At 67.8% G+C, this 461,373-nt stretch carries 398 protein-coding genes, 7 pseudogenes and 1 riboswitch (2 of these 406 only partly in view); of the genes and pseudogenes, 181 read left to right on the top strand and 224 right to left on the bottom strand.

Annotated features, from left to right (window positions below; all coding sequences use genetic code 11):
- The 4 genes from WT97_RS10240 to WT97_RS10225 all read left to right on the top strand — a co-directional run.
- Positions 1-718, top strand: the 3' portion of a protein-coding gene (locus WT97_RS10240; RefSeq protein ID WP_060353360.1) for a LysR family transcriptional regulator. It extends 197 nt beyond the left edge of the window; only the last 718 of its 915 coding nucleotides appear in the window; the start codon falls outside the window, past its left edge; its stop codon occupies positions 716-718.
- A gap of 79 nt (positions 719-797) precedes the next feature.
- Positions 798-1,232, top strand: coding sequence for a hypothetical protein (locus WT97_RS10235; RefSeq protein WP_059505521.1), 435 nt, complete (start codon positions 798-800; stop codon positions 1,230-1,232).
- A 438-nt stretch (positions 1,233-1,670) separates the two neighbouring features.
- Positions 1,671-4,265 carry a bifunctional lysylphosphatidylglycerol flippase/synthetase MprF gene (gene mprF / locus WT97_RS10230; protein WP_059505414.1) on the top strand — a complete coding sequence of 865 codons (2,595 nt, stop codon included), beginning with the start codon at positions 1,671-1,673 and terminating at the stop codon, positions 4,263-4,265.
- Positions 4,262-5,542, top strand: a complete 1,281-nt coding sequence (locus tag WT97_RS10225) for a virulence factor family protein (protein WP_060353359.1) — start codon at positions 4,262-4,264, stop codon at positions 5,540-5,542. Before mprF ends, WT97_RS10225 begins: the two co-directional genes overlap by 4 nt.
- A gap of 243 nt (positions 5,543-5,785) precedes the next feature.
- Here the strand turns inward: WT97_RS10225 and WT97_RS10220 are convergent, their stop codons facing one another.
- The 3 genes from WT97_RS10220 to uxuA all read right to left on the bottom strand — a co-directional run bounded on the left by WT97_RS10220 (position 5,786) and on the right by uxuA (position 8,927).
- Positions 5,786-6,175: a hypothetical protein gene (locus tag WT97_RS10220; RefSeq protein ID WP_034204738.1), complete on the bottom strand. Its 390-nt coding sequence runs from the start codon at positions 6,173-6,175 to the stop codon at positions 5,786-5,788.
- 307 nt (positions 6,176-6,482) lie between these two features.
- Complete coding sequence (locus tag WT97_RS10215) at positions 6,483-7,793, bottom strand: MFS transporter (RefSeq protein WP_060353358.1); 1,311 nt, start codon at positions 7,791-7,793, stop codon at positions 6,483-6,485.
- 72 nt (positions 7,794-7,865) lie between these two features.
- Positions 7,866-8,927 (bottom strand): mannonate dehydratase, encoded by a 1,062-nt coding sequence (uxuA, locus tag WT97_RS10210; RefSeq protein WP_179949717.1) that lies wholly within the window; start codon positions 8,925-8,927, stop codon positions 7,866-7,868.
- A gap of 267 nt (positions 8,928-9,194) precedes the next feature.
- Between uxuA and WT97_RS10205 the strand changes: the two genes are divergently transcribed.
- The 3 genes from WT97_RS10205 to WT97_RS10195 all read left to right on the top strand — a co-directional run bounded on the left by WT97_RS10205 (position 9,195) and on the right by WT97_RS10195 (position 12,992).
- A complete protein-coding gene (locus tag WT97_RS10205) occupies positions 9,195-9,917 on the top strand; it encodes a FadR/GntR family transcriptional regulator (RefSeq protein WP_060353463.1) in 723 nt (240 codons plus the stop codon).
- Positions 9,918-10,092: 175 nt separating this feature from the next.
- Complete coding sequence (locus tag WT97_RS10200) at positions 10,093-11,223, top strand: extracellular solute-binding protein (RefSeq protein ID WP_059789547.1); 1,131 nt, start codon at positions 10,093-10,095, stop codon at positions 11,221-11,223.
- Positions 11,220-12,992 (top strand): diguanylate cyclase domain-containing protein, encoded by a 1,773-nt coding sequence (locus tag WT97_RS10195; RefSeq protein WP_059789546.1) that lies wholly within the window; start codon positions 11,220-11,222, stop codon positions 12,990-12,992. Before WT97_RS10200 ends, WT97_RS10195 begins: the two co-directional genes overlap by 4 nt.
- 84 nt (positions 12,993-13,076) lie before the next feature.
- On the opposite strand, the gene WT97_RS10190 is transcribed toward WT97_RS10195, so the two are convergent.
- Both WT97_RS10190 and WT97_RS10185 read right to left on the bottom strand, forming a co-directional pair.
- Positions 13,077-13,376 carry a DUF4148 domain-containing protein gene (locus tag WT97_RS10190; RefSeq protein ID WP_059505405.1) on the bottom strand — a complete coding sequence of 100 codons (300 nt, stop codon included), beginning with the start codon at positions 13,374-13,376 and terminating at the stop codon, positions 13,077-13,079.
- A gap of 286 nt (positions 13,377-13,662) precedes the next feature.
- On the bottom strand, positions 13,663-13,920 hold the full coding sequence (locus tag WT97_RS10185; RefSeq protein ID WP_006478949.1) for a hypothetical protein: 258 nt from the start codon (positions 13,918-13,920) through the stop codon (positions 13,663-13,665).
- A gap of 616 nt (positions 13,921-14,536) precedes the next feature.
- On the opposite strand from WT97_RS10185, the gene WT97_RS10180 reads away from it, so the two are divergent.
- The gene (locus WT97_RS10180; protein WP_059789545.1) at positions 14,537-15,433 is read left to right on the top strand and encodes a LysR family transcriptional regulator; all 897 of its coding nucleotides are present in this window, start codon (positions 14,537-14,539) and stop codon (positions 15,431-15,433) included.
- 118 nt (positions 15,434-15,551) lie between these two features.
- On the top strand, positions 15,552-16,184 hold the full coding sequence (locus tag WT97_RS10175) for a LysE family translocator (RefSeq protein WP_179949766.1): 633 nt from the start codon (positions 15,552-15,554) through the stop codon (positions 16,182-16,184).
- Between the two features lie 70 nt (positions 16,185-16,254).
- Here WT97_RS10175 and yddG read toward each other — a convergent pair whose 3' ends face one another.
- Positions 16,255-17,196, bottom strand: a complete 942-nt coding sequence (gene yddG / locus WT97_RS10170) for an aromatic amino acid DMT transporter YddG (RefSeq protein ID WP_060353356.1) — start codon at positions 17,194-17,196, stop codon at positions 16,255-16,257.
- A 590-nt stretch (positions 17,197-17,786) separates the two neighbouring features.
- Entirely contained in the window at positions 17,787-19,472 is a 1,686-nt protein-coding gene (locus WT97_RS10165; RefSeq protein WP_059505401.1) for a metallophosphoesterase family protein, read from the bottom strand.
- Positions 19,473-19,793: 321 nt separating this feature from the next.
- On the opposite strand from WT97_RS10165, the gene WT97_RS10160 reads away from it, so the two are divergent.
- The 7 genes from WT97_RS10160 (at position 19,794) to WT97_RS10130 (ending at position 25,082) form a co-directional block, all read left to right on the top strand.
- Complete coding sequence (locus tag WT97_RS10160) at positions 19,794-20,093, top strand: YXWGXW repeat-containing protein (RefSeq protein ID WP_059505398.1); 300 nt, start codon at positions 19,794-19,796, stop codon at positions 20,091-20,093.
- 226 nt (positions 20,094-20,319) lie between these two features.
- Positions 20,320-21,105 (top strand): RNA polymerase sigma factor, encoded by a 786-nt coding sequence (locus tag WT97_RS10155; protein ID WP_082751371.1) that lies wholly within the window; start codon positions 20,320-20,322, stop codon positions 21,103-21,105.
- Entirely contained in the window at positions 21,102-21,521 is a 420-nt protein-coding gene (locus tag WT97_RS10150) for a hypothetical protein (protein WP_059789542.1), read from the top strand. The genes WT97_RS10155 and WT97_RS10150 overlap by 4 nt, the downstream gene beginning before the upstream one ends.
- The gene (locus tag WT97_RS10145; RefSeq protein ID WP_059505394.1) at positions 21,518-22,021 is read left to right on the top strand and encodes a periplasmic heavy metal sensor; all 504 of its coding nucleotides are present in this window, start codon (positions 21,518-21,520) and stop codon (positions 22,019-22,021) included. The genes WT97_RS10150 and WT97_RS10145 overlap by 4 nt, the downstream gene beginning before the upstream one ends.
- Before the next feature lie 229 nt (positions 22,022-22,250).
- Positions 22,251-23,645, top strand: a complete 1,395-nt coding sequence (locus WT97_RS10140) for a DUF1800 family protein (protein WP_060353355.1) — start codon at positions 22,251-22,253, stop codon at positions 23,643-23,645.
- A 2-nt stretch (positions 23,646-23,647) separates the two neighbouring features.
- The gene (locus tag WT97_RS10135) at positions 23,648-24,805 is read left to right on the top strand and encodes a DUF1501 domain-containing protein (RefSeq protein ID WP_060353354.1); all 1,158 of its coding nucleotides are present in this window, start codon (positions 23,648-23,650) and stop codon (positions 24,803-24,805) included.
- A 58-nt stretch (positions 24,806-24,863) separates the two neighbouring features.
- The gene (locus tag WT97_RS10130; protein ID WP_059505388.1) at positions 24,864-25,082 is read left to right on the top strand and encodes a YXWGXW repeat-containing protein; all 219 of its coding nucleotides are present in this window, start codon (positions 24,864-24,866) and stop codon (positions 25,080-25,082) included.
- A gap of 126 nt (positions 25,083-25,208) precedes the next feature.
- On the opposite strand, the gene WT97_RS10125 is transcribed toward WT97_RS10130, so the two are convergent.
- Positions 25,209-26,405 (bottom strand): tyrosine-type recombinase/integrase, encoded by a 1,197-nt coding sequence (locus WT97_RS10125; RefSeq protein WP_060353353.1) that lies wholly within the window; start codon positions 26,403-26,405, stop codon positions 25,209-25,211.
- A gap of 296 nt (positions 26,406-26,701) precedes the next feature.
- Here WT97_RS10125 and WT97_RS10120 point away from each other — a divergent pair, with 296 nt between their 5' ends.
- Complete coding sequence (locus WT97_RS10120; RefSeq protein WP_059505384.1) at positions 26,702-27,082, top strand: DUF4377 domain-containing protein; 381 nt, start codon at positions 26,702-26,704, stop codon at positions 27,080-27,082.
- Positions 27,083-27,091: 9 nt separating this feature from the next.
- Here the strand turns inward: WT97_RS10120 and WT97_RS10115 are convergent, their stop codons facing one another.
- Positions 27,092-28,477 carry a DHA2 family efflux MFS transporter permease subunit gene (locus WT97_RS10115; protein WP_060353352.1) on the bottom strand — a complete coding sequence of 462 codons (1,386 nt, stop codon included), beginning with the start codon at positions 28,475-28,477 and terminating at the stop codon, positions 27,092-27,094.
- Positions 28,478-29,307: 830 nt separating this feature from the next.
- Between WT97_RS10115 and WT97_RS10110 the strand changes: the two genes are divergently transcribed.
- Positions 29,308-29,985 (top strand): hypothetical protein, encoded by a 678-nt coding sequence (locus WT97_RS10110; protein WP_082751370.1) that lies wholly within the window; start codon positions 29,308-29,310, stop codon positions 29,983-29,985.
- Positions 29,986-29,996: 11 nt separating this feature from the next.
- Here WT97_RS10110 and WT97_RS10105 read toward each other — a convergent pair whose 3' ends face one another.
- A complete protein-coding gene (locus WT97_RS10105) occupies positions 29,997-31,223 on the bottom strand; it encodes an acyltransferase (RefSeq protein WP_060353351.1) in 1,227 nt (408 codons plus the stop codon).
- Positions 31,224-31,715: 492 nt separating this feature from the next.
- On the opposite strand from WT97_RS10105, the gene WT97_RS10100 reads away from it, so the two are divergent.
- The 4 genes from WT97_RS10100 to infA all read left to right on the top strand — a co-directional run bounded on the left by WT97_RS10100 (position 31,716) and on the right by infA (position 33,712).
- On the top strand, positions 31,716-31,952 hold the full coding sequence (locus tag WT97_RS10100) for a hypothetical protein (protein ID WP_059789726.1): 237 nt from the start codon (positions 31,716-31,718) through the stop codon (positions 31,950-31,952).
- The gene (locus tag WT97_RS10095) at positions 31,939-32,355 is read left to right on the top strand and encodes a type II toxin-antitoxin system VapC family toxin (protein WP_179949714.1); all 417 of its coding nucleotides are present in this window, start codon (positions 31,939-31,941) and stop codon (positions 32,353-32,355) included. Before WT97_RS10100 ends, WT97_RS10095 begins: the two co-directional genes overlap by 14 nt.
- 421 nt (positions 32,356-32,776) lie before the next feature.
- Positions 32,777-32,980 carry a cold-shock protein gene (locus tag WT97_RS10090; RefSeq protein WP_006483056.1) on the top strand — a complete coding sequence of 68 codons (204 nt, stop codon included), beginning with the start codon at positions 32,777-32,779 and terminating at the stop codon, positions 32,978-32,980.
- Between the two features lie 468 nt (positions 32,981-33,448).
- Entirely contained in the window at positions 33,449-33,712 is a 264-nt protein-coding gene (gene infA, locus WT97_RS10085; RefSeq protein ID WP_027780754.1) for a translation initiation factor IF-1, read from the top strand.
- A 505-nt stretch (positions 33,713-34,217) separates the two neighbouring features.
- Here the strand turns inward: infA and WT97_RS10075 are convergent.
- Complete coding sequence (locus WT97_RS10075) at positions 34,218-35,606, bottom strand: MFS transporter (RefSeq protein WP_060353350.1); 1,389 nt, start codon at positions 35,604-35,606, stop codon at positions 34,218-34,220.
- 40 nt (positions 35,607-35,646) lie between these two features.
- Here WT97_RS10075 and WT97_RS10070 point away from each other — a divergent pair, with 40 nt between their 5' ends.
- Positions 35,647-35,976 carry a hypothetical protein gene (locus WT97_RS10070; RefSeq protein ID WP_257128111.1) on the top strand — a complete coding sequence of 110 codons (330 nt, stop codon included), beginning with the start codon at positions 35,647-35,649 and terminating at the stop codon, positions 35,974-35,976.
- Between the two features lie 12 nt (positions 35,977-35,988).
- Here WT97_RS10070 and WT97_RS10065 read toward each other — a convergent pair whose 3' ends face one another.
- Complete coding sequence (locus WT97_RS10065; protein WP_156440243.1) at positions 35,989-36,396, bottom strand: hypothetical protein; 408 nt, start codon at positions 36,394-36,396, stop codon at positions 35,989-35,991.
- 136 nt (positions 36,397-36,532) lie between these two features.
- Here WT97_RS10065 and WT97_RS34885 point away from each other — a divergent pair, with 136 nt between their 5' ends.
- The 6 genes from WT97_RS34885 (at position 36,533) to WT97_RS34535 (ending at position 40,859) form a co-directional block, all read left to right on the top strand.
- On the top strand, positions 36,533-36,781 hold the full coding sequence (locus tag WT97_RS34885) for a hypothetical protein (protein WP_034204763.1): 249 nt from the start codon (positions 36,533-36,535) through the stop codon (positions 36,779-36,781).
- A gap of 219 nt (positions 36,782-37,000) precedes the next feature.
- Positions 37,001-37,300: a hypothetical protein gene (locus WT97_RS10055; RefSeq protein ID WP_060353348.1), complete on the top strand. Its 300-nt coding sequence runs from the start codon at positions 37,001-37,003 to the stop codon at positions 37,298-37,300.
- Positions 37,301-37,466: 166 nt separating this feature from the next.
- Complete coding sequence (locus WT97_RS10050; protein WP_060353347.1) at positions 37,467-38,111, top strand: DUF1326 domain-containing protein; 645 nt, start codon at positions 37,467-37,469, stop codon at positions 38,109-38,111.
- Positions 38,108-38,899 (top strand): DUF2182 domain-containing protein, encoded by a 792-nt coding sequence (locus WT97_RS10045; RefSeq protein WP_059789531.1) that lies wholly within the window; start codon positions 38,108-38,110, stop codon positions 38,897-38,899. Before WT97_RS10050 ends, WT97_RS10045 begins: the two co-directional genes overlap by 4 nt.
- A gap of 53 nt (positions 38,900-38,952) precedes the next feature.
- Positions 38,953-39,300: a copper-binding protein gene (locus WT97_RS10040; protein ID WP_060353346.1), complete on the top strand. Its 348-nt coding sequence runs from the start codon at positions 38,953-38,955 to the stop codon at positions 39,298-39,300.
- A 260-nt stretch (positions 39,301-39,560) separates the two neighbouring features.
- Positions 39,561-40,859 (top strand): collagen-like triple helix repeat-containing protein, encoded by a 1,299-nt coding sequence (locus tag WT97_RS34535; protein WP_179949763.1) that lies wholly within the window; start codon positions 39,561-39,563, stop codon positions 40,857-40,859.
- 112 nt (positions 40,860-40,971) lie between these two features.
- On the opposite strand, the gene WT97_RS10025 is transcribed toward WT97_RS34535, so the two are convergent.
- Positions 40,972-41,433, bottom strand: coding sequence for an Lrp/AsnC family transcriptional regulator (locus WT97_RS10025; RefSeq protein ID WP_059505357.1), 462 nt, complete (start codon positions 41,431-41,433; stop codon positions 40,972-40,974).
- A gap of 116 nt (positions 41,434-41,549) precedes the next feature.
- Between WT97_RS10025 and WT97_RS10020 the strand changes: the two genes are divergently transcribed.
- Complete coding sequence (locus WT97_RS10020) at positions 41,550-42,182, top strand: LysE family translocator (RefSeq protein WP_060353344.1); 633 nt, start codon at positions 41,550-41,552, stop codon at positions 42,180-42,182.
- On the opposite strand, the gene WT97_RS34880 is transcribed toward WT97_RS10020, so the two are convergent.
- The 8 genes from WT97_RS34880 to WT97_RS09985 all read right to left on the bottom strand — a co-directional run bounded on the left by WT97_RS34880 (position 42,179) and on the right by WT97_RS09985 (position 49,126).
- Complete coding sequence (locus WT97_RS34880) at positions 42,179-42,310, bottom strand: hypothetical protein (protein WP_257127374.1); 132 nt, start codon at positions 42,308-42,310, stop codon at positions 42,179-42,181. The two genes, WT97_RS10020 and WT97_RS34880, sit on opposite strands and share 4 nt — an antisense overlap.
- Before the next feature lie 7 nt (positions 42,311-42,317).
- Positions 42,318-43,319 carry an alpha/beta hydrolase gene (locus tag WT97_RS10015; RefSeq protein ID WP_060353343.1) on the bottom strand — a complete coding sequence of 334 codons (1,002 nt, stop codon included), beginning with the start codon at positions 43,317-43,319 and terminating at the stop codon, positions 42,318-42,320.
- A gap of 22 nt (positions 43,320-43,341) precedes the next feature.
- Complete coding sequence (locus WT97_RS10010; protein WP_257128474.1) at positions 43,342-43,926, bottom strand: TetR/AcrR family transcriptional regulator; 585 nt, start codon at positions 43,924-43,926, stop codon at positions 43,342-43,344.
- A 95-nt stretch (positions 43,927-44,021) separates the two neighbouring features.
- On the bottom strand, positions 44,022-45,950 hold the full coding sequence (locus WT97_RS10005; RefSeq protein ID WP_060353342.1) for a TonB-dependent receptor domain-containing protein: 1,929 nt from the start codon (positions 45,948-45,950) through the stop codon (positions 44,022-44,024).
- A 214-nt stretch (positions 45,951-46,164) separates the two neighbouring features.
- Positions 46,165-46,358: riboswitch (cobalamin riboswitch) on the bottom strand.
- 201 nt (positions 46,359-46,559) lie between these two features.
- Positions 46,560-46,808 carry a hypothetical protein gene (locus WT97_RS10000; protein WP_060353460.1) on the bottom strand — a complete coding sequence of 83 codons (249 nt, stop codon included), beginning with the start codon at positions 46,806-46,808 and terminating at the stop codon, positions 46,560-46,562.
- Positions 46,809-46,925: 117 nt separating this feature from the next.
- Positions 46,926-47,900, bottom strand: coding sequence for a threo-3-hydroxy-L-aspartate ammonia-lyase (locus tag WT97_RS09995; RefSeq protein WP_060353341.1), 975 nt, complete (start codon positions 47,898-47,900; stop codon positions 46,926-46,928).
- A gap of 69 nt (positions 47,901-47,969) precedes the next feature.
- Complete coding sequence (locus WT97_RS09990; protein ID WP_060353340.1) at positions 47,970-48,608, bottom strand: transcriptional regulator; 639 nt, start codon at positions 48,606-48,608, stop codon at positions 47,970-47,972.
- On the bottom strand, positions 48,605-49,126 hold the full coding sequence (locus WT97_RS09985) for a YbaK/prolyl-tRNA synthetase associated domain-containing protein (RefSeq protein ID WP_059789522.1): 522 nt from the start codon (positions 49,124-49,126) through the stop codon (positions 48,605-48,607). Before WT97_RS09985 ends, WT97_RS09990 begins: the two co-directional genes overlap by 4 nt.
- A 404-nt stretch (positions 49,127-49,530) precedes the next feature.
- On the opposite strand from WT97_RS09985, the gene WT97_RS09980 reads away from it, so the two are divergent.
- Together WT97_RS09980 and WT97_RS09975 are read left to right on the top strand one after the other, a co-directional pair.
- Positions 49,531-51,114: an isocitrate lyase gene (locus tag WT97_RS09980; RefSeq protein WP_059505343.1), complete on the top strand. Its 1,584-nt coding sequence runs from the start codon at positions 49,531-49,533 to the stop codon at positions 51,112-51,114.
- Positions 51,115-51,914: 800 nt separating this feature from the next.
- Positions 51,915-53,780 carry a phosphoenolpyruvate carboxykinase (GTP) gene (locus WT97_RS09975; protein WP_060353339.1) on the top strand — a complete coding sequence of 622 codons (1,866 nt, stop codon included), beginning with the start codon at positions 51,915-51,917 and terminating at the stop codon, positions 53,778-53,780.
- Positions 53,781-53,920: 140 nt separating this feature from the next.
- On the opposite strand, the gene WT97_RS09970 is transcribed toward WT97_RS09975, so the two are convergent.
- A complete protein-coding gene (locus tag WT97_RS09970; RefSeq protein WP_059505336.1) occupies positions 53,921-55,585 on the bottom strand; it encodes an acid phosphatase in 1,665 nt (554 codons plus the stop codon).
- Positions 55,586-56,045: 460 nt separating this feature from the next.
- On the opposite strand from WT97_RS09970, the gene ftsH reads away from it, so the two are divergent.
- Positions 56,046-58,022 (top strand): ATP-dependent zinc metalloprotease FtsH, encoded by a 1,977-nt coding sequence (ftsH, locus tag WT97_RS09965; RefSeq protein WP_060353338.1) that lies wholly within the window; start codon positions 56,046-56,048, stop codon positions 58,020-58,022.
- Positions 58,023-58,162: 140 nt separating this feature from the next.
- On the opposite strand, the gene otsA is transcribed toward ftsH, so the two are convergent.
- The 3 genes from otsA to WT97_RS09950 form a co-directional block, all read right to left on the bottom strand.
- The gene (gene otsA / locus WT97_RS09960) at positions 58,163-59,569 is read right to left on the bottom strand and encodes an alpha,alpha-trehalose-phosphate synthase (UDP-forming) (protein WP_060353337.1); all 1,407 of its coding nucleotides are present in this window, start codon (positions 59,567-59,569) and stop codon (positions 58,163-58,165) included.
- A 352-nt stretch (positions 59,570-59,921) separates the two neighbouring features.
- Positions 59,922-61,556: a methyl-accepting chemotaxis protein gene (locus WT97_RS09955; protein ID WP_060353336.1), complete on the bottom strand. Its 1,635-nt coding sequence runs from the start codon at positions 61,554-61,556 to the stop codon at positions 59,922-59,924.
- A gap of 447 nt (positions 61,557-62,003) precedes the next feature.
- The gene (locus WT97_RS09950; RefSeq protein WP_082751362.1) at positions 62,004-64,088 is read right to left on the bottom strand and encodes a TonB-dependent receptor; all 2,085 of its coding nucleotides are present in this window, start codon (positions 64,086-64,088) and stop codon (positions 62,004-62,006) included.
- A 309-nt stretch (positions 64,089-64,397) separates the two neighbouring features.
- On the opposite strand from WT97_RS09950, the pseudogene WT97_RS34875 reads away from it, so the two are divergent.
- Positions 64,398-64,637 (top strand): annotated as a pseudogene (locus WT97_RS34875) (zinc-dependent alcohol dehydrogenase); the annotation flags it as partial.
- A gap of 90 nt (positions 64,638-64,727) precedes the next feature.
- On the opposite strand, the gene WT97_RS09940 reads toward WT97_RS34875, so the two are convergent.
- The 3 genes from WT97_RS09940 to WT97_RS09930 form a co-directional block, all read right to left on the bottom strand.
- Positions 64,728-66,173 carry a sialidase family protein gene (locus WT97_RS09940; protein WP_059505330.1) on the bottom strand — a complete coding sequence of 482 codons (1,446 nt, stop codon included), beginning with the start codon at positions 66,171-66,173 and terminating at the stop codon, positions 64,728-64,730.
- A gap of 454 nt (positions 66,174-66,627) precedes the next feature.
- Positions 66,628-67,059: a MarR family winged helix-turn-helix transcriptional regulator gene (locus WT97_RS09935; protein WP_060353334.1), complete on the bottom strand. Its 432-nt coding sequence runs from the start codon at positions 67,057-67,059 to the stop codon at positions 66,628-66,630.
- Entirely contained in the window at positions 67,056-67,973 is a 918-nt protein-coding gene (locus tag WT97_RS09930; protein ID WP_059789514.1) for a serine aminopeptidase domain-containing protein, read from the bottom strand. The genes WT97_RS09935 and WT97_RS09930 overlap by 4 nt, the downstream gene beginning before the upstream one ends.
- 294 nt (positions 67,974-68,267) lie before the next feature.
- Between WT97_RS09930 and WT97_RS09925 the strand changes: the two genes are divergently transcribed.
- Positions 68,268-69,236: an ABC transporter substrate-binding protein gene (locus WT97_RS09925; protein WP_059505324.1), complete on the top strand. Its 969-nt coding sequence runs from the start codon at positions 68,268-68,270 to the stop codon at positions 69,234-69,236.
- Positions 69,237-69,288: 52 nt separating this feature from the next.
- Complete coding sequence (locus WT97_RS09920) at positions 69,289-70,383, top strand: LLM class flavin-dependent oxidoreductase (RefSeq protein WP_059789513.1); 1,095 nt, start codon at positions 69,289-69,291, stop codon at positions 70,381-70,383.
- A 71-nt stretch (positions 70,384-70,454) separates the two neighbouring features.
- On the opposite strand, the gene WT97_RS09915 is transcribed toward WT97_RS09920, so the two are convergent.
- From WT97_RS09915 to WT97_RS09865, 10 genes are all read right to left on the bottom strand, one after another.
- Positions 70,455-71,387, bottom strand: coding sequence for an ABC transporter substrate-binding protein (locus WT97_RS09915; RefSeq protein ID WP_060353333.1), 933 nt, complete (start codon positions 71,385-71,387; stop codon positions 70,455-70,457).
- Positions 71,388-71,421: 34 nt separating this feature from the next.
- Complete coding sequence (locus tag WT97_RS32515; RefSeq protein WP_082751361.1) at positions 71,422-73,221, bottom strand: amino acid ABC transporter permease/ATP-binding protein; 1,800 nt, start codon at positions 73,219-73,221, stop codon at positions 71,422-71,424.
- A gap of 60 nt (positions 73,222-73,281) precedes the next feature.
- Complete coding sequence (locus tag WT97_RS09900; RefSeq protein ID WP_060353332.1) at positions 73,282-74,634, bottom strand: LLM class flavin-dependent oxidoreductase; 1,353 nt, start codon at positions 74,632-74,634, stop codon at positions 73,282-73,284.
- Between the two features lie 10 nt (positions 74,635-74,644).
- Positions 74,645-75,694 (bottom strand): LLM class flavin-dependent oxidoreductase, encoded by a 1,050-nt coding sequence (locus tag WT97_RS09895; protein ID WP_060353331.1) that lies wholly within the window; start codon positions 75,692-75,694, stop codon positions 74,645-74,647.
- A gap of 53 nt (positions 75,695-75,747) precedes the next feature.
- Entirely contained in the window at positions 75,748-76,701 is a 954-nt protein-coding gene (locus tag WT97_RS09890; RefSeq protein WP_060353330.1) for an ABC transporter substrate-binding protein, read from the bottom strand.
- A gap of 66 nt (positions 76,702-76,767) precedes the next feature.
- The gene (locus tag WT97_RS09885; RefSeq protein WP_059505503.1) at positions 76,768-77,328 is read right to left on the bottom strand and encodes a GNAT family N-acetyltransferase; all 561 of its coding nucleotides are present in this window, start codon (positions 77,326-77,328) and stop codon (positions 76,768-76,770) included.
- A 491-nt stretch (positions 77,329-77,819) separates the two neighbouring features.
- The gene (locus tag WT97_RS09880; RefSeq protein WP_060353329.1) at positions 77,820-78,740 is read right to left on the bottom strand and encodes a recombination-associated protein RdgC; all 921 of its coding nucleotides are present in this window, start codon (positions 78,738-78,740) and stop codon (positions 77,820-77,822) included.
- Positions 78,741-78,797: 57 nt separating this feature from the next.
- Positions 78,798-79,832, bottom strand: coding sequence for a succinylglutamate desuccinylase/aspartoacylase family protein (locus tag WT97_RS09875; RefSeq protein WP_059505310.1), 1,035 nt, complete (start codon positions 79,830-79,832; stop codon positions 78,798-78,800).
- 253 nt (positions 79,833-80,085) lie between these two features.
- The gene (locus tag WT97_RS09870) at positions 80,086-80,361 is read right to left on the bottom strand and encodes a hypothetical protein (RefSeq protein WP_059505308.1); all 276 of its coding nucleotides are present in this window, start codon (positions 80,359-80,361) and stop codon (positions 80,086-80,088) included.
- Between the two features lie 249 nt (positions 80,362-80,610).
- The gene (locus WT97_RS09865; protein ID WP_059505306.1) at positions 80,611-82,161 is read right to left on the bottom strand and encodes a sensor domain-containing diguanylate cyclase; all 1,551 of its coding nucleotides are present in this window, start codon (positions 82,159-82,161) and stop codon (positions 80,611-80,613) included.
- A 453-nt stretch (positions 82,162-82,614) separates the two neighbouring features.
- Between WT97_RS09865 and WT97_RS09860 the strand changes: the two genes are divergently transcribed.
- The 3 genes from WT97_RS09860 to WT97_RS09850 are packed head-to-tail and all read left to right on the top strand — an operon-like array spanning position 82,615 to position 87,442.
- Positions 82,615-85,494, top strand: coding sequence for a xanthine dehydrogenase family protein molybdopterin-binding subunit (locus tag WT97_RS09860; protein ID WP_060353328.1), 2,880 nt, complete (start codon positions 82,615-82,617; stop codon positions 85,492-85,494).
- The gene (locus WT97_RS09855; RefSeq protein WP_060353327.1) at positions 85,491-86,186 is read left to right on the top strand and encodes a (2Fe-2S)-binding protein; all 696 of its coding nucleotides are present in this window, start codon (positions 85,491-85,493) and stop codon (positions 86,184-86,186) included. The genes WT97_RS09860 and WT97_RS09855 overlap by 4 nt, the downstream gene beginning before the upstream one ends.
- On the top strand, positions 86,183-87,442 hold the full coding sequence (locus WT97_RS09850; protein WP_059789504.1) for a cytochrome c: 1,260 nt from the start codon (positions 86,183-86,185) through the stop codon (positions 87,440-87,442). The genes WT97_RS09855 and WT97_RS09850 overlap by 4 nt, the downstream gene beginning before the upstream one ends.
- 91 nt (positions 87,443-87,533) lie before the next feature.
- On the opposite strand, the gene WT97_RS34530 is transcribed toward WT97_RS09850, so the two are convergent.
- From WT97_RS34530 to WT97_RS09830, 5 genes are all read right to left on the bottom strand, one after another.
- Positions 87,534-87,683 carry a hypothetical protein gene (locus WT97_RS34530; protein ID WP_179949762.1) on the bottom strand — a complete coding sequence of 50 codons (150 nt, stop codon included), beginning with the start codon at positions 87,681-87,683 and terminating at the stop codon, positions 87,534-87,536.
- Positions 87,684-87,816: 133 nt separating this feature from the next.
- Positions 87,817-88,308, bottom strand: a complete 492-nt coding sequence (gene pal, locus WT97_RS09845) for a peptidoglycan-associated lipoprotein Pal (protein ID WP_034206187.1) — start codon at positions 88,306-88,308, stop codon at positions 87,817-87,819.
- A 420-nt stretch (positions 88,309-88,728) separates the two neighbouring features.
- Complete coding sequence (locus WT97_RS09840) at positions 88,729-89,940, bottom strand: porin (protein WP_060353326.1); 1,212 nt, start codon at positions 89,938-89,940, stop codon at positions 88,729-88,731.
- Positions 89,941-90,266: 326 nt separating this feature from the next.
- Positions 90,267-90,713: a VOC family protein gene (locus WT97_RS09835; RefSeq protein WP_059789502.1), complete on the bottom strand. Its 447-nt coding sequence runs from the start codon at positions 90,711-90,713 to the stop codon at positions 90,267-90,269.
- A gap of 287 nt (positions 90,714-91,000) precedes the next feature.
- Entirely contained in the window at positions 91,001-91,960 is a 960-nt protein-coding gene (locus WT97_RS09830) for a LysR substrate-binding domain-containing protein (RefSeq protein ID WP_060353325.1), read from the bottom strand.
- A gap of 110 nt (positions 91,961-92,070) precedes the next feature.
- Here WT97_RS09830 and WT97_RS09825 point away from each other — a divergent pair, with 110 nt between their 5' ends.
- Positions 92,071-92,469 carry a RidA family protein gene (locus tag WT97_RS09825; RefSeq protein ID WP_060353324.1) on the top strand — a complete coding sequence of 133 codons (399 nt, stop codon included), beginning with the start codon at positions 92,071-92,073 and terminating at the stop codon, positions 92,467-92,469.
- Between the two features lie 227 nt (positions 92,470-92,696).
- Here the strand turns inward: WT97_RS09825 and WT97_RS09820 are convergent, their stop codons facing one another.
- A complete protein-coding gene (locus tag WT97_RS09820; RefSeq protein WP_156440242.1) occupies positions 92,697-94,097 on the bottom strand; it encodes an ISNCY family transposase in 1,401 nt (466 codons plus the stop codon).
- 434 nt (positions 94,098-94,531) lie between these two features.
- Between WT97_RS09820 and WT97_RS09815 the strand changes: the two genes are divergently transcribed.
- Positions 94,532-95,584 (top strand): hypothetical protein, encoded by a 1,053-nt coding sequence (locus WT97_RS09815; RefSeq protein WP_156440241.1) that lies wholly within the window; start codon positions 94,532-94,534, stop codon positions 95,582-95,584.
- A gap of 82 nt (positions 95,585-95,666) precedes the next feature.
- On the opposite strand, the gene WT97_RS09810 is transcribed toward WT97_RS09815, so the two are convergent.
- The 10 genes from WT97_RS09810 to WT97_RS09765 form a co-directional block, all read right to left on the bottom strand.
- Positions 95,667-97,112 (bottom strand): NAD-dependent succinate-semialdehyde dehydrogenase, encoded by a 1,446-nt coding sequence (locus tag WT97_RS09810; RefSeq protein WP_060353321.1) that lies wholly within the window; start codon positions 97,110-97,112, stop codon positions 95,667-95,669.
- Positions 97,113-97,265: 153 nt separating this feature from the next.
- Positions 97,266-98,576 carry a cytochrome c gene (locus WT97_RS09805; protein ID WP_060036104.1) on the bottom strand — a complete coding sequence of 437 codons (1,311 nt, stop codon included), beginning with the start codon at positions 98,574-98,576 and terminating at the stop codon, positions 97,266-97,268.
- A 15-nt stretch (positions 98,577-98,591) separates the two neighbouring features.
- The gene (locus WT97_RS09800; RefSeq protein WP_060353320.1) at positions 98,592-100,811 is read right to left on the bottom strand and encodes a xanthine dehydrogenase family protein molybdopterin-binding subunit; all 2,220 of its coding nucleotides are present in this window, start codon (positions 100,809-100,811) and stop codon (positions 98,592-98,594) included.
- Between the two features lies 1 nt (position 100,812).
- Positions 100,813-101,268: a (2Fe-2S)-binding protein gene (locus tag WT97_RS09795; protein WP_059505285.1), complete on the bottom strand. Its 456-nt coding sequence runs from the start codon at positions 101,266-101,268 to the stop codon at positions 100,813-100,815.
- Positions 101,269-101,416: 148 nt separating this feature from the next.
- Entirely contained in the window at positions 101,417-101,716 is a 300-nt protein-coding gene (locus WT97_RS09790; RefSeq protein ID WP_006482784.1) for a putative quinol monooxygenase, read from the bottom strand.
- 93 nt (positions 101,717-101,809) lie between these two features.
- The gene (locus tag WT97_RS09785) at positions 101,810-102,868 is read right to left on the bottom strand and encodes an NADP-dependent oxidoreductase (RefSeq protein WP_060353319.1); all 1,059 of its coding nucleotides are present in this window, start codon (positions 102,866-102,868) and stop codon (positions 101,810-101,812) included.
- Between the two features lie 234 nt (positions 102,869-103,102).
- Positions 103,103-103,726 carry a TetR/AcrR family transcriptional regulator gene (locus WT97_RS09780; RefSeq protein WP_060353318.1) on the bottom strand — a complete coding sequence of 208 codons (624 nt, stop codon included), beginning with the start codon at positions 103,724-103,726 and terminating at the stop codon, positions 103,103-103,105.
- Between the two features lie 169 nt (positions 103,727-103,895).
- Complete coding sequence (locus WT97_RS09775; protein WP_060353317.1) at positions 103,896-104,915, bottom strand: DNA-binding protein; 1,020 nt, start codon at positions 104,913-104,915, stop codon at positions 103,896-103,898.
- 338 nt (positions 104,916-105,253) lie between these two features.
- Positions 105,254-106,174: an alpha/beta fold hydrolase gene (locus WT97_RS09770; protein ID WP_060353316.1), complete on the bottom strand. Its 921-nt coding sequence runs from the start codon at positions 106,172-106,174 to the stop codon at positions 105,254-105,256.
- Between the two features lie 6 nt (positions 106,175-106,180).
- Positions 106,181-107,002 carry a hypothetical protein gene (locus WT97_RS09765; protein ID WP_257128472.1) on the bottom strand — a complete coding sequence of 274 codons (822 nt, stop codon included), beginning with the start codon at positions 107,000-107,002 and terminating at the stop codon, positions 106,181-106,183.
- Between the two features lie 177 nt (positions 107,003-107,179).
- Between WT97_RS09765 and WT97_RS09760 the strand changes: the two genes are divergently transcribed.
- The 3 genes from WT97_RS09760 to WT97_RS09750 all read left to right on the top strand — a co-directional run bounded on the left by WT97_RS09760 (position 107,180) and on the right by WT97_RS09750 (position 110,064).
- Positions 107,180-107,845 carry a cation diffusion facilitator family transporter gene (locus WT97_RS09760; RefSeq protein WP_060353315.1) on the top strand — a complete coding sequence of 222 codons (666 nt, stop codon included), beginning with the start codon at positions 107,180-107,182 and terminating at the stop codon, positions 107,843-107,845.
- A gap of 468 nt (positions 107,846-108,313) precedes the next feature.
- The gene (locus WT97_RS09755; protein WP_060353314.1) at positions 108,314-108,721 is read left to right on the top strand and encodes a helix-turn-helix domain-containing protein; all 408 of its coding nucleotides are present in this window, start codon (positions 108,314-108,316) and stop codon (positions 108,719-108,721) included.
- Between the two features lie 2 nt (positions 108,722-108,723).
- Positions 108,724-110,064, top strand: a complete 1,341-nt coding sequence (locus WT97_RS09750) for a type II toxin-antitoxin system HipA family toxin (protein WP_060353313.1) — start codon at positions 108,724-108,726, stop codon at positions 110,062-110,064.
- A 158-nt stretch (positions 110,065-110,222) separates the two neighbouring features.
- Here WT97_RS09750 and WT97_RS09745 read toward each other — a convergent pair whose 3' ends face one another.
- Positions 110,223-111,350, bottom strand: a complete 1,128-nt coding sequence (locus tag WT97_RS09745; RefSeq protein ID WP_060353312.1) for a 4-hydroxyphenylpyruvate dioxygenase family protein — start codon at positions 111,348-111,350, stop codon at positions 110,223-110,225.
- A 358-nt stretch (positions 111,351-111,708) separates the two neighbouring features.
- Here WT97_RS09745 and shiA point away from each other — a divergent pair, with 358 nt between their 5' ends.
- Both shiA and WT97_RS09735 read left to right on the top strand, forming a co-directional pair.
- Positions 111,709-113,013, top strand: coding sequence for a shikimate transporter (shiA, locus tag WT97_RS09740; protein WP_059505267.1), 1,305 nt, complete (start codon positions 111,709-111,711; stop codon positions 113,011-113,013).
- Between the two features lie 213 nt (positions 113,014-113,226).
- The gene (locus WT97_RS09735) at positions 113,227-114,528 is read left to right on the top strand and encodes a UDP-N-acetylglucosamine 1-carboxyvinyltransferase (RefSeq protein ID WP_059505265.1); all 1,302 of its coding nucleotides are present in this window, start codon (positions 113,227-113,229) and stop codon (positions 114,526-114,528) included.
- Between the two features lie 72 nt (positions 114,529-114,600).
- Here WT97_RS09735 and WT97_RS09730 read toward each other — a convergent pair whose 3' ends face one another.
- Complete coding sequence (locus WT97_RS09730) at positions 114,601-115,014, bottom strand: PIN domain-containing protein (protein WP_060353311.1); 414 nt, start codon at positions 115,012-115,014, stop codon at positions 114,601-114,603.
- Positions 115,001-115,241: pseudogene (locus WT97_RS32500) on the bottom strand (AbrB/MazE/SpoVT family DNA-binding domain-containing protein). The gene WT97_RS09730 and the pseudogene WT97_RS32500 overlap by 14 nt, the downstream one beginning before the upstream one ends.
- 164 nt (positions 115,242-115,405) lie before the next feature.
- Between WT97_RS32500 and WT97_RS09725 the strand changes: the two are divergent.
- Positions 115,406-116,176, top strand: a complete 771-nt coding sequence (locus tag WT97_RS09725) for an IclR family transcriptional regulator C-terminal domain-containing protein (RefSeq protein WP_060353310.1) — start codon at positions 115,406-115,408, stop codon at positions 116,174-116,176.
- Positions 116,177-116,283: 107 nt separating this feature from the next.
- On the opposite strand, the gene WT97_RS09720 is transcribed toward WT97_RS09725, so the two are convergent.
- The 5 genes from WT97_RS09720 to WT97_RS09700 form a co-directional block, all read right to left on the bottom strand.
- Positions 116,284-118,584: an ATP-dependent DNA helicase gene (locus WT97_RS09720; RefSeq protein WP_060353309.1), complete on the bottom strand. Its 2,301-nt coding sequence runs from the start codon at positions 118,582-118,584 to the stop codon at positions 116,284-116,286.
- Positions 118,581-120,275 (bottom strand): VRR-NUC domain-containing protein, encoded by a 1,695-nt coding sequence (locus WT97_RS09715; protein ID WP_060036112.1) that lies wholly within the window; start codon positions 120,273-120,275, stop codon positions 118,581-118,583. The genes WT97_RS09720 and WT97_RS09715 overlap by 4 nt, the downstream gene beginning before the upstream one ends.
- Before the next feature lie 107 nt (positions 120,276-120,382).
- Positions 120,383-121,261, bottom strand: coding sequence for a MipA/OmpV family protein (locus WT97_RS09710; RefSeq protein ID WP_059505257.1), 879 nt, complete (start codon positions 121,259-121,261; stop codon positions 120,383-120,385).
- Positions 121,262-121,464: 203 nt separating this feature from the next.
- Positions 121,465-121,776 carry a hypothetical protein gene (locus WT97_RS09705; protein WP_059505255.1) on the bottom strand — a complete coding sequence of 104 codons (312 nt, stop codon included), beginning with the start codon at positions 121,774-121,776 and terminating at the stop codon, positions 121,465-121,467.
- A 311-nt stretch (positions 121,777-122,087) separates the two neighbouring features.
- Complete coding sequence (locus tag WT97_RS09700; protein ID WP_060036113.1) at positions 122,088-122,387, bottom strand: hypothetical protein; 300 nt, start codon at positions 122,385-122,387, stop codon at positions 122,088-122,090.
- 138 nt (positions 122,388-122,525) lie between these two features.
- Here WT97_RS09700 and WT97_RS09695 point away from each other — a divergent pair, with 138 nt between their 5' ends.
- From WT97_RS09695 to WT97_RS09685, 3 genes are all read left to right on the top strand, one after another.
- A complete protein-coding gene (locus WT97_RS09695; RefSeq protein ID WP_059505253.1) occupies positions 122,526-122,774 on the top strand; it encodes a hypothetical protein in 249 nt (82 codons plus the stop codon).
- Between the two features lie 367 nt (positions 122,775-123,141).
- Entirely contained in the window at positions 123,142-123,573 is a 432-nt protein-coding gene (locus tag WT97_RS09690; protein WP_059505251.1) for a CBS domain-containing protein, read from the top strand.
- A 105-nt stretch (positions 123,574-123,678) separates the two neighbouring features.
- A complete protein-coding gene (locus WT97_RS09685) occupies positions 123,679-124,182 on the top strand; it encodes a PRC-barrel domain-containing protein (protein ID WP_060036114.1) in 504 nt (167 codons plus the stop codon).
- A gap of 22 nt (positions 124,183-124,204) precedes the next feature.
- Here WT97_RS09685 and WT97_RS09680 read toward each other — a convergent pair whose 3' ends face one another.
- The 4 genes from WT97_RS09680 to WT97_RS09665 all read right to left on the bottom strand — a co-directional run bounded on the left by WT97_RS09680 (position 124,205) and on the right by WT97_RS09665 (position 127,966).
- A complete protein-coding gene (locus tag WT97_RS09680; RefSeq protein WP_060036216.1) occupies positions 124,205-124,831 on the bottom strand; it encodes a DUF4142 domain-containing protein in 627 nt (208 codons plus the stop codon).
- 28 nt (positions 124,832-124,859) lie between these two features.
- Complete coding sequence (locus tag WT97_RS09675) at positions 124,860-125,405, bottom strand: hypothetical protein (protein ID WP_034204843.1); 546 nt, start codon at positions 125,403-125,405, stop codon at positions 124,860-124,862.
- A 79-nt stretch (positions 125,406-125,484) separates the two neighbouring features.
- Positions 125,485-125,895: a BON domain-containing protein gene (locus WT97_RS09670; RefSeq protein WP_060036115.1), complete on the bottom strand. Its 411-nt coding sequence runs from the start codon at positions 125,893-125,895 to the stop codon at positions 125,485-125,487.
- Between the two features lie 88 nt (positions 125,896-125,983).
- Positions 125,984-127,966 carry an ATP-binding protein gene (locus WT97_RS09665; protein WP_060036116.1) on the bottom strand — a complete coding sequence of 661 codons (1,983 nt, stop codon included), beginning with the start codon at positions 127,964-127,966 and terminating at the stop codon, positions 125,984-125,986.
- A 395-nt stretch (positions 127,967-128,361) separates the two neighbouring features.
- Between WT97_RS09665 and WT97_RS09660 the strand changes: the two genes are divergently transcribed.
- On the top strand, positions 128,362-129,402 hold the full coding sequence (locus WT97_RS09660; protein WP_059789479.1) for a sigma-54-dependent Fis family transcriptional regulator: 1,041 nt from the start codon (positions 128,362-128,364) through the stop codon (positions 129,400-129,402).
- Positions 129,403-129,438: 36 nt separating this feature from the next.
- On the opposite strand, the gene WT97_RS09655 is transcribed toward WT97_RS09660, so the two are convergent.
- Both WT97_RS09655 and WT97_RS09650 read right to left on the bottom strand, forming a co-directional pair.
- Positions 129,439-131,238 carry a methyl-accepting chemotaxis protein gene (locus WT97_RS09655; RefSeq protein ID WP_059505240.1) on the bottom strand — a complete coding sequence of 600 codons (1,800 nt, stop codon included), beginning with the start codon at positions 131,236-131,238 and terminating at the stop codon, positions 129,439-129,441.
- 200 nt (positions 131,239-131,438) lie between these two features.
- Entirely contained in the window at positions 131,439-131,693 is a 255-nt protein-coding gene (locus WT97_RS09650; protein WP_059505238.1) for a DUF3562 domain-containing protein, read from the bottom strand.
- A 533-nt stretch (positions 131,694-132,226) separates the two neighbouring features.
- On the opposite strand from WT97_RS09650, the gene WT97_RS09645 reads away from it, so the two are divergent.
- Positions 132,227-132,658: a hypothetical protein gene (locus tag WT97_RS09645; protein WP_059505236.1), complete on the top strand. Its 432-nt coding sequence runs from the start codon at positions 132,227-132,229 to the stop codon at positions 132,656-132,658.
- 426 nt (positions 132,659-133,084) lie between these two features.
- Here the strand turns inward: WT97_RS09645 and WT97_RS09640 are convergent, their stop codons facing one another.
- From WT97_RS09640 to WT97_RS34055, 6 genes are all read right to left on the bottom strand, one after another.
- Positions 133,085-134,020, bottom strand: coding sequence for a universal stress protein (locus WT97_RS09640; RefSeq protein WP_060353308.1), 936 nt, complete (start codon positions 134,018-134,020; stop codon positions 133,085-133,087).
- Between the two features lie 212 nt (positions 134,021-134,232).
- Positions 134,233-135,615, bottom strand: a complete 1,383-nt coding sequence (locus tag WT97_RS09635; protein ID WP_059505232.1) for an amino acid permease — start codon at positions 135,613-135,615, stop codon at positions 134,233-134,235.
- A 699-nt stretch (positions 135,616-136,314) separates the two neighbouring features.
- A complete protein-coding gene (locus WT97_RS09630; RefSeq protein WP_050011042.1) occupies positions 136,315-137,340 on the bottom strand; it encodes a DedA family protein/thiosulfate sulfurtransferase GlpE in 1,026 nt (341 codons plus the stop codon).
- 185 nt (positions 137,341-137,525) lie between these two features.
- Positions 137,526-138,032, bottom strand: coding sequence for a cupin domain-containing protein (locus WT97_RS09625; RefSeq protein WP_060353307.1), 507 nt, complete (start codon positions 138,030-138,032; stop codon positions 137,526-137,528).
- A 335-nt stretch (positions 138,033-138,367) separates the two neighbouring features.
- Positions 138,368-138,838 carry a universal stress protein gene (locus tag WT97_RS09620; protein ID WP_059505227.1) on the bottom strand — a complete coding sequence of 157 codons (471 nt, stop codon included), beginning with the start codon at positions 138,836-138,838 and terminating at the stop codon, positions 138,368-138,370.
- A gap of 152 nt (positions 138,839-138,990) precedes the next feature.
- On the bottom strand, positions 138,991-139,152 hold the full coding sequence (locus WT97_RS34055; protein ID WP_156440240.1) for a hypothetical protein: 162 nt from the start codon (positions 139,150-139,152) through the stop codon (positions 138,991-138,993).
- Between the two features lie 3 nt (positions 139,153-139,155).
- Here WT97_RS34055 and WT97_RS09615 point away from each other — a divergent pair, with 3 nt between their 5' ends.
- Both WT97_RS09615 and WT97_RS09610 read left to right on the top strand, forming a co-directional pair.
- On the top strand, positions 139,156-141,258 hold the full coding sequence (locus WT97_RS09615) for a PAS domain-containing sensor histidine kinase (protein WP_060353306.1): 2,103 nt from the start codon (positions 139,156-139,158) through the stop codon (positions 141,256-141,258).
- Complete coding sequence (locus WT97_RS09610) at positions 141,255-141,902, top strand: response regulator transcription factor (RefSeq protein WP_034204855.1); 648 nt, start codon at positions 141,255-141,257, stop codon at positions 141,900-141,902. Before WT97_RS09615 ends, WT97_RS09610 begins: the two co-directional genes overlap by 4 nt.
- Positions 141,903-141,969: 67 nt before the next feature.
- Here the strand turns inward: WT97_RS09610 and WT97_RS09605 are convergent, their stop codons facing one another.
- Complete coding sequence (locus WT97_RS09605; RefSeq protein ID WP_059505223.1) at positions 141,970-142,374, bottom strand: lysozyme inhibitor LprI family protein; 405 nt, start codon at positions 142,372-142,374, stop codon at positions 141,970-141,972.
- A 284-nt stretch (positions 142,375-142,658) separates the two neighbouring features.
- Between WT97_RS09605 and WT97_RS34050 the strand changes: the two genes are divergently transcribed.
- Positions 142,659-142,847 (top strand): hypothetical protein, encoded by a 189-nt coding sequence (locus tag WT97_RS34050; RefSeq protein WP_156440239.1) that lies wholly within the window; start codon positions 142,659-142,661, stop codon positions 142,845-142,847.
- Here WT97_RS34050 and WT97_RS09600 read toward each other — a convergent pair.
- From WT97_RS09600 to WT97_RS09580, 5 genes are all read right to left on the bottom strand, one after another.
- A complete protein-coding gene (locus WT97_RS09600) occupies positions 142,844-143,170 on the bottom strand; it encodes a DUF4148 domain-containing protein (RefSeq protein ID WP_060036121.1) in 327 nt (108 codons plus the stop codon). The two genes, WT97_RS34050 and WT97_RS09600, sit on opposite strands and share 4 nt — an antisense overlap.
- Positions 143,171-143,375: 205 nt before the next feature.
- On the bottom strand, positions 143,376-145,967 hold the full coding sequence (locus WT97_RS09595) for a penicillin-binding protein 1A (RefSeq protein WP_060353305.1): 2,592 nt from the start codon (positions 145,965-145,967) through the stop codon (positions 143,376-143,378).
- Between the two features lie 196 nt (positions 145,968-146,163).
- A complete protein-coding gene (lhpH, locus tag WT97_RS09590) occupies positions 146,164-147,171 on the bottom strand; it encodes a trans-3-hydroxy-L-proline dehydratase (RefSeq protein ID WP_060353304.1) in 1,008 nt (335 codons plus the stop codon).
- Between the two features lie 68 nt (positions 147,172-147,239).
- A complete protein-coding gene (locus tag WT97_RS09585) occupies positions 147,240-148,361 on the bottom strand; it encodes a branched-chain amino acid ABC transporter substrate-binding protein (RefSeq protein WP_059505216.1) in 1,122 nt (373 codons plus the stop codon).
- A 125-nt stretch (positions 148,362-148,486) separates the two neighbouring features.
- Entirely contained in the window at positions 148,487-149,224 is a 738-nt protein-coding gene (locus WT97_RS09580; protein ID WP_059505215.1) for a FadR/GntR family transcriptional regulator, read from the bottom strand.
- Between the two features lie 262 nt (positions 149,225-149,486).
- Here WT97_RS09580 and lhpI point away from each other — a divergent pair, with 262 nt between their 5' ends.
- From lhpI to WT97_RS09565, 3 genes are all read left to right on the top strand, one after another.
- Entirely contained in the window at positions 149,487-150,422 is a 936-nt protein-coding gene (gene lhpI, locus WT97_RS09575; RefSeq protein ID WP_059505213.1) for a bifunctional Delta(1)-pyrroline-2-carboxylate/Delta(1)-piperideine-2-carboxylate reductase, read from the top strand.
- Positions 150,423-150,591: 169 nt separating this feature from the next.
- A complete protein-coding gene (locus WT97_RS09570; protein WP_059505211.1) occupies positions 150,592-150,996 on the top strand; it encodes a response regulator transcription factor in 405 nt (134 codons plus the stop codon).
- 16 nt (positions 150,997-151,012) lie between these two features.
- Complete coding sequence (locus WT97_RS09565; protein WP_059505209.1) at positions 151,013-151,792, top strand: helix-turn-helix domain-containing protein; 780 nt, start codon at positions 151,013-151,015, stop codon at positions 151,790-151,792.
- 28 nt (positions 151,793-151,820) lie between these two features.
- On the opposite strand, the gene WT97_RS09560 is transcribed toward WT97_RS09565, so the two are convergent.
- The 6 genes from WT97_RS09560 to WT97_RS09535 all read right to left on the bottom strand — a co-directional run bounded on the left by WT97_RS09560 (position 151,821) and on the right by WT97_RS09535 (position 156,184).
- Positions 151,821-152,171 (bottom strand): hypothetical protein, encoded by a 351-nt coding sequence (locus WT97_RS09560; protein ID WP_059789466.1) that lies wholly within the window; start codon positions 152,169-152,171, stop codon positions 151,821-151,823.
- A gap of 152 nt (positions 152,172-152,323) precedes the next feature.
- Complete coding sequence (locus tag WT97_RS09555) at positions 152,324-152,563, bottom strand: hypothetical protein (protein WP_006479066.1); 240 nt, start codon at positions 152,561-152,563, stop codon at positions 152,324-152,326.
- A gap of 16 nt (positions 152,564-152,579) precedes the next feature.
- Positions 152,580-152,870 (bottom strand): DUF1488 domain-containing protein, encoded by a 291-nt coding sequence (locus WT97_RS09550; protein ID WP_034204866.1) that lies wholly within the window; start codon positions 152,868-152,870, stop codon positions 152,580-152,582.
- Between the two features lie 111 nt (positions 152,871-152,981).
- A complete protein-coding gene (locus WT97_RS09545; protein ID WP_059505205.1) occupies positions 152,982-153,380 on the bottom strand; it encodes a DUF488 domain-containing protein in 399 nt (132 codons plus the stop codon).
- 169 nt (positions 153,381-153,549) lie between these two features.
- Entirely contained in the window at positions 153,550-154,752 is a 1,203-nt protein-coding gene (locus tag WT97_RS09540) for an amino acid aminotransferase (protein WP_059505203.1), read from the bottom strand.
- A 46-nt stretch (positions 154,753-154,798) separates the two neighbouring features.
- On the bottom strand, positions 154,799-156,184 hold the full coding sequence (locus WT97_RS09535) for an amino acid permease (RefSeq protein WP_060036125.1): 1,386 nt from the start codon (positions 156,182-156,184) through the stop codon (positions 154,799-154,801).
- Positions 156,185-156,502: 318 nt separating this feature from the next.
- Between WT97_RS09535 and WT97_RS09530 the strand changes: the two genes are divergently transcribed.
- Positions 156,503-156,976 carry an Lrp/AsnC family transcriptional regulator gene (locus WT97_RS09530; RefSeq protein WP_060353303.1) on the top strand — a complete coding sequence of 158 codons (474 nt, stop codon included), beginning with the start codon at positions 156,503-156,505 and terminating at the stop codon, positions 156,974-156,976.
- 27 nt (positions 156,977-157,003) lie between these two features.
- Here the strand turns inward: WT97_RS09530 and WT97_RS09525 are convergent, their stop codons facing one another.
- The gene (locus WT97_RS09525) at positions 157,004-157,912 is read right to left on the bottom strand and encodes an EamA family transporter (RefSeq protein ID WP_060353302.1); all 909 of its coding nucleotides are present in this window, start codon (positions 157,910-157,912) and stop codon (positions 157,004-157,006) included.
- Positions 157,913-158,260: 348 nt separating this feature from the next.
- Here WT97_RS09525 and WT97_RS09520 point away from each other — a divergent pair, with 348 nt between their 5' ends.
- Together WT97_RS09520 and WT97_RS09515 are read left to right on the top strand one after the other, a co-directional pair.
- Positions 158,261-159,934 carry a phospholipase C gene (locus tag WT97_RS09520; protein WP_059505195.1) on the top strand — a complete coding sequence of 558 codons (1,674 nt, stop codon included), beginning with the start codon at positions 158,261-158,263 and terminating at the stop codon, positions 159,932-159,934.
- A gap of 98 nt (positions 159,935-160,032) precedes the next feature.
- Positions 160,033-161,454: a cytochrome-c peroxidase gene (locus WT97_RS09515; protein WP_060353457.1), complete on the top strand. Its 1,422-nt coding sequence runs from the start codon at positions 160,033-160,035 to the stop codon at positions 161,452-161,454.
- A 124-nt stretch (positions 161,455-161,578) separates the two neighbouring features.
- Here WT97_RS09515 and WT97_RS09510 read toward each other — a convergent pair whose 3' ends face one another.
- Together WT97_RS09510 and WT97_RS34870 are read right to left on the bottom strand one after the other, a co-directional pair.
- Positions 161,579-162,031, bottom strand: coding sequence for a type VI secretion system amidase immunity protein Tai4 (locus WT97_RS09510; protein WP_059789463.1), 453 nt, complete (start codon positions 162,029-162,031; stop codon positions 161,579-161,581).
- A complete protein-coding gene (locus WT97_RS34870; protein ID WP_257128470.1) occupies positions 162,028-162,264 on the bottom strand; it encodes a type VI secretion system amidase effector protein Tae4 in 237 nt (78 codons plus the stop codon). Before WT97_RS34870 ends, WT97_RS09510 begins: the two co-directional genes overlap by 4 nt.
- Positions 162,265-162,811: 547 nt before the next feature.
- On the opposite strand from WT97_RS34870, the gene WT97_RS09505 reads away from it, so the two are divergent.
- The 4 genes from WT97_RS09505 (at position 162,812) to WT97_RS09490 (ending at position 166,932) form a co-directional block, all read left to right on the top strand.
- Positions 162,812-163,522 carry a GntR family transcriptional regulator gene (locus WT97_RS09505; protein WP_060353301.1) on the top strand — a complete coding sequence of 237 codons (711 nt, stop codon included), beginning with the start codon at positions 162,812-162,814 and terminating at the stop codon, positions 163,520-163,522.
- Between the two features lie 75 nt (positions 163,523-163,597).
- Positions 163,598-164,404 (top strand): SDR family oxidoreductase, encoded by an 807-nt coding sequence (locus WT97_RS09500; protein ID WP_060353300.1) that lies wholly within the window; start codon positions 163,598-163,600, stop codon positions 164,402-164,404.
- A gap of 35 nt (positions 164,405-164,439) precedes the next feature.
- The gene (locus WT97_RS09495; protein WP_006482842.1) at positions 164,440-165,372 is read left to right on the top strand and encodes a 3-keto-5-aminohexanoate cleavage protein; all 933 of its coding nucleotides are present in this window, start codon (positions 164,440-164,442) and stop codon (positions 165,370-165,372) included.
- Between the two features lie 231 nt (positions 165,373-165,603).
- A complete protein-coding gene (locus WT97_RS09490) occupies positions 165,604-166,932 on the top strand; it encodes an MFS transporter (RefSeq protein ID WP_059789460.1) in 1,329 nt (442 codons plus the stop codon).
- Positions 166,933-166,997: 65 nt separating this feature from the next.
- On the opposite strand, the gene WT97_RS09485 is transcribed toward WT97_RS09490, so the two are convergent.
- The 5 genes and pseudogenes from WT97_RS09485 to codA all read right to left on the bottom strand — a co-directional run bounded on the left by WT97_RS09485 (position 166,998) and on the right by codA (position 172,456).
- Complete coding sequence (locus WT97_RS09485) at positions 166,998-168,320, bottom strand: TIGR00366 family protein (protein WP_059789459.1); 1,323 nt, start codon at positions 168,318-168,320, stop codon at positions 166,998-167,000.
- A gap of 344 nt (positions 168,321-168,664) precedes the next feature.
- The gene (locus tag WT97_RS09480; RefSeq protein WP_060353299.1) at positions 168,665-169,012 is read right to left on the bottom strand and encodes a DUF1493 family protein; all 348 of its coding nucleotides are present in this window, start codon (positions 169,010-169,012) and stop codon (positions 168,665-168,667) included.
- Positions 169,005-169,442 (bottom strand): annotated as a pseudogene (locus WT97_RS09475) (STM2901 family protein). Before WT97_RS09475 ends, WT97_RS09480 begins: the two are co-directional and overlap by 8 nt.
- A gap of 276 nt (positions 169,443-169,718) precedes the next feature.
- A complete protein-coding gene (locus WT97_RS09470) occupies positions 169,719-171,053 on the bottom strand; it encodes a chloride channel protein (RefSeq protein WP_060353298.1) in 1,335 nt (444 codons plus the stop codon).
- Positions 171,054-171,214: 161 nt separating this feature from the next.
- Positions 171,215-172,456: a cytosine deaminase gene (gene codA / locus WT97_RS09465; protein ID WP_060353297.1), complete on the bottom strand. Its 1,242-nt coding sequence runs from the start codon at positions 172,454-172,456 to the stop codon at positions 171,215-171,217.
- Between the two features lie 336 nt (positions 172,457-172,792).
- Between codA and WT97_RS09455 the strand changes: the two genes are divergently transcribed.
- Together WT97_RS09455 and WT97_RS09450 are read left to right on the top strand one after the other, a co-directional pair.
- Positions 172,793-173,935, top strand: a complete 1,143-nt coding sequence (locus WT97_RS09455; RefSeq protein ID WP_059789454.1) for a porin — start codon at positions 172,793-172,795, stop codon at positions 173,933-173,935.
- 259 nt (positions 173,936-174,194) lie between these two features.
- Complete coding sequence (locus WT97_RS09450) at positions 174,195-174,497, top strand: DUF4148 domain-containing protein (RefSeq protein WP_060036218.1); 303 nt, start codon at positions 174,195-174,197, stop codon at positions 174,495-174,497.
- A gap of 111 nt (positions 174,498-174,608) precedes the next feature.
- Here WT97_RS09450 and WT97_RS09445 read toward each other — a convergent pair whose 3' ends face one another.
- A complete protein-coding gene (locus WT97_RS09445; protein ID WP_059789453.1) occupies positions 174,609-175,556 on the bottom strand; it encodes a LysR family transcriptional regulator in 948 nt (315 codons plus the stop codon).
- Positions 175,557-175,744: 188 nt separating this feature from the next.
- On the opposite strand from WT97_RS09445, the gene WT97_RS09440 reads away from it, so the two are divergent.
- Together WT97_RS09440 and WT97_RS09435 are read left to right on the top strand one after the other, a co-directional pair.
- A complete protein-coding gene (locus tag WT97_RS09440) occupies positions 175,745-177,928 on the top strand; it encodes an FUSC family protein (RefSeq protein ID WP_060353296.1) in 2,184 nt (727 codons plus the stop codon).
- Between the two features lie 136 nt (positions 177,929-178,064).
- Positions 178,065-178,277, top strand: coding sequence for a hypothetical protein (locus WT97_RS09435; RefSeq protein WP_034204888.1), 213 nt, complete (start codon positions 178,065-178,067; stop codon positions 178,275-178,277).
- 138 nt (positions 178,278-178,415) lie between these two features.
- On the opposite strand, the gene WT97_RS09430 is transcribed toward WT97_RS09435, so the two are convergent.
- A complete protein-coding gene (locus tag WT97_RS09430) occupies positions 178,416-179,525 on the bottom strand; it encodes a P1 family peptidase (RefSeq protein WP_060353295.1) in 1,110 nt (369 codons plus the stop codon).
- A 64-nt stretch (positions 179,526-179,589) separates the two neighbouring features.
- Positions 179,590-180,996, bottom strand: a complete 1,407-nt coding sequence (locus WT97_RS09425; protein ID WP_060036140.1) for an APC family permease — start codon at positions 180,994-180,996, stop codon at positions 179,590-179,592.
- Between the two features lie 133 nt (positions 180,997-181,129).
- Here WT97_RS09425 and WT97_RS09420 point away from each other — a divergent pair, with 133 nt between their 5' ends.
- On the top strand, positions 181,130-181,933 hold the full coding sequence (locus WT97_RS09420) for a helix-turn-helix transcriptional regulator (RefSeq protein ID WP_059505165.1): 804 nt from the start codon (positions 181,130-181,132) through the stop codon (positions 181,931-181,933).
- A gap of 43 nt (positions 181,934-181,976) precedes the next feature.
- Here WT97_RS09420 and WT97_RS09415 read toward each other — a convergent pair whose 3' ends face one another.
- Positions 181,977-182,825 (bottom strand): dienelactone hydrolase family protein, encoded by an 849-nt coding sequence (locus WT97_RS09415; RefSeq protein ID WP_060353294.1) that lies wholly within the window; start codon positions 182,823-182,825, stop codon positions 181,977-181,979.
- Between the two features lie 128 nt (positions 182,826-182,953).
- A complete protein-coding gene (locus WT97_RS09410; RefSeq protein ID WP_059505161.1) occupies positions 182,954-183,331 on the bottom strand; it encodes a nuclear transport factor 2 family protein in 378 nt (125 codons plus the stop codon).
- A 409-nt stretch (positions 183,332-183,740) separates the two neighbouring features.
- Here WT97_RS09410 and WT97_RS09405 point away from each other — a divergent pair, with 409 nt between their 5' ends.
- Positions 183,741-184,115, top strand: coding sequence for a hypothetical protein (locus tag WT97_RS09405; RefSeq protein ID WP_027782957.1), 375 nt, complete (start codon positions 183,741-183,743; stop codon positions 184,113-184,115).
- Positions 184,116-184,242: 127 nt separating this feature from the next.
- Here WT97_RS09405 and WT97_RS09400 read toward each other — a convergent pair whose 3' ends face one another.
- Positions 184,243-185,760 carry a CoA-acylating methylmalonate-semialdehyde dehydrogenase gene (locus tag WT97_RS09400; protein WP_060036143.1) on the bottom strand — a complete coding sequence of 506 codons (1,518 nt, stop codon included), beginning with the start codon at positions 185,758-185,760 and terminating at the stop codon, positions 184,243-184,245.
- Between the two features lie 49 nt (positions 185,761-185,809).
- Positions 185,810-187,165 (bottom strand): aspartate aminotransferase family protein, encoded by a 1,356-nt coding sequence (locus tag WT97_RS09395; protein ID WP_060036219.1) that lies wholly within the window; start codon positions 187,163-187,165, stop codon positions 185,810-185,812.
- Between the two features lie 105 nt (positions 187,166-187,270).
- Between WT97_RS09395 and WT97_RS09390 the strand changes: the two genes are divergently transcribed.
- Positions 187,271-188,221: a LysR family transcriptional regulator gene (locus WT97_RS09390; protein WP_059505491.1), complete on the top strand. Its 951-nt coding sequence runs from the start codon at positions 187,271-187,273 to the stop codon at positions 188,219-188,221.
- A gap of 18 nt (positions 188,222-188,239) precedes the next feature.
- Here the strand turns inward: WT97_RS09390 and WT97_RS09385 are convergent, their stop codons facing one another.
- Genes WT97_RS09385 through WT97_RS09375 form a run of 3 tightly spaced genes read right to left on the bottom strand, consistent with a single transcriptional unit; the run spans position 188,240 to position 190,321 of the window.
- On the bottom strand, positions 188,240-189,481 hold the full coding sequence (locus tag WT97_RS09385; protein WP_059505157.1) for an MFS transporter: 1,242 nt from the start codon (positions 189,479-189,481) through the stop codon (positions 188,240-188,242).
- Positions 189,478-189,813, bottom strand: coding sequence for a hypothetical protein (locus WT97_RS09380; protein WP_059789447.1), 336 nt, complete (start codon positions 189,811-189,813; stop codon positions 189,478-189,480). Before WT97_RS09380 ends, WT97_RS09385 begins: the two co-directional genes overlap by 4 nt.
- Positions 189,814-189,850: 37 nt before the next feature.
- Positions 189,851-190,321, bottom strand: a complete 471-nt coding sequence (locus tag WT97_RS09375; protein WP_060353293.1) for a MarR family winged helix-turn-helix transcriptional regulator — start codon at positions 190,319-190,321, stop codon at positions 189,851-189,853.
- Positions 190,322-190,488: 167 nt separating this feature from the next.
- Between WT97_RS09375 and WT97_RS09370 the strand changes: the two genes are divergently transcribed.
- Positions 190,489-190,980 (top strand): 2,4'-dihydroxyacetophenone dioxygenase family protein, encoded by a 492-nt coding sequence (locus WT97_RS09370; protein ID WP_060353292.1) that lies wholly within the window; start codon positions 190,489-190,491, stop codon positions 190,978-190,980.
- Positions 190,981-191,065: 85 nt separating this feature from the next.
- Here the strand turns inward: WT97_RS09370 and WT97_RS09365 are convergent, their stop codons facing one another.
- Both WT97_RS09365 and WT97_RS09360 read right to left on the bottom strand, forming a co-directional pair.
- Positions 191,066-192,214, bottom strand: a complete 1,149-nt coding sequence (locus WT97_RS09365) for an epoxide hydrolase family protein (protein ID WP_060353291.1) — start codon at positions 192,212-192,214, stop codon at positions 191,066-191,068.
- Between the two features lie 86 nt (positions 192,215-192,300).
- A complete protein-coding gene (locus WT97_RS09360) occupies positions 192,301-193,260 on the bottom strand; it encodes a GlxA family transcriptional regulator (protein ID WP_060353290.1) in 960 nt (319 codons plus the stop codon).
- Between the two features lie 132 nt (positions 193,261-193,392).
- On the opposite strand from WT97_RS09360, the gene WT97_RS09355 reads away from it, so the two are divergent.
- Positions 193,393-194,193, top strand: a complete 801-nt coding sequence (locus tag WT97_RS09355; protein ID WP_060353456.1) for an SDR family oxidoreductase — start codon at positions 193,393-193,395, stop codon at positions 194,191-194,193.
- 48 nt (positions 194,194-194,241) lie between these two features.
- Here the strand turns inward: WT97_RS09355 and WT97_RS09350 are convergent, their stop codons facing one another.
- The 3 genes from WT97_RS09350 to WT97_RS09340 form a co-directional block, all read right to left on the bottom strand.
- Positions 194,242-195,600 carry an MFS transporter gene (locus WT97_RS09350; RefSeq protein WP_060353289.1) on the bottom strand — a complete coding sequence of 453 codons (1,359 nt, stop codon included), beginning with the start codon at positions 195,598-195,600 and terminating at the stop codon, positions 194,242-194,244.
- A gap of 85 nt (positions 195,601-195,685) precedes the next feature.
- Complete coding sequence (locus WT97_RS09345; RefSeq protein ID WP_060353288.1) at positions 195,686-197,038, bottom strand: MFS transporter; 1,353 nt, start codon at positions 197,036-197,038, stop codon at positions 195,686-195,688.
- Between the two features lie 186 nt (positions 197,039-197,224).
- On the bottom strand, positions 197,225-198,184 hold the full coding sequence (locus WT97_RS09340) for an MBL fold metallo-hydrolase (RefSeq protein ID WP_059505143.1): 960 nt from the start codon (positions 198,182-198,184) through the stop codon (positions 197,225-197,227).
- A 177-nt stretch (positions 198,185-198,361) separates the two neighbouring features.
- Here WT97_RS09340 and WT97_RS09335 point away from each other — a divergent pair, with 177 nt between their 5' ends.
- Together WT97_RS09335 and WT97_RS09330 are read left to right on the top strand one after the other, a co-directional pair.
- Positions 198,362-200,011: an IclR family transcriptional regulator gene (locus tag WT97_RS09335; protein ID WP_060353287.1), complete on the top strand. Its 1,650-nt coding sequence runs from the start codon at positions 198,362-198,364 to the stop codon at positions 200,009-200,011.
- A gap of 225 nt (positions 200,012-200,236) precedes the next feature.
- A complete protein-coding gene (locus tag WT97_RS09330) occupies positions 200,237-200,380 on the top strand; it encodes a hypothetical protein (RefSeq protein WP_257127371.1) in 144 nt (47 codons plus the stop codon).
- Positions 200,381-200,805: 425 nt separating this feature from the next.
- Here WT97_RS09330 and WT97_RS09325 read toward each other — a convergent pair whose 3' ends face one another.
- Positions 200,806-201,288: an Lrp/AsnC family transcriptional regulator gene (locus WT97_RS09325; RefSeq protein WP_059505137.1), complete on the bottom strand. Its 483-nt coding sequence runs from the start codon at positions 201,286-201,288 to the stop codon at positions 200,806-200,808.
- 283 nt (positions 201,289-201,571) lie between these two features.
- On the opposite strand from WT97_RS09325, the gene WT97_RS09320 reads away from it, so the two are divergent.
- The 3 genes from WT97_RS09320 to WT97_RS09310 all read left to right on the top strand — a co-directional run bounded on the left by WT97_RS09320 (position 201,572) and on the right by WT97_RS09310 (position 205,030).
- Positions 201,572-202,228, top strand: a complete 657-nt coding sequence (locus tag WT97_RS09320; RefSeq protein WP_060353286.1) for a LysE family translocator — start codon at positions 201,572-201,574, stop codon at positions 202,226-202,228.
- Between the two features lie 240 nt (positions 202,229-202,468).
- Positions 202,469-202,900 (top strand): YqaA family protein, encoded by a 432-nt coding sequence (locus WT97_RS09315; RefSeq protein WP_059505133.1) that lies wholly within the window; start codon positions 202,469-202,471, stop codon positions 202,898-202,900.
- A gap of 147 nt (positions 202,901-203,047) precedes the next feature.
- On the top strand, positions 203,048-205,030 hold the full coding sequence (locus WT97_RS09310; RefSeq protein ID WP_060353285.1) for a methyl-accepting chemotaxis protein: 1,983 nt from the start codon (positions 203,048-203,050) through the stop codon (positions 205,028-205,030).
- A gap of 46 nt (positions 205,031-205,076) precedes the next feature.
- Here the strand turns inward: WT97_RS09310 and WT97_RS09305 are convergent, their stop codons facing one another.
- Positions 205,077-206,723: an acyl-CoA synthetase gene (locus WT97_RS09305; RefSeq protein ID WP_060353284.1), complete on the bottom strand. Its 1,647-nt coding sequence runs from the start codon at positions 206,721-206,723 to the stop codon at positions 205,077-205,079.
- 168 nt (positions 206,724-206,891) lie between these two features.
- On the opposite strand from WT97_RS09305, the gene WT97_RS09300 reads away from it, so the two are divergent.
- The 7 genes from WT97_RS09300 (at position 206,892) to WT97_RS09270 (ending at position 216,770) form a co-directional block, all read left to right on the top strand.
- The gene (locus WT97_RS09300) at positions 206,892-207,635 is read left to right on the top strand and encodes a Crp/Fnr family transcriptional regulator (RefSeq protein WP_059505127.1); all 744 of its coding nucleotides are present in this window, start codon (positions 206,892-206,894) and stop codon (positions 207,633-207,635) included.
- Between the two features lie 185 nt (positions 207,636-207,820).
- Positions 207,821-211,069 carry an efflux RND transporter permease subunit gene (locus WT97_RS09295; protein WP_059505125.1) on the top strand — a complete coding sequence of 1,083 codons (3,249 nt, stop codon included), beginning with the start codon at positions 207,821-207,823 and terminating at the stop codon, positions 211,067-211,069.
- Positions 211,070-211,105: 36 nt separating this feature from the next.
- On the top strand, positions 211,106-212,338 hold the full coding sequence (locus WT97_RS09290; RefSeq protein WP_060353283.1) for an efflux RND transporter periplasmic adaptor subunit: 1,233 nt from the start codon (positions 211,106-211,108) through the stop codon (positions 212,336-212,338).
- A 5-nt stretch (positions 212,339-212,343) separates the two neighbouring features.
- Positions 212,344-213,855, top strand: coding sequence for an efflux transporter outer membrane subunit (locus WT97_RS09285; protein WP_060353455.1), 1,512 nt, complete (start codon positions 212,344-212,346; stop codon positions 213,853-213,855).
- Positions 213,856-213,888: 33 nt separating this feature from the next.
- A complete protein-coding gene (locus tag WT97_RS09280; RefSeq protein WP_034204912.1) occupies positions 213,889-214,584 on the top strand; it encodes a heavy metal response regulator transcription factor in 696 nt (231 codons plus the stop codon).
- Complete coding sequence (locus WT97_RS09275; protein WP_060036156.1) at positions 214,581-216,083, top strand: heavy metal sensor histidine kinase; 1,503 nt, start codon at positions 214,581-214,583, stop codon at positions 216,081-216,083. The genes WT97_RS09280 and WT97_RS09275 overlap by 4 nt, the downstream gene beginning before the upstream one ends.
- A gap of 99 nt (positions 216,084-216,182) precedes the next feature.
- Positions 216,183-216,770, top strand: a complete 588-nt coding sequence (locus WT97_RS09270; RefSeq protein ID WP_059789433.1) for a LysE family translocator — start codon at positions 216,183-216,185, stop codon at positions 216,768-216,770.
- 16 nt (positions 216,771-216,786) lie between these two features.
- Here the strand turns inward: WT97_RS09270 and WT97_RS09265 are convergent, their stop codons facing one another.
- Entirely contained in the window at positions 216,787-217,632 is an 846-nt protein-coding gene (locus WT97_RS09265) for an AraC family transcriptional regulator (protein ID WP_060353454.1), read from the bottom strand.
- Positions 217,633-217,994: 362 nt separating this feature from the next.
- On the opposite strand from WT97_RS09265, the gene WT97_RS09260 reads away from it, so the two are divergent.
- Positions 217,995-218,789, top strand: coding sequence for an SDR family NAD(P)-dependent oxidoreductase (locus tag WT97_RS09260; RefSeq protein ID WP_060036157.1), 795 nt, complete (start codon positions 217,995-217,997; stop codon positions 218,787-218,789).
- Positions 218,790-218,834: 45 nt separating this feature from the next.
- Here WT97_RS09260 and WT97_RS09255 read toward each other — a convergent pair whose 3' ends face one another.
- From WT97_RS09255 to WT97_RS09235, 5 genes are all read right to left on the bottom strand, one after another.
- Entirely contained in the window at positions 218,835-219,209 is a 375-nt protein-coding gene (locus WT97_RS09255; protein WP_060036158.1) for a hypothetical protein, read from the bottom strand.
- Between the two features lie 220 nt (positions 219,210-219,429).
- A complete protein-coding gene (locus WT97_RS09250; protein ID WP_060353282.1) occupies positions 219,430-220,500 on the bottom strand; it encodes an AI-2E family transporter in 1,071 nt (356 codons plus the stop codon).
- Between the two features lie 136 nt (positions 220,501-220,636).
- On the bottom strand, positions 220,637-221,746 hold the full coding sequence (locus WT97_RS09245) for an NADH:flavin oxidoreductase/NADH oxidase (protein ID WP_060353281.1): 1,110 nt from the start codon (positions 221,744-221,746) through the stop codon (positions 220,637-220,639).
- A gap of 142 nt (positions 221,747-221,888) precedes the next feature.
- Complete coding sequence (locus WT97_RS09240; RefSeq protein ID WP_059505107.1) at positions 221,889-222,575, bottom strand: type 1 glutamine amidotransferase domain-containing protein; 687 nt, start codon at positions 222,573-222,575, stop codon at positions 221,889-221,891.
- 351 nt (positions 222,576-222,926) lie between these two features.
- Complete coding sequence (locus WT97_RS09235) at positions 222,927-223,946, bottom strand: substrate-binding domain-containing protein (protein ID WP_060353280.1); 1,020 nt, start codon at positions 223,944-223,946, stop codon at positions 222,927-222,929.
- A gap of 196 nt (positions 223,947-224,142) precedes the next feature.
- Between WT97_RS09235 and WT97_RS09230 the strand changes: the two genes are divergently transcribed.
- Together WT97_RS09230 and WT97_RS09225 are read left to right on the top strand one after the other, a co-directional pair.
- The gene (locus WT97_RS09230; RefSeq protein WP_060036160.1) at positions 224,143-225,726 is read left to right on the top strand and encodes a glycoside hydrolase family 68 protein; all 1,584 of its coding nucleotides are present in this window, start codon (positions 224,143-224,145) and stop codon (positions 225,724-225,726) included.
- Between the two features lie 192 nt (positions 225,727-225,918).
- Complete coding sequence (locus tag WT97_RS09225) at positions 225,919-227,556, top strand: glycoside hydrolase family 32 protein (protein WP_060036161.1); 1,638 nt, start codon at positions 225,919-225,921, stop codon at positions 227,554-227,556.
- Positions 227,557-227,622: 66 nt separating this feature from the next.
- Here WT97_RS09225 and WT97_RS09220 read toward each other — a convergent pair.
- Positions 227,623-227,874 (bottom strand): annotated as a pseudogene (locus WT97_RS09220) (SDR family oxidoreductase); the annotation flags it as partial.
- Between the two features lie 129 nt (positions 227,875-228,003).
- Here WT97_RS09220 and WT97_RS09215 point away from each other — a divergent pair.
- The 3 genes from WT97_RS09215 (at position 228,004) to WT97_RS09205 (ending at position 230,452) form a co-directional block, all read left to right on the top strand.
- Complete coding sequence (locus WT97_RS09215) at positions 228,004-229,488, top strand: PLP-dependent aminotransferase family protein (protein WP_060036162.1); 1,485 nt, start codon at positions 228,004-228,006, stop codon at positions 229,486-229,488.
- A 96-nt stretch (positions 229,489-229,584) separates the two neighbouring features.
- Complete coding sequence (locus tag WT97_RS09210; protein ID WP_006479143.1) at positions 229,585-230,022, top strand: carboxymuconolactone decarboxylase family protein; 438 nt, start codon at positions 229,585-229,587, stop codon at positions 230,020-230,022.
- Between the two features lie 10 nt (positions 230,023-230,032).
- Positions 230,033-230,452: a cupin domain-containing protein gene (locus WT97_RS09205; protein ID WP_060036163.1), complete on the top strand. Its 420-nt coding sequence runs from the start codon at positions 230,033-230,035 to the stop codon at positions 230,450-230,452.
- Between the two features lie 103 nt (positions 230,453-230,555).
- Here the strand turns inward: WT97_RS09205 and WT97_RS09200 are convergent, their stop codons facing one another.
- On the bottom strand, positions 230,556-231,776 hold the full coding sequence (locus tag WT97_RS09200; protein ID WP_059505096.1) for a porin: 1,221 nt from the start codon (positions 231,774-231,776) through the stop codon (positions 230,556-230,558).
- A gap of 480 nt (positions 231,777-232,256) precedes the next feature.
- Entirely contained in the window at positions 232,257-233,324 is a 1,068-nt protein-coding gene (locus tag WT97_RS09195; protein WP_060036164.1) for a phytoene/squalene synthase family protein, read from the bottom strand.
- A 349-nt stretch (positions 233,325-233,673) separates the two neighbouring features.
- On the opposite strand from WT97_RS09195, the gene WT97_RS09190 reads away from it, so the two are divergent.
- The gene (locus WT97_RS09190) at positions 233,674-234,819 is read left to right on the top strand and encodes a glycerophosphodiester phosphodiesterase (RefSeq protein WP_060353279.1); all 1,146 of its coding nucleotides are present in this window, start codon (positions 233,674-233,676) and stop codon (positions 234,817-234,819) included.
- Between the two features lie 70 nt (positions 234,820-234,889).
- Here the strand turns inward: WT97_RS09190 and WT97_RS09185 are convergent, their stop codons facing one another.
- Both WT97_RS09185 and WT97_RS09180 read right to left on the bottom strand, forming a co-directional pair.
- Entirely contained in the window at positions 234,890-236,515 is a 1,626-nt protein-coding gene (locus tag WT97_RS09185) for a rhodanese-related sulfurtransferase (protein WP_060353278.1), read from the bottom strand.
- A gap of 105 nt (positions 236,516-236,620) precedes the next feature.
- Entirely contained in the window at positions 236,621-237,187 is a 567-nt protein-coding gene (locus WT97_RS09180) for a cysteine dioxygenase (protein ID WP_059789422.1), read from the bottom strand.
- A gap of 17 nt (positions 237,188-237,204) precedes the next feature.
- On the opposite strand from WT97_RS09180, the gene WT97_RS09175 reads away from it, so the two are divergent.
- Positions 237,205-238,179, top strand: a complete 975-nt coding sequence (locus WT97_RS09175; RefSeq protein ID WP_179949761.1) for a LysR family transcriptional regulator — start codon at positions 237,205-237,207, stop codon at positions 238,177-238,179.
- Positions 238,180-238,240: 61 nt separating this feature from the next.
- On the opposite strand, the gene WT97_RS09170 is transcribed toward WT97_RS09175, so the two are convergent.
- Complete coding sequence (locus WT97_RS09170) at positions 238,241-239,581, bottom strand: acyl-CoA dehydrogenase family protein (RefSeq protein WP_060036168.1); 1,341 nt, start codon at positions 239,579-239,581, stop codon at positions 238,241-238,243.
- Between the two features lie 246 nt (positions 239,582-239,827).
- Here WT97_RS09170 and WT97_RS09165 point away from each other — a divergent pair, with 246 nt between their 5' ends.
- From WT97_RS09165 to WT97_RS09130, 8 genes are all read left to right on the top strand, one after another.
- On the top strand, positions 239,828-240,913 hold the full coding sequence (locus WT97_RS09165) for an LLM class flavin-dependent oxidoreductase (protein WP_060036169.1): 1,086 nt from the start codon (positions 239,828-239,830) through the stop codon (positions 240,911-240,913).
- A gap of 19 nt (positions 240,914-240,932) precedes the next feature.
- Entirely contained in the window at positions 240,933-241,772 is an 840-nt protein-coding gene (locus WT97_RS09160) for a class II aldolase/adducin family protein (RefSeq protein ID WP_060036170.1), read from the top strand.
- Between the two features lie 31 nt (positions 241,773-241,803).
- Entirely contained in the window at positions 241,804-242,838 is a 1,035-nt protein-coding gene (locus WT97_RS09155; RefSeq protein WP_060036171.1) for an ABC transporter substrate-binding protein, read from the top strand.
- A gap of 4 nt (positions 242,839-242,842) precedes the next feature.
- Positions 242,843-243,940, top strand: a complete 1,098-nt coding sequence (locus WT97_RS09150; protein WP_060353276.1) for an ABC transporter permease — start codon at positions 242,843-242,845, stop codon at positions 243,938-243,940.
- Positions 243,934-244,749, top strand: coding sequence for an ABC transporter ATP-binding protein (locus tag WT97_RS09145; RefSeq protein WP_060036173.1), 816 nt, complete (start codon positions 243,934-243,936; stop codon positions 244,747-244,749). The genes WT97_RS09150 and WT97_RS09145 overlap by 7 nt, the downstream gene beginning before the upstream one ends.
- A gap of 50 nt (positions 244,750-244,799) precedes the next feature.
- Complete coding sequence (locus tag WT97_RS09140) at positions 244,800-245,981, top strand: cytochrome c (RefSeq protein ID WP_060353275.1); 1,182 nt, start codon at positions 244,800-244,802, stop codon at positions 245,979-245,981.
- Positions 245,982-246,014: 33 nt separating this feature from the next.
- Entirely contained in the window at positions 246,015-246,968 is a 954-nt protein-coding gene (locus tag WT97_RS09135) for an ABC transporter substrate-binding protein (RefSeq protein ID WP_060036175.1), read from the top strand.
- A gap of 87 nt (positions 246,969-247,055) precedes the next feature.
- Positions 247,056-247,922, top strand: a complete 867-nt coding sequence (locus WT97_RS09130) for an MOSC domain-containing protein (protein WP_060036176.1) — start codon at positions 247,056-247,058, stop codon at positions 247,920-247,922.
- Between the two features lie 81 nt (positions 247,923-248,003).
- Here WT97_RS09130 and WT97_RS09125 read toward each other — a convergent pair whose 3' ends face one another.
- From WT97_RS09125 to WT97_RS09115, 3 genes are all read right to left on the bottom strand, one after another.
- Positions 248,004-249,425, bottom strand: coding sequence for a sensor histidine kinase (locus WT97_RS09125; RefSeq protein WP_059505479.1), 1,422 nt, complete (start codon positions 249,423-249,425; stop codon positions 248,004-248,006).
- Positions 249,426-249,612: 187 nt separating this feature from the next.
- Positions 249,613-250,293 (bottom strand): response regulator, encoded by a 681-nt coding sequence (locus WT97_RS09120; protein ID WP_059505068.1) that lies wholly within the window; start codon positions 250,291-250,293, stop codon positions 249,613-249,615.
- 35 nt (positions 250,294-250,328) lie between these two features.
- The gene (locus WT97_RS09115) at positions 250,329-251,633 is read right to left on the bottom strand and encodes a multidrug effflux MFS transporter (RefSeq protein ID WP_257128468.1); all 1,305 of its coding nucleotides are present in this window, start codon (positions 251,631-251,633) and stop codon (positions 250,329-250,331) included.
- Positions 251,634-251,733: 100 nt separating this feature from the next.
- On the opposite strand from WT97_RS09115, the gene WT97_RS09110 reads away from it, so the two are divergent.
- From WT97_RS09110 to WT97_RS09095, 4 genes are all read left to right on the top strand, one after another.
- A complete protein-coding gene (locus WT97_RS09110) occupies positions 251,734-253,209 on the top strand; it encodes a PLP-dependent aminotransferase family protein (protein WP_060353274.1) in 1,476 nt (491 codons plus the stop codon).
- A gap of 184 nt (positions 253,210-253,393) precedes the next feature.
- Entirely contained in the window at positions 253,394-254,494 is a 1,101-nt protein-coding gene (locus tag WT97_RS09105) for an ABC transporter substrate-binding protein (protein ID WP_059505062.1), read from the top strand.
- Positions 254,495-254,594: 100 nt separating this feature from the next.
- A complete protein-coding gene (locus tag WT97_RS09100) occupies positions 254,595-256,367 on the top strand; it encodes an iron ABC transporter permease (RefSeq protein WP_059789412.1) in 1,773 nt (590 codons plus the stop codon).
- Positions 256,360-257,427: an ABC transporter ATP-binding protein gene (locus tag WT97_RS09095; protein WP_059505058.1), complete on the top strand. Its 1,068-nt coding sequence runs from the start codon at positions 256,360-256,362 to the stop codon at positions 257,425-257,427. Before WT97_RS09100 ends, WT97_RS09095 begins: the two co-directional genes overlap by 8 nt.
- Before the next feature lie 37 nt (positions 257,428-257,464).
- Here WT97_RS09095 and WT97_RS34525 read toward each other — a convergent pair whose 3' ends face one another.
- Positions 257,465-257,704, bottom strand: coding sequence for a hypothetical protein (locus WT97_RS34525; RefSeq protein ID WP_179949390.1), 240 nt, complete (start codon positions 257,702-257,704; stop codon positions 257,465-257,467).
- Here WT97_RS34525 and WT97_RS09090 point away from each other — a divergent pair.
- Entirely contained in the window at positions 257,586-258,677 is a 1,092-nt protein-coding gene (locus WT97_RS09090; protein ID WP_059505056.1) for a porin, read from the top strand. The genes WT97_RS34525 and WT97_RS09090 overlap by 119 nt on opposite strands.
- Before the next feature lie 136 nt (positions 258,678-258,813).
- Here WT97_RS09090 and WT97_RS09085 read toward each other — a convergent pair whose 3' ends face one another.
- Both WT97_RS09085 and WT97_RS09080 read right to left on the bottom strand, forming a co-directional pair.
- On the bottom strand, positions 258,814-259,776 hold the full coding sequence (locus WT97_RS09085; RefSeq protein ID WP_060353273.1) for a zinc-binding alcohol dehydrogenase family protein: 963 nt from the start codon (positions 259,774-259,776) through the stop codon (positions 258,814-258,816).
- Between the two features lie 31 nt (positions 259,777-259,807).
- Complete coding sequence (locus tag WT97_RS09080; RefSeq protein ID WP_034204951.1) at positions 259,808-260,059, bottom strand: hypothetical protein; 252 nt, start codon at positions 260,057-260,059, stop codon at positions 259,808-259,810.
- A 95-nt stretch (positions 260,060-260,154) separates the two neighbouring features.
- Here WT97_RS09080 and WT97_RS09075 point away from each other — a divergent pair, with 95 nt between their 5' ends.
- Positions 260,155-260,946 (top strand): helix-turn-helix domain-containing protein, encoded by a 792-nt coding sequence (locus WT97_RS09075; RefSeq protein WP_059789410.1) that lies wholly within the window; start codon positions 260,155-260,157, stop codon positions 260,944-260,946.
- A 74-nt stretch (positions 260,947-261,020) separates the two neighbouring features.
- On the opposite strand, the gene hpaI is transcribed toward WT97_RS09075, so the two are convergent.
- The 7 genes from hpaI to WT97_RS09040 all read right to left on the bottom strand — a co-directional run bounded on the left by hpaI (position 261,021) and on the right by WT97_RS09040 (position 267,051).
- Positions 261,021-261,827 (bottom strand): 4-hydroxy-2-oxoheptanedioate aldolase, encoded by an 807-nt coding sequence (gene hpaI / locus WT97_RS09070; RefSeq protein ID WP_060036181.1) that lies wholly within the window; start codon positions 261,825-261,827, stop codon positions 261,021-261,023.
- 12 nt (positions 261,828-261,839) lie between these two features.
- On the bottom strand, positions 261,840-262,643 hold the full coding sequence (gene hpaH / locus WT97_RS09065; protein WP_059500669.1) for a 2-oxo-hept-4-ene-1,7-dioate hydratase: 804 nt from the start codon (positions 262,641-262,643) through the stop codon (positions 261,840-261,842).
- Positions 262,644-262,663: 20 nt separating this feature from the next.
- Entirely contained in the window at positions 262,664-263,056 is a 393-nt protein-coding gene (locus WT97_RS09060; protein ID WP_059500670.1) for a 5-carboxymethyl-2-hydroxymuconate Delta-isomerase, read from the bottom strand.
- A gap of 44 nt (positions 263,057-263,100) precedes the next feature.
- A complete protein-coding gene (gene hpaD / locus WT97_RS09055) occupies positions 263,101-263,949 on the bottom strand; it encodes a 3,4-dihydroxyphenylacetate 2,3-dioxygenase (protein ID WP_060353272.1) in 849 nt (282 codons plus the stop codon).
- Positions 263,950-264,114: 165 nt separating this feature from the next.
- The gene (hpaE, locus tag WT97_RS09050) at positions 264,115-265,578 is read right to left on the bottom strand and encodes a 5-carboxymethyl-2-hydroxymuconate semialdehyde dehydrogenase (RefSeq protein ID WP_060036182.1); all 1,464 of its coding nucleotides are present in this window, start codon (positions 265,576-265,578) and stop codon (positions 264,115-264,117) included.
- 22 nt (positions 265,579-265,600) lie between these two features.
- A complete protein-coding gene (locus tag WT97_RS09045; protein WP_059500673.1) occupies positions 265,601-266,365 on the bottom strand; it encodes a fumarylacetoacetate hydrolase family protein in 765 nt (254 codons plus the stop codon).
- Positions 266,362-267,051, bottom strand: a complete 690-nt coding sequence (locus WT97_RS09040; RefSeq protein ID WP_059500674.1) for a fumarylacetoacetate hydrolase family protein — start codon at positions 267,049-267,051, stop codon at positions 266,362-266,364. Before WT97_RS09040 ends, WT97_RS09045 begins: the two co-directional genes overlap by 4 nt.
- A gap of 152 nt (positions 267,052-267,203) precedes the next feature.
- Here WT97_RS09040 and hpaR point away from each other — a divergent pair, with 152 nt between their 5' ends.
- Positions 267,204-267,644 carry a homoprotocatechuate degradation operon regulator HpaR gene (hpaR, locus tag WT97_RS09035; protein WP_027782888.1) on the top strand — a complete coding sequence of 147 codons (441 nt, stop codon included), beginning with the start codon at positions 267,204-267,206 and terminating at the stop codon, positions 267,642-267,644.
- Positions 267,645-267,699: 55 nt separating this feature from the next.
- On the opposite strand, the gene WT97_RS09030 is transcribed toward hpaR, so the two are convergent.
- Positions 267,700-268,911, bottom strand: a complete 1,212-nt coding sequence (locus WT97_RS09030; RefSeq protein WP_059500675.1) for an SDR family oxidoreductase — start codon at positions 268,909-268,911, stop codon at positions 267,700-267,702.
- Positions 268,912-269,560: 649 nt separating this feature from the next.
- On the opposite strand from WT97_RS09030, the gene WT97_RS09025 reads away from it, so the two are divergent.
- Together WT97_RS09025 and WT97_RS09020 are read left to right on the top strand one after the other, a co-directional pair.
- Complete coding sequence (locus WT97_RS09025; RefSeq protein WP_059500676.1) at positions 269,561-269,908, top strand: DUF3564 family protein; 348 nt, start codon at positions 269,561-269,563, stop codon at positions 269,906-269,908.
- 423 nt (positions 269,909-270,331) lie between these two features.
- Positions 270,332-272,221, top strand: coding sequence for a penicillin-binding protein 2 (locus tag WT97_RS09020; RefSeq protein ID WP_060036183.1), 1,890 nt, complete (start codon positions 270,332-270,334; stop codon positions 272,219-272,221).
- A 105-nt stretch (positions 272,222-272,326) separates the two neighbouring features.
- Here the strand turns inward: WT97_RS09020 and WT97_RS09015 are convergent, their stop codons facing one another.
- The 5 genes from WT97_RS09015 to WT97_RS08995 all read right to left on the bottom strand — a co-directional run bounded on the left by WT97_RS09015 (position 272,327) and on the right by WT97_RS08995 (position 279,327).
- Positions 272,327-274,042: a cation:proton antiporter gene (locus tag WT97_RS09015; RefSeq protein ID WP_060036184.1), complete on the bottom strand. Its 1,716-nt coding sequence runs from the start codon at positions 274,040-274,042 to the stop codon at positions 272,327-272,329.
- Between the two features lie 199 nt (positions 274,043-274,241).
- Complete coding sequence (locus WT97_RS09010; protein WP_059500679.1) at positions 274,242-275,669, bottom strand: cytochrome c; 1,428 nt, start codon at positions 275,667-275,669, stop codon at positions 274,242-274,244.
- A complete protein-coding gene (locus WT97_RS09005; protein ID WP_059500680.1) occupies positions 275,666-277,444 on the bottom strand; it encodes a GMC family oxidoreductase in 1,779 nt (592 codons plus the stop codon). The genes WT97_RS09010 and WT97_RS09005 overlap by 4 nt, the downstream gene beginning before the upstream one ends.
- The gene (locus WT97_RS09000) at positions 277,444-278,184 is read right to left on the bottom strand and encodes a gluconate 2-dehydrogenase subunit 3 family protein (protein ID WP_059500866.1); all 741 of its coding nucleotides are present in this window, start codon (positions 278,182-278,184) and stop codon (positions 277,444-277,446) included. Before WT97_RS09000 ends, WT97_RS09005 begins: the two co-directional genes overlap by 1 nt.
- 726 nt (positions 278,185-278,910) lie before the next feature.
- On the bottom strand, positions 278,911-279,327 hold the full coding sequence (locus tag WT97_RS08995; protein ID WP_059500867.1) for a DUF3995 domain-containing protein: 417 nt from the start codon (positions 279,325-279,327) through the stop codon (positions 278,911-278,913).
- A gap of 297 nt (positions 279,328-279,624) precedes the next feature.
- Here WT97_RS08995 and ald point away from each other — a divergent pair, with 297 nt between their 5' ends.
- Positions 279,625-280,740 (top strand): alanine dehydrogenase, encoded by a 1,116-nt coding sequence (ald, locus tag WT97_RS08990; protein ID WP_060036185.1) that lies wholly within the window; start codon positions 279,625-279,627, stop codon positions 280,738-280,740.
- Between the two features lie 45 nt (positions 280,741-280,785).
- Here the strand turns inward: ald and polX are convergent, their stop codons facing one another.
- The 4 genes from polX to WT97_RS08970 all read right to left on the bottom strand — a co-directional run bounded on the left by polX (position 280,786) and on the right by WT97_RS08970 (position 285,688).
- Positions 280,786-282,561 (bottom strand): DNA polymerase/3'-5' exonuclease PolX, encoded by a 1,776-nt coding sequence (polX, locus tag WT97_RS08985; RefSeq protein WP_060036186.1) that lies wholly within the window; start codon positions 282,559-282,561, stop codon positions 280,786-280,788.
- 150 nt (positions 282,562-282,711) lie between these two features.
- Positions 282,712-283,104, bottom strand: coding sequence for a TraR/DksA family transcriptional regulator (locus WT97_RS08980; RefSeq protein WP_059500683.1), 393 nt, complete (start codon positions 283,102-283,104; stop codon positions 282,712-282,714).
- Positions 283,105-283,487: 383 nt separating this feature from the next.
- Complete coding sequence (locus WT97_RS08975) at positions 283,488-284,894, bottom strand: undecaprenyl-phosphate glucose phosphotransferase (RefSeq protein ID WP_059500868.1); 1,407 nt, start codon at positions 284,892-284,894, stop codon at positions 283,488-283,490.
- 11 nt (positions 284,895-284,905) lie between these two features.
- The gene (locus tag WT97_RS08970; protein WP_059500684.1) at positions 284,906-285,688 is read right to left on the bottom strand and encodes a Crp/Fnr family transcriptional regulator; all 783 of its coding nucleotides are present in this window, start codon (positions 285,686-285,688) and stop codon (positions 284,906-284,908) included.
- A 920-nt stretch (positions 285,689-286,608) separates the two neighbouring features.
- Between WT97_RS08970 and WT97_RS08965 the strand changes: the two genes are divergently transcribed.
- The 6 genes from WT97_RS08965 to WT97_RS08940 all read left to right on the top strand — a co-directional run bounded on the left by WT97_RS08965 (position 286,609) and on the right by WT97_RS08940 (position 293,522).
- On the top strand, positions 286,609-287,391 hold the full coding sequence (locus WT97_RS08965; RefSeq protein ID WP_059500685.1) for a Crp/Fnr family transcriptional regulator: 783 nt from the start codon (positions 286,609-286,611) through the stop codon (positions 287,389-287,391).
- Positions 287,392-287,571: 180 nt separating this feature from the next.
- Positions 287,572-287,823 (top strand): acyl carrier protein, encoded by a 252-nt coding sequence (locus tag WT97_RS08960; protein ID WP_006490451.1) that lies wholly within the window; start codon positions 287,572-287,574, stop codon positions 287,821-287,823.
- Complete coding sequence (locus WT97_RS08955; RefSeq protein ID WP_059500686.1) at positions 287,820-289,016, top strand: acyl-CoA dehydrogenase family protein; 1,197 nt, start codon at positions 287,820-287,822, stop codon at positions 289,014-289,016. Before WT97_RS08960 ends, WT97_RS08955 begins: the two co-directional genes overlap by 4 nt.
- Positions 289,013-289,987: an amino acid--[acyl-carrier-protein] ligase gene (locus WT97_RS08950; protein ID WP_059500687.1), complete on the top strand. Its 975-nt coding sequence runs from the start codon at positions 289,013-289,015 to the stop codon at positions 289,985-289,987. The genes WT97_RS08955 and WT97_RS08950 overlap by 4 nt, the downstream gene beginning before the upstream one ends.
- Positions 289,984-291,039: a DUF1839 family protein gene (locus WT97_RS08945; RefSeq protein WP_059789711.1), complete on the top strand. Its 1,056-nt coding sequence runs from the start codon at positions 289,984-289,986 to the stop codon at positions 291,037-291,039. The genes WT97_RS08950 and WT97_RS08945 overlap by 4 nt, the downstream gene beginning before the upstream one ends.
- A 29-nt stretch (positions 291,040-291,068) precedes the next feature.
- Complete coding sequence (locus WT97_RS08940; RefSeq protein ID WP_257127559.1) at positions 291,069-293,522, top strand: glycoside hydrolase family 2 protein; 2,454 nt, start codon at positions 291,069-291,071, stop codon at positions 293,520-293,522.
- A 39-nt stretch (positions 293,523-293,561) separates the two neighbouring features.
- On the opposite strand, the gene WT97_RS08935 is transcribed toward WT97_RS08940, so the two are convergent.
- The gene (locus WT97_RS08935; RefSeq protein WP_034204976.1) at positions 293,562-294,953 is read right to left on the bottom strand and encodes a sigma-54 dependent transcriptional regulator; all 1,392 of its coding nucleotides are present in this window, start codon (positions 294,951-294,953) and stop codon (positions 293,562-293,564) included.
- A gap of 1,296 nt (positions 294,954-296,249) precedes the next feature.
- Here WT97_RS08935 and WT97_RS08930 point away from each other — a divergent pair.
- Positions 296,250-296,828: a hypothetical protein gene (locus tag WT97_RS08930; RefSeq protein ID WP_059789400.1), complete on the top strand. Its 579-nt coding sequence runs from the start codon at positions 296,250-296,252 to the stop codon at positions 296,826-296,828.
- Positions 296,825-298,390, top strand: a complete 1,566-nt coding sequence (locus WT97_RS08925; protein WP_060036188.1) for a mannose-1-phosphate guanylyltransferase/mannose-6-phosphate isomerase — start codon at positions 296,825-296,827, stop codon at positions 298,388-298,390. The genes WT97_RS08930 and WT97_RS08925 overlap by 4 nt, the downstream gene beginning before the upstream one ends.
- Positions 298,391-298,414: 24 nt before the next feature.
- On the opposite strand, the gene WT97_RS08920 is transcribed toward WT97_RS08925, so the two are convergent.
- The 13 genes from WT97_RS08920 to WT97_RS08865 form a co-directional block, all read right to left on the bottom strand.
- Positions 298,415-299,704 (bottom strand): hypothetical protein, encoded by a 1,290-nt coding sequence (locus WT97_RS08920; protein ID WP_060036189.1) that lies wholly within the window; start codon positions 299,702-299,704, stop codon positions 298,415-298,417.
- A gap of 100 nt (positions 299,705-299,804) precedes the next feature.
- On the bottom strand, positions 299,805-301,019 hold the full coding sequence (locus WT97_RS08915; protein WP_082742287.1) for a glycosyltransferase family 4 protein: 1,215 nt from the start codon (positions 301,017-301,019) through the stop codon (positions 299,805-299,807).
- 158 nt (positions 301,020-301,177) lie between these two features.
- On the bottom strand, positions 301,178-302,371 hold the full coding sequence (locus WT97_RS08910; protein WP_060036190.1) for an acyltransferase: 1,194 nt from the start codon (positions 302,369-302,371) through the stop codon (positions 301,178-301,180).
- 105 nt (positions 302,372-302,476) lie between these two features.
- Positions 302,477-304,285: an alpha/beta fold hydrolase gene (locus tag WT97_RS08905; RefSeq protein WP_059789397.1), complete on the bottom strand. Its 1,809-nt coding sequence runs from the start codon at positions 304,283-304,285 to the stop codon at positions 302,477-302,479.
- A gap of 199 nt (positions 304,286-304,484) precedes the next feature.
- Entirely contained in the window at positions 304,485-305,693 is a 1,209-nt protein-coding gene (locus WT97_RS08900; protein WP_059789396.1) for a glycosyltransferase, read from the bottom strand.
- An 88-nt stretch (positions 305,694-305,781) separates the two neighbouring features.
- Entirely contained in the window at positions 305,782-307,020 is a 1,239-nt protein-coding gene (locus WT97_RS08895) for a hypothetical protein (RefSeq protein ID WP_082742288.1), read from the bottom strand.
- Entirely contained in the window at positions 307,017-308,450 is a 1,434-nt protein-coding gene (locus WT97_RS08890; protein ID WP_060036221.1) for a DUF6418 domain-containing protein, read from the bottom strand. The genes WT97_RS08895 and WT97_RS08890 overlap by 4 nt, the downstream gene beginning before the upstream one ends.
- Before the next feature lie 11 nt (positions 308,451-308,461).
- Entirely contained in the window at positions 308,462-309,643 is a 1,182-nt protein-coding gene (locus WT97_RS32460) for a glycosyltransferase (protein WP_179949392.1), read from the bottom strand.
- 44 nt (positions 309,644-309,687) lie between these two features.
- Positions 309,688-311,910, bottom strand: coding sequence for a GNVR domain-containing protein (locus WT97_RS08885; RefSeq protein WP_082742290.1), 2,223 nt, complete (start codon positions 311,908-311,910; stop codon positions 309,688-309,690).
- 227 nt (positions 311,911-312,137) lie between these two features.
- Entirely contained in the window at positions 312,138-312,710 is a 573-nt protein-coding gene (gene gmhB, locus WT97_RS08880; protein ID WP_060036193.1) for a D-glycero-beta-D-manno-heptose 1,7-bisphosphate 7-phosphatase, read from the bottom strand.
- Positions 312,700-313,431: a nucleotidyltransferase family protein gene (locus tag WT97_RS08875; protein WP_257127560.1), complete on the bottom strand. Its 732-nt coding sequence runs from the start codon at positions 313,429-313,431 to the stop codon at positions 312,700-312,702. The genes gmhB and WT97_RS08875 overlap by 11 nt, the downstream gene beginning before the upstream one ends.
- A complete protein-coding gene (locus WT97_RS08870) occupies positions 313,428-314,009 on the bottom strand; it encodes a D-sedoheptulose 7-phosphate isomerase (protein WP_059500698.1) in 582 nt (193 codons plus the stop codon). The genes WT97_RS08875 and WT97_RS08870 overlap by 4 nt, the downstream gene beginning before the upstream one ends.
- Complete coding sequence (locus WT97_RS08865; protein WP_034206207.1) at positions 314,006-315,052, bottom strand: dehydrogenase; 1,047 nt, start codon at positions 315,050-315,052, stop codon at positions 314,006-314,008. The genes WT97_RS08870 and WT97_RS08865 overlap by 4 nt, the downstream gene beginning before the upstream one ends.
- Positions 315,053-315,502: 450 nt before the next feature.
- On the opposite strand from WT97_RS08865, the gene WT97_RS08860 reads away from it, so the two are divergent.
- Together WT97_RS08860 and WT97_RS08855 are read left to right on the top strand one after the other, a co-directional pair.
- A complete protein-coding gene (locus WT97_RS08860) occupies positions 315,503-316,678 on the top strand; it encodes a polysaccharide biosynthesis/export family protein (RefSeq protein WP_060036195.1) in 1,176 nt (391 codons plus the stop codon).
- Positions 316,679-317,159: 481 nt separating this feature from the next.
- Positions 317,160-319,361 (top strand): glycoside hydrolase family 3 C-terminal domain-containing protein, encoded by a 2,202-nt coding sequence (locus tag WT97_RS08855; protein ID WP_059500872.1) that lies wholly within the window; start codon positions 317,160-317,162, stop codon positions 319,359-319,361.
- Positions 319,362-319,443: 82 nt separating this feature from the next.
- Here WT97_RS08855 and WT97_RS34865 read toward each other — a convergent pair whose 3' ends face one another.
- Positions 319,444-319,569 (bottom strand): hypothetical protein, encoded by a 126-nt coding sequence (locus WT97_RS34865; RefSeq protein WP_257127250.1) that lies wholly within the window; start codon positions 319,567-319,569, stop codon positions 319,444-319,446.
- Positions 319,566-320,144, bottom strand: a complete 579-nt coding sequence (locus WT97_RS08850) for a DUF4865 family protein (protein WP_179949394.1) — start codon at positions 320,142-320,144, stop codon at positions 319,566-319,568. The genes WT97_RS34865 and WT97_RS08850 overlap by 4 nt, the downstream gene beginning before the upstream one ends.
- Positions 320,145-320,274: 130 nt before the next feature.
- Between WT97_RS08850 and WT97_RS08845 the strand changes: the two genes are divergently transcribed.
- Positions 320,275-321,132, top strand: coding sequence for a LysR family transcriptional regulator (locus tag WT97_RS08845; RefSeq protein WP_059500701.1), 858 nt, complete (start codon positions 320,275-320,277; stop codon positions 321,130-321,132).
- Between the two features lie 544 nt (positions 321,133-321,676).
- Positions 321,677-322,264: a YigZ family protein gene (locus tag WT97_RS08840; RefSeq protein ID WP_060036197.1), complete on the top strand. Its 588-nt coding sequence runs from the start codon at positions 321,677-321,679 to the stop codon at positions 322,262-322,264.
- 270 nt (positions 322,265-322,534) lie between these two features.
- On the opposite strand, the gene ppk2 is transcribed toward WT97_RS08840, so the two are convergent.
- Positions 322,535-323,485 carry a polyphosphate kinase 2 gene (gene ppk2 / locus WT97_RS08835; RefSeq protein ID WP_059789391.1) on the bottom strand — a complete coding sequence of 317 codons (951 nt, stop codon included), beginning with the start codon at positions 323,483-323,485 and terminating at the stop codon, positions 322,535-322,537.
- A 322-nt stretch (positions 323,486-323,807) separates the two neighbouring features.
- Between ppk2 and WT97_RS32455 the strand changes: the two are divergent.
- Positions 323,808-324,000: pseudogene (locus WT97_RS32455) on the top strand (alpha/beta hydrolase); the annotation flags it as partial.
- 88 nt (positions 324,001-324,088) lie between these two features.
- On the opposite strand, the gene ggt reads toward WT97_RS32455, so the two are convergent.
- A complete protein-coding gene (gene ggt, locus WT97_RS08830) occupies positions 324,089-325,810 on the bottom strand; it encodes a gamma-glutamyltransferase (protein ID WP_011547886.1) in 1,722 nt (573 codons plus the stop codon).
- 398 nt (positions 325,811-326,208) lie between these two features.
- Between ggt and WT97_RS08825 the strand changes: the two genes are divergently transcribed.
- From WT97_RS08825 to WT97_RS08815, 3 genes are all read left to right on the top strand, one after another.
- A complete protein-coding gene (locus WT97_RS08825; RefSeq protein ID WP_059789390.1) occupies positions 326,209-326,733 on the top strand; it encodes a metal-dependent hydrolase in 525 nt (174 codons plus the stop codon).
- Positions 326,734-326,934: 201 nt separating this feature from the next.
- Complete coding sequence (locus WT97_RS08820) at positions 326,935-331,437, top strand: DEAD/DEAH box helicase (RefSeq protein WP_060036198.1); 4,503 nt, start codon at positions 326,935-326,937, stop codon at positions 331,435-331,437.
- Between the two features lie 138 nt (positions 331,438-331,575).
- The gene (locus WT97_RS08815; protein WP_059500706.1) at positions 331,576-332,850 is read left to right on the top strand and encodes an APC family permease; all 1,275 of its coding nucleotides are present in this window, start codon (positions 331,576-331,578) and stop codon (positions 332,848-332,850) included.
- Between the two features lie 95 nt (positions 332,851-332,945).
- Here the strand turns inward: WT97_RS08815 and WT97_RS08810 are convergent, their stop codons facing one another.
- The 4 genes from WT97_RS08810 to WT97_RS08795 form a co-directional block, all read right to left on the bottom strand.
- Positions 332,946-333,242, bottom strand: coding sequence for an XRE family transcriptional regulator (locus WT97_RS08810; RefSeq protein ID WP_060036222.1), 297 nt, complete (start codon positions 333,240-333,242; stop codon positions 332,946-332,948).
- A gap of 74 nt (positions 333,243-333,316) precedes the next feature.
- Positions 333,317-333,676, bottom strand: a complete 360-nt coding sequence (locus WT97_RS08805; RefSeq protein ID WP_060036223.1) for a type II toxin-antitoxin system RelE/ParE family toxin — start codon at positions 333,674-333,676, stop codon at positions 333,317-333,319.
- Positions 333,677-333,807: 131 nt separating this feature from the next.
- Positions 333,808-334,794 (bottom strand): pca operon transcription factor PcaQ, encoded by a 987-nt coding sequence (pcaQ, locus tag WT97_RS08800; RefSeq protein ID WP_059500707.1) that lies wholly within the window; start codon positions 334,792-334,794, stop codon positions 333,808-333,810.
- Between the two features lie 77 nt (positions 334,795-334,871).
- Entirely contained in the window at positions 334,872-335,609 is a 738-nt protein-coding gene (locus tag WT97_RS08795) for a helix-turn-helix domain-containing protein (RefSeq protein WP_059500708.1), read from the bottom strand.
- A gap of 120 nt (positions 335,610-335,729) precedes the next feature.
- On the opposite strand from WT97_RS08795, the gene WT97_RS08790 reads away from it, so the two are divergent.
- The 3 genes from WT97_RS08790 (at position 335,730) to pcaG (ending at position 337,878) form a co-directional block, all read left to right on the top strand.
- Entirely contained in the window at positions 335,730-336,296 is a 567-nt protein-coding gene (locus WT97_RS08790; protein WP_060036199.1) for a YiiX/YebB-like N1pC/P60 family cysteine hydrolase, read from the top strand.
- A 277-nt stretch (positions 336,297-336,573) separates the two neighbouring features.
- Positions 336,574-337,281, top strand: coding sequence for a protocatechuate 3,4-dioxygenase subunit beta (gene pcaH / locus WT97_RS08785; protein WP_059500710.1), 708 nt, complete (start codon positions 336,574-336,576; stop codon positions 337,279-337,281).
- A 3-nt stretch (positions 337,282-337,284) separates the two neighbouring features.
- Positions 337,285-337,878, top strand: coding sequence for a protocatechuate 3,4-dioxygenase subunit alpha (gene pcaG, locus WT97_RS08780; RefSeq protein WP_059500711.1), 594 nt, complete (start codon positions 337,285-337,287; stop codon positions 337,876-337,878).
- Positions 337,879-338,339: 461 nt separating this feature from the next.
- Here pcaG and WT97_RS08775 read toward each other — a convergent pair whose 3' ends face one another.
- From WT97_RS08775 to WT97_RS08735, 9 genes are all read right to left on the bottom strand, one after another.
- The gene (locus WT97_RS08775; protein ID WP_059500712.1) at positions 338,340-339,119 is read right to left on the bottom strand and encodes a helix-turn-helix domain-containing protein; all 780 of its coding nucleotides are present in this window, start codon (positions 339,117-339,119) and stop codon (positions 338,340-338,342) included.
- Between the two features lie 97 nt (positions 339,120-339,216).
- Positions 339,217-340,044: a M55 family metallopeptidase gene (locus tag WT97_RS08770; RefSeq protein ID WP_060036200.1), complete on the bottom strand. Its 828-nt coding sequence runs from the start codon at positions 340,042-340,044 to the stop codon at positions 339,217-339,219.
- Positions 340,041-341,123: a P1 family peptidase gene (locus tag WT97_RS08765; RefSeq protein WP_060036201.1), complete on the bottom strand. Its 1,083-nt coding sequence runs from the start codon at positions 341,121-341,123 to the stop codon at positions 340,041-340,043. The genes WT97_RS08770 and WT97_RS08765 overlap by 4 nt, the downstream gene beginning before the upstream one ends.
- Positions 341,123-342,016 (bottom strand): glutathione ABC transporter permease GsiD, encoded by an 894-nt coding sequence (gene gsiD / locus WT97_RS08760; RefSeq protein WP_059783765.1) that lies wholly within the window; start codon positions 342,014-342,016, stop codon positions 341,123-341,125. Before gsiD ends, WT97_RS08765 begins: the two co-directional genes overlap by 1 nt.
- A gap of 7 nt (positions 342,017-342,023) precedes the next feature.
- Complete coding sequence (gsiC, locus tag WT97_RS08755; protein ID WP_060036202.1) at positions 342,024-342,944, bottom strand: glutathione ABC transporter permease GsiC; 921 nt, start codon at positions 342,942-342,944, stop codon at positions 342,024-342,026.
- Positions 342,945-343,011: 67 nt separating this feature from the next.
- Positions 343,012-344,574, bottom strand: coding sequence for a glutathione ABC transporter substrate-binding protein GsiB (gene gsiB / locus WT97_RS08750; protein WP_060036203.1), 1,563 nt, complete (start codon positions 344,572-344,574; stop codon positions 343,012-343,014).
- A 102-nt stretch (positions 344,575-344,676) separates the two neighbouring features.
- Positions 344,677-346,575 (bottom strand): dipeptide ABC transporter ATP-binding protein, encoded by a 1,899-nt coding sequence (locus WT97_RS08745; protein ID WP_060036204.1) that lies wholly within the window; start codon positions 346,573-346,575, stop codon positions 344,677-344,679.
- Positions 346,576-346,600: 25 nt separating this feature from the next.
- On the bottom strand, positions 346,601-347,599 hold the full coding sequence (locus WT97_RS08740; RefSeq protein ID WP_060353271.1) for an isoaspartyl peptidase/L-asparaginase family protein: 999 nt from the start codon (positions 347,597-347,599) through the stop codon (positions 346,601-346,603).
- Entirely contained in the window at positions 347,596-348,540 is a 945-nt protein-coding gene (locus WT97_RS08735) for a MurR/RpiR family transcriptional regulator (protein WP_059500720.1), read from the bottom strand. Before WT97_RS08735 ends, WT97_RS08740 begins: the two co-directional genes overlap by 4 nt.
- A 469-nt stretch (positions 348,541-349,009) precedes the next feature.
- Here WT97_RS08735 and WT97_RS08730 point away from each other — a divergent pair, with 469 nt between their 5' ends.
- The 5 genes from WT97_RS08730 (at position 349,010) to WT97_RS08710 (ending at position 356,681) form a co-directional block, all read left to right on the top strand.
- On the top strand, positions 349,010-350,281 hold the full coding sequence (locus tag WT97_RS08730) for an MFS transporter (RefSeq protein WP_059500721.1): 1,272 nt from the start codon (positions 349,010-349,012) through the stop codon (positions 350,279-350,281).
- A gap of 27 nt (positions 350,282-350,308) precedes the next feature.
- On the top strand, positions 350,309-352,729 hold the full coding sequence (locus WT97_RS08725; protein ID WP_060036206.1) for a glycoside hydrolase family 31 protein: 2,421 nt from the start codon (positions 350,309-350,311) through the stop codon (positions 352,727-352,729).
- A 126-nt stretch (positions 352,730-352,855) separates the two neighbouring features.
- Complete coding sequence (locus WT97_RS08720) at positions 352,856-354,043, top strand: porin (protein ID WP_060036207.1); 1,188 nt, start codon at positions 352,856-352,858, stop codon at positions 354,041-354,043.
- 308 nt (positions 354,044-354,351) lie between these two features.
- Positions 354,352-356,373, top strand: coding sequence for a BCCT family transporter (locus tag WT97_RS08715; RefSeq protein ID WP_059500724.1), 2,022 nt, complete (start codon positions 354,352-354,354; stop codon positions 356,371-356,373).
- On the top strand, positions 356,370-356,681 hold the full coding sequence (locus WT97_RS08710) for a hypothetical protein (RefSeq protein ID WP_059500725.1): 312 nt from the start codon (positions 356,370-356,372) through the stop codon (positions 356,679-356,681). The genes WT97_RS08715 and WT97_RS08710 overlap by 4 nt, the downstream gene beginning before the upstream one ends.
- 101 nt (positions 356,682-356,782) lie before the next feature.
- Here WT97_RS08710 and WT97_RS08705 read toward each other — a convergent pair whose 3' ends face one another.
- Entirely contained in the window at positions 356,783-357,631 is an 849-nt protein-coding gene (locus WT97_RS08705) for a class I SAM-dependent methyltransferase (protein ID WP_060036208.1), read from the bottom strand.
- Positions 357,632-357,794: 163 nt separating this feature from the next.
- Between WT97_RS08705 and WT97_RS08700 the strand changes: the two genes are divergently transcribed.
- The 3 genes from WT97_RS08700 to WT97_RS08690 all read left to right on the top strand — a co-directional run bounded on the left by WT97_RS08700 (position 357,795) and on the right by WT97_RS08690 (position 361,015).
- Entirely contained in the window at positions 357,795-359,258 is a 1,464-nt protein-coding gene (locus tag WT97_RS08700) for a metallophosphoesterase (protein ID WP_059500727.1), read from the top strand.
- Between the two features lie 53 nt (positions 359,259-359,311).
- On the top strand, positions 359,312-360,640 hold the full coding sequence (locus WT97_RS08695) for a cytochrome-c peroxidase (RefSeq protein ID WP_060036224.1): 1,329 nt from the start codon (positions 359,312-359,314) through the stop codon (positions 360,638-360,640).
- Between the two features lie 96 nt (positions 360,641-360,736).
- Positions 360,737-361,015, top strand: coding sequence for a hypothetical protein (locus WT97_RS08690; protein WP_060036209.1), 279 nt, complete (start codon positions 360,737-360,739; stop codon positions 361,013-361,015).
- Between the two features lie 70 nt (positions 361,016-361,085).
- Here WT97_RS08690 and WT97_RS08685 read toward each other — a convergent pair whose 3' ends face one another.
- The 4 genes from WT97_RS08685 to WT97_RS08670 form a co-directional block, all read right to left on the bottom strand.
- The gene (locus tag WT97_RS08685; RefSeq protein WP_060036210.1) at positions 361,086-362,354 is read right to left on the bottom strand and encodes an FAD/NAD(P)-binding oxidoreductase; all 1,269 of its coding nucleotides are present in this window, start codon (positions 362,352-362,354) and stop codon (positions 361,086-361,088) included.
- A complete protein-coding gene (locus tag WT97_RS08680; RefSeq protein ID WP_060353453.1) occupies positions 362,351-362,584 on the bottom strand; it encodes a 2Fe-2S iron-sulfur cluster-binding protein in 234 nt (77 codons plus the stop codon). The genes WT97_RS08685 and WT97_RS08680 overlap by 4 nt, the downstream gene beginning before the upstream one ends.
- A 205-nt stretch (positions 362,585-362,789) precedes the next feature.
- A complete protein-coding gene (locus tag WT97_RS08675) occupies positions 362,790-363,917 on the bottom strand; it encodes an FAD-binding oxidoreductase (protein ID WP_060036211.1) in 1,128 nt (375 codons plus the stop codon).
- Positions 363,914-364,846 (bottom strand): 4-hydroxyproline epimerase, encoded by a 933-nt coding sequence (locus WT97_RS08670; RefSeq protein ID WP_059500731.1) that lies wholly within the window; start codon positions 364,844-364,846, stop codon positions 363,914-363,916. Before WT97_RS08670 ends, WT97_RS08675 begins: the two co-directional genes overlap by 4 nt.
- A gap of 1 nt (position 364,847) precedes the next feature.
- Here WT97_RS08670 and WT97_RS08665 point away from each other — a divergent pair, with 1 nt between their 5' ends.
- The 6 genes from WT97_RS08665 to ilvD all read left to right on the top strand — a co-directional run bounded on the left by WT97_RS08665 (position 364,848) and on the right by ilvD (position 372,739).
- A complete protein-coding gene (locus tag WT97_RS08665) occupies positions 364,848-365,021 on the top strand; it encodes a hypothetical protein (RefSeq protein ID WP_156440235.1) in 174 nt (57 codons plus the stop codon).
- A gap of 76 nt (positions 365,022-365,097) precedes the next feature.
- Positions 365,098-366,018 carry a dihydrodipicolinate synthase family protein gene (locus WT97_RS08660; RefSeq protein ID WP_059591384.1) on the top strand — a complete coding sequence of 307 codons (921 nt, stop codon included), beginning with the start codon at positions 365,098-365,100 and terminating at the stop codon, positions 366,016-366,018.
- A 226-nt stretch (positions 366,019-366,244) separates the two neighbouring features.
- Positions 366,245-367,870 (top strand): APC family permease, encoded by a 1,626-nt coding sequence (locus WT97_RS08655; RefSeq protein ID WP_060036212.1) that lies wholly within the window; start codon positions 366,245-366,247, stop codon positions 367,868-367,870.
- A gap of 71 nt (positions 367,871-367,941) precedes the next feature.
- The gene (locus tag WT97_RS08650; protein ID WP_060036213.1) at positions 367,942-369,534 is read left to right on the top strand and encodes an aldehyde dehydrogenase (NADP(+)); all 1,593 of its coding nucleotides are present in this window, start codon (positions 367,942-367,944) and stop codon (positions 369,532-369,534) included.
- Complete coding sequence (locus tag WT97_RS08645; protein WP_060036214.1) at positions 369,527-370,561, top strand: Ldh family oxidoreductase; 1,035 nt, start codon at positions 369,527-369,529, stop codon at positions 370,559-370,561. The genes WT97_RS08650 and WT97_RS08645 overlap by 8 nt, the downstream gene beginning before the upstream one ends.
- Positions 370,562-370,879: 318 nt before the next feature.
- Complete coding sequence (gene ilvD / locus WT97_RS08640; protein WP_059500736.1) at positions 370,880-372,739, top strand: dihydroxy-acid dehydratase; 1,860 nt, start codon at positions 370,880-370,882, stop codon at positions 372,737-372,739.
- 120 nt (positions 372,740-372,859) lie between these two features.
- Here ilvD and WT97_RS08635 read toward each other — a convergent pair whose 3' ends face one another.
- On the bottom strand, positions 372,860-373,825 hold the full coding sequence (locus WT97_RS08635) for an SH3 domain-containing protein (RefSeq protein WP_060035969.1): 966 nt from the start codon (positions 373,823-373,825) through the stop codon (positions 372,860-372,862).
- Positions 373,826-373,858: 33 nt separating this feature from the next.
- Positions 373,859-374,287, bottom strand: a pseudogene (locus WT97_RS08630) (hypothetical protein).
- Positions 374,288-374,584: 297 nt separating this feature from the next.
- Between WT97_RS08630 and WT97_RS08625 the strand changes: the two are divergent.
- Both WT97_RS08625 and WT97_RS08620 read left to right on the top strand, forming a co-directional pair.
- A complete protein-coding gene (locus WT97_RS08625; RefSeq protein WP_060035970.1) occupies positions 374,585-376,120 on the top strand; it encodes a sigma-70 family RNA polymerase sigma factor in 1,536 nt (511 codons plus the stop codon).
- Between the two features lie 182 nt (positions 376,121-376,302).
- Positions 376,303-377,184 carry a helix-hairpin-helix domain-containing protein gene (locus WT97_RS08620; RefSeq protein WP_059500740.1) on the top strand — a complete coding sequence of 294 codons (882 nt, stop codon included), beginning with the start codon at positions 376,303-376,305 and terminating at the stop codon, positions 377,182-377,184.
- Between the two features lie 139 nt (positions 377,185-377,323).
- On the opposite strand, the gene WT97_RS08615 is transcribed toward WT97_RS08620, so the two are convergent.
- The 3 genes from WT97_RS08615 to WT97_RS08605 form a co-directional block, all read right to left on the bottom strand.
- Positions 377,324-377,749 carry a helix-turn-helix domain-containing protein gene (locus WT97_RS08615; protein WP_059789367.1) on the bottom strand — a complete coding sequence of 142 codons (426 nt, stop codon included), beginning with the start codon at positions 377,747-377,749 and terminating at the stop codon, positions 377,324-377,326.
- Between the two features lie 68 nt (positions 377,750-377,817).
- Complete coding sequence (locus WT97_RS35100; RefSeq protein WP_306453360.1) at positions 377,818-378,870, bottom strand: tetratricopeptide repeat protein; 1,053 nt, start codon at positions 378,868-378,870, stop codon at positions 377,818-377,820.
- A gap of 71 nt (positions 378,871-378,941) precedes the next feature.
- Positions 378,942-379,382 (bottom strand): MarR family winged helix-turn-helix transcriptional regulator, encoded by a 441-nt coding sequence (locus tag WT97_RS08605; RefSeq protein ID WP_027782799.1) that lies wholly within the window; start codon positions 379,380-379,382, stop codon positions 378,942-378,944.
- Between the two features lie 135 nt (positions 379,383-379,517).
- On the opposite strand from WT97_RS08605, the gene WT97_RS08600 reads away from it, so the two are divergent.
- Complete coding sequence (locus tag WT97_RS08600; protein WP_059789365.1) at positions 379,518-381,047, top strand: DHA2 family efflux MFS transporter permease subunit; 1,530 nt, start codon at positions 379,518-379,520, stop codon at positions 381,045-381,047.
- Between the two features lie 30 nt (positions 381,048-381,077).
- On the opposite strand, the gene WT97_RS08595 is transcribed toward WT97_RS08600, so the two are convergent.
- Entirely contained in the window at positions 381,078-382,592 is a 1,515-nt protein-coding gene (locus WT97_RS08595) for an acetyl-CoA hydrolase/transferase family protein (protein WP_060035972.1), read from the bottom strand.
- 654 nt (positions 382,593-383,246) lie between these two features.
- Between WT97_RS08595 and WT97_RS08590 the strand changes: the two genes are divergently transcribed.
- The 11 genes from WT97_RS08590 to WT97_RS08540 all read left to right on the top strand — a co-directional run bounded on the left by WT97_RS08590 (position 383,247) and on the right by WT97_RS08540 (position 395,188).
- Positions 383,247-383,942, top strand: coding sequence for a CDP-alcohol phosphatidyltransferase family protein (locus tag WT97_RS08590; RefSeq protein WP_060035973.1), 696 nt, complete (start codon positions 383,247-383,249; stop codon positions 383,940-383,942).
- Positions 383,939-384,748, top strand: coding sequence for a 2OG-Fe(II) oxygenase (locus WT97_RS08585; RefSeq protein ID WP_059500745.1), 810 nt, complete (start codon positions 383,939-383,941; stop codon positions 384,746-384,748). The genes WT97_RS08590 and WT97_RS08585 overlap by 4 nt, the downstream gene beginning before the upstream one ends.
- On the top strand, positions 384,745-385,746 hold the full coding sequence (locus tag WT97_RS08580; protein WP_060035974.1) for a TIGR00374 family protein: 1,002 nt from the start codon (positions 384,745-384,747) through the stop codon (positions 385,744-385,746). The genes WT97_RS08585 and WT97_RS08580 overlap by 4 nt, the downstream gene beginning before the upstream one ends.
- A 35-nt stretch (positions 385,747-385,781) precedes the next feature.
- Positions 385,782-386,549 (top strand): NTP transferase domain-containing protein, encoded by a 768-nt coding sequence (locus WT97_RS08575; RefSeq protein WP_034205043.1) that lies wholly within the window; start codon positions 385,782-385,784, stop codon positions 386,547-386,549.
- Positions 386,546-388,234 (top strand): phosphoenolpyruvate mutase, encoded by a 1,689-nt coding sequence (aepX, locus tag WT97_RS08570; RefSeq protein ID WP_060035975.1) that lies wholly within the window; start codon positions 386,546-386,548, stop codon positions 388,232-388,234. Before WT97_RS08575 ends, aepX begins: the two co-directional genes overlap by 4 nt.
- A complete protein-coding gene (gene aepY, locus WT97_RS08565; RefSeq protein WP_059831361.1) occupies positions 388,231-389,412 on the top strand; it encodes a phosphonopyruvate decarboxylase in 1,182 nt (393 codons plus the stop codon). Before aepX ends, aepY begins: the two co-directional genes overlap by 4 nt.
- Positions 389,412-390,476 (top strand): 2-aminoethylphosphonate aminotransferase, encoded by a 1,065-nt coding sequence (locus WT97_RS08560; RefSeq protein ID WP_060035976.1) that lies wholly within the window; start codon positions 389,412-389,414, stop codon positions 390,474-390,476. Before aepY ends, WT97_RS08560 begins: the two co-directional genes overlap by 1 nt.
- A gap of 430 nt (positions 390,477-390,906) precedes the next feature.
- On the top strand, positions 390,907-391,932 hold the full coding sequence (locus WT97_RS32445) for an HNH endonuclease (RefSeq protein ID WP_179949760.1): 1,026 nt from the start codon (positions 390,907-390,909) through the stop codon (positions 391,930-391,932).
- Between the two features lie 84 nt (positions 391,933-392,016).
- Positions 392,017-393,105: a hypothetical protein gene (locus tag WT97_RS34040; protein ID WP_156440234.1), complete on the top strand. Its 1,089-nt coding sequence runs from the start codon at positions 392,017-392,019 to the stop codon at positions 393,103-393,105.
- A 356-nt stretch (positions 393,106-393,461) separates the two neighbouring features.
- Positions 393,462-394,199 carry a DUF5677 domain-containing protein gene (locus WT97_RS08545; RefSeq protein ID WP_156440233.1) on the top strand — a complete coding sequence of 246 codons (738 nt, stop codon included), beginning with the start codon at positions 393,462-393,464 and terminating at the stop codon, positions 394,197-394,199.
- A 170-nt stretch (positions 394,200-394,369) separates the two neighbouring features.
- Positions 394,370-395,188 (top strand): hypothetical protein, encoded by an 819-nt coding sequence (locus WT97_RS08540; RefSeq protein WP_060035980.1) that lies wholly within the window; start codon positions 394,370-394,372, stop codon positions 395,186-395,188.
- 29 nt (positions 395,189-395,217) lie between these two features.
- On the opposite strand, the gene WT97_RS08535 is transcribed toward WT97_RS08540, so the two are convergent.
- Complete coding sequence (locus tag WT97_RS08535) at positions 395,218-396,369, bottom strand: acyltransferase (RefSeq protein ID WP_060035981.1); 1,152 nt, start codon at positions 396,367-396,369, stop codon at positions 395,218-395,220.
- A 332-nt stretch (positions 396,370-396,701) separates the two neighbouring features.
- Between WT97_RS08535 and pip the strand changes: the two genes are divergently transcribed.
- Entirely contained in the window at positions 396,702-397,634 is a 933-nt protein-coding gene (gene pip / locus WT97_RS08530; protein ID WP_060035982.1) for a prolyl aminopeptidase, read from the top strand.
- A 10-nt stretch (positions 397,635-397,644) separates the two neighbouring features.
- Here pip and WT97_RS08525 read toward each other — a convergent pair whose 3' ends face one another.
- From WT97_RS08525 to WT97_RS08490, 8 genes are all read right to left on the bottom strand, one after another.
- Positions 397,645-398,541 (bottom strand): hypothetical protein, encoded by an 897-nt coding sequence (locus WT97_RS08525; RefSeq protein WP_257127544.1) that lies wholly within the window; start codon positions 398,539-398,541, stop codon positions 397,645-397,647.
- Positions 398,542-398,617: 76 nt separating this feature from the next.
- Entirely contained in the window at positions 398,618-398,890 is a 273-nt protein-coding gene (locus WT97_RS08520; RefSeq protein WP_059500877.1) for a hypothetical protein, read from the bottom strand.
- Between the two features lie 177 nt (positions 398,891-399,067).
- The gene (locus WT97_RS08515) at positions 399,068-400,156 is read right to left on the bottom strand and encodes a transglutaminase family protein (protein ID WP_060035983.1); all 1,089 of its coding nucleotides are present in this window, start codon (positions 400,154-400,156) and stop codon (positions 399,068-399,070) included.
- Positions 400,150-402,756 carry a circularly permuted type 2 ATP-grasp protein gene (locus WT97_RS08510; protein WP_060353268.1) on the bottom strand — a complete coding sequence of 869 codons (2,607 nt, stop codon included), beginning with the start codon at positions 402,754-402,756 and terminating at the stop codon, positions 400,150-400,152. Before WT97_RS08510 ends, WT97_RS08515 begins: the two co-directional genes overlap by 7 nt.
- 202 nt (positions 402,757-402,958) lie before the next feature.
- On the bottom strand, positions 402,959-406,402 hold the full coding sequence (locus tag WT97_RS08505; RefSeq protein ID WP_060035985.1) for a DUF2126 domain-containing protein: 3,444 nt from the start codon (positions 406,400-406,402) through the stop codon (positions 402,959-402,961).
- A gap of 94 nt (positions 406,403-406,496) precedes the next feature.
- The gene (locus WT97_RS08500; protein ID WP_060353267.1) at positions 406,497-407,492 is read right to left on the bottom strand and encodes a transglutaminase family protein; all 996 of its coding nucleotides are present in this window, start codon (positions 407,490-407,492) and stop codon (positions 406,497-406,499) included.
- An 8-nt stretch (positions 407,493-407,500) separates the two neighbouring features.
- Positions 407,501-408,442, bottom strand: a complete 942-nt coding sequence (locus tag WT97_RS08495) for an alpha-E domain-containing protein (RefSeq protein WP_059500757.1) — start codon at positions 408,440-408,442, stop codon at positions 407,501-407,503.
- Between the two features lie 64 nt (positions 408,443-408,506).
- Positions 408,507-409,922, bottom strand: a complete 1,416-nt coding sequence (locus tag WT97_RS08490; RefSeq protein ID WP_060035987.1) for a circularly permuted type 2 ATP-grasp protein — start codon at positions 409,920-409,922, stop codon at positions 408,507-408,509.
- A 580-nt stretch (positions 409,923-410,502) separates the two neighbouring features.
- On the opposite strand from WT97_RS08490, the gene WT97_RS08485 reads away from it, so the two are divergent.
- From WT97_RS08485 to WT97_RS08440, 10 genes are all read left to right on the top strand, one after another.
- Positions 410,503-411,498, top strand: a complete 996-nt coding sequence (locus WT97_RS08485) for a LysR substrate-binding domain-containing protein (protein WP_059795682.1) — start codon at positions 410,503-410,505, stop codon at positions 411,496-411,498.
- A 633-nt stretch (positions 411,499-412,131) separates the two neighbouring features.
- Positions 412,132-412,560 (top strand): hypothetical protein, encoded by a 429-nt coding sequence (locus WT97_RS08480; protein ID WP_060035989.1) that lies wholly within the window; start codon positions 412,132-412,134, stop codon positions 412,558-412,560.
- A gap of 62 nt (positions 412,561-412,622) precedes the next feature.
- On the top strand, positions 412,623-413,381 hold the full coding sequence (locus WT97_RS08475) for a hypothetical protein (RefSeq protein WP_060035990.1): 759 nt from the start codon (positions 412,623-412,625) through the stop codon (positions 413,379-413,381).
- A 104-nt stretch (positions 413,382-413,485) separates the two neighbouring features.
- On the top strand, positions 413,486-416,128 hold the full coding sequence (pgaA, locus tag WT97_RS08470; RefSeq protein WP_060035991.1) for a poly-beta-1,6 N-acetyl-D-glucosamine export porin PgaA: 2,643 nt from the start codon (positions 413,486-413,488) through the stop codon (positions 416,126-416,128).
- Positions 416,129-416,143: 15 nt separating this feature from the next.
- Positions 416,144-418,240, top strand: a complete 2,097-nt coding sequence (gene pgaB / locus WT97_RS08465; RefSeq protein ID WP_059795676.1) for a poly-beta-1,6-N-acetyl-D-glucosamine N-deacetylase PgaB — start codon at positions 416,144-416,146, stop codon at positions 418,238-418,240.
- Positions 418,237-419,508, top strand: a complete 1,272-nt coding sequence (pgaC, locus tag WT97_RS08460; RefSeq protein WP_059500764.1) for a poly-beta-1,6-N-acetyl-D-glucosamine synthase — start codon at positions 418,237-418,239, stop codon at positions 419,506-419,508. Before pgaB ends, pgaC begins: the two co-directional genes overlap by 4 nt.
- Positions 419,486-419,974, top strand: coding sequence for a hypothetical protein (locus tag WT97_RS08455; RefSeq protein WP_059500765.1), 489 nt, complete (start codon positions 419,486-419,488; stop codon positions 419,972-419,974). The genes pgaC and WT97_RS08455 overlap by 23 nt, the downstream gene beginning before the upstream one ends.
- Positions 419,975-420,093: 119 nt before the next feature.
- Positions 420,094-421,917, top strand: coding sequence for a glutamine--fructose-6-phosphate transaminase (isomerizing) (glmS, locus tag WT97_RS08450; RefSeq protein WP_060035992.1), 1,824 nt, complete (start codon positions 420,094-420,096; stop codon positions 421,915-421,917).
- Positions 421,914-423,179 carry a hypothetical protein gene (locus WT97_RS08445; RefSeq protein ID WP_060035993.1) on the top strand — a complete coding sequence of 422 codons (1,266 nt, stop codon included), beginning with the start codon at positions 421,914-421,916 and terminating at the stop codon, positions 423,177-423,179. The genes glmS and WT97_RS08445 overlap by 4 nt, the downstream gene beginning before the upstream one ends.
- Positions 423,180-423,459: 280 nt before the next feature.
- Positions 423,460-424,296: a cytochrome c gene (locus WT97_RS08440; protein WP_059500768.1), complete on the top strand. Its 837-nt coding sequence runs from the start codon at positions 423,460-423,462 to the stop codon at positions 424,294-424,296.
- Between the two features lie 29 nt (positions 424,297-424,325).
- Here WT97_RS08440 and WT97_RS08435 read toward each other — a convergent pair whose 3' ends face one another.
- From WT97_RS08435 to WT97_RS08425, 3 genes are read right to left on the bottom strand one after another with little or no spacing between them, the layout of a single operon-like run.
- Positions 424,326-425,576, bottom strand: a complete 1,251-nt coding sequence (locus WT97_RS08435; RefSeq protein ID WP_059500769.1) for a Zn-dependent hydrolase — start codon at positions 425,574-425,576, stop codon at positions 424,326-424,328.
- Positions 425,569-426,093: an L-2-amino-thiazoline-4-carboxylic acid hydrolase gene (locus tag WT97_RS08430; RefSeq protein ID WP_060035994.1), complete on the bottom strand. Its 525-nt coding sequence runs from the start codon at positions 426,091-426,093 to the stop codon at positions 425,569-425,571. The genes WT97_RS08435 and WT97_RS08430 overlap by 8 nt, the downstream gene beginning before the upstream one ends.
- 25 nt (positions 426,094-426,118) lie before the next feature.
- Complete coding sequence (locus WT97_RS08425) at positions 426,119-427,285, bottom strand: branched-chain amino acid ABC transporter substrate-binding protein (protein WP_060035995.1); 1,167 nt, start codon at positions 427,283-427,285, stop codon at positions 426,119-426,121.
- Between the two features lie 179 nt (positions 427,286-427,464).
- Here WT97_RS08425 and WT97_RS08420 point away from each other — a divergent pair, with 179 nt between their 5' ends.
- The 5 genes from WT97_RS08420 to ahpF all read left to right on the top strand — a co-directional run bounded on the left by WT97_RS08420 (position 427,465) and on the right by ahpF (position 431,542).
- Positions 427,465-428,361: a LysR substrate-binding domain-containing protein gene (locus tag WT97_RS08420; protein ID WP_059500772.1), complete on the top strand. Its 897-nt coding sequence runs from the start codon at positions 427,465-427,467 to the stop codon at positions 428,359-428,361.
- 85 nt (positions 428,362-428,446) lie between these two features.
- Positions 428,447-428,665, top strand: a complete 219-nt coding sequence (locus WT97_RS08415) for a ribbon-helix-helix protein, CopG family (RefSeq protein WP_059500878.1) — start codon at positions 428,447-428,449, stop codon at positions 428,663-428,665.
- Positions 428,659-429,024, top strand: coding sequence for a type II toxin-antitoxin system VapC family toxin (locus tag WT97_RS08410; RefSeq protein ID WP_059500773.1), 366 nt, complete (start codon positions 428,659-428,661; stop codon positions 429,022-429,024). The genes WT97_RS08415 and WT97_RS08410 overlap by 7 nt, the downstream gene beginning before the upstream one ends.
- A gap of 233 nt (positions 429,025-429,257) precedes the next feature.
- A complete protein-coding gene (ahpC, locus tag WT97_RS08405; RefSeq protein ID WP_034179823.1) occupies positions 429,258-429,821 on the top strand; it encodes an alkyl hydroperoxide reductase subunit C in 564 nt (187 codons plus the stop codon).
- Between the two features lie 119 nt (positions 429,822-429,940).
- On the top strand, positions 429,941-431,542 hold the full coding sequence (gene ahpF, locus WT97_RS08400; protein ID WP_060035996.1) for an alkyl hydroperoxide reductase subunit F: 1,602 nt from the start codon (positions 429,941-429,943) through the stop codon (positions 431,540-431,542).
- Between the two features lie 94 nt (positions 431,543-431,636).
- On the opposite strand, the gene WT97_RS08395 is transcribed toward ahpF, so the two are convergent.
- The 9 genes from WT97_RS08395 to WT97_RS08355 form a co-directional block, all read right to left on the bottom strand.
- Complete coding sequence (locus tag WT97_RS08395) at positions 431,637-432,434, bottom strand: hypothetical protein (RefSeq protein ID WP_060035997.1); 798 nt, start codon at positions 432,432-432,434, stop codon at positions 431,637-431,639.
- Between the two features lie 167 nt (positions 432,435-432,601).
- Complete coding sequence (lpxO, locus tag WT97_RS08390) at positions 432,602-433,501, bottom strand: lipid A hydroxylase LpxO (protein WP_059500776.1); 900 nt, start codon at positions 433,499-433,501, stop codon at positions 432,602-432,604.
- Between the two features lie 207 nt (positions 433,502-433,708).
- Positions 433,709-434,263 carry a carboxymuconolactone decarboxylase family protein gene (locus WT97_RS08385; protein ID WP_059795664.1) on the bottom strand — a complete coding sequence of 185 codons (555 nt, stop codon included), beginning with the start codon at positions 434,261-434,263 and terminating at the stop codon, positions 433,709-433,711.
- Between the two features lie 25 nt (positions 434,264-434,288).
- The gene (locus tag WT97_RS08380) at positions 434,289-435,623 is read right to left on the bottom strand and encodes an aspartate aminotransferase family protein (protein WP_060035998.1); all 1,335 of its coding nucleotides are present in this window, start codon (positions 435,621-435,623) and stop codon (positions 434,289-434,291) included.
- Positions 435,624-435,638: 15 nt separating this feature from the next.
- Positions 435,639-436,688 carry a C45 family peptidase gene (locus tag WT97_RS08375; protein WP_060035999.1) on the bottom strand — a complete coding sequence of 350 codons (1,050 nt, stop codon included), beginning with the start codon at positions 436,686-436,688 and terminating at the stop codon, positions 435,639-435,641.
- Positions 436,689-436,708: 20 nt separating this feature from the next.
- Positions 436,709-437,437, bottom strand: a complete 729-nt coding sequence (gene glnQ, locus WT97_RS08370) for a glutamine ABC transporter ATP-binding protein GlnQ (protein ID WP_034205076.1) — start codon at positions 437,435-437,437, stop codon at positions 436,709-436,711.
- Positions 437,434-438,090, bottom strand: coding sequence for a glutamine ABC transporter permease GlnP (glnP, locus tag WT97_RS08365; RefSeq protein WP_059500780.1), 657 nt, complete (start codon positions 438,088-438,090; stop codon positions 437,434-437,436). Before glnP ends, glnQ begins: the two co-directional genes overlap by 4 nt.
- 66 nt (positions 438,091-438,156) lie before the next feature.
- A complete protein-coding gene (glnH, locus tag WT97_RS08360) occupies positions 438,157-438,909 on the bottom strand; it encodes a glutamine ABC transporter substrate-binding protein GlnH (protein WP_034205078.1) in 753 nt (250 codons plus the stop codon).
- Between the two features lie 395 nt (positions 438,910-439,304).
- Positions 439,305-442,844, bottom strand: a complete 3,540-nt coding sequence (locus WT97_RS08355) for an ABC transporter ATP-binding protein (protein WP_060036067.1) — start codon at positions 442,842-442,844, stop codon at positions 439,305-439,307.
- A 119-nt stretch (positions 442,845-442,963) separates the two neighbouring features.
- On the opposite strand from WT97_RS08355, the gene WT97_RS08350 reads away from it, so the two are divergent.
- Positions 442,964-443,911: a LysR family transcriptional regulator gene (locus tag WT97_RS08350; RefSeq protein WP_060036000.1), complete on the top strand. Its 948-nt coding sequence runs from the start codon at positions 442,964-442,966 to the stop codon at positions 443,909-443,911.
- A 43-nt stretch (positions 443,912-443,954) separates the two neighbouring features.
- On the opposite strand, the gene WT97_RS08345 is transcribed toward WT97_RS08350, so the two are convergent.
- Positions 443,955-444,326, bottom strand: a complete 372-nt coding sequence (locus tag WT97_RS08345) for an MAPEG family protein (RefSeq protein ID WP_059500880.1) — start codon at positions 444,324-444,326, stop codon at positions 443,955-443,957.
- Between the two features lie 302 nt (positions 444,327-444,628).
- Between WT97_RS08345 and alr the strand changes: the two genes are divergently transcribed.
- Positions 444,629-445,750 carry an alanine racemase gene (gene alr / locus WT97_RS08340; RefSeq protein ID WP_060036001.1) on the top strand — a complete coding sequence of 374 codons (1,122 nt, stop codon included), beginning with the start codon at positions 444,629-444,631 and terminating at the stop codon, positions 445,748-445,750.
- A 161-nt stretch (positions 445,751-445,911) separates the two neighbouring features.
- Here alr and WT97_RS08335 read toward each other — a convergent pair whose 3' ends face one another.
- Positions 445,912-446,706, bottom strand: coding sequence for an enoyl-CoA hydratase (locus tag WT97_RS08335; protein ID WP_059500881.1), 795 nt, complete (start codon positions 446,704-446,706; stop codon positions 445,912-445,914).
- Between the two features lie 184 nt (positions 446,707-446,890).
- Positions 446,891-448,318 (bottom strand): MFS transporter, encoded by a 1,428-nt coding sequence (locus WT97_RS08330; RefSeq protein ID WP_060036002.1) that lies wholly within the window; start codon positions 448,316-448,318, stop codon positions 446,891-446,893.
- A gap of 256 nt (positions 448,319-448,574) precedes the next feature.
- Here WT97_RS08330 and WT97_RS08325 point away from each other — a divergent pair, with 256 nt between their 5' ends.
- Positions 448,575-449,456 (top strand): LysR family transcriptional regulator, encoded by an 882-nt coding sequence (locus tag WT97_RS08325; protein ID WP_059500882.1) that lies wholly within the window; start codon positions 448,575-448,577, stop codon positions 449,454-449,456.
- A 12-nt stretch (positions 449,457-449,468) separates the two neighbouring features.
- Here the strand turns inward: WT97_RS08325 and WT97_RS08320 are convergent, their stop codons facing one another.
- From WT97_RS08320 to WT97_RS08285, 8 genes are all read right to left on the bottom strand, one after another.
- The gene (locus tag WT97_RS08320; protein WP_257128467.1) at positions 449,469-449,669 is read right to left on the bottom strand and encodes a hypothetical protein; all 201 of its coding nucleotides are present in this window, start codon (positions 449,667-449,669) and stop codon (positions 449,469-449,471) included.
- Between the two features lie 11 nt (positions 449,670-449,680).
- The gene (locus WT97_RS08315; RefSeq protein ID WP_060036004.1) at positions 449,681-450,133 is read right to left on the bottom strand and encodes a DUF3592 domain-containing protein; all 453 of its coding nucleotides are present in this window, start codon (positions 450,131-450,133) and stop codon (positions 449,681-449,683) included.
- 10 nt (positions 450,134-450,143) lie between these two features.
- Positions 450,144-450,728, bottom strand: a complete 585-nt coding sequence (locus WT97_RS08310) for a hypothetical protein (protein WP_060036005.1) — start codon at positions 450,726-450,728, stop codon at positions 450,144-450,146.
- 190 nt (positions 450,729-450,918) lie between these two features.
- A complete protein-coding gene (locus tag WT97_RS08305) occupies positions 450,919-451,284 on the bottom strand; it encodes a response regulator (RefSeq protein ID WP_006486240.1) in 366 nt (121 codons plus the stop codon).
- Between the two features lie 36 nt (positions 451,285-451,320).
- Entirely contained in the window at positions 451,321-452,280 is a 960-nt protein-coding gene (locus WT97_RS08300; RefSeq protein WP_059795650.1) for a chemotaxis protein CheX, read from the bottom strand.
- A 22-nt stretch (positions 452,281-452,302) separates the two neighbouring features.
- On the bottom strand, positions 452,303-452,881 hold the full coding sequence (locus WT97_RS08295; RefSeq protein ID WP_060036006.1) for a hypothetical protein: 579 nt from the start codon (positions 452,879-452,881) through the stop codon (positions 452,303-452,305).
- Entirely contained in the window at positions 452,878-453,606 is a 729-nt protein-coding gene (locus tag WT97_RS08290) for a methyl-accepting chemotaxis protein (RefSeq protein WP_059795686.1), read from the bottom strand. Before WT97_RS08290 ends, WT97_RS08295 begins: the two co-directional genes overlap by 4 nt.
- Positions 453,607-453,628: 22 nt before the next feature.
- Complete coding sequence (locus tag WT97_RS08285) at positions 453,629-456,016, bottom strand: MCP four helix bundle domain-containing protein (protein WP_060036007.1); 2,388 nt, start codon at positions 456,014-456,016, stop codon at positions 453,629-453,631.
- Positions 456,017-456,112: 96 nt separating this feature from the next.
- On the opposite strand from WT97_RS08285, the gene WT97_RS32430 reads away from it, so the two are divergent.
- Positions 456,113-456,361, top strand: coding sequence for a hypothetical protein (locus tag WT97_RS32430; RefSeq protein WP_179949388.1), 249 nt, complete (start codon positions 456,113-456,115; stop codon positions 456,359-456,361).
- Positions 456,362-456,426: 65 nt separating this feature from the next.
- Here WT97_RS32430 and WT97_RS08280 read toward each other — a convergent pair.
- Together WT97_RS08280 and WT97_RS08275 are read right to left on the bottom strand one after the other, a co-directional pair.
- A pseudogene (locus tag WT97_RS08280) lies at positions 456,427-456,825 on the bottom strand (type II toxin-antitoxin system VapC family toxin); the annotation flags it as partial.
- Positions 456,822-457,064 (bottom strand): antitoxin, encoded by a 243-nt coding sequence (locus WT97_RS08275; protein ID WP_059795644.1) that lies wholly within the window; start codon positions 457,062-457,064, stop codon positions 456,822-456,824. The gene WT97_RS08275 and the pseudogene WT97_RS08280, both read right to left, overlap by 4 nt.
- Positions 457,065-457,320: 256 nt before the next feature.
- Here WT97_RS08275 and WT97_RS08270 point away from each other — a divergent pair, with 256 nt between their 5' ends.
- The gene (locus tag WT97_RS08270; RefSeq protein ID WP_060036008.1) at positions 457,321-458,010 is read left to right on the top strand and encodes an alpha/beta hydrolase; all 690 of its coding nucleotides are present in this window, start codon (positions 457,321-457,323) and stop codon (positions 458,008-458,010) included.
- Between the two features lie 57 nt (positions 458,011-458,067).
- Here WT97_RS08270 and WT97_RS08265 read toward each other — a convergent pair whose 3' ends face one another.
- Together WT97_RS08265 and aspA are read right to left on the bottom strand one after the other, a co-directional pair.
- The gene (locus WT97_RS08265; RefSeq protein WP_059795640.1) at positions 458,068-459,570 is read right to left on the bottom strand and encodes an amino acid permease; all 1,503 of its coding nucleotides are present in this window, start codon (positions 459,568-459,570) and stop codon (positions 458,068-458,070) included.
- A gap of 103 nt (positions 459,571-459,673) precedes the next feature.
- Positions 459,674-461,080, bottom strand: a complete 1,407-nt coding sequence (gene aspA / locus WT97_RS08260; protein ID WP_059500795.1) for an aspartate ammonia-lyase — start codon at positions 461,078-461,080, stop codon at positions 459,674-459,676.
- A gap of 141 nt (positions 461,081-461,221) precedes the next feature.
- Here aspA and WT97_RS08255 point away from each other — a divergent pair, with 141 nt between their 5' ends.
- Positions 461,222-461,373, top strand: the beginning of a protein-coding gene (locus WT97_RS08255; protein WP_060036009.1) for a LysR family transcriptional regulator. The gene runs 823 nt beyond the window's last position; the window shows 152 of its 975 coding nt (coding positions 1-152); it begins with the start codon at positions 461,222-461,224; its stop codon lies off the right edge, out of view.

The following is a 461,373-nucleotide window of genomic DNA, read 5'->3' as shown; positions in this document are numbered from 1 at the left end:
GTGCTATCTGCGGCAGACCGAGCCTGCGTACCGTCAGGTCGTGCAGGCACGCGACGAACTGAAGGATGCGCGCAGCGAGCCGAACGGGCTGTTGCGCGTGACCGCGCTGCCGCTCGCGCGCTTGCTCGTGATCGCGCCCGTGCTCGCCACGTTCCGCGAGCGCTACCCGAAAGTCCGGCTCGAAATTCGCTACGAGAACGAACTCGTCGACATCGCGAAGGACGGCTTCGATGCGGGGATTCGCCTCGCCGACCGGCTGCAGCCGGGCATGATCGGCGTGCGGATTGCGCCTGCGTTGACGTGTGCGCTGGTCGCGTCGCCCGCTTATCTGGCGCGGTACGGTGCGCCTGCATCGATTGCGCAGCTCGAGCGTCATGCGTGCGTTCGTTTCCGTTTCTCGGAAAGCGGCCGTTTGCATAAATGGCTGCTGCGCGACGGGCAACGCGACGTCGATCTCGATCCGGACGGCGTGTTCGTGACGAACGACGACGATGCGGTGATCGACGCGGCGCGCGCCGGTGTCGGCATTGCGTTCGCGTTCGTGCGCGAGCGGATCGAACAGGACCTGCGCGACGGGTCGCTCGTCGAGGTGCTGCCGGGCGCGTGCCGCACGCTGCCGCCGATGTGGCTGTATTACGTGAATCGCAAGCACGTGCCGGCCAAGCTGCGCGCGTTCATCGACGTGCTCCGCGAGCGCGAAGGGGCGGGCGCGGCGTAATCGCCTCGGCCGCTCGCTGCAGCAATGGATCCGGCGGCGCATGATGGCGGCTCCTCCCACGAAGCCATGGAGTCGCGTGATGACCGTCTTCCCGCATTTTCCGATTCGAACGTTCGTGATTGCCGCCGCGTTGGCGGCCGCCGCGGTTTCCAGCGCACCGGCCATCGGCCAGACGTCGACGGTGCCGGCAGGTTCGGCCGCCGCGACGCCCGACAACGCGGTGCTGCTGACCGTGTTCCTGAAGCACGACCAGTCGCGCCCGCTCGCCGAACTGAATGCGCAACTCGCGAAGCAGGGGTTCTACAAGGCATTTCCGCCGCCGGGCGTCGAGGTGGTGAGCTGGACGGTGACGATGGGGATCGGGCAGATCGTCGTGCTGCGGCTGCCGGCGTCGCGGCTGCGCGAGGTCAATCGTGTACTCGAGGATACGGCCTGGGGCGCGTACCGCACGGAGTTCTACCCGACATACGACTACAAGGCGATCGGGCTCGGGGAGCATGAGCGGGCGAAATGACGCGCGGCGGTATGTTTCCGCGCCGGGGGTGCGCCGGACGGGCGCACCGAATCCACCCGTTCCCATCCCGAAACGCGCCGTGCCGTCGCGTTTTCATCCTCATCCGCCGGGCTCGGCGCGGCAGATTCCTCCCAAATGCATCGCAAGTCATTCATCCGATGAAAAAATCGCCCCGGTTCCCGGTATGATGCGCACCTTGCGTTCGCAGGACGCCCTGTTTCCCGGTGCGTCTCGATGTGCGAGAAACGATGTGCGAGAAACCACAAATCCGCACAAAGTCGACGTGAAAGATTCTGTAATATTAATTCCGTATACTCGTAAGTTCTGATCCAGGCGCCACGAGGCCGTATTCGGCCGGCCGCCCACGCAGAACAACAGATACGTCGCCGCCCGGCCAACCCGCGCCGCGACACGCTATGCACCACCACTGAACACGTTATGTCTTCCCGCCACTCTGGTTCGCCCGGTCGCGCCGCGGCGGTGATCGCCCGTGCCCGGGCGCTGATCCGCAACGAGCGCGTGCTGTCGCCGCTGCTCGCGCTCGGCATCGGCCTGCTGCTGATCGTGGTTTTCCAGCATCTGTCGGAATCCGTCGACTACCGGTCGGTGATCCGCCAGTTGCGTCACATGTCCGTCCGCGAGTGGGGCGCGTCGCTGGCCGCGACGGCCCTCAGCTATCTCGCGCTCGTCGCCCGCGACGCGGTCGGTTTGCGCTATGTCGCGGCCAGGGTGCCGCGCGTCGCGCTGTGGATCGGCGCGATTGCCGGTTCCGCGCTCGGCAACGCGACCGGCTTCGGTGCGCTGACGGGCGGCGCGGTGCGCGCGCGCGTGTACGGCGTGTCGGGCGTCACGCCTGCCCAGATCGGCCGGATGACGGTATTCACGAGCGGCACGCTGGCGCTCGCGATGGTGCTGATGACGGCGGTCGGCATGGTCTGCGTGCCGGAGGCGCTCGCCGCGATGCTGCACGTCGCGCCCGGCGTGCTCACGTGGACGGGTGTTGCACTGCTCGTCGTGCTCGCCGCGCTGGTCGTGCTGTGCGGCAACACCGCGCGCCCGGTCGTCACGCGCTTCAAATGGCTGTCGTTCGACGTGCCGGCGCGACGCGATCTCGTCGCGCAGGTCGTCTATGCGGTGCTCGACGTCGTTGCCGCGGGCCTGACGCTGTGGGTGTTGCTGCCGGCTGCACCAGTCGGCTTCCCGACCTTCATCACCGTTTACGCGGCCGCGTTGCTGCTCGGGATGATCGGCCATACGCCGGGCGGGATCGGCGTGTTCGAAGCGGCGATGGTCTTCACGCTCGGTCGCGAAGTGCCCGCGCACGCGATGGTCGCCGCGCTGATCGCGTATCGCGCGATCTATTTCGGCGTGCCGCTCGTGCTGTCGGCCGGCCTGCTCGCCGGTTTCGAGGGCCGCGCGCTGCGGCGCCGGCTCGTGACGCGGCAGGCCGTGCGCGTGTCGCAACTGGCGCCGGTGTTCCTGAGCCTCGTGACGTTCGCGGTCGGCGGAATGCTGGTGATCTCGAGCGCGACGCCCGCGTTCTGGCATCGGATCGCGATCCTGCGCCACATCGTGCCGCTGTGGGTGCTCGAAGGCTCGCAGGTAATCTGCAGCGTGCTCGGCGTCGCGCTGCTGTTCGTCGCGCGCGGGCTGCTGCGCCGGCTCGACGGCGCCTGGTGGATGACCTTCGCATTGACGCTCGCGAGCCTCGCGCTGTCGCTGGCCAAGGGCCTCGCGTTCGTCGAGGCCGGCGTGCTCGGCACGCTGCTCGTGCTGCTGCTCGTCAGCCGTCGCCGCTTCAACCGTCATTCTTCGCTGCTCGCCGAGCGCTTCACCGTCAGCTGGTTCGTGTCGGTGGCGATGGTGCTGATGCTGGCCGTGTGGGTGCTGTTCTTCGCGTTCCGCGACGTGCCTTACACGCGCGAGTTGTGGTCGCATTTCTCGTTCGATGCGCGCGCGCCGCGGGCGCTGCGCGCGACGCTCGCGTCCGGCGTGTTCGTCGCGCTGTTCGCGCTGTGGCAATTGCTGCGCCCGGCGCCCGGACGTTTCGTGAAGCCCGCGGAGCAGGACCTGGTCGACGCGGAGCAGATCATCCGCGCGCAGGAATGCAGCGATGCGGGCCTCGCGCTGATGGGCGACAAGTCGTTCCTGTTCTCTGAGTCGCGCCGCGCGTTCCTGATGTACGCGAAGAACGGCCGCACGTGGGCCGCGCTGCACGACCCGGTCGGGCCGCGTGAAGAATGGCCGGCGCTGATCAGCAAGTTCATCGCGCTCGCGCACGCGCACAGCGGCCGCGCGGCGTTCTACCAGGTGCGCGCCAACGCGTTGCCGCTGTATCTCGACGCGGGGCTCACGCTGATGAAGCTGGGCGAGGAAGCGCACATCGCGCTCGATCGGTTCGATCTGAAAGGATCGAACCGATCGCACCTGCGCTACGCGCTGCGCCGTGGCGACAAGGATGCGCTGACGGTCGAGGTGATCGCGCCGGGCGACGTGCCGGCCGCGCTGCCGGCGCTGCGCGACATCTCCGACGGCTGGCTCGACAGTCGCGATGCGCGCGAGAAGAGTTTCTCGGTGGCGGCGTTCCACGACGGCTATCTCGCGACGCAGTCGGTGATGCTGGTGCGGCAGGCCGACAAGCCGATCGCGTTCGTCACGTTCATGACGACCGATCTCCACACCGAGGCGACGGTCGGCGTGATGCGCCATCTGCCGGACGCGTCGCCGTACGCGATGGAGTATCTGTTTACGCAGCTCGCGCTGCATCTGAAGGAAGCGGGGTTCCGCAAGCTGAGCCTGGGCATCGCGCCGTTCTCGGGGATGGGGGCGGCGAAGATGCCGTCGCCGTTCCACCGGCTCGGCCTGATGGTCTGGCGCTTCGGCGGCCGCTTCTACAACTTCCGCGGCTTGCGCGCTTTCAAGAGCAAGTTCGAACCGCACTGGGAGCCGCGTTATCTCGCGGCCTCGGGCTCGGTCGGCGTGTTCGTCACGCTTGCGGATCTGTCATTGCTGGCTGGAGGTCGGCGTTCATGATGTTGAAGAAGGTAATCGCGCGGGCGGCAGCCGCCTGCGCGGGAATGATGCTGGCCGGCGCCGCGTGCGCCGCGCAGCCGGCCGCCGCGAAAGCCGAGACCGTGTCCGGCGGCCGCTACGGGCCCGTGACCGTGACCAGGCCGAGCGGGCCGCTGCGCGGGTTCGTCGTGCTGTTCTCGCGTGGGGCAGGCTGGCAGGCCGCCGATCAGCAGGCGGCCGACGCGCTCGCGCAAGCCGGTGCGATGACGGTCGGCGTCGATTCGGGGCGCTACGCGGCGAATCTCGCCGCGAAGCAGGAGGCCTGCCATCACCTCGACGGCGACGCCGAGGCGGTCAGCCATCAGCTCGAACGTCTCGCGCAATCGTCGCGCTATTTCACGCCGATCGTCGCGGGCGTGGGCCAGGGCGGCGCGATCGCCAAGCAGATTCTGTCGATGGCGCCGGAGAATACGATCGCCGGCGTCGTCGCGGTCGGGCCGGCCGCGAAGCTCGATCCGCGCTTCAAGCCGTGTCCGCCCGATCCGACGATCGTGCGCCGCGCGATGCCGGGTTTCGTCGAAACGGCTGCCGCGGGGGACTCGGCCAAGCTCGTGTCGCTCGTCACGTCGCACTTGCGCGACACCAGCAGCAGCGACGAGCTCGACGTGTCGGATCTGCCGCTCGTCGAACTGCCGGCCAAGGGCGGCAGCGACCGGCTCGCGATCGTGATCTCGGGCGACGGCGGCTGGCGCGATCTCGACAAGACGATCGCCGAGGCGCTGCAGCGCGACGGCGTGTCGGTGGTCGGCATCGACAGCCTGCGTTATTTCTGGAGCGAGAAGCCGCCCGCACAGGTGAGTCGCGATCTTGCCCGCGTGATGCGCACCTACATGGCGCGCTGGCATGCGAGCCGCGTGGCGCTGGTCGGCTACTCGTTCGGCGCCGACGTGATGCCGTTCGCGTACAACCGGCTGCCGGCGGACCTGCGCGACAAGGTCGCGGTGATGTCGCTGCTCGGCTTCGCGCCGTCGGCCGATTTCCAGATCCGAGTGACGGGCTGGCTCGGCATGCCCGCGAGCGACAAGGCGCTGAAGGTCGCGCCGGAAATCGCGAAGGTGCCGCCGCAACTCGTGCAGTGCTTCTATGGTGCGGAAGAGACGGATACGATGTGTCCGGCGCTCGCGAACACGGGCGCCGACGTGATCAAGACGCAGGGCGATCACCACTTCGGCCGCGATTACATCGCGCTCGAGAAGAAGATCCTCGGCGCGTTCGGCAAGCCGGCAGCGGCGCACTGAACGCCGGCGGCGCTGGCGTGACGGCGGGCGTCGGCCGGTTTGCTTCCGGTTCATCGTACGGGCGGCCAGCGAGCCGCCCGTTTCATTTTCCGGCCTACGCTGCCGCGTCCTGAGGCGGCATGAGCGTTCTCGCATCGTGCTGCAGGAAGCCCGGAAAGCGGTCGAGCAGCCGCCGTGCGGCCGCGAGGTCGGTGTCGTCGCCGAGCATGGGCACCGAGCCCGAAAACCCCGTACGTTACGCGGTCATGCGTCGACGACGAGCGCCGGATCGAGCGCGCGGATGCGCTGGTCGACGAAGTAGCCGCCGCCTTCCTGGTAACGCAGGAACAGGCGGCCGCACGCGCGGCAGCGGCTGACAGTGCAGCGGTTGTACGGGAAATGGCGCGGCGCGATCGGCGCGTCGTCCGACGCATAGCGCGTGCCGGCCGGATGATGTTCCGCGTAGGTCGGCTCCGCGTCGTCCGGCGGCGCGAGCGTGGCCACTTCGATCAATTGCGTGTCCGGCAGCGACAGCGGCAGGGTCGTCCAGCCGGCGAGCGAGGTTTTCGTGCACGTGCACGGCTGCGTGACGTGCGCGGCCTCGGCCGCCAGTGTCAGCAGCGCGTCGTGATCGAGGTAAGGCAGTGGGCTCATGGGCAATCGGGAAAAGGGCGGCGGGAGTTGCAATGTAACCCGCGCGCCGATCGGCTGCATGGCCGTGATGCAGCCAGCGCAGCATACTCGTCGCGCGATTCGGCCGGCCTTGCGGACCGACGGCTGCACGACCGGTTCGTCGAGCACGCGGATCGCACGTTCGATGTCGCGGCTCCACGGATGGCCGAGGTTCACGCGCACGCAGCGTTCGAGGCCGAGCGCGCCCGAAACGGCGGGCGCGGCCCATCGTCCGATGCGCGGCCCGAAAGGGAAAGCGCGGGTGTGTCGGCCGCGCCGTCCCGCTGGGTCAGGCCGCGTTCGGCTCGACATTCCTCTCGCTGCCGCCGCGTCGCAGCGGCGGCAACGGCTCGACCTTGCCGACGACGAACAGGTACGACAGCGCGCCGACCACGCACAGCGCACCGGCCACTGCGAGCGGCACGACGAACGAGCCTTTCGTGATCGACAGCATCACGCCGGTGAAGGTCGTGATGAAGATCCCCGCGAGATTGCCCGCGAAGTTCTGGATGCCGCCTAGCGATGCGACGTGCGCCGGCGTCGGCGCGACTTCGCCGACGAGCGTCCACACGTTGGCGCCGGCGAACGACAGGCTGGCATACGCGAGCGCGAACAGGCCGAGGCAGGCCCAGACGTTTTCGACGAACGCGGACAGCGCGATCGACGACGACAGCAGCATGCCGAGCACGAGGCAGGTCTTGCGCGCGGCGGTGGCGCTCCAGCCGCGGCGGAACAGGCTGTCCGACACGTAGCCGCCGAGCCAGCCGCCGGGAATCGCGAGCAGCGCGGGCAGCATGCCCCACGTGCCGAGCGATGCGAGCGAGAAGCCGCGTGACTGCAACAGGTAGCTCGGGAACCACGTGATGAAGAAGTAGATCGCGAAGTTCAGGCAGAACAGGCCGATCATCATGCCCCACACGGTGCGGTAGCGGAACAGGTCGAGCCACGACACCTTCGGGCCGTCGGTTGCGGCCGCAACCGACGGTGCGCCGCGTTGCGCGAGCAGCGCATCGACGGCGTCCGGCGCGATCGCGCGATAGCGTTCCGGGTCGCGATAGACGAACCACCATGCCAGCGCCCACACGATGCCGATGCCGCCCGTGATCACGAACGACCCGCGCCAGCCGACGATCGAGATCAGCCACGCGACGAGCGGCAGCGACAGCGCGGAGCCGACGCGCGAGCCGCTGTCGAAGATGCTGCTGGCCAGGCCGCGCTCGCTGCGCGGAAACCAGTTGAACGCGACCTTCGCGAACGAAGGGATCGCGGCCGCTTCGCCGACGCCGAGCATCAACCGCACGCCGACGAGTTGCGCGAGGCCGCGCGCGGCGCCCGTCGCGACGGTGAACACCGACCACCAGCCGACGGCCAGCGCGAGGCTCACGCGCACGCCGACTTTGTCGATGAACCAGCCGGCCGGCAATTGCAGGAACGCATAGGTCCAGAAGAACGCGCTCAGCACGAGCCCCATGCCGACCGCGTCGAGGCCGAGGTCGGCACGGATGCTGGGCGCCGCGATCGCGAGGTTCGCGCGGTCGATGAAGTTGATGACGTTGGCCAGAAAGCACATCAGGATCATGGCCCATCGGATGCGTGGCATGCAGGTGTCTCCGCGCGGAATATCGTGGCGGGCGACCGGCGATCCGCTGCGCCGGCCGCCTCGAAGGGCGAATTACCGCGACGCTTGCGGCGCGCGGTCGAACTTCGCCAGCGCTTCCCACAGGCCGTTCAGGTAGACCGCGCCGAGCGCGCGATCGTAGAGGCCATAGCCGGGCTTGCCCGTCTCGCCCCAGATCATGCGGCCGTGGTCGGGGCGCACGTAGCCGGTGAAGCCGGTATCGTGATACGCCTTCACGATCGCGGCGATGTCGAGCGAGCCGCAGCTCGACAGGTGCGCGGTTTCCTCGAAATCGCCGTTCGCGTCGACCTTCACGTTGCGGATGTGCGCGAAATGGATCCGGCCCATCGCGCCGAATTCGCGCACGAGCGCTTCGACATCGTTCTCGGGGCCCGCGCCGAGCGAGCCCGAGCACAGCGTCAGCCCGTTCGCGGGCGAGTCGACGATGCGCACGATCCGCGCGAGATCGTCGCGGTTCTTCACGATGCGCGGCAGCCCGAAGATCGGGCGCGGCGGATCGTCGGGATGGATCGCCATCTTCACGCCGGCTTCCTCGGCCACCGGGATGATTGCCTTCAGGAAGTATTCGAGGTTGGCCCACAGCGCGTTCTCGTCGACGTCGCGGTAGTCGGCGAGCAGCGCCTGCAACTGTTCGGGCCGGTAGCTCGAATCCCAGCCGGGCAGCGCGATGCCGTCGTTCGGATCGATCCGGTCGACCGCGTCGGTGCTGAACGCAAGGCAGGTCGATCCGTCGTCGAGCGTCTTCGACAGCTCGGTGCGCGTCCAGTCGAACACGGGCATGAAGTTGTAGCAGACGACGCGGATGCCGGCCGCGCCGAGATGGCGAATGGTCTGCCGGTAGTGGTCGATCAGGCGGTCGCGGGTCGGCTTGCCGAGCTTGATGTCCTCGTGCACGGGCACCGATTCGACGACGTCGAATTGCAGGCCCGCGCGTTCGATCGTCGCCTTCAGCGCATCGATCTTGTGCACGGGCCAGACCTCGCCCACCGGTTCGTCGTAGATCGCGGACACGATATGCGTGACGCCGGGGATCTGGCGGATGTATTGCAGCGAGACCGGATCGGACTCGCCGTACCAACGGAAAGACATCTTCACTGGAGCGGCTCCTGGCTGGCGGTTCATGCGGCGGACGACCGGGCGGCAGTGTGCCGGCCCGGCGTCGGTGTGCGAATTATGATTGGTATGCCAGTTGTGCGGGATAGTGGTTTACCAGTTGTCCGCGTGGGCGACGGTCGGCATGACAGTCCGGGAAACGGCTGGCAGGGCCAGCCGGCAGGGCGAACCGGCTTCGAACCAAATTGGTGTACCATTTTGGCGATCCGGTGCCGCAGCGGTGCCGGCCAGCCCGTTGCGAGCCTTTCGATGACCGATCTTTCCACCCTGTCCGTCAGCCGCGACACCGATGCCGCGGACCGCTCCTATATCGGCCTTGCGCGACAGATTCACGCGATGGTGGCCGCCGGCGCGTTCGAGGCCGGCGCACGGCTGCCGTCGGAGCGCAGCCTGGCCGACCAGTTCGGCGTGAGCCGCACGCAGGTGCGCGAGGCGATCATCGCGCTCGAGGTGCAGGGGATCGTCGAGGTGCGGATCGGCTCGGGCATCTACGTGTCGGCGGCCGATGCCGCGCGGCCGGTGACGTTCGACGTGCCGCGCGGGCCGGGGCCGATCGAGACGCTGCGCGCGCGCGGGCTGATCGAGGCGGAAGTCGCGGCGCTCGCGGCGACCGAACGCAAGGATGCCGATCTCGATCGCCTGTTTTTCTCGCTGACGACGATGCGCGAGCAGATGAGCGACAAGGCCGCCTACGACGCGGCCGATCGCCAGTTTCACCTGCGAATCGCGGAATCCACCGGCAATACGGTGCTGCTGCACATGGTCACGGCGATGTGGGACTGCGCGCGCAGCGATCCGCTGTGGGACAAGATCGAGGAGCACTTTCACTCGACCGCATTGCGCGAGGCGTCGCAGGAGGATCACCAGCGAATCTTCGCGGCGATCATGGCGCGCAATGCGGACGGAGCGCGCGACGCGATGCGCGCCCACCTGTCGCGCGTGATCGCCGAATTCACGCAGGCCTGGCGCTGACGGTCGTATTCGCGTATTCGTGTAATCGCGGCCCGACGCGGGCCGAGGTAATTGGGTCGCATTCCACCGTGAGGCCCGATGAAAATGCGCGATGTGCGGCTTGTTCCGATTGCGTGACCCTGCGTTTTATGGTCTCGTTGCGGGATATCGCATCGACTCGAAAAAGGACAGTCGAATGCAGCCGGGCGATTCACGCGGGGTGCGATTGATCAGGGGAATCGGCGTACGCACACGCGCCCGCGGCGCCGTGCGCACGCTGCGCATCGTATCGACGCTGGGCTTACTTGCGCTCGCTCTGCCAGCCTTCGCCGTCTCTCCCGAAACCGTCAACGACAACGTGCTGCGCGTGCTGGCCTGGCCCGGTTACGCGGACAGCGATATCGTCAGCGCATTCGAGGCGCAGTTTCACGTGCGCGTCGAGGTGACGCTGGTCGATTCCGACGAAGCGCTGTGGACGCGGATGCACGGCGCTTCGCCGCCGCCTTACGACGTGCTCGCCGCGAACACGGCAGAGATCCAGCGCTATGCGCGCGAACACCTGCTCGCGCCGATCGACCTGTCGCGCATCCCGAACCGGCGGCGGCAATTACCGAATTTCCAGCAGCTCGCGACGATTGGCGGGCTCGTGCAGGACGGCGCATCGTACGCGATCCCGTTCACGTATTCGTCGATGGGGCTGATCTACGACCGCAAGCAGGTGCCGGCCGCGCCGCACTCGATGCGCGAGCTGTGGAATCCGCGCTATCGCGGCAAGGTGCTCGACTTCAACAGTGCGCAGCACAATTTTTCGTTCACGGCGCTGGCGCTCGGCTATCCCGATCCGTTCCGCCTGTCGCCCGCCCAGACGCTCGTCGTGGCCCGCAAGCTGATCGACCTGCGCCGCAACCTGCTGACGTATTACACGCTTCCTGAAGAAGCGACCGCGCTGTTCGTCCAGCATCGCGCGGCGCTGATGTTCGGCAACTACGGCACGCAGCAGGTCGAGCAGTTGCGTCGCGCCGGCGCGGACGTCGGCTACGTGATCCCGGACGAAGGCGCGCTCGCGTGGCTCGATTGCTGGGCCGTCACGCGCGGCGCGCTTCGTCCCGAGCTTGCATTCGCATGGATCAACTACATGCTCGAACCGGCGATCGGCGCGCTGCTGACCGAGCGTCAGGGGCTCGCAAACACGCTCGAGCCGCCGCGCGGCCTGGATACCGGGCATCAGCATCTCGTGTGGCTTCAGCCCGTGGAGGACATCGCGCGCCGCGAGTCGCTGTGGAGCCGCATCGTGTCGGGCGATCGGCCGGAGCGGTTCGGAAAATGATTCGGCTCGGGCTCACGTCGAAGCTGTCGGTGCTGTTCGCGTGCATCGGCGTGATCGCGTCCGGCACGACCGGCTACTACGCGTATCGCGCCAACCGCGCGATGCTCGTGCAGGAGGCGCAGCACAGTCTGCTGATGTCGACGCAACTGCTCGGGCAGCGCTTCACGACCGCGCTCGCCGACGTTGCCGACGATGCGCTCGTGCTCGCGCAGTTGCCGTCTTCCGCGTTCGTCGCGGGCGGCGACCATCCGGACGCCGCGCGACGCATGCGGCTCGAGCAGGTGTATTACAGCTTCATGAGCAATCACGCGGAATACCTGCAGATCCGCCTGATCGCGAGCGGGCATTTCGGGATCGAACGCATTCGGCTCGATCGCGATGCGCACGGCATCGTCGTGCTGCCAGAAAGCGTGTTTCAGGAGAAAGGGCAGTTCTCCTACGTATTCGATACGCTCGCGACGGCGCCCGGCCATATCTACCTGTCGCCGATCGCGATCAATCACGAGACGGGATCGCATGCGGCCGAAGGCCTGCCGATCCTGCGCGTGGGGACGCCGGTGACCGACGCATCGGGCCGGACGGTCGGGGCACTCGTCGTCGATGTTGAACTCTCTCGGGTGTTCGCCCGGCTCGAACGCGATCTGCCGGATGACTATGGGATCTATCTCGCGAACGAGTGGGGCGATTTTCTCGTGCATCCCGATCCGCAGCAGACGTTCGGCTTCGATCGCGGCCGGCGCGTGCTGATGCAGGACCGCTTCGCCGGTACGCGCGCACTGTTCGACGGCGAGCGCACGAACGTGACGCTCAATGGGCTTGCCCAGCCCGACGAGGCGCCGGGACAGATGTTCGCGTTCGTGCGCACGCCGTTCGGGCACGACGAGCGCAACCGCTTCGTCGTGCTCGGGATGGCCCGCCCGCTCGCGGACGTGCTCGCGCCGGCCGGCATGCTGGGCGAACGGATCGTCAGGATGGTGCTCGTATCGAGCGTGCTGGCGGTGATTCTCGCGATCCTGTTCGCGCGGGCGATCACGCGGCCGCTGCAGACGCTCGCGCGTGCCGCGACGCACGTGTTCGACGATCCGGCAGCCGAACGGCTGCCCGTTGCGCGGGCCGACGAGATCGGCGTGCTCGCGCGCTGTTTCGACAGCATGCGCGTCGAGATTCGCACGCAGATGGCGATGTTGCGCGCAAAGCAACTGGAACTGACGCACCTCGCCGGTCACGACCCGCTGACCGGCCTGCCGAATCGCCTGCTGTTCATGGAGCATCTCGATGCCGCGATCCGGCATGCGGCCGCGGTGGGCGAGGGGCTGGCGGTGATGTTCGTCGATCTCGACCGCTTCAAGCAGATCAACGACCAGCACGGGCACTCGGCCGGCGACCGCACGCTCGTCACCGTCGCCAAGCGGTTGAGCCAGGTGCTGCGCAGCGGCGACATGGTGGCGCGGCTCGGTGGCGACGAATTCATCGTGCTGATTTCGGACGTGCGTTCGCCGGCGGTGATCGGCGATGTCGCGACGCGCATCCAGATCGTGATGGCCGAGGAACTGGAGTTCGACGAAGGACGCATGGCCGTCGGCGCGAGCATCGGCGTCAGCGAGTTTCCGGCGGATGGCGCGTCGGCCGAGGAGTTGCTCGTCAAGGCCGACGCGGCGATGTACGCGGCGAAGGCGTCCGCGCAGTGCGTGTGCGTGCGCTATCAGGATTTGATGCGTGGCGGCGTGCCTGACGAGACTGGCCGCGTTGCGTCGGGCGGCAACCGCTGACGGCGCGCCGGAACGCAACGAGCCCGTCGCTGGACGGGCTCGTCTCCGGTGCGGGCCGCACGCGCGTGGCGCGCAGCGGCACGCTTAGTGGCCGAAGTAGACCGAGTCGCGCGGGTTCCGTGCGCGGCCGGCCGGTGCGCCACTCTCGACGGCTGCGGCCGGTTGCGAACCGAAGCCGCTGTTGTCGATGCCATGCACGCGGGCTTGCGCGGCCTGGATGTCGGCCGGGTAGTACGGGCTCGACTGGCTGGGCTTGTAGCCGGCGTTCTCGAGCTGGACCAGTTCGTTGCGCACCTGGGCGCGGGTCACGGTGCTTTGTGCGAATGCGCCGAACGAGGCGGACAGCGCGACGGCGGCGGCGACTGCGGAAACGAGCGATTTCATGATGACCTCCGATGTTTATTGGCTTTCCGCGTTCGACACCATGTCGTCAGCGGTTGATTACATCGTAGGCGCCGGCTTACCTAGGGTAAACGTGAGTTTGAGTGAAAGATCGTTGCGCTCGGAGTAATAATTTCGAGGCAGACATGTACTGTCCCCATGCTGTATTGCGGGGATTGCAGGCAATACTGGGAAAGTGAAGGGCGGGATGTCGTGCACGGGTGCACAGGCGCGCACCCGGCTGCGCAGGACCGGCGAATGTCTCGCGGCGGGATCGCGTCAGGGCTGCTCAGACCCCGTCGTCGTCGATTTCCTTGCGCTCGCGGCGTTCCTCGTTGCCGCGGCGCGCGCGCAGGCGCTGGCGCGACAGGACGGCGATCACCTGCTGGGTCGGCGCGCCGGAGGGCAGCTCGTTGCGGATGCGATCGGGGACCATCGGCAGACCCGCGCGCTGCCGGCGCAGCGCCTTGGCGATCGCGCGGCGGCATTCGTCGCCATGGCAATCCCATTCATCGCGGATTCTCTGACAATAACGGCATTGTTCCATCCGTCTAGTCTAACGCGTCTTCGGAATTGAAGCAGGGCTTGGCGCCGGACGTACCATGCGTCAGGCGGCAGAGGCGCCGGCGGCTCCGAATGCAGGCGATGGGCAGACTGAACCGGACTACGAATCAAGTGAGCCGGAACGGTTCGCCTACAACTTCGGTTTTCCATCCTTTTCCATACGGAATCCTTGCGCGCGGACGGGGCCGGCGCACGTCATCGGAGCGACCAGATACCCCAGATCGCGATCAGCAGGCCAAGGCCCAGTCCGCAGCCCAGCAACACATAGGTTTCCATTTCGTGCCTTTGAAAACATGGCAACGCCGACGTCGACATCGGCATACGTGCAGCAAAACCGGTCCCGTATCGGGCCGTCCGTGGCGGCGATACGCCCGGTCTGCGAATACTGCGCGTTGCAGCTTTCAGAACGCATGTGCGATCGGTTGCATGCAGCGTGCCGGCGGTTCGATCGTGCGCCGTACCCGAGCGTCGCGCGAGGCATTCGGCGCGCGCGTGGCGAGGTGCGCCTGTCGGCTGCGTGACCGTCGCATCGGTTCAATATAATTCAAGTCGATCGGTCGCTTCATGTACGACATACAACCCCCGAACAAGGAAACCCGATGACGCTCGCCCAGTTGCAGGCACTGGCCGCCGTGGTCGAACTCGGCTCGCTGACGGCCGCGGCAGACCGGCTCAGCCGCAGTCAATCCGCGATCAGCCACGCGCTGACGGAGCTGGAGGACATCACGCAGGTCAAGCTGCTCTGGCGCGACCGGCAGCCGGTCGTCCTGACGGCGGCCGGCGAACGCCTGTGGCCGTATGTGCAGAGCGTGGTGCGGGAAGCACAGATGCTGCGCCAGCAGTTCAGCCTGTCGCGCGGCAAACTCGAAGGGAAGCTGGTGGTCGCGTCGCTGCCGAGCGTGTCGCTGGCGTTCGTCGTTCCCGCGCTCGAGGCGTTGAAGGAGATGCACCCCGGCGTATCGGCGGTGCTGCTCGAAGGGACGGACAGCGAAGTCGAAGGGTGGATCGACGACGGGACGGCCGACGTCGGCGTGGTCGCCGGCGCGAAGACGTTCGCGCACAACCTGCCGTTGCTCGACGAGGATTTCGTCGCGGTGGCGGCCGACGACAGGTTCGTTGGCCGCAAGAGCGTGTCAGCCAGACAGTTGGCCGGGGCGCCGTTCATTTTCTCGAAGGCGGGATGCGGGCCGGTGATCGCGGATTACTTCGCGCGCGGCGGCGTACCGCTTCGGGCCGCGTTCAACGTGGTCGAGATGCGCACGATCCTGTCGATGGCGGAGGCCGGCATGGGCGTATCGATCGTGCCGCGCATCACGCTCACGTACACGCCGTTCGGCGGCCGCGTGCTGGCACTGTCTCCGCGGCTGCATCGCTCCGTGCGATTGGCGTGGAATACCGCCGGCAACGCGGTTACCGACGCGTTCGTGCGGCTCGTCGACGCGCAACGTGCGAAGGCGGAAAAGGCGATTCGGACGCGCGCGAAAAAGGGCCGATAGCGACTGGCGCGCACGATGAACGGCGCTCATGAGGGGCTTGCAGTTTATTCATGCCACCGATGGCCGAGATGCAATATATTGTTCGAACCTCGTTGTCGTTGCCATGAAGGAGCGTGCCGTGCCGGCCTTGCACACCCTCGTTGCGTTCGGACTCGTGTCGCTCGGTATGGTGCTGACGCCGGGACCGAACATGATCTATCTGGTGTCGCGCTCGATCTGCCAGGGCCGCCGCGCCGGGCTGGTGTCGCTCGGCGGCGTCGCGCTGGGATTCGTGTTCTACATGGTGTGCGCGGCAGTGGGCATCACCGCGCTGGTGATGACCGTGCCGTATGCGTACGATGCGCTGCGCGTGGCCGGCGCGCTGTATCTGGCGTACCTGGCGTGGCAGGCGCTGAAACCGGGTGGGCGCTCCGCATTCCAGGTCCGGCAGTTGCCGCACGACAGCCGCGTCAGGCTGTTCGCGATGGGCTTCGTCACGAATCTCGCGAACCCGAAGATTGCGGTGATGTATCTGTCTTTGCTGCCGCAATTCGTCGTGCCGGGGCACGGCAGCGTGCTCGCGCAATCGCTGGCGCTCGGCTGCGTGCAGATCGCGGTGAGCGTCAGCGTCAATGCGCTGATTGCCTGCGCGGCCGGGTCGATCGCGGGTTTTCTTGCAGGGCGGCCGCTCTGGGCCGCGGTTCAGCGCTGGTTGATGGGGACGGTGCTGGCGGGGCTGGCCGTGCGGATTGCGCTGGAATCGCAGCGTTAGGGCGCGGCGGTCGACGCGTCGGCGCATGGCCGGCCGCGATCCGGCCTTCCGTTGAAGGTACCGGCCATCGTCACCCGTGGCAATTGCCTTCGGCCTCCTTGGCGATCCGCACGGGCTCGGCCTCGTCGCGCCGCCTGCGCGTCGCGAGCCAGCACAGGATCGAGCCGCCGCACACCATCGCCGCGCCTTGCCAGAATTCGGCCGACAGCGGCGCATCCAGCAGCGCGGCGGCGAAGGCGGCGGCGAGCACCGGCGTGAAGTACGATGCGCCGACGATGATCGTCACGTTGCCGTGCATGATGCCCGTGTTCCAGGCCGCATAGCCGAACCCGAGCGCCGACGCCGCGAGCACGACGTACACGATCGCATGAAAACTGAACGTCATGTCGCCGCCGCCTTCGATCGCGAACTTGATCCAGAGCACCGTGGCGACCAGCATGAAGAACGGCGTGACGCCGTTCTTGCCGTCGGCGATGCGCGCGGTCACCGTGCAATAGCCGGCCCAGATCAGCGCGCCGAAGAACGCCAGGCCGTAGCTGAGCGGATTGTCCGCGACGTTGCGCAGCATGCCGGCCGGATCGAGCCCCTGGTCGCCGCCGAGCACCCGGCAGATGCCGAGCATCGACAGCAGGACGCCGGGCACGACCAGCAGGTTCGCGCGCTGCTTGTTGAACACGATGGCGGCGACGAGCGTGAGGCTCGGCCACAGATAGTTGACCATCGCGACTTCGATCGCTTGCCGACCGTTGCTCGCGTAGCCGATCGACAACGCCAGGCACAGCTCGTACGACACGAACAGCAGCCCGCCCCACAGCAGATAGTTTTTCGGAAATCGGCTCAGGTCGGGGAAGCCGATCGAGAACACCAGAAGCACGGATGCCACCGTATAGATCGTCGCCGCGCCGCCGGTTGCGCCGAGGCTTTCGCTGACCCCGCGAACGAGCGCGACCACCGAGGCCCATAACAGCACCGCGCCGAGCCCGATGAGCGTTGCCTTGTTCTTGCGTTTCATGCGTGCTGCCTGTTTCAACATGCCAATTCGATTTCGGATGATGTGAGTCCGCCTGCGCGTGCCGCCATCACGAACGGCGAGACAACGGCGAGACAACGGGAAGATTTCGCGGGAAACGCGCATTTTACGGTGGGGCGGCGGTTGCAGCGACGCAGGTGGATCGGCGCGTACGATCGATTGGCTCGCGCGAGCCGATCGCACGTAGTCGATACGCCACGCGGCGCCGATTCCCGATCGCGCGGGTCCGATCGCGTCGAGCATCGCATTCCCGTCGGACCGAGCGTGGTGACAAGGAGGAAGCCGGGTTCCTCGGTCGACAGATCGATCGGCGGTCGGCCGCCGGTCGCATCGCGAATTTCGAGCCGTCGTTCGCATGGACCGACGCCGATGTCGCGATGTGCTTGCCGCAGCATCGTTGCGATGGCATGGAATACGCCGGCCGAAGGAGGAGGCGGACGCGTGTGAATGCGGTATTCGAAACGCATCCGCATGGACCGGTGTGCGCGGCGGCAGTGCAACTTGCGCCGCACCTGCCGTCCGCCGACGGTAACGCATCGGGCGCCCGCCGCGGCGAGCACCCGATGCGTCGATCACCGCTCGCGCCGCTTCTTGCTCAGCTCGATCGTCTCGAACAGTTCGTACTGCGCGGTCGGGCGCTGATCGGCGCCCGGCGCATGGTAGTAGCGCATCGTGATCGTCGTGTGGCCGCCCGGTTTGCCCGGATCGTGGTCGAACACCGCGATTCCGTAGCCGGTGCCCGTATCGCGGCGCGCGGACCAGATCGCGTCCTCGAGCGCATCGGCCGGCTGGCGCACGAACGTGTTCGGCGCGGTGCCCGGCACCGGCCGGTTCGGCTTCGTGAACACCTTCGCCTGCGCGAAGCCGGTCGACGGGTTTTCGCCGTACACGTCGAGCGGCGCGCTGGTGCCGCCGCCGCCGAGGATCAGGTGGATCGTGCCGTGGCTCGTGTCGAACGTCGTACGGTTCGGATCGTTCGAGCCGACCGGTCGCGGCTGCAGCGTCTCGACCACTTCGCCGGTTTTCGCATCGACGCCCGCGCGGTGATTGCAGCCGCGCACCGGGTAGCTGCGCTCGTAGTCGTGATCGTGGCCGCACAGCACGAGATCGACGCCGTAACGGTCGAACAGCGGCAACCATGCTTCGCGAATGCCCTTGTCGGACCCGTTGCCCGTCTTCGACGAACTGAGCGCGTCCTGATGCATCTGCACGACGATCCAGTCGATGTCGTCGTCATGCGCGGCATGACGCAGCGTGCGCTCGAGCCAGCGCGTCTGCTCGCCGTTGCTGTAGCCGCGCACGTAGAACGACGTGCCGGGCTCGATCGGCGGGCGGCCGGTGCTCGCGGCCGGCACGAGCGGCGCAGGGCCGCCGACGAACGCGGCGGCATCCTGGTACACGACGTCGTCGGCGTCGAGCGACACGAACAGCACGGAGCTCACGCGGAAGCTGTACCAGCGGCCCGGAAAATGCGTGCCGTTCTCCGGCAGCGTATAGCGTGCAAGGTACGAGTCGAGCCCCTGCGGACCGTTGTTGAATTCGATCTCGTGATTGCCGGGGCATGGCATCCACGGACGATTCGCGGCCGACGTCTGGTTGTTGTTGCCGAAATCGCGCCACACGTCCGGCTGGTGCGCCGGGTTCAGGTTCGCGTAGCAGAGGTCGCCGTTCAGCAGGTGGAACAGCGGCTGGAACTGCTCGACGGCCTGCACCGCGAAGCGGCTCTGCGGCGACGACAGCACCCATGCGCCGTTCGGCGTCGCGAGATCGCCGTAGCTCGTGAAACGAAACGGCGCCCGGCCGCGCGGCGCGGTCGAGAAATTCGCGGAAAACGGCTGCGCGGCATTGCTGTCGTTGTCGGCGGTGATCTCGTAGCGGTAGCGCGTATCCGGCTTCAGCCCGTGCACGCGCGCGTGGTACGCGAACACGGTCTCGCCGTTCAGGCCGTCGGTGTACAGGCGCTGGACGCCGTGCACGGTGCGCGCCGGCTCGCCGTCGGCGACGATGCGCGCGCGCGGATTGACGGCCGCGGCGAGCGACGCCCACGAGATCACGACTTCGGACGTCGGGTCGTTGCCCCACGTCAGGTGAACCTGCTCGGGCGTGCCGTCCGGATTCGACGCGGCGGCACGGGCTGCCGCGAGCCCGCCGGCGGCGGTGGCGAGGCCGGAGACGCCGGCAAGTTTCAGGAAGCCGCGACGCGACACGGAGGCGGCCGGCTCGTTCGGCTGGTCAGGGAGAGTGTCCTGGTTCGACATGGTCGGTGTTTTCGTTGAAGGGACGCGAGACGTGGAACCGCGCGGCCATGCGCGAACACGGCCGGGGCGTGGGCCGGAAACGAGCGGGATCCCGGTCGCATGCATTGTCGAAGGGCAGTTTTGCCGCGTTGTGACAGTGCCGCAACCCTGCGCCTGCGGCGGCCGATGTGCAGGGGCGCGCGTCGCGGCCTGCGATCCGCTTCCGCGCACGTTCGATTCCCCGAAATTAATTTGCCGATACCGCGACGGATTTCTCCCGCTTGCTCCGTTTAACGCATGAACGACCGCTTCCGGTCGATGCCCGTTATTTCGGAGTCTTTCATGAAACTTTCTGTTCCATTGCGATTGGCCGCCGGTTGCCTGGCTGCGCTCGCGACGTCGGCAGCATTCGCGCAGGCCGTCATCGTCGCGCCTTACGCGCCGCCGCCGCCGCGCGTCGAAGTGATGCCGGCCCCCCGTGCGGGTTACGTCTGGGATCAGGGGCACTGGCATTGGCGGCAGGGCCGCTACGTATGGATTCCGGGCCACTGGCAGGTCGTGCGCGTCGGTTACCGCTGGGTGCCCGGACACTGGGCCGCGCGCGGCCCGGCCTGGCGCTGGGTGCCGGGCCACTGGGCCTGACGTGCACGCCGGCGCGCGGCACGCGGTGCCGGCGCAGCGGATTTTTCACGCAACATCATGAGTCGTGGCGATGCCTTTTCGAACCATCGTGATACTGGCGGTCGCAGCCATCGTGCTGGCCGGCTGCGTCGTGGTGCCGGCCCGTCCGGTGTATTACCGGCCCGCGCCGGTCGTCGTATATTGAGCGCGCCGGCCGGTGGTCGCGGGGCCGACCGACAGGATCGACATGCGGCGCGAACCGGATGTCGATGAAACCGGCACGGCCGACGCCGTGTGCGATGCCGGGCGCGATGCGCGCGGCGTCGACGAAGGGGCGGCATGGCGCCGTCCGGCGATGGCCCGACGCATGCAAGGAGAGCACGACGATGAGCTTCAGCCGGGCGGCGGGGATCCCTGCCGTGACAGTGCGGCGCCAGCGCGCCGCGCGACGAAGCAGGCGACGTTGAACGATCGCGGCGACCGCGATCCGGACGCGGAACTCGTCGCGCGCGTCGGTGCGCGCGATGCGTCGGCGGTACGCGTGCTCGTCGCGCGCAAGCTGCCGCGGCTGCTCGCCCTGGCGACGCGCATGCTTGGCGACCGGAACGAAGCCGAGGATGTCGCGCAGGAGACGTTCCTGCGAATCTGGAAGCAGGCGCCGCGCTGGCGGGAAGGCGAAGCCCGCTTCGACACGTGGCTGCATCGCGTCGTGCTGAACCTGTGCTACGACCGGTTGCGAGGCCGCCGCGAGGAGCCCGTCGACACGCTGCCCGACGTGCCCGACACGCAACCGGAGCCGGCCGCGCATGCGGAGCTGCGTTCGCGCGACGCGCGCGTGCGGCGGGCGCTGGCCGCGTTGCCGCCGAGGCAGCGGGAAGCGCTGGTGCTCCAGTACTATCAGGAAATGTCGAATGTGGAAGCGGCCAACCTGATGGGCATCACCGTCGATGCGCTGGAAAGCCTGCTTGCCCGTGCGCGGCGCAACCTGCGCGCGCAACTGGCCGGCGACCCACCTAGCGAGGACAAGCGATGACACCCGAACGATTTCGTACCATCGTCGCCGCGTACGGCTCGGACGCGCGGCGCTGGCCGGCCGGCGAGCGCGCTGCCGCCGAGGCATGGGCGCATGCGAACCCGCGCGAAGCGCTGCTGGCGCTCGACGAGGCGGCCGACCTCGACGCATGGCTCGCATGCGACACGGTCGCGCCGCCCGCGCCGGCGCTCGTCGAGCGCATCGTCGCAACGGCGCCCGCGCCGCAGCGCGCACGCCGGCGCGGCGCCGTATGGTGGTCGGGCGCGGCGTTCGCCGGCGTCGGCCTGGCCGGCGCGCTCGCGGGGGCGGTGGCCGTGTCGATGCTGATGCTCGGCAGCGCGCCGTCGGTACAGCACGAGCCGGGCTATCTGACGACGACGTTCGGCGGTCCGAGCGTGGACGGAGGCGACGAATGACCGAGCGCGGCTGGAAATTCACCCTCGTCGGCTCGGTCGTGCTGAACGTGTTCATGCTCGGCGCGATCGGCGGCGGCGCATATCAATGGTTCTCGACCTACCGCGACCAGCATGTGCCCGGCACGCCCGCATCACGTACCGCGTTGCGTTTCGCGGCGGATGAATTGCCCGATGCGCGCCAGCGCGAGTTCGCCGCCGTGCTGAAGGCGGCGCGCAAGAGCGGCCGCGATTTCGCGCGGGAAGGGCGCGACGGCCGGATCACCGTGCTGGACCTGCTTGCCGCGCCGCAACTCGATCGCGCGGCGATCGACGCCGCGCTCGACCGTACGCGCGCGGCCGACACCGCGCTGCGGGCGCAGGTCGAGCGCAGCGTCGTCGATTTCGCGGCGACGCTGACGCCCGACGAGCGCGCGAAGTTCGTCGACGGGTTGCAGCGCAGCGGCAACTGGCGTTTGCCGCCGAAGCTGCAGAAGAAGCCCGACGCATCGGCGAGCGAGTAAAAGGAAACCGTGCGCGGGCGGCCCGCGATTCGATCTGCATGTTGCTCGCGCGTCATGCGTATGCCGGTTCCGGCGAGTCGCGCGGTCGTCGTCCGTTGACGATGCATGCCGCCGTGCTGCGAAACTTCCGCCTGCCGTTTCCCCGATCGCAAAAAATATTTCCCCTCCCGCGACGGATTTCCCGGTGCCCTTACGTTGAACGTGAGTACGCACCGCAAGAGAGCCCGTCATGGACCACCCGAACGACTCCACGCCGGCCGCGATCGCGCTGAACCGTTTCGGCCTCGGCGCGCGAGCCGACGAAGCACCGCCCACCGACCCGAAGGCCGCCTTGCTTGCCCAGTTCGACCGATACGACGCACGGCCGGCCGCATGGGCCGGCGAGCCGGACGCGGTCACGCTCGCGACGCGCTTCGCGAACACCCGCAACGCGATGACGAGCGACGACGCGGCCGCCAAGCGCGCAACCGCGCAGTCGATCCGCCGCGACGGCTACGACGCGTATCGCAGCGCAGTCGCCGCGCGCATGAACAGCGCGCTGAGCACGCCCGCGCCGTTCGTCGAGCGTCTCGTGCATTTCTGGGCGAACCATTTCGCGGTATCGATCGACAAGGGGCAGGTGGCCGCATACGCGGGGGCATTCGAACGCGACGCGATCCGCCCGCACGTGCTCGGCCGTTTCGAGGACATGCTCGTCGCCGTCGAGCAGCATCCGGCGATGCAGACGTTCCTCGATCAGGCGCGCTCGGTCGGTCCCGACAGCCCGGCCGCGCTGCGTGCGCAAGCACGCAATCCTTCCGCGAAGCGAGGGCTCAACGAGAACCTCGCACGCGAAATCATGGAGCTGCATACGCTCGGCGTGCGCACCGGTTACACGCAGGCCGACGTGACGGAATTCGCCCGCGCGTTGACCGGCTGGAGCATCGCCGGCGGCCGCGGGCCGCAACCGGGCGATGCGGCGCCCGGCGCATTCGTGTTCCGCCCGAATCTGCACGAACCGGGCACGCGCACGGTGATGGGCCGCACCTACGATCAGCCGGGCGAAGCGCAGGCGCGCGCGATCCTGCACGATCTCGCGCGATCGGAGGCGACCGGCCGGCACATCGCATTCAAGCTCGCCCGTCATTTCGTCGCCGATACGCCGCCGCCCGCGCTGACCGAACGGCTCGCGCGTGCGTTCGATGCGAGCGGTGGCGACCTGCCGGCCGTCTATCGCGCGCTCGTCGACGCGCCCGACGCGTGGTCGCCGGTCGACCGCAAGTTCAAGACGCCGTGGGAGTGGGCCGTATCGTCGCTGCGCGGGCTCGGCTGGCGCGACACCGGCGATCTGAAGGCCGCGCCGCTGCTGGCTCAACTCGGCCAGCCGGTGTGGCGGCCGGGCTCGCCGGCCGGCTACGACGACGTCGCCGCGAGCTGGGCCGCGCCCGACGCGCTCGTGCGCCGCGTCGAGATCGCGCAGCGCCTGGCCGCGCGCACGGGCGACCGGCTCGACCCGCGCACGCTCGGCAACACGCTGCTCGCCGGTTCGATGAGCGCGCCGACCGCGACCGCGCTCGCGCGCGCCGAAAGCGCGACGACGTCGCTTGCGCTGCTGCTCGTGTCGCCCGATTTCCAACGGAGATGACCATGGCACTGTCCCGCCGACAATTTCTCAGCGTTGCCGCCGCCGGCACGGGCGCGATCCTCGTTGCGCCGCGGATCGTGTTCGCGAATGTCGACACCGACCGGCGCTTCGTGTTCGTGATCCAGCGCGGCGCGGCCGACGGCCTGAACATCGTCGTCCCGTACGCGGAGCCCGCGTATGCGTCGCTGCGCGGCCCGCTCGCGATCGACACGGCGGCCGCGACGAAGCTCGACGGTACGTTCGCGCTGCATCCGTCGCTCGCGCAGACCGCGCAGTTGTATCGTGACGGCCAGGCGCTGTTCGTCCATGCGATTGCATCGCCGTATCGCGACCGCTCGCATTTCGACGGCCAGAACGTGCTCGAAACGGGCGGCCGTGCGCCGTACCAGGTGAAGGACGGCTGGCTGAACCGGCTCGCCGCGCTGCTGCCGGCGACGCGCGACAGCGCGATCGCATTCGCGCCGACCGTGCCGCTCGCGCTGCGCGGCACGGTGCAGGCCGCGTCGTATGCGCCGTCCGGCTTACCGGCCGCGCCGGACGATCTGCTCACGCGCGTGTCGGCGCTCTACGAAGCCGACGCGCAGCTCGGCCCGTTGTGGCAAGCGGCGATGGAGGCGCGCGGTCTCGCCGGCGATGCGCATGCACGGCAGGACCCGGCCGGCGTCGGCAAGCTCGCCGCGACGTTTCTCGCGCGCGACGACGGCCCGCGGATCGCGATGATCGAGACGGGCGGCTGGGATACGCACAGCGCGCAGAACGCGCGGCTCGCGAATCAGTTGAAGGCGCTCGACACGATGCTCGCCGCGTTGCGCGACGGCCTCGGCCCTGCGTGGCGGCAGACCACGGTGCTGGTCGCGACCGAGTTCGGCCGGACGGCCGCCGCGAACGGCACGGGCGGCACCGATCACGGGCAGGCGTCGGTCGCGATGCTTGCGGGCGGCGCGGTGGCAGGCGGCCGTGTGATCGCCGACTGGCCGGGGCTGCGGCCCGGCGATCTGTACGAGGGGCGCGACCTGAAGCCGACTGCGTCGCTCGACGCGCTGATCGCGGGCGCGGCTGCCGAAAGCCTGCGGCTCGATCCCCGCCGCACCGCGGCAGCGCTGTTCGCGGAAAGCGGCGCGACGCGGCCGATGAGCGGCCTGATTCGCGGGGCCGCGTGACGCGGCACGTATCGGCGATTGGCCCCGCCGATCGATTACACAACAGGGAGCATCGACAATGAAGATCCGATCCGTTTCGCTCGCCGTGCTGGCGAGCGCGAGTGCCGTGCTGATGTCCGCGTGCGTGGTCGAACCCGTGCGGCCGCCGCAGCCGGCGCCCGTCGTCGAGGTGGCGCCGCCGCCGCCCGCGCCCGGCTATCGCTGGGCCAAGGGGCATTACCGGTGGGCCGGCAATCACTGGGCGTGGGTGCCCGGGCACTGGGTGGCGGTGTACTGACACGGCAAGCGTGTCGACGTGTCGTGCGGCGAGATCAACGTGCCGGAGACGCGCGACCGTGCGAAGTGCCGCAGCAACGGTGGATCCGGCGGGATCGACCTCGTCCGTCGAGCGGCGGAACGCAGTCTAGTCCCACCCGATCCGGTGCTTCTCTTCCGTCTCGCGATGGCGCCAGTCGTCGTCCGCGTGAAGATACTGGCTCGTCGTCGTGAGCGACACATGGCCGAGGTTGTCGCGCACGAGCCGCAGGTCGACGCGGCCGTCGGCCATGTGCGAGCCCGCGCTGTGACGCAGCCAGTGCGCGGACGCCTGTTCCAGCACGCGCGCCGGCTGTTCGCCGGCATCCCCTCGAGCACGCAGCCGGTCGGCCGCGAGCCGGAACACCTGCTTCACGATCCGGTGCAGCGCCGCGCGCGTGAGCGGCTTGCGCGTCTGGCCGAGCGGCAGCACGAGCGGCGTCGATTCGTCGTCGAGCGGCAGCGCGGGCATGCCGTGCGCGCGCCGGTAGCGCGCCAGCTCGGCCATCATCTCGTCGGTGGCCGGCACGAGCCGCTGCCGGCCGCCTTTGCCCGTCACGTCGAGCCACCAGCGCTCGTGCCCGTTCGCATCGCGCCGGCAGAAGAATTGCCCCATCGTCGTATCGGCCGCTTCGGTGATGCGCAGCCCGCCGAGATACAGCAGCGTGAACAGCCAGCGTGCGCGATCCGCATGGAAGCATGCGCGGGCATCGTCGCGCGGCATCGCGGCGATCGCGTCCTTCACCGATTGCCACAGCGGCTGCCCGAGATGGCGCGTGACGCGCGGCGAGGGCCGGCGCTGCCGCTGTCGCGACAACGCGAGCGGATTGCCGGCCAGATAGCCGGCCTGCACGAGCCACGAGAACATCACGTTCAGGATCACCAGCGCCTGCCGCTGGCTGGCTGCCGACAGCGGCCCGTAAAACGGCCGCCAGCGCGGATCGTCGCGCGGATGCTTGCGGCCGCCGTTCGCGCACCACAGATCGGCCGGCGCGGGCGCGAGCAGGAACTGCCGGTAGACCGCGAGATCCTCGTGCGTGAGCGACGACAGCGGCTTGCCGCACGCGATCACGGCCCACAGCAGCAGGCGTTCGGCTTCCTTGCGGTAGTTCTGGAACGTGGTCGGCGTATCGACGAAGCGGGCGAGCCACGCGCGCACGGCGTCGAGGTCGTTGGTCGCGGCGATCTGCGGATGCGCGCTGCCCGAGCGGTTGGTGCCCGTGCGTCCGTCGAGCGCGGCCGGCACGGCCAGCGTATCGATCGGCAGCGGGCGCAGCGCGGTGTCGGACGGAACGGATGAGGTCATGCGAAGGGAACGCGCCGTGCGAACCGCGCGGGCTTGGCCTGGTGGGCGAACGCGGCGCGCCAAGGCGTATCGGAAAGCGTCGATGGTACACGATCGCCGCACGGTGAAGCCGCCGTCGACGGCGATCGCGTAGCCGGCGATGATGCGCGCGGCGGCGCCGGAACAGCGTAACGTATCGGCTCGCGCGCGACATCCGATGAATGAGCGTGCTCGAACGCGCTCCGTAAGGTGTTCGTGAACCTTCTCGCCGGGCGGCTCGTCTAATTGGCCCTTCAACGCTCCCGGAGGCATATCAGATGATTCGCAAGATCCGAACGCTGCTTGGCGCGGCCATCCTGGCCGGCAGCACGCTCCTCGCCGGATGCCAGACCGATGCGGCGGCCACCGCGTCGAACGCCGCCCGCCCGGCCGACGGCGAGCCCGTGGCCAAGACCGTCTACGTCGCGCCGCAGTCCGCGCGTTGCACGGGCGTCGCGCCGATGGAGTGCCTGCAGGTGCGTAGCAGCCCGAGCGAGCCGTGGAGCCTGTGGTACGCGGGGATCGAAGGGTTTGCGTACCAGCCCGGCTACCTGTACACGCTCGAAGTCGACGAATACCGCGTCGCGCGGCCGCCGGCCGACGGCTCGTCGATCCGCTGGGTGCTCAAGCGCGTCGTCGAGCGCCGCCAGGTGAACTGACGGCCGCGATCACGCGGAAGGGCGCGCCGCCGCACCGGCCGGCGCGGCCGTATCGATCCGCCGGAACACGACGGACGACAGCAGGGTCACCGCGCCCATGCACGCGAACGACAGCATGAACCCGTGCGCCGTCGAGCCCCGATAGGCGGCGAACAGATTGACGAGCCCGCCGCCGATCGACACGCCGAGCCCCATCGCGAGCATTTGCATCATCGTGAACAGACTGTTGCCGCTGCCCGCGTCGGCGTGCGACAGCCCCTTGAGCGTCACGCCGTTCATCGCCGCGAACTGCATCGAATTCGCCGCGCCGAACACGATCAGCAGCACGCCTTCCAGCACCGGCGCGGGCCGCGCCGACACCAGCGCGAACCCCGCGATCGCGCAGCCGACGATCCCCGTATTCACGACCAGAAACGCCGCATAGCCGAAGCGCTTCACGAGCGGCGCGATCCACCGCTTCGCGATGACGCCCGCGATTGCGGCCGGCAGCATCATCAGCCCCGATCGCAGCGGCGTATAGCCGAGCTGCACCTGCATCAGCAGCGGCAGCATGAACGGTACCGAACTCGTGCCGATCCGGCACAGCAGGTTGCCGAGCAGCCCCGACCCGAAGTTCGGCTCGCGGAACAACCCGAGCCGGAACAGCGGCTGCGTGCGTCGCCGCGCGTGGGGCAGGTACGCCAGCGCGCTCGCCAGGCCGAGCCCGGCGAGCGCGGCAGACCACGCGGCGCGGTGCGTGGGCATCGGCGGGTCGATCGCGAGCGACAGCGCGATCATCGCGGCCGACAGCAGCGCACAGCCGACGAAGTCGAACGGCGGCGGCTGCGTCGCCTGGTCGTGCGGCAGATAGCGCTGAACCGCGATGAAGCCGATCACGCCGACCGGCACGTTGACGATGAACACCCAGTGCCACGAAATCGCCTGCGTGAGCCAGCCGCCGAGCGTCGGCCCGACGATCGGGCCGAGCTGGCCGGCGATCGACACGAACGCGATCGCCGCGACGTACTGTTCGCCCGGCACGCGGCGCAGTACGGCGAGCCGCCCGATCGGCAGCAGCATCGAGCCGCCGATGCCCTGCACGGCGCGCGCGACGACGAGCTGGCCGAGCGTGTGCGATGCCGCGCAGGCGATCGACGCGAGCACGAACACGAGGATCGCGACCGAGAACACGCGGCGCGTGCCGAACCGGTCGGCGAGCCAGCCGGAGGCCGGCGTGAGCATCGCCATCGTGAGCGTGTAGACGACCACGACGGGCTGCATCGCGAGTGGCGACGCATGCAGGCTTTGTGCGATCGAGGGCAACGCGGTGTTGACGATCGTCGTATCGAGCGACTGCATGAAGAAGGCAGCGGCGACGATCCAGAGCAACGCGGAATGTGTGGGTTCCCGGGACATGGCGAAATCGGTGGTACGAAGGTCCGGCGCCGGTGCAGGGTCGTGCGGCGCCCGCTCGATGGTACCGATTCCGCCGGTCGTCGGGAAGCGGTCTTGCCAACCGCATCGAGACATGATCCGGCTTTCCGCTTCTGCATCCGTTCGACGACGTCGCACGACCTGAGCCGACCGGGCTCGCGCAGCATGTCGCGCGTGGCCGGACAAAATGCATGCGCATGCATCGGTATTCATCCTGCTTCGTCGCGCCGGATCGTGCATCGGCGACGCCCGGGCCCGGCACGAAGCTGCATTTTTGCAACGCATTTTCAATGCGCCGCTCCGTATGCGACCGATCGCAACGGCAACGCGCGTGCGCTGACGGCCGTCCGGCTTCGCTCCGCGGGCATTGCGCCATCAATGCGCGGTCGACACGCAACACGGTACATCGCGTGTTTGGGTGTCGCTCGCCGAATACGGATACGTTCATGAAACATTTCCGCTCGATTGCGACTCGCGCCACCGCCTGTGCCGACTGATGGCGCTTTTTCCGCTTCGGTCAGCGCCGCATGGCACGCCCTTTGCGGTTCACCCGATGCCGCCCGCGCCGACGAATTTCGCCAGAACGATCCGCGCATCGGCGGCATGTAACGACATCGAAACAAACGGGGAACCGGATCGGGTCGCGCGCGCCGTGTGCCACGGCGCATGCGCAGCGCGTGTCGTATCGGCCACGCGCACCGCGCACCGCGCTCCGATCCGTCGAACAGCAAGCGTGCTTGCAAGGTGTCGTGCCGGGGTTCGTATCGCGCATCGCGACGAAGGCCGCGTGTGCGTCGCGTCGCGCCCGGCACATGTCGGGGGAGGCGCCCGTGAAAACGACGGTGAATCAATGGGCAGCGGTCGCGGCGATGTTCGTCGCGAGCGCGCATGCGCAGGAAATCTACCTGCAGGGCGGCACGCAGGGCGTCGGCATCGGGGCGGCCGTGAGCTTCAATTCGATGCTGGGCGCGCACGCGGATTTCAACGCGATCGATCTGACACATGACTTCACGGTGGCCGGCAATCGCTATCAGGACGACCTGAAGCTGCGCCAGGGCGGCCTGTATGCCGATGTCTTTCCGTGGCGAGGCAGCGGCTTTCGCGCGACGCTCGGGTTGCGCTTCAACGACGACGAGCTTCACGGCGTGTCCGTACCGACCAACGGAACCTACGTATTCGGCGGCAAGCGTTATCCGGCGCTTCCGGGCATGTATGCGGTCGCGCAAGCGCGTTATCCGACCGTGATGCCGTATGTCGGAATCGGCTACGGGCATCGGCCGGCGTCGAAAGGGCTCGGGTTCGTTGCCGATATCGGCGTCGCGTACGGGATACCGAAATGTTCGTACACGCTGTCGCCGGCACTGGCCGCGGCGGCCGGATCGGCGAAGAGCCAGGTGCTGATCGCGAGCGGGCTCGACTCGCTGCGGCAGACGATGTCGCGCTATCGGTGGTATCCGGTCCTGCAGATCGGCATCTCGTACCGTTTCTGAGCGCGCACGGGTCACGGTGTGACCGTTTGACGCTCGCGAGCGGGCTCCGCCGCGCGGCGTGCCGGGCGGGCGTCGTGGCGCTTGGCGATGAACGGATGCTCGACGTAGCGGTAAGTCAGCAGCGCACAGAAGACGGCAACCAGCGCGCACGCCAGCGCGAGCGCCCAGATGCCCGAATCGTCGACCGAATTGATCGGGAAGACGAAATTGTTGAACGCGTGAACGATCATGTACACGATCACCATGTGGATCATGTAGATGCTGAAACTGGCGGTGCCGAGCAGCGCGAGCGGCCGGGTCTTGAGCACGCCGTAGAACGTGTTCCCGCTGGCGATGCAGAGAAACGCCGGTAGCAGCGGCAGTGCGCCCGCGATCGAATACCGTTCGGCGGGAGACGGAGACATCGCGAGAATCAGCAGCGCGACCGTCGCCGCCGGTTTCGTGGCGAGCCGCGCACGGACCGCGGGGTGCCGCGACACCTCGTAGGCCACCGCGCCGAACGCGAACAGCAGCGCCATGCCACCGGGCGGCCCGAACAGCGCCGCGCAGGCCGTGACGATCGCGAGCGCAAGCAGCTTGCGCCACGCACGCGTGGCGACGAACCACGCGAGAAACGGAACGGCGACGTAGAACCGCCATTCGTAGGCGAGGGTCCACCAGACGCCGCTCAGATACGGGGTGCGCTGCGCCCCGTTGATCGGGAACGCGCCGAACCAGCCGAGCGAAACGGTCTTGAGCAGGTCGGCCAGCAACTGCGTCGGTGCGTCGACGGCATGGCGGGGAAACCAGTAAAGCGTGCAGACGACGATGACGGCCGCGTAAAACAGATAGAGCGGCGCGAGGCGTCGTACGCGTCCGACGAAAAATGTCCGCACGTCGAACGTGCCTCTGCATGCGCGTTCCCAGAACAGCAGGCCGGTGACCATGAAGAACATCGCGACGGGAATCGTCCCGAGATTGCGCAGGAAGTCGGTGCCGGCGCCCCAGACGCCGGTCGACAGCAACGCCTGGTTGCACGCGAAATGATGGAAGACCACGGAGGTGGCCAGGAGGCCGCGGAACCCGTCGAGATTGCGATAGCGCATCGACAGCGACTTGTCGACGGCCGCTCGGTAGAACGGCACGTGCCGGGCAACCAGCCACGCGATGATCGCCACGGCCGCAACGCATGCCGGGAAGTAGAGTTTGTCGGGTGTCGGGGAGAACAGGGTTTCCAGAGAGGGCGTAACGAAGTCCACTGAAAAGCGTCTCGTGTCTTGGATCGGGATTTCAGGCACGGAGGGTCCGCGTCGATGCAAGGTCTTCTGCGCGCTTCGCACGGCGTTCGATCGCCGGTCTTGTGATTCGATGGTATCAAACGATGGCGCCGGTCGCGGCCGGTTGTGCAACACGATGTTTCAGCGCGAATCGAGGCGACGGCCGGATTCGTGACGCTTGCCGCCGACGGTGCTCGCGGCGCAAATCCCGTTCCTCGCCGGCCGGGCATGCGTCGTGATCGACGGCGCTCGACTGGCCATCCGGCCGGCTTCCACGCCGTCCCGCTCCGGCTTACCTTGAGCGACAGCAGTTCGATGCGTCGGACCGGTGGCGGAAGATGGACGAAATTCTTGTCGTCGATTGCCGCAGGTCCGAGCCGACTCAGTGGTCCGTCCGGCCATGAGGGTGATAACAATGCTTGCAATTTACCTTCATGGCGCTATCATTGATAGCAAATCTGGATGGAGGTACTCATGGCAAATCTTCTGGTGCGTAACGTGGATGACACTATCGTTCAAAGCCTGCGCGAGCAGGCGGCGGCCAATGGCAGGAGCGCCGAGGCCGAACACCGGGCCATTCTGGCCGACGCGCTCGGCCGGCCGAAGCGGCGGACTTTCGCGCAAGTGCTGATGAGCATGCCGGAGGTTGGCGAAGACGCGGATTTCCAACGTATTCAGGATTCAGGCGAGGTCCGGCGTGTTTTTGATTGATACGAACGTCATCAGCGAAATCAGGAAGGGCAAGCGAACCAACCGCGGCGTGCGGGCGTTCTTCAGGCAGGCCGAAGCGGACGCGAGCCCGCTTTACCTGTCGGTCGTGACGGTGGCCGAGTTGCGGCGCGGTGTCGATCTGATCCGTCATCGCGGCGATCACAGCCAGGCGTCGGCGCTCGAGGCCTGGATGACGATGATCCTGTCCGGCTATGCGCCGAACATCCTGCCGGTCGATATCGAGATCAGCCAGATGTGGGGGCATTTGCGTGTGCCCGATCCGACGCACGAACTCGACAAGCTGATCGCAGCCACCGCGCTGATCAACGATCTGACGGTCGTCACGCGCAACGTCGACGATTTCGCCCGCACCGGCGTCCGGTTGCTGAATCCGTTCGACTAGTCGCGGCGGCCGCCCGACGTCGTGTGAAGTCGGGCGGCCAGGCTAGCGCACGACGTCTGGCTCCCGTGGCCGGCTCGACACGGCCGCCACATTTCGCGCCCCGGGCACCGAATCGTCTGCCGGCGCGCTTTCGCGGCGCAACTCCGCCTTTTACCGTCCATGCTCCCGTCCCGACAGACGATGTAACGCGCTCGACCGATCGGCCTCCTTGACGGCGCCTGAAGGTCCGCGCTTGTGCGCTGCATCAAAATAACTTGACGAGGCGGTCGTTACCGCGTAGTGTCCGAGACCGAAGTCGTCAAGAAGTCCGATTGCTCATCATTGGCCGCACACCGTGCGGCAGTCGTTGGTCTCTCCCTCTTTGATTCTTTCTGTGCCCGTCGCGGGCGCATGTTCAATTATTTGTATTAAGGAAGTATTTGTGGATACCGGTACCGTCAAGTGGTTCAACGAAACCAAGGGCTTTGGTTTCATTTCCCCGGACAACGGCGGCGACGATCTGTTCGCCCATTTCTCGGAAATTCGCGGCACGGGCTTCAAGACCCTGGCCGAAGGCCAGAAGGTCAGCTTCGAAGTGAAGCGCGGCCCGAAGGGTCTGCAAGCGTCGAACATCACGCCGCAGTAAGCCGCATCGGCAGCGGTCGCCGAGCGGCGGCCGCTGCCGGATGGAGTATCGCGCGGGGCGCCGCATGACGGCGGCCTGTGCGTTCCGATGCGCACGACCGATGCATCGCGACATTCACGATGCATCGGTCGTGACGCCTCCCTCATCGCATGCGTGACCCGCGTGCGACGCAACGCCCTCGCGAAGCGCCTGGCGCTTCGCCTGCGCATCACCGCTTCAACGCATCAACCCGAGCAGGCCGCCGCCATGCCCCGTAGCCGGCGCGGTCCCGACTTGCGCGGCGCTCATTGCGCCGCCGCCACCGACCGCCCGAACGCCGCAACGCGCCGGGCTCCGATCGCAAGACAGGCCAGTGGCCCGTCTGAACGAACCGATCCCGGCCGCCTGCCGGCCGCCGTCCCGTTTGGGGGAGCCGGCGCCGGGCAGTCGCCGCGGCCGCGGTCAATCACCTTGTCTGGAGGAATTGGTTTGGCAAAAGAAGAACTGCTGGAACTGGACGGAATCGTCGACGAAGTGCTGCCGGACAGCAAATACCGTGTCACGCTGGAAAATGGCGTCGTGGTTGGCGCGTACGCGTCGGGCCGCATGCGCAAGAACCACATCCGCATTCTCGCGGGCGATCGCGTGACGCTGGAACTGTCGATGTACGACCTCACCAAGGGCCGCATCAACTTCCGGCACAAGGACGCGAACTCGCCGCGTCCGCCGCGAAGCGGTCAGCCGCGCCGCTGAGCGGCCACGACCGGTGCGCATCAGCGCGCACCGGCCGACACCTGTTCGGCCGCATGGCCGGATGAACCGGATGAACGGCGCACGGTGCGCCGTTCATCGATCGCCGGCGACGCCGTCGCGCCGCGACGGCTTTTTCCGCCTCTCCCGCCTCTCCCGCCTCTCCCGCCTTTACCGGCGCCGCGCGTGTTCCACGCTCAGGCGGCCGCGTCCCGCAGGAAACTCCATCATCACGATCCGCACGCGTCGGCGAAACGCATCGTCGTTCGCACCGGCCGACGACTGAACGAACGCGTTGCGACGACGTTCGCCTGCGGCTTTACGCACGGGCAGGTGCGGCAATACATCGAGGAACTGATGCCGCGCTGTTGCAGAAGCGCGCCGAACAACGGGCGCGCAAGCATGGCCGGGAGCATCGTTGATTCGGGCGGCGGGTATAGGCTATGGCCGTCATTTGCGACGGTCGCATGCGATGCGCGCGGGCCTTCGTGCGGCCGGCCGCGCAGCGTCACGCTGATTGCCGCGCGCGTCGCACACTGACCGCCGATCCGGCAGCGCCCGCCAACTGCACCGCGGCACCGGCGAACATCGCCGCGCGCAACCCCGCGGTGCCGCCATGCGCGACTGCGAACAGCGTGCCGAGCACCGCGATCCCGAGCGTCGCGCCGGTCATCCGCGCGACGTTGACGAGCGCGCTCGCGGTGCCCGAGCGCGCGGCATCGACGGCGCCGACCGCGACGGTCATCAGCGGGCCAGTCGCGATCCCCATTCCGAGCCCCGTCATGGCGAGCCCGATCTCGGCACCGAGCAGGCTCGACGAACCGGCCGATGCACCGATCGCGGCGAGGCCGCTCGCGATCACCGCGACCCCACCGGCCGTCGTCACCCGCGTGCCGATGTGCTCCGACAACCGCCCCGAGCACGGCGATACGGCGACGAACACGAGCGCCATCGGCAGCAATGCGAGGCCGGCGCCGGTCGAATCGAGGCGGCCGGTGCTCTGCCACGTCAGCGGCAGCAGGAACAGCACGCCGTACATCCCGAACGTCATGCCGGTGGTCGCGGCGATCGCGCCGCGAAACGCGCCGATCCGGAAAATGTCGAGCGGCACCAGCGCGGATTCGCCGTGGCGGCGCTCGATCGCCACGAACGCGACGAACGACGCGACCGCGATGCAGCCGGCGATCGCGCATGCGACCGGCGTCTCGCGGAACACGATCGCCGCATACGCGAGCGCGCCGAGTGCGAGTGCGCCCATGACTTGCGCCGCGCCGTCGAAATGCCGGCCGTGCGGATCGGACGACTCGGGCACGGCCGGGATCGCGAGCAGCATCGCGGCGATGCTCAGCGGCACGACGACGAAAAAGATGCTGCGCCAGCCGAAGTGCCGGATCAGTACGCCGCCGAGCGTCGGCCCGATCGCCATCGCCACGCCGTTGCACGCGGCCCAGATGCCGAGCGCGCGGCCGCGTTCGACCGGGTCGCGCCACACGACCCGCACGATCGCCAGCGACGCCGGCAGCAACAACGCCGCGCCGACGCCGGCCAGCGCGCGGGCGGCGATCAGCACCGACACCGACGGCGCAAGCGCGCACAGCAGCGACGCGATGGTGAAGACGGCCGCGCCGGTCACGAAGACGCGACGGCGGCCGTACAGGTCGGCGAGCAGCCCACCGGTCAGCAGCAGCACAGCGTACGTGAGGTTGTAGCTGTCGACGACCCATTGCAATGCGCCGACACCGGCATGGAAATAGGCGCCGATCGCGCGCGTGGCGAGATTGACGACGGCCGTGTCGACCTGGGCCACGAGTACGGCGACGCACAGCGTGAACAGGGTCACGCCGCGGCGTTTGACGGTGCGTTCGGCCAGTGCGGCCAGTCCTTCGGTATGGGCCAAGGGCGGTGCTCCTCGGGTGTCGGTCGATCGAGTCTGGACGTTGCCTGCTGACAGCGTGGTGTCAGCAGCCGAGAAACATCCGGCGTGCAAGCGGCATGCCCGCGCGTCACATGACGACGTGGTTTGCGCCCCGGTTTCCGTCGGCGTCAGTAGGGTCGTGATGGACGGCGCAACGATCGGCGCAACGACGATCGTCGCGACCCGGGGCATTCGTGAGGCCGGCTACGACGTGCCGCTTGCGAGCATGCCCGCACGTGTCGTGCGGCAACAGAGCGACGCGAAGGCGAACGGCACGCGGATTCATTGGCAACCGGCGGCGGACTACCTGAAGACCATCAGGTCGATCGCCGGTTGGGCGGGGGCGCTTTGAGCCGCCCGCGATTCATGCGGCGCCGCGCTTGATCGCTCGAAATCCTTCCATCGTCGACACGAAGCCAGAAAATCCGAACGCGGACAACGCGTGTCGCAGGCGCGCGGAAAGCGGCGTGCCGTAAACCGCCAGAATCGCGTGGCCGTCGAGATGCATCGCGTCGCCGTGATGGTCGTCCACCGCATCCAGTATTCCGGCGCACCAGCTTTCGCGGCCGTCGCCATGACGCAGGAACAGGGTCACGCCGCCTTCGGCGGCTCGGTCCGACTCCGCCCGGCGCGTATTCCAGATCTGCCTGATCACGGGATCGTTCGTGTCGCTCGTCACGACCCACGTATGCCGCGCGTGCGCGGCGATGTCGTGAATTCGCTCGCCGCTGTCGGGATCGACGATCAGTGCAATCGTGTTCCGTGTCGTCATGGTGGTCCGCATTGCCGGCGCGAGTTCGATGGGCATTTCTGCATGCCGGTCAATCGGGTCGATACCGGGTCGATTGCGTCGCGCATCGCCATTGACTTAAGATCGATCGGGAGATCATCCCAAGCCTTCAGCGCCAATGAAAAAGAGCATACGCCTGCGGGTCGCCGTCATCGCGTCGGCGGTTGCCGTGTACAGCATCTACATGCATATCCAGCAGTTGATCAGCGGTTGCATGTGGGTCAGGGGCCATCAGCGCTGCAGTTTCGAAAACAGTACGAATTTCCAGGGCCTGATGGATCTGGACCTGATGATCACCTGTTGCTGGGTCGCCGCGGCGGTAGTCGGGTGGATTTCCGTTGCGCAGGGCACGAAGAAACCGGGCTAGCAACGTCATGGTCGTGCTGCCCGATTGAACGGGCACGAAATACCGCTCGTCCGGACCTAACCCGTCAATCCGTGACAACGCGCATTCGCCGAAGAGTGGAGACGGTGTGCTCATGCATGCGAGTCCGAAACGAACGCCTGATTCCGCTGCCGGCGGACAAGATTATGCCGATCTCCGGAGACAGGCGTTGCATCGCGCGCTGCGCGAGGGGAGGTTCCCGTGCAATTTCCAACAGGATCGGTGGTCGCGCTCAGCTCGGCCGCGGCGACGATGTTCTCGATCGGCATGCTGTTTCTCGGCTACTGGGGATTGCACGAAGCATCGCCCTGGCGGTTCGGCGACTACGTCGTGATCGTGCTCGCGCTAGCCGGTTTCGCATGCCTCGCCTGCGTGCCGTTTCTCGCGACGTCGCCGATGAAAACACCGGACGACGAATCGCGAATGTTCGTCGCGCGGCGCGTGTTTCTGTGCGGCGCGGGCGCGGTGTGGTGGGCGATCGTCGCGTCGTTATTCGTGTGAGAACGGATGACGAGACGGTTTCCGGAGCCGCGCGGCGAACGCATTCGGAAATGTCTTACGTGAGGCCGGCACCCACGTTTTTCACGCTGCCATTACCGCTTTGCTTTCCCCGATGGCGTGCACTAGATTCGAAGCGTTCGTCCGTTTCAGAGCGCGAGGTGGAGCCATGACGCCGTGGGAGATTCAGGGCACCGAAATGATCAGTTGCAATTGCTCATACGGTTGCCCTTGCCAGTTCAATGCGCTGCCGACCAACGGCAACTGCGAAGCGATGGGGGCGATTTCGATCGACAGCGGCCACTACGGCGACGTGGTGCTCGACGGCGTCAGGATCGCGGTGGTGTTCCAGTGGCCGGGCGCCGTTCACGAAGGCAAGGGCAAGTGCCAGCCGATCGTCGACGAGCGCGCGAGTCCGGCGCAACGCGATGCCGTGCTGAAGATCATGACCGGTCAGGATACCGATCCATTCGAGACGATGTTCTCGGTGTATGCGTCGACGCTCGAGCACGCGTTCGATCCGATCTTCACGAAGATCGATTTCGACGTCGATGTCGATGCACGGCGCGGCCGGATTCACGTGGACGGCGTGTTCGACGTCGCCGGCGAACCCATCCACAATCCGGTGACGGGTGCCGAGCATCGCGTGCGGATCGACCTGCCGAACGGTTTCGAATACGAGCTTGCCGAGGTCGGTTCGGGCACGGGGCGCTCGCAGGGCAACATCGCGCTGAATCTCGACGGAACGTATGCGCAATTCGCGCGACTGCATCTGAACAACCACGGGCTGATCCGGCATCGCGCCGCGGCATGACGCCGTTCGACACCTGGCTCGCGCGCGAGCGCGCCGTCATGCTGATCGGCATGGCCGCGCTCGTCGGCCTGTGCTGGTTCTACCTGTGGACGGGCGCGGGAACCGGCATGTCGGCGCGGGAGATGACGGCCGTCGCGCTGTTTCCGCATCGGCTGGCGGACGGCATGGGCAGCATGGATCCGTCTCTGCCGATCGTGATCGCGATGTGGTGGGTGATGATGATCGCGATGATGACACCCGGCGCGGCGCCGGTCGTGATGCTGTACCGGCGCGTGCTGCTGCAGCACGGCAACGGGGCGGCGGGATCGGCGTTCACGTCGGTGGCGCTGCTGGCCGGCTATCTGACGACATGGCTCGCGTTCTCGATCGGTGCGGCGTTGCTTCAGGCGCTGCTGCAGCCGGCCGGGCTGATCTCGGCGATGATGTTGTGGTCGAAGAGCGCGCGCCTTTCCGCCATCGTGCTGGCGCTGGCTGGACTCTATCAATTCTCGCCGCTGAAACGCGCGTGTCTGCGGCAATGCCGCGCGCCGGCGGCGTTCCTGATCGCGCACTGGCGTCCCGGCGTCGCAGGCAGCTTTCTGCTGGGCGCGCGGCACGGCATGGTTTGCGTGGGCTGCTGCTGGTTGTTGATGGCGCTGCTGTTCGTCGGCGGCGTGATGAATGTCGTGTGGATCGTCGCGTTGTCGCTGTTCGTGTTCGTGGAAAAGGTCCTGCCCGGCGGCGATCGTATCGGCCGGGTGCTGGGCGTCGTGCTGATTGCCTGGGCCGGCGTGACGTTGATCGTGTAAGGCGCGGCACCGGCTGGCAGCAGAAACACGCCGGACGCGAAGGGAGGCGCTCGATGAAGATCCGCTTTCACGCTGTCGCGATGTCGTGTGCGATGGCGGTCGTTGCAATGCCGGCACTCGCAGGCGGCGACATGTCGGGCATGAATTCAGGCGACGCGAGCATGTCGACGCAGGATGCGAAGCTGACCGATGCCGAAGTCAGGGAAATCGATGCCGGGCGCAGACTCGTGACGCTGAAGCACGGCGCACTCGACAACATCGGGATGCCGCCGATGACGATGGCATTCAAGGCCGGCGACGCGGCGATGATCCCGTCGCTGCATGTGGGCGACAAGGTCCGGGTTCGGGTGGAAAACGTCAACGGCACACTGACGATCGTGAAGCTGGTGAAGCGGCCGTGACGACGATGCGGCGCGTGTACGGTGCGCCGTCGATTTTCTCTTCTCGTGCTACGTAACGCAGGGGCGGTGTTACGTCAGCGTTATCGGACGGCCTGCACGGGCCGAGCCGGGCGGCACGATCCGGATCCGATGCGCGCTGCCCCGCAGCGCGGCCCGGACGGCCAGTGCAAGGCAATTGTGAAACTGTGAAGGAGGCCGATGGAAATGGCACGGTAGATGCTTGATGAAATGCTTGCGCTGAATAATGGACGGGGGCTTCCATGCGAAATCATTTCATCACGGCGAACGTTGCGCTCGCCGCTATGGCCGCGGCGTGTACGCTCGCGGCGTGCGGCGGAAGTGACATTACGGCGCCGACGCTTGCTGGTAACAACATTGGGACGAGCACGAGCGGGACGAGCGGTAGTAGTGGCTCAAGCGGCAGTAGTGGCACCAGCAGTAGTGGCACAAGCAGTAGTGGCACAAGCAGTAGTGGCACAAGCAGTAGTGGCACAAGCAGCAGTGGCACGAGCAGCAGTGGCACAAGCAGCAGTGGCACGAGCAGCAGTGGCACGAGCAGCAGTGGCACGAGCAGCAGTGGCACAAGCAGCAGTGGCACGAGCAGCAGTGGCACGAGCAGCAGCGGCACGAGCAGCAGTGGCACGAGCAGCAGTGGCACGAGCAGCGGCAACACCAGCGGCTGGGGCACGAGCGGCGCGCCGGGTACGAACGGTATCGTCAGTTCCATCGGCGGAATCGTGATGGACGCGGGCGCCACGCTCGGCAGCGTGAGCGTGCCCGGCGTCAGCAAGGGCGTCACCGTCGGGCCGGCCGATACGGTAACCGGCGTCGGCACGATCATCCGCGATACGTCGAACGCCGTGAGCGGCGGTCTCGGCCAGATCGGCATCGTACCGAACCCGGTCGGCACGACGGTCGGCAGCCTCGGCACGGTCGTTGCCGCGACCGGCAATCCGGTCAGCGGCATCAGCGAAACCGTCAAGGCGCTCGGCTCCGGCCCGCTGTCGCCGCTGGCGCCGATCACGACGCCGGTCAGCGGGCTGCTCGACACGGTGGCGAGCGGTTTGCGCACGGGCGGCGCGACGCTCGGCGCGTCGCTGTCGTCGGCCCCGGTCCAGCAGGCGACGCAGGCGGTCAGCACCGCGATCACGCCGCTCGTGACGACGGCGGGCCACCTCACGCAGCAGGTCGGCACCGCAACCGGCCTCGGGCAGCCGGTCGCTGGCCTGCTCGGACAAGTCGGCGGGGCGATCACGTCGGCCGGATGGAAAGTGACCGCCGCGTCGCCGCAGCCGATCGTCGGTGGCGTCGGCGACCTCGTCCGTGCGGTCGGCAACACGGTAACCAATGTGGGCGGCCTCGTGAACCCGGCCGGTGCGAACGGCGCGGTGCCGATCTCCGGGCTGGTGACGAGCGTGGTCGGCGGCATCCCGGCCACCGTGCACGACGGCGCCGCGACCGGTACGGGGGGCAGCTCGCCGCTGGGCGGCCTCGCCAATCCGCTCGCGCCGGTGACGTCGCTGGTGGGCGGCCTGCTCGGCGGCGCGGTCGGCAAATAGCCGGCGCGTACCGATCGTCATGCAGGAACCGGTCGCATGAGTGCGGACGGCCGCCGTCGATCGTCGCCGGTCCCCGCACGGAACCGGCCGACGATCGCGAAACCGCGACTCGCTACCTGCGGCCGTCGCCGGGCTTCGCAGCCGGGCGCGCCATCCCGCGCGCCGGCAGCGGCGTCGACATCACGATCGACGTGCGCGTTTCGCCGTACAGGTTGATGCGTTCGATCAGTCGTTCGAGATGGGCCATGCTGACGGCGACGAACCGCATCACATACGAATCCGCGCCTGTCACGTGATGGCATTCGACGACTTCGGGAATCGTCTCCAACAGCTTGAGGAACTTCGCTTTCGCCGGTTGCGGCACCGTGATGCCGATCAGCGCGCTCACCGGATAGCCGGCCGCGGACGGATTGACCCGCGCGGTGTAGCCTTCGACCACACCGGCTGCTTCAAGACGCTTCACGCGTTCCGTCACCGCCGGCACCGACAGGTGAACCTGGCGCGCGAGCTCCGTATAGCTGATGCGTCCGTTGTCCTGCAACAGCGCCAGTATCTTCCAGTCCAGATCGTCCATCGCAGCGGGAATTTTTAAGGTGGAGCCGCCATTTTTCCTTAAAAACGGCATTCAACGGGGAGCGGACTTTCCCTACGATGCCTGTTCGATCCACGGGATGTTGGAAGGGGCAGGCGATGCTGTTCGTCAAATCCGTCGTGATGGGGTTGTCGATCGCGGTGCCGGTCGGCCCGATCGGCATGCTGTGCATTCAGCGCAGCCTGAGCCGTGGCTTCCGGGCGGGATTCGCGACGGGCATCGGCGCCGCATGCGCCGATACGATTTACGGCCTGCTCGGCGCGCTGGGCGTCGCGGGCATCGTCACTGCGTTCCCGATGCTGACCGTCGGCCTGAAAATCGGCGGCGGCGCGTTTCTCGTGTGGCTCGCGTGGACCATCGCGCGCCAGGCGCCGGCCGCACCGGCGGGGCAACGCGAGCTGCCGCGTACGACCGTCCTGCGCGATTTCCTGACGACGTTCGGTCTCACGCTGTCGAACCCGATGACGATCGTGTCGTTCGTCGGGATCTTCGCGGCGCTTGGCCCGCTGCCGGGTGCGCGGGAAGGCGCGATGTGGGCGACCGTCGCGCGGATGGTCGCCGGCGTGTTCGTCGGCTCGGCCACGTGGTGGCTGTGCCTGAGCAGCGCGACCGCCGCGCTGCGCGCGAAGCTGTCGGTCGCGTTCATGCACGGGTTGTCGCGCGCGTCGGCGGCCGTCGTCGCGATATTCGGCGCGATCCAGGTGGTCGCCGGCGTGCGCGGGCTGATCTAGTCGTGCGGGGCTGCGCGGGCCGACCGGATCGCGTCGACCGCATGCCCGTGGCCGCCCGCGAGACCGCCGCATTCGATCCAGCGATCCGGGCCGATGCCGATGTCGTCCTCGTGTGCTTTTCCGTTCATCGCCGGCTCAATTCGATGCGTGCAAATGCAAGTGCGCATGCACGAAGCGTGCGATTTCCCGGCTCAGCTCGATATCCTCCGGCGCGCCCATGAACCCGCCATGCGGCATCGCCTCGAACACGTGCAATTCGGTCGGCACCTGCGCGCGCCGCAGTGCGCGATGCAGGCGAACGGCGTTCGACAGAAACAGGTCGCGTGTGCCGCTCTGGATGAAGGTCGGCGGGAAGCCGGCGGCGAAATCGCCGAACAGCGGCGACAGGTACGGATGCGCGAGATCGGCGCCGTTCGCGTAGAGCAGGTTGTTCGCCATCAGTGGCCCCGGCAACACGACGTCGACGAGCCGGTTGGTCTCGAAACTGTCGCCGGATTCGGTCAGGTCGGCTTCCGGCGACAGCAGCACGAGCGCGGCCGGCAGCGGCAGGCCCTCGTCGCGGGCGCGCAGCACCATCGCGGCAGCGAGATTGCCGCCGGCCGACCGGCCGCCGATGATGACGTTTTCCGGGGCGTAACGCTCCAGCACGTAGGCATAGGCCGCGATGCAGTCGTCGAGCGCGGCCGGATACGGGTGTTCCGGCGGCATCCGGTAGTCGACGCCGTAGCAGCGAATGCCGAGCCGATCGGCCTGCATCTGCGCGCCGGCGCGGCACGCGGCGCCGCCGCCGACGACCAGCGCGCCGCCATGCAGATCGATGATCGCGCAGGCGTCGGAAGCCGCCGCTTCGGGGGTCGCGACATGCACGTCCGCATCGCCGACGCGGACCGTTTCGACGTGCGAACGCAAATAGCCGGCGAGCTGCTCGACCGCGGCCGCGTAATGCGCGTCGGCGCTGGCCTTCACGCGCATCCACGCGTCGATGTCGTCCGGGGCCGGCATTACGTGCGCTGCGTTCAGCGGCACGCCGTCGTCGCCGGTCAGGCGTTGCAGCGCCGCGCGCGCTTCGTCGCTGATCGAGGTCGGGAAGGGGACGACTCGGCTCGGCAGCACGACGCCGTCTGGTTTGTCTTTCATCGCCTGGGTTTCGTTCAGGGCGTCATGCGGCCGAAGGCCAGTGGCGCAACATCACGTCGAGCGCATCGAGGCAGCGCGACCACGACGCGTCGGCATCCGGCGCGCTGTGCGAGAAGCCGCCGGCGTTTTCGAGCGTCACGTAGCCCATGAAGAAGCCGCCAAGCAGGCGGATCGCATGCGCGTGTTCGGTGTCGGGCAGGCCGTAGCCGCGCAGCACCGCCGACGTCATCCTGACGAGCTGCCCGCCCGCGCTCGCGGCGGCGCGCTCGGCGCTCACCGGATGGCGAGCGGCCGCGAAGCGGCCCGGATGCGCACGCGCGTAGTCGCGATAGACGTTCGCGAGCGCGGCCAGCGCGCCCTTGCCGGTGCGGCCGGCCAGCGCGTCGGTGGCGCGATCGGCCAGCTCCTGCAGCGCGAACAGCGCGATGCGGCTCTTGAGATCGTCGAAGCTCGGGATATGGGAATACAGGCTCGCGAGCTTGACGTCGAAATGCCGCGCGAGCGCCGCGCCGGTCAGTTGCTCGAAGCCGGTTTCATCGGCCAGCTGCGCGCCGGCTTCGACGAGCTTGTCCACGGTGATACCGGCACGCGCCATGACGAATACCATGCGGGTGAGTCAAAAAACTAATTCTATTAGCTTTTGCCGCGATGTCAATTTTCCGCGCGTACCGGTGTGGCGCGTTGCGTCGATGCGCCGGGCCGTCAGAACGTGTAGCTGACCTTGCCGAACGCGGTGCGCCCGAGCGTGTTGTAGCCGTACGCGGTCATGTACTGCCGGTCGAACAGGTTCGACAGCGACGCCGACACCGTCAGGTGCGAATTGATCCTGTACGACGCGCGCAGGCTCACCGTCAGGTACGACGCCAGATACTGCCGGTTGGCCGGATCGTCGAACGTCGAGCCGCCGTACAGCAGCGACGCACCCGTGCTCAACGCGTGCAGCTTCAGTTCGTCCCACGTGTGGTCGACGTTTACGCTGACCGTCTGGCGCGGCCGGCGGCTGAGCCAGGTCTGGTTGGTCTCGTCCTGCGGATTCAGGATGCCGACGGCAACGCTCACCGGCGTCGAGCGGCCGATCGTCCCCTTGTACGACAGGTCGATGCCGCGAATGTGCGAACGGCCGATGTTCATCGGCGAGAACGTCGCCGGGTTGTACGCGATCAGGTTGTTGACGCGCGTGTCGTAGATCGCTGCGGTGAACGTGCCGTATGCCGTGTTCGCGTCGAGCGCGGCCTCGACCGATGTGCTGCGCTCCGGGCTGAGGTTCGGATTGCCGTAGCCGGGGTAGTACAGGTCGTTGAACGTCGGCAGGTGGAACGCATTGCCGTACGACACGCGCGCCGCGTAGACCGGCGTGATCGCCCACGACAGCGCGGCGTTGCCGGTGTTCACGGCTTGCCCGGCGATGATCTCGTGACGGCCGGCGACGAACATCGTCACGCTGCCGAGCGTCGCCGACTGGTGCAGCGAGAACGCGGAGTCGTTGCGTGTCGGCACGCCGCCGGGAATGTCGACCGGCAGGAACGCCTGTTCGCGCGTGAAGTCGTAGGCGAGCTTGGATTCGCCCGACAGCGGCAGGCCGAACAGGTGAAACCCGCGCTCCTGATGGGTCAGCGACGTCGACGTGCTGATCCGCTGCGAGTCGATCTGGTCCGTCGCGAGGGCCGGGTTGTCCGCATGGATGAACTGGCGATCGTTCGCATAACCGAACGACTGGTCGAACTGCGTATCGGGCGTGATGTCGAGATGGAACGCAACGCCGGTCGTCAGTTGGTGATCCAGCTCGCGATTGGCGTAGCCGCTGTTGTCGTAGGACAGATCGGAGCGGTGATACAGCGCGAACGTCGAGATCGACCAGTTGTCGCGCGCATAGCCGAGCCGCGCATCGAGATCCTGCGCGTGATACGGATTGCGGCCGTCTTCGTGGCCGTAGAAGAACGGCCGCGTCGCATCGATGCCGGCCGTGTTGTAGTCGTGCAGCCCGAGCGAATAGGTGAGCCCGCCGAGTGCGGCGAGGGGCCCCGTCGACGGCACCGTGCCCGACGTGCGGAACTGCGTGTCGAACGTCTTGTTCGAGCCGCCGCCGAACGACACGGTGGTCCGGTTCGGCTGGTTGGCGGCGCGGCGCGTGAACAACTGCACGACGCCACCCATCGCGTTGTTGCCGAACGATGCGGCGGCCGGGCCGGAGATCACTTCGACGCGCTCGAACGCTTCGGTCGGCAGGTTGGCCCACGGCGCGATGCCGGTGGTCGGCGAGCCGATCCGGATGCCGTCGATGAATACGGCGACCTGGCTCGCCGACGCGCCGCGAATGCTGACCGTCGCGGACGAGCCGGGCCCGCCGTTCTGCACGACGGTCACGCCCGGCAGCGTCGCGAGCGCCTGCGTGATGCTCGGGTCGGTCGGCGACAACCGGTCGAGATCCTCGCGCGTGAGCACCTGCGTCGACGCATAGCGCCGGTCGAACGATTCGGGCAGGTGCCGCGTGTCGGTCACGCTGATCGTCGGCAGGTCCGTGCCGTCGGCGGGCGCGGCGGGCCGTGCAGGCGCAGTGTCGCCGGCCGCATGGGCGAGCGGGGAAAACAGCGCGGTGGCGACGGACGTGGCGAGCAGGTGACGAATGTTCATGAGGCGGCGGGACAAAGCGTAGGGCGGGTACGGCGATCGTGAGCGCAAGGCGGACAGGGGGCGCATGCCGACGGCGTGTCGGTGCGACGCTTCCGGCCGGGAAGCGGATTCGGGAACGATGGACATCTGGCGGATCCTGAGGTCGGGTCGTCCATGCAACGGGCGGCCGCCAACGGCGGTGCTTGCACATCGGGACACCCCGCCCGGTGCGGCTGCTGGACCTCGGGTCGATGGCAGGTCTCCTGGCTCGCGGGTCGCCATCCGTGCAGGCCTTCCCGGTTTCCCAGTGGCACGCGGTGGCACGGATTCGCCGCTCACAGTTGCGGGGGCAGCCGCAGATTCGAGGCGTTGCCTCGCCTGCGTTCCCTTTTGATCCCATCCCTGGGAACCATCAGCGCGCAAGGGTAATGGCGTGCGCTCGGGCACGTCAATCGTTCGTCTGCGCGCGGATGCGAAAAAACGTCATCGATCGGCGCCGGCTTTCCAGATCCTTTCGTTCGATGTGCGCGGACGGCGTTTCAGGTCTGAAGAAACGGCCGGGTTCGACCGCATGCCGCCGTGCCGGAACCGGATGCCGTCATTCCGAATCCCGACGGCCGGCGCGTGTCGTTACATATGTGTGCCGGCGTGCGTGCGGCCGCCCGGTTCGCCGCCGCGATCGGGCGGCGTATTGTTCTGATCGATCTTCGCGAGCACGAAGCCGGCGGGCGGCCACGCGGCGGGCGAACGGTGCATCGCGTGCCCGACTGCGGGGTGAGGCGAGGCGGCGGAAACACCGGATGACGTCACGCCCGGTTGAGCGAACGCCGACAGGGAAGCGGCCGCCAGGGCGGCGGCGGCGATCGCGTGCGTATTCATGAACACTCCTGCATGACCGATTTCGGGGCGACGTAATCAGTCTAGGGAGCGAAACTTAACGCGGCGTGAAGGCCGGGCGGCGCGCGCATGACAGGATCTTCATGCGCGCGCAGACGGTCAGGCCGGCGCCGACACCAGCGCGCAGAAGTTCTCGAGATCGACGTTGCCGCCGCTGATCACCACGCCGACGCGCTTGCCCTGCAGCGCATCCTTCATCCGCCGCACGGCGGCGAACGACAGGCAGCCGGTCGGCTCGACGACGATCTTCATCCGCGTGGCGAAGAAGCGCATGCAGTCGACGAGTTCCGCGTCCGTCGCGGTCAGGATGTCGTCGACGTCGCGGCGCAGGATCGGGAACGTCAGGTTGCCGAGATGCTGCGTCTGCGCGCCGTCGGCGATCGTACGCGGCGTGTCGATGTGTACGATCGTGCCGGACCGGAACGATTGCTGGGCGTCGTTGCCGGCTTCGGGCTCGACGCCGTACAGCTTCGCATGCGGCGACAGCGTACGCGTGGCGAGCGCGGTGCCCGACAGCAGCCCGCCGCCGCCGAGCGGCGTGAACACCGCGTCGAGCGGGCCGACTTCGTCGAACAGTTCCTTGGCCGCGGTGCCCTGGCCGGCGATCACGTCCGGGTGATCGTAGGGCGGAACCAGCGTGAGCCCGTGCTTCTCCGCGAGCGCGCGCCCGATCTGCTCGCGATCCTCGGTGTAGCGGTCGTAGGTCACGACATTGCCGCCGTAGCCGCGCGTCGCGGCCATTTTCGCGGCCGGCGCGTCCTGCGGCATCACGATCGTCGCGGGAATGCCGAGGATGCGTGCCGACAGCGCGATCGCCTGCGCATGGTTGCCCGACGAGAACGCGACGACGCCGTGGCGCCGCTGTTCCGCGTTGAAGCGCGACAGCGCGTTGAATGCGCCGCGGAACTTGAAGGCGCCCATGCGCTGCAGGTTTTCGCACTTGAAGAACACCTGCGCGCCGAGTGCGTCGTCGACCGTGCGCGACGTCATGACCGGCGTGCGGTGTGCGTGGCCTTCGAGCCGGGCCGCGGCGGCGGCGACGTCGTCGTACGTGGGAAGCATCGGAGAGTTCATGGTCGCTCGAGAGTCGAAAAGATCAGTCAACGGGAAAACTCGAAATGGGGAAGCCGGACGCGCGGCGCGTCACTTCGCGTCGTTGTAGACGGTGGCGCGCGAGACGCCGAGATGCTGCGACACGATCTCCATCGCGCGGCGCACCTCGAGGAAGCCGTCGGCCTTCAGCGTCTGCATCAGCTCGCGGCGCTGGTCGGTCTTCAGCTCGCGCGGCGTCGTCGCGAGGCGCGTCGCGAATGCGTCGATGCGCTGCCGGATCGCGTCGGCACCGGCCGGGTCGAGCGTTTCGACGACGGCTTCGCCGTCCGTGCGGCAGAACTGGTTGAGCATGCCCTGGAAGCCGCGGAACAGCGTGACGTCGGCATTCAGGCACAGCGCGGCCACGTAGCGCCCGGTCGAATCCTTGATGCCGATCGACGTGCTTTTCGCGGTGCGGCCGTCGGCGAAGCGGTTCGGGTAATTCGCGAGCACCTGCGGGAAATCGTCGTCGGCGATGCGGGCGAGGCCGAGTTCGGTCGCGGGATCGCCAACCGCGCGTCCGGACAGGTTGTTGTGGATCGCGAGGATCGCATGCTCGGGCGTGCGCAGGTCGTGCACGACGACCTCGGTGAACGGCGCGAACATCTCGCCGAGCCCTTCGGCGATGCGCTGCACCTGCTCGATCAGCGATGCCTGCTCCGACGACGGCGGTTTGCGGTTCGTGCTCATGCGTGGTCCTGGGAGGCGGGCGTGTCCGTCGTTTCCGGCCGCGTGATGTCGGCCAGCAGCGGGCGCGCGATCCGGACATAGTCGGCCGCGTCGAGCACGACCGAGCGGTCGAGGCGGCCCGCGTTGAACGCGATCTCGGCGTTGCGCTCGACCAGCGCCGGATCGACGACGAGCGTCACGTTCGGATCGAATACGAATGGCGGCACGGCGCCCATCACGCAGCGCGTGACGGCGGCCGCGACGTCGGGCGACGCGAGCGTCGCCTTGCGCCGGCCCACCGCATCGGCGACCTTGCGGAAGTCGATCTTCAGGTGGCCGGGAATCACCGCGAGCGCGGCGGTGTCGCCGCCATCCTTGAACGTGCAGAGCATCGCCTTCGCGCCCTGTTCGGGGCGTGTGCCGCGCAGCGCGGCGATCGCGTCGGATTTGCCTTCCGCCGGATGCTCGAGCACGCGGAAACGCGCGCCGGACGTATTCAGCAGTTCGCAAAGGGTGTCGAAAACGGGAGAGTCGTTCATGTCGATCCGGGACGCAGGCCGATGCGCTGACGCGCGCGTATCAAATAATCGTCCAAGTATAGACGTTTTGTCATGGTGATGACAAAGCCTGACGGTCGTCGTTGCTCCCGGCCTGATCGAAGCGTGCCCGTCCTTCAGCAGCCGAAAGGGCATTTCATATCGCGAGATGCTGGCCGGATTCCTGCCGCCGCGTTTTACCGCCGCTTGAAACCGTGTTTTGCATCGCAAAAACGCTTGGCTATCTCATTGAAAAACAATAGAAATTTATATCTTATGTCTTATATAAGACTTGACCGAAATCGCGCCGGGCGGGATTACTATTGAGTCCATGCAGTTCGCTTCGTCACACGCGGCGGGCACGCTGAACCCTTTACTCAAATGCGCTTCGTTCCCAGGAGATAGACATGTCCCAATATCAAGACGACATCAAGGCAGTGGCAGGTTTGAAGGAAAACCACGGCAGCGCGTGGAATGCCATCAACCCGGAATACGCCGCCCGCATGCGTGCCCAGAACAAGTTCAAGACCGGCCTGGACATCGCGAAGTACACCGCGAAGATCATGCGCGCCGACATGGCCGCGTACGATGCCGATCCGTCCAAGTACACGCAGTCGCTGGGCTGCTGGCACGGCTTCATCGGCCAGCAGAAGATGATCTCCATCAAGAAGCACTTCAACAGCACCGAACGCCGCTACCTGTACCTGTCGGGCTGGATGGTCGCCGCGCTGCGCTCGGAGTTCGGCCCGCTGCCGGACCAGTCGATGCACGAAAAGACCTCGGTCAGCGCGCTGATCCGCGAGCTGTACACGTTCCTGCGCCAGGCCGACGCCCGCGAGCTGGGCGGCCTGTTCCGCGAGCTGGATGCCGCGAAGGACGCGGCCGCCAAGGCCGCGATCCAGCAAAAGATCGACAACCACGTCACGCACGTCGTGCCGATCATCGCCGACATCGACGCCGGTTTCGGCAATGCGGAAGCGACCTACCTGCTGGCCAAGCAGTTCATCGAAGCGGGCGCATGCTGCATCCAGATCGAAAACCAGGTGTCGGACGAGAAGCAGTGCGGCCACCAGGACGGCAAGGTCACGGTGCCGCACGAGGACTTCCTCGCGAAGATCCGCGCGATCCGCTATGCGTTCCTGGAGTTGGGCGTGGACGATGGCATCATCGTCGCGCGTACCGATTCGCTGGGCGCCGGCCTGACCAAGCAGATCGCAGTGACCAACGCGCCGGGCGACCTGGGCGACCAGTACAACTCGTTCCTCGATTGCGAAGAGCTGTCGGCCGACCAACTGGGCAACGGTGACGTCGTCATCAAGCGCGACGGCAAGCTGCTGCGTCCGAAGCGCCTGCCGAGCAACCTGTTCCAGTTCCGCGCCGGCACGGGCGAAGCGCGTTGCGTGCTCGACTGCATCACGTCGCTGCAGAACGGCGCCGACCTGCTGTGGATCGAAACCGAAAAGCCGCACATCGCGCAGATCGGCGGCATGGTCCGCGAGATCCGCAAGGTGATCCCGAACGCGAAGCTGGTGTACAACAACAGCCCGTCGTTCAACTGGACGCTGAATTTCCGCCAGCAGGCCTACGACGCGATGAAGGCCGAAGGCAAGGACGTGTCGGCTTACGACCGTGCGCAGCTGATGAGCGTCGAATACGACGAATCCGAACTGGCCAAGCTGGCCGACGAGAAGATCCGTACGTTCCAGGCCGATGCATCGCGTGAAGCAGGCATCTTCCACCACCTGATCACGCTGCCGACGTACCACACGGCCGCGCTGTCGACCGACAATCTGGCCAAGGAATACTTCGGCGACCAGGGCATGCTCGGCTACGTGGCGGGCGTGCAGCGCAAGGAAATCCGTCAGGGCATCGCCTGCGTGAAGCACCAGAACATGTCCGGTTCGGACATCGGTGACGATCACAAGGAATACTTCAGCGGCGAAGCGGCGCTGAAGGCAGCAGGCAAGGACAACACGATGAACCAGTTCTGATCGTCGTCCGACCCGAAGCACGACGCCAGCCCCTTGGGGCTGGCGTTTTTTTTGCCTGCCCGAGCAGGTGCTTACCCGCGCACGCCCTTCGCGACGTGCCGGTTCGTCGGCACGCCGTCGATCTCGTCGAGATCGACGAAGCATCCGCGACTGTCGATCATCTCGCCCACGTCGTGCCGGAATCTTGCGTCATCGCGGCGACCGGCAGTACTCCTCGACGATTCGCGTCGTAGCCGGGCGCGTATTACCCCGGATTGCCACGCGTACCGTCATGAGCGGTGGCTGCATCGGGGCATTCGATCAGGATGTTTGTGTGCGCAACCTAATTCAGGGTTTGCCTGAGTAGCGAAAACGCGAATGGGCGCTGTGCGTGTTCGCATTGCCGGCATGGACGATACGCAGGTTGAAATTACCGCTCGCGCGAAACCCTTGCCGGGCGGCTGTCGCGGCCGTTTTGTCCCCCAGTCGCCTGCGATGACACCGTAAAAAAGCACCTGTCTGCAACGCGCGTGCCGGTGCGCCGTCACAGTTGTTTCTTGTTGCAACGCAACGCCCGCCCAATAACGGCGATGGTATGCTGGCCGGCATGGAGTTGTATGGCAGGTTGCTTGCATGGCGAAACTCGCGTTCGCACCCTCTAACGAGACTTCACCTTCTCTCGCACGCATCGCGGCATCGACGCGCGCTCCGCTCGCGCGTCCCGTTCCACGTGCCGCATCTTCCTGCGCTCCGCACGCATTCCCCATCTCGCGGGCTCGCCCGCATCCCCCATCCCCGCCCAATAATCTGGAGACATCCCCATGTCGCAAAACACTTTGGCCGAAGTGACGCACGGCCCGCTGATCGCTCCGCCGGCTTTCGTCAAACATCGCAAGCTGATCGACTGGGTAGCGCGCATTGCGGCGCTCACGGAGCCCGAGCGCATCGTATGGTGTGACGGTTCGCAGGAAGAATACGACGCGCTGTGCCAGGCGATGGTCGACCAGGGCACGCTCACACGCCTGAATCCGGCGAAGCGCCCGAACTCGTATCTCGCGCAATCCGATCCGTCGGACGTCGCGCGCGTCGAGGATCGCACGTTCATCTGCGCGGCGTCGCGCGACGACGTCGGCCCGACCAACAACTGGATCGATCCGGCCGAAATGCGCGAGACGCTCAACGGGCTGTTCCGCGGTTCGATGCGCGGTCGCACGTTGTACGTCGTGCCGTTCTCGATGGGGCCGCTCGGCTCGCCGATCGCGCACGTCGGCGTCGAGCTGTCCGACAGCCCGTACGTCGCGGTGAACATGCGGATCATGACGCGCATGGGGCGCGACGTGTACGACGTGCTCGGCGAGGACGGCGATTTCGTGCCGTGCGTGCACAGCGTCGGCCATCCGCTCGAGGCCGGCCAGCAGGACGTGCCGTGGCCGTGCAATCCGGTCAAGTACATCGTGCACTTCCCGGAAACGCGCGAGATCTGGAGCTTCGGCTCGGGCTACGGCGGCAACGCGCTGCTCGGCAAGAAGTGCTTCGCACTGCGCATCGCGTCGACGATGGGCCGCGATCAGGGCTGGCTCGCCGAACACATGCTGATCCTCGGCGTGACGTCGCCGGCCGGCAAGAAGTATCACGTCGCGGCCGCGTTTCCGTCCGCGTGCGGCAAGACCAACTTCGCGATGCTGATCCCGCCGCAGGGCTTCGACGGCTGGAAGGTCACGACGATCGGCGACGACATCGCGTGGTTGAAGCCCGGCCGCGACGGCCGCCTGTATGCGATCAATCCTGAAGCCGGCTTCTTCGGCGTGGCGCCGGGCACGGGCGTGAAGACCAATCCGAACGCGATCGCCACGCTGAAGGAAAACGTGATCTTCACGAACGTCGCGCTGACGGAAGACGGCGACGTGTGGTGGGAAGGGCTGACCGACACGCCGCCCGCGAAGCTGACCGACTGGCAGGGCAATCCGTGGACGCCCGAAACGGCCAAGGAAACCGGGCGCAAGGCCGCGCATCCGAACTCGCGCTTCACCGCGCCGGCTGCGCAGTGCCCGTCGATCGACGACGACTGGGAAAACCCGGCCGGCGTGCCGATCGACGCGTTCATCTTCGGTGGCCGTCGCTCGACGACGGTGCCGCTCGTGACCGAGGCGCGCGACTGGGTGGAAGGCGTGTACATGGCCGCGACGATGGGTTCCGAGACGACCGCGGCAGCCGTCGGCAAGCAGGGCATCGTGCGCCGCGATCCGTTCGCGATGCTGCCGTTCTGCGGTTACAACGTCAGCGATTATTTCGCGCACTGGCTCGAACTCGGCAAGCAGCTCGAAGCCGCCGGTGCGAAGCCGCCGAAGATCTATTGCGTGAACTGGTTCCGCAAGGATGCGAACGGCAAGTTCGTGTGGCCCGGCTTCGGCGAGAACATGCGCGTGCTGAAGTGGATGCTCGATCGTCTGGAAGGCACCGGCGGTGGCGGCGAGCATGCGTTCGGCGTGTCGCCTTCGTATGAAGACCTGCACTGGGACGGCCTCGATTTCACGCGCGATCAGTTCGATGCGGTGACGTCGATGAACGCGGACGAATGGCGTGAGGAGCTGAAGCTGCATGCGGCGCTGTTCGAGACGTTGAAGCTGCGCTTGCCGGCTGAAATGACCGACACGATGAAGAAGATCGAGCAGCGTATCGGCGGCTGACGCGCGGAATCGGCGTCGCGCACGTTGCGCGCGGCGCATGGCCCGGCGCCGCATGGCATCGCCGGGCCGGAAACGAACGACGCCCCGGGCCATCCATCGCGTGGCCCGGGGCGTCGTTGTTTCCGGTGATCGACGGGCGATCAGCCGAGATCGAGCGCGTTCGTCAAATCGCCCGGCGGCGTCGCGCCGCGTGCGGCGAACGCGTTGTTGCGCAGGACCACGCCGTCGAGCGGCGCGAGGCCGTGCACGCGGCTGATGAAGCGCAGGATCGAGTTCGTGTCGTACAGCGTGTGATCGACGAAGCCCTTTTTCGCGAACGGCGAGATCACGAGCGCCGGGATCCGCGAGCCGGGGCCCCAGCGATCGCCGACCGGCGGCGCGACGTGATCCCACCAGCCGCCGTTCTCGTCGTGCGTCATCACGATCACGGTGTTTTCCCATTGCGGCCCGCGCCGGATATGGTCGATCACGGTTGCGATGTGACGGTCGCCCGATTCGATGTCCGCATAGCCCGCATGCATGTTCAGGTTGCCCTGCGGCTTGTAGAACGTGACGGCCGGCAGGCGGCCCGCGTCGATGTCGGCGATGAAGCGGTTGGTCGACGGCGCGTCGCCGAGCCCTGCATCGCGCAGGTGCTTGCGGCGGGCTTCGGTGCCGGGCGCGTAGTTCGCGAAGTAGTTGAATGGCTGGTGGTGGTACTGAAAGTCGGGCACGGCGCCGGTGTCGCGATGCTCGAGCGCGTACTGCCACGCGCCGCTGTACCACGCCCAGTCGATGTTCTTTTCCGACAGGCGGTCGCCGATCGTCGCGTAGCCCTGCGGCGGCATCACGCGATGGTCGGCCGGATCCGCATACGCAGCGTTGCCCGGATCGGGCGGCGGCACGTAGCTCGGCTGGTACGGCGGCGCCATCGTGTTCACGCCGTAGCCGTCCGGCGTCAGCGGGCCGTCGGCCGCGAACTTCGGCGGGCCGTCGAGCGCGGACGCGGGCGAATCGTCGGCGAGCTTCAGGCGCGTGCCGGCCGGGTCGTCGCCTTCGACCTGCGACAGCAGTTTCGCCGCATGCGGATGCTTGTGCGCGTCCGGATACCGCGGCGGCTGCGCGGAGATCAGGAACATGTGGTTCAGCCACGAACCGCCGAAGGCCGCCATGAAGAAGTTGTCGCACAGCGTGTATTGCCGGGCGAGATTCCACAGGCGCAGCGTGTCGGCCGAATTGCGGTAGTGGCCCATCACGAGGCCGCCCGAATCGGCCCATGCGGCGAACTGGTCGTTGCGGCCGCCCGCGATCTGCATCTGGTTCTGGTAGAAGCGATGCCATAGATCGCGCGTGATCACACCGTTCGGCAGCGGCTTGCCCTGCGCGTCGGTAATCGGGAACGGCGCGTTCGGCAGCTTGTCGATGTCGCGCTCGGCGATCGCGTAGCGCTTGCCGTCCACTTCCTGCGCCTGTGGCACGAGCCCGCCCCAGATCTTCGGCAGCACCGGCAGTGGCGTCTTGCCGTCGCGATCGAGCTGTCGTGCCTGTTCGGGCCGCACTTCGCCGAGCGGATAGCGCACGCCCGGGAAATCGCCGTACAGGTTCGCGAAGCTGCGATTTTCCGCATAGATCACGACGATGTGGCGCACGCGCTGGCGCAACGCTTCGTCGATGCGCAGGTCGGCGGCCGAACGCGGCGCGTTGCCCGCGGTGGTTTCGCAACCGGCGAGCGCGACGCCGGCACCGAACGCGGCGAGGCCGCCGAGCACACGGCGGCGGTCGGGATCGGCGGGCAGGTCGTCGGGGCGATCGGGGGTGTCGTTCACGTCGTGGGCTCCTCGGATGGGCGGTGGGCGTTGTCGTTCGATGCGCGCCAGCGTCGCGCGGGTTGCCGCGACACAGGACGGAATGCAACGGCTGGCATCGCGCGGTGGCGCGACGCGGCTGTCACATAAATGTCATGAACGCGACTATAGCGCGCCAAGGGGGCAGATGAAAGCCGTTCGTCGGACGATTCGACGCTCGCGCGGCGAGCGGTGCGCGACGCCCGCGCGCGAACTAGACTGGAATCAGGGGCGGCGCGCGCGGCGTGCCGCCCGGGCGAGGATCGCCCCGCGACGCCGGCCGACGGTGTTGCCGAGGCGGCATCGATGCAGCGAACGATGCGAGACAGCGAGGCGACGATGGCGTGGATGCTTGCCGTTTTCGCATGGCGGCCAAGTACCGGTTCCGCGCGCGTGCCGGCGTGAGCGCACGCCGCGCAGCAGAGACGGCCGGCCCGATGCCATGGACAAGAAATTCGACTATCCGGGATTGCTGATCGCGGCGGGCTTCTTCGTGCTGTTCGCCGCGCAGTTGCTGATGCTGCACCCGACGTCGACGCCGATCGCGTACAGCGATTTTCACCGGCTCGTCGCTGCGCGGCTCGTCGACGATCTCGAGGTCGGCCCCGCGTCGATCTCGGGCGCGCTGAAGATGCCGCAGGCCGGCACGATGCTGCCGGCGTCCGACGCGGCGGTCGTGCGGCAGGCCGGCGCGCCGTGGCGCTTCACGACGAGCCGCGTGACCGACGAACACCTGATCGACACGCTGACCGCCGCCGGCATCCGCTATCACGGCACGCCCGATACCGGCTGGATCGCGTCGCTCGCGTCGTGGCTGCTGCCGCTCATGCTGTTCGTGTTCGTGTGGAACATGATGCTGCGCAAGCGCGGCGGGCTGCAGGACTTTACCGGGATGGGCAAGAGCCGTGCGCGCGTGTACGTGCAGCAGGAAACCGGCATCACGTTCGACGACATCGCGGGCATCGACGAAGCGAAGGCCGAATTGCAGCAGCTCGTCGCGTTTCTGCGCAATCCCGATCGCTACCAGCGGCTCGGCGGCAAGATTCCGAAAGGCGTGCTCGTCGTCGGCGCGCCGGGCACGGGCAAGACGCTGCTCGCACGCGCGGTGGCCGGCGAGGCGGCCGTGCCGTTCTTCTCGATCAGCGGCTCGGCGTTCGTCGAGATGTTCGTCGGCGTGGGCGCCGCGCGCGTGCGCGACCTGTTCGAGCAGGCGCAGCAGAAGGCGCCGTGCATCGTGTTCGTCGACGAGCTCGATGCACTCGGCAAGGTGCGCGGCGTCGGCCCGATGTCGGGCAACGACGAGCGCGAACAGACGCTCAACCAGTTGCTGGTCGAGATGGACGGCTTCCAGGCCGGCTCCGGCGTGATCATCATGGCCGCGACGAACCGGCCCGAGATCCTCGATCCCGCGCTGCTGCGGCCGGGCCGTTTCGACCGGCACATCGCGATCGACCGGCCCGACGTGAACGGCCGCCGCCAGATTCTCGGCGTGCACGTGAAGCACGTGAAGCTTGCGGCCGACGTCGATCTCGGCGAGCTTGCGTCGCGCACGCCGGGCTTCGTCGGCGCCGATCTCGCGAACGTCGTCAACGAGGCCGCGCTGCATGCGGCCGAACTCGGCAAGCCGGCGATCGGCATGGCCGACTTCGACGAGGCGATCGACCGCGCGCTGACAGGCCTCGAGCGCAAGAGCCGCGTGATGAACGAGCAGGAGAAGCTGACGATCGCGTATCACGAAGCCGGCCATGCGCTCGTCGCGGAAAGCCGCGCGCATTGCGACCCGGTGAAGAAGGTGTCGATCATTCCGCGCGGCGTTGCCGCACTCGGCTACACGCAGCAGGTGCCGACCGAGGATCGCTACGTCCTGCGCCGCAGCGAGTTGCTCGACCGGATCGATGCGCTGCTCGGCGGGCGCGTGGCGGAAGAGCTCGTGTTCGGCGATGTCTCGACCGGTGCGCAGAACGACCTCGAACGCGCGACCGCGATGGCGCGCCACATGGTCATGCAGTACGGGATGAGCGAGAAGATCGGGCTCGCGACGTTCGACGACGGCGACGCGCGCACGGGCACGCCCGGCACGTGGCATGCGGACGGCGGCCGCTGCAGCGAGCACACCGCGCGCATGATCGACGAAGAAGTGCGCACGCTGCTGACCGATGCGCATGCGCGCGTCGCGACGACGCTCGGCGAACGGCGCGACGCGCTCGAGCGCATCGCGCGACGGCTGTTGCGATGCGAGGTGCTCGAACGCGACGCGCTGCAGGCGCTGATCGACGGACGCATCGAACCGTCGTCGGCGACGTCGGCGTTACCGGGCGACGAAACGAATGCGCGCAGCGGCGCGATCGGAACGGAGGGGGCCTCCACCGTCGAGCGCGATTTCGTCGCGTACGGACGGCCGCACGAATCCGATCGCTGAAGTCGTTGCGCGGGCCGGCGACGGCGCGCGTCGATATTCCTTCTATTTCGCCATGGAGTCCATGAGCGGCGCGCACGCATCGATCGAACGGTGTCGTGCTGGCATGCACGACGAAGGGGGCGCGAGCGCGCGTCAGTGCGTCAGGATTCGGTCGCGGCCGCAACTTCGGCCGCTTCGGCGAGCGCGTCGAGAAAGCGCGTGCGCCACCAGTGCACGTCGGTCTTGCGCACGATCGCCATCAGCGCGGCGTGACGCTGGCGGCGCTCTTCGAGCGGCATCGTGAGCGCGCGCTGGATCGCCTGCGCGGTGCCTTGCGTGTCGTACGGATTGACGAGCAGCGCCGATTTCAGTTGCTCGGCCGCGCCCGCGAAACGCGACAGCACGAGCACGCCGGGGTCGGCCGCGTCCTGCGCGGCGAGGAACTCTTTCGCGACGAGATTCATCCCGTCGCGCAGCGGCGTGACGAGGGCGACCCGGCTCGCGCGGTAGAGGCCCGGCAGGCGCTTGCGCGCGACGGTGCGGTGAATGTAGCGCATCGGCATCCATTCGAGCTCGCCGTAGTCGCCGTTGATCGCGCCGCACAGGCTGTCCATCTCGCGCCGCAGGTCGTCGTAGGCGCCGAGATCCTCGCGGCTCGGTGCGGCGATCTGGATCAGCGTCGCACGGTCGCGGTTCTCCGGATACTGCTCGAGCAACTCGCGGAACGCGTGCACGCGCTGCGGCAGCCCTTTCGTGTAATCGAGCCGGTCGACCCCGACCAGCAACTGGCGGCGCGAATATTCGTCGCGCATGCGTTCGAACATCGCGAGGCCGTCGCGGTCGCGCGCGAGCGACTCGAATTCGTCGACGTTGATGCCGATCGGAAACGCGCCGGCCGACAGCGTGCGGCCGAACGCGCGCAGTCGGCCGTCCGGCAGCCGTGCCGCCCCGGCTTCCGCTTCGACGTAGTGCTCGAAGTGGAGCAGATCCGATTCGGTCTGGAAGCCGACGAGGTCGTACGCGAACAGCGCGCGCATCAGCCATTCGTGCTCGGGAATCGCGGCCATGATCGGCGGCGGCGGCATCGGGATGTGCAGGAAGAAGCCGATCGGATTCGTGCAGCCCATCGCGCGCAGTTCGGCCGCGAGCGGAATCAGCTGATAGTCGTGGACCCAGATGGTGTCGTCGGGCCGCAGCAGCGTGCGCAGCTTGCGCGCGAACAGCTGGTTCACGCGTCGGTAGCCGTCGGCGAAGCGCCGGTCGAACTGCGCGAGATCGAGCCGGTAGTGAAACACCGGCCACAGCACGTTGTTCGAGTAACCGAGATAGTAAGCGTCGTAATCCTGCGGATCGAGATCGACCGTCGCGAGCTGGATGCCGCCGACGTTCTGGACCTGCACGTCGTCGCCATGCGCGCTTTGCTCGCCGCCGCCGCGTAGCCTCCCGCTCCAGCCGAACCAGACGCCGCCGGTTTCCTGCAGGCTGTCCTTCACGGCTACGGCGAGGCCGCCGGCCGCGGCTTTACGGGGATCTGCGATGCGATTGGATACGACGACGAGTCGGCTCACCAGCTCTCCTGACGATTGTTGGGGAAGGTTCGTGCGGCCAGGGCGCGAGAGGCAGACGCCGCCATCGGCGCGCGGTGCGCGATACGACGGGGCCGCATGGCGATCGGACGGGAGTCAGGGCACGCGATTCGCCGTCCGGTCGAAAAGTGCTTTTTTAGGATACTCGTCATTCGTGCGTTTTAAAAGTCCGTGTCGACGAACGGCTCGGACGAACAGGTCGCGCGGTATCGATGGCGCCAGTCCTGCAACCGGCGCTGCCCGGGCGGGACCGAAACTTGCGCCGCACTGCGACGCAGTGTGTGCCGGGTCATGCGGCGCGTCGGGCGCAATGGTGCGGACGACGCGCATGCCGTTACGCGGCGGCCGGTTGCCAGTGGCGCGTGTCGGCTTCCAGTGCATGCGTGCCGGGCGATACCGCATGCGCGCCAGCCGGCATCCGGAACGCGGCGACCGTTTCGGACAACTCGCGGCCCTGCGCCTCGAGCGACTTCGATGCGGCGGCCGCCTGTTCGACGAGCGCCGCGTTCTGTTGCGTCGTCTGGTCCATCTGCGTGATCGTCAGGTTCACCTGGTCGATGCCGCGGCTCTGCTCGGCCGACGCGGCCGCGATCTCGCCCATGATGTCCGTCACGCGCGCCACGGCCTGCGTGACGTCGGACATCGTCTTGCCGGCTTCGCCCGCGAGCGCGGAGCCGTCGCGGATCGTCTGCACCGACGCGGAGATCAGCGCCTTGATTTCCTTCGCCGCCGTCGACGAGCGCTGCGCGAGACTGCGCACCTCGCTCGCGACGACCGCGAAACCGCGACCCTGTTCGCCCGCACGGGCGGCTTCGACCGCCGCGTTGAGCGCGAGGATGTTGGTCTGGAACGCGATGCCTTCGATGATGCCGGTGATGTCGGCGATCTTCGACGAGCTGTGGCCGATCTCCGTCATCGTGTCGACCACGCGGCCGACCACCGAGCTGCCGCGTTGCGCGACGTCCGACGCATTCGCGGCGAGCGTGCTCGCCTGCTGCGCGTTTTCCGCGTTCAGGCGCACCGTGGACGTGAATTGCTCCATCGTCGCCGCGGTTTCCTGCAGCGAAGCAGCCTGTTCCTCGGTGCGCTGGCTCAAGTCGAGGTTGCCCGATGCGATCTCGCTCACCGCGTGCGCGATGCTGTTCGACGAGTCGCGCACGCGGCCGACGATGCCGGTCAGCCGCTCGTTCATCGTCCGCAGCGCATCGAGCAGGTCGCGCGTTTCGTCGTTGCCGCGCACCTCGATGCGGCTACCGAGATCGCCGTTCGCCACCGTGCGCGCGACGTCGACGGCCGAGCCGATCGGCGCCGTGATCTTGCGCGTGAGCCACAGGCCGCCGCCGGCCGCGATCGCGACGGCGATCAGGCAGATGCCGGCCAGCAGGTTGCGCTCCACCGTGTAGCGATCCGCGAATGCCTGCGCGATCGCGATTTCGCGTTCATGCGTATAGGTCGCGTAGGCGTCGGTCGCACGCACCAGTTGCGCGAGCAGCGGGCGGCAATTGTCGTCGATGTCGGCGATCGCGTCGTCCTTCCTGCCGGCCTGCGCGAGCCCGACGATGCGCAGCGCAACGGGCCCGTAGCGGGTTTCGATGCGCACGATCTCGGCTACCAGCTCGCGTGCGCGATCGGACGTGTCGGTCGCGTTCGCCATGAGGTCGTTGAGCTTCGCGAGATGGTCCTGCACGTCCTTGTGCGCGTGGTTCACCTCGGCCAGTTCGGCCTCGATGTCGGACGGCCGCGTGGCGAGCACGAGATTGCGCGCGGCGATCGCGCGCCGGTCGACCGCGGTGCGGATTTGTGCGGCCAGGCTGGCCCGCGCGTTGATGCCGTTCATGTAGCGTGAAAACTCGGCGTTCGTATCGGACAGTGCCTTGAGCGCCATGCCCGATACGGTCACGACGACCGCGGCCAGCAGGCCGAAGCCGCCGAGGAGTTTCGTTTTGATGCTGATTCTGACGATTTTCACGTTTCGGCCCCTGTGCGTGTGGTTGTAAATGGAATTTATCGTTCGACCAGATACGGGTTCGTGCCGGTTTTAACGGGTATTCGGGATGATTCTTTACCCTTCGAAAACCCTTACATTCATTTTTCTTGGCACTGACGGTCTTATTGGGCGGTCGTTCTTGATCTTGATCAAAAGGCTCGTGGGGCGCGTTTATTCAATGTGTTATGCGCGGAATTTGAATGTGTTTTTACTGGTGAAACAAAAAAACATCTTTTTTATAATATTTGTCTGATGATTTCGTTCTGATTTGCCGACGAATAAGGGAATTTCGTTGCGGTGCGCGCGTTTGACGTGAGCGACGTAATCGAAGTAATCGGCGCGATGGATTGACGAATAAACGGAGCGGCGCGGCCGGTTCGGTTCGCGCCGGTAAAAGGCCCGCGGCGGGCGCCGCGAGCCGTACGAGGGTCAGAACGTGGTGCGTAATCCGGCCATCACGCTGCGGCCGCCTTCCGGTGCGAAACCGCGTACGACCGAAGTCGAGTAGCGAATCTCCTGGTTCGTCAGGTTGTCGCCGCGCAGGTACGCGAGCCAGTGCGTGGCGCCGACGCGGAACTTGTAGGTCAGCATCACGCCGAGCGACGTGTAGCCGTCCGTCGAGAAGTCGTTGTCGGGTACGCGATGCTGCGACCAAGCGTGCGTGACCTGCGCACGCGCACCGAACGGGCCGTAACCGTAGTCGGCCGCAAGCGTCGCACGCAGCGGCGCGATGCGCGGCAGCGGCTGGCCCGTGTCGACGTTGCGCGCGTGCGTGTAGTCGGCCGTCAGTTCGAGATCGACCGTATGGCCGCGCCGCGCGAATGCACGCCACTTGCCGTCCAGCTCGATGCCGTAGAACTCGGCGCGCACGCCGCGATAGATCGCCTCGTTGAGCGAGCCGTCGGTGCCGGGCGCGACGGGCTCGCCGTCGTCGTCCACCACGCGGCCGGTGTTGTACTCGGTCAGGTAGTTCGAGAAGCGGTTGTAGAACACGCCGACGCTGCCGCGGTTCGGCCCGCTCGCATAGCGCAGCGACAGGTCGGTCGACACGGCTTTTTCCTTCGACGCGTTCGGGTTGCCGATCAGGAACTGGCCGGTCGCATCGTGCGGGCCGTTCGAATACAACTCGTAGAAGGTCGGCGCGCGTTCGGTGTAGGCAACGTTCGCAGCGACCGACCATACCGGCGTCAGCGAGAACAGCGCGCCGGCCGACAGGCTGCCGGCGTTGAAATCGCGCGGCTGCGCGAGCGCGAATTTCTCGACGCCGGCCGGATCGGGATCGACCTTCACGTGCTCGAAGCGGCCGCCGAGGCTCAGCTTCAGCGCCGGGACGACCTGCCATTCCTCCAGGCCGAACAGCGCGACGCTGTTGGTGCGCGTGGACGGCACGAGCAATTCGTCGCCGAGCGCGGAAAAAGTGTTCTGGCCGAACTGCACGCCGATCGCACCTTCGAACGGGCCGATCTTGCGATGGCGTGCCTCGATGCGCGCCTCGTAGCCGCGGTTGCGGAAGGTGGTCGCCGTCTCGCCGTTGTCGACTTCCTTGTGGCGGTAGTCGGTGTACGCGAAGTCGAATTTCAGCGTCGTGAAGGGTCCGCTCAGGTTGCGTACCTCGGACGCGAGCGCGAGGCGTTCCTGGCGCATCCGCAGCCGCACGTCGCTTTCCGCGACGGAGCCGTAGTTCGATTCGTAGCCGCTGTACGACAGCCCTGCGAAACCGTCCGCCCACGTGTACGACGCGCCGACCGCACCGCCGTGCACGCGGCCGTCGCTGTTCGGCACGTTGCCTTCCGGTTGCGGCGTGTCGGGGCCGTCGAGCGCGCGTTGCTGGCTGCTGCGCGCGTAGCCGGGAATCCGCAGCTTGCTCGTTTCGCGATCGAATGCATCGACGTGGAACGCGAAGCGGCCGTTGCCGCCTTCGACCTGCGCGGCGCCCGCGCGTACGGAATTCGCGCCGCCGTAGCGCGCGTCGAGCGCGCCGGTCACGCCCTCGATCGCTTCGCGCGGAATCCGGTTGTCGATCGTGTTGACCACGCCGCCCACCGCGTTGCCGCCGTACAGCAGCGCGGCCGGCCCGCGCACGATTTCGACGCGCTCGATCGACAGCGGATCCTGCGGCACCGCATGGTCGTACGACAGCGACGACGCGTCATACGCCGCGACGCCGTTCTGCAGTAGCCGGATCCGGTCGCCGTCCATCCCGCGGATGATCGGACGGCCGACCATCGGCCCGTAGGTGGTGGTCGACACGCCGGGCAGCCCGTTGAGCGTTTCGCCGAGCGAATCGGCCTGGCGGCGCGTCAGCGCATCGCCGGAAAGCTGGACGGTCGGTGCGATCAGTTCGGTGTCGCCGAGCGGGTTCGCGGTCACGAAGATCGGTGCGAGCGGCGCGGGTGCGGCGGCAGGCGTGCCGGACGCGGCGGGCGCATCGGTCTGCGCGTGGGCGACGGCGGCGAACAGTATCAGCGACAAGGACGAGAGCGGGCGAAGCGGTAAGCGAGGGAGGTCGCGCATGGTCGGTGAATCGGTTGGAATCGGATCGGATAACGAGCCATGCGGATCATCGCTGGATACGATATATTGTTGCGTCACTGACGCGCAATGACCCGTTGGAACATGGCTCGGCGAGGCGCAGCCACCTGGGTTGGAACGGCGTCAGGCGGACGAGCACGCGAAATGATATGTTATATCATGTCAAATTCCAAGCCGAACGGCAGGATCATGTCGGGTTTCTGTCGGATCGGCTAGGGTCGCGGCAGCAGCGGGGCGGCGTGCAACCGCCGGCTCGGGCTTTCGCGTCGACCGGCGCGAAGCCGCATCGACCGGCGCGGCGGCACGGTGGCGCTCAACGGCCCGCCTCCGGGCGATTTCCCGTTGCCGATCTTCTCGACCGTGCTGAATGGCATCACCGTACGCAGGTCGATCGTCGGCACGCGGCGCAATCTGCAGGAGTCGCTCGATTTCGCGGCGCACGCCTGGTGCGCGCGTATCCGCCGCGACCGGCTCGCCAGCATCGACGACGTATTCGCGAAGCCGAGGGAAGGAACGGTCGACGGACGCATCGCGCCGATCGCCGTGCATCGATGCCCTGAACAAGCGCACGGCGCCGCGCGACGCATGGCGTCGTGCGGCGCCGGAACGGTCATCCTCGCATCACGGCGCGAAGAACACGTCGGTGCGGTTCGTCAGGTTGCCCGCGTTGGTCTGGACGAAGAACGGATGGAACGACGACGACGGGAGGACGTCGAGCCCCTGGTAGTCGCCGATGAAGAACCCTTCGGCGTTGGGCGCGAGCTTCATGTCGAACGGGCCGCCGACGCGCCGCTCGTCGACGAACGTGGCGCCGCCGTCGTGCGAGATCTTGCGCCAGAAGCCGGTCGGCAGCGTCGTCGTGTTGCCGGCCTGCAGGTCGCGGAAGTCGTAGTACGTGACCATCACCGCGCCCGTGTTGTCGACGCGCACCGACGGATTGAACGCGGGGCGCCCGGTCGGCGTGTTCACCTGTAGCGGCGCACTCCATGTCGCGCCGCCATTCTTCGACGTCGATATCGCGATCTCGTCGTACGTGCCGCCGTTGAAGCGGCTGTCCTGCCACACGACGTAGAGTTGCCCCGATGCCGGGTCGATCGCCGGCTCCGGAATGATGTCACCGGTGCGCACGGGTTCGCCGGTGTTCGGATCCGTGACGCCGACCGTCTGCAGTCCCGCGATCACCTGCGGCTTGGTCCACGTCGCGCCGTCGTCGGTCGACTTGATGAACGCGACCTTGCCGGCCGCCTTGCTGAACGGCGGCTGGATCAGGTCGAAGAAATCGTAGAGCGTGCCGCTCTTCGGATCGACGACGATCTGGTTACCGATCGTCTGCTGACGCGAAGGAACGTCGACGATGACCTTCGCGGCGCTCCACGTCTTGCCGCCGTCGGTCGTCTTCGAGAACAGCGTCGGCCCGCGGAACGCCTGCGTGTGCAGGTTCGCGTACGGGTTGCCGTTCGGCAGTTCGAGGCGGTCCCATACCGCGTACGCGGTGCCGGCCTTCACCGGGTTGGCGGTCACCGATTCCTTGTCGTTGAAGAATTGCGTCGTCGGTTCATCGTTCGCGATCAGCACGGCAGGGCTGCTCCACGTCTGTCCGCCGTCGGTCGAGACCGATGCGCCGACCGCATTGCTGTTGTTCGACTGATTGAACGAGATCGACACCGAATACGCGGTGCCGTCCGGCCCGAACGATACCCATGGATCGGATGCGCGCTCGTACTTGAGTCCGCCCGGCGCGCATGCGCTGAACGGCTGCGGCGTGCGCGCCCAGGTTGCGCCGGCATCGAACGAGTAGCCGGCGACGAGCCCGTGGGCGCCGCCGTTCGACCAGCGGTCCTGCTGCCACACGCCGATCATGTTGTTCGGGTTCGCGGGGTTGACCGCGAGCCACGGTTCGACTTCAGCATTCACGTAGTTCACGCCCGGGCCGCCGATGGTGCACGCGGCGAACGGGCTCGGGCCGGACACGACGGTGGGCTCGGCGTGCGCCGCGGCAGCGGCGGCCAGCGCCATCGCGGCGGACAGGCGGGTGACAAGCGGATGGGACACGATCATGCGTCGCATGGACGACTCCTCGATGAGGTGCGGATGCGCTGGCGGGGCACGACGAGGCGACCCGATCCGGGGCGCGGCCGATCATGCCGCGCACGTCGTTACGGGTCGTTCAGCATGCCGCTTCGGTCATCGCCATCCGCGTGCGCTGGATGCCGCCAGCGCTTCGGTTAAGACTCCTCTTCATTTTCATTGCTTGTCGGGTGTGCCTGCGATGTCGACCCGACGGGAAAGCCGGTCAGAGCATGCGACGAATGTGTCGAAGTGGATTGCAATGTAGGCGATTCGAATGCGGCGCGACAGGCGGTTTTTTGTAACAGAGCGTAGCCGGAAAGCGTTGCCGGAAGCGGGCGCGGGCACGCAAGATTTGCCGCTGCGCCGGCATGAAAATCGAATCGAAAACGCGAATCGCAATCGCTTGCGATTGCGGCCGGCGCGAGCCGATTGCGAGCGCGCGATGCGCTGCTCAGCGCTCGGCCGGAAAACGCTCCTGCAACACGTGCAGCCAGCGCGCGACGACATCGAGTTCGTCGTCGGAAAACCCGTCGCACAGCTTGCCGTTGAGTTCGCGCAGCAGCACGCGCGCGCGCTTGAGTGCCGCGTGGCCTTCGTCGGTCAGGTACAGCCGCGTCGCGCGGCCGTCGTCCGAATCGGCATGACGCGTAATGAGGCCGGCTTTCGCCATCCGGTCGGCGAGCCCCGTCATCGCGGACGGCGCGAGCTGCAATGCGGCGCCGACTTCGCCGATCAGCGCGCCGTCCTGCTTCGCGAGGCAGAACAGCACGCCGGCCTGCGCGGCGCTCGCGCGCGTCTCGGTTTCGGCCTTGCGATCGATCCAGCGCTGCACGCGCCGCTGGCCGATGTTCAACATGAAAAACAGGCGTCGGTCTTCGCTCAAGCTGGGTTCCCGGCTGCGATGGAAAGGGAGGGGCGGCCCGCGGCGCGAGGCGTGTCGAGCGCCTGCGCGAGCCAGTCGGCGACGTCGGGCCACAGCACGGCGCCGGGCCGGCTGCGAAAGAAGCCCATGTGCCCGACCGGGCCGCTGCCTGCCGCGCGCGGATCGATCTGGCGGCGTTCGACCTTCGCGCGGGTCAGATAGCTTACCAGCAGGCCGATCGCGGCAGGGTTCGCCCACGGATCGTCGTCGAAGCCGAGCGCGAGGATCGGCAACTGCTGCTTCGAGAAGCGCTCGGCCGCGCCGAGTGTCGGATCGTCGAAGAAGTAGTGCGGCAGCGTCGTCCAGCGGCTCCATTCGCGAAACACGCCGGCCGGCAGATCTTCGCCGAGCCCGAGCCGCTTGCCGGGCACGTAGCCGAGCAGCGCGGACATCAGCGGCCCGAGCACACGCAGGATCAGCCGCACCTTCAGGCGTTCGGCCGCCTGCGCGATCAGCCGCGTGCTGCCCGCATGCGCGGCGACCAGCACGGCGGCGCGCAGATGGGGCGTCGCGCCGGACAGCCCGATCGCGTGGCCGCCGACGCTATGGCCGACCGCGAGCAGCGGCAGCCCTTCATGCGTGTGCCGGGCCCACGCGGTCGCGGCGCCCACGTCGAGCTCCATCCAGTCGCGCATGCGGGCCTGCAGCGCGCCCAGACGCGCAGGCCGCGAGGCGCCGATGCCGCGATAGTCGTAGGTCAGCGCCGCGAAACCGCGTTCGGTCAGAAAGCGCGCGAAGCCCGCATACAGCCGCTCGGGCACGGCCGTGGCCGGATGGATCAGGACCAGCGCACGCGGCGTCGCGGCCGGCGACCACAGCGTGCCGTGCAGGACATAGCCGTCGGCGGCGGAAAATTCGATGGGGTGGGAGGTCATGGTCGTCCTCGCTCGGGCAGTTATTTCGTATGCGAACTATAGTCCGCGATTTATTTCGTGCGCGAAATATTTATCGAGGAATCGTTCGAACTCCGTAGTCCGGCGGCCGGCGGCGAGCGCCGCGCAAGTGCGCGCGCTTCATAAAATATTTGCATCTTTGTATAGAAGAATATTGCGTTTGTGTCATGAAGTGGATCGACGTATCTTCACCGGTTCCATCCGTTCCGCCGGCCGTCGCGCAGGCGGAAAGAGGGCGCGCCGTCGCGCGGCCGTCCGCCAACCTTCCGGGAGATCATGTTGCTGAGCCGAATCGTCACGGCGCTCATGCTGGCGCTTGCCGCGCAGCCGGGCATCGCCAAGGACACCGTCACGCTGCGCGTCGGTGAACAGAACTACTTCAACATCCAGGCATCGATGGAAGCGTCCGGCGTGCTGAAGGACCTGCCTTACGCGATCGAATGGAAACATTTCCAGGCCGCCGCGCCGGTCGCCGAAAGCCTGAACGGCAACGCGATCGACATCGGCTTCCTCGGCGATTCCGCGCTGCTCACGCTGGCCGCGCGCGGCGCGCCGGTCAAGGTCGTCGCGGTGTCGCGGCAGAGCCTCGACGGCGTCGCGATCCTCGTGCCGAAGCATTCGCCGGTGCGCACCGTCGCCGACCTGCAGGGCAAGACCATCGCGGTATGGCGCGGCGCCTGGAGCCAGCAGCTCGTGCTGCGCGCGCTCGAACACGCGGGCCTGCGCGCCGATTCGGTGAAGTACGCGTACCTGATGCCGATCGACGCCACCAATGCGCTCGCGAACGGTTCGGTCGATGCGGTATCGCTGTGGGAGCCGTTCGTCAGCACGCTCGCGTTGCGGCAGGGCGCGCGGCCCGTGACGACCGCACAGGGGCTGATGCCGGCGCTGAGCTTCGTCGCCGCGAACGAGCAGGCCGCCTCGGGCAAGCGTGCCGAGATCACCGATTTCCTGCGGCGCGTGGTGGCCGCGCGCCAGTGGGTCGACAGCCATCCGCGCGAGTACGCGGACCTGTGGGCGAAGCGCGCGAAGCTCGAGCCCGACGTCGCGTATCGCTGGCTCGGCAACGCCAAACAACGCGTCGGGCCGGTAGACGAAGCGGCCGCCAAAGATGCGCAGAACACGGCCGACTTCCTGCACAAGGCCGGCGTGATTCCCGCCGCGTACGACACGTCGAAGCTGCTCGACCGCTCGTATGCGGGCGCGTTCGCCGTGCCTGCACAAAAGACGGCCGCCGCACAATGACCGTGCGGCACGCTTCACGATTTCCGATCGATATATCCAAGGACATCCCGACATGCCAGTCGACATCATCGGCATGATCACCGCGACACCCGGCGCGGAGGTCGACGTACCGGGCGGCGCGGCTGTGCAGCCCGACTACGTACGCCGCTTCGCGCAGGCGCACGAGGCCGCCGGCTTCGACCAGATTCTGGTCGGCCATTTCAGCAACGCGGCGGACGGCTTCATCGTCGCGTCGTTCGCGGCGGCCGCGACCGAACGCATCCGCCTGCTGCTCGCGCACCGGCCGGGCGTGATCGTGCCGTCGGCCGCCGCGCGGCAGATAGCGACGCTCGACGTGTTCAGCGGCGGAAGGCTGGCGCTGAACGTGGTGTCCGGCGGCGACGATGCGGACTTGCAGCGCGACGGCGACTTCGTGCCGCACGATGCTCGCTATCGCCGCACCCGCGAATATCTCGACGTGCTGAAACGGATCTGGCTGGCCGATGCGCCGGTAGACCACGACGGCGCGTTTTATCGGCTGCGCGGCGCGTCGCCGGTCGTGAAGGGCGCGCAGCGGCCGCATGTGCCGATCTATTTCGGCGGCTCGTCGCCGGCCGCGCTCGCGGTCGCGGGCGAACACGCGGATGTTTACATGACGTGGGGCGAACCGCTCGACGCGGTGCGCGAGCAGATCGCCCGCGTGCGGGCCGCGGCCGCGCCGTTCGGGCGGGCGCCGCGCATCAGCGTGTCGTTCCGGCCGATCGTCGCCGATACCGAGGCGGCCGCGTGGGAGAAGGCCGAGGCGATTCGCGAGCGCGTGCGCGCGGCGCGGCTCGCGAACGGTCAGCCGATCGCCGGCCATGCGCCGCAGAATGCCGGCTCGCAGCGGCTGATGGCGGCCGCCGCGCAGGGCGACGTGCTCGACGAGCGTCTGTGGATGGGCGTCGCGAACCTGACCGGCGCGCGCTGGAACTCGACCGCGCTGGTCGGCACGCCCGAGCAGGTCGCGCGGGCGCTGGGGGCGTATTACCGGCTCGGCGTATCGACGTTCCTGATCCGCGGTTTCGATCCGCTCGACGATGCGCTGGCCTACGGGCGCGACCTGATCCCGGCGATTCATGCGCATATCGCGGAACTCGATCGATATCGGGCCGCGGTGCCGGCGTAGACGAGCCTGCCCGCGAGTCGCGTGCCCCCGGCATCGCCGTCACGGCATGCCGGGGCGCTTGCATGGCGCGTTCAGAACGACGGCAGCCCCGGCGGATTGGTCTCCGCCCGCGCGATCGCCTCGCTCTGCAAACCCCAGCGCGCGAGCGCCTGTCCGTAGCGGCCGTTTCCGATCAGCGCATTGGTCGCGAGCGTCAGCGCGGGCGCGAGCCCGCTGCCGCGACGCGTCGCGATCGCAACGTCCGCATTCGCCGGCCAGCCGGCATTGACGACGCCGACGCGGCGGATCTTGCCGCTGCGCGCGGCCTCGTACGCGAGTGACGCGTTCGGGTTCAGCTCCGCGTCCGCACGGCCCGACAGCAGCGCGACGCGCGCCGTCGCGTCGTCGTCGAAATAGAGCAGCTCGGCCGGCTTGAGCCCCTGCGCGACGTTGCGCTTGCCCCATTCGAGCAGGATGCGCTCCTGGCTCGTGCCGGCGCCGGTGATGATCCGCAGGCCGGCGACGTCCTTCGGTTCCGCGATCTTCGCGATCGGGCTGGCGGTGCGCACGTAGAAGCCGTGCAGCCCGAGCCGATAGGTCGTGAAATCGTATTTCTCCTTGCGCTTCTCGGTCACGCCGACGTTCGAGATCACCGCGTCGTACTTGCCGGACGTCAGCCCGAGCGGCCAGTCGGCCCATGCGATCGGCACCAGCACGAGCGTACGGCCGAGCGCGTCGGCAACGAGCTGCGCATAGTCGGGATCGGCGCCGACCACGGTGCGCGCGTCGGCCGCATAGGTCGATACGGGTGGCGCGTGCGGTGAAATCGCGACCGTGAACGCGCCGTCGCGCACCCAGCGGTAGCCGCTTGCCGCGCGAATGGCCGCGTCGTCGGGGCCGGCGCGCACGCGGCCGGCCTGGCGCGGGTCGAGGTCGGCCGTCGCGGCGGCTGCGCGAGCCGCACGCCACGGCAGGCCCGATGCCGCGACCAGCGCGGCCGTGACGAACTGGCGTCGATCGGTCATCGTGCGGCACCTCGCGAGTCGGAAGCGGCACGCATCACAGCACCCGCGACAGGAACGCGCGCGTGCGCGCATGTGCCGGTGCATCGAGCACGACAGCAGGCGGGCCGGCCTCGACGATGCGCCCGCGTTCCATGAACAGCACGTTGTCCGCCACTTCGCGTGCGAAGCCGATCTCGTGCGTGACGATCACGAGCGTCGTACCCGAGCGCGCGAGTTCCTTGATTACGTCGAGCACTTCGTTGACGAGTTCCGGATCGAGCGCCGACGTCGGTTCGTCGAACAGCAGAACCTTCGGCCGTAATGCGAGCGCCCGCGCGATCGCGACGCGTTGCTGCTGCCCGCCGGACAACTGGCGCGGGTATGCATCGGCCTTATCCGCGAGGCCGACCCGCGCGAGCAGCGTGCGCGCGGCGCGCTCGGCCGCATCGCGCGCCATGCCGGCGACGGCGACCGGCGCTTCGACCAGGTTCTCGAGCACCGTCAGGTGCGGGAACAGGTTGAAGTTCTGGAACACCATGCCGACGGCCGTGCGCCGCTTCAGCACGTCGCGTTCGTTCAATTCGTGCAGCACGTCGCCGTCGCGGCGATAGCCGATCAATTCACCGTCGATGTCGATGAACCCGTCGTCGACGCGTTCGAGATGGTTGATCGTACGCAGCAGCGTCGACTTGCCGGAGCCGGACGGCCCGACGATCACGGTCACGCTGCCGCGCGGCGCGACGAACGACACGTTGTCGAGCACGGGTTGCATGCCGAACTGTTTCGACACGCCATGCACGGCCACTTCGCCGCCGGTGCGCGACACGGCGGCCGCGGCATCGGCATGCGTGCCGGCATCGCTTCGTGCACTGGCGCTCGATGCCGCGCGGCGCGACGCGACGCGTCGCCACAGCCCGCCGATGCGCGCAAGCGCGAACGTGACCACGGACGGCGGCGGATTGCGCAACGCGCCGCGCGCATAGTGCCGCTCGACCTGCACCTGGATCGCGGACAGCACGGTCAGGATGATCAGATACCAGACGGTCGCGACCATCAGCAGCGGAATCACTTCGAGGTTGCGGCGATAGATCACCTGCACCGTATAGAACAACTCCGGCATCGCGAGCACGTACACCATCGACGTGCCTTTCGCGAGCGTGATCAGGTCGTTGAACGCGGTCGGCAGGATCGCGCGCATCGCCTGCGGCAGCACGATTCGCGACGTTTGCCGGCCGCGCGGCAGCCCGAGCGCGGCGGCGGCTTCGAGTTGCCCCTGGTCGACCGCGAGAATGCCGCCGCGAATCACTTCCGCGGAAAACGCCGCATGGTTCAGCGTGAGGCCGAGCACGGCCGCGAGGAACGGGCTGACGAGATCTGTGGTCGGCGTGTCGAACCACACGATGTCGGTGAACGGGACGCCGAGCCGCACATGCTCGTACAGGTAGCCGAGGTTGTTCAGGATCAGCAGCAGCACGATCAGCGGAATCGAGCGGAACAGCCACACGAAGGTCCACGCGCTGGCGGACAGCAGGCGCGAACGCGACAGCCGGGCCAACGCGACGAACGCGCCGAGCACGAAGCCGAACACCGCGCCGAGCAGCGTCAGCATCAGCGTGCGCGCGAGCCCCGACAGCACCGGCGGCGACAGGAACCATTCGGCGAACACCGGCCAGCCCCATTGCGGGTTGCCGAGGATCGAATGCAGCGTGATCGCGATCAGCACGAGCGCGAGCACGGTGCCGGCCGTGCGCGACCGGTGGCGCGCGGGTACGATCCGCAAACCCGCGCCGGGCGCTCGGGCACCGGGGGAAGAGAGCGGCGGCAGCGCGCCGCCGAGATGGGTCGTGTCGCTCATGTCGTTTGAATCCTCGAATGGATGATCGGCGGGCGCCCCGCGCACGGGCGGCGTACGGCGTCAGGCGTGCGCTTCGGCGGCCGTTTCCCGTGCGGCGCCGGGCGTCGCGTAGCGGCTCGCCTTGCGCGGCAGGCCGAGGTGATCGCGCAGCGTGACGCCGGACAGGTCGCGGCTGTAGCGGCCGCGCGCCTCGAGCACCGGAATCACGAGTTCGACGAAATCGTCGATGCCCTGCGCCTGTACCGGAAAACCGAGGATGAAACCGTCGCCGGCGCCGGCGTCGTGCCAGCGGATCAACTCGTTGGCGACGTGCTCGGCCGTGCCGATGAAGTTCGGGCGCGGCGTCGCGACCGCAAGCGCGGTTTCGCGCAGCGACAGGCCTTTTTGTTTCGCATCGGCCTTGATCCGGTCGGTGGTCGAGCGGAAGCTGTTGCGACCGAGCTCGCCGAGTTCCGGGAACGGCGCGTCGAGCGCGTACTGCGTGAAATCGTGGTGATCGAAATAGCGGCCGAGGTACGCGAGCGCCTCGTCGATCGTCAGCAGGTCGCGGATCGCCTGGTATTTGTCCTCCGCTTCGGCGGCCGTGCGGCCGACGATCGGCCCGACGCCGGGGAAGATCTTCACGTCGCCGGCTTGCCGCCCATGCTCGATCGCGCTCCGTTTCACGCGCTGCGTGAACGCGGCTGTCTCCTCGATCGACGGCGAATGCGTGAATACTGCATCCGCGTATTTGCCCGCGAGGCCGATCCCGGTGTCGGACGAGCCGGCCTGGAAGATCACGGGCTGCCCCTGCGGCGAGCGCTGGATGTTCAGCGGGCCCGCGACCTGGAAGAAGCGGCCGCGGTGATCGAGCGTATGGAGCTTGTCGCGATCGAAGAAGCGGCCGGTCGCGCGGTCGCGCACGAATGCATCGTCGTCCCAACTGTCCCACAGGCCCTGCACGACCTCGAGGTATTCGTCGGCGATCTCGTAGCGCAGCTCGTGATCCGGGTGCGTCTTGCCGAAATTCTTCGCAGTGCCTTCGAGCGGCGTCGTCACGACGTTCCAGCCCGCGCGCCCGCCGCTGATCGCGTCGAGCGACGCGAGTTGGCGCGCGACCGTGAACGGCTCGCTGTACGACGTCGAGATCGTGCCGGCGAGCCCGATCTTCTTCGTCGCGACCGCGAGCGCAGACAGCACGGTCAGCGGCTCGAAGCGGTTCAGGAAGTGCGGGATCGACTTCTCGTTGATGTAGAGGCCGTCCGCGACGAACGCGAACGCGATGCCGGCGGCCTCCGCCTTGCGCGCGACGCCGATCGCGAAGTCGAGGTTGATGCTCGCGTCGGGCGGGTTGCTCGGATGCCGCCACGCGTTCATGTGGCTGCCTGCGCCTTGCAGCATCAGGCCGAAGGGGATCGATCGTCGGGTCGTCATGATGGGAGCGTCACGCGTTCTGGTCGGGGGAAAGGGAACGGTCGGCCGCGAGGGCCGCCTGCAACGGCGTGGTCGACAGCGCGCCGCCGAGCCATTCGGCCGACGCGAGCCGTGCCGCGTAGTCGGACACCGGCGAATCGATCACGAACGCATCGACGTCGAGGCGCCGGCTCAGCGCGTCGAGCGCGCGGTGCACGCGGTCGGGCGTATCGGCCAGCACCGTCGGGCGCAGCTCGTCGATCCGGTAGTCGGACGCGCCGCTTTGCCGCGCGAATTCGGCGGCCGCCTGCGCGCTGGCGAGATTGAAGCTCTGGCCGCCCGCGAACTGCAGCTTGAAGATCTTCAGCGGCCCGATCAGTCGCTCGGCCTCGTCGCGCGTCGGGGCGGCGACGGCGTACAGCGCGACGAGCGGCTTCTGGCCGCCCGCGCTGCGGTATGCGTCGAGCGAGCGTTCGAGATTCGCGTCGTCGCCGTTGAAATGGCCCGCGTAGCAGAAGCGCCAGCCGTTGCGCGCGGCGAGCGCGCCGCTGTCCGGCGAGCCGCCGAGCAGGATCCGTTCGGGCAACTGCGGCGGCACCGGCATCGCGACCGCGCCGGCGAGTGGATGATCTTCGGCCACGCCCCAGCCGAGAAACGCGTCGAGCTCCGCGAGCTGCCCCGCGAAGTCGGGCTTGCGCGCCTTGTCGTGGAACCACTGCAGCGCGCGTGTGGTCAGCGGCAGCCCGCCGGGCGCCTTGCCGATGCCGAGATCGACGCGACCCGGCGCGAGCGCGGCCAGCAGCTTGAACGTCTCGGCCACCTTGAACGGGCTGTAGTGCTGCAGCATCACGCCGCCCGAGCCGACGCGGATGCGCGACGTGCGCGCGAGCAGATGCGCGACGACGATCTCCGGCGCCGAGCTCGCGAAACCCGGCGTGCCGTGATGTTCGGCGACCCAGAAGCGCGCGTAGCCGAGCTGTTCGGCGCGTTGCGCGAGCGCCGTGGTGAAGCGCAGCGCGTCGGCGGCGTTCGCGCCGTCGGCGATCGGACTCTTGTCCAGCAACGAAAGCGAATAAGACATGGTGAGCGGCGTTCCTGCGTGAGCGTGGATGGACGGTTGCGGGCGTACGGCACTCAGCTCTTCGGCAGCCCGGGCGGATTCGTGCGCGACTGGTCGATCGCTTCGGACGCGAGGTTCCACCGGTCGAGCACCTGCCGGTAGCGGCCGCTCTTGATCAGCCCGTTCAGCGCGACGGTCAGCGGCTCGGCGAGACCGCTGCCGCGGCGCGTGGCGATCGCGATGTCGGCCGTGCGCGGCCAGCCGCCGCTGATCGCGCCGACGAGCCGCGTCTTGCCTTGCTGCGCGCTTTGATATGCGAGCACCGAGTTCACGCTGAACACCGCGTCCGCCCGGCCCGACTGCACGGCGACGATGCGCATCGCCTGGTCGTCGTAGTACTGGATCTGCACGGGTTTGAGCCCGTGCGCGATGTTCTCGCGGTCCCACGCGAGCAGGATCTTTTCCTGGTTGGTGCCGGCATCGGTCACGATGCGCAGCCCGGCGACGTCCTTAGGCTCGCGGATCGCCTGGATCTTGCTGTCGTTGCGCACGTAGAAGCCGACCTGATCCTTGCGATAGGTTGAAAAATCGAACTTCTGCTTGCGTTCCTCGGTGACGGTCACGTTCGAGATCACCGCGTCGACTTTCCCCGATTCGAGCGCCAGCGGCCAGTCGGCCCAGGCGAGCGCGACGATCTTCAGCTTGCGGCCGAGGCTGTCGGCGACGAGCTGGCCGATGTCGGCGTCGAAGCCGACCACCGTGCGTGCGTCGGTCGCATACGAGCTGATCGGCGGCAGGCTCGGCGCGATGCCGATCGTCAGCGTGCCGGGTTCGGCGAACCTGAACGACGCAGGCACCGCGCGCTCGACCGCCGCATCGGCTGCGCCGCGCGGGCGGCCCCGCTGCTCTGGGCTCAGGTCGAACGTCGCGGCGGACGCGGCCGCGACGGCGGCGAAGGCGCTCAGGCCGATCAGCGCGGTGGCCAGCGTACGCACGGCACGGAATGAAAGCGGTACGGCTCGATGCATGAAAACGTCCTGTCGTGAAAGCGTGGAAAGCGGAACGGGCAACGCGAAAGGCGGGACGCCGTGCGTTCAGCGCGGCAGCACCGGTTCGGGCACGGGCGCCCAGAGGTCGGCCAGCGTCGACGTGCGCGACGGATCGACGAGGTCCTTGCCGAAGCGCAGATGGAAATACGCTTCGGGATCGATCGACGAGTCGAATAGCCGCGTATAGCCGGTGCGGTCGTACAGCGCCCACGCTTCGGGCTGGCGAAAGCCGGTCGTCAGGTAGAGGCGGCGGTAGCCCTGCTGGACGGCGCGCAGTTCGAGCGCTTCGACGACGAGCCGCGCGAGGCCCTGGCGGCGCAGATCGGTGCGCGTCCAGATGCGTTTCAGTTCGGCGGTCTGCGCGTCGTAGCGCTTGAACGCGCCGCCGCCGATCGTTTCGCCGTCGCGTAGCAGCAGCACGAACGCGCCGTCGGGCGGCGCGAACAGTTCGGCCGGGTAGCGCGCGAGCTCGTCGCGGGCCGACGCGCGGCTGTCGGGACGGTACGCGTCGTAACGGGTCGAATACTCGTCGATCAGCGCGTCGATCAGCGGTTGCGCGCGGACGTCGAGCGGCGTCGTGTCGATGATGCGGTCGTTCGTGGCCATGGGCATCGCGAATGGCGCGCGATGCGGACGTTCCTGGCCCGGGTGCGGGCACGCGACCCGTGCGGTCCGTTCCGTTATCGCGACGCAGTTGTCGTGATGGCGGCGGCTGTCGTGCTTCGTGCGAGGCATCCCGGCGCGCCGCCGTGTTTCGAACACGTTAGCGGCGCGGCCGGCAAAGGCGAACGAAGCAATTTCGATAAGGATTTCGCGGGAGGCGGAAGAAGGCTTGCAGCGGGAGTGGGGTGGGGCGAACGGGGGTGGCCGGCGCCGTGCCCGTTCGAAGTGTGGGCGACGCAGACGAGCGCCGCGGACCGGCGGCGTGCCGTCGTTTCGATGGCCTGCCGGTCGCGCCGATTCGGGGCGGGTTGTTCAGGATCGCGAGCGCCCGACCGCGATTCGCCGCCGCCAGGGTGGCGACGGTTCTCCTCCAATCGTCGCGTCGGCGCGACGCCCCGCTGTCGCGGGGCGACGATCCTCGACGACGACGGCGTTCAGGCTGCTTCCTGACGAGTCGCGTCCTGCCGCTCGCCGCCCAGGCTATCGACGAGACTCGCCAGCATCCGCGCCAGCTCACCCGTCATCAGCGCGACATCCGAGTCGAAGCGTTCGTCGTCGTTCTGCGCGGTCGGGTCCGTCGCCTCCTTGATCACGTCGAGCGGCGTGACGCGCTTGATCGTCAGCGACGGGGTCAGCACGAACGAGATCCGGTCGTCCCAGGTCATCGCGAGGCGCATGCATTGCTTGCCGGCTTCGATGTGCCGGCGCATGTCGTTCGCTTCCAGCGCGTGGCCGACGTATCGCACCGTGGCGCCGCCTTCGCCGCTCGAGCGCAACTCGGCGTCCTGGTCCACGGTGAATCCGCCCGGCGCGTCGCCGGACAACAGCCAGTCCGTCATCGCGGCGACCGGCGAACGCGCCACCTGCACGCCCGCGAGCGGCAACGCGTCGATCGATTTGACGAGCAGGCTGCGAACGTCGTCGGCGAGCGCCTGGGCAGCCGCATCGATGACGAGCCAGCCGTTCGCCGTGTCGATCCACACGCGGGTATCGCGGCGAATGCTGAACGCGCGCGGCAGCAGTTCGTCGGTAACCTGTTCCTTGAGTTCGCGCAGTTGTTTGCGGCCAACCTTGAAGCCCTGCTGCTCTTCGACTTCGAGCGCACGCGCCTTGGTCACCTGATTGACGACCGACGCCGGGAGCAGCTTCTTTTCGGAGCGGAACAGCAGCAGCATCTGCCGGTTGATCGAATACACGAGCGCGCCGTCGTCACGCGGCGATGCCCAGCCGACGCGCTGCATTTCGACGCTGCTGCCCGGCTGGAACGCGTGAGGCGCCAGCCATTTTTCCATCTGGTCGGGGGTAACGGCCCAGGGTGCCGGAAGACGGTGAAGCTGAAGGTTCTTGAACCACATAGGCGTACGGGCAAAGCGCGTCATTCTATCTGACGGCGCGATTGCCAGTCGGTTGCGTCACGCGATGACACGCGGCGGCGTCGACAACTCCGCCAACTGAAACAGGCAATCTCCTCGCCGCACCTGCGCGGGCACACGCTTGCACACCACCTCGCCGTCGCCGTTGAACCGGTGCAGCACCGGTTCGCGCAACGGCGTATCGGGAAAATGCACCCACGCGGCCGGCTGCCCGGCCTTCACCTGGTCGCCGAGCTCGACGAGCGGCTCGTACAGCCCGCGCTCGTACGCATAGACGAAATGGCGATCGCCGTCGACGCGCATGAAGCGCGTGACGGTCGGCGGCGCGTCGGGCACGAGCGCGCCGTGCAGCAGCCCGATATAGCCGAGGTAATGCAGCAACCCGTGCCGGCCGAGCCGAATCAGCGACGGATCGGCCATCCCGGCGCCGCCGAGTTCGGTGACGATTGAGATCGCGCCTTGCCGGCGCGCGGCCGACGCCGAATGCACGGGATTCGGCGCGTGCAGCAGCGCATTCTGCAGCCCGAACGCGTTCAGCAGCCCGTTGAGCTTCGCGGCTTCGTCCGCGTCGAGCGGATCGATCGCGAGCATGTTGCCGCCCTGGTAGAGCAGCGAACTGCCGCCCGAGTGCAGATCGACCAGGTACTGCGCGCGCGACAGCAGTGCGTGCTCGATGTAGTGGGCGATCATCTGCGTCGGCGTGCCGGTCGGGTCGCCGGGAAAGCTGCGGTTCAGGTTGCCTTCGTCGAGCGGCGACACGCGCAGGCCCGCATCCGCCGCCGGAAAATTCGCCATCGGCAGCAGGATCAATTGCCCGCTGACCATCTCGGGTTCGATCTCGCGCATCAGTTGCGACACGATGATCTGGCCTTCGTACTCGTCGCCGTGGTTGCCGGCCATCACGAGCGCGACCGGGCCGTCGCCGTTGCGGATCGACGCGATCGGGATCGGCAGCCAGCCGTATGCGGAGCGGTGCACGGAGTGCGGCAGCCGCAGGTAACCCGCGTGCTTGCCCGGCGCGTCGAGATCGATTTCGCAGTGAATGGGATTTCGGTGTGAGGAGGAAGCGGTCATGGCAGCGTCGTTCGATGCATGGAATCTGCCATCTTATAGAGGAAACGAGCGCTGCGCGCCGCACCGGGCGCGTTCGGTGCCGAACGCCTGCACGCGTCGATCGAAACACAGTTCCCGTATCGACGACGATGCCCCGCCAGACCGATGCGGATGTTGCAGCGATGAACGCATGCCGGCGCGCCGGCGGGCCGCATGCATACGTCGGATCTCGCGCCGATCCCTTGCCGCGACAGGGTCGGCGCGCGCAACCGGGTTACCGGCCGGATGTTTCAGCTTCGAGACGTCCTTCTTCCCACAGGGCCCAGAAACGGCTGCCGGCGCGATACGGATTCGCGCGCCCCGCAGCGTGATCGGCGACGCCCTGGCGAAACGCGCCGTACAGCGTGAGCGGCGGATTGTCGACGCATGCGGCTTCGTACGCCGCCGGCGGCCGGCTGTCGGACACGAGCCGGCGAATCAGCGATGCGCCGTCGATCACTGCCTGTTCGTCGATGATTTCGGTTCGTGCGAGGACGTCGACGGTATTCATGTGGGGCTCCCTGAAACGTGCTTTCCTCATCAAGGAGCAATAAGGGTGCCAGCCGCGAAATGCCGCACTCGGCCTCGATCGTGCAGGCTTCTGCAGCCATCTTTCGGCGTGCCGGGCGGCGATGTTACGGAACACGTCACGTGACACGCGCACGCGCGGCGCCGCGTGCGAACCGGCAAAACGTTTCGGCATTGAATCGTCGGGAGGCCGCGCGGGTGCGCAAAGGGCAATGCGCGGCGCGTCGCCGGCTCAGCTTGCGGTGGCCGGCGCCATGCGGCGGCTGCCGCTCGAATAGAAGCAGTAGATGCCCTTGCCGGCCGATTTCGCGTCGTACAGCGCGCTGTCGGCCTGCCGGATCAACTCGTCGGGCGAGCCGTGCCCGTCGTCGAGCGCGATGCCGATGCTGATGCCGATGCAGACGGTCTCGCCGATCGACAGCGCATACGGCGCCGAAATCTGCCGGATGATCCGCGCGGCGAGGATCGAGCATGCTTGCATCGTCGTGTCGTCGATCGCGACGATGAATTCGTCGCCGCCGATACGTGCCGCGAGCTCGCCCGGCGGCAGCGTCTTGCCCAGCCGCTCGGCGACCTGCGTGAGCACTTCGTCGCCGGCCTGGTGGCCGAAGCGATCGTTGATCGATTTGAAACCGTCGAGGTCGAGATACATGACCGCGAACGCCGGGCTCGGCAACCGCGGCCGGCGCGCGAGCATCCGCTCGAGCTCCGCATGCAGTTCGTGGCGATTCGGCAAACCCGTCAGCGCGTCGTGTCGCGCGAGGTGCCGGATGTGCTGTTCGGTCTGTCGGCGCGCGGTGACGTCCTCGACGATGATCACCGCGTTGCCGTCCGGCACGCGGTGACGCGTCAGTTCGAGCTGGCGGCCGTCGGCGAGCGCGATGTCGAGCGGCCCGGGCTCGTGGCGGCTCAGCCAGTCGTCGCACTGCGCGGCGAGGCCGGCACCCCCGGGATCGATCGCGGCATGGGCGCCGAGCGCGGCGACGACGGCCGGAAGCGGCGTATCGAGCATGATCTCGCGCGGCGAGCCGAACAGTTGCGCGGTGCGTCGGTTCGCGACGATCACGCGGCTGTCGCCGTCGATCATGCACAGGCCGTGCGGCATGTAGGTGAGCGCGGCGTCGAAGCGGGCGACGAGTTCGGCGTTGCGCTGGCGCGCGGCGATCAGCGCGACGAGCACGCGATAGTGGCGCTGCACGACCGTGCGCATCGCCGCGAGATAGATCGCGAGCGGCGGCACGAGCAGCCACGCGCCCGGCCGAGGGGCCAGCAGCGCACCGACGCCGATCGGCAACACGCCGAGCGCGATCTGCGTCATCGCGAGCCGCGGCAGCGCCGAATTGCGCGATGCGATCCCGCCGAACACGCCGCCCGCGACCATCACGGACAGCGTGCCGAGCTCGACGTCGGCGGCCTGCACGCAGCCCATCGCGCCGAGGCCGAGCACCAGGCACGCGACGAGCGACACCGGCGCATAGCGCATCGCCCAGTATTCGGCGCGATCGTCGCCGGCGTTGCGCCGCACCGTGTACGCCCGTGCGATCGACAGGCGCGCAACGAGCAGGCCGACGTCGGCAACGAGCCACGCGAGGCACCACAGCTGCTGCAGCCGGAGCAGCGCGACGGCGGCGACGAAACCGCTCGCGAGCCCGGACAGCGCCATCGGACGCACGTCCTCGAACAGCGTCACGAGCATCGACGGACGCAGCGCGGCCGTCACGCGGTGGTTGCCGGAGGGGGGAGTGGCGAGAACGGAGTTCAGGAGAGATGCCCTGACTGCCATGGTTATTGACCTCGACACGATATCGCGATGGCTCGCGGCGCCCGCACGGCACGTGGCGGAAGCCCGGCCGAGCCGGATGCGCACGACATTACCATGAAAAACCCGCGGCGCGGGCCGGCCGGCGGGCGCCGCGCACTGTCTCGCGCGAGGGTCGTCGACCGCGGCCGCGGGCGGCTTGCGGATTCGTCGGTGCGAAGGCGGCGTCGTTGCGAACGGAACGATGCGGGCGGCCGACCGGCGACCGCGAAGCCGGCGCAACGGCATCCAGCCGCACGCAAACGGCCAACGGGACCGCCGGCCGCAGTCTGGCCGAGTCCAGTTATAAGAAATTCAATAAGTATTTCATGCGGGAAATACTATAGGCGATATATCGAAAACAATGCCAGAATGCGCGCCGCTCCGAACGCCGCGACACCCGATCGCCGTCCGAGCCGCCTCAGGAGGTTCCCCCCAATGAAAAACCACGGCCTGTCACGGCGGGGTTTTCTGAAAGCCAGCGTGCTGGCGGGCGTCGCGGTGTATGTCGCGCCCATCGGCAGCCGCGCGTTCGCGGCGCTCTTCGAAGAAAAACTCCTCACGCCCGTCAAATGGGATAGCGTCACCGGCATCCCCCAATTCCGCATCGACGGCATCGCGAAGGTCACGGGCGCGAAAGTGTTCGCCCGCGACGTGCGCGCCGCGGACATGCCGCACTGGCCGCAGCAGCAGTCGCATGCGCTGATCCTGCGCGTCACGCAGGCCGACCGCACGTACGAAGGCTTCGACCTGTCGCTGCTCGGCGACGAGCTGAAGCCGGACCGCGTGGTCACGGCCGACGATCTCGCGCGCGACGGCGTCGCGTTCCCGGCGTTCTACGGCGACGACATGCTGTTGCCGGCCGGCAAGACGCCCGCGTATCTCGGCCATGCGGTCGCGATCCTGATCTATCACGACTTCGCGCGCTTCCGCTTCGCGAAGAACGCGCTGAAGTTCCGCGACGACGTGATCCGCTACGGCGCGGTCACCGGCCCGCTCGAGCGCGATCCGTGGGGCACCTTCCGTTACGTGCGCGTGGGCGGCAAGACCGCCTATGACGACGACGTCTATTCGAGCCTGAAGGACGCGCCGATCTTCCCGAGCATGATGCGCAAGCACCTGCCGGTCTGGCCGGACGGCAAGGAGCACGGCAAGCTCGACGAGCAGGGCATGTTCCTCGCCGGGCAGATCGCCGGCGAGCTCGACCGTCCGCCGGCCGACTGGCTCGTGTTCGATCGCGAATACAACACGCAGTCGGTCGATACGGCCGCGCTCGAACCCGACAACGCGAACTGCTGGTACGACGCCGCGACGCAAGCGCTGCATCTCGTCGTGCCGACCCAGTCGCCGCGCGAAGTGTCGGAGAACGCGGCCGCGATGGTCGCGAAATGCCGCTTCCCGGTGAAGAAGCTGTTCGTGCATCCGTGCTACACGGTCGGCTACGGCTCGAAGGATCACTTCAACGTGCCGTTCTACGGCCTCGTCTGCGCGCTGTACGCGGACGGCCGCCCGGTGCGTTTCGCGAACGACCGCTACGAGCAGTTCCAGACCTCGCTGAAGCGTCACGCGTTCAAGATGCGTTACCGGATCGCGGTCGACCGCAACACGGGCCTGCTGCAATCGTTCAAGGGCGACTTCGAGGCGAACGGCGGCGGCCGCTCGAACTTCTCGCCGTCGGTCGCGATGGTCGGCGCCACCGCCGCGCAATCGATCTACTACTTCCCGAAGAGCGACCTCGCGGCGGTCGCGATCGCGTCGCGCGCGATCGACGCCGGCTCCGCACGCGGCTACGGCACGCTGCAGAGCATGGCCGCGACCGAGATGGCGGTCGACGAGATCGCCGCGCAACTGAACATCGACCCGATCGACTTCCGCCTGCGCAACGCGCTGCGTTCGGGGATGAAGAACACGCAGGGCGCGATCCCCGCCGGCGCGCTGCGCGTCGACGAAGTGCTGGAGCGAGCGAAGCAGCATCCGCTGTGGACGCACCGCGCCGCGCGCAAGGTCGAATTCGAGACCGCACATCCGGGCAAGCGCTACGGTGTCGGTTTCGCGTGCGTGCAGAAGGATTTCGGCACGGGCGCGGAAGCGTCGTTCGCCAAGGTCGAATTCGACGCGCACGGCAAGGTGTCGCTGCAACACACGGCCGCGGAGATCGGCACCGGGATGTCGACGTCGCAGGCCGTCGCGGTCGCGAAATGGCTCGGCCGCCCGGCGACCGACGTCCGCGTGGCCGTGACCGAATGGCCGGACCTGCCGGTCGAGACGAGCGGCGATCCGTACCTGATGTCGCAGGCCGACCAGGACCGCCTGAGCACGAACCCGCGCTGGTCGCCCGGCTATGCGTCGCCGTCGAGCGCGACGAACTCCGCGTACTACTTCACGCACAGCACGCGCGAGGCTGCGCGCGCCGTATTCCGCTACGGGCTGTGGCCGGCCGCGATGTCGATCTGGACGCGCGGCCTGGGCGGCGGCCAGGCCGCGCCGTACACGATTCGTATCGAAGATGCGCGATGGGTCGACGGCAAGCTGACCGCCGACGGCCTCGAGCCGCTGACGTTCGAGCAACTCGCGAAGCAGGCGCATGCGCTCGGGTTGCCCACCGGCGCCGTCGTGCACGTGTTCAACCGCTGGCAGTGGACCGATGCCGAATTCGAGATCGGCGGCGCGCTCGAGCGTCTGCCGATCGACGGGCTGTCGCTGCGTATCGGCGCGCCGAAGACGGGCGCCGACGACGGCCCGTTGCCCGGCACCGCCGCACCGGCCGGCGCGACCGCGCTGCACGGTACGCTGCCGCCGACCGCGAACGGCTATCGCGTGCTCGATCGCAAACGCGTGTTCATCCCGCCGACGAGCCGCAACAACGCGGCCGTCACGTACTACACGGCGGTCGGCACGCTCGTCGAGCTGGCCGTGCACGAAGCGACCGGCAAGGTCGAACTGCTCACGCACCACTCGATCATGGAATGCGGCAACCAGATTTCGCCGCAGCTCGTGTCGGGGCAGTTGCAGGGCGGTCTCGCGATGGGCATCGGCCATGCGCTGCACGAGTACCTGCCGCTCTACGAGGACGGCCCCGGCAACGGCACGTGGAACTTCAACCGTTATCGGTTGCCGCGCGCGTCCGACGTCGCCGTCTGGACGCAGACGGGCGACGTGCTGCCGCCGCTGTCCGAAACCGATCCGCCCAAGGGTGTCGCCGAAGTGGTGATGATCCCCGTCGTCGGCGCGATCGTGAACGGCATCGCGCACGCGATCGGCCATCGTTTCACCGACCTGCCGGTGACCCCGCAAAAGATTCAGGAGGTGCTCGCATGACGACCGCCCAAACCGCGGCTTCGGCCGCGAGCGCCGGCGCGGCTGCGACCGGCGCTGCCGCGCCGAATGCGGCTTCCGTCGCACCGGCGTTTGCGCCTGCCGCGCCGGCATCGCCACCGGCAGCCGTCGAGCGTCCGCTCGTCCGGTTTCAGCAGAAACCGCTGTCGGTGAACATCAACGGCAAGTCAGTCGGCCCGATGCAGGTACCGGAAGGGCTGATGATGATCGAGTTCCTGCACGAGTACGTGGGCCTCACCGGCTCGCGGCTCGGCTGCGGGCAGGGGATCTGCCACGCGTGCGTCGTGATCGTCGACAAGCCGGACGGCACGAGCGAGGAGATGCGTACCTGCATTACCGGCGCGCACTTCTTCCACGGCCGTTCGATCCGCACGATCGAAGGCCACGCGAAGCGCAACGAAGCCGGCGAAGTGGTCGAGCTGTCGCCGATCCAGCAGAAATTCCTCGAGCACTTCAGCTTCCAGTGCGGCTACTGCACGCCGGGCTTCGTCAACGCGGCGACCGTGCTGATCGAACGCCTGAAGCGCGAGCCGATCGCGAAGACGGACGTGGAGCGCACGATCACCGACGCGCTCGACGCGCATCTTTGTCGCTGCACGGGCTATGTCCGCTACTACGAAGCCGTCAAGGACGTGGTGCTGACGACGCCGGGACTCGTGAAGGACAGCGCATGAAACGCACATTCGCTCATCGTGCCGCGCGGGCCGCGGGCCTGCCCGCGCTCGCAGCGGCCTGCGCGCTGCTGCTCGCCGCCTGCGGCGGTCGCGACGCGCCGGCGTCGAGCGCGGCGTCCGGCGCCCCCGGCGCCGACCAGATCGCGCGCGGCCGCTATCTCGTCAGGGCCGCCGACTGCGCGGCGTGCCATACCGCGAAGGACGGTGCGCCGTTCGCCGGCGGCGCGGCGCTCGAATCGCCGTTCGGCACGTTCTACGGCTCGAACATCACGCCCGACAAGGATCACGGGATCGGCAACTGGAGCGCGGACGACTTCTACGCCGCGCTGCACGACGGCAAGGCGCCGGGCAAGCGCCTGTATCCGTCGATGCCGTACACGTCCTACCGGCAGCTCACGCGCGCCGACGCCGACGCGATGTACGCGTACCTGAAGACGGTCAAGCCGGTCGCGCAGGAAAACCGCGCGCATGAACTCAAGTTCCCGTACAACCTGCGCTTCGGCATGGTGTTCTGGGACATGGTGTTCCTGAAGGACAGCCTGCCGGATGCGTCGGCCGGGCAATCCGCCGACTGGCAGCGCGGCCGCTATCTCGCGGGTGCGCTCGGCCACTGCGCGGAATGTCACACGCCGCGCGCGTTCACGGGGCAACTCGACGGTGCGAAGCCGTTCGCGGGGGCCGCGCTCGGCCGCGTGGCCGCACCCGACATCACGCCGGCCGGCCTCGCCGCGCGCGGCTGGACGGGCACCGACCTGCAGACGTTCTTCGGCGTCGGTATCGCGCCGCAAGGCTCGGCGTTCGGCGAGATGTATCCGGTCGTGCACCTGAGCACGCAGTACCTGACGAAGGACGACCTGCGCGCGCTGTCGACGTACCTGCTCGGCGATACGCCGCCCGCGCCGCAACCGGCGAAGCCGGTGTCGGCCGATGCCGCGCAACTGGCCGCCGGCCGCTCGGTGTATCTCGCGGTCTGTGCCGGCTGTCACGGCTTCAACGGCGAAGGCAAGCCGCACGTGGCGGTGCCGATGAACGGCAACTCGACGGTGCGGCAGGGCGATCCGCGCAACCTGCTGGTCGCGATGCTCGACGGCATCGACGAGCAGAAGTTCGCCGGCGTCGAAAACCTGCAGCCGATGCCGGGCTTCGCGCACACGCTGAGCGACGACGAACTCGCGCAGCTCGCGAACTACCTGCGCGCGACGTGGGGCGGCCAGCCCGCGAGCGTCACGCCGGCCGACGTAAAGGCGATGCGTTGAGCCGTGCCCCGGGGCGGGGCGTCGCGAGCGAGGCAGCCGGTTTCCGGCGATCGCGCGCGATGCGCCGCCCCGTTTTCCTTGCCGCGGCGCGTCAGTAACCGCCGCCTCCGCTTCCGCCCGAGCCGCCATACCGGCTCATGCCCGGTCCTTGCGACACGCCGCTGCCCGACGACGTACAGCCCGCCGACAGCACGAGCACCAGCGCCGCGATCAGCGCCGCAACCAACGTTACCGATTTCATTGCAATCTCCTTGCAGCGCGCAGGCGCCAGGAAAGGCGGCTCGCGTGAACCGCGCGTCTGCGCGATGAGAAGACGTTTCGGCGAAGCGGTTATTCCATGCTTTTTACGTATCGCCGCGGCGGCGGCGCGTGGATCAACGATAGACGAGATCGGCGCGGCGGTTCTGCGCCCACGCTTCCTCGTCGTGGCCGAGCGCGACCGGCTTTTCCTTGCCGAGGCTGACGGCCTCGAGTTGCGTGGCCGGCACGCCGAGCGTTTCGAGCGCGCTCATCACGGCCTGCGAGCGGCGCTGGCCGAGCGCCAGGTTGTATTCGGACGTGCCGCGCTCGTCGGTGTTGCCCTGGATCAGCACGCGCCGCGCCGGGTGGCTGCGCAGGTAGTCGGCGTGCGCCTGCAGCAGCGACTGGAATTCGGGCTTCACCGAGTACTGGTCGAAATCGAAGTAGATGCTGCGCTTGGCGAGCGGGCTGTTCGGATTGTTCAGATCGTCGGCCGTCACCGTCGCGACGGCTTCGCTCGATGGCGTCGGCGCCGCGCCGGCATTCTCGGGCGTTTTCGCCGCGTTGTGACAACCGGCCAGCAGTACGAAAGTTGCCAGGACCGCAATTCGGTTCATTTTGCTCATCGTTCGTTTCTCCAGCGGTTGACTGCGTTGAAAGCGGGGCGCGTGCCATCCGCACGCAGCCGTCCGGCCGCCGTGGCGCGAAAGGTCCGGCTCCGTTGCCGCGATGCGGGCTCGTAAGCCGATGGTGCGCCAGATGAAAGAATGTTGCGACCGGAACGCCGGATCGCGGCGTCGCTGCAAATAGATTAGGAAAAATGTCACAACGTGCCCAGTTTCTCCGCATTTTTTGCGCAAATGCGACAGCCGGGCGGCATTCTTGCTGCCGCGAGCGGTGTGCGGCATGCGTCGCATGCCACAGCGAAAAAAGCCGCGCACGGGGGCGCGGCCTTGTCGGTGGCGGCGACGGGGAGCGGGTGATGCGGGGAGCACTTGCCGGATGCCGTCGGTCGTCCGCGCGACGCTGCGGCGCACGCGGCCTCGTCAGAACTTGTGCCGCAGCCCCAGCGCGACGACGGCCTGGTTGCCGTTCGCGGAAGGGGTCAAGGTCCAGACGGTCGCGTTGAACGCCGGATGGCCGTTGCCGCCGCTCACGCTCTGGTACGTGCCTTCGAGATACGCATCCGTGCGCTTGGACAGCGCATAGTCGGCTTGCGCGACGACCTGGTTCCATTTCGGGCGCGTCTGGCCCGTGCGGGTGTCGAAGCGGCCCATCGTATATGTGTACGCGGCGGCGACGCTCAGCGCACCGGTTACGAAGTAGCGTCCGTCGATCGTGACGTTGTCGAACACCAGCGATTCGCCCTTCAGCGGCACGATGTTGCCGCCCTGGAGCACACCCGTCACGCCGTCGGTGGTCGAATGCGACCACGCGGCGCCGACCGAGTGCGGCCCGAACGCATAACGCCCGGCCATCGCCCAGATCTGCTGATTGCCGCCCGTGATCGTCGCCGAGCCGTCGACCGTGCTGAGCGCGCCGTCCGGGTTCGGCGCATTGCGGTCCCGGCTGATCTTCAGGTAGCCGGCGCCGAGCTTCAGCGGCCCGTTCGCATACGACACCCCCGTGCTCCACACCGCGTTGTTGGAGAACTGGCCGGCCATGTTCGAGAACCCGACCATCGCGCCGAACCTCAGCCCGCGAACCGTCGGGCTCGTGTACTTCACCGCGTGGTTGATGCGCAGGTTGCGGTTCGAATCGTCGTTGTCGTACGGGTGGACCGCGAGGTTGCCGCCCCAGCCGGGGCCGGACGCACCGAGCGGCGTCACGAAATCGAGGATCAGGTCGTACTGGCGGCCGAACGACAGCGTGCCGGCCGTCTGCGAACTCAGCCCGATCCATGCCTGGCGGCCGAACAGGGCGACGCCTTTCTGCGACAGCTTGCCGGTGGTGCCCGAGAAGCCGTTTTCGAGCGCGAAGACCGCGGCCATTCCGCCGCCGAGATTCTCGCGGCCGCGCAGCCCCCAGCGCGACGCGTTCAGTGCGCCGCTCGTCATCGCGACGCCGCCGCCGCCGGGCGAGCCGGCACCGCGCGTGCGCTGGTTGGTCGAGTAGGTGATCGACGTGTCGATCAGGCCGTACAGCGTCACGCTGCTCTGGGCAAGCGCGAGATCCGGCAGGAAGCCGGTCAGGCAGGCGGCAATGACGGTCCCCGCGACGCGTGCGCCGGCGTGCTGGTTCGTTTGGGAGAAGGGCATAGGCGTTTGTTGTTGTTGGACCGGCCTGGCGGCCGATGGATCGGGCGGCCATTATTGGAATCTTTCGGCGGCCGATTAAGGCGTCGCACAGGAAAGGTCCTCTGCGGAATCGCTCGGAATCGCGATGCGTCGGCTGCGGGGAGGCGGTCGGGGAGGGGGCGTGCGTGGCGGTGCGTGCGAGTCGGCGCGCCATCGCGCGAGGGTGTGCCGAGCGCTAGCGGCGGGCGATTGGCAGCGCGGCCCGGTGCGCGCCGCGCCAGCCATACTGCATGCCGCGTGTCAGGTCGGGGGATCGCTCCGGGTATGCCGTCCGGATTGCTTACTGCTTACTGATCGCCGGACATCAGCGCCGTGTAACGCCGCTGCATTTCGTCGGGTTCGACCGCTTCGATCGTATGCCCGATCAGCCAATCGTAACCGAACGGATCGCGGATCCTGCCCGAACGCTCGCCGTAGAACTGGTCCTGGAGCGCACGCGTCACGCGCGCGCCGGCAGCGACGGCGGCGGCGATCGTCGCATCGGCATCGTCGACATGAAGATGGAGCGCCATCGGCGCGTTGCCGTCCGGATCGAGGGCGAAGAGATCGTATTCCGGGAACTCGTCCGAGATCATCAGCGTGCACGGCCCGAGTTGCAATTCCGCGTGACCGATGCGCCCCGACGGCTCGACGAGCCGAAATTTCTCTTGCGCGCCGAATGCCTTCGCATAGAACGCGATGGCGTCCTCCGCGCGTTTGGCGCGCAGATACGGAAAGACTTCGTGAATCGCCATGGTGCCCTCCGGTGGGGGTGTGGGTGTGGCTCGATCCTATCGCGCATTCGGTGCCCGGTCTTGAACGAAATTGATCGCCGCCAGATGGCGGAGAACGCCGCGATGCATGCGGCAAACCACCTCCCGAGGCCGAATCCGCTGAACTCGATCGATCCGAGGACCGGGTTGCCGTATCCGTCGCAGCAACAAGACACGCGGCGCTGGTGCACGATGATGGGCAACGGTGTGGGCGGTCGGGTTCCGTGTTGAAGCAGGGCGCTCAACGGAGGACTATTTCTCGATAACGATTACGTCGTATCGAAGGCTGGCACCGGAGTGGGCAGCACGCCTGCGTTTGTTTCGGCGGCTTCCGCACACCGATGCCCGGCAAATTCCCGAAGCACCCAGTCTCGCAATATTTCGGTTGCCTGTCTCGTCGCGGAGCGAGGGCTGTAAACGAGATCGTACTGGAAGCTATCCAGCGCCAGGTCGAACGGCCGCACCAAGGTGCCGTTGGCCAATTCGTCGGACACCAGGGTCAGGCTTATCAGGCCGATTCCCTGTCCGGCAAGGGTCGCCTGCATTGCATGGACTTCGTCGTTGAATCGGAGGCCATCGTTCGGATCGGTGCCGCGTATTTTGGCTGCCTCCAGCCAGCGTGCCCATGTAATTGCGCGTGGATCGTCGCGGACGGAGGGACCCCAATCGAAGTGAATCAGCGTCGCGCGCTGCAGGTCTTTTTCGTGTGCAATCGACAAATGCGGACGACACACCGGGGTAAACCGGTCCCTGAAAAGCGGTTCCGACATGAGCCCGGGATAGTAGCCCGAACCGTAACGGATCGACGCATGCGCGGACTGGTCGAGGTCCACGATGGCATTGGTGGCGTCGAGCCGAAGGGTCCAATCGGGATACGCGGCACGAAATCCGCCTGCTCGAGCCGCGAGGCATTTCGCGGTGAATGCCACCGTGGACGTGAGCGTTGCAACCTTGGTTTCGTCGATGTTTCGCGCTGCCTCGATTGCGCGCTCGAAGCTGTCGAAGCCGTCACGAAGAGCCGGGAACAGCGCCTTGCCGTTTTCCGTCAGCCGGACGCCGCGCGTCTGGCGCTCGAACAGTTTGACGTCGAGCCATTCTTCGAGTTGACGTATCTGGTGGCTGATGGCGGTAGGGGTGACGTTGAGTTCTTCAGCCGCCGCTTTAAAGCCGGCGCGCCGGGCCGCGGCTTCGAATGCACGTAGCGCGCTCAACGGAGGCAGTTTGCGCATGGGTTAGAAAAGCTCATCTGTAAGGTGAGAATTGACCATTTGTTGCGCTCGAAAGCTCCATCGATACTCCGATCCCTGACAATCACCCGGAACTCGACGGAGAGCCTTCCATGAAAATCGAACAGGTGCACACGAATCCCGATCCCTATGCGCCGTTTGCATTATCTCAAGCAATTCGGGTAGGCGGTTTCGTCTTCGTTTCGGGGCAGCCTGCCATTGGCGACGACGGCGAAATCGAAGGGCCCGGAGACTTCGATCGCCAGGCCAGACGCGCATTCGGCAATCTGGAGCGTGCATTGAAATCGGCCGGTTCGGGCATGAACCACGTCGTCAAGACGACGATCTTCCTGAAGTCGATGTCGTACCTCGACAGAATGGTCGACGTCCGTCGCGAATGGTTTTCCGCGCCGTATCCGGCGGAAAGTCTCGTCGAAGTCTCCGCCCTGTATTCGCCGGACGCGCTGATCGAGGTGGAAGCGATCGCGGTCGTCCCGGATGCGGCGTCGTAGAAACGTTGGCCGTGCGCTGCGGCTATTGTCGCGTCGGGCGCTGCGTATCCGCCGGCCGGACAGCTTGGGCAACCCCAAAGCGGACATTTCAATCTAGCCAGTACAACCAAATGTCATACCCGGATTCAGATGTCGTAGCGCCAGCTAAATACAGATGTCGCATGTTTCATCGGCCTTTCCGTCATTCAATGTTGAAGCGCCGAGCTGAAGCAGCAGGGCGCTTACGTTCACCCGCGGGCCTTCGCAGACCGCCGATTCGATTCCGTTTGATGTGTTTGTGAAGCGACCTGCAGGATGGCTGCTTCGATATCAGTTTCCGTGAACGCGCGCTGTTTCTTGGCACCTGGCAACGATGCCTTGGCTCGTACCGGTAGCCCTCGATTGGCGCGCGACGGGGAACCCGAAATCCGCCGGTTATCGCGCTGCGCCTGAATCGCTTCAGCCACTTGCAGCGCGTGGCTCAGGCGCTTGTGTTCGATGATCGCGCCTTGATCGACCTCTGCCAGTTTGTCGTAAAGACGGCATCGCAATACCTCGCCATCAGCCCGGATCTCGATCCGACCATCCGGATACTCCCAGACGTCGATGTAGCGATGAATCAACTTCCGATTCTCGAGCGTATCGTCCAACAAATACAGCACCCGGTCGTACAGCACCGTGAGCGACTTCGAGACCCGACGCGTTTCGCGCCAGGTCATCACCCGGTCCAGATTCTCGTCGTCTCGCAGCGGCCGGTGCGAATTGAAGTCGCTGCGCGGCGGCTTCGCGAAGCGACGGTTGAAATCAGCGATGAAGGAGGGCGCATACGCGTTGGCGTCGGCTACCGTGCTGATGCCGCGCAAGCGCATTTCCTTGACCAACCGGTCCTGCAGCGTCAGGTGCGCACGCTCGACGCGCCCCTTGGCCGAGCTGCTGTTCGCGCAGAACGTGTCGATGTTCAGCTCGTACATGGCCCGGCCAAACTGCGTCACGCTGCTGCCGGTCTTGCCCGCAGTCGGGCTGCGGAACACGCTGTACTTGTCGCTGTAGAACGCCACGGGCTTGCCATGGCGCTCCAGATACGTCCGCGTCGCCTCGAAGTAGCTGAACGTCGATTCGGTCTGCGTGAAGTGCAGCATCATCAGCCGGCTCGTCGCGTCGTCCACATACACCAGCAGCGTGCAGGCCGGTGCCCGCTCCTCGAACCACCGATGATCGCTGCCGTCGATCTGGATCAGTTCGCCGAGGCAAGCCCGGCGCGCTCGCGGCTGATAAACCTTCGGCGGTCGTTGCCGGCGCGGAATCCACAGCCCGGCGTCCGTCATCAGCCTTCTGACCGTCTCCTTCGACAACTGCAGCCCGTGGCATTCCCACAGCTTCTCGCAGGCCAGCGTCGGCCCGAAATCGGCGTAGCGCTCACGAATCAGGCTCAAGGCACGATGCGCCAAATCCTCGGGCAGTTGATGATTGCTCGCATGACCACGACGCTGCGAAATCAGCCCGACCGGGCCAGCAGCGCGATACCGGGCGACCAGCCGTTCAATCTGCCGGCGACTGATCCCGAGCCGCTCCGCGGCTCGCCAAGGCATCAGATGCTGCTCGATCACGGCTTCCACGACCTTCAGACGGTCCAGCTCCCGCATGCTCATGGTGATCAGTCCAGGTTGGCCCACGATGCGCTCCGGCAGTTCAAACCGCCGCCAGCATGCGCCGAAACCCTCGAACTACGACATTTCAACTTTGCCCAGATACGACATTACAACTTTGCTCTTACACCAAAATTGTCGATAATTCACGTTATGTAAAATTGAGTATCTTGGCTCATTAAGTGTGTCACTTCCTGTCCCATTCCAAGAACTGCTTGATCCATCCAGCCAGTCCGATGCGTGACTAACGCCCGGCACCCCTCGGCTCCCCGGGCGGCTCACAACGGCTCGTCCCGAGCGTCCTTCCTCCTGTGTCCTTCATCCCGCGACGTCGGGCAGCGCTGTCGGCCCATAAGCCATCTGCGTGCGCCGGCTCGTCGTTGATGCATGCCCGCTCGCGGACCCTTTCCCATCCACGAAATCACCGGAGCCCGTTCATGGATATCGATTGTCACCGTATCGGCGGCACCTTGGGGATCGCCGCATGTTCGTTTGCCGCCGCACTTTCTTTCGCCGCGCAGGCGCAAGGGGCGACCGCCTGCTATGCCGTCGCCATGCGCGGAGGGCCGCTCTATGTCACGTCGGATGTGTTGCGCGAAGCCGCGCTCAAGGTCGCGAACGCGAAAGTCGACACTGTCGTCGAGCGTATGAAGCTGAGGCCGGAAACGCCCCCGCCCGACCCGATACGTTGCGACGGGGCGAACGATCACCTTCCTGCGGCCGGTCCCGACAAGCGCAACTACTTCGGCAACGTCGTGAGCCCGTTGAAGTTCCTGCGTCTCGCGGCCTATCAATGCGCTGGTGCAGAAGGCCGGAGCCAGTTCTTCTCGATGAACGAGGCCATTTATTATCGCCAGTGCGGAGGCGGACAATACTCGAACTACATTCACTTCTGGGGCCGAGCGAACGGGAACCCGAGCACGTGTTTCGCCAGCGACTACCCGACGATGTTTGCCAGGGCCGCCAAAGACAGAACGCCGGCGGAGCTGCTCAAAGCGATGAAGACGGTATACGCGGGCGGCCTGAGCGGAGCCGCCGCGAACGATCAGGCGCTCGGCAACGCGATGGCGGCGATCCTGATCGCCGAAAGCAATCGCGACTATCTCGTCAATCTCGAGAACTACATGCTGCTGGACCTGGCCGACCTGAAGAAAGCCACGCCGGAGCAAATCATCGGGGGCCACTGCGTGCCGAATGCCGACTCCTGCCAGAACCGTCGCGAGTCGCAGGACGGCAAGCACCCGCTCGCGTGGGGCGGCGCGCAGGAAACCATGATGGTGAACGGCTGGGGCCAGGCGGCAGGCGCCAATAGTCCCTTCGGCATGAGATTCGAAGGCCATCTGTCCGGCGAGTGGGCAGTCGCGAAAGAAAAGGTCAAAATCGCGAAGGTCGCCGAATGCGGCGAGATTCCGCCCAGCTACGGAGATCTGAACCCCGCCCAGCAGAGCGCGGTGAAAAGCGTCTTCGAGGGCATTCTGCCGATCCGCTGAGGTTCGCCGTCGGTCGACGCGCCCGAAAAAAAGCCGCCGCCCCCTACTCGGAAGCGGCGGCCTCGCGATGCTCGACCTGTCGTCAAACCGCCATCACGGTCACCGACTTCGTGACGAGATACGGCTCCAGCGCTTCCGGCCCGCCCTCCGACCCGTAGCCCGAATCCTTCACGCCGCCGAACGGCATTTCCGGCCACGGCGTCGCCGGCTGGTTGATCCACAGCATCCCGACCTCGAGGCGCTGCGTCAGCAGATGCACGTTCGCGAACGAGCGCGTGAACGCGTAGCCGGCCAGCCCGAACGGCAGACGGTTCGCCTCGGCGATCGCATCCTCGAGCTTGTCGAAGCCGCGAATCGCCGCGACCGGGCCGAACGGCTCGTTGTTGAACACGTCCGCTTCGAGCGGCACGTTCGCGATCACGGTCGGTGCGAAGAAGTTGCCTTCCGCGCCGATGCGCTCGCCGCCGGTCTCGATGCTCGCGCCGACCTTGCGCGCATTGTCGACGACCGACGCCATCGCGGTCAGCCGTCGCGGGTTCGCGAGCGCGCCGAGCGTCGTGCCTTCGTCGAGGCCGTTGCCGACCTTCAGCCCTTCCGCATGCTTGACCAGCGCGCGCGTGAATTCGTCGCGGATGCTGTTGTGCACGAGGAAACGCGTCGGCGAAATGCAGACCTGCCCCGCGTTGCGGAACTTCGCACCGCCGGCGGCCTTCACCGCGAGCGCGACGTCCGCATCCTCGGCGACGATCACCGGCGCGTGGCCGCCCAGTTCCATCGTTGCGCGCTTCATGTGCTGGCCCGCGAGCGCGGCCAACTGCTTGCCGACCGGCGTCGAACCCGTGAACGTGACCTTGCGGATCACCGGGTGCGGAATCAGGTACGACGAGATTTCGGCCGGATCGCCGTACACGAGGCCGATCACGCCGGCCGGCACGCCTGCGTCGACGAACGCGCGCAGCAGCGCGGCCGGCGATGCCGGGGTTTCTTCCGGCGCCTTCACGAGGAACGAACAGCCGGTCGCGAGCGCCGCGCTCAGCTTGCGCACCACCTGGTTGACCGGGAAATTCCACGGCGTGAACGCCGCGACCGGGCCGACCGGCTCCTTCACGACCGTCTGCTGCGCACCGAGGTTGCGCGGCGGCACGATCCGGCCGTACACGCGGCGGCCCTCGTCCGCGAACCATTCGATGATGTCGGCCGCCGACAGCACTTCGACGCGCGCTTCGGCGAGCGGCTTGCCCTGCTCCTGCGTCATCAACTGCGCGATCGTGTCCGCGCGTTCGCGCACCAGCGCGGCCGCCTTGCGCATCGTCGCCGCGCGCTCGTGAGCGGGCACCTTGCGCCATGCTTCGAAGCCGCGCTGCGCGGCGGCGAGCGCACGGTCGAGATCGGCGATGCCCGCGTGGGCCACCTTGCCGATCGGCTTGCCGGTCGCCGGGTTCACGACGTCGATCGTCTTGCCGCTCGCGGCGTCGACCCACTCGCCGTCGATCAGCAGTTGCGTATCCGTATAAGTCACGTTAGCCATCCAGACACCCCTACATTGCGTCGATAAAACGCGCGCTGCCGCGAACGGCCGCGCGCCGGTTGACAGAAAAAGCCACGCCGCCGGGGCAGGCACGCACCGGGCGGCATGGGCGGCAGGCACGGCGGCCCGCCATCGTTGCGCAGCGTGCCGCGCTCAGTGCGCGGCCGCCGTCGCCTTGCGGAGTTTCGCGACGTCCGCCGCCTGCACCGCCGGCGCGCCGTTGTTCCAGCCGGCGCGCATGAACGTCAGCACGTCGGCGATCTGCCGGTCGTTCAACTGGTTCGAGAATGCCGGCATCGGATAGGCGGACGGCACGCCTCCGATCACGAGCGTGTCGCTGCCGTTCAGCGTCACGTTGATCAGCGACGACGCATCGGCCTCCAGCACGTTCGGATTGCCGGCGAGCGGCGCAAGCAGCGGCGCATAGCCGCGCCCGTCCACGCCGTGGCAGTGCAGGCAGTAAGCGTTATACACCTTCGCGCCCGGATCGGTTGCCGGTCGGCCCAGCGCGGCCTGCGTCGCCTTCGGATCGTAGCGGTACGGCGGCGCGCCCGTGCCGCCTGCCGCCGGCAGCGATTTCAGGTAGCGCGAGATCGCGGCCAGATCGTCGTCGGTCAGTTCCTGCGTGCTGTGGTTGATCACGCTCACCATCGAGCCGAACGCGGTCGCGTGCTGGTTCGCGCCGGTCTTCAGGAACTGCGCGACGTCGGCCTCGTTCCAGCGGCCGAGCCCCGTATTGTGCTCGCCGGTCAGGTTCGATGCGAACCAGTTGTCGATCGAGGCGCCCGACAGGAACGCCGCGCCGCTTTCGTCGAGCGCCTTCTCCTGGAAGCCGACGCCGCGCGGCGTGTGGCACGAACCGCAGTGTCCGAGCCCCTGCACGAGATACGCGCCGCGGTTCCACATCGCGTCCTTCGCCGGCTTGTCCGCGTAGGGCGTCGTGTCGAGGAACACCATGTTCCACAACGCGAGCGGCCAGCGCATGTTGAGCGGCCACGGGATGTCGGACGGCCGGTTCGCCTGCTTCACCGGTTCGACGCCGTGCATGAAGTACGCATACAGCGCCTTCACGTCGTCGTCCTTCAGCTTCGCGTACGACGGATACGGCATCGCCGGATACAGGTTGTGACCGTCCTTCGCGACGCCCTTGCGCAACGCGCCGGCGAAATCGGCTTCGGTATAGCCGCCGATGCCCGTTTCCGGATCGGGCGTGATGTTGGTCGTGTAGATCGCGCCCATCGGCGTGACCATCTTCAGGCCGCCGGCGAACGGCGTGCCGCGTGGCGCGGTGTGGCACGCGACGCAATCGCCGGCTTTCGCGAGATACGCACCGCGCGCGACGAGCGCGCTGTCGGCGGGCGCCGGCTGCGCGGCATGCGCGACCGTGCCGACCGCCAGTGCGGACAGCGCGAGCAACGAGGCGCGGAGCGCATTCAGGCTCGGGTTCAGGGTGAGATGTCGCATGGTCGTCCCCTCCCCTCAGGCCGTTTTCAGCTGGTTGCCGACCGGCAGCTTGCGCAGCCGCGTGCCGGTGGCCGCGAAGATCGCGTTCGACAGTGCCGCCGCGGTCGCGGCCGTGCCCGGCTCGCCGATTCCGCCCGGCGCTTCGCCGCTCTTCACCAGATGGACTTCGATCGGCGGCGTCTCGTTGATTCGCATCACCCGGTAGTCGGTAAAGTTGGTCTGCACGACGCGGCCGTCCTCGATCGTGATCTCGCCGTACAGCGCGCCCGTGATCCCGAAGACGATGCCGCCCTGCACTTGCGCCTCGACCGTGTTCGGATTCACGTACATGCCGCAGTCGACCGCGCACACGACGCGCTTGACCTGCACCTCGCCGCCATCCACCGCCACGTCGATGACGATCGAAAAGAAGCTGCCGAACGCGTGCATGACCGACACGCCGCGCCCTTGCCCCTTCGGCAGCGACGCGCCCCAGCCGGCCGCCTTCGTCGCGACGTCGAGCACGTTGCGCGCGCGCGGCGTCTTGTCGAGCAGTGCGCGGCGGTACTGCACCGGGTCGGTCTTGGTCTGCGCGGCCAGTTCGTCGATGAAGCTCTCGACGACGAACGTGCTGCGCGTGGGCCCGACGCCGCGCCAGAACGCGGTCGGCACGTGGCGCGGCTCCTGGCGCACGTAGTCGACGAGCTGGTTCGGCAGGTCGTACGGCAGCTCGGCCGCGACCTCCACCGCGTCGGGATCGACGCCGTCCTTGACCGCGGGCGGCGCGAAGCGCGCGAGAATCGACGAGCCGACGATCCGGTGCTGCCACGCGATCGGCTTGCCGTTCGCGTCGAGGCCGGCGGAGATCGTGTCGTAGTAGCACGGCCGGTACATGTCGTGCTGGACGTCTTCCTCGCGCGTCCAGATCACCTTCACCGGCGCCGCGACCTGTTTGCCGACCTTCACGGCCTGGCCGACCATGTCGGTTTCGAGCCGCCGGCCGAACCCGCCGCCGAGCAGATGGTTGTGCACGACGATCCTGTCCGGCGCCAGCCCGGTCAGTTGCTGCGCCGTGTCGCGCACGCGGGTCGGCACCTGCGTGCCGACCCAGATCTCGCAGCCGTCGCCGCGCACGTGCACCGTGCAGTTCACGGGCTCCATCGTCGCGTGGGCGAGCAACGGCTGTTCGTAGACGGCGTCGACGCGCGTCTTCGCGTTCGCGAACGCCTTGCCGACGTCGCCTTCCTTGCGCGCGACCGCGCCCTTGCCGTTCGCCGCCGCATGCGCGAGATCCGCGAAAAGATCCTTCGTCGACACCTTTGCGTCCGCGCCTTCGTTCCACTTCACGACGAGCGCCGATGCGCCGCGCTTCGCGGCCCACGTGTGATCGCCGACCACCGCGACCGCGTTGTCGACGCGCACGACCTGGCGCACGCCGGGGATCTTCCTCGCGGCCGTGTCGTCGACGCTCGCGACCGTGCCGCCGAACACCGGACTGTTCACGATCACCGCATACAACATGCCGGGCACGCGCACGTCGAGCCCGAACTGCGCGGTGCCGTCGACCTTCTCCGGCGAATCGAGGCGCTTCGCGGGCGTGCCGATCAGCTTGAAATCCGCCGGCTGTTTCAGCACGACGTCCTTCGGCACCGGCAGCTTCGCCGCGGCGTCGGCCAACTGGCCGTACGATGCGCGCCGGCCGCTCTGCGCGTGCTGCACCTCGCCGTTCGCCGCGCGGCAACTGGCCGGATCGACGTTCCATTGCTTCGCGGCCGCCGCGACCAGCAGCGTGCGCGCCGTGGCGCCCGCGCGGCGCAGCGGTTCCCACGCGTAGCGCACCGACGTCGAGCCGCCGGTGAGCTGGCCGCCGAGCAGCGGATCGAGGAACAGCTTCTCGTTCGGCGGCGCATGATCGAGCGTCACGCTCGACAGCGGCACTTCGAGTTCTTCCGCGATCAGCATCGGCAGCGCCGTATAGACACCCTGCCCCATCTCGACCTTCGGCATCACGAGCGTGACCTTGCCGGCGCGGTCGATCTGCACGAATGCGTTCGGTGCGAACACGCCGGGCGCAGCGGGTTCGGCTGCATCGCCGCCGATCACCGAGCGGCGCGCATCGTCGCCCGCCGCCGGCAGGCTGAAGCCGAGCAGCAAGCCGCCGCCGGCCGCCGCGCCGAGCGACATCCCAAGTTTGAGAAACCCGCGGCGCGACACGCCCGCGCCGGCCCGACCTGCTTCGATCAGTCCACGTGACATGTCAGGCCTCCTTCGCGGCTTGTTTGACGGCCGCGCGAATCCGGTGATACGTGCCGCAGCGGCAGATGTTGCCGGCCATGGCCGCATCGATGTCGGCATCGCTCGGATTCGGGTTCGCCGCGATCAGCGCGGTGGCGGCCATCACCTGCCCCGACTGGCAGTAGCCGCACTGGACGACGTCGAGCTCGCGCCACGCCTGCTGGACCTTGTGGCCGGCCGGCGTTGCGCCGACGGCTTCGATCGTCGTGATCTTGCGACCCGCGACGGCCGCGACCGGCAGCACGCACGAACGCGCGGCAACGCCGTCGAGATGCACGGTGCACGCGCCGCATTGCGCGATCCCGCAGCCGAACTTGGTGCCGGTGAGGCCGACGACGTCGCGCAACACCCAGAGCAAGGGCATGTCGTCGGGGGCGTCGACCGAGCGGGTTTCGCCGTTGATGTTGAGGGTGATCATTCAGCCTCCGGGGCCGTTGTATTGGGGAAGCGGCGCGAACGGGGCGTGCTGCGCCGTGGGGTCGTCGTCGCCATTGCGTCGTGCGCAACGGCTGCCGCGCGGCCCGGATGCGGGCGAGCCGCGGCGGTGGTGTTGCATGCTTGCGTCGTTACTCGGCCACGTCGATGCCCGACAGCACCTTGATGACCGGCGGTGCGGTGAACCAGTCGGCCGACTTCGTACGGAATTCGCCGAAATACGGGCTCGCGAGGTGTGCGTCGAACGCCGCCTGGTCGTCGTAGATTTCGTACAGATGCAGGTTCGGCGAACCGTCCTGCTCGCGGAACAGGTCATAGCGCCGGTTGCCCGGTTCGGTGCGCGTCTTGGCGACCATGCTGCGCAGTTCGGCCTCGGCGGCCTGCGCGTGTTCGGGTTTCAGGAACAGCGAAGCAATCACGTGAAGCGCCATTTTTTTCCACTCCTTTGAAAACGGAAACGAGCATGCCACAAGCCGGCGTCTCGCGACGCCAGCGTGCAGCGGTGGTCTATCGCCGAGCGGAGATCAGGCCAGTTCGTCCGGGCCGACCCGCACGACGACCTTGCCGAAATTCTTGCCGGCGAGCAGGCCGATCAGCGCTTGCGGCGCGTCGACGAGATCGGGAACGACGTCCTCGAGCGTCTTCACCTTGCCTTGCGCGACCCACTCGCTCATGTCCTTCAGGAACGGCGCATAGCCGGTTGCATAGTGATCGAGAATGATGAAACCCTGCACGCGGATGCGCTTGCGCAGGATCGCGCCCATCAGCGCCGGCACGCGGTCGCGGCCGGTCGACACGGCCTTGTCGTCGTATGCCGCGTCGTTGTAATGCGCGATGATTCCGCAGACGGGCACGCGCGCATGGTCGTTCAGCAGCGGCCACACCGCGTCGAACACGGCGCCGCCGACGTTTTCGAAATAAACGTCGATGCCGTTCGGGCACGCGTCCTTCAGCTTGGCCGCAAACGCCGGATCGCGATGGTCGACGCACGCATCGAAGCCGAGCGTGCCGGTCACGTACGCGCACTTGTCGGCGCCGCCCGCGACGCCGACCACGCGGCAACCCTTCAGCTTCGCGATCTGTCCGACCACCGCGCCGACCGCGCCACTCGCGGCCGCGACGACCACCGTTTCGCCGGCCTTCGGTTCGCCGATCGTCAGCAGCCCGGTGTACGCGGTGAAGCCCGGCATGCCCAGCACGCCGAGCGCGTACGACGGGTGGGCGAAGTCGCGGCCGAGCGGGATCAGGTCGCGCCCGTCGGACAGCGCATAGTCCTGCCAGCCGGCGCCGGCCACGACGAGATCGCCTTCGCGAAACGCCGGCAGGTTCGACGCCACCACGCGGCTGACCGTGCCGCCGACCATCGGCTGGCCCAGCTCGGCCGGCGGCGCATAGGACGGCGCGTCGCTCATCCGGCCGCGCATGTACGGGTCGAGCGACAACCAGACGGTGCGCAGCAGTACCTGGCCGGGGCCAGGCACCGGCACGTCACCGGTTTCGGCGCGGAAGTTGTCCGGCGTCGGTGCGCCGACCGGGCGCGAATTCAGGACGATCTGGCGGTTTGCGGTTTTGCTTTGCGGCATGTGAGCCTCCGTCAACGGGAATGAACGTACTGCGTGGGCACGCTCGGATCAGGGATGGACCAGCGGAAAGGGCACGCCTGCGGCGGCGTCGGCGGTCGAGCCGGTGCGATCGCAGGCAGGCGATTGGAACGATCGGGACAGCGTAACGCGGTGTGAGGCATTCGTCATGAATGATTGAGTAGACCAGTCGTCTAGAATCAGGGCAAAAACAAGGCGCGCCCAAGCGCGCCCGGATTACGACTGCGCCCCGTTGCGTGGCGCGGCAGGCGGCAGGTTCAGCATGCGCCGCGTTTCGGCCATCGCCCTTTCGAGCGGTTTGCGGTTGCGGTGAATCTTTTCCAGCAGCGTCGCGCCCAGCCACAGCTCGTACAGGATCGCGGCCGTGTACGACGGATTGTCGACGCCGCTCAGCGAACCGTCGGCGAGGCCGGCCTCGATGCCGCCCGCGAGCCGATCGATGATCTGGCTGGTGCCGCGCCGCAGTACCGTGCGCATCGCTTCCGACAGATCCGACACTTCCGCACCGAGCTTCACCGCGAGGCACTTGCCTTCCGGATCGTCTGCGCATTGCGTGTGCAGCCAGTTGCCCCAGTACGTCATCAGGCGCTCGGCGCCGGTGCCGGCCTGCTGCTTGAGCAGGTTGTCGAGATGCGCGAGATAGCCTTCGAAATACGATTCGAGCAGCGCTTCGCCGAATGCCTCTTTCGAGCCGAAATAATGGTAGAACGAGCCCTTCGGGATGCCCGCCGCGGCGAGAATCTCGTTCAGACCGACCGCCGAGAACCCCTTGTGGAGCATGATCGGCTTCGCGATATTCAGGATGTGCTGGCGGACTTCGGCGCCTGAAGATGCATTCATGATGGCGTATGGTAGCAACGATTAGACCGGTCGTCTAGTGATGTCGAACCGGCATGTTGAGCGGCACTTTACCCGATCCCCGCCGCGGGCCCAATGCCTGGCCGGCGCGCTTCTCGCCTGCCCGGGGCGTACGCACGTGGCACGACATCGCGGCGACTCGGTTGCGCCGTCAGCGCGGCGCTTCGTCGGCGCGCTTTCTCATGCGCGCCCGACGCTCGCTCCGTTCGGCGGCCGGGGCACTCTTGACCCCGCGCAACGGCGGCCGCCGCAACAGTGCCGCCATCTCGCGCCTCAACGCATCGAGTTCGTTGCCGCGCGCCGCCTCGGTCGCCAGTGCGCCATCGAGCTGCCCTTGAAGCACGCCGCAGCGATGCAGCGCGTCGCCGAGTTGTGCCTGTAGCGCGGCCATTTCTTTCCGCTGCTGCGCATCGCGTTGTTCCGCGCGCGATGTCGCCGCGTCGAGTTCCTTTTGCAATCGCGCGGCGGCGAGCCGCTCGCGATCGATTTCCTGAAGCGCCCGCTTCTCCGATGCGCGCAGGCGCTCCTCGGCGCGGCGGGCGTCGTCGCGCAACCGGTCGAGCTGGGTAGTGAAATCCGCACGGGCCTCGGCGAGCGCACGATCGCCCTCCGCGTTGTCGGCCGTCAGGCGTTCGATATCGGCTTGCAGCGCTTGCCGGGAGGCATCGTCGGCCGCCCTCGCCTGCTCCAGCTCCTGAATGCGGACCTGCGCGGCCAGCAACGCAGCCGTGCGTTGCTCCAGCGCGGTTTCGGTGCGGGCCAGTTCGGCCTGCAACGTCGCGACTTCCGTTTGCGCCGTGGCTCGCTGCGCTTCGACTTCCGCGCGCAGCGCGTCGAGGGCCGCTGCCGCAGCGGTGCTCGACCGGTTCCACAGTGCCGCGACGAGTTCACCGGCCGCCGCCTGCAGATCGGCCGGCAGGTCCGGATGCTCGATGCGCACGCGGCTTTTTTCCCGCAGCTCGGCCCAGAACTCGCCGAGAACGGCCGTCGGCGTGCTCATGCTGCCCTTGCGAACGAGCTGGTACAGGCGGTTCGCCGTCGGCGTGATGCCGAAGCGGAAGAACAGCAGCGCGCAGACTTCGCGGTACAGCTCGCGTGTTTTCGGGAAGTCGGCCTTGAGGCGCTCGATTTCGGCGGTCAGGCGAGGTTCATCGGCGACGAGATCGAACATGGCGGGTTCTATCGGGGAATTTCGTCGATAATATAACGTAAACCGTTAAATATTCAATCATCGGTCGGTTTCAGTTTGACATTATTTCTATAATGTCGAGAATTGCTCAGGGAAGATGAACGAAGCCGGCCCCGCTCGTTACGGCGTGGCGCGGTGCGGCATCGAAACGCCGGAATCCCCTATCGGGTCATGTCCGCAGATTTCACCAAGCGTCTCGGGGCATCCGCTGGATCGGGACAGCCACCCTTTGCACGGCAGCCGAACAAGTACGATCGCGCCACACGCGCGGCAACCAAACACCAGCGTGGGCGCGCCGGCGGCGCGAAGCGCGCCTGCCTTCAGCGGCCGGGCGCCGCTTCCCTGAAGAAGTCGATCAATTGGCGCGTCAGGAAGGCCGGATTCTCGTCCGGCAGCCAATGACCGGTGTTCGGCGCAACGGCTCCGCGCACGTCCAGCGCCAGTTCCCTCGCCATGTCGAGTTCCTTGGTGCCGTTGCTCTTGTCGCCGGCGAGCGCCAGCACCGGCATCGGGAGCTTGTGCTTCATGAACGCCTTGAACTGCGTCTCGTCCTGCGCAAACGCGCGATAGAGTTCGAATCCGGCGCGTAGCGCGCCTGGCGCCGCATAAGCGGCGGCGTAGACGGCGATATCGTCGTCCGACAGTGGGGCGTGGGTTCTCTTCTTGTAGAAATCGAGGATGTACGCGTGCTCCTTGCCCGCAATCAGCATTTCGGCGATATCGCGCTGCTGATGCAAGCCGAAATGCCAGATCTGCGGATCGGCACGGGCCTTCGCTTCGTCCCAGATTCGCGTGCCCGGCACCGGAACGTCGAGCATCGCAAGCTTCGCGATCTCGGCAGGCCATTGCGCGGCGTACGCGTAGGCGACCATCACGCCGATGTCGCGGCCGACGAGGTGAATGCGCGTCGCGCCCAACTGGCGGACGAGCGCCCGGATGTCGCCTGCCATCGAGGCCTTGTCGTAGCCGCCGAGCGGCTTGTCCGATTCGCCCGCGCCGCGGTAATCGACCGCGACGACGCGATACCCCTCTTCCGCCAGCACCGGCATCACGTGACGCCACGTGTACCAGGTTTGCGGCCAGCCATGCAGCAGGATCACCATCTCGCCGTCGTCCGGCCCGCCGCTCACGTAATGGAGACGCACGTCGTCGACCTGCGCGTAGCGCCGGCTGAATCGCTGATGGAAACCGGCCGGCAAGCCGGCCGCCGGCATCCCTGACATCGATCGTTCATTCTGCATGGGTCGTCATCCGTTACGTTGCCGGTCGCTCAGCCTGTCGACCTGCTTCACGCCCCGGAGCAGCCATGGCCGAAGTTGCCTCGTGAGGAGCGGCATGATGATCCAGGTCAGCGACGAAGTCAGGAGTGCGGAGCTGAGCGCGAGTTGGACAGGACGCTCCAGCGCGGGAAGGAGCGCGTTCAGAAGGAAGGTGATCGACAGCAGGACCGGATAAACCGCCAGCCACGTCACGAGAAACGTCTTCCACTTCGGTGCAGCGGGCTTGCCGGCAATCGCGAACCACGCATCCATGCCGACGGCGGCGTCGCGATGTTCGTCCGATATCTCGTCGCCCTTCGCAACCAGCTTTCGCCGTTCCCCGGAGGCCTCCCACGCATGCAGGTGCTCCGGCGAGTCGAAACGATAAACCAGATAGTTGATGCCGCTTGAATCGCTCAGGCGAACGTTTCCGAGATGCCCCGGGTAACGCCGCGCTGCCGCGTCGATCTCGCGCGCCCATCGATCGAATTGCCTTTCCCGTCCCGGATGAACGACGCGGCCGACGACGATCGTGCTCGACTCGCGAATCGTGTCGGACGGGGAAAGGCGTTGGCTGTCGTGCATCTGATTGCTGAAGCGAAGGGGCGGTACATTTCGTCGCTCGGCGGTGCCCGATGGCGTCCGAGAAAAAACATACGCCGTTTGGGCGAACATGCCGGGCTGTCGCGCGAGCAAATCACGGTCCTGACCGCACGCCGGCAGCGGCGCTTGTCGCGCTTCGACGCTCGCGCGAGCGGCCTGCGTCGACGGCGCGGCAGCCTCATGCGATGCCGTCGAATTCGCTACCAACGAACGCGCGCTGTAATTTTTTCAGCATGATCGAAAGCGTTGGGGCGCTACGGATGAGCGGAAAGTGGATCGCCGGGGGCCTAATCGTCGCTCAGGGCCTTCGTTCGGTCTGTCATTCGCGTGCCACCGTAGGCCGGTAACGTTCGAAGCCGCCCCGATTCCGACAAGCGAACCGACATGCAGCGCCCGTCGCGCGCCACGCCCCACGTTTACGCAGCCATGTCCCGCGCCCTCGCTATCAGCCTCGCGATCAACCTGCTGCTGCTCGCCGTCGAGACGGCGGCGGCATGGTTCGCGCATTCGTCGGGGCTGCTCGCGGACGTCGCGCACGCCGCGATCGATCTTGCGGCCGATGCGCTGATCCTCGTCGCCTGCCGGTTCGACGCGCGCCTGCCGCCGGAGCGGCGCCCGACCTACGAGCCGCTCGCACTCGCGGGCCTCGGCGCGTTGCTGGCCGCAACCGGCGCGCAGATGATCTGGCATGCGCTGACCCGGTTCGATACGCCGCCCGTCGTGCAGCCGGGCGCGACCGCGCTCGCGCTGGCTGCCGTCACGCTCGCCGGCAAGGCCGTGCTGTCGTACTGGATGCTGCGCCAGGCGCGCGAGACCGGCTCCGCGCTACTCGAGGCGAGCGGCTGGCACGTGCGGACCGATGCGCTGTCGTCGTTGCTCGCGGCGCTCGCGATGAGTGCTGCGCTGCTCGGCTTCGGCCGCCTCGACGATCTGGCGGCGCTCGCGATCGGTGCGCTCGTGATCCGCACGGGCGCCGGGTTCATCCGGCGCGGCTATGCGCAGTGGCCGGCACTGGCCGATTGGGCGAATCGCTCGACGCGCGGGTCGTGAACGCGGATCGTCGCGCCGCTCGTCGATGCTTCGATGCGCGTGATCGACTGCACGGAATGAAGAAGAGGCTCGCCCCCCGCGAGCCTCTTTTGCGAGATGTCGCCATCGGCATGTCGTTCCTGGCGTGCCGATGCTATCGCCGAACGGCACGACACTCCCGGGCAAAATCCGCACGAGCGCCGCCGGGCAACGGCCGCGGCATACACATCGGACGGTTTCGCGCAATGGAATATCGGGCCGCCTTGCACGGCATCCCGCGACGCACACGTATGCGCCGCAGACGGCGTGATGGGGCGATGCGCGGGCATCGTGCGCGACGACCGCAGGCGGGCTGACCGATCGGGCTCCGCGTAACAGGCTATTGCTTGTATTTTGTTAATACAGCCTTTAGTTTGTATTTTGACGATACATGCCATAGACTGTATTTTCCGATTACAAACGATCACCTGTCATCTCGCGGAGCGCCCGATGGCCTTTCCTGTCCAGACCTTGACCCAATTGCGCCCGATCCTCGTCGGTTTCCGCAAATCCGCGGGGCTCACGCAGGCGCAACTGGCCGCCCGCCTCGGCATCACCCAGCAATCTTATGCTCAGCTCGAAGCCAACCCGTCGGCGGTCAGCATCGAACGGCTTTTCAAGGTGATGAACGCGCTTGGCGTTCGCATGTTGCTCAGCCTCGACGAGCGGGATGCACCGGCGGAAGCGGCCGATTCGGCTCCCGATGCCGAACCGGTGGTGCGCCGCAAGCCGGTCGCGAGCAAGCGCGGCACCACGGCCGCCACAACCCCGACCGGGGCCGCCGTTAGAACTGCGCGGAAGCACCCGACAGCGACGACTCGGGCCAGGCCTCGCGCGTCGGAGCGGGAGGACTGGTGACGATGGTCGCACGCGCCCGCAGCAACCGGCTCGACCTGTGGATGAACGGCATTCCTGTCGGCTACTGGGAAATCCGGCGTGGGGTCGAGCGTCTCGTCTACCTGCCGGACTGGCTCGACGATCCCCAGGGCCGGCCGCTGTCGTTGTCGCTGCCCTTCACGCCCGGCAACCAGCCGCACCAGGGCGCGATCGTGGCCGACTACTTCGACAATCTGCTGCCGGACAGCGAGCCGATCCGCCGTCGCATCGCGCAGCGTTACCGGCTCCGGTCGACAGCGCCATTCGACTTGCTCGCATCGATCGGCCGCGATTGCGTCGGCGCGATTCAAATGCTGCCGCCCGACGAGACACCGGTCAATCTCAACGGAATCGAAGGTGCGCCGCTCGACGACGCAGCCGTTGCCGATGTGCTGCGCCACGCGACCGCCGCGCCGCTGCCCGGCCACGGGGAACCGCACGGCGACCTGCGCCTGTCGATTGCCGGCGCGCAGGAAAAGACCGCGCTGCTGCGTCAGCGCAACCGCTGGCTGCGGCCGTCGGGCAGCACGCCGACGACCCACATCTTCAAGCTGCCGCTCGGGCGCGTCGGCAACATGCAGGCCGACATGCGCACGTCCGTCGAAAACGAATGGTTGTGCTCGAAGATCGTCGCCGCGTACGGCTTGCCGGTCGCACCGTGCGAAATCGGCCGGTTCGACGATCAGAAGGCGCTGATCGTCGAGCGCTTCGACCGGCGCCCGTCGCGCGACGGCTCGTGGATCCTGCGGCTGCCGCAGGAGGACATGTGTCAGGCGACCGGCACGCCGTCGGGGGCGAAATACGAAGCGGACGGCGGCCCCGGCATCGAGACGATCATGGGTATCCTCGCGAATTCGGCCGACGCTTCCCGCGACCGGATGAATTTCTTCGTCGCACAGCTCGTGTTCTGGGGGTTGGCTGCGATCGACGGCCACGCGAAGAACTTCAGCATCGCGCACCTGCCCGGTAATACGTATCGCAGCACGCCGCTGTACGACGTGCTGTCCGCGCATCCGATCATCGGTACGCGCCGCAATCAGATCCCGCCGAGCCGCGCGCGCCTGGCGATGGCCGTCTGCGGGAAGAACCGGCACTACGTGATCGGGGAAATCCGGCCGCGCCACTGGATCGCACAGGGCCGGCGCGTCGGCCTGACCGAAGATGACGTGCGGGCCGCGATGACGGCCGTCGCAGCACGGACGGAGCCCGCGATTGCCGAAGCCGTCGCACAGATCCCGGCGGATTTTCCGGCGGACGTGGCAGACGCGATATTCGCGGGCATGCGTCGGCAAAGCCGCAAACTCGCGGCGGCCGGCGCGGCGTGACAAATCGACCGGCTGCGACGGGCTGCCGGTCTTCGCCGCAATACTTCGACCCTCGGTCGACGGGCGGTCCTGGCAGGACCGAAGCGGTTATGCCGCCGCAGATACGGACATCGAACGCTCCGCCCCGAACCGCTTGCCGGCCGCCGGCGCTTGATCGTTCAGCCGGCGTCGCGCGCGCGGGCGAGTGCCGCGAGGTTGCCCTCGCCGAACCCGTGGTGCCCCTTGCGCTGCACGATCTCGAAGAAGATCTCGCCGGGGCGGCGTTTGACGAAGGTCTGGAAGAACAGTCTCGGCACCCCGTCGTCGCCGATCTCGCCGTCGACCAGCACCGCGCGGCGGCGCAGCGCGTCGAGATCGACACCGTGCGCGGGCAGCCGCGCGTCGACGTCGTCGTAATAGCGTACGGGCGGCTCGATGAATTCGACGCCGTTCGCGCGCAACGCATCGACGCACGCCAGGATGTCGTCGGTGGCCAGCGCGACGTGCTGCACGCCCTCGCCCGGATGGTCGGGCAGGTACGCATGCATCAGCTCGGTGCGCCGCGTACCTTCCTCGTAGACCGGAATCCGCACCGCGCCGCACGGCGACACCATCACGCGCGATTCCTCCGACACATGCCAGTGCGCGTCGATCTGGTGGATCTCGCGAAAATGCAGCAGGTCGTGGTAGAAATCCAGCCACTCCTGCATGCGGCCCGCGCCGACGGTTTGCGTGAAGTGGTCGACCTGCTGCAGGCCGACGCCCGCGCAATCGAGATCGGTATGCGCGGTCGCGATGTCGATCGGCCGGAAATCGATGTCGAAGATCGAGATGTCGCCGACGCCGCCGCGCTGGCCGCCCCGCCCGCGCCAGCGATCGACGAAATACAGGTGCGAATCGCCGATGCCCTGGATCGCCGGGATCTTCAGCTCGCCGACGCCGACCTTTTCGCCTTCGAACGCCCACGCCCCGAGCTGGATCGCGCGCTCGAACGCGCGCCGGGCGTTCGCCACGCGCAACCCGATCGCGCAGACGCCCATCCCGTATTCCTCCGCATAGCGCGCGGCGAACGAATCGGGCTCGGCGTTGATGAGGAAATGCATCTGCCCCTGCCGGTACAGCGTGACGTTCTTGCTGACGTGCCGCGCGATCGCCTTGAACCCGAACTGCTCGAAGCGCTGCGCGAGCGCTTCCGGCACGGGCGCCGCGAATTCGACGAATTCGAGGCCGGCCATCCCGAGCGGATTGGCGGCCGGATCGGCAACGGGCGGCGTATCGCTGGACAAGGGGTGGAAATTGCCGGGCATTCCAGTCTCCGGGGGCATGCGGTCGATGGGGGTTCGTGCCCGTCGCGTGCGGCATGCGCGGCCGATGCGGCGGCCTCGCGTCCGCCCCGAACGGGCGAGTTGTCGATGTTGCAGATTTTAACCAGATCGTTCACCGCGGCACACCCCGGCCAAACGGCATATCGTCGCGCCGCTTAGTGCAAACCCCAAAAGCGTTCGATAATCGCACGTAATTGAACGATAATCGCGCACATTGTCCGATTGGCCAATTGCCGCCGTGCGGCCCGCGCCCTATTCTCCGTTCACTCATCGACTTCAATGCAGCATCGGACGCGGCGCCGCCACGATTCCACGATGCGCCGTGCCAGGAGACATCGCCATGACCCCCACCTTCGACACCCTCGACACCGCCGGCGCTCGCGCTCGCAGCCAGGCCCGCAAGGCTGCGATCGGCAGCTTTGTCGGCGCCGTCGTCGACTGGTACGACTTCCTGCTGTACGGGATCGTCGCCGCGCTGGTGTTCAATTCCGAGTTTTTCCCGAAAGTCAGCCCGACGATGGGCACGCTCGCGGCATTCGCCACCTTCGGCGTCGGCTTCCTGTTCCGGCCGCTCGGCGGCATCGTGTTCGGCCACTACGGCGACCGGCTCGGCCGCAAGCGGATGCTCGTGCTGACCGTGATGCTGATGGGGCTGTCGACGGTCGCGATCGGCCTGCTGCCGACGTTCTCGACGATCGGCTGGTGGGCGCCCGTGCTGCTGGTGCTGATGCGCGCGATCCAGGGCTTCGCGGTCGGCGGCGAATGGGGCGGCGCGGCGCTGATGGCCGTCGAGAGCGCGCCGAAGCAGAAGAAGGCGTTCTACAGCAGCGGCGTGCAAGTCGGCTACGGCGTCGGGCTCGTGCTGGCCACCGGCATCGTCTCGATCCTGAGCCATACGCTCGGCGAGGCGGCGTTCAAGTCGTGGGGCTGGCGCCTGCCGTTCGTGTTCAGCATCGTGCTGGTGCTGATCGGACTGTGGGTGCGCAAGAACATGGACGAATCGCAGGAGTTCGTCGAGAAGGTCGAGCACGGCAACCGCAAGCTGCGCCTGCCGGTGCTGGAGGCGCTGACGCGCCACCCTAAGGCGTTCCTGCTGATCGTCGCGCTGCGGCTCGCCGAACTGTTCACGATGTATATCGTCACCGCGTTCGCGCTCAGTTATTCGACGACGAACCTCGGCATGTCGCGCGACCTGTTCCTGAACATCGGCCTGCTGGTGGGCGCGGTGAGCTGCGTGACGATCCCCTGCTTCGCATGGCTGGCCGACCGCTACGGCCTGCGCCGCATCTACCTGATCGGCGCGCTGATCGGCCTCGTATCGGCGGTGCCGTTCTTCGTCGCGCTGGAAGCTCGATCGATCGCGTGGATCGTGATCTTCTCGATCCTGCTGGCGAACGCCGCGCACGACATGGTGGTGAGCGTCCAGCAGCCGCTGTTCACCGAGCTGTTCGGCGCCGAATACCGCTACAGCGGCGCGGGTGTCGGCTACCAGTTCGCGAGCGTCGTAGGCGGCGGGTTCACGCCGTTCATCGCGGTCGGCCTCGTCAGCGTGGCAGGCGGTTCGTGGCACCTCGTCGCCGGCTATCTGGCGTTCGGCTGCCTGATCTCGCTGGCGGTCGCCGCGCGGATGCGGGCGGCGCAATGACGGCCTGACCGTTGGCCGACCCGATTCGCGGTCGGCCAACGCGGCGGTCGTTCGGCCATGCCGGCCGGCATTCGACCCGCCGCATCGCGGCGCGACGTCAAACACTGTCAGTTACGCGCGCCGATTCCCCTTTTCCCCTCCGAACACTCCACGCCGCATGCCGACCAATGGCATCATATGGGCCTACGTCAGTCACCGATACGCCCCCATATCATGTCGAATCTCATCGTCCACGGCGGCACTCCGCTGCGCGGGGACATCAAGCCGTCCGCGAACAAGAACGCCGTCCTGCCGATTCTGTGCGCCACCCTGTTGACCGATCAGCCGCTGCGCCTCGTCGGCGTGCCGGACATCACCGACGTACGCAAGATCCTCGACATCTTCCGCACGCTCGGCAGCGACGTGTCGGTCGATTTCACGACGGGTCTGCTCGAGCTTCACCATCGCAACACGCAATTCGATCCGGCCATCCACCGGCTGCCCGAGGCGATGCGTTCGTCGATCATGCTGATTCCGCCGCTGCTCGCGCGCTTCGGCGTCGCGCGCCTCGAGAACGACGTGAAGGGCTGCACGCTCGGCGTGCGCGAGATCGATCCGCACGTCGAGGTGTTCGAACGTTTCGGCGCACACATCGAGCGCACGCCCGATTCGCTGATCGTCCGTACCGACGGGCCGCTGACGGCCAACGCTCATTGGCTCGACTACGCGTCGGTGACGACCACCGAGAACTTCGCGCTGTGCGCGACGGCCGCGAACGGCACGTCGACGTTGATGAACGCGGCCTCCGAGCCGCACGTGCAGGAGTTCTGCCAGTTCCTCGCGATGATCGGCGTCGCGATCGAGGGCATCGGCACGTCGCGGCTCTGCGTGACGGGCGGCGGCAAGCTCGGCGGCGGCGAGTTCCGCTTCGCCGAGGATTTCCATGAAATCGCGACGTTCCTTGCGCTCGGCGCGATCACGGGCGGCGACATCACGGTGCGCAATTCGTCGCCCGAGCATTTCCCGCTGATCGACCGCACGTTCGCGAAATTCGGCGTCACCGTCACGCACCGGGACGGCTGGTCGCGCGCGGAGCGCGACGGCCCGCTGCGCGTGCGCCGGCCGTTCACGCAGAACATCCTGACCAAGGTCGAGGCCGCGCCATGGCCGTACCTGCCGGTCGACCTGCTGCCGATCTTCATCGCACTCGGCGTGCGCGCGGAAGGCAGCGCGATGTTCTGGAACAAGGTCTACGACGGCGCACTCGGCTGGTCCGGCGAACTGTCGAAGTTCGGCGCGCACGTGTTGTTGTCCGACCCGCACCGGCTGATCACGTTCGGCGGACTGCAACTGACGCCGGCGCGCGTCGAGAGCCCGTACATCATCCGCGTCGCGATCGCGCTGCTGATGGTGGCCGCGAGCATCGAAGGCCGCTCGGAAATCATGAACGCGCTGCCGATCCGCCGCGCGCATCCGCATTTCGTCGAGAACCTGCGTTCGGTCGGCGCGAACGTCGAGTGGACGAGCAGCGAGTAAGGCCATGGCGGATGCGGCGCGCGTAACGGTCGCGTCGCATCCGGTTCCTCCGCTTTTCCGGTTCGTCCGTCCTCAAGCAAACGGGTTGCGCAATACCGGACCGCCGTCCACTTGCAGGCCGCCGTACATGGCTTCGGTGTACAGATATTCGCACCCCTCGATCGAAGCAGTTGCCACGATGCATGCGTCGTAGAAGGACAAGCGATGCCACTGCGCCAGCCGCCGCGCGAGGTCGTGCGCATCGACGGTGAGCGGCACGACATGGCACAAACGCCTGATCGGCTCCAGAAACTCCCCAACCTCGCGCCACGGCATCCGCAGTTTGCGGTTGCAGACACTGGCGATCTCATTCAATACCTGGACGCTGATGGTTGGCCGGCGAAGGAACAGCACCTCCGCACGATTTGCCTTGGTTTCGTCGTCGGACAGCAGATAAAGCACGACATTGCTGTCGACGAACGATTTCTCCGTCTCAATCCTGCTCATTCGTATCGTCCCGGCTGAACTTGAAATCCGCGGGCAACTTGCCCCTGAAACGCCGTAGTCGCTCCAGAATCTCGTCGGGCCTCGGCTTGCGGCTTGCGGCTTACCGCGAAAACGCGGGGACTGTCGACCACGATCTCGATATCGTCGCCTTCGCGCAGTTCCAGTGCGTCGACCACACTGGCCGGAAGACGAACCGCCAGGCTATTGCCCCATTTAGCGACCTGCATCCGAGCCTCCATGGATATACGTCGTCGTTTGTATATTGTTGGTGCGAATCCGCAATTCGACTGAATGGACAATTGGGCCGGCACGCGCGCCCCATTACCCATGACTCGCGCGATAATCGCTCACTCCCGCGCGAATACCGCGCATCCACTGCCCGCCTGCGACGATGAAAAAGCCCGATCTCGACCGACGCGACTGGATTGCCGGCCTCGAAAAAGGCCTGATGATCCTGGAGGCGTTCGACAGCCAGCACGCGCGCATGACGCCCACGCAGGCCGCCGCCCGCACCGGCCTCACGCGCACGGCCGCGCGGCGCTACCTGCTGACGCTCGAGTCGCTCGGCTACGTGTACACCGACGGCAAGCTGTACGGCCTCACGCCGCGCGTGCTGCGGGTCGGCTGGTCGTACTTCGATTCGGCGCGGCTGCCGCGCACGGTCCAGCCTTATCTGCAGCAACTGAGCGCGTCGCTGAACGAATCGGCGTACGTCAGCGTGCTCGACGGCTGGGAGCTCGTGTTCATCGCCCGCAACGGCGTGTCGCGCGTGATGACGACGGGCTTCGTGCTCGGCGCACGCGTGCCGGCGCCGCTGACGTCGCCCGGTGTCGTGCTGCTCGCCCATCATCCCGATCGCGAGGCCGTGCGCGCGTGGCTCGACGAGACCGAGTTGCCGCCGTTCACGCCGCACACGATCACCAACAAGGCGCGGCTGCTCGAACAGATCGACCAGGCGCGCGACGCCGGCTACGCGGCGATCGAGCAGCAGTTGCAGGTTGGCGTGCGCGGGATCGCGGTGCCGCTGAAGAACCGTCACGGCGAAGTCGTCGCCGCGCTGAGCACGAACATGCCGATCGGCGCGGAGACGACCGACGCGGCCGTGCGGCGCGTGCTGCCGCATCTGCAGGAAGCGGCGCTCGCGATGCTCAACGTGCTGTAGCGCACCCTGCTCGCCGCGAACGGCCCCGGTGCAACGCCTGCAACCCCGCTACGTAACGAATAGCGCCCTGCGCCGCAACCGGTAGTCCGTCGGCCGGTTTTTGCCCTTCACCCGATCCGCCACCAACGCGGCAACAGATTGCGCACCTCGCGCCGCCGGTAACGGTCGTCGATCAGATGCACGACCCCCTCGTCGTGCTCGGTCCGGATCACGCGCCCGGCCGCCTGCACGACCTTCTGCAGCCCCGGGTACAGGTACATGTAGTCGTAACCGTTGCCGAAGCGCGCGTCCATCGCGCGCCGCATCTGCTCGTTGACGTCGTTGACCTGCGGCAATCCGAGCGTCGCGATGAACGCGCCGATCAGCCGCTCGCCGACCAGGTCGACGCCTTCCGAGAAAGCCCCGCCCAGCACCGCGAAACCGACGCCGCGGCCGGCCGCGTCGAAGCGCGCGAGAAACGCGTCGCGCTCGCTTTCGGCCATGCCGGGCGCTTGCGCCCACACGGGGACGTCCGGATGGCGCGTCTGCATCAGCGCGACCACGCGCCCGAGGTAGTCGAAGCTGCTCAGGAAGCCGAGATAGTTGCCGGGCCGGGCCGTGTATTGCGCGGCGATCAGGTCGGCGATCGGCTCGAGCGAGCGATCGCGGTCGCGCCAGCGCGTCGACACGTGGCTCGCGACACGCACCGTCAGTTGCTCGGCGCGGAACGGCCCGTCGACGTCGAGCCAGCCCGTATCGCCGGGCAGCCCGAGCGTGTCGCGGTAGAAATGGAACGGGCTCAGCGTGCCCGAGAACAGCACGGTTGCGCGCGCGGCTTCGTAGCGCGGCGCCAGGAAGCCGGCCGGGATCACGTTGCGCACGCACAGCGTCGACTGGACGCGGCGCCGGCGGCCGGCCGTCGCCACGCCGTCGAGCGCAGGCTGCCGCGGCATCGGTTCGCCATGCAGCGTCGCGTCGAAGATCGATGCGCTGTCGAACGCTTCGGCCAGCACGCCGAACTGGATCGCCTCGAAATGAAAGCGCAGCAGCGCGTCGCCGTTCGCGCGCGGCGCGTCGGTCAGGTGTTCGCCGATCGCCGCGACGAGGTTTTGCACGGCCGATACGATCGGGCCCGGCACGTCGGGATAGGCCGCATAGCGCTCGGCCTGTGCGCGATTGAGCGTGCCCCACGCACGGGCCAGCCGGTCGAATGCCTTGCGCAGCGCCGCGGGCGCGGCTTCGCGCGCGGCCGCGAACGCGAACGGATCGAGCGACGCGCTGTACATCTTGCGGGCGCGGTCGAGCAGGTTGTGCGCTTCGTCGACGAGCACGCCGACGCGCCACTGGTTCTGCTGCGCGAGCGTGTGCAGCATCGCGCTGCCGTCGTAGTAGTAGTTGTAGTCGCCGATCACCATGTCCGACCAGCGCGCGAGCTCCTGCGCCAGGTAATACGGACAGACGTCGTGCGCGAGCGCCGCGGCGCGCACGGTGTCGCGATCGAGCAGCCCGGCGTCGATCGCCGCGTCGCGCGCGGCCGGCAGCCGGTCGTAGAAGCCTTTCGCAAGCGGGCACGATTCGCCGTGACACGCGTTGCCCGGATGCTCGCACGCCTTGTCGCGCGCGACGAGTTCCAGCACGCGCAGCGGCAGCGCGGGCGTGCCGGCGCCGAGCGTCGTCGCCGCTTCGAGTGCGAGCGCACGGCCGGGCGTTTTCGCGGTCAGGAAAAACACATGGTCGAGCTCGCCTTCGCCGCATGCCTTCAGCAGCGGGAACACGGTGCCGAGCGTCTTGCCGATGCCGGTCGGCGCCTGCGCCATCAGGCAGCGTTCGTCGCGCGCCGCGCGATAGACGGCCACCGCCAGCTCGCGCTGGCCGCTGCGGAACTGCGCGTGCGGAAACGCGAGCGCGCGCAGCGCCGCGTCGCGGGCGGCGCGATGGGCCGTCTCGCGTTCGGCCCAGCCGACGAAGCACGCGCACTGCTCGGCGAAGAACGTCGCGAGCGTGCCGGCATCCAGCGTTTCCGTCAGCACGGTCTCGCGCTCGGACACGATGTCGAAATACACGAGCGCGACGTCGATTTCCTCGAGATCGCGCGCGTCGCACATCAGGTGCGCATAGACCTTGGCCTGCGCCCAGTGCAGTGCACGATGGTTGTCCGGCATCGCGTCGAGGCTGCCGCGATAGGTCTTGATTTCCTCGAGCCGGTTCGCCACGGGATCGTAGCCGTCCGCGCGGCCGCGCACGGTGAGCGTCCCCCACGTGCCCGTCAGCGCGATCTCGGTTTCGTAGCGCGCGCCGCGCTTCGACGTGACCGCGCCGTGGCCGGCGATGCCTTCGAGCGCGGTCGGCGCGGGCGTGAAGCGCAGGTCGAGATCGCCGCGCCGCGCGGTGAACTCGCACATCGCCCGCACCGCGACGACGTAGCTCATGCGGACAACCCCGCCGCTTCGGCGTGCGCGACGGCCGCGCCGGCCCACTCGACGTCGACGACGCGCACCGGCATGCGGTGCGCGACGCAGTAGGCGAGCCAGCGTGTCTGGTTGTCCTGCAGCCGGTCGCCGGGGCCCTTCACCTCGATCAGCTCGTAGCGGCGTTCGTCGGGCCAGAAGCGGACGAGATCGGGCAGGCCGGACCGGTTGCTGCGGATATCCGCGAGCAGGCGCGTGAACCATAGCCGCAGATGCTCGGGCGGCAGGCAGGCGAGCGCTTCGTCGAGCAGCGTGTCGGTCAGCACGCCCCAGAACACGAACGGCGATTGCAGCCCGGCCTTCGTCGCGAAATGCCGGCGGATCGTGTCGCGGTACGCGCCCGAATCGAGCTGCGCGAAGCATGCGTCGAAGGCCGCCGCGCGGCGCATCGCGAAATCGGGTGCGTGCAGATCGGCCGGGCCACGCTGGAACGGGTGAAAAAACGCACCGGGCACGGCCGCGAACACGGGCTCCCAGCACAGCAGCCCGAACAGCGAATTGATCAGCGTGTTTTCGACGTAGTGGACCGGTGAAGCCGGCTGCGCGAGATGATCGCGCACGGCGAATTCGACGCTGACGGATGCGTCGGGGCGCGCCAGCACGAGCGTCTCGCGCGGTACGTCGGCGGCGGCAGCCGCGCGTTCGACCCGCTGGCCGGCGCGGCGTTGCAGGCGCGGCAGCATGCGCTCGACGCGCTGACGCTCCTCGTCGCTCTCGAAGCCGCCGCGTGCGTCGAGCGCCAGCGCGAGCGCGTCGTCGTCGCGTCCGCAGCGTTCGAGCACGCGGATGCGACGGTGGCGGCTGCCGGGCCACGCGCTGCGGGTGTACGCGTCGAGGGCGGTACCCCAGTCGGCACGGCGCTCGCACGCCTGGCCGAGCGCGAACAGCAGCTTCGCGCGGCGCGTCGCGAGCCACGGCTGCGCACAGTCGACTGCGGCCAGCGCGCGGATCAGGTCGTCGAACGGCAGATCGTCGGGCCATGCATCGAGCGCGTCGCGGCACATCTGCAGCGCGAGATACGCGTCGACGTCGCCACGCTGCTGGAACGCGCGCGACGACGGCGCGATCGGCACGCTTTCGTACTGGAACACGCCGAGATCGGCGAGCACGAATTCGCTCCAGTCCTGATGCAGATTGCCGAAGAACATCAGCCGCAGCCGGTCGCACAGTGCGCCGACCGTCACGCGCAGTACGCGGTCGTCGGCCTGTGCGCACCACGCGTCGAGCGGTTGCGCGACGTCGTGCGCGGGCCGCAGCCGGTCGAGCCAGTCGGCCTTGCGTTCGCCCGCGTGCGCGGCGAGCGACGGAAAGATGCGCAGCAGATCGGCCTTGGTCGACAGCGCGAACAGCTCGTCGAGCGTGAGCGGCGGTGCCGGATCGACCCAGCCGAGGGCGACGAGCGGCGCGGCGGCGTCGAGCGTGCAGCCGATCTCGTCGTACACGAGCTTGCTCGCGCGGAAATCGGACCCGTTGCGCATCAGCATCCGCACGAGCAGCGCCCGCGATGCCTGCGGCAGCGCCGCGAACTGCCGGACGAACGCGTGCTCGTGCGCGTCGAACAGGTCGTCGTAACGCTCGCCGAGCCAGGCCAGCGCGCGTTCGAAATTGGTCAGGTAGTAAAACGCCGGAGGCGTCGGTGAGGCAGGCGTCACGGGGATCGATCACTGTACGTTTGTACAGGTCGCAATCATATCAAATGTGACGGGCGATGCTGTACGCGGCATCGCCCTCCCGCTATCCGCCTGCGATCCGGCTTCGGTCAGAACTGGTAATTCACCGACATGTCGAACACGCCGTTGGTCGACTGCTGCGTGATCGGGCTGCGCGCCGCGCGACCGACGAGCTGCTCGATCGCGCCGTCCATCGTGACGAACCAGTGCTTGTTCACGAACCACACCATCGTCACGCCGAGGCCGGCCGACTTGATCCCGGCCCCCGACGAATAGGCCGGCAACCCCGAGCGCGCGGCCGCGCCCTGGTTCACGCCGAACCAGCTGTTCATGTAGCGGGAATCGGCGAACGACACGGTGGGCCCCGCGAACCAGAAGAAGTGCTCGTTGCTGCCGGGCATCGGCATGTACGCGGAGAAATCGCCGGTCCAGCCGTTCGACCCGCCGATGCTGCGCCGGACGTCCGCGCGCAGCACGAGCGGGAAATCCTTCGAGACGACGTAATCGGCGGCGAGCTTCATCACGGGCGCCGCGTTGATGTTGTCGAGGCCGTTCAGGTGGCCGAGATCGTCGGCCGAACGCCGTCCGAGGTCATAGCCGACCGCCAGGCTCACGCGCCAGTTCGGCCCGCGCAACACGTTCGCGCCGAGGCCCTCGCCGGTCGACAGGAAGAACAGGTCGCGATAACGGATGTCGAAATTCGGGCCGCCCATCACGCGATAGCGGTCGGAGCCCGCGTAGCGCGGCTGCAGCGTCATCGCGGCGCCGACGCTCACCTGCCAGGCGGGAATATTCGGATCGAAGAGTTTCTGGAGCGGTACGCCCGCCGTGTATTGCCATTCGCCGAGCGGCGACGGCGTCTGGGCCGCCGCGTCGCGCGCGCCGGCGGCAAGCGCCGCGCATGCCGACAGGCCGGATACGAACCGGCGTGCGCCGGGTGACAGCAACAGGCGAGCAACAGTGGTCAAGGCGGTCTCCGTCGGCTGCACGAAACGAACCTGAAGGAAAGCGTGTCGCGCTTCAGCGGCTGCAACAGTCGGCAGCCCGCTGCGCGAACGTAGTGTGCGCTGAATTAACGGACATCCTACGCGACACGCGTGCGGACGCAAAGCGCCCGTTGTGTACGGGCACTTTGCCGGGATCCGGCATGCGCCGGCGGATGATTGCGGAATCAGAAACGCTCGACGTGATAGTCGCCGGCGAGCGCGGCCGGACTGCGCGACGACATCATCCGCGAGAAGCCGTCGGCGAGCCGGCCGAGCGCCAGTTGCTTCTGGCTCGCGTCCCAGTGCGTATAAGTGTCGTATGCGGCATCGTCGAACGAAACGGTGACGGCGACCGGGCGGCCGCTGGCGCGAAAGCCGATCTGCAGCACGCCGCCCGGCAATTCCTCGATGTGATAGTGCAGCGAACGCGATTCGAAATAGCGGCCCAGTACCTGAGCGATCGCGCGCTTGTCCGGCGATTGCACGTGAATGTCCATGACGGTCCTCCTTTCAGTGTTCGCGCGGCCGGTGGTGGCGCACTGCCCCCGTCCGGCATCCGCATCGGCGGCGGGTTCGACGGCGGATCGCCTTGCGGCAGCCCGTCGGGCACGGGCGGGTCGACCGGGTCGTCGTGCCCGGGCGGCGGCGGATCCGGGTCGACGTCGGGTGTCGTCGGTTCGGGGCGGTGCAGCATGGATGGCGTATTCATGTCACTCCTGCGCGACGGCGCGCGCATTTCGATGGCGAAGCGAGCGCCCGCAAGCGCCGTGCCCGCTATCGCGCCGTGCCCGCTATCGCGCCGTCGGGTTCAGTCGTCGTAGGCCGCCATGACGAGCCACATCGTGCGCCCCTCGGCGCTCAGTTGCACGGCAAGCGCGAACGGATCGGACGGTTCGCAATGGGCGACGAGCGCCTGCTGCGCGCGCTCCGGGCCGTCGTAGACGGTGTCGTTCAGCTCGCGTACCTCGTCCTTGCCGTCGAACATGCGCCGCTCCGGCCGATAGACCCGCGATTCGCGCTTCCACGTGTCGAACCGCTCGCGCACGTGGCCGAAATCGCCGCCGCATACGTTCGCGTCGTAACGTATCCTTTCCCTGGCTGCATTCATCGCGATGTCCTCTCGTCCATACCGGCCCCGTGCGCGTCGTACCCGCATGCCCGGCCGGTTCTCGCGGCTTGCAAGCGCCGTGCCGCGGTTGCCGCGGGTACGGCGCTTGCGCCTTCTCATCGACAAGGAGGTTCGATCATGACCGTTCACGCCCCCGGCCGCCGCGACGCCGTGTCACCGGCTGCCGGACTGCTCCGGTTCGCCACGTCGCGTCCGCCGTCCGAAGACAAGACGGAGGAACGCATCGACGAAGGGCTCGAGGAGACGTTCCCGGCCAGCGACCCGCCCGCCGTCGGCGGTGCGACGCGTATCGACCCCGCCAAGCCGTCCGGCGAGCGCGAACGTCGCGCGCCGCACGTCCCTTCCCCGCCCCGCGATCACGGCTGACGGCGGCACCCGGCACGCGCTGCGTGACAGCGCAGCCGCGCGCCGGCCCAATCAGGAGCGATCGATGAAAGTCCTTGAACGCAGATGGCATGAAGTAAGCGGCGCAGCCGGCGTCGCGGCGCTGGCCGCGATCGAAAGCGCGGTGGTCCTCGCAATCGTCACGATGACGGGCATCGGCCACTGACGTCCCGCGTCGACGGCCGCGTCTGCGCCGTGGAAGATGTACAAGCAGGCTGGCAAATTTCTCCGTCGCCGGCTATCCGGCGCAAGCCCGTTATCAGCGTGAAGAGGCCTTGGGCCCGACGCGTGCGCCTCGCGCGGCACGCGCGGTGCTCCCGCATCGTCCCCGCTCACGAAGGAGACGTTCATGTATCGCGTCAACGAGATCATGTCGCGCGACGTAGTGTGCGTCGCGCCGACCGACACGATTCGCCATGCAGCCGAATTGATGCAGCGCTTCGATATCGGCGTGCTGCCCGTTTGCGACGGCGCCGAACTCGTCGCGATCGTGACCGATCGCGATCTGGCGGTGCGGGCGCTGTCGCACGGCCATTCGCCCGATACGCCCGTGCAGGCGGTTGCGTCCAGACCCGTGCAATGGTGCGTCGAGGACGACGGCGTCGGCGATGTCCAGCAGCGGATGGCCGACGTGCAGTTGCACCGCTTGCCGGTGCTCGACCGCAATCTGAAGCTGGTCGGCATGGTGTCGCTCGGCGACATCGCCACGCGCGCGGGCGGCCCAGCTCGCGACGAGCTGGCCAACACGCTCGAGGACGTATCGCTGCCGCGCCGCCGCTGAGCGGCGTTCCCATCCATCATCCCGCGCGGCCTGCCGCCCCGGCGCAATACCCGCGCGACGAATTCGCGCGCGGGCCGGGTTGCCGCTTCGACCAGGAGGTTTTCGATGACAACGGACAAACCGTCGCGCGACGCCGCGCGCATCGTCGGCACGAATCCGCGTACGGCCGTCGGCGGCCCGGGCCCCGACGTGATGGCCGCCCGCACGCTCGAAGGCGATCGCGTGCTGACGCTGGACGGCGACGACATCGGCAAGGTCACCCACATCATGCTCGACGTGCGCGCCGGACGAATCGCATACGCGGTCGTGTCGTCGGGCGGCCTGCTCGGGATCGGCGACAAGCTGCTCGCGGTGCCGTGGAACGCGCTCGTACTCGATGCCGAGCGCGAATGCTTCGTGTTGCCGGTCGACACCGCGCGTGTGCGCGAGGCGCCCGGCTTCGACAAGAGCCGGTGGCCGACGATGGCCGACCCCGAATGGGCCGAAGCACTGCATGCGTACTACGGCCGTTCGCCGTACTGGCTGATCGAGGAAGGCGAAACGGCGCTCGATTCGCCGCCGTACGAGGCGTCGCCGGGCGGCCCCGAAGACGGCACGCGGCGGCACTGAAGCCCATCGGCCGAAAGGCGGATCACTGCGCGGCGGCCACCGTCTTCGCGAGTTGGCGGGAGGCGCTCAGGTGTGCGTTCAGCATCGGCAGCGTGCGGGCCGCGAATGCGCGAAGCTGCGGGTCGCGGCCGTCTTTCGCTTCGGTTTCGTAAAGCCGGACTGCCGCTTCGTGTGCGCGAGGCCCCGCCAACGCCACGTACGCCGTATCGAACGCGCGCCCGTTCTTCGCGCGCAATGCCGTCACCGCCGGGTCGACGAGCATGCGCGTCTGGACCGGTATGCCCTTTTGCGCGCCGATGTGCCGCAATTCGTCCGCGATACGTGCATGGTCGTCGACCATCCGGCGGGCGAAGGCCTTCACGTCCGCGTTCGACGAGCGATCGAGCGCAAGCTGCCCGGCCTGCCGTTCCACCTTGCCGATCATGCCGGCCTTGTCGACGAACTCGGCGTCGATGCCGATCGGCCGCTGGGTCATGCCCGCCTCGTCGGCGGTCGGGCCGGGGCGCACGACGCCCGGCGCGACCTGCGCGGACGAAGCAGGCAGCGCCTGCGCATGCGAGAGCGCGAACGCCAGCGCGCCCACGGCGGCAGTCAGGACGATTGCCGCCGATCGACGCCCGCGTGGCTTCATCCGGTTCGTTTTCGTCATCCGGGCCTCCGTATCGGGCAACGGAGCGTCACGCGGGACGATGGGCCGACGTGAAGAAATCGGTCCACTCGCCGTTGTGCCATGCGCCCTCGGTGCGCTCCACCGATAGCGCGCCGGCGGCGAGCATCGTCCGCTCCGCGAACGCGATCGTGCGCCGCGTCACGTGCGCGGCCAGCACGACGCCGTTTTCGCACTGCTTCAGCGCGCCATGCCCCTCCGGCGCATCGCCGCGCATCCGGCCGAGCGCGCCGCACAATGCGCCGACGTACCCGCCGACGAGCGGCACGCCGATCCACGCGAGCGGGGAATGAAGGCCGCCCAGATAGAGCAGCGCGGCCCCGGCGAGCCCGACGATCGCGCCGATGGCCACGCCTTCCAGCGCGCCGATGCCGCCAGGCCGCGCGGCGGAGTCCGCATAGACGTCGCCGCCGAGCCAGAACAGCGCGTGCTGTCCGGGCGGATTGAGAAAGAAGACCTTCACGTCGTCCCGATGCATGGCGTGGCCGCGCAACTGCTCCGCGCAGCGTTCCGCCTGCTCGAGCCGCGAGAAACGGCCCGCGATGATGGTGTCCATGTCGAACCTCCTGCCCAGTGACGCGCAGGACCGCGGGCGCGCGACGCCCGATCGGCCCGGCGCTGGCCCGCGCATCACGTTACTTCCGGCGGATCTGCAGCTTGTCGCGCACGCCGCTCACGCCGCTGACGTCGTGCGCGACGCGGATCGCGGTCGCGCGTTGTCGCTCGTCGGGCACGTTGCCCGTCAGTTCGACCACGCGGTCGCGAACCTGCACGTCGATGTCGCCGGAGGCCAGGCCGCGTTCGGCGACGAGCGCGGCCCTGACGCGGGACGCGAGCGTCGCATCGCGGATCTGCCCCCCGACGGCCGACGCCTGGCTCGCAAGCTTCGCACGGGTGCCCTCCTCGGCCGATGCGTAGCGGGGCGTCGCGATCCATGCACACGACAGCATCAGTATGCTCGCGATCGGCACGACCGGCGTCCTATGCCTGGTGCGTGCCGGCTCGCTGCCCGTGCCGTCGCGCGTCGTGCTTTTCGTTGCGTCCATCGCGCCTCCTTTCTCGTATGCGGCCGGACGGCCACGCGGCCGGATTGCCGCGCCGCGTGTGCGTCGGTTATACGTCGGGTATGTACCGCTACCGCTCGCGCGGCTTCCCGTCGCCCATGTCGTCCGGCACGACGTCGACGATCACGCTCGCGAGCGTCGACATGTCGACCGGCTTGCACAGATACGCATCGAACCCGGCGGCCATCACCCGGCGCCGGTCGGCCTTGCCTGCATGCGCGGTCACCGCGACGACCGGCAGATGTCCGCCGCCGTTCGGCAAATGCCGGATCCGGTCCAGCAGCCAGTAACCGTCGCCGTCCGGCATCGCGAGATCCGACAGCACGACGCTCGGCTGCTGCCGCTCCACCGCGTCGAGCGCATCGTGTCCCGACCAGGCGGTCGATACCTGCGCGCCCATGGTCTCCAGCGCCGCCGCGAGGCTGGTCCGCGACGTCGGATCGTCGTCGACCACCAGTACGCGCTGACCGTCGAGCGCGACCATGTCGGCCTTGCCCTTCGCGCGCGACGGCTGCTCGACCGGATCGTCGGCGTCCCAGCCCGCGGGCAGCGTCACCGTGACGGTCGTTCCGCGCTCGGCGCCTGCGCTCGTCGCGACGACCTCGCCGCCGTGCAGCTGCGCAATGTTGCGCACGATCGACAGGCCGAGCCCGAGGCCGCGCCGGGGGGACGTGAACGCGCCTTCCGGCCGGCTGAACGTATCGAACAAGTGCGGCAGGTATTCCGGCGCAATCCCTTGTCCGGTGTCGGAGACCGACAGCCGCACGCGCTCCCCCGCGCGGGTCAGCGACACGTTGATCCGCCCGCCCGGCGGCGTGAACTTGATCGCATTCGACAGCAGGTTCGACAGGACCTGGCGCAGGCGCTCGCCGTCCGCCGGGATCACGCAGGCCGGCATCGCATACGACGTCGACAGCACGAGCCCGTTCGCCTGCGCCGTCGCGTCCAGTTCGCGCGTGGCGTCGCGCACGATCCGAACGAGATCGACCGGCACGCGTTCGAGGCGCAGCCGGCCGGTCGCGAGGGACGATGCGTCGAGCAGATCGGCGACCATGTGCGACAACGACCGCGCGCTGCGATCGATCGCGTCGACCGCCTGCTGCGCGAAGCCTTGGCCGTCGGCGTTGCGCAGTACCTCGACCCAGCCGTAGATCACGTTCAGCGGCGTGCGCAGTTCGTGCGACACCGTCGCCAGCAACTCGTCCTTCAGCCGGTTCGACGTGTCGGCCTGCATGCGCGCGTCGCGTGCGCCGCGCAGCGAGCGAAGGTTGTAGCGCTCGTTGCGGCGGCGTTCGCCCGCTTCGCGCAGCGTCAGCGACAGGCCCGCGCAGCGGTCCTGCGCGTCGACGATCGGCGAGGCGACGAAGGTGGCGCGAAAACGGCCGCCGTCGCGGCGCACGCACAGTACGTCGAGCGGCCCGACCGGCTCGCGCAGGTCCGCGAACGACGCGGGCACCGCATGTCGGCGCAGCCAGCGCGGCGCGATCATCGTGGCGACGTCGCGTCCGTTCGCCTCGGCCGTATCGATGCCGAAGATTCTTGCCGCGGCCGGATTCCAGCTGGTGATCCTGCGCTGCGCATCGGTCCCGACGATCGCATCGGGCGACGCATCGACCACGCGGCGCAGCAGCGCGTCGTCGGACACGCAGGCGACGGACGACGGCTCACGGTGCGGTGGGTACGGATCGCCGTCGTCGTCATCGATCTCGCTCAAACGATCGTTTGCGAGCAGCGGCTTCACCGTCGTCACCAGCACGCATTCGGCGAAACCGATCGCGACGAACGCGCCGGCTTGCGCGAGCAGCGTCGCCAGCGACGCGTCGCGCCACCACAATGCGGCGATCACGCCGAGGCTGGCGGCGGTCGCGACAAGGCCGCCGGTGAGCGACGTCAGCCATGCGGCGGCGGCCACACCGGCGTAAAAAGGCAGCGGCGCAAAGGGCGCGTGCTTGCCGACAGCCTGAATCGCCCACGCCTGCAGCGCGGACGCCACCCCGACAGCCAGCACGATCCATGCACCCTGCCGAAGCAGCTCACGGGTCATAGTCCTCATTGCATCCTTGCATCGCGCCGGTTCCCGTCTGGTGCGGGGGGATGCCGCATTTCGACCATCCGGCATCCCGTCGAGCGCGCCGGGCGAGCAGGAACGCGTCAGCAAACGACGTACCCGGCGCTGGCCAAGGTCGCGCTCGCGGCAACGCATGGCCGCGCCCTACGCCCGCGCCGCCGGCGGGCCGGGCGGCGGGCCGGCGGCATCGCCGTGCGCCGCGCCGCGATGTATCGCCGGCCTTTTTTTTCATCGGATTTCTGTAAAAAAGTGGCGATCCAACCCCGACCGCGGCGTCACACCGAGGGCGGGCGACCGGCCCGATGGCCCGTTTCTGTCGGTCATGTCGCGCACATTGGAATTTTCTATTCCGCGGCACCTTCGCGGCCGTTTCGCTGTCGATGATAAATATTGCAAGCAACGGAACCTGCGATGCCGTTTTTCAAAACGGCCCACGAACGCCTATGGGTGAATCCGCAAACCGGACGAAGCAGCGCGCGGACAGTCGCCGGTTGTCCGGCCGGTCCGCCGCGATGCGCACGCTGCTCGGCCGTATCGAGAAAATCGCGCCGACCCGCGCGAGCGTGATGATTGCCGGCGAAAGCGGGGTCGGCAAGGATATCGTCGCGCGGCGGCTGCACGATCTCAGCGCACGGCATGACGGCCCGTTCGTGCCCGTGAACTGCGGCGCGATTCCGCCCGAGCTGGCCGAGGCGCAATTGTTCGGGCACGAGAAAGGCAGCTTTACCGGCGCGACCACGCAGCGCGAAGGGTTCTTCGAAGCCGCGCGCGGCGGCACGCTGCTGCTCGACGAAATCGCGGAAATGCCCGCGGCGCTGCAGGTGAAGCTGTTGCGCGCGATCGAGTCGAATACGATCGTGCGCGTGGGCGGTACCGAATCGATTCCGCTCGACGTGCGGTTCGTGTCGGCCACCCGCCACAATCCGGCCGACGCCGTGCGCGACGGCCGGCTGCGCGAGGATCTGTTCTACCGGCTCGCCGCGTTCGCGATCTACGTGCCGCCACTGCGTCAGCGCGACGGCGACGTCGAGACGATCGCGCAGGAATTCGTCGACACGCTGAACGAGCGGCATCGCTCGCACAAGCGGCTGACCGGCGCGGCGATCGCCGCGTTGCGCGCGTATTCATGGCCAGGCAACGTGCGCGAACTGCGCAACACGATCGAGCGCGCGTACCTCTTGTCCGACGAAGGCATCGAGATCGCGCTGCCGAAGCAGCCGATGCCGGCAGTCGACAGCACGTCGGAAGGCGCGATGGCGCTGCCGCTCGGCGCGACGCTGCACCATGCGCAGCAGCGCTTCATCGTGGCGACGCTGCGTCACTTCGACGGTAACAAGCCGCGTGCGGCCAAGGCCCTCGGCATCAGCCTGAAGACGCTCTACAACCGGCTCGCGCTGATGCGCGACCAGGGCGGCTCGTGAGCATCGCGGGCCGTACGCCGCGGGCCGCCGGCCGCGTCAGGCGACCTTGAACTGCCCGACCGTCGTCGCCAGCGCGTTCGCTTGCGATTGCAGCGCGGTAGCCGCCGCGGTCGACTGTTCGACGAGCGCCGCATTCTGCTGCACCATTTCGTCGAGCTGGCTGACGGCGCGGTTCACTTCCTGGATGCCGCGCGTCTGCTCGTTCGCCGCGTGCGTGATCTCGGAGATGATGGTCGTCACGTTCGACACGTTGGACACGATCTCGCGCATCGTGTCGCCGGCCTGGCGCACCTGCCCCGATCCGGCCGACACGCTCGCGACCGTCGATTCGACCAGCACCTTCACTTCGCGCGCGGCCTGCGCGCTGCGTTGCGCCAGGCTGCGCACTTCCTGTGCGACGACCGCGAAGCCGCGGCCCTGTTCGCCCGCACGGGCCGCTTCCACCGCTGCGTTCAGCGCGAGGATGTTGGTCTGGAACGCGATCCCGTCGATCACGCCGATGATGTCGCCGATCCGGCCCGACGCTTCCTCGATCTTCCCCATCGTCGCGACGACGTCCGACACGACCACGCCGCCGTGCGACGCGATCCTCGACGCGGCCGCCGCGCGTTCGTCGGCCTGGCTCGCGGCTGCCGCCGACTGGCCGACGGTCGCGGTGATCTCTTCCATCGACGCCGCCGTTTCCTCGAGGCTCGCCGCCGCCGATTCGGTACGCGACGACAGGTCCTGGTTGCCCGCCGCGATCTCGTTCGCGGCCGTGCGCACCGATTCGCTCGCATCGCGGATCTGGCGCATCACGTCGTTCAGCTTGTCGACGAAACTGTTGAACGAGCGCGCGATGTCGGCGACTTCGTCGCGGCCGTCGGCCGGCAGGCGCTGCGTCAGGTCGCCGGCGCCCGAGCCGATCGCGGCCATCGCCTGGCGCACCTGCGACAGGCGGCGGAACGCGGTCGCGGTGATCGCGCCGATGATCAGCGACGCCACGCCGACGATCACGATCAGCGTCATCAGCGACGCGGTCAGCAGCGAACGCATCCCGGCCGTCGCTTCGGTCTTGTCGAGCAGCACCAGCGCGTACCAGTCGGTACCGGGCACCGGTTTCGCGCGCACCAGCTTCGCGTCGCCGCCGACGCCGACCTCGACCGGTGCGCTCGCCGCCGCGATCGATGCAACGCCCAGCGAGCCGAGTTCGGGCGATACGTCGGCAACCGGCTTCAGCGTGAGCTTCGCGTCCGGGTGCGCGACGACGTGGCCGCTGCTGTCGATCAGCATCCCGAAGCTGGCCGGTGTCGGGCGGATCGACTTGACGTTGGCGATCACGCTGTCCATCGACACGTCCGCGGCGACGACGCCCTTCAGCGCGCCGTCGCGCAGAATCGGCACCGCGAACGTGACGACGAGGTTGCCCGTGCCGGCATCGACGTACGGCGGCGTGACGACCGGCTTGCCGGCCTGTGCGGCCTGCTTGTACCACGGCCGGCCGGTCGGGTCGTAGTCGGGCGGGATGCCGGTCGGGTCGGAGAAGTGGAACGCCTTGTCGGCGTAGCCGGCATAGACGTTCGTGAAGCCGCCGGCCGCGGCCATCTGCTTGAACACCGGCAGCGGATCGGGCGTCAGCGCGGCATCCTGCAGCGACGCGATCATCCGGCTGCGGGTGGCGACCCAGTCGGCGATTCCGACCACGTGGCCGCTGGCGACCGAGGTCAGATTGCGGTCGATCGCATCGTCGTTGTACGAACGCGCGATGAAATAGTTGATCAGCGTCGTGGCGACGAGCGCGAATACGACGATGGCGACGCACGCGGCGAGGATGCGGGCGCGAATGGACGAGAACATGGCAACGACTCGGTAAGGGAGCGGGAACGCCCGGTGGACGAATTCACCGGGTAAACGGCAAATCGCGCCGCTTACTTGAGGTCGTTGTGACAATTCGTTGAAACGTATGACGAAACGCGCCGGCGACTGTCGGCAGATCGTCAGGATGGCCGGGCGGCGGGTGTGCCTCGCGCCGGTCCCGGCGCCCCGGCCGCTACCCGCTACAGCCGATGCCTCGGACGCGGATCGGCGTCCGCGGGCGCGTCATCGGCCCGGGTGTCGCGATCGAAATCGTCCTTCTGGCGCATCCGTTCGCGCAGGTGCCGGATCGCGAATACGTGAATGTAGTCGTGCACGCGTGCATCGGACGACAGCGCGCGCACTTCGTCGTCGAGCATCGCACGCAACTGATCCGCGCCGATCGCGCGCCGTTCGGCGGCTTCCTTGAGTGAATCGAGCAAATTGTCCTTGGACATCGACAGACTCCTGACGGTCGAGGAACGAAAAAGATGACGGTACTGGAAGCTTAAAGACTAAGACAGACGCGCGGCGTACGATGCGCCGGCGCGTGTTTGCGCGCGATCAACGGCACGTTGCGTGCCGCCGTGCGGATCCGTTTTCCGAATCGGCCGCGCAGCGTTCGTCGTGCACATGGCCCGCGAACGATACTGAAACCCTGTCACGCCACCCCGGGGCGCGGCACTGGCGACGGGCGACAAGTGGAACGCCGCGCGACGCCGATGCAGTGGGGAAACTTAGACCGTCCGAAATCATGCGTCAAGCGCGCTGCCATTCGTCCGACGAACGCGCCGGATCGGCCGGTCGGCCGCCGCGCGTGTCAGCAGATTCCGATACGCGTCGCGCAATTTCCTGACAGCGACTTCAGCGCGCGCCGCTTGGCAGTGCGCCATCGCCACACGATACTGATCACATGAACCAGGCGTTCATACCCGAACATCGCCCAGCCGGCCATCGAGCCGGCACGCGGGGTTCGGCGCAGGAGACCACCATGGCACATCGCAACTTACCGGGCCACGGCCAGCGGCGCGCGTCGAGCAACGCGCGCGCCCTGCCCGACCGCACCGAGTCGGCCGGCAACCGTCCGTCCGACGACCTCGACACCTTGCTCGCGCTCGCACGCGAGGCCGGATTGCTCGTCACGCTCGACGGGCAGATAGGCCGCGAAAAGTATCAGAGCGTCGTGGGGTCGGTCCTCGCTTTGCAGCGGTTCGCCGCGGCGCTCCACGCGCGAAACGCAGCCGACGCACCAGCCAGGTCGGAGCCGCGTCGCAAGGCTCGCCCAGGCTGGCCGCATGCGAATCGTTTGCGCAACCGCACGTGCAACGCATGCGCACCGCTCCATGTCGTGCATCCGCATGCGCGGGTACGGCGCGGCGCGGACCGCCGGCACGACCAGCGATCGATTCTTCGTACCCTCTGATCGGCGCACGGAAACGACGCACGGCACGGGGCCACGCAATGGTTACGCGTACGATGGCGCGCCGCTCGACGCGGCCGCATTCAACATCATTGCTGCGGGGAAGCGAATTCGATGGGGCAAGGCGGAAAGCGGACGGGGTGACTTGCACCCCGCCCGTCCTCCAAGGCAACCGTCGGTTGCCTACCCTCGTGCCAGAGAGTTCCCGGTCGGATGACGCGCCGGACAAACACGTGGCGCCGCTCCTGAAAACGATGTGACGGCGGCAAGCGCGGTAGCGATCGCTTCCTGCATGCAGGCGCGGTCGGGAATCGCACATGCACGACGGGCCAGCCGCATCGCCGACGTTTCGTCACTGTCTCACGCGATGTGCGCCGCGTTTCTGATGCAGGTCAATCCAAACCCGCTTCGATCGCGATAACGCGGGATTCATTCCGCGCCACGCACCAGCAGCACGGGCACCTGCGCGAGATGCGCGACCCGCCGCGCGACGCTGCCGATCAGCCAGGCGGTGATGCCGCGACGGCCATGCGTGCCGACCACCAGCAGCTCCGCCCGCCAGTGCACGGCCTCGCGCATCAGCGCATGAGCCACGTCGTCGCTGGTCGGACGCGTTTCGACGATGCCGCGCTTGGTCGGATTGCCCGTCGCATGGAGCAGCGGGCCGATCTTCGCGAGCGCATCCTCGCCTTCCGCGCGGTACGCATCCTCGAGCGCGCGCACCGGCACGACATCGGTCAGGCGAACCGCGCGATCGATCACGTACGTCGCATACAGCAACGTCGTCGGCGCCGCGAAGCCGAGCCCGACGCGCAGCGCGTGCAGCGACGGCTCGCTGCCGTCGACCGCGAACATCAGCCGCTGCAGCGCGCCGTCCGACGGCCGTGCATAGGTGCCGGGCACGATCAGCAGCGCACAGCGCGCGCGTTTCGTCAGTGTGTCCGACATCGCGCCTTCGACGAGCCGCAACAACCCGTGATGCGGGTTCGCGCCGATCGCCAGCACGTTCGCGTGCCACGTCGACGTATCGTTCACCAGGGCGTCCGCCACCGAGCCGCCCGTGATCGACGTATCGATGACCGTTCGTTCGACGTCGACGCCGCTATCGGCGAACAGCGCCGCGATCCGCTCGCAGGTGGCTTGCGCTTCGCGCACCATGTCCTCGCGCGCGGACGTCAGCAGCGCGTCGATGCGCGGAATGTCGGGCAGCACGAGGCGCGGATTGTCGATCGCGCACACGATGCGCAATCGCATGCCGGGACGCAGCAGCGTGCGCACGTAACGTGCGGCGGTCAGCGATTCGGGCGTCGGATCGACGGCCAGCGCGATCCGCGCGAGCGTCGGGATGGACAGGGCAGGCTGCATGGCGAAGGTCTCCGTGCGTGCACGTCGTCGCCGAACGACGACGGGGGCTTCGCGCGGCAGCGGCGCCGCCGCGTCGGACCGCCGCCGTGGCCGCAGGATCGGCGGGCTGTCACGCGAAGCGCGGACGAGCAATGCGTTCGTTCAGCATAGGCCGTCCGGCCCGCGCGTGCATGATCGCGATCAACGATCGTGCGGCACCCTGCCTGCGCCGCTTACGGCTTCGTCGGCATCGACGCGGCCGGACGGTTCGCATAGAACAGCGCGTACGCGATGCCGAGCAGCACGATCCACACCGGCCCGATCACCAGCGCGACGCGCGTATCGGGCGTAAACGCCATCAGCACGACGACCAGCACGAGAAAGCCGAGCGCGACGAACGAACCGAGCGGATAGAACGGCACGCGGATCGGCAGGCGCGCGATCTTGTCGGCCGACAGCGTGCGGCGAAAACGCATCTGCGCGATCAGGATCACGCACCACGTCCAGATCGCGCCGAACGTCGATACCGACGTGAGCCACGTGAACACGTGCTGCGGCGCGAGATAGTTGAGCAACACGCCGATCAGCAGCAGCGCGACCGACACGGCCACACCGTACACGGGCACGCCGCTGCGATTCACGCGACCGAGCGCGGCCGGCGCCTGGCCCTGCTGCGCGAGGTTGTAGAGCATCCGCGCGGTGCTGAACAGGCCGCTGTTGCACGACGACAGCGCAGCGGTCAGCACGACGAAGTTGATGATGCCGGCGGCGGCCGGAATGCCGAGGCGCGAGAACGTCATCACGAACGGGCTGCCCTGCGTGCCGATCCGGTCCCACGGATAGAGCGACATGATCACGAACAGCGCGCCGATGTAGAAAATCAGCACGCGCCAGAACACCGAATTCACGGCCTTCGTCAGCGACTTCTCCGGGTTGCGCGCCTCGCCGGCCGTGAGGCCGAGCATCTCGACGCCGAGATACGCGAACATCACGATCGGCAGCGCGGCGATCACGCCGTTGATCCCGTTCGGCATGAAGCCGCCGTGCGACCACAGGTTCGAGATGCCGGTCGCGACACCGCCGTTGCCGATGCCGAACGCGATCATCAGGCCGCCGCCGACGATCATCAGCACGATCGTGACGATCTTGATCAGCGCGAACCAGAATTCGAATTCGCCATACAGCTTGACCGCGATGAAGTTCACCGAGCCCATCGCCAGGAGCGCCGCGAGCGCCCAGATCCAGTTAGGCACGCCGGGGAACCACATGTGCATGTAGACGCCGACCGCCGTGATTTCCGCCATGCAGGTGACGATCCACACGAACCAGTAGGTCCAGCCGGTCAGATAGCCCGCGAGCGGGCCGAGGTAGTCGCGCGCATAGCGGCTGAAGGCGCCGGCGACCGGGTTGGTGATCGCCATCTCGCCGAGCGCGCGCATGATCAGGAAGATCGCGAGGCCGCCCAGCAGGTAGGTCAGCAGGATGGCCGGGCCGGCCGTGCGGATCGCGGTGGCCGAGCCGAGGAACAGGCCGACGCCGATCGTCGCGCCGAGCGCCATCAGGTTGATGTGCCGTTCTTCCAGCCCGCGGTGCAGTTGGTCTTCTGGTTGCTTCAAATTCGTCTCCTGGCAGCCGCGGGCGGGCCGCCGTCATTGTGTCGATGACAATGCGCGACCGTTCATGCCGATTTCGGCAGCCGAAAACGAAATAATCCCCATTGTCGATTTCCGAATAAGAAACGACACGGATGCCGCGTCAATTCGGTTGGAATTGCCGCGGATTATCCGTATTTCCCGGAACAGTCCGGATATACGGATAGGGCCTTTCACGGAATACACCCGACCGACCCGCGCGACGCGGCTGTGCGCGTGACGAGCGGCAACGGGATTCATCGCTTTCGGCGCGAACGAACGCGCGTCGAATGTGCGCAATCGAGCGCACGCAATATGCAGGCGGGATTATAGGGAGGATCGGCGGTTTCACGCCAGGCGATTTTCGGGAAAATCGCGGTGGGTGAAAGCGGTGATTGGATTCGAATGCGCGCGGCGGGCGCGCATTCTTGAGCTCAGACCTCGATTTACGAGACCGACTGCGATGCCGCCAGCTTCGGCGGCGTCGGAGATGCGCACCGGCAGAGGGCGTCGCTGAGGGCTTTGCTATCACCCGCTTACACGAAGTCGTCGCCGATCTGCTCGGGAATGCAGGCCAGTTTCGCCTCCCCGATGAGATTCATATCGCCACCGGTAGCGATGACGCGATCGAACAGGCCAGGATGCGCGCTCACACGCTCAGCGATACCAGCAACGCCGGCTGCATCACTTCGACAACGTCGCCCGCACCGTATACTCGCCTTCCAGCCCACCCTGCTCCGGCCGCACGAAATACCGCGACGAATCGAGATCCGCCGGCAGCGGCTCGACCGGATAACCGTGCTTTTCCCACGCATCGAGGCCGCCCTTCAGCGCCCGGATGTTGTGGATCATCTTCTTGCGCTGCATCTTCGCGATCAGCCGCTTCGCGGTCGCCTCGTTCGGGCACACGCAATAGACGACGATCGGCCGTTTCAGCACTTCCGGATCGAGCAGGTCCGGCGAGTCGAGATCGACCGGCACCGCGCCGGCAATCCGGTACGGCTCGCGTTCGCGAATCGCCTTCGGACGTGCATCGAAGATCAGCGGCGGTTCGTCGGACGTCATCATCTCCACGAGCTGCGGCGGCGAGATGCGCACCTGCGCGAGATAGCGGCGGAACTGCACGCGACGCACCCAGCGGTACAGCAAGAACGTGATGAAGATCGCGAGAAACGCGTCGAGAATCGTGCCGCCGCTCGCGCGCACCCACAGCACGAACTGGACGATCTGGTCGTGAATGGCCGCGCCGCCGATCAGCCAGAACGCCGCCCACAGCGACGCGCCCGCCAGATCCCAGAACAGGAATACGCCGATGCCGATCGCGGTCGTGCCGAGCAGCGGCGCCGACACGAGGCCAAGGCCCGGCAGGAATTTCGACAGCACGAGCAGCGGCGCGCCGTACCTTTCGAATACGTTGCGCGCGAAACGCAGCGTCGTATCGAGCGACAGCGAGAAGCGCACGAGGCCGTTCAGCAGGCGCCGGCCGCGCGTGCGGCCCATGAAGAACCAAAGGGAATCGGCCAGCATCGTCGCGCCGATCGCCGCCGCGAACATGCTGACCCAGGACGCCTGCCCCATCGCCGCCATCGTGCCGCCGAGAATCAGCATCGGCACGGCCGGCACCGGCACGCCGAGCTGCGTGATCAACACGCTCGCGAACACGGCCCACGGGCCGAGCGACGATGGAATAGCGATGGGAAAGTGCCACACGGCGGCGCTCCTGGAAGACATGCGGGCCGCGCGACAGGGCCGTCGGTACGGCGGCGCAACGGCCGCCGCGGCACGTCCGCGATCGACCGATGCATCATGCGCATTCTAAACGGGTTTGGCCTCGCTCGCGCGGAACACCGGCCGGCGGCGCGGGCTTTGCGCGCGGCGTGACGCGACCGTGACGGTCACACGTCGGAGCGCGGCGCGAGTTGTGCGATATGTTCCGCGTAGTCGGGAAACTCGGCCGCCAGCGCGGCCGCATCCGCCAGCTCGAACTCCGCGAACTCGAATCCGGGCGCAACCGTGCAGCCGACGAGCGCGACGTGCTGCGGCGACGCGCAGCGCGCGCCGAACCAGCTTCCGGCCTGCACGACCGTCTGGAACACGGTGCCCGGATGGGTGAGCGGGTTGCCGAGCCGGTGGATCGTCAGCCCGTCGCGCGCATCGAGCACCCACACTTCGATCGGATCGCCCGCGTAGAAATGCCAGACTTCGTCGGAACGGATGCGATGCCACGACGAATACGCGCCGTCGCACAGCAGGTAGTAGATCGCGGTCGACGCGGCACGCGCCGCGCCGTCGGACGGGCGCACGACCGACTCGGTCGCGCGGTAGGTTTCGCGGAAATAGCCGCCTTCGGGATGCGGCTGCAGGTCGAACTGGCGAATCAGGTCGGTCGCGGAAATCGGCATGGCGGATGACGTCGGTAAGGTAGAAAACCGGCATCCGGCCGACTGTCCGATCGCGATTCATGCGCCCGGGTGCCGCCGGATGCCCCTGCGTCGATCGCGGCTGCCATGCACGCGGCGATCGAGCGGACACCGGCCGATGCTGCCAGAACTGCATGCCGGGATGCAACTGCGGACGCGCAATCGCGTATCGGCGATGCGTATCGGCGCTGCTCGCCGCGCCGTGTTGGGCGATTCGACGACGCAGCACACCCGCTCACGCAAGAAGTCCGGAATGCCGCGCGTCAGCCTGCCAACGGCGAGCGCCGGTGCCGCATCGGCCCGCCGTACCGCGTCGGTCACGCAGCCGCCGACGTGCCCGCCTCGTCGTGCCGTACCAGCAGCACCGGCCGGTCGGCCGCACGCAGCAGCGATTCCGCCACGCTGCCGAGCAACAGCCTGCGCAGGCCGTGCCGCCCGCTCGTGCCCATCACGATCAGATCGGCGTCGGCTTCGGCCGCGGTACGCATCAGCACCGTCGCGATGTCCTCGCCGTACGCGTCGAGCGCACGCACCGTGCCTCGCACATGCTGCTGCGCGAGCATCGCTTTCGCTGCGTCGAGTACCGGCGTCGCGGCATCGGTCGCGGCGACATCGCCGTCGTGCTCGGCGGCGAAGCCGGCGTCGACGTCGACGAGCTGCGGCCGATGTTCGACGACGTACGCACACGTCACTTCGCCGCCGGACGCCGTCGCGATCCGGATCGCCTCGTTCAGCGCGAGACGCGCGCTCGGGCTGCCGTCGAGCCCGACGAAAATCCGCTTGTACATGGTCCGTCCCTCCGACCAGGCAGGCGTCGCGCGTTGCGCAACGACGGCCCGTCATCGCAAGCCGGCCCGGCGCCGGCTTGCCTGCCGAACAGTCTGCCCCACGTGCCGGCGCGTGCGTTGACGCGCGTCAACCGCGGCCGGCGCGCGCTGCTTCACGCCTTTGCTGCAATTTCAACCGACCCCATTACAAAAAACGTGTAAAACGCGCACAATTTCATCTTGAAAATAATCGTTGCATGCAGCCGGTGCGAGTTTTCCCCGGTTTTGCCGCGCTGCCCGAGTGCCCCGGGTAGTCCGAACAACAGAATGGCCATCGAATGACCGCCAGTGGAACCCCGACGCGGGACGCCCGAGGGCCCACGCGCCTTCAGATCATGTTACGCCAGCCACTCGCGGCCGGCGTCGTTACGCTGTGCGCGGGTGCGGTGCTATCGCTCGGTGTCGCGCTCCTGGTGCGCGAGCAGTGGCAAGGCGCCGTTCACACGCGTTTCGAACGCCGGACGACGCACGTGACCGCGATGCTGCGGCATGAACTGCAGGCCGGTGCCGCCGTGCTCGAAGGCGCGCGCGGCGCGTTCGGCCTCGTGCCGGACATGACGCCCGGCCAATGGCGCCGGTATGCGGAAACGCTCGATCTCGACAGCGGCCGCTCGCCGGTCCGGCAGATCGGCTATGCGCCGCTGACGCTCGCGGCGCGCGGTGCGCTGGCCGGCACGAAGCCGCTGCCGGCCGATGCGCTCGCGGCAGCGACGCTCAGCGCCCCGGCGTCGAACGCGCCGGTCGTGCGCTTTGGCGCGTTCGACGCGGCGCCGCTCACGCGTGCGCTGCGGACCGGCGATATCGCGCTCGGCGTCCACCCCGCCGACGACGACACCTCCCGCGACGCGCGCACCTTGACGCTGTTCCTGCCCGTGACGACCTCGCCGCTGGCCGCCGCCACGCCGTCCGGCACGCGCGAGGCCGGCGCCGACGGGATGCTGTTCGCGGCGCTGAGCGCGCGGCGCCTGGTCGAGCGCGCGCTCGACGCGGAGCGCGGGATCGATCTGCGGATGACCGCCGGCGGCGATTCGCGCGCGATCGTCAGCGTCGAGACGACGACCGACGAAGCGTCGGCGTCGCCCGACCTGATGCGGCGCACCGACGTGCTGAATTTCGGCGGCACCGCGCTGACGCTCGCCTATTCCGCGGACGGCCGGCCGAGCGCGACCGGCGCGCAGCGCGCGGCCGGCACCGTGCTCGCCGCCGGGCTGATCGCGTCGTTCGGGTTCGCGGCGCTCGTCCATGCGCTGCTGCGCGGGCGCGCCGATGCCGGCGCGAGCAGCCGCGGCATCCTCAACGAGGCGCGGATGATGGGCATCATCCGTTCGTCGATGGAAGCGATCATCACGATCGACGAAACGCAGAAGGTCGTGATCTTCAATCCGATGGCCGAACAGGTGTTCGGCGTGTCCGCGATGGAGGCGATCGGCGCGCCGCTGTCGCGCTTCATTCCCGAGCGGTTCCGCGCCGCACATGCGAAGCACGTCGACCAGTTCGGCGTGACGGGCGTGTCGGAGCGGCAGATGGGCCGCCAGCGCGTGCTGTTCGGGCTGCGGGCCAACGGCGAGGAATTCCCGATCGAAGCGTCGATCTCGCAGATCCGCGACGCGTCGGGCAAGCTTTATACGGTGATGCTGCGCGACATCACCGAGCGGCAGCGGGCCGAGAATGCGCTGAAGCAATCGCGCGAGGAATTGCGCGAATTGTCCGCGAACCTGCAGAACGTGCGCGAAGAGGAAAAAACCCGCATCGCGCGCGAGCTGCACGACGACCTCGGGCAGCAGCTCACCGCGTTGAAGATGGACCTGTCCGTCGTCGAGCAGCAATTGCGCATGCCCGGCCGCGCGCAGCCCGACGAAGGCGTGCAATTGCATCTGCAAGGCATGCGGCGGCTGATCGACGCGACGGTCGCGTCGGTGCGGCGCATCGCGGCCGACCTGCGGCCGGTGATGCTCGACGATCTCGGCCTCGTGCCCGCGATCGAATGGCTCGCGAACGATTTCACGAACCGCTACGGGATCGATGTCGAGCGTCACATCGAAACGGGCGGCCTCACGTTCACCAGTACGGGCGCAACCACGCTGTTCCGCATCGTCCAGGAAGCGCTGACGAACGTCGCGCGTCATGCGGATGCGACGCGCGTGACGTTGCGGCTCGACATCGAGGAAGGCTTTTGCGTGCTGCGCGTCGCGGACAACGGCCGCGGCGCGGCGCCCGGCGGTCCGGCCCACGAGGACAAGTCGTTCGGCCTGATCGGCATTCGCGAACGCGCACACATGCTGGGCGGCACCGTGACGATCGACACCGCGCTCGCGCGCGGCTTCTCGATTACCGTCGCGTTTCCGCTCGGCACCGTTCATCAGGACACGCTCATCACATGATCAAGGTGCTCATCGCCGACGACCATACGCTCGTACGCGACGGTCTGCGGCACATCCTCCAGAACGCCACCGGGTTCGAGGTGGCCGGCGAAGCCTGCGACGGCCCGTCGACGATCGCGCTGGTGCGTGCGACGCCCGCGCAGGTACTCGTGCTCGACCTGTCGATGCCGGGCCGCAACGGCGTCGAGCTGATCAAGCAGATCAAGGACGAGAAACCCGCGCTGCGCGTGCTGGTGCTGACGATGCACGCGGAGCAGCAATACGCGGTGCGCGCGTTCCGCGCGGGCGCGTCCGGCTATCTGACGAAGGAAAGCGCGAGCGCGGAGCTGGTCGGCGCGGTCGCGAAAGTGGCGTCGGGCGGCGTCTACGTGAGCCTCGCGATGGCCGAGCAGTTCGCGCAGAGCCTGAACGAGCCGGCCGAAACGCTGCCGCACCAGCGGCTGTCCGACCGCGAATTCGACGTGTTCCGGCGGATCGCCGCCGGCCAGACGCTGACCGAGATCGCGAATGCGCTGTGCGTGAGCGCGAAGACGGTCAGCACCTACAAGACGCGGATTCTCGAAAAGATGCAGATGCCGCACGAAGCGGCGCTCGTGCGTTACGCGATGCGGCACAAGCTGCTCGACGAAACGGACGACGTGTAACGGACGACGTGTAGCGGACGACGTCTAGCCAGTGTAGTGCGGGCCTCGACGGGCCCGCGCGTGATCGTTACTTCGCGGGCACCGGGCACGCGAGGTCGCCCTCCTCGCAGGACAAATAGCCCTTCAGCGTTTCGGTGCGCGCTTTCGTCAAATCGTCGAGGCAGGTCGATACGACCATTGGATACGCACTGCCGCCCTCGGCATTCGCGCTCGAGAAATGGCATTCGGCATCGCGGTACGCGATCCACGCGCGCTGTGCATTCACGAGCTTGTCGGCAAGCGGACGCGCATCGCGCAGGCGCGCGGTGACGGCCTGGTAAGTCCGGTTCAGTTCCCCGTCGGATTTCTTGTACGCGCGATCGGCACACGCCGTCATCGTCGCCTGATCCGTCGCGTCCGCACAATTCGCCTGCGCATGGGCGACGCTCGCCACCAGCGCCAGCGAGCCCAGCAGACCGGTCAAGACACGCATGGATGCTCCTTGTTGTTCGTTGAAGTTGGAAACCCGGTGCCCTGCGGCGCCCCGTGTGGATTGGCCGCGCTCCCCGCGGCAACATCGACCGCGATGCTAGCGCACGCGCGGCGGATTGTCAGCGGGGGGCCGGGGTTGCAGCCGGACACTCGCTCGGGAACGATTGCGCATGCACCGCAATCACGGTCTCGGGTGCTGCGGGTGGTCGCGGTCGATTGCCCGCGGATCTTGCTCGAACGAACCCATGGAAAGAGAGACTTCCCGGCGTTGGCCCGAACGAACCCATGGGAAGAGAGACCTCCGGTATCGGCGAATATCGGATTGCCCGTCCGACGATTTCGCCCGCCGTGTGCGTCGGTTCGCTGAGCTTCGCATCATGGAAAAAGCCCGCACCCGGAACTGAACCGGATGCGGGCTTTCTCGATACGACGTCAGCCGCGGCCTTCAAGGCCGCGAAACGACGGCTGGCTTAGTGGCCGAAGTACACCGACGAGCGGTCGCTCACGGCCGGCACGACCGCGCGCGGGCCCGACTGCGACGTCGCGACCGGGTTCGAACCGTAGCCGGTTGCGTCGGCTTGCGCACCGGCGTTCTGCGCGGCGATCTTGGCCTGGGCGGCCTGGATGTTTTCCGGATAGTTCATCCAGTCGTTCGGGTTGTAGCCGGCCTTTTCGAGCTGGACCAGCTCGGCGCGCACTTGCGCGCGGGTCAGCGGCTGCTGGTTCGATTGGGCAAACGAGACGACCGGTGCGGCCACCAGGGCGGCCAGTGCAACTGCCTTGATCAGCGATTTCATGATGCGTTACCTCCGGGATTGTTTTGTCAGGCGCTTCGGACTCGAGGTCGTTGCGCATGAGTAGAAGTCTAGGAGGCTCGGCTATCAGGGTAAATACTTAAATCGCAAATTCACTGTTGATCGAAACCGTACAATCGAGCGGGAATAAGTCGTTTCGTCAGATGATTATCGCCGCCTGCGCGCCGAATGCCGCGACACGGCTTCATTACTGCGAAGCACCGGTCGCATCGGGCGCGGCCGGCGCCGGCACCGACGGCGGCGGAGCCGGCACGGCCGAAGGGGCGACGCCGATACCGGCGCTGCTTCCACTCGTGGCACTGGCGCCTGCCGGCGGCGGCGCAGGCTGCGGCTGCAGTTGCGAGGCGCCCGCCGACAGCGCGGCGGCCGATGCGGCCACTTCGGACGCCGGCACCCATTCCTCGACGATACCGCCGGACGCGGCATCCGGCGCCGATGCGGCGGATGCCGCCGACGTCGCACCCTCGTCGGCCTCGGCCGGGCGCTCGATACGCTGCGTCCTGACCGGTGCGCTCGCTTTCTTCGGCTCGGGCGGGAACCATGTGTCGAACAGGTCGGCCGCGCGCTCGCGCAGCGACGCGAACCAGCCGGGCGACGGCTCGGTATCGAATTTCGCCTTGGTATCGACGATCCGGGCGCGCTGCGCACGCTGGAAGAAATCGCCGACGATCGGCAGCGCGCTGTGCGCACCCTGCCCCCAGTAGTCGCTGCGCAGCGTCACGCGGCCGTCGTCGAATCCGACCCACGCGCCAGCGACGAGTCCCGGCTGCATCAGGATGAACCAGCCGTCCGCGTTGTCCTGCGTCGTGCCGGTCTTGCCGGCCACGTCGCCGCGGATGCCGAAGCGCGTGCGGATGCTGCCGCCCGTGCCGCGCGTGACGACATCGCGCATCACGTCGAGCAGCATTTTGTCGGTTTCGGCATCGAGCGCGCGCTCGGGCGGCGCCGGTGCGTATTCGGCGAGCACGTCGCCCTGGCGATTCTCGATGCGCGTGACCATCTGCGGCTCGACGTACAGCCCGCCGTTCGCGATCGTCGCGTACGAGGCGACCATTTCCTTCAGCGTGACCGGGCTCGTGCCGAGCGCGAGCGACGGCACGCGTTCGAGCGGGCTTTCGCGCACGCCCATGTCGCGCGCCAGCCGCGCGACGGCGGCCGGGCCGATCTTCTCCATCACCTGCGCGGTGATCCGGTTGCGCGACAGCGCGACCGCGTCGCGCAAGGTCATCGGCTTGCCCGTAGGCGGCACGTCGTCGTTCGGCCGCCAGATCTCGCCGCCTTTCAACGGGATCTCGACCGGCTGGTCGATGAACGTGTCGTCCGGCTTCATCCCACTCGCAAACGCGGCGCCATAGACGAACGGCTTGAACGTCGAGCCCGGCTGACGCCGCGCCTGCGCGACGTGGTCGAACGGCTCACGGGTGAAGTCGCGGCTGCCGACCCACGCGCGGATCTGCCCGTCGCGCGGATCGATTGCGAGGAAGCCGGCCTGCACGTCGGTCTTCGCCTTGCACAGCGCATGCAGGAAACCGCGGTCGGCCGCGAGCATCTTCATCGCCGCCGCGTCGTCCTTGCCGGAGTCCTGCGCCGCCTTGTACTCGGGCGATTCGCGCATGAAGGTGCGGAACACCTCGTTGTCGGTGCCGCAGCCGTCGCGGCCGCTCCATGCGTTGTTCGCGATGCCCTGCAACTGATTGCCCTGCAGCGTGAGCGCCTGCGTCGCCATCTGCTGGAGGCGCGAATCGATCGTCGTGCGCACGATCAGCCCGTCCGAGTAGATGTTGTAGTCGTTGCGGTCGGCCCACGCGATCAGCCATTTGCGCAACTGCTGCGCGAAATGCGGCGCCGGCCCGGGCGGCTCCTTCTGGCGTTCGAAGTCGATGCGCAGCGGCCGGCGCTGCAACTGCGCGAACTGCGCCGGCGACAGCTTGCCGTACTTCACCATCTGGCCGAGCACCGTGTTGCGCCGCTGCAGCGCGCGCTCGGGGTTCAGCACCGGGTTGTAGTAGCTGTTGCCCTTCAGCATCCCGACGAGCGTCGCGCTGTCGAGCACGTCGAGTTCGTCGGCCGACTTGTCGAAATAGGTGCGCGCGGCCATCTCGACGCCGTACGCGTTGTACAGGAACGGCACCGTGTTCAGGTAGGTCTCGAGGATCTGGTCCTTGCTGTAGACGGCCTCGATCTTCAGCGCGGTGATCGCCTCCTTCACCTTGCGCGTGAGCGTCGGCGCGCGGCCGATCTCGTCCGGATACAGATTGCGCGCGAGCTGCTGCGTGATCGTCGAGCCGCCCTGGCGGCTGCCCGAGAACGTATGGAGCGCGGCCGACGCCGTGCGCTTCCAGTCGAGGCCATGGTGCGCGTAGAAGCGGTGATCCTCGGTCGCGATCAGCGCGTCGACCATGTGCGGCGAGATCTGCTCGAGCGGCACCCATTCCCGGTTCGACGGCTTGAATTCGGCCAGCAGCTTGCCGTCGGCCGACAGCACCTGCGCCGGCTGGTCGACGCGCGCCTTGCGGATGTCGCCGATGCCCGGCGTGAATGGAACGAGCACGACCACATACGCCGCGAACAGCGCCGGCACGGCGGCGGCTGCGAGCAGCACGCCGCGGCGCGTCGGGTGGCGGACATGGTGCCACGCGGCGGCGGCGAGAGGCTTGACCCGCGCGACGGCGGCTGCCGCGACAGGTTGGGCGCGCGCGACCCATCTGGCACACAAGGCACGCACTGACGACACGTTTCGGCGATTCACGCGGGTGGAGCTCGGCTGAAAAGGCTGCATCGTACCAAACTCGCGCGGCCGTCCGACCCACGGCGGCGCTGGGCCGGCACACGGCGATGCGGTTTCGCGACGGCGCCGACGCAAAAAAGGCGCGTGCTCCGCGACCGGAACGACGCGCCAAACCTGGTACCACAACCTGAACGCCGCGCGAGGGGACGCAGCGAGGACGCGACGGCGGCGCGACCGGCGCTGCGGCTCAGCGCACGAGAAATCCGTACGTGAGCGGATCGCGCTCGTCGACGATCCAGTTCGCGAACCCGCAGATATGCGCGCTGCCTTCCACTTCCGGGATCACGGCCGGGATATCGCCGACCGTCGTTTCGCGCAGCACGCGCCCCTTGAAGACCGTGCCGACGATCGATTCGTTGACGAGCGTGTCGCCCGCCGCGAGCAGCCCGCGCTGGTAGAGCTGCGCGACGCGACCGCCGGTGCCGGAACCGGTCGGCGAGCGGTCGACCTCGCGATCCGCGAACACGCAACAGTTCGCCTGCGTCGAACCCGCGTGGCGCGGCGCGTTCGCGATGATCGTGCCGTAAATGTGGTTGATTTCCGGGATATCCGGATGCACGACCGGATACTTCACGTTCGCGGCCGCCTTCACTTCCGCGCCGAAGCGGATCAGTTTTTCGACCGCCGATTCGCGCACCGGCAGGTCGAACGGCGCGCCGTCGACATAGAAATAAAACGCGCCGCCATACGCGATGTCGCCGGTCACGGTGCCGAACGACGGCGTGTCGACCGACACGTCGCGCCGCCAGATGAACGACGGCACGTTGACGAAGCGCACAGGCCCGGCATGTTCGCCGTCCCATTTGACGAAGGCCTCGATGAAGCCGCACGGCGCGTCGATGCCGACCCGCGTCTCCGGCACCGTGCGCTGCACCCAGCCGAGTTCGACGGCCGCCGTCGACAGCGCGATCACGCCGTGTCCGCAATGGTCGCTGTAGCCTTCGTTGTGCACGAAGATCACGCCGAAATCCGCATTCGGCGACACGGGCTCGGTCAGGTAGCCGCCGTACATGTCGGCATGGCCGCGCGGTTCGAACATCAGCGCGCGGCGGATCTCGTCGGCGTTCTCCTTGAGCCACGCGCGGCGCTGGACGATCGTGTCGCCGGGCAGCCGCGGCAGCCCGCTCGTGACGATGCGGAACGCCTCGCCGCCGGTGTGCGCTTCGACGGTGGAAAGGGAGCGGGAAATTTTCATGGGGATCGAATGCGTTGAAACGAAGGACGGCGGCGCGGCCGCCGTCCGGTGACGGGTGGGTGCGGCGATTACTTCGCGTACGGTTGCGGCAGCCCGTTGCGGATCACGTAGACGGTGGTCGGCGCGCCTTTCAGGTCGCCGTTCGCGTCGAACGAATAGGTGCCCGCGACACCCGCGTAGCTCGACTTCGCGAGCTGCGCGATCAGCTTCGCCTTGTCGGTGGTCGTGCCGGCCTTGACCATCGCGTCGGCGAGCAGCTTCACGCCGTCGTAGTAATTGACGCCGTAGACCTGCGTATCGGTGTGATAGGCGTCGTGGTATTTCTTCAGGAATTCGCGGCCGGCCGGCGTCTTCTCGAGCGCGACACCGCCCTGCGCGCAATAGACGATCGACGCCGCCTCGCCCGCGACCTTGCCCATGTCGGCCGAGCAGATGCCGTCGCCGCCGAGCAGCTTCGCGCGCAAGCCCCGCTGCTTCATCTGCCTGGCCATCGGCGCGCCCTGCGCCGCATAGCCGCCGAGGAAGATCACGTCGGGGTTGGCGGCCTTGATCTTGGTGAGAATGCCGAGGAAATCGGTGGCCGACGAATTCGTGTATTCCTGGTCGACGATCTTGATGCCGTTCGCCTTCGCGACGTTCATGAACTGCTCGGCGACGCCCTGCCCGTACGCGGTGCGATCGTCGATCACGGCGGCGGTTTTCGCGTTCAGCGTCTTCGCGGCGAACGTGGCCATCGTGCCGCCGAGTTGCTCGTCGCTCGCGCCGATCCGGAAGATGTTCTTGAAACCCTGCCGCGTGAGTGCCGGGTTCGACGCGACCGGCAGGATCGGCACGCCGGCGTTCGCATACACGCGCGAGGCCGGAATCGCGACGCCCGAGTTGTACGGCCCGAGCACCGCGACGACACCCTTGTCGACGAGGTTCTGCGCGACCTGTACGCCGGCTTTCGGATCGGCCTGATCGTCCTCGGAAACCAGTTTGAACGTAACGGTCTTCCCGCCGACCTTCACGCCAGCCTTGTTGAGCTCGTCCACCGCGAGCCGCGCGCCGTTTTCGTTGTCCTTGCCGTTGGCGGCCTGCGGGCCCGTCAGCGGCGCCGAATGGCCGATCGTCACGACTTCCTGCGCGTGCGCGGAAGTCAGCGCGCCGACGGCAGCAGCCACCGAGAGCACGGTCGTGAGGTGTCGCATGATGTCTCCTGATTGGTTTTGTATGAAACCAATGTAGGACACACGTGGTCACATCGCAAGCAATTTCAAAATATTCCGGATATTTTGGTCATTTAGAGGACCAGATAGAAGTGCGTGCAGGCGTGCTACTTCGGCGCGATATCGCGCCGCACGCGGCGAATGTGCTGTTCGACATAGAACGCGGCCGCATCGGCGTCGCCGGACACGATCGCCTCATAGATCAGCCGGTGTTCGGACACATAGAGCCGGATCCGGCCCGCGTCGTAGATGCCGTCGTCCTTCAGCCGCTTCCACAGCGGCTGGTCCATCGTCTTCGCGACTTCGTCCGCGATCTTCACGATCAGCGCATCGCCGGTCATCAGCGCGAGCTGTCGATGAAACAGCCGGTCGCTCTCGTTCCACAGCGCACGCTGGTGTGGATCGTCGACGTCGGTGATGGTTTCCATCTGCGCGAGATAGCGCTCGGCGCCGGCGTCCGCGCGGGCATGGGCGGCCGCGAGGCGCGCGATCGCGGGCTCCAGGATCAGCCGCACGTCGAGCGTCGACGTCGGGCTGAAGTCGGCCTCGGAGGCCGTGTGCGCGTCGCCGCGCTGCGCGAGCACGTCGAGCGGCGCCGCGACGACGTAGGTGCCCGAATTGCGCTTCGTGAACACGAGCCCTTCGTTCTGCAGCGCGCCGAGCGCTTCGCGCACGGCCGGCCGGCCAACCTGGAACAGCGCCGCGAGTTCGCGCTCGGACGGCAGCCGCGATTCGGCCGCGTACCGTCCCGCGCGGATCTCGTCGCGGATCTTTTCGGCTACCTGCTCGTAGATCTGCAGCGGCCTGAAACCGCCTTCGAGTGAGTCGGGACGCGCGGACATCATCGTATGGCTCCTGCCCGTTCGCGGGCGTGGATCTGGAATGGGTTCGCACTATACCGGAGCGGCGCGGCCAGCGCGGCAGCGGCGAGCCTTCTGGCCAGATATTAGAACCAAAATCCACGAAACGCTTTATTTTCTGGGTTGCGGGTGCGCCAGAAAGTGGTATAGATTCGATCCACTGCCCTGTGTCACGGTATCCGGCAGATCTGTGGCGGGCGCGGCATGCGTCCGCCGTTCACGCTCACCGACGCCCACGACGTACACGATGACCGCCTCTTCCCCGCTTCCCGTTTTCGACGCGACCGATACGGCCGCGCTGCTCGACTACCCGGCGCTGCTCGCCACGCTCAGGCAAGCGGTCGTCGAATATGCGGCGGGCGACATCGTCAGCCCCGAACGCCTGGTCGTGCCGCTGCAAGGCGGCGGCGTGATGCTGTCGATGCCGTCGAGCGCCCACGACCTGGCGAGCCACAAGCTCGTGAACGTGTGCCCCGGCAACGGCGCACGTGGGCTGCCGACGATCCTCGGCCAGGTCACCGCGTACGACGCCACCACCGGCGCAATGCGCTTCGCGCTCGACGGCCCGACGGTCACCGGCCGCCGCACGGCGGCGATCACCGCGCTCGGCATCCAGGCGCTGCATGGCGCCGCACCCCGCGACATCCTGCTGATCGGCACCGGCAAGCAGGCGGCCAATCACGCGGAAGCGCTCGCGGCGATCTTTCCGGAAGCGCGCCTTCACGTGCGCGGCACGACAGCGGACAGCGCGGCCGCCTTCTGCGCCGCCCACCGCACGCATGCACCGCGACTCGTGCCGCTCGACGGCGATGCGGTTCCCGATGCGATCGACGTGGTCGTCACGCTGACGACGAGCCGCACGCCCGTCTACCGCGAAGCCGCGCGCGAAGGCCGGCTCGTGGTCGGCGTCGGCGCGTTCACCGCGGATGCCGCCGAGATCGACGCGAGCACGGTGCGTGGCAGCCGGCTCGTCGTCGACGATCCGGCCGGCGCGCGCCACGAAGCCGGCGATCTGATCGTTGCGCAGGTCGACTGGCGGCACGTCGCATCGCTCGCCGACGTGCTGAACGGCACGTTCGCCCGCGGCGGCCCGCTGCTGTTCAAGAGCGTCGGCTGCGCCGCGTGGGACCTGGCCGCGTGCCGCACCGCGCGCGACGCGCTGGCCGCGCGCCGCGCCGGCTGACCCGCACGCGCAACCGTTCACGCCGCACACGCGGCATCGCATCGCCGGAGCCACGCCGGCGGTTTCCCGTACGCGGTGTAGGAAACGCCCTACACCGTGTCGACGCGGCCTACACGAAGTTCCAATTCGGCCGATTTCAATTTCGGCGGCGCAACACGATACTGCCGGCATGAATGCCAGCCTGTCACCCACCGCGCTCAGGGTGTTCCTCGTCGATCACGCAGTCGCCGTTCGCCAGCGGATCGCGCTGCTCGTCGGCGCGATCCGCGGCGTCGTCGTCGTGGGCGAAGCGGAAGACGGCCAGGACGCGTGGACGCATATCCGCAGCAGTCGCGCGGACGTGGTGATCGTCGACGTGCGGCTCGCGGACGGCAGCGGCCTCGACCTGATCGGGATGCTGTCGAAGGCCACGCCGCGCATCGTCACGATCGTGCTGACGAATCATTCGGCGCCGGCATTCAGGGAGGCATGCGCGACGGCGGGAGCCGACTATTTCTTCGACAAGACGGTCGAATTCGACGCCGCGTGCCGTGTCATCGAATCCCTGGTGCACGCTCGCGTGCACCGCCCCTGACGAGCCGGAGCGACTCATGTCCACCGCCACCGCCTGCGCCGCCGACGTGTCCGTCGTATCCCGGCCCACGATTGCCCTGCGCCCGGCCGCACGCGCCGACGCCATCAAGCATCCGGCCGCCCGCTGCTCGGCGTGCGCGATGCGCTCGATGTGCCTGCCGCCGCACCTGACGGCCGCCGAATACGGCCGTCTCGACGCGATCATCTGCACGACGCGACAGGTTCGCCAGGGCGACGCGCTGTTTCGCACCGACGATCCGTTCCAGAGCATCTATGCGGTGCGCGCGGGTTCGTTCAAGACGGTGATGATGCATCGCGACGGCCGCGAGCACGTGACGGGCTTCCAGATCGCCGGCGAAACGCTCGGGATGGACGGCATCGGCGGCGGCCAGCACTGCTGCGACGCGATCGCATTGGAAGACAGCGTGGTGTGCATCATTCCGTTCGGCGCGCTCGAAGCCGCGTGCCGCGAAATGAAGCCGATGCAGCACTTCCTCTACCAGATGCTGAGCAGCGAAATCGTCCGCGAATCGAGCCAGATGCTGCTGCTCGGCACGATGTCGGCCGAGCAGCGCGTCGCGCATTTCCTGCTGAACCTGTCGTCGCGGTTCGAGGCGCGCGGCTATTCGGCGACGGAATTCAACCTGCGGATGACGCGCGAGGAAATCGGCTGCTATCTCGGGATGAAGCTCGAAACCGTCAGCCGGATGTTCTCGCGGTTCCATCGCGAAGCGCTCGTCGAAACGCGCGGCAAGCGCGTGCGCATCATCGACGCGCAAGCGCTCGCGCAGGTCTGACGTACGGCGCACGACCGTCGGCGCGGCATTACCGCATCGTGTCGCCCGTCGCCGCGTCGCGCAGCGCCGCCGTTGCGGCGCCCGCCTGCCACGCGATCAACGCCTGCTCGGCCTGCGCGAACGCGCGGCGCAGCGCATCGTCCACGTCGGCGCCGACGCACGGCGGCAGCGATCGGAGCGTCGCGCCGTGCATCGTCAGGTCTAGCCGCACGTCGTACAGACGCACGCCATCGGCCACCATGCGCGATTCGATCGCGAGTTGGCAGCCATCGATCAACGCGCGAAACCGTTCGAGCCGCACCAGTTGCGCGCCGGCTTCGGCTTCGATCGCTGCCGAACCCGTGAATCCGAGACAGGCGATCTGCATGCCCACGCCCATGTCGCCCTCCTGACGGGGCCGCCTGCTCGTCGACCGCCTTGCATGTGCCGGCCGCCTCACGATGGCGCAGCACGTGTTTCCCGTGGCGCGGCGCGCATGTTTCGATCGCGGCCGGCCGATGGCCTGCCCGCGCGTCGCCGGCGCGGAACCGTTCATACGTTGAAGGTCTGCGATGCCTTCATCTCGATCCACGTCATGCCGGCCCGCAACCCTTCGATCATCGCCTCGCGCTCCGTCGGATACGCGTGGCTGTGCTCGAACGTATGATGAAACCGCGCGGCGCCGGCGCCGTGCTCGACCGATACGCGGCAGCGGAACTCGCCCGATTCGCACGGGCGCGTCTCCACTTCGACCGACCAGTCGCGTTCGTGAATGTTGCCCTGCAGTGTCATGCGCCCTCCTGCGGTATCAGCCTTCGAGCCGAAAGTGCCCGCTGTGCAGCAGCACCGGCCGGCCGCCGATTTCCTCGAGCATTCGTCGTGCCATCGCCTCGATGGCCGGCCGGTGCGCGTCGAATGCGCTCAGCAGATCGCGTTCGAGCAGCGACCGCGCGCCGAAATGGTCTTCCAGCGCCTCGGCGGTGACCGCGCACTGGACGCAACGCCCGTCCACCAGCGCGGAAAACGCGACGACCAGGTCGCGCGCGCAGTATTCCGGCGGCTCGGGCGGGAAAGTGATGTGCATCTGTCGGCCTGTCATCGTCGCGATGGCTCCATGACGAGAGCATAGTGGTGCGCGCGACCGCGCGCTTGACCCACGTCAACCGGTTCGCTGCACCGCACGATCGCGGTGCGGCCGCCCGACGCCGCTTCAGCCCGCGTCGGGCTCGATCGCCGCGCCGCGCTCCGCGAGCAGCTCGCGCAGCACGCTGCGGTGGCAACGGCGCTCGTCGTCGCAGTAGCAGCCGATCGAGAGCGCGGTGGTCGCCGACAGCGCGGCCAGCAGGTCCAGCACCTTCGCCGGATCGCCGTGCGCCATCTCCGCGCGGAAGTGGCGCTTGAACGCCTTCCATTCGGCGTCGGTTTCGGCGGCCTGCGCCTGCGCGACGAGCTCGGGGCTCGGCGACAGCGTCGGCAACCATACATCATAGTAGTTGCGCGACGCGAATTCCGCCTTCGGCACGCCGCGCGGCGGCCGCCGCACCGTGCCGATCCGCAGGCCTTCGCCGGCCGCGCGCGGCGTGCCGAGCTGGATGATCCGGATGCCCATGTCGCTCCTCTGCTCCCCTGTCTTGCATACGATCCCGTGATCGTACCGCCCCGTCTGCCCGCGCGTCAGCCGGGCACCGCACATGACGGCTGCCCAACAAAAAACCGGCTGCTCCCGCGACGGGATACAGCCGGTTCCGCATCGTGCGTGGCGCGCCGCCGCGCCGCGTTCAGACGCCGCTCTTCAGCACCTTGCCGATCGCGTCCGCGACGATGCCGACGTTCGAGTCGTTCAGGCCCGCGACGCACATCCGGCCCGAGCGCAGGATGTACACGCCGTGCACCTCGCGCAGCGCGTCGACCTGCGATTCGGTCAGGCCCGTATACGTGAACATCCCGCGCTGCTTCACGTAGCGCGTGAGTGCTTCGCCGCTCACGTGGTCGCGCAGGCCGTCGTGGATCGACTGGCGCATCCTCGCGATACGGCGGCACATCGCCGACAGTTCCTCCTCCCACTGTTTGCGCAGCGCCGGCGTGCCGAGCACGGCCGCGACGACCTTCGCGCCGTAGGTCTGCGGGTTACTGTAGTTCGAGCGCACGGCGCCGGCCAGTTGGCCGAGCACGCGGTCGGCCGCGGCCGCGTCTTCGCAGACGACGCTCAGGCCGCCCACGCGCTCGCCGTACAGCGAGAAATTCTTCGAGAACGAATTCGCGACGAGCGTCGGCACGCCGCGGCGGGCCAGCTCGCGCACCGCGAACGCGTCCGCGTCGAGGCCCGCGCCGAAGCCCTGGTACGCCATGTCGACGAACGGCAGCAGCCCGCGCGCCTCGATCACGTCGATCAGCTTCTCCCACTGGCCTTCGTCGAGATCGACGCCGGTCGGGTTATGGCAGCACGCGTGCAACAGCACGATGCTGCGCGCCGGCAACGCGTCGATCGCCGCAAGCATCGCGTCGAACTTCAGGCCGCCCGTCGCCTCGTCGTAGTACGGGTACGTGTTCACCGTGAAGCCGGCGCGCTCGAAGATGAAGCGGTGGTTTTCCCAGCTCGGATCGCTGAGCCACACCTGCGAATCCGGGAAATAGCGCTTCAGGAAATCGGCGCCGACCTTCAGCGCGCCCGAGCCGCCGAGCGTCTGCAGCGTCGCGATGCGGCCGGCCGCGCGGGCCGGGTGATCGGCGCCGAACACCAGCGATTGCACGGCGTCGCGGTACGCGGCCAGGCCGACCATCGGCAGGTACGGCTTCGGGCCGCTGTCGCGCTGCAGCGCGGTTTCGGCTTCGCGCACGGCGCCCATCACAGGAATCCGGCCTTCGGCGTCGAAATAGATGCCGATGCTCAGGTTGACTTTCCGATCGCGCGGATCTTTCTGGAAGTTCTCGTTGAGCGTCAGGATCGGGTCACCCGGGTACGCGTCGATGTGTTCGAACATGGCTTGAGTCGGTCTCGTTTGGAAGAAGGGTCGGTCGTGGCCTGCGTCAGCGTGCGGAAGCGCCGTCGTGCACCGCAAAGCCCGCATTCTTCTGACGGAAGCGATACCCGATCGCGAGCACCGCGAGCCATACCGGGATCAGGTACACCGACAGGCGGAGATCCGGCGTCAGGTACATCACGACGAGAATGCCGGCCATGAATGCCAGGCACAGGTAATTCGTGAAAGGATAGCCCAGACTGCGGAAGGAAGTCTCCTTTCCCGCAGCACGCTTGGCCTGGCGGAACTTCAGGTGGATCAGGCTGATCATCGCCCAGTTGATGATCAGCGCCGACACGACGAGGCCCATCAGCACCTCGAACGCCTTGCCCGGCATGAAGTAGTTGACCAGCACGCACACGCCGGTCGCGAGCGCCGATGCGCCGAGTGCCGCGAGCGGGATGCCGCGCTTGTTCACCGAGCACAGCACCTTCGGCGCGTTGCCCTGCTGCGCGAGGCCGAACAGCATCCGGCTATTGCAGTACACGCCGCTGTTGTAGACCGACAGCGCGGCCGTCAGCACGACGACGTTCAGCACGTTCGCGACCAGGTTGCTGCTCAGCGCGTGGAAGATCAGCACGAACGGGCTGCCGCCGCTGACGACCTTCTCCCACGGATACAGCGACAGCAGCACGGCCAGTGCGCCGATGTAGAAAATCAGGATCCGATAGATGACCTGGTTGGTCGCGCGCGGGATGCTGCGCTTCGGATCGTCGGCCTCGGCCGCGGTGATACCGACCAGCTCGAGCCCGCCGAACGAGAACATGATCGCGGCCATCGACATCACGAGGCCCGACACGCCGTTCGGGAAGAAGCCGCCGTGCTGCCACAGGTTCCGGACGGTTGCCTCCGGCCCTGCGTGACCGCTCACGAGCAGCCAGCCGCCGAAGCCGATCATCCCGACGATCGCGGCAACCTTGACGATCGAGAACCAGAATTCCGTCTCGCCGTACGACTTCACGCTGGTCAGGTTGATCAGGTTGATCGCGACGAAGAACACGAGCGCCGACACCCAGGTCGGCACGCCCGGCCACCAGTACTGCACGTAGATCCCGACGGCGGACAGTTCGGCCATGCTGACGAGGATGTACAGCACCCAGTAATTCCAGCCGGACAGGAAGCCGGTGAAGTGGCCGAAGTACTTGTTCGCGAAATAGCTGAACGACCCCGCGACGGGCTCGTCGACCACCATCTCGCCGAGCTGGCGCATGATGAAGAACGCAACGATGCCGGCCACCGCATAGCCGAGCAGCACGGACGGGCCGGCCATCTTGATCGTCTGCGCGATGCCGAGGAACAGCCCCGTGCCGAGCGCGCCGCCGAGCGCAATCAGCTGGATGTGCCGGTTCTTCAGCCCGCGCTTCAGGCCGTCGCTCTCGTTTCCAGAAACCATGTCTTCTCCACTCTGTCCGCCCCCGCCTGACGCGGTGCGGCGCGCCTCGGTGTGCCGGGCGCTGTTTTGCTGTGCCGGCGGCCGTTCGTGGAGCCGCCGAGTTGGGGGACTGCAATCCTCGCGCGGGGCGTCCGATTCGCGTCGGCGGGCGGCCAGATCGACCGCCGACTCGTTGCCCGCGCCGCATTGCTGCGGCCGCACACGAAAATCCGGCGTCAGTTTAGCGTTGCGACGGCGAAATCGGGTTGCGTAACCCGCTCATGCAAACCCTACATTATGAGATAAGATTGCATCCAGGAGACAGATGAGGAAACAAAAATGCCTGAACCGGTCCTCGATCGCATCGATCGCCATTTGCTGTCGGTGTTGCAGGAGAATGGCCGCGCGTCAAACCTCGACCTGGCGAAGGCGGTCGGCCTGTCGCCCGCGCAGACCTTGCGACGCCACCGCCGGCTGGAGGAGATCGGCGCGATCCGCCGTTACGAAACGCGGCTGTGCCCCGATACGCTCGGGTTCGGCGTCACCGCGTTCGTGCACGTGACGATGGAGCGCGGCCATATCCGCGATTTGTCGAAGTTCCAGAAACTCGTGTCGGACCTCGCGCAGATTCAGGAATGCTTCTCGGTAACGGGCGACATCGACTATGTGCTGAAGGTCATCGCGCACGATCTGAAAGGGCTATCGCGCTTCCTGCTCGAAACGCTGATGCGTATTCCCGGCGTGAGCGGCGTGCATTCGAGCGTGTGCCTCGACGAGATCAAGTGCACGAGCGCGATGCCGGTGGAAGGCTGACACGCCCGGCGCGCGGGGCCGATGCGTTCAGCTCGCCGCCTCGAACGCACCGATCAGCAACGCTCCCGCTGCAATCACCGCGCAACCGGCCGCCCGGCGCGGCGTCAGCCGCTCGCCGAGGTAGACGCGCGCGATCAGCGCCGCGAACACCACGCTCGTCTCCCGCAGCGCCGATACCGGCCCCATCGGCGCGCGATCCATCGCCCAGATCACGATGCCGTAGGCGAGCGCCGCGAACACGCCGCCGCATGCGGCCTTCGCCGTCTCGCCGACCTCCTGCGTCAACCGCAGCGGCCCCGCCCGCAGCCGGTAGTACGCGGCCATCAGCGCGCCCGTCAGCACGAACATCCACGCGGTATAGCCGACCGTGCTGCCGCTCTCGCGCACCCCGATCCCGTCGACCACACTGTACGCCGCGATCGACACGCCGGTCGCGAACGCGGTCGGCAGCACCTGCATCATCCGGTGTTGCGCGCCGCGCCGGCGTTCCAGCCCGATCGCCATGATCCCTGCGCAGATCAGCACGAGCCCGCATTGCGCGCCGATGTTCAGGCGCTCGCCCGCAAACGCCGCCGCGCCGAGCGTGACGAGCAGCGGCGCCGTGCCGCGCGCGACGGGATACGCGACGCTCAGGTCGCCGTGTTCGTACGCACGAACGAGCAGCAGCGTATAGACGACGTGGATCACGGCCGATGCAACGACGCAGAGCCAGCTCGCCGGCGCGATCGGCACGGCAGCCGGCAGGAACAGCAGCGCGAACAGCCCGATCGCGATCTGCAGCACCGTGGCCGAACGCAGCCGGTCGCCGCTGCTGCGCACCAGCGCATTCCATGACGCGTGCAGGAACGCCGCACACAGAACGGCGAACAGAATGGGGATCGGCACGCTGAACACTCCCTGACGGTCGAAGGCGCGCGATGCGCGGCAGGCGTTCATCGTATGAATGCGTCACCGGATTGTCAAAAAAGCGACCGACGGCCCGCCGTAAAGGATTCGGCTGCCTGCCCCGGTCGCCCGCCCTGCAACGCGTGCGCCGCACTCGGCCTGCACGCTGCCCCATGTGACGCGAAGGTTGCCGGCGATCCACCCCTTTCCGTTCTCTTTCGCCTCGCACCGCGGCGTAATGGAATCGATACCACAGCGCAACCGTCGCGAAAACACTCCGTCCCCATATCTTCATACGCAGCTGTTCCAATGCGCGTGCTCCCTCACGAGCTTCGCGCCGAACCGACACGGCGACGGGGCCGTTCTCCACCATCGAAGACCTTACCCTGGAGTTTCCCGATGTTCCGTCAAGCCTTGCTCGTCACTGCCTGCGCAGCCGCAGCGCTGGCGCTGTTCGCCTGCGGCGGCAGCGACGATTCCACGCCGACGCCCGCCGTGTCGTCGCAGGATGCGCTGCAGACCGCCACGCCGATCAAGCACGTCGTCGTGATCTACGGCGAAAACATCTCGTTCGATCACTACTTCGGCACCTATCCGAACGCGACGAACCCGTCGGGCGAACCGGCGTTCACCGCGAAACCCGGCACGCCGACGCCGAACGGCCTGACGGGCACGCTGCTCACCGCGAACCCGAACTTCACGAACACGGCCAACGGCACCGATGCGGCGAACCCGTTCCGCCTCGACCGCACGCAGGCCGCGACGGCGGACCAGAACCACGCCTACACCGCCGAACAGCAGGCCGAAGACAATGGCCTCGCGGACCTGTTCCCGAAATACACGGGCAAGGGCTCGTCCGGCGGCGCCGGCGCGTTCGGCACGAAGGGCCAGGTGATGGGCTACTTCGACGGCAACACGGTGACCGCGCTGTGGAACTACGCGCAGCGCTTCGCGATGAGCGACAACACGTACACGACGGTCTACGGTCCGTCGACGCCGGGTGCACTGAACGTCGTGGCGGGTCAGACCAACGGGATGCAGATCGTCAAGACATCGAAGCAGCCGTCGACGCTCGCCGCCAGCTCGTACTACATCAACGACGGCCAGGGCGGCTTCACGATGATCAACGACGTCGACCCGGGCTTCGACGTGTGTTCGAGCACGACCGACCAGGCGATGATGACCGGCAAGAACATCGGCGACCTGCTGAACGCCGCGAAGATCACGTGGGGCGGCTTCATGGGCGGCTTCAACCTGTCGACGACGAACGGCAACGGCACGACGGGCTGCGCGCGCAGCACGGTCGCCACCGCCGTGAACGCCGCGACGGCCGACTACATTCCGCACCACAACTGGTTCCAGTACTACGCGTCGACCGCGAACCCGCAGCACACGCGCCCGAGCTCGATCGCGGCGATCGGTTCGAGCGTCGAGACCGACGGCAAGACCCCCGAACCGGCGAACCATCAGTACGACACGGACGACTTCTTCGCCGCCGTGAAGGCCGGCAACTTCCCGTCGGTCAGCTACCTGAAGGCGCCGGCCGCGCAGGACGGGCATGCGGGCTATTCGGATCCGCTCGACGAGCAGGCGTTCGTGACGAAGGTCGTCAACTTCCTGCAGCAGCAACCGGACTGGCAGAACACGGCCGTGATCGTCACCTATGACGACTCGGACGGCTGGTACGACCACGTGTACACGTCGCCGACGCACGCGTCGTCGGACCCGGTCGATCAGCTCAACGGCGCCGGCAAGTGCGGCACGGGCGGCACCACCGGCGTGAACGGCGCGACCGTGAACGGCCGCTGCGGCCCGGGCGTGCGCATTCCGCTGGTCGTGATCTCGCCGTATGCGAAGCAGAACTACGTCGATCACACGATGCTCGACCAGTCGTCCGTCGTGCGCTTCATCGAGGACAACTGGCTCGGCGGCCAGCGTATCGGCGGCGGCTCGTTCGATGCGACGGCGGGCGACCTGCGCAACCTGTTCGACTTCACGTCGAAGCCGAACACGACGCCGCTCTATCTCGACCCGACGCTCGGTACCGTATTGAGCGCCGCACCGTCGATCTGACCGTCGCGGCCTGACCGCATGGCCGGCGCATGCAGATGCGCCGGCCGTTTCCATTTCAACGCGCCGCGTTGCGCGACACTCGTTTTTCGACCGACAGCATGACAGCTCGCCCCGCGTTTCCGTCTCCCGATGCCGCCGGCACGCCCGCGCCGCGTGCCCCTTCCCGCCTGCTGCGCCGCGCCGCATTCGTGCTCGGCACGGCCGCGATCGGCTATGGCGCGTTCGCTATCGCGTTTCCCGCGCGGGTACCCGCGGCGATCGGCGCCGTGGTCGCCGACTGGACCGGCGCGAACCCGCACCCGGTCGTGCTGCAACGGCCCGCCGTGCAGCCGCTGTCGGCGGTCGCCCAGCTCGGGCGCGCGCTGTTCCACGATCCGTCGCTGTCGGCGTCGGGCAAGCAGTCGTGTGCGTCGTGTCACAGCCCCGATCATGCGTACGGCCCGCCGAATGCGCTCGACGTGCAGCCGGGCGGCCTCGCGATGACGCAGCAGGGCTATCGTCCGCCGCCGTCGCTGATGTATCTGTACCGCCAGCCGAATTTCAGCATCGGCCCCGATGCCGGGGAAAACGACGCCGCGCCGAGCGTCGCGCAGCAGGCCACGGCGGCGGCCGGTGTCGTCAAGGCGCAGAAGGTGGCCGGCACGTCGGCCGCGCCTCAGCTCGTGCCGCAGGGCGGGCTGTTCTGGGACGGCCGCGCCGATACGCTGCAGCAACAGGCGTTCGGCCCGCTGCTGAATCCGGTCGAAATGGCGAACGCGAGCGTCGACGACGTCGCGCACAAGCTCGCGCAGTCGTCGCATCGCGCGCAACTGGAACAATTGTTCGGCGCGCGCGTATTCGACAGCCCGCAGCTCGCGGTGTCGGAGGCGATGTTCGCGATCGCGCGCTATCAGGTCGAGGATCCGTCCTTCCATCCGTACGACAGCAAGTACGACCGCTGGCTCGAAGGCCGCGCGCGTCTCACGCAGGCCGAACTGCGCGGGCTGCGCCTGTTCAACGATCCGGACAAGGCGAATTGCGCCGGCTGTCATCTGTCGAAACCCGGCAAGGACGGGCTGCCGCCGATGTTTACCGACTACCAGTACGAGGCGCTCGGCGCGCCGCGCAACCGCGCGCTCGCGCAGAACCGCAACCCCGCGTTCTACGATCTCGGTGTGTGCGGGCCGTTCCGCGACGACCTGAAGGACCAGACCCAGTACTGCGGGATGTTCCTGACGCCCACGCTGCGCAATTCGGCGACGCGCCACGTGTTCTTCCACAACGGCGTGTTCCACACGCTCGACCAGGTGATGGCGTTCTACAACGAGCGCAGCATCTCGCCGCAGAAGTTTTATTCGCGCGGCGCGGACGGCAAGGTCGACGAATACGACGACATTCCGCCGAAATATCGTGCGAACGTCGACGTGACCGATGCGCCTTTCGATCGCAAGCCCGGCGACAAGCCCGCGATGACGGCGCAGGACATCAAGGATATCGAAGCGTTTCTCGGCACGCTGACGGACGCGCCGGCGCAGCACTGAGCGCTTGCCGGGGGGGCGTGCCGCATCAGCGGCGCGCGGGATCAGCAGTTCGATCCGGACGCTCGAATAGCGTCGGCGAAACGGCACGCGGCGCGCCGTTGCATCGCGCAACGGCGTTCGATCGCTACTGCGGCTTTGGCGGATGCTCGGCCCGGTAGGTACGATTCGGGCGCGATACGAGTTGCTTCGCCGCGGCGTCCAGTTCCTTGCCGTGATACAGATCGATGCACTTCAGGAAGTCGAACTTCACATCCGCGACTTCCGATTCGACAACCGGATTCCGGTAATCGCGAGCCAGATACTTCGCGACCAGCGCGTGAATGACGTCCGGCGCACGTTCCATGTCGTAGTAGGTCCAGTCGCGCAACGCACGGGTACTGCTGCCGATGTCCTTGCTCACGCCGGGCGTCTGCTCGTATGCGGTAGCCAGACACTCCGCGAGCGCCATGTCCTTGAAGTTCTGGAGGTAAGTGCGTGAACCGGCCCCGGGCGACACCTGTCCGGCGTCCTTCGCCACGACCATCGCAGGTTGAAACGCGAGGCACGCCAACGCCGCAGCGATCCGGACTCCCCTCATGACAGGCTCCAAAAATTTGCGCGATCGGTACGATACCGCGTGCCCGGTTCGTTGAAGTAACAATGGTCGTAACATGTCCGCCCGTTGAACAGCGTGGCGTGCCCCTGTGCATCGCTCCACCCCGACACCTCGAACAGAATGACGACCTGTCGACCGGCAAGTGGCCCTCCGTTCGCCGGCGGATATTTGACGCCCTCAGCCTTTCCCCATCGTTGCTCGAGAAAACGGATCAAGTCCCTGACACGAAAAAAGTATTGCCGATTGCCTCTGCCGACATCGTTTGTTCGGGGATTCTCGGCATCACCATACCGGCTTCACTCAGGATATAACTCATCCTCACCGCGCATGTGTTGCTCCATCGCTCTGTCGAATTCGGATTGTTGACGTTCTTCTCGACGTATCCACCTATCACTTTCGCGACGCGTTCACCGGAATTTGCCGGGTCGTAGATTCGCTGGGATGCCCGCCCACGCAATGGCAAATGATGGTCGTTTCACTTTGTTGGCTCCTTGTTGTTGAAATGAATCCGGCTCGAGGAACGCATCGAAAACTCGCGACAGCTCATGTGCTCCGAGTGCCTTCGAGTCCTTCGAATCAGGGGGCATGATGCGCGATTGAAACAATTTTGTAAGGATGGCGACTTTCCAGATGCCGATCCTTGCTTCACCCCCCTCGTTTTCCCCGATCCCGTTCGACTTGACTCCTGCGCCCCGATCGACAAAACTTCGCCCATCGCCAGTGTGATCACAGATCGCAGATCAAACCCAGGAGAACCCCGCCTTGCCGCCTCGTATCGTCCCGCCCGCACTGAAAGCCATCGAACAGGAAACGATGGCCGACAAGGTCTACCTGCAATTGCGCGAAGCGCTGATGAGCGGCCGCTTCGCGCCTGGTCAGGCACTGAGCCTGCGCAGCGTCGCGGAGGCGGTCGGCTCGTCGACGATGCCCGTGCGCGCCGCACTCACGCGGCTGCGCGCCGAACGCGCACTGGTCGACGGCCCGAACCGCGCGCTCGTCGTCCCGCCGATGACGCTCGACACGCTCGACGAGCTGCGCGACGTGCGGATCGCGCTCGAAGGCTGCATCGCCGAGCGCGCGTGCGCACGGATGACCGATACGCAGATCGCGGCCGTGCGCAAGACCTGCGAGACGATGCAGGCGCACGTCGAGGCCGGCCGCTCGCGCGCCTACCTGCAAAGCAATTTTGCGTTCCACAGCGCGATCTACGCGCACGGCGCCAGCGAAAACACGCTCGCGATCGTCGAGAACCTGTGGATGCGCGTCGGCCCGTTCCTCAACATGGTCGCGCTCGACATCCCGCACATGCGGCGCTCGATGGACGCGCACCTCGCGATCGTCGATGCGCTCGAACGGCGCGACGGCGCCGGCGTGCGAGCCGGCATCGCGCTAGACATCGGCGGGGCCGCACACGATCTCGCCGAGACGCTGCGGGCCGAACAGACGCCGCGAACCGCGAAGGCGAAGCCGTAGCGGCCGCTTGCCACGGCCGGCCTTTGCACGAGCGGCCGGCCACCCCTACTAGATCAACGATGGAGACAACCCGACATGACAGCTTCCGACCTGCTGAAACCCTATGACGGCCTGCGCGTCCTCGTGACGGGCGGCGCGTCGGGCATCGGTCTCGAAATCGCCCGCGCGTTCGCCGAATGCGGCGCGCGCGTGCACGTGTGCGATGCGTCGCAAGCCGCGATCGCGGCGCTCGCCGATCGGCCGCCGCACGCCGCGACGAGCGCGATCAGCGCAACGTTGGCCGACGTATCCGTTCCGGCGGCGGTCGACCGTGTGTTCGCCGACATATCGGCCACGCTCGGCGGCCTCGACGTGCTCGTCAACAACGCGGGCATCGCCGGCCCGACCGGCGGTATCGACGAAATCGACCCCGTTCAATGGGAACAAACGGTCGCGATCAACCTGAATGCGCAATTCCAGTTCGCGCGCCGTGCGGTGCCGCTGCTGCGCGAATCGAAACACGGCGGCGCGATCATTGCGCTGTCGTCGGTTGCCGGCCGGCTCGGCTACGCGTTCCGCACGCCGTATGCGGCCACCAAATGGGCGGTGGTCGGCCTCGTGAAGAGCCTCGCGATCGAACTCGGGCCGCTCGGCATCCGCGTGAACGCGATCCAGCCCGGCATCGTGCGCGGCCCGCGGATGCGCCGCGTGATCGAGGCGCGTGCACAGCAGCTCGGCATCGGCTACGACGAGATGGAGAAGCGCTATCTCGAGAAGATCTCGCTGCGGCGCATGACCGATCCGACCGAGATCGCCGCGACCGCGCTGTTCCTGTGCTCGCCGGGCGGACACGGGATCACCGGGCAGGCGATCTCCGTCTGCGGCAACGTCGAAGTGCTCTGACGCCTCCTGCATCGCTCGTCGAAAGGAATCCATCCATGGCAAACGCTCGCAAAGTCATCATCACCTGTGCGCCGACCGGCGCGATCCACACGCCGTCGATGTCGCCGTACCTGCCCGTGACGCCGCACGAAATCGAAACGGCCGCGGTCGCGGCCGCGCAGGCCGGCGCGGCGATCCTCCACTTGCACGCACGCAACCCGTCCGACGGCAAACCGACGCAGGATCCGGCCGTGTTCGCCGAATTCCTGCCGCGCATCAAGGCACAGACCGACGCGGTGATCAACCTCACGTCGGGCGGCAGCCCGCACATGACGGTCGACGAACGGCTGCAGCCCGCGCTGCATTTCCAACCCGAGGTCGCGTCGTTGAACATGGGTTCGATGAATTTCGGGCTGTACCCGATGCTCGAGCGCTTCCGCGAGCTGAAGCATCCGTGGGAGCGCGAACATCTAGAGAAAAGCCGCGATCTCGTGTTCAAGAACACATTCGCCGACATCGAGACGATCCTCACGCGTTGCGGCGCGAACGGCACGCGTTTCGAATTCGAGTGCTACGACATCTCGCACCTGTACAACCTCGCGCACTTCGTCGATCGCGGGCTGGCGAAGCCGCCGTTCTTCGTGCAAAGCGTGTTCGGCCTGCTGGGCGGGATCGGCGCGCATCCGGAGGACCTGATGCACATGCGCCGGACGGCCGACCGTCTGTTCGGCAGCGATTACGTGTGGTCGATCCTCGGCGCCGGGCGCAACCAGATTCCGCTCGCGACGATCGGCGCAGCGCAGGGTGCGAACGTACGCGTCGGGCTCGAGGATTCGCTGTGGATCGCGCCGGGCAAGCTCGCGGAATCGAGCGCCGCGCAAGTCCTGAAAATGCGTCAGGTGCTCGAAGGCCTGTCGCTCGAGATCGCGACGCCGGCCGAGGCGCGCGCGATGCTCGCACTCAAGGGCGGCGACGCGGTGAATTTCTGAATTTCTCAGCGCCGGCTCGCGCCCGCAACACCCGTATCCGCAAGCGCAGTGACGAGGCGCCGGCCCGAGCCGGCCGGCGCCAGGACGCCCTTCATCGCCCCGCTCCGTTCGAGCGCCGCCGGCGCGGCTCCGTCGTCTGCCCATTCGCTGCCTGCACCGCAGCGGCATCTGCCGAACGCGGCGCGCCGTGCTTGCCGTGCGCGCCGGTTCGCCCTTACCGGAGTCGTCCGCATGTCCACTCATCACGCTCAGGCCCTGTCGTCCGCCGCCGGCGACGCGAACGCGTCGCTGAACCGGCTGCTGTTCCGCAAACTCATGCCGCTGCTGATCGCCGCGTATGTGATCAGTTTTCTCGACCGCACCAACATCGCGTTCGCCAAACATTCGATGGGCGTCGATCTCGGCATTTCATCGGCCGCGTATGGGCTCGGCGCGGGGCTGTTCTTTCTCACCTACGCGCTCTTCGAAATCCCGAGCAACCTGATCATGCATCGCGTCGGCGCGCGCTTCTGGATCACGCGGATCATGATCACGTGGGGCGCGCTGTCGGTCGCGATGGCGTTCGTCGGCGGCGAGACGTCGTTCTACGTGATGCGCCTGCTGCTCGGCGTGGCCGAAGCCGGCCTGTTTCCCGGCGTGATGTTGTATTTGACGTACTGGTTCGGCCGCGAGGAGCGTGCACGCGCCACCGGCTATTTCCTGCTCGGCGTGTGCATCGCCAACATCGTCGGCGGGCCGCTGGCCGGCGCGCTGATCGAGCTCGACGGCACGCTCGGGTTCCACGGCTGGCAATGGCTGTTCGTCGTCGAAGGCATTCCGGCGATCCTGCTCGCGTTCGTCGTCTGGACGCGCTTGCCGGATCGGCCGAGCGCCGCGCCGTGGCTCGCCCCGGAAACCGGTCGCGCGCTCGAGCGCAGGCTGGCCGCCGAACAGGACGCGGGCATCGCCGCGCACGGCGGCCACGCGTTCGGTGCCGCACTGCGCGATCCGCAGATCTGGCTCGCGATTTTCGTGTACTTCTGCCACCAGTTGACCATCTATACGGTGATCTTCTTCCTGCCCGGCATCATCGGCGCATCGGGGCGCCTCTCGCCGGTCGCGGTCGGGTTGCTGACGTCGCTGCCCTGGCTCGCCGCCGCGCTCGGGGCCGGGACGCTGCCGCGCTTCGCACGCGAATCGCACCACTCGCGCCGCATGCTGTGTGCGGGGCTGGTGGTCATGGCGGCCGGGATGATCGGCGCCGCGCATGCGTCGCCGTTGGCGGGACTGCTCTGCGTGTGCGTGGCCGCGTCCATGTTCTTCGTCGTGCAGTCGATCGTGTTCACGTTTCCGGCTTCGCGGCTCGCCGGCAGCGCGCTGGCCGGCGGGCTCGGGCTCGTGAATACGTGCGGGTTGCTCGGCGGCTTCGTCGGGCCGACCGTCATCGGCGCGATCGAGCAGGCGACCGGCAATGCGAAGAACGGGCTGACGCTGCTGGCGGCCGCACTCGTCGTCGCGGCATGTGCGAGCCTCGCGTTGCGTCACGGGCACGAGCGCGCCGACGTGCGCTCGCGCGACTGAAGGCAAAACGAAACTCGAGCCGGCGGGATGCGGGCACATCGCCGCCGGCATCCCGCCTCGCTTCGTCAGAACAGATACATCCCCGCGACGAACACCACACCCGAGAACAACAGCGTCGTCACGCAATAGCCCATGATGTCGCGCACGCCGAGCCCCGCGATCGCCAGCGCGGGCAGCGCCCAGAACGGCTGCGCCATGTTGGTCCACGCCTCGCCGTACGCGATCGCCATGGCGGCCTTGCCGAGATCGGCGCCGAGCGCCTGCGCGGCCGGCATCACGAACGGCCCCTGCACGACCCAGTGGCCGCCGCCCGACGGGACCGCGAAATTGATCACGGCCGAACTCAGGAACGCGAGCAGCGGGAACGTGTGGACGTTCGCGATATCGACGAACCATTTCGTGATCACGCCCGCGAGCCCGGAGTGATCCATCAACGCCTGGATGCCCGCGTAGAACGGGAACTGGATCATGATCCCGGAGGCGCCGCGCGCCGCGCCGGCCACCGCGCGCGCATAGGCCATCGGCGTCCGGTGCAGCAGGATGCCGGCCGCGAGGAACGCGAGGTTCACCGTGTCGATGTCGAGCGCGAAGCCCTTCTGCGCGAAACGCAGCACGAGGAACGCCGCGCACAGCGCCGCGACGACGATCGACAGCACGCGGCTCTCCTCCATCCGTTCCGCGAACGTCGCGTCGGGCGCGAGCTTGCGCTCGACGCTCGGCGGCTCGGCAAGCAACGCCGGATCGACGCTGACGACCTCGCCCGGCTTCGGCATCATCATCCGTGCGAGAAACGGCAGCATCACGATCAACCCGATCGTGATGAACGCGTTGTAGCCGGTGAAGATCGTGTCGGACACCGGAATCAAGCCGATGGTCTTTTCCATCGGATTGCCTTTCGTGGCCGCGACGAGCGGGACCGAACCCGACAGCCCGCCGTGCCAGCTCAGGAAGCCCATGTAGGCGGACGCGACGAGCAGCCGGTAGTCGCTGCCGGCCACGCGGCGCGCCACTTCGCGCGCCAGCATCGCGCCGAGCACGAGGCCGAAGCCCCAGTTGATCGCGCAGGCCAGCGCGCCGACGAACGCGACGAGCATCACGCCCTGCCCGGGCGTGCGCGCGGCGCTGGCGAGCGCGACGAGCAGGCGCCGCACGGGCGGCGAACTCGCGAGCGCGTGGCCCGTCACGAGGATCATGACCATCTGCATCGAAAACGCGAGCAGGTTCCAGAAGCCTGAACCCCACATCGTCGTGAGTTGCACGGGCGTGTTCGGTGTGAGCCCGAACGCGAGCGCGAACGTGACGATCGTCAGCAGGATCGCGAAAATCAACGGGTCGGGCAACACGCGGTGAACCACCTGCGTGAAGAAGCGGGAAATGCGCTGGATCAACTTGAGCTCCTCGTTTCCTGATAGGGACATCCGCGCGTATCGTTGTTGGTTGAGGCGCGGAAACGCGCGGATTCTTGCACAGAACCGTATTGCTTGCGTCGATGCCCCTGTCGGGAATCGGGTCGGTCGACTTCGGCAGGCTATCGAATTCGTTACATGGCCGCGACCGGCTCCGAAGCCGGGGCAGCCGAGTGACGAACGCCAATGGTGCGTATCGCTGCAGACTGGAATTCATGAAGGACGTGCGCATGCAAAAGCGCCCGCCTGACTGCGGATCAGGCGGGCGCTTCATGCGGCGATATTCGTCCCGTCGTGTGTCTCGCGAATCTCGACGGGTCAGCGAATCAAGGCTCCCAACGCCCGCGCTCCATCGCTTGCTCCATCATTCCGAGTGTCAGTGACCGCCCCCCCAGCGTCTCTCTCGCCTCTGGGCTGAACGGGGATTTGACGACCGTCGTGAGAAACGAACCGAGGCCGAGCTTCGCGGACGGATAGCAATAATGGAGGTCGAACGCGGACAAATCGACGCCGAACGTCGCACCCCATTGCCGAATGATTCTGTCGATGTCGTTCGGTTCGAGGTCGAGATCGTGATAAAGATCCGTGTCTCGCGACAGTTCGATGCGATCGATCCGGAGCCTTGCGATGTCAGTCGCGATGAACGCTTCGAGGCGTTTCCATGTGTCAGCCATATAAGCGATCCTCGGGCTTCACCATGCTGTTGTACGCGCCGATCGTACGATAAGTGATCAACGCGACGTCCGTCGCCAGGATCGCCTAACCGACTCCGGGAACCGCCCGCCCGACGAATGCGCCGATATTCTGCGTCAACTTGATGCGCAACATGATCAGGCTTCTGAATGAGGTAACGGTCGGCAAAATCCGGTGCTTCAATTCGTATGGCAGCAGCCGACGCGAAACGACGGACGCGATGGACGTGCCCTTGACCGCGTTCGCGAACTTGCCTCGCGTCGGGATAAAGCGCTGACCCAACAGTACCATCGCGACGCCGACCGCATCATCTGCCCCCAACGCCTTGCCAGTCTCTTCGATAAAGATCAGGAAGAACAATGCATCGCGGCTCAAACCCTCGTGAATGCCGTATCTGTACGTGCTCGCCATTTTTTCTCTGATAGCTTGAATTTGAACGAGCAGAAAAGGCTAGCGTGAGTGGCGAAGGCGAAACAACGGACTCACCGGTAGATTGCCGCGACAAGCGTCTGTCCGGATGTGATTGGCGGATCTCGTGCAGATCCTGTGAAGTACCGCGTGGCTTGCGCTTCCGACTGCCGCAGCCTCGTCGTTGCGCACGAATGCACCACGGCGGCGACAGGCATTTGAACGGATACAGAGTGTCAATTTTCAGCGGATCGTCCACCTTCAGGCCGCTCATGCATATCAACGCCCCACCGTCGCCGACGTACTCGCGGTCGCAACCATGCGCCCCCGCCGCTCCGCCAGCCGCTGCGCGAACCGGTACGCGACGAGCGACCCCGCCACGGCCAGCAGCATCGGCACGAGGCTGTCGTGATTCGCGCGCGTGAATTCGAGCAGCAGCACGACGGCCGTGATCGGCATCTGCATCGACGCGGCGAGAAACGCGGTCGCGCCGATCAGCGCGTATCCGCCGAGGGATGCGCCGGGCCACACGATGCTCCATAGTCCGCCGAGCACGACACCGAGCAGCGCGCCGTTCGCGAGTCCCGGCGTCAGCAGCCCGCCTTCCGCGCCGGCCCGCAGGCTGCCGGCCTCGATCAGCACCTTCAGCACGAGCAGCGCCGCCGCGAGACCGATCGTCAGCGTGCCGTCGAAACTGAGCGACGCCGGGCCCTTGCCGTTGCCGAGCAGTTGCGGAAACCTCGTCGCGAGCACGCCGACCGCCGCGAAGTTGAGCAGCGCGAACACCGGCAGCCGCCAGTCCTTCGGCGCGTTCGCCCGCGCGCGGGTGGTGAGCCGCACGAAACCGTACGCGGCGACGCCGAACAGCGGCCCGCAGACGATCGACCATGCGACGAGCGGCGTGCTCGGCACGAACGCCGGCACCGTGTACTGGTGTTCGTTGCCGAGACCGATCCATGCGACGATCGCCGCGATCGCGGACGTCACGATCGCCACGACCAGCGCACGCCACTCGAACGTGCCGAGCAGCACCTCGAGCACGAAGATCGCGCCGCCGAGCGGCACGTTGTAGACGGCCGCGAGCCCCGCGCCGGCGCCACACGCGACCATCAGCCGGCAGTCGTCGGGCGTGAGCCCCGCCGCATGGGCAAACCGCCCGGCGAGCAGCGCACCGATCTCGCGCGGTGCGACTTCGCGGCCGAGCGGCGAGCCGAGCGCGACGGTGACGATCTGCAGCAGCGCATGGACCGTCGTGCTGACGAACGGCATCCGCGGATCGGCCGCGCGCACCGCACGGCGGATGCCGACGAGTGGCCGGCCGTATCGGTAAAGCGCCCACCAGCCGCCGCCGGCGACGATCCCGCAGACCACCAGCACCGCGAGCCGGCGCAGCGGCTCGGCCCCGGTCACACCGCTGAGGAAGCTCTTGGCCCCGATCGCGTGCGCGACGTCGTAGCCGTACGCGACGTGCTGGATCGCATGCAGCAGCAACGCGAGCAGCATGCCGCCGAGACCCGCGCCGATGCCGGTCAGGATCGTGACGACGGCCATGCGCGCGAATGGGCTGGCGGGCGGCGGCGAAGCAGCAGGAGCGGACGGAAGATCGAGGCGCATGGGGTCGGCGAACGGGATCGGAAAGACGGCGCGCACCGTGCACGCCGTCGTCAGGACCGCATCGTAGGCCCGCGCTCATCATGAGACAAACGTATTTTTATAATCAACTCATGCATCGAATGCATGAACACGCCGACGGCCCGCGATGACCGCCTGCCGCGTCAGTCCGGATAGGTCAGGCGCTCCGGCTCGCGCCGCATGATGACCTTCCCGTGGCGCATCGACAGCGTGGCCTTTGCCTGCGTGCGCACCGCTTCGTAGTCGCTGTCCGCGTCGAGCACGACGAGATTCGCCGGACGCCCGACCGCGATGCCGTACCCGTCGCCGAGGTGCATCGCCGTCGCGCTATGGTCGGTCACGAAGTCGAGGCAGCGCTGCAGATCCTGATAACCCATCATGTGGCAGATATGGAGGCCCGCATCGAGCACGCGCAGGATGTTGCCGTTGCCGAGCGGATACCACGGATCCTTGATCGAATCCTGCCCGAAGCACACGTTGAGCCCGGCTCGGTCGAGCTCCGCGACGCGCGTGACCCCGCGCCGCTTCGGAAACGTGTCGAAGCGCCCCTGCAGATGGATGCTCTCGGTCGGGCACGAGATGAAATTCAGCCCCGCCCGCTTCAGCAGCCGGAACAGCTTCGAGCAGTACGCGTTGTCGTACGAACCCATCGCGGTGGTGTGGCTCGCGGTGACGCGTGCGCCCATGCCGCGCACGCGCGCCTCTTCCGCGAGCACTTCGAGAAAGCGCGAATGCGGATCGTCGGTCTCGTCGCAGTGCACGTCGACAAGGCAGCCCGTGCGTTCCGCGAGATCCATCAGGAAGCGGATCGAGCTGACGCCCTGCTCCCGCGTGTTCTCGAAATGCGGAATCCCGCCGACGACGTCCGCGCCGAGCTCGATCGCCTGCGCCATCAGCGCGCGGCCGCCGTCGAACGATTCGATGCCCTCCTGCGGGAACGCGACGATCTGCAGGTCGATCAGCCCGCGCGCCTCGTCCTTCACCTCCAGCATCGCCTTCAGCGCGGCGAGCGTCGGATCGGTCACGTCGACGTGCGTGCGCACGTGCTGGATCCCGTGATCGCGCAGCATGCCGATCGCCGCATGCGCGCGCGCCTTCGTGTCCTCGTGCGTGATCGCCGCCTTGCGCTCGGCCCAGCGCTCGATGCCCTCGAACAGCGTGCCGCTCATGTTCCACGCGGGCTCGCCGGCCGTCAGCACGGCATCGAGGTGGATATGCGGTTCGACGAGCGGCGGAATCGCGAGGCGGCCGCCGCCGTCGATATGGTCCGGGTTCGTCGACGCGATCGGCGCGGTTTGCGCATCGATGCGGGCGATCCTGCCGGCATCGATGCCGATCGTGAACAGGCCGTCGCGGCCGCGCAAGCGTACGTTGAACAGGTTCATGGAGAGGCCTCTTGTCGTATGCGTGAACACGACCGCGCGATCTGCGTCGGCGGCCGTGCGGTCCGGACGACCAGTATGGAGGAAAGCGGCGACGCGCACACGTGCCGCGCATGTTGCATCGACACGACAGCCGGGCCGCGCCGGACCGAAGCCGCGTGCCGGCCGCCGGCAGGAACCGCCGGCCCGGCGCGCACGCGCGTCGTCGTGTCGGTTTTGTGAACGACTCTTGCGGGATCAGGAACGGTGCGCTCGCGGCCGCTGCGTCCTTGCGCGTGCCGCGCATTCCTATACTTGCGCCGAACTTTGGTTTCCAGTCCCACACGCAGGAGCTTCACGATGAAAAAAAACCTGATCGCCGGCGCATGCGCCGGCGCCCTGTTCGCGCCGCTCGCCCACGCGCAAAGCTCGGTCACGCTGTACGGCCTGATCGACGCCGGCATCGCCTATACCAACAACGTGAACGGCGCGTCGCAATGGCGCATGACGACCGGCACGATCAACGGCAGTCGTTTCGGCCTGCGCGGCGCCGAGGATCTCGGCGGCGGCCTGAAGGCGTTGTTCGTGCTCGAAAACGGCTTCAACGCGAACAACGGCGGGCTCGGCCAGGACGGCAAGCTGTTCGGCCGGCATGCGTACGTCGGCCTGAGCCGCGCCGGCTACGGCACGCTGACGCTCGGCCGCCAGTACGACACGATGGTCGACTTCGTCGCGCCGTTGTCGGCGACGTCGGGCGATTTCGGCGATACGGGCTTCGCGCATCCGTTCGACAACGACAACCTGAACCATTCGCTGCGCATCAACAACGCAATCAAGTACACGAGCGACACGATCGCGGGCTTCAAGCTCGGCGCGCTGTACGCGTTCTCCAACTCGGCGAACTTCGGCGCGAACCGCGCATACAGCGTGGCCGCGAGCTACACGAACGGCCCGCTGAAGCTGGCCGGCGCCTACCTGCAGATGAACGGCACGAAGGGCTCGACGAGCGCGAGCCCCGGCGCGACCGATTCGGCCGAAGCGAAGAGCTTGAACCAAGGCGGCTGGTCGATCGGCTCGGACCGCATGCGCACCTACGGCGGCGGCGCCAGCTATGTATTCGGCCCGGTGACCGCCGGCTTCGTCTACACGCGCTCGCAGTACGACAACACGGGCTCGTTCGGCTCCAGCGGCCAGATCGCGTTCAACAACTACGACGTGAACGTGCGCTATGCGGTCACGCCGGCCGTCAGCGTCGGCGCGGCCTATGTCTATACGGACGCCAGCGTGTCGAATCCCGACAGCAAGCACGGAGCCGACCCGAAATGGCATCAGGTCGATCTGCAGGCCGTGTACAAGCTGTCGCGCCGCACCGACCTGTACGCGGAAGCGATGTTCCAGCATGCGTCGGGCCGCGGTTATCAGGCGTTCATCAATACGTCGGGTGGCGCATCGAGCACGGCGAACCAGGTGGTCGGCACGATCGGCATGCGTACGCGGTTCTGATCGGCGTCGCGCGACGTCGTCCCTCTGCACGGCGCTCGTATGCACGGCGCCCGTGTGCACGGCGCCCGTCTGCACGGCGCCCGTGTTCGCACACGGGTTCGGTCGCCGCGGGCGACGCCATCAATGTTGTTCCTTCTGGAACGCAGCCCTCCTGGAATCAGGGTGTTTGCGCGTGGCAGCGCTGCGTAGACTGACGTCGAAGGTCGAAGCCGCGCGGCGCGTGCGGCGCCGGCCGCCTACCCCGTACCAGGAGAATCTCGTGAAATCGCTCGTCGTTACCGCTGCCGCTGCCGTCCTGCTTGCCGCACCGGCCCTGTCGTTCGCCCAGCAGGCAAAGTCGCCCGTCACGCGCGCGCAGGTACTGCAGGAGCTGATCGATCTCGAATCGGTCGGCTACAACCCGGCGCGCGGCGAAGTCGGCAACTATCCGGACGACATCCTCGCGGCGCAGGAGCGACTGCAGGCGAGGCGTCTCGCCGAGCGGAAAGCGACGCAGGCCGCGTACGGCCCGGCCGGCGAGCCGGCAACCGAATCGGGCGCGGCGGCCAGGACCGCGCCGTGACGGCGCGCGTCGCTCGCATCGCGCATGCATTGCGAACCGACGCGTAGTCGGCATTGGCGTGAAACGACCCGCCGCGCGCCGATGCGCGCACGGCGTTCAGGCGGCCTGCGTTCAGGCGGCCTGCGGTTCGCGGTCGATCGCGTTCAGCATCTCGACGTCGCGCGCGATCATCGCCGGCACCTGGGCGCGCAGCATCTCGACCCAGGTCCGCACCTTCGCATCGACGAAGCGGCGCGACGGGTACAGCGCATGCACGTTCATCTTCTGCAGGATATGCGCGGGCAGCACACGGACGAGCGTGCCGTCGCGCAAGGCGTCGATCGCCGAATACAGCGGCAGCATGCCGATTCCGATGCCGTCGCGGATCGCGAGTGCGAGCGATTCGGCGGTATTGGTCTGCACCGGCCCGGCGACGTGAATATGCTCGACGCCTTCGGGGCCTTCGAGCACCCATTCATGCGTCGGGAATGCCGGCGTACACAGCGTCAGGCACGCGTGCGCGGCGAGATCCTGCGGGCGGGCCGGCACGCCGTGCCGTTTCACGTAATCGGGCGATGCACACAGAATGCTGAACGTCGAGCCGAGCAGGTGCGACACGAGTTCCGAATCGGGCAGCGACGACGCGGTGACGACGGCCATGTCGCTCGTGCCGTCGAACAGGTCGGGCATGCGCTGCGACAGCGACAGCTCGATCGATACGTCCGGGAACTGCGCGTGATAGCGTGTCAGCGCGGGCAAGACGTAGTGGTGACCGACGCTCGCGAAGCTGTGCATGCGCAGCACGCCGGCCGGGCGCTCGTGCGCGCAGCTCGCCTCCTCTTCTGCGCGGTCCACGTCGGCGAGGATCTGGCGGCAGCGCCGCAGATAGCTTTCGCCGGCCGACGTGAGCGCGAGACGGCGCGTCGAGCGATTCATCAGACGGGTGCGCAGGCGCGCCTCGAGCTCCGACACCGCGCGCGACATCGCGCCCGTCGTCGAATTCAGCGATTGTGCGGCGGCGGTGAAGCTGCCCGTCTCGACGACGCGCGAAAACACCCGCATGTTTTGTAGGGTATCCATTCCTGTGAGCAACCTGTAGCGGAGCCGCCATTTTCCTCCACGGGATGCGACAGATTGTTACTTCGGCTGCAACTATCGTTTCCCCGCAACGGCGTTAATGCGCGCGCGCCGCCCTCCTACAATCGGCGCCTCCCCAGTCGAACGGGCCGTTCGGACGCGCCGCGGCACCGCGCCGGCCCCCTCTTTTCATGAAGCCACAACCTGCGATCGAGCGACCTTCCATCGAACCGGCACGATGGAGCGCATGGCTCGACCCGCTCGGCAATGCGGCGCGCGACTGGGCCGCGACCGATGGGCTGATCTGGCTGCACCTCGCGAAAACCGTGCTCGCAGCGCTGCTGGCGATGGGCATCGCGATGCGTCTGGAGATGTCGCAGCCGCGCACCGCGATGACCACCGTGTTCGTGCTGATGCAGCCGCTATCGGGCATGGTGTTCGCGAAGAGTTTCTATCGCGTGCTCGGCACGGCGGCCGGCCTCGTCGGCGCGCTCGCGCTCGGCGGGCTGTTTGCGCAGCAGCCCGAGCTGTACATGGCCGGCATCACGCTGTGGATCGGCGGCTGCATCGCACTCGCGGTGCGCAACCGCCATTTCCGCTGGTACGGCTTCGTGCTCACCGGCTACACGGCCGCGCTGATCGGCCTGCCGGCCGTGATGACGCCGCAGACGCTGTTCCAGTCCGCGCTCACGCGTGCCGCGGAAGTCGCGCTCGGCATCGCATGCTCGGGCGCGGTCAGCGCGCTGATCCTGCCGTTGAGCTCCGCGAAGGCCCTGATGCGTTCGCTGAGCGCGCGCCATGCGACATTTGCCGCGTTCGCGGCCGGCGCGCTGTCAGGCGACGTCGCGCGCGGCGATTTCGAGCGACGCTTCGCCGATTTCGTCGACGACATCGTCGGCTTCGAAGCCAACCGCGCGTTCGCGTCGTTCGAGGATCCGCACATTCGCGCGCGCAGCCGCCGGCTTGCGCGGCTGAACAGCGAGTTCATGAACGCGTGCACGCGGCTGCATGCGCTGCATCAGCTCGTCAAACGGCTGCGCGCGAATCGCTCGGACGCGGTGCTCGATGCGCTGGCGCCGCACGTCGACGCGCTCGCGTCGCGCTTCGCCGCGTTGCGAGACGAACGCCGGCGCGGCCTCGCATCGGCGACCGGCGCATTGCTCGAACTGCGCCGCTTTCACGGTGCGTTGCCGAAGGCCGCGCGTGCGTCGCGGCGGGTGATCGAAGACCATGCAGCGGGCGGCCTGCTCGACTTCGATACCGCAATCGAGCTGCTGTACCGGTTCGTCGGCGAATACCTCGGCTACGTCGACACGTACGCGTCGCTCGACCAGGACGATCACGCGTTCGAGCGCTCGGTCACCCATTACGCGGTGAAAACCAACGCGTTCTTCGTCGGTTTCGCGTTCCTGCGCACGGTGGTCGCCGTCGGTGCGATGAGCGCGTTCTGGATCGCGTCCGAATGGCCGAGCGGCTCGCTCGCGGTGATCGCCACCGCGATCGCATGCGCGCTCAGCTCGACCTCGCCGCGCGCGCCGAAGTTCGTCGCGCAGATGGGGATCGGTGCAGCGTGCGCGACCGCGGTCGGCTACCTGTTCCTGTGCTACGTCTATCCGAATATCGACGGCTTTCCGCTGCTGTGCGCGGCGCTTGCGCCGGTGCTGGGCCTCGGCGCGTTTCTCGCGATGCGGCCCGGGCTGTCCGGCTACGGAATCGGCTTCGCGGTGTTCTTCTGCCTGCTCGCAGGCCCCGACAACGCGATCGCGTATACGCCTGAAGTGCTGATCAACAACGGGCTGGCGATCGTCGTCGCGATGCTCGCGTGCGCGCTCGTGTTCGCCGTCGTGTTCCCGACGCATATGCCCTGGCTCACCGGCCGGATCGCGCATGACTTGCGCCGCCAGGTCACGCTGGCGTGCGAAGGCGCGCCGGACGGCCTCGCGCAACGCTTCCAGTCGAGCACGCACGACCTGATGGCGCAACTGCGTACGCTGCTGGTGCGCCGCACGCGGCAGCATCGCGATGCGCTGCGCTGGATGCTGTCGACGCTCGAGGTCGGCCACGCGGTCATCGACCTGCGCGACGAGCTGCACGCGTTCCGTGCATCGAAACCGCCGCAGACGCTGCGCTGGACCGGTTCGATCGATACGGTGCTGCGCGAACTGCCGCGCTTCTTCGACGATCCGACGCCCGCTCGCCATGCACGCACGCTGAAATCCGTGAATCTCGCGATCCGCGCGGCGCAGCATGCGCTGCAGGCGTGGTACGCGGTGCCCGACGCGCGTCGCAACATGCAGCGAATCGTCGGTTGCCTGCACTTCATGCGCAGCGCGCTGCTCGACAAGGACGCGCCGTTCAATCGGCATCGCCGTTGAAGCTCGATGCGCGCGCAACGGGATCGTTGTTCCGGATGGAAATAAGCTCTCCAGCCACGGCGATTAATCTTCAAGCAGTGCGAGCCTATAGTTTCCTCACTGCCAGCGAGACTGGCACTCACCCAGGAGAAACAAAATGAAGCCGCTGCACCTCGCCCTCGTTGCCCTGTCGCTCACCGCTGCCGTCGCCCACGCGCAGCCGGCGCCGGCAGACGCCGCACCGCAACAGGCGAACCGCGCCGAAGCGATCAAGGCCGCCGGCCGCGTCGATCGCGCGCAATCGAAGCAGGAAGACCCGAACGCCTGCGTCGGCCCCGTCAGCTTCTGCAACATCTACTTCGGCAGCTGAGCATGACGTCGCGTCGTCACGGCCAGGCCCGCATCGCCCGCACCGCACGCATGACGTGCGCGGGCCGACGGCGGCCGGGCCGATCGCCGCATCGCCGCCCTGCTCCCCGCCGCTTCGATTGAAGCGGCGCTTGCCGTTTCAGGCGCCGCGCCCCGGCCGCCAGCCCACTTCGCGCAACGCATCCAGCAAGCGCGCCTGCCCGAGCCCTTCGACCCGCGCCCCGCGCGACTCGACGTCGCCGCCCGCGACCAGCGCATTCACGATCGCCTCCTCCACCGCTTCCGCGGCCGCGACGAACAGCGCGGAAATATGGTCGTTGTTGACCATCCGCACGTCGGCGGTCGGCGTGCCCTTGCTGCCGTAGTTCGCGGCCGGCAAGCCGTCGTTACCGGTTGCGAATGCAACGAAGATGTCGCCGCTCGAATCCTCGGTGCCGCCGCCCACGCGGGCGAGCCCGACGCTCGCGCGCTGCGCGAGACGCGTGCATTGATGCGGCAGCAACGGTGCGTCGGTCGCGATCGTGACGACGATCGAACCCATGCCGGCTTCGCCCTTCGCCTCTGCGTCGCGGAACGGCGAATGCACGTGTCGCAGCACTTCGCCGACCGGGTAGCCGGCCACGCGCAGCATCTCGCGCACGCCGTAGTTCGCCTGCACGAGCGCGCCGACGGTCCAGCCGCCCGCGTCGCTCGCCAGCACGCGCGACGCGGTGCCGATGCCGCCCTTGAACTCGTGGCAGATCATGCCCGTGCCGCCGCCCACGCCGCCTTCGGCAACCGGCCCCGTCTGGGCGGCAGCCAGCGCGCGCCGGACGTGCGCGGCGTTCACGTGCTGCCCCCAGATGTCGTTCAGCAGTCCGTCGTAGGTTTCCATCACGACCGGCATGCACCAGTACACGCGGCCGGCCGCCGCTTCGCGTTCGTTCGCGACGAGCGCGTCGCGTACCGCACCGACGCTGTGCGTGTTCGTGTAGGCGATCGGCGTCGTCAGCAGGCCCGCTTCGCGGATCCATTCGAGCCCGGTCGCGTCGCCGTTGCCGTTCAGCACGTGCACGCCCGCGAAGCACGGCGAATCGTGCGCGGCGCCCGCGCGCGGCTCGATGACGGTGACGCCGGTGCGGACCGACGCGTCGCCGTTCTCGACGCTCAGCGTGCAATGTCCGACCCGCACGCCCGGCACGTCCGTGATCGCGTTGAAGCGGCCCGGCGTGCCGAGTCCGATACGGATGCCGAGATCCCTCGTGCGCATGATGCGATTCCTCCCGTCTTTCAATGGTTCGGTGTGTCGATGGTACAAGGTGTCGATCCGGTGCTCAGAGCGCGCGGAACGCTTCGCTGTGGCGCGCCCAGGCCACGTACATCACGAGCGCCGCGACCAGCAGCCCCGCGATGATGATCAGGTCGGTCGGCTTCGTCGCCGTCGCCAACGTCGTGACCAGCGTATACGCGGCGCCCGCCACCGCGACGAGCGGCGTCGCGGGCCACAGCGGCATCCGGTAGTGATGCTCGACGTCGCGGCGCACGAACCGGCTCGCGAGCGCGGCCAGCCCGACGACGAGATAGATCAGCAGCAGCAAGTCGACCGTGAACGCGGTCAACTCGTCGAGGCTCGACACGAACACGAGCCCGGCCGACGGTATCGCGAGCGCGATCGTCGCGAGCCACGGCGATTCGAGGCGCGGATGAATCGTCGAGAACGCGCGGTTGCAGGTGCGCGACCAGAGCGCATGCCGGCCGCTGCTGTACAGCAGGCGGCCCATCGTGATCACGATCGCGATGATCGCGTTGAACACCGACAGGAAGATCCCGCCGCTGACCACGCGCGACACGGCCGGATTGCTCAGCGAGCGCACGACGTAGCCGATCGGATCGGCGCTCTTCGTCAGTTCGGTCAGCGACGGCGCACCCAGCACGATCGCGGTGAGCGGAACCAGTTCGACGGCGAGGATCACGAGCAGCGAATAGATCACCGCTTTCGCGACGTTGCGGTTCCCGCCACGCAGGTCTTCCGCGAGATAGGCTGCCGAACCGAAGCCGTTGTAGCAGAAGATCGCGGTGCCGATCGCGGGCACGATGGCCGCGAGCGTCGCCGGCACGAGCGCATTGCCGCTCGCGACGACCGGTGCGATCAGCACGTCGGCGCCGCGGTGCGGCGACCCGAAACCGAGCCCCGCGATCAGCATCAGCACGCCGATTTCGACGACCAGGAACGCACCGGTGATCCATGCGTTCGTCTTGATGTTCAGCATGCCGAGCAGATAGCTGAGCAGTACGATCGTCAGCGCGACCGACTGGTTGCCGAAGTGCGTGCCGAGCGCGTTGTTCAGGTACGGCGCGGCGCCGCTCGCGAGCACGGCCGGGATGAACACGCTGACGGACAGCACCGTGATGAAGGTCAAGTAGCCGGGCAGCGTGCCGAACACGCGCTTGGCCATCACGTATTCGCCGCCCGCGCTGCGGTGCGCGGCGCTGAGTTCCGCATAGCAGAGCGCGAACGCGAGCGCGAGCACGCCGCCGAGCACGAACGACAGCACCGCGCCGCTGCCGGCCTGCTGGATCGCGAACGGCGCGATCACGAAGATCGAGCTGGCCGGCGTCACGCCCGACACGGTGATCATCACCGCGTCGCGCACACTGAGCGTCTGCGACAACGCGCGCGGCGCGTCTTCCGTTGCAGGCGCCGCTTGCAGGCTGCCCGTCGATTCCGACATCATCGCCATTTCGTTCTCCTGTCGCTCCTATCCTGCGTATTTTTGAACACCCATACTCGGGCCCGATTGATTGCGTGGCAGTCTAGGAAGCCAATTTCAGGACCGCTATTCCCCCTTCGTGTTACGCCCTTCCGGTGGTGGTATGGATCGTCTCTTTTCCGAAATCGCGATGCACCAGGCGCTTGGCCGCGCAATCGATCATCTCGGCCAGCCGCGCTTCTGGCGGTTCCTCGTGCTGCTGCTCAACGAAATGACGCCGTTCGACAACGCGCTCGCGACCGCGATCGGCCGCGACGGCGTGCCGCTCGTGCTCGACGAATACGACACGGGCGGCACCGACGCCGCGTCGCCGGTGCCGCTTTACCTGAATGGGTTATATCTGCTCGATCCGTTCCTGCAGGCCGCGCACGACGGGCTCGCCGACGGCTGCTACCGGCTCGAGGAAGTCGCACCCGACCTGTTCCGGCAGAGCGAGTATTTCCTGAGCTATTTCCGCGACGCCGTCGGCGACGACGAGATTCAGATTCTCGTGCGGCCGAATGCCGACACGCTGCTGTCGCTGTCGCTCGGTGCATCCACGCGCTTCGACGTCGAGCCGCTCGGCAAGCTGACGGCCGCGATGCCGTGGGTGATCGCGGCGATCCGGCAGCATTGGCGACTGGTGGGCGACGCCGCACGCGCGACGCCCGACGCGGGCCTCGGCGTGCGCGTCGAGCAAGCGCTCGCCCGCTTCGGCGCGGGTGTGCTGACCGATCGCGAGATGGCGATCGCACGCATGGTGCTGCGCGGCAATTCGTCGAAGGCGATCGCCGAGCGCCTCGCGATCTCACCCGAAACGGTGAAGGTGCATCGGCGGCACCTTTACGCGAAGCTCGGGATCGCGTCGCAGCCGGAGCTGTTTTCGCGGTTCATCCAGGCGCTGGGCGAGGACGACGCAGCCGGTTGAGCGGAACGCACGCCGGCACACGCCATACGTCGCCGCCGACGGCCTAGTGGCCGAGCAGCTTGGCGCCGACGAAATTGGCGACACGCTGCTGTGCGTCCGCGCGTGCGGCCGGCTCCGTGCCTGTAATCGGCACGACGCCGGCGCGCGTCGTGAACGACGCGATCGCGTGCACCGGCATGTTCGGCCAGTCGAAATCGTGATACGCACCCGGATACGCATGGAAAGTCGCGTCCGTGCCCGGCGCGACCGAATCGAACAGCGTTTTGCAGGCGGCGTACGGCGTCCACACGTCGCCCTCGCCGATCAGTACGAGCAGCGGCACGGGGCTCTGCCAGGCGGGCCCCTGCGCGGTCGTGTTGCAACTGGCCGGATAGAACGCGACGGCCGCGCGGAAGTCGCCGTCCGGCAGCGATGCCGGCCGGGCCGGGCTGGACGCCCGGATCGCGTTCAGCACCGTGCCGCCGCCCTGCGACCAGCCGAGTACGCCGATCCGGTCGGGTTGCACGGTGTCGAGCGTCTGCAGATACCGCAGCGCGCCATACGCGTCGAACGGCCGCGCCCGATAGATGTCGCCGACGAAATGCGCGGGCGCGCACATCTCGCCGTGACCGCGCGGCGTGAAGCTGTCGACTTCGAGCACGGTGACGCCGGCCGCGTTGAAGCGTTCGGCCCAGTCGCGATCGCGCGCGTAGATCTTGCCGGACTTGGCGAACATCCCCCCGCAGCCGTGCAGAAACACGAGCGCCGGATGGCGGCCGGCGCCGGGCGCAGGAAACAGATAGCCGTCGAGCATCGTCGTCGGGCCGTCGGTCGACGGGAAGTGGACGACGGTCTGCGCACCGGCGATCGCGGAGGCACAACCCAGTAACATCGCCGTCAGCAACTTGCGCATCGATCGCTCCCGTGGTTGGATGACACGATAACGGCAACGGGATGGCCGCGGTTGACACACCCCGGCGGGCGACCCTTCGCGGGCAGCGCGCGACGGCAAAACGTCAGCTTCGCGCCGCGCGACTGCGTTCACCTGCCCGATTCGATGAATCCGCCATCCGGCGCCGGATGCGGCACGTACCAGCCGAAATACACTTCGGCCTCGATGATCCGGCCATCGCGCATGCGCAACCGTTCGGCGTTGCGGAACCGCCTGCCGGCGGTCGTGACGGCTTCGTACACGACGAACACGTATTCGCCGTGCACGGCGACGTCGACGAATTCGAAACCGGCGAGCATCGCGCTGTTCGGCCAGCAGCGTGCGAGATACGCATCGCGGTCGAGCCGGTTGTCGAGCGGGCTCGTGAAATGGAAATCCGGCGCGATCAGCGCTTCGATCGCGCCGCGGTCCTTGTCGACATACGCGCGATAGCTGGCGCGCGCAACATTGCCTGGCTCCTGAAGCATCGTCGTTACCTCCCGGAAGGCTCGGCGCGAGCCCGGCTCGCGCTGACGAAGATATTCCGGCGGAATGCGCACGATGTCATCCACGCAAACCCGTATCGGGGTCGTTGCCCCCGCAACGCACGCGCGGCGCGGGCTCGGGGACGGATGCCGAATACCCCGGCACCTCGACGATCGTCGCGCCGTCGCGCGAGGCCTGCGTGCCGCCGATATGCCCCCCGATCTTCTCGCAGCGCCGCCAAAAACCGCCTATCGTGAATAAGGCGCCCCGTTTGTCGCCATTCGCCCCGGCATCGCTCGCGCGGGCGGGCGATCGGCGACGGCGCCGTGCTCCGGCACCATTCATCGCGATTCCGGCGCACGCTCGCCCGTGCGCGATCGCGGCCGCCCACCGGACCATCAGGAGGCACTCATGAAAGCCGCGCTGCTCGTCAGCTCCGCCCTGCTCGCCATTGCGTCAGCTTCGGCCACGGCCCAGGGATCCATCACGAAGGAAGAAAACGGCGCGCTCGTCGCCGCCAACGGGATGACCGTCTACACGTTCGACAAGGACAAACCCAACGCCGGCACCAGCGCCTGTACGGGCCCATGCGAAACCCTCTGGCCGCCGTACAAGGCCAGCGCGACCGACGTGCCGGTCGGGCCCTACACGATCGTCAAGCGCGACGACGGCAGCCCGCAATGGGCGTACAAGGGCAAGCCGCTGTACTTCTTCTCGAAGGACATGAAACAGGGCGAGCGCAACGGCGACAACTTCAAGAACGTGTGGCACGTGGTCGCGCCGTAAGCCTTCTTTCGCCGCGTTCCGCGCATATCGCCCGGACGTAAAAAAAGCCCGCCCCGATCGTCGATCGAGGCGGGCCTCGGCAGCCTCGCACGCCGCACCGGCTGCATGCAACCGGGCGCGCGTCGCGTCAGCGATTCGACGGGAAGCTGAACACCGTCCCTTCGCGCACGCCGGCCGACGGCCAGCGCTGCGTGATCGTCTTGCGCTTCGTGTAGAACCGCACGGCATCCGGGCCGTATGCATGCAGGTCGCCGAACAGCGAACGCTTCCAGCCGCCGAACGAGTGGTACGCGACCGGCACCGGCAGCGGCACGTTGATGCCGACCATGCCGATCTGGATGTTGTCGCTGAAATACCGTGCGGCCTCGCCGTCGCGCGTGAACAGGCACGTGCCGTTGCCGTATTCGTGCGCGTCGATCAGCGCCATGGCCTCGTCGAGCGACTTCAGCCGGATCACGCCGAGCACCGGCCCGAAGATCTCGTGCTGGTAGATCGGCATGCCGGGCTTCACGTTGTCGAACAGGCACGGGCCGAGGTAGTAGCCGCCATCATGGCCGTCGACCTTCACGCCGCGACCGTCGACCACGAGCGTCGCGCCCGCCGCCACGCCCGCTTCGACGAAACCCGTCACCTTCTCGAAATGCTGCTGCGTGACGAGCGGCCCCATGTCGACGCCCGCGCCGTTGCCCGGCCCGACCTTCATCTTCTCGATCTCGGCCTTCAGCCCCGCGACAACCTTGTCGCCCGTTTCGTCGCCGATCGCGACGACCAGCGGAATCGCCATGCAGCGCTCGCCGCACGAGCCGTATGCCGCGCCCATCAGCGCATTCACCGCGTTGCCGATGTCGGCATCCGGCATCACGACCGCGAAGTTCTTCGCGCCGCCGAGCGCCTGCACGCGCTTGCCGTGCGCGCAGCCGGTCGAATAGATGTATTCGGCGATCGGCGTCGAGCCGACGAAGCTCACGGCCTTCACGCGCGGATCGGTCAGGATCGTGTCGACCGCTTCCTTGTCGCCGTTCACGACGTTCAGCACGCCCGGCGGCAGGCCGGCTTCGAGCGCGAGCTCGGCCATGCGCAGCGTCGACGACGGCGTACGCTCGGACGGCTTCAGCACGAACGTGTTGCCGCACGCGACGGCCATCGGCCACATCCACAGCGGCACCATCACCGGGAAGTTGAACGGCGTGATGCCGGCCGCGACGCCGAGCGCCTGGAACTCGCTCCACGAATCGATCGCGGGGCCGACGTTCTTGCTGTGCTCGCCCTTCAGCAGTTCGGGCACGTAGGTCGCGTATTCGACGTTCTCGATCCCGCGCTGCAGCTCGCCCATCGCGTCGGCGAGCACCTTGCCGTGCTCGGCCGTGATCAGCGCGCAGAGTTCTTCCGCGTGCTCCTCGAGCAGCGTCTTGAAGCGGCTCATCACGCGGGCGCGCTTCAGCGGCGGCGTGTTGCGCCATGCCGGGAACGCGGCCTGCGCGGACGCGATCGCGGCTTCGACGGTCAGCTTGTCGGCGAGCGCGACGCTCTTGTGCGATTCGCCGGTCGCCGGGTCGAACACCGGCTGGACGCGGCTGCCGCCGTCGACGCGCTTGCCGTCGATCAGGTGGCCGACGGTGGAGGTCACATTGCTGTCGTGTTTCATCGTTCAGGCTCTTTCGTGAATTCGGTTGTCGCTTGGAACGAGCGTGGGCTCAGTCCACTTCGTTCAGTGCGTCGGACAGCGCGTTGACCAGGTTGTCGATCTCGCGCTTCTCGGCGATGAACGGCGGCGCGAGCTGGATCGTGTCGCCGCCGTAGCGCACGTAGAAGCCCTTCGCCCAGCAGCGCATCGCGATCTCGTACGGGCGCCGTGCCGGCTCGCCCGGCAACGCGGCGATCGTCAGGCCGGCGGCCAGCCCGTAGTTGCGGATGTCCGCGACGTGGCGCTGGCCCTTCAGCCCGTGCACGGCCGCCTCGAAATGCGGCGCGAGATCGCGCACGCGTGCCACCGCGTCTTCCTTCACCAGCAGGTCGAGCGCCGCGACGCCGGCCGCGCATGCGACCGGATGCGCCGAATACGTGTAGCCGTGCGGGAACTCGAGCATGTACTCGGGGCCGCCCGCGGCCATGAACGTGTCGTAGATCTCCTTCGTCGCGATCACGCCGCCGAGCGGCTGCGCGCCGTTCGTCACCTGCTTCGCGAAGTTCATGATGTCCGGCACCACGCCGAAGGCGTCGGCGCCCGTCATCGCGCCGGCGCGGCCGAAGCCCGTGATGACCTCGTCGAAGATCAGCAGGATGTCGTGCGCGGTACAGATCTCGCGCAAGCGCTTCAGATAGCCCTTCGGCGGCACGACCACGCCCGCCGAACCCGAGAACGGCTCGACGATCACGGCCGCGATGTTCGATGCGTCGTGCAGCGCGATCAGCTCGAGCAGCCGGTCGGCCAGCTCGGCGCCGTGCTCGGGCATGCCGCGCGAGAATTTGTTCTCGGCCAGTTGCGTATGCGGCAGGAAATCGGCGTCGATGCCCTGACCGAACAGCTTGCGGTTCGGCCCGATCCCGCCGACCGAGATGCCGCCGAAATTCACGCCGTGGTAACCCTTCTCGCGGCCGATCAGGCGCGTTTTCGTGCCCTTGCCCTTCGCGCGCCAGTACGCGCGGGCCAGCTTCAGCGACGTGTCGGCCGCTTCCGAGCCCGAGCCCGTGAAGAACACGTAGTCGAGGCCGGCCGGCGTCAGTTCCTTGATCTTGTTGGCGAGCTCGAACGATTTCGGATGGCCGAACTGGAACGCCGGCGCGTAGTCGAGCTGCGCGACCTGGCGGCTCACGGCTTCGACGATTTCCGTGCGGCCGTGACCGAGGCCCGTGCACCAGAGCCCCGACAGGCCGTCGAAGATCTTGCGGCCTTCGCCGTCGGTGTAATACGCGCCCTTGCCGGACACGATCATGCGCGGATCGGCCTTGAACTGGCGGTTGGCCGTGAACGGCATCCAGTGCGCATCGAGCCACGCGGCGTCGGTGCGGAGATTCGTGTCGTCGTGCTGGACGGTGGTGATGTCGGTCATGTCGGTCGGCGCGGCGCGCCCCTCCTCCTCGTGATGATGTTGCACATTGTCGGGACGACAATTAGTCTTTTGAATATCGCAATATCAATGTTCACTTGCTCGATCATGCAAGCAAAGAAACCGAAGAGCCGCGCGCTGCTCGGGCAGCTCAGCGACATGGATCTGCGCCTGCTGCGGGTCTTCAAGGGCGTCGTGCAGTGCGGCGGGATGGCGGCCGCCGAACTGGAACTGAATATCGGCATCTCGACGATCAGCCGGCACGTGAAGGATCTGGAAACGCGGCTTGGCCTCGTGCTGTGCCGGCGCGGCCGCGCGGGCTTCACGCTGACGCCCGAGGGCCAGACGGTGTACGAGGAGACGCTGCGGCTGCTCGCTTCGATGGAAGCTTTTCGCAGCAGGATCGACGGCATTCACGACAAGATGGGCGGAGAACTCCACATCGCGGTGTTCGACAAGACGGCCACCAACGCGAATGCCCGGCTCGGCGACGCGATCCGCCAGTTCGCCGACGAAGCGCCCGACGTCGCGCTGAACCTGCACGTCGCGTCGATCAACGAGGTCGAGCGCGGGGTGATCGACGGCAGCTATCAGATCGGGATCATTCCCGTGCACCGCAACTCGGGCAGCCTCGTCTATTCGGCGTTGTTCGACGAACGGATGCTGCTGTACTGCGGCCGCCAGCATCCGCTCTTCGATGCGCCGCACGGCAAGCTCACGTGGACGACGATCCGCAACCATGCGTTCGCGGGGCTCGGCTTCCATTCGCCGAACATGGAGCTGAGCCATCGCGCGAAGCTCACGCGCAGCGCGACCGCGTCGGATCAGGAGTCGATCGCGACGCTGATTCTGTCCGGCCGCTATCTCGGCTTCCTGCCCGATCACTACGCGGAAAGTTTCGAAAGCAAGGGGCTGATGCAGCCGATCGCGCCGCACCGGTTCAATTACCGGTGCCGGTTCGTGAGCTTGCTGCGACGCTCGCCGCAGCCGTCACGGGCCGCGCTGCTGTTCCAGTCGTGCCTCGACGCCGCGCATGCGGCAACGCGGCCGGCGGCATAGCGGCGGCGTTCGGTTCGATCAGGCCGCGCCGTCGCCCGCCCGCGGCGACGCCCGCTTGCGTGCGACGAAATGGGTCGCGACGAGCGCCGCCGCAAAACCGGACGCCGCACCGACCCCGAGCGCCCAGCGCGGGCCGAGATGGTTCGCGACCCAGCCGGCCACCGGCGCGCCGATCGGCGTGCCGCCGAGCGCGACCGCGAGGCGCAGCGCCATCACGCGGCCCCGCATCGCCGGCTCGGTGGACAATTGCATCAGGCTGTTGGTCGAATTCATGAAGGTGATCGCGGCGATCCCGGTCAGCACCAGCGCGGCGGCGAACGACCAGTAACCGGGCGCCAGCGCGGCGAACGTGCAGCCGAGCCCGAACAGCGCCGCGCCGATCCACAGATGGCGGAACCGCGGCTGCTCGCGGCGCGCGGCGAGCAGCGCGCCCGAGATCGTGCCCACCGCCATCATCGACGACAGGAAACCGAACCCGCGCGCATCGACGTGGAACACGCTGGCGGCCATCGTCGAAATGTACAGCTGGAAATTGAGCCCGAACGTGCCGATCAGGAACAGCATCGCGAGAATCGCCGTCAGGTCCGGCCGGCGCCACACGTAACGGAACCCGTCGAGCAGGCTGCTGCGCGAGCGGTTTGCCCGCACGTTCGCACGCAGTTCGTCTTCCCGAAGCCGCGACAGCGACGCCAGTACCGCGAAGAAACTGAGCCCGTTCGCGAGAAACGCCCAGCCGGTGCCGACCGATGCGATCAGGAAGCCCGCCGCCGCCGGACCGACCATCCGCGCGGCGTTGAACGACGTCGAATTGAGCGCCACCGCGTTCGCGAGTTCGCGGTCGCCGACCAGTTCGGCGACGAAGGTCTGCCGCACCGGCGCGTCGAACGCCGATGCGCAGCCGAACAGGAACGCGAACACGTACACGTGCTCGAGCCGCACCGCGCCGGTAACCGTCAGCACGCCGAGCACGAGCGCCAGTGCGCCCATCAGCGCCTGCGTCGCCATCAGCAACTTGCGCTGGTCGTAGCGGTCGGCCGCGTAGCCGGTCCACGGCAACAGCAGCAGCTGTGGCCCGAACTGCAGCGCCATCACCGTGCCGACCGCCGACGCGTCGTGATGCGTGAGCTGCGTGAGGACGAGCCAGTCCTGCGCGGTACGCTGGATCCACGTGCCGATGTTCGACACCAGCGAGCCGATCGCCCACACGCGATAGTTGAAGCTGCGAAGCGAGCGGAACACGCCCGCAGCCGGCACGCTCATCGCCGCTCCCGGTCGGGCGCGTTGCCGCCGTGCAATGCGCCGAAGTGCCGCGCGAGAATCAGCCCCAGCACCAGGATGCCGAGCCCGAACGCCGCCGCGTCGGCCGTGACCTTCAGGTCGAAATCGCCGACCCGGCACACCAGCGCATAAGCAATGACGAGGTTCACGACGCCCCACACCACGTTCACGGTGGACGACGACAGCCCCCGCCCGGGCGGATGCGCGAACGGCGTCTGGAACGGCTCGCCGCGCAGCCCGCTGACGAGATGCGGCACGGCGTTCGCGAGAAACGCGCCGCCGAAGAAGTACGACACGAGATGCAGGAGGTTCATGTACGGGCCATCCTTTCGGCGAGCGGGCCGATACGGTTCACGGACGCGCCGGGTCCTGGAATTCGGCGAGCCGCTGCAACAGCTTCACGGCCGCCGCCAGCTCGGCCTGTTCCGCCGCCGACAGTTGCGCGTGCAGCGCGCGAAACAGCCAGTCGTCCTTGGCCGCGCGGTTCGCTTGCAGCACCTTGCGGAAACCGGGCGTGAGCGCGATCAGCGTCTGCCGGCCGTCGCGGGGATCGGGCGCGCCGGCGACCGCGCCGAGCGCCTCGAGCGTCGCGACCGTCACGCGCATCGACTGCGGGCGCACGCTTTCGGCACGCGCGAGCGCCGACACGGTCGCCGGGCCGTCGCGATCGAGCCGCAGCAACACCGATTTCTGCGAGGACGTGAGGTCGTTCGGATGGGTCTGCTCGCGCATCCGCCGCATCAGCTTGCCGACCGAGATACGGAGTTCGCCGGCGAGACCGGCCAGCGGGAGCGTGTCGGGAGGGGGCGATGGCGGGTTCATAAATTCAAGATAGCATGTCGACAGCCAAACTGTACAGTTTGACTGTATATTTCAGCGCGTAAGGATCGGCCCGTCGCGCACGTGTTCGGCGCGGCGCCGCATCCGTTCGGCCGCGTGATCCGGCTCTGCGATAATGCGGGCTTCCCGTTTTCGCTCCGCCTTCCGCCATGACGCAGCCGTCCGCCCCGCTCTCCACCGACCTGCCGCCGATCTCGTGCCTGCCCGGCGATGCGCTGCCGTGGCTGCCGATGAGCGCCGACCTGCCGGGGCTCGCGATCAAGTACCTGCACATCAATGCGGCCGAGGACACGCTGACCGCACTGCTGAAGATGCCGGCCGGCGGCACGCTGCCGCGCCACCGTCACGACGGCGAGGTGTTCGTCCATACGTTGCAGGGTGCGTGGCGCTACCGCGAATACGACTGGATCGCGCACGCCGGTTCGACGGTGCTCGAACCGGCCGGCTCGGTGCACACGCCGGAAACGCTCGGCGCGCTGGGCGAGGACGTGATCACGCTGAACGTGATGCGCGGCGATCTCGTGCTGCTCGACGACGACGGCCGCGAAACGGCGCGCGAGAATTGCCGCGTCGCGCTGCTGCGCCAGCGCAAGCATGCGCGTACGGCGCCGGATGCCGCCACGGCGTTCGTTACGCGGTAAGCCAGGCGGCGCGATCCGCATCGGCCGCTCCCGTCCCGCGTGAGCGAGGTCCGGTGCAGGTTTGCGCCCGCCTGCTTGCCTCCCGTTACCGGAAGCGCCTGAAAAACCGCCGAATATCGTCGGCCAGCAAGTCCGGCTCCTCCATCGCGGCGAAGTGGCCGCCGCTCGGCATGTCGGTCCACTGCACCACGTCGAATACGCGTTCGAGCCAACTGCGCGGCGGCCGGCTGATCTCCTTCGGAAAGCGCGCGAACGCGACCGGCACCGCCACGCGCTGCCCGGCCGCGAAGCGCATCGGCTGCAGCCGGTTCTCCCAATACATCTGCATCGACGAGCCGATGCAGCCGGTGAACCAGTAGAGCGATATGCCGGTCAGCAGCGTGTCGTGCGAAAAACGGCGCGCGACGTCGCCGTCGCAATCGCTCCACGCACGGAATTTCTCGGCGATCCACGCGGCCAGCCCGAGCGGCGAATCGTTGAGCGCGACCGCCAGCGTCTGCGGTTTCGTCATGTGGACGTGCGCGTATCCGCCTTCGAGCGCCGCCCAATCGCCGCGCTGCTTCAGGAACGCCTGCTCGTCGTCGGTCGGCGGCAGCGCCGCATCGATCGGCGGGTCGTAGTTGCCCGGCAGGTAGTTCAGATGGATGCCGTCGACCACGCCCTCGTGCCGCGCACCGAGCGCGATCGACACGCCGGCGCCCAGATCGCCGCCCTGCGCGCCGAACCGGCGGTAACCGAGGCCGGCCATCAATTCCGCCCAGCAGTCGGCGACCTGAAGCGCCGACATGCCGGGCGCCGCCGGTGCGGGAGAGAACAGGAAGCCGGGCAGCGACGGCGCGACGATGTCGAACGCGTCGTCCGGATCGCCGCCGAACGCGGCCGGATCGCACAGGCGATCGATCAGCGCGTGGAATTCGAATGCGGAACCCGGCCAGCCGTGCGTGACGACGATCGGATAGGGTTTCGGCCCCGTACCGCGCCGATGCACGAAATGCACACGCCGCCCGCCGACGTCCGCGACGAACTGCGGCAGCCGGTTCAGCGCGCGTTCCGCCGCGCGCCAATCGAAGCCGTCGGCCCAGTACGCGGCCAATTCGCGCAGCCACGCGCCGTCGATGCCCTGCTGCCACGGCTCGGCGGGCGTCAGGTTCGGCGGGCGGGTGTCGCGCACGCGCCGACGCAAATCGTCGAGCGCGGGCTCGGGGATCGCAATGTCGAACGGTTCCGTGTGCATGGTGTCTCCTCGCGACGAACGTCGATGGAGATTCTGCGCGATTTTGCCGGCACGCGTCGAACGGCGCCTGCCGCCCCGCCGGCTCGTCAGCCCGCTGCCGGCGCGTCCGCCCGCGCATCGCGCCGCAACGCCTGCGGCGGCACGCCGAACCCGCGCACGAACGCGTCGCGCATGTGCCGGCGGTCGCGAAAACCGTTTTCCTTCGCGATCACGTCGAGCGGATGACGGCTCTGTTCGATCATCAGCCGCGCCGATTCGAGCCGCAGCCGCTCGATCGCCTTCGCGGGCGACTGCCCGGTTTCGAGCGTAAACACGCGGCTGAACTGGCGCGGGCTCAGATGGACGGCTTCGGCCAGCGCCTCGACGGTCAGCGCGCGACCGAGATTCCGGCGTGCGTAGTCGAGCGCGTTCTGGATCCGGTCGGATTTCGGCGCGAGATCGAGCATTTCCGAATGCTGCGACTGGCCGCCGGCCCGGCGCTGATGCATCACCAGCTTGTGCGCGACCGACCGCGCGGCGTCGGCGCCGAGGTCCTTTTCCACCATCGCGAGCGCGAGATCGAGCCCGGCCGTCATCCCGGCCGACGTCCAGATCGGGCCGTCGACGATGAAGATCCGGTCGTCCTCGACGCGAATCTCCGGGTAGTGCCGCTGCATGTCGCGACCGAACGCCCAGTGCGTGGTCGCGCGACGCTGCGCGAGCAGCCCGGCCTCGGCCAGCACGAATGCGCCCGTGCAGATGCCGGCAATCCGCCGCGCATGCGCGCTCGCGCGGCGCAGGTAAGCGACGACGCCGGCCGGCGCCGGCGCGGCGAGCGGATCGTTGACGCCCGCGACGATCCACGTATCGACGCCGAGCCGGCCGCGCAACGCGCGCGTGGCGATCGGCAGCCCGAGCGACGAGCGGACGTCGCCGCCGTCGACCGAGTAGTTGCCCATCGCATAGAACGGCGTGTCCAGCCCCATGTTCGCGTACTCGAACACCGACTGCGCGGCGAGCGCCATGATCTGAAAGCCGTCGCTGATCAAGAAGCCGATTCGGTGCATGTGCGTTCTCCGGTCGCGTGTCGATTGGCCCGATGTCCGGAATCATACCCATCTACGTCATTTGCGTCGCAACGCTTCGAGGCCAGAATGCGTTCACGCCATCCGGCCATCCTCAGCGAAACGGAGTACATCATGACGCAAGCACATCGCGGTACCGCCCTCATTACCGGCGCATCGTCGGGCATCGGCGCCGTCTACGCGGATCGCCTCGCGCGCCGCGGCTACGACCTGATCCTCGTCGCGCGCAGCCGCGACCGGCTCGGCGCCCTCGCCGACCGCATCACGAACGACACGCAGCGCAGCATCGAGATCGTCGACGCGGACCTCAACGACCGCACGGCGCTCGCCGCTGTCGAAGCGAAGCTGAAACAGGACGCGAGCATCACGCTGCTCGTGAACAACGCCGGCATCGGCACGCATGCGCCGCTGCTCGACAGCGACGTCGACGCGATGACGCGGATGATCGACCTGAACGTGACCGCGCTCACGCGCCTGACCTATGCGGCCGTGCCCGGTTTCGTCGCACGCGGCCACGGCGCGGTGATCAACATTTCGTCGATCGTCGCGATCTCGCCGGAAACGCTGAACGGCGTGTACGGCGGCAGCAAGGCGTTCGTGCTCGCATTCAGCCAGTCGCTGCATCACGAGCTCGCCGGCCAGGGCGTGCAGGTACAGGCCGTGCTGCCCGGCGCGACGGCCACCGATTTCTGGCAGACGGGTGGCCTGCCGCTCGAGCACCTGCCCAAAGAGATCGTGATGAGGGCGTCGGACCTGGTCGATGCGGCGCTGGTCGGATTCGATCGCGGCGAACTCGTGACGATCCCGTCGCTGCACGCGGGCGACGAATGGGAGGCGTACGAGGCTGCGCGCCGCACGATGGCGCCGCATTTGTCGGCCGATACGCCCGCGCCGCGCTACGCGCCGGCTCGCTAGGCGCGCTCCGGGACCGCCGGCGGATCGTACGCGCAAGCGCGTCGATCGTCAGCGGGCCCTTGCGCCGCTCGTCGAATGGGGGACCGTCTGCCGCGTGGCGCGTGCGCCTTTCGGCACGCCCAGCAGCATCGCGACCGCGCACGCGGCCAGCAGCGCCGCGATCATCAGCATCGCCGGGTCCATGCTGCCGGTTCGCGTGCGGATCAACCCGACGAGCCAGGGTGTGATCATCCCGCTCGACACGCCGATGCTGCTGATCAGCGCGATCCCGCCCGCCGCGCCGGCGCCCGAGAAATACGCTGACGGGACGGCCCAGAACACCGGATGCGCGGCGAAGATCAGCATGGCCGCGACCGACAGCAGCGCCATCATCGCGACGATGCTCGGCAGGTGCAGCGTCAGCAACGCGAGCGCCAGCGCGCCGCCGAACGCACACGCGGCGAAATGCCGGCGCCGCTCGCACTTGCGATCCGAGCGCCGCGCGATCGCGATCAGGCCAACCGCGCCGATCGCATTCGGCACGACCGACAACAGGCTGATATGCACGACGTCGTGGATGCCGAATTCGCGAATCATCAGCGGCATCCAGAACAGCAGCATCAGCAGCGCGGTGGTCAGCGAGAAGTAGATGAACGCGAACAGGTATGTACGCGGTTCGGCCAACACCTGTCGCAGCGAATGCGGCGCCTGCGTGCCGGCGCCGATGCGATCGGCGGCCAGGTCGGCCGCGAGCCGCTGCCGGTCGGCGTCGGACAGCCAGCGTGCGTGCTCCGGACGATCGCACAGCCAGAACCACGCCATCACGCCGAGCAGGATCGCGGGCGCGCCTTCGATCGCGAACATCCATTGCCAGCCGTGCAGACCGAGCACGCCGGACATCCCGCGCATGAGCCAGCCCGACAGCAGCCCGCCGACCATCCCGGCCACCGCGACACCCGCGTAGAAAATCGACAGCACCGCCGCGCGTCGCCGCGCCGGATACCAGTACGTCAGGTAGAACACCACGCCCGGAAAGAACCCGGCCTCGAACAGCCCGAGCAGGAAACGCAGCACGTAGAAGTGCTTCGCGCTGTCGACGGCGATCATCGCGACCGACACCGCACCCCACAGGAACATGATCCGCGCGAACGTACGGCGCGCGCCGTAGCGGCGCAGCAGGGCATTGCTCGGCACCTCGAACAGCACGTAGCCCACGAAGAACAGCACCGCGCCGAGGCTGTACATCGCATCGGTCAGGCCGAGGTCCTGCCGCATCTGCAACTGCGCGAAGCCGATGTTGCTGCGATCCAGAATCGACACGATGTAGCAGATGAACAGGAACGGCACGATCCGCGCGCCGATGCGGCGGTACAACGCGTCGTCGGTCGCGCCGTCGCGCGCGACGTGTGCTTGCAGAGGGGCTGACATCGATCGTCTCCTCGACGGATTCCGGTGCGGACGGGGATGAACGCCGGTCGCCGCCGCCCGCGGGCGACGACCGGCCATTGCCCGTTCAACCGCGCCGCGCGCCTTCGCCCTTCACGCCGACCATCAGCGCCACGCCGCTCGCGACCAGCAGCGCGGCGAGCAGATACACGGCCAGATCCATGCTGCCCGTGCGCGTGCGGATCATCCCGATCACCCACGGGCTGACGATGCCGCTCGTGATCCCGATGCTGCTGATCAGCGCGATCCCGGCCGCGGCCGCGTTGCCGGACAGGTAGCGGGTCAGCACGGCCCAGAAGATCGGCAGCGCGGCGAAGATCAGCGTCGCCGCGATCGACAGGCACGCGAGCATCGCCACGAAGCTGTGCAGGTGTAGCGTCAGCGCCGCGAGCGCGAGCCCGCCGCCTATCGTGCAGCACGCGAAGTGCTTGCGGCGCTCGCCGGTCCGATCCGAGCGGCGCGCGATCAGGATCAGCCCGACCGCCCCCACCGCGTTCGGCACGACCGTGTAGAGGCTCACGGCGACGACGTCGGTCACGCCGAAGTCGCGGATCATCAGCGGCATCCAGAAGTTGAGCGTCAGCGACGCGCAAGTCAGCGAGAAATACACGAACGCGAACAGGTACACGCGCGGGTTCGCGAGCGCGGCCATCACGCTGCGCCCGTCGTGCGTGCCGCCGTGTGCGCGGCCTTCGGCGCACAGCGCGGCGACGCGCGCCTTTTCGTCGGACGTGAGCCACGCGGCGTCGCGAGGCCGGTCGACGAGGAACGTGAACGCGGCGAATGCGAGCAGAATCGCCGGCGCGCCCTCGATCGCGAACATCCACTGCCAGCCGTGCAGGCCGAGCACGCCGCTCATGTCGCGCATGATCCAGCCGGACAGCAACCCGCCGAGCACGCCGGCCACCGCGACGCCCGCGAAGAACACGGAGATCGCCGCCGCACGCCGGTTCGCGGGAAACCAGTAGGTCAGGTACAGCACGATGCCGGGGAAGAAGCCGGCCTCGAACACGCCGAGCAGGAAGCGCAGCACGTAGAAATGCGACGGCTGCGACACGAACATCATTCCGGTCGACGCGATGCCCCACAGCAGCATGATCCGCGTGAACGTGCGGCGCGCGCCGAACCGCGCGAGCAGCATGTTGCTCGGCACTTCGCAGAACACGTAGCCGACGTAGAACACCGCGGCGCCGAGCCCGTACATCGCATCGCTGAAGCCGAGATCGTGCTTCATCTGCAACTGCGCGAAGCCGATGTTGATGCGGTCGAGAAACGACACGACGTAGCACAGGAACAGGAACGGGACGATCCGCCACGCGATCTTGCGGAACAGCAGCGCATCGCTCGATGCGGATGCGGAAGTCGACGCCGAAGCGCTCGCGTGCGCGAGCGTCGCTTCGGCGGGAAGCGATTGAGGCATGTCTCTCTCCAAACGGGCCGCGCGCCGTCGAGCGCGCAGCAGTCTCCGAGGGCGTGCATGCGCCCTGCTTTCTTGTGAGACCGGAAACGGATGCCGGCACCGCGGCGCGATGCCGCCGCGAATGCCGCCACCTTCAGAAAAACGGCGATGCGGTCATGTGAACGCCACCCCGCCGCCGTGCGCCGCTCAATCCTGCAGCGCGGCCCACATTTCCTTGTCGCGCTGCGCGGTCCAGATGCGCGGATGCGTGATGCCGCTCGCTTCGTCGAACGCGCGCGACACGTCGAACGGCAAACAGTGCTCGTAGATGAACACGTGGCCGAACTTAGGATCCATCGCTTCGCGCGTGAGCGCCATCGCCGCCTTCAGGTCGAGATTGCGCTCGACCGCCTTGCGGCCCTGCGCGAGCAGCGTCGTGACGAAATCCTTCGTGTAGTCGAGGCCCTTGTCGACCTCGGCCGGATTCAGCAGCGCGGGGCCGCGGCCCGGCACGAGCTTCTCCGCGCCGAGCGCGCGCAGCGCCTCGAGCGTGGCCGGCCACTGTTCGAGCTGGGCGTCGCCGCAATAGCACGCGGCGTCGTATTCGACGAGGTCGCCCGAGAACAGCACCTTCTGCGACGGCAGCCACACGATCGTGTCGCCCTTCGTGTGGCCCGAGCCGACGTGCATGATCTTCACTTCGAGCTTGCCGAGGAACAGCGTGATCTCGCGCTCGAACACGAGCGTCGGCCAGGTCAGGCCCGGCACCGTCTCGACGCCGGCGAACAGGCGCGGGAAGCGCTCGATCTCCGACTTCATGTCGGCCTCGCCGCGCTCGACGATCATCTCGTACGTGCCGCGGCTCGCGATCACGTGCTGCGCGCCTTCGGCGAAGTACGCGGACGCGCCGAGCACGCGCACCGCGTGGTAGTGCGACAGCACCACGTGCTTGATCGGCTTGTCGGTCACGCTGCGGATCTTCGCGATCAGGTCCTGCGCCATCGCGGGCGTCGCGGTCGTATCGACGATCAGCACGCTGTCGTCGCCGATGATCACGCCCGAATTCGGGTCGCCTTCGGCCGTGTACGCGTACGCGTTCTCGGACAATTGCGTCCAGGTGACTTTCTTCTCTTCCAGATCGGCTTGGGAGGCAAATGCTTTGGCCATTGTGCGTTCCGTGGCTACGAGCCATGTGTTGAGGGGAATGAGCGGATCATCTGCCTGCACCGAATATTTGTCAATGACAAACACGCTTGTTATTGTCTAATACGGGTAAACCTGCGGGCTGGCGCGAGAAATGGCGTCGGATACCATGCGGGGTTTCGTCAACGGAAGAATCATCGCGTGCAGAACCACGAAGTCAGCGCGGACGATGCGCCGCCCAAGGCGCAGCGCGGTATCCAGAGTGTCGAGGTCGGCGGCAGGCTGCTCGACGCGCTCGCGCGCCGGCGCAAGCCGCTCGGGCTGTCGGAGCTGGCCGCGGCGGCCGATCTTTCCACCGCGCAGGCGCACACCTATCTCGTGAGCCTGACGCGGCTCGCGCTCGTCAAGCGCGATGCGATCACCGGCAACTACGAGCCCGGCCCGCTGTCGCTGCGGCTCGGGCTGATGTCGATCGAGCGCCAGCCGGCCTACCGCGCGACGCTGCCGCACGCGGCGCGGCTGGCGGAAACGGTCGGGCTGAGCGTCGCGCTGTCGGTGCCGGGCGTGCTCGGCCCGACGATCGTGCGCATCGAGCGCGGCGGCTATCCGCTGCACATGAACCTGCACGTCGGTTCGGTGATGTCGCTCGACACGACGGCGACCGGCCGGGTGTTCCGCGCGTTCGGCGACGCTGCGCAACTCGACGCGATGGCGGCCAGCCAGGCCGGCGCGGGCGATACGCTCGCCGGCGCCGACAGCGCGTCGGGCGCGCCACACGGCGATGCGCAACACGTCGAACTCGACACGATTCGTACGCGCGGCATCGAACGCAGCATCGACCGGCCGAGCCCGGGCGTCAGCGGGATGTGCGTGCCCGTTTTCGATACGCACGGGCGGCTGCAACTCGCGTTGACGGTAATCGGTTCGACGGGATCGATCGATGTCGACTGGGACGGCCCGATCGCGGCGGCCTTGCGCGATGCGGCGCGGCAGGCCACTGCGTCGCTCGGCGCCGCGCGTGCGGAACCGGCGCCCGCGCCGGCGCCGGGCGCCGCGCGCGTCCCGCCCGCGCTGGCCGACGACGCAAAAGCGCAGCGCGGAATCAATGCGCTCGACAGCACCGGCGAGTTGCTGCTCGCGCTGGTGTCGGCCGGCCGCGCGCTGCCGCTGCGCGATCTCGCGACGGCGGCCGGCATGCCGGCCGCGAAGGCGTTTCCGCATCTCGTGAGCCTGCAGAAGATCGGCTTGCTGAGCCGCGACGACGCCGGCTGCTTCGATGGCGGCCCGCTCGCGCAGGCGCTGGGCCTGATCGCGATGCAGCGCGTATCGCCGACGCGCGACGCGGAAGCCGAGATCGTCGCGCTCGCCGCCGCGACCGACATGAGCGTGGCCGCCGCGACGCTCGGGCCGCTCGGGCCGACCGTGATCCGGCTCGAGGAATCGGCGCGGCCGCAGCACGTGAGCCTGCAGGTCGGCACCGTGATGTCGCTCGTCAATACGGCGATCGGCAGGGTTTTCGCGTCCGGCATGTCCGACGACGTGCTGGCCGACCTGCTCGTCAACGAGCCCGTGCGCCTCGCCGGCGCGCCCGTCGCACCGGACGACGCGACCTTCCGCGCCCGGCTCGCGACGATCCGCGCGGACGAACTCGATTTCGCGTTCGACGCGCCGGTGCCGGGCATCGGGACGATTGCCGCGCCCGTGTTCGATCACACCGGCAGCATCCGGCTCGTGATCGCGATCATCGGCTCGTCGCGCGGCTTTCCGCGCGGGCCGGACAGCGAGCTGGCGCAGACGCTGCGGGCCGCGACGCGGCGATTGTCATGGCGCTTCGGATGGATCGGCCGGTAATCGCGCCCGTTCCGTACGCTCGAATTCCTTTTTCCTCCACGCGCAGCCGTGCCGGCACGGCCGCGTCGCGCCTGTCCGGCACGCCGGCGCAGCCGACGTTCATGTTGCGTGGCAGCAACAGGAATTGTCAGTAATTCTCATATAACGAAATCGCATTTCACAAGACGGCAGCCCTTCGCTATGATTAGGGTTATCCCTAACTCGCCACCTACATGGGGCTTCGTCATGCAAACGTCTAATGTCTCCGATCGTTCCGCCCAATCCACTGGCTGGCTCGCACGCGTGGGCGAGCTGCTGGCAGAAGCCTGGGCACTGCATCTCGCGAACTGCGAAGTCATCGCCGAAGCACACGCGCGCCTGCCGCGCTGAGCCGACTGCCGGCCGCTTGATTCGCTTGCGGTAACGCACGCCGACAGCGGCTGTTGCGCCGGGCAACCGACGGTCGTGCCGGTCAGATAGCAAGCGGCCGGGTTCGTCCCGGCCGAATACGCTCGCCGTGCGGCGAGCGTTTCTAGATTGTCTCGAGGCGGTGTTTCAGGCCGTGTGCAGCCCGAGATCGGCGCCGACCGATACGGATCGATGTGGATTGCCGGCAGCCGCGTGCCTCAAGCCGGAAGCCATTCCCCGCCAGCCCGCGATCATGCCCGGCCATCGCGGGCGGAAGATTCTTCCGTTTTTGCGGGTCCGCCGGCCGCCCCTGGCGAGCCTCGGCCGTTCGCCGGTTTCGTCCGCGCCAGCGCCTCGCCGCCTACGCCCCTCGTTGCAACGGCGGCCGCGCGCCCGTCTCCGCTCCGTCACACTTGAATCGAAGGCACGTCCTTCATGCATCGCAGCGCGAACATGGAACGGCTGTGACGGATGCTCGAAATCCGGTACAGCTTTTCGCGCAGGAAGCGTTCGTAGCCGGCCGTGCCGTCCACCGCCACCTTGATCCAGTAGTCGTACTCCCCCGACACCAGATACGCCTCGAGCACCTCCGGCAGCGCCGCCAGTTCGGCGCCGAAGCGCGCCAGCGCGTCGTCCTCGTGGCGATCGAGCGTGACTTCGAGGATCACGATGTCCGCGTAGCCGAGCTTGCGCTGGTTGACCAGCGCGACATAGCCGTCGATGTAGCCGTCGAGTTCGAGTTGCCGCGTACGATTCCAGCAGGCGGTGGTCGACATGCCGATCTGTTCGGCCAGTTCGGCGTTCGACAGACGCGCATTTTTCTGCAATGCACTCAGGATCTTGCGGTCCTGATTGTCGAGCGTTTTCGGCGTGCGTTCGCGAGTAGCCATGACGAGAAGAATCTTCTACTGAAAATCGGCATTCTATCTGAACAGGATTCCGGTTACAGGTGCGTTTTGCCAGAAAACAGGAAGCCTTTTAACCGGGCCGCTTGATACATTTTCTCCATGCCTGCTGGCCGGCACGCTCCCCGCGACACCCCTCGCAGCGGGACGCACGGCCGCAATCACGAGTTGCGGTGCCGGCCCGCAGGCATGCGATTCCCCGCCGCCCGCACGCCTATCCGACCGCGTGCGGGGCCGGTGCCTGCCTCCCCGTTCCTGCCCGTTCGTCATGTCGTTCAAGCTTTATCTGTCGTTCCTCGCCGCTTCCGTCGTCCTCATCTATGCGCCCGGCCCCGTCAACCTGCTCACGATGAACCAGGCGTTGCGCACCGGCTGGCGCCGCGCGCTGCCGTGCGTCTGGGGCGGCACGCTCGCCGTGCTGCTGCAACTCGCATTGACCGCGCTGTGCCTGAATTCGCTGGTCCACCTCGACGAACACGCGCTGACCGTGCTTCGCTGGGCCGGCGCCGCGTATCTCGTATGGCTCGGCGGCAAGCAATGGCTGAGCCGTGCGCCGGCCGGCGCAGCCGCGGCACCGGCCGACGCCGGCGCCGGAACGGCAAGCGCCGCGCCGGATACCGACACCGGGCGCGCGCTGTTCTGGCGCGGCGTCGCGACTTCCGGGCTGAATCCGAAGACGCTGCTGTTCTTTCCGTCGTTCTTTCCGCAGTTCATCAGCCCGAATGCCGACTGGAGCCTGAACCTTCAATACCTGCTGCTCGCCGCGACGTTCGCGCTGCTGTTCGCGGGCGGCGTCGCGTCGATGGCGCTGTTCTCGCACCGGCTGAGCCGCGCGTTGCAGCGGCCGGCGCGCATGCGTGCGATGAACCGCGTGACGGGCGGGTTGCTCGTCGGGATGGGCGCGATCATGGTCGGCTGGAATTGAACGGCCGCGCGGACGGTCGTGCGCGTGAGCGTGGCAGCGCGCCCGAACGGCTACGCCGTTGAAATCCGACATGGCGCTCTCGTCTCAACAGTTCGCCGGCACGCTCGACGACGAACCGGCCGACGAGTGACGATCTCGCGCTTGCCGTTCGGCACGACCGATGCCCGATGACGCCGCGAGCCGGCGATCCCGTGGCCGCGTGGCCCGGGCTCGCCGCCGCGCGGCCGGTACAATCGCGCGATGTCCGAATTGCTCACCTACGGCGGCCTGTTCGCCGTGTCGATGGTCGCCGCGACCCTGTTCCCGCTGCAATCCGAAGCCGTGCTCGCCGGCCTGCTGCTGGCCGGGCGCGAGCCCGTGTGGGCGCTGGTGCTCGTCGCGAGCGTCGGCAATGTCGCGGGGTCGGCGATCAACTGGGCGCTCGGCCGAGGGATCGAGCATTTTCGCGAGCGCCGCTGGTTTCCGGTCAAGCCGTCCGCGCTCGCGCGCGCCGAGCGCTGGTATGCGCGCTACGGCCGCTGGTCGCTGCTGCTCAGCTGGGCGCCGGTGATCGGCGATCCGCTGACGATGATCGCCGGCGTGCTGCGCGAGCCGCTGCCCACATTTCTCGCGATCGTGACGATCGCAAAAGTCGGCCGCTATCTGGCCGTCGCGTGGCTCGTGACGCACTGAAGCCGTCCGTCATCCGGTTCCGCGGGTCGAGCCGGCGCATGCCGTCGCCATGCGCGCGCCGCTAAAGAATTCGCCGAAACTGCCGATCACCTTACAACAAGCGGTGACGCGTGCGTTCCGCCCCTCTCTCCCCACTCAGGATCCCGTATGAGATTGACCCAATTGGGCCGGGTGAGCGTCGGTACGCGTCTTGCCGCGCTGGCGTGCGCGCTCGTTGCACTGCTGTTCACCGTTTTCGCATGGGCGCTCGCCCATTTTGCCGGCCAGCAACTCGCCGACGAGGCGCACGCAAGGATCGCCGACAAGGAGCAGTCGATCGGCGCGATGGTCGAGCTGTTCGACAAGGCGCTGTCGGCCGAAGCGACGCGCGCGATGACGCTGTTCGCGAGCTTCCTGCCGGCCGACTTCGCGCTCGATCCGGCACGCACCGTCGACATCGGCGGCGTCGCCGCGCCGACGCTGTCCGCCGGCGGCCAGCCGCTCGACCTCGACTATTCGATTCCCGACCAGTTTCTGAAGAAAAGCGGTGCGATCGCGACGATCTTCGCGCGCGACGGCGACGACTTCGTGCGCATCACGACGTCGCTGAAGAAGCAGGACGGCGCGCGCGCGGTCGGCACGAAGCTCGACCGCGCCGGCCCCGCGTACGCGCCGCTCGTCGCCGGGCGCAGCTACACCGGCCTCGCGAAGCTGTTCGGCCGGCCGTACATCACGCAGTACAGGCCGGTGACCGACGCGTCCGGCCGCGTGATCGGCGCGCTGTTCGTCGGCCTCGACGTCGGCGCCGAGCTCAAGCTCGTCGAGGACGGCATCCGCTCGCTGAAAATCGGCGACAACGGCTACTACTTCGTGCTCGATGCATCGCAGGGTCCGTCGCGCGGCGCGTTCGTCGTGCATCCCGATGCGGCGGGCCAACCGGCCGACGGCACGCGCGCGCCCTACGCGCAGATGCTCGCGGCCGGCCAGGGCCGGCTCGCGTACACGTCGATCGACCCGGCCGCGCACGACCGCGGGCCGACCGCGAAAGTCGTGTCCTTCACGACGATTCCGCAGTGGCAATGGCTCGTCGGCGGCATCGCGCTCGACGACGAGCTGCTCGCCACCATGCGCGCCACCCGCAATCGCTTCCTGATGATCGGCGCCGTGCTCGTCGCGGCGTTCGCGACGCTGTTCGTCATCGTCGTGCGACGCGTCGTGAGCCGGCCGCTGGAAGCCGCCGCACGCGCGTCCGAGCGCTATGCGGCGGGCGACCTCAGCGTGCGTATCCGCGACGGCGCGAACGCGCACGACGGCGCGGGCAACGACGAGATCGGCCGGCTCGTGCAGGCCGTCGACGGGATCGGCGACGGCCTCGCGCGAATCGTCGCGCAGGTGCGCAACAGCGCGGCCGACATCGCGCACGGCACGGTCGGCATCGCGGCCGGCAGCGGCGACATCGCCGCGCGAATCGCGACGCAGGCGAGCAGCGTCGAACAGACGGCCGCGAGCATGGAGCAGATCACCGCCGCCGTGCAGCAGAGCGCCGAGCATGCGGCGCAAGCCAACGCGCTGGTCGCGGACGCATCGGCCGCCGCGACGAACGGCGACGCCGCGGTGCAGCGCGTGGTCGCGACGATGGACGACATCGGCCGCGCGACGCGCCGGATCGCCGAGATCACCGGCGCGATCGAAGGCATCGCGTTCCAGACCAACATCCTCGCGCTGAACGCGGCCGTCGAGGCCGCCCGCGCGGGCGAACACGGCAAGGGCTTCGCGGTGGTCGCGGCCGAGGTGCGCGCGCTCGCGCAACGCAGCGCGGCCGCGGTCAAGGAGATCGACACGCTGAGCACCGAATCGTCGACGACGGTCGAACAGGGTTACCGGATCGCGGACGCCGCGCGCGGCACGATGCGCGACATCGTCGCGCGGGTCGACCAGGTCCGCACGCTGATCGGCGAGATCAGCGCCGCGTCGCGCGAGCAATCGACCGGCATCGAGCAGGTGAATCTGGCCGTCACCCAGATCGGCGACGCGACGCAGCAGAATGCAAGGCTGATCTCGGATGCCGAGCGCGCGGCCGTCGCGTTGCGCGACCAGGCCGCGCAACTGTCGGAAGCGGTGAGCGTGTTCCGGCTGGAGCGCGGCGCGTAATCTCGCGATCGTCGACGCGCGGCGGCGGCAAGCCCGCCGCCTACTTCTAGTCGCCGGCCAGATCGATCGCCTTGTCCGAGCCGACCGCATGGCGCAACTGGAACTTCTGGATCTTGCCGGTCGACGTCTTCGGCAGCTCGCCGAAGCGCACGGCCTTCGGCACCTTGAAGCCCGCGAGCAGTTGCCGGCAGTGCGCGACGATCTCCTCCTCGGTCGCGCTCGCGCCTTCGCGCAGCTCGACGAACGCGCACGGCACCTCGCCCCATTTCGGGTCGGGCATTGCAACGACGGCCGCCACGGCGACGGCCGGATGGCGGTACAGCGCGTCCTCGACCTCGATGCTCGAGATGTTCTCGCCGCCCGAGATGATGATGTCCTTCTTGCGATCCTTGATCCGGATATAGCCATCCGGCATCAGCACCGCGAGATCGCCGGTATGGAACCAGCCGCCGTGAAACGCCTCGTCGGTCGCCTTCGGGTTCTTCAGATAGCCCTTCATGCAGATGTTGCCGCGGAACATGATCTCGCCGAGCGTTTCGCCGTCGGCCGGCACCGGCGTCATCGTGTCGGGATCCAGCACCGTCGCGCCCGCCTCGAGGTGATAGCGCACGCCCTGGCGCGCATTGAGCCGCGCGCGTTCCTCGTCGGACGCTGCGTCCCAGTGCGACTGCTTCGCGCAGACGGTCGCCGGGCCGTAGACCTCGGTCAGCCCGTACACGTGCAGCAGGTCGAAGCCGATCTCCTTCATCTTCGCGATCACGGCCGGCGCGGGCGCCGCGCCCGCGACCATCGCATGCACCGTATGCTCGATCCCGTCGCGAAGCTCGGCCGGTGCGTTCGCGATCGCGCTCTGCACGATCGGCGCGCCGCAGTAATGCGTGATGCGCTCGCGGCGGATCAGGTCGAACACCGTCTTCGCGTCGAACTTGCGCAGGCACACGTTCACGCCCGCGCGCGCCGCGACGGCCCACGGGAAACACCAGCCGTTGCAGTGGAACATCGGCAGCGTCCACAGATACACCGCGTGCTTCGGCATGTCCCATTCGAGGATGTTGCTGATCGCCGCGAGGTACGCACCGCGATGGTGGTAGACGACACCCTTCGGGTCGCCCGTCGTGCCCGACGTGTAGTTCAGCGCGATCGCCTCCCATTCGTCGGCGGGCGGCGTCCATGCGTAGCCGGGGTCGCCGCCGGCCACGAACGCCTCGTAGTCGGTCGCACCCGCGAAACGGTCGGGATCCGCCGGCATCGCGTCGGCCACGCTGACGATCTTCAGGCCCGGCACCTCGAGCGCCGCGCGATGCGCGACCTCCGCATATTCGGTGTCGACGATCAGCACCTTCGCCTCGCCGTGACGCAGCATGAACAGCACCGACGACACGTCGAGCCGCGTATTGATCGTGTTCAGCACGGCGCCGGCCATCGGCACGCCGAAGTGCGCCTCGACCATCGCCGGGATGTTCGGCAGCAGCGCCGCGACCGTGTCGCCGCGTGCGACGCCGGCCTGCGCGAGCGCGCTCGCCAGTTGCCTGGCCCGCGTATGGGTTTCGCCCCACGTGCGCCGCACGTCGCCGTGCACGATCGCCGTGCGCTCGCCGTAGACCTCGGCCGCGCGGACCAGGAAATCGATCGGCGTGAGCGGGACGTAGTTGGCGTCGCGGCGGCCGAGCCCGGCCTCGAACATCTGCGTCATGATCCTGTCTCCCGTGTTCTGTCGACCGGGGCGCATGCACCCCGGCGCGTTTTGATGTGGTTCAATTGCCGACAGCCTAACGGGCGCTATTGTGAGCCGTCTGTCGTCGAAACGACAGAGTGCCGCTCGAGCGCTGCGCGTTATCCCTATCCTCGCAAACCCGCACCCATGCACGACCACCCCGACGCGGCCGCCGACCCGGCCGACACGCTTCCCGAACCGGGCCCGCTGCCGCCGCTGGCGACGCTGTTCGGCCAGTGCGCATGGTTCCGCACGCTGGCGCCCGAACACCAGGCCCTCGTGCTGGCCCAGTCGCACGTCGAGCAGTGCGACGCCGGCGACGTGATCGCGCACCGGCTCGCGCCGTCCGAATACTGGATCGGCGTCCATCGGGGGCTGCTGAAGCTCGCGATCTTCAACGCGTCGGGACGCGGCTGCACGTTTTCCGGCGTGCCGTCGGGCGGCTGGTTCGGCGAAGGCAGCGTGATCAAGCGCGAGCGGCGCAAGTACGAGGTCGTCGCGATCCAGCGCTCGACCGTGCTGTTCGTGCCGGTCGACACGTTCCATGCACTGCTCGACACGAGCCTGCCGTTCACGCGGTTCGTGATTCATCAGTTGAACAACCGGATGGGCGAATTCATTGCGTCGATCCAGAACAGCCGGCTGCTCGATGTCGACGCACGGGTCGCGCAGGCGCTCGCGCAGCTCTTCAACCCCGCGCTGTACCCGGATACCGGCCCGTCGCTGTCGATCTCGCAGGAGGAACTGGGGATGCTCGTCGGCGTGTCGCGCCAGCGGATCAACCAGGCGCTGCAGCAACTCGAGAAGCTCGGCGCGTTGCGGCTCGCGTACAACCAGATCGACGTCGTCGATCTCGACGCGCTGGCGCGCTTCGGCATGGAGCAGCTGTGAGTGCCGCCCGATGCGCGAAACCGCCGCCATCGCGCCGCGGCATTCCGTCCGCGGAATCGGCCGACGGCCGGCGCGCCCCAACCTGACAATTCAGCCAGTTTCGCGACAGTAACCCGTGCCGGGCCGACGCCTATCATTCGGGTTCCCTTCACCGCCGCCCGATCACCGCCTGTTCCGCCGCCTCCATGTGGATCGTCAATCTCGCGCTCAGGCGCCCCTACACGTTCATCGTCATGGCCATCATGATCGTGCTGGCCACCCCGCTTGCGCTGATGCGCACACCGGTCGACGTGCTGCCCGCGATCAACATCCCGGTGATCAGCGTGATCTGGAATTACACCGGCTTCTCCGCGACGGAGATGACGAACCGCATCACGTCCGTACATGAACGGATCCTGACGACGACCGTCAACAACATCCAGCACGTCGAATCGACGTCGCTGCCCGGCATCGCGGTCGTGAAGGTGTTCCTGCAACCGGGTGCGAACGTGCAGACGGCGATCGCGCAGACGGTCTCGTCCGCGCAGGCGATCGTGCGGCAGATGCCGCAGGGCGCGACGCCGCCGCTCGTGATCACCTATTCCGCGTCGAGCATTCCGGTGATCCAGCTCGGGCTGTCGAGCAAGACGCTCAGCGAACAGTCGCTCGCCGACATCGCGCTCAACTTCCTGCGCCCGCAACTGATCACTGTGCCGGGCGTGCAGATTCCGTTCCCGTACGGCGGGCGCACGCGCGTGGTCGCGATCGACCTCGATCCGCAGGCGCTGCTCGCGAAGGGCCTCACGCCCGCCGACATCGTCAACGCGGTCAACGCGCAGAATCTCGTGCTGCCGACCGGCACCGCGAAGATGGGCCAGACCGAGTACCGGATCGACACGAACGCGTCGGCCGATACGATCGCCGACATCAACGACCTGCCGGTCCAGACCGTCAACGGCGCGACGACCTACCTGCGCGAGGTGGCGTCGGTACGCGACGGCTTCGCGCCGCAGACCAACGTCGTGCGCCAGAACGGCCAGCGCGGCGTGCTCATCTCGATCCTGAAAAGCGGCGACGCATCGACGCTCAAGGTCGTGTCGGACCTGAAGGCGCTGCTGCCGAAGGTGATCCCGACGCTGCCCGAGGGGCTCGCGATCACGCCGCTGTTCGACCAGTCGGTGTTCGTCGACGCGGCCGTCCAGGGCGTGATCCACGAGGCGCTGATCGCCGCCGTGCTGACTGCGATGATGATCCTGCTGTTCCTCGGCAACTGGCGCAGCACGCTGATCATCGCGATCTCGATCCCGCTGTCGATCTTCACGTCGCTGATCGCGCTGTCCGCGCTCGGCGAGACCATCAACATCATGACGCTCGGCGGGCTCGCGCTCGCGGTCGGCATTCTCGTCGACGATGCAACCGTCACGATCGAGAACATCGAGCGGCATCTGCATCTCGGTACGCGCCGGGCCGCCCCTAGCGTGCCGAGCAGCCCCCTCGGGGGGCAGCGACCGGAGGGAGCGTGGGGGTCGTCGTTCGGCACCAACCTTCACGACGCGATCCTCGAAGGCGCCGGCGAGATCGCGGTGCCCGCGCTCGTGTCGACGCTGTGCATCTGCATCGTGTTCGTGCCGATGTTCTTCCTGACCGGCGTCGCACGCTTCCTGTTCGTGCCGCTCGCCGAAGCCGTGGTGTTCGCGATGCTGGCGTCGTACGTGCTGTCGCGCACGCTGGTGCCGACGCTCGCGATGCTGCTGTTCCGCCCGCAGCAGGCGAGCACCGGCTCCGGCCATTCCACGTCGCGCTTCGCACGCATTCATCACGCGTTCAACGCAGCGTTCGAACGGCTGCGCGCGTGGTACATCGTGCTGCTCAGCATCCTGCTCGTGCGCCGCCGCTTTTACGCGCTGTGCTTCCTCGGCTTCTGCGTGGCGTCGACGGGCCTCGTGTTCGTGCTCGGCCGCGACTTCTTCCCGAACGCCGATTCCGGCAACATCCGTCTGCACCTGCGCGCGCCGACCGGCTACCGGATCGAGGAAACCGCGCGCCTCGCCGATCAGGTCGAGCGCGTGATCCGCGCCACCGTGCCGCCCGACGAGCTCGGCGCGATCGTCGACAATCTCGGACTGCCGGTGAGCGGCATCAACCTGTCGTACAGCAACGCCGGCACGATCGGCACGCTCGACGGCGAGCTGCTGATCGCGCTGAAGCCCGGCCACCGCGCGACCGGCCACTACGTGCAGACGCTGCGAACGCTGCTGCCGCAACGCTTCCCGGGCGTCGAGTTCTTCTTCCAGCCGTCGGACATCATCACGCAGATCCTCAACTTCGGGCAGCCGGCGGCGATCGACGTGCAAGTACTCGGCAACGATCTCGCGAGTAACATGACCATTGCGAGCAGCCTGATGAAAAAGATCAGGCAAATCCCCGGCGCCGTCGACGTCCACGTGCTGCAACGCAACGACGAGCCGACCCTGCTGGCCGACATGGACCGTACGCGCATGCAGCAGCTCAATCTCTCCGCCCAGAACGTCGCGCAGAACATGCTGATCTCGCTGTCGGGGAGTTCGCAGACCACGCCGTCGTTCTGGATCAACCCGCGCACCGGCGTCCAGTACCCGCTGCAGATCCAGACCCCGCAATACAACCTCTCGTCGGTCGACGACCTGCTCGGCACGCCGATCTCGGCCAGCGGCCGCACGGGCATGCCGCTGCAACTGCTCGGCAATCTGGTGCAGGTGCGCAGTGCCGCGAACCCGGCCGTGATCACGCACTTCAACATCCGCCCGGCGATCGACGTGTACGTGAGCGTCGAGGGCCGCGATCTCGGCGCGGTTGCGGGCGAGATCGACCGCATCGTCGCGGACGCGCGCGCGACGCTGCCGCGCGGCACCAGCCTCGCGATGCGCGGCCAGATCGAGACGATGCGCACGTCGTATCTCGGCCTCGGCGCGGGCGTCGCGATGGCGATCGTGCTCGTCTACCTGCTGATCGTCGTCAATTTCCAGTCGTGGCTCGACCCGCTGATCATCGTCAGCGCGATGCCGGCCGCGCTCGCCGGCATCGCATGGATGCTGTTCGTCACGGGCACGCACCTGAGCGTGCCTGCGTTGACGGGCGCGATCATGACGGTCGGCGTCGCGACCGCGAACAGCATTCTCGTCGTGTCGTTCGCGCGGCAACGCCTCGCGGACGGCGCGCCGCCCCTCACGGCCGCGCTGGAGGCCGGCGCGACACGGATCCGGCCGGTGCTGATGACGGCGCTCGCGATGATCATCGGGATGGTGCCGATGGCGCTCGGCCTCGGCGAAGGCGCCGAGCAGAACGCGCCGCTCGGCCGCGCGGTGATCGGCGGGCTGCTGTTCGCGACCGTTTCGACCTTGCTGTTCGTGCCGCTCGTGTTCGGCGGCGTGCATACGCGACTGGCCCGGCGGCGCGCGCGCCAGGCCGGACACTGACTTTCGCCCCACTACCCGGTTGAATTGGTTGAATTCATGGAAGAGAAACATCACAGCGCCGTCGGCATTCAAGTGGACGAACACGGCATGCACCTGCCGGCGCGCGCGTCGGTGTCGCGACGCGCGCGCATCGTCGCGATCGTGATCGGCGTGCTGCTGGCCGCCGGCGCCGCGCGCACGCTCATCGTCAACGGTCTGAACCGCAACCGGCTCGACGCGGTCGCCGCGCAGAACACGCGCCAGTACGTGAGCGTCGCGCATCCGGTCGACGCGGCCACCGGCGGCAAGCTGACGCTGCCCGGCACGCTGCGCGGCTTCGTCGAGGCGCCGATCTATGCGCGCGCGAGCGGCTACGTGCTGCGCTGGCATGCCGACATCGGCGCGCACGTGAAGCAAGGGCAAACGCTCGCCGAACTCGACACGCCGGAACTGAACCAGGAACTGGCGCAGGCCACCGCGCAACGCCAGCAGGCGCAAGCCGCGCTCGCGCTCGCGAAGACGTCGTTCGACCGCGCGCAGCAGTTGCGCCAGCGCGATGCCGTGTCGCAACAGGAGCTCGACGACCGGCAAGGCGCGTTCAACCAGGGCGCCGCGAACCTCGCCGCGGCCGATGCGAACATGCGCCGCCTCACCGAGCTGAAGGGTTTCCAGCGGATCGTCGCGCCGATCGACGGGATCGTCACGCAGCGCAACGTCGACGTCGGCGATCTCGTCAATTCCGGCAACGCGGGCCGCTCGCTGTTTTCGGTCGTGCAGGCCGACCGGCTGCGGCTGTACGTACAGGTGCCGCAGGCGTATGCGCAGCAGGTGAAGGTCGGCCAGCACGTGAGCGTCGCGCAGGCCGAGCTGCCTGGGCGAACGTTCGACGGCACGATCACGCGCACGTCCGAGGCGATCGACGTCGCGACGCGTTCGCTGCAGATCGAGATCACGCTGCCGAACCCGGACGGGCGGCTGCTGCCCGGCGCGTACGTGCAGGCGACGCTGCCGATGACGCCGGTCGGCCGCCTGCAGGTGCCGGCCAATACGCTGCTGTTCCGCGCCGAAGGCCCGACGGTCGCGACCGTCGATGCGAACGGCCATGTGCATCTGAAAGCCGTGACCATCGCGCGCACGATCGGGCAGACGCTCGAAGTCGATGGCCCGCTGACGCCGAGCGACCGCCTCGTCGAAAACCCGAGCGACGCGCTCGCGAACGGCGACACGGTCGTCGTGCAGGCGGCGCCGGCCGCGAAGCCGGCATCCGCGGTTGCCGGAGCGAAGTCGTGAGCGCGATGCGCGCGCGCCTGTGCCCGGCCGCGATCCGCGCCGTCGCGATCATCGCGGCGGCCGCCCTCGCCGGCTGCACGGTCGGCCCGGATTACCGGCGCCCGGCCGTCGACACGCCGGCCGCGTGGCGACTCGACCCGGCCGACGCGTACTGGCACCCGGCCGCACCGGCCCGCGCGCCGCTCGATCCGGCCTGGTGGACCGCGTTCGGCGACGCGCAGCTCGACGCGCTGGAAACCGATGCGCTGCGCAACAACCAGAACCTGAAGGCGGTGGCCGCGCGCTACGACCAGGCGAAGGCGACGCTCGCATCGGTCGCGTCCGCGCAATATCCGGCCGTCGGCCTGAACGCGAGCGGCCAGCGCTTCAAGATCTCCGCCGACCGGCCGCAGACCAACTACGCGACGAAGAGCATGTCGACCGTGCAGAACGAGATCCAGGTCGGCGCGGCGGTCAGCTACGAACTCGACCTGTTCGGCCGCGTGCGACGCGGCGTCGAAGCCGCGCAGGCCAGCTCCGAGCAGGCGCGCGACGATTTCGCGAACGCGCGTCTCGTGCTGAGTGCCGATCTCGCGTCGAGCTATTTCGCGCTGCGCGAACTCGACACCGAGATCGACGTCGTCAAGCGCTCGATCGAGTTGCAGCAGAAGGCGCTCGACTACGTGAGCGCGCGCCACGACCTCGGCGCGGTGTCGGGCCTCGATCTGTTGCAGCAGCGCGCGCAGCTCGACGCGACGCGCACGCAGGCACAGCTGCTGATCCAGCAGCGCGCGCAGGTCGAAACCGCGATCGCGACGCTGGTCGGCACGCCGGCCCCCGCCTTCTCGCTGCCGCCGCGCGTGGTGCCGATCAACGCGCCCGCGCTGCCGACCGGCATGCCGAGCGACCTGCTGCAGCGGCGCCCCGACGTCGCGTCGGCCGAGCGCGCGATGGCCGCCGCGAACGCGCGGATCGGCGTCGCGCGCGCCGCGTATTTCCCGCGCATCGCGCTGTCGCCGGACATCGGCTGGGACGCGACGCGCTTCGCGGGCCTGTTCACCGTGCCGGCGCTGCTGTGGTCGGTCGGCGGGTCGCTCAGCCAGCCGCTGTTCGAAGGCGGCAAGCTGAAGGCCGGCGTCGATTTCGCGCAGGCCGGCTACGTGGCCGCGCAGGCCAGCTACCGGCAGACCGTGCTCACCGCGTTCCAGGAGGTGCAAAATGCGGTGACCGGCCTGTCGGTGCTGGCGCAGGCGGCGCAGCAGGCATCCGCGGCCGTCGACGACGCGCGCAAGCTCGTCTCGCTCGCGCAGGACCGTTACGCGGGCGGCCTGACGCCGTTCATCGACGTGCTGACGGCCCAGCAGCAATTGCTGACGAGCGAGCGCCAGGCCGTGCAGATCCAGGGCCAGCGCGCGGCGCTCGTCGTGTTTCTCGCGAAGGCGCTCGGCGGCGGCTGGGACGGCGGTGCGGCGAACGACCCCGCACCGTCCGACGTCGCGTCGGCGGCCCCGCAGCGCAGCGCGGGCGTCGGCCCTTGACCCGCCCTTAACCCGGTTACGCGGACAACGAACATGAAAGTACTGATCGTCGAAGACGAACCGAAAGTCGTCGAATACCTGAAGAGCGGCCTGACCGAGGAAGGCTGGGTCGTCGATACCGCGCTCGACGGCGAGGACGGCGCGTGGAAGGCCGTCGAATTCGATTACGACGTGGTCGTGCTCGACGTGATGCTGCCGAAGCTCGACGGCTTCGGCGTACTGCGTGCGTTGCGCGCGCAGAAGCAGACGCCCGTGATCATGCTGACCGCGCGCGATCGCGTCGACGACCGCGTGCGGGGCTTGCGCGGCGGCGCCGACGACTACCTGACCAAGCCCTTCTCGTTTCTCGAACTGATCGAACGGCTGCGTGCGCTGACGCGCCGCGCGCGCGTGCAGGAATCGACGCTGATCTCGATCGGCGACCTGCGCGTCGACCTGATCGGCCGCCGCGCGACCCGCGACGGCGCGCGGCTCGATCTGACCGCTCAGGAATTCCAGTTGCTCGGCGTGCTCGCGCGGCGCAGCGGCGAGGTGCTGTCGAAAACGACCATCGCCGAACTCGTGTGGGACGTGAACTTCGACAGCAACGCGAACGTCGTCGAGACGGCGATCAAGCGCCTGCGCGCGAAACTCGACGGCCCGTTCGCGGACAAGCTGCTGCACACGATCCGCGGCATGGGCTACGTACTCGAGGCGCGCGAGGAAGGCGACACGGAGAAGCACGCATGAAACGCTCGATCGCCCTGCGCCTGTCGGCGATGTTCGGCATCGTGTCGCTACTCGTGTTCACGCTGGTCGGCTGCGGGCTGTTCGTGATGATGGAGCGCCAACTGCTCGCCGAGCTGCGCGCGACGATCGACACGCGCGCGAAGGTCGCGCAGATGATCGTGTCGCACGCGACCACGGCCGCGCGCGGCCGCCTGATGCAGGAAAAGCTCGCCGACCTCGAACCGCCCGACGGATCGACACGCTATCAGGTCGACAGCCCCGATGCCGATTTCCGCTTCGGCCATCCGGTCGACGGCGTGCCCGACGGCAAACCGTTCGGCGCGTTCCAACAGTACGCCCTCAACAACAGCAGCTACAACGTGATGACGAAGACCGTCGCGATCGCGGGCAGCGGCGAGCGTCCGGACGTGAAGCTGATCGTCGCGTCGTCGTGCGAGCGCACCCAGCGGATGCTGCGCCGTTTCGTGTGGACGCTGGCCGCGCTGATCGCGACGGCCACCGTCATCACGCTGATGCTGAGCCGCGCGGTCGCGCGCTTCGGGCTCGCGCCGCTCGACCGGCTGTCGCAGGACGCCGCAAGCGTGAGCGCGACGAACCGCCGCCAGCGGCTGCACACCGACGCGCTGCCGACCGAGCTGCGCGATCTCGCGACGTCGTTCAACGGCGCGCTCGAACGCATCCAGCAAACCTACGCGCGGCTCGAAGCGTTCAACGCGGACGTCGCGCACGAGCTGCGCACGCCGATCAGCATCCTGATCGGCCAGACCCAGGTCGCGCTGACGAGCCGCGACCGCTCGGTCGAGCGGATGCGCCAGACGCTGCAGTCGAACCTCGAGGAATTCGAGCGGCTGCGCGTGATCATCAACGACATGCTGTTCCTGTCGCGCAGCGACCGCGGCGAACGCGCGACCGACCTGAAGGACGTGTCGCTCGCCGACGAGGTGCGGCGCATGCTCGACTTCCTCGAAATCCCGCTCGACGAGGCGCAATTGCGCGCCGAACTGCACGGCGACGCGCGCGCGGCCGTCGATCCGTCGCTGTTCCGCCGCGCGATGACGAACCTGCTGATCAACGCGATCCAGCATTCGGCGCCCGGCGCGACGCTGAACGTGACGATCGCGCGCCGCGACACGCTCGTCGAGATGGCCGTGTCGAACCCCGGCGAGCCGATCGACCCGGTGCGGCGCTCGCACGTGTTCGAGCGCTTCTACCGGCTCGAGGAAGCGCGCGCGAACAGCAAGGAAAACCACGGGCTCGGGCTGTCGATCGTCAAGGCCGTGGCCGAGATGCACGGCGGCAGCGTGTTCGTCTCGTGCTCGGGCGGCGTCAACACGTTCGGCTTCTCGGTGTCGACGCAACCCTGGTCGGGCGGGCCGCTGCGTCCGGCCGACGCCGTCGGCCCGACCGGTTCCACCGGTCCCGCCGATTCGGCCGATTCGGCCGATTCGGCCGATCCGCACGGCCCGCGGCCGGCGCACGCGCCGCGCGCGTTGCACTGACGGCGGCCGCGCGCCGCCGAGGGCAGTTTTCTTCAATACTGGCCGACGCGGCGCCCGTAGTCTCGATGCGACTTTCGACATTTCGCATGGAGACACCTGATGAGCATCCTGGTTTCGATGGCCGCGTTCGCGCTCGCCTCGTCGATCACCCCCGGTCCCGTCAACATCGTCGCGCTCAGCGCGGGCGCACGCCACGGCCTCGGCGCGAGCCTGCGCTACGCGGCCGGCGCGACGCTCGGCTTCGTCGCGCTGTTCCTGCTGATCGGCCTCGGCCTGCACGCGGCGCTCGCGCGCTGGCCGATGCTCACGACGGCCACGCAGTGGTCGGGGATCGCGTTCCTGCTGTACATGGCGCTGCGGCTCGCGCTCGACGACGGCCGGCTGTCGGCCGATCCGGACGTGGCCGGCCCGTCGGCCGCGGCAGGCGCGGCGATGCAGTGGCTCAATCCGAAGGCATGGCTCGCGTGCGTGGCCGCGATGGGTGCGTATGCGGCCGACGGCGATCGCGCGCAGATCTGGCAATTCGCCGCGCTGTATCTGGTGATCTGCTTCGCATCGATCGCATGCTGGGGCTATGCGGGCGCGTCGCTGCGGCACCGGCTCGCGAACGCGCGACGCATGCGTATGTTCAACCGGCTGATGGCGCTGCTGCTCGCGGGCAGTGCGCTGTTTCTGCTCGACGTGTAGCTGGCCGCGGCGGCATTCAGCGCATGGCGCCGCGGTACTGCCCGGGCGTCGCGGCCGCGATCCGCCGGAATGCGCGCTGGAAATGCGCCTGGTCCGCAAAGCCGGCGTCGAGCGCGACTTCGGCGATCGGCCGGCCGCGGCGCAGTTCGGTGCGGCCGTACTGCACGCGTCGGTCAATCAGGAACGCGTGCGGCGTCATCCCGTAACGCGCATTGAACGCGCGGATCAGGTAAGACGGCGACAGGTCGGCCGCCGCGCAGATCGCATCGAGCGTGACGGCCTCGCGGCAATGGCCGGCGATGTAGTCGGCCGCGCGCGCGAGCTTCGCGTTGTCGTCGCCCGGCCGCGGATCGGGCGGTTCGCGATCGAGCGCGCCGTGCAGCGCCGTGAAGAATTCGACCGCCGCACTCTCCTTGCCGAGCGCGTCGATGCCGGGCGACACGAGCGTGCGGTAGAAGCCGCCAAATTGCGCGAACAGATCGCCGCGCTCAGTCAACTTCGGCGAAAAACCCTGAAAATCGCGATTCGGATTGCGACCCAGCGAGTGCTGCAGCCGCGCGAGCCACGGCACGTCGACATAGACCATCCGGTACGCCCACGCGTCGGGGCCGTACGGGTTGCATGCGTGCACCTGCTCGGGATCGATGATCACGAGCACGCCGCGCCCGACGTGTGCGTGCGTCGCGCCGTTCACGTACGTGCTCGTGCCGCCGACGATCGCGCCCACCGAAAACGTGTCGTGCGTGTGCTTCGCGTAGCAGATCGCGCGCCCGTCGTCGACGGTGCGCGCCTCGATGAACGGCAGCGCGGTATCGCGCCAGAACGGCGACGGTACGGCGGATCGGTTGGCAATGCGGCTCACGCGGCGGGTTCCCGGGTCGGACGACGAACGCTCACCGTACAAGACTGTGCAGCGCCGCGCAACCGCCCCGTCGGCTTCGACGTTCGGCGCGATTGCACGCGCGAAAACGATCGTGGGCGCCATCCTGCCCCGCCGAAGCTTCGACACAAGATGCGGAGCATGTCGCGCTTACGCGGTAACGGCCTCCGCCCCCGCTTGCAGGCATGCCGCCTGCTCGGGCGCTCGAGCCGAGAGGATCGGCTTCGCATCGACGCCGCGGACACGCTCGCGAGATGGCCGATCGACCGGAATTTGCCTAAGCTTTGAATTCCGTCCGCCGCGGCACGCGCGGCGGTTCCCGTTCACTCTTCCCCATCACGCTCATGCAGATCGATCTGAAAGGCAAGACCGCGGTCGTCACCGCCTCCACCGCCGGCATCGGATTCGCGATCGCCGAAGGGCTCGCGCGCGCCGGCGCGCACGTCGTCGTCAACGGCCGCAGCGATGCGTCGGTGCAGTCCGCGCTCGAGCAACTGCGCGACGCCGTGCCCGGCGCAAGCTTCGACGGCGTCGCCGCCGACCTGTCCGACGCGGCCGGCGTCGCGCGCGTCACACAGCACACGCCGGATGCCGACATTCTCGTCAACAATGCGGGCATCTACGGCCTGAAGGCGTTCTTCGACATCGACGACGCCGAATGGGAGCATTATTTCCAGATCAACGTGATGTCCGGCGTGCGGCTCGCGCGGCATTACCTGAAAGGAATGATCGAACGCAATGCCGGGCGCATCGTGTTCATTTCGTCGGAATCGGGCCTGAACATCCCCGTCGACATGATTCATTACGGGTTCACGAAAACCGCGCAGTTGTCGATCGCTCGCGGCCTCGCGAAGCTCGCGGCCGGGACCCGCGTGACCGTCAATTCGGTGCTGCCGGGGCCGACGATGTCGGAAGGCGTGCGCACGATGCTGAAGGCGCAGGCCGACGAAACGGGCCGCAGCATCGACGACGTTGCAGTGGAATTCGTGCGCAGCGAGCGCGCGAGTTCGATCATCCAGCGGCCGGCGACGACGGAGGAAGTCGCGAACCTGGTCGTGTACGTCTGCTCGCCGCAGGCCTCGGCGACAACCGGCGCGGCGTTGCGTGTCGACGGCGGCGTGGTCGACACGATAGCCTGACGGCAGCATCATGCGCTCGCCCTCGCGCGGCGCGCGGCCGCCGCACTATCGCGACGCGCTCTTGCCCGCCTGCAGCGCGCCCTTGCGATCGGCATCCATGCAGGTATCGAAGCCGTACTGCGTGACGACACCGGCTTTGTCGAACACGACGAAGTACGGCCGGTGATCGTTGCCGTGCTCGATGAAGTAGTTGTAGCAGACGCCGCTGCCGTTACGGACCATCCAGACGCTGCGCGGGTTGCCGGCGGCGCGGACGACGTCGGCGCGCGTCGCGCCGTGCCGCGCAGCGGCCCGTGCAAGCGGCGTGCGCGAATACGAGAACGGCAACCACGAGTCGAACCACGCACAGCCATGCAACATCAGGCAGCCGGCGGCCAGGGACAGCGTCGCTGCGGGACGGGACATCGAAATCAATCGCATGCTCGGGAAATCTGCTGCGCCATACCGGCGTGATCGAAAGCCCCATGCTACTCGACCTTTGGGTCCGGATCGAAAAGAAATGTAGAGATCTTTATCCGAATCCCTGCGCTTGCGCGCCTGCGCGACGGCCGGATCGTCATCGATCGTCGCAGACGATGCACGCGTGCGCGCATCCGCCCTGCTGCACCGGCGCAGCGGCCCCGTGCAACGGCATGCGCGCTCAAGCGATCCATTCGGCCCACAGCATCGTCAGCACCGTCATCAGCGCAGGCCCGACGAACAGCCCGATCAGGCCGAACGTCTCGGCGCCGCCGAGGATGCCGAACAGCACGAGCAGGAACGGTAGCCGCGTCGAACCGCCGATCAGCACCGGCCGCACGAAATGCTCGGCGACGAACACGACGACGAACCCGAGCGCCGCCACCACGACGGCCCACATGGTTGCCCCCTGCACGAACAGCCAGAGCGCCGCGCCGCAGAACACGACCGGCGCGCAGAACGGCAGCATCGCGGCGATCGCCGTGACGAGCCCGAGCAGCGCCGCGTGCGGCACGCCGGCGAGCGCATAGGCGACGCCGAGCAACGCGCCCTCGCCGAGCCCGACGACGACGAGCCCGGTCACCGTGCCGTACACGGCCGCAACCATGCGTTCGATCAGTTCCGCGCCGTTGCGCCCGAACGCGCGCCGCGCGCCCTGCAGCAGCGCGCCCGACAGCTTGTGGCCGGCGCGCAGGATCACGAACAGCGTGACGAGCATGAAACCGAATTCGAGCAGCACATGCGCGAGCTTCGTGCCGAATTGCCGGCCGAACGCGATGAATTTCTCGCCGTTGACGCCGTGCATCGCGGTGGCCGCATGCAGCGGATGGCCGAGATTGGCCTGCCACCATTCGGTGATCTGCGCGGCGCCGTACGGCAACCGGCCGACCACGTCAGGCAGCGGAATGCCGTTGTCCTGGATCGTGCGCAGCCACTCGCGCAGGTCGTGCGCCTGCGCGATCGCCTGGGTCGTCGCGACGGCCACCGGCAGCACGACGAGCAGCGAAATCGCCGCCGTGATGACGGTCGCGATCAACGTCGGCCGATCGCGGAACAGCCGATGCGATTCGAAGCGTTTCAGCAGCGGCCACATCGCGATGGCGATCACGCAGGCCCATGCGATGGCGGGAATGAAGTCGCGGATCACCCACAGCGCGAGCACCAGCAGCGCCGCATACAGCGCGACGCGGGCGATCTGCTGGGCGCGCGGCCGCGCGGCGGAATCGTGAGACGACGGGACATGTGCGCCCATGGCACCTCTGTCGAAATGAAAAAATGGCGGCTCGCCCAGGCAACCGGCCTGGACGAACCGCCATTCTATCCATCGGCGCCGGATCGGCGGCCCGCGCGATGCGCGGGCCACCCGGCGCTACGTCGACGCGCCCCGCTCAGGCTGCCTTGTCGGCGATCCGGTAGCGCTCGAGCCAGTGCGCGTACGGCGCGGGCAGCGTCCACGACGGACGCTCGACGCTGAGCTGCTTGGCCGCGTAGTACGGCCAATGCGGGTCGGCCAGGTGCGCACGGCCGACCATCACGAGATCGAGCTGCGCTTGCTCGATCACGCGGTTCGCCAGTTGCGGCGTGTCGATTCCCCACGCGGACGATACCGGCAGCCCAGCCTCGCGGCGCACGCGCTCGGCGATCGGTGCGAGAAACGCCGGGCCCCATGGAATCTGCGCGGCAGGCGTCGAGAAGCCGATCGACACGCTCAGCATGTCGAGCCCTTCCCGCTTCATCCGCTGCGTGAGCGCGATCGACTCGGCAAGCGTCTCTTCGTCGCGGCCGTCGTATTCGATCACGCCCAGGCGTGCGGTCAGCGGCAGATGCTCGGGCCAGACCTTGCGAACCGCCGCAAGCGTGTCGACGAGAAAGCGGCCGCGGTTTTCGGCCGAACCGCCGTATTCGTCGGTGCGCTGGTTCGAATGCACGGAGAAGAAGCTCTGGCCGAGATAGCCGTGCGCGAAGTGCAACTCGAGCCATTCGAAACCGAGGTCGCGCGCACGCTGTGCCGCGGCGACGAAGTCGGCCTGCACGCGGGCGATGTCGTCGTGCGTCATTTCGCGCGGCACCTTCGGCAGGTGCGCACCGAACGGCACCGCCGACGGCGCGATGGTCTGCCAGCCGCGCGGATCGCCGTCGGCGATATGGTCGTCGCCTTCCCACGGGCGGTTCGCGCTCGCCTTGCGTCCCGCATGCGCGATCTGGATGCCGGGCACCGCGCCGGCCGCCTTGATCGCCGCGACCGACGGTGCGAACGCGTCGGCCTGCGCGTCGTTCCACAACCCTGCGCAGCCCGGCGTGATGCGCCCTTCCGGCGACACGGCCGTCGCCTCCGCGATCACGAGGCCCGCGCCGCCGCGCGCGATGCCGGCCAGATGCACGTGATGCCAGTCGTTGACGACGCCGTCCTCGGCGACGTACTGGCACATCGGCGGCACCGCGATGCGGTTGCGCAGCGTGACATCCTTGAGTTTGAACGGTTCGAACAGGGCAGACATCCACGACTCCTTTGCTTGGTTCTACGAAAACGGCTGGGAATGCGCGGTGCGGGGCGCACGGCGCGACGATACGGGCCGTCGGCGGGCCGGCTGCGCCCGACGACGGCAAGGAAGCGGCGCCGGCCCGGCCGGCGCCATGCGGTTAGCGGTGGCCGAGCTTCGCGAGCAGCGCCTCGGCTGCGGGCGCCGACGACGCGGGGTTCTGCCCGGTGATCAGCAGCCCGTCGGTGACGACATGCGGCGCCCAGTCGGCGCTGCGCTCGAATTCCGCGCCGTTGGTCTTCAGCATGTCCTCGACGAGGAACGGCACGACTTCGGTCAGCTCGACGGCCGCTTCCTCGCTGTTGGTGAAACCCGTCGCGCGCTTGCCGCGCACGACCGACTCGCCGGTCTGCGGGTTCTTCACGTGGCGCAGGACGCCCGGCGCGTGGCAGACCGCCGCGACCGGCTTGCCGGCCGCGAGCATGCGCTCGATCAGGCCGATCGAATGCAGATCCTCGGCGAGATCCCACAGCGGGCCGTGACCGCCCGGGTAGAACACGGCGTCGTAGTCGTCCGCCGACACCTCGGCCAGCTTGCGCGTCGACGCGAGTTCGGCCTTGGCCGCCGCATCGGCGTCGAAGCGGCGCGTCGCGTCGGTCTGGGCGGCCGGATCGCTGCTCTTCGGGTCGAGCGGGGGCTGGCCGCCCTTCGGCGACGCCAGCGTCAGCTCGATGCCCGCATCCTTGAACGTGTAGTACGGCGCGGCCAGTTCCTCGAGCCAGAAGCCGGTTTTCTTGCCGGTGTCGCCAAGCGCGTCGTGCGAGGTCAGGACAACCAGAATCTTCATGATCGGACACTCCTTCGAAAATGAACGGGGAAAGGGGCCGCACGTCGGCACGGCACGCCTGTCGGTTAGTCAGCCAGCAAGCGGCAACGTGCGATCCATTCATCCGCATGCGATACACGCCTATTAGACCAGTCGTCTAGAAGCGGCCGAAATAAAACGACGGCGTCCCGCTGCATGAACCTGCCAGGAACGTCGCCGCATTCACGAGGACGGATGATATCCCCGGATTAGACCGGTCGTCTAGAAGAACGCGTATTCGCCCCTGCCATCGTCATGGCTTTTGCAACGGGGCGCGCCGTTCGGCATCGCCATCGCCGCCCGCCGCCCTGCTGCAGCGCCGGCCACCGCCGGCTACTCGCGCAACGGACCGTCCGTATCGCCCGCTTCGATTGCCGGCGCTTCGAGCCGCTGATCGCACACGCCGTCGTCCAGCAGCCGCAGCATCAGTTCCGCCAGCGTGCGCCCCGATGCATGCCCGGTCGGCTGCACGACCGCCGTGACGCGATACGGATGCGCGATATCCGACGGCACGCCGTCATAGACGATCAGCGACATGTCCGCGCCCAGACGCAACCCGCTGTCGACGAGCGCGCGAAACGCGCCGCCGCCCGCGATGTTGTTGTCGACCAGCAGCGCGGTCGGCGGCTCGGCGTGCGCGAGCAACGCCCGCGCCGCCTGCAGCCCGCCGTCGTGCGTAAACGGACACTCGACGAGCAGCGCCGGCTGCATGTCGATGCCGGCTTCGCGCAATGCCGACAGATAACCGGCGCGCCGCTGCGCGGCGAAATTCAGCGTCAGTGGCGCGCTGATCATCGCGATGCGCCGATGCCCGAAGCCGATCAGCCGGCGCACCGCGTCGCGCGCGCCCGCCTCGTTGTCGAAGTCGAACCACGCATACGGGCCGGCGGCCTGCGTGCGGCCGTACGCGACATACGGAAACGCGCTCGCCCGCAGGTACGCGATACGCGGATCGTCCACCAGCGTGCGCGCGACGATCAACCCGTCGACGAGCTTGCCGTCGACGATGCGCCGATAGGTGTCCAGTTCCGCGTTCGGTCGCGCGGACGCGATGATGAAATCGAGATTGCGCTCGGCGAGCCGCTCGGTGATGCCCGCGACGACTTCGCCGAACCGCGGATCGCCGAGATCGCCGGCGCCGAACGGATAGACGATCCCGATCATGTCCGCCCGGCCGGTCGCCAGCCGGCGCGCGGTCGGATCGGCCACGTAACCCATTTCACGCGCGGCCTTCGCCACGCGCTCGCGCGTCGCCTCGCTGACGTCGTCGTAGCCGTTCAACGCACGGCTGACCGTCGTCCGCGACAGACCGAGCGCATCCGACAGCGCCTTCAGATTCACCTTCACCGTCATTCCTCGCAGTCGCCGATCCGCCCGGCCGCCCGAACACCTGGACGCACCGACCGGGTAATTATTTCCATTTGGTAACGATTACCGTCAAATAAATATCTTTTGCGTTCCAAACCGGTTTGAAATAGCATCCAAACCGGTTTGGACATCGATGCCCACTCAGCCGTTCACTTTCACCTACCCAGGAAACAACGACGAGATGACATACTTTCCCCTTTTCCGCCCGGCCGCGGCCAAACGTTTGCTGCTCGCTGGCGGCGCACTCGCCGCCTTCGCGTCCGTCGCGCACGCGCAGTCCGGCGGCACGGGCACGCCGATGCCCACGCCCCATACGCAGCAGGCCTACGATCCCGAAGGCAATTTCACGATGCGCTGGACGCGGGCGGACATCCGCCAGATCGTCGCGCAATCGCATACCGCCGGCGCCGACAAGAATTCGCTGCCGCAAGCGCTGACGATGCCGGACATCCCGCAGGATTTCCCGCTGATCAATTCGAACGTGTGGGTGTGGGACACGTGGCCGCTGGCCGACCTGCGCGCGAACCAGCTCAGCTACAAGGGCTGGGAGGTGATCTTCTCGCTCACCGCCGATCCGCACGCCGGCTATACGTTCGACGACCGTCACGTCCACGCCCGCATCGGCTTCTTCTATCGCCGCGCCGGCATCCCCGCGTCGCAACGCCCGGCGAACGGCGGCTGGACCTGGGGCGGCCACCTGTTCCCGGACGGCGCGAGCGCCAAGGTGTTCGGCACCGCGCCGATGACCAACAACGCCGAATGGTCGGGCTCCGCGCGCCTCACGCACGGTGACAACGTCAGCCTCTACTACACCGCGACGTCGTTCAACCGCTCGGCCCCCGGCGGCGCCGACATCACGCCGCCGCAAGCGATCATCACGCGCGCCGACGGCCACATCCACGCCGACGACAAGCACGTGTGGTTCACCGGCTTCGACGATCACAAGGCGCTGCTGGAACCGGACGGCAACTACTACCAGACCGGCCAGCAGAACACCTACTTCTCGTTCCGCGATCCGTTCGTGTTCACCGATCCCGCTCATCCGGGCAAGACCTACATGGTGTTCGAAGGCAACACCGGCGGCCCGCGCGGCGCACGCACCTGCACCGAGGCCGATCTCGGCTACGCGCCGAACGATCCGAACCGGGAAGATCTCAACGCGGTGATGAATTCGGGCGCAGTGTATCAAAAGGCCAACGTCGGCCTTGCGGTCGCGACGAATCCGCAGCTGACCCAATGGAAGTTCCTGCCGCCGATCCTGTCGGCGAACTGCGTCGACGACCAGACCGAGCGTCCGCAGATCTATCTGAAGGACGGCAAGTACTACCTGTTCACGATCAGCCACCGCACGACGATGGCGGCCGGCGTCGACGGCCCGGACGGCGTATACGGCTTCGTCGGCAACGGCATCCGCAGCGACTTCCTGCCGCTGAACGGCGGCAGCGGCCTCGTGCTCGGCAACCCGACCGACTTCTCCGCACCGGCCGGCGCACCGTATTCGCAGGACCCGAACCAGAACCCGCGCGAATTCCAGTCGTATTCGCACTACGTGATGCCGGGCGGGCTCGTCGAGTCGTTCATCGATGCGATCGGCCCGCGCCGCGGCGGCACGCTCGCGCCGACGGTGAAGGTCAACATCAACGGCACGTCGACGGCGGTCGACCGCACGTATGGGCGCGGCGGCCTGGGCGGCTACGGCGACATCCCGGCGAACCTGCCGGCGACGGGGGCCGGCCACGACGACGGCCCGGGCACCCGCCCGTAACGGCGGCAATCAGGATAACCAACGATAACGATCGTCTCTGAAGGCACGAGGTTCGGGAGGCGCGTATCGCGCGTGTCGCGTGTGCGCCTCCTCTTTTTATTTCGACTTTTCTTTCGACCATCGCGCATGCCGCCGTTGCAGCCGGCCTGCGCCCTCCTTTCCCGCTTCGCCCGACGAAGCGCCCGGCCCCGCATGAAATCGACGTCTTTCCGCTGTTCCGTCCGCCTCGTCCGGCTGCTGCTCGTCTGCATGGCCTGCACGCAGGCCGCCGCCGCGCCATGCCACACGCCGGCCGAAAACGGCACGCCGCAATGGCGGCCTGCCCTCCACTACACGCCGCAGCGCAACTGGATGAACGACCCGAACGGGCTCGTCTACGAGAACGGCCGCTATCACCTGTTCTATCAGTACAACCCGCTCGGCAACGACTGGGGCAACATGTCGTGGGGCCACGCGATCAGCACCGATCTCGTCCACTGGCGCGAGCAGCCGGTCGCGATGCGCGCGAACGCCACCGAGGAAATCTTCTCCGGCTCGATCGTCGCCGATACCCTGAACACGTCCGGCCTCGGCAAACCGGGCCACACGCCGCTCGTCGCGCTCTATACGAGCGTCTACAAGCCCGGCTCGGGCCACGCACCCGGCATACAGGCCCAGTCGCTCGCGTACAGCCTCGATCGGGGCACGACCTGGCAACCGTATGCGCACAACCCGGTGCTGACGCTCGACCCGGAATCGAAGCAATTTCGCGACCCGAAAGTGTCGTGGTATGCGCCGGGCGGCTACTGGTTGATGACGACGGTCGTCGCCGATGCGCAGGTCGTGAAGCTCTATCGTTCCGACGACCTGATCCACTGGTCGTTCCTGAGCGATTTCACGCTGCCGGACGTGCCGCACGCGGGCGCGCTGTGGGAAATGCCCGATCTCGTCCCGCTGCCGCTCGACGGCGATCCCCGCCGCATCAAGTGGGTGATGATCGTCAACGTGAATCCGTGGTCGATCGCCGGCGGTTCCGGCGCGATGTATTTCGTCGGCGACTTCGACGGCCGCACGTTCGTGCCCGACCGCGTCGCGCCGGGCGGCTCGGATCCCGCGCAATTCCGCTGGGTCGATCACGGCGCCGATTTTTATGCGGCCGGCACGTTCTCCGGCGCGCCCGGCGCCCGACCGGTCGCGATCGCATGGATGAGCAACTGGGATTACGCGGCAAAGGCGCCGACCGCCCCATGGCGCGGCGCGACCACGCTGCCGCGCGAACTGTCGCTGAAGACGATCGACGGCGAGCCGAGACTCGTCGTCGCGCCCGCCGCCGCCTTCGACGCATGGGCCGACGGCCGGCCCGCCGTGCATGAAGGCGACGTCACGGTCGACTCCGCTACCCGGGTGCTGTCGGCCGCCACGCGCGGCGTCGTCCAGCGCATCACGGTGACGATCTCGCCGCAGCGTGCCGCGCGTGCGGGGCTGATCGTCCGGCGCTCGGGCGACGGCTCGATCGGCACCCGGATCGTGTACGACACCGCGAAACGCACGCTGACGCTCGACCGCTCGCAATCCGGCGAAGCGAATTTCGCCGGCACGTTCAGCCGCGAGCACATCGTCGATCTGCCGCTCGAACACGGGCAGTTGCGGCTCGAAATCGTCGTCGATCGCGGGTCGGTCGAGGTCTTCGCGAACGGCGGCCGCGTGGCGCTGACGGACCTGATCTTTCCGCCGCTCGATGCGGATCGCGTGGCCGTGTTTGCCGAGCAAGGCCGCGCGACGTTCGCGGGGTTGACGGTGACGCAACTGGAAACCGGTGACGCCGCGCGCGGCGCGTGTGCATCCCGCTAGCGCATGTGACGGGGGCCGCTCGCCCGGCACCGTATCGGCCGGTTGCGGTCCCGCCCGCGTCGCCCCTCAGAGCAAGCCCATCCCGCCCGACGCGATGATTTCCGCGCCGACGATGAACGCGGATTCCGGCGCGCTCAGGTGCAGCACCGTCGACGCGATTTCGTCCGGCGTGCCGAACCGGCCGATCGGCACGAGGCCCTTGATCTTGTCGGCCGTCTCGTCGAGCGTCGCCGCATCGAGCCCGAGCTTGCCGTACAGCGGCGTCTGCACCGGCCCCGGGCTGACCACGTTCACGCGCACGCCATGCGGCAGCAGTTTCCCGTCGCGGGAATGCGCGGCCCGGCCGTCGTCGCGCGAAGCCGCTCGCCCCCTTTAACCGCCGCTGACGCGGGCGACTTCCGGTATGCTGATTCACGCGAAACGACTCGAATCGAGGTAACCACTGCGATGGACATCGCGATCCGCATCGAAGGCCGTCACGACCTGACGGGGCAAATCTTCCGGCAACTGCGCACCGCGATCGTCGACGGGCGTCTCGAAGGCGGCGCGCGGCTGCCGTCGACGCGCGACCTCGCGAAACAGCTCGGCGTGTCGCGCAAGACGACGCTCGACGCATTCGAGCGCCTCGTCGCCGAGGGCTACCTGACCACCCGCGCCGGCGACGGCACGTTCGTCGCCGACGGCCTGGCGCGCGTGCCGCACGCCGCGGCGACGTCGGCGCCGTCGATCGTCGACGAGACGCCGCGCATCGACGCGGTCGATGCGCGTGCGCTGTGGAACGACCTGCCCGATGCGCTCGCGATGCCCGCGCCGCAGGATTCGCCCGGCTTCGACTTTCGCGGCGGCGTGACCGACAAGACGCTGTTCCCGTTCGACGCATGGCGGCGTTGCCTGCATCACGCGCTGCGCCAGCAGGCGCGCGGCCCCGGCCAGTATCACGACCCGGCCGGCGACCCGCAGTTGCGCGGCGCGATCGCGCGCTACGTCGCATTCAGCCGTGCGGTCGCCTGCAGTTGGGACGACGTGCTCGTCACGCAGGGCGCGCAACAGGCGCTCGACCTGCTCGCGCGCGTCGTCGTGCGGCCGGGCGACGTCGTCGCGGTCGAGGATCCCGGCTATCCGCCGGCGCGCGCCGCGTTCGCGTCGCTCGGCGCGACGGTGATCGGCGTGCCGGTCGATGCGCAGGGCCTCGTCACGGAGCGGCTGCCGGACGACGCGCGGCTCGTCTACGTGACGCCGTCGCACCAGTTCCCGCTCGGCATGCCGATGACGCTCGATCGCCGCGTCGCGCTGCTCGAATGGGCGCAGCGCCGCCGCGCGGTGATCATCGAGGACGACTACGACGGCGAATTCCGCTTCGAAGGGCGGCCGGTCGAATCGCTGAAGAGCCTCGACCGCACGGGCCTTGTCGCGTACGTCGGCACGTTCTCGAAGACGATCTTTCCGGAGTTGCGGATCGGCTACGCGATTCCGCCGCGCGCGCTGCGCGGCGCGCTCGCCAAGGCCAAGCAGATCGTCGACTGGCACACGTGCACGCTGACGCAGGCGGCGCTCGCGCGCTTCATGCTCGAAGGCGATTTCGCACGGCACCTGAAACGCGTGCAGAAGCACTACGACGCGCGTCGCAAGATGCTGATCGCACACCTGCGCGGCGGACTCGCGCCGTGGTTCGACGCGATCGTGCCGACCGCCGGCATCCACCTCGCCGCGCACCTGAAGCCGGGGCTCGACGAAGCGTCGCTGGTCCGCGCGGCGCGGACGCAGGACCTCGGGCTGTACGGAATCTCGGCGTTCCACGTGGGCGTGCCGGTGCGCCCGGGGCTGCTGTTCGGCTACGGCGGAATCGACGCGCCGCGCATCGACACGGCGCTCGCGAAGCTGGCCGGTTTGCTGGACGCCGGCCTCGCGGGCGGGCCGCCACCGGTTACCTGAATTTTCAAGAAATTGGCTATTCAGGCAGGCCAGTACGCGTCTTAAAGTAGGTCCTGTCGCGCCACCCCGGCGCTACCCAACCGGAAAGGACCTGCCATGCAACCGCGCCTGAACTTCTATGCCGCCAGCCCGAATGCCATCAAGGTGATGCGCAACGCCGAGGAATTCCTTGCGAAAAGCTCGATCGAGAAACCGCTCGCCGAGCTCGTCCGCCTGCGCGCGTCGCAGATCAACGGCTGCGCGTTCTGCGTCGACATGCATACGACCGACGCGCGCAAGGGCGGCGAAACCGATCGCCGTCTCGCGACCGTCGTCACGTGGCGCGAAACGCCGTTCTTCACCGAGCGCGAACGCGCGGCGCTGGAATGGACCGAGGCGCTGACGCTCGTGGCCAGCAACCATGTGCCCGACGCCGTCTGGGAAGCCGTGAAGCCGCACTTCACCGACGAGGAGCTGTTCGACCTGTCGATGCTGATCGCGACGATCAACTCGTGGAACCGCTTCGCGATCGCGTTCCGCAAGATGCCCGAGTAAGGAGGCGACGATGATCCGTTCCCCGCTCCATTGCGTCGCGCTGTGCGCCGGGCTCGTGCTCGCCGCGGCACTGCCAACCGCCGCCCGCGCGCACGACGCCGACGACGGCGTGCACGCAGTCATGCAGCAGGCCGTGCCCGAAGCGCCCGGCAAGCGCGTCGTCGTCGCGACGGTCGACTATGCGCCCGGCCAGGCTTCCGAAGCGCATCGGCATCTCGGCTCGGTGTTCGCCGTCGTGTCGAAAGGCGAAGTGCTGTCGCAGGTGAACGGCGGCCCGCTGCAACGCTATCGCGCCGGCGAAGGCTGGTACGAGCCGCCCGGCTCGCGACATCAGGTGTCGCGCAATGCGAGCGCGACCGAGCCCGCGCAACTCGTCGTGTTCGGGCTGACGGGCGAGCATCAGCCGCTGAAGTCGCCGATCGATCAGTGATCCTGCGGATCGGGCGACGCTCGCGACGTAAACGAAAAAACCGGCTCGAAAGCCGGTTTTTTCATCCCGCATGCCGTGAGCGGCGCTCGCGCGCCGCGCGGCATCAGAAGCGGTGGATCAGGCCGACACCGACGCCGATCTGGTTCTGCTTCGAACCTGCGCCCACGCCGTCACCGATCGACGTGGTCGCCGAGATGATTGCGTTGCCCTTGGTGTTCAGCGTGTTGCCGCTCGCGTGCTGGTAAGCCTCAACCGCGTACAGGCCCGTGCGCTTCGACAGGCTGTAGTACTGCGACAGCGTGACCTGGTGGTACTTGGCCGCGCTGGTGATGCCGTTCGACTGCGTGGCGGCCGTGTACGAGTAGCCTGCCGCGAAGTCCCACTGAGCTGCTGCCTTCCAGTGCAGCACGGCGCCAGCCGTGTTGAAGATGGCCTTGTTCCGGAAGAACGAACCCGTGCCCGGCGTGTACTGGACGTTCGAGTACGACGCCGAAATGTCCCATGCCGGCGTGAACTGATAGCCCGCCGTCACGGCGATCCGCTGCTGCGACTGCGCGGTCGCGTAGCCGTTGTTGATCGACGAAACTGCCGGCTGGTTGCCGTCGCCCGTTGCCGTCAGGCCGTTCTGGACCGTCGAATTCGCGCCCCACACGCCGCCGCCGAGCGTCGAGTTGTTGACCTTCTGGTAGCCGACCGCAATGCCTGCCGGGCCGTTCAGGTACTGGATCGCCGCGCTCCACGTCGAGCCGCGGTTCGTCGCGCCTGCAACGCCGCCGAACGAGTACGAACCGCCGACCGTGAAGCCGTAGAACTTCGGCGACATGTAGACGAGCGAGTTGTTCGCGCGGTAGCTGGTATCCAGCGAGTCGATATCGCCCGGGTGCGCGCCGTAGTAACCGGTCAGCCAGGTCGTCGGGCTGTACGGCGACAGCAGCGTGTAGTACGCGGTGTACTGGCGGCCGGCCGTCAGCGTACCGTACGTGGTGTTGGTCAGACCAACCCATGCCTGACGCGTGAAGATGCCGTTGGTCCACTGCGACGAGCCGTTAGCCGTGTTGACGCCGGCTTCCAACTGGAAAATCGCCTTCGTGCCGCCGCCGAGATCTTCGCTGCCCTTCAGGCCGAAGCGGCTGCCTGCCCACACGCCGGTGGACATCTGCACCTTCGAGTGACCACCCGAGGTTGCACCGACTGCCGACGAGTTGTTCTGCCAAGCCAGACCGTTGTCGACGATACCGTACAGGGTCACGCTGCTCTGGGCGTGGGCGGCGGTAGCGGCTGCGAGACCGACTGCCGTCATGGCGAAAGCGACGCGCTTTTTCATTGATTCTCCGTCCTCAAAGAATGATTTCTTTTCTGGTGTGGTTTTATGACTGACACATGTGCGAGTACATGCCGACGCGATTCTGACGGATTACCAATTGTTTCCCAACATGTGCAGTCGGTCATCGTATGATCGACGCAACGCGCGGGTTCACCAAACGGTTACATGACAGCCCGAAACACTTGTGCGGCGGGCGTTTCCGGCATTTGCCGGTGAAAACCCTAGCTTTACATTTTTACGGGTGCCACGCGACCGTCCGATGTCGTCAGACGCCTTCGGCAATGAAACGTCTTACAAATGCGCGATCGAAGCTGACGCCGCGATTCACGCCGCCGCGCAGGATCGCCGACGTTCATGACAGCCGCATTTCGAAACACGAAATCATGAAAACGTTTTTGTCGGCGTGCCGGTGACGAGACGAGAACGGCCCGACGAATGCGGGCCGGGAGGGGATGCCGGCGCCTGCCGCGCCGGCGATCTTCAGTGCTGCGTCGCGGGGTGCGCGAGCCGCGCGCTCACGGCATCGACGAGCGCGTTCAGGCGCGCGCGGATCGCCGAGTTCGAACCGACCAACGCAAGCGACGCCGCCATGATCCGGTAGATGCGCTTTCTCGGCACCTTGGCCGGCTTCGCCGGGTCGAGCCACGCAGCGTGGCCGGCCAGCAGTTCGAGCGTTTCGAGGCCGATCATGATCGGCCACAGGCAGGCGAGCCGCAGCCGCACGAAACGGCGCGGGATCGCGAGCGTATACAGGCATGCGTCGCGATACTGGTCGAGCGCGACGCGCAGCAGGTCGACCAGCACGCCGCGCGCGCGCGCCGAAGCCTCCGGCTGCATCAGGTCGGCCACGACGAGCCCGTGCGCGCGCAGCACGTCGTCGGGCAGGTAGCAGCGGCCGATGCGCAGATCCTTCGCGCAGTCGCGCAGGATGTTGGTCATCTGCAGCGCCTTGCCGAAACGGATGCCCTTCTCGCGCATGTCCGGCAGATCCCAGCCGCGCGCGGCGCGCGTGTGCGCGTCCGTCATGTCGGTCCAGAACTCGCCGACGCAGCCCGCGACGAGGTACGTGTAGCGGTCGAGCGCATCGCGCGTCGGCAGCGATGCGACCTGCCCCGACTGCTCGTCCGGAAACGTGCGCAGGTCGAATTCCATCCCCGCGGTGAGCGTCGCGACGACCTTGCGGATCGACGCGCGATCGGCCTCCGGCTGCGCGCGCAGCAGCGCGAGCATCGGCTCCATCGAGCCGAGCAGCAGGTGTTCGTGCGAATCGGCCTGCATCCGCGTCACGTCCTCGAGCGAACGCGACAGCGCCGCACCGTCGCCGAGCCGCTCGACGTCGTCGCGCAGGTCGGTCAGCAGCGCCGCACGGCGGTCGGGCGCGACGAGCGCCGTGTCGGCGATCGTGTCGGCCGCGCGCGCAAGCAAATACGCGAGGCCGACCGGGTCGCGCATGCCGTCGGGCAGCACGCGCAGCGTCAGGTAGAAGGAGCGGGAAACGTTCTTCAGCAGCTCGCCGAGCAGATAGGCGGGATCGGTATGGGTCGTCATGGGTCGGGAAAAATCGGCCGGCGCGGACCCCGGACGCACACGGGCGCCGGGCGCCCGCGCCGGCCCGCGAGTCGCCGCATCGCCGCGCCCGGCGGCGGCGGCCCCGGTGCGGCGATGCAAAATTCCCGCAAGTTTAGTGCATCCGGCGCGCGGGCAGCCTGCGACGGGCGGATGCCGCGCGGGCAAGCCCGCCCTCGCCGCCCTCAAAAACAAACGGAAAGGCACAAGTAATACATATGTAATCATTCGGTGCGACGATCGCGCTCCGTTCGATCCCGTTCAGCCCGGCGCGCCGCCAGGCCACCGGCGCGAGCGCCCTTTTCCGACTCCGTTTCGAAGGTTCATCGACATGCTCCTCAAGCGCCCGACCTCCCTGCGCTACGTCCCGTTCGCCTGTGCCGCCGCGTTCCTGCTCGCCGCGTGCGGCGGCGACGACGATCTGACGCGCGATCCCATGCAGCCGATTTCCGCGAAGGTCCAGGTGGTCGGCCATCGCGGCGCGAGCGCGCTGCGCCCCGAACACACGCTCGCGTCGTACCGCAAGGCGATCGAGGACGGCGCGGACATCATCGAGCCCGACCTCGTGGCGACGCGCGACGGCGTGCTGGTCGCGCGCCACGAGAACGAGATCTCGGGCACGACGAACGTGTCGACGCTGCCGCAGTTCGCGAGCCGCAAGGCGACCAAGACGATCGACGGCGTGCAGTTGACCGGCTGGTTCACCGAGGATTTCACGCTCGCCGAGCTAAAGACGCTGCGGGCGCGCGAGCGCATTCCGCAGGTGCGCCCCGCCAACACCGCGTACAACGACCAGTTCGAGATCCCGACCTTCGACGAGATCGTCGCGCTCGCGAAACAGATGTCCGCACAGACCGGCCGCACGATCCACCTGTATCCGGAAACCAAGCATCCGACCTACTTCCAGTCGATCGACTTGCCGCTCGAGGACCGCCTCGTCGACGCACTGCTGAAGGATCCGTACACGTCGCGCACGGCGACCGTCTATATCCAGTCGTTCGAAGTCGCGAACCTGAAGACGATCCGCAACCGGATCAAGTCGAGCCAGCCGAACTGGAAGCTCGTGCAGTTGATGGACGAAGCCGGTCAGCGCCCGTACGACTTCGTGAAGGCGAACGACAAGCGCACCTACGGCGACCTGTCGACGCGCGACGGCATGCGCGAAATCGCGACCTATGCGAACGGCGTCGGGCCGTACAAGACGTCGATCATCGCGGTCGCCGCGGACGGCACGCTGCAGCAGCCGACGCCGTACGTGCGCTACGCGCACGAGGCCGGCCTCGTCGTGCATCCGTACACGTTCCGCCCCGAGAACAACTTCCTGCCCGCGTCGCTGAAGGACGGCGGCACGCCGGCCACGCGCAACACGGCCGGCTCGGTGCGCGAGATCCAGGCGTACCTGCGCGCGGGCATCGACGGCTTCTTCACCGACGATCCGGCCGTCGGCCGCACGGCCGTCGATACGTTCGCGCGCTGATACGAAGCGCCCACCCGCATCGCGACCGGGCGCCGCGTACGACGCGCCGCGCCCGGTTGCGCCGCGTCGCTCAGATCACGTTGAAATGGTGCGTGCCGTCCCGCTTCAACTGGTCGACCAGCCCGTATTCCCAGTCGAGATACGCCTGCATCGCCGCCGCCGCGTTGTCGGTGCCTTCGTACGGGCGCCGGTAGCGGTCGACGCGCGGCGACGCGAGATGGATCTCGCCGCTCTCCAGCGGCAGCCCGGCGTCGATCCATGCGGCCGTGCCGCCGGTCAGCACCCGGATGTCGGCCGACGCCGGCAGCAGCGCGCGGGCGTCGTGCGCCGCGAACCGCGCCAGCAGACTCGATCCGCACGTGAACACGTAACGCTTCGCGGGCGGAATCGCCGCCAGCGCGTCGCGCAACTGCGCGCGCACGGCGAACCACGCGCCCGGGACATGACGCTTCACGTAGTTCGCGCTGGCCGTCACGTCGACGATCGCGAGTTCGCCGGGCGCGGCCTCCTTCAGCCAGCCCGCGAGCGTCGCGGGCGACACGTCGGTCGCGGGCGGCGGCGCCGGCACGTCGCGCGGCGGCTGGCCGCGCTCGACGAATGCCGCGGCGCCGGCCGGTTCGACGACGCGCACGTCCCAGCCCATCTGCGCGAGCCACGACGCGGTCATGTCCGCGCGCACGCCGTCGTCGTCGGCCAGCACGATCCGCGCGCCGCGCACGGCCGCGTGATGATCGGTCTCCTGCACGAGCTGGCCGCCCGGCGTGCTCAGGAAGCCCGGCAGGTGGCCGGCTTCGTATTCCTCCGGCGTGCGCACGTCGAAGCGGTACAGCGTGCGGCCCGGTTCGTCGAGCGCCGCGACGTCGGCCAGCGCGATGCGCGGCACGCCGGCGCGCTCGGCCACCGCGCGGGCGGCCCGACGCGCTTCGGCGCGCTGCGTCGCGTCGATCTCGTCCGGAAAACGGCGCGCCGCACCGTGCTCGAGCGTCTGGCCGGCCAGCGTCCAGCCGATCGTGCCGTTGCGCAGCGCGGCGACCGGATTCGGTAGCCCCGCGTTGACGAGCGACTGCGTGCCGATGATGCTGCGCGTGCGGCCCGCGCAGTTGACGATCACCTGCGTCCGCGGGTCGGGCGCGAGCGCGCGCACGCGCAGCACGAGTTCCGCGCCCGGCACGCTCGTCGACGTCGGGATGTTCATCGTCTGGTACTCGTCGAAGCGGCGCGCGTCGACGATCACGACATCGGCTTTCGCGTCGATCAGCGCCTGCACCTCCTGCGCGGACAGCGACGGCGTATGACGCTCGGCCTCGACCCATTCGCCGAACGACTTGCTCGGCACGTTCACGTCGATGAACAGTTCGCCGCCCGCCGCGACCCAGCCCGCGAGGCCGCCGTCGAGCAGCCGCACGTCGGTGTAGCCGAGCCGCGCGAGCGTCGCGGCCGCGCGCGGCGCGAGATCCTCGCCGCCGGCTTCGCCGAACACGACGATCGGCGTGTCGCGGCGGGGAATCCGCGTCCACGCGTCGAGTTCGAGCTTCGACAACGGAAAGTTGGCGGCCCACAGCGGATGGCCCTGTGCGTACGGATCTTCCTCGCGTACGTCGATCAGCGCGATCTCGTCGCGGGCCAGCAGGCGCGCGCGTACGTCCTGGTACGACGCGACGGGAAAGCGGAAGGTGGAATCGGCGGATGGCGTCACGATGTCTCTGTGTCGAATACGTTGAAGTCAGTGAAGAAAGCGGAACGGATCGAGCCTGGCCCTGCCGGCGCGCACCCGCACCAGGCCGCGCGAGCGGGCTTCGCGTCAGGCATTCGAATAGCCCGACACGAACGGCTTCACGGTACCGTCGTCCAGGTACACCGCGCGCTCGACCTTGCCGATGTTCGCGCCGTACACGTGGATGCTGATCGATACGCGGTCGGCGAACGCGTTGGTCACGCGATGCACGTCGCCGATGCGCGGCGACACGGCCTCGACCTCGCCCGGCCGGAGCCGCACGGCGTCGCCCGCGGGCACCGGCTTGCCGGCCGCGTCGAACCGGTACGGCTGCGAGAACTCGCCGCCGCGCAGCATCCCGATCAGCCCCCACACCGTGTGGTCGTGGATCGGCGTCGTCTGGCCGGGCCCCCACACGAAGCTGACGATCGAGAAGCGCTCGTCCGGGTCGAGATGCAGCAAGTACTGCCGGTAGCGCTCGGGATCGGGCTGCGCGAACGCGTCGGGCAACCAGTCGTCGTGTTCGACGAGCGCGGCGAGCAGCGCGCCGCCCTCGTCGAGTATGCGCGCCTCGTCCGCGCCGGACGCGAGCAGCGCATCCAGACCCTCGACGAACGGACGCAGCGGCGTCTGCTGCAACGAAAGCGTACTCATCGGCCGTCTCCTCGAATATGATGCCGAATATGATGGATCGTCATGATGCACCGGAAAGACCATGCAGAACAAACATGAAAATTAGCGATATCGACGCTTTTGCAGCGGTCGTCCGCTGCCAGACCCTGAGCCAGGCCGCGGCCGAGCTCGGGATGACGCAGCCCGCGATCACGCGGCGCGTCCAGAATCTCGAGGAAGCGCTCGGCGTGACGCTGCTCGACCGCAACACGAAGCCGCCGCGCCCGACCGACATCGGCCGGCAGGTGTTCGAGCAATGTCGCGCGATCCTGCGCGAGGTCGACGCGCTGCGCGAACTGACGGCCGGCGAGCAGCCGCCCGCAGGCGAATTCCGGATCGGGCTCACGCAAGGGCTGGGCGAGCTGATGCTGCCGGCGCTCATCGCGGACCTCGCCGCGCAGTGGCCCGCACTCGCGACGCACGTCACGACCGCATGGGGCGGCCAGCTCGTCGAACGCATCGCGCGCCGCGAACTCGATGCGGCGCTGGTCTTCCTCGCGCGCGAAATGGTGCTGCCGGCGCAGGTCGAAGGCGTTCGGTTGCTGGCGACGCGGCTCGTCGCGGTCGGCCGCAAGGGCGACTGGCCGCTCCGCAGCTATCGGCTCGCCGATTGCCACGCGCGCGGCTGGGTGCTCAATCCGGACGGCTGCGGCTTTCGTGCGGGCTTGCGGCGTGCGCTCGACGCGCAAGGCCTGCCGATGCCGGTCACGCTCGATGCGTACGGCCGCGATCTGCAACTGCAAAGCGTTGCAAACGGCGTCGGCCTCGGATTGATGCCGCTGCCGCTCGTCGAACGCAGCCCGTTGCGCGACGCGCTCGACATCGTGCCGCTCGCCGATTTCAAGCCGCAGATCGACCTGTGGCTGCTGCGCCGGCACGATGCGGCCCGCTTCGATGCGCCGCTCGCGGCCGTCGCCGCGCATGCGCGCACGGCATTCGCGCTGCCCGAGCAATCGCACGACAAGGCCGCGTGACGCGGCCGCGCGGCGCCCGCGTCGCGTCGCGCCGTCGCCCCGCGCGGCAACCCGCACCGGCTCACGCATCATGTCGGCCGCGTTCGCCCCCGTTGCGTGACGTGGCGTCCGCGTCCGCGTTCGCTCCCCCGCGCGTCGCCGCATCGAGCACCGCCCGCCCCGCCGCCACCGCGATCGCATCGTCCTGCGGCGTATGCACGCGACTGCACAGCACGTCGCGATAGTGGCGTTCGAGCGGATTGCCGCGGCTCAGCCCGTGATTGCCCGACAGCTTCAGCGCCTGCTCGACCGTCCGGATCGCCTGCTCGGTCACGGTGCGCTTGACGAGGCCGCTGGTCGTCGCCGAAGGCGCGTTGCCCGCATCGGTACGCGCGATGTGATCGTCGAGCAGCACGCGATTCGTGTGCAGCCAGCCCTCGATTTCGCCGACCGCTTCCTGTACGCGCGGCAGCGTCGCGAGCGGTGCGCCGAGCCCGCTCGGGGCGCGCGTCGTCGCGAATTCGACCAGCCAGTCGCGCGACGCGCGCGCCACCGCGTCGTACAGGCTGCCGAGCAGCGCGACCATCCACGCCTGCTGGTCCGCCTGCGCGTCGGCGTCCGCGTGGGTGGCAGCCGACACGGCCCATGCGTCCGGCGCGCGCACGTCGACCGCGTGATCGGCCGGCAGCGGCACGTCGTCGAATACGACTTCATGGCTTCCGGATGCGCGCAGGCCGAGGTGATTCCAGCTTTCGATCACGCGGATGCGATCGCCGTCGGTATCGCGGTCGCGCGGCACGAGAAACACGCCGACGCGCGGTGCCGGTTCGTCGGTGCGCGCCCACACGGCCAGCCAGCGCAGCGCCGGAATCCCGGTGCTGTAGAGCTTGTGGCCCGACAGCCGCCAGCCGTCGGCAACGCGGCGCGCAACGGTCGCCGGCAGCCCGCCGCGCGACGGCGAACCGAGCGCGGGCTCGACGCGCAACGCATTGATCAACGCACCGTGCTCGACCGCGCTGTCGAACACCGCGCGCCGCACCTGGGCCGGCCAGCGGTTGTCGGCGCGGCCGAGCGCGCGATGCTGCAGATACGTCATCGTCAGCACCAGCGCGGTCGCCGGATCGGCCCGCGCGACGGCGGCGACGATCCGGCTCGCCCGCGCAAGCGTCGCCCCGGCGCCGCCATGCTCGCGCGGCACGACCTGCGCGATCAGCCCGGCACGATGCAGCCGCGCGAAATTCTCGTGCGGAAAGCGGCCTTCGACGTCGTTGCGGGCCGCATCGGCGGCGAGTTCGGGGGTGAGGCGCTCGAGCAGCGCGGCAACGCGCGCGTCGCTCGTCTCGTCGGCGGCTTCGGCGGCGGCAAGCAGGACGTGCAGTGCAGGCTGCCGTGACGGCGAGGAAGCGGCAAGGCTGGCGGACATCGAAACGGATTCCCTGGGTAGTTCGAACACGGCGGCGTAAAACGACAGCGGCGGCAAAGCCTGCGCCAACGCGCGCCCCATCATTCGCGAGCCCACAGCGTATGCGCAACGCATGCGGCCCCAAACCATGCAAATCTGATATTCAAATCGGGATTGATTATTTCCATTCCGCATGATCCCGGCGTTAACCTGCGCTCCATTCCTGCCCGGCCGCGCGCCGGGAACGTCCCTGCACCGGAGACCCAGATGAGCGTCGAATTCATCGGCATGATCCAGAGCCAGAAGCAGTCGGAAATCCACCCGGCGTCCGGCCCGGCGGTCGATCCCGACTATGTGCGCGACTTTGCCCGCGCCCACGAAACGGCCGGCTTCGACCGGATTCTCGTGCCGCACCATTCGACCGGCCCGTCGGCGACGCTGACGATCGCGTTCGCGGCGGCCGCGACCGAGCGCATTCATTTCATGCTCGCGCATCGCCCGGGCTTCACCGCGCCGACGCTCGCCGCGCGGCAGATCGCGACGCTCGACCAGTTCAGCCGCGGCCGGCTCGCCGTGCACTTCATCTCCGGCGGCTCGGACAGCGAGCAGCAGCGCGACGGCGATTTCCTCGATCACGACGCGCGCTACGCACGCACCGACGAATACCTCGGCATCCTGCGGCGGATCTGGACGGAAACGCAGCCGTTCGATCACGACGGCGCGCATTACCGCTTCAAGCAGGGATTTTCGGAAGTGAAGCCGTTCCAGCAGCCGCACGTGCCGATCTATTTCGGCGGCGCGTCGGAAGCCGCGCTCGCGGTGGCCGGCAAGCACGCGGACGTCTATGCGCTGTGGGGCGAATCGCTCGACCAGGTGCGCGACCTGACGACGCGCGTGCGTGCCGAAGCCGCGAAGCACGGCCGCCAGGTGCGCTTCTCCGTGTCGTTCCGGCCGATCCTCGCGGCGACCGAGGACGAAGCGTGGGCGCGTGCGCACCGCATCCTCGACGAAACGCGCCGGCTGCGCGAAGCGGCCGGCCTCGGCGCCGGCGGCCCGCAGCAGAGCGAAGGCGCGCGCCGCCTGCTCGCCGCGGCCGAGCGCGGCTCGCGCGTCGACAAGCGGCTGTGGACCGAGATCGCGAAGCTTACCGGCGCGCGCTCGAATTCGACGGCGCTCGTCGGCACGCCCGAACAGGTCGCCGACGCGCTGCTCGACTACTACGACCTCGGCGTGACGACCTTCCTGATCCGCGGCTTCGATCCGCTGGACGATGCGATCGACTACGGCCGCGAACTGATTCCGCGCGTGCGCAGCGCCGTCGCCACCCGCGACGCGGCGCGCCGTGCCGCCTGAGACGGAGCGATACGCGATCATGTCCGCCGTCCTTTCCTCGCCCGAGCGCACCGCATCGGGCCTCGTGCTCGCCGACACCCCGCGCCAGCATTTCTGGTTCGATCCGCCCGCGCCGCGCATCGACGTGGCCGCCGAGCGCCGCCACCGGCAGGAGCGGCTCGCGGCCGCGTTCCGCCTGTTCGCGCGCTTCGGCTTCGCGTCGGGCCTCGCCGGCCACATCACCGCGCGCGATCCGGAGTTGCCCGATCATTTCTGGGTGAACCCGCTCGGCGTGCATTTCTCGCAGATCAAGGTGTCCGACCTGCTGCTCGTCAACGCGCGCGGCGAAACCGCGATCGGCAAGCGGCCGCTGAACAAGGCCGCATTCGCGATCCATGCGGCGATCCACGAAGCCCATCCGCACGTCGTCGCCGCCGCGCACACGCACTCGACGTACGGCAAGGCGTGGTCGACGCTCGGCCGCCCGCTCGATCCGCTCACGCAGGACGCCTGCGTGTTCTACGAAGACCACGCGCTGTTCGACGACTTCACGGGGATGGTCGTCGACACCAGCGAAGGCGCACGGATCGCCGATGCACTCGCGAAGCCGGACGGCACCACGCACAAGGGCGTGATCCTGAAGAACCACGGCATCCTGACGGCCGGCCCGACGGTCGAGGCCGCCGCATGGTGGTACATCGCGCTCGACAACGCCGCGCACACGCAGTTGCTGGCTGAAGCGGCCGGCACGCCGCAGCCGATCGATCACGAAACCGCGCGCCACACGCACGGCCAGATCGGTGGCCCCGACGGCGCGCTGCATGCGTTCGACAGCCTGTTCGCACGCGTCGTCGCCGACGAACCCGACCTGCTCGACTGACCCGTTCTCGCGCCACACCGGAGACCAGACCATGACCGAAACCACCGCACCCATACCCGCCGACGCGCACGACGACCAACGCCGCCGGCTGCTGCGCGCGGCCGGCGCCGCCGCGCTCGCCGTGCCGGCGATCACGCTCGGCCGCAAGGCCTGGTCCGCGCCGCCGCTGAAGAAACTCACGTTCGCGTGGAACCAGAACGCGTTCTGCCTGACGCCGATCGTCGTCGCGCAGGAGCGCGGCTTCTTCGAGAAAAACGGGCTGAAAGTCGAGCTGATCAACTACAGCGGCTCGACCGACCAGTTGCTCGAATCGATCGCAACCGGCAAGGCCGATGCGGCGGTCGGGATGATCCACCGCTGGCTGAAGCCGCTCGAAGCCGGCTTCGACGTGAAGATCATCGGCAGCTCGCACGGCGGCTGCGTGCGGCTGCTCGGCGCGAAGGCGGCCGGCGTCACGACGTTGCAGGCGCTCAAGGGCAAGACGGTCGGCGTCAGCGATCTCGCCGCGCCCGGCAAGCACTTCTTCTCGATCCTGCTCGCGAAGAACGGCATCGATCCCGAACGCGACGTCACGTGGCGGCAGTATCCGGCCGACCTGCTCGGCGTCGCGGTCGACAAGGGCGAAATCCATGCGATCGCCGACGGCGACCCGAATCTCTACCTGCTCGAAAAGCGCAGCAACGGCGCGTATACCGAACTCGCGACCAACCTGTCCGGCGAATACGCGCGCAAGGTGTGCTGCGTGATCGGCGCGCGCGGCGACCTCGTACGCAACGACCGGCCGTCGGCCGCCGCGCTCGCGCGCTCGATCGTGCAGGCCACCGAATACACGCACGACAACCCGAACGAGGCCGCGAAGGTGTTCGCGAAGTATTCGCCGAAGATCAGCCCCGAGGATCTGCGCAAGCTGTACGCGACGCTCACCTACACGCATCACCCGACCAACGTCGACCTGCAGCAGGAAATCGCGTTCTATGCGGACGATTTCCGCCGCATCAGCGTATTGAAGAAGAGCACGGACCCGCAGCGCTTCGCGCAGCAGGTCTATGCCAACGTACTGGGGTAGCGCGATGTCGACGATCGAACATGCTTCCGCCGCATCGGCATCGGCCGGCGGCGCCGCCCACGCCGACGCTACCGCGCGCGCGGCCTGCACGGCCTGCACGGCCTGCGACGCCGCGCTGACCGCCGACGCCCGGCGCGAACGCATCTGGCCGACCGGGATCGCCGCCGCGCTCGCGTGGACCGCGCTCGGCGCGCTCACGCAACTGTGGCCGAACCGGATCGTCGGCTTCAGCGACTGGGCGTACACCGACACGTTCGGCACGGCCGCGTGGACGATCGCCGCGCTGCTGCTCGCCGCCGCGACGCTCGGTCATCTCGTGGCCGCGACCCGCACGCGGCTCGCGCGGGTGCAACCGGCCGGCCCGTGGCTCGTCGCACTGCCGCTCGTGCTCGCCGCGTGGGAAATCGTCACCGCGAAAACCGGCTGGCTGCCGACGCCGTTCTTCGCGCCGCCGCAGGCACTGATCGAGGTCTACGTCGACGACTGGCCGCGCCTCGCCGGCAGCGCCGGTAACACGCTGAAGCTGCTCGCGCTCGGCTTCGCGTACGGCGTCACGGTAGGTTTCGCGGTGGGCGTGTCGATCGGCTGGTCGCGCCGGATCGGCTACTGGGTGCATCCGGTGCTGCGCGTGCTCGGCCCGGTGCCGGCCACCGCGCTGCTGCCGCTCACGTTCTACTTCTTTCCGTCGAGCTATTCGGCCGCCGCGTTCCTGATCGCGCTGTCGACGGGCTTCCCGGTCGCCGTCCTCACGTGGTCGGGCGTCGCGAGCGTCAACCGTCAGTACTACGACGTTGCGCGCACGCTCGGTGCGAACGCGCGCTTCCTCGTGCTGCGCGTCGCGATTCCGGCCGCGCTGCCGCACGTGTTCGTCGGCATTTTCATGGGGCTGAGCGCGTCGTTCACGGTGCTGGTCGTCGCCGAGATGATGGGCGTCAAGTCGGGGCTCGGCTGGTACCTGAGCTGGGCGCAGGGCTGGGCGTCGTACGTGAACATGTATGCGGCGCTGCTCGTGATGGCGCTGCTGTTTTCCGGGTTGATCGCGCTGCTGTTCGCGGTGCGCGACCGTGTGCTCGCGTGGCAGAAAGGAACCGTCAAATGGTAAGCGCCGCCGTACTCGAACCGTCCGCGGCCGCCGCGCCCGCCGTCACGACGCCGCGCGGCGCGCGCATCGACATCCGCCGCGTGAGCCATGCGTTCGACGGCCCCGGCGGCGCGCTGCCGGTGCTCGACGACGTGTCGCTGTCGGTCGCGGCCGGCGAATTCGTCGCCCTGCTCGGCCCGAGCGGCTGCGGGAAATCGACGCTGCTGCGCCTCGTCGCCGGGCTCGACGCCGCGCGGCAAGGCACGATCGCGCAGGACGGCGTGCCGATCGAGCGCCCCGATCCGTCGCGTATCGTCGTGTTCCAGGACCCGACGCTGTACCCGTGGCGGCGCGTGCGCGCGAACGTCGCGCTCGGCCTCGAAGCGCGCGGCGTGGCGCGCACCGCGCAGCATCGCGTCGACGATGCGCTCGCGCGCGTCGGGCTGCAGGACTTCGCGAACGTGTTTCCGCATCAGTTGTCGGGCGGGATGGCGCAGCGCGTCGCGCTCGCGCGCGCGCTCGTCAACGATCCGCGCCTGCTGATTCTCGACGAACCGCTCGGCAAGCTCGATTCGCTGACGCGGCTCACGATGCAGGCCGAGCTGACCGCCCTGTGGCGACGCGACGGCTTCTCCGCGCTGCTCGTCACGCACGACGTGGAAGAAGCGCTGTTCCTCGCGCAGCGCGTAATCGTGTTCGGGCCACGCCCGGCACGGATCGTCGCCGAACTGCGCGTCGACCTGCCCTACCCGCGCCATCGCGGCGACCCGCGCCTCGCCGAATTGCGCCACGACGCGCTGCGGCATCTCGGGCTCGATGCGAGCTGGTAGATGCCCGGCGCCGTTCGACGTTTGGCTGCGGCACGCCGCGGACGCGCGCGATGAACGCGCCGCCGTTCGCCGACTGGGCCATTGCGTTCCTGCAATTGCTGTATCGCGCGCAAATCGCGTTGGCGCGCGTGCTGCACGCGATCGGCCTGACCGGCGACGCCGATGGCCAGGCGGCGTGGCCGTGGGCACACCGCATCGCGCTCGAAACGCTGCGCATCGACGCGGGGCTCACGCGGCAGCTCGCGTTCGCCGGCGGCGCGACGGCGTTGGCCGTCGTGCTCGCCTGCCTCGCGCTGGCTGCGCGCAAGCGGCGTGTCGCGACGGCCATCGCCGCGCTGGCCGTCGCATGGTTCGCGCCGTGGCCGCCCGCTTCGCTGTGGCTCGCGCCTGCCGTGCCGACGAGTTTCCAGCGCGATCCCGCGCCGTTTTCGGTCGCGAACGTGATGCGCGGCGCCCACCTGTATACGCAACATTGCGCGGCCTGCCACGGCGCGGACGGACGTGGCGAAGGGCCGCTCGCGGCCACGCTCGCGCACTGGCCGCCGACCTTCGCCGGCGCGCTGCTCGCGCGTCGGCTCGACGGCGAACTGTTCTGGCGCGTACGCCACGGCACGCAGGACGCGCACGGCGCGTCGACGATGCCCGGCTTCGCGGCCACGCTCGGTCCACAGGACACATGGGCCGTGCTCGCCTACCTGAAAGCGCTGGCAGCCGGTAGCGGCGCGCGGGCGGAAGGCGCGTGGCCGGTGCCCGTCCCGCTGCCGGCACTCGACGTACGGTGCGGCGACGCCGCGCCTCAGGCGCTCGAACGCTGGCGCGACGGCCAGCGCGTGCGCGTCGTCGCGCTCGCAGCAGGCGCGACGCCACCGCCGGAAGACGCGCGCTGGCAGACCTTGCTCGTCGCCGAACCCGGCGCGTCCGTGCCGTCGTCGGTCGACTCGCGTGCGAACTGCGTCGCGACGACAACCGATGCGTGGCTCGCGTTCGCGACGATTGCCGGCGTCCCGCCCGATGCGCTCGGCGGCACGCAACTGCTTGCCGATCGACGCGGCTGGCTGCGGGCGCGTGCGTTGCCCGGCAGCGCCGGCTGGTCGGATGCCGACCTGCTGTGCCGCTCGGATGCGGTGGCCCGACCGGCCGCGCGCGCCACGGGCGGCGACGCACTGACCGCGCTGCTGCTGCGCGTCGACGCGGAACCCGTGCGCGACGTACAGGCCGGGCTTGCGCATTGAACTCACGAATCCTTCCTTCGACAGAAATTCACGATGAATCCGACTCGACGCCACTTCCTCGCCCAGGCGAGCGCCCTTGCCACGATCGCCGCCGCGCCGGCCACCCTGCGCGCGCAATCGGGCGCCCGCCCGCTGCTGCGCGCCGGCGACCAGAAAGGCGGGCTGCGTGCGCTGCTCGAAGCGGCCGGCGAATTGAACGGCCTCGCGTACGACATCGCATGGACCGAATTCCCCGCGGCCGCGCCGCTCGCCGAAGCGCTGAACGCGGCCGCCGTCGACTGCGGGCCGATCGGCGACGCGCCGGTGATCTTCGCGCTCGCATCGGGCGCCCGCATCAAGGTGATCGGCGCGAACCGCTCCGATCCGTACGGCACGGCCGTGCTCGTGCGCCCCGACGCCGCGCTCAAGGGCGCTGCCGACCTGAAGGGCAAGCGGATCGGCACCACGCGCGGCTCGATCGGCCATTTCGTGACGCTGAAGGCGCTCGATGCGGCCGGCCTGCCGCCGGATGCCGTGTCGTTCCGCTTCCTGCCGCCGGCCGACACGATGCTTGCGCTCGCAACCGGTTCGATCGACGCGTGGGCGACCTGGGAGCCCTATACCGCGCTCGCCGAAACGAGCCGCCGCGCGCGTGTGCTGGTCAACGGCCGCGGGCTGTGGTCGGGCCTCAGCTATGTCGCGGCGACCGAAGCGGCGATCGCGTCGAAACGCGACGTGCTGCGCGATTTTCTGCAGCGTGTCGTGCGTGCGCAAGCGTGGTCGTACCGGCATGCGGACGCGTATTCGGCGGCGCTTGCGCGCATCATCGGCATTCCGCCGGCCGCCGCGAAGCTGCAGTTCGAGCGGCGCGGCACGCGCTGGCTGCCGATCGACGCAGCGGTGATCGCCGAACAGCAGCGCACGGCCGACTTCTACCTGAAGGCCGGGCTGCTGCGCCAGCCGCTCGACGTGCGCACGACCTTCGATGCAGGCTTCCCGCTCGCCTGACGGGCGCGTGGCGGCGCGCAGCCGTCAAACGGCTCCGGCACGATCTGGCACAATCGCGATTCGATCACCCCGCCTTCAGCCAGCGTCATGCCAGCCATCGCCGAACTCTTCGTCTACCCGATCAAATCCTGTGCCGGCGTCGCGCTGACGCGCGCGCAACTGTTCGAAACGGGCCTCGCCTACGATCGCCACTGGCTGATCACCGATCCGCACGGGCAAATGCTCACGCAACGCACGCACCCGCGCCTCGCGCTGATCCGCCCGACACTCGACGACGATGCGCTCGTGCTGAACGCGCCGGGCATGCCGGCACTGCGCACGCCGCTCGATGGCGACGCGACGCCCGCCACGCCGAAGATGGCCGCGACCGTGTGGCGCGACACCGTCGACGCGATCGACACGGGCACCGAAACGGCCGCATGGCTCACCGAATTCCTCGGCGTGCCGACGAAGCTCGCGCGCTTCGCCGCCGACGCCCGACGCGATTGCGACCGCAAGTGGACCGGCGAGATTGATACGCATACGCAGTTCGCGGACGCTTATCCGCTGCTGGTGATCGGCCAGTCGTCGCTCGACGACCTGAACGCGCGGCTTGCCGCCAAAGGCGCGCCGGCGATCCCGATGAACCGCTTCCGGCCGAACGTCGTCGTGTCGGATCTCGATGCGTACGAAGAGGATTTCGTCGAGCACCTCGACACCGGCGGCGACACGCCGGTGCGGCTGCGGCTCGTGAAGCTGTGCACGCGCTGCCCGATGCCGACGATCGACCAGGCCACCGGCGCGCCCAATCCCGAATGGCCGCACGAGCCGACCGACACGATGCAGACCTATCGCGCGAACCCGAACTACGGCGGTGCGCTGACGTTCGGCATCAATGCGATCGTCGTCGAGGGTGCGGGCGCGTGGCTCGAAATCGGCCAGCCGGTCGAAGCGGAGATCGGCTTCGGCGACTGAGCCGGATCGCCAGGACCTGTTCCGGCCAATAACGGGCTTGCGCCGGCCCGTTCCCTGCGCGTGCCGTATCGTCGCGCGCCGTCACGCCGCGCGCGGCATCGCATCGCTCGTCGCCGCCGGCAGCCGGATCGTCACGACGAGCCCGCCGCCGCCCGCATCGGCGAGCGTCACGCTGCCCTGATGCACGCGCGCGATTTCCCGCACGATCGACAGCCCGAGCCCCGTCCCTTCGACCGTCTGCGTCTTGCTGCCGCGATGGAAGCGCTCGAACACCGCGTCGCGCTCGTCGGCCGGAATACCCGGCCCGTTGTCGATCACGTCGAGCCGCGCGTCGCCCCCGTCGCGCGAGACGCGCACCGTGATCACCGCATGGTCGCCCGCATAGCGGATCGCGTTGTCGATCAGGTTGCCGATCATCTCGCCGAGCAGGTCGGCCTGCCCGTTCACGTCGACATCGGCCTCGTGCTCGAAGCCGAGATCGATGTCGCGCGCGCGTGCGACGGGCGACCAGTCGAGCGTCACGCTGCGTGCGAGCCGGTGCAGCGGGACCGGCTTGTGCGCGACCGCATGACCGCTGTCCGAATCGAGCCGCGACAGCGACAGCAATTGCTGGACGATCTTCGCGGCCTGCCGCACCGCGCCGTTCGCGCGACGCAGGTGCACGTTCGCGCGCGGCTGTTCGTCGGGCCGCAACGCAAGCTCGACGCCCGCCTGCACGGCCGCGAGCGGCGTCTTCAGTTGATGGGCCGCATCGGCGAAGAAGCGGCGCCGCGCCACCTGCATCCGCTGCGTGCGGCCGATGTACTGGTTGATCGAATCGACGAGCGGCGCGAGTTCGCTCGGCATCGCGCCCGTGTCGAGCGGCGTCGTGTCGTCCTCGCTGCGCGCGGCAACCGTGGCCGACAGCCGGTTCAGCGGCCGCAGCCCGCGCCCGACGCCGAGCCACACGATCCCGAGCGCCAGCACGACGAGCAGCCCTTCCTGCAGCAGCGACCCGATCAGGATCTCGCGCGCGAGCGCCTGACGCGCCTCGATCGTCTCGCCAACCATCACCCACACGATGCGCGACTGCGCGGTCGGCACGTCGTGCACCGGGATGCGCAGCGCGGCCATCCGCAACTGTTCGCCGCGATACACGACGTCGTAGTAGCGCGTGACGAACGGCGCGCCGTCGCCCGCATCGCGCCCCTGCGGCAGCGGCAGGTCCGGATAGCCGGTGACCGTGCGGCCGTCGCCCTCGCGGATCAGGTAGTAGATCTTGCCGCCGTCGCTCGATTCGAGCATCTCGAGCGCGAGATACGGCAGGTCGACCTCGATCTCGCCGTCGTTGAGCCGCACGCCTTCGCGGATCGACTTCAGCGACGACGACAGCGTCCGGTCGAACGCGACGTGCGCGGCGCTCATCGCGCGCTGGTACGTGAGCCACGAGTCGAGCGCGAGCAGGCCGAGCAGCGGCAGCAGCAGCCACAGCGCGACCTGCGCGCGCAGGTTCGGGCGGGTCATCGTACCTCCCGCCGGGCCGCTCCGAGCGGCGTGGCGGCGCATTCGCGGCGCATCGCCGAGCGCAAGGCTGTCGATGCGGAGTTGGCGCCTCTGGCGCTTACTCCGGTCCCATGCAAAACCGTCGATCCGGAGTCGCGCTTCAGCGCGTACCTCCGTCCCATGCGAAACACGCGAGCAGGCGCGCAGTTCATTCGGTCCTCTGCGCCTTCGCTTCGAGCAGATAGCCGAGCCCGCGCAGCGTGACGATCGCCACGCCGCTGTTCTCCAGCTTTTTCCTCAGCCGGTACACGTAGATCTCGATCGCGTCCGCGTTGACCGATTCGTCGAGCCCGAAGATCTTTTCCGACAGCGTGTCCTTGTTGATCGCGCGGCCGTTGCGCAGGATCAGCACCTCGAGCACCGAGCGCTCGCGCGGCGTGAGCGACAGCGGCTCGCCCGCGAGATGAAAGCCGCGGTCGATACTGTCGTACGAAAGCGGCCCGCATTCGACGCGCGAATGCTCGTGGCCGAGGCTGCGCCGGATCAGCGCGCGGGCGCGCGCCTCCAGTTCGGTCAATTCGAACGGCTTCGCAAGATAGTCGTCGGCGCCGAGATCGAGCCCCTTCACGCGATCCTCGACCGAGCCGTGCGCGGTGAGGATCAGCACCGGCACCGGGTTGCGGCGCGCACGCAGCCGCCGCAGCACCTCCAGCCCGTCGAGCTTCGGCAGCCCGAGATCGAGGATCACCAGCGCGTAATCCTGCGTGCGCAGCACGTGGTCCGCCGCCTCGCCGTCGGCCATGTGATCGACCGCGAAGCGCGCGGCGCTCAGCGCGTCGTTCAGCGACTGGGCCAGGTTCGGGTTGTCTTCGACGAGCAGCACACGCATGGGGATTCCGGTAAGGTCAGCGACAGCCCGCTACATTACATGATCCTTTCCGTCTCCACGCCTCGCGCAAACACGGGTTGCGCGATGCCGCGAACCCGCCGCCTGCGGTGCCGGCGGCCCCGTTCCGCGATCAGCGCTCGGCGGCGGGCCGGGTGCGCGCCGCGCTCGCGCAAACCGGCCACCACCGCGACGAACGCGACGCTCGCGCCGCCCGTGACGACGATCATCGGATGCGCGGTGCCGTCCGACAGCCACGCCAGCACGCCGCCGCACGCGGCGGTGATCGCCATCTGGATAAAGAAGAACAGCCCCGACGCCGTGCCGGCGATCTTCGTGTACGGCTGCATCACCGCGAACTGGCAGGCCGGAATCGCGATCCCGACCGCGATCATCACGACGAACATCGGCGCGACGAGGGCCGGCACCGAAGCCGGGGCGATCGCGCCGCCGATCCACAGTCCGGCGGCGCCGACCAGATTGACGGCCGCCGCCGCCGCGACGACCGAATCGGCTGTCCGGCGCGCGCCGGCCCGCGCGAACGCACTCGACCCGATCAGGTAGCCGAGCACGGTCACGCCGAAGATCGCCGCATAGACCGGCCCGGACACGCCGATTTGCCGCTGGAACAGCGTCGACGATTCCGCGATGAACGGATAGTACGTGCAGTAGGCAAAGCCGATGGCAAGCGAATAGCGCAGGAACCGCCGCTCGCGCAGCAGGCCGGCATAGGTCCGCAGCAGTCCGGCGCCGGCTGGCGGCCGCGCAGCGCGCTCGCGGGTCTCGGGCAGATAGCGCAGCACCATCGCGGTCGCGATCAGCCCGGCCGCCGCCAGCCAGCCGAACACGCCGCGCCAGCCGAGCCACTCGGCGATCGCGCTGCCGGCCAGCGGCGCGACCACCGGCGACAGCGCCATGCCGGCCGAAAGATGGCCGAGCATCGTGGCCTGCGTCGCGGCCGGAAAGCGCTCGCGCACGATCACGCGGCCAATCACGGTGCCGCTGCAGCCGCCCAGCGCCTGGAACACGCGCGCGACGATCAGCGTCGAGATGCTGGTCGCCCCTGCGCAGGCGACGCTCGCGACGACGTACACGCACAGGCCGCCGAGCAGCACCGGGCGGCGGCCATAGCGGTCGGACAGCGGCCCCGACACCAGCATCGACAACGCATATCCGGCCATGTAGAGAGTCAGCGTGAGCTGCAACTGCGCATCGGTGCCGTGCAGCGCGTCCGCCATCGCGGGCAGCGACGGCAGGTACGCATCGATCGTGACGCGCGGCAGACACACGACGAGCATCAACAGGAACAGCCAGCCCCATCGGGGTAATGAACGCGTCTTCATGCGGTAAGTCCGTTTCGGTCGGATGGGTGGGTCGACAGCAATCTAAGGCGAAAGTGATATAAGCTGAAGGACCATTAAATCGACCATCGACTGGACCACTATGCCGCGAGGCAAAGCCGCGATTCCGCTGGATCTGCCACGCCCGACCGGGCTGTTGGGCGGCAGCCCGCAGTCGAAGCAGGCATGCATCGCCGACACGATTCGCGACGCAATCCTGAAGCGCCTGCTGCCCGGCGACGGCCCGCTGCCATCGAGCCGGACGCTGGCCGCGCGCTGGGATGTCGCGCGCGGCACCGTCGAAGCGGCGTACGACATCCTGTGCGCCGAGGGCTACATCGCCCGCACGCGGGGATCCGGAACGCGCGTGTGCGCGGTCGTGCCGGACAGCTATCTGCGCGCGGCCGCGCAATCGGGCGACGGCGGTCCGCGTGCGGTCCCGCTCGCCATGCCGGCCGCCGCGGCCGAGCCCGAGCAGGGCGTGCGTCCCGGTGTCCCGTTCGTCGCGCGGCTCGCCGACCCCGGCCTGCTGCCGATGCAGCACTGGAAGAAGGCGCTCGGCGCCAGCCTGCTTGCCGCGACCGCGGACGATCTCGGCGCGACGCCGGCACAGGGCGTCGAAAGCCTGCGCATCGAAATCGCCGCGTACCTGCGGGAATACCGCGGCATCCCGTGCGAGGCCGGCGACATCGTCATCACGACCGGCATCCGCCATTCGATCGACCTCGTCGCACGCACGCTGCTCGCGCCCGGCACGACGGTGCTGATGGAAGATCCCGGCTATGCGTCGGCGTGGCAGATCTTCACGATCGCGGGCGCGACCGTGATCGACGTGCCGGTCGATCGGGAAGGCATCGACACCGCATCGCTGGATCGCTATCCCGATGCGCGCGCCGCGTACGTGACACCGGCCCATCAGGCGCCGCTCGGCGTCACGATGTCGGTATCGCGCCGGCTCGAACTGCTCGACTGGGCGCAGCGCAACCGCGCGTGGGTCATCGAGGACGACTACGACGGAGAATTCAGCTACCAGACCGCCCCGCTCCCTGCGCTGAAAGCGCTCGACGCGTGCGATCGCGTGATCTACTGCGGGTCGTTCAACAAGACGCTGTTCTCCGGGTTGCGCATCGGCTTCATGGTCGTGCCGGCGGAACTGCGGCCGGCGCTGTCCGCCGTGTGGCATGCGACCGCCCGCTCGGTCGGCGCGGCGCCGCAACTCGCGCTGGCCCGTTTCATCGGCCACGGCGATTTCGCGAAGCACCTGCGCGCCGCCCGCCACGCGTACCGCCAGCGGCGCGACATCGTGCTCGACCAGTTGGCGAAGCATGCCGGCGGCCGGTACACGGTGTCCGGCGAGCACGCCGGCTTTCATTTCGTGCTGTGGCTGCCGCCTGGCATGGACGAAGCAGCCTGTGTCGCGCAAGCCCGCGCGGCCGGTGTCGCGTTGCAGCCGATCCGCGGCTTCTGTCGAAGCGCCCGGTGCGAAGCGGGCGTCGTCGTCGGATATGCCGCGCTGACGGCCGCGCACGCGCGGCATGGCGGCCGCCTCCTCGGACAACTGCTGGCCACGCCCGCGTAGCCCGCACGCCTCTCCCTTTCAAGCGTTGCCGCGCGCCGCAAACCCGCGGCGGCGGCCGCTTCGACCTCGGGAAATCCATGACATGAACGGCGCGATTGTGAACGGAAATGAAAGCGGGCTGAAAGTGCCGCGCAATTACCATCCGCTGCACTCGAACAACACATAAGCGTAACTGGAGGAAGACATGCCGTTTGCACCGAAGCACCTCGCCGCCGCGCTGGCGGTCGTTCTGGGCACTGCCGCCGGCAGCGCCGTCGCGCAGGTTCCGGCCGGCTACCCGGGGAACTACCAGGGCGTGATCGACGCCGCGAAGAAGGAAGGCAAGCTGATCGTCTACTCGACGACCGACACGGGCCTCGTGCGTCCGCTGATCAAGGACTTCGAAAGCCTGTACGGCGTGAAGGTCGAGTACAACGACATGAACAGCACCGAGCTGTACAACCGCTACATCAGCGAGAACGCGGCGAGCAGCACGAGCGCCGACGTGCTGTGGAGCTCGGCGATGGACCTGCAGGTCAAGCTCGTCAACGACGGCCTGATGGCGTCCTACGATTCGCCGGAAAGCCCGAACGTGCCGCAATGGGCGCAGTACCAGAAGCAGGCGTACGGCACGACGTTCGAGCCGCTCGCGATCGTCTACAACAAGCGCCTGATTCCCGAGAACGAAGTACCGACGACGCGCGCCGACCTGATCAAGCTCCTCACCACGCAAGCGGACAAGTTCAAGGGCAAGGTCACGACCTACGACATCGAGAAATCGGGCGTCGGCTTCAACTACCTGACGCAGGACGCCCACGTGAACGAGAAGGTCACGTGGGAACTCGTGAAGGCGATCGGTGCGACCGGCCCGAAGCTGCAGTCGAGCACGGGCGCGATGATGGAGCGCATCTCGTCGGGCGAGAACCTGATCGGCTACAACATCATCGGTTCGTATGCGTATGCCAAGGCGAAGAAGGACAAGTCGATCGGCTACGTGTTTCCGAAGGACTACACGCAGGTCGTGAGCCGCCTCGCCACCGTATCGAAGAAGGCGAAGAACCCGAACGCCGCGAAGCTGTGGGTCGACTACCTGCTGTCGAAGCGCGGCCAGACGCTGATCGCGAACCAGGCGAACCTGTACGCGATCCGCGCGGACGTGACCGGCGAAACGTCGGCCGCGAGCCTCACGAAGGAACTCGGCGATTCGCTGAAGCCGATCCAGATCGGCACCGGCCTGCTCGTCTATCTCGATCAGTCGAAGCGCCTCGCGTTCCTGAAGCAATGGCAGCAGGCGATCAAGCGCTGAGCCGCTGACCTCGGGCCGCCCGCCGCACGTCGCGCGGGCGCCTCCTTCCCCTTACCGACTTCCTTGAGGCGGCCATCCGGATGGCCGCAGGGGCGAACTCATGCTTTCAACCAGCACACGCGGCACGGCACCGGCCGTTCCGCCCGCCACCGGCCCGCGCGACGCGATTCCCGCGCTGCCGGTCAGCAGCCTGCAGCCGCTCGCCGGCATGCTGCGCTGGATCGTCGTCGCGGTACTGACCGTCGCGGTCGCGCTGCCGCTCGGCTTCATCCTGTTCCAGAGCCTGCTGTCCGCGCCGTTCTTCGACGCGAACAAAACGCTCGGCGTCGAAGGCTTCCGTTTCATCTTCAGCGATCCCGACTTCTGGTCGGCCGTGAAGAACTCGTTCGTCATCGCCGGCGGGATGCTGTTCATCTCGATCCCGCTCGGCGGCATCCTCGCGTTCCTGATGGTGCGCACCGACCTGCCCGGCCGCCGCTGGCTCGAACCGCTGCTGCTCACGCCGGTGTTCGTGTCGCCGATGGTGCTCGCGTTCGGCTACGTGGTCGCGGCCGGCCCGGTCGGCTTCTACTCGGTGTGGTTCAAGGAGTTGTTCGGGGTGCAGAACGTGCCCTGGAACGTCTATTCGATCTTCGCGATCACGGTGATCGTCGGCCTCACGCACGTGCCCCACGTGTACCTGTATTCGTCGGCCGCGCTGCGCAACCTCGGCTCGGACGTCGAGGAAGCCGCGCGCGTGACGGGCGCCCGCCCGTTCCGCGTCGCGCTCGACGTGAGCCTGCCGATGACGATGCCCGCGCTGCTGTTCGCCGGCGTGCTGGTGTTCTTCCTCGGCTTCGAGGTGTTCGGGCTGCCGCTCGTGCTCGGCGACCCGGAAGGCCACCTCGTGCTCGCGACTTACCTGTACAAGCTGACCAACAAGCTCGGCGTGCCGTCGTATCACCTGATGGCCGCGGTCGCCGTGTGCATCGTCGCGATCACGTTCCCGCTCGTGCTGCTGCAGCGCCGCCTGCTGAAGACCGCGAACCGCTTCGTCACCGTGAAGGGCAAGGCCGGACGCGCGACGGTGCTGCCGCTCGGCGTATGGCGCTGGGTCGCGCTCGCGATCGTCGCGCTGTGGCTGTTGCTGACCGTGATCGTGCCGATCTCGGGCATCGTGCTGCGTGCGTTCGTGACCAACTGGGGCGAAGGCGTCGCGCTCGCCGAGGTGCTGACGCTGTCGAATTTCATCGAGCTGTTCGAGCAGGACAATCTGGTGCGCGCCATCGTCAACACGCTCGGCATCGGCGTGATCGGCGGCGCGCTCGCGATCGGCTTCTACTCGCTCGTCGCGTTCGCCGGCCACCGCCGCCCCGACTGGGCGACCAGGCTGCTCGACTATCTCGTGCTGCTGCCGCGCGCGGTGCCGGGCCTGCTCGCCGGCCTCGCGTTCCTGTGGATCTTCCTGTTCGTGCCCGGCCTGCGCGAGCTGAAGAACTCGATGTGGAGCATCTGGATCGCGTACACGGTCGTGTGGCTCGCGTACGGGATGCGGCTCATCCAGAGCGCGCTGCTGCAGGTTGGCCCCGAGCTCGAGGAAGCCGGCCGCAGCGTCGGCGCGACGCGCAGCCGCGTGTCGCTCGACGTGACGCTGCCGCTCGTGCGCTTCGGCCTGCTCGCCGCCTGGCTGCTGATCTTCATGATCTTCGAGCGCGAATACTCGACCGCCGTCTACCTGCTGTCGCCCGGCACCGAAGTGATCGGCGCGCTGCTCGTGTCGCTGTGGGCGACCGGCGCCGTCGACCAGGTCGCCGCGCTCTCTGTCATCAACATCGCGATGGTCGGCGCCGGTCTCGGCGTGGCCCTGCGCTTCGGAGTGAAACTTCATGGATAAGCTCATCGTCGACGATCTGCACCTCAGCTACGGCGCCAACCCGATCCTCAAGGGCGTGTCGTTCGAACTGAAGGCCGGCGAAGTCGTGTGCCTGCTCGGCGCGTCGGGCAGCGGCAAGACCACGCTGCTGCGCGCGGTGGCCGGGCTCGAACAGCCGTCCGACGGCCGCATCCAGCTCGACGATCGCGTGTTCTTCGACGGCGCGCAACGCGTCGACCTGCCGGTCGAACAACGCTCGCTCGGCCTCGTATTCCAGTCCTACGCGCTGTGGCCGCACCGCACCGTCGCCGACAACGTCGGGTACGGCCTCAAGCTGCGGCGTGTGGCGCCGGCCGAACAGAAGCGCCGCGTGCAGACCGCACTCGACCAGCTCGGCCTCGGTCATCTCGCGGAACGCTTTCCGCATCAACTGTCGGGCGGCCAGCAGCAGCGCGTCGCGATCGCCCGCGCGCTCGTCTACAACCCGCCGGTGATCCTGCTCGACGAGCCGCTGTCGAACCTCGACGCGAAGCTGCGCGAGGAAGCGCGTGCGTGGCTGCGCGAGCTGATCGTGTCGCTCGGGCTGTCGGCCCTGTGCGTGACGCACGACCAGACCGAAGCAATGGCGATGTCCGACCGCATCCTGCTGCTGCGCAACGGCCGCATCGAGCAGGAAGGCACGCCGGCCGAGCTGTACGGCGCGCCGCGCTCGCTGTACACCGCCGAATTCATGGGCAGCAACAACCGCATCGATGCGCGCGTCGCCGCGATCGACGGCGAATGCGTGACGCTCGCGGGCGACGGCTGGGAGCTGCGCGCCGTCGCCCGCGACACGCTCGCGCCGGGTCAGGACGCTCAGGCCGTGATCCGCCTCGAACGCGTGCAGGTCGCCGACGGCCCGGGCGCGAACCGCCTGCAGGCCGACCTCGTCACGTCGATGTATCTCGGCGACCGCTGGGAATACCTGTTCCATTGCGGCGAGATGCGCCTGCGTGCGTTCGGCCATGTGCCGCGCGCGGCCGGCAAGCACTGGATCGAATTCCCGACCAACGACTGCTGGGCGTTCGCGAAAGCGGGCTGACCCGATCGCGGCGGCCCGCGTGCCGCCGCGCATGCAGTCAGGCACGCATCCGTTGCGGCCTCGCATCGGCGAACCCGTCATGGCGTTCGCCGATGGCGCGCCGAATACCGGTTTTCCGTTTCACCCCACCCAGAACAAACCAAGGAGACACCGTCAAAATGAAGTCACGCGCAGAACGTTCGATTCGAACAGTAGTCCTCACCGGTTCGGCCGCGGCGGCCTGTATCGCCGCGCCGGCCGTGCACGCGCAGTCGTCGGTCACGATATACGGGATCATGGACGCCGGCATCGAATTCACCAACCACGCGGCGCCGGAAGGCGGCAATTCGGTCAAGCTCAAGTCGGGCAACAAGAACACATCGCGCTGGGGCTTGCGCGGCGTCGAGGATCTCGGCGGCGGGCTGAAGGCCGTGTTCCGCCTCGAAAGCGGGATCGATCTCGCGAACGGCGCGTTCGACGACGGCCCGGACTCGATCTTCGCGCGCCGCGCGACGGTCGGCCTGAAGAGCAAATGGGGCGAACTGACGCTCGGCCGCAACTACACCGTCACCTACGACTACATGCTGCCGTTCGACCCGATGGGCTACGCGCAGAACTACTCGTGGGCCTCGTCGTCGATGGCGACGGGCGGCCGCAAGGACGGCATGTTCACGCGCTCGTCGAACGCGGTGCGCTACGACGGCGAATTCAGCGGCTTCAAGTTCGGCGCGCTGTACGGCTTCGGCAACGTGCCGGGCAGCATGAAAACCAGCTCGAAATACGATTTCGCGGTCGGTTACGAGACCGGCCCGTTCGCGGCGGTCGTCACGTTCGACCGGCAGAACGGCGCGGCCGACAGCGTCACGCCGGTCGATACCGTCAACTACGTTCAGGGCATCCATGCGGGCCTGAGCTACGACTTCGGCAACCTGAAAACGATGGCCGGCTATCGAAATTATCGGCGCACGTATCACACGACGGCCGCAAACCAGTTGAGCGACATGTATTGGCTCGGTGGGTCGTACCAGTTCACGCCGACGTTCTCGCTGATCGCAGCCGTTTATCACCAGAACATCAAGGGCGGCAGCGACGCCGATCCGACGCTGGTGTCGATGCGCGCGAACTACGCGCTCTCGAAGCGGACGGTGCTGTACGCGGCCGGCGCGTTCGCGATCGCGAAACACGACCAGAAGGTCGGCGTGTCGCGCGATTTCGCGGGGTATGGAACCACGCAGGTCGGGGTCACGGCGGGGATTCAGCAGCGGTTCTGAGTCTGACTCTGCAGGCGCCGGCGGGCAGCAACCGCCCGCCGGCGTTCACACCATGCGCGGCGGCACAACGGCGAACGGCCCGATGCTGCCGCGCAACCCGACGCCCACGCCGGCCCGCCGCGTGACGATGCGCCGCTTACTCGCCCCGCATCGTGAACACCGGACGCACGAGGCTGCTCGTATCGCCCCAATGTTCGCCGACGTCCGACAGCGGCACCGTGCGCGTGTCGATCGCGAGGCCCGCCGGCCCGGCCGCTTCGAATACGCCGCGCACCGACGCCAGCAAGCGCGACAGCGACACGCTGCCGATCCCGCTACCCATCAGTTCGATCGTGGTCGCCCGCAGCACGGCGCCCGGCAGCAGCACGTCCGCGCCGCCGATCGAGCCGATCTGCACGAAACGCAGCCGGCGGCCATCGGGCGTCGCCTTCGCGCCGGCAACCAGCAGGGTCTGCGCGCTGGCCCCCCACAGATAATCGAGCACGACATCCACGCCCGCGCGGAAATGCGGCTCGAGCGCTCGCGCCAGATGCGCGTCGTCCTGCTGCAGCGACACCACGGCGTCCGCGCCGGCATTCAGCAACGCCTGCAACGCGGCCGCGTTGCGGCCGGTCGCGACGACCTTCGCCGCGCCGAGATGCTTCGCGATCCGCACCGCGAGCCGCCCCGACGTGCCCGTCGCGCCATTGACGAGCACCGTCTCGCCCGCGACGAGCCGCGCGCGTTCGGTCAGCGCCGCCCACGACGACATCCCCGGAATCGCGATCGCCGCGGCCGTGACGTCGTCGAGCGCGTCCGGCAGCGGCACGCACTGAGTATCGGGCACGATCGTGCGTTCAGCCATCGCGCCGAACGGCGCCGGGGCACCGAAGAAGTAGACGCGCCGACCGTCGTCGAGACGCCCGACGCCGTCGACACCGACGACGAACGGATAGCGGCGGTCCGACGAGTAATGCGTGCCGGCCGCGCGCCCCTGCGCGAGCCGGCTCAACGCCGACGCCGTCACGTCGATCAGACGGTGGCCCGGCATCGCGCCGGGAGCGTCGAATTCCGTATGAACGGGACGCTCGCCGGCACCCGTCACGACTGCTGCTTTCATGGTGGTTCCTTCAATTCTGGAAGATGGGTCTTTACCGGGCATCGAGCCATGCGCGCAGCGCGGGATCGCGTACTTCCAGCACGTCGAACAGGCCGAGCGCACGCAGCGCAGGCAACGCGTCGATCGCATCGGCCTCCGCACGCGCCCGCTCCGCCGGCGCGGCATTCGGATCGGTCAACACCCGTGCGTTGACCAGAAACGCACCAACGGTCCCCTTGCGAATCGTCGTTCCGCCGGCATCGACCCGGTCGGCATGGTCGGGAAGCATCTGTTCGGCTCGCATCGCGTCTTGCTCCGGTTGTCATCGATGGACGCAGTGTAGGCGTGCGAATCCGTCCAATCTCCGGTATAACGGCCATTCGATACCGATATCCGGCCATGTCCGATCCGCTCCTGCCCGCCCGCTTCGTCACGTCCGACGACGGCCCGTTCGTGGTCGCCGCCGTCCTGTCGCAACGCGACCCGCGCATCACCGCGCCGCATTCGCATGCGCGCGGCCAGCTCGTCGGCGCGCTGAGCGGCCTGGTAACGATCGGCCTCGACGACCAGGAGTGGGTCGTGCCGGCGATCCATGCGATCTGGATCCCGCCGCATTGCCGGCATTCGTTGCGCTCGTTCGGGCCCATTTCCGGCTGGTCGGCGTTCGTCGCCGAAGCCCGCTGCGCGGCGTTGCCGGCGACGCCGCGCGCGATCCGCACGACGCCGCTGCTGCGCGAAGCCGTGCAGCGCGCGGCAAGCTGGGGCGATGGCGAGCTGGATGCCGCACAGGCCCGGATCGCCGACGTGATCCTCGATGAAATCGCGGCATCGGAAGCCGAGGCGCTGGGCCTGGTCCGGCCGCGGGATCCGCGCCTCGTGAAGATCACCGATGCGCTGGCCGCGGATCTCGCGAACGACCGGCGGCTGGAGGAATGGGCCGAATGGGCCGGCATCGGCGCACGGACGATGAGCCGCCGCTTCGTCGCCGAGACGGGGTTGACGTTCGCGCAGTGGCGTCAGCAGGCGCGACTGCTGCGGGCGCTGGAGCGCATTGCCGACGGTGCGCCGGTGACGACGATCGCGCTCGATCTCGGGTACGACAACGTGAGCGCGTTCATCGACATGTTCCGACGCGCGCTGGGAACGACACCAGGACGGTATATGGAGGCGGGACGAAGCGCGAACGGATAGGCGCGGCCACGCGCGGGCACGAAGCCGCGTGGCGAAACGCCGCGGGCGGCACACGACCACCGCCTGCTGCCGCGTCAATACGTGCCGTCGCCCTGCTTCGCGGCGGCGTCGCTGCTCCTTTTGAACTGCGCGGCGAGCCGTTCCGCGCTCCGCGCCAGCAGCGTCGTATCGACGCCGACCGCGACGAACAGCGCCCCCGCGTCCAGATAGCGCCGCGCGGCCGCCTCATCCGCGCTCAGGATCCCCGGCGCCTTGCCGGCCGCCTTGATCGCGCGGATCGCACCGTCGATCGCGGCCTGCACGTCCGGGTGCCCGGGATGGCCGAGATGACCGAGATCGGCCGCCAGATCGGCCGGCCCGATGAATACGCCGTCCACGCCGTCGACCCGCGCGATCGCATCGATTGCATCGAGCCCCGCGCGCGTCTCGACCTGCACGAGCACAGCCATCTCGTCGTTCGCGCGATGCAGATACTCGCCGACGCGATTCCACCGCGATGCGCGCGCCAGCGCGCTGCCGACGCCGCGCATGCCGTGCGGCGGGTAACGCGTCCCGGCCACCGCCGCACGCGCTTCGTCCGCACTCTGCACCATCGGCACGAGCAGCGTCTGCGCGCCGAGATCGAGTACCTGCTTGACGATCACCGAATCGTTCCACGGCACGCGCACGACCGGATGCGACGGATACGGCGCGATCGCCTGCAGTTGCGCGAGGATCGTCGGCACCGTGTTCGGCGCATGCTCGCCGTCGATCAGCAGCCAGTCGAAACCGGCGCCCGCGACCACTTCGGCGCTGTATGGATTCGCGAGGCCGAGCCACAACCCGATCTGCGCATCGCCGCGCGCGAGCGCGGCCTTGAAGACATTCGACGAAATCTGCATCGTTCGCTCAACTCATTCGAAGTAGCACTGGATCGTCCCGAGCGGGCCGTAATCGACGCTGAACGTATCGCCCGAACGCGCCGCGCACGGCCGCGTGAACGACCCGCCCAGCACGATCTGCCCCGGCTCCAGCGCGACGTCGAAGCGCGACAGCCGGTTCGCGAGCCACGCGACGCCGTTCGCCGGATGGTTCAGCACGCCGGCCGCGACACCGGTTTCCTCGACCACGCCGTTGCGCGACATGATCGCCGCCACCCAGCGCAAATCGACGTCCTGCGGGCGCACCGGCCGGCCGCCGATCACGACGCCCGCGTTCGCCGCGTTGTCGGCGATCGTGTCGAATACCTTGCGCGGCCGCTTCGTATCGGGGTCGATCGACTGGCTGCGCGCGTCGATGATCTCGAGCGCCGGCACGACGTAATCGACCGCGTCGTACACGTCGAAGATCGTGCAGTTCGGGCCGGTGAGCCGCTTGCCGAGCACGAATGCGAGCTCGACCTCGACGCGCGGCACGATGAAGCGGCTAGTCGGAATCGTGCCGCCGTCTTCGAAAAACATGTCGTCGAGCAGCGCGCCGTAGTCGGGTTCGTCGATCTGCGACGTGTTCTGCATCGCCTTCGACGTGAGGCCGATCTTGTGCCCCTTCAGCGTGCGGCCTTCCGCGAGCTTGAGGGCCACCCACGCGCGCTGGATCGCATACGCGTCGTCGATCGTGATGTCGGGATGGTCGAGCGAGATCTGGCGGATCTGCGTGCGCGCGCGTTCGGCGTCGTGCAGACGGTGCGCGAGCTGGTCGATGATGGCGGGTTCGAGCATGGTCGGATCGGGAATGGAGTTCAGCCGGCCCGCTTGTAGCGGGCGTGAATGTTGTTGTGCTTGTACGAGCCGCTTTCGCTGAACTCGGTCAGTTCCATCGACAGCGCAAGGTAGCGTGTCGCGTACAACTCGGCGAAATGCACCTTGATCGCGTCGAACAGCGCGTCGCACGCGGCCTTTTTCTGCGCGTCGGTGCGGCCCGCGCCGATCTTCAGCGTCACGTGGACGAACGCGTCGTCCTCCGTGCCGTCGGCGACGCAGTAGTCGCGCAGCTCGATCGCGCGCGAACGGATGCCGCCGGTCGGGAACACGCCGCCCTGTGCGATCAGCGTCGCGTTGATCGTGCGCAGCAGCACGGGAATGCGTGCGTCGTCGCGGATGTTCGCGGTGTATTCGACGACGATGTGTGGCATGGCAGGTCTCCGGTCGGATTCGAATGCGTGGCGGGCGGTAACGCTCAGGGCAGCGGGAAGATCGCGTTGATCTGCCCGGTGCCCGAGCTCGCGAAATAGTCGGTGACGATCTCGACGGGCCGATCGTAACGATCCCAGCCGAGCAGCCCGAGCAGCATCGCCGTGTCGTGCATGCCGCCTTCGCCGTGGCAATGCACGTTGTACTCCGGCAGCATCGCGCAGAAGGTCTTGAAATCGCCCTGTTTCCACAACTCGACCACGCGCAGGTCGACCTGCCTGAAGAATTCGCGGCTGATCTCGTGGATCGATTCCTCGGGGCTGCCGTTGTAGTTGAAGCGGTGAGACAGCGAGCCGCTCGCGAGGAACGCGACGTTCGAATCGCTCTTCTCGATCGCTTCGAGCAGCGCCTCGCCGAAGCGCCGGCTTTCGTCGAGCGTGTGCCACATGCACCACCCGGCAATCGACACGACCTTGAAGTGCTGGTCGCCGTTCATGTAGCGCATCGGCACGAGCGTGCCGTATTCGAGCTCGAGGCTGTCGATCTCGTGCGCACGGGTCGCGACGCCGCGCGCGGTGGCCGTTTCCGCGATCAGCCGGCCGAGCGCCGGGTTGCCCGGATACGCGTACTGCATGTCGCGGATGAAGTGCGGCAGCTCGTTGCTCGTATAGGTGCCGGCGAACCGCGCATTGCAGTTCACGTGATAGCCCGCGTTGACGAGCCAGTGCACGTCCGACACGACGATCGTGTCGACGCCGAGCGCGCGGCAGCGCTCGCCGATCAGTTGATGGCCGCGGATAGCCGCCTCACGGCAGCCGTGATGCCGGCCGGGCAGTTCCGACAGGTACATCGACGGCACGTGCGTGATCTTCGCAGCGAGGGACAATTTGCCCATCGTTCAAGTCTCCCTGTCGACCGGAGTTAGCGCTTTAGCGGTTACTCCGGTCCCATGCTTCGCGGTCGGCCAGAGTCAGCGCTTTAGCGCTTACGCTGGCCCCATGCTTGGCCGGCGTGCCGGCCAAGGAATCGTTCGTTCTTGCGGCGACACGACCCGCTCCCGTTACACGCCCCAGCGAGGAATGTGATGCGAACCCATCGAGATGCACACGTTCTTGATCTCCGCGAACACCTCGAAGCTGTACTCGCCGCCCTCGCGCCCGGTGCCCGACTCCTTCACGCCGCCGAACGGCTGGCGCAGGTCGCGCACGTTCTGGCTGTTCACGAACACCATCCCGGCCTCGATGCCCCGGGCGAGCCGATGTACCTTGCCGACGTCCTGCGTCCAGATGTACGACGCGAGGCCGTACGTCGTGTCGTTCGCGAGCCGCAGCCCATCTTCCTCGTCGTCGAACGGGATGATGCACGCGACCGGCCCGAAGATCTCTTCCTGCGCGATGCGCATCCGGTTGTCGACGTCGGCGAATACGGTCGGCCGCACGAAGTTGCCGTTGCGCAGATGGTCGGGCAACCCGGCCGGCTTGTCCGCGCCGCCCGCGACCACGCGCGCGCCTTCCTGCTCGCCGATGCGGATGTAGCCCGTCACCTTCTCCCAGTGCTGGCGCGTGATCATCGCGCCGAGATTCGTGCCCGGATCGGACGGATCGCCGACCACCAGGTTGTTCGCGCGGCGCGCGAATTCCTGCACGAAGCGGTCGTAGATCGTGCGCTGCACGAAGATCCGCGAGCCCGCGGTACAGCGTTCGCCGTTGATCGAGAAGATCGTGAACAGCGACGCGTCGAGCGCGCGGTCGAAATCGGCGTCGTCGAAAATCAGCACCGGCGACTTGCCGCCGAGTTCCATCGAATACTTCTTCAGGCCCGCGCGCTCCATGATCCGCTTGCCCGTGACCGTGCCGCCCGTGAACGACACCGCGCGCACGTCCGGATGCCGCACGAGCGCATCGCCGGCCGTCGCGCCGTAACCCTGCACGACGTTCAGCACGCCGGGCGGGATGCCGGCTTCGAGCGCGAGCCGGCCGAGCTGATCGGCCGTGAGCGGCGACAGCTCCGACATCTTCAGCACGGCCGTGTTGCCGAGCGCGAGACACGGCGCCGTCTTCCACGTGGCCGTCATGAACGGCACGTTCCACGGCGACACCAGTGCACACACGCCGACCGGCTGGTACAGCGTGTAGTTCAGCATCTGATCGTCGACCGGATAGGTCCGGCCGTTCATCTGCACGCACACTTCCGCGAAGAAGTTGAAGTTCTCGGACGCGCGCGGAATCAACTGCCTGCTCGTCTGCGCGATCGGCAGGCCGGTGTCCTGCGTCTCCAGCGCCGCGAGCATCGGCACGTTCCGTTCGATCAGCTCGCCGAGCTTGCGCATCAGCTTCGCGCGCTCCTTTGCCGGCGTGTTCGCCCATTTCGGGAACGCTTCCTTCGCCGCGCGCACGGCCGCGTCGACCTCTGCCTCGCCGCCCGACGCGACGTCGGTGATGACGTCGCCCGTCGCCGGGTTCAGCGTCGTGAAGGTTTCGCGGCTCTCCACTTCGCGGCCGTCGATCCAGTGCTTGATGGTCATGTGCTCTCCTTGGGCGACGGGCTCAGCCGGCGCGATAGTAGTCTGCTTCGCCGACGATCGTGTTCACGAGCCGGCCGATCCCTTCGATTTCGGTCACGACCTCGTCGCCCGGCTGCGTGTCCGCCAGCCCCTCGGGCGTGCCGGTCAGGATCAGGTCGCCCGGCGCGAGCGTCATGAAGCTGCTGATGTGCTCGATCAGCGCCGGCACGTCGAAGACCATGTCGCGCGTGCTGCCGCGCTGCGTCTGCCGGCCGTTCACCGTCGTGCGCAGCGTCAGGTCGCCCGCGTCGCCGATCTCGTCGCGGCTGACGAACCACGGCCCGAGCGGCGTGCAGGTGTCGCGGTTCTTCACGCGCAGGTTCGGACGGTAGTAGTTCTCGAGATAGTCGCGGATCGCGTAGTCGTTCGCGACCGTATAGCCGGCCACGTAGTCGATGGCCTGCGCGCGGCTCACGCGGCGCGCTGGCCGGCCGATCACGACGGCCAGCTCGCACTCGTAGTGCATGTGCGTGGCGTCCGCCGGGCGCACCGTGCGCGACCGGTGGCCGACGAACGTGTTCGGCCCCTTCAGGAAGATCAGCGGTTCGCTCGGCGCATTGAAGGCGAGTTCCTTCGCATGGTCGGCGTAGTTCAGGCCGAGCGCGAACGTCGTACGCGGCGCGACGGGCGGCAGCCATGCCACCGCATCCTCCGCCAGCACGCGCCCCGTATCGAGGCGGATCGCGCCGTCGCCGGCCGGTTCGGCTGCATGCAGTGCGCCGTTGTAGATCACGCGCGCCGTCTTCATCGTGCTTCCTCCGCAATCAACGTATGCCGCAACGCGCCGATACCGGCCGCGGCGATCTCGATCGTGCTGCCCGCGCGGGCGCGCGGTGCGCCGCCCGCGACGCCGAGCAGCAGCACGTCGCCCGCGTCGAACGACATGAAGGCCGTCACGTCGGCGATCAGCTCGCGCACCGGGCGAATCAGCGTCGCGGTCGATGCGGACGCGGCCACCTCGCCATCGATCCGCACCGTCAGGCCGATCGCGTCGACGTCGGCGAGCGCGGCAGCCGGCACGATCGCCGGGCCGAGCGGGCAAAAGCCGTCACGGCACTTGAAACGCACGGCCGGACGGTAGTAGTCGGGATGCGGCACCGACACGTCGCTCGCGAGCGTGAAGCCGTGCACGTAGTCGAGCGCCTGCGCGGCCGCCACGCGCGTCGCGCGCCGGGCGAACACGACGGCCACCGACGCACCGATCTCGAGCGCGTCGACGCCGGCCGGCACGACGACGGCAGCACCGTCGGCCACATGCGTGTTGGCGGATTTGATGTACAGGATCGGCGCCTGCGGCGGGCGGCCGTAAGGCGGTGCGTTCACCGCATCGCCGAGCGCGGCGAGCGCCGCGCGCTCGTTGAGCAGCGCGCCGTAGACGGTACCGATGGCGACCGGCAACGGCGGCGCCGCGGCGGTCGTGCAAGACAGCTCCATGCGTCATTCCCCTGCCGCGCGTCGCGGCGCATCGTCAATAGTTAATATCTTAAGTAAACAATTGGGCGCTGGCAACCTCGATTACCCTGATACACGAAATTCATCAGCTTCGGCTGTTAAGATTGATGCGTCCCCGTCCTCTGCTCACCCTGATGAACCGTACGCTCGACCATCGCAACCTGGCCATGCTGCTGCTCGAGGCCCGCGAAACGCTGATGGGCCTGTTTCGCCCCATTCTCAAGGAATTCTCGCTGACCGAACAGCAATGGCGGATCATCCGCGTGCTCGACGGCGAACCGGCGCAGGCGCTCGAAGCCGGGCAGATCGCGAAACGCTGCTGCATCCTGAGCCCGAGCCTGACCGGCGTGCTGGAACGGATGGAGCGCGACGGCCTGATTACGCGCATGCGCGCGCAGGAGGATCAGCGCCGGCTGCTGGTCAGCCTGACGCCGCAAAGCAGGAAACTGGTGACGGAAATCGGTCCGCGCATCGACGAGCAATATCGTCAGCTCGAATCGCGATTCGGCCAGGACGGCCTCGAGGACATCTACCGCGCGCTCGACCGGCTCATCGAGCTCGGCAGCCACGCGTAAAGGCGGCGCCCGCGCCCGCCACGTGCGGGAACGGGCGCCGGTACGACGCGGGCGGTCAGTGGATCGCGCCGCGCATCAGCTCGGTCACGGCCACGCCGCGCGACGTGCGCATGCACTCTTCGACGTAATCGATGAACGGCAACGGCTCGAAATCGATTTCGTCGCGCACGCGGCGATTGTCGAACACGCGATCGACTGTCGCGAATTCCCCGCAGCGCTGCAACGCCCGGCCGATCACGCGCTCGAGTGCCGGATCGCGGCGCCCGAGCACGTCGCGCACGACGAGCGGCAGTTCGGCCGGCGCGCATGCCGCGTAGCGCGGCGCCCCGGTCATCCCCGCCGCCTCGTCCATCGCGCGCACGATCTGCGCGACCTGCGGCGCCTCGTCGCCGGCCGACACGTGATAGACGTCGTGCGCGAGCGTCGGCTTGACGGCCAGCAGCATCGTCGCGCGCGCGACGTCGTCCACCGACACGATGTCGATGCGCGTCATCGGCCGCGCGGTGAAGCGGCGCGCCGCATGCGCGAGCCGGAACATCCAGAACGAATTCGGCGCGGGCCGCGTACCGAGCACCGTGTGGCCGACCACGTGCGACGGCCGCACGACGACGAGCGGCAGCCCGAGCGCACGCAGGCGCTGTTCCGTCTGCGCCTTCGCGTGCAGGTAGCCGGCCGCGAGCACCGCGCCCGGCAGGCCTTCGCCGCCCGGCGCGGCATCGTTCCCCGCGTCGCGTTCCGCCTCCTCCTGGACGATCCCGCCACGGCCGGCATGCGCGTAGGCCGTGCCGACGTAGACGAAGCGCTGCAGGCGCGGCGCGCGCGCAAAGCGTTCGGCGAAGCGCACCGCATCGGCGATGTCGGCCTGCAGGTGCGCGCCGTCGGCCGGCGACGCATGGCCCGCGCAGTGAATCACGTGTGTCGCGCCGGCCAGGCGCGGCGCATCGGCGCCGTGCCAGACGTCGGCGAGCGCGCCGACGATCACGTTCGCATCGGTCAGGCGCGACGCCCAGTACGGCGCGAGCCCCGCGCGGAGCGCCGCTTCACGCAGCCGCGCGACCGCGTGGCCGCGATCCTGCGCGCGCACGACGCAGACGATGCGTTCGAGCAGCCCTGCATTGACGAGCGCCGTCAGCACGGTACTGCCGATGAAGCCGGTCGCGCCGGTCAGCACCAGCCGTCCGACGTTCGCCGCCGCGACCGGTGCGCTGGCCGGCGACACGAGGCTCGTCCGCCAGTTCAGCGACAACGCGGTTTTCCAGATCAGCACGATAGTCTCCTTCGAAGAGTCGGCCAGGCGGCGCGGCACCCGCGGTTGCGGGCGGCGCACGGCTCACTGGCCGGGCCGGGGCTGACGCGCGCCCCGGCGGCTCCCGATCGGGCATGCGGCCAGCGATCGCGTCGATCGCGCTCTGGCACGAGGCGGCGGCAGCCGGCGCGGACGGGCGTCCGTCGCACAGGATCGGGAAGCTTCCAGTGTGGGGCCGGACCGCATGCAAGTCTGTCCCGAAAGTTTCGTGAAAGTGTGCCGATTTGTACGCGATTGTCGGAGTGTGTCGTGCCGGCCGCCGCGTCGACGCGCCGAGAGGTTCGGTCCGGCTGCATTCGACCGGCTCCGCAGCGCGTCGATCGCACCGGTTTCGACGGCGGCCGGTGCGCGACCGATCGACGCGGCCGGCGGCCCTGTCATCCCATGTCTGGGTCACCGCGCGTGCCCGCCCGGACATCGTCGTTGCCGGTATCGCCCGTGTGTGCTGGCGCATCGGGAAGACCATGCATCGTCAGACGTCGTTTCATCTGAAACCGAAATAGACTCGATACGGATTTATTGCGGATTATCACTTGCGTTTCACACCAGTCTATCTAGACTGTTCAAGTCCAAACGGTCGAATGTGTCATTTTTTTCAGGAGACGATGCAATGCGCCTCACCATTCGGATTAATGGCAGCGAATCGGCAACCCGGCATTCGTTCGCGGTATTGTGGGTCGATACCGACGAAGGGCTGTGGTCGCGCGAGGCACACCAGGGCATCGACCTTCCAACCTGGGGCAAGGTCCGCGACGTGGAGGGCGCGATGGCGCTCTGCGCGGCCGACGGCGGCAATGCCGTCTGCCAGTTGAAGGGGCTGTCGTTCGATGCGACGCAGCGCGAACAGGGCCCCGCGGTGCTCGCCGGCGAGCACCCCGACGGCGCGTGGCGCCTGCAGGCTGTCGATACCTGCACGACCCAGCCGGAATACCGGGAATTTATTTCCGTTGCCCGATAGATATCGACAAGTACTATTGACGTCAATCGTCTGCGGTTTTCGGGTTTATTCCGGTAGAAGTAATATTCATTTCGATATTCAGCATGAATGGCGCCTCGACTGGAGGCGCTTTTCATTTTCGGGATTAAAGAAATAACCGAGGCGCGGGCAATTGATCGTACGCCGGGACGATCGCCATCGAGCCTCGCCGGAGACCGCCCGGGTCGGCATGCGATGAGTCGTCCGTATTTAATCCTCCGCACCCGGTGCGAAATCCCGCACTCGGCCGCGCCTTTCCTGCTCTTCCCCCTTTTCCAGGCTGCCTTCCATTCGTCTTTTTGCGGGGCCGGAACATACTTTCCCCACACGATGTTTACTCATTTATTACAATCGCATTATTCAGACTGACCAGCCGCCGTCCGGCGGCCCGACCCCGGCCATTGCATGAGCGTGAAAAAGAAGACCCACCCTGCCGATCCGTACGCGACGGCGACCAAGAATCCAATGCTCGCTTCGCGCCTGCCGATGTGGCGCTCACGGTTGATCGTGGTGGTCGTGTTCCTCGCGTTCGCGGCGCTGATCGCGCGCGCTTTCTGGGTGCAGGTCGCCAACCAGGATTTCTACGTCGGCCAGGGCCAGAAGCGCTATCAGCGCACGATCGAGCTCGACGCGATGCGCGGGCGCATCGTCGACCGCAACGGCGCGATGCTCGCGGTCAGCCTGGCGACCTATGAAATCTGGGCGAACCCGAAACAGGTCGCCGACACCGATTACCCGCAGATCGCGAAGCTGCTCGACATGCCGCTCGTCGAGGTGAAGCGGCGTCTCGGCAACGACAAGACGTTCGTGCTGCTCAAGCGGCAGGTCGACGCGGACACCGCCAGCCGGCTCGACAAGCTCGCGATCGACGGCATCACGCAGATCGCCGATTCGAAGCGCTTCTACCCGGAAGGCGAATCGGCCGCGCACGTGGTCGGCTTCACGAACGTCGAGGACAAGGGCCAGGAAGGGGTCGAGCTCGCGGCGAACGCACGCCTGCAGGGCACGTCGGGCCAGCGCGAGGTGATCCGCGACCGGCTCGGCCGCATCGTGTCGGACACGCGCCCGCTCGTCCCCGCACAGCACGGCGCGACGATCGAGCTGACGATCGACCGCCGCATCCAGCAGCTCGCATTCAGCCAGCTCAAGGCCGCCGTGATCGAGAACAACGCGCTGGCCGGCAGCGTCGTCGTGCTCGACGCGAAGAACGGCGAAATCCTCGCACTCGCGAACTATCCGACCTTCGACCCGAACGACCGCGCCCGCCTCACCGGCCAGCAATTGCGCAACCGCGCGGTGATCGATACGTTCGAACCGGGCTCGACGATCAAGCCGCTCGTCGTCGCGCTGTCGATCGACGAGCGCAAGGTCACGCCGAACACGATCATCAACACGTCGCCGGGCACCTACAAGATCGGCCCGGCGGTAATCCACGACACGTCGAACCATGGGTCGCTGACGGTATCGCAGGCGCTGCAGAAGTCGAGCAACGTCGCGCTCGCGAAACTCGCACTGAACCTGCCCGCCGAAACGATCTGGAACAAATACCAGGAGTACGGGATCGGCCGCGCACCGGAACTGACGTTCCCGGGCGTCGCAGCGGGCCGGCTGCGCGGCTACAAGCGCTGGCGGCCGATCGAGCAGGCGACGATGGCGTACGGCTACGGGCTGTCGATGTCGCTGCTGCAGATCGCGCAGACCTACACGGCCTATGCGGGCGACGGCACGCTGCACCCGGTGTCGCTGCTGAAGAACGGCACCGACCAGCAGACGATCGACGCGCATCGCGGCCACCGCGTGACGTCGCCGCAAACGGCAGCCGCGATCCGCTCGATGCTCGAGATGGCGGTGGGTGAAGGCGGCACGGGGCGCCGCGCGCGCGTGGACGGCTACCGGATCGGCGGCAAGACGGGTACCGCGCGCAAGCAGGTCGGCGCGACCTATGCGAAGGGCAAGTACCGCGCGCTGTTCGCCGGGATGGCGCCGATGAGCGACCCGCGCCTGATCGTCGCGGTGATGATCGACGAGCCGCGCGGCAAGGGCTACTACGGCGGCACGGTGGCCGGCCCGGTGTTCGCGTCGGTCACGAGCGGCTCGCTGCAGTTGCTCGGCGTGCCGCCCGATGCACCGGTCGAACCGGAGAAGAATGCGCCGGCGAAGGCCGCCGCGCCGCAGAAGACGGCCGCGGCGCCGAAAGCGGCGGCGACGACCGTCGCGCAGAAACCGTCGGCATCGCTCAAGACGACCGCGCAATCCGGGCTCCCCGCGCCCGCGAAGGCGGCTACCGCCGGCTGACGGCGCCACGGGCGATGCCGTGTCCGCATCGCCCCGTCCCACCCCGCTCTCCAGGAACGCACCGCCGAGACCGGCGCACGCAGGGCCGATCGCGGCCGCGCGCCGTCAATGCGCGGCCGCGGCCGGCTTCGCCATCCGCCCGAGCACGTGCTCGGTCATCCCCCGCGCGAGCTCGGTCTCGCCCATGAACACGGTGCCGACGCCCTCGCTCGACAGCAGCGCGGCCTCGTCGCCGCTGTTCGTGCACAGCACGACCTCGAGCGTCGGATTCAGCGTGCGCGAGATCTCGACGATCTGCCGCACGTCGAACACGTCGGGCAGCGTCACGACCAGCATCCCGGCGCGGGCGATATGCGCCTGCACGAGCACGATCGGCTCGATCGCGTCGCCCGACACGGCCGCGATGCCGTCCGCGCGCAGCTTCTCGACGAGTTCGCGATTCTGCTCGACGACGACATACGCGATGCCGCGCTCGTCCAGCGCATGCGCGATCCGCGTGCCGACCTTGCCATAGCCGACGATCACGACCTGCCCGGTCAGATGCGTCTGCGGCGTCGACATCGGCAGCGCGGCGAGCGGATCGTCTCGCGCCTCGAGCTTGCGCGCGAACGCCGAATGCTTGCGGATCCATGCGAGCGCCGGATCGATCAGCGCGAACAGCAGCGTGTTCATCGCGATCGAGATCAGCGCGACCGCGAGAATCAGGCTCTGTCCTTCGGCCGACAACAGCCCGAGCGCACGGCCGAGGCCTGCGAGAATGAACGAGAATTCGCCGATCTGCGCGAGGCCGGCGCCCACGGTCAGTGCCGTGTTCAGCGGATAGCGGAATGCGATCACGAGCGCGACGGCCGCGAGCGTCTTGCCGATCAGCACGATGGCCGCGACCTCGATCACGTGCAGCGGCTCGTCGAGCAGCACCTTCGGGTCGAACAGCATGCCGACCGAGATGAAGAACAGCACCGAGAACGCGTCGCGCAGCGGCAGCGTCTCGTCGGCCGCGCGCCGGCTGAATTCCGACTCGCGCATCATCATCCCGGCGAAGAACGCGCCGAGCGCGAACGACACGTCGAACAGCTTCGCCGCGCCGAACGCGATGCCGACCGCCGCGGCAATCATGCACAGTGTGAACAGCTCGCGCGAGCCGGTGCGCGCGACGAGCCAAAGAATGCGCGGGAACACGCGCTTGCCGACCACCAGCATCAGCGCGATGAACGCCGCGACCTTCAGCATCGTGACGCCGAGCGTGCCCCATACGCTGCCGCCGGCCGCATGCGCGTCGCCGGGCGGCGTGCCGCCGAGCAGCCCCGCCACTGGCGGCAGCAGCACCAGCACGAGCACCATCACGAGATCCTCGACGACCAGCCAGCCCACCGCGATACGCCCGTTGACCGTCTCGACGAGCCCCCGCCCTTCGAGTGCGCGCAATAGCACGACGGTACTCGCGACCGACAGTGCGAGCCCGAACACGAGCGCCGCACCGAGGCTCCAGCCCCACATGAGCGCGAGCCCGCCGCCGAGCAGCGTCGCGACGGTAATCTGCACGATGGCGCCCGGCAGCGCGATCTTGCGCACCGCGAGGAGATCGCCGAGCGAAAAATGCAGACCGACGCCGAACATCAGCAGCATCACGCCGACCTCGGCGAGCTGCTGCGCGAGCGACAGGTCGCCGACGAAACCGGGCGTGCCGGGGCCGATCACGATCCCCGCGAGCAGATAGCCGACGAGCGGCGGCATTTTCAGTAGCGACGCGAGATAACCGAAGATCATCGCGAGACCGAAACCGGCCGCGAGCAATGCAATCAGGCTGACGTCATGAGGCATCCCCCCTCCCAAGCTCTTGTAACGATTTAGTAAGGTTCAAGAGTGAAAGGATACGGGATGAGGCGGAAAAATGGCGCGCCGCCGCGAAAATTTCAACGCGGCGGCGCATATTGGCGGGGTGCAACCCCTGCGCAGGGGAAACGCGTCGCAAGCCCGGCCGCACGTCGCGCGGGCCGGGCAGCCGGCGGGCTGGCGCCCGTCAGCGCGACGCTTGCGGGAACCGCGCGCCCGGCGGCGGCTCGGGCCGCGTCGACGGCACGCTCTTGCGCACCTTCGCGACCTGCGCGGCGGTCACCGGCGCGCCCGTGTTGCCCCAGCTCGTGCGCACGAAGTTCGACACGTCCGCGACTTCCTGGTCCGACAGGCGCCAGCCGAACGGCGGCATCGTGAAGGTTGACGGCGCGGTGCGCGTGCCCTGCAGCGCGCTGCCTTCCAGTACGACGTGGATCAGCGAGGTCGGATCGTCGCCCTGCACGACCGGGTTGCCGGCGAGCGCCGGGAACACGCGCGTATAGCCGTGGCCGTCGCTGCGATGGCAGGCCATGCAGTTGTCGCGATAGACGGCCGCGCCCGGCTTGCTCGCGTCGCCGGTCTGCAGCGCCTTCGCCGCGGCCGCGTCGTACACGTGCGGCTGCTCGCCTTGCACGCGCGGCGGCAACGTCTTCAGGTAGCGCGCGATCGCGTTCAGGTCGTCGTCGGTCATGTGCTGCATGCTGTGGCCGACCACGTCCGTCATCCCGCCGAATGCGGCCGTACGCAGCGTGCGGCCGGTCTTCAGGAACTGCACGATCTCGGCCTCGTTCCACGTGCCGAGGCCCGTGCGCGGCTCGCCGCGCAGGCTCGTCGGCACCCAGCCGTCGATCGCCGCGCCGCCGGCCAGGAAGTCGAGGCCGTCCGCGTCGGTCAGCCCGCGCTCCTGCATCGTCGGCGCGCGCGGCGTATGACACGCGCCGCAGTGGCCGAGCCCCTGCACCAGATACGCGCCGCGCGCGACCACCGGGTCGGTGTACGGCGCCGCGTCGAACGGCTTCGGCGACGGCGCGAACATCTTGCGCCAGATGCCGAGCGGCCAGCGCATCGACAGCGGCCACACGATGTCGACCGCGCGGTTCTCGTGCTCGACGGGCGCGACGCCGTGCATGAAGTACGCGTACAGCGCCTTCATGTCGTCGTCGGTCAACCGCGAATACGACGGGAACGGCATCGCCGGATACATCGTGTCGCCGTTCTTGCGCACGCCTTCGCGCACCGCGCGGGTGAAGTCCTCGTAGGTCCAGCCGCCGAGGCCCGTCTTCGGGTCCGGCGTGATGTTCGTCGAGTAGATGCCGCCGATCGGCGTGTCGAACTTCAGCCCGCCCGCGAACGGCTTGCCGCCGCTCGCGGTGTGGCATGCGATGCAGTCGCCGGCGCGGGCAAGGTATTCGCCGCGCTTGACGAGGGCCGCGTCGGCGGACAGCGCCGCCGGTGCGGCCGCCGGGCCCGAAGCCGCGGCCGGCGCGGACGCCGGCTGCGCGAACGCGGCGCCGCCTGGCAGACCGAATGCCGCCCATGCCGCGCCGATCGCCAGCGCGCGCCGCAGCGGAGCAATGCGGCGCGCGGCGTTGTGGTGGTTCATCGTCCTCTTCATGCGGTCACCAGCGGGGCGGGATTTTTCAGGTACTGCTCGCGGATCGCGCGTGCCGACCAGTAGGCCAGCGCCGCGATGATCCCGGTCGGGTTGTAGCCGATGCCCTGCGGCAGCGCGGACGCGCCCATCACGAACACGTTGTGCACGTCCCAGCACTGCAGATAGCGGTTCAGCACGCTCGTCTTCGGGTCGGTGCCCATGATCGCGCCGCCGACGAGGTGGGTCGTCTGGTACTGGCGCGAGTCGAAGTGCTTGCCGAACTCGCGCGTCGACACGCCGATCGCCTTCGGCCCCATCGCCTCCGCGATCTTCTTCATCTGCCCGGTCACGTACCGCGCCATCCTGATGTCGTTGTCCTTCCAGTCGAACGTCATCCGCAACAGCGGCTGCCCGTACGAATCGCGATAGGTCGGATCGAGGTCGAGATAGACGTCGCGGTACGACATGTTGGTGCCGTGCGCGTCCATCGAGATCGTGTGCGCGTAGTTGTCCTTCACCGCCTTCTTCCACGCCGAGCCCCACTGCGGCGTGCCGGGCGGCGTCGCGATGCCGCTGATCGGCTTCACGCCGGCCTGGTTCACCCACAGCGGCGAGCCGCCGACGAAGCCGAGCGGGCCGTGGTCGAAGTTGTCCGCGTTGAAATCGTCCACCGCGACGCCGTTGCCGCCCGCGCCGATGAACGGATTCGTGTAGGTATCCTTGTCGAAGAACGCCTTGATAGTCGACAGGTTCTGGTACGCGAAATTGCGGCCCACGACGCCTTCGCCAGACACCGGGTCGTACGGCTTGCCGATGCCCGACAGCAGCAGCAGGTGCACGTTGTGATACTGGAACGCGGCCACGATCACGAGGTCGGCCGGCTGGTGCACTTCACGCCCGGCCGGATCGACGTAGGTCACGCCGGTCGCGCGCTTCTTCGTGTCGTCGAGGTCGACGCGCAGCACGTGGCACTTCGAGCGCAGCTCGAAGTTCGGTGCCTGCTTCAGCGCCGGCAGGATGTTCAGGTTCGGCGACGCCTTCGAGTACATGTAGCACGCGTAGCCGCTGCAGTAGCCGCAGAAGTTGCACGGGCCCATCTGCACGCCGTACGGGTTCGTGTACGGCCCCGACGTGTTCGCCGACGGCAGCCGGTACGGATGCAGGCCGAGCGAGTGCGCCGCATCGAAGAAGCGCTGCGCCGAATACGTATTGAGCTGCGCGGGCAGCGGGAAATTGTCGCTGCGGTTCGCCTCGAACACGTTGCCGTCGCCGACCACCTTGCCGCCGACCTTGTACGCCTGCCCCGACGTGCCGAACACCTTCTCGGCGAAATCGAAATGCGGCTCGAGCTCGTCGTACGTGACGCCCGTATCCTGGATCGTCATCCCTTCGGGGATGAATTTCTTGCCGTAGCGCTCTTCATAGTGGCTGCGCAGACGCAGCTCTTCGGGCGTGATCCGGAAGTGCACGCCCGACCAGTGCAGCCCCGCGCCGCCCACGCCTTCGCCCGGCAGGAACGCGGCGAGCTGGCGGTACGGCAGCGCGGTGTCCTGCAGGCCATGGCGGATCGACACGGTCGTCTTCGACAAGTCGAGGAACAGCTTCTTGCGGATGTTGTAGGTCAGCTCGTCGATCGTGTTCGGGTACGCGCCGTCCGGATAGGTGTCGCGGTATTCGCCACGCTCGAGCGCGACGACGTTCAGGCCCGCTTCGGTCAGTTCCTTCGCGAGAATCGCGCCGGTCCAGCCGAAGCCGACGATCACCGCATCGACGTGCGGCTTCTTATCTGCGGCCATCAGCTGCGCTCCCCGTTGATCGAGACGGGGCCGTACGGATAGGGCTTGCCGCTCTGGTTGACGAAATCCATGAAGTCCGCGCGCGCGCCCGGGAAACCGATCATCTTCCACGCGGCCATGTCGCGATTGCCGCCATGCACCGGATCGCAGAAGTAGCCTTCACGCGTGTTCTGCAGCAACTGGCCGAGGAACACGCCGGGCGGGACGTCGTCGATCTGTGCGCTGCCCTTCTCCAGCGCGCCGAGCACCGTGTCGCGCGTCGGCGCGTCGAGATCCGCGAACGCCTTGCCGTGCGCCTTTTCGCAATAGCGGTTGACGGCCGCGATGCCGAGCCGGTAGATGTCGCGCGGCACCAGCTTCAACTGGTAGCCGAGCTCGGGCACGCCCTGCTGGAACGGCCCCTGCATGTACCACGTCGCGCCGTGCGCATACGGCGTCTCCATCTGGCGATCGATGAATTCGGGCACGCCCGCTTCGAGTGCGCCGGGGCCTTCGGCGTCGGCAGGAATCAGCCGGTCGACGGCGGCCTGGACGAACGCCCATTCCTTCGCATCGAAAAAGGTCGGCTTGTACGGCGCGCGTTCGGCGCTGGCCGACGCAGTGGACGCGTTGCCGGCCGTCGTCGCGGACGACGAGGACGAGCGCAGGTCGCAGCCGGCGACCGACGCGATCGGCACGAGCGCGACCGAGGTGCGCAGGAAACGGCGACGCGAATTGGGTTTGTCAGGTGGCGTGGACATGGTCGGATGTTGATCGTTGGGGATCGGGTTCGGACGCGCGCATGCCGCATGCCGCGTGCCCGGCAGGCAGCCGTGCCGCGGGCGGCCGGTCGCCATGTTCTTTCGGTGTTGCGCACTACCTCGATGCAGACGTCCGGCAACGCAGTCCGCAGCGGTGCCGTCAACGCAGCCGCACGTCGCCCCGGCGCCGGCGGCGCTGCGCGGCTCGACCTCTTCGCGGGCCCTATCGTCGGACAAATACCGGCATCGGCCGGCATCTACCCGCCATCGCCCACGACCCTTGTTCAACTTAGACGTCGCGTCCGCGGACAGCAAGCGCAACGTGCACGACCCTCTTTTCCGGCCGGGCGACGAGTGCGGCGAATTATATATGGAACCGGTTCCATTACTAGAGGGTTCGATGCAATTCAGTGCATCGAAATTAGCAACAATGGGAAGACTGCAAGACTGAATGTGCAAGGATGGCGAGATGGCGACGCCTTCGCCGGTCGGGCAAACGAGCGGAGCGCGGGAGATGTGCCGGACGTGAGAGGCGTGAGAGGCGTGAGGGCCGCGGGGGCTGCGAGGGCCGCGTGTCGCTTTCCGGGGACGCCCGCTCGGATGGCGATGTCGAGTTGGACCGCGCTCCGGTAGTTCCCCCTCCTATGCATACCCACGATGCCGGGCCGGCCGAATACCTGACGCCGACCGACACGCACGCGTGCCGAATCGCGCGCGGCTTTCCCCTCACCACGGCCAGAACATCGACGCGATCGACAACGCCAGCGCCGCGCACAGCGGCGAGTAATACAGCGTGTCCATCCGCGCGAAACGCGACCCGCGAATCCGTTTGAAGAAGCCGACGTAACGGAAATCGCCGACGGCCCGCACCGCGAAGATCAATGCGAGCGCAACGACCGCGAACGCGATCGTGCCGGGATACGCGTTGCGCCCGAGCCATCCGGCACGCGCGGCGACCACGCCTGCGCCGCCCAGCAATGCCGCCGCGACGGCGAGCGTGCCGACGGCAGTCGGCCGCAACAGCGGTACGCCGTCGTGCTCGGGAATGGCCGCGCGCTTGCCCAGCCGCCCGCCGAACGCCCAGTAGACGTGCACGAACGCGATGGCGCAAAGCATCGGCACGCTGAAATACGCACCGGTCATGTCGATCAAGGTCCTCGTCTCGTCGTCTCGTCGTTTTGCCGAAAGCACTCCGGCCCACGGCCCCGCCCGCATGACGATACCGAAACCCGGCCACGCGCGCATTGCGACGTCGGGTCGCAACGGCCGCAACCGATAGCCGCGCATGTTGCGTCGCAGTGCGCATGCGTCGTCGCGCTGGCCGGCCGCTTGACTTCCCTCCGTGCACAACTACCCTGTTATTCCAGTACTGCGGTCGGCACGCCGCTACGCGAGCGGCTGCCCGCACGACGACGATAACGAAGGCCATGGAGGCGACTCATGCTGATCGGCGTGCCGAAAGAGATCAAGAACCACGAGTACCGCGTCGGCCTCACGCCGGCCGGCGCGCGCGAACTCGTGCGGCACGGCCATCGCGTGCTCGTGCAACGCGGCGCGGGCACGGCGATCGGCCTGCTCGACGACGACTACACGGCAGCGGGCGCATCGCTCAGCGACCGCGCCGACGAAATCTTCGCGCGCGCCGACATGATCATCAAGGTCAAGGAGCCTCAGCCGGCCGAATGCGCGATGCTGCGGCGCGGCCAGATCCTCTATACGTACCTGCATCTCGCGCCCGATCCCGATCAGGCCGCCGCGCTCGTGAAATCCGGCGCGGTCTGCATCGCGTACGAAACCGTGACGGGCCCGGGCGGCGGCCTGCCGTTGCTCGCCCCGATGAGCGAAGTGGCCGGCCGCATGTCGATCCAGGTCGCGGCGACCCACCTCGAAAGCCCGCGCGGCGGCCGCGGCCTGCTGATGGCCGGCGTGCCCGGCGTGCCGGCCGCGCACGTCGTCGTGCTCGGCGCGGGCGTCGTGGGCACCGGCGCGCTGCAGATGGCGGTGGGCCTGGGCGCACGCGTCACCGTGCTCGACAACAACGTGAACCGATTGCGCCAGCTCGATCTCGTGTTCGCGAACCGGATCGCGACCGTCTGCTCGAATGCGCAAACGGTCGACGAAGCCGTGCGCGATGCCGACGTCGTGATCGGCGCCGTGCTGGTGCCGGGCGCATCGGCGCCGCGGCTCGTCACGCGCGACATGATCGCGACGATGCGCAAGGGAGCGGTCGTCGTCGACGTCGCGATCGACCAGGGCGGATGCTTCGAGACCTCGCATGCGACCACGCACGCGGCGCCGACCTTCGTCGTCGACGGCGTGGTCCACTACTGCGTCGCGAACATGCCCGGCGCGGTCGCGCGCACGTCGACCTTTGCGCTGAACAATGCAACGCTCGGCCATGCGCTCGCGCTCGCCGACAAGGGCTGGAAACAGGCGATGCTCGACGATCCGCATCTGCGTGCGGGCCTGAACGTGTGCGACGGGCACATCACGTACGAAGCGGTCGCACTGGCGCTCGGCCTGCCCTACGTGCCGGCGACCGGCGTGCTCGCTTGACCATGCCGGCATGCGTTGCACGCAACGCGGCCGGCCGCGTTGCGTTCACGCGCCCTTCGATCGGCTCCGCTTCGCGCCGCCGCCCGCGCTGCCCGCACCGCTCATCGTGCGCGCCAGCAGCGGCCGCAGTTGCGCGAGCGTGCGCGTGTTCAGCACGTCCTGCCGCGTCAGCCAGCCGCGCCGCGCCTGATCGATACCGAACGCGAGGTTGTCGAGTTCGTCCGCGCTGCATGCATCCGAACCGATCGCCACCAGTACACCGGCCTTCGCGGCCTCGCGGCACCAGACGTCCGGCAGATCGAATCGCCGCGGCTGCGCATCGAGTTCGACGAAGCAGCCGCGCGCGGCGGCCCCCGCGAGCACGCGCGGCACATCGAGTGCGCAGGCGTCGCGTTCGCCGAGCACGCGGCCGGTGGGATGCGCGAGAATCGTGAAATGCGGATGGTCCATCGCGCGCAGCATGCGATCGGTCTGCGCGCCGCGCGGCAGGTCGAAACCGTCGCGTACCGCACCCACCACGAGATCGAGCCGGCCGAGCATCGCGTCGGGTACGTCGAGGCTGCCGTCCTCGCGAATGCCGGCTTCCACGCCCTTGAGCAACACGAAATCGTCGAACGTCGCGTTGACGCGATCGATCTCGTCGATCTGGCGCGCAAGCCAGTCGAAGCCGTCCCGAGCGCCATCGGGCGGGGCACGGTCGGTGACGGCCAGGTACGCGAGCCCGCGTGCACGCGCGGCGTCGGCCATCGCGCGCAGGCCGTCGCGGCCGGCCGATGCATCGGTATGCGCGTGCAGGTCGCCATGGAGATGCTTGCGCTCGACCAGCGCCGGCAGCGTGCCGGCACGCGACGCATCGACCTCGCCGCGATCCTCGCGCAACTCGGGCGGCACCTCGCGCAGCCCGATCGCCGCATAAACCGATGCCTCCGTCGCGCCGGCAATCCGCTCGTCGCCGCGAAACACGCCGTATTCGTTGATCTTCAGGCCGCCGGCCTGCGCGATCCTGCGCAGCGCGATGTTGTGCGCCTTCGATCCCGTGAAGTAGACGAGCGCCGCGCCGAACGCATCGGCATCGACGACGCGCAGGTCGACCTGCAACCCGCTGGCAAGCGTCACGCTCGACCGGGTCTTGCCGTGCGCGAGCACGCGCGCCACGTCGGCGTGGCCGACGAACGCTTCGGCGACCGCGACCGGCTCGCGTGCGGTGACGAGGATGTCGAGATCGCCGACCGTCTCGCGGCGGCGGCGGAAGCTGCCGGCCGGCACGGCCTTGCCGACGCCGGCCACCGCACGCAGGCGTTCGAGCAACGGCATCAGCGCATGCGCGGCGTCGGGCAGCAGAAAGCGTTGCGGCTCGCGCTGCAGGCGATCGTCGATCGCTTCGAGCAGATGCGCTTCGGTTTTCGCGCCGAAGCCCGGCAGCTCGCGCACATGCCCGCTCTTCGCTTCGGCGCGCAACTGTTCGAGCGAATCGACGTGCAGCGCGTCATGCAGCGCCTTCACGCGTTTCGCGCCGAGCCCGGGCACATCGAGCAGCTCGACGATCGCGCCCGGTAACGCATGACGCAAGGTCTGCTGCAGTTCGCAGGTGCCGGTCGCGGCGATCTCGCGCAGCTTCGCCGCGAGATCGGCCCCGATCGACGGAATCTTCGCGAGATCGTCGCCGTTCGCGATCATCGTCGGGATATCGCGGCCGTAGTCGGCGACCGTGCGCGCGGCGTTGCGGTACGCACGCACGCGAAACGGGTTGGCGCCCTGGATCTCGAGCATGTCGGCGATCTCGGCGAACACGGCCGCGCACTCGGCATTGTGGATCGGCATGATCGGCGTGGCTCCTTCCACGTGGATGTCGCGCCGCGCGCGTGCGCGACGGCGTCTGCCCGCCCGGCGCCGCATATCGACGCCGCCGGGCGCCCGTTGGTCATCCTACGCCGGCCGCGCGTCGCGTGCAGCGCGGTTCAAGCCGCGACGTCAGAGCGACGCGCGCGGCGTCGTCGCGTAGCGTCGCTCGTAGAGCGACTGGCAATGCGCGCAGCGCTCGGCGGTCGGACGCGCCAGCAGGCGCTCGTAACCGACCGAGCCATCGCAGTCGATGCATTCGCCGTAACTGCCGTCGCGCATCCGCTGCTGGGCGCGGCCGATCGCGCGCAACTCGGTCAGCTTCATGCCGATCAATGCATGATCGACGTCGACGAACAGGTCCGCGTTCGCCTCGTCGCCCTCGTCCGGCGCCGCGCCGGCCAGATCCGCATAGGATTCCGACGCGCGCTGGTCTTCGCTCGTGCGGATCTCCGCACGCAGCGCCTGCTCGCTCTCGTTCAGCCGCTGCTTCAGCGTCTGCCTTTGTTGTGGGTCGAGCGACATGGCCGTCTCTCCTGTTCCGGGTTCCGCGCGAAAAAGAGCGGCGCGCGGTATCGCGCCGGTGCACGGCACGCAGGCACGACTGCGCCGCCGCATCCGGATGGGCGGCCGGACGTGCGAAACGCCGGACGCATTCGACGCAGGATAAACCCATTGAACACGCGTGTGTTGACCGAAATCGGCGTACCCGTCATGCAGCGGCAGCGGCGCGGAAACTGGGGACCGACGCGCAATCCCGGCTTGCGGCGCGCACCGCGAAGGCCGCCGGCGCAACCGCAGCGCAGCAATTTCCCGTGCGGCCACGGTGCATCCTTCCGTTCTCGCGAACCGGCATCACGCAGTCGATACGATCGCGCGCACGGCGTCGCCTCGATGATTCGGTATCCTTAGAACGCGTTGCGCCCGACGAAGCCGCGCACCACCGTCATCAGGATGATCTTGATGTCGAACCAGAAGCTCCAGTTCTGCATGTAGAACAGATCGAGCTTCACGCGCGCCTCCATCGCCTCGATCTTGCGCGTCTCGCCGCGATAGCCGTTCACCTGCGCCCAGCCGGTGATGCCGGGCCGCACGCGGTAGCGGTACATGTAGCAGTCGATCAGTTGCCGATACAAGTCGTCGTGCTCGATCGCGTGCGGACGCGGACCGACCACCGACATCTGCCCGAACAGCACGTTGAAGAACTGCGGCAGCTCGTCGAGCGACGTGCGCCGCAGGAACGCGCCGACGCGCGTGATGCGTGCATCGTTGCGCGACGCCTGCCGCACGACGCCGGGCTGGGCGCGATGCACGCGCATCGTCCGGAACTTCAGGATGTCGAACTCGCGGCCGTCGACGCCCTTGCGGCGCTGCCTGAACAGCACGGGCCCCGGCGACGACAGCTTGACCGCGATCGCCAGCAGCGCCAGCAGCGGCAGCAACGGAATCAGCACGCCGAACGCGAACAGCCGGTCGAACGCGAACTTTGCCCACAACTCCGGCGCGGAGCGCGGCGTGGTCGCGAGATTGATCGCCGGCATGCCGAGCACGTCGGTCGCGGAGCGATCGACGATCGCCATCTGCCGCACGTCGGGCAACAGCCGCAACTCGACGAACTCGTCGCGCAACTCGCGCACGATGCGGTGGATCCGCCACTCGTGCGACATCGGCAGCGTGAGCCAGACCTCGTCGATGTCGCCGCCGCGAATCAGGTCGCGGAGCGTGTTCCAGTCGTCGATCACCGGTACGCCGCCGATGCCGCCCGCGGCGGCCTGCGCATCGTCGTCGAATACGCATGCGGGCACGAACGGGCCGTTCGGCGCGAGCTGCATCCGCTCGATCGCCACGCGCCCGTAAGCCGTTGCGCCGACGACGGCGACGCGGCGCTGCCGCGCACGCGGGTCGCCGCGCGTCAGCGCGAGCGCCAGCAGCGCCGCGCGGCCGAGCAGCAGCGCCGCGTCGCCGGCCAGCACCGTGCGCACGATCCAGCGGGTGGTCACCGTGCCGCCGCGATTCATGATCCACATCGTGCCGGCCACCGTCAACACGCTCGCACACATCACCGCCACCAGCGTGTGCGTCAGCACGTGCGCGCCGCCCTGCACGGCCACACCGCCAGGCACGGTGCGCAGGTAGCGCGGCAGCAACGCCACCGTCAGCACGCACAGCAGCGCGATCGAACCGCGTTGCGCATCGGACAGTTCATGCCATCCGAGACCCGACGCCGCCTGCGCGACGAGCGTCCCGGCCAGCACGAGCGCGACGTCGGCCGCCGCGATCGCGGCACGCCGCATTGCATTCGTTCCACCGGACATCGACTGCATCGTCACGCACCGTGCGCGGGGAATCCGAAATGCGCATCCGGCATGCGCGGGCGAACCGTCGCCGGCCTCGCATTTGCGCGCGTGCCGAGCAACCGGCGATAGTCGGCACGAATCAGGTCGTAGCACTCGCACGCCTGATGTTCGAGGCCGTGCCGGTCGAGCACCGTGATGCGGCCGCGGCGTTGCCGGATCAGCCCGGCTTCCTGCAGGTTCCCGGCCGCTTCCGTCACCCCCTCGCGCCGCACGCCGAGCATGTTCGCGATGGTCTGCTGCGTGACGGCCAGCTCGTCGCCGTCGATCCGGTCGTGCGCGAGCAGCAGCCAGCGGCTGAGTTGCTCGCTGACCGAGTGATGCCGGTTGCACAGCGCACTGCGCGAGATCTGCGCCATCGTCGCCTGGCAAGTGTTGAGCAGCAGCCGGTAAGTCTGCGCCGATCGCTCGAATTCGGCGCGCATCACGCAACTCGGCACGCGATAGGCCATTCCGCCGATACGCACCTCGACCCGGTTCGATGCGGCGACACCGCCGACCAGCGTCCCCAGCCCGACCACACCCTCACGGCCGACCACCGCCACTTCGACCATCGCACCGTCCTCCATCAGGTGCTGCACCGACATCATCGCCGTCGTCGGGAAATGCAGGTGGCGCATCGGCTCGCCGACCCGGTCGAGCATCCCGGCCTTGATCCTGACCAGTTCGAGATGCGGTGCGATGGCGCGGATGCTGTCCTCCGGGAGGGCAGCAAGGATGGCGTTCGCCGAATAGCTCGAGTGAAGATGAAGCATGTCTGTATCCCTTTTATCGTCCGCGCCGCCGGCAGCAGCAGGCACGGAACTCGTTATCTCGATGCGCGCCCGGACATTGACAGCGGTTGCGGCCCACAACCCTGAATCCGACTGATCATCGGCTTGTCATCGCCGAATTGAGTCGACTGCCCCGTTTCGACACGCCAGCCCGAATAAGCGATTTACGTGCCAATACCCGCCCGTCCTTAATATATGAATCACATCCGATTTAGAGCCGCCGAATAACCGTCCCCAAATCCCAAAAAGCGTCTCATTTCCGGACACTCTCCCGCGCGACGGACACAGCGAGCATTCGACTGATCAATTCCCTTGCCTCGGGCCAGGACGGCCGGTTGGCGGCCGCGACGCTTATCGTTCAAATACTTACAGCCGATTTTCAATTGTTTTCTTGATGTGCGGCGCAGCATTTCGCGCCATCGCCGCACCGCACACGCTCGTTTCAAACTGTCTCAAATTTGAATCGATACACTAATTCGCGGCTCTGTCCGTTACCGCACATATCACAATCAAGCCATTGATTTTAATGACAAATCAGGTTGACCCCATTAATTTGTCAAATAATGTTCAACGCCATCTCGCCACTTTCGCTGTACGATTCGCCATGTCGATAGATTGATTCCCGGTCGACATAGAATGACAAGCAGGCTCATGATTCCATTTCCGGATGATTAATTCCGGGAAAACGAATCATTAAATCGATATAACGTTCCGGCTCAATTGCAATCGTCAAACTTTGTGAAATGACAGAATGCGGAATTGCTCGAATTCAATTGCGTGCTAGCCTTTTTCGCGAGTATCGTCATTCCGTTTTTGATCAACAAAAGTCCGCACGATCGTGCGAAATCCCGTTCCGGGGTTCGCCGAAACGACGCGCGACCGCCAACCTGCGAGGATGCGCCGTGACTCACCAGGCCGCCGACGCCGTCGCGTATGCGAACGGCGTGATCGAGCTTTCCCACAGCTTCGACGCCAACCGGTTTCTCGCGGCCATCGACCGCGACGAACTCGCCACGCTGACACCCCACCTGCAGCTCGTTCACCTGAAATCCGGGCAGGTGCTATGCGAACCCGGCGAAATGCTCGCCGCGGTCTACCTGCCGGTCACGAACGCGATTTCGCTGCAGTACGTGTCGTCCGGCGGCATGACGCTGGAGGTCGCGGAGATCGGCAGCGAAGGCGTGGTCTGCGACGACGTGATCGGCGGCAGCGGCCGGATGCCCTGCCGCGCGGTCGCGTGCCGCGACGGTTTCGTCTACCGGCTCGACCGGCGCGTCTTCGCGGCCGCGTTCGATGCGTCGCCGGTGATCCGCCATCTCGTGTTCGTCGGCGTGCGGCTGCTGATGGCGCAGGTCTCGCAGATCACGTTCTGCAGCCGTCATCACGTGCTAAAACATCAGTTGTGCAGATGGTTCCTGCTCGCGTTCGACCGCACGCGCAGCATCGAGATCCAGGTGACGCACAGCATGCTCGCGCAAATGCTCGGCGTGCGGCGCGAAACGGTCACGGACGCAGCCGGCGAAATCCAGAAGCTCGGCCTGATCCGGCAATACCGCAGCTCGATCGAGCTCGCGGACCTCGACGGCCTCGAAAAAATGTCGTGCGGCTGCCGCGCGATCGTGCGCGACGAGATGAAGCGCATCCTGTCGGCCGACTCGGGCGTGCCGGCCGCGTCACGCGCGTGACCGGCGCACCGGGCCGGGACGGCGCTTCTGCGCCGCCGGCGTGCCGGGTCAGCTGTTTGTAGGGTGGCGAACAGAACGCCGTGTCCACCGATGGTCTACTGATGCCGGACTGCCGGGGGGATGTCAGCGCTTATCGCGCGTCTGCCCGAGCGGACGACACCACGCATGCCGGAGCAGCACGTGAAAAACGAAATCAGAACCATCCTGAAGCACGTCGCCCACCTCGAAGCCGCGATCGATTCGATCGGCGACGGGGACGACCTCTACGAAGCGGGCCTCTCCTCGCTCGATACGATCCAGTTGATGCTCGCGATCGAAAAGCAGTTCAACATCGAGATTCCCGACGAGATGCTGAACCGCAACCTGTTCCGCAGCATCGACGCACTCGCGGACACGATCGCCACGCTGCAACGCACCGAGCACTCCGCATGAGCGCGCTGCTTCCCGAACTCGCGTCCAACAGCGATTCGCATCGGCTCGACGAGGCCGCGCATGCCGTCGCACAAATCGCCGCCCAGCATGCCGATGCGGTCGATCGCGACGCGCGCTGCCCCGTCGAGGCGATCGAGGCGATGCGCGCGCGCCGGCTGCTCGGCGCCATGGTGCCGACCCATCTCGGCGGCGCGGGTGCGTCGCTCGAAGATATCGCGTCAGCCTGCTCGATCCTCGGCCAGGCGTGCGCATCGTCGGCGATGGTGTTCGCGATGCACCAGATCCAGGTCGCCTGCATCGTCGACCACGCCGCCGACCAGGGCTGGCACAAGCTGTTCCTGCAGCAGCTCGTGCGTCACCAGTGGCTGCTCGCATCGGCCACGTCGGAAGACGGCGTCGGCGGCAACCTGCGCGCGAGCCAGTGCGCGCTCGAAATCGACGCCAGCGGGTTCCGGTTGCACAAATCCGCGCCGACGATCTCGTACGGCGACTACGCGGACGGTATTCTCGCCACCGCGCGACGCGATGCGGACGCGCCTGCTTCCGAGCAGGTGCTCGTCACGCTGCTGCGCGACGGCTATACGCTCACGCGCCGCGGCGAATGGGACACGCTCGGCATGCGCGGCACGTGCAGCAACGGCTTCGTGCTCGACGCGCAAGGCGCCGCCGTGCAATGCCTGCCGGTGCCGTTCGCGAAGATCGCCGAGGAAACGATGGTGCCGGTCTCGCACATCCTGTGGGCCGCGGTGTGGATCGGCGTGGCCGGCGACGCGTTCCATCGCGCGCATCAGTTCTTCCGCGCGCAGGCGCGCCAGACCGACGGCGCACCGTCACCCGCCGCGCGACGCATCGCCGAATCGCTCGCGCTGATGCAGGCGATGCAGGCCCGCGTCGACAACGTGCTGCGCCTCCACGCGAACGCGTCGGCCCGCTCGTGGTCGGCCGGCATGGCCTGGGCCGCCGAGATCAATACGCTGAAGACCTACGTGTCGGCGACCGCGCTCGAAGTCGCGCACCAGGCGATGATGATCTGCGGGATGGCCGGCTACAAGCAAGGCACGCCGTTCAGCATCGGCCGCCACATTCGCGACCTGCACGCGGCGCCGCTGATGATCAGCAACGACCGCATTGCCGCCAACACCGCGAGCCTGTTGCTCGCCCTGCGTCCCGCCACGCTGGAGAAACATACGTGAACGATCGCCTTGCCGTGCCCTCCGCCGCCTCCGTCCCCGCCGACGCACCGCTCGACCGTGCGGGCGTCAATCCGCTGCGCGATGCGCTGATCGACGCGGGCCTGCTGGTTTCGACCGGCATCCAGGGCCTGTTCGGCCGCAGCGAACGATTCGAGCGCGTGGTCGAAGCGCTCGACGCGTTCGTCACGCGCCTCGGCGCCGACCAGCAGGCCGAAGTGCTGCGCTTCCCGCCGGCGATGAGCCGCACCGAGTTCGAGCGCAGCGAATACATGAAGAGCTTCCCGCAACTGGCGGGCAGCGTGCACGCGTTCTGCGGCGACGAACGCCAGCACCAGCGCGTGCTGCAATGCCTCGATCGCGGCGACGACTGGACCGAAAACCAGAAGCCGACCTACGTCGTGATGACGCCGGCCGCGTGCTACCCCGTGTATCCCGTCGTCGCGCGCGCGGGGGCGCTGCCCGCCGACGGCCGGATCGTCGACGTGTTCTCGTACTGCTTCCGTCACGAACCGTCGCTCGACCCGACCCGCATGCAGCTGTTCCGGATGCGCGAATACGTGCGAATCGGCACGCCCGAGCAGATCGTCTCGTTCCGCGAGACGTGGATGGAACGCGGCACGCGGATGATCGAAGCGCTGCACCTGCCGAATGCGATCGATCTCGCGAACGATCCGTTCTTCGGGCGCGGCGGCAAGATCGTCGCGAACAGCCAGCGCGAGCAGAACCTGAAGTTCGAGCTGCTGATTCCGATCGAGCACGACGGCCGGCAGACTGCGTGCCTGAGCTTCAACTACCACATGGACCATTTCGGGCTGCTGTGGGACATCCGCACCGCGACGGGCGACGTCGCGCACACGGGCTGCGTCGGTTTCGGCCTCGAACGGCTCACGCTCGCGCTGTTCCGCCACCACGGCTTCGACATCGACGCCTGGCCGCAAGCGGTCCGCGACGTGCTGTGGGGCACGCCATGAGGTTCGTTTCCCGCGACGGCGAAGACGCGTCGTTCGAGGGGGTGCGCCACCGCGCACGCCACTACCGGCCGCACCCGCTGCACAGTCAGGAGATGGTCTGGAAGCAGACCAACTGCTATGTCGACATGTGGCTCGAGGTGCTCCGGTGGTGGGGTCTCAATCCGTATGCGGCGCTGCCGTTTACGATCGCGCTCGATTTCGAGGGCGACCAGTTCACGTTCTTCAAGTTTCCGCACGACGAGCTGGAGCGGCTCTACGGGATCGTCGTGCAGGAACATTCGATCTACGAGCCGCTCGACCAGCACATCGAGACGCAGGTCGCGCGCGGCCACCTGATGATCGTCGAGGTCGACGCGTGGTTCCTGCCCGATACGCGCGGCAGCAGCTACCGCACGCAGCACACGAAGACGACGATCGGCATCGACGCGATCGACCGTGCGAAGCACCAGATCGGCTACTTCCACAACAGCGGCTATTACGTCGCCGAGGATTTCGACTACAACGGGCTCGTAGGCGCCAGCTCGCCGATGACGCTGCCGCCGTACGTCGAATGCGCGAAGCGACGCTTTGCACCGCTCGACGAACGCGCGCTGTGCGAAGCCTCGCTCGCCGCGTTGCAGCGCCACCTGCGGCGCCTGCCGATCGTCGATCCGATCGCGGCGTTCCGCCGGCAGTTGCAGACCGACGCGCGCATCCTCGCGGGCGCGCCGCTCGAGCGCTTCCACGCGTACTCGTTCAATTCGGTGCGGCAGCTCGGCGCGAATTTCGAACTGTTCGGCCACTATGCACGCTGGCTGCAAGCGAGCGGCTGCACCGGACCGTTCGCCGAAATCCGCGCCGCGTGCGATCGCATCGCGTCCGAAGCGATGGTGCTCGAATTCCGGCTCGCGCGCGCGTGCGCACGCGGCAAGGAAGAATACGGCGATTCGACGCTCGAAGCGATCGAGGTCGCGTATGCCGACCTCGTCGCGTGCGCGCGGCAGATTGGCGCGCCGCTGCGGCACGTGACGCCCGTGCGCGCCGACACCGCACCCGTGTCGGCCATGCGGTGACGCGCGCGCGCCCCCTGCCCGCATGGTCGATGCTGGCGACGGCCGCGGGCGCCGTGCGCGAACCGCGCGACCTCCCGGCCGATCGCGGCAGCTGGATTGCGGCGCCGGTGCCCGGCACGGTCGCGCAGGCGCTCGCGCTGGCCGGCCGGCTCGACGAAGCCGCGTCGCTCGACGAGCGCGATCACTGGTACCGGCTCGAGCTGCGCGGGCGCGGGCCGCGCATCCTGCGCTTTCACGGCCTCGCGACGCTCGCCCACGCATGGCTCGACGACACGCCGATCCACCGCTCGGACAGCATGTTCGTCGCCCACGACGTGCCCGTGTCGCTCGACGGCACGCACCGGCTGACCATCTGCTTCCGTGCGCTCGCGCCGCATCTGCGCGACGCGCGCGCGCCGCGCCGTGCGCGCTGGCGCACGCGGCTCGCCGAACCCGCCGCATTGCGCACGATCCGCACGTCGCTGTTCGGGCACATGCCGGGCTGGTTTCCGCCGTATGTACCCACCGGCCCGTGGCGGCCCGTCGAGGTGCTCGATCCGGCCGACGGCCCCGTCCTGGCCGATTGCAAACTGCATGCCCGTATCGAAGGCGACACGGGCTGGCTCGACGCGGAACTGACGTTCGCCGCGCCGCTGCCCGACGCGTTCGCGGCACGGCTGTCGTGCGGCGACCATCACGCGACGCTAGAACGTGCCGACATCGACCAACTGCGCGCAAGCGTTGCGATACCGAACGTGCGTCGCTGGTGGCCGCATACGCACGGCGACCCGGCGCTCTACGAGGTCGTGCTGCATATCGGCGCCGCGCGCCGGTCGCTCGGCTCGACGGGTTTCCGCACGATCGAGATCGATTCCGGCATCGACGGCAAGGGGTTCGGGCTGCGCATCAACGGCGTGCCGGTGTTCGCGCGCGGCGCATGCTGGAGCAGCGCCGCGCCGCTCGCGCTGCACGCCGACGACGCGACCTACGCCCGCCTGCTCGGGCTCGCACGCGACGCCGGCTTCAACATGATCCGCGTCGGCGGCACGATGACCTACGAGGCCGACGCGTTCCACGCATGGTGCGACCGGCTCGGGCTGCTGGTCTGGCAGGACTTCGGTTTCGCGAACTTCGATTACGCGCTCGACGATCCCGAGTTCGCGGCCAACGTCGATCGCGAAGCGAGCCAGTTCCTTTCGCGTCACGGCGCTTCGCCGTCGCTTGCGGTGCTGTGCGGCGGCAGCGAGATCGCGCAACAGGCCGCGATGTCGGGGCTCGGGCCGAAGCAGCGCTTCGTCGAGCTGACGGCCGACCGGCTGGCCGGCCACGCGGCCGCGCACCGCCCCGATGTCCCGTACGTGCCCGATTCGCCCGACGGCGGCTTGCTGCCGTTCACGCCGCGCGAACGCGTGTCGCACTACTACGGCGTCGGCGCGTACCTGCGTCCGCTCGACGACGCGCGCCGCGCGGACGTGCGCTTCGCGAGCGAATGCCTCGCGTTCGCGAACGTGCCGTGCGATGCGACGCTCGCGGAACTCGGCTGGCCCGGCGTGCACGAGCCGCGCTGGAAGGCGGCCGTGCCGCGCGACCCCGGCACGTCGTGGGATTTCGACGATATCCGCGACCACTATCTGCAGACGCTGTACGACGTCGCGCCTGACCGGCTGCGACGCGAGGATCCGGCGCGCTACTTCGAGCTGTCGCGTGCGGTGATCGCGGACGTGATGCGCGAGACGTTTTCAGAATGGCGACGCACCGGTTCGCGTTGCGCCGGCGCACTCGTGTGGCAGTTCCAGGACGTGATGCCGGGCGCCGGATGGGGCGTGATCGACGCCGCGCACCGCCCGAAATCGGCATGGTATGCGCTGCGCCAGGTGCTGCAGCCGATCCAGGTGCTGCTCGTGGACGAAGGCCTGAACGGGCTCGACGTGCACGTGGTCAACGAGCGCCCGGCGCCGCTGTCGGCCGCGATCGACCTGGTCGCGCTACGCGACGGCCGTACGCCGGTCGCACGGGCCGGCTGCCCGGTGCGGATCGCCGCGCACGACACGGTGCGGCTCGGCTCGGCCGAGCTGCTCGGCCGCTTCTTCGACTGGACCTACGCGTACCGCTTCGGCCCCTGCGAACACGATACGGTCGTCGCGACACTGCGCGCCGACGACGGCACGCTGCTGTCGCAGGCGTTCCATTTCCCGTCCCGCACGCATCCTGCCGTGCTGGCGCGTCGCGAACCGGGGATCGAAGCGTGCGTATCGCGCACCGGCGAGACCTGGCACGTCGACATCGACACGCGGCATGTCGCACGCCACGTGCAGATCGACGCACCGGGTTTCATGCCGAGCGACGACTGGTTCCATCTCGCGCCCGGCACGCCGGCGCGCATCGCGCTCATTCCATTGCGAATCGACGGAAAGCCCGCGGCGGCCGACGGCGATGCGCCGCCCGCGGTGGAAATCCGGGCCGTGAACGCCGCGCGCGCGGTGCGGGCCAGCCAGGCCGGGTGACGACGCTCGCGGCCGCCGCGAGCGTCGCGCTGCCGCGTATCAGTCGGACGAGCCCGTGCTGCGCGGCCGCTCGATGCCGTACGCTTCCATCCAGCGATACAGCGTCGCGCGCGACACGCCGAGTTCGCGCGCGGAAGCGGCGACGCGCCCGCGCGTGCGCAGCAACGCGGTTTCGATCGCTTCGCGCTCGATCGACTTGCGGATGTCGGCCACCGACGGCGACGCCGCGTCGAGACAGTATTCGAGCTCGAGATCCTGCGCGGTGATCAGACGCCCTTCCGTCATCACGACCGCCCGGCGCACGCGGTTGATCAATTCGCGGACGTTGCCCGGCCAGTCGTGCTTGTAGAGCGCCGTGATCGCATCCGTCGAGAACCCGCGCACGCGATGGCGCGCATCGCCGCGAAAGCGCTCGAGCATGTGATGCGCGAGCAGTTCGATGTCCTTGCCGCGCGCGCGCAGCGGCGGCTGATCGATGCGCATCACGCACAGACGGTGGAACAGGTCGGCGCGAAAGCGCCCTTCCTCCATCGCATCGCGCAGATCGACGTGCGTCGCCGACACGATCCGGACATCGACCGGTACCGGATCGCTGCCGCCAAGCCGATGAATCGCGCGCTCCTGCAGAAACCGCAGCAGGCTCGCCTGGCTTTCGTGGGGAAGGTCGCCGATTTCGTCGAGCAGCAGCGTGCCGCCGTTCGCGGCCTCGACGTAGCCGATCTTGCGCGCGTTCGCGCCGGTAAACGCGCCGCGCTCGTAGCCGAATAGTTCCGATTGCAGCAGATGCGGCGGAATCGCGCCGCAGTTGACCGCGACGAACGGGCCGTTGCGCCGCTCCGAATGACGGTGGATCGCGACGGCCGTGAGCTCCTTGCCCGTTCCCGTTTCGCCGAACACGAACACCGGTGCGTCGGTGCGCGCGAAACGCCGCACCGTATCGAACAGCCGCAGCATCGCGCTGCAGGTGCCGACGATGCCCTTTTCCTCCGATTCGAGCTGTTCGCGATCGCGCGCGAACAGGCATTCCATGCCGTAGGCGTGGCCGACCGTATCGGCAATCCGCTGGTGCGACGCCGGCAGCGTGACGTAGTCGAAGCAGTAGTCGCGCAACAGCGCGCGCACGTTCGGCGACGCGGTCTGGCCGGCATCCACGAGCGCCACCCAGACGACGTCGCGCATCGACGCGCAGGTCGACGCGATGCTGCCGATCGCATCGGCGTGGCCGCCGCTCAAGTCGAGAATGCCGCAGGTAATTTCGCCGGACGTGTCGCGCAGCTCGTTCGCATGCGCGACGACCGACACTTTCCAGTCGCGGCGCGACAATTCCTTTCGCAGCATCACGGACGGCGACTGCGTCCAGTAAATCAGCGGACGCTGCCCGTTACCGCTCCCCACGCCGGCGCTCTTATCGCGCGTTATTGGCATATTCATAACGAACCATCACTTTCCGCACTCCGCGAACCGTTCGCGTGCGCTGCGGCCGGCGGCGCATGGCCGCCTTTCCGCGCTGCGTTTCCGCAGCTTTGGCGAAGATCGAAACTGCACACGGCGAGAACCCCCGGAGATCGAGCCGGCTGTCATCCGGCCTCGTTGTCATCGAACTCGAACGGAATGCGCGACTGCAGGAGCCATGACATTCCGGCTTTGAAGCGACCCGCCGTCAGGCGGGGCACGTCGGCACACGGAAACGCCGACCCGCATGGGCGTCGCATCGTACACGACGGTCGCACCCGATGCCGAGCCGGAGGGCGGCCAAACCGCGCCCGGATCGCCCGCCCCATTTCATCCGCACCTGAATTTACACCCCGTTGCCAGTTGGCCTTGTTACCAAAAGATAAACGTGAATCAGTCGGTTACGCTGCTCGTGGCCCGGCGCTCCGCGCTTTTGACCACTGAGATTTGATTATCTATGACCATTCCCGTCAATCAGTGGCAAATACTACTTTTCCGCAAGATTGATCCGGTCGATTGCCCGCGATTTCCATCGAAATCTCCCAAAAAGCAAAGTACCGTGCTCCGCGGACCGCATAATCGCGCGCGCCCCCGGGTCGCCGCATCGCCTCCCGCCGGCGCGCCGGCCACCCGGCCGTTACACGTCGTAATCACCGGCATCGCGCCGCGCAGGCGCTTTTCGGCGAAATCCTGCCGGCTGGCCGGATACCGGGCGGCGGCCCGCGCGTCGTGCGGTGCAGCATGATGGCCATCCTTGCGCGATCCGCCCGCCCGCAGGTCCCGGCCCGAAGCGCCCCCACCGGCAGATCACCGCGGCGGTGCAGGCACGCGAGCGGCAGCGCCCCCTTGCGGGCGTGCAGGATGGCGATCGGATGGCGGGGGGATCACCTCGCCCGGTGTGCACGATGCGATCGACGGCGAGCCAGCGCCCGGCACTCCTGCGCGCAGCCGGTCCGTCGTCAACGATGCAATCTCGGCCCCGTCTCCCGGCGCGCGGTTTGCGTGCGATGTCGGCCGGGCGCGCTTCATTGCAGGCCGCCACGATGAACCAATTATGAAAAAGCACTGGCCCCGACGGTGTGTGCTACCGCACATTGCGACGCTCCCGTGACGCGCGCATCGCCTGGTATCCCGCGCCGCGCCCTGCGAATCCGGAGCGTGAGTGCGCTTTCGAACAGACCGCTGCACCACGCATCGGGATGATGAAGATCGCCGCGCCGCACGGATCGACCGCATCCGCGCGGCGTGCCGAAGGCATCACGCGAGGACAGCATCATGGAATGGCATTGTTGTGAATTCGAACATCTGAGCGCCGTCGATCTCTATGCAATCCTGCGCGCGCGCAACGCCGTGCTGGTGGTCGAGGACGCGCACACGCATCTCGACATCGACGGCAAGGACGCGGGCGCGCTGCACGTCTATGCGAGCGTGCGCGACGGCGACGCGATGGAAGTCGCGGCCTACGCACGCATCCTGCCCGGCGACGACATCGATCCGGACGTCGTGATCGACAAGGTGCTGACGAGCGAAAGCTGCCGCGACGACGACACGCTCGAACGCCTGATCGGGCGCGCGCTCACCGCCGCGCAGGCCGCGTGGCCCGAGGCGGCGGTGCGCACGCACGTCCCCGCGCCGCGCCAGGCGTTCTACAAACAGTTCGGATTCCGCAAGGCCTACGGGCCGTATCTCGAACAGGGCGCGCCGTTCGTCGGCATGATACGGTCGGCCGACCGCGCGGCCGGCGCGCTGCGTCACCTGCTGTCGCGAGCCGTTTCGGTCTCGCGCCACGACGACGCGCGCGCCGACGGCCGCGCGCGCACCCTGCTCCCTGCCGATACCGGAGCGAACCGATGACCCGCACCCTTCGTCCGGTTCCCGAACCCGATCTGCCGAGCATCCTGCCGGTGATTCTCGCCGGCGGCTCCGGCACGCGGCTGTGGCCGCTGTCGCGCGAGCAGTATCCGAAGCAACTGATCGAGCTGGTATCGAACGAGTCGCCGCTGTCGGCAACGGCGCGCCGCCTGAACGGTATCGCGAACGCATCGCTCGGCGACACGCTGCTGCTCGTATGCGGCGAACAGCATCGCTTCATGAGCGCCGAGCAGGTGCACGGCCGCTCGGCGCCCGCCCGCATCCTGCTGGAACCGGCCGCGCGCAACACCGCGCCCGCGCTGACGCTCGCCGCGCTCGACGCGAGTGCGCTCGCGGACGATCCCGTGCTCGCCGTGATGCCGGCCGATCACGTGATCGTCGACGTCGGCGCGTTCCAGGACGCGATCGCACGTGCGGCACGCTATGCGCAGGAAGGCGCGATCGTCACGCTCGGCGTGCTGCCGCGCCGCGCGGAGACGGGCTACGGCTACATCCAGGTTGGCGAGCCGCGTTCGGGCCGCCACGGCAGCCAGGGCGGTTACGCGATCGGGCGTTTCGTCGAAAAACCCGACGCGACGCTCGCCGAACGCTATCTGCAATCGGGCGATTACTGGTGGAACAGCGGGATCTTCGTCACGCGCGCATCGGTCTGGCTGAAGGCCATCGGCGCGCTTGCGCCCGACATTCATGCGGCCTGCGAGAGCGCGTGGCGCGCGGGCGTCGCCGACGATCCGTTCTTCCGGATCGACGCGGCGGCCTTCGACGCATGCCCGTCGGATTCGATCGACTATGCGGTGATGGAGCGCCTCGCGGAACACGGCGAGCTCGGCATAGAAGGCATCGTCGTGCCGCTCGCGGCCGGCTGGTCGGACGTCGGCACATGGGACGCGATCTGGGAAATCATGCCGAAGGACGATCACGGCAACGTCGCGCGCGGCCCCATCGTGTTCGAGGATACGCAGGACAGCCTGGTGCGCTCGGAAGGCCGCCTCATCGCGTGCGTCGGGATGAAGGACGTCGTCGTGATCGAGACGGCCGATGCGGTGCTGGTGGCGAACAAGCACGACGTGCAGCGCGTGAAGAACATCGTCGCGCGCCTGAAGACCGACCGGCGCCCGCAGGCGAGCGAGCACCGCAAGGTGCAGCGGCCGTGGGGCCATTACGATTCGATCGATCTCGGCGAGCGCTTCCAGGTGAAGCGGATCGTCGTCGAGCCCGGCAGGCGGCTGTCGCTGCAGATGCACTATCACCGCGCCGAACACTGGATCGTCGTGCGCGGCACCGCGAAGGTGACGCGCGGCGCCGAGACGTTCCTGCTGTGCGAGAACGAATCGACGTACATCGCCGTCGGCGAAGTACATCGACTCGAGAATCCCGGCCGGATTCCGCTCGAAATCATCGAGGTGCAATCGGGCGACTATCTCGGCGAGGACGATATCGTCCGCTTCGACGATCAGTATGGCCGGGAGACTTGCGTACCGCCGGAACCGGCTACGCGGAAGGCGGCCGTGCTGGCCGCGCCGTCGACGGGCGACGCGTGCTGACCGCACGGGCATGGCGCCCGCGCGTCACCGCACGACGATCGCCGTCGACACGACGTTCTGGATGAACGGCTTGCCGACGGCCTTGATGAAGTAGGTGCCCGCCCGGGCGCCCGGCAGCGGCATGCTCGTCGTGTCGGCCGGATAGCGGCCGGCCAGCGCGAACGCGCCGTCGCCGAGCCGCTCGTACAGCTCGAGATGGTCGACGGTCTCCGGATGGGTGATCCTGACGGTCAGGCTCGCACCCACGGGCTGCGCGTCGATTGCGGTGCAACTGGCGATGCCGGTTTCGAGCGCGCTGCCTTCCTCGTAGTCGTTCCAGGTGATCAGTTGAACGAACGGCAATTGTTGCCGCACGCTGTAGCGCTCGTTGATCGTCCTGAACGTGTCCAGCCAGGTCTGGCCGCACGACGGCGCGAGAAAGCGCGGCGCCGCGGCGCCCCACGATGCCTTCGTATCGTCGAAGCCGCTCCATACGCCGCCGACCGTGATCGTCCCCGGCGGCTGATTCCGTGCGATGTCGTAGAAGCGCTCGCGATACAGCAGGTCGCGTCGTATGCCGACCGCTTGCGGCGCGGCGCGCGGCGACGGCTGCGTCCACACGTACGCGCCCTTGCTGTACGGAAGATCGAAGCCCTGCACCAACGTATGAATCCAGTAGACGTCGGGGTACGCCGCGTGAATCCGTGCCCAGTCGGCCTTGCCGACCGCGTCCATCCCGAACTCGGACACGACCGGATGGCCGTTGTAGCGCAGATACTGGCTCGACGTGAAGTATTCGCGGCTGATGTACGCGAGGTTGTGCAGGATCGTCGCGGTCAGGTCGCAGCCGCGGCACGCATTGAACTTGAAGGAACCGCTGTCGATCATGATCGAGAACGTCATCCCGGGAAACTTCGCGAGTTCGGGCAGCGATGCCTGCCACGCCGTGTCGACGAAATGGCCCTCGCCGTACCAATCCACGATCACGCCGTCGATGCCTCTCGAACGCATGTCGGCGAAGGTGCGAAACGCCTGGCGGGGATCGTCGGATCGATAGCCGACGTTCACGCCGCGCCGGTCGGGGCCCCACCATGGAAGGTAGTGCGCGAGCACCTGTGTCGTGCTGCCCGGGTACAGCAACGTGTGCACGTCGATTTTCGATATCGACGTCGTGCCGGCGAGCAGCCCGTTCGACGAGCCCTTGAAATCGGGGCTGCCGGACGTATTGGCCGGCGCGAGCGCCATCACGCGCTCACCGCCCTGGCAATGACCGTAGACGGCCGACAACGCCAGTGCGCCAAGGGCGACCGCCACGATGCGTCGCAATGCCCGCATAACGCTCCTCTTGATCAAGTATCGCGGCCGCGGGACGAACGCGCGGCCGCGATGTATCCTGGCCGAACCCGGCCCAGGTCGACGCATCCGCTGCGCGCCGCTAACCGCCCTGCTGCCCGCCGAGCCCCATCCACGATGCAAGCTGCGCCGCGTAGCGCGACGGCGTGTACGCCGAACAATCGTAGTGCCGATCGGCGATGCGCAAATGACGACCCAATTCGTCGAACGCATTCGTCAGGCCGTCCGGCGAATTCCGGTACAGGATCTTGTTGCCGATCTCGCTACCGAACGTCGACAGGCTGCCGATCTCGTGCGCGAGCACCGGCAGCCCCAGCGTGGCGGCCTCGACCAGCACGAGCGGCGCGTTTTCGGCCCAGACCGACGGCAGCACCAGCGCATCGTGCGCGCGCAGTGCGTGAAACAGCTCGCCGTGGCCGAGTCGCCCGGCGAAACGCAACCGGCCGGCCTGAACCAGATCCTGGTGGCGCGTTTCGAGCTGCGTGCGCAGTGTGCCGTCGCCGTACAGCGTCAGACTGCCGATACGGCGGAACGCGGTCCGGCGCGCCAGTTCGATGAACTCGTGAATGCCCTTCTCCGCATCGAGCCGCCCCACATAGGCGAGATCGAACTGCTCGCGATCGCATACGCGCGGCGGGAACGGCTCCGCCAGCGTGCTCACCGGATTCGGCAGCAGTGCGGTGCGCGTGATGCCGCGTTGCGCCAGCGCCATGCGCATGTACGGACTCGGGCACAGGAACAGGTCGAACACGTTCCGCGGATTGCAATACGCGTACACCGCGTGCCAGTGCAGTTTCTTCACCGTGTCGTGCAGCCGCCCGCGCGGGCTCGCCAGCGCGAACAGGCGCGCCGGATTCGACAGCGCATCGACCGGAACCGGCACCGGACGTCCGTTGCGATAGGCGAGCAGGTTCGGGTTGTAGAACACCAGATGGTAGTCGTGACACGTGAGATACGTGCGAAATCCCTGCTCGCGCCGCCGCCGTGCGAGTACCGGCAGGATCGATTGCGTCAGCAGATTGTGATAGTTGTGCACGAGCACGCGATGCGGACGCACGTCGTCGAGCAACGTCGCCAGTGCGCCCGCCGCGGCGCGGTTCCAGCCGCGCGCGAACGCGCCTTCGCCCGCCGCGAAATTCGTCTCGTCGAACGAGTACACGTCCACGTCCGGGATCTTGCGCAGCACCTCGATGGAGGTCTGGTAGACCTCCTCCGCGCCGCCCTTGCGCGCGTAGTCGTTGACGACGACGACGCGCGTCGCCTCCGCGCGGGAGCCGATCGACGACCACCCGTTCAATTCGGCATCCCGAACGTGCATCGAACCACCCGGTATCGCGGCATGCCGCCGCCATCGTCATGCACCACCGTACTCGTCAGCATCGTCTGCGCTCCGTATCGTCCATTCCATTCGTATCGGCAACGCGAGATCGCCGTTCCAAACCGTTCCAAGCCATTTCATCCGTCCGCGCGCCAGCCGCTTCGCACCGGGCCCGGCGTCGCATCGACCGACCGATTGCCGACCGGCAGATCGCCGCCGCGCCACCGCGATGCGGTCAAGCGATGCGCGAGCCGCACACAGGGCGCTTCGCAATACCGGTAGCTCAGATACGACAACGCAATCAACGGCACGACCGGAACGATCATGTAGACGCCCAGCGGCCATCCGGTCCATCGGTAGTGTTCGCACAGCCAGTAGAACCCGAACAGTGGGATCGCGTGAAACAGGTAAATCGAGTAGCTGACCTCGCCGAGCTTCGCCATCGCGCGCGCGCGGACTTTCAATACCGTCGCCATCGCCACGAAGATCGCGACGCCGACCACATAAGCCAGCGACGACGGCAGATGATCGACGTTGTGATGACGCCAGTCGTTGGCCGCGCCGACGAGCGCCACGCCGACGATCATCGCGGTCAGCAGCCCCGCCACGCATCGGTACGTCAGCGCGATGCCGGCGTGTTCGCCCCGCCCCCCTCTCACCCGCAGCGTGTCGAGCGGCCGGTCGTAGGCCTGACGAAAACATGCGCCCCAGAACATGATCGCGAGGTGGTACGGCATGGCCTTGTACTGGCCCAGCGTGTCGTCGGGAAAGACGTGCAGCGCGACGGTCGTCACGAACACCGCGCACAGCCCGATGCAGGCGAGCGACAGGTCGCGCATCCGATGCAGCCCGCCCCACCAGAACAGCACGAGGCAAAGCCCGTAGAAATACAGCTCCGTTTCGAGCGTCCAGTAATGCCCCATGACGGGCTCCTGACCGAACGCGGTCGGGATCATCGTCGCATTGGCGATCAGCAGCGTCGCGCTCACCGGTTTGCCGAACAGCGTCCAGAAGACGACGCAGCCGATCGGAATGGACAACCAGAATGCCGGATACAGCCGCAGGAAACGGCGGATCAGGAAGCGCCGTGTGCCTGGTCCGGCGGGGCCGTGCAAACTGACCGGAATCAGCAGGCCGCTGATGCCGAAAAAGACCACCACGCCGATCCGCCCGAAATTGACGGAGCGCTGCAGCGTGTCGAGCCACTGCTGAGCGCCCGCCAGCGCGACGAACCGCTCGGCATAGTGCGTCCATATGACGAGCAGGACCGCGACGGCGCGCATCGCATCGATATGGTCCAGACGTCCGGAAGGTTCGGAATGCATCGTCATGGTCGCGTAGAGGTTGCCGGCGTCGGCGGAGGACAGACGCGTTACCGTATCACCGCACCGGTGCAGCGACTGTGCGACATGTGACACAGCCCCGCGTCGGTCCGGTCATGCCGGCGACTCCGCGTTGATGATCGTCGCCGCCGTCGCGCGACGCGATTCGAGCCCCTTGACGAATTCGCTGCACAGCCCGACCACCGCGTCGGCGGCATGCGAACCGAACACACTGTGATCGAGATCGTCGAGTACGACGGCGCGCGCACCGGCAAATCGCGACAGCCGCTTTCCGCGCGGGCCGAAATACATCGTCACCAGATCGAGGCTGCTGTCGTATGCGCCGCAGACGAACAACGTGCTCACCTCCTTGCGCTGGAGCGCACGCAGGATCTCGTGCGGATCGACCGGGGTCGTGTCCGCGCACGACCAGCCGGCGATCCGGCGTCGCCATGCGCCGATTCGCACGGCCAGCGTCGTCGTCGAGCGCTTCAGCACGAGCCGGACGAACGGCATGATCTTTCGATCGCCGCTCAGCACCTGCTTCCACTTCTTCAGCTCGAAGAACGACGACCGGTATCCGGCCATCGAATTGGGACGATGCTCGCGCAGCGCGTCGGTCGAGATGCCGTCGGGCATGTGGAAACGCTGCAGGTTCACCGATATGACGCCCGACAGTGCGCGTCCCGCGAGCGCCGCACGCAACGCGCTGTATGCGCCCGAGCAGATGCCGAACGACACGACCTGCCGATACCCTTGCTCCTTCAACCAGTGGGCTGCCGTCGCGACGTCGTCGACGACGGCGCTCGAATAGACCGGCTGGGGCGCATCGAGCGGCGCGCCGTCTTGCGCTGGCGAACTGTCGCCGATCCCGCGTCCGTCGAACCGCAGCGACGCGATGCCGCGGCGCGCGAGCTCGCGGGCGATCCGCACCGACAGCCGGCTGTCGCCGACGTGCGGACTGGCCGACGTGTTCGTGATCAGCACCACCGGCCCCCGGTCGTGCATCTCGTGCGGCGTGCACAGAATGCCGAACAGGCGGCCGGCCGCCCCGAATCGAACCGGCTGCTCGCAGGCTTCCGGCGTGCGCAGCATCAGGTCGGGCTCCCAGTCCGTTTTCTGCGCGGTGCGCGCCGCCGGTCGCTGCGGGCCATCGGTGGCCGCGATCCAGTCGACGACGGCATCGAACACGCGCGTCGGCAAGCGCGAGAACGTCGTTTCCTGCATGAACGCCGCATAGCCTTCGAACGGCCTTTGCTCGACTTTGCCGCCCAGCGCTTCGAGCCGTTTGCGCAGCGGTTCGGTACCGCCGCCGCTCATGTCGACGATCAGCGTTTCCGATGCCGGCGCACCCGTGCGGTCCTTCAACGCGTCGATCGCGTCGAATGCATTGAGCCGCGTACGGAACGCCGCACTGTAGACCTGCCCGAGCACGTTGAGCGGCGCGTCTTGCGGCTGGGCCGCGCGCAGCGGCGCCGGCAACTGGTCGAGCCAGATATTGCGCATGATCGACAGCTCGCGCACGTAGCTGCGCCCGCTCGCCACCGGCGCCAGCAACACCAGCCGATCGACGTCGTCCCGGTCCGCCGCAAGCAGCGCGAATGCCGCGCCCAGCCGCAGGCCGCACAGCGTCACGCGGGTCACGCCGGTTTCCTCGCGCAATCGCGAGATGGCCGCACACACGTCGTCGACGGCCGTTTCGAACTGGTCGTTCGCGCCATCGGCCCCGGCGGAATCGCCGGTGCCGCGGTAATCGAAACGCAGCACCGGCATCCCGCGCGCGGACAGGCGATCCGCCAGATTCCGCATGCCGCCGTGACTCCAGACGGATTCGTGTCCGTACGCGTTGCACAGGACGACACCCCGCGTCCCGCTGCCCGGATGCAGCCATCCGAACCGCCCGTCAAATATGATCGGTCTCATTTTCTATTAGGTATCGGTGAAGAATGGGTACGGCGCCCTGCGGCCCGACCGCTGAACCGGTCGGCCGCAGGACGGCAAATCTCCCGCGGAAGCCTTCCCCTTTCCGGTATCCATGCCGCACATGCAAGGTCCGGAAGCCGGCCGCCCGCGAGCCGTTCGGATCACGCCATCGGGGCCCTCCTCTTCGTTGCGGCGCCCGTCACGACGGGCTGCCTGCCGGCGGCGCGATCAGCTCGCGCCACCGACGATCGAATACGGGCATGCTGAAATGCTGCTCGCAGTACGCGGCGAAGCGCGTGGCCGCCGCCACGACGCGATCCAGATCCGCGGTCGGATCGGCGACGAACCGCTCCAGTCTCGTGTCGCTCATCGCGAGCGCATCGTCGTGGAATCCGAGTCCTTCGAACGCGGCTTCGTTGCCGACCGGCACGCAACCGTACGAAACCGCCTCCAGCACCTTCGACTTGATGCCGCCACGCAGAAAAGCAGGACACAACGCGATCGAGCACTCGGTGTAGACATCCGCCTGTGTCGGCGCGAACCCGGCGAACTCGACGTTCGGAACGGGTGCGTACCGGCCGGCCATGCGCCCGTAGATCACCAGCGGCGTGGCCGGCCGGATACGCGCCCACAACGCCACCAGGAATTCGATCGCGAGCCGGTTCTGCAACTGCCGGTCCGAACCGATGAAGACGAACCGGAACGGCGCCGCCGGACGCCGCATCGGCACCAGCGCATGCATCGGCGGTGCGATCACGTGCGTCTTCACGGCCTCGTCGTTCGTGAGGGACCGCCGCAGCGACTGCGCGTCCTCCGTCGAAACGAGCGTGACGGCATGCGACGAGCCGATCGCCGCGCGCTCCTGCCGTTTCAGCGCGAATGCTTCATAGCCGAGGAATGCGTTGCGAACCAGCCTCGCGTTGGCGAGCCTGACGAACGGCCCCGGAATCGACTTCTCCAGATACCCGGCCGACAACGGCAAATCCTGCTCGCGCAGGATGTTCGCGCGGCGCGACATGAGATCGTCGAAATCCACGACGATCCGGCAGCCGGGCACGCTGCGCCGCACCAGGATCGCGTAATCGACGAGCCGGATGCCGTCGAAATAGATCACGTCCGGCCTGATCGCCTCGACGGCGCGCAGCAGCGCCGTGCGCTTGCGCGGATGCGAAAACATCGCCACCTGAAGCGCGCACGGCGCGCCGCGCAACACGCTCCATCCGACCCGCACCGCCGCGCCGATCTTCGCGCGCCAGCCGCCGTCCTCGAACACCGAGCGGATCTTGAATTCGGTTACGTCCATGTGGTCGCCGATTGCCTTCCGGATGAAGCTCAACGTGCGCTCCCGTCCGTTCGATACGTCCTGCGGAATGTCCCGCGTCATCACCATCAGCACCCGGTTTTTCACGAGTGACCTCCCCTACGATCCGAAACCTTCCCGATTCCATGTCCCGCCAATCCACGCCGGCGCGGCGAACGACCGCCTGCACGCCGGCTCATGGCCGCTCCCGGGTGAACGCGAGATTCCCGAGCACCACGCACCAGAACACCACGAGCGATACCGCAATGCCGGTCGACGGCGCATACATCACCAGCGTGCGCGGCATGACGAACGGCGCGGCGACGATCGCCGCGACGATCAGCACCTGCTTGATCATGATGAGCCGGTAGCGCCGCACGGCCAGGAGCCACGTGCTCAGCCCCGCATCGATGAACGTGGCGATCGCGCAGCCGGTCGCGTAGATCATGATCGGCACGCCCTGCACGAACGCGGGCCCGTAGATCATCAGGAACACCTTGCGGCCGACGAAGTAGCTGCCGACCCACGCGGCACAGCCGACGAGGCCGAGATAGAGACCGAGCTTCAATGCCTTGGCGCGCACGAGCGGCTCGGTCCGCGCCGAAAAAACCATGCTCGGCGCCAGGGCCAGCGCCAGCGTCGTGCCGACCGAATTCCATTGCTCGACCAGCGACGCGGCGGACGCATAGATGCCGAGATCGGCCTTGGACACCAGCACGCCGAGCAGCAGCCGATCCATGCGCAGCACCAGCACGCTGGCCGCAATGGCCGGCCAGATCCGCAGCCCGCGCACGACCAGCGCTTTCGTGACGGCCGCGCTGCCGCGAAACGATTTCGGCGTCTTCAACGCCAGCTCGCGATAACGGCTGAACGGCGCCGCGGCCGCCACGCAAGCCTCGAGCGGCCATGCGAACGCGGCGACGATCACGCCGAGCGACGCGTGTGCCGCGATGTACAGCCACAGCACCCGCACGCAGCTGGCGTACGCCCGCGCCCGCGTGATCACCCACGGCTTCGATTCGGCGTAGGCCATCAGCGAACCGAGCGCGATCGGCTCCACGATCAACGCAAAGGCCGCGATCAACGTGAGCTCGGATACGCTCGACGGCCGCATGACGATCACCACGACCCCCATGAACAGCAGCATGACGGCCAGCGTCAGCGTGAGCCGCAGGCGGAACGCGCGGTAGACGACCATGTGCCGCAGGCGCGGGTGCTTGCCGAGGATCGGCTGGATCACCTGTGCGCCGAAAATCAGCGCGACGCTGCCGATCACGTAGGCCAGCGACAACGCGAACTGCAGCTCGCCGAACAGCCGCGCGCCGTAGATGTTCGCAAACAGGTGATTGCTCGCGATCGCCGCTAACGCACCGATGATCTTTTCGCACACCACGCCCGCGAACGACGAAAACAGAAGCCTGACGAACGCGTTCAAGATGTCCCCGTCCGCATCGCATCGGCGTGCACGCGCCGCGCGTCGACGCAATGCCACCAGATCAGCGCGATCGCCAGATAGAACAGCGTGCGTGCGCCGAACAAGGTCCAGTAATCGCCCTGTTGCATCGCATAGGTCGCGTAGGCGAAGATCTTCGTGGCCAACCACAGCATCACGACCCCGCCGCGCATCGCGACCAGGATCAGCATCGCGCTCGCCACGCCGTAGATCGCGCCCGTCAGCGCAATGAACAGCGCGCCGCCCGCATAGCCGAACCAGTAGACCGGCACCGCCATGTTGCCCATCGTGAACGTCACGTCGTCGAACACGTAGGCCTTGAGGATCTCGGGCGTGCCGTACGACAGCATCAGGTCGCGCAGCCCGCTCACCGGCGCATCGCTGAAGAACGTCGGCTCGGTGAACGAACCCAATGAATCGACGAAGCGCCCGAACGCCGCCATGCCCCCGAACGTCGGCGCGCCGAACAGGTGTGCGTCGCCGTCCACCACGTACCACGCCTGCCCCTGTTCGAGAAACCGCGACACCACCGTCTCCGCGACGTCGAGCCCCTGCCCCCGGTACGCGTAGAACACCGACACGCTGCCGATCACGAGTGCGATGAGCGAGCCGATTCCCAGGTAGCGCATCACCGGCTTGCCGTTCATCGCATGGATCGCGATGAACGGGATCAGGACGGTCAGGCATACGTGCAGCACGGCCATGAACTGTTCGCCGTGCAACGCTTCCAGCACCAGATCGACGACGAGCAGGCACACGGACGTCCAGCGTACGACCCGCGCCGAACTCGTGCAGAAGGTGCCGAGCAGCACCGCGACGAAGGTCTGGTTGTTCAGGAACAGGTTGAACAGCGTGCTGTTCGACGCGTCGTTGCGCAGCGCGTAACGATTCACGCCGCTCAGCACCGCGAAGCCGCCCGTCAGGCCGGCCAGCACGCCCGTCGCGAGGATCGCGCCGACCAGCCCCAGCCCGAGCGCCACGCTTATCGGCTGAAGCGTCATCCGCGCGCGGATCGGCGGATGGCCGGAGCGTGCGTTCAGGATGCGGTCGAACGCGAACAATGCGCATGCGATGAAAACGACATAGAACGACAGCAGCCGGCTGAACGCGCCGTTCGCGACGCCGAAGATGTCCGTTTCCCGCAGGAATCCGCCGGACTCGATCCCTACGCCGGCAACGAACGCGGTCAGTCCGATCACCAGCGTGTACAGGATCGACACGGCGAACACCGGCCGCGCGACGATCAGCGCGATCACGCCCGCGACCGCGACCAGCAACGTGCAGGTCGCACTCGGTTCCATCGCGCCGAGCGCCGGCAGCATCGCATTGACGCTCAACGCGAGCACGAACAGCGTCGATACGGCCACGCCCGTGAGCGCCGCGGTTCGGCCGTCGGCCTGAATCGTTCGCATCGCCGCCTCTTTCACGCTTGTGCCCGGCCGGCGCGCGGCCGGCCATGCACGGCGCGCTCCAGCGCATCGTGCAGTTGCGCGCTGACCGCGCCGGACGAAAAACGCCGCGCGTTCGCCCGCCCGGCGCTCACCAGCCCGGCGCGCAGCGACGGGTCGCCGGCGACGCGTTCGATCTGCCGGCCCCATTCGGCGGCATCCATCGCATCGGCGACGGCCACGAACGACTCGCCCATCGTGTAGCGGTACACCGGCAAATCGGACGCGACGACCGGCACGCCGACGAATTGCGCCTCGATCACCGTGCGACCGAAGCCTTCGTGCAACGTCGGCGATACGTACAGATCCGCCGCCTGGAAAAAGTAGCCGAGATCCTCGTCGCCGACGTTCTCGACGAAATGGGCAGCGATGCCAGCCTGCGCGGCAATGCTGCGGCATTCGTCGCGGTTGGCCTGGTTGTGCGCGCTGCCTACCCGCAGCACCATCACGTCCTTGCGCCCGAGCGACGCGAGCGCGCGAAACAGCGTCGCATTGTTCTTGCGCGTCTCGTCCGAGCCGACGTTCAGCACCACCAGCGCGTCGCCGACGTCGATGCCGAAGCGCGCGAGCAGCATCGCGCGCGCCCGTTCGCGCACCGCGGCGTCGATCGGCGCATAGCGATCGTCGAACGCATTGGGAACGACCTGTATCCGGTCGGCGCGGATGCGCAGCTCCGCCAGCGCTTCCTGCGCGGTCACGTCCGACGGCGCGAGCACCACGTCCGCGGTCGCGATCAGCGACTGCGTCAATCGCATGTACGCATTCTTCAACTGCTCGACGACGCCGCGCACCTGGCCCGGACGCTGCACATGATGCAGCACGATGCCGACGCGACCGCCCGCCCACCGGATCAGCGGAATCATGAAGGCCAGGTCTTCCTGGTACAGCATCACGAAGTGTCCGGCGCGCGCCGCCGCGATCGCACGCAGCGGATACAGCACGAACTGCGTCCAGTACCGCAGGAACGAACGCGGCTCGGCCGGAATGTCGACCGGCTCCACGTCGAATCCCGCCAATGCCGGGATGAAATCGATACATTTGAGGCTGTATCGCATGACGCCGTTCCAGCTCACCGGCCGCGGGCCGAGAAACCACACGACCCGCACCGCGGGCGACTCGCGCCGCAGCCCGTCGTTGCCCGCCATCGAATCGCTCATGCGTTGCACCTCCTCGCCCGATTGCATCGACACCTCCCGAGCGGTCAGGCGCGCGCTGCGGCGAAGCCGGCGCCGATCCGGCGTACGCCGTGCAACGGCGACGGCTCGAACCCGTTGAACACCAGCCCGTCGATGCGCACACCGATCTTGCGCAGGCTGTCGAGCGCGTCCGCCATGCCGGCCGAGTTCGCCGAACCCTGGCGCGCCACCAACAGCGTCATGTCGGCCACGCGCGACAAGGCCGCGATGTCGGCCACCGGCAGCACGGACGGCGCATCGACGATGACCATGTCGTAGCCGCTGCGCAACCACACGACCAGCTTGTCGAGACGCGCGACGTCGAACAGGTTGCGCGTCGACGCGCGCTGAGTGCCGGCGGACAGCGCATCGAGCTTCCCGGCCACGCGCGTGATCGCCTCGTCGGCCGGCAGCGCGCCCTTCAGTACGTCGGACAAGCCCGGCGTCGCGGCGACCGGCAGATAGCGATGCAGCGCCGGCGCGCGCACGTTGGCATCGACGATCACCGTCTTGAGCCCCCTCTCGGCGAACAGGTACGCGAGGTTGGCGGCAATCATCGACTTGCCCTGCGCGGGCGCTGCGGACGACACCAGCACGACCTTCGCGTCGCCGCCATAGGCCGCCAGCCGGTGTCGCAACGTCAGCGCCAGGCTGTCCATCGCATCGGCCAGCGGTTCGTCGGCCGACTCCTGCGTCGCGATGAAGGCCGGCGTGCGATTCGCATCCGCATCGGCCTGACGGCGCGATTTCGGCAGGACGCCGAGCATCGGGATGCCGAGCGCCGCTTCCAGCTCATTCGGATCGCGAATGCGGCCGGCCAGCAGCGCACGGCCCTGCGCCGCGAGAAACCCGAGCATCAGCCCGATCACCGCACCGGCGAGGATCGCGATCAGGCGCTTGGGCCGGATCGGCTTGTCGCTCGCGACCGCCTTGTCGACGATCGATGCGTTGCCGACCGTGCCGGCCTCCGCGATCTGCAACTGCTGCGTATTGTTCAGCAATCCGACATAGAGCTGGTTGTTGACCTCGACGTCGCGCGCAAGACGCAAGTACGTCTGCTGCTGCGACGGCAGGCGCGCGGCCTTGTCCTTCAACATCGCAGCCTGCTTGTCGAGTTCCTTCAGCTTGTTGGCCGCCGCAACGACCTGCGGCTGCCCCGGCACGTATTTCGACAGCAGATCCTGATACTCGAGCCGGGTTTCGAGCCGCGACTTGTCGACGAGCGCCAGTTGCTCGACCAGCAGCCGGATATCGCCCTGCGCGTCGATCGACCCCTGCTGGTTGCGAAACGTGTTCAGCGCCTGCTCGGCCTGTTGCAGCCGCGCCTTGACGATCGGCATCTGCGCGTTGAGGATCGTGAGGCTGCGCTCCGCATCGTCGGCACGGCGTCTCGCGTTGAAGTTCAGGTAGGCCGCGGCGATCGCATTGAGCATGCGTGCGGCAAAGACGGGGTCGGGATCCTCGAAACTCAGTTGCATGATGCCCGACTGGCGCTTCGTCTCGATCACGCCGAGTTTCTTCAGGATCGCGTCGAGACGCACGTCGGTAGCGATGCGCCGCACCCTGAATTGCGCACCGGGGCGCGCGACGATCTGTGCGACGTCCACGCGATAGCCGTCGTTCGCACTCGGCACGCCGACCACACCGCTCAGCACCACCTGGCCGCCGCGGTCCGTCAGCTGGAAGCGGTTGCCGTCGAGATAGTCGAACGTCAGCGGCTTGCCGATCTGCGCGGCCGGCACCTCGAACGTCCTGAACTCCAGACGCTCGCCGCCCCAGGCCCACGACGACATCCCGAGCGGTGCGTCGACGAGGCCGTTCGCGTCCTTCGGCAGGAACGAACCGATCAGCCCGCCGACGATCGGAAACCGGTTCTCGACCGACACCTCGGCCTGTGCGGCCGTCGCGTTCATCGCTTCGAGAACGACCGAGCGCGAACGGACGATGTCGATTTCGCCGACCACCGCCGAATTCTGGATATCGAGCGCCTTGGAGATCGACGACAGCGACCCCAGTGCGCTGGGCTTGTTCTCCTCGATCTGGATCAACATGTCGGCCGAATACACGGGCGTCGCCGCGATCGCATAGACGATCGCGAGCAGCAGGCAGGCCGCGAACACGGCCGCAAACAGGCGCCCGTTGTCGAGCACGTTCTCCAGCAAATCGATCGGCGACAACCGCGTCGCATGTCCGGCAGCCTGTTTCGGTTCGTTCTGATGCCCGGTCAATGCAGGTCGGTCCATCTTCATGCTGAACTCCAGAATGGAAGATCCGGCTGGCTTCGCCGCCTTACGCGCGTTGTGATTCACGTTCATGTCTTTGAAAATCCGGCTGGAAACCCTTCGGTGCCGGCCGGAGCGCACTGCGTCGGGAGCCTGGATGCCTCGCGCTTGCCCGATCGGCGCAACGGCCGGCAAGCCGTCGTCGAGTCCTCGTTCGTTTCATCTCGGCATGCAGCCGTCGAGGCTGCGACCCGCTATACACCCGCCGCGACGACACCCGTGGGTTGCAGCGCCGCACCGATGTCGGACAGCCGCGCGACGACGTCAGCCGCCGGATCGGCTCGCACCGGGCCCGGCCGGTCGCCCACGAACAGGAAACGGCGCCCGACGCCGGCGCACGCACCGGCCTCGAGATCGGACGGCTTGTCGCCGACCAGGATCGACGCCGACAGGTCGAGGTCGAGCTCGCGCCGCGCGTCGTGCAGCATCCCGGGCTGCGGCTTCCGGCATGCACATGCCTGCCGGTAGCGGCCCATCCCGGCCACCGGGTGATGCGGGCAAAAATAGACACGGTCGATTCTTGCGCCACGCTCGTCGAACCTGCGGCGCATCCAGTCCATGAATGCGGCGAACTGCCACTCCGAAAAATATCCGCGGCCGATCCCGGCCTGGTTCGTCACGACGATCACCTGGTAACCGTTCGCATTGGCCAGCCGCACGAGATCGAAGATGCCGTCCACGAACACGCAGTCCTGCGGCCGGTGGACGTAACCGTAGTCGATATTGATCACGCCGTCGCGATCCAGGAACAGGGCTTTACGCTTCACTGGTTCCGGTCTCCAGCATCGGCGGAATCGCGGTCTGCGCGCGCCGGTAGTCCGCCGGCACGCCGATGTCGATGAACGACGTGACCTCGGGAAATACGCGGATGTCGAGCGCGTCGGCGCGTTCGGCCAGGAAATCCTGCTCGAACGAGAATTTCGCCGGCAGCGCGAAACCGAGCAGCCTGCTCGCGTCGACGACATACGTGCCCGCATTGATGTAGCCCCGTGCCGGCCGCTTCTCGCGGAATGCCGACAGCCTGCGCGACGTCGCATCGAATTCGAGCGTGCCGTAGCGCGACGCATCGTCGACATACGTGGCCGCCACGACGAGATCGGGGCGCGTCGCACGATGGAACGCCGACAACGCGCGCAGATCCAGGTTCGACCACGTATCGCCGTTCATCACGATCATGTCGCGCGCGCCGTGAGCCTTCAGCGCATGAACGATCGCGCCGCCGGTACCGAGCGGCTCGTCTTCCTCGATCACGGAAATCGCGATGCCGAAGTCGCGCGACGTCACGAACGACTTGATCGGATCACTGCCGTAGCCGAGCGACAGCACGACCTCCGTCACGCCCTGCTGCTGGAGCCCGCGCAGCATCCAGCCCAGAAACGGCTCGCCGTCGATCGACGCGAGCGCCTTCGGCAGTGCGTCGCCCAACACGGGGCGCAGCCGCGTGCCGAGGCCGCCGGCCAGGATCAGGCAGGGCAGCATCGCGTTCATGCAAAGATCCGCTCTTCGACGATGCCGCAAATGATGTGGCCGCATACGAGATGCCCTTCCTGGATCTTCGGGGTCGACGCGGACGGAATCTCGATGCAGATGTCGGCGCGCGTGCGCATCTCGGCCGCGCCGGGTCCGTTGCCCGTGAAGCCGACGCAAACCATGCCGGCCGTCCTGGCCACTTCCAGCGCGCGGAGAATGTTCGGCGAACGCCCCGACGTCGAATACGCCCAGAAGACGTCGCCGGGGCGCCCGGTCGCCTGAATCTGACGCTCGAACAGCTTCTCGTAACCGTAGTCGTTGCCGATCGCGGTCATGACCGAGCTGTCCACGGTCAGCGCGAACGCCGCAAGCCCCGGCCGGTCGAAGTTGAAACGGCTGACGAATTCGCCCGCGATATGCTGCGCGTCCGCGGCGCTGCCGCCGTTGCCCGCGAGCAGGATCTTGTTGCCTGTCCGTAGCGCTTCCGTCACGCGTTCGGCCACCTGTTCGATCCGCGCCACTTGCTCACGGTCGGAAACGAGCGCCGTCAGCACCGACAGCGTCTGGCGAATTTCGCTCTCCACGCCGATCGTCATTGATTCTTTCTCCACGACTGCGCACCGATGTCGGTGAACGTACAGTTGAGCACCTGGCCGTTGATCCCGTTGTACGCGTCCAGCGCGCGCATCACCGCCGACCGTTCGACCGGATCGACGAAGAACATCATGAAGCCGCCGCCACCCGCGCCGGACACCTTGCCGGCCTTCGCGCCGGCCCGGACCGCGACGCGGTACAGATCGTCGATCATCGAGTTCGAGATGTTCTTCGCCATCCGCTTCTTCGATTCCCACGCGTCGCGCATCGACGCGGCGAACGCTTCGAAATCGGCGCGCAGCACGGCTTCCTTCATGCGTACCGCTTCATCCTTGACCTCGTGCAACGCGGCCAGCGAATCGACGACGCCTTCCGTCACGTTGCTGCTCTGTTCCTTGATGATGTTGGCCGACTCGCGCGATACGCCGGTGTAATACAACACGAGCGACGCCTCCATCTCGGCCTTGATTTCCTGCTTGATCCGCAGCGGATTGACGATCACGCGATCGCCGTAGAACTCCATGAAGTTCAGTCCGCCGAACGTCGCCGCGTATTGATCCTGCTTGCCGCCGGCGAGCCCGAGATCCTCTCGTTCGATGTCGTGCGCGAGGTGTGCGATGTCGTATTCGCCGAGCGGCAGCGACAGCAGTTCGCAGAATGCCCTGACCAGCGCAACGACGATCGTCGACGACGAGCCGAGCCCGGAGCCGGGCGGCGCTTCGGAGCACGTCGTGATCGTGACGGCCAACGGATGACCGCCGTGGAAATCCCGCACGATCCGGTTGTAGACGCCCACATGCAGCCCGAGCCCCTTCTGCACGTCGAGCACCGGCGACACCGGGCCGATCCAGCGCGTATCCGTATCCGCCGCCACCAGTTCGACCTTCGCGTCGTCGCGCGGCGCGATCGACGCATACGCGAACTTCTCGATCGTGACATTGAGCGCCAGACCGCCGAACCGGTCCGAATAAGGCGGCACGTCGGTTCCGCCGCCGCCCAGACCCAACCGCAAAGGCGCCCTCGAACGGGCAATGAAGCGTGTCATGAAATCTCTCGCAGACAGTGAGTCGGACGCCGGCACGATGCCGTTCGCGCCTCCGCACATTCGGTCGGGAATGCACGACCATGTTCGTTGGCGCCACTATGCGATAGATGTCCGGCGCGCTGCGTGCGATGGCTTACATTAAGCCGCCACCGCTCGATCCAGGCGTTCAACCTGCGTTACGCTCTGTTCGCGAGCGGCACGGCGACGTGCGAACCTGCGTCGGAATCGCCGTCACGTCCCCGCCACGCATGACGACTTCCTGCCGTCATTGGCAATGTTTGACAATCGATGCCGGGAGCCGCCTCGCCATGAACGACGCGTGGATCGCCGTGCGCCCGAATGCCGCCCGCGAGTGTCGTCACGATGTGCAGAACGAAGCGAAGGCGCGACAGGCACCTTCGATTCGATCCGGATAACGTAACAATCGATTCAACGATGCTGGACACAAAAATGAAAATCGCTCAACCGCTGGACTCCGTGGCGCCGGGCCACCCTCGCACCGTCATGCGCCGCATGTGCATGGCGTTCTCGTTCGCGACCATCGCGACGCTGTCCGCCTGCACGGTGCCGGGGCAGCACATGAATTCGACCGCGTTGCCGGTCACGACCGCCGACAACGGCGACGTCACCAGCGACATGCAGGTGCCGGTCAAGCAGATCGACCTGACGCAGATCGAGCAGATTCGCGCCGCACAGAAACGTGCGCCGGGCGCGACCATTGCGCCGAACCTGTTCGCGAAGGCGGACATGTACCGGATCGGCGCCGGCGACGTGCTGCAGATCACGGTGTGGGATCACCCCGAATTCGCGACGGCCGCCGGCCAGCCGGTGCAGAACACGAAGGCCGCGGACGCCGCGCCCGGCTTCGTCGTCGACGGCAACGGCAACGTGCAGTTTCCGTATATCCCGCGGCCGATCCACGCGGCCGGGAAAACCGTCGCGCAGCTCCAGCACGAGGTCAGGACCGAACTCGCCAAGGTGTTCGTGAAGCCGCAGGTCACGGTTCGCGTCGCGTCGTTCCGCGCCACGCAGGTCTACGTCGACGGCGAAGTGCGTAATCCCGGTGCACAGCCGATCAACGACATTCCGATGACGCTGATCGAAGCCGTCAGCCGCGCGGGCGGCTTTGCGCCGACCGCGGATCAGAGCCGCATCACGCTCACCCGCAACGGCACGATCTATCCGCTGAACGTCGCGCAGATGATGAAGACGGGAAAAAACCCGGCGGACATCATGCTGAAGCCCGGCGACATGCTGCATGTGAGCGCGCGCGACGACAATCCCGTGTACGTGATGGGCGAAGTGGTCAGGCCGCAAGCCGTCGCGCCGCTGCGCGACGGTTCGCTCACGCTGAGCGAAGCGCTCACGCAGGCCGGTCAGCTCAACCAGCAAACGTCGAATGCCAAGCAGGTGTTCGTGCTGCGCAAGGCCGCCGACAGCGCGCCCGTCATCTATCACCTCGACATGCAGTCGCCGGTGTCGATGCTGCTCGCGAACCAGTTCCCGCTCGCGTCGAAGGATGTCGTGTATGTCGACAACACCGGGCTCGTCCGCGCAAGCCGCGTGCTGAACCTGCTGCTGCCGGCGATCAGCGCGGGGTTGACCGGCGCACTCGTCACGAAGTAGCCAGGCCGGCCGCACGCGGGGAGCGGGTTCGCATGACACCTCCCCGCGTTCGATGCGCACGCAACGAGTCGGCCGCCATCCCGACGCACTCCTCCGCAAAACCGCTTGCCTCCAAGTACTTCTTACTCGCCCCGCCTCCGCCGTCGGGAACGATGACCGCCTTTCCACCCCGCCGCGCGCCCCTACGAAATAAAGATCGCACGTATCGGTAGAAACACCGATGCTGTAGTCAAACTACATTCATACCATTTGTCGTTGCAGAGAATCGCTACATCCGATTCGACAGTGTCGGGCGGCCTACGCGTCGCCGCCCGCATTGACCGGTCGAGCCCAACCGGCCGTAACGATTCCCCGCCTGGCCTGGCATGCCGACGCGCAACCACCCTGCATCGCCAGCCGAATGCGTCCGGTGCGAATCCACCGGGCGCGCGCAGCTCCAGACATCATCCGAACAACCGGCAATACGATCATGGAGAGCAACATGCGGGACACCCTCTGGCCGGCCGTCGTGCTGGCAGCGACCCTCTGCACCACCGCCTACGCCGGCGACGCCGATTTCAATGCGCAGGGCGACGCCACCGACGCGTTCGCATCGGCCGCCGCGCAACGGCGCGCCGACCTGCTCGTGCGCAAGATGACGCTCGACGAGAAACTTCAATTCATTCATTCGCAATACGAAATGTCGAAGGTGCCGGGCGGCGGCGCCGGCTACATCCAGGGCGTGCCGCGACTCGGCATTCCCGATCTGAACATGGTCGATTCGGCGACCGGCTCCGGCAGCACGTCGCAGGCCAGCACGACGTTCCCGGCGACGATCGCGATCGCGGCGAGCTGGGATCGCCGGCTGTCGTACGACTTCGGCAAGCAGGTCGCGATCCAGTTGCGCGCGCAGGGATTCGGCATGGGCCTCGGCGGCGGCACCAACCTCGCGCGCGAGCCGCGCGGCGGCCGTCTGTTCGAGTATCTCGGCGAGGATCCGTTACTGGCCGGCGACCTGCTCGCCGAACGCACGCTCGCCACGCAGCGACAGAAGGTCATCGCCACGATCAAGCACTACGCGGGCAACGAGCAGGAGCACGGCCGGATGGGCGGCAATACGCAGATCGACGAACGCACGCTGCGCGAGCTGTATCTGTTGCCGTTCGAGATCGCCGCGAAGCGCGGCCGGCCCGGCAGCGTGATGTGCAGCTACAACCGCCTGAACGGCACCTATGCGTGCGAGAACTCTCATCTACTGAACGACGTGCTGAAGAACGAATGGGGCTTCCAGGGCCAGGTGCAGTCCGACTGGGGCGCGACGCACAGCACCGCCGCCGCGATCAACGCCGGGCTCGACGAGGAAGAGGACGTCGGGCCGAGCGTCTACCTGACGCCCGCGGCCGTCAAGCAGGCGATCGCGAACGGCTCGGTGTCGACCGCACGCCTCGACGACATGGTGCGCCGCAAGCTCGCCGTGATGATCCGCGTCGGCGTGATGGACGATCCGGCCAAAGGCGGCGGCACGATCGATTTCGCGGCCGGCAACCGGTTCGCGCAGGCAGCCGCCGAGCAGTCGATCGTTCTGCTGAAGAACGACGGCAACCAGTTGCCGCTCGTCGCGTCGGCGCTGTCGCGCATCGCCGTGATCGGCGGCCATGCGGATGCGGCCGTGCTGTCCGGCGGCGGTTCGGGCAACACGCGCGATCCCGTATCGGGTTCGTTCGCAGGCTGCGGCGGCCTGACGTTCGGGTCGTCGACCGGCTGCAGCTGGTGGCGCAATCCGTGGCTCAAGGTCGACGTGCCGATCGTCGCCGCAATCCGCGCGTTGGCGCCGGCCGCGCAGGTCACGTATGCGGGCAACAGCGACCAGCAGTCGCCGTTCCGCGCGTACACGCAGCAGGAGATCGATCAGGCCGCGGCGCTCGCGGGCCGCTCGGACGTCGCGATCGTCGTGGTCGCGCAGCCGGCCGGCGAGGATTTCGGCGATCTGCAGAGCCTGAGCCTCGCGAATCCGTCGAACCAGGATGCGCTCGTCGAAGCCGTCGCGCGCGCGAATCCGCATACGATCGTCGTCGTCCAGAGCGGCAACCCGGTGCTGATGCCGTGGAAGGACAACGTGTCGGCCATCGTCGAGGCGTGGTATCCGGGCGAAGCCGGCGGCAAGGCGATCGCGAACGTGCTGTTCGGTGCGGTCAACCCGTCCGGCAAGCTGCCCGTGACTTTCCCGGCGCGCGATCAGGATTCGCCGACGTGGGGGCAAAACGGCACGTTCGAGACCGACCCGGTGTACGCGGAAAAGCTGAACATGGGCTACCGCTGGTATGACGCGCGCAACATCAAGCCGATGTTCGAGTTCGGCTACGGCCTGTCGTATACGCACTTCGCGTATTCGGGCCTGTCGGTGTCGAAGCAATGGGACGGCTCGCTGAGCGTTGCGTTTACCGTGCGCAACGACGGGCGCGTTGCCGGCGCGGAAACGCCGCAGGTCTATCTCGGCGTGCCGTACAAGGACGAGCCGCCGAAGCGGCTGGTCGGCTGGGAAAAGATCCGGCTGAATCCGGGCGAAGCGCGGCGTGTGCATGTGACCGTGTCGCCGCGGATGCAGAGCGTCTGGGATACGTCGCGCAACGGCTGGCGGGTCGTCCCGGGCGGGACCGTGTACGTCGGCGCGTCGTCGCGCGACATCCGCTTGCAGGGCCACTGACCGAGCGACGATGAAGCGACCGGGGGCGCCATGCATCGCAGGCGCGGCGCTCCCGCGTCGACCACCGGCTGCGCCGAAGCGCTTACCTGAGCAACAGCGCCAGCAGCGTCGAAAGCGCCGCAATCGCGGCGATCCCCGCCACCACCCCCGCCAGATGCGCGGCGATCACCACGCCGGCCGGCAATCGCGACGCGATGCCGGCCATCACGCGCCGCCCGCTTCCAGCGTGTCGAGCAGCGGCTTCGCCAGATGCAGGACCTGGTACACCGTGCCCGCGCCGCCGTCGTCCGGTTCGTGTTCCGTCACGAGCGCACGCGTCAACCGCCAGCGCAGCGGATCGACACTGACGGCCGCCGCAACCACGCCCTGCCGAGCCGCCGCGTCGCGATTGCGTGCGATCTCCCGCGCCAGCGTCGCGTCGAGATCGGCGTCCGCCGGGATCTCGATCGTTTCCAGACGAGCGAAACGTCCCGTCGACGCACTGCCCTTGCGTGCGTCGAGCACAACCTGCGTGTCGATCGGCGCGCGGCCGAAGCTGTCCGTCACGACCCGAAAGCGGCCGTCCGTCACGAACCGCGCGAACGCCTGTTCGTTGCGCCACAGGTAAAACGACGCATAGCCGTTTTCCGTCGCGCCGTGACGGCCGGCCTCGCGCAGCAGGAAGCCCTTGAACAGCAGGTCCGGCGTGTCGTCCCACAGCCGGCCGCGCTCGTGCACGCGATTGCGGATGATGTCGAGGTCGTAGTCCGCCGGCAGGCGGTGCACGTAGTACGCGGTCAGCATGATCGACTCCTGGCGAAAGAAATCCACGGAATTCCGGACGACATGAAGGCAGCGTAGAAGACCTTGAATCATTTGAAAAGACGATGGCAGAATATTTCAATGATTCGATTCTGAAATGAACGAGGGTGCGATGAAAACGCTCGACGTCGAAGCCGTGCAGGCATTCGTGCTGACCGCCGATCTCAAGAGCTTCACGCGGGCCGCGGAAGCGCTGGACACGACGCAGTCCGCGGTGAGCCTGAAGATCAAGCGGCTGGAAGACGGGCTCGGCCGCCGCCTGCTGGAACGCACGCCGCGCCAGGTTCGCCTGTCGGCCGACGGCACAGCGTTCCTGGAACCGGCGCGCGAACTGGTGGCCGCTCACCACGGCGCAATCAGCGCATTCGGCACGAGCCAGCGACGGTTGGTCATCGGCGTCAGCCACCATGTCGTCGGCGCCGATCTCCCGATGCTGCTGCGGCGAATGAGCGAAGCGGAGCCGGCGCTCGTGCTGGAGATCCGCGTCGCCACGTCGCGCGACGTGCTCGAGGCGTTCGATCGCGGCCAGCTCGATGCGGCCGTCGCGCTGCAGCACGACAGCCGGCGGCTCGACGGCGAAACCATCCTGTCGGAGTCGTTCGGCTGGATGGCGGCGGCCGATTTCGAGCACCATCCGCCGCAACCGCTGCGGCTCGCCACGCAGGCCGAACCATGCAGCGTGCGCCGCATGGCGGTCGACGCGCTGGACCAAGCCGGTGTCGCATGGACGGAAGTCTTTGTCGGCGGCGGCGTGGCGACGATCGGCGCGGCGGTGTCCGCGGGGCTTGCCGTCGCGGCGCTCGGGCATCGCGTCGCGCCTGCCGGCACCGTCGACGTAGGTGCGCGGTACGGGCTGCCGCCGCTTCCCACGCGCGATGTGGTGCTCCACTCGAATCTGACCGATGCACGAGCCAGGCAGGCACTGCGTACGCTGGGCGCGGCGCTACGGTCGTCGGTTGGCGTGCGTTGATGCCGCGCGCGGGTTCGACGAACCGACTTGAACGCCTCGCAGGAAAGCGACATGCATGCGTCGGACGAACCGATGAACGAAGTGGCTCCGCGCTTGCGCCCCTGATCGAGCGGGCGACGGCAGCGAGTCGCCGTTGCGAGATATTGCAGGTCGGTTGGTCCTCTTCGCGCACCCCGGAATACGCATCCGACGCCATCCCGGTCGGCCGTGTATCCGACTGACGAATAACCGCCCATTGCCCTGCATCCCAGTTGACGAGCCAGATCCGCTCGCTGCCGTGAAATTCGGTTGCAACGCGCTTGACCGTACTCCGCGACAGGTCGAGCCGCCCCCATCGATCCCCGGCGCGCTTCGTCGATTCGTATCCGGCACGTCGCCTGAACCGTGTTGTGCCGGCGTCGAAATGCCTCGACGCGCGCCACGGTAAAATCGCGTCTTCGCCCCGCGCATGGGCCGACGATATCCATCCGCCCCCGGGCCAACGTCAAAAGCATCCACCAGCCATCATCGCCTTGATTTCCCAACGCTTTCCGCGCCGCGACGCATGAGTTACTCGCTCGCCACCGCCTACACCCGCGAACTCGAAATCCGCAAGAGCCGTTTCATCGCGTATGCCGTTCCCGTCGAGGATCGCGATGCCGCGATGCAGGTACTGCAACGCCTGCGCGACGAGCATCCGGCGGCCACCCACGTGTGCTGGGCGCTACTGGCGGGCGGCCAGTCGGGCATGTCGGACGACGGCGAGCCGTCGGGCACCGCGGGCCGGCCGATCCTCGAAGTGCTGCGCCATCACGACCTCGACGGCGTGCTCGGTGCGGTCGTGCGTTACTACGGCGGCGTGAAGCTCGGCGCGGGCGGGCTGGTGCGGGCGTACACGGACGCGATCGCATCGGCGCTGCTCGATGCCGAGCGCGTCGAGCGCATCCGGCACACGCGGCTCACGATCGAGATCGGCTACCCGGAGGAGGCGCGCGTGCGTCGCTGGATCGAACAGGCCGGCTACGCGCTGGTGGACAGCGCGTACGGGATGACGGTGAAGCTCGTGATCAAGCTGCCCGAAACCGCCGAAGCCGCGGCAAGAGGCGAACTGTTCGATCTGACGCAGGGGCGCTCGGGGTTTCCGGAGATTTGAGCCGTTGCGGCGACAGGCCCGAGCAGCGCAAGCCTGGAGCGCTCGGCGCGCGTCGTTTTCCCCAATGCGTCGGAATCGCGCCGTTTCGACGGCGTCGACGCATATCGACGCGCACCTAGAAGCACGCTGTCGAGGCTGTTCGTCCGACACTCCGAAAGACGGTAAGACCCGGTCGGGCCGAATCGCCCGCCGTCAAGCGGCCACCCCGAAAAAAAAGCGCCGCATCGAGCGGCGCGCTTCATCGCCTCGCGATCGACCGGCGCGAACCGATCAATAAATCTCCGGCACGATCATGCTGTCGGGCACCGGCCGACGAATGTAATCCTCGTGATGCTCGCGCTGCGGCAGATCGATGGTCGGGCGCGGCACCTCGTGATACGGCACCTGGCCGAGCAGATGGTGAATGCAGTTCAGCCGCGCGCGCTTCTTGTCGACGGCCTGCACGACCCACCACGGCGCCTCGGGAATATGCGTGCGCTGCAGCATCTCTTCCTTCGCGGCCGTATAAGCCTCCCAGCGGCGGCGGCTTTCGAGGTCCATCGGGCTCAGCTTCCACTGCTTCAGCGGATCCGCGATCCGGCTCTGAAAGCGCATCTCCTGCTCGTGATCGGTGATCGAGAACCAGTACTTGACGATCTGGATCCCGCTGCGCACGAGCATCTTCTCGAACTCGGGCACCGACCGGAAAAATTCCTCGTACTCGTCGTCGGTACAGAAATTCATCACGCGCTCGACGCCCGCGCGGTTGTACCAGCTTCGGTCGAACAGCACGATCTCGCCGCCTGCCGGCAGATGCGCGACATAGCGCTGGAAGTACCATTGCGTGCGCTCGCGGTTGTTCGGCGCGGGCAGCGCGGCGACCCGGCACACGCGCGGGTTGAGGCGCTGCGTGATGCGCTTGATCGCCCCGCCCTTGCCGGCCGCGTCACGCCCCTCGAAAATGACGACGAGCCGGTGCCCGGTGTTCACCACCCAGTCCTGCAGCTTCACGAGTTCGCCCTGCAAGCGGAACAACTCGCGGAAATATTCCTTGCGCGCCTGGCGACGCTCCGGCGAGAGCAGCAGGTTCCCGCTGTCGTCGAAGCGGCGGTCGTCGAGCTCCATTTCGAGCTCTTCGTCGTATGCGTCGACGAGATCCTCCTCGAAACGGCGCTGGCGCGCTTCCATCGAGTTCGTATCGGTACGGTCGTCGGTCTCGGTGCGGGTATCGTTGTCGCCCATGGGGCCTCCTTCCATCATTGACGCAGCCAAACTCGGCCATTATCCCAGCGTCGCGCGTCAAATTCATGAAAACAGGCGGCCACGCCCATCGAAAGCGGCATGCGGGCAACCCGCCGCCCGCGCGCGCGACTCCCGCCGGCTCGCCGCGCGTGGGTCGGGCGGCGGCGGCACGACCGTGTCATCCGGCCCCGGCACGCGCCCGCCCTGCGAACGCAACGCCGGTTTCCTGACCGACAGCCCGGTTTTCCGGCCGACGCGCAACACGTGTGCCTCATCCGGTTCGAAGAAGAAATCGTCGCCCCACTGTCGCAGCGACGAGCAACGGAAACAGCCTGCGCGCGCGATCTGGGGAGACGCCGACCGAACATTTGGCGCCGAACACTTCCTGCCGCTCTTTACTGCACTGTTTCCATCCGCGCCGATCGAGCGGCTGGCTGTCGGGCACAACTGCTTCGAGGATGCGCGCGATGCCATTGCCGCGCGGATCGCGGGGCATCATCCGAACGACCGGCTGAAAAAATTCGGCAGCCGGATCGAAACACCGGCTGCCGAACGGCGCGCGCGGCCGCTGTCGCCGACGCGCACGCACGATTCACGTCAACGTCAACGAATGATCCGCGTCACGCCCCGCCCGCGCGGATCGGCCATCGCCTCCGGCGTCTTGCCGTCGATCTTGATGACCTGGATGTCGCCGCTGAAATCCTGTCCCTTCAGCGTATAGCCGCGCGCCTCGATCTGCTTCGCGAGTTCGCCTTCGATCGGGTGGTACGGCTCCCAGAAGATCGTGTTCGGCGGCAGCAGCTGGTGATGGAAACGCATCGCGCCGACGGCTTCCTTCAACGGCATCTTGAAGTCGTAGATGTTGTTGATCACCTGGAAGATCGACGTGAAGATGCGCGAGCCGCCCGGCGTGCCGATCACGAGCGACACCTTGCCGTCCTTCGTCATGATCGTCGGCGACATCGACGACAGCGGGCGCTTCTTCGGTTCGATCGCATTCGCGTCGCTGCCGACCACGCCGAACATGTTCGCGACGCCCGGCTTCGCGGAGAAGTCGTCCATCTCGTCGTTCAGCACGATCCCGGTGCCGTCGGCGATCACGCCCGAGCCGAAGTAGCCGTTGATCGTGTACGTGTTCGACACTGCGTTGCCCCACTTGTCGACCACCGAGAAGTGCGTCGTTTCGGCCTTCTCCGGCATCGTCGTGCCGAGGCCGGGCTGCACGCTCTTCGTGTCCGACGGCTCCTTCGGGTTGACCTCGGCCGCGCGCTTCGCGATGTACGCATCGTCGGTCAGCTGCGCGATCGGCACCTTGTAGAAGTCGGGATCGCCGAGATACTGCGCCCGATCGGCGAACACGCGTTTCTCGATTTCCGCGACGAGGTGGATGTACTGCGGCGAGTTGAGCTTCACGCCCTCGAAGTCCTGCTTCAGGTCGGCCTTCATCTTCAGCAGCTGCACGAGGCCGATGCCGCCGGAGCTCGGCGGCGGCGCGGTGATCACGTCGTAGCCGTTCCACTTCGCCTGCACCGGCTGGCGCCACACCGCGCGGTACTGCGCGAGATCCTCGGTCGTGATCAGCCCGTTGCCGTCGCCGGTCTTCATCGACGCGGCGATCAGCTCGGCCGTCTTGCCCTTGTAGAAACCTTCCGCGCCGCCGTCCGCGATGCGCGTCAGCACGTCGGCGAGATCGGGCTGCTTGAAGTTCGCGCCGGCCTTCAGCCCGGAGAAGTACTTGTCGAAGTTGGTCTTGCCGCCGAACTCCTTCGATGCGTCGACGCCGCGCTGCGCGAGCTGCTCGTCGACGACGAAGCCGTCGCGCGCATAGTGGATCGCCGGCGCGAGCACCTGCTTCCATTTCAGCTTGCCGAAGCGCTTCTGTGCTTCCCACATGCCCGCCACGGTGCCCGGCACGCCGACCGCGCGCGGGCCGTACAGGCTCATGCCCTTGACGACGTTGCCGTCCTTGTCGAGGTACATGTCCTTCGTCGCGGCGAGCGGCGCACGCTCGCGGTAGTCGATGAAGTACGGCTTGCCGTCCTTGTAGATCGTCATGAAGCCGCCGCCGCCGATGTTGCCGGCTTCCGGGTACGTGACGGCGAGCGTGAACGCGATCGCAACGGCCGCGTCGATCGCGTTGCCGCCTTCCTTGAAGATCCGCTCCGCCGCATCCGCGCTGTACTTGTCGGCCACCGCCACCGCGGAGCTCGTCAGGACCGCGGGCTGCGGCCCTTTCGCATAGGCGGGCGCGTTCGGCAGGAAGCCGATGCCGGCCACCGTCGCCAGCACGGCGGCGGATGATTTGAAGCGATTCAGCGTAGTCATTGCATGTCCCCCATGTGGATCTCCTTCAGGCGCGACGAGCACCTGATCCGCGGATGGCCGCTGGCGCGCCGACGGCCATATGCCGGCTTCGTAGTATAGGGGGACAAAAAGGGTCGAACACACGGCGGCGACGAAAGCGTGCCGGTTGTGTACGCGTGCTCACGTTGCGGCGCCGCGACGCGCATGGGGATCGGTCGACCTTCCCCTACGGTGCACGCCATCGCGCAATGCACAAAACCGAAAGTTGCGAACCGTGCGGCGGCCCTCGCCACCGATGCAAAAAAATCTGCGAACGACCCGCCCGCGGCACAGGCCGATCTGCGAAGATAGCGCCCCGCTTGCGCGCCGCATCATCGTTTCGTGCACGCGCCGCTTCACGTTTCCCCGTCTCGCTTCCTATGGCATCACACAATGCGCATCATGCGTCCGGCGTCGCGGCCGGCGTCGCCGCCGCCGTCCTCGTCGCGCAAACCGGCGCAACCGGCCCGTGGCACTCGGGCATGCTCGCCGCGTTCGCGGCGGGCGTCGCGGGCGGCACCGCGCCCGACTGGCTCGAAGTCGCATGGTGGAGCCGCAAGCGCCGCCTGTGGATCACGCATCGCACCCTCACGCACTGGGGCATCGGCTGGGTCGCGCTGCTTGCGCTCGGTTGGCACGGGCTCATCCATCATCCGCATCCGCCATGGGCCGCGCCGCTGTTCGGCTTCGCCTGCGGCGGCGTGATGCATCTGCTCGCCGACTGGCCCAATCCGCTCGGCGTACCGTGGATCTGGCGGCGCCACTCGCTCAACCTGTGGAACAGCGGGCATTGCGACCTGATCGTCGTGGCCGCCGCCTGGGCCGGCACGCTGTGGCTCGCGCAATCGCTGTGGTCGCGTGCGCCGCTGATCGAACACTGGCTCGGCTGGCTGCATCGCGTCTAGTTGCAATTCGACACAAATCGGCACGCGATCGGCATGTCGACGTGCACGCAACTTTCCGTCCATTGAAAGCGCGCTGCAGGCCCCCATCTGACGGTGAATCGTCGGCACGCATGGCCGGCACGCACCGGTGGCGTCTGGCACACTGACGATTCGACTCGCGTGCGATCAATCCGCACGCTCGCACCCCATTTCAACGCTCCGATGGACGTCACAGCTACCCGCCCTGCCGCCCGCGCGCTCGACGTGTTCCACCCGGCCGTCGCCGCGTGGTTCCGGCGCACGTTCGCCGCGCCGACCGGCGCGCAGGCGCTCGCGTGGCCGCACATCAAGGCCGGCCGCTCCACGCTCGTCGCCGCGCCGACCGGTTCCGGCAAGACGCTCACCGCCTTCCTGTGCGCGCTCGACGATCTGGTGCGCGATGCGCTCGCGCACGACGGCACGCTGCCCGACGCGACGCTGGTCGTCTACGTATCGCCGCTGAAGGCGCTGTCGAACGACATCCACGTGAACCTCGACGCGCCGCTCGCCGGCATCGCCGAATCGCTCGCGCAACTCGGCCTGCCGGTACCGGCGATCCGCACCGCGGTGCGCACCGGCGACACGACGCAGGCCGAGCGCGCGGCGCTGCGCAAGCGCGCGCCGCACATCCTCGTCACGACGCCCGAATCGCTGTACGTCCTGCTGTCGTCCACGTCGGGGCGGCAGATGCTGTCGAGCGTGCGCTCGGTCATCGTCGACGAAATCCATGCGCTGGCGTCGTCCAAGCGCGGCAGCCATCTCGCGCTGTCGCTCGAACGCCTCGACGCGCTGGCCGGGCACGCGCTGCCGCGCATCGGGCTGTCGGCCACGCAAAAGCCGATCGACGCGGTCGCGCGCTTCCTCGTCGGCGGGCCGGCCGACGCGCCGCGCGACTGCGCGATCGTCGACACCGGCCACACCCGCGAGCGCGACCTCGCGCTCGAACTGCCGAACGTGCCGCTCGAACCGGTGATGGCGACCGACGTGTGGGAACAGGTGTACGACCGCATCGCCGGGCTCGCGGCCGCGCATCGCACGACGCTGGTGTTCGTCAACACGCGGCGCACCGCCGAGCGCATGGCGCGCCATCTCGCCGACCGGCTCGGCAAGGACGCGATCGCCGCGCATCACGGCAGTCTGGCTAAGGAGCACCGCTTCGACGCGGAGCAGCGGCTGAAACGCGGCGAATTGAAGCTGCTCGTCGCGACCGCGTCGCTCGAACTCGGCATCGACATCGGCGACGTCGATCTCGTCTGCCAGGTCGGCTCGCCGCGCGGCATCGCGCCGTTCCTGCAGCGCGTCGGCCGCTCGGGGCACCATGTCGGCGGCGTGCCGAAGGGGCGGCTGTTTCCGCTGTCGCGCGACGAGCTGGTCGAATGCGCGGCGCTGCTCGACTGCGTGCAACGCGGCGAACTCGATGCGCTGCGGATTCCCGAAGCGCCGCTCGACGTGCTCGCGCAGCAGATCGTCGCCGAAGTCGCGTGCACGGAATGGCACGAAGACGCGCTGTATGCGAGCTTCACGCGCGCCGCGCCGTACGCGCGGCTGACGCGCGAACGCTTTGACGAAGTGATGAAGATGCTCGCCGAGGGATTCACGAGCCGCCGCGGCGTGCGCGGCGCGTACCTGCACCGCGACGTGGTCGGCGGCACCGTGCGCGGCCGCCGCAACGCGATGATGACCGCGACCACCTCCGGCGGCACGATTCCCGACATGGCCGACTACGCGGTGCTGCTCGAACCGCAGGGCATCCAGGTCGGCACCGTCAACGAGGATTTCGCGATCGAAAGTCTGGCCGGCGACGTGTTCCAGCTCGGCAACCAGTCGTACCGGATCATTCGCGTGGAAACGGGCCGCGTGCGCGTCGAGGACGCGCAAGGTCAATCGCCGAGCATTCCGTTCTGGCTCGGCGAGGGGCTCGGACGCAGCGACGAGCTGTCGGCGGCGGTCGGGCGGCTGCGCGCACGGATCGACGGCCTGCTCGCGGAAGGCGACCGGCAAGCGAACGCCGGCGGACGCAAGCGCGCGGTCGGCAACGCGGCGGGCAAGACGGAGACGCACGGTAACGCCCAACCAGCGGGCTCGGCCGGCATCGTCACCGACTCGCGAACCGATGCCGCCGCCACCGCGCTCGCGCCCGCCGAAAGCCGCCTCGCGCCCGCGTTGCGCTGGCTCGTCGACGATCTCCGCCTGTCGCCCGACGCCGCACGCCAGATCGCCGACTACCTCGCGCGCACCCGCTCGGCGCTCGGCGCATTGCCGACGCAGGACACGCTCGTGATGGAGCGTTTCTTCGACGAATCGGGCGGGACGCAGCTCGTGATCCATTCGCCGTTCGGCAGCCGGATCAATCGTGCATGGGGGCTCGCGCTGCGCAAGCGCTTCTGTCGCAACTTCAACTTCGAACTGCAGGCCGCCGCGACCGACGACGCGATCATCCTGTCGCTGTCGCTCGCGCACAGCTTCGCACTCGACGAAGTGTGGCGCTACCTGCGTTCGGCCAGCGCCGAGCACGTGCTGATCCAGGCGCTGCTCGACGCGCCGATGTTCGGCGTGCGCTGGCGCTGGAACGCGACCACCGCGCTCGCGCTGCCGCGTTTCACCGGCGGCCGGCGCACGGCGCCGCAACTGCAGCGGATGAAGAGCGACGATCTGCTCGCGACGGTGTTCCCCGATCAGGCCGCATGTCTCGAGAACATCGTCGGCGAACGCGAGATTCCGCATCATCCGCTCGTCGACCAGACGCTCGACGATTGCCTGCACGACGCGATGGACACCGACGGCTGGCTTGCGCTGCTGCGCCGGATCGAGAGCGGCGCGATCGAACTCGTCGAGCGCGACTTGCCCGCGCCGTCGCCGCTCGCGGCCGAGATCCTGAACGCGAAGCCCTACGCATTCCTCGACGATGCGCCGCTCGAGGAACGCCGCACGCAGGCCGTGCAGTCGCGCCGCTGGAGCGACCCCGAATCGGCCGACGATCTGGGCGCGCTCGACGCCGACGCGATCGCCGCCGTGCGCGACGAAGCGTGGCCGCTCGCGCGCGACGCCGACGAAATGCACGATGCGCTGCTTACGCTCGCATGCGTCGCCGACAGCGAGGCGCACGCGCACGCAGGCTGGCCCGAGCGACTCGCGGAACTCGCGGAACGCCGCCGCGCGACGAAACTCGCGACGCCGGGCGGCGCCGTGCTGTGGGTGCCGGTCGAGCGGCTCGTGTGCGTGCGCGCGCTGCATCCCGACGCCCGCACGACACCGGCGCTCAAGGTGCCGGCCGCGTGCGCGCAGCCGTGGGAAGCCGATGCGGCGCTCGTCGACGTGATCCGCGCGCGACTCACCGGCTTCGGGCCGCTCACGCTCGATGCGATCGCCGCGCCGCTCGGCCTGCCGCCCGCGTCGATCTCGACGGCGCTCGTAGCGCTGGAGCGCGAAGGCTACGTGATGCGCGGCCGCTTCACGCCGGGCGCGACGACCGACGAATGGTGCGAACGTCACCTGCTCGCGCGCATTCATCGCTATACGGTAAAGCGGCTGCGTCGCGAGATCGAGCCGGTCGAACGCGCCGATTTCATGCGCTTCCTGTTCCACTGGCAGCACCTGACGCCCGACACGCGCGGCACCGGTCGCGACGCGCTGGCAGCCGTGGTCGAACAGCTCGAAGGCTACGAGGCCGCGGCGAGCGCCTGGGAAGACGCGCTGCTGCCCGCGCGGCTCACCGACTACACGGCGGGCGGCCTCGACGAGCTGTGCCGCTCCGGCAAGCTGGTGTGGACCCGCATCGGCGCGCCGGCGCGCGCGGCCGGCACGCCCGTGAAGACGACGCCGATCGTGCTGTTGCCGCGCCGCCATCTTTCCGCATGGCAGGCGCTGCGCGATCCCGATGCGCAGCCGGCGCTATCCGCACGCGCCACACAGGTGCGCGACGCGCTTGCCGCGCACGGCGCGATGTTCTTCGACGCATTGCTCGACGACCTGCACATGCTGCCCGTCGAACTCGAACAGGCGCTCGGCGAACTCGTGTCGGCCGGCCTCGTGAACGCGGACAGTTACGCGGGCCTGCGCGCGCTGCTGAAGCCGGCCGTCAAGCGCAGCGCGACCTATGCACCGCGTACACGACGCGGCGGCGCGCTGATCGGCGGGATGGACGACGCCGGCCGCTGGGCGCTCGTGCAGCGTCGGGCACCACCGGACGACGGCGCGCCCGCACCGAAACGCGGCCCCGCCATGACCGATCCCGACGCACTCGAACACATCGTGTGGACGCTGCTGCGCCGCTACGGCGTCGTGTTCTGGCGGCTGCTCGAACGCGAAGCCGACTGGCTGCCGAGCTGGCGCGAACTCGTGCGCGTGCTGCAGCGCCTCGAAGCACGCGGCGAGATTCGCGGCGGTCGGTTCGTCGCCGGGCTCGCGGGCGAGCAGTTCGCGCTGCCCGAGGCCATCCCGATCCTGCGCGAACTGCGCCGGCAACCGGGCGATGGGCAGTATGTATGCGTGACGGGCGCCGACCCGCTGAATCTCGCCGGCACGCTGCTGCCCGGCGACAAGGTGCCGGCGCTGGCCGGCAATCGCGTGCTGTTCCGCGATGGCGTGCCCGTCGCATCGCTGGTATCGGGTACGTTCCACTACGCGCCCGAGCTGTCGCCCGCCGCGCGCGAGGACGCGCGCCTGCGGCTCGCGCGTTCCTGCTGACATCGGCTGACACGCACGCGGCACAAGACTACTGATCGCCGGGCCGCGCGGTCACCATCGTTCCGGTAGCATCGAACGATCGACCGCGCGCTTGCACGCCTCGCCCACACAAGACAAGACTTCCGGAGACTGCCGCTCATGCCTTCGCATGCCGATTCGCCCGCTGCCCATCACGCGGGTTCGCTGACCATTTTCCAGGGCGCCGCGCTCTATATCGGCGCGGTGCTCGGCACCGGCGTGATCGCGCTGCCCGCGCTCGCCGCCGAAGTCGCCGGGCCGGCCTCGCTACTCGCATGGGCCGCGCTCGTCGTACTGTCCGGGCCGCTCGCGGCCACCTTCGCCGCACTCGGCGCCCGCTATCCCGATGCCGGCGGCGTGTCGACCTACGCGCGGCGCGCATTCGGCCCGAAGGCCGCGGCGATCGTCGGCTGGTGCTTCTACTTCGCGGTGCCGGCCGGCGCGCCGGCCGCCGCGATGTTCGGCGGCGCATACGTCGCGGCCGTCACGGGCGGCGGACACACGACGGTCGTCGTCACGGCCGCCGCCCTGATCGCGACCGTGTCGGCCGCGAACGCATTCGGCGTCACCGTGTCGGGCCGCATGCAACTGGTGTTGTCGGCGCTGCTCGTCGCGCTGCTGCTTGCCGCGGTGCTTGCGTCCGCGCCGCATGCCCGCGCCGCGAACCTGCATCCGTTCGCCCCGCACGGCTGGCTCGCGGTCGGCCAGGCTGCCGCGCTGCTCGTGTGGAGCTTCGCCGGCTGGGAAGCGATCACGCATCTCGCGGCCGAATTCCGCCGGCCCGCGCACGACATGCCACGCTCGGCCGGCATCGCGGTCGTGGTCGTCGGGTTCCTGTATCTGTCGGTGGCCGCCGCGAGCGTGACGGTGCTCGGGCCTTCCGCGGGTGCATCGGGCGCGCCGCTCGCCGAACTGATCGCGGGCGGCATCGGCGGCCATGCGCAGGTGCTGGCGGCCGCCGCTGCACTGCTGCTCACGCTCGGCACGATGAACGCATATTTCGCCGGCGCGGCAAAACTCGGCGCGGCGCTCGGGCGCGACGGCGCACTGCCCGCATGGCTCGCGCAAGGCAGCCAGGTCGGCGGCGTGCCGCGCCGCAGCCTCGGCGTGATCGCGGTGCTCGCGGCCATCGCGTTGGCCGCCACGGCGCTGTCGGACGTCGGACCGAAGCCGCTCGTGCTCGTGACGTCGGGGTGTTTCGTGATGGTGTACGGGCTCGGCGCGGCGGCTGCGCTGAAGCTGCTGCCGCGTGGCGGCATCGCATATCGTTGCGCGTGGATTTCGCTGATTGCGGTCGCCGGGCTGTTCGTGACGACCGGATGGTATTTCCTGTGCCCGCTGCTGCTCGCGGGCGGCGCACTGCTTTATCTGCAGGTTACCGGCCCGCGTCAATGATCCGATATGCGCCGCGGGCCGACGCCCACCGGCTCGCCGCACCGATCGCACGAACGATCACGCCGATCCGGCCGTGCGCCGTTCGTTCGCGCCCGTCAGGCCGGCACCAGCTCGAAGCTGAGCCGTTTGCCGAGCGCGGCGGCCGCGCTCGCGAGCGTCGCCAGCGTGAGGCTCGTGTCGGTTTCGTCGAGCAGACGGTTGAGCGCGGCGCGGCTGGTCTTCATCCGCGCGGCCATCGCGGTTTTCGTGATGTGCTGCGCCTTCATTTCCTGCCCGATCTGCCACGCGATCACGCGCTTGATCGCGGTGGCGGTGGCCGCTTCGAGAGCGCCGTCCGCTTCGAGGAAGGCATCGAAATCGCTGCCGATATGCGGATTGTTCGTGGTCGTCATGTCGTACTCCAGGTGCATGGCGTTGCCGGCTGCCCGACCGTCGGAGACGGTGCGTTCCGGCGCAACCGGGGAATTCAGATGGCGTGCGTCAGCGCTTTCAAGCGCGCGACGGTGACGTCGAGATCGTCCGACGGCGTAGCTCGCGACTGCTTGAAGAAGCCGCGCAGCAGCACCATCGTGTCGCCGACGACCGTGAACAGCACGCGCGCGCTTCGCCCCGGCACCGTCACGCGGATATCCCACAGATCCTTCGCCATCTTCCGGACCAGCGGCATGCCGAGCGGCCAGCCGAGTTGAACGGTCTTGATCTCTTCGCCGATCGCCCTTCGCTCCGCCTGCACGAGCGCATCGAGCCATTCGGGCACCGGCTCGTGGCCGCGGGCCGTCCGGAAGAACCGCACGCCGAGCGTGACCTGAATCTGCTGTCTCGCCATCGTCTTGTCACCCATCGTATCAAAAACGGTACGATATGCCAAGCACCCCGATGATGGCTACTGACCGGATGGCCACTCAATCCTTCGGCAAGAAGCAGATCGGACCCGGCGCATCCGCCAGGCCCGGTGGATCACCGCTTGCCGCGAGCGCGCTTGCGCGCCGCGCGTGGCGCCTGGTGCGGGCGCGCATTGCCGAACCGCGATCGCGCGATGTCGCGCACCGCGTCGATCAGCGTCCGCGCGACCGGCGACGGCTGCGCATCGGTACGCAGCACGAGCCCGACCGGCTCGTCGGTGCCCGCCGACGGCAGCGGCAGGCGCGCCAGCGCGCCGGCCGACAGATCGTATTCGGCTGCATAGAGCGGCACGAACCAGACCGCATCGTTCTCGAGCGCCAGTGCGCGCGCGACCGATACCGACAGCACCTCGATGAACGAATCCAGCGGCGGCGCGCCGCATGCGCCGAGCAGTTGCTCGGCGGACTGGCGGATCAACGTGCCGAACGGCGGCAGCACGACCGGGTAGCGCGCCAGCTCGGCGGCCGGCGCCGCGCTCGCGAGCAGCGGATGCCCGGCACGCACGACCGCGACGAGCGGCTCGTTGTACAACTGCTCGAACGCGAGCCCGATCATCCGCTCCGGCTCCGACAGCCGCCCGATCGCACATTCGATCGCCCCGGATTTCAGACGCTCGAGCAACTCGGCGTTCGCGGCCGTCGCGATCCGCACGACGATGCGCGGCCAGCGCGCGGTCAGCGCCTTCATCAAGGCCGGTGCGAGCGAAGCCGCGACGGTCGGCAGCATGCCGATTTCCAGCGTCGCGGCAGCGGCCCCGCCCTCGCGCGCCAGCAGCCCGACGCCCTGCCGCAGCGCCAATACGCACGCATTCGCGTGCGGCATGAACAGTTGCGCTTCGCGGGTGGGCTGTGCGCCGTGCCGGCCGCGCTCGAACAGCTTCACGCCGAGGATCGCCTCCAGCTCGGCGATCGTCTTCGACACGGCCGGTTGCGTGATCGACAGGCTTTCGGCCGCCTTCTGCACGCCGCCCAGTTGCGCGACCGCGAGAAAACACTGCAGGTGCCGGAATTTGACGCGACCGTCGGCGATACGGTTATTCATAACGGGTGGTTATGCGAATGACGATGAATCGCCATTTTGCATAACTTTCCGGAAAGGCCCAAGCGTTCGGCACGGCGTCATGCATGGCGCCGCAGCGCGTGGAATCCCGTAGGCTCCCAGATCCGTTTCGCGATCAGCAGGGCCGTGCCGTGCTTCTGTCCGAGCGGCGCGGACGACGACTCCGCATGCAGCGCCGCCGCCTTGCTGCTCAGCCGCCGCAGCTCTTGTTCGAGCTCCGCGGCGGCCGCGTCCGTCAGCATTCCTTGCAGGAACGTCATCGTCTCGCCCGGGCCGTCGAAGCGGCTGCCGAGAAAGTCGTCGAGCACGTGCGCATGGAAGTAGCGGCGGATCGGCCCGCCCGGCAGCCAGTCGAAATCGCGCGCGACGCGTACGCGAATCCGGTCGCCGGGCAGCAGCGCGATCACGTTCATCCGGTCGAGCATCAGTAGATACTTCACGCACTCGGCCTGCGTGACGCGATAGGCCGACACGATGTCCTGCACGGTCCAGTAATTGATCGCGCACACGGCGACCAGCAGCAGCTTCTCGTCCGACACGAGCAACGCCTCCTGCTGCTCGGTCAGCACACGCAAGCGCGGCGCGGACGCGGATGCTTCCTGCACGAGCTCGGCGAGCGTATAGCCGAGCAGTTGCGCGATCTCCGCGATGCGCTCAAGCGTGAAGCGGCCGCTCGCGAACAGCCGCTTCACGCTCGTCTCGGAGATGTCGAGCGCACGCGCGACGTCCCGATAAGTCATTCCCTGCGCCTTCAACTGGCGCTTCAGCGTTTCGATGAGTTGGGCGGTCTCGGTCATGTTGGTATCGAAAAATGATGCTCGTGGTCGGATATTAGGCTACTCACACATCCACATCAGTAATTCAGGTTACTTGTCTGCATAATCCGCTCCGTCCTGTCACGCAACGACGGAGCCGAAATGACCGCCCGAATCGACACAGCCGCCTGCAAATCGCACCACGCCGCCCCGCGCGATGCACGCGACACCGATCGCACGATGCCGCTCGCCACCCTGCGCACGCTGGCCGCCGGCGCGCACGTCGGCGATCTCGTGTTCATCCGCGAGCCGGCCGGTGCGCCGGATGCCGCGACCGGCTCGGCGGGCGTCTGGGCCAACCGCTTCGGCATCGTCGTCGATACGTCGGGCGACGAACCGATGATCGCCGAAGCCACGGCGTTCGCGTGGACGAAGCTCGCGCCGCTGTCGCGCTTCGTCGCCCGTGCCGACGGCGGACGCATCGCGCTGGCGCGCCGCGTCGCGGCGGCCTCGGTCGACGCGCAGCGCCACATCCATGCGCTGGCCGAACGGCGAATCGATGCGCTGCTCGGCAATCGCTTCAATCTGCGCGCGCGGCGCGGCTTCTGCGCGCAGTACGTGAACGACGTGCTCGGCGCCGGCCACGCGTCGACACCGTCGGCCCTGCTGCGCAGCGGCACGCTGGCGCTCGAATTCGACGGGATCGTGTTCGATCCCCGCCATCCGTGACGACGGGCACGCCTGGGGAGACCGGATAACAACGAGAACGAAAGACAAAAAGCAGCGACGGGCTGGCTGGAGGGCCGTGCACGGGGTCGTCACCGACGACGCGAAGCCCGATCGCTTTTTCCGCCGGACAGGGTTCCTGTCCGGCGGAATTTTCATGGGCGGGACAAACATAACAAACGGTTATGTAATTCACGAAAAAAGGTCATTTTTCATAACTTTCCGGATTGGCTAAAGTCGTGGCGTCCACTTCGCGAAATACCTATCAGGAGACGCCCCGATGGATTCCCCCACGATCCTCACGCCGCGCGACTGGCCGTCGCATCCGGCCTATGTTCACCCCGAGTACCGTTCGTCCGTGAAGCGCGGCCCGACCCGTCCGCTGATCCCGCTGAAGGAGAAGCTGCGCGACCAGTACGCGCCCGTCTACGGCGCGGAAGATCTCGGCGCGCTGGACCACGACCTGACGAAGAACGCCGTGAAGAACGGCGAGCCGCTCGGTGAGCGGATGGTCGTCACCGGCCGCGTGCTCGACGAAGGCGGCAAGCCCGTGCGCAACACGCTCGTCGAAGTGTGGCAGGCCAACGCGGCCGGCCGCTACGTGCACAAGGTCGACCAGCACGACGCGCCGCTCGATCCGAACTTCCTCGGCGCGGGCCGCTGCCTGACCGACGACGAAGGCCGCTACCGCTTCCTGACGATCAAGCCCGGCGCGTATCCGTGGGGCAACCACCCGAACGCGTGGCGCCCGAATCACATCCACTTCTCGCTGTTCGGCGAATACTTCGGCTCTCGCCTGGTCACGCAGATGTACTTCCCCGGCGATCCGCTGCTCGCGTACGACCCGATCTTCCAGGGCACGCCCGAAGCCGCGCGCGAGCGCCTGATCTCGCGCTTCTCGATGGACATCACCGAAGAAGGCTATGCGCTCGGCTACGAATTCGACATCGTGCTGCGCGGCCGCGACGCCACCCCGATGGAGCGCTGAACCATGACGACGCTGAAGCAAACCCCTTCGCAGACGGTCGGCCCGTACTTCGCGTACGGCCTGTGCCCGCAGCAATACGACTACGACCTGAAAAGCCTGTTCACGCCGACGATCGCCGCCGCGCACACCGAAGGCGAGCATGTGCTGCTGGTCGGGCAGGTGTTCGATGGCGACGGCAACGTCGTTGGCGACGCGGTGCTTGAATTCACGCAGGTGGACGGCGCGGGCCGCTATCCCGCGTCGCGCGACGACATCGCGAAATCCGGCTTCACGGGCTTCGCGCGGGTCGGCACGGGCACCGACCCGCAGCAGCGCTTCGTCGTCGAGACGGTGAAGCCGGGCCGCGTCGCAGCCGACGAGGCGCCGCACATCAACGTGACCGTGATGATGCGCGGCATCCTCACCCACGCGTTCACGCGCGTGTACTTCGACGACGAAGCCGCGGCGAACGCGGTCGACCCCGTGCTGAACGCGGTGCCGGCCGAGCGACGCGCGACGCTCGTCGCGAAACGCGACGCGCAACCGGGCCGCCCGGTCGTCTACCGCTTCGACATCCGTATGCAGGGGCCGGAAGAAACCGTGTTCTTCGACGTTTGACGCATGCGCTGGCGCTCGCCGGCTTCGTATGCAACCGCACCGCCGTGTGGCGCGATACCGGCAGGCATCGCGCCACACGGCGTTTTGAGGCCCGCGTCGCCATCATTCGATGGTGCGCCGCATCGTGCCCGGTAACGGCTGCGGATCCCTGCCATCATCGACTTCCCATCCCGATATCGAACGCGCCATTGAAATGCATGCTGCGAGAGCACATCAATCGTCGGGTCGCCCCGATATCGTTTGCGCGTTATGCGGCGTATTCTTGGTTATCTGCAATGAGTCGGCAGAATTGAATCGTATGAAGCAACAATGACAGGCGTCATGCGCGACGCTGCCCGACAGGCGGTCCGCGCATTTGTCAGACAGAGTGCCTTTAAGCGCGTCTGGCCGAAGTTGGCGGGCGCGTATTTTTTTGGTGTCGCGGCCCGCGCACCGGCGTGACCCGCGCGGCGTCCCGGCGCCTAGCGACGAATCTCCAGATACCGGCTCGGCGTGTCGCCCAGAATGCGGCGAAATGCCGACGTGAATGCGCTCGCACTCGCGTAACCGAGATCGAGCGCGACGCGCGTCACCGGTTGCCCGTCGGTCAGGCGCGAAATCGCCGCGAGCATGCATACCTGCTGGCGCCAGGCGGCAAAACTCACGCCCGTCTGCGCACGGAACTGTCGCGTGAAGGTGCGCCGGCTCACGCCCGCGTCGGCCGCGACCCGATCGAGATCGGCCGCGATCGACGGCGCCGCGAACAGGTGCCGGCATACTTTCGCCAGTCGTGCATCGGCCGGCAACGGCGCATGCAGCGACAGGCGCGGCATCGTCGCGATTTCGGCGATCAGCAGATCCATCAGCTTGCCCGCGCGGCCGTCGACGTCGTACATCGCCGGCAAGTCGATCGCATCGTCGATCAGTTGCCGCAGCAGCGGCGACACGCCATACACGCCGCACTGGGTGGGCAGTCCGGCCGCCTGCGCGGCGTCGGCGGACACGAACGCGGTGAGCATCGTGACCGGCCCGGTCATCGTCAATTCGTGCCGCACGCCGGCCGGCACCCAGCATGCGCGCTGCGGCGGCACCAGCCAGCGGCCGTGCGGCGTGGACACACTGATCGTGCCGCGCGACGCGAATGCGAATTGCCCGCGCACGTGCGCATGATCCGGAAACGTCGTGCCCGCCGCAAATTCGTTGGCGAGCACGACCACGCTCCGGGGAATGTGTTCGTAGGGATCTAGCAGCGTATTTCTCACGGCCCGAATTCCATCATCAATGACCCGCTATCGAAGGCGGTCCGCCCCGCCGCGATCGGCCGGCCGGCCATGCGCCGGCGGCGTCGCGCGGCACGCGTCACCGCAACATGAACGACATCGCCGACAGGCTGTTCAGCGTGCGCACCGCGTGCTCGACCGACGGCCCGTCGAAACGCAGCGTCACCGCATCGACACGCTCGAGCGACGGCAGCACGCAGAACAGGTCGGCCAGCGCGGCCGTCTGCACGCGCAGCGTGCAAGCGGCCGGCGCGGGCCGATGAGCGCCCGCGCGCCGGCCGGACGACAGCGCTTGCGCGACCGTCTCCCGTGCGGCGGCCGCGATGCGCGCGCACGACGCGGACGGCGTGAGCGTCTCGCCGCTCGATGCGCCGCCGGCCGTCTTGAGCGTCTCGAAACGCGCGTCCGGAAACAGCGGTTGCGTTTCCTCGGCGAATACGTCGTCGCCCGTCGCGAGCGCGACGTGCGCGCCGTATTCGCGCGCCAGCGCGCCGTACAGCCCGGCTTCGCCGAGCTCGACGCCATTCAGCCACACCTGCGTGAACGCGAAGCTGTTGATCGTGTGCGCGAGCACGCCACGCGTCTGCGATTTCGCGTGATAGCCGATCATGAATACGAGATCGGGCTGCTGTTCGAGGCCGGCCATCATCCCGAGCGTACGCGGCTTGCCGAGCACGACGCGCGCCCGCGCATCGAGCCCGTCGGGCAGCAGGTTGCGATAGCCGCCATGCGAATCGTTGACCCAGACGGCCTGCGCGCCGCCGGCGAATGCGCCTTCGATCGCCGCGTTCGCCTCGGCGGTCATCCAGCGGCGCGCCCGCTCGTATTCCGGATTGCCGGCGCGCGTCTGCTCGACGGCGAATACGCCCGCGACACCCTCGATATCGGTCGAGATCAGGATCTTCATGACAGGATCGAACGTCCTTCGTCGTTTTCGTTGAACAACCGGTCGAGATCGGGCACCGCGTCGCGCAGCGATTGCCGCACGTGACCGTCGCGCCCGGCGACCGTCACCGCCTGCAGCAACGCGTCGGCGATCGCATGCTCGACGCTTTCGGCCGCGGCCATGAACAGCGGATCGAGCGCCGCATCGGCCACGAGGGCCGGCAGCGCGATCGTCGATGCGTCGTGCGCGATCGTGTAGGCAGTCGAGAAGGCGAGCGCGATATCGCCGCTGCCATGCCCGTAGACGGAGCCCGTGCGTGCCAGCCCCGCCGCCGCGCGGCGCGCGAGCCGCGACAACTGCCGCGCGTCGAGCGGCGCATCGGTGGCCAGCAACAGGATGATCGAGCCCTGCTCGGGCGGCGCCGTGTGGGCAGCTTCGGCCGCGCGCCGTTGCGCGACGATGCGCCCGAGCGGCACGCCGCCGAGCGTCAGCATCGGCAGCCGGCCGAAATTCGCGAGCACGAGCGCGCCGACCGTATAGGGCCGGCCGGCCGCGACGGCCACGCGCGACGCGGAGCCGATCCCGCCTTTCAGGTCGAAGCACGACATCCCGCGTCCGGCGCCCACCGCGCCGCGTGCGACGTCGCGCGATGCCGCGCGGCATGCGTCGTCGTAATGCGCGGCCGTGACCGCGCATGCCTGGATATCGTTCAGGTAACCGTCGTTGCACTCGAACACGAGCGGATTGACGGTCGGCCAGTCGCGGCCGACCTGTGGATTCGCCGCGATCGCCGCACGGAGCTGCGCGTGGGCAACCGCCGCGACGCCGAACGTATTGGTCAGCGCGATCGGCGTATCGAGCGTGCCGAGCTCGTCGACCTGCACGAGCCCGACGCTCTTGCCGAAACCGTTGATCACGGCCGCCCCGGCCGGCACCTTGCTGCGGTACACGTCGCCCGGATGCGGCTTCACGACGGTCACGCCCGTCTGCACGTTGCCGGCATCGAGCGTGCAATGGCCGACCGTCACGCCCGGCACATCGGCGATCGTGCCGCGCGGCCCGGGCGGCAGCATCGCCGTCCACATCGGTGCGGCGCGCATCAACGGCGCTCCAGCTTCGGGTCGAGCGCGTCGCGCAGCCCGTCGCCGAGCAGGTTGAACGCGAGCACGGTCAGGAAGATCGCGAGGCTCGGGAACACCGCGATGTGCGGCGCCGTCACCATGTCCGCGCGCGCCTCGTTGAGCATCGCGCCCCACTCCGGCGTCGGCGGCTGCGCGCCGAGCCCGAGGAACGACAGGCTCGCGGCGGTGATGATCGACGTGCCGATGCGCATCGTGAAGTAGACGACGACGGACGACACGGTGCCCGGCAGGATGTGCCGCATGATGATCGTCCAGTCGGACGCGCCGATGCTGCGCGCGGCCTCGACGTAGGTCATGTGCTTGAGCATCAGCGTGTTGCCGCGCACGAGCCGCGCGAACGCCGGGATGCTGAAGATCGCAACCGCGCAGATCACGTTGACCATCCCGTTGCCGAGGATCGCGACCACGCCGATCGCGAGCAGGATGCCCGGGAACGCGAACAGCACGTCGGCGATGCGCATCGTGATGCGGTCCCACCAGCCTTCGTAATAGCCGGCGAGCAGCCCGAACAACGTGCCGATCGCCGCGCCGAGCGCGACCGAGAAGAAGCCGGCCGCGAGCGAAATGCGCGTGCCCGCGACGATCCGGCTGAAGATGTCGCGGCCGAGCGAATCGACGCCGAACCAGTGCACGGCCGACGGCCCCGCGTTCAGCGCGTCGTAGTCGAAATAGTTCTCCGGATCGAACGGCACGATGTGCGGGCCGACGAAGGCGAGCACCACGAGCGCCAGCACGAAGCCGCCGGCGACGAGCGCGACGGTCTGCTTGCGGAACTTGCGCCAGAATTCGCGCCACGGCGTGCGGATCGCGGTCGGTGCGGCCGGCGCCGCGGGCTGGGCAGTCGCGTTCATTCGCGCCTCACTTGAACCGGATGGTCGGGTTGATGACCGCGTACAGCACGTCGACGGTCAGGTTGATCAGGATGAATTCCAGCGAGAACAGCAGCACGATCGCCTGGATCACCGGGTAGTCGCGCATCGTCACCGCGTCGACGAGCAGGCGCCCGAGCCCCGGCCAGTTGAACACGACCTCGACGACGATCGAGCCGCCGAGCAGGAAGCCGAACTGCAGCCCCATCATCGTGACGACCGGGATCATCGCGTTGCGCAGGCAGTGCTTGAGCACGACCATCGGCTCGTGCACGCCCTTCGCGCGCGCGGTGCGCACGAAGTCCTCGTTCAGCACCTCGACGAACGACGCGCGCGTGAAGCGCGCCATCACGGCCGCGACCGCGGCGCCGAGCGTCAGCGACGGCAGCACGTAGCTCTTCCACGAGCCGTCCGGCACGACCGGCAGCCAGCCGAGCTTCACCGAGAAGACTTCCATCAGCAGCATGCCGAGCGCGAACGCGGGAAACGAGATGCCCGACACCGCGAGCGTCATCCCGATACGGTCGGGCCAGCGATTGCGCCAGACCGCCGACGCAATTCCGATCGCCATCCCGAACAGCGTCGACCACACCATGCTGACGAGCGTCAGCATCAGCGTCGGCATGAAGCGTTCGCCGATCTCGGTCGAGACCGGCCGCTTGCTGCGCGTCGAGACGCCGAAATCGCCGTGCGCGATCTTCACGAAGAAGTTCGCGAACTGCGTGGGCATCGGCTTGTCGAGCCCGAGGTCGGCGCGCACGAGCGCGATCGTCGCGTCGTCGGCTTCGGGGCCGGCCGCGAGTCGTGCGGGGTCGCCCGGCAGCAGGTGCACGAACAGGAACACCAGCACCGCGACGATCGCGAGCGTGGGCAGCAGGCCGAACAGGCGTTTGACGAGGAAATTCAGCATGGGACACCGATCGAATCAGCGCACCGGCGGCTCGCGCCGCCGGCACTGCGTGGCGGACGAACCGCCGTCATTTCAGCGAGATCTCGTCGAAGTTGAACGAGCCGTCCGGCATCACGTACGCGCCCTGCAGCCGCTTGCTGCGTGCATACACGATCTTCTCCTGCACGAGGAAGATCCACGGCGCATCGGCCCAGATCTGCTTCTGCGCATCGGCGTAGAACTCGGCCTTCTTCGCGCGATCGGTCGTCTCGAGCGCCTTCGTCAGATCGCCGTCGACCGCGTCGTTCTTGTAGTACGCGGTATTGACGAGCTTCGGCGGCGCGGACGCGCCGGCCAGCAGCGGCGTGATCGCCCAGTTCGCTTCGCCCGTCGACGACGACCAGCCGATGTAGTACATCCGCACCGGCGCCTTCGCCGGATCCGGCGCGCTCTCGACCTTCGCGACGCGCTCGCCGGCTTCCAGCGCCTGCACCTGCACCTTCACGCCGACCTGCGCGAGCTGCTGCTGCACGAACTGGATCGCCTTCTGCGACGTCGAGTTGTTATACGCGGACCACAGCGTCGTCTCGAAGCCGTTCGGATAGCCGGCTTCCTTCAGCAGCGCACGCGCCTTCGCCGGGTCGTACGGCCACGGGCCCAGCTTCGTCGCGTAATCGACGCCCTGCGGCACCACGCCGGTCGACGGCGTCGCGAAACCGGAGAACGCAACCTTCGCGAGCGCTTCCTTGTTCACCGCGTAGTTCAGCGCCTGGCGCACCTTCGGGTTGTCGAACGGCTTCTGCAGCATGTTCAGCGACACGTAGCGCTGCACGATCGACGGCCGCTCGACGACGTCGACCTTCGGGTTGCCTTTCAGCTCGGTCGCCTGCTCGAACGGAATGCGGAACGCGAAATCGGCTTCACCCGTCTTCATCAGCGCCGCGCGCGTGTTGTTGTCGACCACCGGCTTCCAGTCGATCGCGTCAATCTTCGGATAGCCCTTCTTCCAGTAGCCCGCGAACTTCGTCACCTTCAGGTCGTCGGTCTGCTTCCACTCGACGAACTCGAACGGCCCGGTGCCGACCGGATGCAGCGCGATGTCGCGGCCCCACTTCTTCAGCGCGGCCGGCGAGATCATCACGGCCGACGGGTGCGCGAGCGTGTTGATGAACGCCGAGAACGGCTCGCGCAGCGTGACCTTCACCGTGGTCGGATCGACGACCTCGGTCTTCTCGATCACGCGGAACATGTTGTAGCGCTTCAGGTGGTTCGCGGGATCGGTCACGCGGTCGAAGTTCGCCTTCACGGCCGCCGCGTTGAAATCGGTGCCGTCGTGGAACTTCACGCCCGAGCGCAGCTTGATCGTGTACGTCTTCGCATCGGGGCTGGCTTCATAGCCCGTCGCGAGCACGTCGACGAGCTTCATGTCCTTGTCGAAGCCGAACAGGCCCTGGTAGAACGACTTGACGACGGCCTGCGACACCGTGTCGTTCGCGTCGTACGGGTCCATCGTCGTGAAGGTCGAATCCACCGCCATCACCGCGGTCTGCTGCGCGTACGCGGGCAGCGCGGCCGACAGCGCAAACGCGCCGGCAAGCGCGACGAAGCATGCGCGCGGACGAAACATCGGAAACGGATGCTGCTGGGTCATTTTGCTGGGCTCCTATCGGTGAATCGGTGACGCCTCACGGGCGTTTCGGTTTCGACTGCCTGCGGGTGCGTGCGCCGTCGTCGCCGCGCACGACTCCACCACTCAATACGCGCCGCCGACGCGATGCGTCGCGACGTAATGATCGGGGCCGACCGCGACGAGCGGCGCGACGAGCGGCTCGTCGCCGACCGCGCGGATCGGGCTCGGAATCTCGTCCGCCGCGAGCTGGCGCGGCGCATGCCGGCGCGCGGGATCGGCCACCGGCACCGCGCTCATCAGCTTCTTCGTGTACGGATGCTGCGGCGCCTCGAACACCGCGCGGCGCGGGCCGATCTCGACGATCTGGCCGAGATACATCACCGCGACGCGATGGCTGACGCGCTCGACCACCGCCATGTCGTGCGAGATGAACAGGTACGCGACGCCAAGCTCGCGCTGCAGGTCGAGCATCAGGTTGACGATCTGCGCCTGCACCGACACGTCGAGCGCCGACACCGACTCGTCGGCGATCACGACCTTCGGGTTCAGCGCGAGCGCACGTGCGATCGCGATCCGCTGACGCTGGCCGCCCGAGAATTCGTGCGGATAGCGGCGGGCGGCTTCCGGCGGCAGGCCGACCTTGTCGAGCAGCCAGTCGACCCGCGCCTGCGCTTCGCTGCCGCTCGCGACGCCGTGCACCAGCAGCGGCTCCATGATCGAAAAGCCGACGGTCAGGCGCGGGTTCAGCGACGCGAACGGGTCCTGGAAGATGAACTGGATGTTGCGGCGCAACGCCTGCAGGTCCGGGCCCTTCAGCGCGCTGATGTCGCGGCCGTCGAATTCGATCGAGCCGCTTTGCGATTCGACGAGGCGCAACAATGACCGGCCGGTGGTCGACTTGCCGCAGCCCGATTCGCCGACGAGCGCGAGCGTCTCGCCCGCGCGCAGCTCGAAGCTCACGCGCTCGACCGCATGCACGTATTGCGACACGCGGCCGAACACGCCGCTCTTCACCGGAAAGCGCGTGACGAGATCGCGCACGCGCAGGATCGGCGGCGCGGCGCGATCGACGGGCGGCTGCGCGTCGTTCGCGGCGCACGCCGTGGCCGGCGCCGGCGCGCTCGCGCCGTCCACCTTGAGCAGCGGGAATTTCTCGGGTGCGTCGGTACCCTGCATCGAGCCGAGCCGCGGCACGGCCGCGAGCAGCGCCCGCGTGTAGCGATGCGCGGGCGTCGCGAAGATGCGGTCCGACTCGCCCTCCTCGACCTTCTCGCCGCGGTACATCACGAGCACGCGGTCGGCGACCTCGGCCACCACGCCCATGTCGTGCGTGATGAAGATCACGCCCATGTTCATTTCGTCCTGCAGCCCGCGGATCAGTTGCAGGATCTGCGCCTGGATCGTCACGTCGAGCGCGGTCGTCGGCTCGTCGGCGATCAGCAGCGCGGGCCGGCACGACAGCGCCATCGCGATCATCACACGCTGCCGCATCCCGCCCGACAACTGGTGCGGATGGCGGGCGAACACGCGGCGCGCTTCGGGAATGCGCACCAGATCGAGCAACCGCAGCGCTTCCGCGCGTGCTTCGGCGGCGCTCTTCGACTGGTGCAGCGCGATCGCCTCGCTGATCTGGTCACCGACCGTAAACACCGGGTTCAGCGACGTCATCGGCTCCTGGAAGATCATCGCGATGTCCGCGCCGCGGATGCCGCGCATCGTCGCGGCACTCGCCTGCGCGAGATCGACCAGCGCGCCGCCACGGCGCCGGAACGCGATGCGGCCGCTCGTGATTTCGCCGCCGCCGTGCTCGACGAGTCGCATCAGCGCGAGCGAGGTGACCGACTTGCCCGAGCCCGATTCGCCGACGATCGCGAGCGTCTCGCCGCGATCGACGTGAAACGACACGTTGCGAACCGCGTCGAACGTCGCGCCTTCGCGACGGAAGGTGACCGACAGGTCGTCGACGGCCACCACGCGCTGCTCGGGCAGCGCCGGGACCGACGGGTTACGGCTCGATGTCATGCGTCTCTCCTCGTGCGATCCGGGATCAGGCCGCGTCGTCGCGGTAGATGCCGACGACCGGCGCTTCACCGACGCGTGCGTAGCCGCGGTACATCCCTTCGGTGTTGAACGGCATCGCGACGTTGCCCCGTGCGTCGACCGCGATGATCCCGCCGCGGCCCGCGAGGCGCGGCAGCTTGTTCATCACGACGTCGTGCGCGGCATCGGCGAGCGACGCGCCGCGATACGCGATCTGCGCGGCGACGTCGTAGGCCGTCGCGAGCCGCATGAACATCTCGCCGGTGCCCGTCGACGATACCGCGCAGGTCGCGTCGTCCGCGTAGCAGCCGGCGCCGATGATCGGCGAATCGCCGACGCGCCCCGGCTGCTTGTTCGTGATGCCGCCCGTCGACGTCGCCGCCGCGATGTGGCCGTTCAGGTCGCACGCGACCGCGCCGACCGTGCCGTGCTTGCGGTCCGGATCGAGCGGCTCGGCCGGCTGCGGCTGTTGCTGCGACTGGCCGAACACGAACGTCGCCGCATCGTGGTCGAGCATCGCGCCGGCCGCCGCGCGCGCCTTCACCCACTGCGCATGCCGCGACTCGGTGTCGAAGTAGCCGGGCTCGGCGAGTTCGAGCCCCTGCGCGGCCGCGAACGCATCGGCGCCCGCGCCGGCGAACAGCACGTGCTCGCTCGCCTCCATCACGCGCCGCGCGGCGAGCACCGGATTGCGCACGCGGGTCGCGCAGCAGATCGCGCCGGCGCCGAGCGTCGCGCCGTCCATGACCGCCGCGTCGAGTTCGTGCTTGCCTTCCGCCGTATAGACGGCGCCGCGCCCGGCGTTGAACAGCGGACAATCCTCGAGCATCCGCACCGCGACGGTGACGGCGTCGAGCGCGCTGCCGCCCTCGGCCAGCACCTGTTGCGCGGCCTGCAGGATCGCGGTGAGTTCGTCGCGGTATCGACGTTCGGTGTCGGTATCCATCGCTTCGCGCAGGATCGTGCCTGCGCCGCCGTGAATCGCGACGATCGCGGGTGAAGTCATGATTTTTTCGGACGGGGGAAAGAAGGGTTGGCGGCCGGCAACGCCGCTTGCGGCTGCACGAGCCACGGCAGCAGGAATTCGGTCATCTCGGCGGCGGATTTCGCGGACCGGTGCGTGCGCAGCGCGACCGCGTCGATCAGCGCCTCGATCATCGTCAGCACGGCGGCTTCCGACGTGGCCGCGAAACGCCGCTCGGCCTTGACGTACAGGTTCAGCGACGCGAACGACGCGAGCGGCGATTGCGGGCCGTCGGAGATGCCGAGCACGCGCGCGCCGCGCGCCGCCGCACGACGGGCCAGCTCGATCGTGTCCTTCACGTAGCGCGGAAACGCGAGCGCGATCACGAGATCGCGCGAATCGGCCGTGTACAGGCGTCGCGCCGCATGCGACGGCCCGCCGAGCAGCGCAAGCGATTGCACGCTGTCATGGCAGACGGACAGTCCGTGCTCCATCAATCCGGCCAGAAACGCGCTCGACCCGGCGCCGAGAATCAGCACGCGCCGCGCGCCGACGATCGCCTCGACCGCCGCCTCGACATCGGCTGCGTCCAGTTGCGCGCGCGTGTTCTCGATGTTGGCGGCAGCCTGGTCGAACACTGCGTCGATCCAGACCGCGCCGCGCACGCCGGACTCCTGCTCCTGCGCGGAACGCAGCCGTTCGACCGGCCCGAGCGTGGCCTCGAAGCCGCGCACGAGCGCCGCGCGCATCGCCGGATAGCCATCGAATCCGAGCGCCTTCGCGAAACGGTTCGCGGTAGCGATCGACGCATTCACCGCCTGCGCGAGCTCGTCGATCCGCATCGTCGCGGCGCGAAACGGGTTCGCGAGCACGAATTCGCCCATGCGCCGGTGAATCGGCGTCATCGACGGCATCGCCGACGCGATCCGCTCGGCGATCGCGGGTTCGTCGTGACTGACATCGGGCGGAACGAGAGGCGTCATGCGAAGGGTTGTTGCAAGGTTTGATGAAAATCAATTTACACAATCCGTCTCCCGAAAAGAAATAAATTTTCATCAGGGTTGTCACGCCCCCTGCGGCGTACGTCGACCGTCCGGACGATCGTCCGGGCCGCCGCACGGGCCTTCGACGGGCAACCGCCTGCGCTGCCGCTCGCCCGGTCGCCACCGTTCATCGGGAAAACCCCGAGTACGTTCGTTCGAATGCAGATTCACGTTGACCTGATTCGCAATCGAACATAGGATGTTCGAAAATGATCAGTCGTCAGATAACATTGCGGCTTAAAGACGACGGAATGTTCGCTCGAACACCGTGATTTCGATATAAACCGGTAAAACCGGCGCCCATCAAGATCGGACATCGTACGAACAAAACGAAACAAGCCATCCGGACGGATGGCCCTCATGGACCAGGTGGGCGCCGCGCGCCCGCCTTCCCTGACAGGAGACAGCGGTGAAGACAGTCAAGGCGTTGCGCTGGTGGATCATCGTGCTCGTGTGTCTCGGCACGATCCTCAACTACCTCGCACGAAATTCCCTCGCGGTGCTCGCGCCCGAGCTCAAGCAGGTGTTCGCGATCTCGACGCAGCAGTACTCGTACATCGTCGGCGCCTTCCAGATCGGTTACACGATCATGCAACCGGTATGCGGGTTCATCGTCGATCTGATCGGGCTGCGGCTCGGTTTCGCGCTGTTCGCGATGCTGTGGTCGGTGGTCGGCGTCGCGCACGGCTTCGCGTCCGGCTGGCTCTCGCTCGGCATCCTGCGCGGCTTTCTGGGCCTGTTCGAGGCCGCCGCGATTCCGTCCGGGATGAAGGCCGTGGCCGAATGGTTTCCCGATCGCGAGAAATCCGTCGCGGTCGGCTACTTCAACGCGGGCACGTCGCTCGGCGCCGCGATCGCGCCGCCGCTCGTCGTGTTCCTGTCGATGCGGTTCGGCTGGCAGGCCGCGTTCATGGTCACCGGCGCGCTCGGGTTCGTGTGGGCCGCGCTCTGGTACACGCAGTACCGGTCGCCGGCCGATCATCCGCGCATCACGCCGCGGGAGCGCACGCTGATCCGCGACGGCCAGGCCACGATGCCGCCCGTGTCGAAGCGCCGCATCCGCGACGTCGTCACCGCGCGCCGCTTCTGGGCGATCGCGCTGCCGCGCTTCTTCGCGGAACCCGCGTGGCAGACCTTCAGCTTCTGGATTCCGCTGTACCTCGCGACCGAGCGCCACATGCCGCTCACGCAGATCGCGGTATTCGCTTGGATGCCGTTTCTCGCGGCCGACGCAGGCGGCATCGCGGGCGGCTATCTGTCGCCGTATCTCGCCAATCGCTTCAAGCTGCCGCTCGTGTGGTCGCGCGTCGCCGGCGTCGCGCTCGGCGCGGTGCTGATGCTCGGGCCTGCGATGATCGGCCTCGTGTCGTCGCCGTACACGGCGATTGCGCTGTTCTGCGTCGGCGGCTTCGCGCACCAGATGATCTCCGCGCTCGTCAACACGCTGTCGGCCGACGTGTTCGATCCCGAGGAAGTCGGCACCGCGAGCGGCTTCGCCGGGATGGCCGCGTGGATCGGCGGCCTCGGCTTCTCGCTGCTGGTCGGCGCGCTCGCGGACAAGATCGGCTATGCGCCGCTGTTCGCGTGCCTCGGCCTGTTCGACATCGTCGGCGTCACGCTGCTCGCGGTGCTGATCCGCGGGCAGTCGAAGCAGGAACGCCTGCTCGCGCAGCACGCGTGACATCCGTTTTCACCAGGAATCGCATTCATGACTTCGCTCCTTCATCCGCCCGTGTTCCGCGTCGCCAGCCACCATGCGAACCGCGTGCTGCTCGCCTCCGATACGGGCGCGACTCTCGAAATCTTCGTGCTCGAGGACGACATCGTGCGCGTGCGCGTGCTGCCCGACGCGACGGCGCGCAACCCGCGCACGTGGACGATCGCGCCCGGCCTCGACGACGTGCCGCTCGACGGGCGCGACCGCCTCGATCTGAGCGGCTTCGCGCTGCCCCACTACGACTTCGTGGAAGACGACGACGGCGTGCGCATCGAAACCGCGCAGATCCGCCTCGCGGTGCGCCGGCAAGGCGGCCATTGCGCGTGGTCGATGCGCGGCGCGGATGGCGCATGGCGCGTCGCACTCGCCGACCGCCCGACACAGGCGTACAACTTCGGCTGGTGGGACGAACGTGCGTATCACTACGTCGCCCGCGAGCGCGGCGACAAGGTATTCGGCCTCGGCGAACGCGCAGGCGAACTCGACCGCACGGGCGCACGCTTCGAGATGCGCAACATCGACGCGATGGGCTACAGCGCGAAGCACACCGACCCGCTGTACAAGCACATCCCGTTCTACATCACGTGGTCGCCCGATGCGTGCCAGGGGTTCGGGCTGTTCTACGACACGCTGTCCGACTGCTCGTTCGACATGGGCCGCGAGCTCGACAACTATCACGGGCCCTATCGCTATTTCGTCGCCGAGCACGGCGATCTCGACTACTACTTCATCGCGTCGCCCGATACGCCGCTCGCGGCCGCGCGGCGCTTCACGTGGCTGACCGGGCGCCCCGCGCGCATGCCGAAATGGGGGCTCGGCTATTCGGGCTCGACGATGAGCTACACCGACGCGCCGGACGCCCAGCAGCAGATGAACCAGTTCGTCGAGCAGTGCGACGCGCACGACATCCTGTGCGATTCGTTCCACCTGTCGTCGGGCTATACGTCGATCGGCGCGAAGCGCTACGTGTTCAACTGGAACCGCGACAAGTTTCCCGACGCGAAGGGCTTCGTGCAGCACTATCGCAACCACGGCATCCGCCTGTGCGCGAACATCAAGCCGTGCCTGCTGCGCGACCATCCTTCCTTCGACGAAGCCGCGCAGCGCGCTCTGCTGATCCGCTCGGCATCCGGCGAACCCGCCTGGGTGCAGTTCTGGGACGAAGTCGGCGCGTATCTCGACTTCACGCAGCCCGACACCTACCGATGGTGGTGCGAGCAGGTCACGTCGGCGCTGCTGGAATACGGAATCGAATCGACCTGGAACGACAACAACGAATACGAGATCTGGTCGCCCGACGCGATCGCGCACGGCTTCGGCCAGCCGTTTCCTGCACGCGAAGCCAAGGTGCTCCAGACGATGCTGATGATGCGCGCGTCGCGCGACGCACAGCGCGCGCATGCGCCGGCGCGCCGGCCGTTCCTCGTGTCGCGCTCCGGCGGCGCGGGCATGCAGCGCTACGTGCAAACGTGGTCCGGCGACAACTACACGTCGTGGGAAACGCTGCGCTACAACCTGAAGATGGGCCTCGGGCTCGCGCTGTCGGGCGTGTCGAACATCGGCCACGACATCGGCGGCTTCTCCGGCCCCGCGCCATCGCCCGAACTGCTGCTGCGCTGGGTGCAGTTCGGCATCTTCATGCCGCGCTTCAGCATCCATTCGTGGAACGACGACGGCACCGTCAACGAACCGTGGATGTACCCGGAGATCACCGCGCAGATCGCGTCGCTGATCAAGCAGCGCTACCGGCTGCTGCCGTACCTCTATCACCTGCTGTGGCTGTCGACCACGCGCTACGAGCCCGTGCTGCGGCCGACCTTCGCCGATTTCCCCGGCGATGCGCGCTGCTACGACGCATGCGACGACATGATGCTCGGCGACGCGCTGCTCGTCGCGCCCGTCGTCGATCCCGGCCTGACCGAACGCACGGTTTACCTGCCGGCGGGCGCACGCTGGACGTGCTGCGCGAGCGCGCAGTCGTTCGACGGCGGCGCGAGCGTGACGCTGCCCGCGCCGCTCGACACGCCGGTGATGCTGCTGCGCGAAGGCCGCGTGCTGCCGCTGAACGTCGCGCAACAGCATTTCGGTGCGCGCGCCGATACGCGCGGCTTCCTCGTCGCACCGCGGATCGAGGACGGCGTCGCGTACGGCGAATGCGTCGAGGACGACGGCGAGACGGAAGCATGGCGCGACGGCGAATACGGCCTGTGGCGCATCGAGACCGGCCGCGAGGCGTCGGGCGTGCTCGGCGTGTCGGTCCGCTGGGACGGCCGCCCGGCGCGCCCGGCCGATCGTGTCGAGATCCTGCTGCCCGCGTCGCTGCAAGGCCCGGTTGCCGTGCGCGGTGCGCGAGTCGAGCAGGATGCGCGGGACGGTGCGTGGCGCCGCCTCGTCGTCGCGTTCGACCACTGAACCGCCGAACCGCCCAAGCCGAAGCAAACCCGATCGGGCGGGCCGTTCGCGCGGCCCGCCCCCTGCCACAGAGGAGGCATTCAACCTCCCGCCCCTCGAAAAGATGAAGAGACCCGGAGATCGACAATGAAAGCATCCGCCAACCGTTATGCAATCCTGATTTTATCGGCCGCGTCGCTCGGCACGACCGCTGCCCACGCGCAGAGCAGCGTCACGCTGTACGGTGTCGTCGACGATTCGCTCGCGTACGTCAACAACCAGCAGGGACACTCGAACGTCTACATGCGCGACGGCAACCTGTATGCGTCGAAGTTCGGGCTGCGCGGCGACGAGGATCTCGGCGGCGGCACGCACGCGATCTTCGACCTGCAGGCCGGCTTCAACCTGAATACGGGCGCGCAGGCCGCCGCCGGCACGATATTCAACCGCCAGGCCTTCGTCGGCCTGCGCAACGTTCGCTACGGCACGGTCACGGCCGGCCGCCAGTACACGCCCTACTTCCTGTTCGTCGGCCCGTACGCGTCGAGCAGCTGGCTGACGGGCGCCACCGGCGCGCATCCGGGCGACATCGACGGCCTCGACACGACGATTCGCGTGAACAACTCGGTCACCTATACGTCGCCGACCTTCGCCGGGCTGAGCGCGAGCGCGATGTACGCATTCGGCGGCATTGCCGGCGCGACCGGCAAGGGCAACACGTTCAGCGCCGCGCTGCGCTACGCGAACGGGCCGATCGGGATCGCGGCCGGCTACTTGCGGATCAACAGCTCGGGCTCGTCCGCGGGCTTCCTGAATCCGGCCACCGCATCGTCGGGCAGCTTCGCGGTATCCGTGCTGAATCAGGGCTACCTCACCGCGAAAGCCGTCGAGCAGGTTGCGGCGGCTGGCAACTACACGCTCGGCGACCTGACGATGGGGCTCAACTATTCGAACGTGAAGTATCTGCCCGGCAACGGCTCGACCTTCACCGACACGGCCGTGTTCAACACCTACGGCGCGCTTGCCGCGTATCGCTTCACGCCGACGTTCTCGGTGGCCGGCGCATTCGCGTATACGCTCGCGTCGAAGGCGAACGGCGTCGCGAATGCGGCCCGCTATCAGCAGTATTCGCTGAAGGAGTCGTACAGCCTGTCGAAACGCACGACGCTCTATGCGCTGCAGGCGTACACGCATTCGAGCGGGCGGACGCTCGGCGCGCAAGGCGCCGGCCACATCGTCGACGCGGCGCCGATCGTCGGCGATTCGCAGCAGCTCACGCCGTCGACGACGCACGGCCAGTTCGTCGGCATGGCCGGGATCGCCGTCACGTTCTGAACCTGGCCGACGGCGCCTTCCGCGCGCCGTCTCCGGCCCGGACGACGCGCTTGCCGCACGCGCCGTCCGGGCGCCCGATACGCGTTCGCCGCGGCGTTTTCCCCGCCTCGCCGGCCCGCCGCGCCCATCGCGCGGATTTTCTCGATCGCCGCGATACCTTACAATCCGTCAGGTTCATCCCTTCTGCATACCCCTTCTTGCAGTCCTGACACCGCGGTACACTCGACGCACGCCGTATCAGGGTCCGACGCGCGACGTGCGCGCCGGGCGGCGTCGCGCTTCGTTGCGCCCACAACTGGATGCCCGCCATGCCGGATTCCCGTCCCTCGCCCCGCACGACATTCAAGCCGCAGGTCGTCCTGCCCGCGCTCGCCGTCATCGGCGCGCTACTCGTCGTGTGCGCACTGCACCCGAGCGAAGCCGGCGCGCTGTTCTCCGCCGGCCAGCAATGGGTCATCGCACGGTTCGACTGGTTCTACGTGCTCGCCGTCACCGGCTTCCTCGTGTTTCTCGTGCTAATCGCCGCCAGCGACTTCGGCAATATCCGGCTCGGCCCCGACGACGCCGAACCCGAATTCAGCTTCGTGTCGTGGACGGCAATGCTGTTCGCGGCCGGCATGGGCATCGGCCTGATGTACTTCGGCGTCGGCGAGCCGATGCAGCATTTCCTGAAGCCGCCGACCGTCGATTCCGGCACGCCCGCCGCCGCACGCGAGGCGATGCTGATGACGTTCTTCCACTGGGGCTTCCATGCGTGGGCGATCTACGGGCTGATGGGGCTCGTGCTCGCGTACTTCGGCTTCCGCTACAACCTGCCGCTCACGCTGCGCTCGGGGCTGTATCCGGTGCTGCGCGAGCGCATTAACGGCTGGATCGGTCACACGGTCGACGCGTTCGCGCTCGTCGGCACGGTCGCCGGGATCGCGACGACCCTCGGCTACGGCGTGATGCAGCTGAGCGCGGGCCTGCATACGGCCGCCGGGTGGGACACGGGCAGCAACCTGTTCCGCATCGGGCTCGTCGCGGTGGTCGTGATCCTCGCGGGCGTGTCGGCCGCGACCGGCCTCGACAAGGGCGTGCGCCGGCTGTCCGAGCTGAACCTGCTGCTCGCGTTCCTGTTGCTCGCCTTCGTGGTGGTCGCGGGCCCGACGGCATTCCTGCTGCGCGCGCTCGGCGACAACATCGGGCAGTACCTGTCGAGCCTCGTCGACCTGTCGTTCCGCACATACGCCTACGCGCCGCCGCGCGAGGAAGGCTGGTTCGGCGGCTGGACGATTCTCTACTGGGCGTGGTGGGTGTCGTGGTCGCCGTTCGTCGGCATGTTCATCGCGCGCATCTCGCGCGGCCGCACGATCCGCCAGTTCGTGATCGGCGTGCTGCTCGTGCCGACCGCGTTCAACCTCGTGTGGATGACAGTGTTCGGCAACAGCGCGATCTGGCTCGACACGCACGGCGCGGCCGGCGCGCTCGCGCAGACGGCGACCAACGTCGATGCGCTGCTGTTCCGCTTCTTCGATTTCCTGCCGTTTCCGCAACTGCTGTCGATCGTCGCGATCGTGCTGATCGCGGTGTTCTTCGTCACGTCCGCCGATTCGGGCGCGTTCGTGATCGACCAGATCGCGACGCGCGGCAACGCGCATTCGCCGGTCTGGCAGCGGCTGTTCTGGGCCGCGCTGCTCGGCGTGACGGCCGCGGTGCTGCTCGTCGCGGGCGGGCTCGGCGCGCTGCAGGCGATGACGCTGATCGCGGCGCTGCCGGTCGCCCTCATCATGCTCGCGCTGTGCTACGGGCTGTGGCGCGGGCTCGCGGCCGACCGTGCGCACTATTCGCAGGACATCGCGCCCGCGGCGAGCTTCTGGACCGGCCAGCACTGGCGCCATCGCCTGACGCACATCCTGCGGCAGACGACCGAGGCCGAGGCGCGCCAGTTCGTCGCCGAGACGGTCGAGCCCGCGCTGCGCAAGGTCGCCGACGAGCTGCGCGCGAGCGGCGTCGATGCGCACGTGCAGCGCGACGGCGACGATGCGGTGCGGCTCACCGTGCCGACCGCCGAACACCGCGATTTCGTGTATGGCGTGCGCGTCACCGCGAAATCCGCGGCCGCGTTCCTGATGCGCGAGGCGGCCGAGCCGGAAGCCGCGCGGGCGCACGTGTACGGGATCGTCACGTTCTTCGAGGATGGCCGGCTCGGCTACGACGTCGAATACCTGCGCGGCGACGAAGTGATCGCCGACGTGCTGCGCCAGTACGAACGCTACGTGTCGCTCGCCGCGGACACACGCACGCACCTGCTGAGCCGCGCGCCGGGGCACGCGACGGAGGCCGAGTGAGCGGATTGCTGCAAAGCCGCGCTGTCGACGTCATCGCACTCGGCACGCTCGCCGTGCTGTACCTCGGCGGCGCCGGCATCGCGCTGTGGCGGATCCGTGCCGCGGCGCCGCTCGGCAAGGTCTACTGGATCGTCTGCGCGGCGCTGCTCGCCGGCGGCGCCGTCGCGATGGGCGGCAACCTGTCGCCGGTACCGAACAGCGGTGAAATGCCGCCCGGTTTCGCGCTCGGCGCCGAGGCCGTCCTGCTCGGACTCGCGTTGGTTGCCGGTGGCTGCGCGTGGCTGATGCTGCGCGCGCGGAAACGCTGACGCCCGCGCGTCGCGCCACCCGCTTCGTCACGCGGGCACGGTCACGCGCGGGGCCGACCGGCAGCTAACCCCGCCCTGATCCGCTGCCGTCACGCTACCCATCATGCGCTCGGCGCGCGCGCCGTCACGAGCCAGCACGCTGCATCGAAACGCACGTCGGCGCCATGCACGTACGGCTCGAACGCCGCGCGCATCGTGTCGATCACGCACCGCCGCGTCGCGTCGTCCGTCTCCAGCAATGCAAGGCCTACCGGGCCCAGCCGGGCAATGTAGTCGTCCAGCGCGGACTCCGGCAGCACGCACGCCCGATTAACCGGCTCGATCGCAACGTCGGCCCAGCCGCTGTCCGACAGCACCGATGCGATCCGCTGCCGGTCGCCGAACGCGAACTGGCCCGGCGCACCGGGCTTCCGCACGGGCAGGTTCGGCAGCAGCGGCGCGGCCGCCCGCTCGGCCGTCGTCATGAACGGATTGTCGGCCGCGCCACGCCACGCGACGAACCGCATCTGCGCACCCGGGCGCGCCGCCCGCCGCAGGTTCGCGAACGCCCGCATCGGATCGTCGAAGAACATCACGCCGAGGCGCGACACGATCAGGTCGACGCTCGCCGGCTCGAACGCATGCGTCTGCCCGTCCGCGCACACGAAGCGGGCGTGCAGGCCGCAGCGTTCGGCGCGCGCCCGGGCGGCGTCGATCATCCGCGCCGAAATATCGATGCCCGTGCACTGCGCGTTCGCACCGAGCCGCCGCGCGATCGCGAGCGTGACCGCCCCCGTGCCGCAGCCGACATCGAGTACGCGGCTTGCAGACGCCGCCGCGGCAGCATCCGCCAGCAGCGTTTCGAACGGCGCGAACATCCGGTCCAGCGACGCCTGCGCATCGACCCATGCGCGCCCCGACGGACCGTTCCATAGCGCCGATTGCGCTTCGTTGGGCCGGTTGGCTTCCATCGTCGATCCCCTTCCGATTCATTGATGACGGACCGGACTGTGCCACTTCAAGCCGGCTTGAAGTCAAGGCCGCCGGCGTGCGCCCCGTCACGCCCCGTTTTTCACATTTCTTACATTCGCGCTGCGTATCGTTGACGACTTTCCTACGGTGCCGCCCCCTCCCATGCGACGATTCATCACGCGCGCGCTGCTCGTGCGCTGCGCTCCTCTTGTTGCCCTCGCCGCGTTGTCCGCGTGCTCGAATCACATCGATACGCCGGACGATCCGGCCAGCGCGTCGGTCAACGTCCAGGCCGCATGGGTGGAGATCGGCGATGCCAACCAGGCGATCGCGCGCGTCATCACGAACTACACGCCCGCGTCGGCCGGCGATTCGCCGTGCCCGCAACTGACCGTCGACGGCAAGCTGTCGCGCATGACGCTGCGCGCGGGCGCCGCGACCGTCGCCCAGCGGCCGACCGCCAGCGACCCGGCCGATTCGAAACCGTCGAGTTTCCCGGTGTCCGTCTGCGAGGCGACGTTGCCCGCCGGCGCGCAGGCGGCCAGCGTCGCGGGCCGCACGCTGCCGCTGCCGAAAGCGCAGCCGCAGCGCATCGCGATCATCGCCGACACGGGCTGCCGGATGAAGAAGGCCGACAACGCATGGCAGGCGTGCAACGACGCCGCGGTCTGGCCGCTCGACACGATCGCGGCCAGCGTCGCGAAGCTGTCGCCCGATCTCGTGCTGCACGTCGGCGACTACCACTATCGCGAGAACGCGTGCCCGCCGGACATCGCCGGCTGCAAGGACAGCCCGTGGGGCTATGGCTGGGATACGTGGCAGGCCGACCTGTTCCGCCCGGCCGCGCCGTTGCTCGCGAAGGCGCCGTGGGTCGTCGTGCGCGGCAATCACGAGGAATGCGCGCGCGCGGGCCAGGGCTGGTTCCGCTTCCTCGACCCGCGCCCGTATTCGGCCGCACGTTCGTGCGACGATCCGGCCAACGACAACAACGCGAACTATTCGGAACCCTACGCGGTTTCGCTCGGCGGCGGCTCGCAGGTGATCGTGTTCGACACCGCGAAGGTCGGCCGCACCCCGCTGAAGACGACGGACGCGCAGTTCGGCATCTACCAGAAGCAGTTCCAGACGGTCGCATCGCTCGCGTCGAAGCCCGGCATGACGACGACGATCTTCACGAACCATCACCCGATCCTCGCGTTCGCGCCGATCGCCGGCAGCACGCCGGCGCCGGGCAATCTCGCGCTGCAGTCGGTGATGTCGAGCCTCAACGCGCAGGCGTACTACCCGCCGGGCGTGCACGTCGCGCTGCACGGCCACGTGCACGATTTCCAGGCGATCAACTTCTCGTCCGGGCACCCGGCGACGATCGTGTCCGGCAACGGCGGCGACAACCTCGACGTCGCGCTGCCCGACCCGTTCCCGGCCGGCCTGACGCCGGCGCCGGGCGCCGTGATCGAGCGGCTGTCGCACAATAACAGCTTCGGTTTCCTGATCATGGAGCGCAAGCCGGCACCGGCGACGGGCTGGGTGTTCCATGCGTATTCGGCGGCCGGCAAGCGGCTCGCGTCGTGCGACCAGTCGGGCACGACGCTCGCCTGCGACAAGACGGGGTTCATCGCGCCGTGACGGAAGCAGTTCGATGCGACGGCCACGGCGGGCGCGGCCGGCAGACGCTGCACATGCTTGCCGCGACCGTGCTCGCCGGCCTGACGCTCGCGGCCCACGCCGCGCCGGCCGAAACGGTCCTGCTTCCCGGCGCGCCGCCGTCGCGCGTCGTCGACACGATCGGCAACGGCACGCCGCAGGTGACGAGCAAGATCGACGCGGCCACCGCCCGCTTCGCGCCCGACCCGACGCTCGTCGCGCTCGGCCGCCGGATCTTCTTCGATCCGCGGCTATCCGAGCCGCGCGGCATGTCGTGCGCGGGCTGCCACGATCCGGGCCGCGCGTTCGCGCCAACGCTGTCGGCCGCATCGCTCGCGGGGCCCGGCGTGCCGGAAGGCAGCCGGCCCGGGCGCTTCAGCCGACGCAATGCGCCGTCGCTGCTGTACGTGCGCTACGTGCCGCGCCGCCACTTCTACCAGGACGACGATGCGCCGGCTCCGTCGCCGTTCGGCGGCCTGTTCAGCGACGGCCGCGCGGATACGCTCGCCGAGCAGATCCGCGGGCCGCTGTTCGATCCGAACGAGATGAACAACCGGTCGCCGGCCGCGCTGCTGCGCAAGGTCGATGCGACCGAACTCGCGACCGATCTCGCCGCGCGCTTCGGCGCGCCGGTGCGGCGCGATCCCGAGCAACTGGTGCGCGCGCTGGGCGCAGCCGTCGAAGCCTATCTGCAGAGCGACGAGATGGCGCCGTTCACGTCGCGCTTCGACGCATTCCTGCGCACGCGCACGCCGCTCGCGCCGGCCGAGATGCGCGGCCTCGCGCTGTTCCGGAATCCGGACAAGGGCAATTGCATGACCTGCCATACGCTGTCGGACACGTCGAGCCGCCCGGAACGCTCGCTCTTCACCGATTTCGGCTACGACGCGATCGCAGTGCCGCGCAACCGCGCGCTGCCGGCGAACCGCGATCCGCGCCATTTCGACAACGGGCTGTGCGACACCGCGCGACGGCTGCGCTGGCCCGAACCGACGCAATGGTGCGGCTACCTGCGCACGCCCGGGCTGCGCAACGTCGCGGTCAAACAAACGTTCATGCACAACGGCGTGTTCACGACGCTGCGCGACGCAGTCGCGTTCTACAACACGCGCTCGACCGATCCCGGCTTCTGGTATCACGGCGCCAGGACGTTCGACGACGTGCCGGCCGCCTATCGCGGCAACATCAACGTCAACTCGACGCCGATGAACCGCCGGCCCGGCACGCCGCCCGCGCTGACCGACGCGGAAATCGACGACATCGTCGCGTTCCTCGGCACGCTGACCGACGCGCGCTATACCGATCGCGCCACCTCGGCCGCGCCCGACGCGCGGATCACGCGCACCGCCGCACCGGCGCGCTGACCCTGGCCGAACGGCCGGTCGGCGCGCCACCGCTTGCAGTTACCGCAACTACTGGTTATATTTACAGTACTGTATTTATGAACAGTGGGGTGCGCGATGGAACATCTGGTCCGTATCGTCAACGACACCGATCGCCAAGTGCTGGCGTGGCTTCGTGCCCAGGTCGGCGATGCCCGCGTCGAGCGCGCGGCGCGTCAGCTCGGGCATACGCGCAAGCCCTTTCCGTCCGCCGTGTGCCGGTATCTGGGCATGAGTGCGCCGGCCACGCTGCGGCCGGCCCCGGCCCGGCCGCGCGCGGTCCGCGATTTCTCGGTCGGCGATCGTTACCTGTCGCTGATCCGCCAGCACCTCGCCACACACGCGGTCGGCCGATGAAATGGCGGCGGCTTGCCGCTTCGGTACCGCGTCCGGCCGGCGCACTCGTGTATTCGCCAGTCCGCACGCGTCATGCGCCGCCGCAGGACCCCGTACCGTCGAGCATCAGCGTGCCGACCCGCGCGGGCACGAGCGGTGTGCGCGGCGCCGGCGGCGCCCAGCCGAACAGCGCCTGCGCGGCCGCGCCGCAAACGCGGCCCTGGCACGCGCCCATCCCGCAACGCGACTGCAGTTTAGCGGCCGTCCAGCCCGGCTCCCGTGCGACCGCGTCGAAGCGCACGTCCTCGCAACGACACAGCAGCGTGTCGGGCCGCGCGAGCCGGCGGATCGGCTCCCGGATCGCGAAGCGCTCGCGAACGGCATCCGCGAAAGCCTGCCAGTGCGCGCGCCGTGCGACGAGCTCGGCCAGTTGTGCGGTCTGCCCGGTCGCCGCGTAGCCCGCGATTTCGCCTTCGACCATTGCCAGTTCGCTGCCGCCGACGCCCGTGCATTCGCCCGCCGCGAAATACCCGTCGCGGCTCGTACGCTGATGCGCGTCGACCGCCACCGCGCCGTTCTCGACCCGGCAGCCGAGATGGCGCGGCAGCACGGTGTTCGGCACGAGGCCGAAGCCGCACGCGAGCCGGTCGCAGTCGACGTCGAATTCGCGATCGCCCTGGCGAATCCGCACGCGTTCGAGCCGCACGTCGCCGAAGGCCTCGACAACGTGCGCAGCGGGCCGATACGCCGACGTGACGAGCTTCGCGGCCTGCGCGAGCTTCGACGGCCAACGCCACAGCCCCGCGCCGAAGCCGGCCACGTCGCTCCATGCGGCCTGTTCGAGCACATGCGACACGCGTGCGCCGGCCTGCCGGGCCGTCGCCGCGCTCGCCAGCAGCAGCGGCCCGCTGCCCGCGATCACCGTGCGCTGCCCGCGCACGTCGAGCCCGTACTTGATCAGCGCCTGCAAGCCGCCCGCACCGGTCACGCCGGTCAGCGTCCAGCCCGGGAACGGCAGCAGCAGCTCGCGGGCGCCGCAGCAGAGAATCAGCGTCCGGAAATCGAGCAGCAGCCCGCGCTCGTCGTCCTCGAGCAGCAGCGTACCCGGCTGCGTTTCGGCGACGATGCGCGTCGCCGTGAGATGCGTGACGTTCGGCTGCCGCAGGATGGCGAGGCGTTCGGCCGCGGCCCGCGTCGGTGCGGCCGCAGCCGGCTGCCGCCAGATCTGCCCGCCCGCGCGCGGGTTGTCGTCGACGATCGCGACGGTCGCGCCGCTGCGCGCGGCGGCCCGCGCGGCCGACAGCCCGGCCGGCCCCGCGCCGACGATCGCGACGTCAACGCTCAATCGTTCCTGTGTCATCGCGTGCGCTCCACCTGCATGCCGTCGCGGCACAGCGTCTGGCACGCCAGCCGGCGCCGGCCGTCGATCGTCATCCGGCATTCCTGACAGATACCCATCCCGCAAAACGGCGCTCGCGCCGCGCCCGTGCACGACACGCGCGTCATGTCGTCGCCGCTCGCCGCGACGGCGGCCGCGACGGTCACACCGCCGGGCACCGTCAGCGCGCGGCCGTCCAGATGAATGATCAGCCTCCGCCGGGCCGTCCCAAGGAGGCTGACCGCCCCCTTGGGGAGCAGCGAACGAAGTGAGTGTGGGGGTCGTTTCATGTCAGCCTCCGCCGGACCGCCCCAAAGAGGCTGACCGCCCCCGTGGGGGGCGCCTTGCATGGAACCGGAGTAAGCGCCGAAGCGCCCACTCCGGCCAACGGCGAACGAAGTGCGCGTGGGGATCGTTTCATGTCAGCGCTCCGGCTACGGGGGACGCAGTCAGGAAGCGTCCCGGCAAATACGGTTCGATATCGATGGGCGGCCGCTCGCCGGCCATCAGCGCGGCGACGAGCCGCGCACTGCCCGGCGCGGTCGTCACGCCGAGCCCTTCGTGCCCGACCGCGAGCCATACGCCCGGCCGCGCCGGGTGCTCGCCGAGCAGCGGCAGGCCGTCGGGGCTCGCGCAGCGAAAACCCGTCCATGCGCGGATGCCGTTCAGGTCGGCCAGATTCGGCAGGTAGCCGGCCGCGCGACGCAGCATGCGCGCGAGCACGGGCGGCTCGACCTGCGCATCCTCGGTGTCGAACTGGCGCGACGAGCCGATCAGCAACTGGCCGGTCGGCCGCGGCTGCACGTTGAATGCGACTGACGTGCCGTCGCTCGCATGCGCGCTCGCCGCATAGCCCAGCTCGACGAGTTGGTGCGACACCTGGCCCGGATAGCGGTCGGTAATCAGCAGATGGCCCTTTTTCGGGCGCAGCGGCAATTCGGGCAGCAGCGTGCGCGCCGCCACGCCGTTCGCGACGACCACACGCTCCGCGCGCAGCACGTCGCCGCTCGCGAGCGTCACGTTCGGGCCATCGACCGCGACGGCCCGCTCGCGGCGCAGCGTGACGCGCGGCGCGCGCTGCAGCAGCCAGTTCGCGGTGACGGGCGCATAGAGGATCGCGTCGCCCGGAATCTTCAGCGCGCCGCCGAGGCCCGCGCGCAGCATCGGCTCCAGTTGCGCGAGCGCCGCCGCGTCGATCAGCGCGCCGGCCACGCCGTGCGCAGCGAGCGTCGCCTGCTTCGCGCGCGCGAGATCCATCTCGTGCGCATCGGCCGCGAGCCAAAGCGTGCCGCAGTTGCGGTAGGCGCAGCCGTCGGGCATCTCGCCGCTCAACGCACGCCACAGTTCGATCGAGTAATGGCTCAGCGCGAGCTCGGCCGCATTGTCGTCCATCGCGACGAGGTGCCCCATGCCCGCGCCGGTCGCGCCGCCGCTCGCGTCGTCGACGACGAGCACGCGCAACCCGCGCTGCGCGAGTTCGTGCGCGCACGCCGCACCGACGATGCCGGCGCCGATCACGACGACGTCGGTCTTCGTTTCGTTCACGACCCGATGCCCCAGCCGAACGGATCGTCTTCGTCGATCAGCAGCGTCGCTTCCGCGCTCAGGTGCGCGCTGCCGCGAATCGTCGGCACGATGCCGCCGTCGGCCAGCTCGTAGCTCGCGTGGAACACGCTGCCGATCACGCTCGCCTGCCGCCACACGGCGCCCGGCGCGAGTTTGCCGTCGGCCGCGAGGCACGCGAGCTTCGCGCTCGTGCCGGTGCCACACGGCGAACGGTCGTAGGCGAGGCCCGGGCACAGCACGAAGCTGCGGCTGTCGTGCCGGGGATCGTCGGCGAACAGCTCGATATGATCGATCTCGCCGCCGTTCGCGCCGGTGATGCCCGCGCGTTCGAGCCCTTCGCGCACGGCCGACGCATACGCGGTGAGCGCCGCGACGTTGTCGCCGGCGACGCGCTGCCCGTGGTCGCTGATCAGGAAGAACCAGTTGCCGCCCCACGCGACGTCGCCCTTCACGGGGCCGTATCCCGGCACGTCAACTTCGACGTCCTTCGCATGGCGATACGCGGGCACGTTGCGCACGCTGACCGACAGGTCGTCGTGCAACGTCGCCTCAACGGTGCCGACCGGCGTCTCGATCCGGTGCACGCCGGGCGCGATGCGTCCCATGTGATGCAGCGTGCGCACGACGCCGATCGTGCCGTGCCCGCACATCCCGAGATAGCCGCTATTGTTGAAGAAGATCACGCCGGCCGCCGCGTCGGCCGCTACCGGGTCGCACAGCAGCGCGCCGACCAGCACGTCGCTGCCGCGCGGCTCGAGGATGCACGCGGTGCGGTAACGGTCGTGCTCGCGCGCGAGCACGTCGCGTCGGTCCGCCATGGTGCCGTTGCCGAGCGACGGAAAACCGGACACGACAAGCCGAGTGGGTTCGCCGCCCGTGTGCGAATCGATGATCTGGATGCGCTTCATCATGAGCTATCCGAAGTGGGGAAAGGAGCATAGCTTCCTCCGTCGCGCGTCCGTCCGCTTGTGGCTTTTCGATGAGGACGACGACGAAATCGGCATAGTGCGATACGCCCTTCGCGCCTTCGCCGGCCGCTATGCCGATTTCGTCATTTTGCTCCGCGATACGACTCAAGCGTGATGGGCGTTTGCGCGGCGATACTGGTTGCCACACCGACACACCCGTCGGCCGACCGATACGAACGTAGGAGATTTCAGTGAGCCGCAAAGCCATTCAGTGGACCGGAGTGTTCCCGGCCGTCAGCACCCAGTTCAAGCCGGACTTTTCCCTCGACATCGACGCCACGCACCGCGTGGTCAAGAACCTGGTGAACGACGGCGTGTCGGGCCTCGTGGTCTGCGGCACGGTCGGCGAGAACACGTCGCTGTCGACGAGCGAGAAGCTTCAGGTGATCGAGGCCGCACGCGACGCGGCCGGCGGCAAGATTCCGGTGATCGCCGGCATCGCCGAATTCACGACCGAATTCGCGCGCAACACGGTGCGCGAAGCGCAGCGCGTCGGCGTCGACGGCGTGATGGTGATGCCCGCGCTCGTGTACTCGGCGAAGCCGCACGAAACCGCCGCGCACTTCCGGGCGGTCGCGACGAGCACCGACCTGCCGGTGATGGTCTACAACAACCCGCCGATCTACAAGAACGACGTGACGCCCGACGTGCTGATCGCGCTGCAGGATTGCGAGAACATCGTCTGCTTCAAGGATTCGTCGGGCGATACGCGTCGCTTCATCGACCTGCGCAATGCAGTCGGCGATCGCTTCGTGCTGTTCGCGGGCCTCGACGACGTCGTGGTCGAGAGCATCGCGGTCGGCGCCGAAGGCTGGGTGTCGGGCATGTCGAACGCGTTCCCGAAGGAAGGCGAGACGCTGTTCCGCCTCGCGAAGCAAAAGCGCTTCGACGAAGCGCTCGCGCTGTATCGCTGGTTCATGCCGCTGCTGCACCTCGACGCACGCCCGGACCTCGTGCAGTGCATCAAGCTGTGCGAAGAACTGGTCGGCCGCGGCAGCGCGGTCACGCGTCCGCCGCGCCTCGCGCTGCAAGGCGACACGCTCGCGGAAGTGAAGGCCATCGTCGCGAAGGCGCTCGAAACGCGCCCTGCGCTGCCCGACGTCGGTCTCTGATCGACGCCCCTGCGGCGGCGCGCGGGTTTGCCCGGTGCGTCGCCGTCCGCGGTCCGGCGTGGCCCGCGGGCCCGCTCGCCCCGGCGCCAGCCCGCGCCGCGCGTGAACGGGCCGCGGCCCGCCCCGGTCGTTCGAACCGGGCGACGCCGGCCGGCAGGCGTGTGCGCTGCTCCGTCGGAGCGCGCGCCACGCGCGCCTGCACCGACATTCCCCAGGAGACACGCCCATGCCAGGCCAAGGCAATGCTCACCCGTCCGTCCCGCTTTCCCGTTCCGCGCATCCCGGCGCGGGTCACGGCAAGTTCAAGAAACAGTTGTCGCTGACCGATCTCACGTTCATCGGTCTCGGCGCCATTTTCGGCTCGGGGTGGCTGTTCGCCGCGAGTCACGTGTCGACGATCGCGGGCCCGGCCGGCATCTTCTCGTGGCTGCTCGGCGGCTTCGCGGTGCTGCTGCTCGGCATCGTCTACTGCGAACTCGGCGCCGCGCTGCCGCGCGCCGGCGGCGTGGTGCGCTACCCGGTGTTCTCGCACGGCCCGCTGCTCGGCTACCTGATGGGCTTCATCACGCTGATCGCGTTCTCGAGCCTGATCGCGATCGAAGTCGTCGCCGCGCGCCAGTACGCGGCCGCATGGTTTCCGGGCCTGACGGTCGTCGGATCGAGCGACCCGACCACGCTCGGCTGGCTCGTGCAGGCCGCGCTGCTGTGCTTCTTCTTTTATCTGAACTATTCGAGCGTGAAGACGTTCGCAAAAGCGAACAACATCATCAGCCTCTTCAAGTTCATCGTGCCGCTGTCGGTGATCGCGGTGCTGTTCGTGTTCTTCAAGCCCGCGAACCTGACCGTGCACGGCTTCGCGCCGTTCGGCATGCCGGGCATCGAGATGGCCGTGTCGGCCGGCGGCATCATCTTCGCGTATCTCGGGCTCACGCCGATCGTGTCGGTCGCGAGCGAAGTGCGCAATCCGCAGCGCACGATCCCGATCGCGCTGATCCTGTCGATCCTGCTGTCGACGCTGATCTACGTGCTGCTGCAACTCGCGTTCATCGGCAGCATCCCGACGGCGATGCTCGCCGCCGGCTGGCACGACGTGAGCAAGGCATTCTCGCTGCCGTACCGCGACATCGCCCTCGCGCTCGGCGTCGGCTGGCTCGCGGTGATGGTCGTCGCCGACGCGATGATCTCGCCGAGCGGCTGCGGCAACATCTACATGAACGCGACGCCGCGCGTCGTCTACGGCTGGGCGAAGACGGGCACGTTCTTCAAGGTCTTCACGCGCGTCGACGAAGCGTCGGGCATCCCGCGCGCGGGCCTGTGGCTCACCTTCGGCCTCGCGATCTTCTGGACGCTGCCGTTCCCGTCGTGGGAAGCGCTGATCAACATCGTGTCGGCCGCACTGGTGCTCAGCTATGCGGTCGCGCCCGTGTCGGTCGCCGCGCTGCGCCGCACCGCGCCCGACCTGCCGCGGCCGTTCCGCGCCAGCGCGTTCGGCATCACCGGCCCCGCGTCGTTCGTGATCGCCGCGCTGATCGTCTACTGGTCGGGCTGGAGCACGGTGTCCTGGCTGCTCGGCCTGCAGATCGCGATGTTCGCGATCTATCTCGCGTGCCGCCGCTGGGTGCCGACCGCGCATCTGGGCCTTGCCGAGCAAGTGCGTTCGTCCGCGTGGCTGATCGCGTTCTATGCGGCGATGATCGTGCTGTCGTATCTCGGCGGCTTCGGCGGCACGGGCCGGCTCGCGCATCCATACGACACGGTCGTCGTCGCGGCCGTCGCGCTCGTCATCTACTACTGGGGCGCCCACACCGGCGTGCGCGCCGACAAGCTGCAACTCGACGACGACGAGGACTGACGCGCCCGCGCCTTTCCCCTTCCATCGGCCGGGCGCAGCACGCCCGGCCCCGCTTTTTCCCGAGGAAAACCATGCAACTCACAGGTCAGCTCCTGATCGGCCCATCGGCCGTCGCCGGACAGAACGGCACCTTCCACGCGCTCGCCGCCGCCACCGGCGAACCGCTCGAACCGGCGTTCGGCGGCGCGAGCCTGCACGACCTGGAAACGGCGTGCGCACTCGCCGACGATGCGTTCGACACGTATCGCGAAACGTCGCTCGACGCGCGCGCCGCGTTCCTCGACGCGATCGGCCGCCACATCATGGCGCTCGGCGACGACCTGATCGAGCGCTGCGTCGTCGAAACGGGACTGCCGCGCGCGCGCATCGAAGGCGAACGCGGCCGCACGGTCGGCCAGCTCGCGCTATTCGCGTCGCTCGTGCGCGACGGCGGGTTTCTCGACGCACGCATCGACCCGGCGCGCCCCGAGCGCAAGCCGCTGCCGCGCGTCGACCTGCGCCTGCGCAACGTCGCGGTCGGGCCCGTGGCCGTGTTCGGCGCATCGAACTTCCCGCTCGCATTCTCGGTGGCCGGCGGCGACACGGCGTCGGCGCTGGCGGCCGGCTGCCCGGTGATCGTCAAGGCGCATTCCGCGCATCCGGGCACGTCGGCGCTCGTCGGCCGGGCGATCCAGCAGGCCGCACGCGAATGCGGGATGCCGGCCGGCGTGTTCTCGCTGCTGTTCGACGCGTCGCGCGAGATCGGCCAGGCGCTGGTCGCCGATCCGCGCATCAAGGCCGTCGGTTTCACCGGCTCGCGCCGCGGCGGCGTGGCGCTGATGCATATCGCGGCCGCGCGAGCCGAGCCGATCCCCGTCTATGCGGAAATGAGCTCGATCAATCCCGTGCTGCTGTGCCCCGCCGCGCTCGAGGCCCGTCACGACACCATCGCACCGCAGTTCGTCGCGTCGCTCACGCTCGGCGCCGGCCAGTTCTGCACGAACCCGGGCCTCGTACTCGCGATCGACGGCCCCGCGCTGCGCGCGTTCGAAGCCGCGGCGGCCGATGCGGTGCACGCGGCGGCCGCACAAACGATGCTGACACCCCATATCCACGCGAGCTATGCGCAAGGCGTCGCGGCGCTGCGCGCCCACGATGCGGTCGAACTGCTGGCCGAAGGCGCGGAAGGCGGCCGTCACCAGGCCCGCGCGGCGCTGTTCGCGACGTCCGCAGACGCATTCGTCGCGCACAGCGAATTGCGCGACGAAGTGTTCGGCCCTGCGTCGCTGATCGTGCGCTGCCCGGACGCCGACACGCTGCATCGCGTGCTGAAATCGCTCGAAGGCCAGCTGACGATCGCCGCGCATCTCGCCGACGGCGACGCGACGCTGTTCGCCGCGCTGCGCCCGACGCTCGAACGCAAGGCCGGCCGCATCCTCGTCAACGGTTTCGGCACGGGTGTCGAGGTCGGCCACGCGATGGTGCACGGCGGCCCGTTCCCGGCGACGTCCGACACGCGCACGACGTCGGTCGGCGCCCGCGCGATCGAGCGCTTCCTGCGCCCCGTGTCGTACCAGGACGTGCCGGACGCGCTGCTGCCGGACGCGATCCGCAGCAGCAATCCGCTGCACGTGCCGCAACGCATCGACGGCGTGCCCGCCCCGCGCGAGGTGAGCCATGTCTGAGCGCACCGCCGAGGTCGTCCTGTCGCTCGACGAAGTCCACGCGCTCGCGCTGCGCGTGCTGACGCACAACGGGATGTCCGACGCGCATGCGCGGGCCATCGCCAACGTGATCGCGCAGGGCCAGCGCGACGAATGCCACTCGCACGGCGTGTACCGGCTGCTCGTGTGCGTGCGCTCGCTGAAGAAGGGCAAGGTCGATCCGCAGGCCGTGCCGACGCTGCGCCGGCTGTCGTCGTCGATCGTCGCGGTCGACGCGCATCGCGGCTTCTCGCTGCTGAGCTTCGAGACCGGGCTGCCGGTGCTCGTCGAGATGGCGAAGCAGCACGGCATCGCCGCGATGGCGATCAACCACTGTTATCACTTCTCCGCGCTGTGGCCCGAGGTCGAGGCGATCGCCGCCGAAGGGCTGGTCGGCATCGCGATGAACCCGAGCCATAGCTGGGTCGCGCCGGAAGGCGGCCGCGAGCCGGTATTCGGCACCAACCCGATCGCGTTCGCGTGGCCGCGCCCGGGCGGCGAGCCGTTCGGCAAGCCGTTCGTGTTCGATTTCGCGACAAGCGCGATCGCGCGCGGCGACATCGAGCTGCACGCGAAACAGGGCAAGGCGATTCCGTCGCACTGGGCGATCGACGCGGACGGCCAGCCGACCACCGACCCGAAGGCCGCGCTGCAAGGCGCGATGCGCACGTTCGGCGGCCACAAGGGCTCGGCGCTGGCGGCGATGGTCGAACTGCTCGGCGGGGCGCTGATCGGCGACATGACGAGCCGGGAATCGATGGACTTCGACGAAGGCGTCGGCGCGACGCCGTGCCATGGCGAACTCGTGATCGCGTTCGATCCGAAGGTGTTTCTCGGCGACGATCTCGACGCGGGGCTCGCGCGCGGCGAGCGGATGTTCGAATCGATCGTCGCGCAGGGCGCGCGGCTGCCGTCGCAACGGCGCTTCGACGCCCGCGCGCGTAGCATCGCGAACGGCGTGCGGATTCCGAAGGCGCTGTACGACGAGATCCTGACGCTGCTCGACTGATGCGCGATCGAGCGGCACGGTGCGGCTTCATCGTCGGCGGAACGTGCGATGAAGCCGCCGCCCGGTTGCGCCGGAAATGGTTTGCATCGGATGTCGTGCCTGGTGGGCTTGGTGGCCTTGGTGGCCTTCGTGCATTCAGCCGCCCCCGGCGCGGCGCGCCGCACCGCCCGCTCCCGCCGGCGCCGCCGGCCCGGCGGCTGTGGGATAATCGCGAAGTTTGCCCAGGGCGCAGCTCAAGAGGTTGTTCGCACGGGCGCGAGAGGGGCCTTTATTCCCGAGCCCCCACCCTTTTCCCGCGATATTTCTTCAGCCATCACCATGCCCACTTACCGTTCCAAAACCTCTACCGCCGGCCGCAACATGGCAGGTGCGCGCTCGCTGTGGCGCGCCACCGGCATGAAAGACGACGATTTCTCGAAGCCGATCATCGCGGTCGTCAACTCGTTCACCCAGTTCGTGCCCGGGCACGTGCACCTGAAGGATCTCGGCCAGCTCGTCGCGCGCGAGATCGAGGCTGCCGGCGGCGTCGCGAAGGAATTCAACACGATCGCGGTCGACGACGGCATCGCGATGGGCCATGACGGCATGCTGTATTCGCTGCCGAGCCGCGACATCATCGCCGACTCGGTCGAATACATGGTGAACGCGCACTGCGCGGACGCGATGGTGTGCATCTCGAACTGCGACAAGATCACGCCGGGGATGCTGATGGCCGCGATGCGCCTGAACATTCCGGTGATCTTCGTGTCGGGCGGCCCGATGGAAGCCGGCAAGACGCGTCTCGCGAACCCGGTCACCAAGACCGTCGAGCTGAAGAAGCTCGACCTCGTCGACGCGATGGTGATCGCGGCCGACCAGTCGTATTCGGATGCCGACGTCGCCGAAGTCGAACGCTCGGCGTGCCCGACCTGCGGCTCGTGCTCGGGCATGTTCACCGCGAACTCGATGAACTGCCTGACCGAAGCGCTCGGCCTGTCGCTGCCCGGCAACGGCACGGTGGTCGCCACGCACGCCGATCGCGAACAGCTGTTCAAGCGCGCCGGGCGCCGCATCGTCGAGCTGACCCGCCAGCACTATGAGCAGGACGACGAACGCGTGCTGCCGCGCTCGGTCGGCTTCAAGGCGTTCGAGAACGCGATGACGCTCGACATCGCGATGGGCGGTTCGACCAACACGATCCTGCACCTGCTGGCGATCGCGCAGGAAGCCGGCATCGACTTCACGATGAAGGACATCGATCGCCTGTCGCGCACCGTGCCGCAGCTGTGCAAGGTCGCGCCGAACACGAACAAGTACCACATCGAGGACGTGCACCGCGCAGGCGGCATCATGGCGATCCTCGGCGAGCTCGACCGTGCGGGCAAGCTGCACACCGACGTGCCGACCGTGCACGCGCCGACGCTGAAGGATGCGCTCGACCAGTGGGACATCGTCCGCACGCAGGACGAAGCCGTGCGCACGTTCTACCTGGCCGGCCCGGCCGGCATCCCGACGCAGGTCGCGTTCAGCCAGGACACGCGCTGGCCGAGCCTCGACCTCGACCGCGCCGAAGGCTGCATCCGCTCGTACGAGCATGCGTTCTCGAAGGAAGGCGGCCTCGCCGTGCTGACGGGCAACATCGCGCTCGACGGCTGCGTGGTGAAGACGGCCGGCGTCGACGAGAGCATCCTCGTGTTCGAAGGCTCGGCGCACGTGACCGAATCGCAGGACGAAGCGGTCGAGAACATTCTGAACGACAAGGTCAAGGCCGGCGACGTGGTGATCGTGCGCTACGAAGGCCCGAAGGGCGGCCCGGGCATGCAGGAAATGCTCTACCCGACCAGCTACATCAAGTCGAAGGGGCTCGGCAAGGCGTGCGCGCTGCTGACGGACGGCCGTTTTTCGGGCGGCACGTCGGGTCTGTCGATCGGCCATTGCTCGCCGGAAGCGGCAGCGGGCGGCGCGATCGGCCTCGTGCGCGACGGCGACCGGATCCGCATCGACATTCCGAATCGCACGATCGACGTGCTGGTGTCGGACGAGGAACTGGCGCGCCGCCGCGAAGAACAGAACGCGAAGGGCTGGAAGCCCGCGCAGCCGCGTCCGCGCAAGGTGTCCGCGGCGCTGAAGGCGTACGCGAAGCTGGTCATGTCGGCCGACAAGGGCGCCGTGCGCGATCTGTCGCTGCTCGACGACTGATGCCGCAGGCTACGGGCGACCGGTAGCGCCTTACCTCGCTCCGCTTGCCCGATCCAAAAGCCGCTCTCCGGAGCGGTTTTTTTTCGTCCGGCGCCCGGAGCACCCGCGGCGCCGGCCCCGTCAGTGACGGAGTTCGTCGGGGCCGCCGCCCCCGCCGCCGTGGTTGCCGCCACCGTTTCCGCCGCCTTGCGGCCGTGCATAACCGCCGCCCCCGCCACCCTGGCGTACCGGCGGCGGCATCGCACGGCCCTCTCCGCCGGGCGCAGGCGGCGGGCGCAGCACCGCCGGCGGTGGGCCGGCCGGACGCGTATTACCCGCCCCACCGGGCATCGGCGTCGGCGCCGGCGGGCTGGCCGGGCGCGTATTACCCGCCCCGCCCGGCATCGGCGTCGGCGGGCTGGCCGGACGCGCATTACCCACCCCACCCGGCATCGGCGTCGGCGGGCTGGCCGGACGCGCGTTACCCATCCCGCCCGGCATCGGCGTCGGCGGCGTTTGCGGCGTCAGTGCCGGTGCCGCCGGCGCCGGCACGCGGTTCGCGCCGTTCCAGCCGCCGCGCGTCGCCGACGGCCGCGTGTCGTGCACGGGCGGCGGGCCGCCCGGCGCGACCTGCATCGGCACGCCCGGTTGCGGACGCCCTTGCGCCGGCGGCACGCCGCCGGGGCCGAGCCTCGGCTCCGGACGATGCGCCCAGCGATCGCGGTCGGGATACCACGGGCGGTGCCGGTAATAGCGATCCCAGTACGCGCCGATCGCGAACCCGGTCACCGGCACGCCGATGATCGCGCCATATTCGAGCAACGGCACGTAGCTCCCCTGGTACGGATAGTCGAGCAACTGCGCATCGATCCAGCCGCGCACGCCCGGCAATGCGACGTCGCACCACGTGTAGTCGCTCAGGCAGCCGAATACGTCCAGCGCGGTGCCGGGCGGAATCTGCGCGACCACCGGATAATCGGGCGCAGGCCCGGCATACAGCTCGGCCGGCGAATTCGTGTAAGCGCTGCTCTGCGCATCGGCAACGCCCGGTGCGACCGCGAGGCCGGCCAGGACGACGCACAGACTTCGGACAATCGTGTTCCTCATGATGCTCTCCCGCGCCGCGCCGATGCGCGCCGGTCAGTGCCGATGGCCGCCGCCCCAGTGACCGCCACCCCAATGACCGCCGCCCCACGGACGATGCCAGTACCCGCCGCGCCCGCCCTAGTATCCGCCGCCCCAGCGGCCCCAGAAGCCGATCGTCACGGGCGGCCCGTACCAGCCCGAGTAGTACGCCGGGTAGTAATACGGATACGGATACGGCGGCGGCACGTAGGCCGGGGCGACATACACGGGAACCGCCGTGTCGGTGTCGACCTGCGCCTGCGGCACGGTCGACGGGGCCGGCGCCGATGCGGCCGTTGCGACCGGAATGTCGCGCTGCGTCACCGCGGCAGGCACCGGCGCGTAATAAGGTGCGTAACCGTACGGGCTCGTGTAGTAGCAGCCGCCAAGCGCCAGTGCGGCCAGCGCGACGGCGGCGGGCCTCGCGGCGAAAATGGGGTTCATCTCGTACTCCAGCAGAATTCGCGCGTCGCCGCCGGGCGCGCGCCTGACTCTAGCTTACGTCCCCTGCAGATTTCCGCGCGTATGATCGGTTACTTTTTGTTTCCTCTCCCGGACGGCGAAGCAGGCACGCCGCGTGCTGGCCCGTCCGCGGCGCCAACGTTGAAGTTGGGCCAAATGCCCTCAACTTGAACGATGTCGGGCTGACCGGCGCGGACGGGCGTCCGCGATCCACCGGCACCCGCAAACCGGCGAGCTTCGGCCCGCCCAGACAGGAACGCGGCTCGCGCCGCCATCGACATGACTACGCCACGCCCCACTTCCCGGGCGGACACACCGCTCGACCCGATCATCCAGTTGCTGGCGCTTGCCGGCGAGCAAGGTTATCTGACGCACGCCGACCTCGTCGACGCGCTGCCGCCCGAAAGCGACAGCCCCGACGCGCTCGACGTCGTGCGCGCCGCGCTTGCCGACATCGGCATCGCGGTACTCGACGAGCCGGCCGTGCCTGCGCCGTTCGCCGGCGCGGCGCCGGTCGAGGTCGATCGCGACGCGCTCGACGAAGGCCGGGCCATGCTCGGCGACCTCGCGCGCGGCACGAGCGCGTCGACCGATCCGCTCGCGCTCTACATGCGGCGCATGCACGCGGTGCCGCTGCTCACGCGCGAAGGCGAAATCGTGCTCGCCCGCGAGATCGAAACGGGCCGCCATCAGGTACTGCACGCGATCGCCGGCTATCCGCCTGCGGTCGACGCGCTGCTCGAGCGTCATCGCGCGACGGGCAGCGCCGGCTCGACCGGCTCGCCCGACGACGACGACGCCGGTGCGCCCGCGCCCGCCCGCTACGATGCGCTGCACGCAGCGGTGTCGGTGCTGCGCGGCGCATTGCATGCGCATGGCAGCCGTTCGGCCGAATACCGCGACGCGCGCAACCACGTGGCCGCCCTGCTCGGTTCGCTCCCGTGGGTCGCGCCGGCCGCCGACGACGCGGGCCGTACGATACGCGCACTCGCGGCCGCCGCCCACGATCCGTCGGCGGTCGACGCGGCGTGCTTCGACGCGGTCGCCCGGCGCGCGCTCGCAGCCGCACTGAGCGACGGCCAGCAGAAGGTGCGCGACGCGACGCGTGCGATGCTCGAGGCGAATCTGCGGCTCGTGCTGTCGATCGCGCGCAAGTACCTGAACCGCGGCGTCGACCTGTCCGACCTCGTGCAGGACGGCTGTCTCGGCCTGATGCGCGCGATCGAGAAATTCGAATACCGGCGCGGCTTCAAGTTCTCGACCTATGCGACCTGGTGGATTCGCCAGGCGATCGCGCGCGCGGTCGCGGATCGCGCGCGCACGATCCGCGTGCCGGTGCACGTCGGCGATCAGTACCAGCGCGTGCAGCGGCATGCGCTGCGCTTTCGCCAGCGCACGGGCCGGCGGGCCACGCCGGCCGAGCTCGCGGTCGAAACCGGCCTCGACGAAGACAAACTGCGCGCGGTGCTTGCGCTGCCCGCCGAGCCGGTCTCGCTCGACACGCCGCTGCCCGACGCGGACACCGGCCTCGTGGAATTGATAGAGGATCAGGCCTCGGCCAGCCCGTTCGAGCAACTGGCCGACACGCGCATGCGCGAATGCGTGCGGTCGCTGCTGCGGTCGGTCACGCCGACCGAGGCCGACGTGCTGCGCCGGCGGTTCGGCCTCGGCGGCGCCGAGCCCGACACCTACGACGCGATCGCGCAGGATGCGGGGATGTCGCGCGAGCGCGTGCGGCAGATCGAGAAACGGGCGCTCGCCGCGCTGCGTACGGCCGCCGAGGCCGAGAACGCGCAGTCGTTTCTCGACGCTTGACCGCCCCGAGCGCAACGCACGGTCATGCCGCGTTCCGGCACGACCGTGCGCTGCGCGCCTGTGCTACGTTTGTCATTGGCGCGCATCAAACTTTCTTCATCGCGCGTCGCGACGATGGTTGACAGCCGACCGGCGCGCCACTCGTCGCGCCCATTCCGTTTGTGCTTTCCGGGTCCCTCGCCATGCAGTCGACCGTCAGCCAGACGTACGAGGAAAACCGGCCCATCGCGGCGTGCCTGCGCGAGGCCGCGCAGTGGCTTGTCGACCAGGGCGCGAACCCGTACCGGGTCGCCGCGTACCGTGCGGCGGCCGATACGGTCGACGCGCTCGACCGCGACATCCGCGGCGTGTTCGAAACCGGCGGCGTCGAGGCGCTCGGCGCGCTGCCTGACATCGGCGCGGGCGTCGCGCAAGCGATCGCCGAGCTGCTGGTGACGGGGCGCTGGCGCCAGCTCGATCGCCTGCGCGGCGATGCCGAGCGCGCATCGGCCTTCGAAGCGGTGCCGGGCATCGGCCACGCGCTCGCGCTGCGCATTCATGACGCACTGCACATCGACACGCTGGAGGAGCTCGAACGCGCGGCCCGCAACGGCCAGCTCGAAACGATCGCGGGCGTCGGCCCGCGCCGCGCGGCCGGCATCCGCGCCGCACTCGACGACGTGCTGAGCCGCCGCCGGCGCTGGCAAGGCCGCATGCAAAACACCGATCCCGGCACGGAACCGCCCGTCGAACTGCTGCTTTACATCGATCGCCAGTACCGCAACAAGGCGGCCGCCGGCGTGCTGCCGAGGCTCACGCACCGGCGCCTGAACGCGGACGGTTACGTGCCGCCGCCCGTCATGCACATGACCAAGGGCGGCTGGCATTTCACGGTGCTGAGCCAGCATGCCGCGATGCGCACGCCGGAAGCCGGGCGCTCGACCGACTGGGTCTCGCTCTACTTCTACGACGCCGTGCAGTGCGAGCACCAGCGCACCGTCTTCACCGAAACGTACGGCGCGCTCGTCGGCAAGCGGATCGTACGCGGGCGCGAGATGGAATGCCGCGTGTATTACGCGGGGTGAGTCATGCGTCGACGGTGTTGCCGACGTCGAAGGCGGCACCAACGGCATCCCTTTGGACGATCCGGCACGTCGAACTCGCCACGTCACCATCCTCCCGTCGAATCGCTACCGCTACGCCCACGTTGCGCAGGCTCGCCGCCTACGCGCTTTCCGCCTTCGCGCGGCGCGCCGGATGACGATGCGCGGCAATGCGCAGCAGCTTCCGGAACGACGGGCACTCGAGATGGTTCGCCGCCGGGCACACGGCCGCATGCCGCAGCGCATCGCGCACCGCGCCGAGACGGCGGATCGTGCGGTCGAGCTCGTCGGCCTTGCCATCGAGCTTCGCGCGATCGATCGCGGGCCGACCGTCGGCGCCGACCATCGCGAGAATGTCGTCGAGCGAGAAACCGGCCTCCCGGCCGAGCGCGATCAACGCCAGGCGCTCCAGCACCGACGCGTCGTATTGCCGCCGCAGCCCGTGCCGGCCGATCGGCACGATCAGCCCCTTTTCCTCGTAGTAGCGCAGCGTCGACGCGGGCAATCCCGTGCGCTGCGCCACGTCGGCGATGTCCAGTCGGCTCATGCTTGACCTCAAGTGAACTTGAAGTTGCAAGATAGTCGCTCGACTTCACGAAGACAAGCCCGGTGGAATCAGCCGCCGTCGCTGCGTTGCGCCGTTTCCTCGTAGCGATCGAGCGCGTCGAGCAGTTTGCCCGGCCGGCTCATCTCGGCCCGCAGCCTGGCGGCTTTCTCGATATCGGCCGGCGCGGTGAGCTTCGCGCCCTGATCGAGGTACTGCTGCGCGCGCGTCTCGCCTGCGGCGGCAGCCAGGCTCAACAACGCATTCGCGGCGATCGGATCGGATGCGACACCGCTGCCCGCGTAGTACTGCACGCCCAGCCGGAACAGCGATGTCGCGGCACCCTGGGCCGCAGCGAGCCGATACCATCTCGCCGCTTCGGCGTCGTCCTTGCGCACGCCCTGCCCGTTTTCGTACATCAGGCCGAGATTGTTCTGTGCGTTCGCGTCGCCCTGTTCCGCGGCGAGTCGGTACCACTTGAATGCCTCGGTGTCGCTCTGCGTCACGCCGCGCCCGCTGTCGTACAGGTAACCGAGGGCGTTCTGTGCTTGCGGCTCGCCCTGATCGGCCGCGCGCCGATACCATTTGGCGGCTTCCGCGACATCCTGCGGCACGCCGGTCCCGGCGTCGTACATCAGCCCCAGATACAGTTGCCCTCTGGGCAGGCCCTGTTCGGCCGCGCGCCGGTAGAGCCGCACCGCTTCCGCGCTATCCTGCGGCGCGCCTTCGCCGTCCTCGTATGCGCGGCCGAGATTGCACAACGCATCCCCATTGCCCTGCGCGGCCGCGCGCCGATACCAGCTCACGGCCTCCGCCCGGCTTTGCTCGACGCCGATGCCGGTTTCGTACAGCGTGCCGAGATTGTTCTGCGAGGCCGCGTCGCCCTGATCGGCGGCCCGCCGGTACCATTTCGCGGCTTCGGCGGGATTCCGTTCGACGCCGTCGCCGTGCTCGTACATCAGCGCGACGCTGAATTCGCCGTCCAGATCGCCGCGCTTCGCCTTCGCCATCGCCGCGTCGAACGTCCCGGGCGCATCGTCGTGCCCGAGCCAGGCGGTGCCGCCCCCAACGATCAATACCAGCGCGAGCGCGATGAGAATCGCAATACGGGCTTTCCGGCCCATTCGTGCCTCGGTCATCTCTCAGTGTTCTCTTTTTTGTGGTTGCAACCGGTACGCCCAACCGCGCACCGACGTCACTCGCCGCCGCAGTCGATCAGGTTGCGGCGCACGCGCCCGAGCAGGCGCACCAGCGTATCGCGCTCGTCGGGCGTGAAGCCGCGCAGCCCGTCGTCGGCGACGGTATCGCCCACCTCCAGCATCTGCGGAAAGATCTCGCGCGACTTGTCGGTCAGCCGGATCACGAACGCGCGGCGGTCGTCGTCGTTCGCGACGCGCTCGATCCACCCATAGCTTTCCATCCGGTCGAGCAGCCGCGTGAGCGAGATCGGCGTGATCTCGAGCCATTCGGCGAGCCGCGCCTGGTTCATCTCGCCCTTCCACGTCAGGTACGCGAGCACGCGGCTTTGCGCCCGCGTCAGCCCGATGCGCTTCGCGCGCCGGTCGAACAGGCGCCCGTTCAGGCGGGCCACGTCGGCGATCAGGTAACCGATCCGGTTCTCGTAGGTCTTGTCCATGCGGCGATTATAGGGTCAAGCCGGAGCCGACCCGACGCTGGCGACTCGGCAATAAGCGGCTATATAATGAGTATGCTTATAATTTGCGCCATACCGGATCGCCGCGCACGGCGACCGCCCCACGGAGACACCCGCTTGAACCCCGCCGCCGACGCCCCCGCCTCGTCCGCCCTGAACCGGCCGATGCTGACCCTGTCGATCATGCTCGCCACGCTGATCCAGACCCTCGACAGCACGATCGCGAACGTCGCGCTGCCCCACATGCAGGGCACGCTGTCCGCGTCGCAGGACGAAATCACGTGGGTGCTGACCTCCTACATCGTCGCCGCGGCGATCGCGACACCGCTCACCGGCTGGCTGTCCGACCGGCTGAGCGTGAAGCGGCTGCTGATCGTGTCGATCGCCGGCTTCACGGTTGCGTCGGCGCTGTGCGGGCTGTCGGAGACGCTCGTGCAGATCGTCGGCGCGCGGCTGCTGCAGGGTGTGTTCGGCGCCGCGCTGGTACCTCTGTCGCAATCGATCCTGCTCGACATCAACCCGCGCGAGAAACAGGGCCAGGCGATGGCGATCTGGGGGATGGGCGTGATGGTCGGCCCGATCCTCGGCCCGACGCTCGGCGGCTGGCTCACCGACAGCTACAACTGGCGCTGGGTGTTCTTCATCAACGTGCCGATCGGCGCATTCGCGCTCGCCGGCGTGATGACCTTCCTGCCGGCGCGCGCGCCGCGCCCGCACGTGAAATTCGACGCGTTCGGCTTCGCGACGCTCGCGCTCGCGATCGGCGCGTTCCAGGCGATGCTCGACCGCGGCGAACAGCTCGACTGGTTCGGTTCCTACGAGATCCGCATCGAGGCGCTCGTCGCGGCGCTCGGCTTCGCGTTCTTCCTCGCGCATACGGCGAGCGTCGGCAAGGCGTCGTTCTTCAAGTCGGAACTGCTGCGCGACCCGAATTTCGCAACGGGCACGCTGTTCATCTTCGTGGTCGGCGCGGTGCTGTATGCGACGCGCGCGCTGCTGCCGCCGATGCTGCAGAACCTGATGGGCTACCCGGTCGCGACGACGGGCCTCGTCACCGCACCGAGCGGCGCCGGCACGATGATCGCGATGCTGTTCGTCGGGCGGCTGCTGAAATACGTGGATGCGCGGATGCTGCTGCTCGCGGGGCTGTCGATTTCCGCGCTCGCGCTATGGCAGATGATGCAGTACACGGTCGTGCTGTCCGAAGCGGACATCGTGTGGCCCGGCGTGATCCAGGGCTTCGGTCTCGGGCTCGTGTTCGTGCCGCTGAGCGCGCTGTCGTTCTCGACGTTGCCGCCCGAGCTGCGCGCCGACGGCACGGCCACCTACAGCCTGATGCGCAACATCGGCAGCAGTATCGGCATCTCGATCGTGCAGACGCTGATGACGCGCAATACGCAGGTCGCGCATGCCGACCTCGCGGCCCACGTCACGCCGTTCGATCCGGCCGTGCAGGCGATCGCCGGCAGCCGCGTCGACATCGCACTGCTCGACCGCACGATCAACCAGCAGGCGACGATGATCGCGTACCTGAACGATTTCAAACTGATGTTCGTCGCGACGCTGCTGATGATCCCGCTGTTGCTGCTGATCCGCCCGCCGCAGAAGGCGGCGAGCGTCGACGTCGCGCATGCGGCGATGGATTGACGAGCGCGCATGCGCCCGTCCGAGGCCGCGTCAGGCCTTCATCGTCCCGGTTCGCACGTAGCGCTCGTGCCACGACAGCGCCTCGGCGAGCAGATGCGGCGTGTGCTTGCCGAAGCTGTCGCGCGACGCGCGCTCGAAGTAGTCCTCGAGCATCGGCCGGTAGTCCGGGTGCGCGCAGCTCGCGATGATCTTGCGCGCGCGCTGCTTCGGCGACAGGCCGCGCAGGTCGGCCAGCCCCTGCTCGGTGACGACGACCGCGACGTCGTGCTCGGTATGGTCGACGTGGCTCGCCATCGGCACGATCCGCGAGATCGCCCCGCCCTTCGCGGTGCTTGCCGACATGAAGCACGACAGGTAGCCGTTGCGCGCGAAGTCGCCCGAGCCGCCGATGCCGTTCTGGATCTTCGTGCCCATCACGTGCGTCGAATTCACGTTGCCGTAGATGTCGGCCTCGATCATTCCGTTCATCGCGATGCAGCCGAGCCGGCGCACGAGTTCCGGATGGTTGCTGATCTCCTGCGGGCGCAGCACGATCTTCTCGCGGAACGTCGCGATTTCGTCGGCGAAGCGCTGCACGGCGGCCGGGCTCAGCGACAGCGCGGTGGCCGATGCGAAGCTCAGCGTGCCGTCGTCGAGCAGGTCGAGCATGCCGTCCTGGATCACTTCCGTGTACGCGGTCAGGTTCGAGAAGCCGGCCGAGCTCAGTTCCGCGAGCACCGCGTTCGTGATGTTGCCGACGCCCGACTGCAGCGGCAGCAGGTTTTCCGGCAGGCGGCCGCGCTTCACTTCGTGGCGCAGGAAGTCGATCAGTTGCAGCGCAATCTGCTTGGAGGTCGCATCCGGCGCGGTGAACGCATTGCTGCGATCGGGCGCGTCGGTTTCGACGATCGCGACGATCTTGTCGGCCGGGCAGCGCAGGTACGGCTCGCCGATCCGGTCGTCGCTCTTCGTCAGCGGAATCGGCTTGCGGTGCGGCGGCAGCGCGGTGCCGTAGTAGATGTCGTGCATCCCGTCGAGGCCGATCGGCTGGCGCGCATTCACTTCGAGGATCACGTGCTTCGCGCGTTCGAGCCACGTCTTGTTGTTGCCGATCGAGGCGGACGGAATCAGCAGGCCGTCCTCGCGGATGCCCGCAACTTCGACGATCGCGACGTCGAGATCGCCGTACAGCCCGAACCACGCGTATTGCGCGACGTGGCTCAGGTGGACGTCCTGATAGTCGACTTCGCCGCCGTTGATCTTGTCGCGCAACGTCGGGTCGGACTGGTACGGCAGCCGCATCGAGATGCCGTCGGTGCGGGCGAGCGCGCCGTCGAGTTCCGGTGCGGTCGACGCGCCCGTCAGCACGTTGATCCGGAAGTCCTCGCCGCGCGCGTGCGCCGCGTCGATGTGGGCGGCGAGCGCGGCCGGCACGGCCTTCGGATAGCCCGACCCGGTGAAGCCGCTCATGGCGACGGTCATGCCGGGGCGGATCAGCGCGGCGGCTTCGTCGGCGGTGCGGACGAGCGAACGCAGGGCGGGAGCGAGGATGCGTGATGAAGACATGGCTGGTTATCTGACGCTTTGGTCTGTCGTTGACGTCGCGGGGGGTGTCTCCTGAGCGACGCGAAGCCCTTGGGGCCGCGAGGGGCGGCCCGGCACCACGGGCACGGCCGGAGTATCGCAGAGGCCATCGCCGCGAAATGTCCGCTGGATGCAAAAGATCCTTGCCGGATTTGCCGGGTATCGAACGAGCGTTCTGTGACAGGCGATCCGCCCACGCCGAATGCACGCGAAAGGCGTGCGAAAGCATCGGGGCGAATCGTTGGTTCGCGATCGCGGACCGTCGCGCATCAATCGACGAGATTTCACCGACATTGACGAGCTCCGGTTCGGCAATCGCCGATACCCGTCCGGCGCGGCCGATTGTCGCCCGATGCGGCTTTTCCGGGCCTGACGGAGATCAAGGTCGCATGCGCTGCGCGACGTCGGCCAACCGGCGCGAAAAACCCGCGCGATCCGCCTGCGAGGCCCATCCGGCCTTGACAGCCGCACGCGGCAAACCACACTGGAAGACGAGGTCGGCCGCCCGAATGGCCGCCCCGTTCACACGTGCGTTTCTGGACCGGCCGATGCCTTCAAGACGCGGTAACACTCCCGTATGTCAGGACATTGATCGAATAAAAAGCAACAAATTACAATTCCGTATATATTTCGCCGATGGACCAAAGAAAAACCGCCACACGCCCCGAGCCACCCCCGCCACGCACCTGGGATGCGCGGCTCGCGCGCTCGCTCGTCCGACCGCTCGTCGATACACCGGTCACTCCGAATCACCTCACCACCGTTCGCCTGCTGATCGGCCTCGCCGGCGCCTGGTGCCTCGCGCACGGCGGCTTCGGCTGGAGCAACGCAGGCGCGTTCCTGATCGTGTTGTCGAACTTCGTCGACCACACCGACGGCGAACTCGCGCGCATCAGCGGCAAGTCCAGCAAGATCGGTCATTTTTACGACCTGGCGGCCGATGCGCTCGTCACGGTCGCGCTGTTCGTCAGCATGGGCGTCGGCATCGTCGCCCAGGGCGGCCAGATGGCCGCGTCGCCGGTGCTGCTCGGCGCGGTGGCCGGCGCGGCCGTCGCGCTGATCTTCTTCCTGCGCATGCGGATCGAATCGATCGCCGGCAAGGCCGGCACCAAGCAGGCATTCGCCGGCGGCTTCGAGACGGAAGACGTGCTGTACCTGCTGCCGATCGTGACGCTCGTCGACGGCGTCGAGCCGTTCCTGCTCGCGGCGTCGATCGGCGCCCCGCTGTTTGCCGCCTGGGTCGTGATCGACTGGTGGCGCATCGTGCGGCGCGGCAACCTCCCGCAGAACCCGGCCGCGCAGAACTCAACCGAAATCCAGGCTTCCAAATGACTCCTAGCACGCGCGACGATTCCGTGCTGAGCCCGGCACGCCCTGCGCCCGTGCGCGCGGCCGCGGCCGATCCCGATCGCACCGTGGCCGACTGCGTCGGCCGGCTCGATCTCGACCGCCTGCGCGGCGACTACACGCGCCAGGGCTCGTTCCTCTACCTCGACGCGTTTCTGCCGGCCGACGCGCACGCGAAGCTGGCGAACGCCGCCCGCGCGATGCAGGCCAGTCTGAACCGCAATTACCTGCCCGGCCACAAGCAGGGCGGCAGCGTGAGCCGCCATACGATCGACGAGCAAGCGCCGTACATCGCCGAGCTGTATCGCTCGAAGGCGCTGATCGGTTTCCTCGAGAAAATCACGGGCGACAAGCTGATGCTGTCGCCGGACGACGATCCGCACGCGTACGCGCTGTATTACTACACGAAGCCCGGCGACCACATCGGCTGGCACTACGACACGTCTTACTACGACGGCCGCCGCTACACGCTGCTGATCGGCGTGATCGACGAATCGTCGTGCCGGCTCGACTACGAGCTGCATACGCGCAACCCGGACGTCGCCGACGAACCGGGCTCCGTGCAGATCGCCGACGGCGGCATCGTGCTGTTCGACGGCGACAAGCTGCGCCACCGCATCACGCCGCTCGGCCAGAACGAGATGCGCGTGTCGCTCACGTTCGAATACGTGACGAACCCCGGCATGCGGCCGTGGAAGCGCTTCATCTCGAACATGAAGGACGCGATCGCGTATTTCGGTTTCCGCCAGGTGTTCAAGCAACTGGCGACGCGACGCACGAGCGGGTCATGACACGCGCGGGCCTCATCCTGCTGTCCCTCGGGACCGCACTCTTCATCGCACTCCTGGCCTGGCAGGGCATCGGCGCGGTAGCGTCCACGTTCCTCGCGGCCGGCTGGGGCCTCGCGCTCGTCGCGGCGTTCCACGTCGTGCCGCTCGCGATCGACGCGGTCGCGATCTCCGTGATGTTCCGCCGCGGGCAGCCGGGCGCCGAACTCGGCGACGCGCTGCGCGCGCGCTGGGTCGGCGAATCGGTGAACAGCCTGCTGCCCGCCGGGCAGATCGGCGGCCCGGTGCTGATGGTGCGCCACCTCGCGCAGCGCGGCACGCGGATGGCCGATGCGGCCGCCGCCGTGACCGTCAGCACGACGATGCAGGCGCTCGCGCAAATGGCCTTCGCGCTGATCGGCATCGCCGCGTTCAGCCTGTATGCGACGCACGAATCGGTCGCACACCTGCGTACGCCCGCGCTGATCGCCACCGGCGTGCTCGGCGCGCTCGCCGTCGCGTTCTACGCAGCGCAGCGGCGCGGGCTGTTCGGCCGCGGGCTGCGCATCGCGTCGAAGCTGCTCGGCCCGCGCGACTGGTCGTCGCTCGCCACGCGCGCCGACGCGATCGACGACGCGGTGGGGGGGCTGTACCGCGATCGCGCGAAAGTCGCGAAGACCTTCGCATTGAGTCTCGCCGGCTGGATCGTCGGCACCGCGGAAGTGTGGCTCGCGCTGCACTTCCTCGGGCACCCGGTGAGCTGGCTCGACGCGCTGCTGCTCGAAAGCGTCGGCCAGGCGATTCGCGGGGCGGCCTTCGCGATCCCGGGCTCGCTCGGCGCGCAGGAAGGCGGTTACCTGCTGCTCGCGCCGCTGGTTGGGTTGCCGCCCGACGCGGCGCTCGCGCTGTCGCTCGCGAAGCGCGCGCGCGAACTCGCGCTCGGCCTGCCCGGCCTGCTCTATCTGCATTTCAGTGAAAGAAACTGGCAGCGGCGCCATGCGCCGCAGCCGCTCGCCGACTGATCGTTCAGATCGCCGGCTTTTTGGTTGGAGAACCCATGCGAGCCATCATTCTTGCGGCAGGCCTCGGCTTGCGCCTGCAACAACCGCCCGAAGCGCAGTTCCCGAAGTGCCTGCTGCGCTTCGACGACGTTTCGCTGCTCGAGCGCCATCTGCGCGTGCTCGACGCCGCGGGCGTCGACGAGATCGTGCTCGGGCTCGGCTTTCAGCACGAGAAGGTCGAGCAGGAACTGAAGCGCCTCGGCCGTCAGGCCGAGATCGTGATCAACGACCGCTACGACCTCGGCAGCGTGCTGACCGTGCATACCGTCGCCGATGCGATGACGCGCGGCGGCGACGTGCTGCTGATGGACGCGGACGTGCTGTACGACGAGAACATCCTGCACGCGCTGGTGGCCGACGCCGACAAGCCGGTCGATCGCCTGCTGATCGATCGCGACTTCGAGGCCGGCGACGAGCCCGTCAAGCTGTGCCTGAAGAACGGCGTGCCGGTCGAGCTGCGCAAGCAGCTCGCGGTCGACCTCGACTACGACACGATCGGCGAATCGGTCGGCTTCTTCCGCTTCACCGAAGGCACCGCGCGCCGCCTCGCGACGATCGTCGCGGGCTACGTCGACAGCGGCCGCGCGAACATGCCGCACGAGGAAGCCGTGCGCGACCTGCTGCTCGAAGGCGGCCATTCGTTCGACGTCGCCGACGTCACCGGCTCGCCGTGGATCGAGATCGACTTCCCGAACGACGTCGCACGCGCGACGCAAGACATTCTTCCCCTGATTCAACGCACCACCGCCGGAGCCGCACGATGAACGCACGCGAACCCAACTTCACCGAATCGCGCAGCGCGCGCCTGCGCCGCATGCTCGTCAGCAGCGATCTCGAATTCCTGATGGAAGCGCACAACGGCCTGTCCGCACGGATCGTCCGCGAGGCCGGCTTCAAGGGGATCTGGGCGTCGGGCCTCGCGATCTCCGCGCAATTCGGCGTGCGCGACAACAACGAAGCGAGCTGGACCCAGGTGGTCGACGTGCTCGAGTTCATGGCCGACGCGAGCGACCTGCCGATCCTGCTCGACGGCGACACCGGCTACGGCAACTTCAACAACGTGCGCCGCCTCGTGAAGAAGCTCGAACAGCGCGGCATCGCAGGCGTCTGCATCGAGGACAAGCAGTTCCCGAAGACGAACAGCTTCATCGACGGCGAGCGCCAGCCGCTCGCCGAGATCGACGAGTTCTGCGGCAAGATCAAGGCCGGCAAGGATTCGCAGACCGATCCCGATTTCTCGATCGTCGCGCGCGTCGAGGCGCTGATCGCGGGCTGGGGGATGGACGAGGCGCTGCGCCGCGCGAACGCGTATGCGGAAGCCGGCGCCGATGCGATCCTGATCCACAGCAAGCTGTCGCGTCCGGACGAAATCCTGCAGTTCGCGCGCGAATGGAGCGGCAAGGCGCCGCTCGTGATCGTGCCGACCAAGTACTACAGCACGCCGACCGACGTGTTCCGCCAGGCCGGCATCAGCACCGTGATCTGGGCGAATCACCTGATCCGCGCGTCCGCATCGGCGATGCAGGCCGTCGCGCGCGAGATCCACGAGAACGAAACGCTGATCAACGTCGAAGACCGCGTCGCGTCGGTCAACGAGATCTTCCGCCTGCAGGACGCGGACGAGTACTCGGCGGCCGAGCGCATCTACCTGTCGTCGTCGTCGCGCGCGTCGAACGCGGCGGTCGTGCTCGCCGCGAGCCGCGGCAAGGGCCTCGAAGCCGTCACCGAAGACAAGCCCAAGGTCATGCTGCCGGTCGCCGGCAAGCCGCTGTTGCGCTGGCTCGTCGACGGCTTCAAGAAGCAAGGCGTGAACGACATCACCGTGGTCGGCGGCTACCGCGCCGATGCGATCGACACGTCGGGCATCAAGCTCGTCGTCAACGAACGCCATGCGCAGACGGGCGAGCTCGCGTCGCTCGCCTGCGCGGCCGAACGACTGACCGGCGACACCGTGATCTCGTACGGCGACCTGTTGTTCCGCAGCTACATCCTGCGCGACCTCGCGGAGAGCGAGGCCGAGTTCAGCGTGGTGGTCGATTCGTCGCTGACCGAGCCGTCGAACCAGAGCGTGCGCGACTTCGCCCTCTGCTCGGCGGCCGACGATCGCGGCCTGTTCGGCCAGAAGACCTACCTGCAACGCGTGTCGAGCGACGTCGCCGCGGGCACCCCGCACGGCCGCTGGATCGGCCTGCTGAACGTGCGCGGCGCCGGTGTCGACCGCCTGAAGGCGATGCTCGCGACGCTGCAGGCGCGTCCTGATTTCGACACGCTCGACATTCCGTCGCTGCTGAACGAACTGATCGCCGCCGGCGAGAAGATCGAGGTGCAGTACGTGCACGGCCACTGGCGCGGCGTCAACGACCTGGAAGATTTCCGCCGCGCGGGCGACTTCGCGCACGGCCAGACGCCGCTGTCCGAACCCGGTGCCGGCAACGGGGGCGTGCAATGATCGAAGCGGCACAGTTCGTCGAGGCTGCGCGCGAACGCGGCTTCGACTGGTACGCGGGCGTGCCCTGCTCGTACCTGACGCCGTTCATCAATTACGTGCTGCAGGACCCGACGCTGCACTACGTGTCGGCCGCGAACGAAGGCGACGCGGTCGCGCTGATCGCAGGCGCGACGCTCGGCGGCAAGCGCGGGATCGCGATGATGCAGAACTCGGGGCTCGGAAACGCGGTGAGCCCGCTCACGTCGCTGACCTGGACGTTCCGGCTGCCGCAGTTGCTGATCGTCACGTGGCGCGGCCAGCCCGGCGTGGCCGACGAGCCGCAGCACGCGCTGATGGGGCCGATCACGCCCGCGATGCTCGACACGATGGAGATCCCGTGGGAGACGTTCCCGACCGACCCCGAACAGGTCGGCCCGGCGCTCGACCGCGCGATCGCGCACATGGATGCGACGGGCCGCCCGTACGCGCTCGTGATGCAGAAAGGCAGCGTCGCGCCGTATGAGCTGAAGGCGAACCCGGCCGCGAAGCCGCGCGCGCACGTCGCCGCGCAATCGTCGTCGCGCGCCGGGTCGGCCGATGCTTGGCCGACCCGCCACGACGCGTTGCAGCGCGTGATCGCGCATACGCCGGTCGATTCGACCGTCGTGCTCGCGTCGACCGGTTTCTGCGGCCGCGAACTCTACGCGCTCGACGATCGCCCGAACCAGCTGTACATGGTCGGCTCGATGGGCTGTGTGACGCCGCTCGCACTCGGCCTCGCGCTCGCCCGCCCCGACCTGCGCGTGGTGGCCGTCGACGGTGACGGCGCCGCGCTGATGCGCATGGGCGTATTCGCGACGCTCGGCACCTACGGCCCGGCCAACCTCACGCACGTGCTGCTCGACAACGGCGCGCACGAATCGACCGGCGGCCAGGCAACGGTGTCGCAGCATGTGTCGTTCGCGGGTGTCGCAGCCGCATGCGGGTATGCATCGGCGGTCGAAGGCGATACGCTCGACGTGCTCGATGCGGCACTGGCCGCCACGGGGAATGGTGCACAGTTCGTTCGCGTGGCGATCCGCACGGGCGTGCCCGACGGCCTGCCCCGCCCGACCGTCACGCCGGTCGAGGTCAAGACCCGTCTGATGCGGCACATCGGCGCCGCGCAGACCGCCGCCCACGTTGAAGGAGCTCATTGATGCTGCTGCTGAACCCCGGCCCGGTCACGCTCACCGAACGCGTGCGCCGCAGCCTGCTGCAACCCGATCTGTGCCATCGCGAAGGCGAATTCTTCGACCTGCAGGACGAAGCGCGTGCGCGCCTCGTCGCCGCGTACGAACTCGATCCGGCCGAATGGGCCGCCGTGCTGATGACGGGTTCGGGCACCGCCGCCGTCGAGAGCATGATCGCGGCGCTCGTGCCGCAGGACGGCAAGCTGCTCGTGATCGAGAACGGCGTGTACGGCGAGCGGATCACGCAGATCGCCACGCAGTACGGGATCGCGCATGACGTGCTCAAGCATGAATGGATGCAGGCGCCCGATCTCGCGCAGATCGGTGCGAAGCTCGATGCGGGTGGGTACTCGCATGTCGCCGTGATTCATCATGAAACGACGACGGGCCGGCTGAACGACCTCGGCGCGATTGCGGCAGTGTGTCGGGCGCGCGGTGTGAAGATGCTCGTGGATGGCGTCAGCAGCTTCGGCGCGGAAGCGATCGATTTTGCGGGCGGCGACATCGACGCGGTTGCCGCGACCGCGAACAAGTGCCTGCACGGCGTGCCGGGTGCGGCGTTCGTGATCGTGCGCCGCAGCGCGCTCGCGAAAGCTGCGAGCCGGACTTACTATCTCGATCTCGGTCGACTTGCAAAGCTGCAGGATCAGCGGAATACGCCGTTTACGCCGTCCGTGCACGCGTATTACGCGCTCGTCGAGGCGCTGCGCGAGTTTGATGAAGCCGGCGGCTGGCGTGCGCGGCATGCGCATTACAAGGCGCTTGCGGATCAGGTTCAAGCCGGGCTTGCGGCGCGCGGGATGCCGCTGGTGTTGCCGGAAGGCGCGTCGTCGGTTGTGCTGCGTGCGTATCGGTTGCCGCAGGGCGTCACGTACGAGACGCTGCATGATGGGCTGAAGGCGCGTGGTTTTGTGATTTATGCGGGGCAAGGCGGGCTGTCGAAGGAGCTGTTCCGCATCTCGACGATGGGCGCGATTCAGGCGGCCGATGTCGAGCGGTTGCTGGATGGGTTTACGGCGTTGACGCGGTAAACGTCGTCCGCAACTTCGTCTACAAAAAAGGCCCGCAAGGGCCTTTTTTGTTGTCATTTGCAAATTCCTGGGGCGTGGAACACGTTGTCGGCATTCGGCCATGAGCGGTCAACCAGATGCATTGAGCAAGCGTCCGATTGCACGCGTGAAGCGGACTGTCGGCGGGCGCCGGCTGACGGGTGCTTAGCCGAGGGCACGTCAGAGTTCGTCTACCGAGACTGAGTCATCGAAATAATAGCTGTTCTCACACTTATATCCCCATTTCTCGCCGCGTCGGCGGATGCGCGGTTCGAACGTTAAGCATAATACTTCACTAGTCGACGGTGGTCCCCGTAGCGCCGCAGCCCAGTACTCAGCCCCGCAAGGGATTAAGATCACGTCGACAAACACACCGGCGTTTGAGCTGGGATCAACCCAAAAGGGGCTTAGATTGGCGACTATAAATGACCCGAAATGCCGAGGCTGTGGGGTCACCCTGACCGGCAGCAACGATTCCGAGGCGCACATCATTCCCAATGCATTGGGTGGACGATTGAAACCGAAAGGGATCATCTGCCGCGAATGCAATACAAAGCTCGACGGCGTTGCTGACAATGCTCTAGTTCAGGCATTTGGCAGTTGGCCTACACTGCTCAACGTCCCTCGTGATCGAGGCGACCATCCCGATAAAGACGTGACCACACAAAGCGGCCGTCGTGTGCGACTTTCCACTGACGGCTCGATCACCAGAGTTGACCCCGTCTATACGGTCACGGAAACAATTGACGGCCACAAGCTTGAGATCGGAGCCGGGGTCCCGAAAACGTTCCGCCAGTTGCTCCAGCGCGCGGCAAATCAGTTTCCGCAGATCAACGTGGAGCAGGCGCTACAGTACGCTCAAGTCATCGGCATCAACGATGGTGATGCCCTAAAGATGCAGCTGGATTACAGCCCGCTTGCGACTTTCGGCGGTATCGTGTCCGCGCTGTGGCTGTATATCATTAATGTCACCGGGCACGCTATCATGGACTGGAAGCGCCTTCTGGAAGTGATCGCCTCGATGCAGAAGAATGGCGGAACATTCCGATACATGATAGAAGGCTTGCCGGGGCTGGTGGGCCCAGATATCCCATTCGGCCACAGGATCATCATGCGCTCGGTGCCTAATACCGGAGAACTAATTGCATACGTCGAAATCCTTGGCGTGCTCCGGGTCGGTGGAGTATTCGCGAGATCAGGCGGCCTCTCACAACTCATTGAGCATATCTACGTGTACGACCTCAATGATCAGACAGATCGAAGCCACGAGTTCTCCATTGCAGCCTCCGAGTTCGAACTTCAAGACTGGGCGGCTGTCGGGCTAGGTCCGGCGGATGCTAGTGCACTCAGCAATCACTTTGTGACAAGGGCTGAGGACGTGTTCGGAACGGTGTATCGCAACCGCTTTTCGGAAGGGCCGACGGGGCAGGCTGAATAGTTTGGTTGCCACGCCGGATAGAATACACATACGATCAATAATCGGGCTGAATTTAGAAATCCAAGACATACTGCATTTCAAAAAATGAAGAAACCTATTCGCGCTCCGATGGATCCATCTGATTTTCCGCTTTCTTTTAAAGATGTCGCCTCGGGCGTTTATTTTTCAGAGGTAAAGGCTCCTGCCGATGGGGTTTACGATACCGTACACGCAATTGTTGATAGCAATATATTAAGGTCACTGAACGCATACCCCGGATTATTTAAGCGATTGGCGTGGATTTTAGGTCCCGGCGTCACCCTCCACGTTCACGTAGGCCAATTTGCATACGAACAACTCTTGAGCAATCGAGATTCCGCTCTCGGGAAGTTGAAAGATTTGACGGAGCATCCTGCTTTGTCCGATTTCTTTTTGCCGGGGTTCGCCGCATCCTTCATCTCGACTCTAAAGACGGCCGAATCCGATATGCGCGTGCTGATCGGCATTCAAGCAGTCTATCTATTCGCGATACGTTCATTGTTCGAGCGAAAAAAAACGACTGAAGATACGATTGAACGCCTAAGGGAGGTAATTCGCGGAAATGTCACAAGACTATCTTCGCTGTATTTCATGGGAATCTTGTTCCTGCGTGGGAAGGTAAACTCAAGATTGGCATTTACCGATAGCAATATAAAAGTTCAAGACTGGGCCAACCACTTCCTCGCGGTTAGAAAAGAAGAAGTCGGCGATCCCGGTCGATGGGCTCGCAATCGAGCTTTCGATTTTATGTTGTTTTCTAACGCTCCGGCCCTGAATATGTCCCCGGAAGGCGGGATGCATGGGAGATTAATAACGGTAACCAACGATTCGTATGCCGCCCAATGTTTGTACCGACTATTCGCATACCACGGCGAACAACAGATGGATACGGCCTGGAATGCGATATTCAATCTTTCTTGTTTAAAGAAAGTTGAAGACCCGATCTTCGAATTGGTCAACGAGGAGTCAAGGTGGATTCATGATGCATCCGCAAACAGTGAGAAGCCCTCCACCGATGAGCGAAAGATTCGCGTAAAGAACCTGATTGACGCATCGCTTAAATTATTGACAGAAGAGCATAAGGGCGATCTTATGCGTGTTTTGTACGAGTTCGAGGTATTCTCGTGGATGGAAGCCGATTCAGATAAAGAGTAGATCTCTAAATGATTTTAAAAGTATTTGCTTTATCTTTGTTTTCCGACTACGGATCGACATCGTTTCAGCTCGCAGCTAAACTTGGCCAACTGCGTGATTGGTAAGTCGGTCATGGATATTTGGCCAAGGCGGCCGCGTCTCGAAACCATTTGAGAAGTCCGCTTTCACATTCAGACCGGACTCCGGCCTCCTCCCCCGGATCGCCCGCGATGGGTCGATCTGCGCCGGTCGTGCGCGACGGGGCGATGGCCGGCCGCGCTCGGCCAAGAAGCGACTCCTTGTGGACGGTAAAATGCGGCTGAAACGCGACGCGTCTGGGTCATTCAACCTGTTTGGCGCCGCCCAAAGGAACAGGAATGGACACGATAAAAGTCGTTGATCTTCTTAACACGTCGGGACGAATTCTGGACGGAATGCGAAACCTCATAGTGCGCTCTCGACCACCAAAGGGCGGCCCCGACCGTATGCGAGTGGCGCTGGTGCTGACAATCGCAGAGCAATTCGAGGCTGCCTTGCGGCTCGGAAATGCTCATATGAGCACACATGCGGCTACACACGTTCGCTCGATGATCGAAGCGCTAGTTGTCATGCGAAAGCTAAAGACGAATGCTGGCTACGTAAATCAGTTGCGTTACGACAAACTGCACGGGGAAAAACGTGTCTACGAGGGAATACTTTCCGATCCGAGCATTCCCGATGAAGCGAAGCTGTCGGTCAAGAATCGACTCGATACTTGTCTGTTGGAGTTCAACTCACTACATGCCGAAAAGTATCGCCCGAAGAAGATCAGCCAGGAATTTGGCGATACTGGTCTTTTTCATCTCGTCGGCCCCTACGCGATGCTTTGCGGCTTTTCACATAACGACCTCGCCGTGCTCGCTTTTCGACATCAGGGTGATAGCAGTATGGTGTACAAGCAGGATGACGATCCCACGTTAGTGCAGTCCGTTTTTTCCACTGGTCTTATAGTGCTTATGGATGCCGCCCATCAGTTCGGCAAGATCGCGAAATTTCCGGACGATTATTTTGAGCCAATTTTTTCCTCCATGAACAAGGAGTGGCACGGCGTACTCGACAAGACCGTTGTAAGCTGATGTCGTTCGAATTGCGCGGGAGGGTGTTAGTGTTAGCGCGCAGCACTGCTGCTTCGAACGTCTCATATCGGTGATACAGCGGACCGGCACCTATGCTGCTCGGACGACTCAACCGGGCCGGTAAGCAACTCCCACGCATATCAATGAAAACAACATCTCCGATCACGACAATGAGAATCCTGCGCTTCGCCCCGCTGCTGGCGCTCGCCGCCGCCCCCATCGTTCACGCCGCCGATAGCCAGTCCTGCAGCGACGAAACAGTCACAGCCGTTGCCCGCTGGGCCGGCATCGCGAGCGCACGCATCGCCACGCGCGATGCGGACCGGCTCGTCGTCGCGTCGGCGTGCAAAGCCATGCCGAACGCACCGGAAACGACGATCGCGGCCGTCGCGTTCGATTCGCTGCCGAAAAGCAAGAATCCCGACGAAAGCAAAAAGCTGCAGGTGATCGCACTCGTCGAGGGCAGCAAGGTCGTGGCGGCCGATCGGTCGGTGGTCGAGGAGGATGCGGCGACCGAGATCGGCGAGAACAGCTATCGCATCGACACGGCGCCCTACCGCTTGTCGCCCGACGTGCGCGCGTTCGGCGTGGTGTTTACCAGCAGTGCACGCGGGCCGAGCTGCCCGGATGCCAACGCCAGTGAAGAGTTGACGCTGTGGGTGCGCGAAGGCAGCCGTATCCGCCCGGTGTTCGGCACCAACCTCTACGGCTGGGTCAGCGTCGAAGGCGACGCCTGCGGCCCGGGTGCAGGCGATGCGCGCAGCGAAGAGGCCCGCATGACGATCGCCATCGAGAAAACGTCGAGCCACGGCTTCGCCGACCTGTCGATCACGGCGCACATCGCGCAGACGCAACGCAAGAACGGCGATTACTCGGATACGGGCAAGCGCACCGCACGCATGATCGTCCACTACGACGGCAAGTCGTACGGCATCGACATGTTCCGGAACTTCTGGTATTCGCCGGCCGCGATGAAACGCTTCAAGTAACGCCGTGGGCGCGACACTGCCCCGCCCACCTACTCCATCACCTTCGGCCCGATCGCGTCGGTCGGTGCCGGCATCCGCAATGCGTCGTCCCGCACGCGTCGCGCCTCGCGCGCCGAATAGCGATCCTTGAGCCGCAGGAACGGCTTCTCGACGAGAAAATAGCTGGCGGTCGCGGCAATCAGCGCCCACACGATGCCGAGCGGAAACGCATGCGCGACCGGCAGATTCGGATTCGCAAACGGCTGCTGCCACAGATAGAGACTGAACGAAATCGTGCCGACGAACACCACCGGCCCGGCGCGCAACCAGCGCGCGCACCAGAACTCGCTGCGGAAATTCAGCACGACGATCACGATCGCGATCAACGCGGCTTCGAGCGTCACGCCGTACGTCGCATTCCAGAAGCCGCCGAGCCGGTGTTCGGCGAGCGGCATGCCGAGCAGCACGACGAACACGAGCGCCGTCACGATGCGCGCCTCGCCGCGCCACGAGTCGACCCACGCTTCGAGCCGTTCGCGGTTAAGCGACGCATAGCAGCCGATCAGGATCGGATCGACCCCGGTGTGGAGCATCATCCCGAGCTGCCCGCGCAGCGCCGGCGCGACGAAATACGTGGTCGCACGCACCAGCGGCACGATCAGGATCAGCGCGGCCAGCCAGCGCGTGCCGGCGCGGCGCATGCCGAACACGAACAGCAGCGGCCAGAACCAGTAGAACTGCTCCTCGAGCGCGAGCGACCAGAAATGGCCGAGGTACCACGCACCGTCCGGATGCAACGCGTTGTCGCCGGTCAGCCCGAACCACGCCGAGTAATTCCACAGGTGCAGCGCCGCATAGAGCCATTGCCGGCGATCGACGTCGAACCAGCCGGTGAAGGCCGCGATCGCAACGGCCGCGAGATACACGTAGCAGGCCGGCCAGATCCGCAACGCGCGGCGCACGTAGAACGACGTCAGCGCGACGCCGCCGGTGCGCGCGAACTCGGCGCGCAGTACGTTGGTGATCAGGAAACCGCTCAGCACGAAGAAGATCAGCACGCCGAGCCTGCCGTCGGCGATCAGCCGCAACGGCGCGTACCAGCCCGTATAGCCGCCGGGCAGCACATGCTCGGCATGACCGACGACGACCATCGCGACCGCGACGGCGCGCAACCCGGTCAACTGCGTGACGCGATGGTTCATCGGCTGGTGTCCGTTGGCACGGTAAAGGAACGGGAATCGGCCGGCGCCCGATTGGCCCGCCGACCCGCCGCCGGGATTTTGTATGAAAAATATCGGAATGAAATTGCTTCAAAAATCCGGAGCGCAAATACGGCCAGCGGAGGACGCCCCGCCACAAGGGGCCAACGTCCGACGCGGTGAATGGGCATAATGACAAGCCTTGTCCGGCGGTGGCCGGTCCGATGCCCACGCAACGAATTTTGCGGCGCAGCAACATCCGCAGTACCGTACCCTGCCCGCACATCGGCCCGCGCTTCGTCCGCCCGCTGTCGCCCCTTACCCGGAGCCTACCTGTGTATCCACCGATCGAACCCTACGCCCACGGCCACCTCGACACCGGCGACGGCCATCGCATCTACTGGGAGCGCTGCGGCAACCCGGCCGGCAAGCCCGCCGTGTTCCTGCACGGCGGCCCCGGCGCCGGCTGCGGCCCCGACCATCGCCGCCTGTTCGATCCCGAGCGCTACGACATCCTGCTGTTCGACCAGCGCGGCTGCGGACGCTCGACGCCGCATGCGAGCCTCGATAACAACACGACGTGGGATCTGGTCGCCGATATCGAACGCCTCCGAGAGATGGTCGGCGCCGAGCAATGGCTGGTGTTCGGCGGCTCGTGGGGCAGCGCGCTGGCGCTCGCGTACGCGGAAACCCACCCCGAACGCGTGAGCGCGCTGATCGTGCGCGGCATCTTCACGATGCGTCGCGCCGAACTGCTGTGGTATTACCAGGAAGGTGCGTCGTGGCTGTTCCCCGACCACTGGGAAGACTTCCTCGCTCCGATTCCGGAGGCCGAGCGCGGCGATCTGATGGCCGCCTACCATCGCCGCCTCACGGGCAACGACGAAGCCGCGAAGCTCGAAGCCGCACGCGCGTGGAGCGTCTGGGAAGGCCGCACGATCACGCTGCTGCCCAATCCCGCGCTCGCCGCACACTTCGCGGACGGCCACTACGCGCTCGCATTCGCGCGGATCGAAAACCACTACTTCGTGAACAAGGGCTTCGTCGAGGAAGGCCAGTTGCTGCGCGACGCGCATCGGCTCGCCGGCATTCCGGGCGTGATCGTGCAGGGCCGCTACGACGTCGCGACGCCTGCACGTACCGCATGGGAGTTGGCGAAGGCGTGGCCGGATGCGACGTTCGAGATCGTGCCCGGCGCCGGGCATGCATACAACGAACCGGGGATTCTGGAAGCGCTGGTCGCGGCGACGGACCGGTTCGCGAGCTAACGGCTCGGTATCAGCGAGTCGTTTCCCGGCGCGTCGAATCCGCAGGCGCGTCGGGATTGAGGCCCTGCTCCCAGTCACTACGTTTCGGGGGCTTCGTCACGCGAATCAACACCAGCGCAACGCAGAACGTGAGAACTGCGTACCGCGTGATCAGACTCCACGGAATCGTCACACGTGAATATTCGTGCGGCATGTAGCGAATCAGCGACGTTGCCACCGGCACGTAGCTCAACAGCATGAACAGCATCGCGACGGCGGACGTCATCAACGACATGCCGCAATACCATGCGCGCTGCCCGCGCGGCGCAACGGCGGTGCCGAGGAGCAGCGTTGCCGCGGCCGCAATCAGCAAGTCCATCGGCGGCGTATTCGGCAACACGTAGCCAAACGTGCCGGTGCGCATCGTCGCGTACGCGATCGCCCAGTAATGCAGCGTGGACGACGCAGCCAGCAGGCCGACGGACGCGAAACGCCGAGCCGTCGGCGTTGTCGTGGCGTGCGGCAGGCTCAGAAAGTCATTGCTCGTCCGGTTGTACATCAGCACGAACGTCGCAAGACCCAGCGGCAGCGCAATGACCACCATGATCCACGACGACAGCATCAGTATCGCGACACTCAACGCGATCCAGACCGCCACGTTCAGCGTTCGCCCCCAACGGCGACGCAACGCAAGCGCGACGTGCCCCACGACGCTTGCAAGCATCGCTGCGAACGACACACCCTGCACAGCCCAAAGCTGCCAGGACCAGGACGAAAGCGCGGCCAGCGACTGGTCGCGCAGGACCACCCTGGCGAATGGGACGAAGGCCAACAGCGCGGTGATGTTTTGCAGGATGCCGTGATACGCGATCACGCGAATCGTCGTATAGCGGCGGTAATCGGGATTGGCGGCATGGGTCGTGGACATCGAACATGCAAGAATGAGCGAATCGGACCCGCAGCATACTCCTTGATTTTCGACGCTCGCGCAGCCGCCTATTGCATTACAACGCGGCTTCGACGATCGTCCGGCCGCTGATCGCCCGCTCGACGAGCTGTTCGTCGCCGACCTTGCGGATCGCGTCGTCGAGCAGCCCTTCCGGTTCCTCGGTCGCCACCTTCAACAGGCCCGACAGCCCGCGCGCATCGAGCACCACCAGCGTCTCCATCGAATCCGCGCGGCTCACGAGCACGCGGCGGAACGCCGGGCCCGCGCCGAAGCTCGCACAAAGCTCGATGGTCTCGCTACCGAGCGTGTAGTCGAAGTGCTTGATCATGATCTGCCGCCGTTGCATGGAAATGGCGCCGCGCGACGGCGCGGCGCCGTGACGTCGACGCACCCGCGCGTGCCGCCGACGCGCCGGACCGGAGTCCAAGCCGTTCGCCGGCATCACCATGCTAGGCGTGCAGTATTAACGAAGACTTAAAGCGCGCGAGCCACGCCCGGCGGCCCTTCAGGCCGCATCGAGCGGCTCGACCGTCACGCCGACCCTCAGCTCCTGATCCGCCCCGCCGCCGCGGATCACGCCGCGCAGCGGCGTCACGTCCGCGTAGTCGCGGCCGACCGACAGCATCACGTAGTCGTCGCCCGGCGCACGATCGTTGGTCGGATCGAGTTGCAACCAGCCGCCGTCCTCGGGCCACGCCGGGTCGTACACGTCGACCCACGCATGCGACGCGTCGGCGCCGATCAGCCGCGGCTGGCCGGGCGGCGGCTGCGTCAGCAGGTAGCCGCTGATGTACCGCGCGGCCAGCCCGAGCGAGCGCAGTGCGCCGATCATCACGTGCGCGAAATCCTGGCAGACACCCTTGCGCAACCGCAGCGCGTCGAGCGCCGACGTCGTGATGTCGGTGCTGTTCGGCGTATACGCGAAATCGGCATGCACGCGCCGCATCAGGTCCCACGCAGCCTGCACGAGCGGCCGTTGCGGCGTGAAGCTCGCGGCCGCGTACGCGGCGAGTTCGGGGTCGCACGCGACGTGCGGCGACGCGAACACGAACTCGCTCGCCGGGTCGTACGGTTGCCCCGCGCGGAACCGCAAGCGGTCGCGCACGGCCTCCCACGCCGTTGCGTGTTCGGCCTCGGGGTTCGCGATCGCGGGCGGCGGTGCGCCGCGCGCGCCCCGCGACCACACGGGCGCGCTCACCCGCACCGTGCTGCGGCTGCGCACGAGCAGCGCGTCGTGCGGCTGGTTCAGCGCGAACGACGCGCGTGCGTTGCCGAACGCATCGATCTCGGTGCAGATCGTTTCCGGTGAAGGTTCGATGTCGAACGCGAACGACAGCACCTGCTGTCGCGGCGTCGCGAGCGGCTGCAGGCGCGCCTGGTGCTGCGCGGATTCGACGCGTGCCGCGTAGCGGTATTCGGTGTCGTGCGTGACGCGCAGCAGTCGGCCCGGTGTGGCGGCAGCCGGCGTGATCGGCGCGCTCGACGAACCCGGCTTGGTCGATCTGGCCGGCGCCGGCGGCGTGACCGCTGCCGGCTGCGCGACTTCGGAACCGGGCGTGGGCGGCGTCTTCGCCGCGTGTTTCGTCGTCACCATAGCGTCCTGCCCGCCTCGCGCACGTGACTGAAATAGCGCTCGCCGATCCGGTTCGACAGCTCCCACACGGCCTTCGCGGTCGTGTCGAGCGCGGCGAGCAGCTTGCCGTGCCGGCCATCTTCATCGGTTTCGCACAGCTCGTGCAGCGACCACGCGGGAACGTCCGGAATCGCCTCGGCCAGCTCGGACAGCGCGTAGCCCTCGCTGCGCTCGACCTTCGTCAGCCGGCCGCGCAGCGCCTGCACGACCCAGCCGAGCGAGCGCGGGTTGTCGGTATCGAGCACGACGAGCGACAGCAGCGGCGCGACGTCGAAGCCGCGCTGAAAGCGCGAGCGGAACGTGATCGTGCTGTCGAACAGTTCGAGCACGAGTTCGAAGCCGTCCTGCCGGTGCACCGCGCCCTCGTCGAAGGCGAACTTCAGCACGCTGCACAGAAAGTCCAGCCGGTCGATCTGCCGGCCGATCGACAGCAGCCGCCAGCCGTCGTCGCGCGTCATGTTGTCGGTCTGCGCGCCGGTGATCGCGCCGAGCAGCAACCCGAGCCGCTCGAGCAGCTGCAGCGCTTCGTTGCCGAGCTGCTCCTCGGCTTCCGGATGGTCGGCGCTGTCGGCAAACAGCTGCGTCGCGTCGTCGATCAGCCGCCACTGGTCGCTCGACAGCCGCTCGCGGATCGCCGCGGCCGCGCCGCGCATCCCGAACAGGCACGACGCGATGCCCGACGTGCGGTCGGCGCCGCGCGTGAGCGACGTCGCGAGCGCGTACTGGAACGCGCGCGGTGCATCGACGGCATTCGGCGCATCGGCGGCGATCAGTCCCGTATCGCGGCACAACGTATCGATCAGCTCCAGATGCGCGGGACTGTCGACGTCGTCTTCGCCGCGCAACCGCTCGAGCGCGGCACGCGCCAGACGCATCAGATTGGTCGCGCGCTCGGTGTAGCGGCCGAGCCAGAACAGGTTCTCGGCTGCACGGCTCGCGATCGCGCGCGGCCGCTCGACGAGATCGTCGGGGCCGAGGTGCGTCTGCAGCAGCGTCGTCGAATCGACGATGCCCTCGGTCATCACCCACGTATCGACGGTGCTGCCGCCGCGCGGCATCGGCGCGTTGAACAGCGTGTCGCGCGTGCCGACCCGCGACAGCCCGCCCGGCAGCAGCCGCCAGCGCTGCGCGCCATCGGCGAGCGCGAAGACGCGCAGCAGCAGCGGCTTCGGCACGATGCGCGCGCTGCCGTTGCCGTCGGGCGCATCGGGTCGCGGCCAGGTCGGCGCCTGCGACAGCGGCAGATCCGCCTGCACCGTGTAATGGTCGGGCCGCGCGAGAATCCGCGCGCGCCATTCCGCCAGTTGCGCCTGCGTGAGCCGCGCGCCGATCACCGGTTCGAATGCACCGCCTTCCTGCACGTCGGGTGGATAGGATGCCTTGACGATGCCGCGCGCGAGCTGCGGCAGCGCGTCGTCGCACGCCGCCGCCTCGCCGCACCACCACGAATGCACGGCCGGCAGCGTCAGCGTTTCGCCGAGCAAGCCTTCGGCGAGACGCGGCATGAAGCCGAGCATCGCCGGCGATTCGAGGAAGCCCGAGCCCGGCGCGTTCGCGAGCAGCACGTTGCCCGCGCGCACGGCCTGCAACAGCCCCGGCACGCCGAGCATCGAGTCGGGCCGCAATTCGAGCGGATCGAGCCACTCGTCGTCGACGCGCCGCAGGATGCCATGCACGGGTTCGAGGCCGCTCAGCGTCTTCAGGAACACGCGGTTGTCGCGCGCGGTCAGGTCGCCGCCTTCGACGAGCGTGAGGCCGAGATAGCGCGCGAGATACGCGTGCTCGAAATAGGTCGCGCTGTGCGGCCCCGGCGTCAGCAGCACGATCCGCGAATTCTTCGCGGCGGGGCTGAGCGACTGCATGCTCTGCAGCAGCGCACGGTACGCGGATGCAAGCCGCTGCACGCGCAGCCCGCGAAACCCGCGCGGAAAGAGCCGCGACACGATCAGCCGGTTCTCGAGCAGATAGCCGAGCCCAGCCGCCCCCTGCGTGTGTTGCGCGACGATCCGCCACTGGCCGTCCGGGCCGCGCGCGAGATCGAACGCGACGACGTGCAACCAGGTATCGCCCGGCACGCGCGCACCGCGCATCGCACGCAGGTAGCCGGGGTGGCCGGTGACGAGCGCGGGCGGCAACAGCCCGCGCTGCAGGATCGTCTGCGGCCCGTACAGGTCGGCCAGCGTCGCGTTGAGCAGCCGCACGCGCTGCAGCACGCCGCGCTCGATCGCGACCCAGTCCTCGGGCGTGACGATCAGCGGCAGCAGGTCGAGCGACCACGGGCCGACCGCGCCGTCGCCGGCGCGCTGCTCGTGCAACTGGTAGAACAGGCCGTTCTCGCGCATGCGCCGGTGCAGCGCGTCGGCGCGGCGGTCGAGGTCGGCCACGCCGTCGCTGCCGATCGACGTGAAGAAATTGCGCCACGCGGGTGCCAGCGCGGGCGCGTTCAGGCCGGCCGCGCTGCCGCGCAGTTCGTCGTAACGGCCGGCGGCCGCCGGCGCCGCGAGCGCGGCGGCCAGTTCGGCGGCGTCCGGCTGGGCGCCGGAATCGAAAAGCGTGGGCATCGCGTCGAGAGCGGCGAGATGATCAAGGTCAATGGGCGGCACGATGTCGTTCCGTCGTCAGGGTGCAACCGCACATGCGCGCCGCCGCACCGGCGGCGAGCTACCGCGGCGCACGGCCGCAATCTGCCCGCATCCTAGCATTCCGGCGCGGCCGCCGGGAGGTCGCGAACCCCGCATCGTCGTCCACCCTGTCATCGATCGATCACGGCCGCCGCAAGTCGAGCGTGAACGGGAATTCGCGGCTCGGCGCGGCGGCCGCGACATCCATCCGCCCCGGCGTGTGCCCGATCTCGACGAAGCGCGCGAGCCGGCGGCTCTCGGCTTCGTACGCATTGACCGGGAACGTCGCGTAATTGCGGCCGCCCGGATGCGCGACGTGATACCGGCAGCCGCCGAGCGAGCGTTGCAACCACGTATCGACGATGTCGAACGTGAGCGGCGCATGCACGCCGATGGTCGGATGCAGCGCCGACGGCGGCGACCACGCCTTGTAGCGCACGCCCGCGACGTACTCGCCGACGGTGCCGGTCGGCTGCAGCGGCAGCGCGCGGCCGTTGACGGTCACGACGTGCCGGTTGTCGTTCAACCCCGTCACGCGCACTTCGAGCCGTTCGACCGACGAATCGACGTAGCGCACCGTGCCGCCGATCGCGCCCTCCTCGCCCATCACGTGCCACGGCTCCAGCGCACCGCGCAGCGACAGCTGCATCCCGTTCACCGCGATCTGCCCGAACAACGGAAAACGGAATTCGAAGTGCGGCGCGAACCACGCCGGATCGAACGCGAAACCGGCGTCGCGCAACTCCGCCAGCACGTCGCCGAAATCCATCTGAAGAAATGCCGGCAGCATGAACCGGTCGTGCAGCGCGGTGCCCCAGCGCGTGAGCGGCGTCGTGTACGGTGCGGCCCAGAAGCGGGCGACCAGCGCGCGCAGCAGCAGTTGCTGGACGATGCTCATCCGCGCATGCGGCGGCATCTCGAACGCGCGCAGTTCGAGCAGGCCGAGCCGGCCGGTGGACGAGTCGGGCGAATACAGCTTGTCGATGCAGAACTCGCTGCGGTGCGTGTTGCCCGTCACGTCGATCAGCAGGTTGCGCAGCACGCGGTCGACGAGCCACGGCGGCATGTCCTGCCCGAACAGCAGCTTGTTGCGCTGGATCTCCGCGAACGCGATGTCGAGCTCGTAGAGCTGGTCGTTACGCGCCTCGTCGACACGCGGCGCCTGGCTCGTCGGCCCGATGAACAGCCCCGAGAACAGGTACGACAGCGACGGATGGTTGTGCCAGTATGCGATCAGGCTCGCGAGCAGGTCCGGGCGGCGCAGGAACGGGCTGTCGGCCGGCGTCGCGCCGCCGAGCACGAAGTGGTTGCCGCCGCCGGTGCCGACGTGCCGCCCGTCGACCATGAATTTCTCGCTGCACAGCCGGGATTGCCACGCGGCGTCGTACAGGAATTCGGTCTGGTCGACGAGTTCGTCGAAGCTCGCGGCCGGATGGATGTTCACCTCGATCACGCCGGGATCGGGCGTCACCTGCAGCAGCTTCAGTCGCGCGTCGCGCGGCGGCGGATAGCCTTCGAGCACGAGCTTCACGCCGAGTGCGTGCGCGGTCGACTCGATCGCGCCGAGCAAGTCGAGATAATCCTCGAGCGCGGCGAGCGGCGGCATGAACAGGTACAGGATGCCGTTGCGCTCTTCGACGCACAGCGCGGTGCGCGTGATCCAGGCGGCCGATTCGAAGCGCTCGGGCCGGCGATGCGGGTCGACGGCGCCGGGCCGCCCGCTCGCGGCCGCGCCGTCGGCACGCCACTGCATCACGGTCGGCGCGGACGCTTCGCGATGCACGCCGGCCAGATAGCGCGGCGCGTCGGCCGGGCCCGCGTAGCGGGCGCGGATCGCGGCGGCGTCCGGCAGCGCATCGCGCGGCGCGAACGGATCGCGTTCGACCAGGTACGGATAGTCGGCGCGGGCCGTCCACGGCAGCGAATCGAGCGGCAGCCGATACCCCATCGGCGAATCGCCGGGCACCAGATACATCCGCTCGTCACGGAAAAACCACGGGCCCGTCTGCCAGCGCGGCCCGTCGAGGCCCGGCCTGTCGAGGCCCGACCGATCGCGGCCCGGCCCGTCCTCCATGCGCTTGATCGGCAGCACGTAACCGACCACGCTGTCGAGCTGCTGCTCGAACACCTTGCGCAGCCGCGCGCGTTCGAGCTCGTCGTCGAGGCGTGCGTCGAACGGATCGACGTTGACGGGCAACCGACGCTCGCGCCACAGGTAGTACCAGACGTCCTCGTAGCCGGGCCGGATGAATTCGCCGGTCAGGTTCAGCCGCGCGGCGAGCGCATCGATGAAGCGCTTCGCGTCGTCGGTGGTATACGCGGACGGCTCGCGCTCGTCGGCGAACAGCGACGGATCGTGCCATACCGGCTGGCCGTCCGCGCGCCAGAAGATCGACAGCGCCCAGCGCGGCAGCTGCTCGCCCGGGTACCACTTGCCCTGCCCGAAATGCAGAAAGCCGCCGTCGCCGTATTCGGCGCGCAGCCGCTGCACGAGTTCGGTCGCGTAGCCGCGCTTGGTCGGGCCGAGCGCATCGGTGTTCCACTCGGCGCCGTCGCGATCGTCGATCGACACGAAGGTCGGCTCGCCGCCCTGCGTGAGCCGCACGTCGCCGGCGGCCAGCGCGCCGTCGACCTGCGTGCCGAGCGCCAGCACGGCATCCCACTGCGACTCCGTATACGGCTTCGTCACGCGCGGCGACTCGTACACGCGCGTCACGCTCATCTCGTGCTCGAACGACACTTCGCACTCGTCGATCAGCCCTTCCACCGGCGCGGCGCTCGTCGGCTGCGGCGTGCACGCGAGCGGAATATGCCCTTCGCCGGCGAGCAGGCCCGACGTCGGATCGAAGCCGATCCAGCCGGCGCCCGGCAGGTAGACCTCGCACCACGCGTGCAGGTCGGTGAAATCGACCGACGTGCCGCTCGGGCCGTCGAGCGATTTCACGTCGGGGGTGAGCTGAATCAGGTAACCCGACACGAAGCGCGCGGCGATGCCGAGATGGCGGCACAGCTGCACGAGCAGCCAGGCGCTGTCGCGGCACGAGCCGGACGCGAGTTCGAGCGTCTGCGCGGGCGTCTGCACGCCGGGCTCCATCCGCACGAGATAGCCGATGTCGCGCTGAAGCCGCTGGTTCAGCGCGACGAGGAAGTTCACGGTGCCGGCCGGCGTGCGGTCCACGCCGTCGAGATACGCGCGAAACAGCGGCGCGGCGCTCGTCTGCGGATCGCATGCGAGATACGGCGCGAGCTCGGTCTTCAGCGCGTCGTCATAGCTGAACGGGTATTGTTCCGCGCTCGCTTCGAGGAAGAAGTCGAACGGGTTGTACACCGACATCTCGGCGACGAGATCGATCGTGATCTCGAAGTGCTCGGTGCGCTCCGGAAACACGAGCCGCGCGAGATAGTTCGAAAACGGATCCTGCTGCCAGTTGATGAAGTGCTGCGCGGGCTCGACCGTCATCGAATACGCGAGGATCGGCGTCCGGCAATGCGGCGCGGGCCGCAGCCGCACGACCTGCGGGCCGAGGTTGACGAGCCGGTCGTAGCGATAGCGGGTGGTGTGATGCAGCGCGACGTGGATGGACATGGGAGCTCGAGTCGGGTTGGGCCGGCCGGGGCCGCCGCGTCGCTTTCGACGCGGCGGCCCCGGCATGGCGGATTCGGCGAAGGCGCGCGCCGGGTCAGACGAGTTCCGGCGTCTGCACGACGCTGATCTCGACGCCGACGGCCGTCGCGCCGAGCCCCGTCACCGGCTGCGCGTCGCGATGGTCGAGGCCGACCGCGATGCGCACGTAGCGTTCGTCCGGGCAACGGTTCATGAACGGGTCGAAGCCGACCCAGCCGAGCCCATCGACATAGGCCTCGGCCCACGCATGGCCGGCCGGCTGCTGCATCAGCGCGGCGGCTTGCGGCTGCGTGCCGAGCGCCGCCTGCGACTGCCCTTGCGATTGCGATTGCGATTGCGATTGCACGGCACGCGACGCGCCGAGTACCTGTTGCATGCCGTCGGCGCTCTGCAGCGCGAGCGCCTCCTCGTCCTCGACGTCGCCCGCCTGCTGTTTCGCATCGGCGATACGCTGCATCGCGCCGTCGGCCAGCACGTAACCCGAGATGTAGCGTGCGGGAATCTTCAGCACGCGTGCGGCCGCGATGAACGCGTGTGCATGGTCGCGGCTCGTGCCCTCGCCGCTTTGCAGCGCGGTTTCCGCATCGACGGCGGCGTCGCCGGCCAGGTTCGGTGCGTACGCGATGCGGCCGTGCACTTCCGTCATCAGCCAGTGCAATGCGTCGAGGCCTCGCGGCTCGATCGGCAGCGCGTCGGTCAGCGCGCGCACGGTGTCGCCCGCCTTCGTGAGCGCGGTCTCGCGCTCGAAGATCCACGGCGGCGCATAGCCTTCTGGATTCCCGAGTATGCCCGCGCGGTCCTGCGTCTCGACGACGCCGGCCGCCACGACGACGATCTCGGCCTTCGCGCCGCGATCGTGGCGCACGAGGTCGATCCGGTTGCCGAGCCCGTCGGCGTAAGACAGCGTCGGCTCGACGCCGTCGATCGTGACCTGCCATGCGCGCACCGTTTGCCCGGGCCCCGACTGCGGGCGCAGCCGCAACCGTTGCAGTGCATGGGTGGCCTGATCGTCGAACTGGTAACGCGAAATGTGTCGGATGGCGAGTCGCATGGCAAGCCTCAGTCGAAGTTGTAAGCCTGGGCGATTTCGAGCCCGAGGCTGTTGTTGCGGCCGATGAAGTCGGTCAGGAACTCGTGCAGGCCGCTCTTGAAGATCCGCTCGACCGAGGTATCGGACAGCATTTGCAGAATCTTCGTGGCCGTGTCGTGACACGGGTGTGTCACGCCGTAATCCTTCGCGAGCAGGTTCAGGCTCGACACGACGCGCCCGTAGCAATAGCGCAGCGAACGCGGCATGCGGCCGTTCAGGATCAGGTAGTCGGCGATGTTGAGCGGCTTGTACTGCACGTCGTACACCCAGCGATACGAACGGTGTGCAGCCACGCAGCGCAGGATCGTCTCCCATTGGTAGTTGTCGAGAATCGTGCCGACGTGCGATACCGATGGCAGCAGCAGGTGGTATTTCACGTCGATGATCCGCGCGGTGTTGTCCGCGCGTTCGACGAATGCGCCGATCTGCGCGAAATCGAAGATCTCGTTGCGCAGCATCGTGCTGTAGAAGCTGCCGAGGATCAGCGCGGTTTCGCGCTTCACCTGGTCGAGCACGGCCGGCAGCTCGCTTTCCGGCACCGGCTGCGCCAGCGCGCGGCGCAGCGCGAGCCACGCGCCGTTCACGCTCTCCCACGCCTCGCGCGTCAGCGCCGTGCGCACCATCCGCGCGTTCGAGCGCGCCGCCTCGATGCACGACAGCACGCTCGACGGATTGTCGCGGTCGCGCAGCAGATAGTCGGTCACGGTATCGGCCGCATACGCGTCGTATTTCTGCCGATAGCCGTCGTCCGCGCCCGAGCTGACGAGCACCGACGACCATTCGGCCGGCGCGTCGGCCGTGCGCGTGAGCGCCATCCGCAGCCCGGCATCGACGATGCGCGCGATGTTCTCCGCGCGCTCGATATAGCGGTACATCCAGTAGAGACCGCTTGCAGTACGTCCCAGAAGCATCTCGTGTCCACTCCGTCTTCGTTCGGTTCGCGCGCCGGCTCCGGCGCGCGCGGTCGTGCCCGGCTCAGTCGGCCAGCACCCAGGTGTCCTTGGTGCCGCCGCCCTGGCTCGAGTTGACGACGAGCGATCCTTCCTTCAGCGCGACGCGCGTGAGGCCGCCCGGCGTGATGCGGATGCGGTCCGACACCAGCACGAACGGACGCAGGTCGACGTGGCGCGGCGCGAGGCCGGCGTCGGTCAGGATCGGCGTCGTGGACAGCGCGAGCGTCGGTTGCGCGATGTAGTTCGCGGGACGGGCGCGCAGCTTCGCGGAAAATGCCTCGAGTTCGGCCTTCGATGCGCACGGCCCGACGAGCATCCCGTAGCCGCCCGAGCCGTGCACTTCCTTCACGACCAGTTCGTCGAGATGCTCGAGCACGTACTTCAGGCTGTCGGCCTCGCCGCAGCGCCAGGTCGGCACGTTCTCCAGCATCGCCTTGCGGCCCGTGTAGAACTCGACGATCTCCGGCATGTACGAGTAGATCGCCTTGTCGTCGGCGATGCCGGTGCCGGGCGCATTCGCGATCGTGATGTTGCCCGCGCGGTACACGTCCATGATGCCTGCCACGCCGAGCACCGAGTCCGGGCGGAACGTGAGCGGATCGAGGAACGCGTCGTCGACGCGGCGGTACAGCACGTCGATCGGCCGGAAGCCTTCGGTCGTGCGCATCGCGACGCGGCCGTCGATCACCTGCAGGTCGCTGCCCTCGACGAGATGCACGCCCATCTGGTCGGCGAGGAACGAATGTTCGTAGTACGCGGAATTGTGGATGCCGGGCGTGAGCACCGCGACGGTCGGATTGTCGGCGTTGCCGCCCGGCGGGCACACGGCCGCGAGCGACTGGCGCAGCATCTGCGGATAGGTTTCGACCGGGCGCACCTTCACCTGCTGGAACAGCTCGGGGAAGAGCTGCATCATCGTCTCGCGGTTTTCCAGCATGTACGACACGCCGGACGGCGTGCGCGCGTTGTCTTCCAGCACGTAGAACTCGTTCTCGCCGGTGCGCACGATGTCGACGCCGATGATGTGCGTGTAAACGTTGCCGGGCGGCCGGAAGTCGATCATCTCGGGGATGAACGCCTCGTTGTGCGCGATCAGGTGCTTCGGCACGATGCCCGCGCGCACGATTTCCTGGCGGTGGTAAATGTCGTCGAGGAACGCGTTCAGCGCCATCACGCGCTGCTCGATGCCGAGCGACAGCCGGCTCCATTCCGCTCCCGAGATGATGCGCGGGACGATGTCGAACGGAATCAGCCGCTCGGCGGCCTCCGCGTCGCCGTAGACGGCGAACGTGATGCCCGTCTTGCGGAACACGCCTTCCGCATCGTGGGCTTTCTGGGCGAGGCTCGCGGGATTCTGCGTGTCGAGCCATTGCTTCAGGCGCGCGTAAGGCGCCCTTACCATGTCGCCGGATTGCAGCATTTCATCGAATGGCTTCATCGACCTTTTCTCCATCGATCGTTTTCCCCGGCATTGCGCATGCCGGACCGGCGTACTGAATGCTTTGCAAGGAACGTGCCTTGCTCGATTCCTTCGATATCCCCCTGTTTTGCGCCGCCCAGGCACGCCTGTGCGGCATTGCGCACCACAACGGTGCAACGCCCGACGCGACGGGCGCCAGCGGTGCGCCGCAAGCGCGCACGGCCGATGCGGCGCCGCGCCCGACGAACATAGTTCTCCCGCGTGTCACGGATGTGCAATCTGCACTGCACCAAAAGCGGCGAGCCGGGCCCCGCAACGGCCATGAATGGGCGGGCCGGCACGCACACGGCGCAGCCGGCCCTGGGGAAGTGCCGTCCGGGCGGCCGGGACAGTCCGACGCGGTGAACTGTCCGGTTAACCGGTCCGGCCCCTCAACGCTATGCAGCCGTAATCCCGCCGACAATGCCCATGCATATTTCGACTGACACCCATCGAAAAAAAACATCGGCCCGACCGGCGCGAGGCGCGGTACGCTAGAACGTTGGTCAGCAGACGGCGCCGCCTTTCAGGCGCCCGACTATAAAAAGCGAAGATCGAAATGGAAGCAAAGTGGCTGGAAGATTTCCTGAGCCTCGCGGATACCAAGAGTTTTTCACGGGCCGCGCGTCACCGGCACCTGACGCAGTCGGCGTTCAGCAGACGGATCGCCGCTCTCGAAACCTGGATGGACGCGAAGCTGGTGGACCGGAGCATCAATCCGATCGCGCTGACGCCCGCCGGCCAGATGTTCCGCGGGCTCGCCGCGGACATCCTGCGCAGCATGTATGCGGCGCGCAATCTCGTGAACGGCTATGACCAGTTCGCGGCGAGCGACCAGGTCGTGCGCTTCGCCGTCGCGCATACGCTCGTATTCACGCTGTTTCCCGAATGGCTCAAGCGGCTCAACGGCGAGGTCGGCCACGTGACCGCGCGCGTCAATGCGGTGAACGTGCCGGAAGGCGTGCAGCAACTGGTCGAAGGCGAATGCGACCTGCTGCTCGGCTATCACCATCCGCAGTTGCCGATCGTGCTCGACCCGAACCACTTCCCGTTCGTCAGCCTCGGCGTCGAGCGGATCCTGCCCGTGTCGTCGCCCGACGCGCACGGCAAGCCGGTGTTCCAGCTGCCCGGCACGCCCGATGCGCCGCTGCCGCTGCTCGCGTATTCGTCGGGCGCCTTTCTCGGCAACATCGTCGAGATGCTGCTGCTGAATGCGACCGAGCCGTATGTCCTGCACCGGTGCTTCGAGACGCACATGTCCGAGGCGCTGAAAGGCATGGTCGTGGCCGGACACGGCATTGGCTGGCTGCCCGAAAGCTGCGTCGCGAAGGAGCTCGCGGACGGCACGCTCGTGTGCGCGGGCACGGGCGACTGGATCACCGAACTCGAAATCCGCCTGTATCGATCGGCCCGCAAGCGCGGGCTCGCGGCCGAGCAGCTGTGGGCCTACATCATGAACCGGCCGCGCACGGCGATCGACGCGCAGATCGGCGCCGAAGAGGCGGTCGCGCCGGCGATGCGCAGCGCGCGGCGAAGCGCAAGCGGCAGTCGCTGACGAAGGGTTAGCGCCGTGGATATCCACGGCGCGCATGCGCGCTTCTTCAACGGCAATCGATAATCCCATCCGACTCCGTAAAACCCGTCCTCGACTGTAATCGATCTCGATAAAACGCAAACGTTTGCGAATTCATATCGTACTTTTTACTGCTTTCCGTATTAAGTAAGAATATTCAGGCCGATTTTCAGGACAGAAATACCTTGTTACACAAGTTTCGATTTACCTGTAAGTATCGGAATGACCAAAAATGTCGCACCCTTATTTCATGATGTGCGATCCGAAGCCCCGTTTTCATTGATTCTGGTCGATTGCGGGTGCAATAGTTTCTTTTATCAGTCGTTATTTTTCGGCACGAACTTCGATACCTCAGACGCAATTCAAAGCGTGCTCGATCATCGCTACCGACGAGCAATTTTCATGTTCGGCAATATCGACTTTATTCAGCAATAAGCGATCCTCACCAATCCCTCCTTATCTTATTTAGATAGGACCTTTTACCCTCGTCCCATTCGGGCCACACGCGGTTGTTGGTTCAAAAACCATCGTGTATCAATAGCGTGTCGCAAAAAGAACGTTGGCAAATTCGACTCGGGGTCGGTGCATGCCATCGACTCCGGACGGGAGATTGCAATGTCACCCTCGCTTCGACAGCATGCTCGCCCTTTCCTGAGCGCCGTGCTCTCCACGCTCTGCATGAACGCCATGGCCCAGACACCGGCGACCTCGTCGCCGCCGGCGTCCGGTCCGGGGGCAAACCGGTACGTGATTTCGTATATCTGCGGCGATGCGCGGATCGACGGTACCGCGCCGCTTCCACCCGACGGCCGCCCGTACAACGTGGGCGTGTCTTTCGTGTCCGGAAACACCGGGCAGCCGCTCTCCAACGTGCAGGTGCGCCTGCGCCGGCATGGGCGCGTGCTCGTCGAATTCAATGCGTCGGGATCGCGCTGCCTGTTCAGCGTGCCGGATGCGAGCTATCGGGTCGAAGGGACCTATCAGGGAGCAACCCAGTTCGCGATCGTCGAGACGGGCACGCTCACGACGCAGTTGCGATGGTGAGCGTCGCGTCGCCCCGCTTCGATCACGTCATTCGTGGAACGCATCGAATCAAGGAGTCTTGAATGCCCCGTGCAGAACGACCGGACAACTCGCCTGCCCGTCAGCCGAAGCCCTCGTGGGGTCCGGGAAAGAATGCGGCGCTCAGCATCGCCGCGTTTGCCGCGATCTTCGGCGCTTTCGCGTATGTCGAGCGAGACGCGAGGGTCGGCCATGCGAGCGTGACGCACGATATCGCCGGCGTGATCGGAACCGCCGTCGGCAAGTACCGCAACCTCATCGTCGCTGCGACCGGCGGTGCGTCCGGCCCAGCGGCGCCCGCCGGCTCGACGCCGACGGTCGCGCAGGCCGGGCCGGTTCCGCCGTCAGCATCGGCTGCGCCTGCCATGTCGGCGGCAGTCGAACCTGCCGCACCACCGGCCACGACGGCCCGTTCCGATACGAAACCCCCGCGCCGCGCGCATCTGCCGGCGACGAAGCTCGCGGCCGACCCGCACGCGGCGTCGACCGGCAGTCGTACGGCGCGCCCCGGCGATGCGCATCGGACGTCACGTTCGCAGACGCTGGCGCGCACGAGAAAACACCCGGACCCCGTACCGAAACAGCAACCGCAGTCGTATATCGCGGACACGTCGCACATGGAGGCCACCAGCGTCACACACGACGAGCTGGAAGGCGCCCGCGCTCTGGCCAAGGCGCGCTGGTGCGCACAGATCGACGAATGGAGTTGTGTAGAACAAAACGCGAGCCGTGCACTCGCCATCGACCCGAAGAACAGCGAATCGCGCGCGCTGCTTGGACAAGCGATCCGCAACCGCCTGTGAACCGGTCGGATGGCGCCGGGCTTCGCTGCCCGGCGATGCGACGGCCGGCGACGAGCGTCGTCGGGCGTGCAACCGATGTGATCGTTTCAAAGTGAGGACACACCGTGGCCAACAATCGTCAACAACAATGCACCACCGTCGTTCCGCCGAATCGGCGGATCCTCCTGCATGCGCCGCTGCTGTGCCTGCTCGTCGCGTCCGGCTCGTGCCTTGCCGCCGAAGGCGACGCGGAGCCGCGCAGCGGGAGCGAAATCGCCGGATCCCGCGGCACGCCGGATGCGCTGCCGCCCGACCTGCAGCCGACGGGCGCGGCGACGCAGGCCGCGCAGGGTTCGGGCACGCAGCCGCCTTACGCGTCGACGCCGATCGCTCGGGCCTCGGATGCGTCGATGCAGATCGCGCAGGGATCGAACCCGGCGATGCCGACCACGGTCGTGGTGGATCCGGATGCTGCGCAGCCGAGCGCCGCGGTGCAGGCGCCGACCTCGTCGAACGCACCTGCAGCGCCCGAGCCTGCGTCGAGCACGCCGATGCTGCTTGCCCAGGCATTCGACACTTCGCCGCCCGATACGTCTGCGCCGCGCGAGCGAAAGCCGGATGCCCCGCAGCAGCTCGCGCAAACCGCGACCGCTGCACCGCCGGCTACGCCCACTACGCCGACGCTCACCGCTCAGGCATCCGGCACGCCGATGCCGAATGCGCCCGCGCCCGTGACCCAGCCGCCCGGCGCCGAACCGCCGTCGTCCCCGCAACCGACTTCACAGTCGCCCGGTGCGCAGCTCCCCGGCGAGCCGACCCAACGATCGCAGGGGCCCGACGTCGAAACACCGAACGCGCAGGCGCCGAATCTGCGCACGGCCGATGTCGCGACGGTGCGCAACGACGTGTTCGGCCTCGCGGCGAGCGGCGGCGCGGTCAAGGCGCTCGACGAAGCGAAGGCTCGCCCCGACGCCTTCTCCGCCGTCGACATCGCGCAACTGGAAGAACTGTCGATTCGCCAGCAGGTGCGCGGCGGACGCGACAAGTCGCGCTCGATGACGAGTTCGGACCGCTTCGATGGAATCGACAGCGCGCTGCGCGCGGCCGACGACCTCGACAAGCGGATACCGGCCACACCGGAGTACACGCCGGTGCGCACCGCGCTCGCGGGCGACCGGGTAGTGGCCCTCGCGGCACGCGGCGACATGAAGACGGCCGTCGCGACGTTCGAGACGATTCCGTCCAACGCGGAAATCTCGATCGACGCGCTCGCGGCCGTGGGCGACGCATACCTGTATCTGAGCGAGCCGGCCAAGGCGAACGCCGTGTATGCGCGCGCGCTGAAGCAGGCCACCGCGTCGCCGACGGATCGCGCGACGCGCGGCTTCCAGTACGGCTCGCGTACGCGTCCGATCGAGTTGCAGGAAGGGCTGTTCTGGTCGTACGTCGACCAGGGCCGCGCAGCGCAAGCGAAGCAGGTGCTCGACGACATGGAGAAGTCGCTGCCGCCGGCCAAGCAAGTGACCAACGTCGGCCCGGGAGAAAGCGACTACCTGCGCTACTACCGGCTGCGTGCGCAATACCTGATCTTCACGGGTCACGCCGACGAAGGGATCGCCGCGCTCGAACAGCTCGAGAAACAGGTACCGTTCAACGCGGAGATCCGTGCCGCGCACGCCGATGCGGTGTCCGGCCAGGCCCATCCGCGCCAGGCGATCTCGATGTATCGCGCGTCGCTGACCGATCACCCGGACAGCGTCGAGATGCTCGCGGGCCTCGGCCGCGCATCGCTCACGGCCGACGACTACGCGACCGCGAAGACCGTCGACCAGACCCTGGGAAACACGTTCCCCGATAGCGGCGCCGTGCGCGGCTTCAAACGCGACTACAAGGCATACCGCAGCCCGGTGTTCACGACCGACCTCAGTTTCGAGCACGGCAACAGCGCGCTGGCCGACAACAGCTTCACGTCGGACAGCTATGTGTATTCGCAACCGTTCGGCGACAACTGGCGCGTGTTTTCGCACACGTTCTACGGTTTCGCGCAGACCGACGGCGGCAGAATCAGCCGCACGCGCACGGGCATCGGCGGCGACTACCGGCACGGCCCGCTCACCGTGCTGGGCGAAGTCACGCGCTCGATGGGCTCGGACGGCCGAACCGGCGGCCGCGGGACGATCGCGTATGCACTGAACGACTACTGGACGGTCGGCGCCGGGCTCGACACCAACGACAACTCGCTGCCGTGGAAGGCGTATGCCGCGCACATCTGGGGCCGCTCCGCGAACGTCGAGGTCGTGTATCGCCAGAACGACCGGCGCGAAGTCAAGCTGAGCTACGGCGTGAGCCGCTACAGCGATTCGAACCTGCACCAGGAGATCGCGGCGACCGCCACGCAGCGCGTGTACACGTCCGCGAACCAGCTCGTCAACGTCTCGCTGAATCTCGGTACCGACAGCAACACGCGCCGGGACGCGCCCTACTTCAGCCCCGGTCGCGATTACGCGGCCGCGGCGACCGTCATGCATCAACTGACGCTGTGGAAGAAGGGCGACACGGGGCTGCAACAGCGCCTGTCGGTGTCGGGCGGCGCGTACAACGAGCGCGGCTTCGGCACCAGCCCGCTGTGGAGCGCGCGCCTCGAGCACGCGTGGACGTTCAAGCACGACATCACGCTGAGCTACGGCGTCGAGGTCAGCAGCCACGCGTACGACGGCCAGCGCGAGCGCTCCGAAACCGGCTTCCTGTCGCTCAACCTGCCGTTCTAGCAAGGAGATCGGGCAATGCTTCAATCCAGACGGACCTTCATGTGCGGATGCCTCGGTACGTTTGCCGCCTGTTCGCTATTCCCGGGCGTGACCAATGCCAGGATGATCGACCTGCTGCCGCCGTCCGATCCGGCCGACGGCAAGACGTTTCGCGTGATCTGCATGCACGACGTGCGCGACAACCTGATGGCGTCGTTTTCGTCGCCGAACGCGATCATCGATCCGTTCGCGGTCGATACCGGCACGCTGACCGCGATCTTCTCGTGGCTGCAGACCAACAACTACCACACGATCACGGTCAAGCAGATCGAGGAGTCGCGGCGCGGCGGCAAGCCGCTGCCGCCGCGCTCGGTGCTGCTCACGTTCGACGACGGCTTCCGCAGCCACTACACGAAGGTGCTGCCGCTGCTCGAGCGCTTCAAGTATCCGGCCGTGATGGGCCTCGTCACCGCGTGGATCGACACACCGCCGGATACGCCGATCCGCATCAGCGACAAGGTTCAGGTGCCGCGCGACTACTTCCTGTCGTGGGACGAGGTGAAGAAGCTCGGGCAATCGGAATTCGTCGAGCTCGGCTGCCACACCCACAATCTCCATCACGGCGCGGTCGCGAACCCGCAAGGCAACGAATTGCCGGCGACCACGTCGCATCTCTACCTGCAAGACCAGAAACGCTATGAAACCGACGCCGAATTCCACGCACGCGTGCACGACGACCTGCAGACCTGCGTGCGGCAGATCCGCGAACGCACCGGTCTCGTCGCACGCTCGATGGTGTGGCCATACGGCGCGGAAAACCAGCCCGTGCGCCAGATATCGACGTCGCTCGGCATGGACATCCAGTTCAGCCTCGATGCCGGCCCGAATACGCCGGACGTGCCGCTCGACCGGCTGAGACGGATCCTGATGATGTACGACGTCGATATCGGCGGGTTCGAGCGCTCGATGCGCGAGCCGGCGTCCAATCGCGGCGACGTCGACGTGCCCGAGCGCACCGTGCAGGTCGATCTCGACCAGGTCTACGATCCCGATCCCGCGCGGCAGGAAGCGAATCTCGGCAAGCTGATCGAGCGCATCTACCGGATGCAGCCGAAATCGGTGTACCTGCAGGCGTATGCGGACCCGAACGGTACGGGCGTGGCCGAAGCGGTGTATTTCCCGAACCGGCACCTGCCGATGCGCTCCGACCTGTTCTCGCGCGCCGCGTGGCAGCTCAACACGCGCTCCAACGTGCAGGTGTACGCGTGGATGCCGGTGCTCGCGTTCCGGCCGCCGGCCGACAAGCAGCGCAAGCTCGAGGCCGTCAGCGCATACGGCGGCGCGCCGGCCCGCGAGAACGGCACGCGGGTGTTCCGGCTGAGCCCGTTCGATCCCGATGCGCGGCTGATGATCCAGCAGATCTACGAGGATCTGAGCAAGCACGCGTCGTTCAGCGGCATCCTGTTCAGCGACGACGCCGTGCTCGACGACTACGAGGATGCCAGCCGGCATGCGCTGCGCACCTATGCGCAATGGGGGCTGCCGGCCGACGTCGGCAAGATCCGCGAGAACCCCGACCTGATGAAGCGCTGGACACGGCAGAAGACGCGCCATCTGATCGACATGACCCGGCAGCTCGAGCAGATCGTGCTGGCCCATCAGAACGTCGGCGATGTGCTGACCGCGCGCAACATCTTCGCGATGCCGGTGCTCAAGCCCGAATCGGAAGCGTGGTATGCGCAGAACTACGACGATTTCCTCGCCGCCTATGACTACGTCGCGCTGATGGCGATGCCGTACATGGAGCAGGCGAAGGACCCGGAGGGCTGGCTGGACCAGCTCGTGAAGGTGGTGCGCACGAAGCAGCGCGGGCTGCAGCGCACCGTGTTCGAACTGCAGTCGTACGACTGGCACGCGCGCAAGGACGTGCCGGCCAGCACGCTGCTTGCGCAGATGCGGCGGCTGCGCAGCGAGGGCGCCGTGAATTTCGGCTACTACCCCGACAACTTCCTGAACGGCCATCCGGAGCTCGATGCGATGCGAGACGTGATGTCGCTGAAGTCGCGCCTCGACCCCACCTCGATCAACGCGCTGATGCAGATGCAGCAATCGCCGGGAACCAAGACGCCATGAACACCCACAGCCTCATCCAGCGCCTGCAGGATTTCGTCTTCTACTATCCGTTCTTCATGTCGTATCTGTGGATGATCGGCGGTGTCGTGCACTACTTCCTGCTCGAGGAGGGCCGCGAGCTGTCGACGCGCACGATCGCGTCGAGCGGCATCCCGAAGGTCTCGATCGTCGTACCCTGCTTCAACGAAGCCGCGAACGCACGCAGCGTGATCTCCCATCTGAACGGGATGCAGTATCCGAACTACGACATCATCGCGGTCAACGACGGCAGCAAGGATCGCACCGGCGACATCCTCAACGAGCTGGCCGTCGAGATCCCGCGGCTGCTCGTGATCCACCATGCACGCAACGAAGGCAAGGCGGTCGGGCTCACGACCGCGGCCGCGGTATCCAACGCGGACTACCTGCTGTGCATCGACGGCGATGCACTGCTCGCGCACGATGCGATCGGCTGGATGCTCGAGCACTTCCTGACCGACCCGGGCGTGGGCGCGGTGACCGGCAACCCGCGCATCCGCACGCGCACGTCGCTGCTCGGCCGCATGCAGGTCGGCGAATTCTCGTCGATCGTGGGGCTGATCAAGCGCACGCAGCAGGTGTACGGCCGCATCTTCACGGTGTCGGGCGTAATCACGATGTTCCGCAAGACCGCGCTCGCCGACGTCGGCTACTGGAGCTCGGACATGCTGACCGAGGACATCGACATCAGTTGGAAGCTGCAGTGCCGCGACTGGCGCGTCGTGTACGAGCCGCACGCGCTCAGCTGGATCCTGATGCCCGAGACGGTGAAAGGGCTCTACCGGCAGCGGCTGCGCTGGTCCAAGGGCGGCATCCAGGTGCTGCTCAAGTACGCGGGCACGCTGATGCGGCCCACGCAGATGATGATGTGGCCGCTGTTCGCCGAATACCTGATAGGCATCGCGTGGGCGTACTCGATGTCGTTCATCCTGCTGCTCGCGCTGATCGACGTCGTCTACCCGCTTCCGCCGAACTGGCATGTGTCCGTGGTGCCGCACTGGCACGGGATGCTGCTAGTCGCAACCTGCATCCTGCAACTGATCATCGGCAGCATGATCGATCGTCAATACGACGAAAAACTCCTGATGTACTTCCTTGACACCATCTGGTACCCCGTCGCGTTCTGGCTGATCAGCATGATCACCACCGTCGTCGCCCTGCCCGCCGTCGTACTGCGGGGCCGCGGCAAACGCGCCGTTTGGGTCAGTCCCGACCGAGGCATTCAACATGAAGAACGCGCCGATTATTGACCTTTCCCTGCGCGCACCGCGCGACATGATCGCCGAACGCGGCGGCATCGTCGGGCCCGTGCTCGTCGCGTGGTTCCGTCTCGTGCGGCCCGCGCTGGTCGGAGGTGTATGGGCATCGATCTGCATCTACACGTACCGCTACCTGTTGCCGTTCAACGAGGCCGAGATGCCGATCGAGCAGATCGTGTTCTACGTGACGAGCATCGCGCTGATCGCCGGCACGATCGTCATGTGGCTGATCGCGGGACGCGTCGTGCATCCGCTCGCGTACCGGTTGCGCGTGTCGAAGATGCTGCGGCGCTCGGCCAGCGTCAAGGTGCGCTCGGTGCCGCCGACCGCGTTCGCGAGCGCACGCCGGCGCGGCGCGCGGCGCACGACGCGCATTCTCGTCGCGTCGCACGATGCGAACGGGTCGATTTCGGGCATCGAATGGGTCGCGCACGCCGGCCCGCAGCCCCATGAATGAATCGCCGAAGACGTGCCGCGCCGGTCGCGACGCCTGGCCGCGCGACGTGGCACCGCTTCCGGCATCGTGCTGGCGCGCGTCGCGCGCCAGCCGGAAACTTCCTGGAGACGAGGTGAATCATGTGCGGAATCGTCGGAGCAAGCGGCCTGAACAATCAAGTGCCGCAATTGGTCAATGCGCTGAGCCGGCTCGAATATCGCGGCTACGATTCGTGCGGCATCGCCGTGCAGGGCGACGGCCGCCTGCACAGCGAACGCACGCTGCGACGCGTGACGGACCTGCAGGATCGCGTGCTGACGCTCGGCCTCGAAGCGCAGACCTGCATCGCGCATACGCGCTGGGCGACGCACGGCGCGCCGTCGGAAATGAACGCGCACCCGATCATGTCGGGCGACACGATCGCCGTCGTGCACAACGGGATCATCGAAAACCACGACACGCTGCGCGCCGAGCTGCGTGAACGCGGCTATACGTTTCGCGGGCAGACCGACACCGAGGTCATCGCGCACCTGATCCACAGTCTCTATCGCGACGACCTGTTCGACGCTGTGGTGCGCGCCGTCAAACGGCTGCACGGCGCGTACGCGATCGCGGTGCTCGGCGCGCGCGAGCCGCAGCGCCTCGTCGCCGCGCGCGCCGGTTCGCCGCTCGTGATCGGCATCGGCGCCAAGCAGAATTACCTCGCGTCCGACTGCGCGGCGCTCAGCGACCTGACCGACCGCTTCGTATACCTGGAGGACGGCGACGTCGCGCTGATCACGCCGGAGCGCATCGCCGTGGTCGATGCGGGCGGACAGGAAGCGCGGCGCCCGTTGTGCGAAGTGAAGGCGCGCGCGGACGATGCCGCGCTCGGCCCGTACCAGCACTTCATGCAGAAGGAAATCTTCGAGCAGCCGAAGGCGATCGACAGCACGCTCGACGGTATCGACACGATCTCGCCGGCGCTGTTCGACGCGACGGAAGGCACGGGCGCACTGCTGTCGCGGGTGAGAAGCGTGCTGCTGCTCGGCTGCGGCACCAGTTACTACGCAGGCCTGACCGCGAAGTACTGGCTCGAAAGCATCGCGGGCGTGCCCGCCCAGGTCGAGATCGCCAGCGAATTCCGCTACCGCGACACGGTGGCCGATCCGCGCACGCTCGTCGTCGGCATCTCGCAGTCGGGCGAAACGGCCGACACCATCGGCGCGATCGAGCAGGCGCGCGCGATGGGCCAGGACCTGTCGATGGCGATCTGCAACGTCGCGACCAGCACGATCGCACGCAACGCGCCACTGCGGTTCCTGACGCGGGCCGGCACCGAGCTCGGCGTCGCGTCGACCAAGGCGTTCACCACGCAACTCGTCGCGCTGTTCGTGCTGACGCTGACGCTCGCGCAACTGCGCGGCCGGCTCGACGCCGCGCAAGTCGCGACGCACCTGAAGCAGTTGCGCGCGCTGCCCGACCGCATCGGCCATGCGCTCGCGCTGGAAACGCAGATCATGGGCTGGGCCGCGAAGTTCGCCCGCACCGAGAACGCGCTGTTCCTCGGGCGCGGCATCCATTTCCCGATCGCGATGGAAGGCGCGCTGAAGCTCAAGGAAGTGTCGTACATCCACGCGGAAGGTTATGCGGCCGGCGAGCTGAAGCACGGGCCGCTCGCACTCGTCACGAGCGCGATGCCGGTGGTCACGATCGCGCCGGACGATCGCCTGTTCCAGAAATTGAAATCCAACATGGCCGAGGTGCGTGCGCGCGGCGGCCGGCTCTACGTGCTGGCCGGCAGCCAGCTCGAAATCGACGCCGACCGCGACACGCACGTGATTCGCGTGCGCGAATCCGGCGACCTGCTGTCGCCGATCGTCAACGTGATTCCGCTGCAACTGCTCGCGTATCACGTCGGCTGCACGCGCGGCGCCGACGTCGACAAGCCGCGCAACCTCGCGAAATCGGTGACCGTCGAATGATGCGGCGAACGCGCCCGGTACAGGCGGTCGTGCGGCTGGCCGCGGCCGTGCTCTGCGGCGCGGGCGGCATCGGCGCGGCGCCGCCGGCCCTCGCCGGCGCGCCGGCCGTGCATACGGTCACCGTGTCGAGCGCGCCGTCGCCGCAGGACACCGGCGACCCGCGGCGCTTCATGCACGGCATCGGCGTGGCCGACGCCGGCGACGGCAAACGCTGGGTGTTCTTCAGCAGTTCGGGCATCGTGCCGCGCGGTGCGCTGCGCAGCGGCAACTGGCCGCACGACGTGTACGTCGGCGAATGGAAGCCCGACAAGCCGCGCGTGCTGCACGTCCGCACGCTCATCAGCCGCCCCGAGGCGCAGGAACCCGTATCGATCGCGCAGAACGCGCACGGCGACATCTTCGTCACGTTCGAGGACGGCTGGAACACGCCGCAGGAAGTCAGCCAGCGCTACGGCGTCTACCGCCGCGACCTGAAGCCGATCAAGCCCTACCCGAACGACGTCGAATCGGGCGGCCATTCGGGGCATGTCGCGACGGTCGCCGACCGTTTCGTCGTGTTCTATTCGGCCGACTGGGTCAACGGCGGCGGAGTCGACAACCTCGGCAGCGGCAACGGCGTCTACCTGAAAACCTACGACGCGGCCGGGCGCGTGCTGAACCATGTCGCGGTCGCGCCGCGCCGCCGCGAGTGGTGGCCCGTGATCGCGGGCTCGCCGCGCAACGCGCTGCTCGTGTGGCAGAAGTTCATCGAAGGCAGCACCGACGCGACGCTCGAATACGCGATGTTCGATCCGGTCACCGCGAAGCTGGAAAAACTCGGATCGCTGAACGACGCAATCCAGTACTACGTGTATTCGGCCGCCTACGTGCCGGAGATCGACCGTTTCCTCGTCGTCACGACGACAGCCGACGATCGCGGCGTCGCGATGCTGATCGCCCCGGACGGCCGTCGCACGGCGACGCTCGATTGCCTGCCCGCGTCGGTGCGCGAGTCTGACATCGGCGTCGCCGGCACGCACGCGTACGTGCCGACCCGCGACGGGCGGCTGCTGACGCTCGCGCTGGCGCCGGCGGATATTGCGGTGAGCGGCGTGCAGCGCTCGCCGATTCCGTGGGGATCGACCGGCGTCGCCGGTTTCCCGGCGCGAGGCACGGCGATGCATTTCGTATCGCTGACGCCGTCGGGGATGCGCGAAGCCGATTTCGAGCCGGAGCAACGCACGCCGATGCCGAAGAACGAAGTGTCGTGTTCGAGCCACTGACGGCTGGCCGGTAACGCGATGCCGCGAACGCGGGCAGACCGCGTGCGCCACCGTACCCGTCGTTTTCCGCCATCCGGACCGCGTTACGCCGACACGTCGCTCATTCAGCCCTCAAGTCGCCGGGTGCGCTGTCGCGGCCCTGTTCGAGCACGACCGCCGCGCCTTTGCGCACCGAATTCGCCAGCACCGTCCGTACCGGATAGACTGTCGCCCGAATCCTTCCATCGGCCGCGGCGTTCCGCCTCCTGCCGCCGCCGGAACGCCCCTTCCCGGAGAACGAATGCTGAAGCGCCAGTGGTTTTCGCTTGTGCTGCTGACGGTTTGCCTGCTCGGGCAACGCGCGTCGGCCCAGTCCACGCTCGAACTCGACACCGACGGCACGGCCCGCGCCCTCACCCGACAGACGTTGCTCGCTCGTCCGGACGCGACCGACATCCACGTGCCGCGCGACATCGCGTACGGCCGGCCGATGACGTTCCGCGCGGTGCCGTTCGCCGCGCTGCTCGGCGACACCCCGCTGCCGGCCGCCGGCGTGCTCGAAACGCGCGCGGCCGACGGTTTCGCCGCGCAACTGCCGCTCGATCTCGTGCGCCGCCGCGCGCCGGCCGGCGCGATTCCGTGGCTCGCGATCGAGGATCCGGCCCGTCCGTGGCCGAAGCTGCCCGGCAAGCAGGTCAGCGCGGGGCCGTTCTATCTCGTCTGGCTCGGGCCGGACGCGTCGTCGGTGCGCGGCGAGCAGTGGCCATACCAGATCGTTCGCATCACGATCGAATCGTCGCCGCTCGCGCGCTGGCCGTCGCTCGCCGTCGATGCGGCGTTGCCCGCGAACGACCCGGCGCGCGCGGGCCAGCACCTGTTCGTCACGCAATGTCTCGCGTGTCACCGCATCGACGGTGCGGGCAGCAGCCACGCCGGCCCGGATCTGAACGCACCGATGAACCCGGTCGACTACTTCCAGCCCGCCGCGCTGCGCCGCTACATCCGCGACCCGGCATCGGTGCGCGACTGGCCGGGCCGCAGCATGCCGGCGTTTCCGCCCGATCAACTGAGCGACCGGGAGCTCGACGAGATCGTCGCGTATCTGGGGTATATGGCGCGCCGCAAGGCCGGCAAGTAAGCCGCGCGCCGGTTACCCACCCGCCGCGCTTACGCTTCCTGCGCGCTCTGCAGCACCGCGCGCAACAGCACGTCGGCGCCGGCCGTCGCCCATTCCGGCGTAATCGCTTCGGCCTCGTTGTGGCTCAGCCCGTCGACGCACGGCACGAAGATCATGCCGGTCGGCGCGACACGCGCGACATAGCACGCGTCATGGCCCGCGCCGGACACGATGTCCATGTGCGACAGCCCGAGCGCACGGGCCGCGTCGCGCACCGTGTCGACGCAGCGCGGCGCGAACGGTATCGGCGCGTACGTGAAAATCTGCTCGATCTGCGCGCCGAGGCCGGCTTCGTCGGCCACGCGCGCGAGTTCCGCGCGCAGCGCCGCGTCCAGTGCGTCGAGCACCGCATCGTCGGGGTGACGGAATTCGACCGTGAAGAAGCAGCCGCCCGGCACCGTGTTGCGCGAATTCGGCCGCGCGTCGATCATCCCGACCGTTGCACGCGCATCCGGTGCGTAGCGGCGCCCGAGCACTTCGACGAACGAGATCATCCGCGCCGCGCCGACCAGCGCGTCGCGACGGAACGCCATCGGCGTCGTGCCCGCGTGCGCGTCGACACCCGTGAGCGTCACCTCGTACCAGCGCTGCCCCTGCCCCCCGGTCACGACGCCGATCGTCTTGCCGGCCCGCTCGAGAATCGCGCCCTGCTCGATATGCAGTTCGTACGCCGCGTGCACCGGATAGCCGCCGACCGGCTCCGTGCCCGCGTAGCCGATCCGTTCGAGCTCTTCTCCGATCGTCCGGCCAGCGCCGTCGGTGCGCGACAGCCCATATTCGAGCGTATAGACGCCCGAGAACACGCCGGCCGACACCATCGCCGGCGCGAAGCGCGAGCCTTCCTCGTTGGTCCAGATCACGACGTCGACCGGGCGCTCGGTCTCGATCCCCGCGTCGTTCAGCGCGCGCACGACTTCGAGGCCGCCGAGCACGCCGTAGATCCCGTCGTAGCGGCCGCCGGTCGGCTGCGAATCGGCGTGCGAGCCCGTCATCACCGGTGCGGCGTCGGGATTGCGGCCCGCGCGGCGCGCGAACACGTTGCCCATCCGGTCGACACGCACCGTGCAGCCGGCGTCGCGCGCCCACTGCACGAACAGGTCGCGCGACTCGCGGTCGAGATCGGTCAGCGCGAGGCGGCAGACGCCGCCCTTCGGCGTCGCGCCGATCTGCGCCATCCGTTCGAGCGATGCCCACAGACGGTCGCCGTCGACGCGCGGCATGGTCACGGTGGCGTCACGCATCGCCATTCTCCGGCGCGCTTTGCAGCGCATAGCGGAAGTCGCAGCGCCGGCCGCCCTGCATGATCGTGCTCGTGCGCGTGAGCGCGATGTCCGGCGCATAGCCCTGGATGAAATAGCTGTCGCGCGCACAGCTCAGCAGGTGCCCGATCTCGCCGAGCCCCATCGCGTGATACATCTCCGCGTAGCTGCAGCGATGCACGTCGTAGTCGTAGTGCGCGTCGTCCGCCCGCCGTACCTCGACGTCGAGCGCATCGTCCTTCTCCCACAGCACCTGCAGCGCGATGAACGACTTCACGCTCGTGCCGTGCGGCTCCTGCGCGGCGAACGTACGGCCCGCGTCGACGGCCGCGCCGCGTACGGCTTCCGCGATCACGGCCTGCGCGCGCTCGGCGCCGAACTCGCGCTTCATGATCTCGTAGATCGGCTTGATGATTTCCGCTTCGATGCGGCGCCGCGCGAGGATCCCGAGGCGCGGGTCCTCGGGTGCGGCGGCGGATGTCGGGTTCGCTTCGGTCATGGGGATCGTCTCGGTCGTTTTGCGGTTACTTGGCTGCGGTGCGCGAGCCGCCGAGCACGTCGACGACGGCCCACTTGCCGCCGCGCACCTGGTAGATCGTGAAGGCCGGATCCTTCAGGTTGCCTTCGGCGTCGAACGCGATGCGCCCCGTCACGCCGGGCCGCTCGATCGCGCGCACGGCCGCGACCAGCTTCGCCGGCTCGGTCGTGCCGGCCTTCTGCGCGGCCGCGATCAGCGTGGCGGCGGCGTCGTACGCGAACGGCGCATGCAGTTCGATCGGCGCGTGAAAGCGGGCCTGGTATTGCGTGTCGAACGCCTTGCCGCCCGGCATCCGGTCGAGCGGCAGGCCCGGCTCGAGCGCCGTCACGGCGTCGCCGTCCTTGCCGGCGAGCGACAGGAAGGTCTGGCTCACGAAGCCGCCCGCACCGAGCAGCGGCGCGTTCACGCCGAGCTGGCGCATCCGGCGCGCGATCGGCGCGGCCTGCGCGTCGAGGCCGCCGAAGAACACGAGATCCGCGCGCTTGCCCTTGATCGCGGTCAGCACGCCGCTGAAGTCGGTCGTCTTGTCGTTCACGTACTGGCGATCGACGATCGTGCCGCCGTTCGCCTGCGCGCCCTTGATGAACTGGTCGGCCAGCCCCGCGCCGAACGACGTGCGATCGTCGATCACCGCGATGCGCTTCGCCTTCAGCGTCTTCGCCGCATACGCGCCGGTGAAGTTGCCGCCTGCATCGTCGTGCCCCATGATGCGGAACGCCGTCGCGTAGCCCTGCTGCGTGTATTGATGGCCGGTGGAGGCCGGCGCGATCTGCGGGATGCCGGCGTCGCGGTACACGCGCGACGCGGGCACGCTGCAGCCCGTGTTCCAGTGACCGACGACGCCGATCACGTGCTGGTCGACGAGTTGCTGCGCGACCGCGACGGCCGTGCGTGGGTCGGACTGGTCGTCGGCCGCGACGAGCTTGTAGATGACCGGCTTGCCGCCGATGGTCGGATGCTTCGCGTTCGCGTCGTCGATCGCGAGTTGCGCGCCGTTCTGCAGATCCTTGCCGATCCGCGCGGACGGGCCGGTGAGCGGCGCGGCGAGACCGATCAGGACCGTCCGTGGAGCGGACTGGGCGAACGCGGGAACGGAGGCGACCAGCGCGGCCGCCGAGAAGGCGAGGCTGGCGGAGAGGAAAGCGATTTTCATGTGCGGGGGGACGATCAGTCGAATCAAAAACATGAAAAATATTAAATATTTAGGACCTAAACCTCAAATACCCAATTGTTGGATGCTTATACCGTTCCCGACACATTAGCGTACATCGCTGTAAATGCAGGATATTTTTGTGTTGTCGCTTACCCTTATTTTTCGATAAAATTCGATACATGAAAAATATCGAACAATTGCCGCACGATCCGCCGCTGCGCGCGGTGCGTGCGTTCGAAGCATTTGCGCGTCTCGGCTCGGTCACCGCGGCGGCGGGCGAACTCGACATCACGCCGTCGGCGGTCAGCCATCAGCTGCAACTGCTCGAAGCGTTCATCCAGACGCCGCTGACGGTGCGAGAAGGCCGGCTGCTCGTGCTGACCGACGAGGGGCGCGACTACTACCGGTCGATCAGCGCGGCGTTCTCGGTGCTGCGCAGCGCGACGCGCTTCGTGCGCGACCGTTCGTCGCTGCGCCAGATCACCGTCAGCCTGATTCCGTTGCTCGGCATCGGCTGGTTCATTCCGCGGCTGCACGCGTTCCTGGCCGACAACACCGATGTGGACGTCACGGTGCTGTACGCGCATCACCGCAACTACCGAAGCGATGCGTCGGACCTGTCGATCCGCTTCGGTACCGGCGACTGGCCCGGCTACCGCTGCGAGCGGCTGCTGCCTGGCGCGATGGTGCCGATGTGCAGCCCGTCGTTCCTGAAGCGTCATGGACCGTTCCGCACGCCGGCCGATCTCGCGCGCGCGCCGCTCGTGCACGACGAGGATCGCAGCACGTGGGTCAACTGGCTGCAGGGTGCCGGCGTGCGGCACGTATCGCACGCGGTGGGACCGATGTTCGAGGATGGCCAGCTCACGCTGAGCGCCGCCCGCGCGGATCTCGGCGCCGCGTTGCTGCGCGCGCCGCTGGTCCAGCGCGAACTGGCGAACGGCGAACTCGTGCAACTGTTCGATCACGCGCTCGACGACGGGCGCGACTACTACCTGTGCACCCGCGAGGATGCGGACCTGCCGGACGGAGCGCGACGGCTGGCGGCGTGGTTGCGGAAGATGGCGGGGATTTGAGGGGCCCTTGCCGTCGTCGTGCCGGGGCCTTGCATGCTTTCAAGTCGGCATATATGATATGCATATCATATATCGGAGGTTTGCCATGAGCCGGATTCTGGTCGATCTGTCGGATGGCCAACTAGACGCGCTGGCCGTCATCGTCGAGACTCAACACCGTCCCCGCGCCGCCATCATTCGCGACGCGATCGATGCCTACATTGCCCTGAACAAGCACCGGCTTGCCGACGACGTCTTCGGTCTCTGGAAAGATCGCGCGATCGATGGGCTCGCCTATCAAGAGGAATTGCGCTCGGAATGGTAAAAGCCCTTTTCGACACCAACATCCTGATCGATTATCTGGGCGGCGTGGAATCCGCCCGCGCGGAGCTAGGGCGCTACGACTATCGCGCAATCAGCATGATCTCGTGGATGGAAGTCCTCGTCGGGGCATCCGCAAGTGACGAGGCCCCCATCCGTGCATGGCTCTCGTCGTTCGATGTCATCGCACTCGACAGCACGGTTGCGAATCGCGCCGTGACGATTCGCAAGGACCGCCGGATACGCCTGCCCGACGCGATTGTGTGGGCGTCGGCGCAGGTGAACGGGCTGTTGCTCGTATCGCGCAACACGAAGGACTTTCCCGCCTCCGAACCCGGCGTCCGCGTGCCGTATCAGATTTAAGCAGGCGTACGCGAGCGCGTACGCCTGCACAGCACATCCCCCGAGCCGCGCTCATGCCGAGCGGGCGCTACCCGCGTCAACGTCGTCCGCCCTTCCCACCTCCCGCCAATCAAGGGCCGGAAGCAGATAGAAAATCCCGATGTCCCGGATTGAAACAAGCAATTTCACAACTTCAGGGTGAACCCGGATACTGGCAACACTCCACTCACCCCTGACGAAAAGGAATTGTCCAGATGCCGATCATCAACACCCAAATCAAGCCGTTCAAGGCAACCGCTTACCACAACGGCGAATTCGTGCCCGTTTCGGAAGAGAACTTCAAGGGCAAGTGGTCCGTCGTCGTGTTCTACCCGGCCGACTTCACGTTCGTCTGCCCGACCGAGCTGGGCGACCTCGCCGACCGCTACGCGGAATTCCAGAAGCTGGGTGTCGAAATCTACGGCGTGTCGACCGACACGCACTTCACGCACAAGGCATGGCACGACACGTCGGACACGATCGGCAAGATCAAGTACCCGATGATCGGCGACCCGACGCTCACGCTGTCGCGCAACTTCGACGTGCTGATCGAGGAAGAAGGGATGGCGCTGCGCGGCACGTTCGTGATCAACCCGGAAGGCGAGATCAAGCTGTGCGAAATCCACGACAACGGCATCGGCCGCGACGCGGGCGAACTGCTGCGCAAGGTGCAGGCGGCGCAATACATCGCGGCGCACCCGGGTGAAGTGTGCCCGGCCAAGTGGACGCCGGGTGCGGAAACGCTGACCCCGTCGCTCGACCTGATCGGCAAGATCTGACGATCGCGCCGCGCGCCTCGCACGAGGCGCGCGACGGCGGGCCGCCGCATCCCGCGGCCCGCGCCTTCCTCCGGCACGACGTGCCCGACCAGCATCATCAATACGGAATCCGAAACGCCATGCTCGACGCCAATCTCAAGAACCAACTCAAAGCGTACCTCGAAAAAATCACGCGCCCGATCGAACTCGTCGCCTCGCTCGACGACAGCGCGAAATCGCAGGAACTGCTGGCGCTGCTGACCGAGATTGCGTCGCTGACGGATCGCGTGACCGTGGCCGAACGCCGCGACGACGCCGAGCGCAAGCCGTCGTTCTCGATCGGCGAGCCCGGCAAGCCGGCCGGCATCCGTTTCGCCGGCATTCCGATGGGCCATGAATTCACGTCGCTCGTCCTCGCGTTGCTGCAGACGGGCGGCCACCCGATCAAGCTCGACGACGACGTGATCGAACAGATTCGCGCGCTCGACGGCGACTACGCATTCGAAACGTATTTCTCGCTGTCGTGCCAGAACTGCCCGGAAGTCGTGCAGTCGCTGAACGTGATGTCGCTGATCAACCCGCGCATCCGCCACGTCGCGATCGACGGTGCGCTGTTCCAGGATGAAGTCGAGTCGCGCCAGATCATGGCCGTGCCGACGATGTTCCTGAACGGTGCGTCGTTCGGCCAGGGCCGCAGCAGCGTGAAGGAAATCCTCGCGAAGCTCGATACGGGCGCCGGCGAACGCGCGGCGAAGTCGCTCGAAAACAAGCCGGTGTTCGACACGCTGATCGTCGGCGGCGGCCCGGCAGGCGCGGCCGCGGCGATCTACTCGGCACGCAAGGGCATCGCGACGGGCGTGGTCGCCGAGCGTTTCGGCGGCCAGGTGCTGGACACGATGGCGATCGAGAATTTCGTGTCGGTACAGGAAACCGAAGGGCCGAAGTTCGCGACCGCACTCGAACAGCACGTGAAGCAGTACGACGTCGACATCATGGACGTGCAGCGCGCCGACGCGCTGATTCCGGGCGACGTGCACCAGATCCGCCTCGCGAACGGCGCGGTGCTGAAGGCGAAGACGATCGTCCTCGCGACCGGCGCACGCTGGCGCGAAATCAACGTGCCGGGCGAGCGCGAGTACCGCAACCGCGGCGTCGCGTACTGCCCGCACTGCGACGGCCCGCTGTTCAAGGGCAAGCGCGTCGCGGTGGTCGGCGGCGGCAACTCGGGCGTCGAGGCCGCGATCGACCTCGCGGGCATCGTGAAGGAAGTCACGCTGATCGAATACGGTGCGCAACTGCGCGCGGACGAAGTGCTGCAACGCAAGCTGCGCAGCCTGCCGAACGTGACGATCGTCACGCAGGCGCAGACGACCGAACTGACCGGCGACGGCAGCAAGCTGAACGGGCTCGTCTACAAGGATCTGCGCTCGGGTGAAACGAAGCGTGTCGAGCTCGAAGGCGTGTTCGTGCAGATCGGCCTCGTGCCGAACACCGAATGGCTGAAGGGCACGGTCGAACTGTCGAAGCACGGCGAGATCGTCGTCGATGCGCGCGGTGCGACGTCGGTGCCCGGCGTGTTCGCGGCCGGCGACGTGACGACGGTGCCGTTCAAGCAGATCGTGATCGCGGTCGGCGAAGGTGCGAAGGCGTCGCTCGGCGCGTTCGATCACCTGATCCGGCAGGACGTGGCGGCGCCGGCGGCGAGCGCGCAACCGCAGGCCGAAGAAGCGGTCGCCGCCTGACGCAGGCCGGCCCCACACATCGAAGTTTGTCTCTCTTGGCCCCGCATGCCTTGGTCGGCGTGCGGGGCCCTTTTTATGCCGAAGACGTGCGCGGTTACTTGGTCGCGGTCGGGCCACCGTCCGCCGGCGCAGGCGCCGTCGACTTGAAACTGCTCGACTGCCTGACCAGTTGCTCGGTCATCGCGGCCGCCACCGGATTCGCGCCGGACGACGAACCGCCCTGCCGGTACGAACCGGTGCTCGCCGGCATCGAGGATACCGGCGACATCGACGGCGGCGGCAACGACGGGTCGAGCTTCGCCGACTCCCTGACGAGCGCGGCCGTCTCTGGCGTTTCGGATTTCGTCGCGGCCGGCGGCGCGGCGGCGGCGTGGCGTTCGAGGCCGTCGCGCTTGCGCGGCGCGCGTTGCGTGACCTGCGCGGGCGCAGCCGACTGAGCGCGTTTGGCGGCCGGGGCCGGGACGGGGGCCGGAGGCGAAGCCGGGGCCTGCGCCGATGGGGTCGAATCCTGCTCGTCGACCGTCACGACGTTGACCTTCGGCGGGGGTGCGACCGGCTTCGTTACCGGTTGCGGCTTGTCGCTGACGACCGGAACCGCCGGCGCAGCACCGACGCGTGCGGGGGCGGCCGGCGCGGGTGTGGGCGCGGAGGGAGGCGGCGCGGCCGCCGCCAGTTTCGGCGCAGTCGCTGCGGCCGGTGCCGGCGGCGCGATCGTGCCCTGTACCGCGTGATCGTTGCCCGCGGGCGCCGCGGCAACCGGCGCGGCCGAATCGCCGATGCCGGCGTCTTCGATCGCACGGTGGTCCGCGCGTAGGAGCATCACGTACGCGGTGCCGGCCGCGGCGACCAGAAGCCCGCCGGCGATCATCATGGTTTTACGGGTACTCGTCATGCTTGCTCACCGATCATATCGACGTGAACAAGTCATCATACGCGGCCGACGTCCGTTGATCCCGTATGAATACAATTGGTTGCATTGATCACGGCGGCGGGCCATCGGCCCCGCGCGATGCCGCGCCGCACTATCGTCGGACAAGAAAAAACGCCGCCCTTCGACTGTCAGATGCAGAAGATCGCGACCGCGATCCCGCCGAACAGCAGCCACTTGACGACGTAGTACACGGTGCGATTCCACGCCTTCAATCGCTTGCCGGCGCGCCGAATCGCATACAGGTACCTGAACGCACGATTGAGCCCGCCCGTGCGATCGCCGGTTTCGTTCGGCGACGCGGCCGCGCGCATCAGCAGTTGCCCGAATGCATCGTTGACGCGCTGCGCCCAGCGATATTTCATCGGACGATCGATGTCGCAGAACAGGATCACGCGATCGTGTTCGGTGCGGTTTTCGGCCCAGTGCAGGTACGTCTCGTCGAACATCACGGCCTCGCCGTCGCGCCATGCATACGACTCGCCGTCGACGACGATCCGGCACGCGTCGTCGTTCGGCGTATCGAGCCCGAGATGGTAGCGCAGCGAGCCCGCATACGGATCGCGATGCAGCCCGAGCTTGCCGCCCGGCGGCAACTGCGCGAACATCGCCGCCTTGATCGACGGAATCCGCGACAGGATCTCGACCGAGCGCGGGCACAATGCCTGCGCGGACGGATGCGGCGCATCGTACCACTTCAGGTAGAAACGCTTCCAGCCGTGGCGAAAGAACGAATTGAAGCCGATGTCGTTGTACTCGCCCGACGCCTTGATCCGGCTCGCGTCGCGCAACGCGAGCGCTTCGCGGCGAAACGTGCGCCATTCGCGCTGCAGCACCGCCAGCTCCGGAAAGCGATCCGTGTCGACGAACGGCGTGGTCGGCACCGACGAGAACGCGTACGAAAAGCAGTTCAGCGGTGCGGTAAAGGTCGAGTGGTCGGAAAGTTGCCTGAACAACCGGTGCCGAACCTTGCCGCGCCGATGCGTGTACACGACACACGCAATGAACACGATCAGCAGGACCCAGCGCATCGATATTTCCCCCGTGGTTCTTTGGCGAAATTCTAAAGACGGGGAAAATTTCCTGCATTGACGCACAGGCGGGACGATGGGCAGCGGGACGACACGGCGCGAATGTCGATCGACCGAGGCCGAAACGCCGAAAAGCCCGCATATACGGGCTTTTCGGGCTATCCGCACGCGCACGCGGCATGCCGCCGACGCACGCGCCGGCGGCGATTATTCCGGAAACGGCAAATCAGTTTGTCCGTCTGCGCGCATACCGAACGTGTTGAGCGTCATCGCGACGAGCGCGTAATAGCCGAGCAGCGCGACGAGGTTCACCACGGTCTCGTGGCCGAAACGCGCCCGCGCGCGTGCGAACGTCGCATCGCTCACGCGGCGCGTGTCGTACAGCTCGGTGGCGAACGCATGGATCAACGCGTCGTCGTCCGATTCGAAGGCCGGCGCGACGCCACGCCGGATCGCGTCGGCGGTTGCCGCCGGCAAGCCGGCATCGAGCGCGATCGGATGATGGATGTGCCACTCGGCCTGCGAGCGCCAACGCGCGGCTGTCACGAGAATCGCGAGTTCCGACAGGCGCAGCGGCAGCCCCGTGCGGTAGCGGCAGAACGCGCCGAGCTTCTGCGCGTGCTGGGCCAGTTCGGGGCTCGCGATCCAGCCGAGGAACGGCCCGTTCAGGTTGCCGCGCGGGCCGCTGAGGATGTCGGCGAGCACGGCCTTCTGTTCGTCGGTGGCCGATGCGGGATCGAAAGGAGGGAGTCTGTCCGTCATGATGAAAATTCGTTGAGATCGGGGTTCATGCGCCGGCCGACGCGAGCGCCGCGCCGATCGCGCCGGACAGCCGTTCGACGATCGTGTCGATCTGCTGCGCGGTGCAGACGAACGGCGGTGCGACCAGAATGTGGTCGCCGTGCACGCCGTCGATCGTGCCGCCCATCGGATACACCATCAACCCGCGCTGCATCGCTTCGCGCTTGACCGCCGCATGCAGCTTCAGCGCGGGATCGAACGTGGCCTTGGTGTCGCGATCGCGCACGAGCTCGATGCCGACGAACAGCCCGCGGCCGCGCACGTCGCCGACATGCGGATGCGCGCCGTAGTGCTCCCGCAACGACGCGCGCAACTGCTCGCCGCGCGCCTTCACGTTGTCGAGCAGCTTCTCTTCCGCGATCACGCGCTGCACCTCGAGCGCGGCCGCGCACGCGGTCGCATGGCCGAGGTAGGTATGACCATGCTGGAAGAAGCCCGAGCCGTCGACGATCGTCCGGTAGATGCGGTCGCTCACCAGCGTCGCCCCGATCGGCTGGTAGCCCGCGCCGAGCCCTTTCGCGATCGTCAGCAGATCGGGCGCGACGCCGTCTTCGTCGCACGCATACAGGTAACCCGTGCGCCCCATCCCCGACATGATCTCGTCGAGAATCAGCAGCACGCCGTACTTGTCGCACACCGCGCGAATCTTCTTCAGGTAGGTACGCACCGGCGGCACCGCGCCGGCCGTGGCGCCCACCACCGTTTCCGCGACGAACGCCGCGACGTTTTCCGCGCCGAGTTCGACGATCTTGCGTTCGAGCTCGTCCGCGAGGCGCTGCGCGTACGCTTCGTCAGTTTCGCCCGCCAACTGGTCGCGGTACGCATAGCACGGGCTCACGTGATGCGCTTCGATCAGCAGCGGCAGGAACGGCTCGCGCCGCCACGCGTTGCCGCCGATCGCGAGCGCGCCGAGCGTGTTGCCGTGATAGCTCTGGCGACGGGCGATGAAATGACGCCGCTGCGGCTCGCCCTTCTCGACGAAATACTGGCGCGCGAGCTTCAGCGCGGCCTCGATCGCCTCGGAGCCGCCCGACACGAAGTACACATGCTCGAGCCCGGCCGGCGCGGCGTCGACGAGCCGGTCGGCCAACTCCTCGGCCACGTCCGTCGTGAAGAACGACGTATGCGCGTACGGCAGTTGCTGCACCTGCCGCTTGATCGCGTCGATCACGCGCGGGTTGCTGTGGCCGAGACACGATACGGCCGCACCGCCGCACGCGTCGATATAGCGTTTGCCGGTCGAATCGATGATCTCGATGCCGTCGCCTGCGACGGCAACGGGCAAGGTGGCGCGCGGGGCGCGATGGAAAACGGTCGTCATGCGTGGCCTCATGGATCAGGATGCGCGGTGTGCGCATCCGGACGGCACGATGCGCGTCGCGAAGCGCTGCGTGCCGTGTTGATGGACGGTGAAGTCGATCGCGGTGTCGCGAATCGCGAACACCGCGGTCGCCAGCGTGTTTTCGTCGTCGGGGTCGGCCGGATCGTCGCGATAGATCGGCAACCCTTCCGGCGCCCGATCGCCGAGCACGCGCAGCAGCGCGGCTTCGTCGATCGCGTCGATGCCGCGCGTGAGCGCGTCGACGCGCCGCTGGCGATCGCCGGACGATTGCGTCACGATCTGCGCTTCCGCATCGCAACCGGGATGCACCAGGTGATTCGCATGGCCCGCAAGCCGTGCGACGTCGACGACCGAACAGCGCGCGACGCTCGCCTCGATGCTCAGCAGCCGCGCATCGCCGGTCGCACCGAGCGTGTGATGAAAGCCGCTCGCGCGCGCATGCGTGCGCAGCACGTCGGCGGCTGCGTCGAGCGACGTCGCGTCGAGCACGGCGCGCGCGAGGATCATGCGCGGCACGCCCGGCGCCGGCGTGCGGATCCGCAGGTTGTTGATCGCCTGCGCGATACCGGCGCGGTTCGCGGCGAACGTATGTCCCGGCAGCGAACCCGGGTAATAGAAACTGACGAACCCGGGCTTGCCGGCGGGTTGCACGTCGACGAGCAGGCAACGTTCGCGCAGGTACGGATCGCCGTCCTCGTTGTGCGCGATCCAGCGCGTGCCGTCCGCGCCGCGCGCGGCGAGCGTCGTGCAGCCGTCCGGCGCGTTGTGAATCAGCTCGCCGCGGCAATTCCACAGAAAAATGTCCTCGGCCGGCCAGCCGATGCCCGCCGCGATCCCGTCCAGCTCCGCGACGAGATCGGGGTACGCGGCCAGCGCGGCCTGCCGCAGCGCATCGACGAACGGATGGCCGCGCCAGCGGCGCACGGCCTGCCATGCGCCGCTCTGCTGCATGTACGGATCGAACACGGGGCGGGCAAGCTCGCCGAGGCGCACGCCGATGTCGAACGGCGTGCCGGCGATGACGGGTGAAAGGGAAAGCGGCATGTCGGGTGTTTCGGTTTCGTTCAGGATACGTGCTTCAGGAATTCCTTCAGGCGTGGCGTCGGCGGCCGGTCGATCAGGTCGGCCGGATGGCCGTCCTCGGCAATGCCGCCCTGATCCATGAACAGCAGCCGCGTGCCGACCCGCTTCGCGAAGCCGATCTCGTGCGTGACGACGATCATCGTCATCCCTTCGGTCGCGAGATCCTGCATCACTTTCAGCACTTCGTGGCGCAATTCCGGATCGAGCGCCGACGTCGGCTCGTCGAACAGCATCAGCCGCGGCCGGATCGCGAGCGCACGCGCGATCGCGACGCGCTGCTGCTGGCCGCCCGACAGCTCCGACGGGTAATGATTCGCGCGCGATTCGAGGCCGACCTTGTCGAGCAGCGCCATCGCCTGGTCGCGCGCGTCGGCGCGCGACGCGCCGCGCACCTGCATCGGCCCGAACATCACGTTCTCGAGCGCGGTCATTTGCGGAAACAGGTTGAACTGCTGGAACACCATGCCGGCTTCGAGCCGGATGTTGCGGATCGTCGCCGCGTTGCCGCGCACGCTCTGGCCATCCACCAGCAGCTCGCCGCCGGTGATCTTCTCGAGCGCGTTGATACAGCGCAGCATCGTCGATTTGCCCGAGCCCGACGGGCCGACCACGACGACCACCTCGCCCGCGTCGATCTTCAGGTCGATGTTCTTCAGCACCGGCACATGGCCGAAGCTCTTCGACACGTTCTGGAATTCGATCATGCTCATAAGATTTTCATCCGCTTTTCGACGAGCCGAAGCGTCAACGTCATCGCACCGGTCAGTATCAGGTAGATGACCGCCACCGCACTCCAGATCTCGACCGCCTGGAAATTACCGGCGATGATTTCCTGCCCCTTGCGCGTCAGCTCGCCCACGCCGATCACGATGAACAGCGATGTGTCCTTCAGGCTCACGATGCACTGGTTGCCGAGCGGCGGAATCAGCCGACGGAACGCCAGCGGCCCGACGATCTTCAACAGCACGCGCGGCATCGACAGCCCCATCGCGAGCCCCGCTTCCGTCAGCCCCTTCGGGATCGACAGCAGCGCGCCGCGCACCACTTCCGCGAGATACGCGCCGGAATTCACCGTGATCGCGATGATCGCGGCCGTCAGGCCGTCGATGCGGATATGCGCGAGCAGCGGCAGGGCGAAATACAGGAACATCACCTGCACGACGATCGGCGTGCCGCGGATCAATTCAATATAGACCTGTGCGAGCACGTTCATCGCCTTCGGTCCGTATGCGCGGAACATGCCCGCGATCATCCCGACGACGAAGCCGCCCACCAGCCCGAAAAATGCGATGAACACCGTCAACCGGACCCCGTCCATCAGGTCCGGCAACGCCGCCCAGATCGCCGACCAATCGAAATTCACTTGTCGCTCCCCGTTCGATTCAAGACCCGCGCGGCCCCGGGGCCGCGCGCCGATGCGCCGTCACGCTCACATCTTCGGCGGCTCGGCACCGAACCACTTCTTGTAGATCTGCGCGTAGCGGCCGTCGGCCTTGATCTTCACGAGCGACGCGTTGACCTTCGGCACGAGCGCGCTGCCCTTCGGGAAGCCGATCCCGTACTTGTCGCCGCTGACCGGCTGGCCGGCGACCTTCACCTTGCCCTTGCCTTCGTTGTTCACGAAGAACAGCACGTTCGGCGTGTCGTGCATCGCCGCGTCGACGCGGCCCGCTTCGAGCGCGAGGTAAGCCTGGTCGATGTTCGGGAACTGGCGGACCTCCTTCGGCTTCAGGTGCGCCTTGATCCAGTCGATCGTCGCGGTGCCCGTCTTCGCGGCGATCACCTTGCCGTTCAGGTCGTCGATCGACTTGATCGACGTGTCGCCGGCCTGCACCATCGCGGCGAGCCCGCTGTCGTAGTAAGGCGCGGAGAAATCGATCGCTTTCTTGCGCTCTTCCTTGATCGTCATCCCCGACAGCGCGACGTCGATGTTCTGCGTCTGCAGCGCCGGAATCAGGCCCGCGAAATCCATCGGCTGGATCGTGTATTTCCAGCCCTGGTCCTTCGCGATCTCGGCCCACAGGTCGAGATCGAAGCCGACGTACTTGTCGCCCTGCTTGAACTCGAACGGCATGAACGACGTATCGGTCCCGACGACGAGCGTCTTGGTGTCCGCGTGCGCGAGGCTGGCGCCGAGTGCGGCGACGACCGCGACGGCTTTCAGGAAGGAACGGCGACTCATGGATTCTCTCCGCATGATTGAGCGATGTGACCGGCCAACGGGCCGGCGGAACGACGACATCGAGTCGCACCGCAACATGCGATGTCTAATTAGACATTAGTGCAACAAGTGTTGTCAATGGCGATACTACGACACCAAAAAAGTCCGCAACAGATAAATGCATCGAGACAAACCCGGGCCGCGCGGCGCGGATAGATCGGAGGAAAGCGGGAGGATGGCGGAGCAGAATGCCCCGCCGGATCGTGGCGCGCCGGCGGATGGCGGCGCGGAGCGGAAGATGGCGCGCCGTGCCGGAATGGCCGTGCGCGTGACGCCGGCAACCGCCGGCTCGACTCAATGCAGGTGGCGCAACGCTCGGGCAATGGCCAACGGGCAACGCGCCGATGCCGCACCGCTCACGCCGCGACCCCGCTCGCCTGATGCGACACGAGCCGCGCATACGCGCCCTGCCGCGCCATCAGGTCCGCATGGCGCCCGGCCTCGATCACCGTGCCCTGCTCGATCACGAGGATCAGGTCGGCATGGCGCACGGTCGACAGACGGTGCGCGATGACGATCGACGTGCGCTGCGCCATCAGGTCCTCCAGCGCCGCGCGGATCTGCTGCTCGCTGATCGTGTCCAGGTGCGACGTCGCCTCGTCGAGGATCAGCACCGGCGCATCCTTCAGGAAGGCGCGCGCGATCGCCACGCGCTGGCGCTGGCCGCCCGACAACTGCACGCCGCGCTCGCCGACGCGCGTCGCGAGCCCGTCGGGCAGCCGCGCGACGAAGTCGCCGAGCGCGGCGTGGTCGATCGCGCGCCGCACGTCCGCGTCGGATGCGTCGTTCGCAGCGAGCCGGATGTTCGCTTCGAGCGTGTCGTTGAACAGGTAGGTATCCTGCGCAACGAGCGCGATGTGCTGCCGCAGGTCGTCGAGCCGCAGGTCGCGCAGGTCGACGCCGCCGAGCGTCACGCGGCCCTGCTGCGGATCCCAGAAGCGCAGCAGCAGGCTCGCGACGGTCGACTTGCCCGCGCCCGATGCGCCGACCAGCGCGACCGTGCTGCCGGGCGGCGCCTCGAAACTCACGCGATCGATCGCGGGCACGCTGCGCCCCGGATACGTGAACGACGCCGCCTCGAACCGCACCGTCGCATCGCCGGGCATCGCGTGCGCGCCGTCGATCACCGTCACGGGTTCCTTCTCCAGCGCGCGCAAGCGTCGCGTCGAGGCGATCGTGTCGGCAAGCTGGCGCGCGACCTGGCCGATTTCGGCCACCGGCATGAACGCAGCCACCGCGACCAGCACCAATAGCGGCAACGACTCGCGCGGGAACCCGCCGCGTGCGCACAACCACGCGCCGAGCGCCGCGACCGCCAGCCCGCCCAGCCCGCTCGCGACTTCCAGCGCGGCGCTTTGCGACGACAGATCGTCGAGCAGCTTCGCGCGCTGCCGGCGGTACGCATCGACCTCGGCCACGAACGCTGCGCGCCGGCGCGCGATCGCCTGGAACGCGGTCAGTTCCGCGAGCCCCTGGATCGTTTCGGTCAGGTGCGCACCGAGCTGGCCGAGCGCTTCGCGCGCACCGGTGCCGAGCCGGTCGACGTCGCGTCGCGCCAGCACGGGTGCGAGCCCCGCCCACAGCAGGAACGGCAACAGCACGAGCGCGAGCGGCCACGCCACCGACGCGAGCAACGCCAGCACACAGGTCGGCACGAGCACCGCGACGAATGCCGGCGCCAGCGTATGCGCGTAGAAATATTCGACGGTCTCGACGTCCTGCGTCGCGAGCGACACGAGATCGCCGGAACGGCGACGCAGCAGCCCGGCCGGCGCGAGCCGTTCGAGCGTCGCGAACAGCGCGATGCGCATTTCCGCGAGCAGCCGGTACGCCATGTCGTGCGCGAGCCAGGATTCGAGCCAGTGCAGCACGGCCGCGACAGGCGCGATCGCGAGCAGCGCGACCACGAGCCCGCTGCCGACATGCCCCGTCGGCACCGCGCCGACCACCCGTGCGCCGATCACGCCGACGCCGATGAATGCGAGCACGCGGCCGATCCCGAACAGCACGGTCAGCACGACCTTGGCCTTCCACGGACGCACGAAGCGCAGCAACGTCTGCAACGTTTCCGGCCAGCCGATCGTCGCCGCATCGTCGTTCAGCGGCCGCACCTGCGGGCCCGACGACGCGCGCGCGCTCGCACCAGCCGCCGCCGTCGCGCCGACGGATTCGGCGACCGCTTCCAGTTGCGGCCCCATCAGCCGTCGATACGGGCCGTCGCGCGCGATCAGCGCCGCATGCGTCCCTTCGTCGACCACCCGCCCCTGATCGAGCACCAGGATACGATCGGCGCCGATCACGCTGGACAGCCGGTGCGCGAGCACGAGCGTCGTCCGTCCGTGCGTAAGCCGGTCGAGCGCCTGCTGGATCAGCGCTTCGTTTTCCGCATCGACCGACGACAGCGCTTCGTCGAGCAACAGGATCGGCGCATCGCGCAGCAGCGCGCGGGCAATCGCGATGCGCTGGCGCTGGCCGCCCGACAGCATGAGCCCGCGTTCGCCGATGCGCGTCGCGTAGCCGTCGGGCAGCGCCGAGATGAAATCGTGCGCGTTGGCCGCGCGCGCGGCCGCGATCATGTCCGCGTCGCTGGCGTCCGGGCGGCCGAGCCGCAGGTTGTCGGCGACGCTGCCGTCGAACAGCGTCGCGTCCTGCGCGACGACCGCGATCATGTCGCGCACCTGGTCGACAGAGAGCGTACGCACGTCGTGGCCGCCGATCCGGACCGCACCGCCCTGCGCGTCGTGCTGGCGCAGCAGCAGGCGTACGATGGTCGACTTGCCGGCCCCGCTCGGCCCGACGATCGCCACCGTCTCGCCCTCGCGCACCGAGAAACTCAGCGCCGCATGGGCATCCGCGCGGCGCCCCGGATACGCGAAGCTGACGTCGTCGAACGCGATCTCCGGCCGCAGGCCCGCCACCCGCGGCGCGTCGGCGGCCGGCGCCTGACTGCCCGCGTCGAGCAGCGCATGGATCGCATGCGCCGCGGACTGGCCGATCATCCCCTGATGCAGCACCGCACGCAGGTCGCGCAGCGGGCGGAAGATCTCGCTGCCGGCCATCAGCACGATCAGCAGCGCTTCAACGCTCATGTCGCCGTGCTGCACGCGCCACGCGCCCACCGCGATCGCCGCGGCCGCGCCGAGGCCGGTGCCGAGATCGGTGAAGAACCGCGTCAGCAGGCCGAGCGCGAGCACCCAGAACGTGCTGTCCGACAGTGCGCGCGCCTTCGCGGCCAGCTTCGCGCCGAACGCGGTGCTCTGCCCGAACGCCTTCAACGTCGGCAGGCCCTGCACCGCGTCGAGAAACTCCTCGCCGAATGCCTTGAACGCGGCCGAACGGGCGAGCGCCGCACGCTTGTCGGCGCGATGCACGAGCTGCGGCAGCGCAAGCGTGACGAGCGCCGCGACCAGCAGGATCGCGGCCGTCGGCACGTCCCACCACGCGAGCACCGCGAAGATCATGAGCGGCGCGCACGCGGCGATCACGAGTTGCGGCAGGTAAACGCCGAAGAAGGTCTGCAGCTGCTCGACGCCGTCGACGACGGCCAGCATGACGCCGCCCGTGCGTTCGCCGTTGAACCATGCGGGGCCGAGCGCGGCGATCCGGTCGAACAGCCGCGCGCGCAGCGTCGCCTGCACGCGGCCCGCCGTATGCTGCGCGAGCACCGTGCGGCGATGATCGAGCCAGGCACGCAGCAGCACGCAAGCCGCCGTTGCAACGACGGCCTCGCCGATGTCGCGCGCCGGCGCGCCGGAAAAAACCAGCGCCAGCACGCGACCGAGAAATACGAAGCGCAGGATGCCGACACCCATCGCGAGCAACCCGAGCGCGACGGCCGCCGCCACCCGCCAGCGCAGCCCCGCCATCATGGCCCATAGTCGTCGGTCGAAATACATGAAGCCCTCCAGTCGGTGTTTCGTTGCGTTTTTCTTGACCGGATCGAGGCTACCTGCGCCGCCCGCGCGCGGCAAAAGATGATTTTTCAACGGGTGTTGAGTCAACTACAATACCCCGCATGTCGCACCTTCCTCCCCTCAGCGCACTGCGTGCTTTCGAGGCGACCGTTCGCCTCGGCGGGTTCGCGCGCGCGGCGGTCGAGCTGAACGTGTCGACCAGCGCGGTCAGCCATCAGATCCGCTCGCTCGAGGAATCGCTCGGTGCGCGGCTGCTCGAACGCAGCACGGGGCTCGGCGGCATCAGCCTCACGCCGGCCGGTGCGCGCCTGCTGCCGGCCGTCGGCGAGGCGCTGTCACGTCTCACCGACGCGTGCGCCGAGATTCGCGGCACCGCGCAACGGCTCACCGTCTCCGCCAACGCGCCGTTTTCGTCGATGTGGCTCGCGCGCCGGCTGGCGGAATTCTCGTCGCTTCATCCCGACACCCCGCTGCACGCGGTCGTGCTCGACGACGAGCCGGATTTCGCGCGCAGCGGCGTCGATCTGGCGATCGTGCACGTGCCCGCGCACCGGCTGCGAGACGACGACGACGTGCTGATGCGGGAAACCGTGTTCCCGGTGTGCAGTCCCGAACTGTTTCCGTACGCATCGGGATACGTATGCCGCTCGCGGCTGCTGCAGGAGATGCACGAGGACAACCCCGAGATCGACTGGCGCAACTGGGCATCGGAATTCGGCCTGCCGGGTGACTTCGAGACGAAGATCGTCCGTTACAGCAGTTTCAGCCAGGTAATCGGCGCGGCCGTCGGCGGCGCGGGCATCGCGCTCGGCCGCGTGCCGCTGATCGAGCCCGAACTGCGCAGCGGGCGCCTGGTGCCGCTGGTGCCGGGCCTCGCACGCGACGCGTCGTGGCGCTTCGTGCTGCGCCGCCATCCGTCGACGCGGCACCGGCTGCTCGATCCGTTGATCGCGTTCCTGCGCAGCGAAGCGGACGCACCGCCGTTCGTCTCGAAAATGGTTGCGCCCGCATCCAACGATAGTCACGCGCGAGGCACGAGCGGCGCCTGACGGGCCGGCATGCAAGGCCGGCCTCGCGTCGCCCGGCGGCCGCTTACGGCGTCGCGAAGAACAGCGCGACGACGCACGCCATCCCGCCGAACCACACGAGCGAACGCAGCGACGCCCAGTTCAGCAGGTACATCAGCGCATAGACGATGCGGATCGCGACGAACGCGATCGCGAGCTGATCGACGCGATGCACGTTCGCGCCGTTGTGCCATGCCACCACCAGCGCGGCCGTGAACAGCGCAAGCGCTTCCCACGCATTCTGATGAGCGGCCTGGGCGCGTGCGCGCCAGCCTTCGAGCTTCGCCAGGTACTCGCGCGGCGCGCGGTTGTCGTAACCCTTGCGGGCCTTGGCGAGAAACGTCATCGGGAACGGCAACAACGCGACGATGAACAGGCACAGCTGGGACGTCGTCATCCAGGTCTCCTCCATTATGATTACATTGAACAATGACAAGATCACCGAGAGCTTAGCATCGCGCCGTGCCGTTCGCGCACCGGTTTTCTAGACGGGAGACTCGGCCGCGCAGGCCGCCGGCGACGAGCCCGGCCCGCTACGACACCAAAATTTCCACCAAATCGTCGACAAATACGTTAATTAAAACTGGTCGAACACCAATAAGATAGTGCTCAACACTGGCTTGGCACGCGAGCGCGCCAAGCCCGCCGTTTCCCTCCGCGCCGCCGCGCGCCGAACGACATCCGACCCGAGCCCTTGCCATGCCCCGTCCCATCGTCGCCCATATCCGCCCGGACGCCGTCCGCCACAACCTCGACTTCATCCGCCGCACCGCTGCGCAATCGCGCGTGTGGGCCGTGATCAAGGCCAACGCGTACGGCCACGGCATCGAACGGATCTACCCGGGCCTCGCGGCCGCCGACGGCATCGCGCTGCTCGATCTCGACGAAGCCGTGCGCGTGCGCGAGCTGGGCTGGGACAAGCCCGTGCTGCTGCTCGAAGGGATCTTCGAGCCGGCCGACGTCGAGCTGGCCGATCGCCACCGGCTGACGGTCGCCGTGCACTGCGACGAACAGCTCGACCTGCTGATCGCCGCGAAGCCTCGTCAGCCGATCGACATCCAGCTGAAGATGAATTCCGGCATGAACCGGCTCGGCTACCGGCCGGCCGCGTTCCGCGCCGCGTGGGAACGCGCGGCGCGCGCGCCGTCGATCGGCAAGATCACGCTGATGATGCATTTCGCGAACGCCGACGAAGGCGAGGTCGACTGGCAGCTCGAGCAGTTCGACGCGACCACGGCCGGGATTCCGGGCGAGCGCTCGGTATCGAATTCGGCGGCGGTGCTGTGGCACCCGCACGCGCACCGCGACTGGGTGCGCCCCGGCACGATCCTGTACGGCGCTTCGCCGACGGGTGCGTCGCGCCATATCGCCGACACGCCGCTGACGGCCGCGATGACGCTGACCAGCCGGATCATCGGCGTGCAGACGCTCGCCCCCGGAGAGACCGTCGGCTACGGCCGGCGCTTCACGGCCGACCAGCCGATGCGGACCGGCGTCGTCGCGTGCGGCTACGCGGACGGCTATCCGCGCCATGCGCCGACCGGCACGCCGATCGCCGTGGACGGCGTGATGACGCGCGTCGTCGGCCGCGTGTCGATGGACATGCTGACCGTCGACCTGACGCCGTGTCCGAACGCGGGCATCGGGTCGAGCGTCGAGCTGTGGGGCGACCAGGTGAAGGTGGACGACGTCGCGGAAGCCAGCGGCACGATCGGCTACGAGCTGATGTGCGCGCTCGCGCGCCGCGTGCCGGTGGCGATCGTGCCCCCCGGCGCGTCGAGCATGCAGCCGGTGCCGCGGACCGGCAGCCACGGGCGCTGACCGGCGGCGGTTCGGCGGTTCGGCGATACGCGACCGCGCGCCGCACCTGTCGCGCTACGTACCGGCGGCCCGCCCACGCGCAGCGGCGACGACGCGGGACGTCGTTGCGCGTCGTGCAACGACGGGCGCCGATGCGCTCCCCGCGCGCTTGCGCCGATGCGTCACGAGCGCCACGTCGGCTTCCGCTTGTCGAGGAACGCGTCGATGCCCTCGCCCGCATCCTCTTCCATCATGTTGCGCGCCATCACGTCGCCCGCGTACGCATACGCTTCGTCGAGCGGCAACTCGCGCTGACGATAGAACATCTGCTTGCCGATCCGCACCGCGGCCGGGCTCTTCGCGACGATCTCCGCGACCTTGCGGGCGACGGCCGCATCGAGCGCGTCCTCGGGCACGGCTTCGTTGACGAGCCCCCACGCGGCGGCCGTCGCCGCATCGACGAAACGCCCGGTCATCAGCATGTCGAACGCGCGCTTGGCCGCGACGTTGCGGCTCAGCGCGACGGCCGGCGTCGAGCAGAACAGCCCGACGTCGATGCCCGACACCGCGAAGCGCGCGGTATCGGCCGCGATCGCGAGGTCGCACGCGGCGACGAGCTGGCAGCCGGCCGCCGTCGCGATGCCGTGCACGCGCGCGATCACCGGCACCGGCAACGCGCGCATCGCGAGCATCACGCGGCTGCACTGCGCGAACAGCGTGCGGTAGTAGTCGAGTTCGGGCTTGCTGCGCATCTGCCGCAAGTCGTGGCCGGCGCAGAACGCCTTGCCTTCGGCGGCCAGCACGACGCAGCGCACGTGCGGATCGGCAGCCAGCGTATCGAACGCATCGTGCAGGGCCGAGAGCAACGCTTCGGACAACGCGTTGAACTGCTGCGGGCGATTCAGGCGCAGCGTGACGACGCCGTCGTGCGTGTCGCGCAGCAGGATCGGCTCGGCGGTCTGTTGATCGGGTTCCATGGGGCTCCGCTGGACGGGGTTCGACAGGTTGCGCGGCGAGGCGAACGCGTGACCATCGCGCCCGCCCGCTCGCGGCATGACGAGGAAATGGTCCTCCACATTCCGCGGCGCGTCCAGCCGCGCCGCCGCATGCGCGTGCGCCGCGGCCTGCCCGCCACTGCGCCACGCCCCTGCCGCTCGTGCGTCAACGGCGCGGCTGCGCGGCTTGCGCGCGACCTGCCGTCCGCGCAGCCAGCGCGGCAATCGCATAGGCGACGCAGCCGAGCGCCGCGACAGCCCACAGCGCATCGGTCGGATCCGGCAACAGGATCGTCGCGGCGCCTGCAACGGCCACGCCGAGCAGGCTGCCGGCCTGCCGTGCCGCGTTGAGGAACCCGGATGCCACGCCCGCCGCGTCGGCAGGCACCTGTTCGAGCACCGTCGCGATCATCGGCGCCACCGACAGCGCGGTCCCGGTGCCGAATGCGATCATGGCCGTCCAGACCGCCGGCCACGGCGCACGCAGCGCGAGCGCAAGCGCGATCGCGGGAACGGCCAGTGCCGCCATCGCGAGGCCGTTTGCCATCAGCGTGACCGGATGCACCCGGCCGTGCAGTTTTCCCGACAGCAGATTGCCGAGCGACAGACTCAGCGCGAACGGCAACAGCGTCAGCCCCGTCTGCCGCGCACTCATGCCGAAGCGCCCGTGCAGGTACAGGCTCAGCACGAACAGCAGCCCGAAGTACCCGACATAGACGAGGCTGCCCATCAGATTCATCGCGACGAAGATGCGGTTGCGAAACCACGCGAGCGGCACCATCGGATGGCGGGCACGCCGCTCGACCACGACCAGCACGGCGGCGGCGAGCGCGGCGATCAGCAGCGCGCACCGGACCTCGGTAGCGCCGACGCCGCGCGTCGGCAGTTCGATCACCGCGAAACACAGCGCACCGAGCGCGGTCGCCCCGACGCACTGGCCGGCCCAGTCGAACCGGCGCACGTCCTGCGCGGCCGATGCGCGAACGAGCGCCGCCGCGCCGGCAAAGGCCACGGCGCCGGTCGGCACGTTGATCAGGAATGCGCTGCGCCAACCGAAATCGTCGACCAGGATCCCGCCGAGCACCGGCCCCACGGCAACCGCGACCGACGCGATGCCGGCCCACACCGCGATCGCTCGCGCCCGCTCGGCCGGCACGTCGAAGGTGCTGCGCACGATCGCGAGCGACGCGGGCAAGAAGAGCGCGGCGCCCGTGCCCTGCCCGAAACGCGCGACCACGAGGACCGCCACCGACGACGCGACGCCGCACGCCGCCGACGCGGCGACGAACAGCGCCAGCCCGGCGAGATACACGTGCTTCGCGCCGAACCGGTCGGACAGCGCACCGCCCGCGAGAATCAGCGCGGCGAAGCTGAGCGTGTACGCGTCGACGATCCACGCGAGTTCCGCGACCGTCGCGCCGAGGCTCGTGCGCATCGCCGGCAGCGCCACGTTGACGATCGTCGAATCGAGTACCGCCATGAACATGCCGACCGCGACGAGCGCCAGCGTCCAGCGCTGCTCGCGCGCCGTCGGGCGGCTCGGCGCCGCTGCGGCGACGGGAACGGGGACGGAAACGGAATGGCAATCGGACATGACACCTCCAGGCAGATGCCGGGAGTCTAGGACCGGGCGCATGATGCGGAAAAGTGATAATTTCGCATTTGCCCGATGCAGATTTGCATCATTCGATTCCGCCCACCGCTGGCTGCCCGATCGTCCGTCGAGCGACTCCACCCGGTAGCGGTAGACAAGAATCATGCAGGTGATCCTGCCCCGTGGCAGAACCTGCCGGTCAACGGCACGCCTTGCCTTCCCGCCATCAATGGCGGGTTTCTCGGAGCACATCCTGATGAACTGGGACAACGCCCGCTTCTTCCTCGCGCTGGCGCGCACCGGCACGCTGCGCGGCGCCGCGGCGCAACTGAACGTCGATCAGGCGACCGTCGGGCGCCGGATCGCCGCGCTCGAGGACGAGCTCTCGGCCCGGCTGTTTCTCCGCACCCCGTCCCTCTATGTGCTGACGACCGCGGGCGAAGCCCTGCTCGAACCGGCCGAAACGATGGAGCGGGCGTCGCTGACGATCGAACGCCGCGTGATGGGGCTCGACGAGCAACTGGCCGGGTCCGTGCGCGTCGCCACGACCGACACGCTCGGCAAGCGCTTCGTCGTTCCCGCGATCGCCCGCTTGCGGCGCAGGCATGCCGGCATCGACGTCGTGTGCGTGACGTCGGCGCAAATCACCAACCTCACGCGCCGCGAAGCGGATCTCGCGATTCGCACATTGCGGCCGGAATCGCCGGATCTGATCGTCAGGCGGCTCGGGCATCTCGAAACGGGCATCTACGCATCGCGCCGCTATCTGGCCGAACGCGGCGAACCGGTCGCGGGCAGCGCGTTCGACGGGCACGATCTGGTGATGTATCAGCAGCCGGTGGTGCCGACGATGTGGGACGCGCTGTGCGGCGAACCGACTTCACGCGGCCGCGTGATGTTCCAGACTTCGTCGACGATGATGCTGGTGGAAGCCGCGCTGGCGGGGCTCGGCATTGCGGAGCTGCCGTGCTTCCGCGCCGACACCGAGCCGGAGTTGGTGCGACTCATGCCGCAGCGGTGCAATCATTTCGACGTGTGGCTCGTCGCCCATGCCGATCTCTACAAGACCGCGCGCGTGCAGGCGGTGATCGAAGCGGTCGTCGACGAATTCGCGACAGCGGCGGCCCCCGCCCGCTAACGGGCCGGTGCGTCAGCGCGGCTGATACTCGCCATCCGCTGCCGACCAGCGAAACGTCCGGCGCCATTTGCCGCCGCGTTCGCGCAACTGCAAGTCGTGGAAGCCGTCCGTCGACGTCGACAGCACGCTCAGCGCATTGCTGCCTTCCGTGACGTCGTGATCGCGCGTGCCGTCGCGATGCCAATCGCCGGCGATATCCCGGTAGAACATCATCGGCTGCGCGGTCACTTCCGCTTGCGCCCGCTGCGCCACACACGCACGCCCGACCACAACTGACCGACGCCGACGACGAAAAAGACCAACCCCATCGCGCCGAATGTCAGCACATCGCCCCAGATCGCGCCGAACGTGTTCATCCGCGCAGTCATCCCCGGCGCATCCGGCGCATAGCGCACCTCGACCGTCGCGCCGTCCTCGACGCTGACGTCGCCGCCCTGCGAATATTCGACATGTTCGCCCGTGAGCGTCGTGAACGCGATTTCCGGATGATGCGGGCCCGCGTTCAGCTTGACGACGCGCCCCGGCACGACGACCGACGTTCGCAGGAACTCACGCGTCGACTGCGCATACAGAGCGACGCCGATCAGCATGCACGTGCCCACGACGGTAAAGCCGATGCCCTTTGCGATCAGCGTCTCGATGTGCCGGGCTGCAGCCCCGCCGGATACGGACATCATCCGTTTCGTGCTACGGACGCGACCGATAGAACGACACGTCGATCCGGGACTGTGTCTTGCAGCGATACATCACGCCGCGCCCCGTTTCGTCGGTCACGCCTTCGTACAGCCCGTTGCAGCCCGTCACCTTGTACCGCGCGAACGGAACGCGCTTGCCGTCCGTCGGACGGACCAGCACCGGAATGCGTCCGGTCGGGCCGTCGCCGATCATGCGGACGAGCACCATGCGCGCCGCATCGATCGGCGCGTCGGAACGCATGTAGATCGTGCGCCCCTGCGCGTCGGTGGTGCCTTCGACTTCGAGTTCCCGGCTGTCCTGGGTCGCGCTGGTGTAAAGCGCGAACGCATAGCGCGTGTTCGGCAGCGCCTGCCTGGTGGCGGGGTCGTGCAGCACGAAATAGCATCCGTTTGCGCCCCGCCCGGCCGACGCCTGCCCGTTGGCCTGCGTGGGATTGCACGTGTACGACGAGCCGTCGCCCGCGGCCGCCGTGTGTGCATGCTGTGGCCCCGTGTTCGCGCATCCGCCCGCCAGCGCGGCGACCAGCGATACGCACGCGCCGCGCAAGCGCGCGGGCCGACCGATTCCGGTTTTCATTGGAAGGTGTACCGTTCCCGATGTTGTCAATGCCGGGCGTGCCGTGCATGACACACCGGCACGCCGCCCTCGGCAACCGGCAGGATACGGACATCGCGGCGCGCTGTAAATCGCGCCGGCAACCGGCCACGCGCCCCGAACCGCAGCGTCGAACGCCGGCGCGGCATCGGGCCCGCGCCGGCCGCGCGCGTCAGCCCGCGAGCTTCTTCAGCGCGTCGAGCACCGCATCGCCCTTGAACGGCTTCACGATCCAGCCCTTCACGCCGGCGGCCTTGCCGCGCTCCTTCATCGCCGGGCTGCTTTCGGTCGTCAGCATCACGACGTTGACCGCCGTGTTCGCCAGTTCGCCGCGAATCTTCTCGACCATCGTCAGGCCGTCCATGTTCGGCATGTTCACGTCGCTGATCACGAGGCGCACGCCGGGCGTCGCCTTGAGCTTCGCGAGCCCGTCCTTGCCGTCGACGGCCGTCGCGACGTCGAGCCCGTGATTGCGCAGGAAGCCCGCCACTTCGTCGCGCACCGTGCCCGAATCGTCGACCACCAGAATCTTTGCCATGTCGTATTCCCCTTTCGTCGTTGCTGACTTCAACATTCAAAACAGTTCGAGTTCGCCCGATTCGACCATCGGCCCGACGTCCTGCACCGATTCGCGGAAATCCTCCGGCGACCAGCTCAGGCTGAACACGAAACGTTGGTCGAGACGGACCGAGCGCCCCGATGCCGGATCGGTCATCCGGTACTTGAAACAGAGCTGCGGACAATCGCCGCCGAACGAGATGAACTTCTGCTTGTGATTGACGACGAGCGGCACCTGCACCGGATGGCGCGCCAGCGCCTCGGCGTCGCCGAGATAGCGGTTCTTGAACGCGCCCCACACGAGATTGGTCAGCTCGCCGAGCACGCTGTTCACGTCGCGGAAATCCGGCGCGCGGCTGCCGTCGCGCGAGCCGCCGAGCATGTCGAGCAGCGGCTGCTCGCTCGTCTGCAGGAGCATGTAGCCGCGGCACCACGCGCTTTCGAGCGCGATCAGGCTGAACACCTCGCCGAAGATGATCTGGTCGCGCACGATGCACGGCGTGTCGTGCTCGATCGTCATGCCCGGGAACAGGCTGTCGAGGCGCGCCTCGGTGATCTCCGAGATGCCGCGCACGAGCGCGTTCGGGTAGTCGCGCCCAAACAGGTATTCGTCGATCGCGCGCTCGAGCGGCGTCATGTCGTCGGCGACGTAGGCCGCGCACGCGACACGCGCGAGCGCATCGGGCAGCCCGTCGCGCGACGCGAGCGATTCGCGGCGCAGGATGATCGGCAGCTCGGGCCGCAGCGCGTCGATCTGCGTCGCGATGATCGCGCTCTCGGCCGGCGAGCCGCCGTAATCCTCGGCCAGCAGGATCGCGCCGAGATCGATGTTCGAGCGCAGCACCTTCAGCAGCCGGCTGCGCCGCACGGTCAGGCCGACCAGGTTGTGCTCGTCGCAGAAACGCTTGATCGCGTCGGCATGCACACGGCTGTCGTCGAGCACGAGCACCTTGCTGACGGGTTGGTCTTCGGTCATCTGATGGATTCCTGATGGTCGGTCAGAACAGTTCGAGCTCGCCGCCGGTTTCCACCGTGGCCGCTTCCGGCACATGGAAATCGACCGGCGCGTTCGCGCACACGCACAGCGTCGCGCCGACCCGCACGTCGTCGAACGTCAGGTCGTACGCGGCCACGTAATCGGGCGAGAGCGCGTGCATGTAATCGATGCTCGCGCCGCTCAGCAGGTAAGGCGTCGACATCCCGAGATCGGGAAACGGCGCGGTCAGCGCCTGGTTGATCGCGCCGCAACACAGGTTCGCGGCTTCCATGAACGCGTCGGTCAGCGGCCGCGCGTTGCCCGCGCCTGCCGCCGTGCCGACGAAATGGCGGCGCGTCGCGTCGTCGTCGCTGAAGCGCAGCGCGAGCAGCAGGCGGAAGTGCAGCGCCGAGATCGTCAGCACGACCACATATTCGGGCGCCTTCGATTTCGATCGCGACGTCGCCTGCAAGCGATCGGGCGCGTCATGTTCGTGGCCGGTGGCCGGCCGGATGTCGCACGCGCCGCCGGATGCGAGCCGCGTGCGCGCGGCATCGAAAAAGATCCGCTCGAAACCGGCTCTCGCCTGCGCGCCGATCACGCGGCCTCTCCTTCGATCCGCGCGTGCAGTTGCCCGGCCAGCGTCTCGACGGTCGCGAGCGCGGCCGTGATCATCTTGCCGCCGGCCTGGATGTCCTGGAACGTCGCGGCGGTCACGAGATCGTTGCGGTTCAGGCTGTCGCGATAGCTGTTCGACAATTGCTGCGAGCGCGCGGCCAGCCCGCGCACCTCGCTCGCGACGATCGAGAAGCCGCGCCCGGCCGTGCCCGCGCGCGCGGCCTCGATCGACGCGTTCAGCGACACGATCGACACGTGCGCGACGATCGCCGACAGCTCCTGGTTCTTCGTGCGCATGTCCTGGTTCTGCGTGGTCAGCGAGATCATCTGCTCGTGCCAGCGCTCGAACGTGCCGGCTAGCCCGCGCAGGCGCGCGGCTTCGTCGGCGATCTTCATCGCGTGCTGCGCGAGCGCCGCGCGATCGGCCGACAGCGCCTGCAACGCGTCGCGCTGCGCGCCGTGCGCGGACGCCTCGCGCGCCAGCGCCTCCTCGAGCTGCGCCTCGCGCCGCGCCCATGCGTCGGCCGCTTCCGCATGCGCCGACGCCGCTTCTTCCGCGCGTGCACGGGCGGCGTCGAGCGCGTCGCGCAACGCATCGGCCTCGCGCGCCAGCGCCGCGACGTGCCGCCTGCGCATCACGCGAAACGCGATCGCCGCCGCCACGGCGACGACCGCGCCGCCCGCCAGCGCGGCGGCCATCTGAATCATCCACGCCTGCACGATCACGCCGTCACTCCGCTGCGCCGATATCCGCGCTGCGCGCCCGCTGGGCGGGCCCCGCGCCATGCGCGGCACCGTCCGCCGCGAAGCGCGCCGGCAGCGACACGATCGTCTCGAACGCGCGATACGGCGCGCCGACGCGATCGTCGGTGAAGCGCAGCGCGATATCGCCGCCCTCGCGCTTCAGGAAATTGCGCACCGCGTCCATGCCGACGCCGCGTCCGGATACTTCGGTCACCGTCTGCGCGGTCGAAAAACCCGGCCGGAAGATCAGTTCCGCGACCTCCTCGTCAGACAGTGCCGCCGCGTCGTCGGCATCGATCCAGCCGCGCTCGCGCGCGATGCCGCGAATCCGGTCGAGCGCGAGGCCGCGGCCGTCGTCGCCGAGCACGAACCACAGCTCGCCGCCGCCCACGCCGACCGCGATATCGATCGTGCCGGACGCCGCCTTGCCGGCCGCGCGCCGCACGTCGGACGATTCGATCCCGTGGTCGATCGAATTGCGCAGCAGGTGCATGAATACGTTCTTCAGCGTCGCGACGATCTCGCTGCGCACGCGCTGGCCGTGGCTGTCGATATGCACGACGGGCGCCGGCTTGCCGAGCTCGGCCGCGAGCGACGGCAGCGACTCGATCACGCTGCCGAGCGCCTCGCCGATACCCTGGGTGCCGAGCTGGCTCAACATGCGCCGCACGGCATCGCGCGCCGCGTGCCAGTCGGACGCATTTGCCGGATCGGCGCCGTCGAGCACGCGCAGGCTTTCGCTGATGCGCGCGCGCTCGACCATCAGGAAATCGGCGCCGCTTTGCGCCGGCTCGCTGCTGCGGCCGAGCGTGACCGCGTTGATCGTCGCGTAGTGATCGACGGCTTCGCGCACGCGCGCCAGGTCGTCCATCAGCGCGTCGCGGTTCCACTCGGGGCCGCTGTCCGCGCGCCGCAGCGATTCGTACGCCTGCTCCGCTTCGTGGACGATGTTCGTCAGATGCTGGAGGCTGTAGGTGCGCGCATTGCCCTTGATCGTGTGCATGTTGCGGAACAGCGCCGCGACGATCGAATGATCGGCGCGCTCGTGCTGGCGGATCATCCGCTCGTTCTCGCTGAGGAAGCCCTTCGCGCTGTGCACGAAGTCGTGGAACTTGTCCTGGCTGATCGACAGGATCTCGCCGATCATCTCGAGGCGCCGCTGCTGCTCGCCGGCCTGCGCGGTCAGCTCGCGGATCTCGGTCACGTCGCGCACGCACAGCATCAGGCGCACCACCGTGTCGGTCTCGTCGGTGATCGCCGACCAGCTCAGATCGAGCCATTTCTCGCGGCCGTCCGGCATCCGCTTCGCGACTTCGTTGACGAGCAGGTGCTCGTTGAACGCGAAGTTCATGCTGTCTTCGCCCAGGCACGCGTGCACGGCCGCATCGACCTGCGAACGCGCGTCGGCGCCGATCGCCGAATCGTCGAACACGAGCGCCATCAGGTCGCGGCCGGCAATGTCGTTCGTCTCGAAGATGGTTTCGAGGTACGCCGAATACTCCGCATGCACGACGCCGCCTTCGACGACGGTCAGGATGCCCTGCTGCATGTTCTGCAGCATCGCCTGGATGTCGGCCGTCTTCTGCTTCAGTTGCGCGGCGTTCTCCTGGATCTTCTCGATCATCCCGTTGAACGCGACGATCGAATGGCCGATTTCGTCCATCCGGCCCACCGGCACGCGGCGCGTGAAATCCTGGCTCCTCGCGATCTCGCTCATCGCCGTCTGCATCCCGATCAGCGGGCGCGTGATCTGGCGATACAGCACGAGGCCGAGCGCGGTCAGCAACACGATCACCGTGCCGGCGACGGCCGCGATCGCGGTCGCCGTGGTCGCGAGCATCCCGTTCAGCGCGCCGATCGCGTCGTCCTTCTGGCGGTTCTTCTCGACGCGCAGCGTGTCGACGATGCTTTCGAGTTCGTCGCGATACTGCGCGACGTTCGCGAACAGGTAGGCCTGCGCCATCTCGGCCTTGCCGTCCGCCTTCATCTTCACGGTGTCGTCGATCGCCGCGAAATAGTTGGCGGCACTGTCCTTCGCCTGCGCGACGAGCCCTTCCTGCGCGCGGCCGACCGCCGATTTCGCCTGCGCGTCGAGCGCGGCGCGCAGTGCGGCCTGCTTCGCCTTCAGCTCGTCGCGCGCCTGCGCGGCGGTGTTCGCGTCGGGCGCGTAGACGAGCGTCATCGTCGCGATCTGGATGTTCTTCACGTCGGCGACGAGATCCGCCGACGCGAGCGCGCTCGGCACGATTCCCTGGGTGACCTGACGCACCTCGGATGCGCTCTTGCGCGTCTGGTACACGGCATAGATGCCGATCGCGGACAGCGCGAAGAACGTCAGGACGACTAGTAGCGTAATGCGATGACGGATGGTCATGAGTACAGCTCCCCGCAGCGATCCGGCTTCGATCGCCCTCTGGTCTAATGAAAGAATGTGAGCGCCGAATTATCGGGGATGGTGTATGACTGTCCGATGACCGACAATCAATCGTTCATTGAGGAAATTGAAATGAATAATTGTGCGGGGAAAAGCCTAAAGTTTTTCGCGGATTTGCCGTTAACTCGCCACCGCCATATGCAGCACGGCCACGGCGCCCGACGCATCGCCGCAATAGCGGATATTCATCGTTTTATTCATGCTCCGCGAAATCCGTTTTATCGAATGCCGGTAAAACGTTTGCGCATTATCGGCGAGCCGGTTTATTTCGGCCTCTTTTTATAATCGATGCTGCGTTCGCCTGGCAGGCTCGTTAATGTCGCCCGTGCATGATCCGCCGCTCGGCCTTCGCTCGGTTCGGCGAGCCAGTCTTCGAATTGCAGCCGCGGAACCCGCCCGAATTCGCGGACATTGTGCGTGACGAGCACGAGATGCCGGGCGCGCGCCTGCCCTGCGATCAACGCGTCGTAAGGGCCGATCGCCGTACCGGCCGCGATCAGATGCGCACGAATTTCGCCCGCATGCTGCGCATCCTCGGTGTCGAACGGGACGACCTCGAACTGAAGCGCGTCGACACGTGCGACGTTCGCTGCCGCTCGCCGACTCTTGTACGCGCCGTAATAAAGCTCATGCGCGACGATCGCCGGGATCCCGAAATCGGCCGGCCGCCAGGCATGCAGACGGGCCAGCATTGCCGGCTCGCCCTCGAGAATGGCGATCACCGCGGTGGTGTCCAGCAGGAACTTCATTCGAACACATCCAGGCCCGAGCGCTCCTGAGCGGACGGCTGCGTGGTCGCCGCAGCCTCGAAGTCGGCGTCGACGGGGCCGATCAGCGGCGTCAGCCATGCCCAGTCTTGCGGCACCGGTTCAAGAATGACGGACGCCCCATGGCGGCGGATGCGCACCTCGGCCGTATCGAAGCGGAAATCCTTCGGCAGCCGGACGGCCTGCGAGCCGCGATGCTTGAAGATCTTTGCCGTGTCCATCTTCGCGCCCTCACGTATCTACAAAATGCATCTATTTTGTCAACGCACGTGAGAATGACGAGTCGTCCGATCGGCCTGCTGCCGAAAGGTTGCCGGGCCGTTGGCCCATGCCTGGCGGCATGGCGTCGCGATCCGTTCCCGCAGCGCACCGCGGCCCGATTCGTTCCCCCGCGGAAACAATCAATCCCGCCCCGGCGATTCCCGTCCCGATCCGCCCGCTCTAGACTGTCGCATCGTTCCCTTTCGGACTCACGCAATGACCGACGTTCTGCCGCTGACCACCGATCCCGAATCCGGGCTGCAGTACCGGCTGCGCCCGGCCAACGGCCGCCCCGCCGCCCGCCTGTTGCTGCTGCACGGCGTCGGCGGCAACGAAACCAACCTGCTGAACGTGGCCGGCACAATCGATCCGCGCATCGAAATCGCGTTCGTGCGCGGCCCGCTCACGTTCGGGCCGGATCAGCATGCATGGTTTCCGGTGCGTTTCGGCCCGAACGGCCCTGAAATCGATGCGGCGCGTGCCGACGAGAGCCGCGTGCAACTGATCGCGCTGCTGCACGCGCTCCGCGCGCGGGATGGCGCAGCCCCCGCGTCGGCCACCGTGATCGCCGGCTTCAGCCAGGGCGGCATCATGAGCGCGAGCGTCGGCCTCACGTCGCCGGGCGACGTGAGCGCGTTCGCCGTGCTGTGCGGCCGCATCCTGCCGGAAATCGATTCGCTGATCGCGCCGCGCGATGCGCTTCGCCCGCTGCACGCGTTGATCGTGCATGGCCGCTTCGACGACAAGCTGCCCGTCGCGTGGGCAGACAAGGCCGATGCGAAACTGGCGGCACTCGGCATCGCGCACGACACGCGGCTGTATGCGGCCGGACACGAGCTGACCGCGGAGATGGCCGGCGATTTCGGCCGATGGGTCGGCGAGCGCGCCGGCTTGAACCGGACTTGAACCGGACGCACCGCAGGCGCCGGCCCGCAAACGGACCGGCGCCTGCGGTGCATGGCATTACGCGTTCCGGGCAGGCTCGGCAACGGCGCGCGCCGATGCGGGCATCGCCGCCTGCTCGCGCACGGCTCCGCGTTTCGCCAGCTTCCAGCCGATCGCCAGCGCGAGCACGACGACCGGAATCATCGCAACGGTCCACGTGCCGCCCGGATAATCGAACGCCATCAGCACCAGCACGCTGACCAGGAACCCGAGCGTGAGCCACGACGTGAAAGGCGCGCCGGGCATCCGGAACGACACCGGGCTCAGTTCGCCGCGATCGACCGCGCGACGGAACAGGATCTGGCACATCACGATGAAGCCCCAGGTCGTGATGATCCCGAGCGACGCCATGTTCAGCACGATCTCGAACGCCTGCGCCGGCACGATGTAGTTCAGCGGCACGCCGATCGCATTGACCGCGACCGTGACGAGGATTCCACCATAGGGCACGCCGCGCGCGTTCATCCGCGACACGAAGCGCGGCGCGGAGCCGCCCATCGCGAGCGAGCGCAGCACGCGCCCGGTCGAATAGAGGCCGGAATTCAGGCTCGACAGCGCGGCAGTCAGCACCACGACGTTCATCACCGTGCCGACGTACGGCACACCGAGCTTGCTGAAGAACGTCACGAACGGGCTTTCGTGCGCGCTGTACGCGGTCCACGGCAGCAGCATCGTCAGCAGCACGACCGAGCCGACGTAGAACAGCCCGATACGCCACATCACGCTGTTGATCGCCTTCGGCAACACCTTGCGCGCATCGGCGGTCTCGCCCGCCGCGACGCCGACGAGCTCGATGCTCGCGTATGCGAACACCACGCCCTGCACGATCAGCACGGCCGGCAGGATGCCGTGCGGGAAGATCCCGCCGTGATCCGCAACGAGATGCAGCCCCGGCATCTGGCCGGCGACCGGATGCCCGCTCGCGAGAAACACGGCGCCGACCGCGAGGAACAGCGCGAGCGTCCCCACCTTGACGATCGAGAACCAGAACTCCATCTCGCCGAACACCTTCACGCCGATCATGTTCATCACCGACACGATCCCGAGCGCGCCGAGCGCGAACACCCATTGCGGCACGTCGGTGAACACGGCCCAGTACTTCATGTAGATCGCGACCGCGGTGATGTCGACGATGCCGGTCGTCGCCCAGTTCAGGTAGTACATCCAGCCCGCGACGAACGACGCGCGTTCGCCCATGAACTCCCGTGCGTACGACACGAAGCTGCCGCTGGTCGGCCGGTGCATCACGAGCTCGCCGAGCGCACGCATGATCAGGAACGCGAACGCGCCGCACACGAGATACACGAGCGCCAGCGCGGGCCCCGCACTCTGCAGGCGGCCGCCCGCGCCGAGGAACAGGCCGGTGCCGATCGCGCCGCCCATCGCGATCATCTGCACGTGGCGCGGCTTCAACTTCTGTTCGTAGCCGGCTTCGTGCGACGCGAACATCGCATCGCGGTCGGCATGACGGGGATCCGCGCCGCCGGCCGTGTCGGCCGGGCGCTCGCTGGCGTGCTTCATGGTGTGTCTCCGTTTCTTGATGTATCGCGCCCGTCGACGGGCGCTGCGGGGAACGGCCACGCGCGGGCCGCCGGCGGCATGGGCCGGCGCCGCGCGGGCGGAATCAGTAGGCGCGCGGCCGGATCAGCGCTTCGGGCTGCAGCGCCTCGTCCAGTTGCGCGTCGGTCATCAACCCGTGAGCCAGCACGACTTCGCGGATCGACTTGCCGCTCTCGTGCGCTTCGGCGGCCACGGCGGTTGCGCGCTTGTAGCCGATGTACGGATTCAGCGCGGTGGCGAGCGCGACCGAGCGCTCCATCGTCTCGCGCAGCCGCTCGGGATTCGCGGTGATGCCGCTCACGCACCGCTGCGCGAGCGTCGTGCAGGCGGCCGTCAGGTGGCTGAAGCTGCGGAACAGCGCGCTGGCGATCACCGGTTCGAACGCGTTGAGCTGAAGCTGGCCGGCCTCGGCCGCGAAGGTGATGGTCACGTCGTTGCCGAACACCTCGAACGCGACCTGGTTGACGACTTCCGGGATCACCGGATTCACCTTGCCGGGCATGATCGACGAGCCGGCCTGCACCGGCGGCAGGTTGATCTCGCCGAAGCCCGCGCGCGGGCCGCTCGACAGCAGCCGCAGGTCGTTACAGATCTTCGACAGCTTGACGGCGATCCGCTTGAGCACGCCCGACACCTGGACGAACGCGCCGCAATCCTGCGTCGCCTCGATCAGGTTCGGCGCGGTGCTCAGGTCGAGCCCGGTGATCCGGCGCAGCGCGGCCAGCGCCTTCTCCGCGTACTGCGGGTGGGCGGTGATGCCCGTGCCGATCGCGGTCGCGCCGAGGTTGATCTCGCGAATCAGCCAGCCTGCCTCCTGCAGCCGCGCGATGTCTTCCGTCAGCATGACTGCGTAGGTCGAGAATTCCTGGCCGAGCGTCATCGGCACCGCGTCCTGCAGTTGAGTGCGGCCGAGCTTCAGCAAACCGGCGAACGCGTCGGCCCGCTCGGCGAACGCATCGCGCAGCCGCGCCATCGCTTCGAGCAGATGTTCGACCGCGAAGCACGTCGCGATCCGGATCGCGGTCGGATAGACGTCGTTGGTGCTCTGCGCGAGATTGACGTGCTCGTTCGGGTGCAGATATTCGTACTGTCCGCGCGCGTGCCCCATGATTTCGAGCGCGCGGTTGCAGATCACCTCGTTCGCGTTCATGTTGGTCGACGTGCCGGCGCCGCCCTGGATGACGTCGACGACGAACTGGTCGTGCAGCCGCCCTTCGCGGATCTCGACGCACGCGGCGGCGATCGCATCGCGGTACGGCCGCGGCAGCAGGCCCAGTTCGCAGTTGGCGTCGGCCGCCGCTTCCTTCACGGCCGCGAGCGCCATCACGAGGTACGGCAGCGACGCAATGGTGCGGCCCGAAATGTCGAAATTTTCTTTCGCGCGCAGCGTGTGGACGCCGTAATAGGCGGCATCCGGAATACTTCGTTTGCCTAAAAGATCCGCTTCGACGCGGAAGCCGTTTTCGGTCATCGTGCCCTCCAGGATGTCTCGTGCCGCTCGTCGTTCGCCGCTTGCCGACGCGACGGGTTCGCATTCTATGCCTTTGCAAAAACAAGCTCCCTTCTGTATTATCGAAAGCGGTTTTGCGTGTGGCGCAACAGCGAGAATCGAATGAAGAAAGGCGCGAGAGAAACCGGCATCGATCACCTCGGCGCGATGCGCGCGTTCGTGCGCGTGGTCGAAACGGGGAGTTTTTCGGCGGTCGCGAAGGAGATGCACGTGTCGACGTCGACGGTCGCGCGCAAGGTGACGGCGATCGAGGA

The organism is Burkholderia sp. MSMB1459WGS (assembly GCF_001534535.1).
Lineage (GTDB): Bacteria > Pseudomonadota > Gammaproteobacteria > Burkholderiales > Burkholderiaceae > Burkholderia.
This window is presented reverse-complemented; position numbering and strand designations above follow the sequence as displayed.

Bases quoted from the DNA above. Each gene is read 5' to 3' on its own strand.
- WT97_RS08815 (WP_059500706.1), top strand. From the start codon at position 331,576: ATGCCTTCGCATGCCGATTCGCCCGCTGCCCATCACGCGGGTTCGCTG.
- WT97_RS10190 (WP_059505405.1), bottom strand. From the start codon at position 13,376: ATGAAATCGCTCGTTTCCGCAGTCGCCGCCGCCGTCGCGCTGTCCGCC.
- WT97_RS09245 (WP_060353281.1), bottom strand. From the start codon at position 221,746: ATGTCTGCCCTGTTCGAACCGTTCAAACTCAAGGATGTCACGCTGCGC.
- WT97_RS08355 (WP_060036067.1), bottom strand. From the start codon at position 442,844: ATGTATTTCGACCGACGACTATGGGCCATGATGGCGGGGCTGCGCTGG.
- WT97_RS34885 (WP_034204763.1), top strand. From the start codon at position 36,533: ATGAAAAAGAGCATACGCCTGCGGGTCGCCGTCATCGCGTCGGCGGTT.
- WT97_RS09745 (WP_060353312.1), bottom strand. From the start codon at position 111,350: ATGCCCGGCAATTTCCACCCCTTGTCCAGCGATACGCCGCCCGTTGCC.
- WT97_RS09685 (WP_060036114.1), top strand. From the start codon at position 123,679: ATGACAACGGACAAACCGTCGCGCGACGCCGCGCGCATCGTCGGCACG.
- pgaB (WP_059795676.1), top strand. From the start codon at position 416,144: ATGCTTCAATCCAGACGGACCTTCATGTGCGGATGCCTCGGTACGTTT.
- WT97_RS09865 (WP_059505306.1), bottom strand. From the start codon at position 82,161: ATGGCAGTCAGGGCATCTCTCCTGAACTCCGTTCTCGCCACTCCCCCC.
- WT97_RS08575 (WP_034205043.1), top strand. From the start codon at position 385,782: ATGCGAGCCATCATTCTTGCGGCAGGCCTCGGCTTGCGCCTGCAACAA.
- ahpF (WP_060035996.1), top strand. From the start codon at position 429,941: ATGCTCGACGCCAATCTCAAGAACCAACTCAAAGCGTACCTCGAAAAA.
- WT97_RS08935 (WP_034204976.1), bottom strand. From the start codon at position 294,953: ATGAATATGCCAATAACGCGCGATAAGAGCGCCGGCGTGGGGAGCGGT.
- WT97_RS34880 (WP_257127374.1), bottom strand. From the start codon at position 42,310: ATGAACGGAAAAGCACACGAGGACGACATCGGCATCGGCCCGGATCGC.
- glnH (WP_034205078.1), bottom strand. From the start codon at position 438,909: ATGAGTCGCCGTTCCTTCCTGAAAGCCGTCGCGGTCGTCGCCGCACTC.
- WT97_RS09230 (WP_060036160.1), top strand. From the start codon at position 224,143: ATGACATACTTTCCCCTTTTCCGCCCGGCCGCGGCCAAACGTTTGCTG.
- gsiB (WP_060036203.1), bottom strand. From the start codon at position 344,574: ATGACCCAGCAGCATCCGTTTCCGATGTTTCGTCCGCGCGCATGCTTC.
- WT97_RS09430 (WP_060353295.1), bottom strand. From the start codon at position 179,525: ATGCGCACGAGGGATCTCGGCATCCGTATCGGACTCGGCACGCCGGGC.
- WT97_RS10225 (WP_060353359.1), top strand. From the start codon at position 4,262: ATGATGTTGAAGAAGGTAATCGCGCGGGCGGCAGCCGCCTGCGCGGGA.
- WT97_RS08385 (WP_059795664.1), bottom strand. From the start codon at position 434,263: ATGACGGACAGACTCCCTCCTTTCGATCCCGCATCGGCCACCGACGAA.
- WT97_RS08955 (WP_059500686.1), top strand. From the start codon at position 287,820: ATGAGCGCGCTGCTTCCCGAACTCGCGTCCAACAGCGATTCGCATCGG.
- WT97_RS09180 (WP_059789422.1), bottom strand. From the start codon at position 237,187: ATGAGTACGCTTTCGTTGCAGCAGACGCCGCTGCGTCCGTTCGTCGAG.
- WT97_RS08720 (WP_060036207.1), top strand. From the start codon at position 352,856: ATGAAAGCATCCGCCAACCGTTATGCAATCCTGATTTTATCGGCCGCG.
- WT97_RS08855 (WP_059500872.1), top strand. From the start codon at position 317,160: ATGCGGGACACCCTCTGGCCGGCCGTCGTGCTGGCAGCGACCCTCTGC.
- WT97_RS09410 (WP_059505161.1), bottom strand. From the start codon at position 183,331: ATGCTTCAGGAGCCAGGCAATGTTGCGCGCGCCAGCTATCGCGCGTAT.
- WT97_RS08350 (WP_060036000.1), top strand. From the start codon at position 442,964: ATGTCGCACCTTCCTCCCCTCAGCGCACTGCGTGCTTTCGAGGCGACC.
- WT97_RS09345 (WP_060353288.1), bottom strand. From the start codon at position 197,038: ATGCCTCAATCGCTTCCCGCCGAAGCGACGCTCGCGCACGCGAGCGCT.
- WT97_RS08625 (WP_060035970.1), top strand. From the start codon at position 374,585: ATGACTACGCCACGCCCCACTTCCCGGGCGGACACACCGCTCGACCCG.
- WT97_RS08850 (WP_179949394.1), bottom strand. From the start codon at position 320,144: ATGCTGACCGCGTACTACGTGCACCGCCTGCCGGCGGACTACGACCTC.
- WT97_RS09470 (WP_060353298.1), bottom strand. From the start codon at position 171,053: ATGCGCCTCGATCTTCCGTCCGCTCCTGCTGCTTCGCCGCCGCCCGCC.
- WT97_RS08920 (WP_060036189.1), bottom strand. From the start codon at position 299,704: ATGCGGGCATTGCGACGCATCGTGGCGGTCGCCCTTGGCGCACTGGCG.
- WT97_RS10025 (WP_059505357.1), bottom strand. From the start codon at position 41,433: ATGGACGATCTGGACTGGAAGATACTGGCGCTGTTGCAGGACAACGGA.
- WT97_RS08420 (WP_059500772.1), top strand. From the start codon at position 427,465: ATGAAAAATATCGAACAATTGCCGCACGATCCGCCGCTGCGCGCGGTG.
- WT97_RS34040 (WP_156440234.1), top strand. From the start codon at position 392,017: ATGAAGAAACCTATTCGCGCTCCGATGGATCCATCTGATTTTCCGCTT.
- WT97_RS09305 (WP_060353284.1), bottom strand. From the start codon at position 206,723: ATGACGCAGATGTTCGAGGCCGGGCTCGGCCGCCGCGACGCCAACTAC.
- WT97_RS09645 (WP_059505236.1), top strand. From the start codon at position 132,227: ATGGCACATCGCAACTTACCGGGCCACGGCCAGCGGCGCGCGTCGAGC.
- WT97_RS09385 (WP_059505157.1), bottom strand. From the start codon at position 189,481: ATGAGCGTGCCGGCTGCGGGCGTGTTCCGCTCGCTTCGCAGCTTCAAC.
- WT97_RS09150 (WP_060353276.1), top strand. From the start codon at position 242,843: ATGTCGACGATCGAACATGCTTCCGCCGCATCGGCATCGGCCGGCGGC.
- WT97_RS08300 (WP_059795650.1), bottom strand. From the start codon at position 452,280: ATGACCGAAGACCAACCCGTCAGCAAGGTGCTCGTGCTCGACGACAGC.
- WT97_RS08320 (WP_257128467.1), bottom strand. From the start codon at position 449,669: ATGATGTTCTACCGGGATATCGCCGGCGATTGGCATCGCGACGGCACG.
- WT97_RS08620 (WP_059500740.1), top strand. From the start codon at position 376,303: ATGCAGTCGACCGTCAGCCAGACGTACGAGGAAAACCGGCCCATCGCG.
- WT97_RS09145 (WP_060036173.1), top strand. From the start codon at position 243,934: ATGGTAAGCGCCGCCGTACTCGAACCGTCCGCGGCCGCCGCGCCCGCC.
- WT97_RS08475 (WP_060035990.1), top strand. From the start codon at position 412,623: ATGCCCCGTGCAGAACGACCGGACAACTCGCCTGCCCGTCAGCCGAAG.
- WT97_RS09395 (WP_060036219.1), bottom strand. From the start codon at position 187,165: ATGACCGACATCACCACCGTCCAGCACGACGACACGAATCTCCGCACC.
- WT97_RS09860 (WP_060353328.1), top strand. From the start codon at position 82,615: ATGAAAAACCACGGCCTGTCACGGCGGGGTTTTCTGAAAGCCAGCGTG.
- WT97_RS09125 (WP_059505479.1), bottom strand. From the start codon at position 249,425: ATGACCCGCCCGAACCTGCGCGCGCAGGTCGCGCTGTGGCTGCTGCTG.
- WT97_RS09760 (WP_060353315.1), top strand. From the start codon at position 107,180: ATGCAGCGCCCGTCGCGCGCCACGCCCCACGTTTACGCAGCCATGTCC.
- WT97_RS08700 (WP_059500727.1), top strand. From the start codon at position 357,795: ATGCGACGATTCATCACGCGCGCGCTGCTCGTGCGCTGCGCTCCTCTT.
- WT97_RS10135 (WP_060353354.1), top strand. From the start codon at position 23,648: ATGGCACTGTCCCGCCGACAATTTCTCAGCGTTGCCGCCGCCGGCACG.
- WT97_RS09680 (WP_060036216.1), bottom strand. From the start codon at position 124,831: ATGACGAAAACGAACCGGATGAAGCCACGCGGGCGTCGATCGGCGGCA.
- WT97_RS08875 (WP_257127560.1), bottom strand. From the start codon at position 313,431: ATGAACGCGATGCTGCCCTGCCTGATCCTGGCCGGCGGCCTCGGCACG.
- WT97_RS08810 (WP_060036222.1), bottom strand. From the start codon at position 333,242: ATGACGACCACGAACAATCCGCATATCGGCAGCGATTTCGATGCCTTC.
- hpaE (WP_060036182.1), bottom strand. From the start codon at position 265,578: ATGACCATCAAGCACTGGATCGACGGCCGCGAAGTGGAGAGCCGCGAA.
- WT97_RS10145 (WP_059505394.1), top strand. From the start codon at position 21,518: ATGACCGAGCGCGGCTGGAAATTCACCCTCGTCGGCTCGGTCGTGCTG.
- WT97_RS09290 (WP_060353283.1), top strand. From the start codon at position 211,106: ATGGAAGAGAAACATCACAGCGCCGTCGGCATTCAAGTGGACGAACAC.
- WT97_RS09640 (WP_060353308.1), bottom strand. From the start codon at position 134,020: ATGCAGCCTGCCCTGTCCATCCCGACGCTCGCGCGGATCGCGCTGGCC.
- WT97_RS08910 (WP_060036190.1), bottom strand. From the start codon at position 302,371: ATGACGATGCATTCCGAACCTTCCGGACGTCTGGACCATATCGATGCG.
- WT97_RS09110 (WP_060353274.1), top strand. From the start codon at position 251,734: ATGCCGCGAGGCAAAGCCGCGATTCCGCTGGATCTGCCACGCCCGACC.
- WT97_RS08650 (WP_060036213.1), top strand. From the start codon at position 367,942: ATGCAACTCACAGGTCAGCTCCTGATCGGCCCATCGGCCGTCGCCGGA.
- WT97_RS09005 (WP_059500680.1), bottom strand. From the start codon at position 277,444: ATGGCCGCAGATAAGAAGCCGCACGTCGATGCGGTGATCGTCGGCTTC.
- WT97_RS08945 (WP_059789711.1), top strand. From the start codon at position 289,984: ATGAGGTTCGTTTCCCGCGACGGCGAAGACGCGTCGTTCGAGGGGGTG.
- WT97_RS08905 (WP_059789397.1), bottom strand. From the start codon at position 304,285: ATGAGACCGATCATATTTGACGGGCGGTTCGGATGGCTGCATCCGGGC.
- WT97_RS09585 (WP_059505216.1), bottom strand. From the start codon at position 148,361: ATGCGACACCTCACGACCGTGCTCTCGGTGGCTGCTGCCGTCGGCGCG.
- WT97_RS09690 (WP_059505251.1), top strand. From the start codon at position 123,142: ATGTATCGCGTCAACGAGATCATGTCGCGCGACGTAGTGTGCGTCGCG.
- WT97_RS09510 (WP_059789463.1), bottom strand. From the start codon at position 162,031: ATGAGGGGAGTCCGGATCGCTGCGGCGTTGGCGTGCCTCGCGTTTCAA.
- WT97_RS08705 (WP_060036208.1), bottom strand. From the start codon at position 357,631: ATGGAAGCCAACCGGCCCAACGAAGCGCAATCGGCGCTATGGAACGGT.
- WT97_RS09750 (WP_060353313.1), top strand. From the start codon at position 108,724: ATGGTCGCACGCGCCCGCAGCAACCGGCTCGACCTGTGGATGAACGGC.
- WT97_RS09140 (WP_060353275.1), top strand. From the start codon at position 244,800: ATGAACGCGCCGCCGTTCGCCGACTGGGCCATTGCGTTCCTGCAATTG.
- WT97_RS09515 (WP_060353457.1), top strand. From the start codon at position 160,033: ATGACAGCTCGCCCCGCGTTTCCGTCTCCCGATGCCGCCGGCACGCCC.
- WT97_RS09075 (WP_059789410.1), top strand. From the start codon at position 260,155: ATGTCCGATCCGCTCCTGCCCGCCCGCTTCGTCACGTCCGACGACGGC.
- WT97_RS09790 (WP_006482784.1), bottom strand. From the start codon at position 101,716: ATGGCGCTTCACGTGATTGCTTCGCTGTTCCTGAAACCCGAACACGCG.
- WT97_RS09100 (WP_059789412.1), top strand. From the start codon at position 254,595: ATGCTTTCAACCAGCACACGCGGCACGGCACCGGCCGTTCCGCCCGCC.
- WT97_RS08310 (WP_060036005.1), bottom strand. From the start codon at position 450,728: ATGAAAACCGGAATCGGTCGGCCCGCGCGCTTGCGCGGCGCGTGCGTA.
- WT97_RS09080 (WP_034204951.1), bottom strand. From the start codon at position 260,059: ATGCGAGCCGAACAGATGCTTCCCGACCATGCCGACCGGGTCGATGCC.
- hpaH (WP_059500669.1), bottom strand. From the start codon at position 262,643: ATGCTCGAACCCGCCATCATCGACCAGCTCGCGCACCGTCTGCACGAC.
- WT97_RS08270 (WP_060036008.1), top strand. From the start codon at position 457,321: ATGACCGACGTTCTGCCGCTGACCACCGATCCCGAATCCGGGCTGCAG.
- WT97_RS08505 (WP_060035985.1), bottom strand. From the start codon at position 406,402: ATGTCCATCCACGTCGCGCTGCATCACACCACCCGCTATCGCTACGAC.
- WT97_RS08590 (WP_060035973.1), top strand. From the start codon at position 383,247: ATGGACCAAAGAAAAACCGCCACACGCCCCGAGCCACCCCCGCCACGC.
- WT97_RS10235 (WP_059505521.1), top strand. From the start codon at position 798: ATGACCGTCTTCCCGCATTTTCCGATTCGAACGTTCGTGATTGCCGCC.
- WT97_RS09010 (WP_059500679.1), bottom strand. From the start codon at position 275,669: ATGAAGAGGACGATGAACCACCACAACGCCGCGCGCCGCATTGCTCCG.
- WT97_RS09275 (WP_060036156.1), top strand. From the start codon at position 214,581: ATGAAACGCTCGATCGCCCTGCGCCTGTCGGCGATGTTCGGCATCGTG.
- WT97_RS08685 (WP_060036210.1), bottom strand. From the start codon at position 362,354: ATGACACAGGAACGATTGAGCGTTGACGTCGCGATCGTCGGCGCGGGG.
- WT97_RS08560 (WP_060035976.1), top strand. From the start codon at position 389,412: ATGCTGCTGCTGAACCCCGGCCCGGTCACGCTCACCGAACGCGTGCGC.
- WT97_RS09040 (WP_059500674.1), bottom strand. From the start codon at position 267,051: ATGGAGCTGTCTTGCACGACCGCCGCGGCGCCGCCGTTGCCGGTCGCC.
- WT97_RS10185 (WP_006478949.1), bottom strand. From the start codon at position 13,920: ATGGAACAATGCCGTTATTGTCAGAGAATCCGCGATGAATGGGATTGC.
- WT97_RS08275 (WP_059795644.1), bottom strand. From the start codon at position 457,064: ATGGACACGGCAAAGATCTTCAAGCATCGCGGCTCGCAGGCCGTCCGG.
- WT97_RS09720 (WP_060353309.1), bottom strand. From the start codon at position 118,584: ATGAGCTACGTCGTCGCGGTGCGGGCGATGTGCGAGTTCACCGCGCGG.
- WT97_RS32430 (WP_179949388.1), top strand. From the start codon at position 456,113: ATGACCGACAATCAATCGTTCATTGAGGAAATTGAAATGAATAATTGT.
- WT97_RS08795 (WP_059500708.1), bottom strand. From the start codon at position 335,609: ATGACCGAGACCGCCCAACTCATCGAAACGCTGAAGCGCCAGTTGAAG.
- WT97_RS09310 (WP_060353285.1), top strand. From the start codon at position 203,048: ATGAGATTGACCCAATTGGGCCGGGTGAGCGTCGGTACGCGTCTTGCC.
- WT97_RS08655 (WP_060036212.1), top strand. From the start codon at position 366,245: ATGCCAGGCCAAGGCAATGCTCACCCGTCCGTCCCGCTTTCCCGTTCC.
- WT97_RS10200 (WP_059789547.1), top strand. From the start codon at position 10,093: ATGCAGCCGGGCGATTCACGCGGGGTGCGATTGATCAGGGGAATCGGC.
- WT97_RS09990 (WP_060353340.1), bottom strand. From the start codon at position 48,608: ATGAGCACGAACCGCAAACCGCCGTCGTCGGAGCAGGCATCGCTGATC.
- WT97_RS09540 (WP_059505203.1), bottom strand. From the start codon at position 154,752: ATGTTCGAACACATCGACGCGTACCCGGGTGACCCGATCCTGACGCTC.
- WT97_RS08980 (WP_059500683.1), bottom strand. From the start codon at position 283,104: ATGTCGCTCGACCCACAACAAAGGCAGACGCTGAAGCAGCGGCTGAAC.
- WT97_RS09800 (WP_060353320.1), bottom strand. From the start codon at position 100,811: ATGTCACGTGGACTGATCGAAGCAGGTCGGGCCGGCGCGGGCGTGTCG.
- WT97_RS34525 (WP_179949390.1), bottom strand. From the start codon at position 257,704: ATGATCCCGTATATCGTGACCGACGACTGCGCGTGCACGGCCGGCGCG.
- WT97_RS08510 (WP_060353268.1), bottom strand. From the start codon at position 402,756: ATGCCCACGCTTTTCGATTCCGGCGCCCAGCCGGACGCCGCCGAACTG.
- WT97_RS10125 (WP_060353353.1), bottom strand. From the start codon at position 26,405: ATGACCTCATCCGTTCCGTCCGACACCGCGCTGCGCCCGCTGCCGATC.
- ilvD (WP_059500736.1), top strand. From the start codon at position 370,880: ATGCCCACTTACCGTTCCAAAACCTCTACCGCCGGCCGCAACATGGCA.
- WT97_RS09850 (WP_059789504.1), top strand. From the start codon at position 86,183: ATGAAACGCACATTCGCTCATCGTGCCGCGCGGGCCGCGGGCCTGCCC.
- polX (WP_060036186.1), bottom strand. From the start codon at position 282,561: ATGCCGATCCACAATGCCGAGTGCGCGGCCGTGTTCGCCGAGATCGCC.
- WT97_RS09205 (WP_060036163.1), top strand. From the start codon at position 230,033: ATGATCCGTTCCCCGCTCCATTGCGTCGCGCTGTGCGCCGGGCTCGTG.
- WT97_RS09490 (WP_059789460.1), top strand. From the start codon at position 165,604: ATGTCCACTCATCACGCTCAGGCCCTGTCGTCCGCCGCCGGCGACGCG.
- WT97_RS09555 (WP_006479066.1), bottom strand. From the start codon at position 152,563: ATGACACTGCAGGGCAACATTCACGAACGCGACTGGTCGGTCGAAGTG.
- WT97_RS09705 (WP_059505255.1), bottom strand. From the start codon at position 121,776: ATGGACATTCACGTGCAATCGCCGGACAAGCGCGCGATCGCTCAGGTA.
- WT97_RS08790 (WP_060036199.1), top strand. From the start codon at position 335,730: ATGACCGCCCGAATCGACACAGCCGCCTGCAAATCGCACCACGCCGCC.
- WT97_RS09870 (WP_059505308.1), bottom strand. From the start codon at position 80,361: ATGAATACCGTCGACGTCCTCGCACGAACCGAAATCATCGACGAACAG.
- WT97_RS32515 (WP_082751361.1), bottom strand. From the start codon at position 73,221: ATGAGCGACACGACCCATCTCGGCGGCGCGCTGCCGCCGCTCTCTTCC.
- pcaG (WP_059500711.1), top strand. From the start codon at position 337,285: ATGACGACGCTGAAGCAAACCCCTTCGCAGACGGTCGGCCCGTACTTC.
- WT97_RS09615 (WP_060353306.1), top strand. From the start codon at position 139,156: ATGACCGCCAGTGGAACCCCGACGCGGGACGCCCGAGGGCCCACGCGC.
- WT97_RS09660 (WP_059789479.1), top strand. From the start codon at position 128,362: ATGATAAATATTGCAAGCAACGGAACCTGCGATGCCGTTTTTCAAAAC.
- WT97_RS08480 (WP_060035989.1), top strand. From the start codon at position 412,132: ATGTCACCCTCGCTTCGACAGCATGCTCGCCCTTTCCTGAGCGCCGTG.
- ppk2 (WP_059789391.1), bottom strand. From the start codon at position 323,485: ATGGGCGACAACGATACCCGCACCGAGACCGACGACCGTACCGATACG.
- aspA (WP_059500795.1), bottom strand. From the start codon at position 461,080: ATGACCGAAAACGGCTTCCGCGTCGAAGCGGATCTTTTAGGCAAACGA.
- pgaC (WP_059500764.1), top strand. From the start codon at position 418,237: ATGAACACCCACAGCCTCATCCAGCGCCTGCAGGATTTCGTCTTCTAC.
- pcaQ (WP_059500707.1), bottom strand. From the start codon at position 334,794: ATGAATAACCGTATCGCCGACGGTCGCGTCAAATTCCGGCACCTGCAG.
- WT97_RS09950 (WP_082751362.1), bottom strand. From the start codon at position 64,088: ATGCGCGACCTCCCTCGCTTACCGCTTCGCCCGCTCTCGTCCTTGTCG.
- WT97_RS09915 (WP_060353333.1), bottom strand. From the start codon at position 71,387: ATGACCGATCGACGCCAGTTCGTCACGGCCGCGCTGGTCGCGGCATCG.
- WT97_RS10155 (WP_082751371.1), top strand. From the start codon at position 20,320: ATGCGGCGCGAACCGGATGTCGATGAAACCGGCACGGCCGACGCCGTG.
- WT97_RS10015 (WP_060353343.1), bottom strand. From the start codon at position 43,319: ATGAAAGACAAACCAGACGGCGTCGTGCTGCCGAGCCGAGTCGTCCCC.
- lhpI (WP_059505213.1), top strand. From the start codon at position 149,487: ATGACCGCCTCTTCCCCGCTTCCCGTTTTCGACGCGACCGATACGGCC.
- WT97_RS08870 (WP_059500698.1), bottom strand. From the start codon at position 314,009: ATGACGATCGGCGTGGAGAGCGAAATTCGCCAGACGCTGTCGGTGCTG.
- WT97_RS09780 (WP_060353318.1), bottom strand. From the start codon at position 103,726: ATGAATGCATCTTCAGGCGCCGAAGTCCGCCAGCACATCCTGAATATC.
- WT97_RS08325 (WP_059500882.1), top strand. From the start codon at position 448,575: ATGAACTGGGACAACGCCCGCTTCTTCCTCGCGCTGGCGCGCACCGGC.
- WT97_RS09500 (WP_060353300.1), top strand. From the start codon at position 163,598: ATGACAGCTTCCGACCTGCTGAAACCCTATGACGGCCTGCGCGTCCTC.
- yddG (WP_060353356.1), bottom strand. From the start codon at position 17,196: ATGAAACGCAAGAACAAGGCAACGCTCATCGGGCTCGGCGCGGTGCTG.
- WT97_RS08845 (WP_059500701.1), top strand. From the start codon at position 320,275: ATGAAAACGCTCGACGTCGAAGCCGTGCAGGCATTCGTGCTGACCGCC.
- glnQ (WP_034205076.1), bottom strand. From the start codon at position 437,437: ATGAGCATGATCGAATTCCAGAACGTGTCGAAGAGCTTCGGCCATGTG.
- WT97_RS10050 (WP_060353347.1), top strand. From the start codon at position 37,467: ATGACGCCGTGGGAGATTCAGGGCACCGAAATGATCAGTTGCAATTGC.
- WT97_RS08940 (WP_257127559.1), top strand. From the start codon at position 291,069: ATGCTGGCGACGGCCGCGGGCGCCGTGCGCGAACCGCGCGACCTCCCG.
- WT97_RS09900 (WP_060353332.1), bottom strand. From the start codon at position 74,634: ATGACGACCCGACGATCGATCCCCTTCGGCCTGATGCTGCAAGGCGCA.
- WT97_RS10100 (WP_059789726.1), top strand. From the start codon at position 31,716: ATGGCAAATCTTCTGGTGCGTAACGTGGATGACACTATCGTTCAAAGC.
- WT97_RS08290 (WP_059795686.1), bottom strand. From the start codon at position 453,606: ATGATTCAGATGGCCGCCGCGCTGGCGGGCGGCGCGGTCGTCGCCGTG.
- WT97_RS08770 (WP_060036200.1), bottom strand. From the start codon at position 340,044: ATGAAGATCCTGATCTCGACCGATATCGAGGGTGTCGCGGGCGTATTC.
- WT97_RS08425 (WP_060035995.1), bottom strand. From the start codon at position 427,285: ATGAAAATCGCTTTCCTCTCCGCCAGCCTCGCCTTCTCGGCGGCCGCG.
- WT97_RS09625 (WP_060353307.1), bottom strand. From the start codon at position 138,032: ATGCCGATTTCCGCGACCGACCTGATTCGCCAGTTCGACCTGCAGCCG.
- WT97_RS34055 (WP_156440240.1), bottom strand. From the start codon at position 139,152: ATGGCCATTCTGTTGTTCGGACTACCCGGGGCACTCGGGCAGCGCGGC.
- WT97_RS09535 (WP_060036125.1), bottom strand. From the start codon at position 156,184: ATGGTTTCTGGAAACGAGAGCGACGGCCTGAAGCGCGGGCTGAAGAAC.
- WT97_RS09015 (WP_060036184.1), bottom strand. From the start codon at position 274,042: ATGCCTCATGACGTCAGCCTGATTGCATTGCTCGCGGCCGGTTTCGGT.
- ald (WP_060036185.1), top strand. From the start codon at position 279,625: ATGCTGATCGGCGTGCCGAAAGAGATCAAGAACCACGAGTACCGCGTC.
- WT97_RS08595 (WP_060035972.1), bottom strand. From the start codon at position 382,592: ATGTCTTCATCACGCATCCTCGCTCCCGCCCTGCGTTCGCTCGTCCGC.
- WT97_RS09995 (WP_060353341.1), bottom strand. From the start codon at position 47,900: ATGAACTCTCCGATGCTTCCCACGTACGACGACGTCGCCGCCGCCGCG.
- WT97_RS09215 (WP_060036162.1), top strand. From the start codon at position 228,004: ATGGACATCGCGATCCGCATCGAAGGCCGTCACGACCTGACGGGGCAA.
- WT97_RS35100 (WP_306453360.1), bottom strand. From the start codon at position 378,870: ATGGGCCGGAAAGCCCGTATTGCGATTCTCATCGCGCTCGCGCTGGTA.
- WT97_RS08840 (WP_060036197.1), top strand. From the start codon at position 321,677: ATGAGTTACTCGCTCGCCACCGCCTACACCCGCGAACTCGAAATCCGC.
- WT97_RS08825 (WP_059789390.1), top strand. From the start codon at position 326,209: ATGGCATCACACAATGCGCATCATGCGTCCGGCGTCGCGGCCGGCGTC.
- WT97_RS09600 (WP_060036121.1), bottom strand. From the start codon at position 143,170: ATGAAATCGCTGATCAAGGCAGTTGCACTGGCCGCCCTGGTGGCCGCA.
- WT97_RS09725 (WP_060353310.1), top strand. From the start codon at position 115,406: ATGAAAAAGCCCGATCTCGACCGACGCGACTGGATTGCCGGCCTCGAA.
- WT97_RS10165 (WP_059505401.1), bottom strand. From the start codon at position 19,472: ATGTCGAACCAGGACACTCTCCCTGACCAGCCGAACGAGCCGGCCGCC.
- WT97_RS08525 (WP_257127544.1), bottom strand. From the start codon at position 398,541: ATGTCCACGACCCATGCCGCCAATCCCGATTACCGCCGCTATACGACG.
- WT97_RS10010 (WP_257128474.1), bottom strand. From the start codon at position 43,926: ATGGTATTCGTCATGGCGCGTGCCGGTATCACCGTGGACAAGCTCGTC.
- ggt (WP_011547886.1), bottom strand. From the start codon at position 325,810: ATGACTACGCTGAATCGCTTCAAATCATCCGCCGCCGTGCTGGCGACG.
- WT97_RS08690 (WP_060036209.1), top strand. From the start codon at position 360,737: ATGGAACATCTGGTCCGTATCGTCAACGACACCGATCGCCAAGTGCTG.
- WT97_RS09325 (WP_059505137.1), bottom strand. From the start codon at position 201,288: ATGGCTACTCGCGAACGCACGCCGAAAACGCTCGACAATCAGGACCGC.
- WT97_RS34535 (WP_179949763.1), top strand. From the start codon at position 39,561: ATGCGAAATCATTTCATCACGGCGAACGTTGCGCTCGCCGCTATGGCC.
- WT97_RS09285 (WP_060353455.1), top strand. From the start codon at position 212,344: ATGCGCGCGCGCCTGTGCCCGGCCGCGATCCGCGCCGTCGCGATCATC.
- WT97_RS08500 (WP_060353267.1), bottom strand. From the start codon at position 407,492: ATGCGACTCGCCATCCGACACATTTCGCGTTACCAGTTCGACGATCAG.
- WT97_RS08410 (WP_059500773.1), top strand. From the start codon at position 428,659: ATGGTAAAAGCCCTTTTCGACACCAACATCCTGATCGATTATCTGGGC.
- WT97_RS09885 (WP_059505503.1), bottom strand. From the start codon at position 77,328: ATGGCCACGAACGACCGCATCATCGACACGACGCCGCTCGACGTCCGC.
- WT97_RS09365 (WP_060353291.1), bottom strand. From the start codon at position 192,214: ATGCACACGGAACCGTTCGACATTGCGATCCCCGAGCCCGCGCTCGAC.
- WT97_RS09580 (WP_059505215.1), bottom strand. From the start codon at position 149,224: ATGATGTCCGCGCGTCCCGACTCACTCGAAGGCGGTTTCAGGCCGCTG.
- WT97_RS09195 (WP_060036164.1), bottom strand. From the start codon at position 233,324: ATGACGACCCATACCGATCCCGCCTATCTGCTCGGCGAGCTGCTGAAG.
- WT97_RS08415 (WP_059500878.1), top strand. From the start codon at position 428,447: ATGAGCCGGATTCTGGTCGATCTGTCGGATGGCCAACTAGACGCGCTG.
- hpaR (WP_027782888.1), top strand. From the start codon at position 267,204: ATGAACCGTACGCTCGACCATCGCAACCTGGCCATGCTGCTGCTCGAG.
- WT97_RS08715 (WP_059500724.1), top strand. From the start codon at position 354,352: ATGCCGGATTCCCGTCCCTCGCCCCGCACGACATTCAAGCCGCAGGTC.
- hpaI (WP_060036181.1), bottom strand. From the start codon at position 261,827: ATGCAGATTTCGTCGAATGTCTTCAAGGCCGCGCTCGCGCGCGGCGAT.
- WT97_RS09355 (WP_060353456.1), top strand. From the start codon at position 193,393: ATGACGCAAGCACATCGCGGTACCGCCCTCATTACCGGCGCATCGTCG.
- WT97_RS08930 (WP_059789400.1), top strand. From the start codon at position 296,250: ATGGAATGGCATTGTTGTGAATTCGAACATCTGAGCGCCGTCGATCTC.
- WT97_RS09805 (WP_060036104.1), bottom strand. From the start codon at position 98,576: ATGCGACATCTCACCCTGAACCCGAGCCTGAATGCGCTCCGCGCCTCG.
- WT97_RS09105 (WP_059505062.1), top strand. From the start codon at position 253,394: ATGCCGTTTGCACCGAAGCACCTCGCCGCCGCGCTGGCGGTCGTTCTG.
- WT97_RS09670 (WP_060036115.1), bottom strand. From the start codon at position 125,895: ATGGACGCAACGAAAAGCACGACGCGCGACGGCACGGGCAGCGAGCCG.
- WT97_RS09135 (WP_060036175.1), top strand. From the start codon at position 246,015: ATGAATCCGACTCGACGCCACTTCCTCGCCCAGGCGAGCGCCCTTGCC.
- WT97_RS08695 (WP_060036224.1), top strand. From the start codon at position 359,312: ATGCTTGCCGCGACCGTGCTCGCCGGCCTGACGCTCGCGGCCCACGCC.
- WT97_RS09360 (WP_060353290.1), bottom strand. From the start codon at position 193,260: ATGCACCGAATCGGCTTCTTGATCAGCGACGGCTTTCAGATCATGGCG.
- ftsH (WP_060353338.1), top strand. From the start codon at position 56,046: ATGGACAAGAAATTCGACTATCCGGGATTGCTGATCGCGGCGGGCTTC.
- WT97_RS09815 (WP_156440241.1), top strand. From the start codon at position 94,532: ATGGATATCGATTGTCACCGTATCGGCGGCACCTTGGGGATCGCCGCA.
- ahpC (WP_034179823.1), top strand. From the start codon at position 429,258: ATGCCGATCATCAACACCCAAATCAAGCCGTTCAAGGCAACCGCTTAC.
- WT97_RS10195 (WP_059789546.1), top strand. From the start codon at position 11,220: ATGATTCGGCTCGGGCTCACGTCGAAGCTGTCGGTGCTGTTCGCGTGC.
- WT97_RS10040 (WP_060353346.1), top strand. From the start codon at position 38,953: ATGAAGATCCGCTTTCACGCTGTCGCGATGTCGTGTGCGATGGCGGTC.
- WT97_RS08860 (WP_060036195.1), top strand. From the start codon at position 315,503: ATGAAAATCGCTCAACCGCTGGACTCCGTGGCGCCGGGCCACCCTCGC.
- WT97_RS10115 (WP_060353352.1), bottom strand. From the start codon at position 28,477: ATGTCCCGGGAACCCACACATTCCGCGTTGCTCTGGATCGTCGCCGCT.
- WT97_RS09380 (WP_059789447.1), bottom strand. From the start codon at position 189,813: ATGAACCTCCTGCATCTCGTGTCGTACTTCTTCGGCGGCGCGTTTCTC.
- lhpH (WP_060353304.1), bottom strand. From the start codon at position 147,171: ATGAAAATTTCCCGCTCCCTTTCCACCGTCGAAGCGCACACCGGCGGC.
- WT97_RS08345 (WP_059500880.1), bottom strand. From the start codon at position 444,326: ATGACGACGTCCCAGCTGTGCCTGTTCATCGTCGCGTTGTTGCCGTTC.
- WT97_RS09835 (WP_059789502.1), bottom strand. From the start codon at position 90,713: ATGGCGATTCACGAAGTCTTTCCGTATCTGCGCGCCAAACGCGCGGAG.
- aepX (WP_060035975.1), top strand. From the start codon at position 386,546: ATGAACGCACGCGAACCCAACTTCACCGAATCGCGCAGCGCGCGCCTG.
- pal (WP_034206187.1), bottom strand. From the start codon at position 88,308: ATGAGCAAAATGAACCGAATTGCGGTCCTGGCAACTTTCGTACTGCTG.
- WT97_RS09610 (WP_034204855.1), top strand. From the start codon at position 141,255: ATGATCAAGGTGCTCATCGCCGACGACCATACGCTCGTACGCGACGGT.
- WT97_RS09280 (WP_034204912.1), top strand. From the start codon at position 213,889: ATGAAAGTACTGATCGTCGAAGACGAACCGAAAGTCGTCGAATACCTG.
- WT97_RS08805 (WP_060036223.1), bottom strand. From the start codon at position 333,676: ATGGCGAGACAGCAGATTCAGGTCACGCTCGGCGTGCGGTTCTTCCGG.
- WT97_RS09090 (WP_059505056.1), top strand. From the start codon at position 257,586: ATGAAGTCACGCGCAGAACGTTCGATTCGAACAGTAGTCCTCACCGGT.
- WT97_RS10150 (WP_059789542.1), top strand. From the start codon at position 21,102: ATGACACCCGAACGATTTCGTACCATCGTCGCCGCGTACGGCTCGGAC.
- WT97_RS08605 (WP_027782799.1), bottom strand. From the start codon at position 379,382: ATGGACAAGACCTACGAGAACCGGATCGGTTACCTGATCGCCGACGTG.
- WT97_RS09595 (WP_060353305.1), bottom strand. From the start codon at position 145,967: ATGCAGCCTTTTCAGCCGAGCTCCACCCGCGTGAATCGCCGAAACGTG.
- WT97_RS09530 (WP_060353303.1), top strand. From the start codon at position 156,503: ATGCCTGAACCGGTCCTCGATCGCATCGATCGCCATTTGCTGTCGGTG.
- WT97_RS09560 (WP_059789466.1), bottom strand. From the start codon at position 152,171: ATGGGCGTGGGCATGCAGATCGCCTGTCTCGGATTCACGGGTTCGGCA.
- WT97_RS09665 (WP_060036116.1), bottom strand. From the start codon at position 127,966: ATGAGGACTATGACCCGTGAGCTGCTTCGGCAGGGTGCATGGATCGTG.
- WT97_RS08925 (WP_060036188.1), top strand. From the start codon at position 296,825: ATGACCCGCACCCTTCGTCCGGTTCCCGAACCCGATCTGCCGAGCATC.
- WT97_RS09175 (WP_179949761.1), top strand. From the start codon at position 237,205: ATGATGCCGAATATGATGGATCGTCATGATGCACCGGAAAGACCATGC.
- WT97_RS09340 (WP_059505143.1), bottom strand. From the start codon at position 198,184: ATGGCCAAAGCATTTGCCTCCCAAGCCGATCTGGAAGAGAAGAAAGTC.
- WT97_RS10065 (WP_156440243.1), bottom strand. From the start codon at position 36,396: ATGACGACACGGAACACGATTGCACTGATCGTCGATCCCGACAGCGGC.
- WT97_RS08435 (WP_059500769.1), bottom strand. From the start codon at position 425,576: ATGCGTGACGCCACCGTGACCATGCCGCGCGTCGACGGCGACCGTCTG.
- WT97_RS09025 (WP_059500676.1), top strand. From the start codon at position 269,561: ATGCGCCTCACCATTCGGATTAATGGCAGCGAATCGGCAACCCGGCAT.
- WT97_RS34530 (WP_179949762.1), bottom strand. From the start codon at position 87,683: ATGAAATCGGTAACGTTGGTTGCGGCGCTGATCGCGGCGCTGGTGCTC.
- WT97_RS09375 (WP_060353293.1), bottom strand. From the start codon at position 190,321: ATGAACCCGCCATCGCCCCCTCCCGACACGCTCCCGCTGGCCGGTCTC.
- WT97_RS08820 (WP_060036198.1), top strand. From the start codon at position 326,935: ATGGACGTCACAGCTACCCGCCCTGCCGCCCGCGCGCTCGACGTGTTC.
- WT97_RS09985 (WP_059789522.1), bottom strand. From the start codon at position 49,126: ATGAACGACTCTCCCGTTTTCGACACCCTTTGCGAACTGCTGAATACG.
- WT97_RS09405 (WP_027782957.1), top strand. From the start codon at position 183,741: ATGAAAGCCGCGCTGCTCGTCAGCTCCGCCCTGCTCGCCATTGCGTCA.
- WT97_RS09370 (WP_060353292.1), top strand. From the start codon at position 190,489: ATGACGCAGCCGTCCGCCCCGCTCTCCACCGACCTGCCGCCGATCTCG.
- WT97_RS09775 (WP_060353317.1), bottom strand. From the start codon at position 104,915: ATGTTCGATCTCGTCGCCGATGAACCTCGCCTGACCGCCGAAATCGAG.
- shiA (WP_059505267.1), top strand. From the start codon at position 111,709: ATGACCCCCACCTTCGACACCCTCGACACCGCCGGCGCTCGCGCTCGC.
- WT97_RS09415 (WP_060353294.1), bottom strand. From the start codon at position 182,825: ATGCGCAAGTTGCTGACGGCGATGTTACTGGGTTGTGCCTCCGCGATC.
- WT97_RS09330 (WP_257127371.1), top strand. From the start codon at position 200,237: ATGCAAACGTCTAATGTCTCCGATCGTTCCGCCCAATCCACTGGCTGG.
- WT97_RS08380 (WP_060035998.1), bottom strand. From the start codon at position 435,623: ATGACGACCGTTTTCCATCGCGCCCCGCGCGCCACCTTGCCCGTTGCC.
- WT97_RS09480 (WP_060353299.1), bottom strand. From the start codon at position 169,012: ATGGCTGACACATGGAAACGCCTCGAAGCGTTCATCGCGACTGACATC.
- WT97_RS09225 (WP_060036161.1), top strand. From the start codon at position 225,919: ATGAAATCGACGTCTTTCCGCTGTTCCGTCCGCCTCGTCCGGCTGCTG.
- WT97_RS10205 (WP_060353463.1), top strand. From the start codon at position 9,195: ATGACCGATCTTTCCACCCTGTCCGTCAGCCGCGACACCGATGCCGCG.
- WT97_RS09880 (WP_060353329.1), bottom strand. From the start codon at position 78,740: ATGTGGTTCAAGAACCTTCAGCTTCACCGTCTTCCGGCACCCTGGGCC.
- WT97_RS09270 (WP_059789433.1), top strand. From the start codon at position 216,183: ATGAGCATCCTGGTTTCGATGGCCGCGTTCGCGCTCGCCTCGTCGATC.
- WT97_RS08485 (WP_059795682.1), top strand. From the start codon at position 410,503: ATGGAAGCAAAGTGGCTGGAAGATTTCCTGAGCCTCGCGGATACCAAG.
- WT97_RS08265 (WP_059795640.1), bottom strand. From the start codon at position 459,570: ATGAAGCACGCCAGCGAGCGCCCGGCCGACACGGCCGGCGGCGCGGAT.
- WT97_RS09440 (WP_060353296.1), top strand. From the start codon at position 175,745: ATGAAGCCACAACCTGCGATCGAGCGACCTTCCATCGAACCGGCACGA.
- WT97_RS08455 (WP_059500765.1), top strand. From the start codon at position 419,486: ATGAAGAACGCGCCGATTATTGACCTTTCCCTGCGCGCACCGCGCGAC.
- WT97_RS08535 (WP_060035981.1), bottom strand. From the start codon at position 396,369: ATGAACCATCGCGTCACGCAGTTGACCGGGTTGCGCGCCGTCGCGGTC.
- WT97_RS10160 (WP_059505398.1), top strand. From the start codon at position 19,794: ATGAAACTTTCTGTTCCATTGCGATTGGCCGCCGGTTGCCTGGCTGCG.
- WT97_RS09840 (WP_060353326.1), bottom strand. From the start codon at position 89,940: ATGCCCTTCTCCCAAACGAACCAGCACGCCGGCGCACGCGTCGCGGGG.
- WT97_RS09240 (WP_059505107.1), bottom strand. From the start codon at position 222,575: ATGAAGATTCTGGTTGTCCTGACCTCGCACGACGCGCTTGGCGACACC.
- WT97_RS08635 (WP_060035969.1), bottom strand. From the start codon at position 373,825: ATGAGGAACACGATTGTCCGAAGTCTGTGCGTCGTCCTGGCCGGCCTC.
- WT97_RS09200 (WP_059505096.1), bottom strand. From the start codon at position 231,776: ATGAAAAAGCGCGTCGCTTTCGCCATGACGGCAGTCGGTCTCGCAGCC.
- WT97_RS10140 (WP_060353355.1), top strand. From the start codon at position 22,251: ATGGACCACCCGAACGACTCCACGCCGGCCGCGATCGCGCTGAACCGT.
- WT97_RS09400 (WP_060036143.1), bottom strand. From the start codon at position 185,760: ATGAAACACGACAGCAATGTGACCTCCACCGTCGGCCACCTGATCGAC.
- WT97_RS09045 (WP_059500673.1), bottom strand. From the start codon at position 266,365: ATGAAGACGGCGCGCGTGATCTACAACGGCGCACTGCATGCAGCCGAA.
- WT97_RS09545 (WP_059505205.1), bottom strand. From the start codon at position 153,380: ATGGGCATCCGGATCATCCAGCTCGGCACGCCGCGCGCGGCCGGCGAA.
- glmS (WP_060035992.1), top strand. From the start codon at position 420,094: ATGTGCGGAATCGTCGGAGCAAGCGGCCTGAACAATCAAGTGCCGCAA.
- WT97_RS09155 (WP_060036171.1), top strand. From the start codon at position 241,804: ATGACCGAAACCACCGCACCCATACCCGCCGACGCGCACGACGACCAA.
- WT97_RS08285 (WP_060036007.1), bottom strand. From the start codon at position 456,016: ATGACCATCCGTCATCGCATTACGCTACTAGTCGTCCTGACGTTCTTC.
- WT97_RS09770 (WP_060353316.1), bottom strand. From the start codon at position 106,174: ATGCAGAATGAACGATCGATGTCAGGGATGCCGGCGGCCGGCTTGCCG.
- WT97_RS10000 (WP_060353460.1), bottom strand. From the start codon at position 46,808: ATGAATACGCACGCGATCGCCGCCGCCGCCCTGGCGGCCGCTTCCCTG.
- WT97_RS08375 (WP_060035999.1), bottom strand. From the start codon at position 436,688: ATGCCGCTTTCCCTTTCACCCGTCATCGCCGGCACGCCGTTCGACATC.
- WT97_RS09795 (WP_059505285.1), bottom strand. From the start codon at position 101,268: ATGATCACCCTCAACATCAACGGCGAAACCCGCTCGGTCGACGCCCCC.
- WT97_RS08315 (WP_060036004.1), bottom strand. From the start codon at position 450,133: ATGATGTCCGTATCCGGCGGGGCTGCAGCCCGGCACATCGAGACGCTG.
- WT97_RS09655 (WP_059505240.1), bottom strand. From the start codon at position 131,238: ATGTTCTCGTCCATTCGCGCCCGCATCCTCGCCGCGTGCGTCGCCATC.
- WT97_RS08885 (WP_082742290.1), bottom strand. From the start codon at position 311,910: ATGAAGATGGACCGACCTGCATTGACCGGGCATCAGAACGAACCGAAA.
- WT97_RS09455 (WP_059789454.1), top strand. From the start codon at position 172,793: ATGAAAAAAAACCTGATCGCCGGCGCATGCGCCGGCGCCCTGTTCGCG.
- WT97_RS09855 (WP_060353327.1), top strand. From the start codon at position 85,491: ATGACGACCGCCCAAACCGCGGCTTCGGCCGCGAGCGCCGGCGCGGCT.
- WT97_RS09000 (WP_059500866.1), bottom strand. From the start codon at position 278,184: ATGTCCACGCCACCTGACAAACCCAATTCGCGTCGCCGTTTCCTGCGC.
- WT97_RS09930 (WP_059789514.1), bottom strand. From the start codon at position 67,973: ATGACCTCCCACCCCATCGAATTTTCCGCCGCCGACGGCTATGTCCTG.
- WT97_RS08490 (WP_060035987.1), bottom strand. From the start codon at position 409,922: ATGAAGCCATTCGATGAAATGCTGCAATCCGGCGACATGGTAAGGGCG.
- WT97_RS09255 (WP_060036158.1), bottom strand. From the start codon at position 219,209: ATGCGATTGATTTCGATGTCCCGTCCCGCAGCGACGCTGTCCCTGGCC.
- WT97_RS09020 (WP_060036183.1), top strand. From the start codon at position 270,332: ATGAGCGTGAAAAAGAAGACCCACCCTGCCGATCCGTACGCGACGGCG.
- WT97_RS09785 (WP_060353319.1), bottom strand. From the start codon at position 102,868: ATGCCGCAAAGCAAAACCGCAAACCGCCAGATCGTCCTGAATTCGCGC.
- WT97_RS08670 (WP_059500731.1), bottom strand. From the start codon at position 364,846: ATGAAGCGCATCCAGATCATCGATTCGCACACGGGCGGCGAACCCACT.
- WT97_RS10220 (WP_034204738.1), bottom strand. From the start codon at position 6,175: ATGAGCCCACTGCCTTACCTCGATCACGACGCGCTGCTGACACTGGCG.
- WT97_RS10045 (WP_059789531.1), top strand. From the start codon at position 38,108: ATGACGCCGTTCGACACCTGGCTCGCGCGCGAGCGCGCCGTCATGCTG.
- WT97_RS09525 (WP_060353302.1), bottom strand. From the start codon at position 157,912: ATGAACGCCTGCCGCGCATCGCGCGCCTTCGACCGTCAGGGAGTGTTC.
- WT97_RS09730 (WP_060353311.1), bottom strand. From the start codon at position 115,014: ATGAGCAGGATTGAGACGGAGAAATCGTTCGTCGACAGCAATGTCGTG.
- WT97_RS10110 (WP_082751370.1), top strand. From the start codon at position 29,308: ATGTCGGGGGAGGCGCCCGTGAAAACGACGGTGAATCAATGGGCAGCG.
- WT97_RS08305 (WP_006486240.1), bottom strand. From the start codon at position 451,284: ATGGCAAAGATTCTGGTGGTCGACGATTCGGGCACGGTGCGCGACGAA.
- WT97_RS32460 (WP_179949392.1), bottom strand. From the start codon at position 309,643: ATGAGCGATTCGATGGCGGGCAACGACGGGCTGCGGCGCGAGTCGCCC.
- WT97_RS09755 (WP_060353314.1), top strand. From the start codon at position 108,314: ATGGCCTTTCCTGTCCAGACCTTGACCCAATTGCGCCCGATCCTCGTC.
- pcaH (WP_059500710.1), top strand. From the start codon at position 336,574: ATGGATTCCCCCACGATCCTCACGCCGCGCGACTGGCCGTCGCATCCG.
- WT97_RS09675 (WP_034204843.1), bottom strand. From the start codon at position 125,405: ATGGACACCATCATCGCGGGCCGTTTCTCGCGGCTCGAGCAGGCGGAA.
- WT97_RS09235 (WP_060353280.1), bottom strand. From the start codon at position 223,946: ATGACGGTGAAGGTGAATCTGAAGGCGCTGTCGGATGCGCTCGGTCTG.
- WT97_RS10120 (WP_059505384.1), top strand. From the start codon at position 26,702: ATGATTCGCAAGATCCGAACGCTGCTTGGCGCGGCCATCCTGGCCGGC.
- WT97_RS10020 (WP_060353344.1), top strand. From the start codon at position 41,550: ATGCTGTTCGTCAAATCCGTCGTGATGGGGTTGTCGATCGCGGTGCCG.
- WT97_RS09920 (WP_059789513.1), top strand. From the start codon at position 69,289: ATGCCAGTCGACATCATCGGCATGATCACCGCGACACCCGGCGCGGAG.
- WT97_RS08430 (WP_060035994.1), bottom strand. From the start codon at position 426,093: ATGACCGAAGCGAACCCGACATCCGCCGCCGCACCCGAGGACCCGCGC.
- WT97_RS09565 (WP_059505209.1), top strand. From the start codon at position 151,013: ATGTCCACCGCCACCGCCTGCGCCGCCGACGTGTCCGTCGTATCCCGG.
- WT97_RS34050 (WP_156440239.1), top strand. From the start codon at position 142,659: ATGGGAAGAGAGACCTCCGGTATCGGCGAATATCGGATTGCCCGTCCG.
- WT97_RS09130 (WP_060036176.1), top strand. From the start codon at position 247,056: ATGCCAGCCATCGCCGAACTCTTCGTCTACCCGATCAAATCCTGTGCC.
- WT97_RS08520 (WP_059500877.1), bottom strand. From the start codon at position 398,890: ATGATCAAGCACTTCGACTACACGCTCGGTAGCGAGACCATCGAGCTT.
- aepY (WP_059831361.1), top strand. From the start codon at position 388,231: ATGATCGAAGCGGCACAGTTCGTCGAGGCTGCGCGCGAACGCGGCTTC.
- WT97_RS08745 (WP_060036204.1), bottom strand. From the start codon at position 346,575: ATGACATCGAGCCGTAACCCGTCGGTCCCGGCGCTGCCCGAGCAGCGC.
- WT97_RS09875 (WP_059505310.1), bottom strand. From the start codon at position 79,832: ATGACCGCTTCCTCCTCACACCGAAATCCCATTCACTGCGAAATCGAT.
- gsiD (WP_059783765.1), bottom strand. From the start codon at position 342,016: ATGAACGCGACTGCCCAGCCCGCGGCGCCGGCCGCACCGACCGCGATC.
- WT97_RS08445 (WP_060035993.1), top strand. From the start codon at position 421,914: ATGATGCGGCGAACGCGCCCGGTACAGGCGGTCGTGCGGCTGGCCGCG.
- WT97_RS09295 (WP_059505125.1), top strand. From the start codon at position 207,821: ATGTGGATCGTCAATCTCGCGCTCAGGCGCCCCTACACGTTCATCGTC.
- WT97_RS09210 (WP_006479143.1), top strand. From the start codon at position 229,585: ATGCAACCGCGCCTGAACTTCTATGCCGCCAGCCCGAATGCCATCAAG.
- WT97_RS08330 (WP_060036002.1), bottom strand. From the start codon at position 448,318: ATGTCCGATTGCCATTCCGTTTCCGTCCCCGTTCCCGTCGCCGCAGCG.
- WT97_RS08440 (WP_059500768.1), top strand. From the start codon at position 423,460: ATGCTGAAGCGCCAGTGGTTTTCGCTTGTGCTGCTGACGGTTTGCCTG.
- WT97_RS08865 (WP_034206207.1), bottom strand. From the start codon at position 315,052: ATGACACGCTTCATTGCCCGTTCGAGGGCGCCTTTGCGGTTGGGTCTG.
- WT97_RS08515 (WP_060035983.1), bottom strand. From the start codon at position 400,156: ATGGTGACGACGAAACACGCGGCGAAGACGCCGCCCACGCCCGGTTCC.
- WT97_RS09190 (WP_060353279.1), top strand. From the start codon at position 233,674: ATGCTCCTCAAGCGCCCGACCTCCCTGCGCTACGTCCCGTTCGCCTGT.
- WT97_RS09435 (WP_034204888.1), top strand. From the start codon at position 178,065: ATGAAGCCGCTGCACCTCGCCCTCGTTGCCCTGTCGCTCACCGCTGCC.
- WT97_RS09390 (WP_059505491.1), top strand. From the start codon at position 187,271: ATGCAAGCAAAGAAACCGAAGAGCCGCGCGCTGCTCGGGCAGCTCAGC.
- WT97_RS09350 (WP_060353289.1), bottom strand. From the start codon at position 195,600: ATGTCAGCCCCTCTGCAAGCACACGTCGCGCGCGACGGCGCGACCGAC.
- codA (WP_060353297.1), bottom strand. From the start codon at position 172,456: ATGAACCTGTTCAACGTACGCTTGCGCGGCCGCGACGGCCTGTTCACG.
- WT97_RS09165 (WP_060036169.1), top strand. From the start codon at position 239,828: ATGAGCGTCGAATTCATCGGCATGATCCAGAGCCAGAAGCAGTCGGAA.
- WT97_RS08970 (WP_059500684.1), bottom strand. From the start codon at position 285,688: ATGCTTCATCTTCACTCGAGCTATTCGGCGAACGCCATCCTTGCTGCC.
- WT97_RS08975 (WP_059500868.1), bottom strand. From the start codon at position 284,894: ATGTCCGGTGGAACGAATGCAATGCGGCGTGCCGCGATCGCGGCGGCC.
- WT97_RS08580 (WP_060035974.1), top strand. From the start codon at position 384,745: ATGACACGCGCGGGCCTCATCCTGCTGTCCCTCGGGACCGCACTCTTC.
- WT97_RS09300 (WP_059505127.1), top strand. From the start codon at position 206,892: ATGCACGACCACCCCGACGCGGCCGCCGACCCGGCCGACACGCTTCCC.
- WT97_RS09980 (WP_059505343.1), top strand. From the start codon at position 49,531: ATGTCCCAATATCAAGACGACATCAAGGCAGTGGCAGGTTTGAAGGAA.
- WT97_RS09735 (WP_059505265.1), top strand. From the start codon at position 113,227: ATGTCGAATCTCATCGTCCACGGCGGCACTCCGCTGCGCGGGGACATC.
- WT97_RS08725 (WP_060036206.1), top strand. From the start codon at position 350,309: ATGACTTCGCTCCTTCATCCGCCCGTGTTCCGCGTCGCCAGCCACCAT.
- WT97_RS08615 (WP_059789367.1), bottom strand. From the start codon at position 377,749: ATGAGCCGACTGGACATCGCCGACGTGGCGCAGCGCACGGGATTGCCC.
- WT97_RS08495 (WP_059500757.1), bottom strand. From the start codon at position 408,442: ATGCTTCTGGGACGTACTGCAAGCGGTCTCTACTGGATGTACCGCTAT.
- WT97_RS09695 (WP_059505253.1), top strand. From the start codon at position 122,526: ATGACCGTTCACGCCCCCGGCCGCCGCGACGCCGTGTCACCGGCTGCC.
- lpxO (WP_059500776.1), bottom strand. From the start codon at position 433,501: ATGCGCTGGGTCCTGCTGATCGTGTTCATTGCGTGTGTCGTGTACACG.
- WT97_RS08890 (WP_060036221.1), bottom strand. From the start codon at position 308,450: ATGCGAACGATTCAGGCCGACGGCCGAACCGCGGCGCTCACGGGCGTG.
- WT97_RS10215 (WP_060353358.1), bottom strand. From the start codon at position 7,793: ATGCCACGCATCCGATGGGCCATGATCCTGATGTGCTTTCTGGCCAAC.
- WT97_RS09620 (WP_059505227.1), bottom strand. From the start codon at position 138,838: ATGTACAAGCGGATTTTCGTCGGGCTCGACGGCAGCCCGAGCGCGCGT.
- WT97_RS09420 (WP_059505165.1), top strand. From the start codon at position 181,130: ATGGATCGTCTCTTTTCCGAAATCGCGATGCACCAGGCGCTTGGCCGC.
- WT97_RS09495 (WP_006482842.1), top strand. From the start codon at position 164,440: ATGGCAAACGCTCGCAAAGTCATCATCACCTGTGCGCCGACCGGCGCG.
- WT97_RS09830 (WP_060353325.1), bottom strand. From the start codon at position 91,960: ATGCGCAAACTGCCTCCGTTGAGCGCGCTACGTGCATTCGAAGCCGCG.
- WT97_RS08645 (WP_060036214.1), top strand. From the start codon at position 369,527: ATGTCTGAGCGCACCGCCGAGGTCGTCCTGTCGCTCGACGAAGTCCAC.
- WT97_RS09425 (WP_060036140.1), bottom strand. From the start codon at position 180,996: ATGGCGATGATGTCGGAATCGACGGGCAGCCTGCAAGCGGCGCCTGCA.
- WT97_RS09060 (WP_059500670.1), bottom strand. From the start codon at position 263,056: ATGCCACACATCGTCGTCGAATACACCGCGAACATCCGCGACGACGCA.
- WT97_RS09550 (WP_034204866.1), bottom strand. From the start codon at position 152,870: ATGACAGGCCGACAGATGCACATCACTTTCCCGCCCGAGCCGCCGGAA.
- WT97_RS09320 (WP_060353286.1), top strand. From the start codon at position 201,572: ATGTCGTTCAAGCTTTATCTGTCGTTCCTCGCCGCTTCCGTCGTCCTC.
- WT97_RS08740 (WP_060353271.1), bottom strand. From the start codon at position 347,599: ATGACTTCACCCGCGATCGTCGCGATTCACGGCGGCGCAGGCACGATC.
- WT97_RS08665 (WP_156440235.1), top strand. From the start codon at position 364,848: ATGAGCTATCCGAAGTGGGGAAAGGAGCATAGCTTCCTCCGTCGCGCG.
- WT97_RS09925 (WP_059505324.1), top strand. From the start codon at position 68,268: ATGTTGCTGAGCCGAATCGTCACGGCGCTCATGCTGGCGCTTGCCGCG.
- WT97_RS09115 (WP_257128468.1), bottom strand. From the start codon at position 251,633: ATGAAGACGCGTTCATTACCCCGATGGGGCTGGCTGTTCCTGTTGATG.
- WT97_RS09570 (WP_059505211.1), top strand. From the start codon at position 150,592: ATGAATGCCAGCCTGTCACCCACCGCGCTCAGGGTGTTCCTCGTCGAT.
- WT97_RS08335 (WP_059500881.1), bottom strand. From the start codon at position 446,706: ATGGAACCCGATCAACAGACCGCCGAGCCGATCCTGCTGCGCGACACG.
- WT97_RS09250 (WP_060353282.1), bottom strand. From the start codon at position 220,500: ATGGGCGCACATGTCCCGTCGTCTCACGATTCCGCCGCGCGGCCGCGC.
- WT97_RS10180 (WP_059789545.1), top strand. From the start codon at position 14,537: ATGACGCTCGCCCAGTTGCAGGCACTGGCCGCCGTGGTCGAACTCGGC.
- WT97_RS08765 (WP_060036201.1), bottom strand. From the start codon at position 341,123: ATGCGCGCCGCACCGATGTGGACGGCGATGCTGCCGCCCGGGCCGCGC.
- WT97_RS09095 (WP_059505058.1), top strand. From the start codon at position 256,360: ATGGATAAGCTCATCGTCGACGATCTGCACCTCAGCTACGGCGCCAAC.
- alr (WP_060036001.1), top strand. From the start codon at position 444,629: ATGCCCCGTCCCATCGTCGCCCATATCCGCCCGGACGCCGTCCGCCAC.
- WT97_RS08540 (WP_060035980.1), top strand. From the start codon at position 394,370: ATGAGAATCCTGCGCTTCGCCCCGCTGCTGGCGCTCGCCGCCGCCCCC.
- WT97_RS10005 (WP_060353342.1), bottom strand. From the start codon at position 45,950: ATGAACATTCGTCACCTGCTCGCCACGTCCGTCGCCACCGCGCTGTTT.
- WT97_RS09825 (WP_060353324.1), top strand. From the start codon at position 92,071: ATGAAAATCGAACAGGTGCACACGAATCCCGATCCCTATGCGCCGTTT.
- WT97_RS09085 (WP_060353273.1), bottom strand. From the start codon at position 259,776: ATGAAAGCAGCAGTCGTGACGGGTGCCGGCGAGCGTCCCGTTCATACG.
- WT97_RS09605 (WP_059505223.1), bottom strand. From the start codon at position 142,374: ATGCGTGTCTTGACCGGTCTGCTGGGCTCGCTGGCGCTGGTGGCGAGC.
- WT97_RS09810 (WP_060353321.1), bottom strand. From the start codon at position 97,112: ATGGCTAACGTGACTTATACGGATACGCAACTGCTGATCGACGGCGAG.
- WT97_RS09700 (WP_060036113.1), bottom strand. From the start codon at position 122,387: ATGAATGCAGCCAGGGAAAGGATACGTTACGACGCGAACGTATGCGGC.
- WT97_RS09520 (WP_059505195.1), top strand. From the start codon at position 158,261: ATGTTCCGTCAAGCCTTGCTCGTCACTGCCTGCGCAGCCGCAGCGCTG.
- WT97_RS08545 (WP_156440233.1), top strand. From the start codon at position 393,462: ATGGACACGATAAAAGTCGTTGATCTTCTTAACACGTCGGGACGAATT.
- WT97_RS08585 (WP_059500745.1), top strand. From the start codon at position 383,939: ATGACTCCTAGCACGCGCGACGATTCCGTGCTGAGCCCGGCACGCCCT.
- WT97_RS09940 (WP_059505330.1), bottom strand. From the start codon at position 66,173: ATGCGACGCATGATCGTGTCCCATCCGCTTGTCACCCGCCTGTCCGCC.
- WT97_RS10130 (WP_059505388.1), top strand. From the start codon at position 24,864: ATGAAGATCCGATCCGTTTCGCTCGCCGTGCTGGCGAGCGCGAGTGCC.
- mprF (WP_059505414.1), top strand. From the start codon at position 1,671: ATGTCTTCCCGCCACTCTGGTTCGCCCGGTCGCGCCGCGGCGGTGATC.
- WT97_RS09975 (WP_060353339.1), top strand. From the start codon at position 51,915: ATGTCGCAAAACACTTTGGCCGAAGTGACGCACGGCCCGCTGATCGCT.
- WT97_RS09890 (WP_060353330.1), bottom strand. From the start codon at position 76,701: ATGCATCGAGCCGTACCGCTTTCATTCCGTGCCGTGCGTACGCTGGCC.
- WT97_RS09820 (WP_156440242.1), bottom strand. From the start codon at position 94,097: ATGAGCATGCGGGAGCTGGACCGTCTGAAGGTCGTGGAAGCCGTGATC.
- WT97_RS08995 (WP_059500867.1), bottom strand. From the start codon at position 279,327: ATGACCGGTGCGTATTTCAGCGTGCCGATGCTTTGCGCCATCGCGTTC.
- WT97_RS08735 (WP_059500720.1), bottom strand. From the start codon at position 348,540: ATGACGCCTCTCGTTCCGCCCGATGTCAGTCACGACGAACCCGCGATC.
- WT97_RS09315 (WP_059505133.1), top strand. From the start codon at position 202,469: ATGTCCGAATTGCTCACCTACGGCGGCCTGTTCGCCGTGTCGATGGTC.
- hpaD (WP_060353272.1), bottom strand. From the start codon at position 263,949: ATGGGCAAATTGTCCCTCGCTGCGAAGATCACGCACGTGCCGTCGATG.
- WT97_RS09895 (WP_060353331.1), bottom strand. From the start codon at position 75,694: ATGTCTTATTCGCTTTCGTTGCTGGACAAGAGTCCGATCGCCGACGGC.
- WT97_RS09160 (WP_060036170.1), top strand. From the start codon at position 240,933: ATGTCCGCCGTCCTTTCCTCGCCCGAGCGCACCGCATCGGGCCTCGTG.
- WT97_RS09120 (WP_059505068.1), bottom strand. From the start codon at position 250,293: ATGCGTGTGCTGCTCGTCGAAGACAACCCGAACCTGGCCCAGTCGCTG.
- gsiC (WP_060036202.1), bottom strand. From the start codon at position 342,944: ATGCTGAATTTCCTCGTCAAACGCCTGTTCGGCCTGCTGCCCACGCTC.
- WT97_RS09260 (WP_060036157.1), top strand. From the start codon at position 217,995: ATGCAGATCGATCTGAAAGGCAAGACCGCGGTCGTCACCGCCTCCACC.
- WT97_RS09445 (WP_059789453.1), bottom strand. From the start codon at position 175,556: ATGGATACCCTACAAAACATGCGGGTGTTTTCGCGCGTCGTCGAGACG.
- WT97_RS08395 (WP_060035997.1), bottom strand. From the start codon at position 432,434: ATGACGAGTACCCGTAAAACCATGATGATCGCCGGCGGGCTTCTGGTC.
- WT97_RS09170 (WP_060036168.1), bottom strand. From the start codon at position 239,581: ATGTCCGCCAGCCTTGCCGCTTCCTCGCCGTCACGGCAGCCTGCACTG.
- WT97_RS09650 (WP_059505238.1), bottom strand. From the start codon at position 131,693: ATGTCCAAGGACAATTTGCTCGATTCACTCAAGGAAGCCGCCGAACGG.